Source organism: Oceanobacillus sp. FSL K6-0251 (assembly GCF_038004725.1).
Lineage (GTDB): Bacteria > Bacillota > Bacilli > Bacillales > Amphibacillaceae > Oceanobacillus > Oceanobacillus oncorhynchi.
In genome coordinates this window covers 2,674,671-3,136,043 of the sequence record NZ_JBBORS010000001.1, presented here as the reverse complement: position 1 = coordinate 3,136,043, position 461,373 = coordinate 2,674,671, and the positions used below count along the sequence as shown (strand labels likewise).

Genomic DNA, 461,373 nt, shown 5'->3' with positions numbered 1-461,373 from the left:
CTGGCCATTCCCATAATCCAGCCGAAGCTGCCGGCACCGGGGATATTAAAAAGCGGCCGCATGATCGGTTCAAATAAAATGCCTAGAAATTTCACAACGCCAAAAGCTAATAATAATTCAGCGGTTATGAAAAAAGGAAGCAAAGATGGAAATACGACCTCCCACCACATATTTAATCCACGGATGGCTGCTTCTAATGCTTGATCTGGAAAACGTATTAAACTAAAAAACAAAAAAATGGATATGCCGCCATAGCCTAGTGTTTTCAGCTTTTGCTTCAATCTGATGTCCCCCTATTAGTGCGTGTTTAAAAAATGGATGTATTATTTTAATTCGTTTTTTGAACATCCTTTATTCGTTAGAAGAAAGCATCCTCATGCTGTTTTTATCTTCCTGTTATGAAGTCTCATTCTGTACAATTATGGTAGGAAGTAGTAGAATAATGCTAGCTTGTCCGATGTATCGTTTTAATAAAAAAGTTGCTATATATGATATATACGCGAATACCATCTGAAAATATGCCATAGATATATTTTTAGTAAGGGTGTCAGGAAGGGGAATAAGCAGTGTTGCGATTATCAAAACGGAGGATTGTAGGATTATTAGCGGTTGTACTGATTGTTTATTTTTTGGGAGTGTATCAATTGCCGTATTATATACAAAAACCAGGCGGAGCCGATGCATTAGATCCCATTGTCGAAGTGGACGACGGCTATCCAAGTGAAGGGGATATGCATTTAGTGACCGTCAGCGGAATGCAGGCAACTCCCATTTTATATGCTGCAGCCTTTGTCCTTCCACATCAGGATATTCTTCCTTTAGATCAGGTTTTCCCGGAAGGAATGTCTCAGGAAGATTATATGGCAGCACAGCTTCAGGTAATGGAAAGCTCTCAGGAAGCTGCAACTGTGGTGGCCTATGAAACAGCAGAAAAAGATATAGATATCCATTTTAATGGCGTCTATGTGGTTGCTGCGGTGGATGGCTTGCCGGCAGATGGTAAATTAGAGAGTGGAGACCGTATCATCGGAATTGATGATGCAGAAGTGCAAGAATCTCAAGATTTAATTGATTATATTGATGGAAAAAAAGCCGGAGATACAGTGACAGTTTTGTTTGAAAGAAATGATGAAGAACACACTGCCGAGATGGAATTAGAACCGTTGGATGACGAAGGAACTCGTGTGGGCGTTGGAATAAATCTTGTCACAGATCGTGAAGTAACTGTAAATCCAGAAGTTCATTTTTCCAGTGGTAATATTGGCGGGCCGAGTGCAGGGCTCATGTTTTCATTGGAAATCTATGATCAGTTAACAGAGGGCGATCTAACCGGCGGCAAGCAAATCGGCGGAACTGGTGAAATTGACTATGAAGGAAATGTCCATCGAATTGGCGGGATAGATAAAAAAGTTGTCGCTTCCGATAGAGAAGACGTTGATATTTTCTTCGCTCCGAATGAAGGCGGCCGCGAAGACTCCAATTACCAAGTGGCAGCAGAAACAGCAGAAAGTATCGGGACAGATATGGAGGTTGTTCCGGTGGATACGTTTGAAGATGCTGTAGAATATTTAGAAAGTGTTAATGAATAAATGAATTAAATAAAAGAGGATTTCCGTATTATAATGAAGACGGAAGTCCTCTTTTTTGTAACGTCAGAAAGAATTGCTTCAACAAAATGAAGTTTCACTTTATAATAATCGGTGATTTAATCTCCTGTAAAAAGAAGTCTCTTTGCTTCTTGCCGGGTAAAATACTGTAATACGCCTTCGCAGCCCGTTCCTCGATTTCCAGGAAGGGGTGTTTGATTTGATTTATTTTTGTAATAAACGGGAGGTCCGCTTTCTTTTTCTGCTGATTAAGATAAGCCTGGCCGGTTTTATTCATGGCCAGTACCCGTATATAACCTGTCTGGGTACCAAGTATATTATCTTCTTTTCTTGTATTGGTTAAAATATGGACAAAAATACGTTGAAGCCTTGTCCATGTATAACGTTTTGTTTTTAAAGCAGTCATCCATCCTTGAAAAGAGGAAGCCTCCATAGCTGTGCGTACAATACGATGCTCCAGCCCCTCAACAATCCCTTCGATCTGCTGCAATTCTGCTAACGTCATTGTTTGTACTCGATATTTCAAAAAAGAGAAATATAACTCCCAATCATGCCAGTACCCTGAGGCATGTTTATAGCTCTGTAAAATATCTGATGTGGTCTCCGGCATAGCTTCAGCAGCTGCTTTGCTGGCAGTCGGGTTATTCAGCACTTCTTTACGGATACTTGTTGCACTTGCTATATTTCCAGTAATAGCAGTGTCGTGATAATTATTTTCGATTCGTTTTATAGTGATTGGTTTTATTGGATAATGGGCGTCTTTAATTGCCCGGACATAGCTTAATCCTAAAATATTATTTGGTCTGGACACATCCAGTATATCAGATATACCAAAAATATGCTGATATGCTTTTGTTGCTGCGTCTGGATAGGCATGTCCCTTATTTAAATATTTTTTAACAAAGGATTCGTATTGATTCTGATGCTCTTTCTGGAGCTGATAAGCATCGGAAAAAGAATCGATTATGCCTGCTTCACTTCCAAAGCATACAGCACTGACGCCGGAATGATAAAGCATATCGATTGCTCCTTTGGCGAAATAATCGCTGTGCTGTACAGCATAGACATACGGCAGCTCAACAACTAAATCAGCGCCACCGAGAATGGCCGCTTTAGCCCGATTATATTTATCCATAATGGCCGGCTCGCCACGTTGCAAAAAATTCCCGCTCATAACCGCAACAATACAGTCTGCATCAGTTTCTTCCCTGGCTTTTTTTAAATGATATTGATGTCCGTAATGGAAAGGATTATATTCAACTATTAAACCGCAAGCTTCCATACACTCACCTCTATTTTTTCAAGTAGCTTTATTTTAACATATTCCGGAATTTGTAGGACGAAAAGAGAAATAGAATGACAAAAAGACAAACTGCCGTTAGAATAGTTTTAACTGTTGTTTTTTATACACTGTAACAGGGAATACTACGTATGTATGGAAGATTTAGCAATTGGCAAGCCGACAAGGGCTGTCTGAGCTATAGTCGAACTTATACCTGTGGTGTAAAGAAAATATATTGACAAACGAAGCATTTTCTTTTATCATTTATCTTGTTGCCTAGAGGTGATTTTAATGAAATTGACTGTTAATCAGATTAGAAAAGGTTCCGTAAATGAGCCATATTTCTTTGATAGCCAAGCCGATGTGTCAGAACTGGAAACGATGAATAATGATATACGAAAAATACCTCCAGTACATGTGACCGGACAAGTAACTGTGCATGGTGAAGAATTCTATGTGAATTTTCATGTGACCGGAGAAATGACACTCCCGTGCGCACGTACATTGGTGGATGTTCCTTATCCATTTGAAATAGATGCAAATGAGGTTTTCTCTGCATCTGCTTATTATGGAAGAGAGGAAGAAGAACAAGAAATTCATCCTATTCAGGGAGAAGTTCTTGACTTAACACCATATATCAAGGAAAATATATTATTGGAAATTCCATTCCGCGTTTTTGCCGAAAACGCTGATTCGGATGAAGCAGCTCCTTCCAGCGGGAAGGACTGGGAATTTGTATCTGAGACAAAGGAAGAGAAGCCCATCGATCCAAGATTGAAAAAATTGGAGTCTCTCCTTAATAATAACCAGAAAGAAAAATAAGAATCTGATTCAAGTTTTACTTTCATTTTTGAAGGAGGTGTAAGTCATGGCAGTACCTAAAAGAAGAACTTCCAAAAAAGTAAAGAACCAACGTCGTACGCATAAAAAACTACATGTACCTGGTATGGTAGAATGCTCCAACTGTGGCGAATTAACGAAACCTCACCATGTTTGCAAAGCATGTGGAAATTATGATGGAAAAGAAGTTATCAGCAACTAATTTTAATTAACGAAAACAGATCACACTGCGTGGTCTGTTTTTTTCGTTTTCCTCCACGTATATATTTTTTTAAGAGCTTTCTGGATATTTTTAATATAAAACGATTCTAGCATACCTATTTTTTGCATACATTGATAGCAAACCCTAATAGGAGGTATGTTATGAACGATACAAGACAGGACGCGTGGACAGAAGAAGAGGACAGATTGTTAGCAGATACCGTACTTCAATGTATTCAGGAAGGGAGAACCCAATTAGAAGCTTTTAAGGAAGTTGCTGAAAAGTTATCCAGAACATCTGCAGCATGCGGATTCCGTTGGAATGCGAAAATAAGAAAGCAATGCCAGGACCAGGTGCAGGCTGCAAAGGACAAAAGAAAAGCAGGGTTAAAGCAGCGAATTGCCTATCCAGCTATCGAAACCTCATCGATTCAATCTATTGATGCTGCTATTCAGCTGCTAGAAAAAATGAGGAAAGATATTCCGCAGCAGGATGATTTTGTGAAGCGGGAAGAAGTAGATAAAATCTTAAAGGAAAACAAAGAGTTAAAAAAGCAGATGGAGAAATATGAAATGGTGTGGGGAAAAATAAATCAACTTATTCATACGGTCTCCAATCCATAAGAACCCCAGATAAAGGGGATGCCTTCATTTAATCTTATATGATGCAAAAAAGCACGAAGCTTATTGCTTCGTGTCTTTTTCTTCAACGCCCTCAGGCAGCCAGAGCAGTGGATTTTCTCCTAAATCGCGTTCCATCTCATAATGTGGTTTGATGAAATCCATCTTTTCCCAAAATCCATGTGAATTAATACGTGGACTTGTTTTAATAGGAAGGTTAAAGCTTTTTGCAAAATCTACAAGCGCTTTTCCATAGCCTTTTCCTTGATAATCGGGAAGCACTTCTAATTTCCAAAGTGTCAAATAATCCTGAGAAGGCTTAAAGTAAAAATCATACTTCCTGCTCACTTCATAAAGACTCATTCTGGCTACTAAATTATCCCCGATATAAATTCCATAAAAAGGAGACTTACTATTATTCTCGATAATCTTATTCTCTAAATCTTCCATCATGGTCAATTCCTGGTTTCCATATTCACGAAAACGCTTAAATTTTTCTAGTGTTTTAAAATTAATCAGTAAATTTTCTATCTTTATATTTCCCATGTTAACCCCTCCTGAATAATTATCCTGTTATCAAAGATGAATGTAGATTTCCTTCTCTGTCTAAATTATAATACATAGGAGACAAATTTAAAATTATTTCTGTTATATTTATATTAGAAAACTTTTGCATTCATTAAAAGGAAGACTTGAAAGCGGGTTTAGTTTTCTAAAAATCGCTTCTGTTCAGAAGTGCATTTATAGGCGGATAGACGCCGGGGTTATGCAGTGGATGCTGGTGCAGGTGCATTATGTCAAAATAAACTTGCATACATCAAAGCGGTCATCTTAACTTGATAGAAATAAATTGTTTAAAAGCAGGGAGGAAAAGGATGAGAGATTATATATATTATACAATAGCTCTTTTTATTGCATTCCCATTCATCATTACTTTTTTAGCTTATGGGATAACGAAGCTCCGGAAACAACATACATGGAAAGCTGTACATAATGCTGTCCAGTGGTCAGCGATCTTTTTTATCTTAGGTGTAGGTGTCTTGCTGCAGCTTTTGTTTGATCGAAGCTTTTTTGGCTGGATAATCCTGCTGTTTCTGATAAGTTTGACGGGAATATTGATTCATCAATATCAGAAACAAAGTGATATAGAGATTTCAAAAGCAATTAAAATTGTTTGGAGAAGTGCATTTTTATTATTCTCTTCTGCTTATCTTGTTTTAAGTCTTGTTTATATTATCAAAGAAGTATTATCTTAAAATGCGCAGTAAGAATATAGGTAACCAGTTAAGGGCACAGGGCCTGGAAGAAAAGCTGTCTCTACAAGCTTTTTTTGCTTTCCGGAGAATGCTGCGCCAGCCCCGCCACGATACGGGGAGTGAAAAGCTCTCGTTGAATAGAGATTCTCTTTCTCATTTGAGATAAAATAAACTTCTTCTGAAAAAAGTTTATTCGTTTCCCCGGAAGCAGATTAGTTTGATTCTTGCTGTTTTTTCTGTACAATACGGAATGTATTCAAATCGATATAAGGGGAAAATGATATGCAGATAAATTCGTTAACTTTGCCTGCTGCCAACAGGTTAGTAGCTGATTATAAAAAAGAAGCAGAAAATATAACACAGTTGTTTGATTACCATCCATATAATGATTTTCATAAACGATTACAAGATGTAGCTGAAAAAGATTTTGACCGGCATGGGCTGACGAATGTATTACATACATTAAACAAAGAATGGGGAGCGCCGGAAGAAACACTTAAACAAATTGAACGTTTAAACGATAAACAGAGCACGGTTGTTATCGGCGGACAGCAAGCGGGCCTTTTGACAGGACCTATTTATACAATCAATAAAATTATTTCTATTCTTGAACTGGCGAAACAGCAAGAAAAACTATTGGAAGCACCAGTTGTCCCGGTTTTTTGGATTGCTGGTGAAGATCATGATTTTGAGGAAATCAATCATATTTATTGTCCGAAAGACAATGGAGATTTTCATAAGCTAAAGCTGCGGACTAAAAATATAGATGCGGGGAAAAAGGCTGTTTCGGAATTAGAAATGGATAAGAAAGAACTCTCCAAATGGGTGGAAGCTGTATTTGAAGCTTTGCCTGAGACAGCACATACAAGAGACATCTACACAGTGATTCAGGAAATACAACAAAAAGCTTCTAATTACATTGATTTTTTTGCTCGTCTTATTTTTGCACTATTTCCAAATCAAGGGATTATATTAGTGGATTCTGGCAACGCAGCATTTCGTAAACTGGAATCAGAGTGTTTTGTGGAATTAATTCAGAATCAATCTCAAATCAGCGGTTCCGTAGTCAAGACGCTGGAAACGTTAGAAAAGCATCAGTATCCGCTTGCTATTGAAGCAGATACATCAGATGGGAATATATTTTACCATGATGATATACAAGGAAGAATTTTGTTGAACGTAGACGAGAGTGGAAACTGGGTCGGTAAGCAGCAGGAGATTTCCTTCACTGTGGAGGAACTCAAGGATATTGCCAGAAATACACCGTGGAAACTAAGCAATAACGTGGTAACAAGACCAATTATGCAAGAGTATATGTTTCCTACGCTGGCTTTTATAGCCGGTCCCGGGGAGATAGCTTATTGGGCTGGATTAAAGGCGGGTTTTCATGTAATGAACCTGCAAATGCCGCCAGTTGTGCCAAGGCTTTCCCTGACTTTTTTAGACGCAGCTACGAAAAAATTAGTCACAAAATATCAGCTGACGGTGAAAGATGTTATCTTAAATGGCGTTCAAGCGACGGTGAAAGATTACATGGAGAGAAATGGTCAGCAGGAAATTGATCAAATAACAGAAGACGTGGCGGAGAAAATTAAAGAAGCGCACCAGCCAATCCGGGAGATGGCTTCTGAAATGGGTGACGATATTCAGTCGCTGAGCAAAAAGAATTTAGCTTACTTATTAGAGGATATTCAATTTATGAACAAGCGGTTCCATAAGGAATTTGAAAAGAAGCATGCTAAAGTTTTACGTGAATTTAATCAGCTGGAGCAAGTGCTTCATCCGAATGGAGGCTTGCAGGAGCGCGTTTGGAATCCGTTATTCTTATGGAACCACTATGGTACAGAGTTTATTTCACAGCTGACTGCCTTTTCATTTGATATGGAACAAGGACATTGGGTGGTTGAATAAAATCCCCCCACAACTCTCCACCACAACTATATAGTTGGAAGAAAAACTGTCTATCTATTGATATGGCAGTTTTTTTCATGTCTTAAAAAGAGATATAAAACACAATAGAAAAGAGAAATAAAATATTTTTGAAGAAATAGTGGAGCATAGTGGGGGGATGTGGTATTATGAATTTACGAAAGTAGGGGGCGTCTATATGTTCATGGGAGAATTCCTGCATAGCATTGATACAAAAGGACGAATCATTGTCCCTTCCAAGTTCAGAGAAGAATTAGGGACAAGTTTTGTATTAACGCGTGGACTCGATAAGTGTTTATTCGCATACCCTAAGCAAGAATGGGAAATTTTAGAAGGAAAGTTAAAGCAACTCCCACTGACTAAAAAGGATGCCCGGGCTTTTACACGTTTCTTTTTCTCTGGTGCTGTGGAATGCGAAGTGGATAAACAGGGAAGAATAAATATTCCTGCGAATCTTCGGACCTACGCTAACTTGGAGAAGGATTGCAATGTGATTGGTGTTTCCAATCGTGTGGAGCTTTGGGCGAGCGATCATTGGAATACGTATGTGGAAGAATCTGAAGAATCGTTTGCCGAGATTGCTGAGAACCTAATGGATTTTGATATTTAATTTCAACACGTATTATAAGGATAAAAAAGTTGGTGGCTAAAATGTTTGAGCATTACAGTGTTTTAAAAGAAGAAACAATAAAAGGATTAAAAATAAAGCCGGATGGTACTTATGTAGACTGTACGGTTGGAGGCGGCGGTCATTCCTTAGAAATTGCCTCAAGATTGAATGAAAACGGCAGGCTTTTTGCTTTTGACCAAGATATTCAGGCATTAGAAGCTGCCCGGGAACGCTTACGTATACATCAAGAAAAAATTACATTTATACACTCTAATTTTCAAGGGCTGGTAAAAAGTCTGTCAGAGCTCGGGGTGGTACAAGCTGATGGAATTCTTTTTGATTTAGGGGTTTCTTCCCCGCAATTAGATCAGGCAGACAGAGGTTTCAGCTATCATCAGGATGCAAAATTAGATATGCGTATGAACCAATCTCAGGTTCTCACTGCATATAAAGTGGTAAATGAATGGACCTATGAACAATTGGTATCTATCTTTTTTCGATACGGTGAGGAGAAATTTTCCAAAGGGATTGCCCGTAAAATTGAAAAAGCAAGAGAGGAAAAACCGATTGAAACGACCGGAGAGCTGGTAGATATTATTAAAGACGCGATACCTGCACCCGCCAGAAGAAAAGGCGGTCATCCGGCAAAACGTATTTTCCAGGCGATAAGAATCGCTGTGAATAATGAGCTGGAAGTGTTTAACCAGGCACTTCATCAAGCTGCAGAATTGACAGGCGTAAATGGAAGAATTGCAGTCATCACATTCCACTCATTAGAGGATCGTCTTTGTAAGCAGGCTTTTAAAACATGGAGTACAGATAAACCTGTACCCAGGAACCTTCCTATTGTCCCGGAAACACACCAGGCTCCATTTAAATTAATAACCAGAAAACCAATAATAGCTCATACGGATGAGCTGGATGAAAATAGACGATCCCGTTCGGCCAAGCTGCGGATTGTCGAAAAAATAAATGAATGGAATAATGATTTCCGTTATGAAGAAGGGTGGAAAAAGTAATGAGTGAAAATCAGGCTAGAAAGTGGCAAGTAAATCCCCAATATAATCCCCAAGAAGAAACGAAAACGATAGTCAAAAAGGTAAAGAAAACACCTTGGATCAGTAAAGGCGAAAAAGTGATTTATTCGGTTACCAGTGCTGCGATTTTAGTATTTGGAATCGGAATGGTTTCCTATGCTTCTGGGACAGATAGCTTAAATCGGGAAGTACAGCAATTAGAAAACTCCATAAATCAGCAAAAAATCGTAAATGAAAACTTAAATTTTGAGAGAGAGGAACTGTCGCGTCCAGAAAGAATCACAGAGATTGCAGAGAAAAACGGTTTGAAAATCCAAAATTCGGAAGTGAAACAAGCAGAAACAGTTAACAACTAGCAAGGGGTTTCTTGAACATGAAAAAAAATAAGACGGCAAATGTCATGGCTAGCATTTATATGCTAGTTTTCGTTGCTTTATTCCTTGTGCTTGCAGGCAGGTTTATGTATATACAGGCAACGGGCGAAGTTAGCGGCGTTGCATTGGATGAATGGGCAGAAAACCAGCGGACAACCTCCTATAAGATGAATGCAGAGCGTGGACAAATCATGGATAAGAATGGCATGGTATTAGCTTATGACCGTCCGGCGTATCGGATGTACGCCATCTTAGATGAAGGATACTCAGAAAATTCACCGGAAGCCCTGCACGTTTCAGACACGGAGGAAACAGCGGAAGAATTGGCATCTATTTTAGATGAGGATGAAAGTGAAATAAAAGGGATACTGGATGAAGCGGTAGAATCGGAGAGATTTCAGGTTGAATTTGGTCAGCTGGGACGTCAGCTGTCTCAACAAGAAAAAGAAGCCATTGAAGAAGCAGAAATTCCAGGTATCTACTTTGACGAAGAGCCGATGCGGTATTATCCAAATGGTATGTTTGCTTCACATATTATTGGTTTTGCCCGCGAAGTGGAAGAAGAAACCGAGGATGGCATTGAACACAGCATCACCGGTGTAACTGGAATGGAAAATGTCATGAATGAGGTCCTTGGAGGAAAGGATGGATTTATTTCCTATCAGCGTGACCGTTTTAACAGCAAACTATTGGATCCTGATGAAATTATTCAAGAGCCGGAGGATGGGGATCAGGTTTATTTAACCATTGATCAAAAAATCCAAACCTTGCTGGAGGATTTAATGACACAGGTAGATGAACAATATAATCCTGTGAAAATGAATGCAATTATTATGGATCCAAAAACGGGTGAGATTATGGCGATGAGTACACGGCCAAGTTTTAACCCAAATAGCCCTGAAAATGTAGAGAACTGGTATAATGATCCGATTTCTTCTCCATTTGAGCCGGGATCAACATTTAAAATATTTACTTGGGCAGCAGCGATTGAAGAAGGTGTCTATAATGGAGAAGATACATTTGAATCGGGAACGTATCAGCCCAATGAAAGAATTGAGGAAATCAGAGATCATAATCAAGGAGAAGGATGGGGGACGATTTCCTACGATGAAGGCTTTATGCGTTCTTCCAACGTAGCAGCTTCTAAATTGCTTTGGGAAGATATTGGCGCAGATGAATTCTATGAATATATCCAGGCGTTCGGTTTTGAAGAAACTACCGGAATTGACCTTCCTGATGAATCTGTCGGCCGGATACAATATAATTGGCCATCAGAGAAGTTAAGAACGGCTTTTGGTCAAGGGACAACTGTTACCCCGATACAGCAGATGAGAGCTGCTTCAGCCATCGCAAATGACGGACAAATGGTAAAGCCGTATGTAGTGGATAAAATTGTTGATTCTACGACAAACAATGTACTGGAAGAAACCGAAGCAGAATACACCGGTCAGCCAATTTCACCGGAAACTGCGGAAGAAATGAAAGAATTGCTTGCTTCTGTAGTGAATGATGAGGATGGAACCGGCGCCCCATATAAATTAGATGATTATGTGGTTGGAGGCAAAACTGGAACCGCACAAATGCCGGACCCTGAAGGCGGCGGCTATTTAACTGGAAAAGAAAATCATGTGTTTTCCTTTTTAGGGATGGCTCCAATGGATGATCCTCAGTTAATGGTTTATGTATCTATTCAGCAGCCGGAATTGGAGGATACAGAATCAGGTTCCGCCCCGCTTGCGTTTATCTTTAATAATGTAGTTGAAAATAGTCTTCATTATTTAGATGTAGAGCCCGAAGAAGATGAATCTAACAAGATTCAAGAGGTGGAATTCCCTGAAGTAGCAGAGCAATCTGCAGAAAGTGTTCAGTCTGAATTAGAGGAACAAGGAGTCCAGCCAATTCTGATTGGCGAGGGAGAAACCATTGTTGCCAGTAATGTGGAAGCAGGAGAGAGAATACTGCCAAATGAAAAAGTTCTGTTGCTTACAGATGAACCAACAATGCCTGATATAACAGGATGGTCGTTAAGAGAAGTGATGAGCTTTGCTGATCTGCTGAATCTGCAGACAGAAAGATTCGGTAATGGTTATGTCACTTCACAGGGTATCGAAGTTGGAAAACCGATTCAGGAAGGTGACTATTTAGGTTTTGAATTAGAAGTTCCTTCCGGAGAATCATCTGATGAAAATGATGATGATAATGCAGGTGAAGAGGAAACAGAAGAAGGAAATAACAACGACGAAGCAGGGAACGAAGAAACTGAAGAGGAATAGAGAGAAGGCTTGCTGAAAAAAGGATTACTTTTTCAGCAAGCCTTTTTTTACGACAGTCATACTATAAGCCTAAGTTTAGGAGAATCTGTTCTCAATAGAAATACATGAGGGACAAGTAGAAAAGATAGCTTGTTCTATTCCATTTTTTACATTCATATAGTGGATACAAAGCAGGTTGAAAGGAGTTCTTTCATGAAACGCGCATCCACCATTATCATAAAAAAACGAATGATTACTGTTTTTTTATTTGCGATTTTAATTTTTCTGGTTATTATTGCAAGATTAGCCTATGTTCAACTGGTATTAAGTGATGATTTATCTGACAGTGCCAATGATTTATGGACAAGAGATATCACTTTTGCTGCAGAAAGAGGGTATATCCTTGATTCGGAGGGAGAAATCCTTGCAGAGAATGTAACTGCTCCTACGGTATTACTGATGCCGCGGCAAATTAAAGAACCAGAAAATACAGCGAAGCTTCTGGGGGAGGTCCTTGACGTGCCAGAGGACAGAATGCTGGAATTAGTTACACAGAATTCATCCAGTGTGATGGTGCGCCCTGAAGGTATTAAAATAAATAATGAGCAGGAACAGGCGATTCGAGAACTGGATTTGGATGGTGTTTATTTAGCGAAGGATTCCAAGCGTCACTATCCAAATAACAGTGCTTTATCACATGTGCTCGGATTTACAGGGATTGATAATCAGGGGTTAATGGGACTTGAATTGTACTATGATGATAAATTAAAAGGAGAAAATGGGAGGCTGTCATTTTATTCCGATGCCAAAGGTGGAAGATTAGAGCAGCTGGCAGACGAATATACATCTCCAAAAGATGGTTTGAATTTAAAAACAACGATTAATAACAAAGTAACCACCATTATGGAAAGAGAGTTAGACCAGATTGTAGCGGAATATAATCCGGATGGGGCGATGGCCATTGCAGTTGACCCTAAAACAGGCGGTGTGCTGGGGATGTCCAGCCGTCCCAATTTTGATCCGGAAAATTATCAGGACGTGGATGCATCTATATTTGGCAGGAATTTGCCTATTTGGAGCACCTATGAGCCAGGGTCAACCTTTAAAATCATTACGTTAGCTGCTGCTTTAGAAGAGGGAGTCGTTGATTTAGAAAAAGATCGTTTTTACGATGATGGCGATATTAAAGTCGGCGGAGCAACGATTCATTGCTGGAAACGCGGTGGGCATGGAGATCAGTCGTATCTTGAGGTTGTTCAGAATTCCTGTAACCCGGGATTTGTTAATTTAGGACAAATGCTTGGTACGGAAAAGCTTTTTTCTTATATTGATGCTTTTGGTTTTGGGAGGAAGACAGGGATTGATTTGCAGGGAGAAGGAAACGGAATCCTATTTAAACCAGAAAATGTCGGTCCTGTGGAGCTGGCAACCACATCCTTTGGACAGGGTGTTTCGGTAACGCCGATTCAGCAGGTGATGGCTGTTGCAGCAACGGTAAACGGCGGTTATTTATACGAACCGATGATTGCGAAAGAATGGGTGGACCCTGTGACCGGAGAAGCGGTTGAAACCTATGAGCCGCAGTTAAAGGAACAGGTTATCTCCCAGGAGACCTCCGAAACGATTCGGGAAACCTTAGAGACAGTAGTTGCTCAGGGAACAGGAAGACCTGCTTATGTCGATGGATATCGTGTCGGCGGGAAAACGGGGACCGCTCAAAAGGTAGGACCGAACGGCGGATATTTAGAAAATAACTATATTGTATCCTTTATTGGCTTTGCACCGGCGGACGATCCGGAAATTGTTGTTTATCTTGCTGTCGATAATCCAAAGGATACGATTCAATTCGGCGGTGTTGTTGCTGCGCCAGTTGTCGGAACGATTATTGGTGACAGCCTGCGGGCGATGAATGTAGAACCGCGGACAGATGGATTAGAAAAAGAATATGCCTGGCCGGACCAGCCTAAAATTGAAGTACCGGATTTTATAGGTGAAAGTACAGATAAACTGGCGGAATATCCGTTAGATCTTTCCATTGAAGTAAACGGTGAAGGGGATGAAATCATTGATCAATCCCCAAGTGCGGGAACAATGCTGGAATCTGGAAGTACGATTCGATTAATATTAGGTCATAAAAATAATCGTTAAATCGTTAAAAATTTGCTATAATAGATTCTGTTGTAAGAGGATGTTTAACAAGTCCAGCAAAAATGTGAACAGAACATTCATGACAACCCTCTTAAACGATAGTTTTTTCGAGAATACATTAAAAGGAAAAGAACAGAAATAGGGTGTAAAAAATGAGACTAAAAGAATTATTGGATGGAATCGAATTCTATCAAACATCAGAATCTATTAAAGATATAAATATTGTCAATGTAGAAATGGACTCCAGAAAAGTAGAGCCGGGGAGCTTATTTGTCTGTATTGAAGGCTATACTGTGGACGGTCATAATTTTCTGCAGCAAGCGATAGACAAAGGTGCTGCGGCTGCAGTTATTTCCAGGGACGTAAACGTCAGCGGTGATATTCCACTTATCCGGGTCAGAGACACGGGACGTGCCTTGGCGATGCTGTCAGCCGCATACTATGATTATCCAACAACGAAATTTCCGCTGATTGGGGTTACCGGCACAAATGGTAAAACAACCACGACCTATTTATTAGATACTATTTTTGAAAAACAGGGTAAGAAATCGGGTGTCATTGGCAGCATCCAAGTGAAAATTGGCGATGAAACATTTCCAGTAAATAATACGACACCTGATGCATTAGAGTTAAATCGCATCTTTCATCAAATGCAAAAAAAAGAAACAGACCAGGTTATTATGGAGGTTTCTTCGCATGCTTTAGACATGGGAAGAGTTTTTGGCTGTGATTATGACATTGGTATTTTTACAAATCTGTCGCAGGATCATCTCGATTATCATAAAGATATGGATGATTATTTGCGGGCGAAGAGTCTTCTCTTTGCCGGTTTAGGGAATGACTATCATCAAGGGAAGAAAAAATATGCAATTATCAACGAGGATGATGCTTCAAGCGACTTATTAAAACGAAGTACAGCGCAGCAGGTATTAACTTACAGCTGCAAGCAGGATGCGGATATAATGGCAAAAAATATTATGCTTTCTCCTGCCGGTGTGGCATTTAACCTTGTGACTCCAATAGGCACAGTCCATATTAAAACTGGTTTAATCGGCATGTTCAATGTGTATAATATGCTTGCGGCGAGCGGCGCTGCTATCGCATCGAAGGTGGATTTAGATGTGATTAAAGAAGCCCTGGAGAATACAAAAGGGGTAGATGGCCGGTTTGAACCAATTAATGAAGGTCAAGATTTTTCTGTCATTGTTGATTTTGCGCATACACCGGATTCATTAGAAAATGTGCTTCAAACGAGCAAGGAATTTGCAGAGCGTAAAGTGTATGTAGTTGTGGGCTGCGGTGGGGACCGCGACCGTACTAAACGGCCGTTAATGGCGGATGTTGCTGTTAAGTATGCAGACCATGCGCTGTTCACATCCGATAATCCGCGTACAGAAGACCCGGTGCAAATCCTTGATGATATGACAAGTCATTTAACGGAAGAGGAAGCAACCTTTGAAGTAATTGTGGACCGGACAGAAGCCATTAAGCATGCGGTGAAGCTTGCTCAAAAGGATGATATTATTTTGATTGCGGGCAAGGGACATGAAACCTATCAAATCATCGGCAAGAAAAAATTTGATTTCGACGATCGTCAAATTGCCCGGGAAGCAATTAAAGAGAAAGGGGAGTAAAAGATGTTATTTACTGCATCACAATTAATGAAATTATTCCCCCGGCATCAAGGGAACGTCTCCGCTGATTTAGAAATTCATGAAGTAGTCCATGATAGCCGGGTGAATACAAACCACGGGCTCTATGTACCAATTGCTGGTGAACGGTTTGATGGACATCAATTTATTGGCGGAGCAGTGGAGAACGGGGCAGCAGCAGCCTTTTGGCAGAAAGAAAAGCCGCTTCCGTCAAATCTTCCTGACTCTCTGCTGATATTATTTGTAGAGGACACTGTAAAAGCATTACAGGAGCTGGCTGTTGCGTATCGGAAGGACGTCAACCCGACTGTTATTGGGATTACCGGATCAAATGGGAAAACAACGACGAAGGACCTGACTAATGCTGTCATGCAGACAACGTTTAAAACCCATGCTACAAAGGGGAATTTCAATAATCATATCGGGCTCCCATTGACGATTTTATCGATGGACCGGAAAACAGAAGTGCTGATTCTTGAAATGGGGATGAACCATTTTGGAGAAATCGAGATGTTGAGTAAGATCGGGGAGCCGAATCAGGCGATTATTACCAATATTGATGGGCAGCATATTGAAAATTTAGGCTCTAAAGAAGGAATAGCCAAAGCCAAATTAGAAATTGTGTCGGGTATCAAGCCAGAGGGTACATTGGTTATTGATGGGGACGAACCGCTGTTAACAGATGCAGCTGTGCCTGTAGCTAAAACACGGGTCGGCTTCAGTGAAGACAATGATGTAGTGGTTCGCAATATCACCGTAGAGGAAGAAACGACAACCTTTGATGCAGGAGAGAAAACTTACCAGATCCCGCTCTTAGGAAAGCATCACGCAAAAAATGCCGCTTATGTTATTCAACTGGCATCCGGGATGGGAATAGCTCCTGAAACAATCCAGAAAGCGTTCGGACAATTAGAAATGACGAAAATGCGCTTTGAAAAGCATACAGGCAAAAATGGTATTACGATTATTAATGATGCTTATAATGCTTCTCCTGCATCTATGAAAGCATCGATTCAAGTAGTCGAAGAAATGAAAGGCTATCAGCATAAAATACTTGTATTAGGTGATATTTTAGAGCTTGGTGATTATGCAGAAGAATTTCATCGCGGAATTGCAGATGTTATTCATTCTGATATTACAGCAGTGTATACGTATGGTAATCATTCGCATTACATACATGACGAATTAAAAAAGAAAGGTACGGAGCTGATTGCTGTCCACTTGCAGGATAAGCAGGAGCTGGTGAATCAGATTGAACAATATCTGAAACCGGAAAACCTTATTTTGCTGAAAGCATCAAGAGGAATGAAATTTGAAACATTTTTAGAACAATTACGTTAAGGCATCTTATAGGTATTGTTTACATCATCAGGAAACAGAATCAGTGCGGTGGATTTGAGGATTAGAGAAGTTTCAGCAAATGCTCATAAGAATTGCACTGATTCTGGCATGCTTTGTTAACAATTCTATAAATGGTTACAAATGAGGTGGAGAGAAAATGAATATTACAGGTTTATTAATTACAATCGCAGTAGCGTTTCTTATAACAGTTCTTCTATCTCCAATTTTTATCCCTTTTTTAAGACGATTAAAGTTTGGACAGAGTATTAGAGAAGAAGGCCCTGAGTCTCATCAGAAGAAATCAGGAACACCGACAATGGGCGGAGTTATGATTGTATTCAGTATTGTGATTACATCCCTGATTATGGGAATGAGAATGGACACAGGGATCGGCTATGAGCTGTGGCTGTTACTTTTTGTGTTATTTGGCTATGGCTTACTAGGGTTTTTAGATGATTATATTAAAGTAGTAATGAAACGAAATCTAGGCTTAACTTCAAAGCAGAAGCTATTTGGACAAATTATTATTGCACTTGTATTTTATTTTGTTTTGCGCGGGCAGGAAGACTTCTCGTCAGCAATTGCCATTCCGGGAACAACGGTTGAATTTGATATTGGCTGGTTCTATGCAATTCTTATTATTGTAATGCTTGTAGGAGCCTCCAATGCTGTTAATTTAACGGATGGCTTAGATGGTTTATTAGCTGGTACTGCAGCGATTGCTTTCGGTGCTTTTGCCATTATTGCCTGGTATGGCGTGCCAAATGATATGGTAACCGTCTTTGCTTTAGCAGTTGTCGGCGCTCTGTTAGGATTTTTAGTGTTTAACGCGCACCCTGCCAAGGTGTTCATGGGAGATACAGGATCATTGGCGTTAGGGGGAGCAATTGCTGCCATTGCGATACTTCTGAAGCTGGAGATTTTATTAGTAATTATCGGCGGTGTGTTTGTTATTGAAACCTTATCTGTTATTATTCAGGTTATTTCCTTTAAAACGACAGGAAAACGTATTTTCAAAATGAGCCCGCTGCATCACCACTATGAGCTGGTAGGATGGTCAGAATGGAGAGTCGTTACCACATTCTGGTCTGTCGGCCTGCTATTTGCGATTCTTGCTATTTATATTGAGGTGGGTATCTAATGAACACATGGAAACAATTTCCCGAAAAAGTGCTTGTCTTAGGATTGGCCCGAAGCGGTACAGCTGCTGCGAATGTTTTGTTGGAGAGCGGCAAGGATGTAACGGTGAATGATGCGGCAGCATCCTATGAAGATGTACCTGTTTTGGCGCTTCAGGAAAAAGGAGCCCGTCTTGTGCTCGGCTCTCATCCGCTAAGTGTTTTAGAAGGGATAGAGATGGTTGTTAAAAACCCGGGTATCCGTTATGATCATCCGGTTGTTGCAGAAGCACAGAAACGCAGTATTCCGGTAATTACAGAGGTGGAATTGGTAGCTTATATAACCGAACAGCCGATTATCGGAATTACTGGTTCCAATGGAAAAACAACCACAACAACGTTAGTTACGGAAATGCTGGAAAAAAGTGATTGTAAGGTAAAGCTTGCCGGGAACATTGGAATTGCTGCAACGGAAGTGGCCCAAACGATGCAAGCAGATGAAAAGGTGGTAATGGAACTATCCTCCTTTCAGCTGCAGGGAATAAATACATTTCGTCCATCGACAGCAGTCCTTTTAAACATTTATGAAGCGCATTTGGATTATCACGGCGATTTAGAAAGCTATGTCAGAGCTAAATGTAATATATTTAAAAACCAGCATGCCGATGATTATCTGGTATATAATGCTGATGATCCGACACTTGAAGAAAAAGTGAAGGGTACAAAAGCAAAAAATATAGCCTTTTCGGCAACAAAAAATCTGTATCATACAGGCGCTTGGGCAGATGATACGCATGTATACTTTTTCGATGAAGCAATTATTCCTTTAGAGGATATTGTCTTGGTCGGGAAGCATAACTTAGAGAATATCCTGGCAGCTGTTGCAGCAGCAAAATTAAATGGAGCAACTAATGAAGGCATACAGCATGTCTTAAAAACTTTTTCCGGTGTCAAGCATCGTTTAGAGTTTGTCGGGCTGCTGCATGGCCGCTATGTTTACAATGATTCGAAAGCAACAAATATCCTAGCTACGCAAAAAGCATTAGATTCCTTTAAAAAGGATATTGTCCTTCTTGCAGGCGGCTTAGATCGCGGGAATGAATTTGATGAGCTGATTCCACATTTGCATCATGTTAAAGCAATGGTTGTATTTGGAGAGACGGCACCGAAACTAGAGCGAGTTGGAAAAGAAGCCGGTATCCAGGTGATTGAGCACGCAGCCGGCGTAGATGATGCAGCTAAAACCGGTTTTTCATTAGCAGATGAAGGTGATATCCTATTGCTTTCTCCCGCATGTGCGAGCTGGGATCAGTACAAAACATTTGAAGAAAGAGGAGACATATTTGTTCAAGCAGTTCATACAATGAAGTAAGGGGCTTGAACAAATACTAATCCTAAACAGCAAACCATATTCGGACAAGCCGAGAATGATACAGCATATTTAAAATGCCCCTATTTCCAAAGTTTATCTCATGGAAAGAAGGGGTATTTTTGTCTAAGTTCATTCAAAATCAAAATAAAGTAGACAGAGTATTATTTGGAATAATCATTCTCCTTTTATGTATCGGTATGCTGATGGTTTACAGCTCATCCTATATTTGGTCGGAGTATAAGTTCAATGATGCATTTTATTACTTAAAAAGACAGCTTTTATTTGCCGGCATCGGGTTTATCGGAATGGTTGTTATCTCTTACTTTCCTTATTATATATGGAAAAAGTATGCAAAGATTTTATTATTTTCTTGCTTTGTTCTGCTTCTCCTTGTGCTTATTCCGGGAATCGGCATGGTGCGCGGAGGAGCACAGAGCTGGATTGGCATCGGTGCATTCAGTATTCAGCCCTCTGAATTTATGAAGCTGGGTTTAATTATTTTTCTGGCATCTATATTATCTGATCATCAAAAATATATTACCTCGTTTAAAAAAGGGTTTTTCCCGTGCCTTCTATTGATTTTTACGGCATTTGGTCTGATTATGCTTCAGCCAGATTTAGGAACTGGAATGGTGCTGGTCTTAACATGCATGATTCTGCTTTTTGTGGCAGGTGCAAAGCTTTCTCATTTTTTTGGACTGGCCGGCATTGGAATTATTGGGTTTATCGGATTGATTGCTTCTGCACCTTACCGGATTAATCGGATTCTGGCTTTCTTAAACCCATGGGAGGATCCGCTAGGACATGGATTTCAAATTATTCAATCTCTTTATGCTATCGGTCCCGGGGGACTGATGGGACTGGGGCTGGGCAACAGCCTGCAAAAATATTTTTATCTGCCGGAGCCGCAGACAGATTTTATTTTTTCAATCATTGGTGAGGAATTAGGTTTAATTGGAGGTTGTACAACTATTTTATTGTTTTTTCTGCTATTATGGAGAGGGATTAAAATTGCTATTGAAGCTCCGGATTTATTTAGCAGGCTGTTAGCGCTGGGAATCGCAAGTATGTTAGCATTACAGGCGATGATTAATATTAGTGTAGTCATCGGATTGATTCCGGTAACGGGAATTACCCTGCCTTTTCTCAGCTACGGCGGTTCATCACTGACGTTAACACTTTGTGCGGCCGGGATTCTTCTAAGTATCAGCAGGCACGCCAAAAGTATGGAAAAAAGTACGAAGCCGATTATTTAAAATAGCAGCGAAGAACATTTATATAAAACGTAAATCCCGTCCATGGAAGAAGTAAGAAAACTTCTGCGGACGGGTTATCCGTGATAAAAAAGAAAAAACTTCAGAAACAATAGAAGTCAATGACGTGTAGCACCATAATTTATGATATAATTTTTGTAAATACTAGGGAGTAAACTGATACAGTTATATTCCCTGAAAATAATGGATAAAGGAAGAAATGGAGATGAGTGATAAAAATATCGTTTCGATTGAGGATCGAATTCCAAAATTGAAGCAAGCTAGGAAGAAAAAAGCAAACAGACGATTAATATTTTATCTATCTATATTTTTCTTTCTCATTGCTATCATTGTTTACTTGCAATCTCCATGGAGTGAAATACGCACGATTGAAGTAAACGGCAATGTATTCTTAACGGATGAGTATATAATAGATGAGTCAGGGGTAACAGAAGGAACAAATATCTGGTCCATGAATGGATCATCTGTTGCAGCCGGGATGGAAGAAAATCCCGTCATTGAACATGCATCTATTAATCGGAGTTTTCCCAGCACCGTTGTGATTGAGGTAGAAGAACAGCCTGTCCTTGGCTATGTTCAGGACGAAAGGGAATTTTACCCGGTTCTTGCAGACGGTCAAGTCATCCAGCAAAATGCACAAAACTCTATCAGCAATGCTCCATTAATAACAGGCTTTAATGAAGCGCAATTAACAGAATTGGCAACAGCCATGGATAATGTTCGCCCAAGTATTTTTAATATGATTTCTGAGATTGAACGAAAAGATTCAGATGAAGAAGAGGATACGCTGCAGGTTAGATTGTATATGAGTGATGGGTTTCTGGTAGAAGGCATTGCAGATCAAATGTTGGACAGATTGGATTACTATCCTTCTATTGTGTCACAGCTTGACGAAGAGGATAGTGGTATCATTCATATAGGTGTCGGCATTTATTTCGAATCTTTTCAAAAAGATGAAATGGAAGAAGTAGATATCGAAGACGAAATTGAAGAACTCAATGAGGAAATTAATGAAGAAAATGAAGAAACAGGAAATGAATAATTTGCAGAATGAAGTCATATATCATCCTTTTTTAACGAATGGTATAATGTCGATTTTTATAGAAATAGATTACTTGAAAAAAATAAGCATAAAATATGTTTATTTTTTATTCATTTTCTTTTAGAATTAAAGACTATACAAAGGATAACGTGGCAGTAAAAATATCGTCAGCATATTTTTACGGGGAGGTGCTCTTTTTTGAACAACAGTGAGATATTAGTTAGTCTTGACATTGGGACAAACACGATAAAAGTAATTATTGGAGAAGTACAACAAGACTCTTTAAATATTATTGGAGTAGGTACTGCAGCGTCAAACGGAATGAAGAAGGGTGCTATAATTGATATTGATCAGACTGTTCATTCTATCAGGAATGCAGTAGAACAAGCAGAACGAATGGTAGGGATGGAAATTCACCGCGTAGTAGTGGGGATAAACGGATCCCATATCCAGCTTCAGCCTTGTCATGGCGTTGTCGCTGTACAAAGTGAGAATCGGGAAATAAATGATGAAGATGTAACGAGAGTAATTGACGGAGCTCAAGTGATTTCTATTCCGCCGGAGCGGGAAATCATCGATGTGATTCCGAAGCAATTTATTGTGGATGGATTAGATGAAATTACGGATCCGAGAGGGATGATTGGTGTCCGTCTGGAGATGGAAGGAACGATTATCACCTGCTCAAAAACGATTTTGCATAATATCTTAAAATGTGTGGAACGGGCTAATTTGGAAGTATCTGATATTTGTCTTCAGCCGCTTGCTGCCGGAACAGTTGCTTTATCAAAGGATGAGATGAATATGGGCTCTGCCCTGATTGATATCGGAGGAGGCTGTACAACGGTATCTGTATTTGAAAATGATCATTTGGCTGCGACAAGTGTTATTAATTTAGGCGGAGACAATATAACGAAAGATTTATCCGTCGGCCTGCGTATTTCTACAGAAGAAGCAGAGCAGATCAAACTAAATTATGGCTATGCATTTTACAACGATGCTTCTGAAGATGAGACATTTGAAGTCACAACAATCGGAAGCAATCAAAAACAGGTATTTAATCAACTTCAATTAGCTGATATGATAGAAGCTAGATTAGAAGAAATATACACTTATATTGATAGGGAAATTCGGAAAATGGGCTTTCAGGAGCTGCCTGGCGGTTTCGTATTGACAGGAGGCACCACGGCTATGCCGGGGAGCTTGGAATTAGCGCAAGACTTGTTTTATTCTCATGTACGTGTAGCTGTCCCGGATTATATTGGTGTCAGGGAAGCACAGTTTACTTCAGGTGTCGGTATTTTACAATTTGCTTATCGTAATGCGAAAATACAAGGGAAAGAATTATATCCTGCTGTAGCAATAGATGGGGAAGCGGAGCAGCAGCCAGTGAAGCAATCCAGACCTGCAGGCGAGAAGAAAAAGAAACAAGGCAAGAAAAAAGAATCAGGATTTGCTAACCTATTCAAATATTTCTTTGATTAATTTCTTTTAACAGAAGTTGAAACGAGGAATTGTTCGTAATTAGTAGACTAGGAGGAAACCATAATATGTTAGATTTTGATACAAACATGGAAGAATTAGCAACGATAAAAGTTATTGGAGTTGGCGGCGGCGGTAACAATGCTGTTAACCGTATGATTGAGCATGGCGTAGAAGGTGTCGAATTTATCGCAGTAAACACAGATTCTCAAGCTTTAAATCTTTCGATGGCTGAATCCAAGATACAAATCGGCGGGAAATTAACCCGTGGTCTTGGAGCCGGCGCTAACCCGGAAGTAGGGAAAAAAGCAGCAGAAGAAAGTAAAGAGCAGTTAGAAGAAGTGTTAAAAGGTGCTGATATGGTTTTTGTTACTGCTGGAATGGGCGGCGGTACAGGAACTGGAGCAGCTCCGGTCATTGCACAGGTAGCTAAAGATTTAGGAGCGCTGACAGTTGGTGTTGTTACTCGTCCGTTTTCTTTTGAAGGCAGAAGAAGATCAACACAGGCGATTTCCGGTATCGATACGCTGAAAGGAAGCGTGGATACACTAATTGTTATTCCAAACGATCGACTGCTTGAAATTGTAGATAAAAATACACCGATGCTGGAAGCCTTCCGTGAAGCGGATAATGTGCTTCGTCAAGGTGTACAAGGCATATCCGATTTAATTGCGAAGCCAGGTCTTATTAACGTTGACTTCGCTGACGTGAAAACGATTATGTATGATAAAGGTTCTGCTTTAATGGGTATTGGTATCGCAACTGGCGAAACAAGAGCAACAGAAGCTGCTAAAAAAGCAATTTCTTCCCCGCTGCTGGAGACTTCTATCGATGGAGCGCATGGTATTTTAATGAATATCACAGGCGGTACAAACCTGAGCTTGTATGAAGTGCAGGAAGCAGCTGACTTAGTTACTTCTGCAGCGGATCAAGAAGTGAATGTTATCTTTGGGTCTGTAATTAATGAGAACCTTAATGATGAAATTGTTGTAACTGTCATTGCTACCGGTTTTGATGAAAATGCTCAGCCAAAAGCAGATACGCGTCAAAAACAACAGCGTCCAAATATAGGACAAACCCAGCAGGCTGCTACACAGCAAACAAATGAATCAACTCCTGTCAGGGAAAGAGAAACATCCAATCCATCACCTTCTAAGCCTCGTCCCGAGGAAGATGAGTTAGATATCCCGACTTTCTTGAGAAACCGTAATCGTAATCGATAAAGCGAAAAAATACTGTGCTAAGAGAACTCTTTTAGCACAGTATTTTTTTATTTAAAGAGTAAGAAAGTATATAAAAAATGCTGAATATAGCCGCTCTAACGGCTTTCATGGGGTAAGTAATCTTAGGCCCCAGAAATACACTCCGCTTTCCGTGGGCCCCGAGCTCATCTCCTTTAAAGACCAAGCGGTGTTCTTTGTTTATCTAACAGGAAAGAAAGTAAAGTTTCCTTGCCCCTCTTTTTTATTCCAAAAATCGTTAGACATTATTTCTAAGAATAAGTGCTAAATAGCTTAATTTTGCACACAAGAATTGACAGACTTTTCTCTTTCGATTGTCTATACTTTTCATCATATATTACTTCCATTCTATGAATATCATGATCAGCAAAGTACGCAGGAGATAACAGCTTCTTCTGATTAGCAGCAATTTAGGGGGTGCAACAGAGAGTGTCTATTTACTTAGACGTTATTTGGGCATTAAATTTTATGGTAGATTTAATGCTGCTGATGCTCGTACAAATACTTGCCCGGAAACCAGTAAAAAGAAGGCGCTTATTTCTAGGGGCATTTATTGCGTCATGCATTGTTCCGCTGACGATTTTGTATCCAAATTCGTTTTTTAATCATGTGGCCGGGAAACTGTTCTACTCTTGTATTATCATTTTCAGCACATTTGGATTTAAGAGTCTGTATCGCTTTATTAAGCTGATTTGCCTCTTTTATTTTGTATCCTTTTCCATTGGAGGCGGGTTAATGGCAATACATTTTTTCCTGCAGCGTCCGGTAACTGTTTCTTTGGAAGGGATAATCACCTTCAACCAAGGCTATGGTGATCCTGTCAGCTGGATATTTGTTATTACCTGCTTCCCGATTATTTGGTATTTTACAAAGAGACGAATGGACGAGCACGTAGGAGAACAAGTGAAATATGACGAAATGTACAAGGTAATCTTAACAATGAATCATCAGTCTTTTGAATCCATTGGTTATATCGACAGCGGAAATCAGCTTGTCGATCCATTAAGCAAGCAGCCTGTCGTCATTTGTGATCAGCCGTTTTTAAAGCAATGGTTCGATGATGAAGAGTGGGAAGAGCTGAAAAATATGAAAGAGCATTTAGACTTCAGCCGGCTGCCAAAGAAATGGGAGGATAAGCTGCATTTAATTCCTTACCAGGGAGTAGATGGAACACATTCTTTCATGCTTGCTATTCGGGCTGAGGAACTGACAATTTTTTATAATAACGAAATTCTTCAGGCAGTAAATGTATTCATTGGAATTCAATTTGGAGTATTGGAAAGGGACGGGCAATATCATTGCTTGCTGCATCCCCTCATCATTAAGCAATCTATCATACAATCTGCATAAAGGAGCGTGCGTTAAGTGGCTAATTGGAAATTCAAATTTAAATTACGCTGGTATCAATTTCTTAAAAAAATTGGAATAAAACCAAAGGAAATCTATTATATAGGCGGAAGTGAGGCATTACCCCCGCCGCTGACAAAGCAAGAAGAGCAGGAATTGCTTAAAAAATTGCCCGAAGGAGATAAAGCGGCAAGGTCGATGCTGATTGAAAGAAATTTGAGATTAGTTGTTTATATTGCCAGAAAATTTGAAAACACGGGTATTAACATCGAAGACCTGATTAGTATTGGCACAATTGGGCTGATTAAGGCGGTAAATACGTTTAATCCGGAAAAAAAGATTAAACTGGCAACCTATGCCTCCCGCTGTATTGAAAATGAAATCTTAATGTATCTGCGCAGAACGAATAAATTAAAGACAGAGGTTTCCTTCGATGAACCATTAAATATTGATTGGGACGGCAATGAGCTTTTATTGTCGGATGTGTTAGGAACTGAAGAAGATATTATTACCAAAAGTATTGAATCGAATGTGGATAAATCATTGTTAAAATCAGCATTAGGCAAATTAAATGCACGTGAAAAACAGATCATGGAATTGCGCTTTGGATTGATTGGTGATGATGAAAAAACGCAGAAAGATGTAGCAGATATGCTTGGAATTTCCCAGTCTTATATTTCCCGTTTAGAGAAGAAAATTATACGTCGGTTGAAAAAAGAATTTAATAAAATGGTTTGACTTGATATATCAATTGTTTGCCGCATAGGTTGACTTTATTTACATGATTTTCCTGCATAAAAACTTTTCCCGGGGAGATACTGTCCTTGAACAGCATCTAAGATTGGGGAGGTTTTCGGGAATGGCAAGACATAAAGTTGAAATATGCGGGGTTGATACATCCAAACTTCCAGTACTTAAAAACGAAGAAATGAAAAAACTATTTATCCGGCTGCAAGAAGAAAATGACATTACAGCCCGGGAAGAATTGGTAAACGGCAATTTACGCCTTGTTCTTAGTGTTATTCAGCGTTTTAACAACCGGGGAGAATATGTCGATGATTTATTTCAGGTCGGCTGTATTGGTTTAATGAAATCAATCGATAATTTTGATTTGTCCCATAATGTACGTTTTTCTACCTATGCTGTTCCGATGATTATCGGTGAAATCAGAAGGTACTTGCGGGATAATAATCCAATTCGTGTATCCAGATCTTTACGTGATATTGCTTACCGGGCTCTGCAGGTCAGGGAACAATTAATCAGTAAAACATCCAAGGACCCATCTCCAGCAGAAATCGCCAAGGAAATGGGAGTAGAGCAGGCTGATATTGTCTTTGCGCTGGATGCCATCCAAGACCCTGTTTCGCTTTTTGAACCAATTTATAATGATGGCGGCGATCCGATTTTTGTCATGGATCAGCTGAGCGATGAAAAAGATAAAGATTCCTCCTGGGTTGATAAGCTATCGCTAAAAGAAGGAATGCATAGATTGAATGCTAGGGAAAAGATGATATTAAATAAGCGCTTTTTTCAAGGGAAAACACAAATGGAAGTGGCGGATGAGATTGGCATATCCCAAGCACAAGTGTCCAGACTTGAAAAAGGAGCTATCCATCAAATGAATAAGCAAATGTTTGAATAAGGAACTAAAAGCCTTGTCCCCGCGGCAAGGCTTTTTGCATGCAAAAATAACTGTTTCCTTTTTATTTTCCATGAAAAAAAGCATGTTCCAATGCATAGGATAAGAAGAGGAGGGAGCTGGCATGGTGAAACTATCTGAACTGCAAATAAAAGAATTGATTGTCATGGATGATGGAACAAGGTTAGGGCATATCATTGACTTAGAGATAGATGGAAGAACCGGAAGAATCATTGCAATTATTGCGGAAGCCAAAGGGAAAAAATCAGGCATGTTTGCGAAAGCAGGCGAGCTTTTTATCGCCTGGGAAAAAATTGTACGGATTGGGGAAGATGTTATTTTAGTGGAGAAAGTAAAAGGACCGGATCTTTATACCGAAGATTAAGGAGAAATTATCGATATAATGTGTTAAAATAAGACACAAATTTGAATTTAAGATAATGTTCAATAGGAGACATTATGGGGAAAAGAGGGGAAAAACATGGAGCCATTTCAGCTTAAAAGTGAGACAAGACTTCATTTATCTTCATTGGAGGAAGAAATTCCAGGTCTGGTAGCAGGCTTTACAACAAAAAATGGCGGTGTAAGTGAGGGGGCTTATAAGCAATTAAATATGGGGCTCCATGTGTTGGACGACGAGAATAAGGTGCTGGAAAATCGGCGGATTCTGAGCAAGGAATTAAATATTCCCCTGAACCGCTGGGTTTGCGGTGAACAAGTACATGGAACAAGCATCCATTTTGCAGGGAAAGAAGATGCGGGAAAGGGCAGTATTTCCTTTGATTCCGGTATTTCCGGTGTCGATGGATTAATTATCAATGAGGCGGATTCTCTCCTCGGCACGGCTTTTTTCGCAGACTGTGTTCCATTATTTTTTGCAGATTCGACCACAAGAATTGCGGGTATTGCTCATGCCGGCTGGAAAGGAACAGTCGGACAGATTGCCCGGGAAATGGTACAGAAATTGAAAGAAGCCGGTGCCTCTATAGAGAATTTGAAAGTTGTGATAGGCCCGAGTATTTCCAAAGAAAACTACGTTGTTGACGATGTTGTTTTATCACATCTAACTGATGAACAGAAACAAAAATTTACGAAAGAAATATCGCCAAATCAATATTTCATCGATTTAAAAGAGCTTAATGTCGATATCCTTGTACAATCTGGCGTCTTTCGTCATAATATAGAGGTAACAAAATATTGTACATTACAAGATGAGAAGCTATTCTTTTCTCATCGGCGCGATAATGGAAAAACAGGGAGAATGCTCGCGTTTATTGGATTTGAGAAACAGAAGAAGTAATGGAGGATAAGAATGGTTGCAGTAAAAGAAAATCTAATGGAAATTCAAGCAGATATCAAGCAGGCTGCAAGGAGAGCAGGCAGAAATAAGGAAGATATTAATATTATCGCAGTGACGAAATATGTTACAATAGAACGAGCTAAAGAAGCATTATCTGCCGGGGTAATTCATCTGGGTGAAAATAGAAATGAAGGATTTTTAGCGAAATTTGAAGAGATCAGGGACAGTGCCACTTGGCATTTCATTGGTTCCCTGCAATCCAGAAAAGTAAAAGATATCATACATCATATTGATTATATTCATTCACTAGACAGAAAATCTTTGGCGAAAGAGATTAATAAACGGGCAGAAAAAACGGTGCCCTGCTTTGTTCAAGTCAATGTGAGCGGAGAAGAATCGAAACACGGATTAGATGAAGGAGAAGTGGAATCGTTTATTAAAGATTTAGCGGCATTTGAGCATATACAGGTGGCAGGTTTAATGACGATGGCTCCGCATGTCGATAATCCGGAAGAAACCCGGCCGCTGTTTAGAAAATTGCGTTTGCTGAGAGACCGTATAAAGGGGCTTGGTTTAGACTATGCACCATGTGAATACCTGTCTATGGGAATGAGCAATGATTATGAAATTGCTGTAGAAGAAGGTGCAACACATATTCGGATAGGTACCAAGCTGGTCGGCAGCGAATTATAAAGTGAGGTGTAGTAAATGAGCTTTAAAAAGAAGCTTAAAAATTATTTCACGATGGACGATGAATATGAGTATGAATATGCCGAGGAAGAACAAAAAGAAGAAATACCCCAGGTTCAGGAAAAAACAGCAGGAAGCAAAAATGTTGTGAACCTTTCCAGTATACAAAATACGAATTCAAAGGTTGTATTAGCTGAGCCGAGAAATTATAATGAAGCTCAGGACATCGCAGATAATATTGTTAACAGACGAGCTGTAATCATTAATCTGCAGCGTGTGGATCGTCAGCAGGCAAAGCGGATCGTTGATTTTCTGAGCGGAACGGTTTATGCCGTAAAAGGGGATATTCAAAAATTAGGATCAGAAACATTCCTGTGTACGCCGGATAATGTAGAAGTATCCGGCAGTATTTCTGAAATGTTATATGAGCAGGAAGATTATGATAAAGGATGGTAGCAGGAGATGTTGGCACAAATCGTTTCACTAATAAGCTTTGGTTTAAACATTTATAGCTTTGCACTAATTGTGTATATTTTTATGTCCTGGTTCCCTGGAGCCAGAGAATCTCAATTTGGAGAATTACTCGGAAAAATTTGTGAGCCTTACTTAGAAATTTTCCGTAAGTTTATTCCGCCGCTTGGTATGATTGATTTTTCTCCAATTGTTGCGATATTATTATTGCATTTTGCAAGAATGGGATTTATCCAGTTTGCAATGATGCTTTAGGCTTGAAGGAAAGGAATGACCATGGAAGTTTATCAGCATTTTCGAAAAGAAGAACAGCCATTTATTGATCAGGTTCTTTCATGGAAAGACCAGGTGGAGCGATCGTATATTCCAAAATTGACTGATTTTTTGGATCCGCGCGAACAAGAAATCGTGCAGATGCTGTTAGGCACTAATCACGACGAGCTTCAGGCAGCTGCTTTTGGCGGATCCGAGTACAGTGAACGAAAAAGAATGGTGATTGCTCCTATTTATGAAAGCATTACAGAAGATATGTTTCAAGTAGAGCTGCTGGAGGCATCTTACCCGGAGAAATTTGTAAGTCTGGAGCATCGGGATGTAATGGGTGCTTTTTTATCACAGGGTGTGAAGCGAAAAAAATTAGGAGATATTACAGCAGCAGATGGGAAAATTCATTTACTTGCAGCGGGAGAGGTCGTCCCTTTTATCAAGATGAATTTAACATCTATTAAGAAATCTCGTATATCTTTCAAAGAACAGCCGCTCACTTCGCTGGTTACAGAAAAAAAAGCCTGGAAAGAATATGATAAAACTATTTCTTCCCTGCGTTTAGATACAGTTGTTAAAGAAATATATGGTGTCTCCCGAAAAGACGCTGCTGCTTTGATTCAAAAACTGCTCGTAAAGGTAAATTACCGGGTAGTAGATGATGTGAAATTCCAATTACAAGAAGGGGACATGCTCTCTGTACGCGGAAAAGGCAGAAGTAAAATTACAGCGATACGCGGGAGAACCAAGAAAGATAAAATCAAAATGACGGCGGCAATTTTGCAATAAATGCTGGAAATTTAGCTGGAATTATTGAATAATAAAGAGAGAAATCGGAAGCTCAAGCAAGCACCGATTAGGGAGGTGGAGATGGTGGCACTATCACCATTAGATATTCATAATAAAGAGTTTGCAAGAGGATGGAAAGGCTATGACGTGGATGAAGTAAATAAATTTCTTGATCAAGTGATGAAGGATTATGAAATTGTTATACGTGAAAGAGATGAACTGGATCAAAAAGCGAAAGAGCTTCAGGAACGATTAGGACACTTTACGAACATTGAAGAAACATTAAATAAATCTATTCTGGTTGCTCAGGAAACAGCAGAAGATATTAAAGGCAGTGCGCAAAAAGAAGCAAAATTAATTGTGAAAGAAGCAGAAAAAAATGCTGACCGTATTGTCAACGAAGCATTAAGTAAAGCGCGTAAAATATCCCTTGATGTGGAAGAGTTGAAAAAGCAGGCAAAAGTATTCCGATCAAGAATGCGCATGCTTGTGCAGGCTCAATTAGAAATGCTCGGTACAGATGATTGGGAAGAATTATTTGATACTGAAGTGGATGAAGATTTAGAATTGATGGAGCATGAATCTTAAAGGCTTGACTTAGGCTTGTATATTACATATAATTCATACAAGTATCATGTTTTTTGACATTTAATTTATGCTAAAAATTTCATAATCACTATCGTTATACAATGAAAGAGAAAGTATAGAAGATGACTCTGTGTAAGCGAGTCAGGGGCGGTGGAAGCCTGATACAGAAGTCTTTTAGAAAATCACTCTGGAGTAGCTATTATGAAAATAATGTAGTAATAGCCGGCTGTCCACGTTACGGATTTCGAGTGAATTTAATGCCGTGCATTAAATTTATAAGGGTGGTACCGCGAGTCTTCTCGTCCCTTTAGGGATTAGAGGACTCTTTTTGTATATAAAAATTTAATCTACGATGTGTCATGAAAATAACAGGAGGGAATATCTTGGAATATAAACAAACATTATTAATGCCGAAAACAGCTTTTCCAATGCGTGGAAATCTTCCAAATAAAGAGCCGGAGCGCCAACAGAAATGGGAAGAAAGTGAACAATATCAAAAAAACTTAGAACGTACAAAGGACAGAGCCTTATTTATTTTACATGATGGACCGCCTTATGCGAATGGAGATATCCATATCGGTCATGCACTGAATAAAATCTTAAAGGATTTTATTGTCCGTTATAAGTCCATGACAGGCTATTATGCACCATATGTTCCAGGCTGGGATACACACGGGTTGCCGATTGAAACAGCATTAGCGAAAAAGAAAGTAAAAAGGAAAGAAATGTCTGTTGCAGAATTCCGCAAGCTTTGTGAAGAATATGCACTTGGACAAATTGACAGCCAGCGTACACAATTTAAAAAATTAGGTGTACGTGGTGATTGGGATAATCCATATATCACCTTAACGAAGGATTATGAAGCTTCTCAAATTAAGGTGTTTGGAGAAATGGCACGAAAAGGCTATATTTATAAAGGACTTAAGCCGGTATATTGGTCTCCGTCTTCTGAATCTGCCCTTGCAGAAGCAGAAATCGAATATCAAGATAAACGCTCTCCATCTATCTATGTTTCCTTCGAAGTAACGGATGGAAAAGATGTGCTTGACGGCGGCGAGAAGATTATTATCTGGACGACAACTCCTTGGACGCTTCCAGCGAACTTAGGAATCAGCTTACATCCTGATTTAAGCTATGTAGTAGCACAAGTAAATGATGAAAAATATGTCATTGCAGAAGCTTTATTAGAAGATGTGAAAGAAGTATTAGGCTGGGAAGATGTAACGGTTGTGAAGAAATTCAAAGGGCAGGAAGCGGATCGTGTAGAAGCACAGCATCCATTTTACAATCGTAAATCCCTTGTTATGCTTGGAGAACATGTTACAACTGATGCGGGGACTGGATGTGTTCATACAGCTCCTGGTCACGGGGAAGATGACTTCTATGTTTGCCGCAGATATGGAATCGATGCATTTTGCCCAGTGGATGAAAAGGGTGTCTTTACGAGTGAAGCGCCAGGATTTGAAGGTTTATTTTACGATGCAGCAAATAAAGTTATCACAGAACAATTGGATGAGAATGGCGCCTTATTAAAATTAGAATTTATCACACACTCTTATCCGCATGACTGGAGAACAAAGAAACCAACTATCTTCCGTGCAACTTCCCAGTGGTTTGCATCTATTAAAGATTTCCGTCAGGATATTCTTGATGAAATTAAAAAAGTGCATTGGTATCCGCATTGGGGAGAAACAAGACTTTATAATATGGTGAGAGACCGTGAGGATTGGTGTATTTCCAGACAGCGTGCCTGGGGAGTTCCGATTCCAGTATTTTATGGGGAAGACGGAACAGCAATCATTACAGATGAAACGATTTCGCATGTATCCGAACTCTTCCGTGAGCATGGTTCCAATGTCTGGTTTGAAAGAGAAGCGAAGGATTTATTGCCGGATGGATTTACATCAGAGCATAGTCCAAATGGCAAGTTTACTAAAGAAGTCGATATTATGGATGTTTGGTTCGATTCAGGCTCCTCACATGAAGGTGTACTGATGAACCGGGAAGAACTTGATCGTCCGGCTGATGTATATTTAGAAGGAAGTGATCAGTATCGCGGCTGGTTTAACTCTTCATTATCTACTTCCGTCGCAGTAACGGGTAAAGCGCCATTTAAAAATATTATCAGTCATGGGTTCGCCCTGGATGGAAATGGCCGCAAGATGAGTAAGTCATTAGGAAATACGGTTGATCCGTCCAAAGTACAAAAACAATTAGGTGCTGATATTTTGCGTCTGTGGGTTTCCAGCGTGGATTATCAGGCAGATGTGCGTATCTCGGATGCTATTTTAAAACAGACTTCAGAAAGCTATCGTAAAATCCGGAATACCTTCCGTTTCTTACTGGCGAACCTTGCTGATTTTGATCCTAGCAAAGATCGCGTGAAGGATGAAGAATTGCAGGAAGTAGACCGTTATATGCTTTATCGTCTGCAGCAGATCTTAAATAATGCACGTGATAATTATGAGCACTTTGAATTTGCACCAGTAATCAGCCAAGTCCATAATTTCTGTGCTGTTGATTTAAGCTCCTTCTATTTAGATTTTGCGAAGGATATCCTGTATATTGAAGCTGCAGACCACCCGCGCCGCCGCAGTCTTCAAACAGGCTACTATGAAATTTTAACAACACTTGTGAAATTGCTTGCTCCAATTATTCCGCATACAACGGAAGAAGTTTGGGAATACATTCCTGGAGTGGAGGAAGAAACGGTTCACTTAACAGATATTCCTGAGCCGCGGGAGGTTGCAGGTGCAAAAGACATTGTCGGAAAATGGGATCACTTTATGGAAGTAAGAGATGATGTTCTGAAAGCACTCGAAGAAGCAAGAAGCGAAAAGGTTATCGGGAAATCATTGGAAGCTAAAATTACAATCGTGCCGCTTGATGAAGAAACGAAGCAGGTGCTTGAAAACATTTCGCATCTGCATCAATACTTTATTGTTTCAGAAGCAGTTATCGCAGATGAAAAAGGAACAGGCAAAGCATATGATTATGTTGAGGTTGCTGTTGAAAAACATCCTGGAGAAACGTGTGAACGCTGCTGGGTTGTTTCAGAAACAGTAGGCGAAGACAAAGATCATCCAACACTATGTGCTAGATGTGCCAGTGTTGTCAAAGAAAATTATGAGAATTAAAAAACAGGAGCCAGCTTTCTCAAAAGCTGGCTCCTGTTTTTACATATCTGCAAATTGTAAATGCTAATTATTGTATTTTTCTTTACAATTATAAAAATTACCAGTAGACTTAATTTGTAAACTGAATAAGTATTATGCACTGGGGGAGCTGTTAAGCTGAGAAAGACATTCTGTATTGACCCTTGGCACCCGAACTAGATAATCCTAGCGTGGGGAATGTGCAGTCGATAAGGAATTAGATAATTTATCCATTTATCAATAAATCTATCAAAGGCTGCATTCTATGGAATGGGCTCTTTTTTTATTGAATATATTCCCCATTTCGCTTATATCTTTTAAGCTTAATGATCAGGAAGGGCCGCTAAGAAGCTTGGCATAACAGGGAGCAGCTCCTGCAACAAGTAATTTGTTCATTGGAGGTGACGAAATTGAAGAAACAGTGGGCGTTTATCGATACAGGATTCCGTGGTGCTGCATGGAACATGGCTTTTGATGAGTGCTTGATCAATTGGCATCAAGAAGGTAAAATTCCGCCGACATTACGTTTCTATGGCTGGGAAAAGCCCAGTTTATCGATTGGCTACTTTCAAAAAGTCGATAAGAAAATTGATCTGGAAGCAGTGGAGCGCCATCAGTGTCAGTTCGTCCGTCGTTTGACCGGCGGCAGTGCTGTGCTTCATGACGATGAATTAACGTATAGTCTGGTTATTACAGAGAGTGATCCAGATATTCCTGTATCTGTACAAGAGGCCTACCATGTACTGGCAGAAGGAATATTTGAAGGATATCGCAATTTAGGGATTCCTGCAGAATATGCAACACTGGACAGAGAAAGTGCCAGAGGAAGGACAGCAATATGCTTCGAAAAACCTGCGTTCTATGAAATGGTTGTTGACGGTAAAAAGCTTTCTGGAAACGCACAGACAAGGAAAAAAGGTGTATTGATGCAGCATGGGTCTATTCCTATGAGCATGAATACAAACATGCTTTTTGATTTATTTGTATTCTCTTCCGAAAAAATAAGAGAACGAAGCCGGGCAGCATTTTCTAAAAAAGCGGTGACGATTAATCAATTAACGAATCGAGAGCATCGGTATGATATGCTGACGGATGCATTCAAAGAAGGGTTCAAGGAAGGTTTAGGTTTAGAATTTCATCCTCTGCAATTAACCAAGGCTGAGTGGGATGAAGTAGAGCAATTAGCACAATCAAAGTATGAAACGGAAGCGTGGAATATCAACTCAAACAAGGAGCGTGCTGGCATTGGCTAAACAATCAGAATATATTCGTAAACCAGAATGGCTGAAAACAAAAATCAACACCAATGAATCATACAAAAAATTAAAGAACTTAATGCGGGATAAACGGCTGAACACAGTTTGTGAGGAAGCAAAGTGTCCGAATATTTATGAATGCTGGAGCGAGCGAAAAACGGCAACTTTCATGATTTTAGGAGATACCTGTACACGCGGCTGCCGATTCTGTGCCGTAAAAACTGGTCTTCCAAGCGGAGTTGACCTGGGAGAACCAAAGCGGGTCGCTGACTCTGTTGAAATTATGGGATTAAAGCATGTCGTTATAACAGCAGTTGCGCGTGATGACCTGGAGGACGGGGGAGCTGCTGTTTTTGCCAACACAGTCCGTGCAGTTCGTCATCAGAATCCAGGCTGTACAATAGAAGTTCTCCCTTCGGATATGAAAGGGGACTATGAAAGCTTACATACACTGATGGACAGCGAACCGGATATTTTCAATCATAATATTGAAACGGTGAGACGTTTAACGAAACGTGTTCGGGCAATTGCAAGATATAACCGGTCCTTGCAGCTGTTACAGCGTGTTAAAGAAATTGCTCCGGACACTCCTGTGAAATCAAGTATTATGGTAGGCTTGGGAGAAACAAAAGAAGAACTTATCGAGGCAATGGATGACCTGCGGGCGCATGATGTGGATATAGTTACTATCGGGCAATATTTACAGCCGACCAAAAAGCATTTAAATGTGGAACGGTACTATCATCCCGATGAGTTTGAAGAATTGAAAAATATCGCCCTTGAAAAAGGCTTCTCGCATTGTGAAGCTGGACCGTTAGTACGCTCCTCCTACCACGCGGATGAACAAGTAAGCCAGTCAGCCGCCCAAAGGCGAATTAAATATATGAAAGGCTATGAGTCACAGGAAGATACAAAGGTTGATTTTCAATTTTAAATGATATATTTTCTGATAATATTCCTCTCTGCCCGTTTATAAAACGGCCGGAGGGGATTTTTTATATGCTCATATGCTTACGAACCGATGAATGCAGCTGTCAGAAAGAAGGAAAGCCGTATTGTTTCTTGAAAATTACCAGCAGAAAGGATAAGATAAAGAAAGCTTGGTAAACGAACCCTGAAAAGGCGCAGATTTGCTTTAGATTGGAGAAATGAACATGTGGAGATATTATCTGATTACACTTGTCCTGATTGGGATAGATCAATGGACAAAATGGCTTGTTGCTGCACGAATGGAAATAGGTGAATCAATCCCGATTGTGGAGGACTTCTTTTATATTACCTCACATCGGAATTCAGGAGCAGCATGGGGTATTTTAGAAGGACAAATGACGTTATTTTACATTATTACGGTTATTGTGATTGCCGGGTTAATATACTTTTTACATACACATGGAAAACAGGACCGCCTGATTGCTGTCGGGGTCAGTGTATTGATTGGAGGGGCGGTCGGGAATTTCATCGACCGTATTTTATATCAAGAAGTAGTAGACTTTGCAAACTTCTATATTTTTAATTATAATTTTCCGATATTCAACGTCGCAGATGCATCTCTTACAATTGGTGTGGTGATTGTGATGATTGCAATTATTTTGGATGAGAGAAAGCGGGGGAAAGAGAAAAAATGACAGTAAACCAGCATACAGTGACAGAAACAGAGCATAAAAAAAGAGTGGATAAAATACTGGCGGATGTGCTGCATGAATATTCGCGTTCTCAAATTCAGGGCTGGATTGAAGAAGGCAATGTCAAGCTGAATGGAGAAGCAGTGAAAGCAAATCAAAAATGCCAAACCGGAGAAAGCCTTACATGGGAAATACCTGAAACCAAACCGCTTGTTTTAGAACCGGAAAATATTCCTTTAGATATCGTTTATGAAGATGAGGACCTGCTGGTGGTGAATAAAGCAAAAGGGATGGTTGTCCATCCTTCTGCAGGTCATCATACCGGGACATTGGTCCATGCGTTATTATATCATTGCACTGATTTATCAGGAATTAACGGTGTGGAGCGCCCCGGGATTGTCCACCGTCTCGATATGGATACGAGCGGACTTTTAGTTGTTGCGAAGAATGACTACGCCCATCAGTATCTATCAGAGCAGCTGCAGGAAAAGACATTAAAAAGAACGTATGAAGCAATTGTTCATGGAGAAATTGGCCATGAGACCGGGTTAATCGATGCACCGATCGGCAGAGATCCGAAAGACCGTCAAAAAATGGGGATCGTTGAAAACGGCAAACAGGCGGTTACTCATTTTCGCGTGCTCGAACGTTTCCCTGACTATACGCATGTGGAATGCCAATTAGAGACTGGCAGAACACATCAAATTCGTGTGCATATGCAATATATTGGTTTTCCGATTGTAGGCGACCCCAAATACGGTCAGCGGAAATCGTTAGATGTCCAAGGGCAGGCTCTGCACGCGAAGCAAATTGCTTTTATCCATCCGAGGACAGAGCAGCAGATGGAATTTGAAGCAGCACCGCCTGCTGTCTTCATGGAAGCACTCGACCAAATCCGCAAAATGTATTGACAGGCTCGTCATATTCTGACATAATAAGTAACAACAAATAAAGACCTTTAACAATAGTCCTGTGAGGCTAGGAAGGCTGCGATTAGCAAGTTTGCTTACGGTACACGTATGCCCTTTTCCATCAGCAGGAAAAGGGCATTTTTATGCAATTTGGAAGGGGCGGGCTAATTTGAAGAAAAAAACAGAGATTCTTGATGCTGCAGCGATAAATAGAGCATTGACCAGGATGTCCCATGAAATCCTGGAAAAGAACAAAGGCGGAGAGAACCTTGTTTTAATTGGAATCAAAACAAGAGGCGTTCCACTGGCGAAAAACATTCAAGAAAAAATCAAGCAAATTGAAGACATCGAAGTTCCGTTTGGCGAATTAGATATTACCATGTACCGGGATGATTTGGAAAAAAAGGATCATCACGAAGAACCGCGAATCAACTCGGTTTCTATTGATATGGACATAACGAACAAACAGGTCATTCTGATTGACGATGTTCTTTATACAGGCAGAACTGTCCGTGCGGCAATGGATGCTGTAATGGATGTCGGCAGACCGGCGGCGATTCAGCTTGGGGCTTTGGTAGACCGCGGGCACCGCGAGCTGCCTATTCGGGCTGACTATGTTGGCAAGAATATACCTACTTCTGAGCAAGAAATTGTTGTTGTTCAGCTAAGTGAAAAAGATCAAGTAGATCTTGTTTCTATTTATGAAAAGAATACATGATAACTTTTAATCAGATCCAGAGAGATTTGAAAGGTTGTTCAGAATAGCGAATGCTTATAGGGTATTCGTCTAGCTCTCTGCAGCCTTTGCAGGGAGCTTTTTTTTTAAGGAAGTTCAAAAAGTCACTAAATGATAAATGAAGAGCTCTTTAGTTGACTTGCTTTATCCGATGGGCTGCGGTTACCGATGTTGTCAGGTTAATGAATTTTATTAATTTTGATATAGATAGTAATAAAACCTATCTAGCGGAGGAAAAACACGGAGACTCCTATGGGAAAGCGCAGTGGGAAGACCCCGCAGAAAAAAGTGGTCTTCTTTTTTCGAGGAGGCTGAGCGCAAGCCCATGGAAAGCGTAGTGTTTTTCCGCAGCGGTCGCGCTAACCTGACAACATTGCTGCGATTACTCGTCCCATCAAAACCCGTTAGCAACTTTTTGAACATATATATTTGTATAATGAAAATCAATTTTAAAGAATGACACCAAAGAGGGAGAGATGAATCGTGAAACATTTTATTTCGATGCAGCAGCTGTCGAAGGAAACGATGAATCAAATTCTGAAAGAAGCCGAATTGATAAGAAAATCACCAAGAACCTTGAATAAACAGTTATTTGCAGCCAACCTGTTCTTTGAACCAAGTACAAGAACGAAAATGAGCTTTGAAGTTGCGCAAAAAAAACTTGGATTAGAGATGCTGGATTTTCATACGGAAGCTTCCAGCCTTGTCAAGGGAGAGTCCTTATATGACACAGCCAAAACTTTTGAAGCTACAGGTGCAGATGTGTTAGTCGTGCGCCATCCATCTGATAATTGGATAGCTGAAATTGAAAAAGAAGGTTACTTGAGCATACCGGTTATCAACGCCGGCTCCGGAAAAGAGGAGCATCCTACTCAGTGCATGCTGGATTTACTGACAATGTACCAGGAATTTGGCCATGTTGAAGGCAGGAAGGTTGTTATCGCTGGCGATATCAAGCATAGCAGGGTAGCAAGGTCGAATGCGCTTGCTCTGGAGAAATTAGGAGCTGAAGTTTACTTGAGTGCAGCACCAGGGTTTGAAGATACCAGCTTACATTATCCATATATCCGAATGAATGAGGCAGTAGAAATAGCGGATGTCGTGATGCTGCTGCGAATTCAGCATGAGCGTCATATTCATAAAGCAGAAACGTCAGATTATCTCACCCTCTATGGTTTGACAATGGAAAGAGCTGCAAAAATGCAGAAGCATGCAATAATTATGCATCCCGCCCCAATCAACAGAGGGGTGGAAATTGACAGCAGGCTTGTAGAAAGTAAACAGTCACGTATTTTTAAACAGATGGAAAATGGTGTCTATGTCCGAATGGCAATTTTAATTCACGTATTAAAAGAATGGGGGATTATCAATGAAAACGAAATTAACGAACGCAAAACGCTTAACATCATCTAATGAATTGGTAAACTGTGAGGTGCTTATCGAAGGCGGAAAAATCAAAAAGGTGGCCCGGGAAGTAACAGAGCAAGCGGATAACACAATTGATGCAAAGAATAACCTTGTTGCTCCAGGGTTTATCGATGTGCATGTGCATCTGCGTGAACCGGGCGGAGAGTATAAAGAAACGATTCGTACAGGAACAGAAGCAGCTGCCAAAGGAGGATATACTACTATTTGCGCAATGCCAAATACGAATCCGGTTCCGGATAGCCCGGAAACATTGGAGCAGCTGCTTCAAAAAATTAAAGAGGATGCTGTTATCCGTGTTCTTCCTTACGCTTCGATTACCAAAGGTTTAAAAGGTGAAGAACGTACAGATGTTAAGGCGCTGTTTGAGCAGGGAGCTTTTGCCTTTACAGATGATGGGGTAGGAATTCAGACTGCCAATCAAATGCTTCAGGCCATGAAAGAAGCAGCTGCATGCGGTGCGGCAATTGTTGCTCATTGTGAAGATAATTCCCTGGTCTATGGCGGAGTAACCCATGATGGAGAAGTAAGCAAGCGTCTAAACCTTCCGGGGATTCCGTCTTTAAGTGAATCGGTACAAATTGCCAGAGATGTTCTGTTAGCTGAAGCTGCCGGCTGTCACTATCATGTTTGCCATGTCAGCACGAAGGAATCGGTTCGCGTCATTCGTGATGCGAAAAAAGCTGGTATTCATGTTACAGCGGAGGCATCCCCGCATCACTTAATATTAAACGAATCTGATATTACTGAAAATGATGCAAATTTCAAAATGAATCCGCCGTTAAGAGGAAAGGATGATCAGGAAGCACTGATTGAAGGGCTTTTAGATGGTACACTGGATGCTATTGCAACAGACCATGCGCCGCATGGAGAAGAAGAAAAAGCAAATGGCTTCTTAGAAGCGCCATTCGGAATTGTGGGATTAGAAACAGCTTTTCCATTGTTATACACTCATCTGGTACAAAAAAACGTACTAAATTTACATGAATTGATTGATAGAATGACGAAAAAGCCGGCGGATGTGTTCGGACTTCCTTATGGAACGTTGGAAGAAGGAGCGCCAGCAGATTTAACCATTATTGATTTAGGAAAAACAGCAAAAATCGATCGCTATCAATTTGCTTCTAAAGGGAAAAATACACCTTTCCACGGCTGGGAGGTAACAGGATTCCCTGTCCTGACAATGGTAGATGGCAAGGTCGTATTTGAGGAGGGCAACCATGCGTAAACGTAATTTAATTTTGGAAGATGGAACAGTTTTTGAAGGATACGGTTTTGGAAGCGAAGAAGTTTCCAAGGGAGAGATTGTTTTTAATACAGGAATGACTGGATATCAGGAAGTTATCACCGATCCAAGTTATTGCGGACAATTTGTAACGATGACGTACCCTCTCATTGGAAACTATGGAATCAATCGAGACGATTATGAAACAGTGACACCATTTATTCATGGTTTGATTGTGAAAGAATATAGTGAGCAGCCTTCCAATTTTCGGAATGAAGAGACCATCGACAGCTTCTTAAAGGCGAATAATATTCCCGGGATCGCCGGAATCGATACGAGAAAATTAACACGGATTATTCGCAAGTATGGAACGATGAAAGCAGCTATCCTTTCTGCGGAAGAAGATGTAGAAAAAGCAGTAGAAGAATTGAGAAATGCGGAATTTCCTAGAGACCAGGTAAAACAGACATCGACAAGCAAGCCTTACGTTGTTCCGGGCAGAGGAAGCCGTGTGGTACTGGTTGATTTTGGTGCAAAGCATGGTATTCTGCGGGAATTAACGAAACGGGATTGCCAAATTACGGTGGTTCCTTATAACTATCGTGCAGAGGACATTCTGCGTCTCCGTCCAGACGGCATCATGCTGACAAATGGACCAGGAGATCCAAAAGATGTACCGGAAGCGATTGAAATGATCAAAGAGATTCTTGGGCAGGTGCCGATATTTGGAATTTGTCTTGGACATCAGCTTCTGTCTTTAGCCTGCGGGGCAAATACAGAAAAGATGAAATTTGGACATCGCGGTGCGAATCATCCAGTGAAAGATTTAGAGAATGATAAAACGTACCTTACTTCTCAGAATCATAGTTATGCAGTAAATCCAGATTCCCTTGAAAATACGGGACTTGAACTGACACAAATCGCCATCAATGATGAAACCGTAGAGGGAGTTAGACATACGAAGTATCCGGCATTCTCGGTACAGTACCACCCGGAAGCATCTCCAGGACCAGAGGATACCAATTATCTTTTTGATGAATTTTTAAAAATCATGAAACAGCAAGCGAAGAAGCAGGAGGTTCATATTCATGCCTAAACGTACAGATATTCAAAAAATTCTCGTGATTGGATCTGGCCCGATTGTCATTGGACAAGCGGCCGAATTCGACTATTCTGGAACTCAGGCTTGTCAAGCATTGAGAGAAGAAGGTTATGAGGTTATTTTAGCCAACTCCAATCCGGCAACGATTATGACAGATAACACAGTTGCAGATAAAGTATATATGGAACCTTTAACAGAAGAATTCTTAACAAAAATTATTCGTAAAGAGCATCCCGATGCTATTTTGCCGACATTAGGCGGACAAACAGGCTTAAACCTTGCTATGGAGCTTGTCCGTAAAGGGGTATTGGAAGATCATAAAGTACAGCTTCTGGGAACCGCACCGGAATCGATTCAGCAGGCCGAGGATAGAGAGCTGTTCCGTACCCTGATGAATGAGTTGAATGAGCCAGTGCCGGAAAGTGAAATTGTACATACCGTGGAGGAGGCTGTTAATTTCGCCAATACCATCGGCTATCCACTCATTGTGCGCCCGGCATATACGCTTGGCGGTACCGGCGGAGGAATGTGCTACAGCGAGGAAGAGCTGAAGGAAATCACACATAACGGACTGGTGCTTTCTCCAGTAAACCAGTGCCTGATTGAACGAAATATTGCAGGGTTTAAAGAAATAGAGTATGAAGTGATGCGTGACCATAAGGACCAGGCAATTGTGGTTTGTAACATGGAAAATATCGACCCGGTGGGAATCCATACAGGGGATTCGATTGTTGTGGCTCCGTCACAAACCTTAAGTGACCGGGAATATCATATGCTGCGTAATGCTTCCTTGAAAATTATTCGTGCCTTAGAAATTGAAGGCGGCTGTAATGTCCAGCTGGCGCTTGATCCATACAGCTTCCAATACTACATTATTGAAGTGAATCCGCGTGTCAGCCGTTCATCCGCACTGGCTTCCAAGGCAACTGGTTATCCGATTGCAAAAATTGCGGCGAAAATCGCGGTTGGCTACACATTGGATGAAATTATTAACCCAATTACTGGTAAAACGTATTCAATGTTTGAACCGGCATTAGACTATGTGGTTACCAAATTCCCGCGTTTTCCATTTGATAAATTTACATCAGGAGACCGTCGTTTAGGAACGCAGATGAAGGCGACTGGTGAAGTGATGGCAATTGGCCGTAATTTGGAAGAATCCTTACTTAAAGGCGTACGTTCCCTGGAAATGGGAACAGAAGAGCTTTACCTTGCAAAAGCAGAGAGCTTAGATGAAGAAACATTAGATAAACGCTTGAAGCGTGCAGATGATGAACGTATTTTTCTCTTGGCAGAAGCATTGCGCCGTGGTTATTCGGTCGATAAAATCTTTGACATGACCAAGATTGACCGTTTTTTCTTAAACAGTTTAAATAAAATTATTGAAACAGAGAAAGCCTTGATTGAAAATAAAAACGATATGGCAGTGTTAAAAGCAGCAAAAGAGCTGGGCATTGCAGATGAGCAGGTTTCCAGACTCTGGGATGTTCCGCTGGATGACGTATATGCGTTAAGAAAAGAAAATAATCTCTTCCCGGTTTATAAAATGGTAGATACCTGCGCAGCAGAATTTGAGTCGGAAACACCTTATTTCTATAGCTCGTATGAAACAGAAAATGAATCGGAAGTAACAGAACGTAAGAAAATCCTCGTGCTTGGTTCCGGACCAATCCGCATCGGACAAGGGATTGAGTTTGATTATGCAACGGTGCATTCGGTATTTGCGATTAAAGAGCTGGGCTATGAAGCAATTATTATGAACAATAATCCGGAAACCGTATCTACTGATTTTACGATTTCCGATAAACTTTACTTTGAGCCGCTTACGCTGGAAGATGTTATGCATGTGATTGAACTGGAAAAACCAGAAGGCGTGATTGTGCAGTTTGGCGGTCAAACTGCGATTAATCTGGCAGATGGACTGGAACGCCGCGGAGTGAAAATTCTAGGTACCGGCCTGGAAGCAATTGATCGTGCAGAGGATCGCGATAAATTTGAAGTATTATTAGATGAGCTTGACTTACTTCGTCCGCAAGGAAAGGCAGTACCAAGGTTAGATAAGGCAATTGAAACAGCAAATGAAATTGGCTATCCGGTACTTGTACGCCCTTCTTATGTTATTGGCGGCAGCCGTATGGAAATTGTATACAGTGAAAAAGAGCTGGAAAATTATTTAGCGAAATCAGATGGTGTGGATTCTGCACATCCGATTTTAATCGATAAATATTTAACAGGAATGGAAGCAGAAGTAGATGCCATCAGTGATGGAGAAACAACGATTGTTCCTGGAATCATGGAGCATATCGAACGCGCTGGAGTCCACTCTGGTGACTCGATGGCTGTATATCCTCCGCAGCGTTTAAGTGAAGCTGTAAAAGAAAAATGTCTGGATGCAGCAGTGAAGATTTCAAGCGCATTGAACGTAAAAGGACTAATCAATATCCAGTTTATTATCCGTGATGAAGATGTTTATGTGCTTGAAGTAAATCCAAGAGCCAGCAGAACAATTCCATTTCTAAGCAAGATTACTGGCGTAACGATGGCAAATATTGCTACGAAATGTATCTTAGGTGAGAAATTAGCCGATATGGGCTATGAAACTGGTATTTTACCTGAACAGAACCTTGTTTCTGTCAAAATTCCAGTATTCTCTTTTGAAAAATTACGCAGTGTGGATACCATTCTTGGACCAGAAATGAAATCTACCGGTGAGGCAATCGGTTATGATAAAACATTAGAAAAAGCATTGTATAAAGGACTTATTGCTTCCGGATTAAAAGTGCCGCAAGAAGGCGGCGTATTATTGACCGTTGCCGATAAGGACAAGGCAGAAATGCTGGAAGTAGCAGAACGGTTCCACCAGCTTGGGTTTGTCCTCTATGCAACACAAGGGACAGCATCCTTTATTCAGGAAGAAGGCGATATTCCTGTTGTTCAAGTAGGTAAAGTAGGGGTAGATGAGCCGAATGTATTATCCATCATTGAAGAAGGAAAAGTCCAATTTGTTATCAATACACTTAATTCTGGGCAAAAACCAAGGTCGGATGGTTTCTTAATCCGCCGTGAAGCAGTAGAGCATGGCATTGCAAGTCTGACAAGCTTAGACACGGTGAATGCGATTATCAATGTCATTGACTCCACAACATTTACAGCACAATCCATCAGCCAGCAAAAGGTGAAGCAATGATGAAGAAAAGACATGAAATGGAAGTAATCGCTGTTGATACAATCGCCAAAGAAACAATTGAAATGACATTGTATCAGCCGGAAATCAGTCAGCAAACTGTGCCGGGACAATTCCTGCATTTGCTTGTCCCCGGTTTTACATTAAGAAGGCCTATCTCAATTGCCAAGGTCAATTTAGAGGAAGGCACCGTCACCATTTTGTTTAAAGTCGTCGGCGGCGGCACAAAAGCGTTAGCAGCTTATCAGCCGGGAATGACAGTCGATGCACTTGGTCCAAATGGAAATGGTTTTCAGGTAGACGATGTACAAGAAGGAGAACGTATTCTGTTAGTAGGTGGAGGAATTGGGGTTCCTCCCATCTACCATCTCGCCAAGCGCTTAAGTGAAAAGAATGTGGAGCTTGTTGCTGTATTAGGATTTCAATCCAAGGATTATGTCTTTTACGAAGAAGCATTCCAGAAAATAGCGGAAACGTATGTAGTTACTAATGATGGCTCCTATGGACATCAAGGGTTTGTCACACATGTATTTTCTGAAGTGGGCGCATTTGATCAATATTTCGGCTGCGGACCGCTGCCGATGCTCCGCGCTGTGACCACAGAATTAAAAGATGCGGCAGGAAAAGTATCTCTGGAAGAGCGGATGGGCTGCGGCGTCGGAGCATGTATGGCCTGTGTACTGCCAACGGTGGATAACAGCTATAAGAAGATTTGCAGTGACGGCCCCGTATTTTCTGCGCAGGAGGTTATTTTATGAACCTAGAGGTGAAATTGCCTGGACTAACATTAAAAAATCCGATTATGCCGGCATCAGGCTGCTTTGGATTTGGAAAAGAGTACAGTGAATTCTACGATTTAAGCCGGTTAGGCGCTGTTATTATGAAGGCGGCAACGCAATTTGAACGCTTTGGAAATCCGACGCCGCGTGTTGCAGAAACTTCTTCAGGCATGTTAAATGCCATTGGTCTGCAAAATCCGGGAGTAGAGCGGATTATTGCCAATGAAGTTCCCAGACTTGCTGCATATGATACATCTATTATCGCAAACGTTGCTGGAAGCTCATTAGAGGAATATGTTTTTGTAGCCAGTGCATTTAATCAGACTAAGGATGTGCATGCATTAGAATTAAATATCTCCTGTCCCAATGTAAAAGAGGGCGGTATTCAATTTGGCACAGACCCGGAAATGGCTAAACGCGTTACATCCGCAGTGAAAGAGGCGAGTAATCTTCCTGTGTATGTGAAGCTGTCCCCGAATGTGACCAATATTGTCGAAATGGCAAAAGCCGTAGAAGAAGCCGGTGCGGATGGACTTTCCATGATAAATACATTAACGGGCATGAAGCTGCATTTGCCGACTGGGAAACCGCTGATTGCCAATCAGACTGGCGGATTATCCGGTCCGGCTATTAAGCCGATTGCAATCCGGATGATTTACGAAGTGCGGCAGCAGGTGTCTATTCCGATTATCGGCATGGGAGGCATTTCTACTGCAGAGGATGTGCTGGAATTCCTGCAGGCTGGTGCAGATGCAGTAGCAGTTGGTACAGCAAATTTCCAAAATCCATTTGCGTGTGTAGATATCATCGATGCACTTCCAGAAACACTAATGAACTATCAATATACTTCTGTGCAGGATGTAATTGATAGAAGGGGCGTGCAGGTATGAGCGTCTTTGTCGCATTAGATTTTCCAACATGGACCGAAACGGAACGGTTTTTAAAGGATAATGATCTTGCAGGTGTCCCTGTAAAAGTCGGAATGGAGCTTTTTTATCGAGAAGGACCGGCAATCATTGAAAAATTGAAAGCAGATAACCACCCTATTTTCTTAGATTTAAAGCTTCACGATATTCCAAATACGGTTCATCAGGCAATGAAAAATATTGCTTCTTTGAACGTAGATATGGTAACAACGCATGCGATTGGCGGAAAAGAGATGATTTATCAGGCGAAGCAGGGGCTGGCAGGTTCATCTACCAAGCTGATGGCAGTGACGATTCTTACTTCGATGGATGATAATGTTTTAGAGCGGGAGCTTGGTTTATCAGGCGATGTAGAAGAGAATGTTATCCGTTTTGCAGCACTCGCAAAAGAAGCAGGAGCAGATGGAGTGGTCAGCTCCGTTCATGAGGTGCCAGTAATCAAAAAGCATTGCGGTGACGACTTCTTGTCCATTACTCCGGGCATCCGTTTAGCAGATTCTTCCCAGGATGATCAGAAACGAATAGCGACGCCTGAGAAAGCGAAAGAGCTGGGCAGTGATTTCCTGGTTGTCGGCAGAAGCATTACCAAAGCAGAAAATCCAAGAAAAGCATATGAACAAGTGATGAAGGAGTGGCAGCATGGAGAATAATATAACCAAAGATTTATTAGCAATTGAAGCCGTACAATTAAATGCAGATAACTATTTCACATGGACATCTGGACTTAAATCACCTATCTATTGTGATAACCGTTTAACGATGAGCTATCCTGCCGTCCGCAAAAAAATTGTTCAAGCATTTGCAGATATGGTGAAAAATAGTGATACCAAACCGGAAGTTATTGCCGGCTGTGCAACAGCAGGTATCCCGCATGCAGCCTGGCTGGCAGAAGAGCTTGATTTACCAATGGTATATGTACGTTCGAAGCCAAAAGGACATGGAAAAGGCAACCAGATTGAAGGGGCATCGGTAGAAGGGAAAAAGGTACTTGTGATTGAAGACCTGATCTCCACTGGCGGGTCATCCATTCAATCTGCCGAGGCGTTAAAACAAGATGGCGCTGAAATTACAGCAGTATATTCCATTTTCACATATGGACTTCCAAGAGCGCAAAAAGCGTTTGAAGAAGCAGGCTTCTCTTATGAATCGATAACCGGTTTTGATCAGCTGTTAGAATTACTTATTGAAGAAAATAAGCTTACAGAGAAAGAAAAAGAGACAGTACTTGCTTGGAGAAGCGAGTTATAAGAATAAGAAAGAAGGATGTGACTCGTAAAAGAGGGCACATCCTTTCTTATTTTTATTTTTCCCACATACTTATCCATTCATCAATGGAAAAGGAGAGAATGGTATTTTCATCTTTTTGTAAACGTATCGCTTCTTGCAGCTTTTCATCGGCTGTTTCGATAAAACGAGTAACCTGCTGGCGTACTTCCTCCGAATCTACAGTACGGTCAAGCCAGTCTTGGAAAGGAAGCTCTTTTATCCGTATATCCTCCTGCAGTAACGTAAATGGATGTTTAGAAAATAGTTTTTTCCATTCGGAGATTTTTTTGGCATGTTCATGACTGGGATCACGCATGGCTTCCAGCTGATTTAAAAATTGATCAGCTGCATCCTCCTCTGGAGCTACATTATCAACAAATAAACATTTTCCGCCAGGCTTCAACACACGATATACTTCTTGAATAAACTTCTCAGGTCGTGGAAAATGATGGGCCGCGATACGGCAGGTGATGATATCCATAGAGTCATCCAGAAAGGGAAGTTCCTCTGCATCAGCAATAATCAGCAGGATGTTATCGTTTTCATTTATGCTATTTCTCACACCTGTCAGCATGGATGGAGTTAAATCAGTTGCGATAACTTGTTTGGCGAAGGGAGCTAACGTTTTTGCGACCTGACCTCCTCCTGTTGCTATATCTAAAATGATTTGGTCAGTGGATGGCTTTAACCATTCCGTGATTTTTTGTAAAGCGGCGGGGTTGCTATGTGTACGGCTGTTGACATAAGCATCCTTCCTTTTTGTGAATAATTCTTTGTTCTGCAATTTTTTATCCATTTAACACCGTTCCTTTCTTAATTTTCAGTAGAAAGTAAATTTCATGAGCAATTCATGCTGGAAAGTCTTCTTAAACTGATGTTATATGATATACTTGGATAAGTAAAATACTATATTATAATCAAAAATGATAACCTGTACTTATCGGAGGTTTTTGCTATGCGGATGGATGATTATGAAATCCTTTTAAAACTCTATGAAATTGGCACGATAAGGGGAACAGCAAAAGCGATTCTCATTTCCCAGCCAGCGGTTACCCAGCGTTTGAAATACATGGAGAACTATTTTGGAGAAGAGATATTTATACGAACATCAAAACGTTTATTACCCACACCTGCTGGAGAACAAATTATTCAGCATGCCAAAGAAACGGTGGAAAAGGAACGGCAATTTAAAAATCGTTTAGCAGAGACGGGCGAAGCGATACAAGGTACGCTGTCGATTGCCTGTTCTTCGTTGATCAGCCAGCGTTACTTGCCGGACATTTTAGGGGAATACACTGCTGCTTACCCCAAGGTAACGATTGATTTAGTAACAGGCATCAGTGAAAATATCAAACAAAATCATAAGCAATATCATGTATGCATTATTCGCGGGGAAAAATTAAAAGAAACGTCCTCGGTCCATTTGTTTGATGATCCGCTCTATATTTTTGATACAGAACCATTTCCGGAGCAAGCTTTAAAAGAAAGACCTATTATTTCCTTTAAGAGTGATGACAGCATGCATGAGCTTGTCGACAGCTGGTTGTTTGAACAGCAGAATTACATTAAACCGCAAAAAAAGATGACTGTGGATCAAATCGAAACGTGTAAACAGTTTATGAAGCAGGGAATTGGCATGGCTGTATTGCCCGGCAGTGTCTCAAATCATCTGAAGGAGCACTATCCGTATATTCCTTTATTTTTAGAGAAAAAGGCAGTAACCCGAGATACATGGGTCTGCTTCCAGGAAGGGATCCGCCAGCTCCCGCAGGTCGATCATTTTCTTCGGCTGCTGGAAAATTATGATTTTGTCGCAGTGTAACTGGCTGGGCCTGCGATTACTCGTCCCATCGAAAGGCTTTTGTAAGACTCCCGCTTCAAAAATAGGGAGAAATCGAACATTCTAAGTAGGAGATCTAACAGCCAACGGCCCGATTGGTTCAACTAACATTCAGTGGGGTAGAAAAGGCCTCCCACTGAATGAAGTTTCACTTTATCGCAGATTAAAATAAAGTATCTTTAGAAAAAAGGTTTAAAGAAAATGAATAAAGGAAATAGTACCATTAGATTAAATGATAAAGGAGCAGTGATTTCAATGAGTAATATTATTTTCAGTTCAAAAGCAACCGCACAAAACGGCAGAGACGGACATGTAAAATCAGATGATGGGATTATCGATGTTAACTTAGTTAATCCAGCCGGAAATAAATCAGATGAAAAAGGCTCCAACCCGGAACAGCTCTTTGCTGCTGGTTACGCAGCTTGCTATGATGGGGCACTTAATTTAATGGCATCCAATCAGGGAAAAAATATTACGTCAGAAACAACAGCAGAAGTTCATTTTATGAAAGACCCTGCTGACGACGGCTTTAAAATCGGCGCAACTCTGCATATCAAAATAGAAGGCGTTGATCAGAAAGAAGCGGAAGAACTGGCAGAAGCTGCGCATCAATTTTGCCCTTATTCGAAAGCAACGAGAGGTAATATTGATGTTGAACTGAAACCGACCGCAGTTTAAAAATCTATGTATAAAAAAATTCCAGCCGATAAAGGCTGGATTTTTTTATACATAGATTACTGATTTTTCATCCCCTGCTGCAAGGAAACCATTTCCTCTCCAAGCGCTTGAAGTCTTTCCAAAACACGTTCATCAATAATTTCATCACTGTCCATATTAAAAGCACTATTATGGACAAACACATTCCCGGTTGGAACTAAGCCTTTAAAATAAGACAGAATCGATCTTAGATGATATTCCATGACAAGAAAATGCCGGTCTGACCATCCAGTAGCAACCATTCCCGTTACTTTATGTTTAAAAGTGTATTCCGGTAAGTGGTCAAACAGATTTTTTAACGCTCCAGAAATCGATGCTTGATAAATTGGAGTCCCAAACACAAGGAAATCAGCGGAAGCAATTTTTTGAACTACATCCCAGGTATCTTCATTATAGTCTGCCAAGGGAGCACCGTTAAAAAAGTCGATTTCATAATCTCTTAAGTCCACTAATTCCGTTTTTATGGATGAATCGAAACGACGAGCGTGGACTAGAATCTGATTAACAACAATTGATGTTTTATCTCCTGCAAGTGCACCTGATATTCCAACAAGTTTCATATATTTTAACCTCTTTTCCAGATGATTTTAATTAATAATTATAGTATGAGTTTATCATTTAGAAGGGGAAGGCTCTAATTTAATGATTGGTTTAGGTGATAAATCCGGATGATATTTTATTCATAAAAATTTGGTGTATCACGTCAGAGAAATGATACACCAGATTTTTATTTTACTTTCAGTTGATCTACCATCTCTTTTTTCGGTGTCACAAACAGTGTTTTTTGATTATCATACGTCACATAACCAGGTTTCGAGCCATTCGGCTTTTTTACGTGGCGAATCAACGTGTAGTCTACCGGTACAGAAGAAGATTGCTGGGATTTACTGTAATAAGCAGCTAAAACAGCAGCCTCCTCTAATGTCTTTTCACTTGGCTCTCTGTCCCGGATGATTACGTGTGAACCGGGAATGTCCTTCGTATGGAGCCAGATATCATCACGGTGTGCCAGCCGCATCGTGGCGTATTCATTCTGTTTGTTATTTTTCCCGACTAATATCGTTGTGCCGTCAGAAGACTGGTAGGTTTCAGGTTTTGGCTTCTGCGGTTTTTTCGTCTTTTTCGAAGCACGCTGTTTTCGCAAATATCCTTCTTCCCGGAGTTCCTCGCGAATTTCTTCAATATCATCGGTACTTGCTACATCCAACTGCTGCAATAACTGATCGAAATAAACGATTTCTTCGTTCGTACGTTTGATTTCTGTTTCCATCATCTTACGGGAATTCTTCAGCTTCTGATAGGTTTTGAAATAATTCTGTGCATTGCCGCTTGGTGATTTATTCGGGTTTAGCGGAATAGTGATTTCTTTTTGATCCGGATCATAATAATCTACAACGGAGATTTCTTTTTGATTCGGCTTGACTAAATGCATATGCGCCGTTAAAAGCTCACCCATTTTTTGGTAGTGATCTGCCCGTTCAGATTTTTCTACCGTCTGCCGATGTTTTTTCAGCTTGCGGACGTTTTTATCCTGTTCATTTTTAATAAAGCGATAGAGGTCTTTTGCCTGCTGCTTGACCCGGTCCCGCTCGGCTTTGCCGGAGTAAAAGGCATCGAGCATTGTATTGACCTCTTCAAATACTGTATCTGCTTTTTCTTCTGGAAAAGACAGTACATGAAAATCTTCTTTTGGCTCCTGATAGATAGCAGGCTGATAATCATTTACCTGTAATTGCTTCTGAACAAGGGAAAGCATATTCTCAAAATCCTGATTCGTGCCAAGGTGGACACGCTCGATCATTTTTTTCGTCACAAATGGGGAAAAGCCTTCTAATAACCCAAGCAGCTGTTTATCCATTTTGCCAGCATTGAAATCTAATTTTTTCACAATGGAATCACTGTCGGTATCTAAAATGGAAAGCTTATGCTGGTCAGGCGGCAGCTGATACTGCTGCCCCGGCAAAATCATCCGGTGCCGGTTTTGGGACAGAGAAACATGCTTCAGGCTGTCAATAATATGCCCCTTTTCCTGGTCGACTAAAATAAAGTTACTATGCTTGCCCATGAGTTCGATAATTAATTGTTTATAACTGATATCTCCTATTTCATTACGAGTCCGGATAGTAAATGTAACGATCCGCTCCATTCCTTTTTGTTCGATCTGTTCAATTACACTTCCGGTCAGATGCTTCCGCAGCACCATACAAAACATAGGAGGTTCTTTCGGATTGGTATAGGAATCGTTCGTAATATGAAAACGGGCATAGGTGGGATGGACAGAAAAAAGCAGGCTGTGGTTTACAGACTGGCTGCGGACTGTCATCACAATCTCTGTTTCCGATGGCTGATAGATTTTATTGATTTTTCCTCTTTCTAATTTCGTTCTTAATTCTTCTGTAACCGCTCTTGTTACAATACCGTCGAATGGCATAAGTAATCACCTCATCGGCAATTATAGCATCTTTTTAGATGTTGAGGCATAGAAATGGATTAAGTGCTTGTACAATTTATGTCTGCCGGAGGAATGTATAATGAAATGGTATCAGCTTACAACCGAAAAATTAGAAGAGACATTACAAGTAAAATCGAATGTCGGGTTAGGAGAGAAGCAGGTTGCGAAAAGACGTCAGCAATATGGCGAGAATGTTCTAGCAGCGAAGAAAAAAATACCTGGATGGATTTTGTTTTTAAAGCAATTTCAGGATTTTATGGTATTAGTTTTATTAGCTGCCACGTTGATAGCCGGATTATTAGGGGAGTATATTGATGCGATTGCGATCATGGTGATTGTATTAATTAATGGAATCATTGGTTATTTTCAAGAGCAGAAAGCAGAAAATTCACTAGAAAAACTGAAAGAATTATCTGCGCCGATAGCCAGTGTCAGACGAGATGGACAGTGGGTCAAGATTCCATCCAAAGACATTGTGGTAGGAGATATTGTCCGGTTTACAAGCGGGGACAGGGTTCCAGCAGATGTAAGAGTGATTAAAACAACCAGCCTGGAAACCGAGGAGTCTGCTTTGACAGGAGAATCCCTTCCTGTTGCGAAACATACCAAAGAAATTAGAATGGACGGATTAGAAGCCCAGGATCAAGTGAATATGGCTTTTATGGGGACATTAGTTACACGGGGATCAGGTGAAGGAATTGTTGTCGGTACAGGAATGAAAACAGTCATGGGACAGATTGCCACGTTGTTGGATAATACCAAGAAGACCATTACACCGCTTGAAATGAAATTGGCCGAGCTGGGGAAAATCCTGATTGTTGTCGCCTTATTCTTAACGATACTCGTGGTCGGGGCAGGGATATTCCAAGGGCACCCAATGTATGAAATGTTTTTAGCAGGAGTTTCCTTAGCGGTAGCTGCTATTCCTGAAGGACTGCCGGCGATTGTTACGGTTGCTTTATCACTTGGTGTCCAGCGGATGATTAAAAAGAAAGCCATTGTAAGAAAGCTTTCAGCGGTAGAGACACTAGGATGTGCCTCTGTTATTTGTTCGGATAAGACAGGCACCATGACAGAAAATCAAATGACAGTGAAGGAAGTATATATAAATGGAAAAACATTATATGTTACCGGGGACGGATACCAGACACAGGGAGATTTTTTATCTAATCAGAAGAAGGTAGAGGATTCTCATTCTAATTTAAAATCGATGCTGCTATATGGCATGCTGTGTAATCATGCCTCCATTTCTACAAAAAAAGGAAAGAATGTAGTGGATGGCGATCCGACAGATGGTGCGTTACTTGTTGCAGCATATAAATTTGGTTTTCATGAAAATGATAAACAGCCTTTTCGGATTATCAAAGAAATACCATTCGATTCCGATCGAAAGCGGATGAGTGTCGTAATAGAAGATGATAATGGCATGCGTTTATTGATTACAAAAGGTGCACCGGACATGCTGCTGCCGAGGTCATCCCATATTCAAACAAAGAATGGAAAGACTGTTTTAACAAAGGAACAGAGTAAACAGACAGAACAAGCAATGGTAGGGATGGCGGAAAAAGCACTCCGAACGATTGCGATAGGTTTTCGGGTATTATCCCCTTCCGATTCATTAGATACAGCATTGCTGGAAGAGGATTTGACCTTGATTGGCCTGTATGGGCTGATGGATCCTCCTAGAAAAGAAGTAAAAGCAGCCGTTCGCGAATGTAAAGAAGCCGGAATCAAAACGGTGATGATAACAGGGGACCATGCGCATACGGCAAGAGCAATTGCAAACCATTTAGAAATTCTTCCAGAGAGCGGGAAAGTATTGGAAGGAAAAGAATTAACACAGATGTCAGACGCTGAATTAGTGGACACGATTGAAGATACGTATGTTTTTGCACGTGTCACGCCAGAGCATAAACTTCGAATCGTCAACGCCTTTCAAGAAAAAGGACATATTGTTGCAATGACAGGAGATGGTGTCAACGATGCACCAGCGATGAAAGCAAGTGATATAGGCATTGCAATGGGAATAAGTGGAACAGATGTCACAAAAGAAGCATCATCGCTCGTGTTAATGGATGATAACTTTGCAACCATTAAATCGGCTATTCAGGAAGGCAGAAATATTTATGAAAATATTCGTAAGTTTATCCGCTATCTGCTGGCTTCCAATGTAGGAGAAATTTTAGTGATGCTCTTTGCTATGCTGCTTGGACTGCCGCTGCCGCTTGTGCCTGTGCAAATACTATGGGTGAACTTAGTGACAGATGGACTGCCGGCCATGGCATTAGGTGTGGATCAGGCGGAAGGAGACGTCATGAAGCGGGGACCCCGGAATCCACGTGAAGGCATTTTCTCCCGAGGGCTCGGTTACAAGATTATCAGCAGGGGAATTTTGATTGGGGTTGTCACCTTAATTGCATTTATTGTTGCTTACCAGAATGACCCAAGCAATTTAGTCTATGCGCAGACTATTGCTTTCTCAACTCTGGTGGTAGCACAATTAATTCATGTATTTGACTGCCGCAGCGAAAAATCTATTTTTGCAAGAAATTTGTTTGAAAACAGATACCTGATTTTAGCTGTACTGTCGTCCATGCTGCTGCTCTTAGTTGTTATTTACTTCCCGCCGATTCAGCCGATTTTCCATACCGTCAGCTTGTCTGTGGTTGACTGGTGCCTGATTGTCGGACTGGGAGCATTACCGACCGTATTATTTGGATTTACTAAAAGATAAGACAGGAAACAGCTATCCCATTTATTATGATAAGGCGGATAGCTGTTTTCATTATTTAAAATGTGTATTACAATATTTGCAGGCACTTATATAAAACGGATAAACCAAGCAATTCAAAGCCTGTAAATCTCACTCTATTTTCCTATTTCTTGGTTTTGCTCTTGTAACAAAAAAGTTTATAGTATAAAATTCAATAAAGATACAGTATAATGGTACTATTATAGATAGAAAAGAAATGGCAGGGGGAAAAATTTTGAATCTAAGTTTAATAAATATTGGCTTTGGTAATGTTGTTTCCGCAAACCGCATTATTTCTATCGTGTCTCCGGAATCAGCACCAGTAAAACGAATTATTACGGTCGCCAGAGATAATAATAAGTTAGTGGACGCTACCTATGGCAGACGTACCAGAGCTGTTATCATTACGGATAGCGATCATGTTGTATTATCTGCAGTGCAGCCTGAAACAGTAGGACAACGGCTTGTGACAAACGATGAAATTGCAGACGAATAACGAAGCTGGAAATTAGGAGGAAATGGTTTGATTAAAGAGAAAGGCATTTTATTTATTTTATCTGGTCCATCAGGAGTAGGAAAAGGTACAGTTCGTAAAAAATTATTTGAGGAAGAGTTAGATCTTCAATATTCTATTTCCATGACAACCAGAGACAGAAGAACCGGGGAAGTCGATGGTGTCGATTATTTTTATAAATCCCGTGAAGAATTTGAAAAGCTGGTGAAAGAAGGCGAGCTTTTAGAATATGCCCAGTATGTAAATAATTATTATGGGACTCCGAGAAAATATGTAGAGGAAACAATTGAAAAAGGACTTGATGTTTTTCTTGAGATAGAAGTGCAGGGAGCAATGCAAGTGAAGAAAAATTTCCCTCAAGGTGTATTTATCTTCCTATTCCCTCCTAGTTTAGAAGAGTTGAAAAATCGTATCGTTAATCGTGGTACAGAATCACAGGAACTTGTTTTAAACCGTTTGAAGGAAGCTCGCAATGAAATAGAAATGATGGATGCCTATGATTATGTTGTCGTCAATGATCAGGTAGAAACAGCAGTTGATAAAGTAAAAGCAATTATCAAAAGTGAGCATTTAAAGCGGGAAAGAATCGCAAAACAATATAAGCAAATTTTGGAGGATGAGTTATCATGATGTTAGAACCTTCTATTGATTCACTGCAAACGAGAATTAAATCAAAATACAGTTTAGTCACTTTATCGGCCAGAAGAGCGAGAGAACTGAGCGAAACAAATGAAGTTTTAGTAGACCGTCCCAAATCGCATAAATTTGTCGGGAAAGCATTAGAAGAAATTGAGGCTGGAAAGCTTTATATTAAAAAATAAATGTAAATTACAGAACAATAAAGACCTTTGCACAGCGAATAATTCTTCATACAAGAATTGTTCGGGGTGCAGAGGTTTTTCTATTTGCAGCGGAGTTGTTTTAAATTTTGCCCGGCCTCTTTTCCAAGCCTTCATTCGGCAGAGAAAGCCTATTATATGTTATAACTATGTATAGAGAAGATAAAAAAATGTTGAAATATGTTTTTAAATGTAAATGCTTGTTTAGCATACGAATACGTGAAGAAAAATCATAGAGAGGATGTTTTCCATGCTCCATCAGAAAAAAATACTTTTAGGTGTTTCAGGCGGTATTGCTGTCTATAAGGTAAGTGCGCTTGCAAGTAAGCTGACACAGCTTGGTGCGGAAGTGAAGGTTATCATGACAGAAAGTGCGACGGAATTTGTTACACCGTTAACCTTCCAGGCATTAACAAGAAATCCAGTGTATACAGATACCTTTGATGAAAAAAATCCAAAGAAAATAGCGCATATTGATTTGGCGGACTGGGCGGATATCGCCATTATTGCTCCGGCAACAGCGAATATTATTGCAAAGATGGCCCATGGGCAGGCAGATGATATGCTCTCCACCACCATGCTGGCAACGCAGGCCGAGGTATATATTGCTCCGGCAATGAATGTGCATATGTATGATCATCCGGCTGTTATCCAAAACATGAAACAGCTTGAAAAGTGGGGGTACCATTTTATCGAGCCGGGTGATGGTTATTTAGCCTGCGGTTATGTCGGAAAAGGCCGTCTGGAAGAACCCCAGGAAATTATTTCTGTGTTGGAACGTCATCAGCAGAGAACACTCGATATGCAGGGGAAAAAGGTGCTTGTCTCTGCCGGACCGACAAAGGAAATGATTGATCCGGTACGTTTCTTCACCAACCGTTCCTCCGGAAAAATGGGTTTTGCTTTAGCTGAAGCAGCTGCAGACCGGGGCGCAGATGTTACGTTAGTTGCGGGACCTGTGTCGATAGAGGCGCAGCATCCATCGATAAAACGAATCGATGTTGTTTCTGCCAAGGAAATGTATGATGCGATGAACGAGCAGTTTGCTGATAAAGATATTGTCATCAAATCAGCTGCGGTAGCCGATTACCGTCCCAAAGAGGTACAAACATCTAAGATGAAGAAAAAAGAAGGCGATGATGTAATAACTCTGGAACGGACAGAGGATATACTAAAAAAACTTGGAGAAAGAAAAGAAAATCAATTTTTAGTCGGATTTGCTGCAGAAACAGACACCCCTATTGAATATGGACTGGGAAAACGGAAGAAGAAAAATTTAGATGCTATTGTTGTCAATGATGTCAGCCGTGAGGGAGCAGGATTTGAAGGAGATACAAATATTGTTTCCTACATTAATAAGGCGGAATCGGTCATTGAATTGAAGCAGGCCACCAAAAAACAGATAGCAGTCCAGCTCTTAGATTGTATTTTACAAGATATGAAGGATGATTCCATTTGAAAATTGCCAGTGTCATCGTTGATGTGCCGACAAGTGCAACGAATCAAACATACGACTATTTAGTTCCAGAAAAATATCATGAAATCATTACTCCCGGTATGCGCGTCACTGTGCCATTTGGACCGCGGAAGATTATGGGGTTTGTTGTCCAATTAAAGAAGGAAACACATTTATCAAAAGTAAAAGAACTGCATGAGGTGTTAGATATAACACCTGTTTTAACAGAGGAACTGCTCCAGCTGGGGAAATCAGTCGCCAAAAAAACACTTAGCTTATATATTACCGTATTTCAAACGATGCTGCCCCAGGTATTAAAATCCCAGTACACGAAGGATTTGGTACGGGAGACAGACGAATTTCTCAGCCCGGAATTAGAGGATTTGTTTGCAGGCAGAGAATCCATTTCATTTGAAGAATTCACAGCTTCTTCTATCAGCTATTATCAATTACAAAAACAAATAGAAGCTGGAAATATTACGATTTACTATCATGTGAAGTCAAGAATTACGAAAAAACAGCTGACCATGGTGCAATTGGATGTATCAGAAATGCGTGCCATGGAGGCGTTAGAGGATTTATCCAAGCAGGCAAAAAAACAAAAAGAGCTGATTCAATTCTTTATTGAGTATCCGGAGCCGATCGAACAGGCGAAATTAATTCAAACTTTAGGCACCTCTGCTCAGACTGTGAAAACGTTGGTATCCAAAGGGATTGTAAAGACATTTCAGCAGGAAGTATTCCGTGATCCTTATAAGAATCAGCCAATTGAACAGACAGAAGCATTCGAACTTACGGAAGAACAGGCGGAGGCCATCAAACCGGTGATGGCCTCTATTGAGAATCAAGAGGATAATATATTTCTATTACATGGTGTTACCGGAAGCGGTAAAACAGAAATTTATCTGCAATCAATCCAGCATGTGATTTCAAAAGGACAGGAGGCGATTGTTCTTGTTCCGGAAATTTCGTTAACGCCGCAGATGGTCCGCCGCTTTAAAGGCCGATTCGGATCCAGTGTAGCAGTTATGCATAGCGGTCTTTCTGCCGGAGAAAAGTATGACGAGTGGAGAAAAATTCAGCAAAAGCAGGTGCAAGTGGTTGTCGGTGCCCGCTCTGCGATATTTGCTCCTTTTTCAAATATTGGTATTATTATTATTGATGAAGAGCATGAAACAACCTACAAACAGGAAGACCAGCCAAGGTATCACGCCCGGGACGTTGCGATAGAAAGAGCGGTCAGTCATCGCTGTCCGGTTGTGCTTGGCAGTGCAACGCCTTCGTTAGAAAGCTATGCCAGAGCTAAAAAAGGTGTCTACAAACTGTTAACACTTGCCAGCCGTACGAATCAGCAGCAAATGCCAAGTGTTGAGATTGTCGATATGCGCAAAGAACTGCATGCCGGCAACCGGACCATGTTTTCTACGTCGCTGATGGAAAATATGAAGGCTTGTATGGAGCGTGGAGAACAGATTGTACTGCTCTTAAATCGCAGAGGATATTCGACGTTTGTGATGTGCCGTGATTGCGGCCATGTATCCGAATGTCCACATTGTGATATTGCATTAACTTATCATAAGAACTCACATCGGCTTAAATGTCATTATTGTTCCTACGAACAGGCGGTTCCAGCACATTGTCCATCCTGTGAAAGTGATTCTATCCGCTACTTTGGAACAGGTACCCAGCGGGTGGAAGAGTCCCTGGCGAAGCTTCTGCCGGAAGCTCGCGTGATTCGGATGGACGTGGACACAACGAGACGCAAGGGTTCTCATGAAAAATTATTAAAACAGTTTTCAGAGAAGAAAGCAGATATTTTACTAGGGACACAGATGATTGCCAAAGGCTTGGATTTTAAAGATGTGACATTGGTCGGAGTGTTATCAGCAGACTCGATGCTGCATCTTCCTGATTTCCGTGCCTCCGAGCGTACTTTTCAATTATTGACGCAAGTAAGCGGTAGAGCAGGCAGACATGAGCTCACGGGTAATGTAATTGTGCAGACCTATACGCCGGAGCATTATAGTGTGACATATGCTGCCGGCCACAATTTTTTAGATTTTTATCAGCATGAAATGGCTGTCCGAAAAGCATTTCAATATCCGCCGTTTGTTTTCCTTGTATTAGTCACCGTATCGCATGAAAATCATGCCCGGGCCGTACAGGTTACGGGGGAGATTGTAAAGCAGCTGAGTGAGATTGTGTCACCTGGAACAACTATTTTAGGCCCGACACCTTCCACTATTGCACGGATAAAAGATAGATATCGGTATCAGTGCATGATAAAATACAAGCATGAACCTGACTTAATAAACTATTTAGAACAAATTCAATCGGCATATGCTGATGAGATACGGAAGCAGACGCTGCAGTTGTTCATCGATATGCAGCCGTATTATATGATGTGAGGAGGTTCAAAAAGTCCAATAAAAATGACATGGAAAAAAAGGAACTTCTACTAAGAACGTCCACGTCCTGTGGACAACGCAGAAGTCACCATATCCTGTGAAAGCTCGTTAGCTTGCATTTCCGTTGGGGCTGCGATTACTCGCCCCATTAAAAGAGTTGCTCACGTATTTATAAGCATACGTTCCGCTACTCAATGCTGCGCTGCCTCGATCTTCTCGGTCCTTTTTATCGAACTTTTTGAACATAATTTAATCTATATAAATTGAAGTAAGAAATTACACTTTATTTTTTTTATAAAAATGACGAAATAATGATTGAAAACAGTAACTAGCGGAAGAAAAACACGTAGACTCCTGTGGGAAAGCGCGGAGGGAAGACCCCGCAGAAAAAAAGCGAACTTCTTTTTTTCGAGGAGGCTGAGCTCAAGCCCACGGAAAGCGTAGTGTTTTTCTGTAGCGGTAGCTATTAATTTCAATTTATATAACTGGAAGGAAATGAGGGAATAAATTTGAAACGAATCGTTTTTATGGGGACACCAGACTTTGCTGTCCCTGTTTTACAAAAAATTATCGAAAATAACTATGAAGTTGTGCTTGTTGTAACCCAGCCGGACCGGCCGAAAGGAAGAAAAAAAGTTATTACCCCGACTCCGGTCAAAGAAGAAGCCTTAAAACATGGCATAGAGGTATTTCAGCCTGAAAAGCTAAAGAATGACTTTCAAGCGCTGGCAGATGCAAAGCCGGACCTGATTATAACGGCAGCCTACGGGCAAATCCTGCCTAAGGAGGTGCTGGATATAGCACCATTTGGAGCAATAAACGTACATGCTTCCCTGCTTCCGGAACTGCGCGGCGGTGCGCCGATTCATTATTCCATTATACAAGGGAAGCAGAAGACAGGAGTAACCATCATGTATATGGCGGAAAAACTGGACGCGGGAGATATCCTGACGCAGGTAGAAGTAGAGATAGAAAACACCGATCATGTCGGAACATTGCATGATAAGCTGGCAGAAGCTGGCTCAGACTTGCTTATTCAAACCCTGCCTGATTTATTTGCTTCTAAAATAACACCTCAGAAGCAGGACGAAGCATTAGCAACCTTCGCATCAAACATTAAACGGGAACAAGAAAAGATTGACTGGAATAAACCCGCCGCAGAGATTTATAATCAAATAAGAGGGCTCCACCCTTGGCCTGTTGCATTTACTACCTATCAAGGCAAGGTAATGAAAATCTGGTGGGGAGAAGAAGCAGCAGAAAGCTCATCGTCCAAACCGGCGGGGGAAATTATCTCGAAGGACAGTTCTTCTTTTACAGTGCAGTGCGGACAGCAAACAAGTATAAAGATAACGGAGATTCAACCTGCCGGAAAGAAGCGCATGAACGTAAAAGATTATTTGCAGGCTTCTCAGGACAGGATTCAAATCGGCGTCATACTAGGAGAATAAAATAATTATGAAATATCAACTGAGACAAACCATGCTTGATGTTCTTATTCGGATTGAAAAAGATAAAGGATACAGCAATCTGCTGTTAAATCAGGAATTAAAGCAAAAAGGTTTAATTGAAAAAGATAAAAGATTACTTACAGAAGTAGTCTATGGCACTATACAAAATCAAATAACCATTGACTATTATCTAGCACCATTTATCAAAAATAAGAAAAAAATAGATGTATGGGTGAAACAGCTGTTAAGAATGTCTGTATACCAGATGGTGTATTTAGAAAAAATTCCGGATCATGCTGTGCTTCACGAATCCGTTGAAATTGCTAAGATACGCGGTCATAAGGGTATTGCTTCTTTCGTGAACGGAATATTGCGCAGTATGCAGCGGGACGGTCTGCCGGACCTATCCTTGATAAAGGATCCTGTGGAACGAATCTCAGTGGAGACAAGCCATCCGCTCTGGCTTGTTGAAAGATGGATAGAAATGTATGGCAAAGAACGAACCGAAGCAATGTGCCATGAAAATTTAAAGCATTTCCCTATGTCTATCCGGATTCAGCCTATGAAAACAAATCGTGAAACGGTTATAGAGCAGCTTGAAAGAGAAGGATTCATGGTATCAGCATCCCAATTTTCACCACAGGGTATTTTGATTGAAAAAGGAAATATCTTTAAAACAAATCTTTTGCAGGAGGGGTTCGTAACTATACAGGACCAAAGCTCCATGCTTGCGGCGGAGTCATTAAAATTAGAGCCAGGTATGAAAGTGTTGGATACATGCAGTGCGCCGGGGGGAAAGGTAACGCATATTGCAGAGAAAATGACAGATCAAGGAGATATTCACGCCTATGATCTGCATCAGAAAAAAGTGAAATTAATCGAAGAAAAAGCAGCTGTATTGAATTTACATTCGATATCTGCCCATCAAGGGGATGCCAGAAAACTGAATGAAAAGTATGAAGAAGCAAGCTTTGACCGGATTCTTATCGACGCTCCCTGTTCCGGCTTAGGCGTTATTAACGGCAAGCCTGAAATAAAATATGAAAAACAGGTGCAAGATATTGAACGTCTTGCAGCCATTCAGCTGGATATTGTCCAGGCTGCAGCAAAACTTTTAAAACCAGATGGGCTGCTTATTTACAGCACATGTACAGTTGACAAAGAAGAAAATAACCAAGTAATCCAGAAATTTTTAGAAAAAAATGATGGATTTAGTGTGGACCTCTCCTTTAGAGAGGACCTTTCCGAACAATTAAAACAAGCGCCAGGCTGGTCATCAGAAGGATTACAACTATTCCCCCAAGATTTTCAGACAGATGGATTTTTCCTGACAAGAATCAAACGGAATAGGTAAAGGATGTTTACTAGAGGAAAAAGTTTCATTTAACTTATAGAATGCATAGTTTTAATCTACGGAAGAATGTGCCATAATTATAAAGAAGTCTATACGGATATTTAAATAATGAAAAACGCATAATCCGGTTTTATCAAGGTGTTATTGACTGGGACTACGATTACTCGTCCCACTGAAGGACTTTTGTAAGATTCCCGATTCGAGAAGAGAGGATCGAAAATTCTAAGCGGGACTTCAGCAGTAAGTAACAGTCTGATTAGTTTAATTATCATTTCGTGGAGGAGAAAAGCCCCGCGAAATGAAGTTTCACTTTATCTTATTTGTGGACATTCATTTACGAAAAGTAATCAGTATTATTTGAGAAGGATATATATTTGGATTTGTAAAGGGGGAGTAGCTCTTGAAAGGACTTTTCTTAACGCATTGCGGACAAGTTCGCAATCATAATGAAGATGCAGGCGGTGTTTTTGAAAATAAAAGCAAGCAGCCAATTGCCATTATTGCTGATGGCATGGGAGGTCATCAAGCAGGTGATGTAGCAAGTATGCTGGCTGTTGATAATATTAAAAACAGATGGGAAGAAACCGAACAAGTTGAAAACACAGATGAGATTGAACAGTGGTTTCAACAAACAATTAAAGAAACAAATGAACAAATTTTTCAGAAATCGCAAGAAAACAAGCAGCTGGAAGGGATGGGGACAACCCTTGTGGCCGTAGTGATAATAGGAGATTCCCTTACGATTGCCCACATTGGGGACAGCCGCTTGTATATTGCCAGAGGCAGTCAGGTTGAACAGCTGACAGAGGATCATTCCTTTGTAAATGAGCTTGTAAAAAGAGGCGAGATTACAGAGGGGGATGCTGAGGTCCATCCTTATAAAAATTACATTATTCGTGCGCTGGGGACAGACGCCAAAGTTGATACAGATGTAAAGACGCTGACATGGCAGGCGGGAGACCGGCTGCTGCTATGTTCAGATGGTCTGTCAGATAAACTCAGTCAAACGGAATTAGCACAACATATTACGGCAGATAACGAGATGGATGAGATAGGTTGCCAACTTGTTGATTTAGCGAATCAGCGCGGTGGAGAAGATAATATATCGCTTATCTTGATAACACATGACGGTTCAGGCTCGGAGGCAGGTGAACCTGCATGAACACGGGACACTTACTAAATGACCGTTATCGAATCGAGAGAAAAATAGGCGGCGGCGGAATGGCTAATGTCTTTCTCGCCAGAGATACCATTCTTGAGCGTGATGTAGCTGTTAAAGCATTGCGTACCGACTATGTACACGACCAGGAGTTTATTGCCCGTTTTGACCGTGAAGCGCAATCTGCAAGCTCTCTCTCTCATCCGAATATTGTCAATATCTTCGACGTCGGTGAAGACGATCAGGTATTGTATATGATTATGGAATATGTAGAGGGGATGACTTTAAAGGAGTATATTCAGCAGTTTGGGCCAATAGAGGTTCCCCTAGCGCTGGATATCATGAAACAGATCGCTTCTGCTATTGCGCTGGCACATGAAAATGATATTATTCATCGTGATATCAAGCCTCAAAATATATTAATTGACCGTTTTGGCCAGGCGAAAGTGACAGATTTCGGGATTGCGATGGCTCTCAGCGCAACCGCATTGACGCAAACCAATTCTATCCTGGGTTCTGTTCATTACCTGTCACCAGAGCAGGCGCGCGGCGGAATGGCAACAAAAAAATCAGATATTTATTCATTAGGTATTGTATTGTTTGAATTATTGACTGGGAAATTGCCTTTTTCTGGGCAATCCCCAGTATCTATTGCATTAAAGCATTTGCAAAGCGATACACCGTCTGTGAAAGAAATCAACCCGGATATCCCGCAGAGTGTAGAGAATATTGTTTTGCAGGCAACAGCTAAAAATTCATTTTATCGTTATGAAGATGTCTATCAGTTTGAGGCAGCTCTTGAAACTGCATTGTCACCGGAAAAATTACATGAGGATCCTTTTACGATTCCGGATGAAGAAGGCGACGAGACAAAAGCGATTCCAATTATTACAGACGATGATTTGTCCGAGGATGATACAGAAGCAGGACGGACGATAGTTCATCAAGCGGATACAGAGCCGACAAAAAGCTACCCGGATGATGACAATAAAAAGAAAAAAGAAAAGAAGAAAAAGAAACCTGCCAGTAAAAAGAAAAAAATTATCTGGATATCGGTTCTATTATTATTACTTATCGGTATCGGAACTGCTGCGGTTGTGTATGCGATGCAGCCTCAAGATGTCACGATAGCCGATTATGTAAATGAACCGGCAGATGAAGCAAGAGAGGCACTGGAAAGTCAAAATCTTCTAGTTGAAATAGAAGAGGTTAATTCGGAGGAAATTGAGGCCGGATATGTGGAGAGAACCAATCCTGTTGCTGGAAGAACAATTAAAGAAGGGGCAGCAATCACTCTGTTTGTCAGCCAAGGGCCAGAACAAGTGGAATTTGGTGATTTTGTCGGAGAAGATTTTGAAGAGGTGGAAGCACAATTGAACCAAGAAGGTTTTGAAGATATTACACCTTTTGAAAGAAACTCTGACCAGCCTGTCGGCGAGATAATTTCGCAGGTGCAGCCGGATCCGGAATCATCTGTCGTTCCAGCAGATACGAAGGTTATTTTTGAAGTCAGTGCTGGACCAGAGATGGTGAGCCTTAATAACCTGACAGGAATGAGTGAAGAAGAAGCACAAGCTTATGTTGATCGTAATGAATTGGTTATGAATAAGCATGAAGAGCATTCAGATGATGTCGAAGAAGGGCTTGTTGTCAGACAATCTCCAGAATCAGGAACAGATATTGAAAAAGGTTCTACCGTTGATGTTTATTTCTCTTTAGGGCCGGAAGAGGAACCGCCGCGGTCTCATTCTGTTTCGTATATGGTTCCATATACGCTTAATAATGAAGAGGAATCAGCTGAAGAAGGCGGAGAAGAGAACGAAGGAAATCAAGAGGAAGACAACGAAGAAGAATCATCTGGTGACGGGAATAATGACGAAGAGCAAAACAGCGAATCAGATGAAGAGAATGCAGAGAACGAGGACACAAATAATGAAGATTCGAATAACGAAGATTCCAATAATGAAGAAGCAAATGCAGAGAATGAAGAAGAAACAGAACCGGCAGAACCAGAGGAGCAAACGGTGCGAATCTATATAGGTGACAGTAATAACGATATTTCAGATGTATATCGGGAAGAGACAATAACAGAAGATACCGAAGTGACGTTCACATTAACGATTGCGCCGGGAACGGATGCCGAGTATCGAATCACCAGAGATGACGAGGAAATTACGGAAAGGACTGTATCCTATGATGGAGAGGAAGAGTAGATGGCAGTAGGAAGAATTATTAAAGCATTAAGCGGCTTCTACTATGTACAGTCAAATGAAGGAGTTTATGCTTGCAGGGGCAGAGGGGTATTCCGGAATAAAAAAATAACCCCTCTAGTTGGCGATTTTGTGGAATTTGAAGTTCGTAATGAAGTGGAAGGCTACATTATGAAAGTAAGAGACAGGTCGAATGAGCTTATTCGGCCTCCTATTGCGAATATTGATCAAGTAGGAATTGTCAGTGCCGCAACTTCTCCGGACTTCAATCCGCTATTGCTGGACCGTTTTCTTGTCCTTGTAGAATCAAAGCATATTCAGCCTTTGATTCTTATTACAAAAATGGATTTAATAGCGCAAGCAGAAATCGATAGAATTAAGGAATATCAAACAGCCTATCAGGAGATCGGCTATGAAGTGAAGCTGTTATCATCCAAAGAGCCGGAATGGATTTCCGAAGTAATGCCCTATTTTAAAGATAAGGTGACCGTTTTTGCGGGGCAGTCCGGCGTCGGCAAATCATCGTTATTAAACACACTGGATCCAAATCTGTATTTGGAAACAGCTGAGATTTCAAAAAGTCTTGGAAGGGGAAAGCATACCACAAGGCATGTAGAGCTCCTGGCAATTGGAGAAGGGCTTGTGGCGGACACGCCTGGATTTAGTGCGTTAGAGTTTTCCGATTTAGAGCCGGAAGATTTGGGACCGTGTTTTCCTGAAATCAGACTTCATATGCCGGATTGTAAATTTCGGGGCTGTTTGCATGATAAAGAACCCAAATGTGCAGTGAAAGCAGCTGTTTCGGATGGAGCTATAGCTGACTTCAGATACGATCATTATTTACGTTTCCTAGAAGAAATTAAAACGAGAAAGCCGAGGTATTAATTATGACAAAAATAGCACCTTCTATTTTATCAGCTGATTTTGCCAAGCTTGGAGAAGAAATCAAAGAAGTGGAACAAGCCGGGGCAGATTATATTCATGTTGATGTCATGGATGGACATTTTGTTCCTAACATTACCATTGGTCCTTTAATCGCAGATGCGATTAAACCAATTACAAATTTGCCGTTAGATGTTCATTTAATGATAGAAAATCCAGATGCATATATACCGCAATTTGCTAAAAGTGCATCTATCATTACCGTCCATCAAGAAGCCTGTGTGCATCTGCACCGTACATTACAATTGATTCGCTCCCATGGTGTAAAGCCTGGCGTCGTTATTAACCCGGGCACTTCAGCCGAAGCCATTAAGCCGGTTTTAACGGAAGTGGATCTTGTTTTATTGATGACTGTGAATCCAGGCTTTGGGGGGCAGTCTTTCATTAAAGAAGTTGTCCCTAAGGTTGCCCAGATAGCCTCCTGGCGTGAAGAAATGGGCTTAAGCTTTGAAATAGAAATCGATGGCGGAGTAAATGAGGAAACTGCGCCTGTATGTACGGAAAATGGTGCAGATGTATTAGTCGCAGGAAGTGCTATTTTTAATCAGCGTGACCGAAAAGCAGCCATTGACGTGATTCGCAAGAGTGCAGAGAAACAATGACGCGTGTCGGCATTGTAGGTAATGGTCCGAAAGAACAGTTACCCAATCTGTTAACCTATCAAGAGGAAGTGGATTTTTGGATTGGCGCTGATCGCGGGGCACTTTATTTAGCAGAGCAGGGAATAACGATAGACATTGCACTTGGAGATTTTGATTCTGTCACTGAAAGCGAATATGCTATTATTGAAAAACATGCGGAGCTTTTTGATAAGCACCCGGTGATGAAGAATCAGACGGATTTAGAGATTGCTATCGAGACGGGAAAAAAGAAGGAAGCAAGTGAATTTTACTTGTTTGGAGCAACTGGGGGCAGGCTGGATCATGCATTAATGAATCTGCAGCTGCTTTACCCATTATTACAGCAAGGAAAGCGTGCGGTTATACTTGATAAGGGGAACCGTATTGAAATGCTGAAGCCGGGCAGCTATTCAGTGGAGGAGGAAGGATATTCTTATATTTCTTTTTTAGCATTTACACCTGTGGCTGCCGGATTAACATTGACCGGATTTGTATACCCATTAGAAAATAAAACGATACATTGGGGATCATCTTTATGCATATCTAATGAGCTTAGTCAAAAAAAAGGTACTTTTTCTTTCTCTAAAGGCATACTAATACTAGTAAAGAGTTATGATGCAGTTTAACTAATGATAAGTGTTCAACATTACGATAAAGGGGATTAAGAAGTTCGATACGTCATTTTTAGCGGACTTTTTGAACATCCTTTAGGAGCAAATAGGATAGTTAAACAGGGAGGGCCTTTATAAATGAAATTTTATACGATTAAGCTTCCTAAGTTTGTAGGCGGATTTGTAAAAGTGATTATTGGTGTATTTAAAAAAGAAAAGTAATAGTAAACGAGCTTTTGTCATTAACGGCAAAAGCTTATTTTTTAGAGGAATTTAGAGAAATTCGTTTAGTTGAAAGAGATAATTTAAGAAAAAAAAGTAAAGCTGAAAATAATTTCTTTGTGGAGAAAAACCTGAAACTGATAACCATGATATGTATTTATTACTTCTCCAATGATAGTAAAATTTTTTTAGACACAAAAAAACACCATGTAAAAAATGGTGTTTTTAAGGCATATGCACATATTTTCGTATATTATACACGTTCTACTTTGCCTGATTTTAATGCACGAGCAGATACATATACTTTCTTCGGTTTTCCATCTACCATAATACGTACTTTTTGTACATTTGCTTTCCAATTACGCTTGTTGGAATTCATAGCGTGAGAACGTTGGTTACCACTACGTGTTTGGCGTCCAGTTACAACACATTTTCTAGCCATGTCATTCCCTCCTTACATTCCAAAATCAGTATACCACTAACTTAATTTATCATAACTTCCCCGATATTGCAATTGAATCTTTTTTATTCGTTAAAGTCTGTGTGCTTTTTGAACATCCTGTGAAAGAAAAATTGCTTGACAGATGAATGAAAATCATCCATTGTAATAATGGAGTTTTTCTTCTGCATAGAATAGAAGGCAATGGTTGAGTGGACAGGTTTTCGAATTCTCGCAGGCTCTCTTTTAAAATGGCAGAGCGTATAGTATAATTTTAACCATATATGGTGGAAAAACGAATGATTAAATGGAAGTGGGCAACGATAACTCGTCCCCTTCAGTTTGTTTGGACAGCGATTAAACATATTTTGTAATAAAAGGAGCTGTAGTTATGTCAATAGAGTTGCATACAAACGATGGACTCGTTACGATAACAACAGATGTTATTGCAACAATAGCTGGTGGAACAGCTGTTGAATGCTATGGAATTGTAGGAATGGCATCGAAAAGCCAAATTAAAGATAATATTTCAGAAATACTGCGCAAAGAGAATTATTCAAAAGGAATTGTCGTGCGTCAAGAAGACGGGAAGCTACATATTGACTTGTATATTATTGTAAGTTATGGTACAAAAATTTCTGAAGTGGCACATAATGTGCAATCACAGGTAAAATATACACTTAGTCAATCCTTAGGTTTAGAAATTGATTCGGTAAATATATTTATTCAAGGTGTCCGAGTAGAAAAGGAATAGAGCAGAAGGAGGAGAAGATGTGGCAGTTGAGAAAATAGATGCAGCGTTATTATCACAGATGGTGCTGACCGGAGCTTACCATCTTTCAAATAATGCACAAAAAATTGACGCATTAAACGTTTTCCCTGTTCCTGACGGGGATACTGGAACAAATATGAACTTAACAATCACTTCTGGAGCAAATGAAGTGAAGAAACTGGAAACAGACAAGGTTTATGAAGTTACAAGTGCCTTTTCGAAGGGATTATTAATGGGAGCCAGAGGGAATTCTGGTGTGATTTTATCCCAGATCTTCCGCGGCTTTGCGAAAGCATGTGAAGGAAAAAAAGAGCTTTATGTAAAAGATTTTGCTGAAGCCTTTGAAGGGGCTGTCCATGCAGCGTATAAGGCGGTTATGAAGCCTGTAGAGGGAACTATTCTTACCGTAGCAAAAGATACCGGAAATAAAGCAATGGAAATTTCCGATAATAATTTGGACATCATTGCATTCATGGAAGAAATTTTAAAAGAAGCAAAAGCATCGTTAAAACGTACTCCTGATCTATTGCCTGTTTTAAAGGAAGTAGGGGTCGTGGACTCGGGCGGTCAAGGTCTGGTGACAATTTATGAAGGCTTTCTTGCTGCGCTAAAGGGTGAAGAACTGCCGGAAGAATCTGATGCTGCTGGTAAAATGGACGAAATGATCAATGCCGAACATCATAAAGTAACTCAGGATTTCATGAATACTGAGGATATTGTATATGGATATTGTACAGAGTTTATGGTGAAATTAGAAGATGAAAAATTAAAAGATCATCCTTTTGATGAAACGACTTTCCGCAATGAATTAAGTGAATGGGGAGATTCCCTCCTTGTTGTTGCGGATGATGAAATTGTAAAAGTGCACGTACATGCTGAAGCTCCAGGCACGTGCTTAAATCTGGCCCAGCAGTATGGCAGCTTGATTAATCTGAAAATCGAAAACATGCGGGAACAGCACACAGCAATTGTCGGAGATAAAAAAGAAGCGCCAAAAGAAAAATCCGCTTATGGCATTGTGACTGTAGCAATGGGAAATGGATTAAAGGAACTGTTTGAAAACTTAGGGGCTGCCGTAGTCATTGAAGGCGGACAGACAATGAACCCGAGCACGAAGGATATTACCGATGCAATTGAAAAAGCAAATGCAAAGAAAATCATTATCCTTCCTAATAATAAAAATATCCAAATGGCAGCGGAGCAGGCGGCAGAATTAGCCGGCGACCATGTTAGAGTGGTTCCGACTAAAACGATACCACAAGGCATCAGTGCTATGCTGTCATTCCATCCCGAATCATCTTTGGATGAAAATAAATCTGTGATGGAAGAGGCAGGAAAGCAAGTACGGAGCGGGCAAATCACTTATGCAGTAAGGGATACCCAAATTGATGGCATCGATATTGCTAAAGGGCATTTTATGGGGATTGATGAAGGAAAGATTGTAACAACACATAAGGAAAAACAAGAAACGGCTCAAGATCTGATTGATAAAATGATTTCGGAGGACAGTGAAATCTTAACGATTCTTTCAGGAGAAGATGTATCTGAAGAAGAAGTCGAAGCATTAGAAGCTTATGTGGAAGAAAAGTATGATGAAATCGAAGTTGAAGTTCATCGCGGAGAACAGCCTATCTATTCTTATATTTTCTCGGTTGAGTAAAAAAAATAAAGAAGCGTCCACTCTGATATTGTAATCAGGCTGGACGCTTCTTTTATTTATATACCAACGATCTTTAAAACAAACTCGATAAAAAACAAAGTGGATATGAGCAGCAGCGGCTTAGATATTTCATTTCTCTTTCCGAGAGCCAGTTGCACTATAGGATAGGCAATAAAACCAAATGCCATTCCATCACCAATACTATAGGTGAATGGAATCATCACTATAATGAGCAGTGCCGGGATACATTCGGAAAATTGATTCCATGGCAAATATTTCATGTTTTGAACCATTAAGAATCCAACAATAATTAGAATCGGGCTCATTGCTGTTGCAGGAATAATGGAAATCCATGGAATAAATACCACCGTAGCCAAAAATAAGAAACCAGCAGTTATCGCTGCTCTGCCAGTCTTTCCTCCTGATGCTATCACAGCTGCATTTTCAGCGCTTGAGATTGTAGGCGATGTCCCAAATATACCAGAAAGAAACGAAGATGTTGCGGTAATCCGATAAGATTTCTGAAAAGATTCAGGTGATTTCAGCATATCTAATTGGCTGGATAGTGTACCCATGTTTTCAAAATTCAAAATTAAAGTCAATGTAAATACAGATAGCCAAAAAGAGATGTCGCCAATTGCTGTAAATGAAGGAATAAATAGTAATTCATCCAAGTTAAAGCTTACAGATGAAACGCCATTTGTCGGAACATTGAATGCCATAGCAATGAAAGTACCAACAATCATGGTGATTAAAAAATTAGCTGGAACCCCTTTTACAAACAGGTAGATAGCAACAAATAATGTAATCAGTCCTGCAATCACAGTTGGCGAAGTAAAATCACCGATTGTAATGACAGTTTGTTCTCCGCTTGTAACAATTCCGCTATTTTCAACACCGATCAGAATTAAGAAAAACCCTAATCCGATTGTTATCCCGTGCTGCAGGGAGTCCGGTATAGCCTCTTTTAAGATGGTGCTGAGCTTTGTAAAGGCGGTAACCATAAATAATAGTCCTGCTAAACAGACAACAGCTAAACCTTCATGGAAACTAAAGCCATTATTTCCAATAATTGAAAATGCAAATAACGCATTAATCCCCATACCAGGAATTAAGATGAGAGGAAGTTTTCCGAAAAACCCCATCATGACAGTGCCGGCAAAACTCGCTAAAATGGTTGCTATCATCCCGTTTTCTAATGAAAGCCCTGCTTCACTTAGGATGCTCCCATTTACAACGACGATATATACCGTTGTCAGATAACCGATAACACCAGCAACAATGTCTTTTCTTAACGTATTTTTTTGTTGCATAGGAAACCTCAATATATTATTATCCCTCTCCCGCCCAATAAAGAATGAAATCTTTATCCACAATTGAATATTATAAGAAGATGTTCAGAAAGTCAATATTCCCAGGATTTAGCCTAGATCACTGTAAGAGATTCGAACGCATGGTTGCTTTTTTATGAATAAATTGTGAATGAAACTCGTATTTTTGTTATAATAGTAGTGGAAAGCTAAAACAATTACAGGGCGGTGTTATTTTTATGAAATATAATTCCGTATTCGATATTATCGGTCCGGTTATGGTAGGACCCTCCAGTTCACATACGGCAGGAGCAGCACGTATTGGAAAAGCGGCCCGGAACCTATTTGGAAGACAGCCCGCCTGGGCAAAAATACATCTTTATGAATCATTCGCTAAAACCTATCGGGGACACGGAACAGATTTTGCGCTTGTCGGCGGCCTTTTAGGTATGGAAACCAATGACCCGCAAATTAGTAAATCTTTGCAGCTGGCGAAAGAACAAGGATTAGAGATTGAGTTTATTGAGGATAGTGCAGCAGTAGACCATCCGAATACAGTCCGTATGATTATCGGCGATGACAAAGAACAGCAAGAGCTGATGGGAATATCTATTGGCGGAGGGAAAGTGGAGATTACAGAATTGAACGGCTTTGAGCTCCGTTTATCCGGGAATCATCCCGCTATTCTAATTATGCATAATGACCGTTTTGGCGCGATTGCATCGGTAACGAGAATTCTGGCAAAATATGAATTGAATATTGGACATATGGAAGTAAATCGAAAAGACGTTGGCAAAGAGGCGCTGATGGTTATTGAGGTGGATCAGAATATAGAAGATTCTATATTACAGGAGCTGCAGGCTGCTGACCACATTATCTCTATTGCAAAGATTGTAAGTTAAAAAGGGGGAATTGCGATGTTTCGAACGGTTGCAGAGTTAGTGGAAATGGCAAAAACAGAAAACATCCCCATATCAGAAGTAATGATACGACAAGAAATGGATGTAAAAGAAAAAACGAGAGATGAAGTTTTTGCAGAGATGGAAAAAAATCTTGTCGTTATGGAAAATGCGATCGAGGATGCACTGAAAGGGGTCCAATCCGTAACAGGACTTACTGGCGGAGATGCTGTGAAAGTGCAAAAATATATGAAAGAAAAAACCCCGCTGTCCGGTAATTTAATGATGGACGCGGTCAGTAAAGCAATGGGAACAAATGAAGTAAATGCAGCCATGGGAATCATTTGTGCCACCCCGACTGCCGGGAGCGCTGGTTGTGTGCCCGGCACATTATTTGCGGTGAAAGAACAATTGAATCCGAGGAGAGAAGAAATGGTGCGGTATTTATTCACTTCCGGAGCATTCGGCTTCGTGGTGGCAAACAATGCGTTTATTTCTGGTGCAGCAGGCGGGTGTCAAGCGGAAGTCGGGTCGGCAGGAGCAATGGCCTCTGCCGCTATCGTTGAAATGGCGGGAGGTACACCAGAGCAGTCCGCTCATGCTTTTGCAATGACATTAAAAAACATGCTTGGCTTGGTATGTGATCCGGTAGCTGGTTTAGTAGAAGTTCCATGTGTGAAGAGAAATGCCGGAGGATCCTCTCTTGCTATTGTATCTGCAGACTTAGCTTTAGCGGGTGTAGAAAGCCGTATTCCATGTGATGAAGTCATTGGAGCAATGTATCGAATCGGAAAACAAATGCCTTCTTCTTTACGTGAAACAGGGGAAGGCGGCTTGGCTGATACACCAACGGGGCGATTCCTAAAAGAAAAAATCTTTGGGGTATCTGTCTAACAGAAGAAAAGATAAGAAATAGCAATAGCTCCTGCATTTTTTAGTATAGTATAATTTTTAGTATGGATTTAATAGTATTCAGGAATAGCCGCGGCCAGCTCCGAGCGTCAAAAACTAGGAGATTTCACGTCACGCCCTACGATAAAGAAGACATAGCGACTGGCAAGCCGTCAGGCGCAGACAGAGCCATAGTCGAACTTATGCCCTGCGGGTGAAAGTCAACATCGGTTCGTTACCTCACTGTGTTTCCTTTATCTCTTTAAATAAAGGAAGTTCGACCAAGGTCGAACCACCCCCAAAGACCGGGGGCGCAATCTCTACGTTTTTCGACGCACACGACGTGCTAGTGCAGGCGTTGCGACATGGACGTCGCGTTCTTAGCCTGCAAGGGCGCTCTGCGCTTTTGGTTTAGAAAAGGATGTTGGAAATGAATGAATCAATCTTAGAAGTGAAAGGTATTGGCGAAAAAGTAGCAGAACAGCTTGCCTTCATGCATATTTACGAGACGAATGATATATTACAATATTTCCCGTATCGATATGATATCTATGAAGAAAAACCTCTGCAAGAACTGGTTCATGATGAGAAGGTTACGATTAAAGGGAAGGTCCTTTACAATCCTTCTCTTACTTTTTTTGGAAAGAAAAAGTCACGGTTAAGCTTCACTGTAGAAGTGGAAGGGATTGCTGTAAAAGCGATTATGTTTAACCGGGCATTCGCAAAGAAACAGATTCAGCAGGGACAAGATATTACCTTAACAGGAAAATGGGACGCGCACCGCCTGCAAATTACAGTCAGTAAATATAAAACAGGAAAAATGGAAGAAAATGATTCCATTACCCCTGTATATTCATTGAAAGGCGATTTAACTTCTTATAAATTCCAAAAGCTTATCAAGCAGGTGCTTGACTCACATGTGGACGATATCACAGAGATTCTTCCTGCTTCTTATTTGGAAAATTATAAGCTTCCGGAAAGGAAAGCTGCAGTAAGGACGATGCATTTTCCGGAGAGCAGGGTTGCTTTAAAGCATGCACGGAGGCGGTTTATCTATGAAGAATTTCTGCTGTTTCAGCTGAAGATGCAATTGATTCGAAAAATAAATCGTGAATCCACCAAGGGGAATGAACAGGATTATCAGGTGAATAAAGTTGAAAGTTTTATTACATCATTGCCGTTTACATTAACCGATGCGCAGCAAAAAGCATTAACTGAAATTTTAAAGGATATGAAAAGTGCTTATCGAATGAACCGGCTGCTTCAAGGCGACGTTGGCTCCGGGAAAACCGCTGTTGCGGCAATTTGTCTATACGCTGCTGTTACAGCTGGTAAGCAGGGAGCTTTAATGGTTCCTACTGAAATTTTAGCGGAACAGCATTTCCAATCCTTTCAAACGATGCTGGAAGGCAGAGCGGACGTTGCTTTGTTAACAGGATCTGTGAAGGGGAAAAAACGAAAAGAGCTGACCCGGCAAATTGAAAATCAAGAAATTGATATTGTGATTGGAACGCATGCACTTATTCAGGAGGATGTCTTATTTAAGGCTTTAGGCTTAGCAATTGTGGATGAGCAGCATCGCTTCGGAGTTGCGCAGCGCAGGACATTGCGAGATAAAGGACTGGATCCGGATGTTTTATTTATGACAGCAACCCCGATTCCCAGAACGCTTGCGATTACAACATTTGGCGATATGGATGTATCCATTATCAATCAGCTTCCTTCCGGGAGAAAAGAGATTGAAACATTATGGGTGAAGGAAAATATGTTTGAACGGATTCTTGATTTTATTCAAGAGCGGGTTAAGCAGGGCGAGCAGGCATATATTATCAGTCCGCTTATTGAGGAATCGGATAAATTAGATATTCAAAACGCTGTTGACCTGTACCATCAGCTGACAGCTTACTACGATAATGAAATGGAAATTGGCTTAATGCATGGCCGCCTATCTTCCGCGGAGAAGGATGAAGTAATGCGCGATTTTGCAGATAACAGGGTAAAGGTGTTAGTTTCAACAACCGTTGTCGAAGTCGGAGTGAACGTTCCGAATGCTACCGTAATGGTAATTTACGATGCAGAACGTTTTGGCTTGTCGCAGCTGCATCAGCTCCGGGGGCGAGTCGGCAGAGGAAGTAAGCAGAGTTACTGTATTCTGATTGCAGAACCCAAAGGGGAAGTAGGCAAAGAGCGGATGCGCATCATGTCAGAAACAAGTGATGGATTTGAACTGTCCGAACAGGACTTGCAATTGCGCGGACCGGGCGATTTTTTTGGCAGAAAACAAAGCGGTATGCCCGAATTTAAAGTAGCTGACATGGTACACGATTACCGCGCGCTGGAAACCGCGCGCCAGGATGCCCAGCATATTGTTGAAAATAATTTATTACAATCCGAAGACTACAAGTATTTAAAGGAAATATTATCAGAAGAAGAGGGGCTGCTTGAAAAATTGGATTAGCAGAGACAGCAGTTAAATCAATAGATTACTTGCATAAAAAAGCATGCTATTATATATTACTATTAGTACCAAGTCTTAAAACGAAACTTCACCATCGGCAGTATTCAATAAGCGCTCTTTTTCCCGGATCGGGACAAGAGCCGGGACGGCGATTACATGCCCTTCCGAAGCTATTGTAATATGGCATAAAAAGAATCGGCACCTCTGAAAATATTAGATGAAAGTTTGATGATAGAAATGAGACGATCAAAAGCAGAACGGCAATCGTTATTAAGAGAAAAAATCGAAGGCTCTCCATTTGTAACGGATGAACAGCTTGCGAAGGATTTTCAAGTGAGTATTCAAACGATTCGGCTGGACCGTATGGAGCTGTCTATTCCTGAACTTCGTGAACGGATAAAACATGTTGCTACAAAGCAATGGAATGAAACGGTCAAAGCTTTGCCAGTGGAAGAAGTAATCGGGGATATTATTGATTTGGAGTTGGATGAGCGTGCTATCTCTATGCTCGATATTACATCAGAGTTTGTTTTTTCCAGAAATAAAATTGCCAGAGGGCATCATCTGTTTGCCCAGGCAAATTCATTAGCTGTGGCCGTCATTAATGATGAACTTGCATTAACTGCAAAGTCCACTCTGCGTTTTAAAAGACAGGTTAAGGAAGGCGAAAGAGTGATTGCCAAAGCAGCTGTTAAAGGAAGGGACAAGCGGGGGTATACCATCGTGGAAGTAAACAGCTTTGTTAATAATGAGCCTGTGCTTACAGGTGAATTTTTCATGTTTCATTCCAGTGAAAGCAAAGGAGAATAAATCAATGCGATTAGCGATAGATGCAATGGGAGGCGACCATGCACCAAAGGAAATTGTGTTAGGTGCGATGGAAGCTGTAAAAGAAAATAAAGATTTACAAATTACCCTTTATGGGGATGAAAATCAAATTAAACCAATTTTAACGGACAGCAAGCAAATTAATATCATACATACAGATGAAAAAATAACATCAGAGGATGAACCTGTAAAAGCGGTACGGCGCAAAAAGAATGCTTCGCTTGTTTTAATGGCTAAAGCTGTCAAAGACGGAGAGGCAGATGCCTGTATTTCTGCAGGGAATACGGGTGCATTAATGAGTGCCGGCTTGTTTGTCGTTGGACGTATTCCAGGAATCGACCGTCCTGCATTAAGTCCTACTTTTCCGACAGTGGACGGGCAAGGATTCTTAATGCTGGATGTCGGGGCAAATGTAGATGCAAAACCAGAGCATTTGCTTCAATACGCTATTATGGGTTCTATTTATGTGGAGAGAGTAAGAAATATCAAAAAACCTCGTGTCGGCTTATTAAATGTAGGCACAGAAGATGGTAAAGGGAATGACTTGACGAAAAAAGCTTTTCAGCTTTTAGAAAATGCTCCTATCCACTTTGTGGGAAATGTAGAAGCAAGAGATATATTAAATGGTGTGGCAGATGTTGTAGTGACAGATGGCTTTAGCGGGAATGTAGCACTGAAAACCATGGAAGGTGTTGCAGAAACAATCTTTTCTCTTTTAAAAGGTGCTTTTATGTCTTCCACAAAAACCAAAATTGCTGCGGCGCTTGTTAAAAATGACTTGAAAGGTATAAAAGACCGGTTAGATTACTCAGAGTATGGCGGTGCGGGGTTATTTGGACTTTCTGCACCAGTAATTAAAGCGCACGGATCTTCCAAAAGCCGGGCAATCACCAATGCTGTGAAGCAGGCAGTTTATATGGTTGAGAACAATGTGACCGCAACGATTCAGAATACCATTGAAACGATCAATGAAGAGGAGGAGAAATAAATGAAACGTATTGCATTTATGTTCCCGGGACAAGGGTCGCAGGCTGTTGGCATGGGGAAAGATTTATATGACTCTTATCCGCAGGTGCAGGCTCTGTATCAAGAAGCAAACGAAGTGCTGGATATGGATATCCAGACACTTATGTTTGAAGGACCGAAAGAAACTTTGACGGAAACAGAGAATACACAGCCGGCACTATTATTATCCAGTGTTGCCGTATCCAAGCTCTTAGAAGAAAACGGCATTCAGCCTTCGATGGTTGTTGGACATAGCTTGGGGGAGTACAGTGCATTAGTTGCTGCTGGTGCAATCAAATGGCAGGACGCAATTCAGCTTGTTAAAGTAAGAGGACGTTTAATGGAACAGGCATTTCCAAAAGGGCAGGGAACCATGGCTGCTGTGTTAGGTCTTGGTCAGGACAAGGTTCAGGAAGCACTTGAGCAAGTGAAAGACGAAATTGTAGATATTGCCAATTTAAATTGTCCGGGGCAGATTGTTATTTCCGGTTCTGTTGCAGGCGTGGAACAAGCAGCTGCATTATTAAAAGAAGCAGGAGCAAAACGGGTATTGCCGCTAAATGTAAGCGGACCGTTCCATTCCGGGTTGATGAAGCAGGCTAACGAGGATTTTGCAGCACATTTAAATGAAACAGCTCTAGGAGATGCAAAAACACCTGTTTATGCAAATGTTTCAGCTGATGCAGTAACGGAAAAAGAAACCATGAAAGAATTATTAGTACAGCAGCTCTACTCGCCGGTACGTTTTGAAGAATCGATTCAAAAGATGCTGGAAGAAGATGTGGATGCATTTGTTGAAGTAGGTACAGGTAAAGTACTTTGTGGATTATTGAAAAAAATCGATCGGAAAACAAAAACATTTGCTGTACATGATCAGGAATCACTCGACGCGTTTATTCGCTGGTACAAGGAGGAAGAATAATGTTACAAGGTCAAACAGCAGTAGTAACGGGAGCTTCCAGAGGGATTGGCAGAGCAATTGCTTTGGAACTGTCAAAAAATGGAGCAAATGTCATTGTAAACTATTCAGGTAGTGAAGCAAAAGCAGAAGAGGTTGTTGGAGAAATTCAGGAGCTCGGAGTAAAAGCAGTTAAAGTACAGGCAAATATTTCTGAGGAAGAATCTGTTAAACAACTCATGAAGCAGGCTGTGGAAGAATTTGGATCGATCGATATATTGGTGAACAATGCCGGTATTACGAAGGATAATTTATTGATGCGAATGAAAGAAGATGAATTCGATCAGGTGATTCAAACCAACCTGAAAGGCACGTTCTTATGTACGAAAGCAGTCACCCGTCAAATGATGAAGCAAAAATCAGGACGTATTATTAATGTAGCTTCCATCGTCGGAGTAAGCGGAAATCCCGGACAGGCTAATTATGTTGCAGCCAAAGCGGGAGTAATTGGTTTAACCAAAACAACCGCAAAAGAGCTTGCTTCACGAAATATCTTAGTGAATGCTGTTGCACCAGGGTTTATTTCTACAGATATGACGGATTTATTAAGTGAAGAACAACAGGAATCTTTATTGCAATTAGTGCCGTTAGCGCGCTTAGGCAAACCGGAAGACGTCGCACGGGTTGTCCGCTTTTTAGCAAGTGAAGATGCAAATTATATTACAGGGCAGACCATTCATATTGACGGTGGAATGGTGATGTAATACAATTGCAGAACAATAAAGAAAAATTGGTATTTACGAAGCCTTTAGGCAAACACCTCAGTTACACTTTCATTGACTAAAAATGGCCGCATCATGTGACCAGCGTCAATAATAGGACATCATGTCCGTTCTGCTTTTTAATTTTTAAAGTGAAACAAAAAATAATGATATATTTTGAAAGGAGGTGAACGGGTAATGGCAGATGTGTTTGAACAAGTAAAGTCTATTATTTCTGATCGTCTGGATGTAGACGAAGAAAAAGTAGTTTTAGAAGCTTCATTTAAAGATGACCTTGAAGCAGATTCACTAGATGTTGTTGAGCTTGTTATGGAATTAGAAGACGAGTTTGATATTGAAATTGCTGATGAAGATGCTGAAAAGATTAATACAGTAGGTGATGCTGTAGATTACATAAACAGCAAAGCTTAATGAATAAAAACAACCTATGGGAAAGCTTCTTTTTAGAGGCTTTCCCATAGCTATTTAACGTAGTGGTTACCTGTCTTATTGAAAGATGGTGCTGGTGGCCGTGCTTAATCATGAAATAAATAATTTATTAAAGTATGTGGTAAAATAAAGGTTATATAAGTCAGTATCTGTATGTATTAAAGAATTCCGGCAACGTTTATTTGTTTCTTTAGAAAGTGTGAAATCATTTATTTTATGGGGGTGAAGGAGATTAATTTGGAATTAAGCCAGCTGGAGAATGAATTAGGAATAACTTTTCAACAAAAAGATTTATTAAAGGAAGCATTTACACATTCTTCTTATGTCAATGAATATAAAAAAAGCAAGCTGAATGATAACGAGCGGCTGGAATTTTTAGGAGATGCCGTACTGGAATTAGCTGTTTCACAATATTTATATAGGAATAATCAGGAAATGCCTGAGGGAGAGATGACCAAATTACGTGCAGCTATTGTCTGTGAGGCGTCTTTAACGGTATTTGCAAAACAATTTGACTTTGGGAAATACATCCTTTTAGGTAAAGGAGAAGATAAGACTGGCGGACGTCAAAGACCTGCCATTCTAGCGGATGCATTTGAGGCCTTTTTAGGAGCACTTTATTTAGATCAAGGCTTTGATGCGGTGCTTCGTTTTCTAAATATGCATATTTTCCCTGCATTAACAGTAGATACGTCAACAAGTGTGATGGATTATAAAAGTCATCTTCAGGAAATCGTTCAGCAGCAAAAAGATAGAAAAATTGAGTATGAGATTATTGAAGAGCGCGGACCTTCTCATTATAAAGAGTTTATCGCTCAGGTTGTAATTCAGGGAGAACCCGCTGGAAAAGGAAACGGAAGAACAAAAAAAGAAGCTGAGCAAAAGGCAGCCAGAGCAGCGCTTGAGAAAAAACTTCCAGAATAAAAAAACGTTACGCAAGGATAATTTAGCTGCTTGTTCTTGCGTAACGTTTTTCTTATATTGCATGGCTGAAAAGGTACTGTGGCAACTTTTTCACTGGGATGAGTAATCGAAGCCCTAGTTCCTAAGCGTTGCAGCCTTAGGCTTTCTGTGTCATTTGCGAATGGCTGCTAATTCATTTATAAAGGCCTGTGTTTCTGACGCGCTTAAACGGCCTTTACTGATAACCATATCATACATCCATTTTAAGTCCTCATATTTTTCAAGGTTATAATCCTCTGCGTCCATAATTGAACGATTTACTACCTGTAGCTTTTCAGCTAACTCTTGAAGCATATACTCCATATTTTCCTTGCTTGGCTGCTCTAACTGCATCGTATCCTCCTCTTATTTATCCTCTTCAGGAATTTTATCCGTACATAGAAAAAGTACAAAATAGGAATGAATGGTATTTCAAATGGGCTATGTACGAATAAATAAAATTAATCTTATAACAAGTGTTAATTATAGCATAATTTTTATCCTTCGTTAAAGCATTCCTTTCTGAATTAATAGCATGTCGCGCATAGGCTAAAGTGTCATAATGTGATAAAATATATTAGCTAAACAATTCAAGCAGCGGAAGAAAGAAATAAGTTTCATTTTATTGAAATGTTCACTTTGCCACAGCTTTGGAAATCATAAAGCTGCGTATGAAATGATGAGAGAGGCTGCTGTCAGCCACTTTTTAAAGAATAAGAAAGTATAAAAAAATGCTGAATATAGCCGCTCCAACGGGTTTCATGGGGTGAGTAATCTTAGGCCCAGAAATACACTCCGCTTTCCGTGGACCCCAGGCTCATCTCCTTTAAAGAAGACTTAGCGATTGGCAAGCCGACAGGCGCAGACAGAGCTAAAGTCGCACTTATGCCCCGAGGGTGAAAAGAAGACTTAGCGATTGGCAAGCCGACAGGCGCAGACAGAGCTAAAGTCGCACTTATGCCCTGTGGGTAGAAAAAAAGAAGGTCACTTTTTTTCTGCGGGGTCTTCACACTGGGACTGGGACTGCGATTACTCGTCCCATCAAAAAGCGTCGCTAGAATTAGCTTCATTTCTTTGTAAGAAAGCAAATAAAACATATTTCTTCAAAGATGGGAGCGGATGTTGTCTACTCCTGCGGGAAAAGCAACAGATAGACCTGAGCAGGAAGCGGTTTTCTTACCGTGTGGCTGAACGTTGCCCGCGGAAAGCGACTTCCCGGAGCGGACATCTCTTTGGCAAGAACATCGATATTTTAAAGACCAAGTGGTATTCTTGGTTTTTCTTACGATAACGATAAATAGATACGATAAAATAGAAAGATTAGATTTTTAGGAGAATGATTATGCATTTAAAGCGATTAGAAAGTGTTGGATTTAAATCCTTTGCAGAGCGAATTAACGTAGATTTTGTACCTGGAGTAACAGCGGTGGTAGGTCCGAATGGAAGCGGGAAAAGTAATATTACTGACGCAATCCGCTGGGTGCTGGGTGAACAATCTATGAAATCACTGCGCGGATCCAAAATGGAAGATATTATATTCCAGGGGAGTGACTCGAGATCTCCTTTAAATATCGCTGAAGTTACCCTTGTATTAGACAATAAAGATCAGCGCGTACCGCTGGATTACGAAGAAGTCAGTGTGACAAGAAGGGTTTATCGATCTGGGGAAAGCGAATTTTATATCAATAAACAGGTTTGCCGACTGAAGGATATTGTTGATCTGTTTATTGATTCCGGTCTGGGCAGAGAAGCTTTTTCTATTATCAGTCAGGGAAGAGTGGAGGAGATTCTCAGCTCGAAAGCAGAGGAACGCCGTGTGATTTTTGAGGAAGCGGCAGGCGTTTTAAAATATAAGCAGCGTAAGAAAAAAGCGGAATATAAGCTTGCTGAAACGCAGGAGAACCTGAATCGTGTCGAGGATATTGTTTATGAAATTGAACAGCAGCTGGATCCGTTAGAGGAGCAATCAAAAAAAGCAAAAGAATATCAGACCTTGCAGGCTGAACTTCAAGAAACAGAGATTTCTGTGCTGATTACGGAAATGGAACAAATTCATCAGGAATGGCAGCAGGTATTAGAAAACTTAGCTGTAAACGAAAAAAAACAGAAAGAACAATCCGAAGCCATTCGTCTGATCGAAACGGACGTAGCAAAAGAAAAAAAACATATACAGCAATATGAAACAGAAATAGAGCAGCTGCAGACGGATTTATTAGATATAACAGAACGACTGGAGAAATTTGAAGGAAAGAAGCAACTGTTTGATGAACGCTCCAAGCACGCAGATGAGAATAAAGAAAAGCTTGTACAGCAGTTAGATCGGGTTACTTCAAATGTTCGTGTGCTGGAAAAACAAAAAATAAATGAACAGGAGAAGCTGGCGCAGTTAGAGGCTGAGAAGACTGATACTTTGGCCAGGAAAAAAGAATTAGAAAAGAAATTAGCAATGCGGCCGGAAGATGTAGCTAACCGAATTGAGGATTTAAAAGCGGAGTATATCGAGTTGTTGAACCAGCAGGCTGCTTATCGAAATGAAAAACAATCTGTTGATCGGCAGCAAGAGCAAATTGAAGCAAAAAATAATTCTCAATCCATGAAATTTAAAGATATGCTCACGGAGAGAAATGAGCTGCAAGATAAACAGACAGCTGCGGAAGAGGTCTTGCAGACTTACCAGAACCAGCTGGAAAAGAAGGCGCAGCAATTAAAAACGTTAAAGGCTGAATTGCAATCAGAACGCACACAATATGAGGAAGCGCAATCCAAGCTTTATCAAGGCTATCAATACATTGAAAAAGTAAAGTCAAAAAAAGAAATGCTCGAAGAAATGAAGGAAGACTTTCAGGGCTTCTTTCAGGGCGTCCGTCAGGTGTTACGGGCAAGAGAAGAAGGCAAGCTGAAGGATATAGAAGGGGCGGTTATCGAGTTAATGGATGTCCCTAAAGACTATATTACGGCAGTGGAGACCGTATTAGGCGGACAAGCACAGAATATTGTTGTGGAAACAGACCAGGCGGCAAGAGAAGCGATTAATTGGTTGAAAAAGACCAATAGCGGGCGGGCAACTTTTCTCCCGCTTAAATCGATTCAGCCCCGTTTTTTATCCAGTGAAGGAAAACAGGAAGTAAGGGAGCACCCGGGATTTGTAGGTGTTGCTTCTGATTTAGTGCAGCCGAAAGCTAAAAAATATGAGAAAGCAGTGCAGCATTTAATGGGTAATGTGGTTATTGCTAAAACCTTGCGGGATGCAAATGACATTGCAATAAAACTGCATCGCAGATACCGGATTGTCACGCTGGACGGAGACATGGTCCACCCTGGAGGCTCTATGTCAGGAGGAGCGCAGAAAAAACAAAATCAATCGCTGTTTACCCGCGAAAAAGATCTGCAGGAGCTGCATGCGCGCTTGGCAGAATACAAACAGAAAACAGAGCAATTTGAGCAAGGTGTACAGAAGAAAAAAGATTATTTGCGAGAGCTGGATGAAAAAATCAGCGATACCGAGCAAGAAGTGCAGAAAATGCAAAAAGAGGTGCAGGAAAGTCAAGCTGATTTTCAAACCTTTCAGGCGAAGCTGACATCCATCAATGACAATTTGTCCATCTATGATATGGATAAAAAACAGAATGAACAGAGCCGCACAGAATTAGCGGATCGAAATAAAGTCCTGACAAAAGAATTAGAAGAAATCAATATTAAGCTTCAAACAGTGCAAAAAGAAGTGGATGATTTAACAGAGGAAGAAGCGAAATTAAAAGAGACGCAAGGAAAATTACAGGATGCGTTTTACGAGATCAAAGTAACACTGGCTGAGCAGGAAGAACGCTTTAAAAATCAAAAAGCGAATACAAAAGCTTTGGAGACGCAGCTTGAACGGGCAATTGAGGAAAAAAAACAGGTGGACGAAGAGCTGGAGACAATAACGGCAATAAAAAATCAGGAAGAAACAGAAGAAGAAATGGAAGAGAAAATTGTCAATGCCAGAACTTCCAAACAGAGATTAACGGAAAGCATAGAGAAGCTGCGCACTAAAAGAAAAGAAAGCTTAGACAAACAGCAGTCCCTGGAAGCGAAATTGAAAGAAGCGCAGGAACAATACAGCGTGACGAATGAGCACTATCAAAAACAGGAGGTCAAATCAAACCGCCTGGATGTGGAGCTTGATAACCACCTGCAGCAGCTTGAAAAAGAATACTTGATGACATATGAATTGGCAAAACGTGATTATGCAAAGGTTGAAAATATGGATGAGGCAAAAGCAGTCGTCAGCCGTTTAAAGGATAAAATCAACCAGCTGGGTACGATTAATTTAGGTGCTATTGATGAATATGAGCGTATTTCTGAAAGGTACCAGTTCTTAAAAGAACAAAGAGATGACCTTGTGGAAGGAAAGCGAACGCTATATACTGTTATTGAAGAGATGGACACAGAAATGAAGGAGCGGTTTTCAGCCACTTTTTCAAAAATAAAAGAAGAATTCTCTCAGGTGTTTATGCACTTGTTTGGCGGCGGACATGCTGAATTAAAATTAACAAACCCGGATAATTTATTAGAAACAGGCGTAGATATTATTGCGCAGCCGCCGGGGAAAAAATTGCAGCATTTAAGCCTTTTATCAGGAGGAGAACGAGCATTAACAGCAATCGCCCTTCTCTTTTCCATTTTGCGTGTCCGTCCAGTTCCGTTTTGTATACTGGATGAGGTCGAAGCGGCTTTAGATGAAGCGAATGTAGTCCGCTTTGCCAGGTATGTGAAGCAATTCAGCAAGGATACACAGTTTATCGTCATTACACATCGAAAAGGAACCATGGAGGAAGCAGATGTTCTTTATGGTGTGACGATGCAGGAATCAGGGGTGTCGAGACTGGTTTCTGTCCGATTAGAGGATACAAAAGAATTGATTCAATCGTAGGGGGATATCAATATGGGATTTATGGATAAATTGAAAGCGCGTTTTAAGCAAAACGAGGAAACCAAGGAGGTTTCCGAAAAATATCAGGAAGGTATGAAAAAGACAAGAGATACCTTTTCAGGGAAATTAAATGATTTGATTGCACGTTATCGTAAAGTAGATGAGGATTTCTTTGAAGAATTAGAAGAGGTATTAATTACAGCAGATGTCGGTGTTTCCACTGTGATGGATCTTGTCGAAGAACTTAAAATGGAAGTAAAGCGTCAAAAAATCAAGGATTCCTCTGAAATAAAGGATGTTATTTCAGAAAAGCTTGTAGATATTTATTATGGCGATGAAGATTCGTCCATCCAGCATTTGCAGCTGGATGAAGACGGATTACAGGTTATTCTTGTTGTTGGTGTAAATGGCGTGGGGAAAACAACAAGTATTGGCAAGCTTGCACATCAATTAAAAGCAGATGGAAAAAATGTCATCTTAGCAGCAGGGGATACTTTCCGTGCTGGAGCAATCGACCAACTAGAAATCTGGGGAGAGCGTGCCGACGTTCCTGTAATAAAGCACAGCGAAGGCAGTGACCCTGCTGCGGTTATTTATGATGGAATCAGAGCTGCAAAGTCTCGTGAAGCAGATGTTCTCATTTGTGATACTGCAGGAAGACTTCAGAATAAGGTGAATCTGATGAACGAGCTTGCTAAAGTGAAACGCGTCATTGAACGTGAAATTCCAGGTGCTCCCCATGAAGTTTTGCTGGTTTTGGACGCTACTACCGGTCAAAATGCATTGACACAGGCACGTACCTTTTCAGAGGCAACAGATGTGTCTGGAATTGTCTTGACTAAACTGGATGGTACAGCAAAAGGCGGGATTGTGCTGGCTATTCGTAACGAATTGCAAATTCCGGTGAAGTATGTCGGATTAGGTGAAGGGATCAATGACCTGCAGCAATTTGACGCAGATGCCTTTGTATTTGGATTATTTTCTGATTTAGGAATGAGTGAGGAGAGCGAGAAAACGGAATAGGCGAAACCCGCTTGACTACTTGACAATTTCCGATTGAGTTGGATATGATAAATGTAAAGGAAAATCACTTAACAAGAGGTGTGCCCGTTGCTGGAAAAGACAAATCGGATAAATTATTTATATGATTTTTATCAAGCACTGCTGACTCCAAAACAGCGCAGTTATATGGAAATGTATTATCTGGAAGACTACTCATTAGGTGAGATATCGGAGCTCTTTGAAGTTTCCAGACAAGCTGTATATGATAATATAAAAAGAACAGAAAAAATGTTAGAGTCTTATGAGGATAAGCTTCATCTTTTTTCTAGATTTGAAAAACGTAAGCAAATCATTGTGAAGCTTTCGGAAACGGTAAAAGATCCGGAGGCAAAAAAGTATGTTCAACAATTACTAGATTTAGATTAGGGGGATACCTTCTATGGCATTTGAAGGATTAGCGGACCGTCTCCAAGGTACGATAAAGAAAATTACCGGTAAGGGTAAGGTCTCTGAGCAAGATGTAAAAGAGATGACAAGAGAAGTTCGCCTGGCGCTTTTAGAAGCCGATGTAAACTTCAAAGTTGTAAAACAATTAATTGCCCGGATAAAAGAAAGAGCGGTCGGGCAGGAAGTAATGGAAAGCTTAACACCAGGGCAACAGGTTATTAAAGTTGTAAAAGATGAATTAACGAATTTAATGGGTGGAGAGCAAAGTAAAATTGCTGTCGCCGACCGTTCGCCGACCGTTATTATGATGGTTGGTTTACAAGGTGCAGGTAAAACGACCACCACGGGAAAGCTTGCGAACCATTTACGTAAAAAGCATAACCGTAATCCGTTATTAGTTGCATGTGACGTCTATCGTCCGGCAGCCATTCAACAATTGGAAACGCTCGGTACACAGCTGGATATGCCTGTTTTTTCATTAGGAACAGAAGCAAATCCGGTTGATATTGCCAATCAGGCGATTGCTCAGGCAAAAGAGAATCACAATGATTATGTCATTATTGATACGGCCGGCCGTTTGCATGTAGATGAAAACCTGATGAAAGAATTACAGAAAATCAAAACAGATGTAAAACCAGATGAAATCTTTTTAGTGGTTGATTCCATGACTGGGCAGGATGCTGTTAATGTAGCAGAAAGCTTTAATGAACAGCTTGATATTACAGGAGTTGTTCTGACAAAGTTAGACGGGGATACCCGCGGCGGTGCGGCGCTTTCTATCAAAGCGGTAACGGACAAGCCGATTAAATTTGCCGGGATGGGAGAAAAACTGGATCAGCTGGAAGCCTTCCACCCAGAACGTATGGCATCCAGGATTCTCGGTATGGGGGATGTGCTTTCTTTAATTGAAAAAGCTCAGACCAACGTGGATGAAAAACAGGCAAAAGAATTAGAAGAAAAAATGCGTACGATGTCCTTTACATTTGACGATTTCCTGGAACAAATGGGTCAGGTCCGTGAAATGGGGCCGTTAGATGACTTAATGGCTATGATTCCAGGCTCAAACAAGATGAAAGGCTTGAAGAATGCCCAATTAGATGAAAGCCAATTGACCGAAGTTGAGGCAATTATCCAATCCATGACGAAAAAAGAGCGTCAGGAGCCGAGTATTATCAATGGAAGCAGGAGAAAACGGATTGCAAAAGGTTCGGGAACTTCTGTTGCAGCGGTCAACCGCTTAATAAAGCAATTTTCGGAAATGAAAAAAATGATGAAGCAAATGACCAATATGCAAAAAGGGAAAAAAGGAAAAGGCGGCGGATTTAAATTTCCTTTCATGTAGAGTTGATTTTCATGCTTTTTTGTAATAAAATAAGCTTGTAATGGAAAAATACTTTACAGACTAAAAACTATCTGTTAAAATCAATTCTTGTGATAAGATAATTATTGGAGGTGCAAAGCATGGCAGTAAAAATTCGTTTAAAACGTATGGGTTCTAAAAGAAATCCATTCTATCGTATTGTTGTAGCAGACTCTCGTTCTCCACGTGATGGTCGCTTTATCGAACAAATTGGTACGTACAATCCTGTAGTAAATCCAGTTGAGGTTAAAATAGATGAAGAAAAAGCACTTGATTGGATGACAAAAGGTGCAAAACCAAGCGATACAGTACGTAATCTATTCTCTAACGAAGGCATCATGAAGAATTTTCACGAACAAAAAAATTCTAAATAAGTAGTGTGATATCATGAAAGCCCTGATTAAATCGATTGTTACCTCATTAGTAGATTATCCGGATGATATTGTGATAAAAGAAACGGAAGAAGATTCTAAAGTTACGTATCATTTAACTGTTCATCCGGACGATGTCGGAAAAGTCATTGGCAAAAACGGCCGGATTGCAAAAGCAATACGAACTGTTGTATACGCAGCAAACACTGGTGGTAATAAACGTATTTTTTTGGATATTATGTAAGGTTCGTATTCAGAAAGAATACATTCTTTCTGAATAACTTGGTAAAGGGAAAGCTGACCCTGCTTTTAGGGCTCAACTTTCCCTTTTTACACATTTAAACCCGAATCTATCAGGCAGGAGCTGAATTGAAATGAAATTAATTAAAAAAGTTCCCATTAAGGTAGTCGTGACAGAGGACAGCAAAGAAAAAATCCGCCAAAATTTCACAAATCATAAATTACGTCTTGAACAAGAGTGTCAACAACTCCAATTTGAAATGAGAAAATTAAAGAACAAAAATGCAAATGTTCGTTCAGATATGGAAACTCGGTTTAACCAGGAAATTAAAAATCGCCAGGAAAAAATGAAGCTGTTAGATTTTAAGATAGAACAGTTAGATGAATTAAAAATGGGTAGCGAAATCGTTGAAAAAGAGGTTGAAGCTCTTGTTGAGGTCGAAGTAGGCTCCGATTGGCACCATCTTATGAAGGAGCAGGCTATCGTAATTAAAGATGATAAGGTTATCCGAATCGACGAATGAAATAGGTGAAAAAAGATGCATACAGAGAAATTAAAAATTGGTAAAATCGTGAATACACATGGAATTAAAGGCGAGGTAAAGGTTTTGCGCATTACCGATTTCGAAGAACGTTTTACGCCTGGAAATGAAGTGATTATTTCATCAGACCAGCGTGATATCACATTGGAAATTGGATCACATCGCATTCATAAAGGGTTTGATTTGATTACATTTAAAGGATATGCCAATCTGAATGATGTAGAACAATGGAAAGGCATGAATTTGTATATCGATAAAAATCAAACAGCAGAATTGGAAGAGAACGCGTTTTACTATCATGAAATTATCGGCTGTCAAGTTCAGACAGCGGAGGGAGATACATTAGGGAAAGTGAAAGAAATCCTCTCTCCCGGCGCTAATGATGTCTGGGTAGTACAAAGGCCTGGCAAGAAGGATTTGTTAATACCCTATATTGAAGATGTAGTCAAAAAGGTAGACATTCAGACTGGAGTTATTTCAGTGGAGTTAATGGAAGGGATGTTAGATTAGATGCATATTGATATTCTGACACTTTTCCCGGAAATGTTTTATGGTGTGATGGAAAGTTCTATCCTGAAAAAAGCGGCTGATAAAGATCAGTTTTCTTATCAGCTTGTTGATTTTCGTCATTATTCCACGCAAAAACATAAAAAAGTAGATGATTATCCTTATGGGGGCGGAGCAGGTATGGTACTGACGCCACAGCCTGTATTTGATGCTGTTGAAGCGGTGAAAAAAGAGAGAACTTCCCGTCCGCGTGTTGTTTTGATGTGCCCTCAGGGAGAGCCTTACACACAGAAAAAAGCAGAGGAGCTGGCTCAGGAGGAGCATCTGATTTTTATTTGCGGTCATTACGAAGGATATGATGAGCGAATTCGTGAGCATCTTGTAACGGATGAAATTTCTATAGGAGACTATGTCTTAACTGGTGGAGAATTAGGGGCAATGGTTGTTGTTGACAGTGTTGTTCGTTTATTGCCAGAGGCTCTTGGAAACGAAGCCTCCGCAAAGCAGGATTCTTTTTCGATTGGATTATTGGAACACCCCCATTACACTCGCCCTGCGGATTTTCGCGGGATGAAGGCTCCAGAAGTCCTTTTATCCGGAAACCATGCGAATATTGAAGCCTGGAGAAGGAAAGAATCCTTGAGGCGAACTGCTGAAAGACGCCCTGATTTATTAGAAAATCAACCGTTAGATACAACAGATAAAGAAATACTTCAAGAATTAAAAAATGACGAAAAATAGTTGTGCTTTACGCCATAATATGCTATATTATTAATTGTGCTTATGTGCGTGTAAGCATGTAAAACGATGTTCCGCTGTTCAGATAAAAGGGCATGAGCATTAGTTTGGAAGGAGTGAAAATCATGCAACAAATTATTGCAGACGTAACCAAAGATCAATTACGTACAGACCATCCTGATTTTCGACCTGGTGACACTTTAAAGGTGCACGTGAAGGTTGTAGAGGGAAGTCGTGAGCGTATTCAGGTATTTGAAGGTGTTGTAATTAAACGTCAAAACGGCGGAATCAGCGAAACATTCACAGTAAGAAAAATTTCTTACGGTGTTGGTGTGGAGCGTACTTTCCCATTACATTCACCAAGAGTTGATAAAATTGAAGTTTCTCGTCGCGGTATTGTACGTCGTGCGAAGCTTTACTACCTGCGTAACCTGCGCGGAAAAGCTGCTCGTATTAAAGAACGTCGCTAATCAGCCGGCAGAGGATATGAAACGAATACAAAAGGGCTACGTCAATCATGGCAGTAGCTCTTTTTCATTCTTAAAGAGAACGTTCAAAAAGTCCAATAAAAAGGAATAAAAATAACACGGTGATTAGACGAACTTTTACTAAAATCGCAGTCTCAGGACGTCGCGTTCTTAGCTGACTGGTCCTATTTAACGAACTTTTGAACAGGCACTTTAATAAAAATAATACTACTTAGAATTTGTTTATCTAACACTTACTAGCTACAATATAAGGTAGACTGAAGTTATCGGAGGAAATCAGATGACAGAGAAAGAGCAAAAAAAGAAAAAGAATGAGTGGTTGGAGTGGATAAAAGCTATCCTTCTTGCTGTAGGTTTTGTGTTCTTAGTGCGGATGTTCTTATTTGCGCCTATCGTTGTAGAAGGACCATCGATGCTGCCAACCTTGCATGACCGTGATCAAATGATTGTTAATAAAATTAATTATACGCTTGGAGAACCAGATCGTTTTGACATTGTTGTGTTCCATGCTCCTGAGCAAAATGATTTTATTAAGCGTGTTATTGGACTGCCTGGAGAGCATGTAGCAGTGAGAGATAATGTACTGTATATCGATGGGGAACCGGTAGATGAACCGTTCTTAAATGATCAGGTCTTTACAAATGATTTCGAACTGGAAGAATTGGAAGAAGGCTATGAAGTGGTTCCTGAGGATTCCGTATTCGTACTAGGCGATAATCGGAGCAACTCAACAGACAGCCGAATTATCGGAGTAGTACCGATGGATGAGGTAGTCGGAGAGGCAAGTCTGGTCTACTGGCCATTGAATCGTATACACTTTAGTGAATAAGGAGGGTGAAAAAATATGCCTATACAGTGGTTTCCCGGTCATATGGCGAAGGCGCGCAGAGAAGTACAGGAGCAATTAAAGCTTGTTGACTTTGTCATTGAACTGGTTGATGCAAGAGCACCGTACTCCTCGCAAAACCCGATGCTGCAAGAGGTTTTAGGGCAAAAACCTAAGCTTGTCTTACTGATGAAAAAAGATTTAGCTGACCCTGCGAAAACAGCTGAATGGATAGCAGGTTATCAGGAGCAGGGGATACAGGCTGCAGCGGTCGATGTGAATCAAAAAGGAGATATACAGCAGGTTGTTCAGCTGGCCAAAGCAATGGGACAAGAAAAGATGGACAAGCTGAAGGCGAAAGGAATTAAGCCGAGACCAGCCAGAGCAATGATCGTTGGTATCCCGAATGTGGGGAAATCTACTTTGATTAACCGGCTTGCCAATAAAAAAATTGCGAAGACGGGAGATCGTCCCGGAATTACTAAACAGCAATTATGGATTAAAATAAAGAAAGACTTCGAATTACTGGATACACCAGGTATTTTATGGCCGAAATTTGAAGAAGAGGCTGTAGGATACCGGCTGGCGGCAATCGGAACAATAAAAGACCAGCTGCTTCCTCTTCAGGATATTACAGCCTTTGTTATTCGCTTCTTATTTGAAGAATATCCGAATTACCTGAAGGAACGCTATGCTGTAGAAGATAGTACGGACATGGTAGAACTATTTGAGGATATCGGCAGAAAAAGAGGCGCATTAGAAAGCGGCGGTCATGTGAATTTTGATAAAGTATCCGATATCGTTCTTCAAGATTTAAGAACAGGAAAATTAGGCAAGTTCACTTTGGAACAGCCATAAAATATATTTAACAGCCTGCAAGGGATTTTCTTTGTAGGCTATTTTCATATTTATAGAAGATGTTTAAAAAGATAGCTTAACAAGTTTGATAAAATGACGATAATAAAAGAAAGCAGGATAGGTATGAAAAAGCAATCAATCGCAGAAATTAAAGGGTTACTTAAAGAAGGTACCCTGACAGCAGAAGAATGGGAAGTAATTCTTCAAGACGAAAGGAAAGGCGTTCAGACACTGGTACAATCCTATCAGCGTAAACAAGAGCGTGAAAAACGTTTAATTAAACAGTTTGCTGATATGCAGCGCTATGAGAACAATGCATATATGAATGGAATAGAAAATATAGCAGGTGTGGATGAAGTCGGCAGAGGTCCGCTTGCAGGTCCTGTTGTAGCAGCTGCTGTGATTCTTCCAAAAGATTTTCAATTAATCGGGTTAAATGACTCCAAGAAACTAAAAGAAAACGTAAGGGAAGAATACAGCACCTATATCAAAGAGCATGCTGTCAGCTATCATATTTCATTTATAGATAATCAGACTATAGATACGATTAATATTTATGAAGCAACCAAAAAAGCAATGTATGATGCGTTATCAGGGCTGACTCCATCTCCTGAGCATGTACTGGTTGATGCAGTTCATTTGCCCGGCTTAACCTGTTCTCAGGAAGCGATTATCAAGGGAGATGCGTCAAGCGTCAGTATTGCGGCTGCCAGTGTTTTGGCAAAGGTAGCCCGTGATCAGTATATGAAGGAATTACATAAGAAATATCCCGGCTATGATTTTGATAAAAATATGGGATACGGGACCAAAGCACATTTAGAAGGGCTGAATCAATTTGGGGTGACGCCTTACCATAGAACATCATTTGCACCAATAAAAACAATGGGAAAATGATAAAGAAAAAGAGGAGAGCCTATGCGGATTCAAGACAATGTAAAGGCGGCTAAATTACTGCATCCTTCCAAGGCGAATCTGCTTCATAATCTGAAGACAGGGGATATTTTACAAGGAACAGTAAAGCAGCTTTTTCCAAATCAACGAGCAGCCATTCAAATTCAGGGCAGCCAGCTAATTGCCCAGCTGGAGGCTTCTCTTTCTGTGGGCGGAAAATATTTTTTTCAAGTAACATCCCATGAAGGGAAGATGCCTGAATTAAAAGTAATGACTGGTGAGCAGCATAATGGGCAGCAGATGACTCGTCATCTTCTCCAGCAGCTTGGCATCAAAGAAAATAAATTATCGTTCCAGCTGGCCAGTGCGCTTGTCGGAGAACAAGTGCCCATGCAGAGAAGTGATTTGATGCAGGCAATACAGTATATTCAGGATAACAAAATCTCACAGAAGCAAGCACAGCCTATTCTTATGGAGTTAATGAAAATGCGTATCCCGGTAACGCCAGCTTCATTCCAAGCAGTGCAGGCGTTTCAAAACGGCAATTTTAGTGAGAGCTTAGCGTCGCTGGAACGTTCCCTTCTTCCCGGCCAGCAGCCGATGTTGCGGGCTAGCCTGGAACACATACTTAAAGGTTTTCCTTCTGAACAAAGCGCTGTGCGTGCCATTTTGAGTGCCGATGCTCAAGCTGCAAAGCCTGTTTTATTTCCGCTGCTTCAAAGCCTCGGCTTCGTTTCTAAAGGACTGGACAGACAGGCATGGACAAATATTTTGCAGCAATGGAATTCACCTGTTACACAAACGCCGCCCAATCAAGCGGCGGCTTCAGCTCCATTTACAGCTGGTTTGGAAGAAATAAAGGGGAAGATTCAATCTATTTTAGCTACTCAGCAGCAGCTGACAGCAGAAGCGAAGCCTGTACTACAACAAGGCAATAACACGGCAGCACTGATGAAGCAGAGTATAGAAGCGCAGTTTCCGCAATCTTTTTCAGATAAAGGATTAGGAAATGAAGGAAATGTCCGTCAAATTATCGAGGCTTTATCTGATTCTAAAAATTTTCCAATGTTAGAACGGTTCTCGAATATTTTGGGAACTTCGAATGAAAGAGCGATGAGAATTGTACTGACAGCCGATGCACAAGCTGAGAAACCAGTACTGTTTCCTCTTTTGCAAAACTTAGGAATGGTTTCCAAAGCCCTGGATAAACAAAGCTGGATAAATGCATTAAAGCAATGGAACCCGCCTGTATCACAAAATCAAGGGCCAGTAACCGCGCCATTTACAAGCAGTTTCGAAGGAGTAAAGGAGCAGATTCAGTCTATTTTAGGCAATCAAAAGCAATTAATGACTGAAGCTAAAGCGTTACAAGGAGCACTGATGCAAGGAAACAATGCTGCAGTACAGCCCAAGTCAACTCTGGCTGCTGAGTTTCCGCAGTATTTCGCCAATCAATCACCGGTTACCCAGGAGAGCGGCACCGTGCGTTCATTACTGGAAGCTTTGGCCGAACCGAAAACCTATCAGGCACTGCAGCGGTTCATAAATATATGGATAGCTTCAAATGAAAATACCATCCATGATCCTAAAGAACAGTTCCTGCAGCAAATGCAGTGGGTTCTCCGCGATGCCGGACTGAATGCTGAAAATTCGTTGAAAACAGATGATGCAAACACGATGCAGTTCAAACACTTATTACTAGAAATGCTTCAGAGCAGCAGTGGTGGAATCAGCAGGGATAACGCACAGCAGGTGGTTCATTTTTTAAATGGCATACAATTAAATAACATGAATGACAGCAGTTATTTTATTCAGGCTAATATACAGATACCTGGACAAAAATTGGGGGTATCCAAGGATATCGATTTGCATTTTGAGGGCAAGAAGACTGCTGACGGGAGGATTGATCCGGAGCATTGCCGTATTATTTTTGACCTGAATCTGCACGGAATGAAAGAAACCATTGTTGATCTGCATGTTCAAAAAAAATCACTGTCTATCACCATCTATAACGATCAGGCTACAACCCCGGTGCTGGTGGAAAAGCTTCGTCCTAATCTGCAGGAAGCATTAGAAAGCATGGATTATCACGTGGCATCAGTTACCTGCAAGCCCTATACGGAAGCAGAAAAACAACAGCGTCAGGCAATAAAAACTGCTGAGGAAAGGCCTGGTTCTGGAAAGGTGGATTTTCGAGTATGAATGAAAAACGAAAAAAAGCAGTTGCCTTAAGCTATGAGCAGAGTATGGACGATGCACCAAGAGTAATGGCTTCAGGAAAAGGCTTTGTTGCAGAAGAAATTATTGAGCGGGCAGAGGCGCATGATATACCAATTTTAGAAGACCCTTCCTTAGTCGAGGTACTGGCTGAATTAAATATCAATGAACAGATTCCAGAGGAGTTATTTCAGGTAGTGTCAGAAGTGTTTGCTTTTATCTATCGGGCAGATAAACAAACTGGAATAGAGAATAGGTGAACAAGAGTTTAGTCAGGAACCATTCATTTTCTATTTTACAACGGTGTCCATACTTTTGGCGGGTTAAGAAATAATATTGATTTTTATGTTCCCTATTTCTTGTTTATTTCCTATATTTTTAATACAATAGTAGTGCATTGATTTTGATAGGAGGATGGAAGATGAACATTCATGAGTACCAAGGTAAACAAGTTTTACGAGAATTTGGTGTAAACGTTCCGAACGGTCATGTTGCTTATTCTGTAGACGAAGCTGTAGAAGCTGCGGAAAAGCTTGGCTCGTCTGTAACCGTTGTCAAGGCGCAAATCCATGCAGGTGGACGCGGTAAAGCCGGCGGGGTAAAGGTAGCAAAGAGTCTGGAGGAAGTTCGTACATATGCGGATGAAATTTTAGGGAAAACGCTTGTAACACATCAGAACGGACCTGACGGCACAGAAGTAAAACGTTTACTTATTGAAGAAGGCTGTGATATTCAGAAAGAATATTACGTAGGGGTAGTTCTTGACCGTGCCACATCAAGAGTTGTTATGATGGCGTCTGAAGAAGGCGGTACAGAAATTGAAGAGGTGGCAGAAGCAACACCTGAAAAAATCTTTAAAGAAGTGATTGACCCTGTTGTTGGTTTATCACCTTATCAAGCTAGAAGACTAGCATTCAATATTAATATTCCGGATGAATTACTGGGTAAAGCAGTTAAATTTATGACTGCACTATATGATGCTTTTGTTGCAAAAGATTGCTCTATCGCAGAAATTAACCCGCTTGTAACTACAGGTGATAACGAAGTTCTTGCGTTGGATGCAAAATTAAACTTTGATGATAACGCACTCTATCGTCAACCAGAAATTGCAGAACTGCGTGACTTAGGCGAGGAAGACGAGAAAGAAATCCAAGCTTCTAAATATGACTTAAGCTATGTTTCATTAGACGGAAACATCGGGTGTATGGTAAACGGCGCCGGCTTAGCAATGTCTACAATGGATATTATTAAGCATTATGGCGGCGATCCGGCTAACTTCCTTGATGTAGGGGGCGGTGCTACAGCCGAAAAAGTAACCGAAGCATTTAAAATCATTCTTTCAGATAAAAATGTAAAAGGAATTTTTGTAAACATTTTTGGCGGAATTATGAAATGTGATGTTATTGCTGAAGGTGTTGTAGAAGCAACGAAGCAAATTGGCTTGACTATACCATTAGTTGTCCGCTTAGAAGGTACAAACGTAGAGCGGGGCAAAGAAATTTTAGATGAATCAGGTCTAAATATTACTTCTGCAACCTCTATGGCAGACGGCGCAGAGAAAATTGTTGCTGCAGTGAAGTAAAGCAGTTACCGTGTATTGACTTACAAATAGAGGACGTAAAAATAGGAAAGGGCGGACTTATAATGAGTGTTTATATTAATAAAGATACAAAAGTAATAGTCCAAGGAATTACAGGTGGAACTGCACGTTTCCATACAAAACAAATGCTGGAATATGGTACAAAAATTGTTGGCGGGGTAACACCGAAAAAAGCAGGTACAGAAGTAGAAGGAGTTCCTGTTTTTAACACAGTTGATGATGCTGTAAAAGCTACTGGAGCAACCGCATCTGTTATCTATGTACCGGCACCTTTTGCTGCAGATGCTATCATTGAAGCAACAGATGCAGAGCTTGATTTAGTTATCTGTATTACAGAACATATTCCGGTAATGGATATGGTGAAAGTGAAACGCTATATGGAAGGCAAGAAAACACGCCTTGTTGGGCCAAACTGCCCTGGTGTGATTACAGCAGATGAAACAAAAATTGGGATTATGCCAGGATATATCCATAAAAAAGGGCATATCGGCGTGGTATCCCGCTCTGGTACATTGACGTATGAAGCTGTTCATCAATTGTCCGAAGCTGGTTATGGACAGACAACTGCTGTCGGTATTGGCGGCGACCCGGTTAACGGGACAAACTTTATTGATGTACTAGAAGAATTTAACAAAGACTCTGAAACAGAGGCTGTTATTATGATCGGTGAAATCGGCGGTACCGCGGAAGAAGAAGCTGCTGAGTGGGTGAAAGCGAATATGACAAAGCCCGTAGTCGGATTTATCGGCGGAGCAACAGCACCTCCAGGAAAACGTATGGGACATGCCGGTGCTATTATCTCCGGAGGAAAAGGAACAGCTGATGAAAAAATCCGTGTAATGGAATCCTGCGGAATTAAAGTAGCTGCAACTCCTTCTGTTATGGGAGAAACAATGATTGAAGCATTGAAAGAAAATGGTTTAGAGGAAAAATGTAAAACGCATTAAGCATGTTGAAGTACTTTAAGGTACCTGGGCAGAGGATTCTACTTCCTTCTATAATATAGAAGGAAGTAGAATTTTGTCCGGGTTTTTCAGCCTCAATTAAGTAGGAAGGGAAGGATATGGATTGAATTATCTTTTTGATCGGCTGGATTTTATTCATCTCAGCCGGTGCCGTTATGCTACACGTACTTTTATACGCAAGTGGGTACGAACAGATCCTGAACTAAAAAAGATTTATCAGCTGTCCCCGTACGAATTGTCACAAATTATTCGAATTCCTCATCAAAAAGCACAAATCCTCTTGAAAGACCTTCATAATCCGCAATTAAAAAAGAAGATATTGGAAGAATCTAGAGATTTTCATATCATCACAATAGTTGACGAATATTATCCCTCTATGTTAAATACAATTAAAGATGCACCCCTCGTTTTATATGGTTCAGGAAATCTGGATCTTTTAGCAAAGCAGCCGATGCTCAGCGTTATCGGTACAAGAAATCCGTCAAATGAGGCCTTTGGAAAGCTATTTATGGCGATTGCGCCTCTTATTGATGCGAAATGGGTGATTGTCAGTGGAATGGCAAGAGGTGTTGACAGTATGGCACATCGGCTGACACTGAAACGGCAGGGAAATACGATTGCTGTTTTAGGCGGCGGCTTTCGATCCATTTACCCAAGAGAGCATTTGCCGCTTTATCAAAAGATTGTAAAGCAAGGACTGGCTTTATCTGAATACCCGCCAGACGCACCGCCTCAAAAATATCATTTCCCGGAAAGAAATCGAATTATAAGTGGCTTGACAATGGGAACCTTAGTGATAGAAGCAATGAAGAAGAGCGGTACGATGATTACGGTGAATCAAGCCCTTGACCAAGGAAGAGATGTGTTCGCTGTACCGGGCAATCCGCTTTTGGAACAATGTGCCGGGTGTAATCGAATTATTCAGGATGGTGCAAAATTAATTCAATCTGCTGAAGATATTTACACAGAATGGAATTATAGTTTTCGATTATTCAATAAATAGTGTTTGACAAAAACGTATTCTATCTATAGTATTAGGAAAGATTTCTATTCGTAAATTGTCAACCTCATTATGGGAGGAACGTACATGTCAGATTATCTCGTTATCGTTGAGTCGCCAGCGAAAGCAAAGACGATTGAACGGTATTTAGGAAAAAAATATACAGTAAAAGCTTCCATGGGGCATCTTCGCGATTTGCCAAAAAGTCAAATGGGAGTAGACGTTGAGGAAAATTATAAATTAAAGTATATTACTATTCGCGGAAAAGGGGATATACTTAAAGATTTAAGAAAATCAGCAAAAAAAGCCAAAAAAATCTATCTCGCAGCCGATCCGGATCGCGAGGGAGAAGCAATTGCATGGCATTTAGCTCATGTTTTAAATGTGGATGAAAATTCAAAATGCCGGGTTGTTTTTAACGAAATTACTAAGGATGCCATTAAAGAATCCTTTAAGAATCCCCGGGCGATAGATTTAGACTTGGTTGATGCGCAACAGGCCCGCCGCGTTCTCGATCGTTTAGTAGGCTATAATATCAGTCCTATACTATGGAAGAAAGTGAAAAAAGGATTGAGTGCCGGACGAGTACAGTCTGTTGCTTTAAAAATGATTATTGATAGAGAAAAAGAAATTGAGAATTTCCAGCCGGAAGAATACTGGTCTATCGACGGATTATTTGCAAAAGGAAACGAAACATTTGAAGGCGCCTTTTATGGTGTCGATGGTAAAAAAACAAAGCTTAAAACAAAAGATGATGTGGAAGAGGTTAAAAAGAAGCTGGACGGAAAAGAGTTCACCATTCAAAGTGTGAAAAAAAGAGAAAGAAAACGAAATCCAGCACATCCATTTACTACTTCATCCCTTCAACAGGAAGCAGCAAGAAAACTTAACTTCCGTGCAAAGAAAACGATGATGATTGCCCAGCAATTATATGAAGGTATTGATTTAGGGCGTTCTTCAGGCGGGATTACTGGATTAATTACGTATATGCGTACAGATTCCACACGAATCTCAGATGGGGCGAAGGAAGAAGTAAAAGGCTACATCAAAGAGAACTATGGCGAAACGTATCTTGGCAAGCAAAGCCCTGTTAAAAATAAAAGCGGCGCGCAAGATGCCCATGAAGCCATTCGCCCGACTTCCACTTTACGGGACCCTAAGGCATTAAAAAATATTTTATCAAGAGATCAGCTGCGTTTGTACAAACTGATCTGGGAACGCTTTGTTGCCAGTCAAATGGCGCCTGCTGTAATGGATACGATGACTGTCCACCTGTTAAACAATGGGGTGGAGTTTCGTGCAACCGGTTCAAAGATAAAATTCAAAGGGTTTATGAAAGTTTATGTGGAAGGCAACGATGACAATAAAAAACAGGAAGATAAAATATTGCCGGAGCTGGAAGAGGGAATGAAAGTTGAATCGAAAGAAGTGAAGCCGAATCAACATTTCACCCAGCCGCCTCCACGGTATACTGATGCAAGACTGGTTAAAACAATGGAAGAAATGGGCATTGGCCGGCCGTCTACTTATGCACCAACGCTGGATACGATTCAGCGCAGAGGCTACGTATCCATGGATAATAAGCGGTTTGTGCCAACGGAGCTTGGAACCATCGTCTGCGAGCTTGTAGAAGAGTTTTTCCCTGAAGTCATTGATGCAGAATTCACTGCCAAAATGGAAACAGACTTAGACTCTGTTGAGGAAGGGAAAACAGCCTGGATACAAATTATTGACGATTTCTACCAGGACTTCAGCAAACGGCTTGAAAAAGCAGATGCTGAGATGGAAAAGGTAGAAATACGTGATGAGCCTGCCGGAATTACCTGTGAAGAATGCGGACACGAAATGGTATATAAAATGGGCCGCTATGGGAAGTTTCTAGCTTGCTCCAATTTCCCTGAATGCAGAAATACAAAACCGATTTTAAAGAAAATTGGTGTCACTTGTCCGAAATGTCAAGAGGGGGATGTTGTAGAAAGGAAATCAAAGAAAAAAAGAACTTTCTATGGCTGTGACCAATTTCCGGAATGTGATTTTGTATCATGGGATAAACCGATTGCCAGAACGTGTCCAAAATGTGACTCCATGCTGGTTGAAAAGAAAAGTAAAAAAGAAACGCAAGTTCAATGCTCTAATTGTGAATATAAGGAAGTTGCGCAGAAGTAGCTGATATCATCAGCTGCTTCTGTTCTGCTGTGTGTGAAGAAATGTAAAATAAATAATAAAAAGAGATGCATCGTGTTAGTTAGAAACGTTGAATTAGACGTATAATAATCGTTAAAGTTGACTAAAATTATAATTGTTATTAAAATCTATTTGGTAAGGCATTTCCCTTTACAGAAGCTGTTCAACTATTTAGCAGGAAGACCCCAAGCTATTGGAGCAGTTATTTATCGTTTTGTGGATACACTTATAGAATGGAAATAAACAGGATCTTCAGATACTCCTAACCACCCTTTCGTTGTTTTTTCACTTCATCGAATATTCATAACTCTAAGCACCTTTCTGAATTTTATTACAATTTAGTTAAATTCATTGCAATCTCAGAAGGAGTGTGCTATGCTTTATCCGTTATACGATGATGAGGTGACTTCTTTGTGAATTTAAAAACATACATGGACCAGTTTATAGAGTATTTACAAATTGAAAAAAATGCCTCACCGTATACCATTCAATTTTATCGGACTGATTTAGAAACATTCGAAGCTTTTATGCAAAGAGAAGAAGTATATGATTTAAAAGATGTAACCTACCGGGAAGTCCGGATATTTCTTACAGAGTTATATAACAATGCGTTAAGCAAAAGGTCTGTCTCCAGAAAAATATCTTCACTGAGAAGCTTTTACCGTTTTTTGGAACGGGAGAAGCTGATTGTGGGGAATCCGTTTACGAAGCTTTCACTCCCTAAGTCAGAAAAACCTGTCCCAGGCTTTTTGTATGAAGAGGAGTTGGAGAAGCTTTTTTGTGTGAGTGATTTGACGACAAATTTAGGGCAGCGCAATCAAGCGCTGCTGGAGGTTCTGTATGGAACCGGAATCCGCGTCAGCGAGTGTCAGCAATTGCGCTTGCAGGATATTGATTTTTCGATTGGAACTATTTTTGTAAAAGGGAAAGGGCGGAAAGAACGTTATGTCCCCTTTGGCAGTTTCGCGGAAGCGGCTTTAGAAAAGTATCTGTTCCACGGAAGGAAAAAATTACTGAATAAATCAAATAACAAAACAGAGAATGTATTTCTAAATGCAAGAGGAAATCCGATAACCACAAGAGGCATTCGTACTGTGTTAAATAAAATAGTAGAAAAAGCTTCTATAAATATTCAAGTGCATCCTCATAAGCTCAGGCATACTTTTGCAACGCATATGTTGAATGAGGGAGCTGATTTAAGGTCTGTGCAGGAACTATTAGGACATGAAAGTTTATCCTCTACCCAAATATATACGCACGTTTCAAAAGAGCATTTGAAGAAGGCTTATATGAAAAGCCATCCGCGCGCAAATGATAAAAAATAAGTGAGGTGGATATATGGACTCCCAAATGCATGCTACAACCATATTTGCGGTGCAGCATAATGGAAAATGTGCCATGAGCGGTGACGGCCAGGTGACACTTGGCAATGCCGTCATTATGAAGCAAACCGCAAAAAAAGTGAGAACTTTGTATAATGGAGAAGTTCTGGCTGGGTTTGCCGGATCTGTGGCAGATGCCTTCACATTATTTGAGAAATTTGAAGGTAAGCTACAAGCATTTAATGGCAATTTGACAAGAGCTGCTGTCGAATTAGCAAAAGAATGGCGTTCTGATAAAGTTCTTAGAAAGCTCGAAGCTATGCTGATAGTCATGAATAAAGAAAATATGTACCTTGTATCCGGCACAGGAGAAGTTATTGAGCCGGACGATGGGATACTTGCTATTGGTTCTGGAGGCAACTATGCGTTAAGCGCCGGCAGAGCATTGCTTCAAAAAGCACCGCAGTTATCTGCTGCTGAGATTGCGCAAACTGCGTTAGAAATTGCAGGAGATATTTGTGTGTTTACGAATGATCAGATTACGTTAGAAGTACTGGAATAATCGTTTCTTTCTTTTTGAATGAACGCTTTTAATGAAGTCTTGACAAAGGAGGATGCTTTTGATGACGGTGGATTTAACGCCAAAGCAAATAGTGAATCAATTAGACAGATATATTATAGGGCAAAAGCAAGCGAAAAAATCGGTGGCAGTAGCTCTGAGAAATCGCTATAGGCGAATGAAGCTTGATGAAGAATTTCAAGATGAGGTCGTGCCCAAAAATATTTTAATGATTGGTCCGACTGGTGTAGGTAAAACAGAAATTGCCAGACGGCTTGCAAAGCTGGTCGGTGCACCGTTTGTTAAAGTAGAAGCTACAAAATTCACAGAAGTTGGTTATGTCGGCAGAGACGTGGAATCAATGGTTCGTGATTTAGTGGAAAAAGCTGTACGAATGGTGAAAGAAGAAAAGATGGAAGATGTCATGGAGCGGGCGGAGCAGGAAGCAAATCAAAAACTTGTTAAACTGCTTGTACCACAGACAAAAACTAAAAACTCCGTGAAAAACCCTTTTGAAATGTTGTTTCAAGGCTCTGATTCAGATGAAGATCAAGAAGATGATGCTTCGAATGAAGAATCAGAGATAAGGACCAAAAGAAAACGAACAGCTCATCAGCTGGCATTAGGTGAGTTAGAAGACCATTATGTTTCTATTGAAGTAGAAGAAATTCCGCCTTCAATGTTTGACATGCTGCAAGGTTCGGGAATGGAACAAATGGGGATGAACATGCAGGATGCTTTTGGTCAGTTCATGCCCAAAAAGAAGAAGAAAAGGAAACTAACCGTTTCTGAGGCAAGAAAAGTGTTGACCCAGCAAGAGGCGCAAAAGCTTGTCGATATGGATGAGGTCACTCAAGAAGCGATTAACCGCTCTGAACGAACAGGTATCATTTTCATTGACGAAATTGATAAAGTAACAGGCAAACAAGAAGGCTCTGCAAATGTTTCCAGAGAAGGTGTACAAAGGGATATTCTGCCGATTGTGGAAGGATCAACGATTGTCACCAAGCATGGAACCTTGAAGACGGATCATATCCTATTTATCGCTGCAGGAGCTTTTCATATGTCGAAACCTTCTGATTTGATTCCTGAGCTGCAAGGCAGGTTTCCAATTCGCGTAGAGTTGGAGAAGCTTACAATCAATGAATTTAAGCAAATTTTAACAGAGCCTTCCAATGCCTTATTAAAACAATATAAGCAAATGCTAGAAACAGAAGGTATAAAACTTAAATTTACGGACGAAGCTATAGAGAGACTTGCGCAAATTGCTTATGATGTGAACCAGGAGACCGACAACATTGGGGCTCGCAGATTACACACAATCTTGGAAAAATTATTAGAGGACCTATCCTATGAAGCTCCTGATATTTCAATGACAGAAGTTGAAATTACAAAAGGGTATGTTAATGATAAGCTTTCGACAATTGCTCAAAACAAGGATCTCAGTCAATTTATATTATAATTTAAAATACCAAAATGGAGGAATATCAAATGGATTTATTAACGAGAGCAAGAAAAATTAATGCAATGTTACAAACAGCAACAGGAAAGTCAGTGAATTTCAATGAAATGTCAGCATCATTGCGTGATGTGATTCGCGGGAATGTATATATTGTCAGCAGACGCGGAAAATTATTAGGTGTCGCAGTGAACCAAGAGGTTGAAAATGACCGTATGAAATCTATGCTTGAAGAAAAACAATTTCCTGTAGAATATACAGAAGGATTACAAGAAATCCGTGAAACAACTGCAAACTTGGATATTGAAAACAAACACACAGTATTCCCTGTAGAAAATAAAGAGTTATTCAAAGACGGCTATACGACTATTGTTCCAATTATCGGCGGAGGAGAACGCTTAGGAACGTTAATCATCGGCCGTGTGAACGAAACATTTAATGATGATGATTTATTATTGGCTGAATACGGTGCAACGGTAGTAGGCATGGAGATTCTTCATGAAAAAACGGAAGAAATTGAAATGGAAGCTCGAAGCAAAGCTGTTGTACAAATGGCAATCAGCTCTCTGTCTTACAGTGAACTGGAAGCAATCGATCATATTTTTGAAGAGTTAAATGGAAAAGAAGGCTTATTAGTAGCAAGTAAAATTGCTGACCGTGTAGGAATTACCCGTTCTGTTATTGTTAACGCACTTCGCAAGCTGGAAAGTGCAGGAGTTATCGAATCTCGTTCTCTAGGTATGAAAGGAACGTATATTAAAGTATTAAATGATAAATTCTTAGTAGAATTAGAAAAAATCCGTACACGCTAAAAAGTAAATAAACTTAAAAATGCTGTGAGGGAAATATTTCTTCACAGTTTTTTTTATGTGCAAATAAGGAAGGATATTGCGTTTTATAACATATTTTCTGTCGATGACTAACTAAAGTCCCGATTTTTTATGTTCAGTAATAATAACAACGGAAAGTCTGCGGTTCTAGCAGGCTAATTTTATTTTGGCGACTTTTTGAACAAGAACGATTAGTAAATTATATTTAATAAATATTTTTAATGAGTATATTGAATTCCTTTATTTTAAAAGGTAGAATGGAAATAAGGTCTAATGACCTGTTTTTCTATGTATATTTGGTTATGGAGAATGTATTATAGAATTTGCAGCTGATACAAAGCTTGCGAGGGCATTTGTGGAAAACAACAAATAAAAATCATTTATAGGGTCTTTTAGTCTAGTAAAAATGAATGATTTTTTAATTTGTCAATAATAATGTAGAAATTGCATAGACTTTGTCTATCACTTAATTTAAAATTAATTCGTATAAACAATGTAATTTATGGGTGTTTATGAAAAAAAAGAGGTGTAAAGAATAAAATGGATTTATTTAGCGGCACGATTGGTAACTTAGAAAATTCGATACAGTACGCTTCTGCAAAAAATAATGTTATTTCTAATAATATTTCAAATGCTGATACACCAAATTATAAAGCTGATAAAGTAAGTTTTAAATCCGCTTTAGAAAATGAGATGTCTGGACTTCAAGCTAGAACAACCAATGAACGTCATTTGAACTTTGGTGAAGAAGAGAACCGTCCGTACCGTATTGTGAAGGACGCGTCAACTACATATAATCACAATGGGAATAATGTCGATATTGATAGAGAAATGTCAGAACTGGCTAAAAATCAAATTTATTACAATAGCCTTATCGATCGTATGAATGGAAAATTCAGCAGCTTACAATCTGTCATTCGAGGAGGTAATTAAAATTGTCTATCTTTCAATCAATGGATGCCAGCGCAAGCGGTTTGACCTCACAGAGATTACGTATGGATCTGGTGTCCTCTAACTTGGCAAATGCACAGACAACCAGAGCAACCCAAAATGCTGATGGAGAGTTTGAACCGTATCGCCGGAAAATGGCAACATTTGGCACAGGGCAGCCTTCCTTTAAGCAGATGTTAAAGCATGCAGAAGGAAATAATGCCTCTGGCGGCGGTGTGCGTGCAACTGGAATAGTAGAGGATCAGACACCGTTTGAACTTGTATATAATCCGGAGCACCCCGATGCAAATGAAGACGGCTATGTAGAAATGCCCAATGTAGACCCGTTAAAAGAAATGGTTGATTTAATGAGTGCTTCCCGCTCCTATGAAGCAAATGTAACTGCTTTTAATGCGAGTAAGGGAATGCTTATGAAAACATTAGAAATTGGACAATAAAAAGGTAAAGGTGGTAGAACAAAATGAATACGATTGGAACTTATCTCCCTCCAGTAAACCCGGTTGAAGAAGGGCAATCTTCGCGGTTAACTCCAAGTCAAGCACAAAGTAATTTCTCTTCCATGTTAAAAAATGCTATAGAGGATTTAAATCATATTCAATTAGAATCTGATAATAAAACGAATGGATTAGCAAATGGCAGTGTGGAGAATCTGCATGATGTGATGATAACTGCTCAAAAAGCAAGCGTCACACTGGAAACAGGTGTCCAAGTACAGAGTAAAGTAATCGATGCCTACAATGAGATTATGCGGATGCAGGTATAATGATAATAATTAAGCTGAAAATGTTTGTTCAAAAAAGTACAAACAAAGAATCAGCTTACGGCTTGGATAGGGTGATGCATTATATCCGAAAAATATTCCAATGCAGGAATTACATGATGCAGCTGCTCTTAACATAGAAAGTTTTTATGATAAGTTATTTTAATTGGACTTTTTGAACAATCTTAAGTGTACAGAGAATAGTTTTGAATTTAGTGAGGGTAGTGTATATGAAAGAGAAATTACAAAAATGGAGAGAATCCACTTTTACTTTTTGGAAATCCAGATCGAAGGGGCAAAAAGGGACGATGATCGGCGGAGCAGTATTAATCGTTTTGTTAATTGCTGCGGTAACTTTTTTTAGTTCCAATTCAAACTATGTTCCTTTGTATAATAATTTGTCCATGCAGGAAGCCGGCCAAATTACAACGGAGTTAGATACCAGAACAGTGCCATATGAGCTTGAAAATGGCGGAACTACCATTCTGGTGCCTGAGGAGCAGGTTGATTCGTTATTATTAGAATTTGCTTCTATGGGGCTTCCAAACAGCGGGAGTATAGATTATTCTTTTTTTAGTGAAAATGCCTCATGGGGTATTACGGAGAATGAATTCAGTGTCATGAAACTAGATGCGATGCAAACAGAGCTCGGGAATTTAATTTCAGGAATTGAAGGTATACAAGATGCAAATGTCATGATAAACATGCCTGAACAGCCTGTGTTTGCCGATGAAGCAACAGGAGAAGCCAGTGTTGCTATTATGTTACATACACAGCCGGGATATCAATTTGAGGGAAATCAAGTAGACGGTCTATATCATCTGGTGTCAAAGGCAATCCCTAATTTAGATGCAGAAGATATTATTATTATGAATCAGTACTTTGAATATTATGACCAGGAAACGCAATTAGCCGGCGGTCAGGATACATACTCAAATCAGCAAACCATTAAAAAAGATGTAGAACGTGATATTCAGCGCAGGCTGCAGCAAATGCTCGGAACAATGGTAGGAAATGAAAATATTGTTGTTTCCGTTACGGCAGATATTGATTTTTCACAAGAAAACCGTACAGAAGAATTAGTGGAGCCTGTTGATCTTGAAGCAATGGAAGGAATACCGGTCAGTCTGGAGACGATTCAAGAATCTTACACTGGTCAAGGAGCCCCGGATGGCGTTGCAGGAGCCGGGGAAGAAGATGTTGCGAACTTTCCTGCTGAAGAAGGGGACAATGACGGGGACTATGAATTAGATAGAGAAACAATCAATTATGAATTTAACCGTATCCGCCGTGAGATAGTGGAAAGCCCTTATCAAATCAGAGACCTTGGCATACAGGTGGCAGTTAACAGCACAAGACAAGGAGAAGATGGAGAAATAGAATTTTTAAACCAGCAGGAACAGACAGATGTGGAAGAAGGTGTGGAATCCATTTTGAATTCCATCATAGAAACATCGGTTGACGGAGATTTACAGGATATGGAGGAAGAAGCTGAACCGAATACCTCGATTGTGTTTCAGGAATTCAGCACTTCAGTCGGGGAGCAGGAAGAACCGTCAGGAGCAGGAATCCCTATATGGCTTTATATTGTTGGCGGAATTTTACTAATTGTCATCATTATTTTACTCTTTATGCTCAGAAGGAACCGTACAGAGGAAGAATGGCTGGAAGAGGAAATTGAGGAAGAGCAGCCGTTAGCTTCTGTAGCAGATAATGAAGAACCAATTATTCCTGAACTTCCTAGAGAAGATACAGAAGAAGTTATCAGGAGAAAACAATTGGAGAAAATTGCAAACGAAAAACCAGAAGAATTTGCGAAATTATTACGCAGCTGGATGAATGAGGATTAGGAGGTTTTATTTATGGCAAGAAAAAATACACTGACAGGCAGACAAAAAGCAGCCATTCTTTTAATCTCATTAGGTCCGGATGTATCAGCACAAGTGTATAAGTATCTATCAGAGGAAGAAATTGAAAAGCTGAGCTTAGATATTTCCTCTGTTAAAAAGGTAGATTCTAATTTAAAAGAAGATATATTAAATCAGTTCCATCAAATTGCTGTGGCACAAGACTATATCTCTCAGGGAGGGATTGGATATGCTAAAACGGTGTTGGAAAAAGCATTCGGGAAGCAGGAGGCATCCAGTATTATTAATCGCCTGACTTCTTCCTTGCAGGTGAGACCGTTTGATTTTGCGAGAAAAGCAGACCCGCAGCAGGTTTTGAATTATATTCAGGGAGAGCATCCGCAAACTATTGCACTGATCCTCTCTTATCTGGATGCGGAACAGAGCGGTCAAATCCTTTCTGCACTGCCCAAAAATGTACAGGCGGAGGTGGCCAGCAGAATTGCTACGATGGACTCCACCTCTCCAGAGATTATCAGTCAAATAGAGCAGGTGCTGGAGAAAAATATATCTTCATCCATGACAGAAGATTATACACAGACGGGCGGTATCCAAACGGTGGTAGAAGTACTGAATGGAGTCGATCGTTCTACAGAAAGAACGATATTAGAAGCTCTGGAGTCACAGGACCCGGATTTGGCGGAAGAGATCAAGAAAAGAATGTTTGTATTTGAAGATATTGTTACATTGGATAACCGGGCGATTCAGCGTGTTATCAGAGAAGTTGACAATGATGACCTGCGATTATCTCTCAAAGTAGCAAGCAATGAAGTGAAGGACATTGTGTTCCAAAATATGTCTGAACGGATGGTGACCACCTTTAAAGAGGAAATGGAATTTATGGGGCCGGTGCGTCTAAAAGATGTGGAAGAGGCACAAACAAGAATTGTCAATGTGATACGCGGGCTGGAAGAAAAAGGAGAAATTGTTGTGGCACGAGGCGGAGGAGACGATATTATTGTCTGATGTAAAAAAACAAATATCGATTAAACCAATTGAGTCTATTGTTACACGAGCCAATGCTCCTCAAGATGACGCAAAAGAAGTACACCAGCAATTAACGGAGGCGATTTCCTGCCAAAAACAGGAATTAGCTTCCATTGAAGAAAAGCAGAAAAAGCGGGTAGAAGAAGCGGATAACCAGATAGAGGAAGCACGGAAAAAATGGGAAACAGAAAAGCAAGAGCTAATAGAGCTTGCCCGGAAACAAGGATTCCACAAGGGTTATGAGGATGGAAAACAAGAAGCTTATACACAGTTTGAATACAAACTGCAGGAGGCAAATCATATCGTTGATATAGCGAAAGAGGACTATCATCAAACATTGGAAAAGCAATCAGAAAGTATTGTAGAAATAGCCATGGCGACAGCGAATAAAGTTTTACATAATGAGCTGAAGGAGCAGCCGGATTATATTAGAACATTAATAAAGGATGCACTTGATGAAGTGAAATCTCAGCCAATTATTAGCATTGTTATCCACCCGGATTATTATGAGGAGGTTCATTCCTATCAGGAAGAACTGCAGCGCATAATCGGGGATGAAACGAAACTTTCTATCCACGCTGATATGAACATTCAGCCGACAGACTGTATTATCCAATACCCGCACGGTCAGATAGAAACAAGTGTGAATACACAGCTTGAAAAAATCCGGGAAGCATTAATGGATTATGTCATGGAGGATGCCGAATGAATAAAGAGGCCTTGATTTCAGTCATAGAGAAGACCATTCCATATAAACGGTATGGGAAAGTGATTCGTGTTGTAGGTTTGATGATTGAATCGGAAGGACCTGCAGCAAACATCGGCGAGGTTTGTTACATTCATACGAGCTCTGATAAGGGAGAGCCTATTTTAGCAGAAGTGGTAGGGTTTCAAAATGAAAAAATCATTTTAATGCCTTATCTGGAAGTAAACGAAGTGGGTTCAGGCTGTTTAGTAGAAGCCACTGGAAATCCATTAAACGTAAAAGTTGGCCGGAGCTTGATAGGACATGTGCTGGATCCGTTGGGAAAACCACTTTTAGACGGCGAAGCACTGCCTAAAGGCTTAACAGGATATCAGACGGAGAGAAAGCCGCCGAATCCTCTTTCCAGGCCGACAATCAGGCAGCCGCTACAGGTTGGCGTCCGGGCAATTGATGGTTTTTTATCAATGGGAATAGGACAGCGTGTCGGTTTGTTTGCCGGGAGCGGAGTAGGAAAAAGTACATTGCTGGGAATGATTGCAAGGAATAGCAATGCGGATGTGAACATTATTGCTCTTATCGGTGAACGAGGAAGAGAGGTCCGGGAATTTATTGAGCATGATTTAGGAGAAGAAGGACTGAAAAAATCCATTATTGTTGCAGCAACCTCTGATCAGCCTGCACTTATGCGGATTCGCGGGGCATATACAGCAACGGCAATCAGTGAATACTTCAGAGAACAGGGATTTAATGTGAATTTAATGATGGATTCTGTCACCCGTGTTGCAATGGCACAAAGGGAAATTGGTTTGGCTGTTGGAGAGCCGCCAACGACAAAGGGGTATACTCCGAGTGTGTTCTCAATCTTACCCAAGCTTTTAGAGCGGGCTGGGACAGATGAAAATGGTTCGATTACGGGTTTTTATACCGTGCTCGTTGACGGCGATGATATGAACGAGCCAATTGCTGATGCAGTAAGAGGAATATTGGATGGCCATATTGTTCTGGATCGGAAAATCGCAGAAAGAGGCCAGTATCCTGCAATCAATGTGATGAAGTCAATCAGTAGGGTCATGAATGTGATTACAACAGATGAGCATCAGCAAATTGCTACAAAATTAAGGACGCTTCTCGCTGTCTACGAAGAAAATAACGAATTAATCTCTATTGGCGCATATAAAAAAGGAACAAACCCTGAAGTGGACTTAGCTGTGGCATCATATCCAAATATTGTTTCTTTTTTAAAACAAGGGGTCTATGAACAAGTTAGTTTTGAAGAAACCGTACAGATGATGAAAAACCTGGTTCAATAAAGGAGTTGTTTTAAATGGCTAAGATATCCAGTTTAGCTAAAATACGGGATTTGCATGATAATGAGAAGCAAGTAGCTCAGCGGGCTTATGCGGAATCCCAAGAAACATTTGAGAAAATTGCCAGAGAATTATACAGCTTATTGAAGAAAAAAGAAATGGCAGAAAGTACCTTTGAAAATGCGATTCAAGCATCTACATCTATTGAAAAAATAAAAGAACAGTCTGCTTATATAGAAAAATTGACCAATCAAATTCAAACGGTGCAGCTGCTAGTACAGAGAGCAAGAAATGACATGAATTCTAAGCAAACGAAATTATCGGAAGCTTATATTGAGTATAAAAAATACGATAAGATGATTGATTTAAAAAAAGAGGAAGCTAAAGCCGTATTAAAAAAGCAGGAAGCTGCGTTTATGGATGAAATGTCCATGCAACAATATCTGAGACAAAATCAAAGGTGAAAATAATGAAAAATAAAAATAAAAAACAAAGTGAAACGGAACCGGAAGTTAAGAAGTCTCCAGGTATCTTTATGAAGCTGTTTTTAATAGCTATGCCACTTTTTATCCTGGCTGTTATTGTCGTCTTTGTTTTACATATTGCCGGATTTAATACATTAGATTGGCTGAAGGAACGAGGTCAATCCATTCCGGTTGTCGGAGAAATGTTCACAGACGAATCAAATGAAGAAATAAGTGAATTGAATGATTTACAGGCATTGCAAAATCAATTGGAAAGCAGAAATGAAATCATCAATAATAAAGATGAACAAATCCAAGAGCTTGAAGAAACAATTGCTGATTTAGAAAGCGAGATTAGCAGTTTGGAAGAAGAACAGGAAGAAAACGAAAATAACGAGGATACAGAACAAAGCGATGAGCAGCAAGGCGGGGAGCAGGCGCAAGCTGAGGCTGGTGCCGTTTCAGAAAAAAGTTCGATGACAAGAACATTGGAAGGTATGAAGAGTAAGGAAGCAGCTGCTATTCTAGAAAACCTGGAAGCTGATTTAGCCGTAACTATTTTAGAAGAAATGTCTACTGGGGACCGCGGTGATATATTACAGCAAATGAATGTGGAAGCGGCGACGACCTATACGCAAATGTTAATGGAGTAACAATATAAGAAACTTGAAAGGAGGTGAAAAAGTGAATGCGATGAGGCTGAATATAGCTGATCTTATGTTTTCCAATCAGGCGAGTATCAAGTCAAGAACACAGCAAGGCTCCCGTTTTGGTGATTTATTATTACAGCAATCAGGGTCACTACCTGCCAGGGGGGATATAAAAACCCCGCTTCAGCAAAATCAGAAGCAGCAGTTAGCAGATGTGTTTGAACAGGTAGGAGAATCACTTCCTGATGAAGTACTTGCTATTTTGAAAGATAATGATGTTTTGCAGGAAGAAATCGTTGCTTTGTTAATGGAAAATGCAGTAACTCAGCAAGAGAGTTCTTTAGAAAAAAATGGTGATCAGCAAAGATTACAGATAGAGAATCTGCTTAGCCAATATCTATCTTCAGCGCTTGCGGAGCACCCAGAAATATCCTCAATGGCAGATTTACAGCCTGCGATAGACATTTATAACGAAATAACCAAGCAGCTGCAAGGAATAGAACAAACTGCAGATATACATGATACATCCAGCTTATTAGCGCAATTGCTGCAGGATTGGGAGCAGTTTTTTAAAGAAAATCCTGATATAGATAAACAGGAAGTGCTGGACGGTATTTACCAGCAAATGCAACATGCTGATTCCTCCATTTTTGAACAGACTGTACATCAAATGGCGTATCAAATGCTTGAAGCTGGCTTGCGGGAAGAAGAAATAAATGATGCTGACGACTTTGAAAATGTGGAAGTAATCAAGGCTTTGCAAGATTTTAATGAATTTATGCTGAGAGCCGATGGGGCAACAGCGGAGCAAATAGAAAAAAAGATAGATGATTTATTGATTGAAGCCGGTTTAATGACTGAAGAGCAGATGAAAGGCAGTTGGGTTGAGGCTGAACAAGCAGAGCAGCAAGCCAGAATACAACAATTCATCCAAGGTATAAGCCAGCAGCTCCAAATAGCAGATTCCTCCGTTTCTAGTCAGATAGTAAATCAAATTGCACATCAATTGCTGGCCGCCAACTTGCCAGAAGAACAAATGCTAAACAACCGTAAAGCAAATTCTGCGGTGGTCGAACAGACCGATAAAACCGGACTAGATGCAGAAGGATTACAGCGTGTGGAGGCTAGAATTGCAGGGTGGCTGCAATCCATTTTTAAAGAAGTATCTCCTGGAGTTATCAAGCAGAATAACGATGTCCAATTAGTCAGGCAGACAGCTAATGAAACAGGTTACCACCAGCCAGTAAAAGCGGAAGCTGAAGTTGTTCCTCGGATCGAGCCGAAAATGGCAGCCTGGCTGCAAACGTCATTCCAAGATGCATCGCCGGCTGTTTTTAAGCAGGATAGTCTTCCTATCTCCAAGATAGAACAATTTATTGTTCAGATGGGGCAGACAGATTCATCAAAAGGCCTATCAGGTAAAGAGCTGATCGAGAAAATTGAAACAATTGTACAAAGTCAGCGCCTGCAAAATTTTGTGCGGGGACAAAATCCCATCTCCATCCAATTGAGACCGGAGAACCTAGGTGATATGACGATACGTTTTATACAGACAAATGGAGAGTTGACAGTACAGATGCTTGTTTCTTCTAAAGCGGTGAAGGAAGTATTGGAATCGAATCTGCACCAGCTGAGAAATGTGTTTTCACCGCATCAGGTATCGGTTGAGAGGCAGGATAATGTGAATGCTTCGCAGACAGATGCATCGAAAAATGCGAAAGAAAATCAAAGTGAGCAGCATTCAGAGCACCAGGAAACAGCTTCTGACTCCAATGAACAGGATTCGTCTTCTGAAACAGAATCCTTTGAATCATTTATGGAGAAACTGCTATCGCAAAATATAGAGGAGCAAGTTTAATAATAACCACAGCTGCACAAAAACGTAGCCGGAATTTGAAAGGCGGTGACAACGATCACTTCTATAGATCCATCTTTATACTTAAGTAATCAGCCAAAAACAAGAGAGCCTTCTTCTGAACTGGGAAAAGACGAATTCTTAAAATTATTGATTGCCCAAATGCAAAACCAGAATCCGATGAATACGATGGATGAATCAGAATTTATAGCGCAAATGGCATCATTTTCTTCCCTGGAGCAAATGACGAATATGTCTAATTCGATGGAACTCTTAGTAAATAATCAGCTCGTATCTCCGGCTATTCAATATAGCCATATGATTGGAGAAACGGTAAATTATAGAACCTTTGATAAAGAGACCGGAAGAGAAACAGGTGTGGAATCAGGCAAAATTATTTCTGTATCTCAACAGGATGGATGGGCTGTTTTTCATTTAGAAAATGGCCAAAAAATCTATGCTGATACCGTTATTGAAGTAGGAGCATCCGGAGAAGAAACTGATAATGAATCAGAAAATGAGGTGACAGACCCTTCGGAAAATGAGGAGGGAGAAGAATAATGGTTCGCCCCATCCAACCAATCGTACCACCTATATCACAGGAACAGCATATACAAAAAGCGGCACCGAAAAAAGGAGCAATTTCCTTTAGAGATATTCTTCAAAACCAGCAAGAGCTGACAATCAGTAAGCATGCCGCAGAACGGATGCAAGAGCGGAATATCCAGCTTAGCAATCAAGAATGGCAGTCTATTCAAGAGAAAGTAAAAGAAGCAAAACAAAAAGGTGTAAAAGATGCATTGGTCGTAATTGATGGCAATGCAATGGTAGTCAGTGTCAAAAATAATACAGTGATTACAGCGCTAAACCAATCAGAAGCAGATAAAAAAGTATTTACCAATATTGATGGAACAATTTTATTGTAAAAAAGGCCGGACCCTTTATGGGAAGCCTATTGCCGCGGAATGACAGAAGCGGTCAAATGAAAATAAAAAGGGGAAATAATCATGTTACGTTCAATGTACGCAGGTATTTCAGGAATGAAAAATTCACAAACAAAATTAGATGTTATCGGTAATAATATTGCAAACGTGAATACATCAGGCTATAAGAAATCGAATATTAATTTTCAGGATATGCTGAGTCAGACAACCTCAGCAGCACAAGGACCGGGAAATGGACGTGGCGGGATTAATGCATCTCAAGTTGGTCTTGGTTCACAGGAAGGTGCCATTTCAAATACTCATACTCCAGGTTCCAGACAAACAACGAATAATCCATTAGATTTTGCGATCCAAGGAGATGGGATGTTTGTCGTACAGGAGGGTGATACAAATTACTATACCCGCGCAGGCAACTTTTACTTAGACGCTGGCGGGAATATCGTTAATGCAAACGGATATTATTTACAGGCTGAAGGAGGAGGAAATCTTACCATTCCGGAAAATGCCGAGAGTTTCAGTGTGCAGCCGGATGGAACGGTCACCTATACGGATGCTAATGAGAATACAGAAGAAGTAGGACGAATCGCATTAGCGAAGTTTTCCAACCCAGCTGGATTGGAAAAAGTTGGTGGCAGCTTGTACGCCGCTACAAATAATGCTGGACTAGTTGGTACAGGTCTAGAAGGTCCGGGAGCAAATGGAACTGGTGAAATAATCAGCGGTGCATTGGAAATGTCCAACGTTGACTTATCCGAAGAGTTCACAGAAATGATTACAGCACAGCGTTCATTCCAGGCAAACACGAGAATAATTACAACGTCTGATGAAATTTTACAAGAGCTTGTTAATCTAAAACGATAAGCAAAGGGGGAAGGGGACTGACCTGAATGGACATCAGGTTAGTCCCGATAACGTATGATTCGATTAACCCGATTAAATAATGAACCTTTTGTTCTGAATGCTATCATGATTGAGCAGGTACAGGCATATGCCGATACAAGCATTTCTCTATTAAACGGAAAAAAGGTGTTTGTCAAAGAAAGCGAAGAAGAAATTATTGAAAAGGTAACAGCCTTTTATCACCAGATTGGGTTTCCCGCACTCCCGTTAAAGGCAGGTGAAAAGAATGAGTAAAATAGTAAAAATAGCTATGACATCTATTATTACATTACTTGTTGGCGTTGTAGCAACGCTTATTATCGTTATCTATGTTAATGAGCCGGAAGAAACTTCTGGAGAGCAATCGATTGATGAGATGGTAAGCCATTCTTATGAAACGCCAGAGGTGACTACAGATATTAAGGACGACCGATATGTCCAGGTTCAATTTCAAGTTATTACAGATGATAATAAAGCAGTGGAAGAATTAGAAAAACGGGGCTTTCAAATTACGAATTTATTAATTAAAGAATTGGCCGTTATGGAAGTGGATGATTTTCAAACAGGTCTGGACGAGCTCGAGGATACATTGAAAACAGATTTAAATGAAATGATGACAGAAGGAACGGTTACCGAAGTATATACCATTAAGAAAATACTTCAATAGATTCTATCATGTCAGGAGGTGACCAAAGTTTATGGATGAGGTATTATCGCAAAATGAAATTGATGCCTTGCTTTCAGCGATAACATCAGGAGAAATGGATGCGGAAGAATTGAAAAAAGAAGAAGATGAAAAACGCATTCGTGTTTATGATTTTAAGAGAGCGTTACGTTTTTCAAAAGACCAGATACGCAGCATTTCAAGACTGCATGAGAATTATGCAAGGTTGCTGACAACTTTTTTTGCTACACAGCTCAGGACATACGTGAATATTAATGTTACCTCTGTCGATCAAGTGCCTTATGAGGAATTTATACGCTCTGTACCGAAGCCGACCGTACTTAATATTTATAGTTTGGAGCCATTAGATGGCAATTTAATCATGGAAATCAATCCCAATGTAGCATTTGCATTATTGGAACGATTACTTGGAGGAAAAGGTTCTACTGGTTCGAAAACAAGCAGTTTGACAGAAATTGAAAAGATTTTGCTCACACAATTATTTGAGAAAGCAGAAGTCAGCTTAAAGGAAGCTTGGTCATCTGTTGCAGATATCGAACCCATTTTAGAAGAATTCGAGGAGAATCCCCAATTTATGCAAATCGTTGCACCCACAGAAACGGTGGTAGTTGTTTCGTTAACCGCTATGATTGGAGAGGTATCCGGGATGATTAATATATGTATTCCGCATATTATCTTGGAGCCGATTATACCAAAGCTTTCTGCAAGCTATTGGATGCAGACGAATAAAAACAAAGATGAAAAAAGTCTGCAAAGAATGTCGAAGTATCTTCAAAATACCGATGTAGAAGTAAAAACTGTTCTGGGGGAAGCATCCATCAATATTGATGAATTTTTGAAGTTCTCTGTCGGCGATGTGATTGCGTTGGATCAAGCAATTGATGCACCATTAAAAATGGCTGTAAATGATGAATTTAAGTTTCTTGTACAGCCGGGAAAGTATCGGCATAAAATGTCTGTCCAAGTATTAGAGGAACTGAATGGGGTGATGGAAAATGATGAATGACGGCAAGCTGTCACAAGAAGAAATAGATGCCCTGCTTAAGGTGCCTGCAGATGAACAGGAGGATGACCAGCAGGAGCAGACGGCAGACGAAGCATTTTTAACAAGTATCGAAAAGGATGCCTTGGGGGAAATCGGTAATATTTCCTTTGGAAGCTCTGCTACTACACTGTCTACACTGTTAAACCAGAAGGTAGAAATTACTACACCGGCTGTCACGGTGATTGGCAAGGATCAATTAGAAGAAGAAGTTACATTTAAACCTGTGAGTGTTCAAGTTAATTACATAGAAGGCTTTACTGGCAATAATGTGTTTTTCATTAAATCAGAGGATGCGGCAGTAATCGCAGATATCATGCTTGGCGGAGACGGGACAAACCCGGATAAAGAACTGAACGAAATGCACCTAAGTGCCGTTCAAGAAGCCATGAATCAGATGATGGGAGCAGCTGCTACCAGCATGTCTACTGTATTTAATAAGAAAATAGATATTTCACCGCCTGAGATTATTCATGGACTGGAAAATCAAAAAAAAGAAGGTTTATTTAAAGACGAAGTGTACGTTAAAGTATTTTTCAAGTTAATGGTTGGAGATTTAATAGATTCCAATATGGTACAGCTGGTTCCGTTGGATTTTGCTAAAGAATTAGTACACCAATTAATGAATCCGGCTCCTGAAGCTAAAGAAGAGCCTTCTGTCAAAGAGGAACCAGAAACAGCAGTAAGTCAGACTGCAGCAAGTGTAAATACGCATTCAGCAGTTGCTGCTGCGCCGGTAACTGAAGAGAAACAGGCTGAACAAGAACAACCTGTCAGGCCTGCTGGAAATACAGGAACTACGAATCAAAAAAATGATGAGATTTTAGGAAGACCAAGCTCCCAGGAAGCGGATGTCCAGGAAGCAGCATTTTCTGAATTCGAGCAGGCTTCGCTCAATTATCAAGGGCAGCGGAATTTAGATATGTTAATGGATATTCCATTAAGAGTCACTGTGGAATTGGGCAGGACAAAGCAGTCTATCAAGGAAATATTAGAACTGGGAGCCGGCTCTATTATTGAATTAGATAAACTGGCGGGAGAACCTGTAGATATTCTGGTAAATGAAAAATTAGTTGCTGAAGGAGAAGTCGTAGTTATTGACGAAAACTTTGGGGTTCGTGTAACAGATATCGTCAGTCAGCATGATAGAATCCAGCATTTAAGAAAATAGATATGCATAATTAGGTATATTGAAGGAGAGAGAAAAAATGGGCCAAAAGATTTTAATAGTAGATGATGCAGCTTTTATGAGAATGATGATCAAGGATATTTTAACAAAGAATGATTTTGAAGTGGTTGGAGAAGCACAGGACGGCAACGAAGCTGTTGAAAAATATAAGGAACTTCAGCCTGATTTAGTAACAATGGATATTACGATGCCGGAAAAAGATGGATTAGCAGCATTAAAAGAAATTCTTCAGGTTAATTCAAATGCAAAAGTCATTATGTGTTCAGCTATGGGACAGCAGGCAATGGTTATTGATGCTATCCAGGCCGGAGCAAAAGACTTTATTGTTAAACCATTCCAAGCAGATCGTGTCATTGAAGCAATTCAAAAAGCACTCGGCTAAATAGACTTCAATTTAAAAAGTGAGTTGACGAGATTGAAGAAGCAATTATGGCGTATATATGCGTTGGGGGCAGGGATTCTATTATTTCTGCTGCTCCCAATCAGCGTAGGCGCAGAAGCAAATGTGTTAGACTGCCTCGAAAATGAAGAGGAGTGTAATGAAGAAGAAGTAAATTTAAATAATGAACAGCCGGATGTAAACGATGAAGATACAATCATAGACAATAACAATGAATTTTTAGTGGAGGACGAAGCTTCTAATTCATCCATGGGCTGGCAGATTGTGCGTCTGGTTATTGGTCTGGCACTCGTATTAGGTTTAGTTTATGTCGTATTAAAGTTTTTAGGAAAGAGAAACGGGTTTAATCAGCAGCCGGGTCTCTTAAGAAATGTAGGCGGAGTATCTGTCGGAGCAAATAAATCTGTTCAAATTATCCGTGCAGGAAACAAATATTATCTTATTGGCGTTGGAGATAATGTGGAGCTTTTAGAGGAAATCGATGATCCAGAAACAATAGAACAGTTACTTGATCAGTCAGCAGAGAAGGGTTCAGATCCATTATCATTCTTTTCAAGAGAAAAAAATGACAATGGGAAGAAAGCGTCTGGCAAGTCTTTTGATCAATTACTTACCAGAGAGCTGAAATCGATTCGTAAAAATCGCCAGAATCTAATTAATAAGCATAAGGACGATTCAAATGAATGATTTTATAGATATCTTTTCTAGCTCTGACCCGACGAATATAGCCACCTCTGTGAGGCTCCTGTTATTATTAACGATTTTTTCCTTAGCTCCGGGAATTTTAATTTTAATGACGAGCTTTACACGGATTATTATTGTTTTATCCTTTGTACGTACATCATTAGCTACGCAGCAGATGCCCCCAAATCAGGTACTCATCGGTATTGCTTTGTTTATGACGTTCTTTATCATGGCTCCTACCTTTTCGGAAGTCTATGAACAAGGATTATATCCGCTTTTTGAAGAGGAGATAACGTTGGATGAAGCATATGAAAATGCAAGTGTTCCGTTAAAAGAATTTATGGCGCAGCATACAAGGCAGAAGGATTTGCAATTATTCTTGAGTTATACAGAGGCAGAACCGCCGGAAACGGTACAGGATATTCCGTTAACCACTTTAGTCCCTGCATTTGCAATCAGTGAATTAAAGACGGCATTTCAGATGGGCTTTATGATTTTTATTCCATTTTTAATTATTGATATGGCTGTCGCAAGTATCTTAATGTCCATGGGGATGATGATGCTGCCGCCGGTAATGATTTCATTGCCATTTAAAATATTATTATTTGTGTTGGTTGATGGGTGGTATTTGATTACGCAGTCACTGCTCGGTGGTTTCTAGTAGAACCGTATTGAAAGTGGTATTGGAAGTGGAAGGAGTATAATTAATGAGTAGTGAATTAGTATTAACCCTGGCTGAACGGGGAATCTTTACAATTTTATTAATAACGGTTCCTGTATTGCTGCTGGCTTTGGCCGTAGGTTTACTTGTAAGTATTTTTCAGGCAACAACACAAATTCAAGAACAGACACTTGCATTTATTCCAAAAATTTTGGCGGTACTACTTGGTCTCGTATTTTTTGGACCTTGGATGTTAACAACCATTGTTGAATTTACTTCCAGTCTATATATGAATATTAACCAATACATAGGGTAGATCTGATGATTGAAATGATAAATTGGAACCTTGTTCCTGCGTTCATGTTAATATTTGTCCGGATTATGGCTTTCTTTGTCATTATGCCTCTATTCTCTTATCGGTCTGTTCCTGTTCAATTTAAAATAGGAATCAGTTTTTTTCTGACACTCATTTTAATTCCTACGGTAGATATCAGTAATGTTGCGCTGAATGATTTATATTTATTCCTGCTATTTAAGGAAGCTCTCATTGGAATTTGTATCGGATTGATTGCTTTTATTCTTGTTTCAGCTATTCAGGTTGCCGGGGGATTTGTTGATTTTCAAATGGGATTTGCGATTGCCAATGTGATAGATCCGCAAACTGGGGCGCAAAGTCCGTTGACAGGCCAGTATTTCTATATTATTGCTCTGCTATTTCTATTATCCGTAGATGGCCATCATATGATTTTGAATGGGATGATGAACAGTTTCACATATATCCCTTTAGATCAATTTATTCCATTTGGAGAGGAAAGCATTGTTGAACTTGTGCTGACAACGTTTAACACAATGTTTCTGATTGCTTTCCAAATCGCAGTACCCATTGTAGGCTGTTTGTTTTTAGTGGATGTTGCCTTAGGGATTGTGGCTCGGACAGTACCGCAGATGAATGTGTTTGTCGTTGGGCTGCCATTAAAAATCCTTGTCAGCTTTGTAGCAATTCTTGTATTTCTAGCACTTTACATCGGCTTGCTGCAATCTGTTTTTGAAGCAATGTTCCGTGTAATGGAGCAGTTAATGGCTTTATTTGGAGGTGTTTAATGTGAAATTGACATTAGACTTACAATTTTTTGCAGGGGAAAAAACAGAAAAAGCAACTCCAAAGAAAAGGCAGGACGAACGTAAAAAAGGACGTGTTGCCAAAAGTCAGGATATCAATACAGCTGTCCTGCTGCTCGGCTGCTTTATCGGATTGTTTGTTTTTGGCGGTTATATTTTGGAATATATGACGAGCTTTTACAGAAAATCATTTACAGAATACATTCATTGGGATGTGACGAATCACTCGGTTCAAATGATGTTTAATGATTCGTTCCTTCAAGCGGTTTTAATGGTTGCCCCAATTATGGTGATAGCCGTTATTTCCGGTGTAGCTGCAAATCTGCTTCAGGTCAAATTTCTGTTTTCAACAGAGCCGTTAAAGTTCGATTTGAAAAAAATTGACCCGATTAAGGGAGCTAAGAGGATTTTTTCTATTCGGGCATTAGTGGAATTTTTGAAATCATTATTGAAGATCGCCTTGGTTGGGACGGTCACATTTACCGTCATTTGGATGAATAAAGATCAGATGCTGATGACTGCATTTTTAGATGCTGAAGGAGCGTTGGGCTTTTTTGCACGGGTTACTACCATCATGGCATTCTCGGCTATTGCTTTATTGATTTTTTTAGGAGTGCTAGATTATTTATACCAAAAATACGATTTTGAAAAAAACATTCGGATGTCCAAGCAAGACATTAAAGACGAGTATAAAAATGTCGAAGGGGATCCGTTAATTAAATCAAAAATGAAAGAAAAACAAAGACAGATAGCAACCCGAAGAATGATGAGCGAGGTTCCGGGAGCGGATGTCATTATTACCAACCCGACCCACTATGCCATTGCCATTAAATATGATGAAGCAAAGGCAGAAGCACCATTTGTTATTGCGAAAGGGACGGACAGCATTGCACAGCGCATCAAGGAAATTGCGAATGAACATCATGTACAAATGGTAGAGAATCGTTCATTGGCAAGAGCGCTGTATGCTGCAACTGAAATCGGCGAAGTTATTCCGGAAGAATACTTTCAGCCTGTAGCAGAGGTTCTTGCATATGTATATCAAATGGAGAAAAAAGCGTAAGAAGTTAGGAGAGAATGGAAATGAAATTCCGGGATATTGCGGTTCTCATAGGCGTTATACTGGTTATTGTTATGCTGGTTATCCCGTTGCCTGGAGAATTTTTAAGTCTTCTCATATTAATTAATATAATACTTGCATTGGTTGTTATTTTAGTAGCCATGAATACCACGGAACCATTGCAATTTTCCGTATTTCCAACACTGATTTTGTTGTTGACATTATTTCGGTTAGCTTTAAATGTGTCCACAACCCGTGCCATTCTCTCGGAAGGTAATGCAGGAGGAGTTGTAGAAACATTCGGCTCCTTTGTAATTGGAAATAACCCTTTAGTCGGGTTTGTTGTATTTATTATTTTAGTTATTATCAATTTTATTGTTATTACCAAAGGGGCAGAACGTGTATCGGAAGTTGCTGCCAGGTTCTCCCTCGATGGGATGCCCGGGAAGCAGATGAGTGTCGATGCGGATTTAAATGCCGGTTTAATTACAGAGAGCCAGGCGAAAGAACGGCGGGAAAAAATTGAAAATGAAGCCGACTTTCATGGATCCATGGACGGGGCAAGTAAATTCGTTAAAGGAGATGCTATCGCCGGGATTGTCATCGTTCTGATCAATGTACTTTTCGGAATGATTATCGGGGTGGCTCAAATGGGCTTGTCTTTGTCAGAGTCCGTTGAATTATTTACACGTCTTACTGTTGGGGACGGACTGGTCAGTCAAATACCTGCTTTGCTTATTTCAACGGCAACAGGGATTGTCGTTACAAGGTCTGCCCGGGGAAGTAATTTAAGTTCGGATGTAACAGGTCAGCTGCTGCAATTTCCGAAGCTTTTATATATCGCAGCAGGAACAATCTTTCTGCTTGGTCTGACTCCAATCAACTTTTTCTTAACGACGCTTCTGGCCGCTTTTTTAGCCTTCAGCGGGTACTGGATGGAGAAGAAAAGTGTGGAGCCGGAACAAGTTACTGAGGAAGAGGAAGAAGAAACCGAATCGACCGCTCTCAAACAGCAGGAAAATGTGGTCAGCCTCTTGAATATGGATCCGATTGAATTTGAATTTGGCTATGGATTAATTCCTTTAGCGGATACATCCCAGGGAGGAGACTTGCTGGACAGGGTCATTATGATACGGAGACAGCTGGCGATTGAGCTTGGACTCGTAATACCTGTAGTAAGAATCAGGGATAATATCCAGCTGCAGCCGAATGAATATCAATTAAAGATAAAAGGAGACAAGGTTGCCAGCGGTGAATTAATGCTGGATCATTATTTGGCGATGGCTCCCGACTTTTTAGAGGATGATATAGAAGGAATTGATACAAAAGAGCCTGCATTTGGGCTGCCTGCAAAATGGATAAGTGAAAATGTAAAAGACGAAGCGGAATTATCCGGTTATACGGTCGTTGATCCTCCTTCTGTTGTATCGACTCACCTGACAGAAGTGATTAAAAAACATGCATTTGAGCTCTTGGGAAGAGAGGAAACAAAACAGCTGATTGATCACTTAAAAGAAACAAATCCGATTTTAGTCGAGGAAGTAACCCCGGAACCATTGTCCGTCGGCGATGTTCAAAAAGTACTGTCGAAGCTTTTAAGAGAAGGTGTATCTATCCGGAATCTGCCGGTAATCTTTGAAACATTAGCTGATTTTGCCAGATTGACTAATGATACAGATGTGCTGGGAGAATACGTCAGACAAGGGTTAGCATCACAAATCACAAAAAGCTTTGTAAAAGATGATAATGCGTTGAAGGTGATTACGATATCCGGAAAGATTGAAAAAGCAATTGCTGACCATGTTCAACAGACAGAGCACGGCAATTACTTAGCGTTAGACCCGGATCAGCAGCAGGAAATTGTGCAGGCGATTCATAAGGAAGCGGAAAAAGTATCCCTTCAGGAAGAAACAACGATTATTATATGCTCGCCGGCAGTGCGGATGTATTTAAAACAATTGTTAGACAGGTTCTTACCTCAAGTTGTTGTATTATCATACAATGAACTAGAACCGACTGTGGAGGTACAAAGTGTTGGGGTGGTGAATATCGCATGAAGATAAAGAAATATAAAGCGCCGTCTATGCCGGAAGTAATGAAGCAGGTAAGGAAAGATTTTGGCACAGACGCAGTTATTTTACAATCCAGGCAAATTAAATCAGGCGGCATGTTGGGGCTTTTTAAAAAGAATTATATAGAGGTAGTTGCCGGCTATGATCCGGAACCGGTTCAGCCTGTTAAAAAAGCAACTGTCAAAAAAGAAGCTCCTGCACTGCAAAAGGAGAAGACTCCGGAAGCGGCAGCAGATGTTTCTTATTCTAAAGAACTGGAACAGGTTTATAAACTCCTGGAAGCGCAGAACAGACAGCTCCAGCTCAGGTTAACGCCGGATGAACAGCTGATATATGACCGCCTGACAGCGCAGGAGGTTCTTCCTGATATTGCTTTGGAGCTCATCAAGGAAGGGGGGAATCAGACTGCTGCCCTCCAGCAAAGAATCCATGAAGAAATAGAAAAGCGCTTGGAAGGGCTGCAATTAGGCTTTACATATCACCATAAAGTGATTCAATTTGTCGGCCCGACTGGTGTAGGAAAAACAACTACGATTGCAAAAATCGCCGCCCGCATGCAGCTGACAGAAAATAAAAGAATTGCGTTTATCACACTGGATACGTACCGGATAGCAGCAGTTGAGCAGCTGAAAACATATGCAAAGATTCTTCATATACCTGTACATGTAGCGTATAACAAGCAGGAATACCATCAGTATATCGCGGAGCTGCAGGATTATGATGTGATTTTAGTAGATACAGCCGGAAGAAATTATCGGGATGAAACTTACTTGAAAGATATGGCGGACTGGATAAGCCCTGGAGAAGTAACAAATTATCTTGTATTATCAATGACGGCAAAACCGAAAGATTTTCTGGATATTTACGGAAAGTTTACAGCAATCGGTGTTCATGGGCTTATCTTGACAAAATTAGATGAGACAGAGCAATACGGAAATATTTTGAATGCTGCATTTCATTATCCTGACATCCGGATTGGCTATATGACAAATGGGCAGGATGTTCCCGAGGACATGCTGAGTCCAACCTTAAATCAGCTTAGCCGTTATATAATAGGTGATGAACAATGAGCTATGACCAGGCTGAACAGCTCCGAAACCGGCTATCCCCTGAAAGGACAGCAAAAACGATTGCTGTTTGCAGCGGAAAAGGCGGTGTAGGAAAATCAAATTTCACACTTAATTTTTCGATGAAACTTGCACAGGAGAATCATAAAATCCTGGTATTTGATTTAGATGTAGGAATGGGAAATATCGATTTACTCCTTGGTATGCAGACAGACTATTCTATTGCCGATGTTTTAAATAATAAAATTTCCATTCAGGACGCCATTGTAAAAAGTCCTTATGGCATAGATTATATTCCCGGAGGCTCTGGCCTGCACGATTTCTTAGAAATTAATGAGCATAAGAAAGCTATTTTTTATCAAGGGCTGGAAAAGGTATGGCGAGAATATGATTATGTGTTATTTGATATGGGTGCTGGTGTGACAGAGACTTCATTATTTTTTATTTTGGCAGCAGATGAATGTTTTATTGTCACTACGCCTGAACCGACGTCCATTACGGATGCATATGGAATGGTGAAGCATATATTATCTAATCAGCCGGATATGCCAATCTATACTATTTTAAATCGTTCAAGGAATAAAACAGAGGGCAGCAATATTCTCGATAATTTCCACACGGTTATTCGCCGCTTTCTGGACGCAGAGGCTCGAAGATTAGGTTGTATTCCAGAAGACGGAAATATAATGAAAGCTGTCATGCATCAAAAACCGTATACCAAGTTATATCCGAAAACGAAGGCTTCCAAAGCAATGGAGTCGATCCTGCAAATGTACGTAAATGACACAAACAAAACGGTACGTAAATCTGGCAGTTTCATAGAACGGATAAAACATTTCATGAAGGGGTGAAGAAATGACTCTAATTAATGTTCTTGTCGTAGATGATTCTGCATTTATGAGAAAAATGATTTCTGAGATTTTAACAGAGGATGGCAGATTTCATGTAGTTGGAACTGCCGTACATGGCGAAGATGGGGTAAATAAAGTAAAAAAGCTGCATCCGGATGTCGTAACCATGGATGTCCAAATGCCGAAGCTGGATGGTTTAGGAGCTTTAAAACAGATTATGGAGGAATGTCCTGTTCCTGTGGTCATGCTGTCCAGTGAAACAAGAAAAGGCGCTGATTATACCATCCAGGCTATTTCGACAGGTGCGGTTGACTTTATTACAAAGCCGTCCGGAGCGATTTCATTAGATATAAAAAAGGTAGAAAAAGAAATATGCGACAAGGTCTATACAGCAGCAACCGTAAAAGTACATAAAAAAATAAATGGAGCAGCGCAGCATGTGCCGATAGAACGTATACAGCAGCCATTGACAATGCCTGCGAAGCCCTCTCTTTCCTCCAAAAAAATGGTTGCCATCGGAACGTCTACTGGAGGCCCGAGAGCGCTGCAGAAAGTCATTACCGCTTTACCGAAAGATCTTGGTGTTCCTGTTGCTGTTGTACAGCATATGCCTCCTGGATTTACTGCGTCTCTGGCAGAACGGTTAAATCAAATTAGCCGGTTGACTGTTAAAGAAGCGGAACATGGAGAATTAATGAAAAAGGGAACGGTCTACATCGCGCCGGGCGGATACCATATGGAAGTGAAAAGCAGCGGCATGGCATTAATGATTTCATTAAATCAACAACCGCTGGATAATGGTCATCGTCCGTCCGTCAATACATTATTCCGCTCTCTGTGTTCTCTTAAGAATTATCAGATTGTAACCTGCGTCTTAACAGGGATGGGGAATGACGGTACGCTTGGCTTAAAAGCATTGAAAAAAGCAAATTCTCATGTCGTTTCACTTGCAGAGACAGAAGAGACAGCTATTGTATATGGAATGCCGAAGTCTATTATCAATGAGGGGCTAGCTGATTATCAAGTGCCATTAAATCAAATGGCTAGCCAGCTGAGCAATCTTGTTAAATAACAAATAACCGGAAGGGAAAGATTGGCATGACACAAGAACAGTTAACTCCAGAAAGATTAGAAAAAACAATCATTTTTGATTTGAATGGCAGTGAGTATGGGTTGCCGGTGAACTTTGTAGAGTCTATTGAAACATCCTTGCCTATTACACGCGTCCCGCACGAAAAAAATTATATTAAAGGTGTGATTAATCTTAGAGGGAAGATTATTCCTGTCATTGATTTGCGCATTCGGCTGGAAGAAGAGCCGGAGCATAACAAGGAAGAAGATCAGATAATCATCACCAAGATTGATGAGACACAAGTTGGGTTGATTATAGACAATGCAAATGATGTGCTAGACATCCCGGTTGATCTTTTGGAAAATCCTCCGGAAACCATTGGCACTGTAAAAAAAGAATACATCCATTCTATTGCTCATCTGGATAATCGGCTGATTGTATTATTAGATATTTATAAATTATTAAATTTAGAAGAAATAAAAACAAAAGAATTGGATGATCAATGATGGATGTTTTCCAATTAACGAGCTTTCAGAAGGATATTTTGAAAGAAATAGGGAATATAGGTGCTGGAAACGCTGCAACCTCCTTATCACAGCTGTTGGGTCATAAAATAGATATGCTGGTTCCTAATGTGGAGATTGCTGATTTTAACGAAGTCATTGAATTGGTTGGCGGACCGGAACAGCCTATTGTCGGATTGATGTTTCAGGTGGAAGGGGAAATAACGGGTGTAATGGCTATTGTCGTTGATATTGAAGAAGCAGAGTATCTGGTACAAAAGCTGACGCATAATCCGGAATTTCGATTATCAGAAGAGACGGATGGAATAGAATTAGAGATTGCTATGTCTGCATTAAGTGAAATAGGAAATATTTTGACCGGGTCGTATCTTACCGCGCTTTCTGACTTTACTGGTATGAATCTGCAGCCTTCTGTTCCACATCTGGGAATCGATATGGCTGGTGCTATTATGACAATGGGCTTATTAGAAATTTCTCAGGTAACAGATTATGCAATTATTATTGATACGGAAATAAGGCAAGAGGAACGAGGCCATGAACAGATTAGAGGGAATTTCCTTTTTATTCCTGATCCAGAATCTTTTCAAAAGCTCTTTGCCAAATTAGGATGGTCTTAAGATGAGTATAACGAAAACAATTGTAAATGTCGGTATTGCAGATACGAAAATTGTTCGATCCCCTAATACGATTCGAACGCTGGGGCTTGGCTCTTGTATTGGAACGGTATTATACGATGAAAGGCGTGGAATAGCTGGATTGTCTCATATTTTATTGCCTGACTCCAGCCAAGCAAAAGCCGGCAGTATAAGTGAGATGAAATATGCAGATACAGCCATCCCGCAGCTGTTAGAAATGCTTCAGGAACAGGGAGCCAGAAATATGAAAGCAAAAATGGCCGGGGGAGCGCAAATGTTTCAGGTTGGTAAAGGAACAAGCTTTATGCGGATTGGTGATAAGAATATAGAAGCAGTCCAGGACGCGCTTCGAAAATTAAATATTAAAGTTGTTTCCTCAGATGTAGGCGGTAATTTGGGGAGAACGATTGAGTTTGATCCAGTAACGTCCAAGCTTTCCATCAGAAAACGTAATCAGAATGTCTTTACAATTTAACCGATTTGAAAGGAGTGTGTCATCGTGAGTTCATTAGAGCCTTCACAAGAACAAATTTTATGGAAGCATTGGATGACCAGTCAAGATAATGAAGCAGCAAATCTACTCATTGAGAACTACATGTATCTTGTTTCCTTTCATACGGAAAGAATTGTAAGTCAATTGCCTAATCGTGTGGATCGTGAAGAAATCCGCAGCTATGGCTTGCTGGGTCTGTATGATGCATTGCACAAATTTGAGCTGAAACGTGATTTGAAATTTGATACATATGCCTCATTTCGAATTAAAGGTTCGATCATGGATGGATTAAGAAAAGAAGATTGGCTGCCACGTTCGATTCGTGAGAAAACAAAAAAGGTGGAGCAGGCAAGTGAGATTTTTGAGCAAAAAAATCAACGGGAAGCACAGCCGGAGGATATTGCCGAAATGACAGGAATGCCTATTCAGGACGTCGAAATAACATTACGGGATATGGTACTGAGCAACATGCTTTCTATTGAAGATAAACCAAAGGGGCAGGAGAATGACCTGAAAGAAGGTATTGGCTACAATGTATCAGATAAACCGGAGCTCAGGCCGGAAGAAAGGCTTATCCAAGAAGAGTGGAAGGACGAATTAATAGAAGGAATCAAGTCATTAAATGAAAAAGAACAGCTTGTTATCAGTCTTTTTTATCAAGAGGAATTAACCTTTACAGAGATTGGACAAGTATTGGAATTAACGACTTCCCGTATTTCACAAATCCATAAGCGAAGCATTGTAAAATTACGCTCCACGCTGCAAAAAATCACCCAGGTTTAATATGAGCATGTATGGAAGGGAAAAAATATGTCAACATTACTATGGATGATCAGCTTTTTACTACATGGCATTTCAATATTAGCTATTTATTTATTATTAAAGAACAGGCAGAATGCTAATGGTAATAAACAAGCAGAAAATGTACTGAAAGAGACTTTGGAAGAAATAAGGAAAGAGAATAGAATGCTGCAAAGACTTCTGGAAGAGGATAAACAGCCTGACAAAAGTCCTGTAAAGCATGACAGCATAAAAAAGTATCCTCCTTTCCCCCCTGCAGAGAAGAAGAAAGAGGGAGCTGCGATGACAGAGAAAGAAACGCAGCCTATAGAGGATTTTCAACCTGCTGCTTATCAAGATGAAGTAGAAACATCCTTGGAAGCCAAAATACTGCAGCTTCACACAAACGGAGAAACAATAGACGATATAGCTAAAAAGTTAAACTGTGGAAAAACAGAAGCTGAAATAATTATCAAAATGCATCAAAAAAAGTCGTAGAAATCACTTGCCTCCTTGGAGAGGTTGTGGTATAGTAACCTTTGGTGTAAATAGTCTATCTATGATTAGTTAGCTAAAAATCACACGCATTTGGATTTATAAGGTTGGTGCTGATATACAGTGTTCTTATAAAGAAGATAAATGCGGAGGAATAAAACCAATTAGGAGGAATTTATTATGGCAGCAATTTCAATGAAACAATTGCTAGAAGCTGGTGTACACTTTGGTCACCAAACACGTCGTTGGAACCCGAAAATGAAAAAATACATTTTTACGGAGCGTAACGGCATCTACATCATCGACTTACAAAAAACAGTTAAAAAAGTGGATGAAGCATATAACTACGTGAAGGAAATCGCAGCAAACGGCGGTACAGTACTTTTCGTAGGTACAAAAAAACAAGCTCAAGATTCTGTACGTGACGAAGCAGTGCGTTCAGGCATGTACTATGTTAACCAACGCTGGTTAGGTGGAACATTAACAAACTTCCAAACAATCCGCAAACGTATTAACCGTTTGAAAGATATTGAGAAAATGGAAGAAGACGGTACTTTCGAAGTACTTCCTAAAAAAGAAGTAGTAAACTTATTAAAAGAAAAAGATCGTCTTGTTAAATTCTTAGGCGGAATCAAAGAAATGAAAAAACTTCCAGATGCATTATTTGTAATCGATCCTCGTAAAGAGCGTATCGCAATTGCAGAAGCACACAAACTAAACATTCCGATTATCGGAATCGTTGATACAAACTGTGATCCGGATGAAATCGATTATGTAATCCCTGCAAACGATGATGCAATCCGTGCAGTAAAACTTCTTACTTCAAAAATGGCAGATGCTATTCTAGAAGTAAAACAAGGTGAAGAAACAGAAGAACCTGTTTCTGAACAAGACCAATTAGAAGCAGAAGTTGCTGAAGAAGCTGCTTCCCAAGAGTAATCTTTTAAAAGGTGAGGGTGATAAGAGGATAGAAGCCTTTTATCACCCTTTTTTCAAAGAGTAACAAAGCATAAAATACTGAGGATAGCCGCTCCAGAAATACACTACGCTTTCCGTGGGCTTGAGCTCAGCCTCCTCGAAAAAAAGAAGAACACTTTTTTCCTGCGGGGTCTTCCCACTGCGCATTCCCACAGGAGACTTCGTGTATTTCTTCCGCTAGAATCAGTTTCTTTTCTTTGAAAGAAAGCAAATGAAACATATTTCTTCTTAGATGGGAGCGGAGGGAAGTCGACTCCTGCGGGAAAAGCAACAGGTGAAGACCCCGCAGAAAGTGCTCTTCTTTCGAGGAGGCTGAGGCGTTGCCCGCGGAAAGCGACTTCCCGTAGCGGACATCTTCTTGGCAAGAACACCAGTATTTTAAAGACTAAGTGATTTTCTTGGTTTTTCTTAAAAAGAAATTCAACTTGTACAATCGAATATTTTAAGGAGGAATTAACATGGCAGTAACTGCTAAAATGGTTAAAGAATTACGTGAAAAAACAGGTGCTGGAATGATGGATTGTAAAAAAGCACTGACAGAAACAAATGGAGATATGGAGCAGGCAATTGATTTTCTACGTGAAAAAGGAATGGCGAAAGCTGCTAAAAAAGCGGATCGTGTTGCTGCAGAAGGATTAACGCATATTGAATTAGACGGAAACAGAGCTGCAATTATTGAAGTAAACTGTGAAACAGACTTCGTTACAAAGAACGATCAGTTCAAGCAATTGCTTTCTGACCTTGGAAAACACATTGTGAAAAATAATCCTGAAACTGTTGAAGAAGCTTTACAACAGCCATTTTTAGATGGTTCTGAAACAGTTGACGCAGCAATCACTACAGTGGTTTCTAAAATTGGAGAAAAAATCTCACTTCGCCGCTTCACTGTATTAGAAAAAACAGATAATGATGCTTTTGGTGCATACCTTCATATGGGCGGACGTATCGGCGTGCTTTCATTGTTAGAAGGTACAACAGACGAAGAAGTAGCGAAAGATGTTGCAATGCATGTAGCAGCTATCAACCCTCGTTATGTATCCCGTGATGAAGTTGCTGAAGAAGAAGTGAACAGCGAGCGTGAAGTGCTTAAAACACAAGCATTAAACGAAGGAAAACCAGAAAACATCGTTGAAAAAATGGTAGAAGGCCGTCTAGGTAAATTCTTCGAAGAAATCGTTCTTTTAGAACAAAGCTTTGTAAAAGATCCAGACCAAAAAGTGAAAAAATATGTTGGAGATAAAGGTGCTTCTGTAAAAGCATTTATTCGCTATGAAGTAGGCGAAGGAATGGAAAAACGTGAAGATAACTTCGCGGAAGAAGTAATGAGCCAAATCAAAAAATAAGTTGTGCAAATTAGGGGACATTAATTTGTTCCCTTCTTTGTAGGGGTTTTTCAAAAGGCCGAGTGAAAACTGAAAAGTTTAATTCGTCCTTTTGAGTATCCTCTTATAGCTATATATTGTAAATATATTTTTTCTCTGGAGGTTATTATGACGACAGCACATTATAATAGAGTTGTGTTAAAATTAAGTGGAGAGGCATTAAGTGGAGAAGAAGGATACGGAATCTCACCTAAAATCATTCATTCCATTTCAGAACAGGTTAAAGAAATTGTAGAGCTTGGTGTAGAGGTTGCTGTAGTAGTCGGCGGCGGTAACATCTGGCGTGGTAAAGTAGGATCAGAAATGGGCATGGATAGAGCTTCAGCTGATTATATGGGGATGCTTGCAACAATTATGAATTCTCTTGCTTTACAGGACGGTCTGGAAACGATTGGTGTACAGACCAGAGTACAGACATCCATTGAAATGAGACAGGTTGCTGAACCATACATACGGCGGAAAGCGATTCGCCATCTGGAGAAAAAGCGTGTTGTTATTTTTGCTGCTGGTACTGGAAATCCTTATTTTTCTACAGATACAACAGCTGCATTACGGGCTGCAGAAATTGAAGCAGAAGTGATTTTAATGGCTAAAAACAACGTGGACGGCGTTTATACAGATGACCCTAAAATCAACAAAGAAGCAAAGAAATATGATTCACTCACTTATTTAGAAATGTTAAATGAAGGATTAGGTGTAATGGATTCTACCGCTTCTTCATTATGTATGGATAATGACCTGCCGCTGATTGTCTTCTCTATTATGGAAGAAGGTAATATTAAACGAGTTGTGCAAGGTGAAAATATCGGAACAACGATAAGGGGGAACTAAACATGTCAGAATCAGTGATAAAAGATACGAAGGAAAAAATGGAACAGGCTGTTCAAGCTTTCTCAAGAAATCTAGCCTCTGTTCGTGCTGGACGTGCCAATCCAAGTCTATTAGATACGGTTTATGTTGATTATTATGGTGCTTCTACACCGCTGAACCAACTAGCTCAGGTAGGTGCTCCAGAAGCAAGACTGCTGACCGTTACTCCATACGATAAGTCAGCAATTGGTGATATTGATAAAGCAATTCAAAAAGCGGACTTGGGACTTTCTCCATCAAATGATGGAAACATCATCCGCATCAATATTCCTGCTCTTACCCAAGAAAGAAGAAAAGACTTGGTTAAAGTAGTAGGGAAATATGCAGAAGAAGCTCGTGTACAAATTAGAAATCTTCGCCGCCAGGCAAATGACCAGCTTAAAAAAGCTGAAAAAAATGGTGATATGACAGAAGACGATTTAAGAGCATTTCAAGACGATGTTCAAGAAACAACAGACGCGTATATTAAGCAAATTGAAGATTTAGCAAAAACCAAAGAAAATGAAATTATGGAAGTGTGATAGGGGATACATGCCTTCTATCTATCTTAACAGCACAAACCCTGGCAAAATATATTTTGTTTAAAGGTGACAGTTTTCTGCTAACGTAGTAAGATGCCATTAAGCCCTCTTATTAAAGGGGGTTTTTGTATTAATGTTACTGGCTATCATGCACTTATATATGAGTGGATAAAAAAGACTTCCGCATCCGCTGTATGTCGCGGTTAACGGAAAATCCTTTTCTAAATGTGTCATGTTATCATATTTAAAAAAACAGTCGATTTCATACATGTTAAACGAAATACAGTCATATTATTTATTGGCATGGTCATGCCTTTCATCCCTTGTTCTTCGAAAAAAGATGAAGAGGGTTATGAACAAACAACCATTCGGGGGACGGAAAATGTCTATTAAAATTCCTTTTTTATCAAAACAACCAAAAGAATCGGATTCACTTTCTGAAGAGAATGCTCCCAATCATGTTGCTATTATCATGGATGGGAATGGCAGATGGGCACAAAAACGGGGATTACCCAGGTTTGCTGGTCATAAAGAGGGTGTATCTACGGTGAATAAAATCGTTAAAACCGCTGTGAAAGCAAATGTGAAGGTTTTAACGCTTTATACTTTTTCAACAGAAAACTGGAAACGGCCAAAACAAGAAGTGGAATATATTTTAAAACTTCCAAAAGAGTTTTTGCATGTATATTTACCAAGCTTAATGGAAAATAATGTTCGTATCCAAACGATAGGCGATTTTCAGGCATTGCCGAGCCACACACAGGAAGCAGTAAACTATGCAAAAGAAAAAACAAAGCATAATGATGGTCTTATTTTAAACTTTGCCCTTAATTACGGCGGCCGATACGAGATTTTAAAAGCAGTCAAGCAAATCGTAACGGAAGTAAAAGAAGATGATATCGATATGAGCAGCTTAGATGAAGAAACCTTTTCAAAATATTTATATACAACAGGTGTCTCTGACCCGGACCTGTTAATACGTACTGGCGGCGAATGCCGTTTAAGTAATTTTATGCTTTGGCAAATGGCGTATACAGAGTTTTGGTTTACAGATAAACTATGGCCGGAGTTTACAGAAGAAACATTCTATGAAGCATTACTTGCATATCAGCATCGGAAAAGACGATATGGAGGTATATAAGGTGATGATGATTTAATGAAGCAACGAACGATAACAGCAATTATAGCTCTGCTTGTATTTGTGCCGATTATTATTATTGGCGGTTTGCCATTTACTATTTTTGTCTATTTGCTAGCGACGATTGGGATAGTTGAATTAATGCGGATGCGCCATCCTGATAAGAATTTTTTTCCGTATGTTTTATCAGCTTTACTGACGTGGGTTATTTTACTGCCTAATGAATTACTGGCTGATATTGAATGGCTGACGAAGTATGAATTGATTTCTATCTTTATTTTTGTTTTATTGGCGTATACCGTGCTTGTAAAAAATGAGTTTACTTTTGATCAGGTGGGCTTTGTTGTTCTTGCGGCGTTTTATGTTGGTTTAGGATTCTTTTATTTGCTGCAGACTAGAGATGGAGAAAATGCGCTGAGAAATATTTTATTTGCATTTTGCATTATTTGGGCAACGGATACAGGAGCCTATTTATTTGGACGCAAACTGGGAAAACATAAATTATGGCCGACTATCAGCCCGAAAAAGACCGTTGAAGGCGCGCTGGGAGGTATTTTTGTAGCTGTAGTTGTAGCTGTGATTTTTCACCTGATAGCACCATTTGAGCAATCCTGGTTGACATTGATTATTGTTACGATGATAGCTTCTGCCTTTGGACAAATCGGTGATTTGGTTGAATCTGCCTTTAAACGTGTGTATCATGTAAAGGATTCCGGGAATATTCTTCCTGGACACGGCGGCATTTTAGATCGCTTTGACAGCATGCTTTTTGTTTTTCCATTACTGCATTTTATTCACTTTTTTTAACAAATAGAAGCGAATATTGTAGAATTGGTAAAGTAAGCTGACTTATTGAATATACTAGGTGAAGAGCTTTCTTTTGGCTAATACATAACAAAATTACATTATCGGACAAGTTAGCATATACGTTATTCTTGTCCCGGCACATACATGTATAGTTCCTGCTGAAGGATACTATATGAATGAGAAATAAATGATTGTTATGTGAACTTGTTGCGGAGAATCAAATGGTTAAATACTCCCTAACAACCTCTTTCTACCTTTATAAAAAAGGAAGGTGCTGTCATGACAACGGTTATTGCGTTTATATTGATGTTTGGTTTGCTCGTTTCCATCCATGAGTGGGGCCACCTGATTTTTGCAAAAAGAGCGGGCATGCTTGTCCGTGAATTTGCAATTGGCTTCGGGCCCAAAATATTGTCATTCACAAAAAATGAGACACTTTATACAATCCGGTTAATTCCGGCGGGCGGATATGTCCGTGTTGCTGGAGATGACCCGGAAATTGTGGAGTTAAAACCAGGGCATCATATTGCGCTTGATTTTAACAGAGATGGAAAAGTATCTAAAATTATTGTAAATAACAAATCAAAGCATCCAAATGCCCGCACGATTGAAGTAGAGAAGGTCGACCTTGATCATAAGCTGTATATCGAAGGCTATGAATTGGATGACGAAGAGATAAAGCTACATTTCGATGTCGATCCGAAAGCGATGTTTATCGTGGATGAGCAGGAAACACAGATTGCTCCTTTCGATAGACAATTTGCATCTAAAACGGTCGGACAGCGTGCCATGCAGCTTTTTGCCGGTCCAATGATGAACTTTGTCCTTGCTATCTTTATCTTCCTGCTTATGGGGATGATTCAAGGCGTTCCGGTAGAGGAAGCACAAATGGGTGAGGTTCAACCGGAAAGCCCGGCAGAAGAAGCGGGGCTGCAGGAAAATGATGTTATTACACAAATAGGAGACCAATCTGTCTCAACATGGGATCAGTTTACGGATATTGTCCGTGAAAACCCGGATGAGGAATTAGATTTGGTTATATCCAGAGGTGACACAGAGGAAGAATTGACGGTTGTCCCAGCTGAAGTGGAGACCGTGGACGATAAAGGGGACCCAATTCATATCGGACAAATCGGTGTAACTCCGGCTTATGAAAAAAATATCCTTGGAACATTAGCATTTGGATTTGAGACAACTTATGAAACGTCGAAGCTTATACTTAACAATTTGGTCATGTTAGTTACGGGCCAGCTTTCCATTGATGTGCTATCAGGACCCGTAGGAATTTATGATGCGACAGATCAGGTTGTTCAATCTGGCTTTACAAACTTTTTAATGTGGACAGCGATGTTGAGTATTAATTTAGGAATTATTAATTTAGTTCCTCTGCCAGCATTAGATGGCGGCCGTTTAATGTTTGTCGGACTGGAAGCCGTCAGAGGAAAACCGATAGCTCCAGAAAAAGAAGGAGTCTTCCATTTTGTCGGGTTTGCCCTCTTGATGCTCTTAATGATTGTTGTCACATGGAATGACATTCAGCGATTATTCTTGTAAAATAAAATAGTAAATCCAATAGGTTACCCTTGTCGGTTTATAGACAAGGGTTTCGTGTTTTTAATTAATAGAGGAGGTTCGAAAAGTCCAATAAAAATGACACTGCGATTAAAGGAACTTCTGCTAAAACCGCCCACGTCCTGTGAGCAACGTAGAAGTCACCACATCCTGTGAAAGTCCGTACGTAAAAAGCTCGTCGCCTTGAACTTTCAACGCACAAATGTTTTCGATGGAACGAGTAACCGCAGTCCCAGGACGTGGCGTTCTTAGCCGGCTAGTCCTGTTTACCGGACTTTTTGAACACACACTAAATAGGAGAAAATTTCTTCCTGTGTAGTCAAATATCTATCTACAATTGGAGGGGTAGAGATGAGTATTTCCAAGCAAGAAAAAATGAGATTACTGCTTGAGCAAATTCAGCTGTCTGACACATCAATTCAAACGTATTTTGCTTCAAGTTATTTAGAAAAAGTAGAGGTTTATAAGCAAGAGAAAAAATGGCATTTTTATATTCATTTAGAGGATGTTCTTCCATTCGATGAATATTTATATTTCCAACAGTCTTTGCAAAAAAGCTTCTCATCCATTGCCGAGAAGGTCGAGCTGACATTACATACAGATAATAAGCAATGTAATGAAAAAGATATTGGTGTATATTGGAAACACTTTTTAGCAACAACTTCCATTTCACCTGCATATCAGGAAATGGTAATGCAGCAAACGCCTCAAATTGTGGAAAATAAGATAATCTTAACTTCAAGAAATGAAGCAGAATCAAATATTTTGAAGAAAAGACTTGAACCAGCATTCAGTCAATTCTGTTATCAAATTGGTTCCAGACCTTACTCCATTGATTTAGAAGTAAATGCTGATCAAAGTGAAATGCAAGCATTCCAAGACAATAAGGCGAAGGAAGATCAGGCGCTTGTCCAAAAAACCGTACAGGAGAAAGAAAAGCGGGATAAAGAAAAGGATACGCCTGTCAGCCAGCCGCTGGCGATCGGTTATAAGATTCAGGACGAGCCGGCAGAGATGAATCAAATCCTGGAAGAAGAAAGACGGATTACTGTACAAGGCTATGTATTTGATTCAGAAATCAGAGAGCTGCGGTCTGGAAGAAGCCTTTTGATTATTAAAGCAACGGACTATACCGATTCCCTGCAAATAAAAATGTTCTCCAAAGGGGATGAGGATGTCAATAAGTTTCAATCTGTTAAAAAAGGGATGTGGGTAAAAGCTCGCGGCAGCATCCAAACGGATATGTATACTAATGAATTGGCAATGATGGCAAAGGATATTCATGAGGTACAAGTAAGAGAAAAACAAGATGAGGCGCCTGAGGGTGAAAAAAGAGCAGAGCTGCACGCACATACGACAATGAGCCAAATGGATGCGGTCGTTTCTCCGGATGCATTGGTTGAACAGGCTGCCAAATGGGGACATCCAGCTGTAGCAATTACAGATCATGCTGGTGTACAAGGATTCCCAGACGCTTACTATGCAGGTAAGAAACATGGCATTAAAGTGCTTTATGGGGTAGAAGCAAATCTAGTCGATGACGGTGTTCCGATTGCCTACAATGAGAGTGACCGTTTATTAAAAGATGCAAACTATATTGTATTTGACGTGGAAACAACAGGGCTTTCTGCTGTGTACGATACGATCATCGAATTAGCCGCGGTAAAGGTACATGATGGTGAAATCATTGACCGATTTGAATCGTTTGCTAATCCGCATCATCCGCTGTCTGAGACAACGACGAATTTAACAGGGATTACGGATGATATGGTTAAGGATGCTCCTGAAGTCGGCGATGTCTTAAAAGATTTTCATGCCTGGATGGGAGAAGACATTTTAGTAGCGCATAATGCAAGCTTTGATATGGGCTTCTTAAATCAAGGATTTAAACGGATTGGCTATGAAAAAGCAGCCAACCCAGTCATTGATACACTAGAATTAGCAAGGTTTTTAATTACAGAGCTTAAAAATCATCGTTTAAATACATTATGTAAGCATTTAGGGATTGAATTGACACAGCACCACCGTGCCATTTATGATGCGGAAGCTACAGGCTATTTATTGTGGAACCTGGTCCAGAAATTAATGGAAAGAGAAATCATCAATCATCAGGACTTAAATAATCATATGGGAGAAAACAATGCTTATCAGCGCTCCAGACCTTTTCACTGTACGATTATAGCGCAGACGCAGGAAGGCTTAAAAAATCTATATAAAATTGTATCCCATGCGCATATTGATTATTTCTACCGTGAACCGAGACTGCCACGGTCTATTTTGAAAAAATACCGTAAAGGTCTCTTGATCGGGACAGCTTGTGACAGAGGAGAAGTCTTTGAAACGATGATGCAAAAATCCGAGGAAGAGGCGGAGCAGGTTGCTGAGTTTTATGATTATATTGAAGTGCAGCCACCTAAAAACTATGTCCATTTGGTAGATAAAGATTTAGTGCAGAACGAAGCACAGATAGTAGATATATTACGAAAGCTTGTCAATCTTGGGGAACGCATGGGGAAATTAGTAACTGCGACCGGGAATGTGCATTATTTGCAAGATATTGATAAGCAGTACCGGCAAATCCTGATTGCATCGCAGGCTGGTAATCCATTAAACAGGCAGACACTGCCGGATACACCATTCCGGACGACAGGTGAAATGCTTGGGGCTTTTTCCTTTTTAGGAAAAGAAAAAGCAAAAGAAATTGTGGTTCAAAATACGCAGCAGTTAGCTGACAGTATAGAGGATATCTCTCCTATTCAGGATGGCTTGTTTACGCCGAATATCGAAGGCGCGGAACAGGAAATGCGTGATTTATGCTATGATATGGCGAAAAAAGTATATGGCGAGCCGATACCGGAAATTGTTACCAAACGGTTGGAGACAGAATTAGAAAGTATTATCGGAAACGGATTCGCGGTAATTTATTTGATTTCCCATAAACTGGTTAAAAAATCCTTGGATGATGGCTACCTTGTAGGTTCACGGGGCTCTGTCGGATCCTCCTTTGTTGCTACGATGACCGAAATTACAGAGGTTAACCCGCTTCCGCCGCATTATGTCTGTCCAAGCTGTAAGCACTCTGAGTTCTTTACAGACGGATCTGTAGCGAGCGGTTTTGACCTGGAAGATAAAAATTGTCCAGAGTGCGGTGCTGCACTTGTAAAGGATGGACAGGATATTCCTTTTGAAACGTTCTTAGGCTTTAAAGGAGATAAGGTTCCGGATATTGACTTGAACTTCTCCGGAGATTATCAGCCGCGTGCCCATAACTATACGAAAGAACTGTTTGGTATAGATAGTGTGTACCGGGCTGGAACAATTGGAACTGTAGCTGAAAAAACTGCCTATGGTTATGTAAAAGGCTATGCTTCCGATCATCAGCTTGTTTATAAAAATGCAGAGATTGACCGTCTTGTACAAGGCTGTACCGGGGTGAAAAGAACAACCGGACAGCACCCCGGGGGAATTATTGTTGTTCCCGATGATAAGGAAATTTATGATTTTACACCGATACAGTTCCCGGCGGATGACCGGAACAGTGAATGGCGGACAACACATTTTGATTTCCACTCGATTCATGATAATCTGCTGAAGCTGGATATACTTGGACACGATGATCCGACTGTTATCCGCATGCTGCAGGATTTAAGCGGAATTGATCCTAAAACCATTCCGACCGATGATGAAGAAGTGATGAAAATCTTTGGCGGAACAGAGTCTTTAGGAGTTACTCCAGAGCAAATCCAGTGTAAAACTGGCACGTTGGGAGTACCTGAATTTGGTACAAAATTTGTGCGGCAGATGCTTGAGGATACGAAGCCAAATACCTTTGCAGAACTGTTAATTATATCAGGTCTGTCCCACGGTACCGACGTGTGGCTTGGCAATGCACAGGAGCTGATTAATAACGGCACGTGTAAGCTTCCGGATGTTATCGGCTGCCGTGATGATATTATGGTCTATTTAATGCATAAAGGCTTAGAGCCTTCCTTGGCATTTAATATCATGGAGTTTGTCCGTAAAGGTAAAGGGTTGAAGGATGAATGGATTGAGGAAATGAAGAAAAACAATGTACCTGACTGGTATATTGAATCTTGTAAGAAAATCAAATACATGTTCCCGAAAGCCCATGCGGCAGCTTATGTTTTAATGGCTGTACGAATCGCTTATTTCAAAGTGCATCACCCGATTCTTTTCTATGCGGCATATTTCACCGTTCGTGCGGATGATTTTGAGTTAGATACGATGATTAAAGGTTCGGATGCTATCCGTAAACGTATGGAAGAGATTAATTATAAGGGCAATGATGCATCGCCAAAAGAGAAGAACTTATTGACTGTGCTTGAGCTTTCATTAGAAATGTGTGAACGCGGCTTATCTTTAAAAAAGGTAGATTTATATAAATCAAGCGCAACCGAATTTATCGTTGACGGTGATTCGCTGCTTCCTCCTTTCAATGCTGTGGACGGCTTAGGCACCAATGCGGCATTAAATATTGTGAAGGCCCGTGAAGAAGGAGAATTTCTTTCTAAAGAAGATTTAAGAGAAAGAAGTAAAATTTCCAAAACCGTGCTGGAATATTTAGATACACACGGATGCTTAGAAGGTATGGAAGAAAAAAACCAGCTTTCCTTATTCTAAATGTGAAAGACATACGCATAAATCCGTTTGTTTTTGGAGAAACTAAAAGAAATTAGTTGAGGGTAAAAAGCGCTGTAGTATTGATTTGGAGGTTTGCAAAGGGGTATAGAATATGCTATACTATTTTTGTTTAGAATGTTCGATACGTACGAATGTAAAGAGTGGGTGCACACCCACTCTTTATTCATACCTCGCCTAAACAAGACTCTCTGCTTCCCCCGCCGTATTTTAGGCAGGGGTTTTATATTGATTGAAGGCGTGAGGACATGGTTAAAGGAGGTTTACACTTGAGTTCCAAGATAATTGAGATAACAACCGAATTAGTTCATCCGATTTTAGAAGAGAAAAATTTAGAATTAGTTGATATCGAGTATGTGAAAGAAGGGAAAAACTGGTTTCTACGTGTTTATATTGATAAAGAAGGTGGTATTGACATTGTAGAATGCGGTGAGGTCTCTGAACAGTTAAGTGAAAAACTGGATAAAGCTGACCCGATAAAAGAAGCTTATTTTCTAGAAGTATCTTCCCCGGGAGTTGAAAAACCGTTAAAAACACTGGATGACTTTAAAAAGAATATTGGAAACAATGTTTTTGTGAAGTTATATGAAAAAATTGATGGTGAAAAAACGTATGAAGGCATTTTACAAAATGTAGAGAACGATACCCTTTCTATTGAATACAAAATAAAAACGAGAAAGAAAATCGTAGAAATACCTTATGATAAGGTAGCAAAAGCAAGACTGGCAGTCTTGTTTTAATGAAGAGTACGAGAACAACATCCAAAAGGGGGAAAAGAAAAAGTGAGCACGCAGTTGTTTGATGCGATTGATCATTTAGCAAAAGAAAAAGGGATAGACAAGGATATATTGATGGAGGCTTTGGAAGCAGCGCTTATTTCTGCTTATAAAAAGAATTTTAAGTCCGCATCGAATGTTCGGGTAGAGTTGAATGAAACTACTGGAAAGATGGCTGTTTACGCAAGAAAAACAATTGTCGAAAATGTAGAAGACTCGCAGCTGGAAATATCTCTTGATGAAGCAAAAAGTATTAATCCGAATTATGATGTAGATGATGTGATTGAAGTGGAAGTAACACCGAAAGATTTTGGACGTATTGCTGCCCAGGCTGCTAAACAAGTAGTTACCCAGCGAGTGCGTGAAGCAGAACGAGGCGTTATCTTCTCGGAGTATATTGATAGAGAAGAAGATGTCATGACTGGAATTATTCAGCGTAAAGATTCACGTTTCGTCTATGTGAACCTTGGCAAAATTGAAGCCAAGCTGGCAGAGGCAGAACAGATGCCTACAGAAGAATACCATATTCATGACCGGCTGAAGGTTTACGTGACAAAGGTTGAGAATACAAGCAAGGGGCCGCAAATCTATATTTCCCGGTCACACCCTGGTTTGTTAAAGCGGTTATTTGAAATGGAAGTTCCTGAAATTTATGATGGAATTGTTGAAATTAAATCTGTTTCCCGTGAAGCTGGCGACCGCTCTAAAATTTCTGTACATGCACCAGACCCGGAAATTGATCCGGTGGGATCTTGTGTGGGACAAAAAGGGCAGCGTGTGCAAGCCATCGTAACAGAATTAAAAGGTGAAAAAATCGATATTGTAGAGTGGTCTGAGGATCCTGTCGTTTATGTATCGAACGCATTAAGTCCTTCTAAAGTATTGAAAGTATTTGTTGATGAGGAAGAAAAAGCAACGACGGTTGTTGTCCCAGATTATCAACTGTCTCTGGCAATCGGTAAAAGAGGACAAAATGCACGTTTAGCCGCTAAACTTACAGGCTGGAAAATTGATATCAAAAGTGAAACGGATGCAAGAGCAGAAGGTTTGCTGGATGATGCAGAAATAGAAGAAGCTTATTCTGACAACGATGAAGATTTGTTTGAATAAGGAGGTATTTTAACTTGGCTAAGAAGAAAAAGATACCAGAGAGAAAATGTGTTATGACAAATGAAATGAAGCCTAAAAAAGAATTGATCCGCATTGTCCGGAATAAAGAAGGGGAAGTGTTCGTTGACGAAACTGGCAAGAAAAACGGACGAGGAGCTTACCTTTCCAAGAATAAGTCTGTGATAGAACAGGCTCGGAAAACCAATGCGCTTAACAAAATCTTGAACGCAGAAGTAAGTCCAACAATCTACGATGAGTTAGAAGCTTTAGTAGAGGGAGAATGACATGAATCCTAATTATTTGAACATCATTGGTCTCGCTGTCCGGGCAGGGAAATGCTCAACAGGAGAAGACACTATTTTAAAGGATATTCGTAAAGGTCGTGCAAAGCTTGTTTTATTGGCAGAAGATATTGGACCGCAAACCAAAAAGAAACTTTCGGATAAATGTACCTCGTACAATGTTCCGTATCGACTTGTTGATAACCGGGATATCTTATCGCAGGCAATCGGGAAAGAACAGCGAGTAGCTATAGCAATACTAGATTCAGGCTTTGCAAAAAAACTCCTTACTCTAGTTGGATAAATAAATCCGGGGGTGAACGCATGAGCAAAATACGTGTATATGAATATGCAAAGAAAAATAAGGTAGCGAGTAAAGAAGTCATTCAATTTTTAAAAGAAAAGAATGTGGAGGTTTCCAACCATATGTCTACGATTTCTGACAATGAAATCAAACAATTGGATGAAAAATTTAACCCGCAGCCAAAACAAGATAAAAAGAAAAACGATCAAGTAAATACGAATAAACAGCAAAAGAATAAAAATACTGGAAATAAACCAAATACAAATCGGAATCCTAAAAAAGATAATCCGAAAAATAAAAAACAAAAAACCTCTAACAAAGGTAAACAACATCAACCACAAAAGGAGCAGTCGTTAGTGAAAGAGACTCCAAGTAAAATTACGTACCACGGTATATTGACCGTACAAGATTTAGCAGAAAAACTTCATAAAGAACCTGCAGAAATCATCAAGAAATTAATGTTTATGGGTATCATGGCTACAAAAAACCAAGACCTTGAAGATGACGCTGTAGAGCTGATTTGTGATGAATATAATGTAGAGGTCGAAAAAGAAATTATTTTAGAAGATACAGACCTTGATAAATATATTGAAGAAGATGACAGTGAAAAATTGCAGGAGCGTCCTGCTGTTGTTACCATTATGGGACATGTTGACCATGGGAAAACAACGTTATTAGATGCTATACGCCATACGAAGGTTACTGCTGGTGAAGCTGGTGGAATCACACAGCATATTGGCGCTTACCAAGTTGAAAATGAGGGCAAGAAAGTTACATTTTTAGATACACCGGGTCACGCAGCGTTTACAAGTATGCGTTCGCGCGGTGCACAAGTAACAGATATTGCTATTTTAGTTGTCGCAGCAGATGATGGCGTGATGCCGCAGACAGTGGAAGCAATCAACCATGCGAAAGCTGCTGGAGTACCAATTATTGTTGCTGTTAATAAAATGGATAAAGAAGGCGCTAATCCGGACCGCGTGATGCAGGAATTAACAGAGCATGAACTGATTCCTGAAGATTGGGGAGGAAGCACCATCTTTGTTAACCTTGCTGCACTTAAAGGGGAAGGTATTGACGATCTGCTGGAAATGATTTTATTAGTTGCAGAGGTAGAAGAATTAAAAGCAAATCCAGATGCGAAAGCTTTCGGTACAGTAATCGATGCGCAGTTAGATAAAGGCAGAGGTTCTGTGGCAACACTGCTTGTGCAAAACGGTACTCTGCATGTAGGAGATCCGCTTGTTGTCGGCAGTACGTATGGTAAAGTTCGTGCTATGGTAAATGATTTGGGACAACGCGTAAATCAAGTAGGACCGTCAGCTCCAGTTGAAATTACGGGGTTACAGGATGTTCCGCAGGCAGGAGACCAGTTCCTTGCATTTTCTGATGAGAAAAAAGCGCGTCAAATTGGGATTGCCCGTCAACAGAAGCGGATCGATGAAAACCGCGGCGGCCAATCAACTGTCAGCCTGGATGATTTATTTGAACAAATCAAGCAGGGTGAAATGAAAGAATTAAATATCATTGTGAAAGCGGACGTACAAGGTTCTGTGGAAGCATTAGCCGCTTCTTTACGCAAGATAGAAGTAGAAGGCGTCAATGTTAAAATCATTCATACAGGCGTAGGAGCGATTACAGAATCCGATATTATCTTAGCTTCGGCATCCAATGCAATCGTTATTGGTTTCAATGTCCGCCCTGATGTCAATGCAAAAAGAGCTGCAGAATCCGAAAAAATCGATTTACGTCTGCACCGTGTTATTTACAGTGCGATTGAAGAAATTGAAGCAGCAATGAAAGGTCTGCTGGATCCAGAATATGAAGAAAAAGTTATTGGTCAGGCGGAAGTACGTGAAACATTCAAGGTATCACGTATTGGTACCATTGCAGGAAGCTATGTAACAGACGGAAAAATTACCAGAGATTCGAGCGTTCGTCTTATTCGTGACGGTGTGGTTCTTTATGAAGGTGAATTACAAGCATTGAAACGGTTTAAAGATGACGTAAAAGAGGTACAACAGAATTATGAATGTGGAATTACATTGGCTAACTTTAATGATATTAAAGAAGGCGATATTATCGAAGCCTATGTAATGGAAGAAATGGAACGAAAATGATTCTCTATGCAGAAGTAGAATGTATGTTGTATGAAGGGAATTCCTTAAAAGCAAAGCGCTCCGTGTTGAAGCGGGTTATGAATAAACTGCGCCAATCGTTTAATGTTTCTGTAACTGAGCTTGAATTTCACGATTTATGGCAACGAACCAAACTTGGGATAGTTATTATTTCGACGGATTATGTGCATGCTGAAAAAGTAATACAACAAGCTTTACACACAATAGATTCTTTTTCTGAATTAGAAAGAACTATAACGAATATCGAACGATTATAACGAAAATGCATAGAGCTATGTGAGGTGAGATAAATGGCTGAATTAAGAGCTCATCGAGTTGCAGAACAGATGAAAAAAGAACTGGGTGATATTTTATCCAGAAAAATCAAAGACCCCCGCGTTGGTTTTGTGACGGTTACCGATGTAGAAGTAACCGGTGATCTGCAGCAGGCGAAGATTTTTATTTCTGTATTAGGTGATGAGAAGAAAAAGCAGGAAACATTATTGGGGCTTGCAAAAGCAAAAGGGTTTATCCGTTCAGAAATTGGCAAGCGAATTCGTTTGCGCAAAACCCCTGAACTTACCTTTGAATTTGACGAAGCAATCGAGCAAGGTAACCGAATAGACTCTATCTTAAGAGATCTTAATAAGTAATGCTAAAAAACTGATCCCTCTGCTCCTTGGCAAGGATCAGTTTTTTTACAAGAATAAGAAAGTATATAAAAAATGCTGAATATAGCCGCTCCAACGGGTTTCATGGGGTGAGTAATCGCAACCCCAGAAATACACTCCGCTTTCCGTGGACTTGAGCTCAGCCTCCTCGAAAAAAAGAAGTTCGCTTTTTTCCTGCGGGGTCTTCACCCTGGGACTGCGATTACTCGCCCCACCGAAGACCATTGCGCATTCCCACAGGAGTCTCCGTGTATTTCTTCTGGGACTGGGACTGCGATTACTCGTCCCACCGAAAACCATTGCGATTACTCGCCCCATCAAAACCGTCGCTAGAATTTGCGTTATTTCCTTGAAAAAAAAGCAAATAAAACATAATTCCACTTAGATGGGAGCGGATGTTGTCGACTCCTGCGGGAAAAGCAACAGGTAGACCTGAGCAGGAAGCGGTTTTCTTACCGTGCGGCTGAACGTTGGCCGCGGAAAGCGACTTCCCGGAGCGGACATCTCTTTGGCAAGAACACCGATGTTTTAAAGACCAAGCGGTATTCTTGGTTTTTCTTAAAATTTATTTCAAAAGGAAAAAGAGGTGTAATGACGATGAATGGTATCCTGCCGCTGTGGAAGCCAAAAGGAATGACTTCTTTTGATTGTGTGGCTAAATGCCGCCGCTACTTCCATACGAAAAAGGTTGGTCATACAGGGACATTGGATCCGGAAGTGGAAGGCGTGCTGCCTATTTGTATTGGCAATGCGACCAAAATTGTTCCCTTTCTCACAGATACAAAAAAAGTTTATGTTGGGACAGTTGCATTAGGATCCACTACAGAAACAGAGGACGCCACAGGGAATATTGTAGAAGAAAAAGAAGTTACGCACATGCCGGGAAGAACAGAGGTTGAAGCGGTGTTAGAAAAGTTTCAAGGAACGATTACACAAATACCGCCCATGTATTCTGCTGTAAAGGTCAATGGAAAAAAGCTGTATGAATATGCCAGAGCAAATGAAAAAGTAGAAAGACCAAGCAGGGAAGTCTTTATTCATGATATACAGCTTGGGTCTATAGATGAGGAAAAAAACGCTTTTGACATCTATGTAGAATGCTCCAAGGGGACCTATATCAGAACATTATGTGTGGATATCGGGAAGGAATTAGGATATCCGGCACATATGCTGCAGTTAGAAAGAATCCAAACCGGTAGTTTTTCCAAGAAAAATACGGTCACTTTTGCTATGATAGAAGAGGCGGCTGCCAGAGGTGAACAAGAGCAGTTATTAAGCCCGATTTCAGAGGGGGTAAGTCATCTAGTACATCAGGAAGTAGATGATGCATTAATGTTTCGCATTAAAAATGGTCAAAAATTAGCTGTTACCGATGCTCCTCTGACAAATAATCCGTTTGTGTTTACAAACAACGAAGAAGTATTAGCCATTTACGAAAAGCATCCGGAAAAACCGGATCAAATTAAACCATTAAGGGTATTTTAACGAGAGAAAGTGCAGGTGTAGCAGGATGAAAACAATGGAATTATCCTATCCGCATATGTTACATAAGGAGGATTTACCAGAAACAGTAAGTGCTATCGGTTTCTTTGACGGTATTCATAAAGGACATCAAAAGGTCATTCAGCAGGCAGTTGATAAAGCAAAAGAAAATAATATGGAGAGTGCAGTTATTACTTTTTTTCCGCATCCATCGGTTGTGCTGAGAAAAGATGTCCATCAGGTGAAGTACATAACCGTATCTTCTGAAAAACAGGCCATACTGGAAAAGCTTCAAGTAGACCGTCTGTATATCATCCGGTTTGATCAAGAATTATCGAAGCTCAGTCCGCAGGCTTTTATTGACCACTTTATTATTGGCTTACATATCAAGCACCTTGTAGCAGGCTTTGATTACTCATTCGGCCATAAAGGGCAGGGCAAGATGGCAGATATGCAGGACTATGCTAGAGATTTATTTACATGGGAAACCATCGGTAAAATCACATTAGATGAAGAGAAGGTCAGCTCCACCCGAATAAGAGCGGAATTAGCATCAGGAAATATGGAGCAGGCAGCACAATTGTTAGGAAGAGCCTTTGAAACAACTGGATTGGTCGTAAAAGGAGCACAGCGCGGGCGTGAGCTTGGTTATCCAACTGCTAATCTGTCTATATCCAAAGATGCCTTGCTGCCCAAGCAGGGGGTATATGCAACGCTCGTCCGTCATCAGGATAAAATATATGGCGGAATGGCGAATATCGGAACGAATCCGACATTTACAGAAACGATGGAGAATATGTCTGTCGAAGTATACCTGTTTGACTTTGACGGTGATTTATACGGGGAAGAATTAACGATAGAATGGTTATCTTATACAAGAGAAGAAATAAAATTTGACTCAAAGGAAGCTTTGATTGAAAGAATGCAGCAGGATGAGGAAGAAATTAGGGCTTATTTAGCAAATAGAAAAACTAATACTTGATTTTTCTCTTCAAAAACGCTATTCTTATATTTGTACAACCATCGCTTGGCATCACGTAACTCCGACGTATGCTAGGGGATTGGGGATAACAAATTTTATTTTGGAGGTGCCATCATGGCAATTACACAAGAACGCAAGAACGAAATTATTAATGAGTACAAGGTTCACGATACAGATACTGGATCTCCAGAGGTTCAAATCGCTGTTTTAACTGCAGAAATCACTGCATTAAACGAACATTTACGTACACACAAAAAAGACCATCATTCACGCCGCGGTCTTTTGAAAATGGTAGGTAAACGCCGTAACTTGCTAACTTACCTACGTAATAAAGACGTTACTCGTTACCGTGAATTAATCAAAAAACTTGGTTTACGTCGTTAATAAACGCAAAAAGCAGGAGAAATCCTGCTTTTTCTTTTATGTAAATAATCCTATAAGAGGATGTTCAAAAAGTCCAATAAAAATGACACATCGAATTTCTGCGTTGACGAGCTTTTTCCGATACTCACATATTTAAAGACATAGAGGAACTTCTGTTAAGAGCGCCCACGTCCTGTGGGCAACGCAGAAGTCACCACTTCCTGTGAAAGTCCGTTCGTAAAAAGCTCGTCGCCTTGAACTTCTTGGTCCTATTTATCGGACTTTTTGAACACACACTATAAAACGATAGGATTGTTCAATCAGGATGTATTTTGAACGCCATATAAAAGGTAGTGATTGATTCCTGACAGGCTATCGTTTATTCTATAAAAAGGGATTCTTTTGTGAATAATAGAAAATAGAAGAAAAATGTAATATATGAAGAGCTACATATATACTTAAATTACTGTAGCCTTGAAAGGAGCAACAAAACCAATGGCAGATGAAAAAAAGCTATTCTCTACGGAGATTTCAGGAAAGAAATTTACGGTTGAAGTAGGGGAGCTGGCTAAACAAGCAAACGGTGCCTGCATGATTCATTATGGAGACACGTCGGTATTATCTGTAGCAACAGCTTCCAAAGAACCAAAAGATTTACCATTCTTTCCGTTAACCGTGAATTATGAAGAAAGATTATATGCGGTAGGCAAGATACCAGGAGGATTTATTAAACGCGAAGGACGTCCGAGCGAAAAAGCAATCCTGTCTTCCAGACTGATTGACCGTCCAATCCGCCCGTTATTCCCTGACGGATTTCGTAATGAGGTGCAAGTAATCAGCACGGTAATGAGTGTCGATCAGGACTGTTCTTCCGAAATTGCTGCAATGATCGGGTCATCTATTGCGTTAAGCATTTCAGATATTCCTTTTGAACAGCCGATTGCAGGTGTCCATGTCGGACGTGTCGATGGAGAACTGATTATTAACCCTACGATAGAACAAGAAGCAAAAAGTGATATCGAATTGACTGTTGCCGGAACAAAGGATGCCATTAATATGGTTGAAGCTGGTGCCGACGAAGTGCCGGAAGATGTTATGCTGGAAGCAATCATGTTTGGTCATGAAGAAATCAAACGCCTCGTTGCATTCCAGGAGGAAATTGTACAAGCATTCGGCAAAGAAAAATTCGAAGTCGAAATCGCAGAAACTGACGAAGAACTTGTACAAAAAGTGGAAGCAGAAGCAAAAGTAAAACTGCTTGAAGCAATTCAAGTTGTTGAAAAACATGCCCGCGAAGATGCAATTGATGCAGTGAAGCAGGAAATTGTTGAAAAGTATGAAGCAGAAGAAGCGGAAGAAGAAACGATTAAGCAAGTAAAATCTGTATTAAACAGTCTTGTGAAAGAAGAAGTACGCCGCTTAATCACCAAAGAAAAAGTACGCCCAGACGGCCGAAAAGTAGATGAAATCCGTTCATTATCTTCCCGTATCCATGTCCTTCCGCGTACACATGGTTCTGGTTTATTTACACGTGGACAGACACAGGCCTTAAGCATATGTACATTGGGAGCATTAGGTGATGTGCAGATTTTAGATGGACTGGATTTAGAAGAAACAAAACGTTTTATGCATCATTATAATTTCCCGCAATACAGTGTAGGAGAAACTGGACCTATCCGCGGACCGGGCCGCCGTGAAATTGGCCATGGTGCACTGGGAGAACGCGCACTGGAAAAAGTAGTGCCAAATGAAAAAGATTTCCCTTATACAATCCGCTTAGTATCTGAAGTACTTGAGTCTAATGGTTCTACTTCTCAGGCAAGTATCTGTGCAAGTACATTAGCAATGATGGATGCAGGTGTTCCGATTAAAGCGCCAGTAGCTGGTATTGCTATGGGACTGGTGAAATCAGGAGAGGACTATACGATTCTTTCTGATATCCAGGGGATGGAAGATGCGCTTGGAGATATGGATTTTAAAGTAGCCGGTACAGAAAAAGGTGTTACTGCGCTGCAAATGGATATTAAAATCGACGGTTTATCCAGAGCGATTTTAGAGGAAGCATTGACACAGGCGAAGAAAGGCCGTATGCATATCCTGGATTCCATGCTTCAAACCATTCAGGAGCCAAAAGATGAGCTATCTGAATATGCACCAAAAATCTTGACCATGTCGATTAACCCAGATAAAATTCGTGACGTCATTGGGCCGAGCGGAAAACAAATCAACCAAATCATTGATGAAACCGGCGTGAAAATCGATATTGAACAAGATGGTAATGTCTTTATCTCATCTACAGACAGCGAGATGAATCAAAAAGCGAAGAAAATTATTGAAGATCTTGTCCGCGAAGTCGAAGTCGGTCAGCTGTACCTTGGTACCGTGAAACGTATTGAAAAATTTGGTGCTTTTGTTGAGCTCTTCAAAGGAAAAGATGGGCTTGTCCATATTTCCGAGCTGGCGGAAGAACGTACAAATAAAGTGGAAGATGCTGTTTCTATCGGCGATCAAATCATGGTAAAAGTAAAAGAAATTGACCGTCAAGGAAGAGTTAACCTTTCCAGAAAAGCAGTACTGCAAGATGAAAAGAAAGAAAATGCTAAATCATAGTAAGAAAAATAATTAATTAAAGAAGAAAATATATTTCTGTGATAAAAAAGAAGCTGGTGTTAAATTCAGTTTCTTTTTTTATGGAGACAGAATAAAAAATGCATCGCTTAAAATACATTCATACTTGTCCCTCTAAAAGCATAAAAATACGAAGAGGGAGGGATTAAAGATGAAGCGGTATTTTAAGTATGTCCATGTTCTTGTTTTCCTGATTCTAATTTTCACGGTATTTGATATACGATATAATCCTTTTCAAACAGAGACGGTCATGATAGAACCATCAGAAATAGAAGTGAGTGCAACAAATGATGCCCTTTATATGGAGATTGAAGAAAAGAAAGGGGCTTACCAGGAAGAACCAGAAAATGCTTATATTGATGAGGTTTGGAAGAAGACACCAGGAAGAAATGGATTAGAAGTGAATGTGGAAGAATCGTATCAGAAAATGAAAGAAGCAGATAAATGGAATGAAAGCTTACTTGTTTTTAATGAAACCTCTCCTGATATCTTACTGGAGAACCTGGAACCAGCTCCAATTTATCGAGGGCATCCCAAAAAAGAAATGGTCTCTTTCTTAATCAATGTTTCCTGGGGGGAAGCATATATCCCGGAAATGCTGCAAATTTTAAAAGACCATCAAGTGAAAGTCACTTTTTTTATTGAAGGGAAATGGGCGCAAAATAATTCTGACCTTGTTAAAATGATTGAAGAGGAAGGACATTTAATTGGTAATCATGCCTATAATCATCCGGATATGGCTGCACTTGATAAAAGCAATGCCTATACGCAGATAGAGGAAACAAATCAAATTTTAAAAACCATCACAGGAGAACAGCCTAAATGGTTCGCGCCCCCAAGCGGAAGCTTTAAAGATGAAACAGTAGAAACTGCTGCAGAGCTGGAGATGGAAACAATTTTATGGACAGTTGATACAATTGATTGGAAGAATCCATCGGTATCTGTTATGGTTAATCGGATAGAAAAAAATGTTCACCCTGGAGCGATGATTCTCATGCATCCAACGCAGGCAACAACGAATGCGTTAGAGCAAATGATTACCATTATCAAGAAAAAAGATTATAAAATAGGAACCGTAGAATCGTTGTTAAGTGAATCACGTTAAGCTGAGATATTTAGGAGGATATGTATTGGTAGAAAAATATACAAGCAGTAATGGAGTACGGATTGTGTTAGAATCAATGCCGGCGGTACGTTCCGTCACGATTGGTATTTGGGTTAAAATTGGATCTAGAAATGAAAATCTCCATAATAATGGCATTTCTCATTTTTTAGAGCATATGTTTTTTAAAGGAACGAAAACAAGAAGCGCACAGGATATTGCAGAAGCATTCGACTCTATCGGCGGGCAAATCAATGCTTTTACATCGAAGGAATATACATGTTTTTATTCAAAGGTTTTAGATACACATAAAGAATTTGCTTTGGAAGTATTAGCGGATATGTTTTTTGAATCTACATTTGATGAAGATGAAATGGAAAGAGAAAAAAAGGTTGTCTACGAAGAAATAAAAATGTGCGAGGATACACCGGATGATATCGTTCATGATTTGCTGGCCGAAGCTGCCTATGGTGAACACCCATTGGGATATCCAATTCTCGGAACAGAAAAACAGCTGGCATCTTTTGATCAAAAGCAATTACAGGAGTATGTAGAAGCTAATTATACACCTGATAATGTAGTTGTTTCGGTTGCCGGCAATGTATCCCATTCATTTATCAATGAGATCGATGCTTATTTTGGCTCTTTTACAAGAAAGGCATCTGAAGAAACAATCATCAAGCCCGCCTTCTTGCAGGAAGCAATTTACCGGAGCAAGGATACAGAGCAGGCACATCTTTGCCTTGGCTATAATGGATATGAAGCGGGAGACAAGCATCTATATCCATTATCTATCATGAATAACGTGCTTGGGGGCAGCATGAGCTCACGTTTATTCCAAGAAATACGTGAGAAAAAAGGACTGGCCTATTCTGTTTTTTCTTATCATGCAGCATTTATAGATGATGGCTTGCTGACCATTTATGCCGGCACAAGAAAAGATCAGCTGGGTCAATTAGAAGAAGTGATGAATTCTACACTTCATCATTTTATAGAGCATGGGTTAACAGAAAAAGAATTACGAAACAGCAAAGAACAGATTAAAGGAAATCTGATGCTGGGATTAGAGAGCACCAACAGCCGAATGTCACGGAATGGACGGAATGAATTATTATTGCAAAGACATCGTACCTTAGATGATTTGATTTTAGAGATTGATGGGATTACCAATGAACAAGTTACAGATGTTATTAAAAATGTGTTTAAGCAAAAGCCGTCACGGGCATTGATAGCACCGGAAGATACGCGCAAGTAAAAGCATGTTTTTCTTATTTTGGACATATAGTATATAAACGAAACTTCATTATTCTAAGGCTGTGACTGACTGCCTTCAGAACAGAGAAAAGGAGTTTTTCTATGGTACGCTTTCGAGATATGGGAGATAAGGAAATCATCAACGTGAACGAAGGGAAAAGGCTTGGGATGCTTGGGCAGACCGATTTAGAAATCAATCCGAAAACCGGGCAAATCGAAGCGTTTATTGTGCCAAGCTATAAATGGTTCGGCCTTGTAAAAGAGGGAGAAGAAACAAAAATCCATTGGAAGTCTATCAAAAAAATAGGGACAGATATGATCATGATTGATACAGAACTCCCTGAAGAAGGCTAAACAATGTAAAGCTTGTTTATTTTGCAGGAAAAGGTAATCAGACACACCTTTTCCTGCCGGATAAACAGGCTTTTTTTCTATGTTTTTTTCCCATCGGGACTGCGATTACTCGCCCCATCGAAAACCGTCGCAGCGGACATCTACTCGGCAAGAACCCGATGTTTTAAAGAACAAGCGGTATTCTTGGTTTTTCTTATTTTTCGAAAATAGGTTTTCACCCTTCTTGCCAGGAAGTCGGTATTTTAATGGCTAAATTGTTCACCACTGAATTAAAAATTCATAAACTATATCGAATCATGAATACGTGAAAAGTTGTCTGGAGGTTATACGTAAAATGAGTCGACGGATTGCAGTAATTGGTGGAGATGCAAGGTATTTAGAGTTAATAAAAATATTGAAAAGCAATCATGCTAATGAAGTAATTCTTTGTGGTTTTGATAAATTAGAGCAGGGATTTACAGGATTAAACGAATCAGCACTGGATGAATTGGACCAGAGCAAGCTGGATGTCGTTGTTTTACCGATAACAGGTACTGATTCAAAAGGGAACGTAGAAACTGTTTTTACAGATAAAAAAATTCATTTAGATGAAGCCTGGTTTCAAAAATTACATTCGGAATGTATGATTTTTACCGGGATGACGAATGCGTACTTAACAAGTATGGCGGAAAAAGCGGGCGTTACCTTAGTGCCGCTGCTTGATCGTGATGATGTTGCCATCTATAACTCCATTCCAACAGCGGAAGGAGCCATTATGATGGCTTTTGAGCATACCGATCAGACCGTCCACTCTTCCCGGGTGATGGTTGTAGGATTTGGAAGGGTAGGGAATACGGTAGCGAATAAATTTTCTGCGCTGGGAGCCAAGGTTTCTGTTTGTGCCAGGAGTATAAGGGATTTAGCGCGTATTACGGAAATGGGTTTACAGGCTGTGCCTTTACACGAATTAAGCAATCATACAGAGAACTGTGATATTTTAATCAATACTATTCCGAGCTTAGTAGTAACCAAAGAAGCGATTCAAAATCTGCCGACAAATGCAGTTATTATTGATCTGGCATCCAAACCCGGCGGAACAGATTTTGATTTTGCGAAAAAGCGTGGTATTCAAGCTATACTTGCGCGCAGTCTGCCGGGAATCGTAGCACCAAGAACAGCGGGGAAAATCCTTGCTAATGTGATGGAACAAATTCTGGAGGAGGAGCGTGCGTCAGAATGACATTCAAGAATAAGCGAATCGGCTTTGGCTTAACAGGATCGCATCATACCCTTCCTCATATTTTTCCAATTATCGAGGAATTGATTGAACAGGGAGCAGAAGTCATTCCATTTATAACAGAAATGGTTCAATACACCGATACGAAGCATGGAAAGGCTGCGGATAACGTGAAGAGGCTTGAAAAAGCAGCCAATCATCCTATTATTACCACTATTCCTGATGCAGAGCCCTATGGACCGGATAAACCACTTGATGTGATGGTGATTGCCCCGCTGACAGGGAATTCGATGAGCAAGCTGGCGAATGCCCATACAGATAATCCGGTTTTAATGGCTGCAAAATCAACGCTCCGAAATGAACATCCTTTATTATTAGCTTTAACAACCAATGATGCGCTTGGGTTAAATGCCAAGAATCTAGCTGTATTGCTTAATGCAAAGCACATCTATTTTGTGCCGTTCGGGCAGGATAATCCGCATCAGAAGCCCTCCTCGCTCTCAGCAAATCTGGATCAATTAATCCCTGCTGCAGAGGCAGCGTTAAAAGGAAAACAAATTCAGCCGATTATTGTACCTTATTCCACGAAAAATGTGTTAAAATGAAGTTTAGTTGACATTTAATAAGTGGAGGGAGTTATTGGAATGGCAGAGCAACAAACATATAATGTAGCCATTGTAGGTGCTACAGGGGCAGTAGGTCAGAAAATCAAACAAATACTCGAAGATAAAAAGTTTCCGGTAAACCAGCTTAAATTACTATCTTCTGCCCGTTCGGCAGGAAAAGAAGAAACTTTTAACGGGGAAACGATTATTGTTGAAGAAGCTGCGCCAGAATCATTTGAAGGAGTAGATATTGCACTATTTTCTGCGGGCGGTTCCATTTCTAAACAACTGGCACCTGAAGCTGTTAAAAGAGGGGCAGTTGTGGTAGATAATACAAGTGCTTTTCGTATGAATGAAGATGTACCGCTTGTTGTACCAGAAGTAAATCCGGAAGATATTGCAAAACATCAAGGGATTATCGCCAATCCAAACTGTTCTACCATTCAAATGGTTGCAGCTTTAAAACCGATAAAGGATGCATTTGGTATAGGGAAAATCATCGTTTCTACTTACCAGGCAGTATCTGGTGCCGGAAATGCAGCGGTAGAAGAGTTATATGAGCAGTCAAAAGAATATTTAGACGGTAACGAAGTAAAAGCAGAGATTTTGCCGCTTAAAGGAGATAAGAAGCATTTCCCGATTGCGTTTAACGCATTGCCGCAAATTGATGTTTTTGAAGATAATGGTTTTACATTTGAAGAGATGAAAATGATTAATGAAACGAAGAAAATCATGCATGATGAGGCATTAAATGTTGCGGCAACCTGTGTGCGCCTTCCATTTGCTACCTCCCATGCCGAGAGTGTTTATATTGAAGTAGATCAGGAAGGCCTGAATGTAAAAGATATTTGGAAGACACTGAAATCTGCAGATGGAATCGTCCTTCAGGATAATCCGCAGGAGCAGGAATATCCGACACCGCAATCTGCTGAAGGCAAAGAGGAAGTTTTCGTAGGGCGCGTAAGGAAAGATTTAGATAATCCAAAAGGATTCCATTTATGGGTAGTATCTGATAATTTATTAAAAGGCGCAGCATGGAATACCGTGCAAATCGCACAAACGTTAGTAAAAAGTGACGGCTTTAAAAAGTAATTAGATATCTTAGTATGTGTTTAAGAAGGCTGATAAAAGAAAAGATGCTTTTCTGGAATAATATTTTCATCTCCCTTCTTGAACCTTCTTGTAAATAATGATGTAATCAATCTATTAGACATCCAGAGTGTAACTTCTTGGATAGTGTTGAGGTGTTAATATTGCAAGTATTAGTACAAAAATTCGGAGGAACTTCCGTACAATCAGAAACGAACCGGGAACATGTTATCCGTCATATTAAAGATGCACTTGTTCAAGAATATAAGTTAGTCGTTGTTGTTTCTGCATTGGGAAGAAAACCGGATCCTTATGCAACAGACAGTTTATTAGGCTTAATTGATTTTCCGGCGAATAAAAACTCAAATCGGGAGCTTGATTTGCTGATGTCATGCGGTGAAATTATTTCATCCGTTGTGCTTTCTAATGAGCTGCAAAAAAACCATGTTTCTGCAACAGCTTTGACTGGTGCACAGGCTGGTTTTGTAACGAGTGAAGATTTTAATCGTGCAAAGATAAAAGAAGTCAATCCGGACCGTATTTTACAGGAATTAGAAACGCATGATGTCGTTGTGGTTGCTGGTTTTCAGGGCCAGAGCGAGTCCGGAGAAATAACAACGATTGGCCGGGGCGGCAGTGATACTTCTGCAGCTGCCTTAGGTGTTGCGTTGGACGCAGAGCGTATTGAGATTTTTACAGATGTGGAAGGAATCATGACCGCAGATCCGCGTGTCGTAAAAAGTGCGCGTCCGCTTGATGTAGTAACCTATACAGAGATTTGTAATCTTGCTTATCAAGGGGCAAAGGTCATTCACCCTCGTGCTGTAGAAATAGCCATGCAGGGGAAAATTCCGATGCGTATCCGCTCCACCTACTCGGAACGGCTGGGAACACTTGTCACATCTTCCCGGATTGAAGAAGCTGGCGCAGATATTTCCGAACGAATGATAACGGGTATTGCGCATATTGCAAATGTGACACAGATTAAGGTGCAGACGAAAGAATCAGCGTACCGGGTACAGTCGGAAGTATTTAAGGCAATGGCTGAAGCAGGTATCTCTGTGGATTTCATTAATATTTCGCCGACAGGTGTTGCTTATACTGTGCCGGCTGAGCTTACGGCAAAAGCAATTGAAATTTTAGAGGTGCTGGGTTTCCAGCCGGAAATTACCGAGAGCTGTGCAAAAGTATCAGCTGTAGGAGCCGGCATGACAGGAGTACCCGGCGTTGCATCTAAAATCGTGCAGGCATTAACCGATTCTGGAGTGCAGATATTGCAGTCAGCAGACAGTCATACAACTATCTGGGTCTTGGTACATGACCACGAGCTAGTTACAGCAGTTAATGCATTACATGATGTGTTTGGTTTAAGCACAGAGGAAGTATCGCTTTAGAATCATGTAAAAAAACATGAAGCAGGATTTTGGCTGCTTCATGTTTTTTTATGGACTCTAAAATATAAGTTTGGACCGGAAATTTCACTTTATTTCTGCATCTCTTCTTCCGTATGATTTTTAACCGATTGTTTATACTAATCGTATATAAATAGCTGGAAGGAGTTTTTGTATGCGAATGGATACGGATGATAACAACGAAAATCAAGGAGAAGAGGAAAATCAGCCGAATGCATCCTCTCTTGTCGAAAAAATTCAGCAGCTGGGACAGGCGAATGTTCCGCAGGCGCCCGATTCAAATATCCATGTTTTATCCATTATCGGACAGGTAGAGGGACATCTTCAGCTGCCGCCGCAAAATAAAACAACAAAATATGAACACTTGCTGCCGCAGCTGATCGCCGTAGAGCAAAATCCTAAAATCGAAGGATTAATTATTCTTTTAAATACAGTCGGCGGGGATGTAGAGGCTGGACTGGCTCTGGCAGAAATGATTGCGTCGATGTCGAAGCCGACTACTTCGATTGTATTAGGAGGCGGTCACTCCATTGGTGCGCCAATTGCCGTTGCTACCGATTATTCCTTTATTGTGCCGACAGCAACCATGACAATCCATCCGGTCCGGTTAACAGGAATGGTTATCGGTGTTCCGCAAACCTTTGAATATCTGGACAAGATGCAGGAGCGGGTCATTCAGTTTATTGTGGAGCATTCCAATATCGACTCGGAAAAGCTGAAAGAGCTGATGTTTGCAAAAGGCAACCTGACTCGTGATATCGGTACAAATGTAGTTGGCAAGGAAGCAGTGGATTATGGATTAATTGATGAAGTCGGCGGGGTTAAGGAAGCAATACAAAAGTTAAACCATATGATTCAAGGGGTACATCCCGAAAAAGAAGAAGGAGATGCTTCATGATCCTCTATACACCATTATCTTATCAGGATATTTTTCCGGAATCGCAAGGAACTGGAAATGAAATACAAGCAGTAGAGTGGCAGGGAAGAACGGTTTTTGTATCAAAAAATAACGATGGCCATTACCAAATTAATCAGCTAATTTCGAGTAATCCGAATGATTATCTGAATCCGGATTTTTTACCAGGAAGAATTATCAGCTGATGGTAATCTATGCTATAATATAGAAATGGTAAAGAGATAAAATGAAGAAACAATACTGGGTGATATTATAACTGGAACAGCAGCCTCTTTAAAGAGCAGACCTGGAAAAGAAGCATGAATACTTTATTTTCCTGATAAAGTCTCTCTGTCAGCATAAAGAGAACTGATTCCAGTTTCCTTGTTTGTTACCCGGGAGAAGAATATTTTTCTTATTTTAAATCTAGCATTATAGTAATCTTTATTTGTTTTACATACGGGGGTGAGAAAATGGCTGCCAAAAAGAGAAAGAAAAGAAAAAAACGGACAACGAAACAGACGAAAGGCCTGCAAATGGAATTGACCGGGTTATTATTGATTTTTATTGCTATATTCGGAAGCGGGGCAGCTATGTTAAGCGGCGGTGCCATCCCTGATTGGCTAGGAAATATCTTTCAGTTTTTTATGGGGATATGGCATTTCCTTATTCCTGTTGCATTATTTTTGATTGGTTTTTATCTTATCTTCAAAAGAAAGGCGCCAGATTTTTTAACAAGAAGGCTGATAGGTTTTTATATTTTGCTGGCCGGTGTTTTATTGCTGACCCATGTACAAGTCATGGAAAGGCTGCTCGCTAATACAGCAGATGTATCTATACTTCGGCTGACCTGGCAGCTTTACTTTCAATATTTAGATGGGACAGGCACCTTGATGCAGACTGGCGGGGGGATGATTGGCGCGCTGTTATTTACCGTCTCCTTCTTTTTATTTTCAATTGCAGGGTCCCGGATAGTTGTATTTTTCTGCTTATTGATCGGGATTATTTTTATGACAAATCTATCTATCGGCGATTTTGTTAAAAAGGTAGCAGCAGGGTTTAAAGCCACTTTTGCTTATTTTGGGGAACGTATCCAAAGATCCAGAGCAAATCGGGCGGAGCGGAGAGAAGAAGAACAGAAGCAGAAAGAGATTGCCGACACGGTCGTGCCAAATCAGGAAGAGGCTGGCAATGCGGTTCCGGAAGAACAAGAGTACAGTGCTGAAGAGCTTCTGATTAATAATTTTACCGACGTTGCCTATCAAGACCAGCCGGAACCTGAGAAGAACAAAGGGAAAACAACCCCTTCCAAGGAAAAAACAGCCAATATCGATACAGAAGAAGAAACGCATGAAACCATGCCAATGACAGCAACAGAAAATCATGATTATCAATTGCCTTCTATGGAATTATTAGCTAGCCCGGCTCATAATTCACAGCAGCAGGAGAAATCGCATATTCAGGCAACCGTCCGCAAGCTGGATCGTACGTTTCAAAGCTTCGGCGTCAAAGCGAAAATAGCCAAAGTGCATGTCGGTCCGGCGGTAACGAAATATGAAGTATATCCAGAGTCTGGTGTGAAGGTGAGTAAAATCGTCGGTCTTCATGATGATATTGCGCTGGCTCTTGCTGCGAAGGATATTCGAATCGAAGCACCAATACCTGGCAAATCAGCAGTCGGAATTGAAGTGCCTAACAAGGAAATATCGATGGTTTCGCTCCGGGAGGTTTTAGATAAACAATCGTCTAAAGCAAATAAATTGGCATTTGCTTTAGGCCGGGATATTTCTGGAGAAGCGATAGCCGGCGAATTGAATAAAATGCCCCACCTGCTGATTGCCGGGGCGACAGGAAGCGGGAAAAGTGTCTGTGTAAATGGCATCATTACGAGTATTTTAATGCGTGCCAAACCGCATGAAGTGAAAATGATGATGATTGACCCGAAAAAAGTAGAGTTGAATGTGTATAACGGCATTCCGCATTTATTAACACCTGTTGTGACAGATCCGAAAAAAGCATCCAGAGCGCTGAAAAAAATTGTTGCGGAGATGGAGCGGAGGTACGATCTGTTCTCCGATAGCGGTACACGAAATATGGAAGGCTATAATGCATATATCCGCAAACAAAATGCAAATGCAGGCGAGGAGGAACAGCAGCCTTACCTGCCGTATATTGTGGTTCTTGTGGACGAGCTGGCCGATTTAATGATGGTGGCTTCGAGTGATGTAGAAGATGCAATTACCCGGCTTGCACAGATGGCGCGTGCTGCAGGAATCCATTTGATCATTGCAACTCAGCGTCCATCCGTAGATGTAATAACGGGTGTAATCAAAGCCAATATTCCATCCAGAATTGCTTTTAGTGTTTCATCTACAACGGATTCACGTACTATCCTTGATTCGGGCGGAGCTGAGAAGTTACTGGGCCGGGGCGATATGCTTTATGTTCCTGCCGGAAGCTCCAAGCCTACCCGTGTACAGGGAGCATTTCTGTCAGACGAAGAGGTCGAGCGTATTGTAGACCACTGTATTGAACAGCAGCAGGCAAGCTATCAGGAAGAAATGATACCGGAAGAAACGAATGAAGTAACAGAAGAAGTGGACGATGAGCTTTATGAAGATGCTGTCCAGATGATACTTGAAATGCAAAGTGCAAGTGTCTCCATGCTTCAGCGCCGTTTCCGGATTGGATATACCAGGGCAGCCCGGCTGATTGACGCCATGGAAGCACGTGGCATTGTCGGGCCATATGAAGGAAGCAAGCCTCGTTCGGTTCTGGTATCGAATCAGGAAGAAGAGCATTCCACGACATCATAGAGAAACGCGGTTTATCTGCTAAGGATAAGCCGCGTTTTTAAAATACGGAATTATTAAAGTTCAAAATTTACAGAAGAAGTGGTAGGATAAAGTTAGACTGCCAACAGTGTGCGGAATGTACATCCGCCGCTCAGTGTAAAAGACGAACACATCATTTTTACTGAAAGAGGTGAAGAAATGACTTTACGTGAAGATGCCAGACATTTATATTTGCAGGTAATGGATAAAATAAAAGCAGGTATTGAAGCTGGAACGTATAAAGAGGAAGAAAAATTGCCGTCAGAGTATGAGCTTTCCAAACATTTAGGGATTTCCCGGGCAACGTTGAGAGAGGCGTTAAGAATGCTGGAAGAGGATAATATTGTTACGCGCAGACATGGCGTCGGCACGTTTGTAAATTCAAAGCCGCTGTTTCAAGCAGGCATTGAGGAGCTTAACAGTGTGACACAAATGATCAAACAATCGGGAAAGAAGCCGGGAACACAATATATCAGTACAGAGGTATTAGATGCTGCTGAACAAGAGCAGCGTGATTTCAATTTACCTGATCTAGAATTTGTAACGACCATTGAAAGAATCCGCACTGCTGATGACGCTCCGGTTGTCTTTTGTATAGATACGGCACCGTCGTCCTATCTGTCTTTAGAAAAACTATGGGAGAAGGCATCTATATTCAGTACGATTGAAGAAGCTTCCAATAAGCAAATCGCTTATGCAGTAGCGGATATTGAGCCAATTACATATCATGAACGCATCTATAGTATTTTGCAGTGTACACCGGATGAATCACTTCTTTTATTAAAACAGATGCATTATACAAATGAAGATGAAGCTGTTTTATATTCGATGAATTATTTTCGGGCAGATATGTTTCGTTTTCAGGTTGTCCGGAGAAGGGTATGATATATAAAGCAAATATTTCAGGCTTTCTTTCGATATAATGGTTTATAAAGGAGAGAAAAGCGTAAAATAGAAATAGATCGTAAAGAATGGAGGATAACTATGAGCGTGAAGGAAATCAAACAGGTGGAAAATGATATAAACTTTCATATGCTTCCCAATAAAAAGCATAAAACAATTACTTTTGCAGTTAAGTTCCGTGCCCCATTGGAAAGGAAAACTATCACGAAACGGGCACTGCTTCCCTATATCTTGAAACAAGGTACGGCCTCTTTTCCAACGCGTAAAGAATTGCAGGAAGAGCTAGCTGAATTGTACGGCGCAGTATTATCTATTGGCGGTGCTAAAAAAGGAGAAAACCATATTATAACGTTCTATTTGGAAGTGCCGAATGAAAAATTCCTTCCAGACAGCAGTTCTCTGATTGAACGGGCGATTCAATTGTTGCATGAAATTGTTTATAAACCGAATCAGGAAGGACAGGGATTCTCTCCGCAGGTATTTGACAGGGAAAAAGGGATTCTTCGTCAAAATATACATTCCATCAAAGACGATAAGGCAAGTTATGCGAACATTCGCTTAGTAGATGAAATGTGTGACGGAGAGCCGTATAGTATTCATGCGCAAGGTTATGAAAAGGATCTTTCTTCCCTTTCTAATCAAGAACTGTTTACGTATTATGAAACTATCCGCGACGAAGAAGTGATGGATATTTATGTGAGCGGTGACTTTGAAGCGGATCAAATGCTGCAGCTCTTAACCGGTCAATTTAAACGAACGCTCAAGAAAAAGGAAAGCACGCCTTTTAACCAGGAAGCTTCAAAGCGGTCAACTGATGAGAAAGAGCTGATTGAAGAAGATCAGATTCAGCAGGCAAAATTAAATATCGGTTATCGGACGAATATTCTTTACCGGGATGAAAAATATCCGGCGTTGCAGGTTTTTAACGGTATGTTTGGCGGTTTTCCAAGCTCTAAATTATTTATCAATGTAAGAGAGAAAAACAGCCTGGCTTATTATGCTGTCTCTCGCGTAGAGAGTCATAAAGGGTTATTATTTGTGATGAGCGGGATAGCGCCGGAGGACTATGAGAAAGCACTTGCGATTATCCGTGAACAGAAGGAAGCAATGCAGAATGGTGATTTTACAGAAGAAGAATTAGAAGAAACGAAATTGCTTATTATTAATCAATTAAAAGAAACCTTAGACCATGCGCAGGGCATGGTTGAATTTATGTATCAGCAAGAGGTGGGACATAAAGAAATGCCGGTGGATGAGCTTTTTGAGGGCATCCGGCAGGTAACCAAAGAGCAGGTTATTGAAGTAGCGAATCAAGTGCAGGAAGCTATGGTTTACTTATTAACAAGCGAAGGAGGGGCGGGTCATGAATAAGCGGTATTTTGAAACAGTTGACGAAACCCTATATGAAAAAAAACTGGATAACGGACTGCAGGTTTGTCTGTTGCCAAAGCCGGAGCTGACAAAGACATATGGTGTTTTTATGACAAATTACGGCTCGATCGACCAAAGCTTTGTTCCTATAGGTCAGACGGAAGCAATCACTGTACCGGATGGAATCGCTCATTTCTTAGAGCATAAATTGTTTGAAAAAGAAGATCGCGACGTTTTTACAGACTTTACCAAGCAGGCGGCTTCTCCAAATGCATTTACCTCTTTTACCGAGACAGCTTATTTATTTTCTGCAACGAGCAATATTGAGAAAAATGTTTTAACATTGATTGATTTTGTACAGGATCCGTATTTCTCAGAGCAATCGGTAGAAAAGGAAAAGGGGATTATCGCCCAGGAAATCAATATGTACGATGACCAGCCTGATTGGCGCCTGTTTATGGGAACGAATAAAGCATTATTCCATAACCATCCTGTCAATATTGATATTGCCGGGACGGTAGATTCTATTTACACGATTACAAAGGATGATTTGTATACCTGTTATCATACATTTTATCATCCGGAAAATATGATTTTATTTGTCACGGGGAATTTTGATCCAGAGCAGATGATGCAATTGATTTTAGAGAACCAGGAGAAAAAATCATTTGACAAGTTAGAGGAGATTCAGCGGGAATTTCCGGAAGAGCCTGATTACGTGAAAGAAAAGAATTTACAAATTAATATGCCGGTGTCTATCCCGAAATGCGCTGTCGGTATCAAAGAGCCTAACCAGCAGCTGCAGGGAGAGGATTATTTAAAACGTGATTTATTAACAGATATGGTGCTCGATTATTTCTTTTCAACCGGCGGGGAATTTTATCAAAAACTATATGAGGAAGATATCATTGATAACAGCTTCTTTTTTGAAAGTAATCTGCAAACCTCCTTTGGTTATGTTTCCATTGGATCCAATACGAACCAGCCTGACGTATTCTCTGCACGGGTCCAAGAAATGCTATTATCAACCAGAGAGATGGAAATTAGTGAAGCTGCCTTTGAACGTATGAAAAAGAAAAAAATGGGGCAGCTGCTCCGTGCGATGAATTCGTTGGAGTTTATTGCTAATCAATTTGCTACATTATCGTTTAAAGACGTGAATTTACTTGATATCGTGCCATTCATCCAAAAACTGACTGTCCAGGATATCAATGACTTTTTAAATACATGGATTGAAGAAGACCGTCTGGCAACCTGTACGATTCAAAAGCAGACGGTGGAAAAATGAAGGGGAATATCCTCTTAATCGGAGCAAGCGGAGATATCGGTTCTGCTGCTGCCAAAAAACTGATGAGTGATGGATATCACCTTATCCTGCATTATCATTCCAATCAGGCCTCAGTAGAAGCATTGATGGAAGTCGATAAACAACATGCTGTTTTAGCTGCTTATCAGGCAAATTTAGCAAATGAAGCAGAGGTGAATGCGTTTATCGAAGAAATATCCTTTGCGGTGGATGGGATTGTTTTCGCCGGCGGTCATGCTCATTATGGGCTGTTTCAGGATATGAAGCCGAAAGAAATGGATGATTTACTACAGGTTCATGTGAAATCACCGTGGCTGATTACCCACCATTTTTTACCGGATATGATTCGCCAGAAACGGGGCGCTATTTTATTTGTGACAAGTATGTGGGGAGACCATGGGGCAAGCAACGAAGTGGTTTACTCCAGCGTAAAAGGCGCTCAAAATATATTTGTAAAAGCTTTGGCGAAAGAAGTGGCGTTATCAAATGTTCGTGTAAACGCAGTAAGTCCCGGTTTTATTGATACGAAAATGAACCATAACCTATCTGCGGAAGAGACACATGCTTTTATTGACGAGATCCCTGCTAATCGTGCCGGACGACCGGAAGAGGTTGCTAATGCAATCAGTTATTTACTCAGTGAGGAATCCAGTTATATCCAGGGAGAAATTATCCGCATTAATGGCGGATTATAAGAACAAATGGACATGTATAAATTCCTCATTTCCTCAAATACTAAAGATGCTTAAGGCGAGTTACAGAGCATGCTGTTTAAAAGCCCGTATCAGGCGGGGTTATAGTAATGCTTTAGGCTGAAAGGCTTTATCTTTGGCAGCAGAGTAACCAGCAGGCAGATGGAGGAATCCTTCATTTGCACAAGAATACGTTTGAGGAGGCATGGCCAAATGTCAGTATTAGATAACTTTGATTCATGGAAAGGCTTTTTAAAAGGACGTTTGCAGCAAGCTGAGGAAAATGGTATCAACCATGATACGTTAACAAATTTAGCAGCTGAAGTCGGTGATTACCTCGCAGAAAGTGTAGATGCAAAAACACCGGAAGAAGAGGTATTGAAGGAGCTGTGGAGCACAGCTTCTGAAGAAGAGCAGCAAGCTCTTGCCAGCGCGATGATTAAACTTGTCCAAAAGCATGATTAAAATGATGAATAATAAGAAGAGGAGCTGTATAGGATTATCTATATAGCTTCTTTTTGTGTATCCTTTGAGAAATGGATTTCATTTGTGCCAAAAAGTATTTCGATGCAGTAAAAAAACATCATTCATTTTTTTATTTTGAAAAAACGTTAAAGAAAACGGAGTAAGCCAAACCTGTAAAGGCGTAGGATTGTCTACGTCAGGGATGGGACTACGATTACCAATGTTGTCAGGTTAGTGAATTTTATTAATTTTGATACAGATAGTTATAAAACGATGATGCTTATACTTTTTTCCTTGAATTCATTATATTTTCTCAAAGTGCAAAAAATGAATGGAGAAAAAGGGATTAGTAGTTTAGGAAATATAGAAAAAATGGTATATTATAATAGAAGATTCATCTATTTTTCGATATGATAGTACATAGTATGACATAATAAGTTGCCTGACCAGAAAAAACTACTTCTAAAAGGAGCTTACAATGGATAGAACACAGTGGTATCTAGAATATGAAAATTTAAAAAATCGTCCGGGATTATTAGGTGAAATCTCCTCTCTGCTTGGAATGCTTTCGATAAATATTATTATGATCAATGGGGTTGAAAATTCCCGGAGAGCCATGCTTATCCTATCTAAATATGATGAAAATATAACAAGACTTAAATATATTTTAGAAACAATGGATGCAATAAAAGTACATAAGCTTCGTAAGCCTAAACTGCGGGATAAAATTACCGTCCGGCACGGAAAATTTATTCATCACGATAATGAAGACCGTAAAACAATCCGTTTTGTGCGAAATGAGCTTGGACTTTTAGTTGATTTTATGGCTGAATTATTTAAAGTGGAAGGGCATAAGCTTATTGGGATAAGAGGGATGCCCAGAGTAGGAAAAACGGAGTCCGTCGTTGCAGCAAGCGTCAGTGCAAACAAAAGGTGGTTGTTTGTATCCAGCACCATGATTAAACAAACAGTACGCAAAAATTTAATTGAAGGAGAATACGATTCGGACAATATCTACATTATTGACGGCATTGTCTCTAAAAGAAAAATGAACGAAGAAGAGCATTGGCAGCTTATCAGAGAGATTATGCAGCTGCCGACGGTTAAAGTAATTGAGCATCCAGATATATTCGTTCAATCTACAGAATACAGCATGCAAGATTTTGATTACATTATTGAGCTGAGAACACATGAAGATCAAGAAATCACTTATGAGACAGTAGAAAATGAGGATTTGCGACAAGACGGATTCTCGATGTTTTAAAAAGAAAAGCGTAGAGCGCCCGTTTAAAAACGTAGAGATTGGAGCGGCACAACTGAGATAAAGGAATCACGGTGAGGTGACGAACCGATGATGACTTTCACCCGCGGGGCATAAGTGCGACTATCGCTCTGTCTGCGCCTGCCGGCTTGCCAATCACTAAGTCTTCTTTGTCGTAGGGCGTGACGTGAAATCTCTAAAGTTTGGCGCTCGGAGCTAGACAGTTATATCTCTAGCTTGAGATTAAATTTACGGAATAAGTTATACTCTCTTAGTTTAATTAAAAAGGTGGAAGGTGTTTTAAATGGATGTTGGTGAAAAGCTGAAAGAGGCACGGCTGGCGAAGGATATTTCTTTGGACAGCCTGCAGGAAAAAACAAAAATTCAAAAAAGATACTTGGTTGCCATTGAAGAAGGCAACTTTGATATTCTTCCGGGAAAGTTCTACACACGTGCATTTATTAAAGAATATGCGACAGCAGTAGGAATTAATCCGGATGAAATCATGACCGATCATAAAGAGGAGCTTCCTGCTACAGAAGAAGAGAATGTACAATACAGCAGGATACAGCGAACGAGAAAAGAAAGCAGATCAGATAAAGAATCACGTTCCTCGTCTATTATTCCAACGGTAACTGTGGTTTTATTGATTATCGCTATTATCGCGGTAGCTATCTTTTTCATCCGTCAGAGCTCTTCTCCGAGTGACGGGGAACCAGTTGAGGAAGAAAACAGCAACGATGGCGGCATGATTATTGATGATTCCGGTGAGGGAGACGGTAATGGCGCTGCGGATGATAATGCAGATGACAGTGAAGGTGGAACGGAAGATGAATCGGCAGAAGAGGAGGAGACAGAAGAAAATGAAGAAGTCTCCGTAGAGGTCGTTGAAGAAGGAACAGGTAATTCTCCAACTTCTGAACTTGAAGTCACTGGTGCTGGTGAAGAAGCTACATTAATTTTGGAATCTGCAGATGATGAACAGAACAGCTGGCTGGAAATAACCGGAACAGATGATGAATCTTTATTTAGCGGGAATTTTGATGCAGAAGCATCTCCTGTAGAAATTGATTTAGCTGATGAAGAATCGATTTCGTTGAACATAGGTAATTCATCAGCAGTGACGATTTCTATCGATGGAACAGATATCGAGTATCCGACTTCTGCTATCCATCAGCGCATCAATTTACAGATGAACAATGAATGATTGGAGTAAAAGTAAACCCTCCTTTTATATAGGAGGGTTTACTTCTTGCCCATTGGGAAATTATAAAATAAATGCATCCTTCGATAGGGCTAATAATTCTGGTATTGGTCTTTAAGAAGGATGTCAACGCAGCTAACATGTTAAACAACAAAGTATAGGAAAGCTGCGCAGCAAGTTTTTGATGGAGGGTGTAAAATGAATTTACCAAATAAGTTAACTTTTTCTCGTATTTTAATGATACCTCTTTTTATTATATTGATGAGTGTTCCGTTTCCATGGGGAAGCTGGGATATTGGAAATGCAGAATTGCCTGTTGCCCACTTTGCGGCGGCCTTGATTTTTATCATTGCAGCCTGCACAGATTGGGTGGATGGCTACTATGCAAGGAAGTATAACTTAGTTACTAATTTAGGGAAGTTTATGGATCCTTTAGCGGATAAACTTCTTGTTTCGGCGGCTCTCATTTTGTTAATAGAAATTGAACTGGCTCCGGCTTGGGTAGTTATTATTATTATCAGCAGAGAGTTTGCTGTTACGGGATTAAGACTCGTTGCAGCAGGCGAGGGAACCGTAATGGCTGCCGGCAGCATGGGCAAATTAAAAACAGCAACACAAATGATTGCAATTGCTGCTTTGTTATTGCATAACTTTCCATTTTCTTATATGAATTTTCCATTTGGTACAATTATGTTATATCTATCCTTAGTATTCACCATCATTTCAGGGGTGGACTACTTTGTTAAAAACTGGAGTATAATGAGGGATTCGAAATGACAAAAAATTATCAAGCAGAAATCGTTGCAGTAGGGACAGAGTTATTGCTTGGACAAATAGCGAATACAAATGCACAGTGGCTGTCGGAGCAGCTGGCTACGTATGGAATAAATGTTTATAACCATACTGTGGTGGGAGATAATTTAGATCGTGTTGAACAGGCATTTCGTCTGGCGCAGTCACGTTCAGATATTGTAATTGTTACTGGCGGGCTGGGACCGACGGAAGATGACCTGACACGGGAAGGCTTTGAACAATTAACAGGCCTTGAAATTATAGAAGATAAAACAACAATGGAAAAGATAGAAAGCTATTATAAAGAGCGAAACCGCACGATGACACCGAATAATCGGAAGCAGGCCCGTGTTTTCAAAGGTGCCACTGTATTAAAAAATAATGCAGGGATGGCTCCGGGAATGTATATCGACTATCAGGATACGCATTGGTTCTTTCTGCCGGGCGTTCCTCGGGAAATGAAGCAAATTTCTTCAGAAGAGCTATTTCCATTTCTGGAAAACTTAACGGGTAAACAGCAGGTTATTCAATCTACTGTGTTGAAATTTATCGGCATCGGCGAATCCAATCTGGAGCATGAATTAACAGATATGATTCATGAACAGACAAATCCGACGATTGCTCCGCTGGCACAAGACCAAGGAGTGGTTATCCGGGTTACTGCGAGTGCTGCATCGAAGGCTGAGGCACAAAAACTGGTTGCAGATAAAAAACAAGAAATTTTAGCGCGTATTGGAGCATACTGCTTTGGTGAGGATGAGCAGACGATTGAGAATAAAGTAATGGAGCTGTTGGCAGAAAAAGGAAAAACATTAGCTGCCGCAGAAAGTTTAACAGGCGGATTATTCTCTAGCAATCTTGTATCGGCGGCTGGAGCATCGAATGTCTTTGCCGGCAGTCTGGTAACGTATCAGACAGCAGCAAAAGAAGCTTTATTGGGCTTGACGCCGGAATGGATTTCGGAATATGGGGTCGTAAGCAAGGAATGTGCCGAAGCAATGGCAGAGCAGGCTGCCACGAAATTAAATACACCTACCGCTATTTCCTTCACCGGAGTCGCTGGTCCGGAAACGCAGGAAGAAAAGCCGGTCGGACAAGTTTATATTGCCATTTACGATGAGGGGAAAATAGTGGAATCAAGTTCTATTCTTTTATCAGGCAACCGTAATAATATTCGTGAAAGAGCTGCTTTAAAAGGGTTTGAATTATTATATCAATATTTGAAATAAAAGTTTAAAAAAGGAAGTTTTAATAATTAACCCTTACCTGACTTAGAGATTTCCTTTTTTAATACGTTTTTACAAGTGATTTTAAATTTTAAGGCAAATTCTGTCTTGAAAATATAAGAACATTTATTCGTCTTTTTGCTTGTTAAATTGATGAAATCATTGTATGATGGATACAGATAGATAAAGGAGGAATTTTCGGTGAGTGATAAACAACAAGCTTTAGATATGGCTTTAAGACAAATAGAGAAGCAATTTGGTAAAGGTTCCATTATGAAAATGGGAGAGAATGAAATACCGAAGATTGCTACGATTCCAAGCGGATCGCTGGCTTTGGATGTATCTCTTGGAATTGGTGGATATCCAAAAGGAAGAGTAGTAGAAATATATGGTCCGGAATCTTCCGGTAAAACAACAGTAGCGCTCCATGCTATTGCAGAGGCGCAAAAACAGGGCGGGCAGGCTGCTTTTATTGATGCAGAGCATGCACTTGATCCTGTTTATGCAAGAGCGCTTGGTGTGAATATTGATGAGCTTTTATTATCACAGCCAGATACAGGGGAACAGGCTTTAGAAATTGCTGAAGCACTTGTACGAAGCGGCGCAGTAGATATTGTTGTCGTCGATTCTGTAGCAGCACTTGTACCGAAGGCAGAGATTGAAGGGGAAATGGGAGATTCTCATGTCGGCTTGCAGGCCCGGTTAATGTCACAGGCACTCCGTAAGCTTTCAGGAGCAATCAATAAATCGAAAACAACAGCTATCTTCATCAATCAGATTCGTGAAAAAGTAGGCGTGATGTTCGGGAATCCGGAAACAACTCCCGGCGGCCGTGCGTTAAAATTCTATTCCTCTGTGAGACTGGAAGTGCGCCGTGCTGAAACCCTTAAAATCGGCAATGACGCTGTAGGGAATAAAGCCCGTATTAAGGTTGTAAAAAACAAAGTAGCGCCTCCATTTAAGCAGGCAGAAGTAGATATTATGTATGGCAAGGGCATTTCAAAAGAAGGGGAAGTTCTGGATATTGGTTCAGACCTTGATATAGTACAAAAAAGCGGTGCCTGGTATTCTTATAATGGAGAACGGTTAGGTCAGGGCAGAGAAAATGCAAAACAATACCTGAAAGAAAATGAAGAAGTATTTGAAGAAATCAGCAAGACCATCCGTGATCACTATGAACTGGACAAAGAGCCGGAACAAAGTGAAGAAAAATCAAAAGAAGAGCAAGAAAGTCTGGACCTTTAATATAAACTAAAAAACCATAGTCAGTGCTATGGTTTTTTAGTATCTTCTAAAATACATATTCAGTATGTACGCAGATGATTTATCAAGATTTCCAATATATTATAATTTATATCGGGAGTTCCTTGACATTCAAGCTTGTGAGAATTAATATTAATAGTGTATAATTTTATAATTTGTATTATGAAATTACCTTTATTTTATGCATTTGAAAATGTGATATGCCGACAAATACGCAATTTACAATTTTATAGGCAATAGGAGGTGAAGTTATGAACACTGTGATTATTATCATCTCCATTTTGCTTGCTCTAGTCGTCGTATTTGTTGTTGGTTATCTGGTACGTAAATCTATTGCAGAAGCTAAAATTTCTAGTGCGGAAACCTTAGCGAAACAAATTATGGAAGAAGCACGCAGAAATGCAGATACTGCTAAGAAAGAGGCGCTTCTAGAAGCAAAAGATGAGAATCATCAGCTTCGGAGCCAAGCCGAAGATGAGATTCGTGAGCGTCGTATGGAAGCTCAGAAGCAAGAAAATCGTCTGATGCAAAAAGAAGAAAATCTGGACAGAAAAGGTGAAACATTAGACAAACGTGAGGTTCTGCTCGAACAGAAAGAACAAACTCTTGTGGAACAACAACAACAAATGGAAGAAATGAAAAGCAAAGTGGAAGCTATGAAAGACGAGCAGCAAGCTGAGCTTGAGCGCATTTCAGGATATACAACCGAGCAGGCGAGACAAGTTATTTTAGAGCGCATCGAAAAAGAAGTACAGCATGAATCAGCAGTCATGATTAAAGAAGCTGAAAATCGTGCGAATGAGGAAGCTGATAAGAAAGCAAAAAATATCTTATCGCTTGCACTGCAAAGATGCGCAGCTGACCACGTTGCTGAAACTACGGTTTCTGTTGTGAATTTGCCGAATGATGAGATGAAAGGCCGTATTATTGGACGGGAAGGCCGAAATATCCGTACCTTAGAAACATTGACAGGAATTGATTTAATTATTGATGATACACCTGAAGCGGTTATTCTATCCGGTTTTGACCCAATACGGCGTGAAATCGCACGAATGGCGTTAGAAAGACTTGTACAAGATGGCAGAATCCACCCTGCGCGTATTGAGGAAATGGTTGAAAAATCGAGACGTGATGTTGACGAATATATACGTGAAGTGGGCGAGGAGACAACATTTGAAGTTGGTATCCACGGATTACATCCGGATCTTGTGAAGATTCTAGGTCGTTTAAAATATCGTACAAGCTACGGTCAAAATGTCTTGAAGCACTCAATGGAAGTTGCTTACTTGTCAGGACTGCTGGCAGCGGAATTAGGAGAAGATATAAATCTTGCTAAAAGAGCTGGTCTGCTGCATGATATCGGAAAAGCGATTGATCATGAAGTAGAAGGCAGTCATGTTGAAATTGGTAAAGAATTAGCAATGAAATACAAAGAACCAGAAGTGGTTATTAATTCAATTGCTTCCCACCATGGAGATGAGGAGGCAACCTCTGTTATAGCTGTATTAGTTGCAGCTGCAGATGCACTTTCTGCCGCCAGACCGGGAGCTCGAAGCGAAACCCTTGAGAATTATATCAAGCGTTTAGAAAAATTAGAAGAGATATCTGAGTCGTTTGAAGGCGTAGAGAAGTCATTTGCCATCCAAGCCGGTCGTGAAATTCGTATCATGGTTCGTCCTGATGATATTGATGACATGGAATCAGCGAGAATTGCACGTGATATCAGAAAACGTATTGAAGGGGAGCTCGACTACCCTGGACATATTAAGATTACGGTTATTCGGGAAACAAGAGCAGTTGAATACGCAAAATAAAGCAAGGGCGGCAGATGTCGCCTTTGTTTTTTTATTGACTTAGAATAGCAAAAAAAGCGTTATGTCACAAAACAAATCAGGGAAAGATACAAACGAGTACAGTGAATGCTTGGCCTGTTGTCTTTCATAGCGGCTGAGATAACATAATGATATCGTTTATATGGAAAGAAGAGAGGTAGAAAAAATGAAAATTTTATTTATTGGTGATGTGGTAGGTTCTCCAGGAAGAGATATGGTCGCAGAGTATTTGCCTAAATTAAAAGAAAAATATAAGCCAAGTGTAACTATTATTAATGGAGAAAATGCTGCTGCAGGAAAGGGTATTACGGAAAAGATTTACAAGCAATTTTTACAAGCTGGAGCACAAGTAATTACAATGGGAAATCATACGTGGGATAAAAAAGAAATTTTTGAGTTTATCGATCAGGCTCCTGCGCTGATTCGTCCAGCGAATTTTCCAGAGAATAATCCGGGGAAAGGAATTGCCTATACAAACATTAACGGAAAAGAAGTTGCTGTGATTAATTTACAGGGAAGAACCTTCCTTCCGCCAATTGATGATCCCTTTGATAAAGCAGATCAATTAGTAGAGGAAGCGAAGAAAAGAACCAATACGATTTTTGTAGACTTTCATGGTGAAGCAACAAGTGAGAAACAAGCAATCGGCTGGTATCTGGACGGAAGAGTAACGGCCGTTGTCGGGACGCATACGCATACGCAAACTGCAGACGAAAGAATATTGCCCAGAGGTACTGCATATATATCTGATGTGGGGATGACAGGACCGTATGATGCGATATTAGGTGTGGAGAAAGAATCTGTTATTAAAAGATTCCAAACTTCCCTTCCAGTACGTTTTGAAATTGAAAAAAAGGGAAGAACACAACTAAATGGAGTATTCATTAGTACGGACGATTCGACGGGGAAAGCAGCAAAGATTGAACGGATCCTTATTAATGATGATCATCCTTTCTTTGCATAGTATTTGCCCGTGATGCAGTCGAACAAGGTATACATCTCCAGAAGAAATAGTAGCAATAAAAGTATAAATAGCACATGAGGAGGTACTAGTGATGGAAGTTTTAAAAGTTTCAGCAAAATCAAATCCAAACTCAGTGGCAGGGGCTTTGGCAAATGTACTTAGGGAACGAGGTACGGCTGAAATTCAGGCAATCGGTGCGGGAGCGCTGAACCAATCCGTCAAAGCAGTTGCTATAGCTCGCGGTTTTGTAGCACCAAGCGGAGTCGATTTAATCTGTATACCGGCATTTACAGATATACTAATTGATAATGAGGAACGGACAGCGATTAAGTTAATTATTGAGCCGAGGTAATGAATATTTCAAAGGGTTGTCGTTCCAAAAGAAAAACAGGCAGCCCGGATTGGATAGGGGCATGCCCTTCTCAAATTAACGGGTGATTTAGGACTTATTCCTTTATGAAGCAGAAAAATCTCTTTTTTCCTACGTGAAAAAAGAGATTTTTTATATGTTTCAGGCGTTGAGTATTGTACAATTATTATGTAGGCTTTATACTGTAAGTTAGTGCATCAATACATATGAATCGATGAAAGAAAGGGGATCAACCTGATGAACGAAGAACAGCGAAAACAACAGGCCCAGATTCGTAACGAAGAAGCTAATATAGAACGAATTAAAAATACATCCAGCGAAGAGTTCATTGCTAAATATTTTCAAATGGAGTATGAGCCGCAATCTCCAGATATAAAGAAAGCAAGAAAGCGTCGCAAGGAGGATATTCAATTTCATTATGATTTCTCCATCCCGGAGGATATGCAGCGAATTGGCGAGGGCAAAAAATTTCTGATCCGCACCTATGGCTGCCAAATGAATGAGCATGATACAGAGGTGATGGCCGGTATTTTGTCTGAAATGGGCTATGAATCCACCAATGTAACAGAAGAGGCCGATATTATATTGCTTAACACGTGTGCCATTCGTGAAAATGCGGAAAATAAAGTATTCGGTGAAATTGGCCATTTAAAACCATTAAAATTAGAAAACCCGGATCTTATTATCGGTGTCTGCGGCTGTATGTCACAAGAAGAATCCGTAGTTAACCGGATTTTGAAAAAACACCAGCATATCGATCTAATATTTGGGACCCATAATATCCACCGTCTGCCGCACCTTGTTAAAGAAGCGTTATTCGGAAAAGAAATGATTGTTGAAGTGTGGTCTAAAGAAGGCGATATAATTGAGAATCTGCCGAAAGTACGTAAAGGAAAGACCAAAGCATGGGTAAATATCATGTATGGCTGTGACAAGTTCTGTACGTACTGTATTGTCCCTATGACCCGCGGGAAAGAGCGCAGCCGCCGTCCAAAGGATATTATTCAGGAAGTCCGCCACCTCGTCGCACAGGGCTATAAGGAAGTCACTCTTCTTGGACAAAATGTGAATGCATATGGAAAGGACTTTGAAGATATCGAATACGGTTTGGGCGATTTAATGGATGATATTCATAAGATTGATATTCCGCGTGTCCGCTTTACAACTTCCCATCCGCGTGACTTTGATGACCGTCTGATTGAAGTGCTGGCTCAGGGCGGGAATCTTCTGGATCATATTCATTTGCCGGTTCAATCCGGAAGCAGTGAAATACTGAAGAAAATGAATCGGAAATATACACGGGAAGATTATTTAGAGTTAGTTAGAAAAATCCGTGAAGCCATGCCACATGCCACATTGACTACAGACATCATTGTAGGCTTCCCGAACGAAACAGAAGAGCAGTTTGAAGAAACAATGACATTAGTGGAAGAAGTAGGCTTTGAAGCAGCTTATACATTTATTTATTCACCTCGTGAAGGGACACCGGCTGCAAGGAAAAAGGATGATGTACCTGAAGAAGTAAAAAAACAGCGCTTATATCGTTTAAATGAACTTGTTAATAAACAATCAGCAGCTTCCATGAAATCTTATCAGGGTGAAGTTGTCAAGGTGCTTGTCGAAGGGGAAAGCAAGAAAGATCCAGATGTTCTTGCCGGCTATACAGAAAGAAATAAATTAGTAAACTTTAAAGGACCAAAATCCGCGATTGGCCAAATTGTAGAAGTAGAAATTACAGAAACGAAAACCTGGTCATTGAATGGTATTATGGTAGAAAATAGAGTTGAGGTGGAATAAGATGGCGATGTATGAACGTAAAGAAGTACTTGATGAAGCCAGAAAGTTAGCGGCAATGCTATCGAACACAGAAGAAATCGAGCGTTTTAAGCAAGTAGAAGCTAAATTAAATGAAAATAAAAAAGTCCAAAGCTTGATTAAGAAAATTAAGACGCTGCAAAAACAGGCAGTTAATTTTCAAGCATATGATAAGAAGGAAGCTTTACAGCGTATCGAGCAGGAAATTGACAGATTGCAAAATGAAATTGATGAAATTCCGGTAGTTCAGGAATTTAAAGAGACACAAATCGTGGTCAATGATGTTTTACAGCTGGTTTCCAAAACAATCTCCCGTACGGTTACAAATGATATTATTGAATCAACAGGCGGCGATGTGCTTAAAGGCGAAACCGGCTCCCAAACACAGAATAGTTCCAGCTGTGCGCACTAAACTGAGGATTGTTTAATAAAATAAATAAACAGACGAAGCCGGGCAGTGAGCTGTCCGGCTTTTTGTTACCTCGCAGCATGTTTCAAATCGTCCAATAAGCAATTTTGGGGCATCCGATGATAGCCCATTTTTTCAAAATAAAAACCTTTCAAGCTCTCCTTCGCGCCTGCTTTTCTTTTTTCTTGGCAATAGTTATGCACTTTAGGTATTTGCCGTGCATAAAATGACTATGAAAAAAGAGGAGGTAAAATATATCATGACTTTTCTTGATAAAGAATATAGAGAAATCATTACGAAAGCAGTATGTGGTAAAGGCAGAAAATTCACAAAAGATACCCATACAATAACTCCAAGCCATCGTCCGACAAGTATTCTTGGGTGCTGGGTGATCAATCATTTATATCACGCGAAGAAGAAGTCTGAGGATACTGTCATTATCAGTGGCAGTTATGATATTAATGTATGGTATTCTTACAATGATAATACGAAAACAGAGGTTATCACAGAAAGGGTGGAATACACAGATGTAGTTCCGTTATCTGTTAAGGACGATAATTGTATCAATGATGAATACGATATTATCGCAAAGGTACTTCAGCAGCCTAATTGTTTAGAGTGCATGATTTCAGATAAGGGCGGCAGTATTACCGTCGATATTGAACGTGAATTTGTCGTTCAAATTATTGGCGAAACCAAAATCTGTGTAAAAGTAAAACCTAACTGGAAGAGCGATGACGAAGAAGATGATTTTATGTGGGACTATGAAATGACTGATGATGAGGCAGAGGATATCAGACCGGACTTTATCCATCACAAACACAAAGATTAACATGAAACGAGGGTAGCCATACTCTCGTTTTCTTTTACACCCTAAGGAAATGATAAAAACGAAGCATTCCTTTCTTTTTTAGTGAATGTTTCGTTTTTCTAAGAACAGGATAGGACAAGAATCGGGGAGATTATGCTATAATGGAGTTCGATTCCATTTAAAGATACGTGAAAAAATAGATAATTTAGCAAGCTGGAGGAACTATTTCATGACAAAATTAACACCAATGATGCAGCAATACATAGACATTAAGTCGCAATATAAGGATGCTTTTTTATTTTATCGGCTCGGAGATTTTTATGAGTTATTTTATGAGGATGCCACAAAGGCTGCGCAGGAATTAGAAATTACCTTAACGAAGCGAGCCGGGGGCAATGATCCGATTCCGATGTGCGGTGTTCCTTATCATTCTGCAGAAAATTATATCAAGGTATTAATCGATAAAGGGTACAAGGTAGCCATCTGTGAGCAAGTTGAGGATCCGAAGACAGCGAAGGGCGTGGTCAAACGGGAGGTTGTCCAAATGATCACCCCGGGTACGGTGATGGAAAGTAATATGCTTGTGGAAGGTGAAAACAATTATATCGGCAGCCTGTCTCATTTTGGAGATGGTTCCTTTGTCATTGCGTATAATGATTTATCAACTGGAGAGAGCCGCCTGGCTTTAATGCAGGATGGCTGGGACAGTGTGATTCATGAATTTTATCATCAGCCGGTAAAGGAAATCGTGATTTCCTCTTCTTTGCCTGAAGAATTGCAAGCGCAGCTCAAGGAGCGGCTGCAGGTTACATTATCCTATCAGGATGAAGTGAATTTTAATGCGGAATTTCGTGAGCTGAGCGAGAATTTAAATGATGAACGTCTGATGGAGGCCTTCAGCAGATTATTGAATTATATCCAGAACACACAGAAGCGTTCCTTAGATCATCTGCAGCCGGCAGAAGTGATTGAGCTCAAGCAATATATGAGCCTGGATATGTATTCCAAACGCAATTTAGAGCTGACAGAGTCGATTATGAAAAAATCAAAGCACGGCAGCTTATTATGGGTTTTGGACAAAACGGTAACCGCGATGGGCGCAAGAATGCTGAAAAAATGGCTGGAGCGGCCGCTGTTAAATCAAGTTAAAATAAATCAGCGGTTAGAAGTCGTCGAGACCTTTCTGAATGCTTTTATGGAACGGGAAAACCTGCGGGAAAGCTTAAAGTCGGTTTATGACTTAGAACGCTTATCCGGAAGAATTGCATTTGGGAACGTCAACGCAAGAGACTTAATCCAGTTAAAACAGTCCCTCCAGAATATACCGGCGATAAAGGAGGCGCTCAATGCGCTTCATGTCTCTGAAGTGAGCGAGCTGGCAGACGCTTTGATTTACCCTGATCATATTGTTGAATTGCTGGAAAACAGCTTAGTCGAAGAACCGCCGCTTTCTATTAAAGAAGGGGCTTTGATAAAAGAAGGCTATCATGAAGAATTAGATAAATACCGCGATGCGTCTAAAAACGGAAAACAATGGATTGCATCCCTGGAGAAAAAAGAGCGGGAAGTAACTGGAATCAAGTCGCTGAAAATAGGATATAACCGTGTGTTTGGCTATTATATTGAAGTGACGAGACCTAACCTGCCTTTATTACAAGATGACCGCTATGAACGGAAGCAGACGCTTACCAATGCAGAACGCTTTATCACACCGGAGCTGAAAGAAAAAGAAACACTTATCTTAGAAGCAGATGAAAAAAGCGTAGAGCTGGAGTATGATTTATTTATTAAAATCAGAGAGCAGATAAAGCAGGATATTCCATTAATTCAGCAGCTCGCGCAAATTATCAGTGAAATAGATGTATTGCAGGGCTTTGCGACAATCAGTGAAGAAAATAACTATAAACGTCCGGCTTTCCAGGAAGGTGTCTTCTCTGTAGAGGGAGGACGGCACCCCGTTGTCGAGCAGGTGATGAAGACCGGAACCTTTGTACCAAATGATGTACAGCTGGATGCTGACAACCAGATGCTGCTTATTACCGGCCCGAATATGTCTGGTAAAAGTACCTATATGCGTCAAGTAGCATTAATCGCTATCATGGGACAGACTGGCTGCTTTATACCAGCTGAATCAGGAATCTTGCCTGTTTTTGATCAAATTTTTACACGGATCGGTGCAGCGGATGATCTAGTTTCTGGACAGAGTACCTTTATGGTAGAGATGCTGGAAGCCAGGCATGCGATTCAAAATGCTACCGCCAACAGTCTGATTTTATTAGATGAAATAGGACGAGGAACAAGTACGTACGATGGCATGGCCTTGGCTCAGGCGATTGTAGAGTATATCCATAACCATATTCACGCCAAAACCCTTTTTTCCACGCATTATCATGAGCTGACAGCACTGGAGGATTCCTTAGAGCATTTAAAAAATATTCATGTCCGTGCGGAAGAGCATGAAGGAAATGTTGTTTTTCTTCATCAAATCAAAGAAGGAGCAGCAGACCAGAGCTATGGAATTCATGTTGCTAAATTGGCCGATTTGCCGGACGAATTAATCAATCGTGCTTCTGTTATTCTGGAAAGCTTTGAAAATAATGATTCCAAAGAAGCGCAGAAAGAAGAAGCTCCTTCTCTTGAACCAGAAGAGGCCCAGTCAGCCCAATTATCCTTCTTTGCAGAGGAGAACAGCAAAGAAAATAAACCCGCGAAGTTAACTAATAAAGACAATGCAGCTTTAGAGGAGCTCAAAAGCTTAAATATATTAGAGATGAACCCGTTAGAAGCTATGAATGAATTATATCGCCTGCAGAAGAAATTAAAGTAACACGTAGTAGAGGAAGTTCAAAAGTCACTAAATGATAAGCTGCGAATCTCATCGTTGACGTGATTTTCCCAATGGGACTGGGACTGCGATTACTCGCCCCATCAAAACCGTTGCTAGAATTAGCTTTATTTTTTGTAAGAAAGCTAATGAAACATATTTCTTCTTAGATGGGAGCGGATGTTGTCGACTCCTGCGGGAAAAGCAACAGGTGAAGGCCCCGCAGGAAGCGGTTTTCTTCCGAGGAGACTGAGCCGTTGCCCGCGGAAAGCGACTTTCCGTAGCGGACATCTCTTTGGCAAGAACACCGAGATTTTAAAGACCAAGTGGTGTTCTTGGTCTTTCTTACACGCATTTAGAGGAAGGTGATAACATGCCAATTCAACAAATGCCGGATAGTCTGGCAAATAAAATCGCAGCAGGAGAGGTGGTAGAACGTCCTGCTTCGGTAGTTAAGGAAATCATTGAAAATAGTATCGATGCAGGTGCCACCTGGATACGCATCGATGTACACGAAGCCGGATTATCGGAAATACGTATTGTCGATAATGGGTCTGGTATTGCTGCAGAGGATGTGGAGAAGGCCTTTTTGCCGCATGCGACCAGTAAAATAAGCACAGAGACCGATTTATTCCACGTGACGACACTGGGGTTTCGCGGAGAGGCGCTGGCGAGTATAGCTTCTGTCAGCAGACTTTCTATCCAGACCTCTCAAGGAGACGCTGCCGGAGTATCGCTTGAATTAGAAGGCGGAGAAGTTGTCAAAAGAGGCAAGAGCGATGCCCGCCAAGGTACGGAGATTGTTGTCAGTGATTTATTCTATAATACACCGGCACGGTTGAAATATATGAAAAGCCTTCATACCGAGCTGGGACATATATCAGATGTTTTGAACCGGATGGCATTAGCGCATCCGGAAATTCGGTTTGAAGCAACGCATAATGGCAAAGGGCTCCTAAAAACTTCAGGCAATGATGACATGCTGCAGGTCATTTCGCAAGTGTATGGAATGAGTGTGGCCAAGCAAATGTCCCCAGTTGAACATAAGACGCTGGATTTTACGATTACCGGCTACATTGCGAAGCCGGAGGTGACAAGAGCATCCAGAAACTATATGTCAACGATTATTAATGGCCGATTTGTCCGCAACATTGCCCTGAATAAAGCAATTATTGAAGGATATCATACGCTGCTGCCGATCAGCCGTTCTCCAATTGTTGTTCTTTCTATTGAAATGGATTCGATTCTGGTCGATGTGAATGTCCACCCTGCTAAGCTGGAGGTCCGGTTCAGTAAAGAAAAAGAGCTGTATGCAGCAGTCAAAGATATGATCCAGGCTCATTTTCGGAAAATGACACTTATTCCGGAAGTAACGAAAAAGCCGGAGCCGAAGCAAAAATCAGAACAGCACGCGTTTCAATTTGAAACAGAGTCTGCTCCTCCATTTCAGGAGAAAGAGAAAAAAATAGAAGCGGAAAAACCATCTGATGCTGTTATCAGAGAAGACAATCGGTATCAGGAGGAAGAACCCGCCTTTCTTCGTGAAGAGAACACCCATATTGAAGTTCAAAGGCGCGAACAGGAATCAGCACCTGCCCCAGAAGGAAAAGTCTCTGAGGAGCTTATAATAGACACTCCCGTTCCTCCGATAGAAAAAGCATCCGAGCAGGTTCAGCCTCGGGTCCCAATGATGTATCCAATCGGGCAGCTGCAGGGAACCTATATTATGGCACAAAATGAAAATGGCCTGTATATGGTGGATCAGCATGCAGCACAGGAGCGGGTGAAATATGAATTCTTTAAGCAAAAGCTCGGTAAACCAATTAATGAGTCACAGGAGCTTTTAATACCGTTAACCTTTGATTTTTCTAAAAAAGAGGCTATCTTTATTGAAGAAGCAAAGGATACGTTAGAAAAAGCCGGATTATTTTTTGAACCGTTTGGTCACCAAACCTATGTTATACGTTCTCATCCAACCTGGTTTCCAGCCGGACTGGAAGAAGAAATTATCCGGGAAATGGTGGATCAGTTTATTCAGGAAGCAACGGTGAATGTAGAAAAAATACGGGAAGAAGCAGCGATATTAATGTCTTGTAAACGGTCGATCAAAGCAAATCATTATTTAACCAGCGAAGAAATGTTCCAGCTGCTCGAAGACTTACGAAGTACCACCGATCCTTTTACCTGTCCACATGGAAGACCGATTATTGTTCATTTCTCTACCTATGAATTAGAAAAGATGTTTAAGCGTATTATGTAGAATGGAAGCAAAAAAATAATGAAGTTGAGGAATAAATAAATGAAGAAAAAAGTAGTTTCTATCGTAGGACCAACAGCAGTCGGAAAGACAGCATTAGGAATTGCTGCTGCAAAAAAGTTCCGGGGGGAAATTATCAGCGGAGATTCCACACAGGTATATAAGGGGATGGATATCGGTACAGCTAAGGTAACACCGGAAGAAACGGAAGGCATCCCTCATCATATGATTGATATTATTAAGCCGGATCAGCCATTTTCTGTCGCCGATTTTCAGGAGCACGTGAAATATCATATTGAAGCAATCCACGAACGGGGCAACCTTCCAATCATTGTTGGCGGGAGCGGCTTGTATATCCAATCTGTGCTGTTTGATTATCATTTTTCCGATCAGCGCCGTGATGAGGAGCTAACGAAAAAGTTATTTCAGCAGATTGAAGAAGAAGGCCCGGATAACCTGTATGAGCGCCTGAAGCAGGTGGACCCGGAGCAGGCCAAAAAAGTTCATCCGAATAATCACAGGCGTCTTGTCCGCGCCTTAGAGGTCTATGAGCTGACCGGACTGACAATGTCGGAGTATCAGAAAGAGCAGAAGCCAGAATCCCCTTATAAACCATATATTATCGGATTAGATATGGAACGGACCGTATTATATGAACGGATTAACCGCCGGGTGGATAACATGATAGAAGCTGGATTAGCCGAGGAAGTCGAGTCTCTTATAGCGAAAGGGTATAAGGACTGTCAGTCAATGCATGCGATTGGCTATAAGGAGATAGCAGCTTATTTAGATAACCGCTTCTCACAAGCAGACGCTGTCAACGCGATTAAACAAAACTCACGCAAATATGCGAAAAGGCAGCTCACATGGTTTCGGAATAAGCTGGATGTAAATTGGTATCAGCTCACGGAGAAGGAAGCTGCACAACAAATGAAATTAATTTTAAATGATTTAGCAGGATTTTTAGAATCATAAATCGAATAAAGATGTATAGATAGAAAAGAGGAGGAACTTATTTTATGGCTCAATCCGTTAATATTCAAGATCAATATTTAAATCAATTGCGAAAAAATCATGTTTTTGTCACTGTTTTTTTAACCAACGGCTTTCAATTAAGAGGGACGGTCAAAGCGTTTGATAACTTTACGGTGCTGTTGGAAACAGACGGCAAGCAACAGCTTATTTTTAAACACGCTATTTCTACATTCTCTCCATCGAAGAATGTGGAAATTGAAAAAGAATAGAGGATGTGAGGAGAGGAGCTTGGTTGAGCTTCTCTCTTTTTGATATGGGGAACAGGTTAGGATTATACGTGATACACGAATAAGCCTCTCTTGGAAGTTAATCAAAAAGAGAGGCTTAAGGCTTCACTTCATTTTGTTTACTTACCAGCCAACATATTTCATTAAATATAAATTGGATTCTTTTTAATCACACAATCATAAGGAAGGATGCTCATTCCGGTAATACTCATGAAATATCTTCATCAACGCTCTTTTTTCAATCCGGGAAACATAGCTTCTGGAGATGTTTAACTTCTTTGCAATTTCGCGTTGAGTCATTTCATCCTGATCATTTAATCCGTAACGATACACAATTACTTCCCGCTCGCGACTGTCTAAGATAGAAAAATACTGTTCAATCTTTGAAATTTCCATATTTAATTGGATATACTCAATTACATTTTCATTTTCAGCTTCTAATATATCAATTAAGCTGATTTCATTTCCTTCTTTATCTTGCCCGATTGGATCATGCAGGGAGACGTCTTTTTTGACTTTCTTAAGTGCTCTTAAATGCATCAGTATTTCATTTTCCACACAGCGGGCGGCATAGGTGGCCAGTTTGGTACCTTTTCCTGTAGAAAAGCTTTCGACTCCTTTGATTAAGCCGATGGTTCCGATAGAAATTAAATCTTCCATATCCTCTCCGGTATTTTCAAATTTCTTGACCAGATGGGCTACGAGACGGAGATTATGTTCAATCAGTTTGTTTCTGGCTTCTTCATCTCCTTCCTGCATCAATTGGATGTATTTTGCTTCTTCCTTAGGGGATAGTGGCTGGGGGAAAGACTGGTTCTTGACATACGAGACGAAAAATAAAGCTTCCTTAATAAACAGTCCAAGTGCAGATAATATCATGGACAAATCCCATCACCTCCAAGAGTAAGCATCTTTCAACCTTCTAGGTAATTGCCTATAGCCTATTCTTATGTGCGGAAGAAGAAAAACGTGTCTGTCCATACAGAATGGAAAAGCTAAAAAGGAGAAAATAATTATATTTCCCTCGCCAATTCGAGATTTTTATAAGGGAGCGATCTATATAAAAAGCTCCGATTTCTCTTGATAACAGGAGAAATCGGAGCTTTTATTTCATTTAATTTGATTGGTTTTGATCTGTATCGTACATTTCTTTTAAATCATCGGTTATTGTATTTTTATCGAGTTTTATTCCATTCCGGTAAGCTGATCTTGTAACCATCAGGCTGGCTACCGGAGCTGTCAGGAATAAGAACAGAATAGCTAATAATATTTTTGCGTTCATCTCGCCCTGGGTTAAAAAGTGGATAAATACAGCCAGCATGATAAAAATAACACCTAACGTTGCGCTTTTACCGGAAGCGTGTGCACGGCTATAGACATCCTTTAACCGGAGTATACCGATGGCGCTTACTACGGCAAAAAATACCCCAATGACAACAAAGATGGCTACAATTCCTTCAATCATCGCGGTCAATGACAACACCTCTTTCCAGGAATTTTGAAAGGGTCAAGGTCCCGACAAATCCCAAAATAGTCAGTACGAGAACAATGTCAGAGAACACGGATGTGTCTTGTAAAATCATCAGTATCCCGATAAATCCGACAAGCAAAACACCAATAGCATCCAACGCCAGAATTCTATCCTGTGTAGACGGACCGATCATAACACGGATAAACAATAAAACGAGGGCGACGGAAAGTGCACTCAATGCAACAATCAAAATTGTATCAAACATTATTTCGTCACCTCCATAATTGCTTTTTCAAAAGAGTCCTGGATATCCTTAATCATAATTTCTTTATCCGGCACATCAATCGAATGGACATAAATGGTTTTGCTGTCATCTGAGAAATCCATGGAAATCGTTCCAGGAGTCAAGGTGATTAATGCTGCCAGCATAGAGATTTCAAAATCTGATTCTAAACATGTTCTGACAGCAACAATTCCAGGCTGATGATCTTGCTTTGGATTAAGCACTACTTTCACAACATCAATATTTGCCTTGATTAATTCAATCATAAACAAATAAATTAATTTCATAATCGCCCAGACCTTTTTTAAATAAAAATCAAACTTTAGGAAACGGCGTATGATAAATAAAATTAAAATCCCAATGAAATAACCGGAAAGAAAACTTACGAATGTATACTCATTTTGTAAAAACATCCAGAGTATCGCGAGCAAAACGTTTATTAATATTTGAAAAGGCATAGCAACTACTCCTTCAGCACAGATTCAATATAATTTGTAGGATTCATAATATCTTCTGCAACTTCCATCGAATAGGTGAAAATTGGTTCCGCTGCAAATCCTAAAATAATGGTAAGTGCAACAAGCGGTAAGATCGGCAGTAACAGTTTTCCTACGGGAATCTTTGCTTGTGCCTCTGTATGCTTCTGCTTGCCCCAAAAAGCGTAACTGAAAATTTTCATCATAGAAAATAAGGTCAGAAGCCCAACCAGGAGCGCTACCGCAGAAATGACATACTGTTGTTCCTCAAAGCCCGCTAATATTATCGGGAACTTACTGAAGAACCCGCTTAACGGCGGAATACCTGCTAAGGAAATGGCAGTGATAAAGAACAGCCAGGCAAGCCAAGGATGGGTTCCAATCAATCCACCCATTTTCTTTAAATCGGTTGTTCCCGTAATTTTCTGTGTTGCTCCAGCAAATAAGAAAAGTGCTGTTTTTACAATCATGTGATGCGCAATATAGTAAATGGCGCCGGCAACAGCCAAAGGAGTAAAGATACCAAGCCCCATCACCATATAGCCGACCTGGCTGATAATATGATAGGAGAGAATCCGCTTGAAATCAAATTGCGATACAGCTCCAAGAACTCCGAATAACATGGTAAAACCGGCAACCGTAACAATTAATCCTTTGTGCGTAAAGCCTGTATCATGATTAAAAATAACAGTAAATGTACGGATAATCGCATAAATACCTACTTTGGTCAACAGGCCCCCGAATAAGGCTGCTATAGCAGCAGGAGGACCGTAATAGGATTTCGGAAGCCAAAAATAAAGTGGGAATAAGGCTCCTTTAGAAGCAAAAACAATAAACAGCATAATAGCTACTATATTGAGTGCGCCAGTCTGATCTAATTCCGAAACACGCTGGGCGATATGCGCCATATTCATTGTTCCGGTAATAGAATAAATCCACGCTATCCCTACAATAAAGAGGGCGGATGCAAAAATGTTGATGATTACATACTTAAAGGACTCTCTTAACTGATAGCCTGTCCCTCCATGAACAATCAATCCATAAGAGGCAATCAACATTACTTCAAAGAATACAAATAGATTAAATAGATCGCCTGTTAAAAAAGAACCGTTGACCCCAATCATTAAGAAAAGATAAAGTGGGTAGAAAAACTGCTTTTCACGGTCTCTTGCGATTGTCTGGAAAGCAAAGAACAAACAGACGGTACCTACTAAAGTAGATAGAAGCAGCATCAGTGTTGAAAGTAAATCTGCAACAATAACAATTCCAAAAGGTGCCTCCCAGTCGCCGACTTCCAATACGAGCGTTCCATGCTGGTACACATAAATGGCTAAGTAAACGGAAAGTGCCAGTAAAGCAAGCATTGTAATTCCGCTTATCACACGCTGTATCGTGTGTCGTTTGTATAAAAGTATAAGTATAGCGCCGATTATAAAAGGTATAATAACCGGCAGAATAATTACATTACTCATCAGCAGAACCCCTTAATTCTTCTAAATCGTCTGTTTTATGCACTTTATAGGTTCGATAAGACATAACTAACAATAAAGCAGTAACAGCAAAAGCAATAACGATGGCTGTCAGTACCAGCGCCTGAGGCAGCGGATCTGTATATGCTTCTGCTTCAAAACTTAAAACAGGAGCAGCACCGCGCTGCAGCCCGGACATCGTTAATAATAAAAGATGCACGGCGTGAGAAAGTAATAATGTAGCTGCAACAACGCGGAGCAGGTCTTTAGACATAAACAGATAAATTGTTACGCTAAAAACAATTCCTATGACAATTGACATTAATAGTTCCATTATTTATCATCCTCCGCAATCGTCAGAATAATTGCAAGTGCACTGGCCAGTACAACAAAGTAAACACCTAAATCAAAAGGCAGTGCGGTGGTCAATTCAACTTCTCCCAGGATTGGCAGTCTAAAATAGTCAAAGAATTGTTTTAGATAAGGAAAACCAAAAACCATAGAGACCACACCTGTTACACTGGCAAAAAGTAACCCGATGCCGATTATTTTTATATAATCAAATCGAATGACCTTCTTAATGGAATTTAAGCCAAATGAGAGGTACAAAATAAGAATGGCACTTGCAGTCATTAGACCTCCAATAAATCCTCCGCCAGGGCTGTTATGACCTGCGAGCAGTAAATAGATAGAGAAGGAGAGGACAATCAAAATAATGAGCCTGGTCAATGTCTGCAGCATCATATTATTTGGTTTTTTCATCATACGTCCTCACTTCCTTTAAAACGTAATCGTATTAAACTGACAACAGTTAATACCGCTAAAGCGACAACAAGCACTTCCAGCATGGTATCAAGACCACGGAAATCCACCAGGATAACATTTACGATGTTATATCCTCCAGCTTCTTCCTTGGCATTTTCAGTATAGTACTCGGAAATCGAAGAATAATTTGCCTCTTGTCCCAATGAAAATGCAGATAGGGAACCAAGTGTAATCATCAGCCCAAATCCAATGGAAATGATTAATTTAACAGCCTTCAATTTTGGAGGTGTTTTTACCTTCTTCAATTTCGGCAAGTGATAAAAGACAAGCATAAACAAAATAACGGATACGGTTTCGATAAGCAGCTGCGTCAACGCTAAATCCGGAGCTCGGAACAGAACAAATAATAGAGCTACGATAAAGCCGCTGACACTTGTTGCGATAATTAATGCTACCCGATTATTAATAAACGGAATAACAATAACAGACCCGATAAATACTGCAATGACAAACCATACGTAAATTGGCACCGGTGATAAATCAAGCGATTGGATCGCCGGTAAATTATAACGGTACATCGTATAGGCCATTATCAATATGATAAATGTACACATATAGATGAAGTAATCTCTTAACCTGCCTGTCATCTGGATACGTGTTAGCCATTGAGACCCTTTTACTAAGCCGTCATATCCATAATCATAGGCGTAGTTGAACAAATCACGTTCCCCGCGGTAGAATGCGGTATTTTCCCATTTTTTAAAGGTCATAAATAAGATGACACCCAATACCACCACACCGATTGTCATCCATAACTCTGGTGCTAAAAAGCCATGCCAGTGAGTGATGTGTACATCAAAAAACTCTCCTGGAGAAAGAATGCCGGGTGCGATAGCTGCCATAGCAGGCTCGATAATGGAGTACGCTAACAGATTAGGGAAAAGCCCGAATACAACAACAAGAACAGCGAGTATGATAGGGCTGATCAGCATACCGATCGGAGCCTCATGCACATGTTGTACTTTTAGCTTACTGCTATCGAATTTACCCATGAATGTCTTCGAAAACATCAGGATACAATATAAGAAGGTAAATACGCTGGCAATCCAAGCAATAATCGGAATGATAAATCCAAATGTTTCTAAATGGAAAATACCGTATTCCGTCACATTCAGCATCCCTGTCAAAAACATCTCTTTACTTAAAAAACCATTAAATGGAGGCAATCCTGCCATCGAAGCCAGTCCAATAAGAGAAATGGTTGCTGTAATAGGCATAATAGTCATTAAACCGCCCAGTTTACGGATATCTCTTGTACCTGTCTCATGGTCAACGATTCCGGCTGCCATAAACAGACTTCCTTTAAAGGTTGCATGGTTAACCAGATGAAATACCGCTGCTAAGATGGCGGTCATGTATAACGCATTGTCCCCATCCTGAAAATAGAACGCAGCTGAGCCTGTCCCAAGTAAACTCATGATTAAACCGAGCTGACTTATGGTGGAAAAGGCCAGAATTCCTTTTAGATCCTTTTGCCGTACTGCTGAAATAGAACCCCATGTTAAGGTAACTAATCCGGCAATGGTAATAATCCAGAACCATTCTGGTGCACCTCCGAATACCCCGGTTAATCTGGCAACAAGATAAATTCCTGCTTTTACCATAGTTGCAGAGTGAAGATAAGCACTGACGGGTGTCGGCGCTTCCATTGCATCTGGAAGCCAGATGTGGAATGGAAATTGAGCCGACTTGGTAAATGCGCCTAGTAAAACCAGAATCATTGCCGGGATAAATAATCCGCTCGCCATAACAATGTCCGCATTTGCTATCAGCTCCCTGATACTGAATGTTCCGGCAATAACGTAAAGTAAAGAAAAACCAGCGAGCATGGATAATCCGCCGAAAACGGTGATATACATTGATTTTTGAGCACCATAAATAGATTTTTCTCTCGTATACCAGTAACTGATTAATAATGAAGAAGCGATACTTGTTACTTCCCAGAAAACATAAATAACAATTAAGTTATCGGAAAGAACGACTCCTAACATAGCACCCATAAACATTAAAAGATAGACATAGAAATTGTTTAACTTTTCTTTTCGTTTCGACAAATAGTAAATAGAGTAGAGAACAACGAGTGCTCCGATTCCTGTAATCAATAATGCGAAGAGCAGACTTAGACCGTCAACATATACGTTGAAGTTTATTCCGAGGGAAGGAACCCAGTCCAAATTATTTAAAATTGCTTCGCCAGATGATGTTCTAGGTATAAAAGATAGAAAATAAATGAATAGTACCAGAGGCAGAATCAAAACAAACCAGCCAGTATGTATTCTATTTAAATACTTATACAAGAATGGAATAAGTATGGCTGCGATAAACGGTGATAAAACAGCCCAGTGTAGTAACGTCAAAAGTAATTCCTCCTTTTACAAAAATAGCGAATTCCTTTTAACTGTAGAGCAAAATAAAATACTTTAAATATTCCTTCAGTTAAAAGTGTTCAAGTTCATTTCTAATGTTGAAAACAAAAAGCCTGCCTATTATGAATAAGAAATAGGGGTGGAAGCTTTCTTTTTACAGAGCACATAAAGGTTATTCGGTGTGATAATGAAGGGGGAATACCATGCTTTCTATTTGTTCTCCATCTCTTTACGGTTTTTTTGCACAAAGTTAGAGTGCTACATTTGATTATAACCTATTCAGAAGATGGATGCATACAAAAAGAATGTGATGATCAGGATGGAAAGCTTGTATTTTAAATAGGAAGAAACAAGGGAAAAAAGCGAAAAAAAAACTTCAATTTTTAAATTGAAGTTTGGGAAACAAGACAAAATTATACAGATTCTTTAATTTTATGAGATAGAGATCTTTTATGGATTTCTTCCTCAAACAAAGAAAGAAAATCAGGACTTAAGTTTAATGATATTGCTGTATAATATGATTCAAGTAATAGTTCGTCCGATAATGTTTCCACAATACAACCTCCTCAAGTGTCAGCATTTCTATTAAGTTAATAATAATTTAACACGTGTATCTTGTGTTAACAAGCTATAACTTATCTACATATAGTTGTATATAAGTTGTGTATAAGAAGGTGGGTAACCCTGCTTACTGTTGTTATTAAAACATTTTTATGTTGATAAAGTTATCCACAAAATCGAAAAATATCAGAATTTGTCGAACGATTTTCTAGAGATAGATGTATTTTTAGGGATCAGGCTGCATAGTTTCCGATCAACAAAAGAAAAAATTGGAAATCGCTGTCGATTAGGCGAACATTCCTAATGGAGGCAATAATTCTTTGAAACGCTAGTCAGTTGTAGTAGGATTAGGTATAATGTGATGTAGCATGAATACTCCCGCCACTTAATTTCATCTGAAATTTGAAGTGGGGGTTTCTGGGGTATCGACTTTACAAATGACGATTAAGCCCCAGTGGAGTTGACACATTGATGTGCTGAAAACATCCAACCCCGCTATCCCATTGGTCCTGCCTTTGGGATTACATTTCAGCCTGCTTGAGGTTCACAAGTTTGCCGCAGTGTAACTGGCTGGGACTGCGATTCGTCCCATCGAAGGGCTTTTGTAAGATTCCTACTTCAAGAATGGTGAGAACTCAAAATTCTAAGTAGGAGATCCAACAGCCAGTAACGACCCGATTCGTTCAACTAATATTCAGGGGGGGAAAGAACCCCTTGAATAAAGTTTCACTTTATGTGCCTTGGCTGATATGTTTGGCTTGAACATTTTATGTGACAAAGCAACGATTCTCGCCACAACCTTTTATTGGTTTAGTTTTCAAAGAACATCTTTCAAAAATATTATACCATGCAAACTTATGTTCGTAAATGTGGAAAAAGACGATTCAGTTCCTACCTACTTGGCTTCACTTTGTACATTCCGACGTACAAATGTTTTCGATGGGGTGAGTAATCGCAACCCCAGGACGTTGCGGCGTTAGCCTGCCTTGAGGTTGGGATTCCTTTCGCCTAATTATGATGGAGTTTCTTTATCTTGTATATGCGGCGGATTAAGTTAAATAACAATGTTTGTATAAGTAAAGTACTATAGTATGCAAGGAACAAATGTGTTAATTTATTGAAAATCTTGAGGTGTGTATATGTTTTCTAAATTTTTGCCTGATGAGCAAATTGATCAAATTTTTGACTTGAAACCAGAGAAATTAAGAGAAAAGGGAATCAAGGGGATTATCACGGATTTGGATAATACGCTTGTTGCATGGGATGTGAAAGATGCAACCCCTGATGTGATTACATGGTTTAAAACAATGGAAGAAAATGATATAAAAGTAACCATCATATCAAATAATAATCAAGAACGTGTCACCGTTTTTTCGGAGCCGCTTGGAACTCCCTTTGTATTTAGTGCCAGAAAGCCTTTGAGCAGAGCTTTTAAGACTGTTGCAAAGCAAATGGATTTGAAAAAAGAAGAAATTTTAGTCGTCGGTGACCAGGTGATGACGGATGTCCTCGGAGGCAATATGGCCGGATTCTATACTGTACTGGTCATACCTGTAGTGCAGACAGACGGAAAAATAACAAAGATTAACCGTTTTATGGAAAGAATAATTTTAAAAAGAATTAAGAACAAGGATAAGCATTATAAGGAGGAATAAGGTTTGGAGCAACATATTTGTCAAGGGTGCGGAAGTATTATTCAGACAGAGCATCCGAATGAAGCAGGATATGCGCCAGTCAGTGCATTAGAGAAGGACGTTATTTTATGTAAAAGATGTTTTCGTTTGAAGCATTATAATGAAATTCAGGATGTGTCGATAACGGATGCAGACTTTTTGAAAATGGTCAGTTCCATACGTGATAGAAATGGATTGATAGTGCATATCATCGATGTATTTGATGTGGATGGTACGCTATTAAGTAATTTGCCAAGAATCACGGGGGACAACCCGATTATTTTAGTTGGCAATAAGCTGGATTTATTGCCAAAATCAACAAATGAAAATAAGTTAAAACAGTGGCTGCGTCATGAAGCGAGCCAGCTGGGAATCAAAATAAAGGATGTTATATTGATTTCTTCTGTAAAAGGAAAAGGAATAGATGAGCTGAAGGAAAAAATAGAAGCGCATCGGTCTGGCAAGGATGTATTTATTGTTGGTGTTACGAATGTCGGGAAATCAACATTTATCAACCGTTTGATTAAGGAGTCAACAGGAGAAGAGGAGGCCATTACGACGTCTTACTTCCCGGGAACAACATTAGGATTTATCGAAATACCATTAGATGAAGATTCGTTTTTAGTAGATACACCGGGAATAGTTAATAAACAGCAGATGGCACATTATGTTTCTGAAAAAGAATTAAAAATGATAACACCCAAAAAAGAAATTAAGGCCAGGGTTTATCAATTGCAGGAACAGCAGACCCTATACATTGGCGGCTTAGTAAGGATGGATTTTATTAAAGGAGAGAAACAATCGTTTGTATGTTACTTCTCGAATGACTTAACGATTCACCGTACAAAACTGGAGAATGCGGATGAATTATACGAGAAGCATGCCGGGGAGCTGTTGTCTCCACCGTATAAAGAACAGTTGGAGAACTTCCCGCCGCTTACGGCACACAGCTTTAAAATGGAAAAAGGAAAAGTAGATATTGTTTTTCCGGGATTAGGCTGGATCAGTGTGCAGGGCGAGGGGGCTACGGTAGCAGCCCACAGTCCCAAAGGGGTTTCCGTAACCACTAGAAAATCCCTTTTATCCGGCCAGCAGTAAGCAGGTAAACTTCTGAGAGAACACAAAAATAATATCGGATCCAACTATTTATCATAGAGAGAAGAGAGACAGGAGGCGTACCGTTGAGTTTAAAATTGAAATTAATCGGTTATCCCATCAAGCATTCCTTATCACCTTGGATTCAGACTTCCTTTTTAGAGCGTTCCGGTCTGGAAGGTTCTTATAGATTGCATGAAATAGCAAGTAAGGAAATTTTTGGTGAGGAAATGAAGAAGTTGAGAGAAGAAGAAGTGAATGGATTTAATATTACGGTTCCTTATAAGCAAACAATTATTCCTTATCTGGATAGAATTGATATTACTGCGGAACGCGTGGGGGCAGTCAATACCGTTTCTTTGGAAGGAAATGAATGGGTCGGGTATAATACGGACGGAATTGGCTATGTGCAGGCATTGCGCGATAAGTTTCCTGATATGGACAGGAATATAGATGTTCCTATTTTAATACTCGGTGCCGGCGGAGCTGCACGAGGTATTTTCCATGGACTGATTCAGGCAGGCTATACGAATTTGACGCTTGCCAACCGGACGAAGTCAAAATGTGAAGATATTATGAAAGGAACCAGTGCTTCTGTTATCACGCTGGCAGAGGCTGAGAAAAACATTGCAGCATATGATGTTATTATTCAAACCAGCTCTGTTGGGATGGAGGAAGCAAAGCAAATCGTAGACCTGTCTAATTTAAAAGCAGGCACGATTGTCAGTGATATTGTATATCAGCCGCTTGTGACACAGTTTTTAAAGCAGGCAGCGGAAAAAGGCGGCCGGATTCATTATGGACATACGATGCTGCTTTATCAAGCACAGAAGGCATTTGAAATCTGGACCAACAAAAATGTCGACGTCACTGGAATGGATGAAGAGATGATAACCAAGATAAAAGGGGATAAAGCAGATGTTAACCAATAAACAAAAGCAATTTTTACGAAGTGAATCGCACCATATTAAGCCTATTTTCCAGGTTGGGAAAGATGGGGTAAATGAAAATATGGTCACACAAATCAGCGAAGCATTAGAGAAGAGAGAATTGATAAAGGTCAGTATTCTTCAAAATTGTGTAGAGGATAAACATGTTGTTGCTGAACAGATTTCTGCCGGCACGGAAGCAGAAGTGGTACAAATCATCGGCAATACGATTATTTTGTATAAAGAGTCAACGGACCATAAAGAAATTAAATTACCATAAACAGAGGCTGTTCATAAAACCGCCAGCGGTCATAATGGGACGAGTAATCCAAATGACGCTTCATGTTTGAAAGCATATTAATAATTTCAGAAGGTGAGTCTTTGAAAAAGATTGGAATTTTAGGCGGAACATTTAATCCGCCGCATATAGGACATTTATGGATTGCTGAAGAAGTAAGAATCCGAAAGCAATTGGATGAGATATGGTTCATTCCGACGCGGACACCACCTCATAAAGATACCGTCGTTTTGGATGCATCCCATCGCTTGCGGATGCTTCATTTGGCAATCAAGGATAATCCTTATTTTCAAGTAAACGCGCTAGAGCTTGAAAGAGAAGGGAAATCATACACTTATGACACGATAAAGGAACTGACGGCGGACTTTCCTAAGGCTGATTTCAGCTTTATTATCGGCGGGGATATGGTAGACTATCTGCCAAAATGGAATCGGGTAGAGGAACTAGTTCATATGGTTCGTTTTATAGGTGTATCGAGACCGGGATATACATTAGATACGCCTTATCCTGTGGAACGCTTGGAGATACATCCTTTGGATATTTCCTCTACCTTTATCAGAAATCGATTAGAAAAAGGGGAGAGAGTTCGTTATTTGCTTCCTGATGGTGTGATGAATTATATTAAGGAGAATCAGATTTATGAATATAGATAACCTGAAGGCAGATTTGAAGGAAAGACTGACGAAAGGAAGATATGAGCATACGTTGAGAGTAACTGATACAGCAGCAGAGCTTGCTGTAAACTTTCATGAATCCGTAGAAAATGCTACTATCGCTGCCTTATTTCATGATTACTGTAAATGTGATTCCTTAGAGGAAATGAAGCAAACCATTAAAACGAGCAGCGAACTTCCGGATTTGCTTCTTTCATTTCATCATGAATTATGGCATGGACCAGTTGCATCGGTCCGGATAGAAGAAAATTATGCGATTACGGATCAAGAGATAAAAGATGCTATTTACTTCCATACAACGGGAAGAGCGGATATGACAAAGCTGGATAAAATTATCTTTATCGCTGACTATATTGAGCCGTTCAGAAATTTCCCCGGGGTAGAGGAAGTGAGAGAGACAGCTAAGACAGATTTAACAAAAGCATGTTACCAGGCAGCAAAGAATACGGTTCGTTTCTTGATGGAAAGGGACAACACTGTATATCCTGACAGCTTTCATGCTTATAACGACTTAAATCAACACATTTTTGGAGGAATAAAAAAATGAATAATAAAGAATTAATACAAGTAGTTGCAGAAGCCTGCGATGATAAAAGAGCAGAAAATATTGTTGCCTTAGATATGAACGAAGTATCTTTAGTCGCTGATTATTTCGTGATTTGCCACGGAAGCAATGAACGGCAGGTACAAGCAATTGCCCGGGCAATCAAAGAAACTGCAGAAGAAAATGGAAAAGACATTAAAAGAATGGAAGGCTTTGAAGAAGCGCGATGGGTTCTTGTTGATGTCGGTGATATCGTTTGTCATGTTTTCCATAAGGATGAAAGATATTATTATAATTTAGAAAAATTATGGGGCGATGCGGACCGTATTGCGCTGAATATTACGCAGGAAGGGTAAGGAAAATGGTGTATCGAAAAATGGCTGCGGTCTATAATCGGCTGATGGATAATGTCCCATATGATGATTGGGTGGTTATGATTCAGCAAATGATAGCTCAGACAGAAAGACCAGTGCAGTCAATTATTGATTTAGGCTGTGGTACCGGAGTCATTACCCGGAAATTAGCTGCCGGAGGATATACAATGACGGGGGTAGACCAGTCCGGGGACATGCTGCATGAAGCGCAAAAGGATCTAGAACCTGCAGATGGTATCAGCTGGTTAGAAGCAGATATGACAAAGCTGGATGGTGTGGAGCAGCGTTATGACATGGCAATCAGCTGCTGTGATGTAATAAATTATGTAACAGACCTTCAAGCTGTAGAGCAAGCTTTTAAGAATGTTTATCAGTTGTTAGAACCAGACGGGATATTTTTCTTTGATGTCCATTCCATGCACACTGTAGAGGATATCTATATCGGCCAGACATTTTCCGATGTAATGGAGGAGGCGGCTTATATCTGGGAGTGTATCCCGGGAGAGGAAAAAGGAGAAATGTACCACCATGTTACCTTTTTCCATCAAGAAGAAGACCGCTTTATTCGTTTTCAAGAAGAACATCATCAACGGACATTTCCGATAGAAGTATATAAAAATATTTTAAAAAATATCGGTTTTAAGAAAATCCATATCTATGCTGATTTTTCATTAGAAGCAGATAATTGGGATGAACAATCAGAAAGGATTTTCTTTTTGGCTGAAAAATAAGCTGCAAAAGTGTATTTTAATCTATTTTCTGAGGAAAAGGAGATTATCTTTCTTTGTCGAAATACTAAGTAAGAGGGTACTATTTTGACAAAGAAGGAGGTAATACCTTTTGTATTGGTTAAAGAAAAATAGTTATATTTTTATTGTGATTGCTGCTGTTATTATTTTTTTTATATTTATCAGCAAAGAAGAACCGTCCAGCCCGTTATCCGCCTCATTAATATCTTCAGATTTGGAAGAACCAACAGAAGCCCCGCTTACTGAGGAAACTCCGGCAGAACAACAAGCACGAACAGCAGTGGTCGATGTAAAAGGAGAAGTGATGCAGCCGGGAGTATATGAAATGGAACAAGGTGACCGGATCAGGGATATTATTGACCGAGCTGACGGGTTTACCGAAAATGCAGATATTCTACAAGTGAATTTAGCACAGGTTGTTCAGGATGAGATGGTTGTCTTGATACCTGCTGTCGGCCAAGAAGAACCTGCAGTGAATGCTCCTGCGGGGGAGCAGACAAATAACAATAAGATAAAAATAAATACGGCTTCCAGTGAGGAGCTGACCCAGCTTCCTGGTATCGGACCTGCTAAAGCGGAAGCGATTATTGCCCATCGTGATAATCATGGATTGTTTCAAACACCAGAGGATTTATTAGAGATTTCTGGTATTGGAGAAAAAACACTGGAGACGCTGATCGAGCATATCCAAGTGCCGTAGAAAATAAGGGAAAGAGGGGATCATCATGGAGAGAATTGCTTGGGATCAATATTTTATGGCGCAGAGTCATCTACTAGCTTTAAGAAGTACGTGTACCCGCTTAATGGTAGGCGCTACGATTGTCCGGGATAAACGTATTATTGCCGGAGGTTATAATGGAAGCGTTTCTGGGGATGTACATTGTATCGATGAGGGCTGCTACGTCATTGATGGACATTGTGTACGGACGGTTCACGCGGAAGCAAACGCACTGCTGCAATGTGCGAAATTCGGAGTGCCGACAGACGGCGCTGATGTATATGTTACCCATTTTCCCTGTCTGCAATGCACAAAACAGCTGATTCAAAGCGGTATTAAAAATTTATTTTATGCAGAAGATTACAAGAATCACCCTTATGCAGTCCAGTTATTTGAAGAGGCTGGCGTGCAGACACAAAAAGTACCGTTGGTTGATGCTGTAGTGGATACAAAGTTTGAAGAAAAGACTGCTTTTATACATGCGCTGATGGAAAAATTGGATGCATCCAATTTGACGCCGGATGAAACAGAGACAATAAAAGCCGATGCAGAGCGGCTGTTTTTTAATGAAGAGAGAAAGCAGTGAGGGGATATTGGCATTTTCCTGCAATTGCCGCCGTGTCAGCCATTTTATATCATTTATTGGATATGAAATGGCTGCTCCTTCTTTTTATACTCTGGCTCATTTGGCTCAAGCTTCTGAAAAAAATGAATGTCACCGTTTGGCTGGTTACAGTGTTCAGCTTTATCACCTTTCTATCTATTATTCCCCAGACCGTCTATGAAGAAAGCTCGATAGATGCAGAAATTACCGGGAAAATCGAAGGAGAAGTAAAGCTTAGCTCCAAACAAATTCAATTCACCCTCCAACCTCTACAAAACTCCTCTAAACTTTTAGTTACGTATTTTCCTGAAAAGGATGAAGATTTTCGTGAAATTCCTCTTGAGCATGCTTTATTTCACGGCTCCACCTGCACCATTCAGCAAACAGTTGAAATTCCCCCTTCCAGTACAAATCCCGCACAATTTGATTTCCGTCAATTTTTACTGCAAAAACAAATTACCCATCAGGCTGTTTTAGAGGATTTTAATCAAATTAACTGTGCCGCTGAAAAAGGCATCCTTCCATTACTTTATAAGGTGAGGACAGAGCTGCTGAATGAAATGGAGGGTACTTGGAGTGATTATACTGCCCCGTGGATTAATGCTATCGTTTTTGGAGACACCTCAGCAATGGGAGAGCCTGTTACAGAGTTATTTCAGCGGTTTGGTCTCTCGCATATTATTGCTATCTCAGGCACCCATGTCACCTTGGTCATTGCTATTTTATATTTGATTTTAGTGAAAGGAAACCTGCTGACGAAAGAGAAAACACAGCTGTTTTTAATCCTGTTTCTTCCGCTTTACGCCATATTGGCTGGAGCGAATCCCCCTGTTCTCCGTGCTGCTTCAATGATGATTGGACTCCTTCTATTTCAAAAGTTTCGATGGAAACTGCCGTATTCCGATTTGCTGTGTATTATCTTTATGGTGTTTATTCTTTGGGATCCTTATATCATTTACCATATCGGATTTCAGTTTTCCTTCGCAGTAACCTTTTCCATACTTCTGTCTCAGGAATGGATCAGCAAGTCAAAATCACCTGTTTGGAAGATCTTTCAAGTGAGTTTTATTGCTCAAATGGCAATTCTTCCGCTCCAGATTTATTATTTCAATATCTTTCATCCGTTGTCTATTCTGATGAATCTGACAGTTATTCCTTATTTTACCTTCTTCGTCATCCCGCTTATGTACGTTTTTGCAGTTGTTCATTTTTTACCAGATAGTATGCTCGTCATATTGGATAAGCCTTTTACATTTATTCATGAAAGGGTTCTGGGAGCTATTGAATGGGTCGATAATACATTCGTTCCGTCTATGTATCTAGATCAGTTATCCATCTTCAGCGTCATGTTTTATTTTGCTTGTTTTTTCTTGTTTATGAAGTTTTTAGAGCGAAGACAGGAAAAAGCAGCTTGGATTGCAGGGGTTCTTTTAATCCTTCCAGTTTTAATGACGGCAGCCAAGCCGTATTTTCAGGAGGAAGGTATTGTGACCATGTTTGATATGGGGCAGGGGGATGCTATTTTAGTGGAAGCAGCAAGAAGAGAAGCAGTTGTTATGATCGATGCTGGCTCTGCTTTTCATTTTGAAGATATGGAACCGACCAGAGGAGTGTATAAAAATATTATTCGTGCTTATTTTCATCAGCGGGGGATTAAAGAACTGGATGCGATTATTGTTACACATGACGATGTCGATCACTTTGGGAGTGTCCGTTTTATTTTAGAAGAGGTAAGCGTAAAGGAATTAATGGTAAGCGCCTATTTTGATCCAGTGCTATTAGAAGAGTTCCAAGCAATTCAGCCATCATTAAATATAACGCAGATTGGATCAGGGGATGTACTGAACTTTCATGATGCTATTTCCTTTCAGGTATTGGCGCCGGATATAGATACGGGAAATTCAAATAACAATTCGATTGTTCTATATACAAATTTTGGCTTGAAATGGCTGTTTACTGGAGACATCAGCAAGAAGATTGAAGAAAAAATAATACATGATTATCCTGCACTGCAAATCGATATTTTAAAGGTGGCACACCATGGCAGTAAAACATCTACAGGAGAAGCATTTATAGAAGCGGTTCAGCCGCGTTTCGCTTTAATTTCAGCCGGGAGAAATAACCGTTATAATCATCCAAATGAAGAAGTATTGGACATATTAGAAAATAATGGAATTCAAGCGTACCGCACGGATGAGGATGGGGCGATTCAATTTTATTACACGGCGGAAGGAGGAACCTTTTCAACCTTTTTACCATAAAATAAAAATAAAAGAATAAACCTTACCGGACAACAAAAAAAGAAGAGATAGCATCCCTTCTTTTTGACCCTCTATCTCTTTTATTATTGACCAATTACGCTGATGGTAACGCCCACCGCAAAAATGATAAAGAAAAAGAGAAATGAAAAGGTAAATCCTTTAATGGAGTCTACAACATCGCTGCCTTTGTACTGCGGATCTTTTTCGAATTCGTTCAAGATATACCCCTCCTCTGCTCACTATTATAGTATAAATCATCCACATAAAAAAATCTACATTCTTTACATGATTCCTTCTTCTATATGGTAACAGCCAATTTTAGCAACAGTTGACATCTATAGTTTTTGCACAGAAGCGCAAATTATATATAAGCAAATATCGTTCTTAAAATTTGTTTCTAGAGCTTATTTTAAGGCGTTTAATATAGATGCTTCATAAAGGAAGGATGCAAAAGTCTTGCGGTTCTTCCTTTATTTTTTTGTTGCGTTTATGTCTGCTTCCTTATAGGATAAAAAGAGACGAGTTTATGCATGGAACATTCACATGCTCAGTATCGAAATAATGTCTAGATGGGAAGCGTAATATGCATGATGGACCAACTAAAAAAAATAAAAACTAATCAGATTCATCCGGTTTACTTTGCTTTTGGAACAGAATCCTTTTTTCTGGAACAATTAAAAGACCGGTTAGTAAAAACAGTTTTAGACGGAGATAAGACTAATTTATCCCTTTATGATTTAGAAGAAACCTCCATACAGGAAGTATTAGCAGATGCAGAAACATTTCCATTTTTCGGTGAACGCAAATTAATATTTGCCGCCAATGCTTCTTTTGTGAAAACAAAACCCGATAAAACACCGTTTGAACATGATTTAACGTATTTACAGGAGTATCTGCAAAATCCGCCTGAGTATTCGGTGTTATTGGTTATAGCGCCTTATGAAAAATTAGATGAGCGTAAAAAAGTAACAAAACAATTAAAGAAACTGGCGTCCCCCGTGGATTGTCAACAAGTAAAAGAAAAAGATGCAAGAAATTGGATTCAAAGTCTGATGAAGTCATATGAGATAGAAATTGAACAAGAGGCGATGGAAATATTGGAAGCAGAGGTCTCTAATAATATCCAGCTCCTGCAAAGCGAGATGGAAAAGCTGGCTCTTTATGTTGGAGAAAATGGGGTTGTTACAAAAGATATTGCACAGCAGTTAGTGTCACATACCCCGACCACTACGTCTATCGCACTTGTCGATGCAGTTATGAAAGGAAGTATTCAGGAAGCAATTCAAATTTATCAGGATTTAGAGAAAATGAACGAGGATCCAATTGCGATGATTGGACTGCTTGCTTACCAATTTCGTATGATTTTAAGAGTGAAGCAGCTGAAAAAGAAGGGGTATTCTCAATTTCAAATTCAGAAGCATATTGGCGCACATCCATATGTTATTAAAGTAGCAATGGCCAGAGAAGCTAAACTGCCCGAAGAGCGTCTGTCTTACATCCTTTGCCAGCTTGCAGAAACGGATGCCAAAATGAAGCAGGGACTGATGGAAAAAGGGCTGGCATTTGAATTACTGTTGATGGATTTAGTATAGTGAGCTGCGTTTCAAAAACATAATAAAAGGTGAAGTATTTACGGCAATTGTCCGTACTTACTTCACCTTTTATTTATTATGATGCGTTAACTTTTTTTGCTAAACGAGATTTTTGACGGCTAGCAGCGTTTTTGTGGATAATTCCTTTTTGAGCCGCTTTATCAATTTGCTTGTTCGCAGATTGGAATGCTGCTTTTGCATTTTCCACATCGTTTGCTTCTACAAATTTTTCTACACGTTTAATCTCCGTACGCATTGCAGAAAGCTGGGAAACGTTATTAGCGCGTTTCTTTTGGTTAACTTCTACACGTTTGATTGCAGATTTAATATTTGCCATGTTTATTCACCTCCTAAAAAGTATACGATTTTAAAAAACATGTTTTAGAGGTTGTTCAAGCTGAATTGCTTCTGAACATGCCCTTTTGTATGCTTTCATCAATTGTCTATATTCACAGTACGACAAGAGTATTTTACCAAAGCTACCTAATCTTTTCAATAGAATTGTTGCTTAATCAATAAATTGGTATGAATTTATTCCAGGCGTGCATGCTAAGAATGTTTGAAAACAGGAGTTTATCCGGTGAAATTTCCATCTAAAAATAAAGTGTAGAAGGAAAGCTTTATTTTTAGATAATGGAATTTTATTTTATCAGAATAAAGCATATTGAACAAAGGGGTGCGGTGTAATGAAAAATAGAGAGGATCATTTTCAAGTAAGAACAGACTTAGCTGTAGAAGCAAAGGATATGTATACGGAAAAGCAAGACAATAAACAGAAGGAAGTTGCGGGTGTCACATTTAAAGAAAGCACGATAAAGGATATAAATATTTCCTATGTGACGATTGATGAGGCAGGCGCTGAACAAATTGGGAAGAAGCCGGGGAACTATGTCACCATTCATACTGACGGTGTCAAAAAGCAAGATACAGAGAAACAGCATCAAGCAGCGAAGATTTTAGCAAAAGAGCTGGAGGAATTAATGAGAAAGCAAGACTTGCCTGATCAGGCCTCTTGTCTGATTGTGGGGTTAGGTAATTGGAATGTAACACCGGATGCTTTGGGTCCGATGACGGTAGAGAAAGTGCTGGTAACCAGTCATTTATTTCGTCTTCAGCCGGAATCTGTGGCAGAAGGATATAGCGAAGTAGCTGCGATTACACCGGGTGTGATGGGAGTGACAGGTATAGAAACCAGCGATGTGATTTTTGGGATTATCGAAAAATACCAGCCTGATTTCGTTATTGCCATTGACGCGCTAGCATCGAGATCTATCAGCAGAGTGAATGAAACCATTCAATTATCGGATACAGGTATACATCCAGGTTCAGGGGTTGGCAATAAACGAAAAGAAATAAGCCGTCAGACACTCGGTATACCTGTGATTGCTATTGGCGTGCCAACGGTGGTGGATGCAGTTACTATTACAAGCGATACCATTGATTACTTATTGAAACACTTCGGTAGAGAATGGAATGAAAGAGATGATCCATCTAAATCCTTAACTCCTGCTGGTATGAATTTCGGCTCGAAGCAGTTAACAGATGAGGACTTGCCTGATAGAGCACAGCGGGAAAAGCTGTTCGGCATTGTTGGCGGCCTGTCGGAAGAAGAAAAAAGACAGCTGATAATGGAAGTATTAACGCCGATTGGTCATAATTTAATGGTTACGCCTAAAGAGGTAGACGGCTTTATGATTGATATGGCTGAAGTGATAGCAAATGGGCTGAACGCTGCATTACATGAGACAGTAACGATTGATAATTTTTCAAGCTATTCCAGGTAGCCGTATGAAGCTTTAACATCCTCTATCAAGTCTATTTTTTCTTTTTACACGGTTCTACTTTCTCTAGTTTACTCATAGGTTGGACTATAGAGTTATTAGAGAAAGGTGGCATCGTGTATTTTTATGAAAAAAAATAACTGGAGCAAAATGGTACAAACCTTTTCTCGACGAAGCGGGCTTTATATCATATTTTTTGTCAGTATATTTCTTTTAATAAGTATATTAACGGCAGTCCAGCCTGCCTATCGATTTTCATCAGATACGTTATCGAATTGGACGAAGGAAATGGACAGTGCGATTTTTTATCATTTGATTACAATGGAAAATCGTGCTTATAAGCAGAGTTTTCCGGAAGGGGAAGCAGAAATACCTCAATTATCTGGTGTGTTTCTTGAGCTTACGTCTAATGTGAAACCAACAGATCCCAGGAGCTTTTTTGGTAATGAAATTCCAGGTTTTTCGATATTTGACAATCAATTATTAATGGCAAGTGAAAATGATTTTACTCATTTTCCGATTGAGTCCAATCCGCCTTTAGAGGAAGTATTAAGGGAAAGGGAAGCGGTGCTGACAGGTGAAGATGAGGAGGAGACAGGAGATGCAGAAGAAACGGAGGAAGAAACAGAGGAAACGGAAAGCGAGCAAACAACTGGAGACAGAGATGTTGTGTTTATTTATAATACCCACAACAGAGAGTCGTTTTTACCGCATTTGCCAGATGAAACAGACCCCAATAGCGCCATGCATGGGGAGATTAATATCACAAATGTCAGTGATCGTTTAGCAGAAGGTCTTAAAAGGAAAGGAATTGGCACACAAGTAGATAATACAGATTTCGGGGAGCTCCTGAATGAAAGAGGCATGGGATATCATCAATCCTACGAAGTCTCTCGGGATATTGTTGCGGAAGCAGTGGCCGGCAATCAGGAGATTCAATACATGTTTGACCTTCATAGAGACGCCCTTCGCAGAGACAAGACGACACAAACGATTGAAGGCGAAGATTATGCAAAGATTTTATTTGTTATCGGCACCGGGCATCCGGATTATGAAAGGAATCTGAAAGTAGCAACAGAGCTGCATGGATTGATGGAAGAAGAATATCCGGGTTTAAGCCGGGGAGTGTTCCAAAAGGACGGATCAAGCGGGAATGGCGTTTACAATCAGGATATGGCAGAAAATGCATTGTTGATTGAATTTGGCGGTGTAGATAACACGATGGATGAGCTGTATCGTTCTGCTGATGCCTTAGCGGAAGTATTCAGCGACTATTATTGGGATGCCGAAGCCGTTCAGTCTGATGAATAAGTATGTGAATATTCTTATGTAAGGAGCGATTTGATGCGAAATATTATTATATTATTATTGCTCGTCATCTTTTTTCTGAGCGGACTCGTATTTGGAATGCAGAAGAATGAGCCGGCTGAACAAACGGTATCCTCCGACACTCCTGCAGTTGAAGTAATAGAGGATGAAGCGCAAGATAGAGAGGAACAGGAAGAGATTATTGTTGCAGAAACAGATGTACTTGAAGGTGGAAATTATTCGTTGACCAACCGTACAGCAGCTACTATGGGAGGCATCGTCAAACAATTATTTGAAGTAATTGTATCCATCATGTATGGAATAGGAGAGTTGTTTTTTTAATCAACACCTAAGTTAATCATTGAATCTCAAGGCGTCAATTGCTATAATCAATGCTAGTAATTGACGCCTTTTGTTATGGGAAGAAAAATAGGGGCTACAGGAAAAACTTAGGAGTGTGCGTGAAATGACGAATAAAAAAAGAAAGGTCAGAAACTTTTCGATTATTGCCCATATCGATCATGGGAAGTCTACATTAGCTGATCGTATTCTTGAAAATACAGAAACCGTGACAAAACGTGAAATGAAAGACCAGCTGCTGGACGGAATGGATTTAGAGCGTGAACGCGGAATAACCATTAAACTGAATGCAGTACAATTAAAATATACAAACCAGGCTGGCGAAGAATTTATTTTTCATTTAATCGATACGCCAGGCCATGTTGATTTTACTTATGAGGTATCCAGAAGCTTGGCAGCCTGTGAAGGAGCGATTCTTGTCGTAGACGCAGCACAGGGGATTGAAGCGCAGACCTTGGCAAACGTTTATTTAGCGATGGAAAATGATTTAGAAATCATTCCGGTAATTAATAAAATTGATTTGCCGAGTGCTGATACGGAAAAAGTGAAAAAAGAGCTGGAAGATGTGTTAGGGATCGACGGCGATGAAGCAATTCTAGCTTCTGCCAAAGCAAATATAGGGATTGAGGAAATTCTGGAGCGTATAGCAGAGGTTGTTCCAGAGCCCCCTGGAGAGGCTGAGGACCCGTTAAAAGCGTTAATCTTTGACTCGCTTTATGATACTTACCGCGGGGTTATCGCTTATGTTTGTGTGAAGGAAGGCTCTGTGAAAGTCGGAGACAAAATTAAGATGATGGCTACCGGAAAAGAATTTGAAGTGAATGAAGTCGGGGTATTTACACCGAAGCAGCTTGCCAAAAAAGAGTTGACGGTCGGGGATGTTGGTTATTTAACTGCATCGATTAAAAATGTCGGTGATTCAAGGGTCGGAGATACGATTACGTTGGCTGATCGACCAGCGGATACAGCGCTGCCTGGTTACCGCCGTCTGAATCCAATGGTATTCTGCGGACTATATCCGGTAGATTCTAATGATTACAATGATTTAAGAGAAGCGTTAGAACGTTTAGAACTGAATGATTCTTCCCTGCAATACGAAGCAGAGACTTCCCAGGCGCTTGGTTTCGGCTACCGCTGCGGATTCCTGGGACTGCTCCACATGGAAATTGTCCAAGAGCGTATTGAAAGAGAATTTGGTATCAGTTTAATTACGACTGCTCCAAGTGTTATTTTTGAAGTTGAGCTGACGAATGGTGATGTATTTTCGGTTGATAACCCTTCTGAAATGCCAGATCCACAAGTAATTGAGGAAGTACGTGAGCCATACGTAGAAGCTACAATTATGGTTCCGAACGATTACGTCGGAGCAGTGATGGAAATTGCCCAAAAGAAACGCGGGAATTTTGTAGATATGCAATATTTAGATGATATTCGTGTAAATGTAGTCTATCATATTCCGCTTTCGGAGATTGTATATGACTTCTTTGACCAGTTAAAATCACAGACAAAGGGATATGCTTCATTTGATTATGAGCTGATCGGCTACCAGCCTTCCCGCCTTGTGAAAATGGATATATTGCTTAATGGCGATTCAATTGATGCGTTATCGCTTGTTGTCCACCGTGACTTTGCGTATGAACGCGGAAAGCAGATTGTTGAAAAGCTGAAGACACTAATTCCAAGACAGCAATTTGAAGTGCCGATTCAAGCAGCAATCGGTAACAAAATTGTAGCCCGTTCTAATATCAAAGCGGTACGTAAGGATGTAACAGCAAAGCTTTACGGCGGAGATATTTCCCGAAAAAGAAAGCTTCTTGAAAAGCAAAAAGAAGGTAAAAAGCGTATGAAGATGGTAGGTTCTGTAGAAGTTCCTCAGGAAGCGTTTATGGCAGTCCTGAAGATGGATGAGGATTAACTGCTGAAATAATCTATTGTCGCTATTAATTAATCCCGTTACCGTGTTTTCTGCCGGTTGCGGGATTTTTTAAAGAATAAGAATGCTTATAAAAATAGCTGTAAATAGCCGCTGCGGAAAAATACTACGCTTTCCATGGGCCCCGATCCGAGCTCATCTCCTTTAAAGAAGACTTGCTGATTGGCAAGAATATCGTGTTTTAATGACTAAGCGATGTTCTTGCCTTTGAATTAGGAGGTCACAGGCCGATTTTTCGTTTACATTGCGAGAGGACATAAAGTATTATAAAATAACTTCAGAAATAACAACTGGTGTTTCTGAAGAGGAAAACAAGAAAGAGTTATCTTATCTGTTTTTTTAACAAAGGAAGGAAGTTCAATCGATGCAAGTTCAGTCAGTATATATTCATATTCCTTTTTGCAAGCAGATCTGCCATTACTGTAATTTTGTAAAATACTTTTACATGGAGACGAAGGCAGATGCCTTTATAGATGCTTTAATAAAAGAAATAGACACAGCTATCCCAGGAAGGAAAAATGTCTTTCGGACGATTTATATGGGCGGAGGAACACCAACTGCTTTGTCGATGGAGCAATTGCAGAAGCTTTTTCAGTTTTTAAATGAAAAGTTTGACCTCTCCTCCTGCGAAGAATTTACAATCGAAATCAATCCGGGGGATATTGATACGGATAAAGCAAAATTACTTCACGGTTATGGTGTAAATCGAATTTCTTTTGGAGTTCAGGTAATGGATGATGAGATGCTTGAAAAAATCGGGCGCATGCATCGAGTGAAGGATGTTTATACAACAGTTGATATTCTTACACAGTCAAATTTCTCTAATATTAGCCTGGATTTAATTTATGCTCTCCCGGATCAAACCGTTGCCCACTTTGAAAAAACTTTAAAGGAAGCACTGCAATTCGGTCTGCCGCATTATTCAACCTATGCGCTGCAAATTGAACCGAAGACCGTGTTTTATCATAAACGGAGAAAAGGAGCCCTGCACCAGCCTCCAGAGGATGATGAAGTAGAAATGTATCAGCTGCTTCAGGAAAATATGAAAAAGCAGGGCGTCTATCAATATGAAATAAGTAATTTTGCCAAGCCGGGGTTTGAGAGTAAGCATAATTTAACCTATTGGAATAATGATTATTATTTTGGTTTCGGAGCAGGGGCTCATGGTTATTTACCGGGAAAGCGGACGGCAAATTATAAACCGCTGGGGACTTATATGAAGGAAATTAGCCGCAGCGGATCAGCAGTCGAACATTTTGAGGAAATAACCCTGCAGGATCAGATTGAAGAAGAATTATTTCTGCAGCTCCGAAAAGCAGAAGGGATTAATACAGAAGCATTCAGGGAAAGATATGGACTATCGCTGGATAAATTATATCAGGAAGAGTTACTTCAGTTAACAAACGATAAATTAGTAACTTACCATGATGGAAGCTATGTATTGACAAATAGAGGAATGCTTCTCGGGGACAGGGTTTTTCAGCAATTTTTATTATTGGAGAACTTTGAACAAAAAATAAAGGAAGTAAAAAGCCAAACGGTTTGACAAAAGAAATTGAATTTGATAATTTTATTATAGATTTAGCACTCAAAAGATGAGAGTGCTAACAGAGGTGATCATCATGTTAACAGATAGGCAACTTATGATATTGCAGGTGATTATTGATGATTTTATAGAATCTGCTAAACCGGTCGGCTCCAGGGCATTATCTAAAAAAGATACCCTGCCGTACAGTGCCGCAACCATTCGAAACGAGATGGCGGATTTAGAAGAATCGGGGTTTTTAGAAAAGACGCATACATCTTCTGGACGCGTGCCTTCAGAAAAAGGATATCGTTATTATGTTGATCATTTAATTGGTCCTGAAATCCATCAGCATGGACTGGGTATCATTGAAAGATTAACAAATAACGGGATATATGAGTTTGAACAGATTGTGCAGACGGCAGCAGAAGCCCTTTCTAAACTGACCAATTATACGTCTATCATTCTTGGACCGGAAATGTTTGAAGCAACCGTAAAGCAGATTCAGGTATTAGCACTATCCGATCAATCAGCAGTAGCGATTTTGGTAACAAACACAGGGCATGTAGAGCACCGTTCCTTTACATTGCCAAAAGGAGTTTCATCATCTGATATCGAAAAGCTCGTCAATATTTTAAATGACCGTCTTCAGGGCGTTCCGCTTTATCGAATTCCCGAGGTGATTCAAAATGAAGTAGCTTCCTTGATGATGAAATATATGAATGGAGTTGATTCTTCTATCAATTGGATTCGCACGCTCTTCACGCAAGAGCAGGCAGTTAAGCTTTATTTTGGCGGGAAAGCCAATATTTTAATGCAGCCGGAATTTAATGATGTGGATCGAATTCGTTCGTTTTACTCCCTGATGGAGCGTGAGGATGAAATTGTAAATCTCTTGAAAAACTCCAATCAAGGTATTAAAGTTTCTATTGGCCATGAAAATGAAGTGGAAGAGATTAAAGACTTGAGTTTAATTACTGCTTCTTATCACATTGGCGGCGGCCAGATGGGTACCATTGCACTGCTTGGTCCTACGAGAATGGAATATAAAAAAGTATTATCCTTAATGGAAAGCATTTCAAAGGAAATGACTGGTGCAATGGGGAAATGGTATAGTGATAAATCATAAGGAAAACAAGGATTTTAGTTTTCTAACTATATCTTCTATGGTATAGTTTTTAATTGGAAATTAGAAAAGAGGTGCCTGAGTAGATGTCAGAGAATGAAAAAAAAGAAGAAGCAATGCAAGAAGAACAGGAAATTGTAGAAGAGACAGCTGAAGAAGCAGGTACAGATGCAGAAACTGCAGAAGAAAATGATGCGTCAGAAGCTCAAATAGAAGCACTGAAAAATGAAAAAGAAGAACTGGAAGGCCGCATGCTTCGTTTGCAGGCAGAGTTTGATAATTATAAACGACGTACATTAAAAGAGCGCGAAGCAGATCGTAAATACAAAGCACAGGATATGGTTCAGGAATTGCTTCCTGTGATGGATAATTTCGAACGCGCGCTGCAAGTAGAAGTATCTGAAGAAAATAAGAGCATCCTGGAAGGAATTGATATGGTGTATCGTCAATTAAAGGATGTATTTACGTCACAGGGTGTTTCAGTTATTGAAACAGAAGGTGCTGACTTTGACCCGAATGTGCATCATGCAGTAATGCAGATTGAAGATGATTCTGTAGAAGCAAATAAAGTAGTGGAAGAGCTGCAAAAAGGCTATCTCTTAAAAGATCGGGTTATCCGCCCTGCAATGGTAAAAGTAAATAAATAATTAAAAAAAGTGTCGCAGAAGTATTGAAGGAGGAAATAAAGAATGAGTAAAATTATCGGAATCGACTTAGGAACAACAAACTCATGCGTATCAGTGATGGAGGGTGGCGAAGCAGTCGTTATCCCTAACCCGGAAGGAAACCGTACAACACCATCTGTTGTATCCTTTAAAAATGGAGAAAGACAAGTTGGGGAGGTTGCAAAACGTCAAGCAATTACCAACCCGGATACAGTTCAATCTATCAAACGTCATATCGGTACTGACTATAAAGTAACGATTGGCGATAAAGACTATACACCGCAAGAAATTTCAGCGATTATTCTGCAGCATATTAAATCCTATGCAGAAGATTATATTGGCGAAAGTGTAGATAAAGCAGTAATTACGGTTCCTGCTTACTTTAATGACGCAGAACGTCAAGCAACAAAAGATGCTGGTAAAATTGCTGGTCTTGAAGTAGAACGTATTATCAACGAACCAACAGCTGCAGCGCTTGCCTATGGTATTGATAAAGATGATCAAGATCAAACGATTCTTGTATATGACCTTGGCGGCGGTACCTTTGATGTATCTATCCTTGACATTGGCGATGGCACATTCGAAGTTGTTGCAACAGCCGGAGACAATCGTCTTGGCGGAGATGACTTTGATGAAGTCATTATCAAGCATATGGTAGAAGAATTCAGAAAAGAAAATGGCATTGATCTTTCTAAAGATAAAATGGCTGTACAGCGCTTGAAAGATGCTGCAGAGAAAGCGAAGAAGGATTTATCTGGTGTTGCACAGACACAAATTTCTCTGCCATTTATTACAGCAGGTGAAGCTGGTCCATTACACTTAGAAATGACATTATCACGTGCGAAATTCGATGAGTTATCATCTGATTTAGTAGAACGTACAATGAAACCGACTCGCCGTGCGCTTTCTGATGCAGGCTTGTCGAACAAGGATATTCATAAAGTTATCTTAGTCGGCGGTTCTACACGTATTCCAGCTGTACAGGAAGCAATCAAGAAAGAATTAGGTCAAGATCCTTCTAAAGGCGTAAACCCGGATGAAGTTGTAGCACTTGGTGCAGCAATCCAAGGCGGTGTCCTTCAAGGAGACGTGAAAGACGTATTATTACTTGACGTAACACCACTTTCTTTAGGTATTGAAACAATGGGCGCTGTGTTTACAAAACTGATTGAACGTAATACAACTATTCCGACAAGTGCATCTCAAACATTCTCTACAGCAGCAGATAACCAAACTGCAGTAGATATCCATGTACTTCAAGGTGAGCGTGAAATGGCGGCAGATAACAAAACGCTTGGCCGTTTCCAATTAACAGATATCCCGCCTGCACCGCGCGGAATGCCTCAAATCGAAGTATCCTTTGATATTGATGCGAATGGTATTGTTAATGTTAGAGCGAAAGATTTAGGTACAAATAAAGAACAATCAATTACGATCAAGTCTTCTTCCGGTTTATCTGATGATGAAGTAGATCGCATGGTCAAAGAAGCAGAAGAAAACGCGGATGCGGATAAAGCACGCCGTGAAGAAGTAGAGCTTCGCAACCAGGCAGATCAGCTTGTATTCACAACAGATAAAACATTAAAAGATTTAGGCGATAAGGTTTCTGATGAAGATAAACAACAGGCAGAAGCTGCAAGAGATGAATTGAAAGAAGCTTTAGAGTCTAATGACCAAGAACAAATTAAAGCGAAAAAAGAAGCTTTGGAAGAAAAAGTACAGCAGCTTTCTGCTAAGCTTTATGAGCAGGTACAACAAGAAGCTCAAGAAGCACAAGGAGCAGAAAATGCAGAAGGTCAGCAAGGTGACGATGTTGTTGATGCAGATTATACAGAAGTCGATGATGACGATAAAGAAAATAAATAATGAATAACTGCTGAATAAAAGTCAAAGTCAGGATTCTCTTGGCTTTGGCTTTTTTACAGACAGGATAGAAGCAAGATAGTGCTTACAGGTAAATTAGTTTGAAGCTGATATTCATTGTTGCCATAGACAAATGAATGATGATATGATTAAACTTATGCAATCAGAGTATCGGGAGTGAATAATTTGGCAAAACGAGATTATTATGATGTCTTAGGTGTGGATAAGGGCGCCTCAAAAGATGAGATAAAGAAGAGCTACCGGAAACTGGCTCGTAAATATCATCCGGATGTAAATAAAGAAGAGGGCGCAGCAGAAAAATTTAAAGAAGCAAAAGAAGCTTACGAAGTATTAAGTGACGATCAGAAAAAAGCACAATATGATCAATTTGGGCATGCAGGCGCACAGGGTCAAGGCTTCGGAGGCTTTGGCGGCGGTGGCGGAGCTCAAGACTTCGGTGGTTTCAGTGATATTTTTGATATGTTTTTCGGTGGCGGCGGACGTTCACGTGATCCGAATGCGCCACAGCAGGGCGACGATTTACAATATACGCTGATTCTTGATTTTGAAGAAGCGATTTTTGGAAAAGAAACCGATATTGAAGTTCCAAAAGAAGAAGAATGTGATACGTGTCATGGTTCAGGAGCCAAACCGGGAACAAAAGTAGACACATGCTCCCATTGTCACGGCTCGGGTCAATTAAATCAAGAACAAAATACGCCATTTGGCCGTGTTGTCAATCGCCGCGTGTGTCATTACTGTAATGGTACAGGGAAAATCATTCCTGAAAAATGTGAGACCTGTGGCGGTGCTGGAACAGTTAATAGAAAGAAAAAAATCCATATTGACATTCCAGCCGGTATCGATGAAGGGCAGCAAATCCGTGTAGCCGGCAAAGGAGACCCTGGGAAAAATGGGGGTCCAGCAGGGGATTTATTTGTTGTTATTCGTGTTCGTAAACATGATTTCTTTGTCCGCGAAGGTGACCATATTTTCTGTGAACTGCCACTTACCTTTGCACAAGCGGCTTTAGGCGATGAAATTGAAGTGCCTACGGTCCATGGGAAGGTTAAATTACGAATTCCTGCCGGCACTCAAGCAGGGAAAACCTTCCGCTTAAAAGGAAAAGGGGCGCCAAATGTTCATGGCAGAGGCCAGGGCGACCAGCACATTAAAGTAAAAGTAATGACGCCGACTAATCTGTCAGATAAACAAAAAGATTTACTGCGTCAATTTAATGAATTAGGCGGAAATGAATCCACCGATGAACAAGAGGATAATATTTTCCAGCGTTTTCGTAAAGCGTTCAAAGGAGACTAATCAGAGTGGTCCTCCAGCTTGTAGTTTTGATGATATTTTTTCAGATAAGCAGGCTGGAGGCATCTCTGTTTACATAGATATTTCAAAAGAACGGCGGTGTACAACATGAAATGGTCAGAGATTACGATTCTTACGACAAATGAAGCAGTGGAGCCTATTTCAAATATTTTGCATGAAACAGGTGCGAGCGGGTTAGTTATTGAAGATCCGTTAGATTTAAAGCATTTTGAAGGGGAAGGCTTTGGAGAAATTGTGGAGCTTAATCCGGAAGATTATCCGGATGAGGGTGTCCGTATCAAGGCGTATCTGCCGATGAACAGCTTTTTAGGTGAAACAGTGGAAGAAATTAAACAGGCAATCAACCAATTACTGCTTTACGATATTGATTTAGGGAAAAACGAAGTAAGCTTGAGTGAGGTTCATGAAGAAGAGTGGGCGAGTGCCTGGAAGAAATACTATAAACCGGTTAAAATATCCAATCGGATTACAATCACTCCAACTTGGGAGGACTATCAGCCGGTCTCTACGGATGAATTAATTATTGAACTGGATCCGGGGATGGCTTTTGGAACAGGGACCCATCCTACAACCATATTAAGTATTCAAGGTTTAGAAGCGTATGTGCAGCCTGATGATAAGATTATTGATGTGGGCTGTGGTTCAGGCGTCTTAAGCATTGCTTCGATTAAATTAGGCGCTGAATCTGTACAGGCTTTTGATTTGGACGATATAGCTGTTAAAAGCACCAATTTGAATGTGAAACTAAATCATCTTCAAAATCAAGTGACGGCGAAACAAAATAATTTACTTGATGGGGTAGACGGTCAGGCTGATGTCATTGTCTCCAACATCCTTGCTGAAATTATCGTCCGATTTGTAGAAGATGCTTATAAAAACCTTCGACCTGGTGGTCATTTTATCACTTCAGGAATTATTCAGAAGAAGAAACAATTGGTCCGTGATCGTCTGACAGAAGCTGGTTTTGAGATTATCTCTGTCAGTGAATTGGAAGATTGGGTTTCCATTGTTGCCAAGAAACCAGAATAAAAGTAGGTGATGGCTGATGCAGCGCTATTTTATTTCGAAAGAACAAGTAGAAGATCAGACAATCAAAATTACTGGAGAAGACGTGCACCATATCGCCAGGGTGATGAGAAATAAGCCCGGCGATGAGATTATTTGCAATACGGATGACGGAAAATCAGCGCTTTGTAAGATTGAAGAAATACATGAAACAGAAGTGCAGGCAGTCATCGAAAGCTGGTTGGATGAATCTGTTGAATTGCCAGTGGAAGTAAGTATTGCACAAGGAATTCCTAAGGGTGATAAATTTGAATGGATACTCCAAAAAGGAACAGAGCTCGGTGCAGCGAAATTTATTCCCTTTGCAGCGGATCGTTCTGTTGCTAAATGGGATGAACAAAAGTTTCATAAAAAAGCAAAACGTTTCGGTAAAATCATAAAGGAAGCCAGCGAGCAGAGTCATCGCAACCAGATTCCTGAGCTGTTACAGGTGATGCAGTTAAAAACATTGATAAAAGAAAGTGAAACCTATCATGTAAAGCTGTTTGCATATGAAGAAGAGGCGAAGGGAGCGGCAGGAAATACTTCTGCTTTTGCATCTGTATTGGATAACCTGTCTGATCATGACCGCATTCTGCTGGTAATAGGTCCAGAGGGTGGTATCTCTGCAGAAGAAGCTGCTAGTTTGAAAGGTGCCGGCTTCCAGCCAATCCGGCTTGGAAAGCGGATATTACGTACCGAAACGGCGGCGTTATATGCGCTTGCCAGTATTTCTTATCATATGGAAGAATTAAGGAATAAGAATTAAAAGGTAAACCAGCCTCTTTTCGGTTGTTTTACCTTTTTTCTTATATATCCATAATTTTAAGCCCGGCGATATGTCAATTCAGATAAGTTTCTATTATTTGCAGGACGCCGGATTCATCATTGGAAGGAGCTCTATGTTTAGCGGTCTTTTGCACTTCCGGGCTGCAGGTTTCCATTGCATAACTGTGTTCTGTTAAAGCCAGCATCTCTAAGTCATTATTGGCATCTCCAAAGGCGAGCAATTCATGCGGGGAGATATTCCATCTGTCTAATAATATGTTTAATCCGTTTCCTTTGTTTACTCCGGGAATAATCATATCGATACTGCCATGGCCGCTGGAAACCGCCTGCATCTCTCCTTGAAAGGCTTGATTTAATTGATAAACGATGTGACTGGTTTGATTGACTTCTACATTTAAAGCAAATTTAACAAACGTATCATTCGGCAAAGAATCAAAATGTTCCACTTCTTTTAATTGGTGATAATAATGCTTGGCAAATTTTTTAAAATCGTTGTCAGCGCTTTTTAAAATATATGCACTGTGTAATCCACATAAAATAAACGCTGCTTTATCTATGCTGTGTATTAAATAGTCAACCGCTTTTTGAACAAATTCATTAGGAAAGCTGTCGATTGTTTCCAGTTTAGGAGAGTCATAGATAATCGCTCCATTTTCCGCTACAAAATAAATGTTATCTTCTTTTCCTTTGAAAAAAGATGTTAATTGGGCGTATTGATTTCCGCTTGCAACAATAAATTTTATCTCATTTTCTTGAAGCTGCTGAAAAATACCGTCAAATCTTTTCCGGTCATAATTACTGCTGGAGTCTAAAAAAGTTCCGTCCATATCCACTGCAATTGCCTTTATCATTGGTAAACCCCCATTGTTTTTGATAGACTTGCATATACTGTTAGTTTATCATCTAATCATGACATACTCACTTGATATACTTTGCAACCATGCGTTCATTTAATAAATCAACTATTGTGTTTGAAAGATTTGACAGGCGCACCAGGAAAATATAAAATTTTACTGTTTAAAGTCATTTGCCATGACGCTGTTAGGAGTGAGAATGATTGAATTTTGAAAGAGAAAAATCGATAGAGCATAATCCTACGGGAGCAGCCCGATTAGGATTAGCATTGCTTCTTGGTCTGCTTGCTTTTTTAGGGCCGCTTAATATCGATATGTATTTACCTAGTTTTCCTGAGATTGCGCGAGATTTAGACACAAGCGCTACACTCGTACAGGCGAGTTTAACAGCGTGTCTGCTAGGTCTGGCGATTGGGCAATTATTTGCCGGCCCCATCAGTGACGCTCAGGGCAGAAGGAAGCCATTGTTGATTGCTACGAGCCTGTTTGCGGTAGCCTCTATACTATGTGCTTTTGCTCCAAATATCATCTTATTGATTGCCATGCGTTTTTTACAAGGCCTGACTGCCTCTGCAGGAGTCGTTCTCTCCCGCGCAGTTGTACGTGATGTGTTCAGCGGACAGGCACTTACGAAGTTTTTTTCGTTATTGATGGTTATTAATGCGATTGCTCCCATGATCGCTCCGATGATAGGCGGTTTTATTCTGTCATTTGATTCGACCAGCTGGAAGAGTATCTTTTTCTTTTTAAGCGCGGTCGGACTGCTCACCGTTACCATTGTGGCAATAAAGCTTAAAGAGACGCTGCCGCCGCATAAGCGTATTCCAAGCTCAGCAGGAGCTTCGTTAAAAACAATGGGCAGTCTGCTGAAAGACCGTTCTTTTATCGGCTATGCCCTGGTCGTTGGTTTTATCCACGGGGGAAGCTTTGCTTATGTATCTGGAACGCCATTTGTTTATCAGGATATCTATGGGGTCTCCCCGCAGGTGTTTAGTGTATTATTCGGTATCAATGGACTGGCAATTATCACAGGCAGCTTTCTCATTGGACGCTTCAGCGGGATTATAGCAGAAAAAACGATGCTTCAAGCAGCGGTTATCACTGCACTTACAGTCACAACCTTATTGCTTATCATGACCATTATCGAAGGACCTTTAGCATTGATTGTTTTATTCATATTTATTTATATGATTACAATGGGAATGATATTGACAAGCACCTTTACATTGGGGATGTCCAAGCAGGATCATCGCGCAGGAAGCGCCAGCGCCGTTTTAGGGATGCTTCCATTACTACTTGGTTCTATTTTTTCACCGCTTGCAGGTATTAATGAGGCATCAGCTGTTCCGATGGGGGCAATCATATTTACCACCACGCTCATGGGCTCTATTGTTTTCTTTACCCTTGTTAAAAAAGATGAGGTAAAGGCATGATGGAAGAGCTGGATCTGGATAACATTTAAGTGAAGATGGAATAAGCTGTATCAGGAGAAGATTAAAACAGAGATAAGGCTGGTTTAAACGAGCAGATTTATCTCTGTTTTTATATGGTTAAATTGTATAAATTCTACTCAGTAAAGGAATGGAAGCAGAGCTTGCAGTATATAGTTATTTCGCAAATATGGAAGAGAAGCCCTCTAGATATTTCTATGAGTAAATCAGATTAGGGTAAATAAAAAATATTGCTGATGAATATTTTTTATTTAGTTGTCTCTTCTTACTTGTATAAGCAGGTATACTAATATAACATACAAAATAAATAGTTAGAATAAAAAATAATCTTTTTTTAGGCTGTCTTGGCATATGTCAGATGGCGAAAAATGAGAAAGTTAGAAAAATAGAAAAGCAGGTGTAATAAATGAGAAAAGTATGGAAGGTTGGCAAAGGATTTGGAAAAAAGCGTCTTGAAGATGCCATTATGAATTCTTCTAAAGGAGATACGATTCTTATTGAACCAGGCACTTATGATTTTCCGAACGGCTACAATATCTTTGAATTAGAGATCAAAGGAACGGGAAATCGGCCCAATGATGTTGTCTGTAATGGATTTTTTTCATTACAGAATAATTCAAAGCTTAATCTATCAAATCTTATGTTATTAGCGCCTCCAAAGATGAATGCGTTCCATATGACGGGAAATTCAAGTTTATTTTTGAAAGACGTTATCGCGCATGGTGAAGAAACTGGGCAATATCCAACCATTTGGTGCGTGAATTCCTATGTAAAGATTGCTTCATCAGAAATTTATTATAATCAAGATTCTCCGTATGGTATGTATATTCAGGAAGGTTCGAAGCTGGAAATGACTGCTGCAGTGGCAGATTCCATGTATGTCAGTCAATCACAGGTATATTTGAATAATGCAGTAATCCGGGTAATCCTGTATTTAGAAAACGAATCATTTGCGGAGGCTGCAGGGATGTTGGAATTACCGCGTATGAATCCAAATAAATATGCGCTTACGGTTTATTCTGGTTCTCGGGCTGACTTTGCGCTGGTTCAGAGCCCGGAAAATCATATGGAAGCAAATGTAGATGAAGGCTTATTGATTATTGATAAAATAGAATTAGGCGAGAATAATATATTTGATATTTATCATAATGACCAGTCTACAGTAGAAGTAAATGGAGAGCGTGTCTTGATACATAATAGGGATGAAGATGTGAATCAGCAGGAAATAAATGCAAAAGGACAGCAGACGGAAGAAACCAATTCGAGTGATGAAGAAAGATATAAGCCAGAAGCAGACAGAGAGGAACAGAGTCTTGAGAGTGTGTCTGTCCAGCAGGAGGAGAAATCTGCGTTAGAGCAGCTTAATGACATGTATGGTTTAAAGGAATTGAAAAAGCAGATTAAGCAATTTATCAATACAATGAAGTTTAACCAATCCCGAAAAATGAAAGGGCTGAAGGCAGCCTCGCTTAATCTGCATTCGATATTTCTCGGCAACCCCGGGACAGGTAAAACAACAGTTGCTCGATTATTGGGAAATGTATTATATCAGGAAGGGGTTATTCCAAATGACAATTTTGTAGAGGCTACGCGAAAAGATCTTGTCGGGGTCCATATTGGGGAGACAGCTCCCAAAACACAAGCAGTATTAGACCGTGCTCGTGGAGGGATTTTATTTATTGATGAAGCATATACCCTGCATAGCTCTTCCGATAATGATTTTGGAGCAGAAGCTGTAGAGACCATTTTAAAATTTATGGAAGATAATCGTGGTGAAATAATGATTATTTTTGCTGGATATTTTGATGATATGCAAAATTTCCTCTCGATGAACAGCGGATTAGCTTCCCGTATTCCGAATGAGTTTGTGTTTGATGACTATTCCAGTTTGGAAATAGCTGAAATTGGTTATTTAGATATACTTGATCAGGATTATATCGTTGACGAAAAAAAGTATAAAGAAATAGTCATGAATCAATATACTCGGACAGTTGATGAAAGTAATGCAAGATGGGTTCGTAATTTCAATCAAAAATTAATGATTACAATGGCAAATCGGGTTATTGAAACAGAATCTGAAGATACACAGACCATTTTAAATGAAGACATAGATGCTTTAGTGGGAAATAGCAGCGAGGATAAAGAAGAAAAGGTGGAGGAATTATTAACCCAGCTGGACCATTTAATTGGGTTAGAAGAAATAAAAGAATACGTACATCGTTTAGTTAAACAAGTAAAAATTGATAAAATGCTCGCTGATGAAGGTGAATCATCTTTTAATCCAACCTATCATATGATTTTTGAAGGAAACCCTGGTACGGGAAAAACAACTGTAGCAAATATACTTGCTTCTTTATTCTATTGTTTGGATATTTTGCCGAGTAAAAATGTAAAAGTGGTGGATCGTGCCGATTTAGTAGGCTCCTATATCGGCCATACAGAAAAAAATACAAAGCGCATTATTAATCAGGCGATGGGCGGTGTTCTATTCATTGATGAAGCCTATCAGCTAACGAATAGTAGTGAGAATGATTTTGGAAAGCAGGCTGTGGAAACCTTACTCACTTATTTAGAAAATTACAGGGATAAATTTGTGGTGATTTTAGCTGGCTATACGAAGGAGATGGAAAAATTCTTAGATAGTAATCCAGGACTCCGCTCACGTATTCCAGAAAAAATTATTTTCCCTGATTATCATCCGGATGATATTGCTGCAATCGTTGAAAAAAATATTTCGAAGCAATGGCAGGTCGATTCCAATCACCTGCATAGCGTGGTCAGTGAAGTGTACCGTAACCTTCCAGAAGCAGAGAAGGCCAATGCAAGATGGGCCCGTAATTTCAGTGAAAAACTGATTCAAAATCATAAAATCTGGATTAGCGATCATCAGCTTTCTGGACAGGAGATAAAAAAGATCAGCCCGGAATTATTAGATCAGATGCTTGCAGCTTATTCTAAGTAATATAAAATAAAAAGGTTTAGGAGAAAAGGTTACCGGGGTAGAAATGAAGCTGGTTAAAATTGTGCAGCAGCATTATAATGAGAAAAGATAAAAGCCCTTTTACCATACTTATATGGATGAAAGGGTCTTTTATATCGTATTTTTAAATATTTGTGATATCATTAAATACGGATAAACTAAAATTAACTGTGAATGAAATGAAAGGATGATATATAAATGGCTGAAAAATTGCCAAAAACAGTGAGCTTCCATACGCTTGGCTGTAAAGTAAATCACTACGAGACCGAGGGCATCTGGAGAATGTTTAAAGAGCAGGGCTATGAGCGAGTAGACTTTGATCATGATGCAGATGTGTATGTTATTAATACATGCACAGTTACCAATACAGGGGATAAAAAAAGCAGGCAGACCATCCGTCGTGCCATCCGAAAGAACCCTGACGCAGTCGTTTGCGTAACAGGCTGCTATGCACAGACTTCTCCTGGTGAAATCATGGAGATTCCCGGAGTAGACGTGGTTGTCGGCACACAGGAGCGTAAAAACATCTTCGCATATATTGAAGAGCATGAAAAAACAAAGGGACCTGTTAACGGCGTGTCGAACATTATGAAAAACCGTGTGTTTGAGGAAATGGATGTTCCAGTATTCACAGACCGTACACGGGCATCACTCAAAATCCAAGAAGGATGTAATAATTTCTGTACGTTTTGTATTATTCCATGGTCAAGAGGGCTGCTTCGTTCCCGAGATCCTGAAAATGTTATTGCGCAGGCAAATAAATTAGTAGAAGCAGGATATAAAGAGCTTGTACTTACCGGAATACATACAGCAGGATACGGAGAAGATTTAAAAGACTATAATTTTGCGATGCTGCTGGAAGAACTGGAGCAGGTAGAAGGATTAGAACGTATCCGTATCAGTTCGATTGAAGCGAGTCAAATTACAGACGAGGTTATACGTGTGCTGGACAGAAGTAAAAAAATCGTCCGTCACCTGCATATTCCGCTGCAATCTGGTTCTGACCCGGTATTGGCCAGAATGCGCCGTAAGTATTCCACGGACTTTTACCGTCAGAAAGTGAAAAAGATACAAAAAGCATTGCCTGGACTTGCTATTACATCGGATGTTATTGTCGGATTCCCTGGAGAAACAGAGGAAGAATTCCAAGAGACCTGTGATTTCATTAAAGAAATCGGTTATTCGGAGCTTCATGTATTCCCATTCTCCAGAAGAACCGGCACGCCGGCAGCAAGAATGGACAACCAGGTGGAAGATGAAGTAAAAGAAAGACGTGTGCATGAATTGATTACATTATCGGATCAGCTTGCAAAAGAATATGCTTCCAAATATCAAGACGAAGTGCTGGAAGTCATTCCGGAAGAGCATGCAAGTGAACAGGAAGATAATCAGCTTATCGGTTATACAGATAACTATATGAAAGTGCAATTTGAAGGCTCAGCTGATTTGATTGGTAAAATTGTTAAAGTGAAGATAATAGAGTCTGGATATCCTGTGAATAAAGGTGTTTTCGTACGTGTGATGGATCACGCGACACATGTTGCAGAAAAAAACGCATAAAAGGAGATAACAATCATGAATTTAGCATCTTATATTGACCACACATTATTAAAACCTGACTCGACAAAAAGTCAAATTGCAAAAATTGTCGAAGAGGCAAAAGAAAATAGGTTTGCATCTGTTTGTGTTAATCCGCATTGGGTTGTTTATTGCGTGAGTGAACTAAAGGATTCCCCAGTGAAGGTATGTACAGTCATTGGCTTTCCTTTAGGAGCTACGACGACAAAGACAAAGGTTTATGAAACGAGAGAGGCCATCGAAAATGGAGCAACAGAAGTAGATATGGTTATTAATGTCGGAGAACTGAAGGCTGGCAACGAAGCATTGGTGAAAGCAGATATAAAAGCAGTTGTAGATACCGCAAAAAACAAAGCTTTAACGAAGGTCATTATAGAGACAGCTCTATTAACAGACGAGGAAAAAGTATTAGCCTGTCAATTAGCAAAAGAAGCTGGAGCAGATTTTGTAAAGACCTCGACAGGATTCTCTGGCGGCGGCGCAACCGTGGAAGATATCAGATTAATGCGCGAAACTGTCGGACCGGAGATGGGAGTAAAAGCATCTGGGGGAATCCGAGATCTGGAAACAACGGAAGCGATGATTGAAGCTGGAGCAACACGCATCGGTGCAAGCGCCGGAGTAGAGATTGTCTCTGGTAAAGAAGGAACTTCAGATTATTAATAAATAACCATTGACCGCTTAGCGGGATTATATTATAATTTAAAAAGGCATGAAAGTATGTTCATGCTCGCATTAAAAATGGTTTTGTGCTTCGGAGGGAGGGAAATTAGCATGTCAAATACAACTCGCGTTCGTAAAAACGAGTCTCTTGAGGATGCTCTTCGTCGCTTTAAGCGTAGTGTATCAAAAAGTGGTACATTACAAGAATATCGTAAACGTGAACACTATGAAAAACCTAGTGTACGCCGTAAGAAGAAATCAGAGGCTGCTAGAAAACGTAAATTCTAAAGAAGGTGTGACGTATGACGCTACTTGATCGATTAAATCAAGATATGAAGCAGGCGATGAAGAACAAAGATAAAGAAACCCTGAGCGTTATTCGCATGGTAAAAGCTTCTATTCAGAATGAATCGATTAAGCTTGGAAAAGATACTCTATCTGAGGACGAAGAATTAACTATTCTTTCGAGAGAAGTTAAACAGAGAAAAGATTCCCTCCAAGAATTTAAAAATGCTGGAAGAGAAGATTTGGTTGAAAAGACCGAAAAAGAATTGGAAATACTGGAGCAGTATTTACCAAAACAGCTTTCAGATGAAGAATTAACATCGATCATTCAGGAAACAATAAAAGAAGTTGATGCTGGCTCCATGAAAGATATGGGGAAAGTAATGGGCTCCGTGATGCCTAAGGTTAAAGGACAGGCAGACGGTACCAAAATTAAACAAATAGTAGAGCAGCAATTGCGATAAAGAAAACCAACCCTAAATCGGGGTTGGTTTTTTAATTTGTCCAGAAAATCAATGGCCGCAGTGAAACGAAGGAAAAATGAAAGAATCATTCAACTTGTCAAACTTAGATGAAGCTTTCTCTAACCTGAGGAGATATGGTACTATCAAAGTATACCCATCCACGAAAAATGAAACCTTTTAGGGATTACTTTCGTAAATATAGATAAGGTGCAGGAGGAGGGGGTGACTCAAGTTGAAAAGACATCGTAAGCGGTTAGCTGTATACATATTGTTTGTAACAGTTTTAACCATCGTATCCATATTTACTGGAACGCAGACAGAGGCTGAGCAGGGTGAAGGTGAAACAGTTTATATTGTTCCAATTGAACGGGAAGTGGAAAGAGGCCTGGAAGCATTTATTGACCGGGCTACCACAGAGGCGATGGAAAGCGGGGCAGATCATATTATTTTTGAAATCGATACGCCTGGCGGCCGTGTTGACTCTGCCGGACAAATTGGTTCGCATATCCAAAGTATAACTGTCCCGACAACGGCTTATATTGTCAATGAAGCATTATCTGCCGGATCTTATATTGCGTTGTTCTCTGATAATATTTATTTTAATCCGCATGCAACCATGGGAGCGAGCGGGATTATTAATCAAGACGGAACAGCAGCAGATGAGAAAGCACAATCTGCCTGGCTTGCGCAAATGAGAAGTGCTGCAGAATCAAATGACAGAGATCCTATTTATGCTGCGGCAATGGCTGATAACAGTATTGATTTACCGGAGTATGGAGCTCCTGAAGGACAGTTCCTGACACTCGGCCCGAGAGAAGCAGTTGAAGTTGGATATGCAGAAGGAATTGTTTCTAACCGTGCTGAACTTCTGGAAGAGCTTAATCTGTCTGAAGCAACGGTTGTAGAAACAGAAACTTCGATGGCAGAAGAACTGGCGAGGTTTTTAACGCATCCGGTTGTTATTCCTATTTTATTATCTGTTGCCAGTATCGGTTTGATTGTAGAGCTGTACTCTCCAGGTTTTGGCGTACCGGGAATATTAGGACTGGTATCCTTAGTATTATTCTTTTACGGGCATGTTGTTGCCGGATTAGCAGGCATGGAGGCGCTGCTGCTGCTTATTATCGGTATCGGTCTGATTGTAGCAGAATTCTTTGTAACCGGCGGGATACTGGGAGTGCTGGGAATAGCCGCGGTGATCGGTTCCTTATTCATGTCAGGGTATGATATGGTACACATGTCAATGAGCATAGGGATTGCCTTTTTAATTGCTGTGATTCTTGCTGTCATCTTATTTAGAAGAATAGGTATGGATAAAGGGGTTTTTCGCCATATTGTATTAAGGGACAGTACAGCAACAGAAGATGGTTATGTATCCTCCGTAAACCGTTTAGAACTTGTCGGACTTGAAGGGAACTCATTAACAGCGCTGCGCCCCTCTGGACTGGTAGAATTAAATGATGAAACAATCGATGTCGTGTCAGACGGCACTTTTGTTGACAAGGGTAAGAAAGTGAAAGTAATTCGTGTAGAAGGTGTTCGTGTCGTTGTTAGGGAAGTGAAATAATTATTATTGAAATCAGGAGGAATCAGCATGGACGAAAATATTTTAATGCCGCTTATTATTATTGCGGTCATCGTTATTGCTTTAGCTATTTTATTTACTTTTGTACCAGTTGCACTATGGATCAGTGCCTTGGCAGCCGGAGTAAAAATCAGTATCTTTACGCTCATCGGTATGCGCTTGCGCCGGGTAGTGCCAAACCGTGTTATCAACCCGCTTATCAAAGCGCATAAAGCCGGGATGAATGTGAAAACCAACCAGCTGGAAAGCCACTATTTGGCAGGCGGTAATGTAGACAGAGTAGTAAACGCACTTATTGCAGCACAGCGGGCAAATATTGATTTATTATTTGAACGGGCAGCTGCGATTGACTTAGCAGGCCGTGATGTATTAGAAGCGGTACAAATGAGTGTAAACCCGAAAGTAATTGAAACACCATTTATTGCCGGTATTGCAATGGATGGTATCGAAGTAAAGGCATTAGCCAGAATTACCGTGCGTGCCAATATTGACCGCTTAGTCGGTGGTGCAGGTGAAGAAACAATCATCGCCCGTGTCGGCGAAGGGGTTGTAAGTACCATTGGTAGTTCTAATGCACATACAGAAGTTTTAGAAAATCCAGATATGATTTCTCAAACCGTATTAAGTAAAGGTCTTGATTCTGGGACAGCTTTTGAAATTTTATCCATTGATATTGCTGATGTGGACATCGGTAAGAACATTGGTGCAATCCTGCAAACTGATCAGGCCGAAGCAGATAAGAATATTGCTCAAGCGAAGGCGGAAGAACGCCGTGCAATGGCGGTAGCACAAGAACAAGAAATGCTTGCCCGCGTACAGGAAATGCGCGCGAAAGTAGTAGAAGCCGAAGCAGACGTTCCGCTTGCATTAGCAGAAGCATTGCGTTCAGGCAAAATGGGTGTCATGGATTATATGAACTATCAAAACATTGATGCTGATACAGATATGCGTGATTCCATTGGTAAGCTTTCTACAGATAATAAGGATGACGACCAAAATAAGTAATTAAAATGAAAATAAAGGAGGGGGCATATGGACTGGATATTTGAAAATCTGTTTCTTATTATTATCATTATTTCTGGAATAGTTGCATTTCTGGGGGATTCTAAAAAGAAACAGGAAGAACAGAAAAAAGAGCAGTCTAGACCTCCAAATAAACAGGCGCCGTCAAGACAAAGACAGCAGCGTTCCCCGCAAGAAATGAGAACGAGACAGCAGACACAAAGACAGACACAAAGAAAAAGAGAGCAGCCTCGTGCCGAGCGTCAAGTCTACAGAGAGGGAGCACGTCCGGATATTTCTGCTGGAGGTATTGAAGAACAGCAGAGAAAACAGATGGAGCGGATGACAAATCGCTATCAAACCTCCTCTCAAGAAGATGTGGAAGACGCAAAGCAAAATTTCAAAGACTTGATTGTGGATCGCAAGGATGAAGCAGATAGCCCAGGAAAGAACGAAATGAAGAAGCGTGTTTCTGGAAATCTTGATGGAAAAGGATTAGTCAACGGTATTATTATGGCAGAGGTCTTAGGACCGCCGCGTGCGAAACAGCCGTATAGAAGTATCGTGCAAAGAAGAAAATAAAAGGAAATATCAAACACCTTAATCGGCATTGTTATGCTGGTTAAGGTGTTTCTTTGTTTTTCCTCGTATCTAGTTCTGTTCAAAGCATTATTTACATATGTATCAATGAGGGGGGATCATCATTGAAAAAATGGCAACAAAGAATCCGTTCGCTTTTAATGGAGCAATTCTCTCTTCCATCCGATGTTGTTATGGAAATGCCGCGCATAACTATCATTGGACATTTGCATTTTTATATTGAAAATCATCAAGGCTTAGCACTGTATACAAATGAAGAGCTTAAACTAAAGGTAACAAATGGGTTTGTAAGCATTAAAGGACATTCCTTTGTGCTTAAAATGATGCTTCCAAAAGAAATTATGCTGGAGGGAACGATTTCTGAGGTAATTTTTTTAAATCATGAAGGTGAAAAAGAAGATTGATGCTTCCATATTTACAAAACTGATGGAAACTTCCTTTTTAGAAAACGTCTTTTGATAAGCGCAGCATGATTTTATGTAAAGTTCAGGATAGCAGATAAGCAATGGGAGGTTGAAATGAAAAAACAAAATCCGCCGTCGATACGTGCTTACGTTACTGTTCGTGTGAAAGGTGTCAAACCGGAATTATTTCTGCAAAAATGTGCCAGCAAGGGCATCCCTATTTGGGATGTAAAAAAAATAGATGCTGCGTGCTGTGAGGCTACAATTATGTTTAAAGATTTGGGAGCCTTAAGAAAGTTAAGGAGAAACTCTTTGTATAAAGTTTCCTTTGCCGGTCAAAAAGGCTTTCCTTTTTTTCTTTCGAGGCTCAGCCGAAAAAAATTCTTACTTGCTGGTATTTTTACTGGTTTTTTATTTTTTTTCATTTTGTCTAATTTATTATGGTCTGTTCATATCACTGGCGTGCCAAAAGAAATTGAAGAAAAAATAGAAACAGAGCTGGAGGCGTTTGGAGTGTATCCCGGTGTCTGGTTATTCTCTCTTGCTACTCCAAAAGATATCCAACGGCAGCTCTTAAATGAAGTTCCGGAGCTGCTCTGGACAGGCGTTCAGCTTCAAGGGACCTCATTGCAACTGGAGGCTGTTGAAAAAACGATTGTGGAGGAAATCCCTCCTGGAGAACCAAGAGATTTAGTGGCAACGAAAAAAGGTGTTATCACTAATATGTATGTTTCTAGAGGACGAGCTGAAGTTAGTGTGAATGATTACGTGGTTCCGGGGAAAATATTAGTGTCTGGTAATTTAAATACGGAGGAAGGAGAAGATAATACAGAAACGGAAGAAGACCCGGACAAACCAATTGCTGCAGAAGCAGAGGTGTTGGCAAATACGTGGTATGAAGTTCATGTCACTGTGCCGCTTCAATACCAGACAGAAGAGATAACAGGAAATCAGAAAACGAAGCATTATTTGCGTTTTGGTGATGTACAGCTTCCATTTTGGGGATTTAAAAACCCCGATTATTCCCATTCACAAGAGGAGCGGAAAGAACAGCCCATTCATTTTTTAAAATGGGAGCTTCCTTTCTCTTATGTTTCCAGTGAAATTAGTGAGACAGAAAAAACAGATGAAGAGCGATCCAATGAGGAAGCAATTAAGGCAGGGGTGGAGCAGGCTAAAATACAATTATTAAATGAGCTGGGGCCAGAAGCGACGGTATTATCGGAAAAAATTTTACATGAACATATAGAGCATGGTAAAGTTGAATTAGTCTTATATCTTTCGGTAGAAGAAAATATTGTAAAAGAAGAACTTATTATTCAAGGAGACTGATTATGCCCGAAAACTTAGTGGATATTGATTTACAATTAGAAGGTGCCAATGAAGCACTTGCTTTATTTGGTACAAATGATAAACATTTAAAACAGCTGGAAGCTTTACTTGATGTAGACATTATATCCAGAGGCGAATCCATCCGCGTTTCTGGAGAGAATCAAGCAGTGCAGTTAGTACAAGAGATTCTGCTGACTATTTTAAGCGTTATCCGGAAAGGACAGACAGTTTCGGAACGGGATGTTGTCTATGCTGTAGACTTGGCGAAAAAAGGTAAGATAAAACAGTTTGAAACGTTATTTGAAGATGAAATTACAAAGAACTATAAAGGAAAGTCCATTCGTGTAAAAACACTTGGACAGAAACAATATGTCCAGGCAATCAAGTCAAAGGATCTTGTCTTTGGCATAGGCCCGGCCGGAACAGGAAAAACGTACCTGGCTGTGGTGATGGCCGTTCATGCGATGAAGAACGGACTGGTGAAAAAAATTATTTTAACCAGACCTGCCGTGGAAGCAGGCGAAAGCCTAGGATTTTTGCCAGGTGATTTAAAGGAAAAGGTAGATCCTTATTTGAGGCCATTGTACGATGCTTTGCATGATGTATTAGGCACAGAGCATACAGCTCGTTTAATTGAAAGGGAAACGATTGAAATTGCGCCGTTGGCCTATATGCGGGGCAGAACCTTAGACGATGCTTTTGTTATTTTGGATGAAGCCCAGAATACAACACCGGCTCAAATGAAAATGTTTCTGACGCGCTTAGGGTTTGGCTCGAAAATGATTATAACGGGAGATATGACACAAGTAGACCTCCCGAAAGGTATTGTATCCGGATTAAGGGTTGCTGAGCGGATGCTTAGCCCAATCGAAGGCTTAGCCTTTGTTCATTTGCAGGCTGCTGACGTAGTGCGCCACCCACTCGTTCAAAAAATAATAAATGCTTACGAAACAGAAAGTGAGAACGAAGGGTGAGACAAAAGAATGTCTCATCCTTGTTGTTCATCATAAAATTAATCTCTGATTAACGTTTAGATATCCATGCTGCATATGGACAAAGTTTTTCAAAGGCTTTTTAGAGCTAATGATGGAAAATTAAGTAAAAATATCAGGTGAACAGTATGTGACTTTGTTGTTTTGCTATGATCAAGGAATTCACTTAATTTTAGATAATTTCATCCCAATCCGTTGGATGGAAGTGGTAAAATAAAAAGAGGAGGTGAAGGTGTTGAAAAAAAGATGGAAGAAAATACTTCCTTTTTTTAAAAATAATCGAAAATACTTTATTGCGATTGTCCCGGCTCTTATTATAGGAGTACTTGTTTTTCTGACGTTATTAGATAATGTACGTACAGATACATATGATATTCAGCGTTTTGCTGTTTCTGAAGAGACAATACGTTCCCCGATAACGATTGAAAATAAGCAAGAAACGGATCAGCGAATCAGGGAAGCAGTCAATGCCGTTCCTGATCGGTACAGCATTTCCGAAGAGGTGACAGAGGAGCGATTAAATTATGTAAACGAAATTTTTGACGCTGTATTAACCATCATTGCGGAACATGATGAAGGAGCTTTAGAAGAGGTATATGAAGAAGAAGCAGTTGAATTAAGAGCGTTACTATCGGAAGAAATTCGTTCAGAAATTTCGGAAGATGTGCTGATTTCCTTGCTGCAGCAGCCGGAAGAGGACTTGGAAGAAGCGGGGGCAGTATTTTCCGAGAGTTTGGAAAGCGTATTAGAGCAAGGTATCAGAGCAGAGAATATTCAATCTGGAATTACCAATATAGAGCGTGATTTAGCTTATTCGGAAATGAATGAAGGTTTACAGGAAGATTTAATGGAGTTAGCAGAATTTGCGGTCGTAGAAAATGCTTTCTTTGACTATGAGGCAACGGCTCAAGAGAAGAAGGACGCCGCAACACTTGTGGATCCTGTTGTTATTCGTGCCGGTGAAACCATTGTTCGCGAAGGCCAGACCATTACAAATGAAATCTACGAGCAGCTGGAGCTGGTAGGCGTATTATCACAGGAGGGCAATATTTACCCAATTCTGGCGTTGGGATTTCTGGCAGCGATAATTGCATACTTTTTCGGGATGGAATGTCTGCAAATTGCAAAAGATAAGAAATGGAACCTTCTGCCGATTGTAGCTGTTTCCCTGTTAAGTGCACTGGCTATTTTTGTTATGAAAATCCAAAGTTATTTCTTTGACCAGTCAAATGCACTCTATTTGGTAACACCTATTGCAGCTATTGCTATTTTATTAAAAGTATTAATCGGCGATCGTTCAGCAGTACGTCTCAGTATCTTATATGCAATTTTAGCAGCATTTATGTTTAACAGTTATATTGCCGGAATGCTGCACGTCGAAGCGGCTATCTATTTCCTTTTTTCTCAGCTCGCCGCAATTGTGTTAATGAAGAAATTAAGTGAACGCCTTGTTATTTTAAAAACAGCGATTGGACTGATTTTAATTCATTCTGCTGTCATTATCTTATTTCTATTCCTGTCCTTTGAAAAATATACGTGGTTCGATGTCTTTTTATACCTTGGTTTAGGGATAGTTGCAGCTTGCCTTTCAGCTATTTTGGCAATTGGATTATTGCCGTTGTTCGAAAGCTTTTTAGGTATATTGACAGATATGAAACTCCTGCAATTATCTAATCCTAATCAGCCGCTGTTAAAACGGCTGCTGGTGGAAGCGCCGGGAACGTATCATCATTCGGTAATGGTAGCCAACATTAGTGAGACTGCCTGTGAAGCGGTGGGAGCAAATGGTTTGCTGGCACGGGTGGGCGCTTACTATCATGATATTGGCAAAACTGTGCGGCCGGCCTTTTTCATTGAAAATCAGATGCCAAATAAAAATCCACATGATAAATTGCCGCCTAAGGAAAGCGCAGATATTATTATCCGCCATACAACTGATGGAGCAAATTTGTTAAAGGCGCATAAAATGCCTAAGGAAATCATTGATATTGCGAAGCAGCATCATTCGAATTCTTTAGTGCAATTCTTCTATATGAAAGCAAAGGAGCTGAATTCGGAAACAGAGGAAGCAGATTTCAGATATCCCGGGCCGAAGCCGGAAACAAAGGAAACGGCGATTGTCTGTATTTGTGATTCTGTCGAGCCGGCAGTCCGTTCCTTGCAGGAACCGACACCGGAGACGATTGATTCCATTGTGTCATCGATTATCAATGGCAAAATTTCAGATGGACAATTAGATAACAGTCCTTTAACATTAAAAGAGTTAAAAATCATTCAACATACGGTTTGTGATTCTTTGAAAGGAATTTTCCATTCTAGAATTCAGTATCCGAAGAAGGAAGGGGATAAATAATGCTTATTGATTTTCAGGATGAAACCAATGCTGTGTCTGATGAACATAGAGCGCTTGTCGAAAAGCTGCTGACCTTTGCCGGAAAAGAAGAAAATACAGCTGCTGAAGCGGAAATTTCAATCAGCTTTGTGGATAATGAACAAATTCAAGTAATCAACAGAGATTATCGTGATAAAGATAAACCGACAGATGTTATTTCATTTGCGATGCAAGAAATGGAAGACGAAGAACTTGAAATTGTTGGCGAAGGGCTGCCGGTTGTACTGGGAGATATTATTATTTCGATAGATAAAGCAAAAGAGCAAGCGGAAGAATACAATCACAGCTTTGAGAGAGAGCTGGCCTTTTTAGCGTTACATGGATTCTTACACCTGCTTGGGTATGATCATATGAATACAGAAGATGAGAAGAAAATGTTTCAGAGACAAGACGAAATTTTAGGTGCATTTGGCATTGAAAGATAAGAAAAGAGTTGTTGGATTCCGTTATGCTTGGGCAGGGCTGAAAACGGTGGTGAAAAAGGAGTCGAATTTCCAGCTGCATCTTGTCGCTATGACGATTGTAGTTGCAGCAGGCTTCTTTTTCCATCTTTCTCTCATCGAATGGGCGGTTATTTTATTAACCATTGGTTTAGTGCTTATCACTGAAATGATAAACAGTGTCATTGAGCGGGTCATGGATTTTATTCAGCCGGGTTATGATGAAAGAATAAAGGAAATAAAGGATATTGCAGCTGGTGTTGTCCTCGTGACTGCGCTGATATCTGTTGTAGTCGGAATACTTATTTTTGGTCCTAAAATAATGCAATTCATATAATAGTATGATAAAAATAATGTTTATTGAACGATTATCCAGCTTCATAACGTTATTAGCAGATGTGGTTGTCATCAGGCCTTTTGCCGGCAACCGTGTTGCGTTAATGCAGTTAAGAAAGTCTGAAATTAACTGTCAAAAGGGAGGAGCTTGACCAAGCTCCTCCCTTTTTGTAATTCATTGTATGATTGTTAAAGGTTTTGTCGATATAGTGAAACTAATTAAAAAATGTAGTATGATAGGAAGCAAGCAAACAATGAATACTCCCGCCACTTCATTTCTAAAGAAATTGGAAGTGTGGGTTTCTGGGGTGTCGACTTTCAAGATGACGATTAACCGCCAGTGGAGTTGACACATCGGTGTGCTAAAAACACCCAACCCCGCTATCCCATTGGTCCTGCCTTTGGGACTACTTTTCAGCTTACCTGAGGTTCACACATTTGTGTGCCTTGGCTGACATATTTGGCTTGAACATTTTACGTGGCAAAGCAACGATTCTCGCCACAACCTGCAATGTTCAGTTTTCAAAGAGCGTCTTTCAAGAACATTATAACATACGAACTTAGGTTCGTGAATGCAAAAAGGCGATTCATCTCTCACTTACTCATTGGATTTTACCCTGCACATTCCTTGAGGTTGGGAGTCCTCTCGCCTAATCAAGAATAGAAATTCGGAGGAAAACAGCATGACAAATAATTTCAAATCAGGCTTTATTGCTATTATAGGCAGACCAAATGTTGGAAAATCAACATTCATGAACCGGGTGATTGGTCAAAAGATCGCTATTATGAGTGATAAGGCACAAACAACACGAAATAAAATACAAGGTGTTTTGACAACAAAGGAATATCAAATGATTTTCATTGATACACCGGGAATTCATAAACCGAAGCACCGATTAGGCGATTTTATGGTACAGGTGGCAGAGAATACCTTGAATGAAGTAGATCATATTTTATTTATGATTAATGCGGATGAAGGTTACGGCCGCGGGGACCAATATATTATTGATTTGCTTCAAAAAATAAAACAGCCGGTATATCTGATCATTAATAAAATCGATAAGATTCAACCGGAAAAGCTTATGCAGCTGATTAATCAATATAAGGATTTTTATGAATTTGAGGAAATTATTCCTATTTCTGCATTGGAAGGGAATAATGTAGATCATTTACTAGAGGTGCTCGCTAAGCAATTGCCGGAAGGTCCGCAATATTATCCGGAAGATCAAATAACAGATCATCCGGAAAGGTTTGTTATTTCTGAGCTTATCCGCGAAAAAGTATTGCATCATACGAAGGAAGAGATTCCGCATTCGATTGCCGTTGTCATTGAAAATATAGAGAAGAACGAAAATGATAAATTATTGGTACAAGCAACGATTGTTACGGAAAGAAGCTCTCAAAAAGGTATTTTGATTGGCAAGCAGGGCGGTATGCTGAAAAAAATCGGCCAGCAATCACGCCGCGATATCGAAGCATTGCTTGGGTCTAAGGTATATTTAGAACTTTGGGTGAAAGTGAAGAAGGATTGGAGAAATAAACAGAATCAATTACATGAATATGGCTTCCGGCTTGATGAATATTAAAAGATATGGCAGACCGGATACGCTGTTTTGATTCGTTTTTTGAATATCCTCTTAAAGATGGTAATATTTTATACTAATGAAAACGTCAAATCGAACCAACCTATAAAAGAAGCGGGGCATTCATGTCAGGCTGTCCTCTTTCGTCAGAAAAACGTCTTATTCGTTAAAGGAAGTCTTAAAACCGGATTTCGTATTCTTAGAATCCCTTCTGCAGTAAAGTCAAAGCTTTAGAAAATGCTTGGTTGCACTTGAGAAGTAAATAGAAAAGTTTTTTCTTTCCTATTTGTGATGAGTCAGTTACAGCAAAAAAATAATTAGAAAGGTGGGGTTTCTTGTGTTAGATGCAACATGGAATTTGTTTTATCAAACAGGAAACATTGAAACCTATTTATTATTAAAAGAACTAGAGCAGCAAGGACAATTAAGTCAGGAAAAAAGACAAAATGAAAATACCCAATCTTCTATGGGTGACGGTATAGATTTGCCATCTTTGTAACCATGTCGCTTGAAGCATGATAATTCCTGCGATAAAGTGAAGCTTTATTCAGCCGGGGATTTTTCATCTCCCTGAAGGAATTTAGTGAAACTGTGATAACAAATGAGGGCGGGTGATTTTACGTGCTGGAACAGATAGATGGTATGGTATTAAAAACAAAAGATTATGGTGAAACACATAAATTAGTGACTATCTACAGCGGAAAGTTTGGTAAATTCCAAGCTCTGGCAAAAGGTGCAAAAAAACCAAAAAGTCGAATGGCTGCAGTTACTCAGCCATTCGTTTTTGCCCGTTTTTTTGTTTATCTTGGAAGCGGATTGAGTACGATTCAACAGGGAGAATTATTAAACTCCCATCGTAAGATACGCGAGGATTTCGTGAAGACGGCTTATTGCTCCTATATTGCAGAACTGACGGATAAGCTGCTGGAGAATAAAAATATAGATCCGTACTTATTCGGTCAATTTCAACAAACTATCGTGTGGATTGAAGAAAATGATCAGGCTGAAATCCCGATAATGATGTATGAATTAAAACTTTATAAAAAAGCTGGGTTTGCCCCTGTACTAAATCAATGTATCAATTGCGGGTCGACGCAGCAGCCTTTTGTGTTTTCTGTGGTAGAGGGCGGCTTTCTATGTCCGAAATGCCGTCATATGGATCCGGAAGCAATCGAACTTGCGCCGAAATTGGCAAAGCTTCTCTATCTCTTTTCTGAAGCAGGATTAGAGCGTATCGGAACAATTCAAATGAAACCGGAAAATGTGAAAATGTTTCAGGCTATTTTAAAAGATTATTACGAACGTTATGGCGGATATTATATTAAATCCCGCAAGTTTCTGGATCAGCTCGATTTGTTTAAGAATTAATTGACAAGTTGAGGGGTAATGGAGTATGATTTGTACATAAATTAACGCAATTTAACCTTATACAAGATAATAACTACATGATAACTGCAATGATGAAGAAAAGTACGGAAGCATGTTCTGTAAAAAGCGAGTCCGGGATTGGTGCGAGCCGGGTGTATAGAGGCTTTTGGAAGGAACTTCGGAGCAGTATGAAAAAGAGGCTCTTGTTATGGAGAGCAAGTAGGGTGGAACCGCGGTTTAAGCCGTCCCTATGTCTGTCGTTCAAGCAGACATAGGGACGGCTTTTTTAGGTTTTCAGCTGATGGCGTGGCTATAATGAGGTTTTTTATCATCATCAAAGGAAATACTTACAGTAAATTTCGATCCATTAAAGGAGTGGAGTAAATGAATATTCAAGAAATGATTTTAACATTGCAAAATCATTGGTCAGATCAAAATTGTATTTTAATGCAGGCATATGACACTGAAAAAGGTGCAGGAACGATGTCTCCTATGACATTGCTGCGAAGCTTGGGACCAGAGCCGTGGAATGTTGCCTATGTAGAGCCTTCCAGACGACCGGCGGATGGCAGATATGGGAAAAATCCGAATCGTCTGTATCAGCATCATCAATTTCAGGTAATCATGAAGCCATCTCCTGAGAATATTCAGGAACTGTATTTAGAGTCCTTGGAAAAATTAGGGATTGATCCGCTTAAGCATGATATCCGCTTCGTAGAGGATAACTGGGAAAACCCGACGCTTGGCGCAGCCGGTCTGGGCTGGGAAGTATGGCTGGACGGGATGGAAATCACACAGTTTACCTATTTCCAGCAAATCGGCGGTTTGGAAGCAAATCCGGTAACGGTCGAATTAACATACGGGATTGAGCGGTTGGCTTCATATATCCAAGATAAAGAAAATGTATTTGATTTAGAGTGGAATAATGGAGTGACTCTTCGTGATATTTTCTATCAGCCGGAATATGAGCATTCTGTCTATACATTTGAAGCATCCAATACGGATATGTTATTTGATTTATTTACGAAATATGAACAAGAGGCCAAAGCAGCCATGGAGAAAGGGCTTGTCTTCCCGGCATATGATTATGTTTTAAAATGTTCACATACCTTCAACCTGCTGGATGCAAAAGGGGTTATTTCTGTAACAGAAAGAACAGGCTATATCAGCCGAATTCGTAATCTTGCCCGCAGTATTTCAAAAATTTATGTACAAGAACGTGAAAAATTAGGTTTTCCGATGTTGAAAAAGGAGGCAAACTAGAGTGGCACAGGATGTATTGATTGAAATTGGATTAGAGGAGCTGCCGGCTCGATTTATAGATGATGCAGAAGCGCAAGTATTGGATAAAACAATCAAATGGCTGGATGAACAGCGTATTTCCTATTCGTCTGCAGTCTCCTTCTCAACGCCGCGAAGATTGGCTGTCCTTATAGAAGAAGTGGCAGAAAATCAGGTATCTATAGAAGAGGAAGCAAAAGGACCTGCTTTAAAGATTGCCAAAGATGATGAGGGAAATTGGACAAAGGCCGCGGAAGGCTTTACCAGAGGTCAGGGAAAAACAACCGATGATATTTATATCAAAGAGGTCAAGGGAACTTCCTATATCTATGTAAAAAAATTCATCGAAGGAAAAACAGTGCAATCATTACTCCCGGAATTTAAGGATATTATTGAGTCCATCACATTTGGGAAAAATATGCGCTGGGCAAATGAAACATTGCGCTACGCCAGACCGATTCGCTGGCTGGTAGCACTTTATGGAAATAAAGTGATTCCTTTTGAGATTGCGCATGTGAAAACAAGTAATTTCACCTACGGACATCGTTTTCTCAGCGATAAGCTGACCATAGGGGAACCCAAGCAATACGAACAGCTGTTAAATGAGAATTATGTCATTGCAAATGCTGAAAAACGTAAAGAGAAAATTGTAGAGCAGCTGGATACACTGCAAACCAAAAATGGATTTCAGATTCCGGTGGATACAGAGCTTTTAAATGAAGTGAAAAACCTTGTAGAATATCCGACTGCTTTCGTAGGCAGTTTCGCAGATTCTTTCTTAGCTCTGCCCAAAGAAGTACTTATTACGTCTATGGCCGAGCACCAGCGTTATTTCCCGGTAGAACGAGACGGAGAGCTGCTGCCTAAATTTGTAGGAGTAAGAAACGGTGATGATTACGAATTGGAAACCGTCATCCGGGGAAATGAGAAGGTACTTCGCGCGCGTCTTGCGGACGCAGAGTTTTTCTTTGAAGAGGACAAAAAACTTTCAATTGATTTCTTCCAGGAGAAGCTGACCAGAGTTGTATTTCAGGAAAAGCTGGGTACGTATACAGACAAAGTAAACCGGGTTAAAAAAATTGCGAGTCATTTAGCTGAAGAACTTGCTTTAAAAGAAGGAAAAGAGATTGCCCGCGCTGCAGAAATCAGCAAATTCGATTTAATGACCAATATGGTAAATGAATTTACGGAATTACAGGGCGTAATGGGCGAGAAATATGCTGCATATTTTGGAGAATCAAAAGAAGTTTCTCAAGCTATACGCGAACATTATCTGCCCAAGCAGTCTCATGGGGAACTCCCTGCAACAACAGTCGGCGCCGTACTGAGTATTGCAGATAAAATGGATACCATTGCAGGCTGTATCAGTGTCGGACTTATCCCGAGCGGTTCGCAGGATCCATATGGCTTACGAAGACAGGCAACGGGAATTTTACGCATTTTGCAGGCTCAGCATTGGGATGTGACAGTAGAATCACTCATTAACTATACTTTATCTGTATTAGCGGATGCCGGTTTAACTGTAAATGCCTCTGCGAATGATGATTTGCGCACATTTTTTGGTTCCCGTGCTGCGTATTTGCTCCGTGAAGAGAATGTAGAATCAGATATTATTCATGCAATTACAGACAATCAGCTTGGCGTATTTCATTTTGCAGTAGATAAAGCACATGTTTTATCTGTGAAAAAAGCAGATGAAGCTTTTAAAAACTCGCAGGAGGCGCTGGTGCGTGTGCTGAATCTGGAAAATAAGGTAGAGGATAAAAACCATGAAGCAGACGCTGCGCTTATCCAAACAGAATCAGAACAAGCATTATACGATGCTGTGAAATCTGTGAAATCAAATTATGCTGCACATTTAGAGGCACAAAACAGTGAAGAGGCATTACAGCTTCTTGCGGATCTTGCTGATAATATCCACGCATTCTTTGATCATAATATGATTATGGACGATAATGAAGAAGTAAGAAAAAATCGTCTATCTATGATTCATGAGCTTTCTATGCTTATTTTGCAATATGCGGATTTACGAAAAATAGCGTGGAAGCAGCATGCCTAGAAATATAGTAAGACTTCTGCGATGACGACAATTAATCTAAACAATTTTACACTTTCTTCACTTTAGAGGATGTTTAAAAAGGTTTTCTCTCTTAAAAAAAGGTTTTTTAGTGAATGGAGTCGAATAATAATGAATGTACCATGTTTTAAATATGAAAAACATGGTACATTATCTTTCATAATGCCAAATTTGATGCAATTGATATATAGCAAACATCCTATTTATTTGCGTATAATGCGGCAGTTTAGGTGGTGAAAAAGTGGACTTATCGAAAAGACAGCAGCGGATTATAGAAATAGTAAAAGCAGACGGTCCCATCACGGGGGAGCAAATAGCAGACCAGCTGGCGCTGACCCGGGCCACATTGAGACCGGACCTGGCTATTCTGACGATGGCTGGTTTTTTAGACGCACGTCCTCGTGTTGGCTACTTTTATACAGGTAAAACAGGTTCAGAATTGCTGACAGAAAAGATAAAGCGGTATAAGGTTCATGAATTTCAGCAGGTCCCAGTAGCTGTAAATGAGAAGGTATCAGTATACGATGCAATATCAACGATGTTCTTAGAAGATGTAGGCACACTTTTTGTTGTCGATGAAAATTCATGCTTGGTGGGAGTTCTTTCCCGAAAGGATTTGCTGCGTTCAAGTATGGGCAGGCAGGACCTGAGCTCTATCCCTGTACCGATTATTATGACAAGAATGCCTAATATAACTGTTTGCCGAAAAAATGACCTGCTGGTCGATGTAGCTCATCAGCTTATATCCAAGCAGATCGATGGTGTCCCTGTAGTAAAAGATACCGAAAATGGTCTTGAGGTTATCGGCCGTATTACAAAAACAACGATGACGAAACTGTTGGTTGAATTAACAATGGAAGATACAATATAATTTTTTAGGTGCTAAGGGGAGGATGTCGAGATGAAGGAGCAGCAAGTTATTTATGTGTTATCTGATTCTGTTGGAGAAACGGCCGAGCTGGTAATTAAAGCAGGCTTAAGCCAATTCAAAAGCGGGGATTATAAAATTCAGCGTATTCCTTATGTAGAAGATAAAGGAACGATTGATGAATTCTTACAACAGGCAAAATTGAATTCAAGTCTTATCGGTTTTACACTGGTTAATCCAGAATTGCGAGCGCATTTAAACAAGCGTGCAGCTGAACTGGATATTGAAGCAATTGATATCATGGGTCCGACTATGGACGCCATGGAGCGTGTTTTTAGTGATCAGCCCCGTTTAGAGGCAGGACTTGTTCATAAACTGGACGAAGATTATTTCAAAAAGATTGAAGCGATTGAGTTTGCTGTTAAATACGATGACGGGAGAGATACGCGGGGCATCACCCGTGCCGATATCGTATTGATAGGTGTTTCCAGAACCTCCAAAACGCCACTGTCTCAATTCTTGGCACACAAACGCTTTAAAGTAGCAAATGTTCCGATTGTTCCAGAGGTAGACCCGCCGGAAGAGCTGATGATGGTCGACCCTAAAAAATGTATTGGTTTACGTATCTCTTCAGAAAAATTGAATGGCATTCGGAAAGAACGTTTAAAAGCGCTGGGACTGGGAGATCAGGCAACGTATGCAAATGTAAGCAGAATTGAACAGGAGCTCGAATTTTTTAATGATGTCGTTGAAAAAATTGGCTGTCCTGTTATTGACGTGTCTCATAAAGCAGTGGAAGAAACAGCAAATCAGATTATTAGAATGTGGCAAAGCAGACAATAATAATCATTTTAAAGCTTTACAAGAGATATAATAACAGTATATTTTCAGGATAAAAATGGTTGGAAAAGCATTCTGTACGCAACTCTCACGGAATGTTTTTCTTTGTTCCATAGATTTATATACAAATTAATAGAAATCTATTAAAAAATATATTATAATGGTAAATCGTATGAGCAGATTTAAATAAAATGCAATTTTAATCATAATTTGCTCTGAAAAAGAAGGAATCTATGTATCCTTTGTAGAATCTATGTTAAGGCTATTTTTTTTGAGAATAAGAAAAAAATATGTCGAATCATGAAAAATGGAGCAACTAAGTTTAAAAAGGAGGATTTTGCATAATCTCTCTAAAATGTGTTTTAGCATCCTATAAAATCAAATAGAATAGTTGGTGGTAAACATGGCTAATCAAATACCTGAACCAATTATTGAGGAAGTGAAAAAAACCAATGATATTGTCGATGTCATTGGAGAGTACATTCAATTAAAAAAACAAGGTAAAAACTATTTTGGTCTATGTCCCTTTCATGGCGAAAATACACCCTCATTTTCAGTTACCCAGGATAAACAGATCTTTCATTGCTTTGGCTGCGGAAAAGGCGGAAATGTATTCTCGTTTCTAATGGAAATGGAAAATTTCACATTTTATGAGGCGCTGAAATATTTAGCTGACCGAAGCGGTGTAGAGCTGCCGACAGCATCCATTCCCAAAGAAACTTCTTTATCAGAGGAAACAGAGCAGATGCTCTCTGCGTATGAATGGTTGACAAAATTATATCATCATCTCATAAAGTATCAAAAAGATGGGAAGGATGGATTAGAGTATCTAAAAAGCCGCGGGCTTACGAAGGAGACGTTAGAAGAATTCCAAATCGGATATGCTCCGGATAAGCGCGATTTCACAGCGAAGTTTCTTACACAAAAAGGATATTCTAAACCATTGCTTTTGAAAAGCGGTATTTTAGCAGGAAACGATAATAATGAAGTCATCGACCGTTTTCGCGGCAGAATTATTTTCCCTATACGGAATGCATTGGGGCGCACTGTCGGTTTTGGCGGAAGAGCAATGCATGATGACAGCGGTCCGAAATATTTAAATAGCTCGGAAGGCGAACTTTTTCAAAAAAGTAAGCTTTTATATAATTTTGACTTGGCAAAGCGCCATATCCGAAAAGAAAATGAAGCTGTTTTAATGGAAGGCTATATGGATGTTATTTCTGTTTATCAGGCTGGCGTGAAAAATGTAGTGGCTACGATGGGGACCGCTTTGACAGAAACGCAGGCAAAGCTTTTAAACCGCTATGTCGATACGGTTATTATTTGTTTTGATGGGGATAGTGCAGGGATAGAAGCCCGTTATAAGTCGGCACTTCTATTGCGGTCTGTCGGCTGTGATGTCCGTATTGCCAATTTGGATGCAGAGGAAGACCCGGACAGCTACGTCCGGGAGCATGGAGGCGAAGCTTTTAAAGAAAGGGTTCTGCGCACAAGTGACAGTTATATGAGTTTCTTCATGCGATATCAGCGCAGACACTTCAATCTGCAGCTGGAAAGTGAGCGTATTGAGTATATCGAGCGCGTTTTAAAAGAACTTTCTATGATTGAGAGTGCGCTGGAACGGGAATATTATATTCAGGAATTGCATAAGGAATTTGATTTGTCTGTAGATACCTTGATGAGCCAGCTGGCTCAGTATCAGAAAAGCCAGCCTTCCGCGAAGGATAATCAGCGTGATAAGAGTTATACTAAGCCATATGTACCTGCAAATAAGAAAAAGTTATTTCCGGCATATGTTAATGCTGAAAAAAGAATTTTATCCTATATGCTTCAGGATGCCTATATAGCTGAAAAAGTACAATATGAGCTTGGAGCGGGATTTAATGTAAATGACCATAAAATTGTTGCAACACATTTATATGCTTTTTATGAAGAAGGTAATTCACCAGATATTAGTTTATTTATGGAGAGACTGTCTGATGAACATTTAAAGAATCAAGTCATTGAATTGGCGATGTCCAGCGATGTCCAGCATAGTACAGAGGAAGAAATCGATGACTATCTGCGAATGATTCATCGGGAGGCGGATCAAAGTCCGGCGAAAAAAAGCTTAAAAGAGCAGCAAAGGAAAGCGGAGCAGGAAAATGATCCATTGGAGGCTGCCCGCTTGGCAATGGAGTTAATCCGGCTGCAGAAGCAAAATAACGAAAAATAATTCAACAATTTGGAAGGAGGGGGACTCATGGCCGAACAAAAACCTTCGCATATGAAAGAACCCGAACTGACATTAGAGCAAGCAAAAGAAAAATTGGTTGACATGGGTAAGAAACGCGGTACACTTGCGTATGAAGAAGTGGCTGACGGTTTATCTAATTTTGACATGGAACCCGAACAAATGGATGAGTTTTATGAGTATCTGGAAGAACAGGGTGTCGATGTGTTAGGTGAGTCTGAGGATGACCCCGAGATGCAGAAAATCGCAAAAGAAGAAGAAATCAACCTGAATGATCTCAGTGTTCCTTTAGGGATAAAGATCAATGACCCGGTCCGTATGTATTTAAAAGAAATCGGCAGAGTAGACCTGCTTTCTGCAGCAGAAGAAATTGAACTCGCTTCCCGAATTGAAGAGGGAGATATCGAAGCAAAGAGAAGGTTAGCGGAAGCCAATCTTCGTCTCGTTGTCAGCATCGCAAAACGCTATGTTGGACGGGGGATGCTTTTCCTCGATTTGATTCAAGAAGGAAACATGGGTCTGATCAAAGCTGTTGAGAAATTTGACTACCGCAAAGGGTTTAAATTCAGTACCTACGCAACCTGGTGGATTAGACAGGCTATTACCCGTGCAATCGCGGACCAGGCCCGTACCATTCGTATCCCGGTTCATATGGTGGAAACCATTAATAAATTAATCCGTGTACAGCGCTCTCTGCTGCAGGATCTGGGACGTGAACCGACACCGGAGGAAATCGGCGAAGAAATGGAATTAAGCCCGGATAAGGTGCGCGACATTCTAAAAATCGCTCAAGAACCTGTATCTTTAGAAACACCAATCGGAGAAGAAGACGATTCCCATCTAGGTGATTTCATTGAGGATCAGGAAGCAATCTCTCCATCCGATCATGCAGCTTACGAATTACTGAAAGAACAGCTGGAAGATGTATTAGACACATTGACAGACAGAGAAGAAAATGTGCTTCGTCTGCGCTTTGGATTAGATGATGGAAGAACGAGAACACTTGAAGAAGTAGGGAAAGTATTTGGGGTAACCAGAGAACGTATCCGCCAAATCGAAGCGAAAGCATTGCGTAAATTAAGACACCCAAGCCGAAGCAAGCGATTGAAAGACTTCCTTGATTAAGGTGTTATACTGAAATAAGTTCATTCTGAATACTGGAATATGCAAGTTCCCGTTTAACGGCTTGCGTATTCCAATTATTGTTTTATATGAATTCATAGAGAATATTCAAAAGTCCATAAAATAAGATTTTGCTTTTTTTAACATTTAAATGGTGACGCTTCCGGGGTGGATTTATGAATAATCATGAAAAAAACCAATTGATTATCCAGGAAATTTTAAAGTGGAAAGAGAATCGTTTATTGCCGGAAGAACAATGTGATTTTTTATTAGCATTATATACTAAAGGCGGAGAAATAGAAATAACCAATAAAAATAAAAATTGGCTATCTACATGGAAAAAGCTTCATTTTACCATGATGTTGATGATATTGGTAAGCGTTATCTTTTTAGATTATTATTATCAATTAGCCGGCTCTGTCGGGGCAGGTATTTTATGTTTTGTTTTCTTTATAAATATTCTAATCTGGTCAAGAAATGGAAAGAATGCATCACGGCGATATCGTTATTTATTTATATCTATTCAATTGTTATATGTGTTGCAGCTTTCTATTTGTATAATGGATACTTTTGGATTAGGAGCTTATAATAATTTTATGATTACTGCCAATGGCATTGGATGGATTGTTTTTGGATATTTGAAAAAGCTGCCTGTTATTCGTTATCTGGGAGCAGCTTTGACTATAGGAATCATCACTTTTGTCGTTTTTTTTAAATATCTTGGATAATCCTTTAAAAATTTTTAGATTTCGAGTAAACTAATAGTAGTATTAATTTATAATATTTGGATTACATAAGGAGGAAGCGTAATGAAAAAGAATCCGGTTATACCATATGCAATTATTGCCGGGCTGGGGCTGATAGCTGTCATTATTATTTCTGTAATTGGTATTGATCAAAGACAGGCTATTCAAGATGCTGAAGAAAATGGTGAAGAACAGACAGAAGAGGCAGAAGGAGGAGAAGAAGGCGGCGAGTCTACCAGTGCTGATGCTGGAGAAGAAGTTTTCCAATCCAATTGTGCCAGCTGTCATGGTCAAGATTTAGCAAGTGGTTCTGCTCCTGATTTAACGCAAGTTGGAAGCACTTATTCTCAAGAAGAAATTGCTGATATCATTGAAAATGGAACTGACGGAGGCATGCCGGCTTTCCCTCAGCTTGCAGGTGAAGAATTAGATGCACTCAGCGAGTGGTTAAGCGAGCATGAATAATATATAATAAAAGAAATGAAAGCTTTCTGATTCGTACAGAAAGCTTTTCTTATTGGAGAAATACAGAAAAGAACTGTCTTTAAAAGGAGAACAAATAATGAACCAGAATGTCACCCTATCAAATCGTTTGAAAATAGTTGCTGAATATCTGCCTCAGGGAGCGCATTTCGCAGATATTGGTTCGGATCATGCGTATCTGCCTGCCTATGTCTGCCAAAGAGATAAAACAGCAAGCGCTATTGCCGGAGAAGTGAATCAAGGGCCTTTAGACAGCGCCAAAAAAACAATTCGATTTCATCAATTAGAGGAACGAATCGATGCCCGTTTAGGAGATGGTTTATCTGTCATAAATGAAGGCGAGGTCAAACAAATTGTTATTGCAGGGATGGGTGGAGGATTGATTACTTCCATCTTAGAAAACCATGCTGCTATTGCTAAATCTGCTGAACGAATTATTGCGCAGCCTAATGTAGACGCAAGAGCAGTCAGACGATGGTTTGATCAAAATGATTTTATACTGAGAGCAGAAGAAATTGTGGATGAGCAGGGACATATCTATGAAGTGCTTGTTGCGGATCGTTATGCAGAAGCATCTTCACCATACAGTGATAATGAACAGAAGAAGGGCAGGCAGCTTTTATTAGGTCCCTATTTAATGAAAGAGAAGAATGCTGCTTTTATTAAAAAATGGTCACAGGAGATAATGAATATCGAACGAATCATTTTGCAAATGCAGCAGGCAAAGCAAATAAATCATGAGAAAATAGCTGATTTCCAAACAGAATTATACTGGATGAAGGAGGAACTTGATCATGAAGGAACAAACGACGAAACACACTGATTTTTTTCGGATTATGGACAGCTGGGCACCGAAAAGTTTTGCCTATCATTGGGATAATATCGGGTTACAGACTGGACGGTTTCATGATACGACATCTCAAATTCTGATTACACTGGATGTGACGGAGGAAGTAGTTGATGAAGCAATTGAAAAAGGGGCGAATTTGATTATTGCCCATCACCCCTTGCTGTTTCAGCCTTTAAAACAGATTAATGTCGATCATCCGAAGGGGAGAGTGGTACAAAAGCTTTTAAAAAACGATATAACGGTCTTTGCTGCACATACCAATCTGGATATCGCCGAGGGTGGTGTAAATGATTTATTAAGTGACGCCCTTGAATTGAAAAATAAAGAACCCTTAGAAGTGTTAGAACAAGAGTCGCTGCTTAAAATTGTTGTTTTTGTTCCAGAGTCGCATGTACAGGAATTACGGGATGCTCTGCATCAGGGCGGAGCTGGCCAAATTGGCGATTACAGTCATTGCACCTTTCAAAGCGCCGGACAAGGGACTTTTCTTCCGTCAGAGCAGGCTGTCCCGTATATTGGCGAGCAGAATGAAATGACTTTTGTCGATGAAAAGAAGCTGGAAGCCGTTGTTCCTAAGAAAAATCTAGCCAGGGTGATAGATGCTGTTATTTCAGCCCATCCTTATGAAGAACCGGCTTATGATATGTATCCATTGGAAAATAAAGGACAGTCGATTGGAATCGGACGCTTTGGTGTCCTGGAATCCCCGGTTTCAATGAAGGCATTCATTGAAACGGTGAAAAAGAATTTAGACATGCCTCGCGTGCGTGTTTCTGGTAATATAGAAAAGAATGTAAAAAAAGTTGCTGTCCTGGGAGGAAGCGGGGAGAAATATGTCAGTCATGCGCTCCGAAAAAAAGCGGATGTATATATTACAGGAGATATGACATTTCACGCTGCTCAAGATGCAGAGCAGATGGGACTGACAGTCATTGATGCCGGTCATTATATCGAGAAGATAATGAAAACAGCAACCAAGGAAAAACTTATACAGGAAATACCTGCATTCAGGTCAAAGGTTTATGTATCTGAAGTAAATACAGACCCGTTCGTATTTATGTGAAATAGATAGTTAAATGATTTATTTGAGTGATAAGCATTTTAACCAGCATAGTGTTTTTGAGGTCTCCCTCTATAACACGTGGTAGAAAATGTCATAGGCTGGATATTTATCACGGAGAACTGTCCGTAAAACTCCCGCCTTAAAATAAAACGTAAAAATAAATGTATTTGTATTTAGGCGGGAGATAACGGATGCTAGCTCCTTGAATCACTCAACTAACTCTCAGTGGGTGAAGAATATAAACCAATGTTGTCAGGTTAATGAATTTTATGTTTGTTATAAATAGGTAGTAAAAATCTAACTAGCGTAGTTTTTTTTTCGTAGCGGCTGGCTATTAACCTGAAAGCGTTGGAAGAACAAAAACTTCCGCTGAGTGAAGTTTCGTTTTATTTCAACTTATTATAGAAAAGATTTCAAAGGAGGGAAACAGATGGAAAAAACATTTGCAGAACTATCCCTGGATATGGATATCCAGGATATTATTCAAGAATTGGATTTTAGAAATCCGACTGCAATCCAAGAAAAAGTGATACCTGCTATCTTGGATGGAAAAAGTGTTATTGGTCAATCCCGGACCGGTTCCGGCAAATCGCATGCATTTTTATTGCCGATGTTTCAACAGCTGGATGAGAATCAAAAGAAAGTGCAGTTTGTAATTACTGCGCCAACAAGGGAACTGGCAACACAGCTTTACAATGAAGTAAGGAAAATCATTACGATTGCGGATAAGACAGAAAAATGGACAGCCAAGCTGCTTGTCGGAGGTACCGATAAACAAAAGGCAATTGAGAAATTAAAAACACCGCCAATGATTGTGGTGGGGACACCAGGGAGAATTTTAGATTTAGTAAAGGATGGGGCATTATCCATCTATAGTGCGGAATCGTTTGTGATTGACGAGGCGGACTTGATGCTTGATTTAGGATTTATTGAAGAAGTGGATCAATTATTAGTACGCGCGAAGCAGGATATTCAGCTGCTGGTCTTCTCGGCAACCATTCCACAACGTTTACAGCATTTCTTTAAAAAATATTTAAGAAATCCGGAATATATTAAAATGGAAGAGCATTTTTCTCCGGAAACGATGGAGCATCGGCTTATCCTGAAAAAGCATCGGGATGAAGCGAAGATTATTTGGGATATTTCCAAGACAATCCATCCCTATTTAGCGCTGGTATTTACAAATGGGAAACAACAGGCTAATGAGCTGGCAGAAGCGCTTGGAGGCTATGGCTTGGATGTTGGTGTCATTCATGGCGGTCTGACGCCCCGGGAGAGAAAGCGTGTATTGAAAGAGATACAGCAGCTGCGCTATCAATACGTAGTCGCAACAGATTTAGCTTCAAGGGGAATTGATATCAAGGGTGTCAGCCATGTGATTAATGCCCAGCTTCCAAAAGAAGAGCATTTTTATATTCACCGTGTCGGCAGAACAGCACGAGCCGGACTAGAAGGCACGGCAATCAGTATTTACAGCGAAGAGGACGCCCGTTTAATCGAAAGATTGGAACAAAAGGGACTCACGTTCTCGTTCGTAGAGGTTAAGCAGGGTGAATGGACCGAGGATAAATCCTGGAATGAAAGAACACGCCGGAAAACCGAAGAAACAAGTAATGACCGGGAAGCGTGGAAGCGCGTAAGAAAAGCAAAGAAAGTAAAGCCGGGCTATAAGAAAAAACAAAAGCAGCAGCAACAGCAAATTAAAAGACAGCTGACAAAAGAGCAAAACAGGAAGAAGCGTTAGGAGGAATAAATATGGTGAAAATCGGTTCTCATGTTTCAATGAATGGTAAGAAAATGTTATTAGGATCCAGCGAAGAAGCTGCTTCCTACGGGGCAAATACCTTTATGATTTATACAGGCGCACCGCAGAACACAAGAAGAAAGCCGATTGAAGAATTAAATATTGAAGCTGGATTAGAACATATGGCATCTCATGGAATAGCTGACATTGTTGTGCATGCGCCGTATATTATTAATATCGGCAACACGGTAAAACCGGAGACATTTGAATTGGGCGTTAATTTTCTGCGGAGTGAAATCGAACGTACTGAGGCTCTGGGGGCAAAACAAATCGTACTTCATCCGGGAGCGCATGTGGGGGAAGGCCCGGACAAGGGTATTCCGAAAATTATCGAAGGATTAAATGAAGTGCTTGAACAAAAAAATGATGTTCAAATTGCATTAGAAACAATGGCTGGAAAAGGCTCCGAAATGGGCCGTACATTTGAAGAACTGGCTGAAATTATTTCTGGTGTTACGCACAATGAACATCTCTCTGTTTGTTTGGATACATGTCATATTCATGATGCAGGCTATGACGTCGTCAATGATTTTGATGGGGTATTGAATTCATTTGATAAAATCGTCGGATTAGACCGTCTGAAAGTAGTCCATGTCAATGACAGTAAAAATGACCGCGGAGCTCATAAAGACCGTCATGAAAACATCGGTTTTGGCTACATTGGCTTTGATGCCCTCCACAAGGTTGTTCATCATCCGCAGCTTAGCGAGCTTCCTAAAATCCTTGAAACACCTTATGTAGGCACAGATAAGAAAAATAAAAAAGCACCGTACAAGTATGAAATAGCAATGCTGCGCGAAGGTGATTTTCAAGAGAATTTAAAGGAAATCATTATGGAAGGCTAGCCCCGTATAAAATCAAACTTTATTCAGCGGGGGGTATGGTCAATTAACCATGATAAATTAAAAAAGATGAGCACCCTGTATATGGGGATGCTCATCTTTTTTAATTTCAGCCGGTTTTAGTTTTCAAATAAATGCTCCATCCCATATGATTTAATGACCTCATCCATTAACTGCTGTGCTGCTGCTGCTGTTTTCTGATCCGTGATTTTTGCAAGCTCCATCATAAAGCGGTCACGATCTGCCTGGTCAAATGGATTAGGTGCAGAAGTTCTTAAATAATGTACAATCTGGTCCGCTTGTGTACGTGTGATAGCAAAGCCGTATTCGGCGCTATAATGTAAAATTTCATCTGGGGTTAATTTACGCAGTTTATTTTTAATCATTTCTTTGATAAAGAAAGACATATCATCCCTCCTTTTGAATATCCTCTTATTTTCTTCCATCATGTAAATATATGCAGACAACAAAAAGATTATACCATTCTTTGCTAAAAATTCCGCATGATACCTGTATGAAAACCTGTGGATTCCGTATGCTAATCATATAATTCTAAAGTATAAGGAGTTTATCTCATGAATGATAATGATAAAGACAAACGTATACAGGATATGCCGAACCATGGACAAAGACCACAGCATGAACATACAAATGAACAGTTAGACAGCAAAAGAATGGAAGAATTTTCAACAGAACTAACCGATGCCAACCTGCTGGAATTTGAAGATGAGAAAAGCTTTAACCCGGGGACGATATATGGATGGGGAAGTATTATCTTAGCAATTATTTCATTTTTTACCTGGCCGGTTATTTTAGGAGCCGCCAGCATTGTATTCGGATTTGTAGCACGAAGCAGAGGGACAAATATTCTTGGTATTATCGGAATTATAGCAGGAGCTCTTTCTTTGATTTCCGCTTTTTTCATTATCCCTTTCTTTTCCTAGGCGGCATTTCTGAGCATTATAATTATTTAGCAGAAAGCTGCATTTCATAATAAAAAGCAAGCATTCACTTTGAAAATAAAGCGGATGTTTGCTTTTTCTAATGCTCCTCTTGAAATTGAGGGAAATAGTAAACTTCATGTACATGGATGTCATTGGAGGAGGTATTCGGGTTCAATGATTCAAAAGCCTTTAAAATAATCTCAACAGAGACAGTGTTGACCGTTATGGTTTGGATTTCTTCTGTAATACTGAGGACCGTATCTCCAGGATTTACTTTTACCGGAACAGCTTCAAAAGGAGGCAGTTCCAGATTTTCATTATTTGAAACGGAGGTTGTCCCGTCTGAATGAGCTAAGTCTTGAAAAATACTGACTGCAACTAATATAATAAACGTAATCAGGGAAATTCTACGCAAAAATTCCATAAAAAATCTCCTTTAATGAAACTATTTTCTTTCCTCATACGTACATATAATATAGAAGAGGATGTCAAAAAAGTCCTTCTTATCGTTTTTTTATACATGCATGATAAGCAGGGCAACGAGAGGGTGTGAATGGTATGGACGTGGTTGAATTACAATGGATTGGATTTCTTGCCTTATTTTTTGGAACTTTATTTATATTAGGTGAAATGTTTGTAAATATGCGCGGTATATTTGGTGTATTAGGGCTGGGATTTATAACTGTTTATTTTACGGTATACACAGAAACCGATTCGGTCTTACTCATGTTTATTATATACTTCCTGGGAATATTACTGATTATTATTGATGGCAAAGTGTTGAACGATGGAACCTTGGCTACAATTGGCCTGGTTTTGATGATCGTTGCCGTTGCATTGCCGCAGCCGGATTTTGCAAACGGTCTTTATGCGGTAATCAGTATCGTCATTGGAGCATTTTCATCTCTGGCGTTTTTAAAAGTATTTAAACGGAGGCAGATGTGGACGAAAATCGCTTTAATGGACCAGCTTACAAATGAACAGGGCTACAGCTCGCTCAGTAAAGAGTATGAAGCTTTGCTGGGAGAAGAAGGCGTTGCGCTGACCGATTTTAGACCTTCCGGTACGATTGAAGTGAATAAAAAACATTACAGTGCTGTATCTGGCGGACGCTGGATTAAAAAAGGAACGCCGATTAAAGTAGTGGCAGTGGATGGAACCAGTGTCCGGATAGAGGAGCTTAAAGAAGATTAATTAATAGTTCGTAATTAAATAGAATAACCCTGAAACAGGATTCATTTCATAAAGCTGGAGATGAATCCTGTATTTGTATGCAATCAGATCTAATATTATACATATTTTTATGAAAAAAGCAGATACTAAGCATCCCTTTCTGTTCGAATGAACACAAATATTAAATCTATGTAAATTTTTCATCAAACATGTTTACATTCTCTTTAGAATCATCAATAATGAATGAGGCGCAAAATTCTACAAAAGTTTACATAAGAGGTAGAAGGGATGAAGTTTTCGTGGATATCGATGTTCAAAGTTTAATTATTGAATTTCTCGGAGGAATCGGGATATTCCTAATGGGGATAAAAATGATGGGGGATGGACTCCAAAAATCAGCAGGAGATCACTTGAGGGATATTCTGGACCGCTTTACAACCAATCCTTTCCTTGGTGTGCTTGCTGGTATTATTGTCACTGTGCTTATTCAGAGCAGTTCAGGAACTACTGTTTTAACGGTAGGGCTTGTTAACGCCGGTTTTATGACATTAAGACAGGCAATTGGTGTTATCATGGGCGCGAATATTGGTACAACCATAACAGCTTTTATTATTGGAATCGATGTTGGGGAATATTCGTTGTTATTTTTAGCCTTAGGCGCGTTTACAATCTTTTTCTTTAAAAAGCAAAAAATCGTAGCTGTAGGACAGGCAATATTCGGATTTGGAGCTCTATTCTATGGGCTGGAGTTAATGAGCAGCGGAATGACACCTCTCCGTTCTTTACAGGCGTTTCAAGATTTGACGGTTTCGATGAGTGAAACACCGATTCTTGGAGTGGTTATTGGTACTGTATTTACTGTAATTGTACAAAGTTCATCTGCAACCATCGGTATTCTGCAAGGGTTATTCGCACAGGGTGCAGTTGACTTAAAGGCAGCTATTCCTGTATTATTTGGCGATAATATCGGTACTACCATTACAGCTGTTCTTGCAAGTATAGGTACATCTGTCGCTGCCAAACGAGCTGCCTATACACATGTAACGTTTAATTTACTAGGTGCGATTATTTTTATTATCTTGCTTTATCCGTTTACTCAATTTATTTACTATTTACAATCCAGCTTAAGTTTAAACCCGGAGATGACAATTGCCTTTGCGCATGGAAGCTATAATATCGCAAATACGGTTATTCAATTTCCATTTATCGGTGCTTTGGCATGGCTCATTACGAAGCTGGTGCCTGGAGATGATGTCATTATTGAGTATAAACCAAAGCATCTGGATTCTATTTTCCTTCAGCAGTCTTCATCGCTGGCACTGGGCCAGGCTAAGATGGAAGTCGTCCGTATGGGGAAATATGCGTATCAAGGTTTAGAGGAAACCCACAGTTATGTCACTACGCAGAATCCGAAAAATTCCGAGATGGCTCTGCAAATTGAAGGAGCGCTGAATAATCTGGATCGTAAAATAACGGAGTATTTAGTGGATATCGCTTCTACCAACTTAACAGAACCGGAAAGTATAGAACATACCAGCTTAATGAGTACAATTCGTGATATTGAACGAATTGGCGACCATTTTGAGAATGTGGTTGAACTGGTGGACTATAAAATGTCCAACAAAGTTTCGTTGACAGATCAGGCAATTGAAGATCTCAACAAAATGTTTGATTTAACGTATATGACAGTTAAACAGGCTGTTGAGGCTTTAGAGGCAAACGATCGGGAAGCGGCTTTAGAAGTTATTCAAAAAGAAGACCAAATCGATAAAATGGAGCGGAAATTCCGTAAAAACCATATTATCCGTATGAATGAAGGCACTTGTAATGGATCAGCAGGAATCGTTTTTGTCGATATCATAAGTAATTTAGAACGAATTGGCGATCATGCTGTAAACATTGCTCAGAACGTCTTAGGAGACCATTAAGGATAATCTGATATAAAAGGGCTCTATCTGTTGTAATGAAGCGGATAGAGCCCTTATTTCATCTATTTCGGGATAAAAGGGGAAGAGAACGCTTTTAACGTGATAACTGCCGGTCATTGTTATGCAGCGCGGAGGTGTATAAATTATCAACAGCATTTATGGAACATCTGATTATTTTGAAGCATGCATATTAAAAAGTGGGGATAACAGATGCGATAGAAATACAGCTTTTTCTATATATTACCGGAAATGAAAAAAGTTTTTATAAGTTTTTGTTGAAATATGTTATATTACATGCTATTATAATTCTTGCAGTCAACTTCTGATAAAAACTTTTGCAACACCGCAAAAAAAGTTGTTGACATAATCAACAGAACATGATAAATTATATTTTGTTGCTAATTAAAACAAACATTATTCCACAGTAGCTCAGTGGTAGAGCAATCGGCTGTTAACCGATCGGTCGTAGGTTCGAATCCTACCTGTGGAGCCATGGCGGTGTAGCTCAGCTGGCGAGAGCGTACGGTTCATACCCGTGAGGTCGGGGGTTCGATCCCCTCCGCCGCTACCAAAAAATATATACATACATTTGCTATTTCATGGCGGCCGTGGCGAAGTGGTTAACGCACCGGATTGTGGCTCCGGCATGCGTGGGTTCGATCCCCACCGGTCGCCCCATTCAATAATAGTAAAAGGACCCTTAGCTCAGTTGGTTAGAGCTATCGGCTCATAACCGATCGGTCGCAGGTTCGAGTCCTGCAGGGTCCACCATTTATTCTGCCTGGAGGTATACCCAAGTCTGGCTGAAGGGGTCGGTCTTGAAAACCGAGAGGCGGGTCAAACCGCGCGGGGGTTCGAATCCCTCTACCTCCTCCATACATATTTCACAACAGAATGATGGAGAGCTTTTATATCAAAGCTCCATGTACGGCTTGGTAGCTCAGTCGGTAGAGCAGAGGACTGAAAATCCTTGTGTCGGCGGTTCGATTCCGTCCCAAGCCATCTAAAAAACAAGCGCAAAGCTTGTTTTTTTGTGTGCTTTTTTCAGATTTTGCAAGCGGAATCTGATTCTTTTTTATAAATATTTTGTTGTTTCTTTAAGGCAAAAAAGTTTCACTAAATCAAAAAGGGATAGTCAATAATATGTAAACGGTTATTTAATAAGGAATGTTTGATACATATCAGTGCAAAATATTTGCAAGAAATTCTTACCTTTGATAACGTATAAATTGTAGAAATAAAATCATCATTTATTTTAAGGAGGAGTTACACATGGCAAAATTTGAATTACCGGAATTACCTTATGCATACGATGCATTGGAACCATCTATCGATAAAGAAACAATGAACATTCACCATACGAAGCATCACAACACCTACGTTACCAAATTAAATGATGCATTAGAAGGACATGAAGATCTGCAAAACAAATCAGTTGATGAGCTTGTGAGGGACTTAAATGAGGTTCCTGAAAGCATCCGTACCGCTGTACGCAACAATGGCGGCGGACATGCTAACCACAGCTTCTTCTGGAAGACTTTGTCACCAAACGGCGGCGGAGAACCAACTGGCGAGCTGGCTGATAAAATCAACAGCAAATTCGGTTCTTTTGACAAATTTAAAGAGGATTTTGCAGCTGCGGCAGCAGGACGTTTCGGTTCTGGCTGGGCATGGTTAGTATTAAACAATGGCGAGCTTGAAATCACAAGCACTCCAAACCAGGATTCTCCATTAACAGATGGTAAGACGCCACTATTAGGATTAGATGTATGGGAGCATGCATATTATCTTAAATATCAAAACAGACGCCCGGACTATATTTCTGCATTCTGGAATGTTGTTAACTGGGATCAAGTAACAAACAATTACGAAGCAGCAAAATAAAGAATAATTATAAAAGCTTGCAGATAACTTTATGTTTCTGCAAGCTTTTTGTATAGATACGGATCCTTCGCTAAAAATAAAAGAAGAAGGAGTCGTTTTCTATGCAATTACAACAGCAGTACAGAAGATATAAACAACAAAAAGATGAATATCGGGATCTTTGGATACTCTTGCTTATCGGCGCTTTATATGCAGCAGGAATCTTTTTATCAAATACATTTGTTAATGTGTACCTATGGAAGCAATCCGGAGATTTTTTTGTGATTGCTAATTATCACTTGGCAAGCTATGTATTCCAGGCATTATCTTTTATTTATGCTGGAAAATTATCCAAAAAAATCGATCGCATCATTATATTGCGAATCGGAATTCTTTTTTTATGTTTCTTTTTTCTGTTCGTTCTTTGGATCGGCGAGCTGGCTGCATATTATAATTTTATACTCGGTTGTTTATTAGGAATAGGGTACGGTTTTTTTTGGTTAGCTTATTATGTACTGACCTTTGAGATTACCGAACCGGATACAAGAGATTGGTTTAACGGCATTTCCGGCACACTGACCTCCTTTGCAGGTATGGTTGGACCGTTGCTTGCAGGATGGATGATTTCAAAAATGGCCGGGGATTTTGGTTATACCGCTATTTTTATCATTTCCTTAAGCCTGTTTATCGCTGCCATTATTGTAAGCTTTTTTATTATACGAAAGGGAAGCAGAGGAAGCTTTGCTTTACCTGCTGTCATCAATGAAAGAAAGAAAAATAAAAATTGGAAGCGTATTTTACATGCTCACTTTTTTCAAGGGCTGAGAGAAGGTATTTATGGTTTCTATATTACCATCTGGATTTTTCTTGTTACGAACAGTGAGCTTATTTTAGGGGTTTTTAATTTATTTCTTTCAGGATTATCCATTATTTTTTATTTTGTTGCTTTAAAATGGATTCAACCTGCATTAAGAAAAAAAGCCATTTTATTTGGCGGAATCTTACTGTTTGCTTCTATCTTTATTATTATTTTTGAAATGAGTCTGTTCTGGTTGATTGTATACGCGGTGATTATCGGAATTGCCTTCCCAATTCTGACCGTTCCGTATCAATCCCTGACCTATGATGTAATTGGCAGAGCACGGATGGTCAGCGAGAGAAGAGTGGAATACATTGTAGTCCGGGAAATTTATTTGAATCTGGGAAGAATTGCTTCGATTGCCGTGTTTATATTTGGCATGTTCCTATTTCCGCATGACGTGATTATCCCTGCTTTACTGATTATATTCGGCGCTGGACATGCCATCATCTATTTTTGCATCCGGAACATTTTTATTGGACCGTCAAAAAAACAAAAAATCGCATTAAAAGAAGATTTTACGGACGAAAAAAGTCGCTAAATGTGGTAAAATCAAACAGTGGTCTTTATTATAACTTGAACGATTATAAGCGGAAGGTAATTGTGCCCCGAGGGGCGGAGTTTCTTTTTATAATTTAAAGGTTTAAAAAGATGCACATAAATGATTCATTGTATATACTTTTAAACGAGCTATACAGTTTAATGCGATGCAAGTTCAAAATAGATGTGAAGGAGGAGAAAAGTGGTAGACAAGAAGAAAAAGAAAAAACGGGCTCAGCTTCCCGTTCGCATGAATATTCTTTTCTTTGCTATCTTCTTATTATTTTCTGCACTCATACTTCAGTTAGGTGTTGTTCAAATTCTAAACGGGGAAGCTTATCAGGACGAAATTGAGAGAACCAATTTAGATACGACAAGTATACCTGTGCCCCGGGGGAAGATTTATGATACAAACGGGAAATTAATTGTAGATAATGAAGCGATGTATTCCATTACGTATACGCCTCCCAAGGGTGTGCAGGCGGATGACCGTCTGAAAGTAGCGGAAACATTGGCACAATATATTGATATGAGTGACGACCAATATATTGATCGAATAACAGACAGAGACAAAAGAGAATATTATTTATTGTTACATCAAGAAGACATAGAAGAGCGATTAGAGGAAATTGATACAGAAGAAATGGACAATTCTGAGGTTTATAATGCGACGCTGGATTTGATTACGGATGAAGAAATTGCAAATTTTTCCAGTGGTGAATTGGAAATTATCGCAATTAAAAAAGAACTCGATAAAGCATATGCGCTAACCCCTCAAATTGTAAAGAATGAAGAGGTTTCCGCAGAGGAATATGCTTCTGTAGCGGAAAATCTGGATAAATTGCCTGGTATTAATGCTACAACGGATTGGAATCGTGTCTATCCAAACGGTGATACATTAACAAGTATTTTAGGCAGTATCTCCAGCCAGGAGCAGGGAATTCCGGCAGAGGATATGAGTGCTTACCTGACGAAGGGATACAGCCGGAACGATCGTGTCGGCAGGAGCGGGCTGGAAGAGCAGTATGAGGATTTTCTGCGCGGGCGTAAAGAACAGATTCAATATACGACACGCCAAAACGGGTCGATTGTCGGTTCGGAAACCATAGTAGAGGGAGAACGAGGCAAAGATCTGGTGTTAACAACAGATTTAGATTTTCAGCAGGAAGTGGATGAGATTTTATTAGATGAGTTTCAGTCCATGAAAGCAAAAAGCCCTTATGAAAATCGATTTGCAACCAATGCGTATGCTGTGGTTATGAATCCGAAAACAGGAGAGCTGCTTGCTATTTCCGGTCTGAACTATGATTCGGAGAAGAATGAGTACAGTGATGCAGCATTTATGGCTTTAGCCAATGCGCATGAGCCTGGTTCCAGTATTAAAGGAGCAACAATTCTTACTGGTTATGATTCGGAGGTAATTTCACCGGGCGATGCTTTCAATGATGCGCCGATGAAGTTAGCTGGAGCGCCAGTGAAAAAATCTGTTTCAGCAATGGGAACCGTTAACGATTTAAGTGCTTTAGAAAGGTCATCCAATGTTTACATGTTCTATGTTGCTTTACGGTTAGGGGGAGACTATCGTTACCCAATGCCGCATAATGCCAGCTTGAGCATAAATATAGGAGAAACCTTACAAACGCTGCAAAACTATTTTAATCAGTTTGGCTTAGGAGCATCTACGGGGATTGATTATCCATATGAAAGTACCGGCGTTAGAGGGGAAGCCCCGGATAACCCTGGTAATATTCTTGACTTTGCTATTGGCCAGTATGATACGTACACAACCCTGCAGCTTGCACAATATGTATCAACAATTGCCAACGACGGCTACCGTGTCCAGCCGCATTTCTTAAAGGAAGCGCGTGATCCAATCGCTTCTTTAGATGAGCTGGGGCCTTTGTATTATTCCAAAAACACATCGGTAATGAACCGGATTGAAATGACAAATGACCAAATCAGCCGTGTGCAGGAAGGATTCCGTCTTTCCTATCAAGGATCACAGGGAACGGGAAGCGGTTTTTTTGCGAATAAATCCTATAATCCGGCAGGAAAAACAGGAACAGCGCAGTCATTTCAGTATGTAGACGGCCAGGAGTTTGCCCTTAATAATTTAACATTAGTCGGCTATGCGCCTTATGATGATCCGGAGGTTGCTTTTGCCGTGGTTGTACCGTATGTTGGAATTGGTGAAGGAGACCAGGTCAACCTGAAAATTGGTGAACGTATTTTAGATACGTATTTCGAAATAAAAGAAGAGCATGATGAAGATGCGGAAGGTGATTCTTCCGAAGACAGTGAAACTGAAAACGAAGAATAAAAAAACTTCTGCCCGTAACGGGTGGAAGTTTTTTTGTGAATCATATAAAAAATGAGCAGCTCCCGGATGGAACAGCTCATTTTAAATTTGATGATTTTATTCGGAATACGTGGTGATGACATCGCCAATTTCGCTGAACGACATCTCGCTATCGATTTCATAGGTTCCAGGTATGACACTGCCGCTTAAATCATTATCATCCAGATAATCATTAAAGTCCCACGCGTCATCAATAATACCGGCATCTTCTAAAGCATTACTGATAGTGGAAGGCGGTGCGCCGTCCTCCAGTGTGATTTCTACTTCAATCACATCAGAATCCTCGGATGCTTCGTCATCTTCATTGCTTTCTGAGTCGTTATCATTACTATCTTCGTTCTCATTGCTTTCTTCATCATTACTATTTTCTTCTTCATCTGTGCTATCATTTTCATCCGAATCGTTGTTTGAATCGGAATCTGCTTCTTCGTTTCCGTTTCCTTCATCTGCATCGGAATTTTCTTCTTCCCCATCTTCTCTGCCAACGCTATAGGCAATGTATTCATCCTGAGTCAATACGGCATAACCTTGATCTTCCAAAACCGAAATCAAATCTTCCGGCTCGGTATCCTTCAGATTGCCTGAGGATTGACCGCCAAAAAGATAAATAGCGAGAAGCAGGGCACCGCTGGTTAATAGACCGACAGCAAACGCTCTTACATGTTGTTTCATGATAATACTCCTCTAATTATTATTTTTAGGTTGAGACGATACAGCGTCGTCAGATATATTTTGAGGCAATAATTCTTCTTCTAAAACAGATACTTTCTTTTTCAGCTGATATGTATCTTGCATTGTTGTAATAGACAATTGTTCAAGCTGACTCTCTACTTCTTCCAGACGATCGTTAATAAAGAATGACAGGATAAATAGAACAATTCCAATGACGACAACTGCCAAAATGGCAACTAACATTTTTAATTCCCTCCCTTTATGAGGATGTTCAAAAGCCTTCAAATGTACGCAGCGTAATAGGTCCGCGTTTACCCGTCGCAGCGGCTGCATTAAGCTGACCACATTGCTGTGATTACTCGTCCCGCCGAATACCATTGGAAACTTTTTGAACACGCACTTTATGTATCATTTATAGTTATACCATAAATTAAAAGAAGTGACTATGCTAAAAGCTGGAGAAATCTTGATAAACGTCTGCTTTAACTTTAATAAATCAATGTATGAAAAGTTTTCGGATTCTTTGAAGAAACATTCTTGATAAATTGAAGAAACTTTGATAATATAATTAAAGTCTGTACAGTTATGTAAAAAGGCAAGTTGAAAAGTTTGGAGGGATAGATATGCGCGTAAATATAACGTTAGCTTGCACGGAAACAGGAGATCGTAACTATATTTCTACAAAAAACAAACGTAATAATCCGGAACGTATTGAGCTTATGAAATACTCACCACGTCTTAAAAAACATACCCTACACCGTGAAACTAAATAAGCATTCATAAAAAACTCTTATCTGATATTATTGGATAAGAGTTTTTTTATCTATGGAGGTGGATTTCTCATGTCAGAAAAAAAGATGCTGCGGCAGCATATGCTGACGTATATAAGCGGATTGTCGGAATTTGAACGGAAAAATATAGAAGAAAAACTGCAGAATCAATTAGTGGCAAGTCCTGTGTTTCAGCAGGCTGCGACAATAGGCATCACAATCTCCACGGCTCAGGAGTGGGCTACATCTTCCATCATGGAAAAGGCATGGGAGGAAGGAAAGATAATCGCTTCCCCTAAATGTATTGTGAAAACGAAAGAAATGCAATATTATGTTTGGAATCAGCTCGATCAAATCGAAGCTGGCTATGCCGGGATAAAAGAACCTATTCCAGAAAAAACGACACCTATAGCGCCTGCTGATATCGATTTGCTGCTGGTGCCTGGTGTTATTTTTGACAAGGACGGCTATCGCATCGGTTATGGCGGCGGGTATTATGATCGTATGCTGGCTGATTATAAGGGTGTAACGATTTCACTGTGTACGGAAAAGCAGCTAGTTGATCGTATTCCAAGAGAAAGTCATGATTTGCCTGTAGAGCTGATTATAACAGAAAAACGAACTATAAAAACTTCCAAATAGCATATCTAATGTATAAGATGGCTTTCTTCGTTGACAATAAAAGATGTAAAAGAGGTTGTTCAAAAAGGGTACTATCTCGAAGGAGGTCAGGAAAATGATGCGCTTTATCTTTGTATTTGCGATGCTGCTATCCATTGCATTCCTTTTTATGAAATGGAGGTACCGCATTTTAAACAGCATGTTAAATTGGAAACAGGGGAGAAAGTACCTGGTACCGCTGCTTGGTAATATGATTTTGTGGAAAAAGAAAAAGGAAATGGTTTAATTTCTAAATCACCATTTTTATTTTCTTCACCATTCATCTGCATGCTCCCTCTTTGTCGGCGAATCGAAACGAGAGCTTACTCAGGATGGTAAGACAGGTGTGCTTTACGAATCTGTTTAAAAATTATCTTTGCACCCTGGTTTACTGCAAACGGAAAATTGTACCTGATTATAAATATTTGGTATGCTTCAAAGAGGGGAGGATGATTTATGGACATACCTATGCAATATCGGGCGTATGAGCTGGTGAATAAATTAACAACACAAGGTTTTCGAATTATTGCTGGTGACTATAAAACGGATGAAATCTGGCTGGAGCGCAAAGCTGACAGAAAATCCGCTATTATTCGAGTGAAACCGCAAACGTTTGATTGGTCGAATCACCTGCGTCAGGATTCGCAGATTGCCTACCAGCAGATGCAGCGGATCAGGCAGGCTATTGCGAGCTCAAATGCTGTCTTCTATTCAATTTATATCGCAGAAGAACTGCCGGTGGATGATTGGGAAGACGTAAAGCACCCGCGGGGAGAAGGAACAAAGAAAGCTCCAAAGATGCATACATATTATCTTGCTGAAGCAAATGAAGAGGAAGAAATCAGTCAATTAAACCATGATCTACATATTTCATTATCTTCGGATAGAGAAAAGTATGTAACAGAAACTGATAAAGAAACTGCCGCAAAGCGCATGAAAGATGTTTTATTTCAAGAAATACAGGAAGAAATGGAGAATCGTAAGAAAATATTTTCATTTTCGAAACCGTTGTTTACATACATATTGATTGCTTTCAACGTACTCATTTTTATTTTTCAAATAACCAGCGGAGAAATGGAGAATACACAGCATTTAATTGATATGGGGGCAAATTTTAATCTGCTTGTCATGGAAGGAGAATGGTGGAGATTCTTCACATCGATGTTTTTACATTTAAATTTTCTTCATTTGATGATGAATATGCTTGCTTTATTCTACCTTGGCGCAGCCATTGAACAGATATTCGGGAGGATCCGGTTTCTTTTTATTTATTTCCTGGGCGGTTTAACAGGTTCTATTGCAAGCTTTGCTTTTTCTATCAATGTGTCAGCAGGGGCATCGGGCGCTATATTCGCTCTGTTTGGCGCACTTCTCTTATTTGGGTTGATTTATAAGAAAATCTTCCTTCAGACAATGGGCTTTAATATCATGCTTATTTTAGGGATAAACCTTGTGATTGGATTTACTATTCCTGAAATCGATATGGGAGCGCACCTTGGCGGACTGGCCGGCGGGTTTTTGATTGCTGCAGCAGCCTATGTCCCAAACAAAAAAAATAAAAAGAATCAGCTGCTTGCTTTGGTTGGTTTTGTTGTGCTAAGTCTTGGATTGTTTATTTATGGCTGGTCTTTCAATTCTTCATCTCTAGAGTTGAAATTAATTGAAGTAGAGATGCAATTAGAAGAGAATCATTTTAACGAAGCCATTTCCATTGCAACAGAAGCTTTGGATGATACGAATGATGAGACGCTGATACCTTATTTCCTTTTCCATCGTTCGTTTGCGTATATTCAAGAAGGAGAGTATACAGATGCTGCAGAGGATTTGGAAGAGGCTGTTCAATACGACCATAGACTGCCGCAAATGTACAATAACCTGGCCGTTTTATATTCAAGGCAAGGCGCAAATACCGCAGAAATCGAAGCTATTATTGATGAAGGCTTATCTCATTTTCCAGATGATGAAGAATTATCCAAGCTGAAGGATGATTTGCAACCTTACTGATTAAAAAACCAGACTGCTGAACGTGAATGGCAATCTGGTTTTTTAGTGTGTTTTAAATGATGTAGCATGTATAGATTTCATCTGGTGATATAAACTATCTACATCCTATGATATAAGGTGATAAAATTGACCAATCAGATGAAAAAAGTAGCTTCAAGTTTAGAAACCAATGTTTCTTATCTAAAGTCTTATCTGGGAGTGGATAAAAGCTTCGACATAATTAATTTAGACTTAAACTATGCCGGGAAGGATATGGCTATGTTTATGGTCGACGGGTTTGCAAAAGACGATATCATGCTTTATATTATGCAATCGCTGCAAAGGCTTCAGCCGAATGAGCTGGATACCGATACATTACGAAAATTAATGAAGAGAGATATTCCCTATATTGAGCTGGAAGAAATGAAAGAAATGGATAAAATAGTCGATTTTATCCTTTCTGGAGCCACTGTTTTATTTGTGGATGAAATGGATAAGGCAATTATCATTGATGCAAGAGAATATCCGGCAAGGTCTCCAGAAGAGCCTGATTTGGAAAGGGTTGTCAGGGGCCCCCGTGATGGATTTGTGGAAACCCTCGTATTTAATACGGCATTAACCAGGCGCCGGGTCAGAGATCGCTCCTTAAGAATGGAGTTTACACAGGTAGGCAGACGCTCTAAAACAGATGTGGTTATCAGTTACATAGAAGATATAGCTGATTCCAGACAGGTGGAGAGGCTGAAAGAGTTACTTGACGGCATAGATACAGACGGGCTGCCAATGGCAGAAAAGTCGATTGAAGAATTTTTTAGCCGCCGATATTGGAATCCCTATCCGGCGGTCCGTTATACCGAGCGGCCTGATACAGCCGCTTCTCATCTGTTAGAGGGTCATATCGTGCTTATTATTGATGGCACTCCCAGTGTGATGATTACGCAGACAACATTCTGGCAGCATTTGCAGCATGCAGAAGAATATCGTCAAAAACCGAGTGTCGGAGCGTATTTACGAATTGTTCGGTTTATTGCCATTTTTTTTTCTCTTCTCCTACTGCCGTTATATTATTTATTTTCAGTACAGCCGGAGCTGCTGCCGGCAGCATTTGATTTTATCGGACCGGAAGATTCAGGTGTTATTCCATTGCTGGTTCAATTTTTAATCGCCGAGCTGGGCCTAGATATTTTAAGGATGGCATCGATTCATACGCCATCAGCACTGGGAACGGCTCTTGGCCTGGTTGCTGCAATCATGATTGGCGAGGTTTCGGTAGAAGTCGGCTGGTTTTCCCATGAGGTGGTTTTATATATTGCGACGGCAGCCATTGGCTCGTATGCCACGCCGAGCTATGAATTAGGGATGGCCAACCGCCTTGTCCGCTTATTTTTATTATTTACAACGGCTTTGTTCGGTGTCGGCGGATATGTTGTCGGTGTAACCATTTGGCTGTTATTTTTAATAAAAATGAGAACGTTGGATACGCCTTATTTCTGGCCGCTGGTTCCATTCTCCGCAAAGAATATGCGTGATACCTTTATTCGTTTTCCATTACCAGAGAGACATCTGCGTCCATCCATATTACGGCCGAAAGATCCAGATCGTTGATTCGATTTGGGTCTTTTTCGCATTTCCCATTTTCATGCCCTTTTGGTATAATGTTTTTGGTGATAGCATGGAGAATATACACGATGTACGAAAACTGCTGTTGAAGTTTGGTACTTTTATTTATACAGCAGATCGTTTAGGTGATTTAGAATTAATGATAATGGAAATAAATGAACTATATGAATGGAAATTGATCAGTGTAGAGCAATTTCAACAAGCGTTATTGCTTCTGAAAAAAGAGATAAGAGAATATAAAAAGGGGACGGAAAACAATGAGTGAACTATTAGCAGGCGTAGATATCGGCGGTACGACCGTTAAAATTGGATTTATTACAAAAAATGGAGACATCATTGAAAAATGGGAAATCCCTACGGATTTAACAAATGAAGGGGTCCATATCATTCCAGATATTTGGGCAAGCATTGAATCAAAATTACAGACGCCGTCATTCAAGGATGCTTCTATTAAAGGAATTGGCGTCGGAGCACCGGGCTTTGTAGATGCGCATGCCGGTATTATTGCAGAAGCTGTAAATATTGGCTGGAAAGATATTCATTTAGCGGAAGAGCTTGAAAAACTGGCGAACGTTCCCGTTTATGCTGAGAATGATGCCAATATTGCCGTATTAGGAGAGAACTGGGTCGGTGCAGGGAATCAATCCAGAAATTTAATTGCCATCACACTTGGTACAGGGGTTGGAGGCGGAATTATCGCAAATGGGTCCATCTTAAATGGTGCCAATGGAATGGCTGGTGAAATTGGCCATATTGAAGTATTAGAGAATGGTTATTTATGCAACTGCGGTAAAAGAGGATGCTTAGAAACTATTACATCAGCAACAGGCATCGTCAGACAGGGAATGGAAAAGGTGCAGACAAATCCGGACTCCAAATTGGCGAAATTATTTCAATCAGAGGGAAGTATTACCACGCAGCATATTTTTGAGCTGGCAAAACAGGGAGACCAGGCTTCCAAGGAGATTATTGACTATACCGCAGATGTTTTAGGTAAAGCGATGGCAAATATGTCAATGATTATTAATCCTTCCAATATTTTGATAGGCGGCGGTGTTTCCAATGCAGGGGATTATTTAATCGATGCTGTTACAAAAGCATTCAGAAAACACGCACTGCCAAGGATAAGCGAGGTATGTACGATTAAAGTTTGTCAGCTCGGCAATGATGCAGGCATTATCGGCGGAGCGTATCTGGTATATGAAAATAATAGTTAATTGATTTTCAGACTTGATTTTTTTAGATTATCTACTAAAATAGTAATTTATGAACGGGTATTAAAATAAAATGATTTAATGTGAAACCTTTTGCTTGCCAAATCGTATGAAAAAGATGTAGAATTCATTAATTGTAGGTTTACATTAGTTTATAAAATGGGAAGAAGTATGTTAAAGGATAAACTCGAATTCCTGTTTTTATTATTTAGGAGAGGATATAATGAAACGATTTAAAAAGCCAAAGATACCGCTCTATGTCATAGCGGCGTTACTTCTTGGCCTGAAAACGTATATTGTCTATCGATTTGTATTTAATATTGAACTTGATAACTCCATGCAGGAATTAATTCTGTTTATTAATCCATTTGTGTCAGCATTCTTAATACTGGCATTAGGGGTCTGGTTTAAAAAGTCTTCCAGACAAATGAAATATATTCGGTATGCGATGCTGGCGATGTCACTGATTGTCTGGGCAAATCTGGTATTCTATCGCCAATTCACAGACTTTATCACCATCCCGCAATTATTTATGGGAAGCAATATGACAGATTTAGGATCCAGTATCTTAACTTTGATTAAGCCATGGGACCTTTTCATTTTTGCTGATGTGGCGATTGTCTGGTATATAAGTAAGAAATTTGCAGGAAGTTTATCTGTCTTGTACCCTAGAAGTGGAAAAGTCGGTGTTCTGGCGTTTTCATTAGTTTTACTTGCAGGTAACTTTTTCTTAGCAGAAATGGAAAGACCGCAGTTATTCACCCGTGGTTTTGATCGCGAATATTTAGTGAAAAATATCGGGCTGCTTAACTATCATGTATACGATGTAGTTGTTCATTCTAAAAATGAATCACAGCGTGTTTTTGCTGACGGAAATGAAATTCCTGAAATTCAGGAATTTATAGAAGAAAATGTAGATCATGAGCGCAGTGAAGAGATGAATGGTGTTGCGAAGGATAAAAATATTATTTTCCTTAATGCAGAATCATTGCAGCATTTTGTGATGAACAGTGAAGTTAATGGGGAAGAGGTTACGCCGTTCCTGAATGATTTAGCTCAAGATGAGGATACGTATTACTTTGATAATTTCTATGAACAAACTGGTCAGGGAAATACATCTGATTCCGAGTTCTTAGTAGAAAATTCATTGTACCCGCTGTCCCGCGGTGCTGTATTCTTTACCCACGGAGGAAATGATTATCATTCCTTCCCGGAAATGATTAAAGAAGCCGGTTATACTTCTTCCGTATTGCATGCGAACAACAAAAGCTTTTGGAATAGAGATGCTATGTATGACAGCTTAGAAATCGATGAATTCCTTGGTGAGGAATCATACGATGTCACACCAGAAGATTCTGTAGGATGGGGTTTGAAAGACAAACCGTTCTTTGAACAATCTATCCCGCTTCTGGAGGATTTGGAAGAGCCGTTCTATTCCAAAATGATTTTACTGACAAATCACTTCCCGTTTGAATTAGATGAGGAAGATGCAACAATTGATAAATTTGATTCCAATTCCAATACACTGAACAGTTATATCCCAACTGTCCGTTATATGGATGAGGCAATTGAAGAATTCTTTGATGAATTGAAAGAATCCGGTATGTATGAGGATTCCATTATCGTCATTATGGGTGACCATATTGGAATCAGCGCAAACCATAATAAAGCGATGGCCCAATATTTAGATCAGGATGAAATTACTCCGTATGATCAGGTGCAATTGCAGCGTGTACCATTATTTATCCACATCCCTGGAGACGGTAATGGCCAAGTAATGGATGAGATTGCCGGTCAAATCGACTTGAAGCCAACCATGTTGAACATGCTTGATGTCGACCCTGGCGAGGATATCTATTTCGGTAATGACTTATTCAGTGATGACAGAAAAGACTATATCGCATTACGTAATGGCGATTTTGTCAGTGATGATTATGTAAGTACAGCTGGAATCTGTTATGACCGCGAAACCGGAGAGCCAATGGATCAGGCCATTGAAGAAGAGACTGATTCTGAGGAAGAAGCAAGTGAAGAATTAGAACAAGTAGAAAGTGCTTGTGACTCCATTCAAGAACAAGTGGATACAGAGCTTTCTTATTCCGACTCCATCATATACGGAGACTTATTCCGATTTGTTGATTTTGGAGATGAGGAAGAAGAATAATAAAAACGATGCAGGTGATGAGCGCCTGCATCGTTTTTTCTGTATTAATTAAGGCTCTATACTGAATGTGGTGGTGTCCTCCGTTCCATCGCCAGATGGAACGGAGGCAAAAAAATACACTCCTTTTCCTCTCTCTGATAACCTTGAGTTGTCGAGACAAAAGGAATGGGAGAGGAAAAGAGTGCATCATCATTTTATCACAGAGTTATTAGGAATAAAAGATTCTCATGTAAATGTCTGGGATCTCAGAGAAGAAGAAAGTCATTTCGTTGCGGAGTTATTCACGAAACCGCGCATGCAGAAATGTCCGTTTTGTGGAGAAAGAACCAAACGGATTCATGGTTACCGTTGGCAAAGCATTCAAGGGCCTGCTTTTACGACAAAAGAAGTTCATATTTCATTACGGAAAAGGCGTTACATTTGTGTGTCCTGTCATCGCACCTTTTATGAACGGCTTCAGATGATACACCGTTATCAACGGTGTATAGCAAGTGTTCAGACCACAGCGATGAAGCATGCAGCGGTGAGTTCCTTTCGTACGGCAGCACTGGTAACTGGTGTAACAGTGAATCGTGTTTTACGGTGGTTTGATCGGAAGGAGCTAACCTCCAGTAAAGTGTTACCTCGAGTCATTGCGATTGATGAATTTAAAGGCGATGCGGATGGAGAGAGGTTTCAATTGAATGTGGTCGATGTGGAGAATAGAAGAATCATCGATATCTTACCTGATCGAAAAGTAGAAACGATTGAGAAGTATCTAAAGTCATGTGATACAGGTAAAGTAGAAATGGTTGTGATGGATTTATCTCAAGCGTTTAAACAAGCCATTCGAAAAGCATTGGGCAATCCCCTGATTATCGCTGACCGTTTCCACTTCATGCGTCAGGTCTATTGGGCTTTGGATGAGGTGCGCCGTGAAGTTCAAAAGGAGCTTCCTAAAAAAGATCGGCTTCGAATGAAACGCTCCAAGAAACTTCTTTGGAAATCATGGGCAGCCTGTTCGGATGATCAGAAGAAAAAAGTACAGCAATTAGTAGAAATAGATGCCCGTTTAAAAGAAGCCTATGATTTAAAACAAGCGTTAGATACGTGGTTTAAAGAAAGTGATGCATACAATGTAACTTCCGGTTTAGAAGTATGTCTGGAAAAGTTAGAGGCATCCACATTAGAAGGATTTCATCGTGTCGCACGTACATTTAAAAGATGGCACCAGGAAATTCTGCATTCTTTTATGTATCCTTATAATAATGGCTACATAGAAGGAGTCAATAATACGATTAAAGTATTGAAACGATTATCTTATGGAATTAAAAATTTTGAACGAATGAGAAAGAAAATTCTATGGCAACAAGAGGTCAAGCTTGTGCTGAAGCAAGCTTATAAATAAAGAGGTGGAGGAATGTTTTTCCACCACCACATTTGACATAGAACCTTAATTAATCAGCTGTTTCTATTGTTGTATTTTTGCTTTACAAATAATCTAATAAAATAAACAAAAACGATTGCTATAAATGCAATATTAAAGAATCTCGGCTCTTTCATAAAAGAATAAATAAAAACACAAAGAGTGATGAACATAATGATGCTGCCCAGCAGGTCTGCTTTAGAAAGTCGCATTTAATCACTCCTGGCTTCGTATTTATAATTACTTGCAAATGAGTATGTATAAAAGTGAAGATGCCTTAATCAGGCTTATTTTGCTTCCTGTGGTATTTTTTATTTTTACTATTTGGAGAACAGGCTTTTTTAAGATAAGAAAAATCAGGAGCACTATTAGACTTTTAAAACACAGTGTTGTTGTTAACGAGATATACGCTGCGGGAAGTGGAGTGTAGTTCTGAATCCTGATATTACTCACTTCATGAAACCCGTTGAAGCGGCCGCCACCAACTTTTTAGATACTCCTAAAAGTGCAATAAAAAACAGACTCCTTTCATGTTATGCAACATAAAAAGAATCTGTCCGTTTCGTTTTAGCCCGTAATTTCTGAAATAATAGTCGCGATGGAGAAGAATCCAAAGACAACTGCAGTCAGAGCAGAAAATAACAGCGCCAGTATATTTTTATATTTCAACTGACGAATCACGGATACGACCGCTAATAGTGCAACTGCTAAAAATATAACTCCTAATATAATATGGCTCATCCGAAATTTTCCTCCTTTTCAACGTAATTATTCTTGTGTAAAAAGTCAGTATTTAATACTATGTAATTATCGTTAAACTATTTATATTTTATAGTATTTCCAAGTGTTTGTCGAGTTATTATAAAAGAATGGAGAGATAGGTATGGAAATTATTGCGATGCCGGTAGGTTTAGTCCAGGCAAATTGCTATATCGTTTACAAAAAAGAAGAAAAAGATGCTTTAGTTATCGACCCCGGCGGTGAACCGGAGAAGATTATTGCTGCCATTGAAAAACATCAGCTGAACGTGAGGGCAATATTACTGACCCATGCTCATTTTGATCATATCGGTGGTTTGGAAGGGCTTCGGGAATTTACAAATGCACCGGTTTATCTTCATAAAGCTGAATGGGATTGGTTAGGGGAGCCTAAATTAAATGGATCAGCTAAATTAATGGGTCAGCCTGTAACTGCGCAAGCGGCAGATAAAGAATTAGAAGAAGGACCATTGGAAGCTGGCGGATTTTTCATGGAGGCATTACACACCCCTGGTCATTCGCCGGGAAGCATCAGCTTTGTTTTCCCTGAAGATAATTTTGCTGTTTGCGGAGATGTCCTGTTTCAACAGGGGATTGGAAGAACAGATTTAGTCGATGGAGATATAGATATTCTTGAGCATTCGGTAAGGGAGAAATTATATCGTTTGCCGGAGGATCTGACGGTTCTTCCCGGCCACGGGCCAGCAACGACAATCGGCTATGAGAAGAAAAATAATCCTTTTTTTCCGGCATAGAAAGGTAGTATCTTTATTGCGGGGACCAAAATTAAATAGAAAAAAGACCATCTATAATCCAATACAGATGGTCTTTTTTCGATGTTTTTAATGTCCAAATCCAGGTACCAGGATAAACTCAGAATACCAAGTATATCCAACAATAAATACCGTACAATATGCACCAAATAGATACATGTACATACGTTCAGACAGCTTTAAGTAACTCAGTGTAAGGAAAAACGCCGTTTGAACCAGGAATAATAGTGCAGTATTCAGCATGTCACCTACATAAAACATAACTGTAAAAATACCTGTCCAAAAGGCAAGAACACGAAACATGCGGTCCATGTCTTCCCCCTCCTTTATAGGTAACGTTCTCATAGTTATTATATACGAGCAAGAAAGGATTGTAAACGATTCTTAAAGATATCATGCCCAATTAGCATAGATTTAATTTCAAAACAATGAAAAATCATTCACATTAATGCTGAATCTGTCCTTTTATACGTAAGGGCGGGATAATCGATAAGTATGATTGCTATCTGTCGGTTTGATTAAAAAAACGATATAAATTGTATTGTTTCTTTCTTTGTGAAGTGTTATGGTAACATCTCCTTGAGGAAAAACATAATCAGTCTGATAGGGAAAAGAAATCTCATCATCACCTGTTTCGTTCCGTAATTGCTGATATGCCATTTGAAAAAGTGTTTCTATTTCTATATGATACAGCTGGTTTTGAGCGACAGCTTTTGACGTATGGTAATGATAAAGCAAAAAATGGATTGAAAGAAATACAATAAGAATTACCCAGACGACATGAAATAATAAAAACCCTTGCTGATTATGGATAATTGTAAATCGTTTTTTCATAAACGTCACCTGATTCTTTGGTAATGGTTAAATAAATGGCGTTTGCATGTTCTTCAAACGTAATATCAGCAACCTGACGAAGATAAATTTCATGGCCTAATCCATTTACCTGCCTGCGTACCGTATTATTGTAGAGGCTGACGCGGGCTATACTTTCTGTATGGTCGTTTCGATCGGCAGCACGGATATATAATTGATTATTCGCTACATGCGCAGAAGAGGAAGACATGACATCATAGTGTAATTGAGTGAAAAATTGTTGTACAGATAAGGCTTCCGTATTTGTTTGTTTCAGCTGCAATGCAGACAGAGCGTAAGATACAAAAGGCAGTGTTAATACCAGGACGGTCATAGCAACGAGCATTGAAATGAATGTAAAACCTTTTGTATTACTCCATAATCGCGTAGAGGCATTTACTCTCTTTTTTTTGTTTTGCATTAGTCCATTCAGCACATCCTTTCAGGTACTCACCTTCCAGCGAAAAAGAGAAGGCTGCAGGCGTCTGATATGGAGTTACGGTGTAGTAGTCCTGAAAAGGTGCCGCTCCCGCCAGCACGCCCTGCATGTCATCATGTAATTTACTTGTGATTTGTACTTTTTCAATGGAATTGTACTGTTCTTTGGCAATGATGGAGAGAAGCGGCAAAAGTATCGTGAGCATGGAGAATAGAAGCAGGGATGCGATTAAAGTTTCAAATAAGGTAAACCCTTTATCTTTTTTCCACATAGTATCTGCCTTTCCCTAACGGAAATACAATCTGATAAGGCTCTCCTGCCAAGCTTACTCGAATCGTCTGGGGGTTTTTTATAACCCCGCTGATGTAGAATTCAACATTTTTGGGAAATGAGGTTACTAACGAAAATTGAGCCGGATATTCCCGCTTGATTTCTCTGAATCGATCAAGCACAATGCTGTAGCTGTCCGGGTTAAACTTTAGTACATATGGGATATCGTTTTCCTGCGTGCCTGCTGTGCTTTGCAAGTAGAGCACATCCATTTCTAATGTATCAAAAAAATGCTGCAGCTCTAATTTTTCTATTTGCTCCACCTGCTGCCTTGGAATGAGTAAAAGAATAATCGACAGGATGGATAATGCGAATAATGCCTCAATCAGTGTAAACCCTCGTTCAGTTTGAAGCATTTACAACACCATTAGAAATGGAGAGCTCATTTCCGTTTGAGCATGTCCGCTGGTCTTCGGTGATATAATCAGCGCTTACCAGCTGATTCATACTGGAAGGTAAATTGCCTGTATCAATATGATAAGCATCTGCCTGAGCTTGTACGACAGAAATTAATGCATCACAGCCCTTCGAGTGAACATCCCCTGTTTTCTTTCCCAGATTCGGTATAATTAAAATCATTATTACCGAGATAACCATTAAAACTATCAACATTTCAATCAGTGTAAATGCTTTTGAACTTTTTAACATAAAACCGCTCCTTTACATTGTATTCATCAATTCAAACATAGGCGACATCAGACTAACGTAAATCAATATGATAAATGCGCCGATAATTGAGAAAAAAACCGGTTGGATATAAACAATGCTTTTTTGAAGCCGCTGATACATGGTATCAATCGAAATATCTGCATAGATAGCTAAATCCTTCGCCAGGCTTTTCGCATCCATATTAGAGGATAAAATATCCGTCAGATGACTCTCTAAAAATTCCATTGTTGTTAACAGTCCGTGAATGGTTCTTCCTTTAAAGTATTCCAGCTGCATCTGCTTCGCGTAATAAGAAATAATCGGGAGCTTAGTCTGCCGGGACATATAATTTAATAATTCCTTCATCGGCATTCCGGTTTGCAGGAGAGAGCTGTATAATGCGGCAAAGTGGAAGGATGTTTGTCTTTTTACGTAAGAGCGGTAGAGAGGCACTCGTTTATATATAGACAGTTTTGTTTCTAAAGAGATATTATTTCTTGAAAATAGCCAAACAAGTACAACAAGGGTGGAAAAAACAAGAAGAATTAGGAGAGAATATCCGAGCCATGCAGAAAGAAAAATAACAGTCTGCAGCAGCATGGGAAGCTCACCAAACATCAGCTGCTGGAAGGAAGGGATGACGCGTGAATAAATAAAAAATAACAGCCCGCTGAAAATTATCATTAATATAAGGGGATAACGCACTGTTTGCTGAAATTTACGAATGTAGTGAACGCGTTGCTGAAATAATTGATAGCAATGCTCGATTCGTTCATAAATATCTGCTTTTTCCCTTACTACAAAAAGGTAAGAGACAATGGAATGGTGGAAACCAGCCTGATCCATTGCTTCATCCAGCTGCTTTCCCGCTTCCAGATTACTTAAAACCTGTTTGGAAATGTGTTCTAACTCACCGTAATATTTCATTGCATCTAAGGAATGGACGAGGGTAAGGCCTCTGGAAAGCATGCGCTGCAAAACATGTAAAAATTGCAGCTGGGTGGTAATCGTTAACCTTTGATTATTGGGGAGAAATCGTTTCAGTAAAGCCATAAGCAAATGCCTTTCTTTGTAAATTTTTAAATTGCTGCTTTTCCGGGAGAGCTTGCAGGCTGCCTTCAATGGCTTTTGTCAGGTGGACGCCTTCAATCAATTCTCCGATAGCACTCCGCTGCTGTTTATTCTTTCTTCTGATTGGAATAAGGCGCAGAGCACCTACTCCAATCAGAATCTGATGAAGATTGGCTGTTTTGATACCCATCTCTTTCAAACGGAAAATCGTACCGACAGCATTCTTTGCATGCAGCGTACTAAGGACGAGGTGACCGGTCAGAGCAGCCTCTACGGCAAAGTGCGCAGTTTCTTTATCCCGTATTTCCCCGACCATCAGAATATCAGGGTCATGACGCAACGCAGCTTTTAATCCCGCTTGATAGGAAATACCTGCACGCTCATTTATTTGAACTTGCAGAATTTGCTTTATTTTTCTTTCGATGGGGTCCTCTAAAGAAATGATTTGACAAGGTCTTTCTTTCATTTCCGTTTCTAACAGGGAATATAATGTAGATGATTTCCCGCTTCCTGTTGCCCCGGTTATCAGGATAAGGCCCGATTCATGGCTCATCCATCTTCGCATTTGCTTTATTTGTTTTGGAAAAAGAAATAAATAATCCAGCGGTAAAGTGTCATTTTGAGGAAGAATCCGGATGGCAATCGTTTCTTGCTGATAATGAGGAAGGGTTGAGATACGAAGTGCATAATCTCTTGATTCGAAACTCCAGATCATCGTACCTGCCTGAGGCTTTCTGCTTTCACCGATATCCATATTCGCACTAAATTTAAAAAATGTTCTTAAAAGCTGATATTGCTTTGTTAAAATGGTCCGGATGAAGGTACGTTTTCCGTGGATGCGGAAGTAAATTTCTGTTTCCTGCTCATAGGGATAGAAGTGGATATCGGATGCATGCTGCTTCGTGGCCGACTGAAAGAGATCGTCAGATAATTTTGTGACGTGATTCATTAGCTCACCTCCTTTACAACTATTTCTGACATAACTTATAATTCGACATTCTTTTTAAATGTCCTTCTTTTTATCAAAAAAGAATAGAATTTTTTTAATTGTTTAAACTAAAAATAGAACGGTCTTCAAAAAGGAGCGATGATAGAGTATGAAAAGCAATGACTATATCCGTTTTCTGACAGAAGAAGCGGTGAAATACATGAACTTATCTTCAGAAGAAAAAGCAGAGCGCAAACAAAAAAAGAAGAAATCATCTTATCCGATCTATGGTAACAAATGGCTGGGGGTTATTCCTTTTTCCATTCAGTCCTGGTACCATGAAAGAAAAAATAGCCGGGATTAATCCGGCTATTTCTCATTCATTGTGGATGCAGTTAAGTAAAAAATCCCTCCGTTAATCACTTGAAATGTAATCATTGGTTTAAACCGCTTCTCCAATGCTTCTAATTCTTCTACATGCCTTGGATGATCAAGTTCATCCGCATAAAAATGCTTTAAGGTAGCTTTTTCCGATTCCAGCTGTTTGATAGATGCAGCAGCCCATGCGTTATCCTGGTTTTGAACATGTTGTAATAAAACGTTTTGAATACGGAGAAATCCGCTTTTGGGATTAATCATCGGCGTCAGTGTATAACAATAATCGGATATGGCTCTATCAAGCGGGATACGTTCTAAATAATCCATCATATTTAAAGCCATATGTCCATGAAGCAGCTGCAGGCCTACTGAAAATATTTCATCCCTATGCTGGACACCACGATAGCTGATTTTTATATTGACTACAAGCCAAGGATACAGGGGAGTGTTTTCCGATGTGCGGACCTCCTCAAATAATCTGGTATAACGTTCTTTCTCCGTTAATTTATTAATAATTTGATGCAGTCTCGGACTCCCAAAATGAATCCATTCCCCTGGTTCACTCGCTTTCTCTTTGTCCGTAATCAGACGCAGCGCCTGGGGCTCTCCTTCCCGGCCGATTTTTTTAATGTAATGCCAGTAGAAAGGGCGGTTCATTAATTCTTTATCCATTTCCTCGGTAAGCTGGATATGGATTTGTCCCTCATCCTTAGAAAGAATGGTACAATGTTTGGTTTCAAAATAGCTGGTTAGAAAATCGGATAAATCAATTTGCTGTTCCATCTCTATATTGCTCCTCGTTTTGTATTTCCTGGTTTGCCTGCTCCATCACGTATTTCAAGTTATCAAGCTTAATACGAACTTCTCCGGCTGAAGTGGATTCCTGATAGATAGATTCTATTTCTTTCTCCATACTATCTACTTTTAACTCTGCTAAAATGGCATCTAAATTACCAATTACATTCTCAAACAAGTTTATTTTTTCGTAAAGCATGGACAATATATGCTCTTCAATCGTCTGTTTAGTGACAATGTTGTAGATATGCACATCTGATTCTTGACCAAAACGATGAATACGGCCAATTCGCTGCTCTAAGCGCATCGGGTTCCAAGGTAAATCATAGTTGATCAGATGATGACAAAATTGCAGATTAATTCCTTCGCCGCCGGCTTCGGTAGCAATCAGAACCTGTGCATGATCCCTAAATAATTGCTTCATCCAATCTTTTTTCCCTCGTTTAAAGCCGCCGCGAAAAGGTACCGAAGAAATACCATGTTGCTGCAGATACCATTGCAGATAGTACTGTGTAGCGCGATATTCGGTAAAAACAATCACTTTTTCACCATTCAGCGATTTAATCAGATTGGTTAATTCCTCCGCTTTGGGATGCTGCTCCAGCTGTTCAATGTTTCCGATAACTTCCTGAATAGCTTCATGATTTCCATCTTGGTCTAATTTCAGTAAAGAGGTAAAGCAAGCTTCTCTGGAAGAACAGAATTCACGTAAATAAGTGATTTTAGCAAAGGATGCCATTCCAAAAGACAGCTCCATTAATTGATGGTAAACCTTGTGATAGCTTTCTGGAAGAGAAGTCCAAATGGTTTGGATTTTTCTTTTAGAATTGTTTAAGCTGGTATCTTTCCTTGTATTACGGACCATTACCTGCTGGACAAGCTTCTTCAGATAAGGATCCTGCTCCATTTTTTTGCGGTCCTTTCCATATTTCTCTGTAAAACTTTTATAATTCCCTAAATGTCCAGGCTTTAAAAGGCTGACAAGATTAAATAATTCTAACAGCTTATTTTGTACCGGCGTAGCGGTTAATAAGAGACAATACTTTTTCTTTAATTCCTGGACAAACTGGTAGTTTTTTGTCTGCTCATTTTTTAGTTTATGAGCTTCATCCACCAGGATAAAATCATAATCTATATCTAAAATAGCCTCCCGATGCGGAGAACGCTTGGCGGAATCGATGGAAGATATAATAATTGGATTATCGTCCCAGCTGTAATTTTTACGATAGGCAATGGCAGGAATGAGAAATTTTTCGTTTAATTCTTTTTCCCATTGATTTACGAGAGAAGCCGGAACAAGAATTAATGCTTTTTTCACCAGCCCTCTTACCATATATTCTTTTAGAACCAGCCCTGCTTCAATTGTTTTTCCAAGTCCTACTTCATCCGCTAAAATGGCCCGGCCATGCATCGTTTCAATTACTTGTTCAGCAGCTTGTAATTGATGATCTAAAATATCCAGATGCGGCAAATATTCCAGCGCCTGCAAGCCATTGAAAGAAGGGCGCTTTGTTAGATTTGCAGCCTGATATGCCATACGAAAAAGCTCCCAATTTGTTAAATTATTTTCATCACGAAAGGCTGACTCTAAGCCGGTAATGAATTGATTGTCTTGTTGAATTTGAATAGAATCCATTTATTCGATGCACATCCTTTCGGGTAAAATATGGTTTTTCAATTACTTTTTTAAAGAGTTATGATATACTTTTGTCAAATAGATTTTCCTGCTAACATAATATATGATGAAGGATTATATATCCTTTAGTATAACCAACATGAATATATTCAATCAGCGGATGAATACAAGGGGAGAGCTTACAGTTTATGTAACGCCGAAGGAGCAAGTTAAGAGCGAATCTCTCAGGCAAAAAGACTCTTGTAGGACGCTACTCTGGAGAGCGTTTATAGGCATCAGCTGTCTATAGACCACCCACGAAGCAAATATTCACATGATGAAGACCGTTTTCTTTGTGAATATGCAACTTTCTGGTTTGCGGACAGAGACTTCTTTTAGGAGGAGTCTCTATTTTTGTGCTTAAAATCAATTTTTAAAAAAATCACCAGCAAATGTTATAAGGATGTTCATGTATTTCAATCAACCTTAGTGAGGAGAGAAGCAGATGAGTGAATTAAAGCGTACACCGATTTTTCCAGCTTATGAAAGGGTTGCCAAGACCATTGATTTCGGCGGATGGGATTTGCCGGTACAGTTTTCAGGTATTAAAGAAGAGCATGAAGCGGTCCGGACAAAAGCCGGTCTGTTCGATGTGTCCCATATGGGCGAGGTTTTGGTGAGCGGTCCGGAAAGCGTCCATTTTTTACAGACGATATTAACAAATGATGTAACAAAGCTAGTGCCAAACAAAGCACAATATACGTTTATGTGCTATAAAAATGGAGGAACAGTCGATGATTTAATTGTATATATGCTGGCTCAAAATGAATACTTGCTTGTTGTAAATGCTGCTAATACGGAGAAAGACGTTGCCTGGCTGCAGGAACAAAATAATTTCAATCCGAATGTTACCATAAAAAATGTTTCGGAAAATTATGCGCAATTAGCTTTGCAAGGACCAAAAGCGGAGCAGATTTTACAAAAGATTGTAAAAGAACCGCTTCAAGATATCTCTTTCTTCCGTTTTAAAAAGGATATCGAAGTGGAAGGAATAGAAGGAAAGGCCCTCATCTCCAGAACTGGTTATACAGGCGAAGATGGTTTTGAAATTTATCTTGATTCTGAAAATGGCAAATATTTGTGGAATATACTGCTTGAAAAGGGAAGGGAAGAAGGCATCCAGCCAATCGGTTTGGGAGCAAGAGATACACTGCGTTTTGAAGCGAATCTTGCTTTATACGGGCAAGAGCTGTCAGTTGATATTTCGCCATTGGAAGCTGGTTTAGGTTTTGCTGTGAAGCTGAATAAGGGAGTAGACTTCATCGGAAAAGAAGCACTTGAACAGCAAGCTGCTAATGGGACGGAAAGAAAGCTTGCAGGAATCGAAATGATTGATAAGGGCATTCCAAGACACGGCTATCCAGTGTACCAGGGAGAGAGCGAGATTGGTTTTGTTACTTCCGGTACACAGTCACCTACACTAAACAAAAATATTGGGCTCGTACTGATTCAATCTGATTCCGCAAAGATTGGAGCAGAGGTGGAGGTTCAGGTCCGAAAGCGCCGCTTAAAAGCGAAGGTGGTCGAGACACCGTTCTACCGTAGATAATCATCGTACATTTTCACAGGAAAAAGAGTTCGGGGAAAAAAGTTTCACTTTATTAGTGCAGTAAAATAAGGGGGAGAAAAGATGGAGTTTCGTTATTTACCGATGACCAGGGAAGATAAACAAGAAATGATGGAGACCATAGGGATAGAGAATACGGAGGAGCTGTTTGCAGATATCCCAGGCAGCGTTCGTCTCCAGAAGGAATTGGAGTTAAAAGAACCAAAGAATGAATATGCATTGATGAAGGAATTAACAGCGATGGCAAATAGAAACACATCCACGAAAGACGTTGTATCCTTTCTTGGGGCAGGTGTATATGATCATTACACACCTTCCATTGTTGATCATGTCATTTCGAAATCTGAATTTTATACAGCATATACACCTTATCAGCCGGAAATTTCCCAGGGAGAATTGCAGGCAATTTTTGAATTTCAGACAATGATCTCTGAACTGACAGCTTTACCAATCGCAAATTCTTCTATGTATGACGGAGGTACGTCTTTAGCAGAAGCAGTAAATCTGAGTGCCGCCCAGACCAAACGTAAGAAAGTGCTGGTATCAGACGCCGTCCACCCTGAATATCAACAGGTTATTCATACGTACGCGAAAGGACAGGAAGTTGAAATAATTCCGATTCCATTACAAAATGGAAAAACAGATCTCGTCCATTTGGAGGAACTTCTGAATGAGGATATTGCGGGTGTTGTCGTCCAATATCCGAATTTTTTCGGGCAGATAGAGCCAATGGAAGCAATCCAAAAGCTGTTAGAAAATCAAAAGAAGACCATGCTGATCGTGTCCAGCAATCCGCTCGCCCTCGGCTATCTGACTCCGCCGGGAGAATTTGGTGCGGACATTGTAACCGGCGACACGCAGGTATTCGGGATTCCAGCCCAATTTGGCGGGCCGCATTGCGGATATTTTGCAACAAGTAAAAAATTAATGCGCAAGGTTCCGGGACGTCTGGTCGGTCAGACAAAGGATGAAAATGGAGTCAGAGGCTATGTGCTGACGCTGCAGGCACGGGAACAGCATATTCGACGTGACAAGGCAACTTCCAATATATGCTCCAATCAGGCGCTGAATGCATTAGCAAGCTCTGTTGCGATGAGCTCTATCGGCAAGCATGGGATACGGAAAATGTCCGAAATGAATATGCAAAAAGCCCGTTATGCAAAGAAGAAATTGAAAGAAGAAGGTATTTCGATAGTTTATGATGGCCCATTCTTCAATGAATTTGTCATTCAGTTAAATCAGGACATTACTAAAGTAAATGCTGCATTGCTTGAAAAAGGAATTCTTGGCGGTTTTGATTTGGGAAAAATCGACCCTTCCTATCATGGTCAGATGCTTGTGGCTGTGACAGAAATTCGTACAAAACAAGAGATAGACCAACTTGCAAAAGAATTGAGGGATATGCATGGCTGATAAAAATTTTCCATTATTATTTGAACGCAGTAAAGAAGGGAGAACGAGCTACAGCTTGCCGGAATTGGAAATAGATGCCTTTGATTTAGAGGAAGAATTAGAGGACGTCTATATTCGCAAAGAACCTCCTAAGCTGCCAGAAGTAAGTGAACTGGATATTATTCGTCATTACACTGGGCTGGCATCCCGCAATTATGGGGTAGATTCCGGGTTCTATCCCCTTGGTTCCTGCACGATGAAGTATAATCCGAAAATTAATGAAGACATTGCGCGTCTGGAAGGCTTCAGTCATATTCATCCCTATCAAGATCCAAACACGGTGCAGGGTGCTCTGGAGATGCTCTATGATTTGCAGGAGTCATTAAAAGAAATTACTGGCATGCATGAGGTTTCATTACAGTCAGCTGCCGGTGCGCAGGGAGAGTGGACTGCATTAATGATGATTCGTGCTTTTCATGAGGCCAATGGGGATTATAACCGTACAAAAGTCATTGTACCGGATTCTGCCCATGGAACCAATCCGGCGTCTGCAGCAGTAGCCGGGTTTGAAGCAGTTACCGTGAAATCAAATGAAGAAGGATTAGTGGATCTGGATGATTTGCGGCGGGTTGTAGGGGTAGATACAGCAGCCTTGATGCTTACCAACCCGAACACGTTAGGATTATTTGAAAAAGATATTTTAGAAATGGCTGAAATAATACATGATGCCGGCGGTAAGCTTTACTATGACGGCGCTAATTTAAATGCGATTATGGGTTATGTCAGACCGGGAGATATGGGATTTGATGCAGTACATTTAAATCTTCATAAAACGTTCACAGGTCCGCATGGCGGCGGCGGTCCAGGCTCAGGACCGGTGGGAGTCAGCGAAGAGCTGGCAGCATATTTGCCAAAACCATTAATTATGAAGGAAAAGGACTCGTTTCGCTTTGATTATGACAGACCGCAGTCTATCGGCCGGATAAAACCGTTCTATGGAAATTTTGGTATTAACCTGCGTGCGTATACGTATATTCGTACGATGGGAGCAGAGGGCCTGAAAAAGGTCAGCGAATATGCCGTACTCAATGCGAATTATATGATGCGTCAGTTAGAAAAAGTATTTCAACTGCCTTATCCGCAGCATTGTAAGCATGAATTTGTACTGTCGGGGAGCATTCAGAAAAAACTTGGCGTCCGCACATTAGATATGGCGAAAAGGCTGCTGGATTTTGATATTCATCCACCTACCATTTATTTTCCGTTGAATGTGGAAGAAGGGATGATGATTGAGCCTACTGAAACAGAATCGAAAGAAACGCTCGATTCCTTTATTGATATCATGACCCGTATAGCAAAAGAAGCAGAAGAAGACCCGGAAACTGTACAGGAGGCACCACATCATACAATTGTGAAGCGGATGGATGAAGCAACCGCTGCACGTAAACCAATCCTGCGGTACGAAGAATCGTAAACCATCATAAAAGCTGATTCAGAGGTTATGCTCTGAATCAGCTTTTATTTTTAGCCCAATTAACAGCTTTCACAAAATGGAAAACAAAGGCTTTATTTTTTCATTTTAATCTTTCCAGTCCATTTTTTAAATCCGCCTTTAAGCTGATAAATTTCTTCAAATCCTTTTTTATGCAGGAGCTGCGCAGCTCTTGCGGAACGGCTGCTGTTTTGACAATACAGGTAGACCGGCTTGTCCTTTCTCAATTCCACAAGTCTTTGCTTCATTTGCGTTACCGGGATATTACGCGCTCCGAGAATATGACCTTTATCAAATTCCTGCGGCTCACGTACATCGATCAATTGTGCTTTGCGGTAGCCTTCTACAAATTGATCTTCTGTCAGTACATTTAAATAAGTGCGTTGTCTATAGTAGCGAAAAATAGTAATCGCAAGCAGAACAACTAAAGCAATGAGTAAAAATGTCATTTTGTTTCCCCCGTCTATCTTTATATTCTACACTCTTATTATATGGGCAGCGTTTTTATTTTTCAAAGTTTTTATTTTGCAGACGGAAAATCATCTGAAAGTAAGGGTTAACACCAGAATCTATGGTTGGAAAATATAGTTAAATGAGATAAAAGCAACTCGCTGGCGTAGTGTATTTCCGTAGCAGTCGCTGGCCGCAAATTTATATCTACTATGTTACTCATAGATTTTGATGAAGAGCTAAAAATAATAATCAACTTTCAGGCTGCAGATATTATGTTTAGAAAAAAGGGGTGTTTCTAGTCCGCTTTAAGGGAATAAAAAAAGTAATCAGCGCTTGTATGAAAGGTACTTGCTTTTCTGATAATTAACTATATATTGTGTCAGAATAATGAATTGGATACTATATATTGTTTTGTGAAGAAGAGTTATGATAAACTAATAAGTAATCAATTGCAAGACAAGGAGCGATAACATTGACTATCCATTTAGAGTCATTAAGGCAGGTTAATATCGGGGCGCTTAATGAAGATATAAAAAAATTTGAAGCAGTGCATCCAATTACCAAAGAAATGCATATCACCCATCAAGGCGTGTCGAGATTGGTCATGCTGGATCGGTATGCATATAAAGATACAGAGAAAAAAACATTAAAAAAAGGTGATTTTGTTGTCTTGACCGTAAAAGCAGACCCTAAATTTCCCGCTCGGGGTCTAGGATTTATTATAGATATTAATTGGGAAGAAAACAAGGCGGAAGTAGCTGTCGAATCCGATTATGTCGGGGTTTTGGATAAGGAAGAAGAACGGGAAAGCGGGATGATCACGCGTTCACTCGATGTTATCGAAAAACCGTTGGAAATTTATTATGAACAAATTGCCAAAAGAAATGCGACCGGTCTTTCAGAAGTAGAAGAAACCGAAGAAAGAAAGGCCAAATCATTTGATGCCTTTTATAACCAATTGGCTTCTATGAATTTTATCCCGGCGGGCCGTGTGCTATATGGAGCAGGCGCTGAAACCGATGTAACTTATTTTAACTGTTATGTGATGCCTTTTGTAAAAGATTCGCGCGAAGGTATTTCCGATCATCGTAAACAGGTAATGGAGATTATGTCACGCGGCGGCGGTGTCGGCACGAACGGTTCCACATTAAGACCGCGAAATACACTGGCCAGAGGGGTCAACGGAAAATCTTCAGGAAGTGTCTCCTGGCTGGACGATATCGCCAAATTGACGAATCTGGTTGAACAGGGCGGTTCCAGACGCGGTGCACAGATGATTATGCTCGTTGATTCTCATCCGGATATTGTGGAATTTATTATCTCAAAAATGCAGAATCCGCGTATTTTACGCTATTTAGTAGAAAATACAGAAGATGAGCAGATGAAGCAGCTGGCAAATGAGAAGTTAAAATTCACCCCGCTGACAGAAACAGAATTTGATTTGTACCAGGGAATTGTCAATTATAAAGCCATCCCCGGCCAAGGCGGGTTCACAGATGCTGCCATGAAGCAGGCAACGGATTTATTGCGTGATGGCGGAACGTATTCCGTCCATAATCCGGATTTCCTGGCAGGTGCAAATATTTCTGTCTGTATTACAAAGGAATTTATGGAAGCCGTGGAAAAAGACGATTACTATGAGCTGCGCTTTCCAGATGTAGAAAATTATACACTGGAAGAAATGAAAGCCTATAATGAACAATGGTATGAGGTAGGCGATGTCCGTAAATGGGAAGAAATGGGCTATGGCGTTCGGGTTTACCGGAAAGTGAAAGCAAAAGAACTGTGGAACTTGATTAATATTTGTGCAACATACTCTGCAGAACCGGGCATTTTCTTTATAGATAATGCCAATGAAATGACAAATGCAAAAGCGTATGGTCAGCAGGTTGTTGCGACAAACCCTTGCGGTGAGCAGCCGCTTGCTCCGTTTTCTGTTTGTAATTTGGCTGCCGTCAACCTTGCTGAAATGGCAGATAAAGATACCAAAAAGGTAAATGTAGAAAAATTAAAAGATACTGTAGAAACTGGTGTGCGGATGCAGGATAATGTAATTAACGCAACGCCATATTTCTTAGAAGAAAATAGAAAACAGGCTTTAGGAGAAAGACGTGTCGGCTTAGGCGTGATGGGACTGCATGATTTATTGATTTATTGTGAAACAGCTTATGGCTCAGAAGAAGGAAATAAGCTGATTGACCAAGTGTTTGAAATCATGGCAGCTACTGCTTACCGCACTTCAATCGAGTTGGCGAAAGAAAAAGGAAGCTTTCCTTTCCTGGTGGGTGAAACAGAGGAAGAAACAAAAACGCTCCGTGAACGTTTCATCCAAACGGGATATATGCAAAAAATGCCTGCAGACATTCGGGAAGGCGTATTAGAGCATGGTATCCGCAACTCGCATCTGCTGACTGTCGCTCCAACTGGAAGTACAGGCACGATGGTCGGAGTAAGCACAGGACTGGAACCATACTTCTCCTTTTCTTACTACAGAAGCGGACGATTAGGTAAATTTATCGAAGTAAAAGCGGATATTGTGGAAGAATATTTAAATGAACATCCAGAAGCAGCGGATAAAGAGCTGCCGGAGTGGTTTGTAACCGCAATGGACTTAAGTCCGGAAGCGCATGCGGATACACAATGTGTGATTCAGCGCTGGGTGGACAGCTCGATTTCCAAAACAGTAAATGCACCAAAAGGATATACCGTTGATCAGGTAGAAAGTGTTTACCGCCGTCTGTATAAGGGCGGTGCCAAAGGCGGTACGGTCTATGTGGATGGAAGCAGAGATTCGCAGGTCTTAACCTTAAAAGCAGAGGATAACCAAGTAGGGGAGCAGACAGAATTATTCCCGGATGAGAAAGAAGATAAAAAAATTGTTCTTATGGACACCATTCAGGAATTAGATAAAACAAATGTAACAATCGGATCTGAGGTGGGAGATACCTGTCCAGTCTGCCGAGAAGGCAGTGTAGAAGATATCGGCGGATGTAATACGTGTACCAGCTGTGGTGCTCAATTGAAATGTGGATTGTAAGACATAAAGAGTGGTTCTGTTTATAAACAGAACCCTCTTTTTTGGTATATAATACAGTTTGATATATAAAATCTATGTACAGGGAGAGGTTTATTTGAAAATCCGTCTGTCTGAATACAACGAAAAATGGATTGAAATGTTTGAAAATGAGGTGCGACTTTTAAGTGGAGTGTTTGGAAGTGAAATAATAAAATTTGAACATTTCGGAAGCACAGCAGTCAAAGGAATGAAGGCAAAGCCTGTTATTGATATGATATGTATTGTTAAAGATATCAATAAAATGGATGCTTTCAATGATCAGATGCGTCTGCTGGGATACGATGTTGCTGGAGAGTGGGGAATAAAAAATAGACGATTATTCCGAAAGGGCGGGGAAAACAGAACACATCATATTCATGTTTACCAATATAATAATCCCGAAGTTGAGAGACACCTAGTATTCCGAGATTATTTAAGGAACCACCCTATTGAAGCAGAGAGAGAGAGTAATTTGAAAGAAGAACTGGCCTTAAAATACGATGATACTACTTTTTACAGTAAAGCAAAAAGAACATTTGTAGAGGGGGTAGAACAGTGGGCATTAAATTGGTTTAGGAATAAGTAAATGCGCATAAATTAATCAAGGAGTTGTAGGGTCATTGATTGCCCATTGCTTCTGTCTGTTCTATCAGCTTTATTGCATATTTAATCGGAATAAAGGTGAAAAAGGAAATAAAGTCTATTTCGCCTGCAGCTGATTATTCTTCCATAACCATCTCTTTCATGGTTAATACGCTTAAAATAAGCTGAAAATAAATCGGAATATTTAAAAAATCATTATGAAAGTTAGTAATCATCCTGCTGATTATAAAATCAGACAGGATGATTCATCAAGATTTAAACCTATATCAATACTGCCCCAACAATCCCTTTTTCATCGCCATGCGTTCACAGTATTTAAAAAAGAGCAGACCAGCGATAAAATAGACGAGAGCATTTATAAATAAAATTAACAGCGGCAGCCAGCCGATATCCATTAAAGTCTGTCCGTCGATCATGATATCTCTGACTAAATCAACGCCAATAACAAAAGGCAGAAAATACATAAGAGGGGATGCAGCAAGCGGAATAAAGGTCAGCCCAGCCAATAAAAATTGCAATATCTGCAGGAAGGCTTGAATTTGTTTATAAACAATGGCCAGCCCGCCGACCATTAATCCGACGCCATACATTCCGAAAACAGTTAATACAAAGACAGGGAAAATAGATACAATATCAATATTAAGCCATTGTCCTGCTGTCAGCATGGTAATAACCAGTAAAATAGAAATAATGATTCCGTAAATAATTGTACTGGCAATCAGCCTTGTGCTTAAAATACGCCAGATCCCCATCGGTGACATCGACAATTGTTCAAGCGTTCCGCGAATGGCTTCATTTACAATTTCGAAACCAAACATTTGAATGACGCTAAGTGCCAAAAACCAGAAGATATAGTTAACAATCACAAATTGAATATTCGCATCCTGTGTTGATGGATCCCCAAAAAAGTGTATTACTCCAAATAAACCTAAAAAGATAAAATAAAAGGTTAAAACAAGGGCAAGAGTATTTGGTAAATAACGCTTCAGTTCCAAGTATTCCTTTCGCAGGTTTGCTCGAAATAGATTAATCCACAGCATGTTGAAAGTCTCCTTCAATAATTTTTAAAAATACTTCATCAAACCGAATCGATTTTCGGTCAATCGAATCAATTGGTGTACGGTTCAATTGTAATACTTGAAAAATCTGATAAATATCCTCGCTTTTCTCAAGCTGTACAGTAAGATAGCTGAATAGTTCGTCCTCTACATAATCATTTGCCGGAAAACGGGCGGAAATGGCTTTTTGCTGATCTGGTGACAAAGCTTCATTTAAAGTCAGTCTGTAGGAGCGTACTTCAAACAGTTTTATCAGTTCATCGACGCGCTGATCAATAACGACAGTTCCTTGATTAATAATAACGGTGCGATCACAAATATCCTGAATCACTTCCATGTCATGAGAGCTGATGATAATGGTACGCTGATAATTTTGAACAATGGATTTCAAGATTTCTCTAACCTCCAATCCGGTTTGCACATCTAAACCAAGCGTGGGTTCATCTAAGAGCATGACTTCCGTATTAGCAAGCATCGCTACAGCTATTGCTAATTTTTGCTGCATCCCTCGGGAAAGCCGGTTTACCAGTTCATTCTCTTTTTCCTTCAAACGGAACATTTGCAGCAGTTCATCGATCTCTTCTTTGACTTCCTTTCTTGACCTTCCTCTGTTTCCGGCAAAATACTCCAAGTTCTCTCTCACCGTAAGCCGCCAATATAAATTACGATTGCCCTCCAGCACGGCGCTGATATGATGTAACGATTCTAAGCGTTTCGCGGTATTAGGTACTCCTTTTATCTTTATTTCGCCGCTGTCCGGGTATAACAAACCGCATATTAATTTGATCGTAGTCGTTTTTCCGGCTCCGTTAGGACCAAGCAGACCAAGAATCTCTCCTTTATAAACATTAAAATCAACGTCTTTGACCGCTTGAACAATTTCTTTTGATTTTCTTTTCCGATAGCTTTTATTTAACTGGCTGATCTCAATTATCTTTTCCACGTTATCCCTCCTCTTTCTGAAATAATTGTAGCAATTAGCAAAAATCCGAACAACAATCCATCGAAGGAAATAACCTCCGTCTTCAGACGTATCTGAAGGAATATATGCTAATTTGTTCAAGAATAAGAATGTTTATAAAAAAGCTGAAAATAGCCGTTCAAACGGGTTTCATGGGGTAAGTAATCTTAGGCCACAGAAATACACTTCGCCTTCCGTTGGCCCTGAGCTCATTTTCTTTAAAGAAGACTTAGCGATAAGCGCAGACAGAGCTATAGTTGGGACTGGAATTGCGATTACTTGCCCATCCAAAAGCGTCGCTAGAATTTGGATTATTTCTTTGTAAAAAAGCAAATAAAACATAATTCTTCTTTGATGGGAGCGGAGGGAAGTCGACTCCTGCGGGAAAAGCAACAGGTGAAGACCCCGCAGAAAGCGGTCTTCTTTCGAGGAGGCTGAACGTTGCCCGCGGAAAGCGACTTCCCGGAGCGGACATCTCCTTGGCAAGAAAACGGATGTTTTAAAGAACAAGTGAAGTCCTGGGTTTTTCTTATTGCCTGCTGCAAAGGATGAAAGCGGAAGTGAATATACAAATAAAGGATAATAACTTGAGTTTTATAAGGAAATCAGCTATTATTAAATTAGAAAAAAAGTTTCCTTTGATAAAAAAAATTAACGTTCTTATTGAAGGTGTTCACGTTTCTCTGTGACAAAACATAGAAAGGAGCTTTTTTATGCCTACACCGAGCATGGAAGACTATATTGAAATTATTTATAATTTAATTGAAGCAAAGGGTTATGCCAGGGTTTCATCGATTGCAGAAGCATTAGAAGTGCACCCGTCCTCTGTGACAAAGATGGTCCAGAAATTGGACAAGGATAATTATTTAGATTATGAAAAATACCGTGGTTTTGTACTGACATCGAAGGGGAAGAAAATCGGTGAACGGCTTGTCTTCAGACATGATCTGTTAGAAAATTTTCTGGAGTTAATCGGAGTGGACGAAGAACATATATATAATGATGTAGAAGGTATAGAGCATCATCTCAGCTGGAATTCGATAGACAGGATAGCAGATGTGGTTGCTTATTTTAAAGAAGATGAACAGCGGAGAAAAGATCTGCAAAAAATAAATGAAGTTAATAAAACGTAACCGGTTATTCTCAGGAATGACTGGTTTTTTTGATGCGGTTTAACTGGTCATTTCTTCATCTTCAGGTGCGAAAAAGCATAATAAACAAGCTGATAGACGTATAAATCAATAAGCACCTATAAGGGATGGAGCGATGTCATGAAAATTGATGCTGTATTTTCTGGCGGGGGAGTGAAGGGGTTTGCATATGTCGGCGTGTTGGAAGCTTGGGAGGAGAAAAATTTGCAGGTGGAGCGTGCAGCTGGAACTTCTGCAGGAGCTATTATAGCCGGGTTTTTGGCAGCAGGTTATCATTATAAGGATATTAAAGAATTAATGAAAACATTGGATGTTCAGAGTTTAGCTGATCCGCCGCTGTTATCCAAATTATTGCCGGCTACAAAGTGGTTATTTCTGTATTTTCAATTAGGATTATATAAAGGGGAGAAGCTGGAAGCATGGTTGGGAGATGCATTATCCAAGCGGAATATATATCGGTTTGGCGATTTAAAACCAGGTGTGTTAAAGGTAGTTGTCAGTGATTTATCGCTTGGTAAACTGATAGTAATCCCAGATGATTTAGAAAGAGTATATGGCATTCGTCCAGATACGTTTTCGGTAGCCGCCGCTATTCGGATGAGCGCCGGGTTTCCTTATTTTTTTATGCCGAAATCCATACAGGGTAAAAATAAGCAAAAAAGCATTATCGTAGATGGGGGATTGCTTAGCAATTTTCCATTGTGGATTTTTTCAGAAGCAGAAGAGAAGCAGGTACGTCCTGTCATCGGTGTAAAATTAACAGATCCTTCCACATCTGTAGAGCCGCATCAGATTCGAAATGCGCTCAATATGTTTCCTTCCCTTTTCACAACGATGAAGCAGGCGCATGATAACCGATATATTTCCAAGCATCAAGCAGATCATATTATTTTTGTCCCCACCCCTGAACAGAATTCCATGAATTTTAATATTACAGAGGAGAACAGAGAGAAGCTGCGTCGGATTGGAAAAGAATCCAGTGAAAAATTTTTGCGTACATGGAGTGGTTAATTATTATTTTTCAGAGGTACGTAATGGATAAAGCGCGTTCGAATGGGATAATATTCGAACGCGCTTTATTTGAAGAATAAGAAAGTATATAAAAAATGCTGAATATAGCCGCTCCAGAAATACACTACGCTTTCCGTGGGCTTGAGCTCAGCCTCCTCGAAAAAAAGAAGAACACTTTTTTCCTGCGGGGTCTTCCCACTGGGACTGCGATTACTCGCCCCACCGAAAACCATTGCGATTACTCGTCCCATCAAAACCGTCGCTAGAATTTGCATTATTTCCTTGTAAAAAAGCAAATAAAACATAATTCCAATTAGATGGGAGCGGATGTTGTAGACTCCTGCGGGAAAAGCAACAGGTAGACCTGAGCAGGAAGCGGTTTTCTTACCGTGCGGCTGAACGTTACCCGCGGAAAGCGACTTCCCGGAGCGGACATCTCCTTGGCAAGAACTCCGATGTTTTAAAGAATAAGTGCTGTTCTTGGTTTTTCTTAAAATGGGAAATGAGAGAATATAAAAAGGAGCTTAAAATTTAAGCTCCTGCAAGGGTCTGCCCTGTACTAATTTATTTCTAAGAAGAAACACGGTTCTTTTTCTTCGCTTTATTTCCTTCGATAACACGCAAATGACTTGCTCTTTTAGGATTTCTTTTCTTTTGTTTTGCTTTCTGATAGCTGGAACCAGCCGATTTCACAGCCTGTTTATGACCGTACTTGGATTTAGATTGTTTTACAGCCTGCTTATATTTTTTCATGCTGTCACGCTGTCGTCCGGAAGGCTGCCTATTGCGTATGAGAAAGAAATAAACCAATCCAAAAATAGCTGCCCCTATCCCGATAGAAATCAATAGTCTTGAAAGAAATGCAACGGTATTTCCAAATAGCTGTGTAAATAAACCGAAAGCTGCAAAAGCAATAATCAAATAAACAAAAATAGATACTGCTTTATTTCTCAATTGAAATCCTCCTTTCTCACACATTATTTATACTTCTATTTTACCATATCATGCTACAGGATGCCTGTGAAGGAGCTTCTGCCAATCCGCCAATATATATCGGTCGGATGATTATCCGAGATACTTGAAGGCTGGACAGAAATCACGGTATCCTGTGGAAACTGTTTGCTTGTTAATTAATTATTCCCTCTTTCATAAAAAATATTCCCGCAGATTAACAGAAAGATTATTTCTTCATACGAGTTTCATGATTTGGTCATACTAGAGGGTGGAGGTGTTTATTAATGAGGCGCTTATCAAAAAAACAACAAATAAATGATAATGAGGAATCTGTATTAAAAAAATCGATGTACACAGGATTTGTAGGCGGGGTTGTATTCAGTTTACTTGCAAGTGTAATGTATTACTTTAATTTTTTGGAGGTCGCACCAAAGTTTTATCTGCTGACTTCCTGGGTATCAGAAGGATGGACAGATACGTGGCTCGGTATCTTCTTTACAACGATTCTGGCTGGGGTAGTTTCTCTGCTCACCGCGTTTGTATATTATATGATTTTCAGAAAAATAAAGTATATGTGGGTGGGAATTATATACGGCTTTATCTTATGGGCTCTTATATTCCTTTTATTCCGTCCCATATTTAACGATATTCCTGCTGTGACGGAATGGAATTTGAACACCTGGATAACAACCATCTGCTTATTTATTTTATATGGCACATTTATCGGCTATTCCATCTCCTATGATTATATGGATTCGCAGCAAACCGAAGACATCATAAAGAAAAGCTAGGATTTTCCTGTGATTATTCAAACGCATCTATATATGATAAAATACTTATGATACTTGAGATTTTGGAGAGGATGAAACCTTTTGACGAAATTGGACCGCTTACGTGAAAAACTGGAAGAAAACAAAGCAGACGCCATAATTATTGACAGTCCGTATAACAGACGTTACATGACTAATTTTACTGGCACAGCTGGAACAGCATTGATTACTGCAGATAAGGCTCTATTTATTACAGATTTTCGTTATACAGAGCAGGCTGCTGAACAAGCGGCAGCATTTGAAATTATAGAGCATAAACAAGGAATGATTCAGGAAATTGCGAACCAAATCGACAAGCTTGGTGTAAAGAGGCTGGCTTTTGAGAAAAATTATACGACTTACAGTCAATTTGAAACATATCAAAATCAATTTTCTCAAGAGTTGATTCCTGTAGAAGGAATCGTTGAAGCATTACGGATGATTAAAACCCCTGATGAGCTGGAAATTATGAAAAAAGCTGCGAAAATTGCAGATGACGCATTTGCGCATATTCAATCATTTATCGAGCCTGGGGTGAAGGAAATTGATATCTCGAATGAATTAGAATTCTTTATGCGCAGACAGGGAGCGACTTCTTCCAGCTTTGATACCATTGTAGCGTCCGGCTTACGTTCTGCTCTGCCGCATGGGGTGGCATCTGATAAACAAATGGCAGAGGGCGAACTGGTGACCCTGGATTTTGGTGCATTATATGAAGGGTATTGCTCTGATATCACAAGAACGGTAGCTGTTGGAGAAATTTCTGCGGCGCTGCGTGAAATTTATGATATAGTATTAGAGGCGAATCTTCGCGGAGTTAAAGGAACAAAAGCTGGCATGAGCGGGAAAGAGGCAGATGCTTTGACCAGAGATTACATTAAGGAAAAAGGATATGGCGATCGTTTCGGTCATTCGACAGGTCATGCAGTGGGAATGGAAGTTCATGAGAGCCCAGGATTGTCGACTCGTTCTGAAGCAATATTAGAACCGGGCATGGTCGTAACGGTAGAGCCGGGGATTTATGTTCCAGGGGTAGGCGGCTGTCGTATTGAGGACGATATCGTTATTACAAAAGACGGCAATGAGCGATTGACCTTTGCTCCCAAAGAATTAATCCAATTATAAAAGGGTACAGGAGGAAAAAATATGATTTCAGTAAATGATTTTAAAACAGGTTTAACTATTGAAGTAGACAATGATATTTGGCAGGTTATTGAATTCCAGCACGTAAAACCAGGAAAGGGAGCGGCGTTTGTACGTTCAAAACTCCGTAATTTACGTAATGGAAATATTCAAGAAAAAACGTTCCGCGGCGGCGAAAAGGTAGAAAAGGCGCATATTGAAAATAACAAAATGCAGTATTTATATGCTTCTGGCGATGCGCATGCATTTATGGATACATCGTCGTATGAGCAAATTGAAATTCCAGAAAGTCAAATTAAAGATCAATTGAAATTTATTAAAGAAAACATGGAAGTTTCTGTGGTCACCTATCAGGGTGAAATTATCGGAGTAGATCTTCCAAATAACGTAGAGCTTACGGTAACAGAAACAGAGCCTGGAATTAAAGGGGACACAGCGAGCGGAGGTTCCAAACCGGCTACGTTAGAAACCGGACATATTGTACAAGTTCCTTTCTTTGTTAACGAAGGAGATGTGCTCGTTATTAATACTGCGGATGGGAAATATGTTTCCAGAGCATAATTTAATAAACACAAGCAGTTTGCTGAATCTTCGGCAGACTGCTTGTTTTTTTATGTAAAAAAATAAATGACGGGCTTCAGCTTTTTTTGAAATCCCTTTGTTATCACTCCTCTCTCTTCCAAACCTTTCAATAAAGAAAAAGCTCCCAGGGCATAATTTCATTTTAAAATCATATATCTCTAAGTAAAACAAGCTGATTTTGTATTTTCAAAAAGCGGGGTTTTAGGATGAATGAGATTTTACGGCTTTTTCCGCCATCTTTTCAGGACCGGATAGACGGTCTTATAGGTCATCGCTGGTCACAGCTTCAAGAAATTCGAGTACGTATTCATCAAAAAATAGAATTTATTTTCGACTCAGCTGTTTGCTGGCTGGACGAGCCGTTGCCACGTAAGAAAGAAGCTGTTTTTATTCTGAATCAGCTGAGTGAATATTCGCTGTATCGGCTGGAAGAAGAGCTGCGTAATGGGTTTATAACCATTGAGGGCGGCCATCGTGTCGGCATTGCAGGAGGTATTATAACAGCGGATCAAAAAGTAAAAGCGATTCAGCCTGTTTCATTTTTTAATATTCGTATTGCCAAGCAAAAAAAAGGCTGTGCAGATATGCTGATGCCTTATATCTATGATGGGATATACCATCACACTATGATTCTTGGAGCACCGCAATCTGGAAAAACAACGGTAATACGCGATATCTGCAGGCAAATAGCCAGTCAATCTGCTACAGGCCGCTCTAAAAAAGTAACCATCGTGGACGAGCGTTCCGAAATAGCAGCATCCATCCGCGGTGTTCCGCAGCATGATATAGGGATGAGAACGGATGTGTTAGATGCCTGTCCGAAAGCAGAAGGGATGATGATGGCGATTCGTACGTTATCTCCTGATATTCTGATTGTCGATGAGATTGGCACAGAAAAGGATGCGGAGGCGATTACCGAAGCATCCCAGGCAGGTGTGAAGGTTATTTGTACAGTGCATGCAGGAGATATGGCTGATTTATACCGCCGCCCTCTTATGCAAAAAATAGTTCAGGAATTAATTTTTGAGCGTTACCTGCTGTTAGGGCAGGGAAAAAGAATCGGAAAGCTAGCTTGTGCCTTTGACAAAGACGGGAATCCGATCAGTTTTAAGCAAAGAGGTGGTGAAGGTGAAGTGGATTGGCGTGCTGCTTTTAATTAGTATGTCTACAGTACTTGGCTGGGAATGGGGAAGATCATTAAAACAGCGGCCCAAGCATATTCAATTATTATTGCAGTCGCTTCAGATTTTAGAGGCGGAAATGGTATACAGCCAGGTCCCATTACAAGAAGCATTTCAACTAATCAGTAAAAAATTGCAGGGTCCGACTGCTTTATTTTATCAGGAACTGGCTGAGGAGCTGGAAAATAAAGAAAAAGATTTTGATGAGATATGGGAAGAATGTGCGCAAAGATTAATTGGACAATCTGCGCTGCAAAAAAGCGAGCTGGAGATATTGCTTCAGTTTGGCAGAACACTGGGACAGCATGATATTGAGCAGCAGAAAAAACATATAAAATTAACCAATCTCTATTTAGAAGAGCAGTGGAAAAATGCCACAGAACGTTTTCAAACGTATGGAAAGCTGTCAAACGTGCTGGGACTTCTGTGCGGTATCTTTCTGGCACTATTGTTTATGTAATGAAATGAGTGGCATCAGGGAAGGAGCAAGTACATGTTTGTGGATGCATTGATACTATTTCAGATTGCTGGTATAGGCATTATTGTAGCGCTTATCCATACGATTTTAAAACAGATGGGCAAGGAAGAAATTGCCCAATTTGCTACGTTGATCGGCTTTATACTTGTTCTGCTCATCGTGGTGAACGGACTCTCAGATTTATTTCAGCAAATCAGATCTGTATTTCTATTTTAAGGAGATTGGATATGGATATTCTCCAGATTACGATTTTAGGTGTACTCGCAAGCATATTATATATCCTGGTAAAAGAGGTACAGCCTTCGCTTGCTTTTTTAATTATTCTTATTACGGGTATTGTTATCTTTTTCTCCATCATTCAGCAAGTCCAATTAATATTTGAAACCATTCAGAAGCTGGGCGACCAGGCGAATGTGCAAGGACTTTATTTAACAACGATTTTAAAAATTATCGGTATTTCTTATATTGCTGAAATCGGAGCTCATCTGACGAAGGACGCCGGTCTGAATTCTGTATCCAAATACATTGAATTAGCAGGAAAAATATTTATTTTACTGCTTGCTGTTCCAATTATTACTGCGGTAATCGAAGCGATTATCGGTTTTATCCCTAATGTTTGATTGGCGAAAGAAAATGAAGCCGGGAAAGGGAGTATCCAGATTGTCTAAAAGACCTGTCAACTTACTCCGAATACTATGTATGCTATTTATCGCTCTTGTTATTAGCCAAGGAAATTCAAAAGTTGTCCAAGCTGAGGATGCTCCGATGACCGAAGAGGAGGAGGAAACCCTTCAAAACTCTTTATTAGATGAGATTTCACTGGATGAAATTCAATCCTATTGGGACCAGCTGATCATGGAGTACGGAGATAACTTACCTGATTTACAAAAAATCAGTATCTATGAATGGATTAAAAATGGAAACAGCTTCTCCATTCAAGATATTCTGATGCATTTTTTGCGCTACCTCCTCCATGAGCTGATTATCAACGGAAAACTTTTAGGGACTCTTTTAATGCTGACCTTATTTGCTGTTGTGCTCCAGTCGATTCAATCTGCATTTGAGCAGACAACCGTCAGCAAGGTTGCTTATTTTGTAGTTTTTTTAGTTCTGTTGTTTATCGTACTGAATAGTTTTTATCTGGCAACTTCATATACAAAAGATGCGATTGATACGATGCAAAGCTTTATGATTGCACTGCTGCCTCTGGTATTGGGAATGATGGCGAGCTTTGGCAATGTGATTTCTGTTTCTTTCTTTCACCCGATTATTATATTCTTTATTCATTTTAGCGGTGTATTTATTTCAGCCTTTGTTTTACCTTTATTATTTCTTTCCGCCATGCTGATTATTATCAGCAGTTTAAATAGTCATTTTAAAGTAACGCATTTGGCCAATCTCTTTAGAAACGTTGCTGTAGGCAGTCTGGGTATTTTTTTAACTATTTTCCTGGGGGTTATTTCTGTTCAGGGGACTGCGACAGCAATCCAAGACGGAGTAGCAATGAAAACAGCTAAATTTGTAACAGGAAATTTTATACCGGTATTAGGACGGACATTTACCGATGCTGCGGATACCATTCTTAGTGCCTCCCTCATTTTAAAAAATGCTGTCGGCATGATTGGCCTGTTTATTATTTTGTTTATTGTCGCTTTCCCGGCTTTGAAAGTGGGAGTCATTGCAATAATTTATAAGCTGGCGGCAGCAATATTACAGCCGATTGGCGGGGGCCCGATTGTGCAATGCTTAAATACAGTAAGCACGTATATTTTATTTATCTTAGCCTGTTTGCTGGCAGTCTCCCTGATGTTCTTTCTTGGGATTGTCATCATTGTCGCAGCAAGTAATTTAACCGTCTTACTAAGATAGGGGTTGATGAGAATCGAAATATTTACAGACTGGGTGACACAGATTATTTTATTTATCATACTGGCCTCCGTAATCGATTTGCTTGTGCCGGCAAATCATCTGCAAAAATATGTGCGGCTGGCGATTAGTTTAATCTTGATTTTGATTCTGCTTCAGCCTGTTTTTTATTTGTTTAATACGGATATAAATACTGCTATATCAAGCTCAATGAACAAAATAGAGAGTCAGTTTCAAGGACAGCCTTCGATAGAAAATCAAATAGATTTAGAAAAAAAAGAAATAGAAAGTGGACAAGATGCATATATTTTAGAACAAATGGCTATTGAATTGGAAAAAATAGCGGCAGAACCATTAAAAGAGGAATTTAACGCAGAGATTGCCTCTATTGATTTCCAATTTTCTGTAATGGACTCCGTATCCTACGAGGAGCTGACAGAGGTCATTGTTTATATAACAGAATCAGAACCAGGGGAAGGAGCGATGAACACGGTTGAAGATGTGGTTATTGAATGGGGCAATGAGGAGGAAACGCATTCGGAAGAGCCATTACAAGAGATGGAGGCCAGTTTAAAAGAAATTTGGGAAATTGAGGATAAAGAAATAACGGTCTATTGGGAAGGAGAGGGATTTTGAAAAATAAACTGACTCACTTTTTAAAACAGACCACGGATAGGGAACAAGCTTCGGGGAAAGAAAAAAAGCAGCCGTCTAAAAAAATAGGATTTATTGTTATTTTAGGACTGGTGGGAATTTTATTTATGATTATCAGTAATGTATTAAAACCGGAAGAGGAGGTTCAGCCCGTACCTTATGACGATTCACAGCTGGAAATTTCGGAAGAAGCGGCTTCAGAATCGGCAGGTGGTGAAGTAGAAGACCTGGAGAATGAGTTAGGCGAACAATTATCCAGCATGCTGAATCAGATGGATGGTGTTTCGGAAACAGAAGTAATGATCAATTTAGAAGCAACAAGTGAGCAGGTCTATGAAAAAAATAGAACAACAGGGAAGCAGACGACAGACGAAACGGATCGAAACGGAGGTTCAAGAGTGGTTGAGGATCAGACGGATGATCATCAGGTCGTGCTTTATCGTCAGGGAGATCAGGAAACACCTTTATTGGTACAAACCAAACAGCCGGAAGTACGGGGCGTATTTATTGTAGCACAAGGCATGGAAAGTCAATCGATGAAAAGTCAAGTCATTGAAGCAGTATCCAGAGTATTAGATGTCCCTTCACATAAAATCTCAGTGATGCCTAAAAATTAAGGAGGTAGAATGTATGTTAAAAAAACAAACAGTATGGTTACTCACAATGTTAAGCTTGATGGTTGTTTTAAGTGTCTATTATATCTTTTCAGCAAATGGGAATGATTTAGCTTTTGTGGACGATGGGCAGGACGCAGCTTCAGAGGATGTGGTTCCTGCAACCCAATCTGAGGAAGGAATTGAAGTGGATAATATAGAAAATGTAGACAGCGATGAATTGTTCACAACCATCCGTATGGAAATCCAGGATGAACGCAGCCGGAAGAAAAGCCAGTTAACGGATGTAGTGGCTTCCGCAAATGCATCAGCAACTGAAAAGGATGAAGCATTACAGGAAATTGACGGGTTAGAGGAATTAGAGAGTAAGGAATTGATTCTTCAGGAGCAGCTGCTGGCTGCAACAGAATATGAAGATGTGCTCGTCCGTTCCAACGATGGGAAAGTCCATATCCATGTAAAAACGGAGGAATTACCTGTAACAGAAGCTGCGAATATCATGCAAATGGCCCGTGATGAATTTGGAGAGGATGTCAAAGCGGAAGTTAATTTCCAGCCAACTGCTGAAACGACAGACATGGAAGATACAACGGAAACAGAAGAAGCAGCCGAAACAGAAGAGACAGAAGAAACGGGAGAAGCCCAAGAAGGAGAAGAATCAGAAGACACAACCGAAACGGAAGAGTAAAACAACAAGCCAGCAGCCCGCCTTGGGCTGCTGGCTTTACAAATGTAAAAAACAAGTTTATCCCAACATTAACAGGCATTAACTGTTATAATAATAAAAACAGCTTTTCATCCAGTTAATACAGATTTGATTACGGTAGACTTGATGTTTTTGTTCATTCTATCGTAATATATTAGAAGGTAATGAAACAGCCAGTATGAAATTATAAAAAGAATTTAATTGAAATGAGGAGTGCCAACATGTTACAAGTAGATGAAATTAGAGAAATTATTCAAATGGTCGATAAATCATCATTAACCGAATTTTCTTATGAGGCGAACGGTGCAGTCATAGCTATGAAAAAAAATACAGGGTCTGTTACTACTACCGTTCAATCACAGCCTCAAGCCGCAGCAGAACCTCAAGCTCCGGCAGTTCAAGAACCAGAGCCTGAAGTAAACACACAGCCAAATATAAAAGCAGAGGAAACGCCGCAGGCTTCAGCGGATTATGATTATGAGATTGTTTCCCCGATGGTCGGAACATTTTATACTTCTTCTTCTCCAGACAGCGATCCTTTTGTGGCAAAAGGAAGCACAGTAGATACAAGTACAGTCGTATGTATTGTGGAAGCGATGAAATTATTTAATGAGATTGAAGCGGAAACCAATGGAGAGATTGTGGAAGTTTTAGCTGAAAATGGCGAGCTTGTAGAATATGGTCAGCCATTATTTAGAGTAAAGAAGAAGTAAGGGGATGGAATAATTGATTAAAAAGCTATTAGTTGCCAATCGTGGAGAAATAGCTGTCCGAATTATCCGTGCCTGCAAGGAGATGGGTATAGAGACAGTTGCAATATATTCTGAAGCGGATGAAGAGTCATTACATGTGGAGCTGGCGGATGAAGCATATTGCGTTGGACCAAAACTGAGTAAAGACAGTTATTTAAACATAACAAATATTATGAGTGTTGCATTGTCGACAGAGGCTGATGCGATACACCCGGGGTATGGATTTTTAGCAGAGAATGCTGACTTTGCAGAGATTTGCAGAGCATGCAATGTAATCTTCGTCGGTCCGACACCAGAAGCCATTCAAAAAATGGGAATTAAGGATGTCGCCAAGGAAACAATGAAATCTGCTGATGTACCGGTTGTACCTGGTTCAGAAGGAATTGTTGAAGGGGTAGATCATGCAAAAGAAATTGCTTTGGAAATAGGCTATCCTGTTATCATTAAAGCAACTGCCGGGGGCGGCGGAAAAGGAATCCGCGTGGCCCGCTCCGAAGAAGAGCTAATAAAAGGAATGGAATTAACACAAAAAGAAGCGGAAACCGCCTTTGGAAATCCAGGTGTCTATATTGAAAAATATATCGAAGACTTTAGACATGTAGAAATTCAAATACTGGCTGATACGCATGGAAATGTTGTTCATCTTGGAGAAAGAGATTGCTCCATCCAGCGCCGTCTGCAGAAATTAGTGGAGGAATCACCTTCTCCTGCAATCAATGAAACACTGAGAGAACGGATGGGAGATGCTTCTGTAAAAGCTGCTCAAGCCGTGGATTATGTCGGTGCAGGAACGATTGAATACATTTTTGACAGACAATCGGAAGCATTTTACTTTATGGAGATGAATACCCGTATTCAAGTAGAACATCCTGTAACAGAAATGGTTACCGGAGTGGATCTGATTAAAGAACAAATTCGAATTGCAGACGGTCAGGAGCTTGCGTTTACCCAAGAAGATATTACATTTGAGGGACATGCAATCGAATGCCGTATTAATGCGGAAAATCCATATAAGAATTTTATGCCTTCCGCAGGGGAGATTGAAATGTATCTGCCGCCTGGTGGACTTGGAGTTCGTGTGGACTCCGGCGCCTACAGCGGATATAGAATTCCACCATATTACGATTCCATGATCGCGAAGCTTATCGTTTATGCTTCCACCAGAAATGAAGCCGTAGAACGTATGAAGCGTGCTTTGGAAGAGTTTGTTGTTGAAGGAGTGCATACAACCATTCCATTCCAATATCAAATCATGAGCCATCCTGTGTTTAAAGAGGGAGACTTCAATACGAATTTCTTAACTGAATATCCAATCATCGAAGAAAAGGAAGATGAGGATAGCAAATAAGGAGTGAAGGCAATGAGTGATCAACTATTATTAGAGATACTTGAAGATGATAGCTTAGGCAGTGTACAGATTGTACCGGAAGTCCTTGAAGTTATCGCAGGACTTGCTGCAACGGAAGTAGATGGGGTAAAATCAATGCACGGCAGCTTTGCAACGGGTGTTGCGGAGAAATTTGGCAAAAAATCCCACGGTAAAGGGGTCCGCGTAGAATTAACGGATAATGGTGCTATTATTGATATTTATGTAATCCTTAAATTTGGAAAATCGATTCCAAAGGTTGCTGCCAAGCTGCAGACGAATATTAAGCATAATATTCAAACCATGACTTCTATCCAGGTGGAAGAAGTTAATGTTCATGTAGCAGGTATTCAAATGGATAATCAGGAAATTGTATAAATACAATTACAATAAATGTTCAAATGAGAAGCGGAAAGATTTAGTTATTTTTTGAACATACCTTATGACTCATGCCTCAAAAAATAAAAATAAAGACAGATGTATGAATATACGTTTTAAAACAAAGAGAAGCACAGGCAAATGACCTGTGTTTTTCTTTTTGATAAATTGGCAAAAAAGGCTTCAGCTTTGTAAATTCTTTTTTATTTTTCTCAGAAAAGCGGGCATACGGTATCCTAGCCAAAAATAAGGGAAACGTGTTATGATTTTAACAGTAAATGAAAGAATGTAGAAGGAGACGTGTGATGAATCGACATAAAGCTAGAGAAAAAGCGTTTCAGACGCTTTTTCAGTTAGATATGAATGAAGATGAGGTAAGTTTAGCAATGGAATCATTGAAGGAAGAAGAGCGGAAAGACGTATTTCTGTCCATGTTGATTGAAGGCGTAATTACGTATAAAGAAGCAATTGATTTAAAAATATCGGAGAACCTGGAAAAATGGTCGCTCGAGCGAGTTGCATCCGTAGAACGTACTATTTTAAGACTTGCTGTTTATGAATTATTATACATGGAGGATATTCCCCAAAATGTAACTATCAATGAAGCGGTAGAGCTGGCACATACATTTGGAGATGAACAATCCGGTAAATTCATTAATGGTGTCTTATCAAAGGTTATTTCTTAAGGAGGGAATTGATCATGACTGCAGAGTTATTAAACGGAAGAGAGCTGTCAGATGAGTTAAAAGAAGAAATGAAACATGAAGTAGAGACTTTAAAGCAACAGAATATCCACCCGCATTTAACGGTTATTCTGGTAGGAGATAATCCTGCGTCTAAATCTTATGTGAAAGGGAAAGAAAAAGCATGTGATTTCACGGGGATCTCGTCCAACTTAATTGAGCTGCCGGAATCGGTTTCCGAGCAGGAGCTGTTACAAGTGATTGAAGGGCAGAATAATGATAAGGATGTACATGGTATTCTTGTTCAATTGCCATTGCCTGATCATATTGACGAACAAAAGGTCATCCATGCTATTTCTCCTTTAAAAGACGTAGATGGTTTTCACCCGGTCAACATTGGAAAGCTTGTAAATGGAGAAGAAACCTTTTTGCCTTGTACTCCTTATGGGATTCTGACGATGCTTGAATCTAAAAATATTGAAATAGAAGGGAAGCGCGCTGTGATTATCGGACGCAGCAATATTGTCGGAAAACCGATGGGATTATTGCTGTTAGAGAGAAATGCGACAGTTACATATTGTCATTCCCGTACGCAAAACCTTCGTGAACTTGCGTTGGAAGCAGATATTTTAGTAGTTGCCATGGGCAGAGAGCATGCTGTTGACGGAAGCTATGTGAAAGAAGGAGCAGTAGTTATCGATGTTGGTATTAACCGCATGGACAATGGCAAGCTGACTGGTGACGTGGAATTTGAAAGTGCAAAGGAAAAAGCATCTTATATTACACCAGTTCCCCGCGGTGTCGGTCCGATGACGATTACAATGCTTTTAAAAAATACCATCAAGGCTGCTAAAGGACTGTCTGAAAAGTGAAAGACAATTATCTGACGGTTACTGCACTAACCAGGTATGTGAAGCGTAAGATAGATACAGACCCCCATCTGCGACAGGTTTGGCTGCGAGGGGAAATATCTAACTTTAAACACCATAGCCGCGGACACATGTATATGACCATTAAGGATGATAATGCCCGTATTCAGGCAGTGATGTTCTCTTCGAATAACAGCAGGCTTGTTTTTCGTCCGGAAAATGGCATGAGTGTGCTTATTCGGGGAGAGGTAAGTGTTTATGAGGCAAGCGGGCAATATCAGCTTTATATCCGTGACATGGAGCCAGACGGCATCGGGGCGTTGTATCAGGCTTTTGAGCAATTGAAAGAAAAATTGCAAACAGAAGGCTTATTTCTTGATGACCAGAAAAAAAAGATTCCTGCTTACCCGAATCATGTCGGCGTCATTACATCTCCGACCGGGGCAGCTGTCCGTGATATTGTGACAACGATTGAAAGAAGAGCACCTTCTGTGAAGATTACAGTGCTGCCGGTATCTGTGCAGGGTCCGCAGGCGACCAGTTCCATTGTGAAAAAGATTCAATATGCGAATGCTTTTCCAGAGGAGTATGACGTTTTGATTGTCGGCCGCGGCGGCGGGTCGATTGAGGAGTTGTGGAGCTTTAACGAAGAAGCAGTGGCACGAGCGATTTATGCATCGGAGATTCCTGTTATTTCTGCTGTGGGGCATGAAACAGACACAACAATTGCTGATTTTGTATCTGATTTACGTGCGCCGACGCCGACAGGAGCAGCTGAGTTAGCTGTCCCTTCGCAAAAGGAACAGCTTGATAAAGTATCGTATTTAGCGCAGCGTCTGTCACAGGTGATGCGTACAGATATACAAATGCATCGTAAACGGTTGGAATCATTAAGCCAAACCTATGCATTTAAATACCCGAAACAGCTGATTGCCCAAAAAGAACAAGAACTGGATTCGATGCTGGATTCATTAAACAAGTCGTTAAAAGCAAGAATGGAACAGAAGCAGCTTCGTTACACGCATCTTAAACAGAGGCTGGATACACAGCATCCGGAGCAGGAAATAAAAACAGCGGCAGATAAAAATAATAAATTGCTGGCGGAGTTAAACCGATCCATGAAACAGCTGTTTGCAAAATCAGAAAGCGACTTACAGACTTCTATCAACAAATTAACACTGGTTAACCCGCTTGCTGTTATGGCACGGGGTTACGGGATCAGCTACAGCCAAGATGGTGATGTGATTAAATCTATCAAGGATGTGAACGAAGGAGATCCAATCGATGTACGGCTGCAGGACGGATATCTGCATGCAAACGTCCAAAAGATAAAGGAGGTAGATCAGAGTGGCGGAAGAAAAGAAATATGATGAATTAACCTTTGAGCAAGCGATGGAAAAGCTCGAAGTTATTGTCAATAAACTGGAGGAAGGCGATGTTCCTCTTGAAAAAGCGATTGAGTATTATCATGATGGGATGAAGCTCTCTAAGCTATGCAATGAAAAATTAACCAATGTACAGGAAAAAATGGTTCATATTTTAAATGAGCAGGGTGAACTGGAGCCGTTTGAAGTAGAGGAGGACAAATAAGATGGCGCATAAACGATTACAGGCATATTTAACGTATTATCAGGAGGAGCTCGAAAAAGCGTATACAAGCTGTTTTAACAAGCTGGAAATACCGGGTAATTTAAAACAGTCCATGCTTTATTCCTTAGATGCCGGAGGAAAGAGATTGCGTCCTATTTTATTATTTGCCAGCTATGAAGCATACGGCCAGGATGTTCAAAAAGCGATGTCATCGGCGATTGCTCTTGAGATGATACATACCTATTCACTCATTCATGATGATTTGCCGGCCATGGATGATGATGATTACCGGCGCGGTATGTTAACGAATCATAAAAAATTTGATGAAGCTACAGCCATTCTTGCGGGCGATGCCTTGTTGACCTACAGCTTTGAATTAATTCTAAATGATCCATTGCTTACTGCAGATGAAAAGGTGACGCTCACCAGAGAATTAACTGCCTGCAGCGGTCCGAAAGGGATGGTCGGCGGACAGATTCTTGATATGGAAGCAGAGAAACAATCTGTTTCGTTAGAAGCCATGGAAGAAATTCATGCCTTGAAAACAGGAGAACTGATTCGTTTCGCTATTTTTGCAGGAGCGTATTTAGCAAATGCAACAGAAGAGCAGGTACGTTATTTAGAGAAATATGCTTATTATTTAGGGCTTATTTTTCAGGTGCAGGATGATATCCTGGATGTTTCCGGCGAGGAAGAAAAGCTGGGAAAACGGGTAGGCAGCGATGAATTAAACGAAAAAAGCACGTACCCTAAATTATTAGGCCTGGAAGGTGCAATTGCGCAAAAAGAAAAATACGTTCAACAAGCATATGAGAACTTGAAATTAGCCGGCGCAGAAGATTCTCTTTTAAAAGCGTTGACGGATTACTTTAGTGAAAGAGACCACTAAAAGCGTGTGTTGACACATTATATTATGTAAAGGAAACGGGTTATGAAAAAAAAGAAAAAAATTGCTGAGCTATTAGTAGAAAGAGAATTGGCGGAAGATATGGAAAAAGCGAAACGTGCGGTGATGGCGGGACTGGTTTATTCAGGAGAAGAGCGTGTGGATAAGCCGGGAAGCCTTGTTCCTGTCAATAAGCCGCTCCGAATCAAAGATAAACGTTTAAAATATGTAGGCCGCGGCGGCTATAAGCTTGAAAAAGCTCTTCAATTATTTTCAGTGTCTATTTCAGATAAAATTTTTATGGACATCGGCTCGTCGACAGGTGGTTTTACAGATTGTGCTTTAAAAAATGGCGCTAAAAAATGCTATGCCATTGATGTCGGCTATAATCAATTAGATTGGAAGCTCCGGAACGACCCTCGTGTGATTGAGATGGAACGGACAAACTTCAGACATGTTACACCAGAGACGCTCGAGTATGGTTTGCCTGAAGTTGCTTCTATTGATGTTTCTTTTATTTCGCTGAAGCATATATTCCCTGTTCTGGCGACATTACTGCATGAAAAGAATGATGTTATTGCGTTAATAAAGCCGCAATTTGAGGCTTTAAGAGACCAGGTTGGTGAAAAAGGGATTGTCAGAGATCCGGCAATTCATCTGGAGGTTCTCGAAAAAGTGGTAAATTATGCAGCGATGGCTTCATTTACTTTAGTAGATATAACATACTCTCCTATTAAAGGAACAGAAGGCAATATTGAATTTCTGGCACATTTCAAATGGAGAAATGAAGAAACGCCAAAAGAAATCGGATTAGAAGAAGTTGTCAGGGAAGCACAGCAGGCATTGACTCAATAATTCTGGAACACATGACATATCACATTATAAGAAGATGTATGCACTATAAGGAGGGTTTATACGTGAGTAAAATACAACGCCATATTAAAATTCGTGAACTGATCACAGAAAACATTATTGAAACACAAGATGAGCTTGTCGATTCATTAAAAAATCTTGGCTATAACGTCACACAGGCTACCGTATCACGGGATATTAAAGAACTGCAATTGGTAAAGGTACCGACGAATACAGGTCAATATAAGTATAGCCTGCCTGCAGATCAGCGTTTTAATCCGCTGCAAAAACTGCAGCGGTTGATTGTGGATACGTTTGTCAAAATAGAGAATGCAAGTCATTTTATTATTTTAAAAACACTCCCTGGAAATGCCCACGCAGTCGGCGTCTTGATCGACAATTTGGATTGGGAAGAAATCATGGGAACCATCTGCGGGGACGATACTTGTTTAATTATATGCAGGACACCTGAACATGCGGAGGATATCAAAAATCGATTAATTGGAATGCTTTAAAATTATTTAGTCGGGGTGAGGCAGCATGTTAACTGAATTATCTATAAAAAACTTTGCGATTATTGAAGAATTATCCTTAAACTTTCAAGAAGGCCTTACTGTTTTGACGGGGGAGACTGGTGCAGGAAAATCGATTATCATTGATGCTATCCAATTATTAGCCGGAGCAAGAGGTTCTGTAGACTTTGTTCGACATGAATCGAATAAAGCGGAGATTGAAGGATTATTTTTCATCGATCACGAAAAGCACCCTATTTACCAAGTAGGAAAAGCATATGGGATTGAAATCAGTGATGAACAAATTGTACTTCAGCGGACCATAACCTCCTCTGGAAAAAGCATCTGCCGTGTAAATAGTAAATTAGTGACACTGGCTATTCTCCGGGAATTTGGAAAAACATTGATTGATATCCATAGTCAGCACGAGACGCAATCGCTGATGGATAATGAGCAGCATATTGATTTTTTAGATCTCTATCTTGGAGATGACATGAAGGAAGCAAAAAAGGATTATCAGGATATTTATAACCGTCTGGAAAATCTGAAGAAAAAGTACCGCAGCCTGAATGACAATGAGCAGGAGATGGCACAGCGCCTGGATCTGCTCCAATTCCAACAGCAGGAATTAACAGAAGCACAGCTTATCCCGAATGAGGATACGGCGCTTGAAGAAGAGCGCAATCAGCTTGCAAATTATGAAAGGATACATCAATCTCTTTCGGATGCTTATTTTTCTTTATATGGCGAGCAGCATGGATTAGAATTAGTCAGCCACGCACAATCAGCTTTACAGGACGGAGCAGATTTAGATCCTTTTATTGCTGAAAAATTGGACAGTATATCTAATCATTATTATATGCTGGAAGAACTCACGTATGATATTCGCAATTATCTTGACCAGCTGCAATTTAATCCGGAGCGCCTGAATGAGATTGAACAGCGGATGGATGAATTGAACAGATTAAAGCGTAAATACGGTCCAACGGTGGAAGAAATGTTAGACTACTTAGGACGCGTTGAAGAAGAAATCGAACAGATTACAAATCGGGAAACGCATTTAAATACACTTGTAACAGAAATTGATGAGGTTGAAAAGGATGCTTTATTAGAAGCAGATCAGCTTCATCACTTACGAAAACAAGCCGCGGAAACATTAACGAACGATATCCACCGGGAATTAAAAGACCTCTATTTAGAAAAGACGACCTTTTCCATTGATTTTGAGGATTCAACGCAGCGGAAGCTGAAATCAAACGGCTATGATAAAATACTTTTCCGCATTTCCACCAATGTCGGCGAGCCTTTAAAAGACCTCACAAAAATAGCTTCAGGAGGAGAATTATCAAGAATCATGCTTGCTTTGAAGAAGATTTTCTCAAAGCATCAGGGCATTACGAGTGTTATTTTTGATGAAGTGGACACCGGAGTCAGCGGAAGAGTCGCACAGGCAATTGCTGAAAAAATCCATGAAATATCGCTGGAATCACAGGTTCTGTGTATTACACATCTTCCGCAGGTCGCTGCTATGGCAGATACGCATAAATTTATTCAGAAAAAGGAAAAGGAAAATCGCACTTTTACTTCTGTTATTGAATTAAATAATACGGAACTGATTGAGGAATTAAGCCGGATGATTACTGGAACAAAATTAACAGATACAGCAAAAGAACATGCGAAAGAAATGTTAACATTGGCAGATCGTTTTAAAAAATCAAATTAAAGGGATAAAAACGTTAAAAAAATCGGACAATAACTGTACCGGTTTTTTCTTTTTCCTGTACTTACAAATTTCGTTAATCACATGTCCTTTTGCATCTTAAGAATAACAACACTATACGTCCGTTTATCTATATTTTTAGAGGAAAAGATACACATATCACATAGGTTGTTCCAGTTTAAACTGCCCTCCAACTGCAAAAAGTATATGTACAGAAAGATAATATTTTTTGTATGAGGAGGAGACGATTTATGAGCAAAACAAACAAAATCAGATGGACATATAAAATCAGCTCGCTATTATCGCTTGCTTTTATATTGTTTTTTATTTCCCCTTCCTTTATCCACGCAGATACTTCCATGCAAGGGTATAAAGAGGTTTTTCAAGACTATCCTATCCTTCCTTTTTTCAATAATGAAGAGCATACGAATAAAGAGGATAATCAGGGGCAGCATCAACGTCTGGAGGATGTAAGAGTAGTACCGGGAGGACAATCCATTGGAGTGCAGTTAGAAACGAAAGGTGTACTGGTTGTCGGTCATCATCAAGTGAAAATGTCTGAAGGAGTAAAGTCTCCGGGAGAAGCCGCTAAAATAAATATTGGTGATACAATTGTTGAAATAAATGGTCAAAAGATCAATCATATGACAGACATTAAACCGATTGTTGATCACAGCGGTAAGGAAAATAAAAAAATGCAAATCAAGCTGAAACGCGGAGATAAGTATATTGAAACAAACCTGCAGCCGATTTTCGACAAAAAAGAAAATGCTTACAAAATTGGTTTATATATCAGAGATACAGCAGCAGGTATTGGAACAATGACATTTTACGAGCCGGAAACAGGGAAATATGGCGCGTTAGGACATGTTATTTCGGATATGGATACGAAGAAACCGATTGACATCAAGCAGGGATCCATTATCCATTCTTCTGTAACTGCAATTGAAAAGGGTGATAATGGTTTACCGGGAGAAAAACAAGCTTCCTTTCAAACGCAAGAAAAAAGAATTGGTAATATCACGAAAAATACGGATTATGGAATATTTGGGGTATTAGAAAAGGAGGTAAATCATGAAAAATATGATGAAACCTTTCCTGTCGCACTATCCCATGAAGTCAAAGAAGGGCCTGCAAAAATTCTTACTGTAGTGGATGGAGAGAAGATTGAAGAATTTGACATTGAAATTATCAGCAGTGTTCCTCAAAAATCAGCATCTACAAAGGGAATGGTTATTCAAATTACCGATCCGCGATTATTAGAATTAACTGGCGGAATTGTTCAGGGAATGAGCGGAAGCCCTATTATTCAAAATGACAAGGTTATCGGTGCAGTAACACATGTGTTTGTAAATGATCCTACCTCGGGATACGGTGTTCATATCGAATGGATGCTTGAAGATGCAGATATTATTCAATCTGATTTGAATGAAGCTGCAGCGTAGCAGCTGCTGTCATTCCGGTTAAGCTTTCTTTTCCCTAACAGAATAAAATAATAAATCAATAATTAAAAATGTCTGTAGTAGCGTTTGCTATTATAGACATTTTTTAGTTTTTAAATAATCATTAAAATATAGTATGTTTATTGGAAATATGCATTTTATTTCCAACTACTATCTGATATAATGAAAACGGATACAATAATACGTTGAAAATTGTGTCGAAAGTTGGTGAAAAAAAGAGAAAAACGAAGAATACTTGAGAAAATCGAAATAAATCAAAAGTTTTTTGATTTTAAAGAGGATATTTATGTTTTTTGTAGAATATGATATAGGTGCATAAAAAGCAAAAGGAGGATTTTTTAGTGAGTAAAATATCTGTGTGTTTTGTTGATGATAATCGTGAGTTAATACAATTAATGGAGGACTTTTTTGGGGAACAGGAAGAAATTGAAATTGTCGGAACAGCATTAAACGGAAGGGACTGCCTCCCGTTGATTGAAGAGAAAACACCGGATGTGCTGGTATTAGATATTATTATGCCGCATATGGATGGAATAGCTGTTTTAAATGAAATTAAAAAAATGGAATTAACTAAAAAACCACATATTATTATGTTGACTGCATTTGGTCAGGAAGAAGTGATGAAGAAGGCAGTTGATTTAGGAGCTTCTTATTTTATCCTGAAGCCGTTTGACATACAGAATCTGGCTGATCAAATTCTGCAGGTTCAGGGAAGTGCGGTTTCCAGAGTATCAAATGTGACGAAAACAAATATTGAAAGTAAGAAAAAGCAGGACCTGGAAGCGAATATAACCAATATTATTCATGAAATAGGCGTGCCTGCGCATATTAAAGGATATATGTACTTAAGAGAAGCAATTACTATGGTTTATAATGATATTGACCTTTTGGGGTCCATCACAAAAGTGCTTTATCCGGATATCGCCAAAAAATTCAATACAACTGCTTCCCGTGTAGAAAGAGCAATTCGCCATGCAATAGAGGTAGCTTGGAGCAGAGGGAATATTGATTCCATTTCAGCATTATTTGGTTACACCATCAATATTTCTAAAGCAAAACCGACGAATTCTGAATTTATTGCGATGGTAGCTGACCGATTACGATTGGAGCATAAGGTATCGTAATATGGCCTGCAAGTATTGACAAAAAGCTTTAAATAACTAGCAACCCGTATTGTCACAGAAGGAAATTATATAAAACCTGCCGATGCATCCAATAAACAGGAAGCAGTACAGCCATTTATGAAGAAAAGAGTTGTACAATTTTATTTGTTATAAGTAAATTGCAAAATTTGTGTTTTTAATAAATATTCTAAAAAGTTGGGACATTACTTATTTTTTGATTAGAACGGTTTTCTTTTTATAAAATGAAAGGCTGTGTATATGCTTTATTCACTTATCCAAGAATAAAAACAGCAACCTGGTACCAAAGTGCAAGAGCAATAATCACAAGAGCAGAAATGATTTTTATCAAATTCTTTTTGGAAAAATAGTTCTTGTCCGGGTAAACTTCTAAAAAAGTGACAATGATGAGAAGAGCTGATAAAAATGGCAGTGTTAAATAATCTGCAACCTTTGTTAAATAGATAATTCCCAGAATAAAGCTGATAATGGTGATTGGAAGATAAAGCCAGCGTTTCTTTTTTAACGTTTCAGTCAATTTTATACACTCCTTATACTTGTACTTTATATTAAGCATATTATGAATGGATTAATTTTATACTAGAAAAAAGGTTAACAGGCACATCTGACAAATGTGCCCGTTAACCTTTTTTGACTGGCCGATAAAATCACCTATAGAGGATGTTCTAACGTTTCTGCTATGTGCAGCTTATACTGCCCGCATGCTCCTGCTCTAAAGCACATTCCTTTTAGTGGATATGACGGTATAAGCCGATTACCTTGCCGAGAATAGATACGTTTTCGTAATAGAGAGGTTCCATCGTTGCATTTTCGGGCTGGAGGCGGAAACGGGTCTTTTCTTTAAAAAAACGTTTGACAGTCGCTTCATTTTCATCCGTCATTGCTACAACGATATCTCCATTATCCGCAGAGCTTTGCTGTTTTACGATAACCATATCTTTGTCGAGGATGCCTGCTTCAATCATACTGTCTCCATCAATGACAAGTACAAACAGATTATCCTCCGGTCCGGCAGAAGAGCTGGGAACGGGAATAAACTCTTCCACATTTTCAATCGCAGTAATCGGGATTCCGGCTGTTACCTTCCCTATTACAGGTACATAAATGGCCTTATCCTTAGGCGCATCATTCTCATTATTATATATGATCTCGATGGCACGAGGTTTGGTCGGGTCTCTCCGAATATATCCTTTGTTTTCTAATCTTTCTAAATGACCGTGAACAGTAGAGCTTGAAGCTAACCCGACAGCTACTGCAATTTCACGTACGGAAGGCGGATAGCCCTTCTGCTCTACTTGATCTTTAATAAAGTCAAAAATCATCTGCTGTCTTTTTGATAGTTTTGTCATGACTTACTCCCCTCTAGCATAGGTATTTGTTATTCATAGTATAGCATTGAATGAATCAATTTACAAACAAATGTTCTAAAAAAGTATTGACAGGAACAGTTGTTCTGAATATACTATAGTAAGAACAACTGTTCCGGAACCAGATAAAATATCGAAGGGGAGTTTTAATATGTTTGAAAAACTGATGAAGTCTGATGCTTTTTATATTGTAGCTTTTATTATTGCGTTAATATTTTTATATACGATGATGGTTACAATTTAAGTGATTGACCAGACGACTGATTTCCTTGCTTATTTTGTAGAGAGCAAATATGCTGGTAAGACAGATTCTGTAAAGAATTGTCACCGAAAAGTTGAAAAAGAGCGGTTTATTATTGGAGGATAAAACATTGAGAACGATTATTTATTGTCGGGTAAGTACAGAAAAAGAAACACAAGAAACATCACTTCAAAGACAATATGAAGAGTTATCTGCGCTGGCCGATAAATTAAATTTTACGGTTGTGGATTGTATTCAGGAGAAGGCCAGCGGCTATGACATTGATAGAGATGGCATATTTAAGCTTCTTGATTATTTTTCTCATCAAGAAGCTGATTGTCTTTGTATTCAAGATGAAACAAGGCTTGGAAGAGGAAATACAAAAATTGCTTTATTTCATCAGCTCCGGAAAATTAATATCCCCATTTACACGGTTACCCATGAAGGAGAACTTGAGCTGAATGAAGCGGATTCGATGGTGTTGAACATCGTCGGTATAGTGGAAGAATATCAGCGTAAACTACATAATATGAAAATAAAAAGGGGAATGCGACGTGCTGTATCAAATGGGTATAACCCTCAAGAAAATTTACATCATATCAATCAATCCCCGGGAAGAGAACGCGCTGAAATTCCGATGGAAGAGATTGTGCGGCTGCGGCAGAATAAATTAACGTTTCAAGAAATCACAACAGTTTTAAAAGGACTTGGATTTCATGCATCAAAGGCAACCATCCATCGCCGCTACCAGGAATATATCAATTCCTTGAATGAAAGTGAATCGTGACGTAAGATAAAGAAACAGGAAGGTTATTTTAACTCCTGTTTTTTTAATCGAAGGAGGGACAAGCTATGTTGTCTAAAGATAAATTAAATAGAATAAATATGTTAGCTAATAAAGCGAAAAATGAAGGCTTAACAGAAGAAGAAAAAACAGAACAGCAAAATCTTCGAAAAGAATACCTGGCAAATGTACGGGGTTCTTTTAAAAATCATCTAAAAGGGATGACAGTCATTGACCCGGCCGGGAATGATGTGACCCCGCAAAAGCTTCGTGATTACCAGGAACGTAATAAGAAACACTGATACATCATATTAACTTAGCTTGTATCGTATCGGATTTCATTATAAAATAGAGGAAGAAACAGAATATGTTTTGAAGTGGAAGGAGAAAAACAATGACACAACAAGTTGAGGAACTATCCATCAATACCATTCGCACGCTCTCCATCGATGCAATTGAAAAAGCAAACTCCGGGCATCCGGGATTACCGATGGGTGCGGCACCGATGGCGTATACACTCTGGACAGATTTTATGAATCACAATCCAAAGCATTCCAAATGGTTCAATCGTGACCGTTTTGTATTGTCTGCAGGTCATGGTTCCATGCTGCTGTACAGTCTGTTACACTTATCAGGCTATAATGTATCTATCGATGATTTAAAAGGATTCCGCCAATGGGATTCGAAAACACCGGGACATCCGGAAGTGCATCATACGGATGGTGTAGAAGCAACAACGGGTCCATTGGGACAAGGCATTGCGATGTCAGTAGGAATGGCAATGGCGGAAGCACACTTAGGTGCTGTGTATAATAAAGAAAAGTATAATGTGGTCGATCATTATACATACGCGATTGTCAGTGACGGAGACTTAATGGAAGGAATCTCGCATGAAGCTGCATCGTTAGCCGGCCATATGGGCTTAGGTAAACTGATTGCTTTGTATGATTCCAATGATATTTCATTAGACGGCGATTTAGACCGTTCTTTCTCTGAGAATACGGAACAACGCTTTAAAGCATATGGCTGGCAGGTATTGCGGGTGGAAGACGGCAATGATGTCAACGCCATTCGCCAGGCAATCAAAGAAGCACAGCAAAACCAGGACCAGCCGACATTGATTGAAGTAAAAACAGTTATCGGTTATGGTTCTCCAAATAAATCTGCTTCCAGTGCTTCCCATGGCGCACCGCTTGGGGCAGATGAAGTGAAACTGACTAAAGAAGCCTATAAATGGACGCATGAAGATTTCTATGTGCCGGAGGAAGTATATGCTGACTTTAAAGAAAAAATCGTGAATGACGGTTCCGAAAAAGAAGCAGCATGGGACGAGCTGGTTGCTGCTTATCAAGAAGCCTATCCGGAATTAGGAAAACAGTTCGAGCTTGCTTTAAAAGGAGAGCTTCCTGAAAACTGGCATGAAAATCTTCCTGTATTTGAAGAAGGATCTAAATTTGCTACACGTGCGTCCTCCGGGGAAGTATTAAACGCTGTAGCTAAATCCGTTCCGAATTTCTTTGGCGGAAGTGCCGACCTTGCCGGTTCGAACAAAACAACAATCAATGACGAAGCGGACTTTACCAAGGCAGATTATGCCGGACGTAATATCTGGTTTGGTGTACGTGAACATGCAATGGGTGCTGCTTTAAATGGAATGGCGCTTCACGGAGGACTTCATGTCTTCGGTGGAACCTTCTTTGTCTTCAGTGACTATTTACGTCCATCCATTCGTCTGGCGTCGATTATGAATATGCCGGTAACGTATGTGTTTACGCATGATTCGATTGCAGTCGGGGAAGACGGTCCGACCCATGAGCCTGTGGAGCAATTAGCTGCTTTACGTGCGATGCCTCATCTTTCATTAATCCGTCCAGCGGATGCGAATGAGGTACAGGCAGCATGGCGCTTAGCTTTGGAATCGACAGATCAGCCGACAGCGCTTGTATTGACACGTCAAAACCTGCCTACCTTAGCAAATACCGCAGAATTAGCCTATGAAGGGGTTAAAAAAGGTGCGTACATTGTAAGTAAATCCGAAAAAGAAACACCGGATGCGCTTCTTTTAGCTACCGGTTCCGAGGTTCAACTGGCAGTTGCAGCACAGGAAGCATTGAAGGAAAAAGGTGTCGATGCACAGGTAGTAAGTATGCCTTCATGGGATCGCTTTGAAGCGCAGGATGAAGCATATAAAAACGAAGTACTTCCAAAAGAAGTCACAGCCAGAGTCGGGATTGAAATGGCTGCGTCATTCGGATGGGACCGTTATGTAGGCTTTGAAGGAAAAACACTCACAATTGACCGTTTTGGTGCTTCTGCGAATGGCGATTTATTGATTGAGAAATTTGGTTTTACAGTAGATAACGTTGTTCAATTAGTAGAAGAAGTGACGAAATAAGGAATATTTAAATATTTTATGTCATGAGGAAGAGAGATGCTAGCATCTCTCTTCTTTCGTATCTATTATAATTGTTGCTCGATAAAATGGATGATTTCTTTCCGTTCTTGTTCGGTGCAGGAAAACTGTTGCTCTATAGTTTCCAAATATTTTCCAGCCTTTTTCAGCTCTGCAACGCTTTTTTTCATATAGGATTTATAATGGTTATTTATTTTGTTAATTTCACCAGCATATTTCTCATCTGTTCCAGGCGTGACGGTTTCTTCGTATAAATCAATAACTACTTCCCCTTCTCTAGTTGGGAAAAATTCATGGGGATCAGTACTGTCAAATATACAAAAATCCAAATCTGGAACTAATACCATATCAATACTATTTGGATCAAAACTACAATGATAAATTTCAGTATCATAACCATATTCAATACAAGCACTCGCTACTTTTTTCATAAATGTTGACTTGCCTGTTCCAGCTCTCCCTTTTACATAAAAAACGCAGGATAGTTTTTCTGTAATATGAGGGACGACATTGACCGGACCATCTACAGTTGTGGTACCAAAAAGGCGGTGATACTCGTGGCCATCTTGATCCTTCTTCGATTGTCCTTCTAAGACTTCTTGAATAAACGTATCGGCAATTTCATTCGCCCGCTTAAAATTCATTTCTTTAATATAGATCTCTTCCAGATCATCATGTATGCGTAACCCTGTTTCCAAATGTTTATATGCTTTTTCTGTGTAGTGAATGAAGTTTTCTTCTAGTTTCTCTTTTCTTACCGAAATGTCTTGTGTAAATCGATTTAAATCCAGTTCGATTCCTTCACGCATATCATCTGGTATAATGGAATCATTTAAAAAAGCGAGTCCCTTTTCAGGTATAACCACACCATCCAAATAATGTTCACCCAACGCACTTTTTAACACTTCTACTTCATAGGTAGCTTCATATTTTGTGATTATATCTTTTAAAATTTTTGCTTTCACCGTTTGAGAAGAGTGTTTTAAACGAAAGATTTGCTGTATACGTTCTAAATTGGAAGGCAGTAAATTCACAAATCCCACCGCTGTATTTGCCGTAACATAATAATAATTTCTCAAGAAGACACTTCCTTTTTGATTTGAAATTTTGGGCTTTTGTTTAATTAATTTATGCTGCTTCCCATTTTTGGTGAATGTAATTGGTTGTTTGATAGTGGATCAATACCAAAATCAATGGTTGACAGACAGTAGTTAAATTGATAGTGGTAACCGCTGCGGAAAAATACTGCGCTAATTAGTCTCTTTACTCATATCTATTCATTAATATCAACCATTGATTTTGGTGAAGAGCCTTGATAGTATAATTGTATCAATGATGATATGGAAAAAATGTTTCAAAAGAAATTCAAGTAGGGGAAAGCAGAAATCAAAAATCAGCAGATTGACAGACTTCTCTTAAATTCCTGAAAGAGAAAAGTAGACGCCAAGTTTTCTTTATTGTTTCGACAAAAGAAGTTGTTCTTTGCACACTATTATGACAACTTTCGGAAATAGATTCCTCTATAATGATAGTCAAAGGGGGAATACGTGATGAATGAATACGCAATTTATTGGATAGAAGAAAATGTAGCAAAAAATTATTATCATAAAAGTGATTTATTACATCGTTTCTTTTTAGAATGTGCTGAAAAAGAGGACGAAGTAATAATTAGAAAGCAATTTCGATTTATCACTCGAAAAATCCATTTTTACAAGTTTGCTATGCATTTAAAGACGTTTTCTTCGCCGGATATTTATGTGAAACGAATTGGAAATAGAGTGCTTGTAAAAAAAGGAGAAGAATCACTCTGCTTATATATTGAAAATGGGGAATTGATTTTAAGGTGTCGCCATTTAGCCGTTGCGGTATCACTGCTTTTTCCTATATTAGAAGATATTCATCCTTATTTCTTTGTCCAAGGAAAAGATACACCACAATATGGATGGATTTCTCCTAAATCTATAAAAGAGCTCAATGATGAAAGTCAAGTGTTGTATAATTTCCTCTAATCTAATATACTGTATTAGAGACAACACGAAGGAGGAAATTTTGTAACATGAGTACGATATGGGTAGTATTAATTGCAATTGCAGCTTTAATTGCTGGTGTTGCTCTTGGATTTTTCATTGCTAGAAAATATATGATGAACTACTTGAAAAAGAATCCGCCAATAAATGAGCAAATGCTTCGTACATTGATGATGCAAATGGGCCAGAAGCCGTCACAGAAGAAAATTAATCAAATGATGCGGGCGATGAATAATCAGAATCAGTCTGGGAAATAATTGATAATTATTTTATGGACAAGCACTAAAACCACTTTTTAGAAGGTGGTTTTTCTTATTGGTCAAAATTTTTTTCAGCATAGTAAAAATTTAAATTGTGCAGGATCAAAGTGCTCGGGTTTAGAAGCGCTTTGTCAGTATACATAGGATGTGCGGACACGTTGGAATCAGTATATGGTCATCCAGGTAAAGCTTAACGAAGGGGAGTTTTTCAAAAAAAATAGTCATTCGCCTTCCCAATTTGAATGAAGCTGCATAAGTTAAAGTAGTTCGAATAGAGGAGGTTATATACACATGGGTAGAGAAGAATGTTGTGATAATCGTCAAAGCTTTGGCTCAGCGGGCTTTGCGTTATTAGTTGTGTTATTTATTTTGTTGATTATTATTGGAACAGCATACTCCGGCGGCAACCAGTGCTACACGGGTGGCTACTACTGTTAATGATTAAAAAACCTGGTATTCGTGAAAGGGATTTCGATAAGCGGGCTTCTGCTTTCAAAAATCTCTTATGCACTGGCGCCCAAGCCTTTGCTCGAATGCCCTATTTGCTGAAAAACAAGAAGACGTCCTGGCGGATGAATTGCCAGGGCGTCTTTTTTCAATTAGTTTCCCAGGTTTTGCAATGTTTTTAACGATACTTTTTTACGTAAATAAATGTGTGCTATATCGGTAACAATGAACGTGGAAAGCAGTAAAATAAGCATAATCAGATAAACATTCGTTATATTCATATTCCAAAGAATAATCGTTATCATCCCGAAAAGAGCAATTTGTCCAAGCGAAATAAAGAAAGGGATGAATCTCCCTTTAAATAATTCCTGTTCGTCTGTCCAGTGAAGCTTTGGATGATAGACATCAATAAAGAAGTTAATCACGACGGCTAACCAATTATACAACAAGGTAATTCCTATCCAGCCAATGAATATATGAATTGGAATGTTTACATAAATGCCGACACCAATAAGCAATAAAAACGGCAGCATAGACATAAGATAGGCAACATATAATTTTGCGTTTATCAAATGCTGAAATGGTATTGGCAAAAATAAATTTAATTTTATGCTTGCTCCTTCTCTGGAAATAGCAGTGGAGGCTGTAACATTGGTACTTAATAAAAAAATCGATATCATAAATAAGGTCAGAAAAAGATTTTTTTCTGGTGCAGCAGAGACAAGTGCTGCCAGATCATTTCCCATATCCAAAAATAGAATCACCGTTATAAATACCGGGAAAAATAATGCCTGAATGACACACTGCATTAGAAAAGCAGGGGTGCGAAAAATCATTTTAAATTCCTTCAGCAGATATGTTTTTAAAATTGAACGCTGCTGTGTTAATTTTTGAGATGCTTTAGCTGATAAATTTCCTTTGCTTCCCGAACTCATTCCCCGGACACCCTTCAAATAAAATCGCTGTCCAGCCCAAATAAATAAGAGAACACAAAGGATAAACACAGCCAGAAGTGCAAGCAGGAAAAGAAGACCGGACCAATCAGCCGCAAAATGGAGACTGCCTGCTCCGAAATAAGCCGGTGGAAAGATTATGGTTATCATTCGCAGTAATCCTTCTTGCTCCTGCATATAGGTCGTAAACGTATCAAGCATTGCCGCATCGTCCATGTTGAGACGAACAAGTACGTTAACGAGAATAACAAATAGTAAGGAACCGATACCCATAAAGATTTTGGAGCGATCCTTGTTTTTGGCGATATTGACATAACGCATGATAAACATCAGGATAACCGCTACAAGACTAAATGGAATAATTGGAAAAATGATAAACAAAATGAAGCCATAGACATAAAATAGAATAGGCGCACTGCTGATACTTCCATACATAAATAAAAATGGCAGAAATAAAAGTGCTGCAATGCCATAATTATAAATTAGCGGATTTGCTGCTTTGCCAACCAATAATTGATAAGGATGTACCGGCAGTGGAATATAAGCTGTAATATCATCAGAAAAATAAAAAGCAGATAAAATCATAATAAATGAAAGAAAAAACAGGATAGCTGCAATAAAAAGCAATGCCAAACCGAGTAGCATACTTTCCTGGTTTACTTCAGCCAGCATGTGATAAGCATGTGTAACCATAGAATGTATTCCTTGCATAAGCATAATAAAAAATGGAATAAGAATCAGGGAAACAATAATATAAATCCATGTATTACTTTGTTTGCCTGCTGAAGAATACTGCATTCTTAACATTATTTTTGTAATTGTCCATGTATTACGCATCATTGGTTAGCTCCAAAAATACATTTTCCAGAGATTGGTCGGTTTGATATTCTGCCTGCAGTTCATCAATTGTTCCATAAAATAAAAGCTCTCCGTGATTAATAATTGCCACTTCATCACAGAGCTGTTCTACGACCTCCAGGCCATGGCTGGAGAAGAAAACCGTATTTCCTTTATCAGCGTGCTCCCGCATCATTTGTTTTAAAGCATAGGACGATTTTGGATCCAGACCAGTTAATGGTTCGTCTAAAATCCAAATATCCGGATCGTGCAGCAGTACAGAAGTAACCATTATTTTTTGCCGCATTCCATGAGAGTAACTCTGAATATAATTTCCCAAGGCATGGTCGATTGAAAATTGTTTTGTATAATAGGCTATCTTTTCCTGCCGCACGTCCTCAGGAACCTGATAAATATCAGCAATAAAATTAAGGTATTCCAAGCCTTTTAGCCTCAGAAAAATATCAGAACGGTCTGGAACAAATCCAAAAATCTCTTTTGCCTTTAAGGGCTCTTTATCAATATCAATGCCATTTAAAGTAATTGTTCCTTTATCGATGGGTAAGATACCGGTCATCATATTGATTGTGGTAGATTTCCCAGCGCCATTTGGTCCAAGAAAGCCGACGATTTTTCCATCTGGGATGGTCAATGATAAATCTTGGATAATATGATGATGTCCATCAAAGCTTTTATTGATTCGAGAAATTTCTATCATCCAAAAACCTCCATTTCTACACTTATATTAGAAATTGTATTGTCAGGTAAATATAAACTTATCGTAACATGCGGCTGCATTTTCACAAAATTAATTTCCCATCTTTAAGAAATAAAAGGCATTTTCTTTTCGAAGGTGATTGGATTTATCACCTTGCAAATAATAGCCAGCAGTATGGTTTCTTTTTAAAAAATGAGCAATGCTCATACAAGCAAAGGTAAGATACTGTTCGTTTCAGAAAGGTTGTGTTAGAATTTACAATGGACTCTGGGTATGAAACCTCATTTAATATTTAATGGATTTCTTATAAAGTATCGTGTATATAGAAGACAGAAAGGAAGAAGAATGAATGATAACAAGAAAAAGTAAGCGGGAAGTTCAGCAAATGCAGGAAGCAGCTGATTTGCTGGTAGCCACACATAAAGAAATCGCAAAACGGATTAAACCGGGCGTAACAACACTCGAATTGGACGCATTTGTAGAAAGATTTTTAGAAGAGCATGGAGCAACGCCGGAGCAAAAAGGCTATAATGGCTATCCTTATGCGATTTGCGCTTCTTTAAATGATGAAATTTGTCATGGCTTTCCAACAGATAGACCCTTAGAAGACGGAGATATTGTAACTATTGATATGGTTGTTAATTTAAATGGAGGCTTGGCTGATTCTGCGTGGACATATGCTGTCGGCAATGTAGACGAAAAAGGACAGAAGCTGATTGAAGTAACGAAGGAAGCATTGTACAAAGGTCTTGCTCAGGCAAAGCACGGCAATCGTTTGGGTGACATAGGCCACGCGATTCAATCGTATGCGGAGGCGGAAGGTTTTTCTGTTGTGCGAGATTTTACCGGCCATGGAATCGGACCGACGATTCATGAAGATCCGCATGTACCACATTACGGACTGCCAAATAAAGGCATTCGTTTAAAAGAGGGAATGGTTATTACGATTGAGCCAATGATCAATGAAGGCGACTGGCGCAGCAAGATGGATGATAATGGCTGGACTGCAAGAACGGTTGATAAAGGACGCTCCGCCCAGTTTGAGCATCAAATCGTTGTTACAAAGGAAGAGCCGATTATTTTAACAGAGCAGGATAAATAATAAAAATACTCCCTAATGTGTGAGCATGAAATTTCGCATTAGGGAGTATTTTTTCGATTATTTTTTCGCTGTTCGGGCTCCAAATAAAATAGTAATCACGGGACTTAACAGGCAGAAAAATGCAAACGGCAGGTAGGTCAGTACAGGAATGCCTAAGACATCTGCGATAAACACTCCGCATACGCTCCAGGGAACAAGCGGATTAATTACTGTTCCTGCATCTTCCAACGTACGGGATAATGCTTTTTTCGTTAGCCCGGCTCTTTCATAAATTTGCTGAAATGTTTCGCCGGTTAACAGAATTGATAAATACTGCTCCCCGATAAAAACATTCACCCCAATTGCCGTCCCTGCAGTGGAAGCGATGATGGACCTTGTTCTTTTAAGTCGTTTTTGCAGTGCTTCTAAAATGGCCGGCAAAATACCAGTAACAAACAATAATCCGCCAAAGCTTAAAGCGAGAAGTACAAGGGCGATCGTGAAGAACATGCTTTCCAGACCGCCTCTTGTAATTAATTCATTAACAGGATCAAAATCAGAATTTCCAGTATAGCCGCCAAACCAGATAGCAGGAATAGCGCTTAAAGGAAATTTATTAACAGCAATCGCAATGATACTGGCAACGACACTGCTTATAGATAAAGATAAGAAAGCAGACAATTTAAAAATTGTACAGCCAATCAATACTATCAATGGGATCCAGGAACTCCAATGTATCAATCCTGTTCCTTGTAATGCCTCCTGATACTGTGCAATATTATTGCTGGCATGGGAGCCACTTGGTGATAGTATTGCAAAAGCAATAAACGAAATAATAAATGCAGGAATCGTTGTTAAACTAATATGTTTAATATGTTCAAATAAATCGACACCGACGATCGTTGAAGCAAGGTTGGTTGTATCAGATAATGGAGACATTTTATCACCAAAGAAAGCTCCGGAAACAATTGCTCCTGCTGTAATCGCCAAAGAAGCGTCCATCGCCCCGGCCATTCCTATCAGAGCAACGCCGACAGTTGCAGTAGTAGTCAGGGAGCTTCCTAAAGAGATACCAATAATACCGGTAATAGCAAAAACAACCGCATAAAACCATGTAGTTGAGATAAGAGATAAACCAGTTGTCATCAAGACAGGAATGGTTCCGCTTATCATCCAGCTGCTGATTAGAATACCAATTACAAAGAATAAGAATACCGCTCCCATTGCAGAACCGGCTCCTAAGCCCATCGCCTTTTGCAGAGATTGGTAAGTGATTTTATTCCATAATCCATAACCAACCAAAATAAATATAGCGATAAGGATAGGTATATGCGGCGCGGCTTCCAGTCCAATCATAAAAAAGCTGATAATCCCCACAAGCAGGATGAGGAAAACGACGGAAACAAGTAATGAAGGGTGATGTTTTGCTTTAATTGAATTCATTTTTAATTACCTCCTTGGCTTTGCATATGTATAAGATATGCCTATTTTTCTATAAGAAATGTAAAAAGCTGCAGCATGATCGTTTTAAACCAATAAAAAAACTCCGCCCCTATAGAAAGGGACGAAGTAAATCTCCGCGTTACCACCCTAGTTGATGCACATTAAGTACATCCGCTTGATTTCAGTGACAGGTTTTAAAATAAAGCCTGTAATTCAACTATTATATACCAAGGTTTGCACCAGCCACCTTGTCTCTAAATAACTGTCATATAATAATCTACTGCGGACTTTTACTGTCAAAACGATTGAATTGTTAATAATGACTATACAATTAATTTACTTGAATTGTCAATAAGAGATTCAAATAATTGCTATTTACGTATCTATTTTTTGAGAACAATAAGTGTACATAATGCCTTTTTCAAAAGTTGACTTAGCTTTCTCTTTTCGCAGACAAATTCACAAGAATTCCGGCACAAACCATCATTATAATAATGGAAGAGCCTCCATAGCTGACGAATGGTAATGTTACTCCCGTTATCGGTAACATACCAGAAATCGCTCCTAAATTAATCACTGCCTGAATCATAATCAGAAAAGTGATTCCTATTGCCAGTAATTGATAAAAGGAATTGGACAGCTGTTTGGCGATGAAGATACCTCTAAACAGGATAATCATATAGCAGGCAAGAACTATCAGTAAGCCTGCTGCTCCGAGCTCTTCTATCGTAATTGCCATAATAAAATCGGTATGTGCTTCTGGGAGATAGCCGAGCTTTTGTGTACTGTTACCTATTCCGTTTCCCATTAATCCGCCGCTATTGATTGCAAGCAAAGAATTTGCAAGCTGGTAGCCATTCTCTGAAAACTCCTCAAACGGCTGCCTGAAGGAAGTCAAACGATTCAAACGATAGGCTGAGCTTAGGGCGAAGTAAACCGTACCTACAGCAGCAACACTTCCCAATAAAAAAATATGCCGTTTTTTTACACCACTGCATGTAACAATAATTCCGCAAGCGGCCAAAATAATTCCGGCTGCTCCTAAATCAGGCTGTGATAAAATGAATAAAAAAACAAGCAGCAAGATGATGACCGGAGGCAGGACGCCATGTACGAAATGGTTGATATACGACTGTTTTTTTGCATAAATCGAGGCAAAGTAAATGACCATGGATATCTTCACCACTTCTGACGGCTGAAATAAAAATCCGCCAATCGCAATCCAGCGCTGGGAGAAGTTGCGTTCTACTCCTATATTTGGTATTAAAACAGCTATTAGCAGAATTAACGAGAGCATTACAAGCGCGGGACTCCATCTGGCATATAGTGCAGGGTTTATTAACGCAGCCAAGGTAAAGAAGGCTATGCCGATTAAGAGCCATTGCAGCTGTTTTACAAAAAAGTAATTTCCGCTATCATAGTACATTTGTCCAATTGGAAAGCTTGCACTGTATACCATCAACAGTCCAAAAATTGATAAAATACCTACCGCAGCAATTAACAAAAAGTCCATTTTCTTCACTTTTGCCCAAAGCATATTCTCATCCTAACTATATAAAAATCATGCATGAATGCTCTTTTTTGAGAACAGTTCATGTTTGCCTCCCATAATTGAATATTGCCGGCCAGGCTGATTATTATTGAAATACTTAAAAATCATGGTTTTCGGTAATTCCTATTAAATATACTAGGGATGTTGACAATTCGTCAAATTACGCAGCGTTTTTCTCCTGGATTGTAATAAATAGAGTACGTGAAAGGAGGTTGAAAATACTTGTTCGTGATATGAGGACTTTACTTGAACTAGAAGGAGGATTCATAATTAGTTAGTATTCACTGTCAGGGGTAGAAGGGGGAAGAAGAGGTAAAAAACGAATGATAACTTTGACGACAGGAACAACAGAGAAATTTTCCTGTTATCGACATTGGACGAAATTATTTTGACAGAGGAGCAAATGTAGCTTCATTTTATAAAAAAGGAAAATACAAATATTAAAATGAACCATTCTCTAAGGATATAGAAAATGGTTCATCTTGTTTCTGAAGTTTACTTTTTATTTTCTTCATAAGGTTCAATATGAATCAATGCGTGATTTATTCCGTATTCTTTGTAAAGATACTCCTCAATATGCTCTGTGATAGCATGGCTGTCAACAACATTTAAGGTGGGATCCACTAAAATAGTTATATCTAAAAGCTCTTGATTGCCGTGAATACGGCCTTTAATATCAACAACCTCCCGTACATTTTTAAAGGTGCGGATAGCTTCCTTCATTTCATCTAATTTCTTATAATCAAATCCATCTGTCAGCGTAACCGTAGAATCTTTAAAAATATCCCATGCTGTTTTGCAGATGATTAATCCGACCAATATCGCTACAATCGGATCTAACCAAAATAGTCCGAATTGGGCTCCGATAATGCCGATAAATACGCCAATACTTACAAAAGCGTCTGAACGGTTATCCATTGCTGCCGCATAAAGTGCACTGCTTCCGATTTTTTTGGACAGTTTTAAATTATAACGGAAGACACCCAGCATAACCAATGCAGCGAATATAGCTACCCAGGCTGTCAGCATATCAGGCTGTTCATAATCGGATGCATAAAGTGTCCGGCCTGCAGTAAATATGACTTGAAGGCCGATAAACATCATAATAAAAGCGGCAAATAGAGAAGCGATACTTTCTGCACGGTAATGGCCGTAGCGGTGGACGGAATCTGCAGGTTTGACCGCTATTTTTAATCCGACTAATACAGCAACGGAAGCAATAATATCGGTAAAGTTATTTAAACCGTCAGCGCGCAGCCCTTCTGAATTTCCGATGGAGGCAATATAAAGCTTTAAAATGGCTAAAAAGATATAAGCGATGATGCTGAGCCAAGCTCCTTTTTCCCCGGTTTTTAAGTTTTCATTATGATTATTCATCTTTAATCCCACCATATTCTAAAATTAACTAGATATCTCCATACCATATTCAAGTTAGCTTATATAGTCTATCAAATCACTTACTGGTGGGTCTAGAGAAAAATAACAGACCACAGGAAGAGTTATTGAGAATTGTAAGCATATTTTCCTTTGGGAAACAATCATTGCTATGGCAGTATTTATTGTTTCTTTTTATATATAAAATGATTCAGAAAATAAGGTGCTTGCATAGATGAAAATAAATAAGAAAAAAATGGATAATATTTATAAGTTGAAATTTATTGAAAGTTTGTGCATAATGGGTAAAAGGCTTTAAGGGGGAAACTTCCATGAAACAAGAAAAAGTCGTATACCGTTTTTTTCAGTATGTAGGAGAACCGTTAACAGCACGAAAAGAAATGGCATTTGAAGAGAAGCTTGCTGCTCAATTATTATTGGACGAACTTGTATTTAAATGGAACAAATCTCATTTAGAAGAAGAAATAAATCAAGCCATTGAAACAAATAATTATGTAGATTTTAAAAAATATAGTGAAGCTTATAAACAATATGTGTGGGAAGATTAACTATAAAGGTATAGGTGCCTGAGACCAAGTGCGCCTATACCTTTTTTTAGGAATAAGAAACCTTATAAAAGTTGAAGGTAGTCGATTCAATGGGTTTCATGGGGTGAGTAATCTTAGGCCCCGAGAGTAAAAAAAGAAGTTTGCTTTTTTCTGCGAGGTCTTCCCGCTGGGACTGGGACTGCGATTACTCGTCCCACCGAAAACCATTGCGATTGCTCGCCCCATCAAAATCGTCGCTAGAATTAGCTTTATTTCTTTATAAGAAAGCTAATGAAACATATTTATTCTTAGATGGGAGCGGAGGGAAGTTGACTACTGCGGGAAAAGCAACAGGTGAAGACCCCGGAGGAAGCGGTTTTGTTCCGAGGAGGCTGAGCCGTTGCCCACGGAAAGCGACTTCCCGTAGCGGACATCTCTTCGACAAGGACACCGATGTTTTAAAGACCAAGCGGTATTCTTGTTTTTTTATTTGGAGTATGGCAGTTATCTTTTGCACGCTCCAAGTAAATAGCAGTTGTGAGAACATTCATGTCAGCATATACTGCATGCAGAAAAGACGGAATATAGGTTTTTTTAAGAAATAATATTAAATTAAAAAAATAGATAGGATTAACCAAATAAATCCATTATAATGCAAGTAAAGGAGGGGGATAAAGTGGACGCAAAATCGAGAAAGAAAATACAGCGCAGCTGGATGATGTACGATTTCGGGAATTCAGCTTTTGCAACAACGATGATGGCTGCAGTACTACCCGTTTATTATTCAACAGTTGCTGCATCTGGTCTGGATGATCATTTAGCAACAAGCTATTGGGGATATTCACAATCTATCTCTGTGCTGATTGTAGCTATTCTTGCACCGATACTTGGTGCCATCAGTGATTTTTCAGCAGCAAAGAAAAAATTTCTTCGTTTTTTCGCATTTATGGGGATTATTGCAAGTATTTTAATGATCTTCATCAGTGAGGGAGATTATTTACTGGCCTCTTTATTATTCATTATTGGTTCGATTGGATTTTCGGGCGGTAATATTTTTTATGATGGATTTTTACCGGAGATTGCTGAAAAAGAAGAGATGGACAAAGTATCATCAGGCGGTTTTGCCTATGGATATATTGGAGGCGGTATTTTATTAGCTGTTAATGTGATGATGATATTAAACCCATCCTGGTTCGGGATTTCTGATACAGAATGGGCAACCAGAATTTCGCTTGCTTCTGTAGGTATCTGGTGGCTGATTTTTACGATTCCGCTCCTGAAAAATATAAAAGAAGAGAAAAAAGAGAAAGTAAAGCGGGAAAAATCATATATAGCCATTGGTTTTTCCAGAGTCGGAAACACCTTCCGGGAGATAAAGCAATTTAAACAGCTGGCTATTTTTCTGATTGCATTTTGGCTTTATAATGATGGAATTTCTACCATCATCCGAATGGCAACTGTTTATGGAAGTGAGATTGGGATTGGTCAGAATGATTTGATTATTGCCTTATTGATTACCCAATTTGTCGGCATACCATTTACCTTCTTTTTCGGTTGGCTGGCAACAAAGATTACAGCAAAGAAAGCATTATTTATCACATTGTACATCTATTTAGGAATAGTCATTATTGGTTATTTTATGAGCACTGCTCTTCATTTTTATATGCTGGCAATTATTGTAGGAATGGTTCAAGGAGGAGCACAATCATTGAGCCGCTCCATTTTTGGACGTATGATACCAACTGGAAAGCATGCGGAGTTTTTTGGATTTTATGGTATTTCATCCAAGTTCGCGGCAGTAGTCGGCCCATTTATATTTGCGCTTATTGGACAATTGACGGGAAACAGCCGCTTAGGCATTTTATCGCTTATTTTCTTCTTTATTATCGGAATCATTCTCTTGAAATTCGTGGATATTGATAAAGGAATAGAAGAGGCAAGGAGAGCTTCGAATAAAAAAGAGGAAGTCAACGTACGCCCGCAATAAAGATAAGCACATGCTGAGAGGAGTCTTGAACCAAAGAGCATGTGCTTCTTTTTCTTATATAATTGGTACACTAAAGCGGTTTATATCATGATTCGCTACAGGTGTGCCGGTATCATATGAAATATTGCCGATACGGCGGATAAGCTGCGCTTTTACTGATTCTCCGCCTTCATTCCAATAATCCGTAACCAAAGGAAGCAGGCTGACAGCATCATTTAATGCATCCGTATATAACTCTGCAAAGCTTTCCTCCCGTTTTTCTCCAGTAGCTGCATGCACCCACAGCTTATTTTCTTCATTAAGATAATCGATATTTTCATGGATGGGCTGATGAGAATAAGAACTGATAAAAGCTTTTAAGATTTTATTTTTCCAGCCGCCCGGGTCTGCAAAAAGTTTTTGAGCAGTAATCATATCCTGGTAAGCAATCTGAATATCCTTCGTCTGAAAAGATAATTCGGGGTGAAACCTGCGGATAGCATCATCTAATATGTATAAAATGGATACAGGCAATGTGTCACCAACATTGATTTCTGCATATGCCGCATGCTTCCACAGTTCCATTTTACGTGTGTCTAAAGCCATTTTCGTATCAATAAGGGTTTCCAGCTTTTGGTGTTTACTGCCCTGATACCCGGCCCGGTAATGGATATAAGGGTGTGTATGACGGTCCAGCAGATGGTGGGTGATAAAACCTGCCACATAGGCTTTTACTTCATCAGACCCTTCCTGAGCCTGTTCAATCAGGTATATTAGAAAAGGGCCGCATTCTTTTGTGTGCAATGTGTTGCCGATTTCCTGTCCGGTCTTTTGACTGGAAAGCCATGGCCAGAATCGGTAATAAAAGAAAGGGTCAGGTCCTTGAGCGCCTAGAAAGAGAGCATGTCTGGAAGGGGAATGGTGGATATCCCAGGATAATGCATTGCAAGCATCTTCTGCGAAAAAAATATGTGTCCAGATATTCGGCATGATTTATTCTTCCTTTCTTCAATTCAATTGGTATACGTAAAAATAGCTGATATTCTCTGGAAATATGCTTATTCTTATCATATCATGAAAAAGAAATCGAAAAAAATCAAAAAATTTGATACACTAGATATGATTCGAGGAAAAGTTCAAGGAGGAATTAGGATGGATTATCGTGTTGAAAAAGATACTATCGGGGAAATTAAGGTGCCGGCCGACAAATATTGGGGAGCGCAGACACAACGCAGTAAACAGAATTTCCCGATCGGTCAGGAAACTATGCCTGTCGAAATCATTAAAGCGTTTGCAATTTTAAAAAGAAGTACAGCTGTTGCCAACTTTGAACTGGGGTTAATGGAGGAAGAAAAAGCGGAAGCAATAAAATATGCTGCAGACCAAGTATTAGCAGATAAATTAAATGACCATTTTCCATTAGTAGTATGGCAAACAGGAAGCGGAACACAGTCAAATATGAATGTAAATGAAGTATTGGCGTATGTTGGTAATCAATGGCTTCAAGAGCAGGGGAGCGAGTTAAAACTTCATCCGAATGATGATGTAAATAAATCACAAAGTTCAAATGATACATACCCTACAGCGATGCATGTAGCAGCTGTATTGAAATTGGAAGATACCGTACTTCCTGCCGTGAAGCAACTCAAGGACACACTGGAAGAAAAACAAAATAAATTTACGGACATTGTAAAAATAGGGCGGACCCACTTGCAGGATGCAACACCATTGACGTTAGGCCAGGAAATCAGCGGCTGGCACCGGATGTTAGAAAAATCATACACCATGATTAAAGAGAGTAATGAACATCTGCGGGAGCTGGCTATCGGTGGAACAGCTGTCGGAACGGGTTTAAATGCACATCCGGATTTTTCAGAAAAGGTTTGTAAAGCTATTTCAGCATATACTGATAAAACATTTATTTCTGCTAAAAACAAATTCCATGCATTAACGAGCCATGATGAGACGGTTTATGCGCATGGGGCGTTAAAAGGTCTTGCTGCAGATATGATGAAAATTGCCAATGATGTACGCTGGTTAGCGAGCGGACCGCGTTGTGGTATTGGAGAAATTACGATACCGGCAAATGAGCCTGGAAGCTCGATCATGCCAGGAAAAGTAAATCCGACACAAAGTGAAGCCGTAACGATGGTAGCGACACAGGTGATGGGAAATGATGCGGCAATCGGATTTGCTGCCAGTCAAGGGAATTTTGAACTAAACGTCTTTAAACCGGTGATTGCCTATAACTTCCTGCAATCCAGCCAATTGCTGGCAGATAGCATTCTTTCCTTTGATGAGCGCTGTGCAATCGGAATTGAAGCGGACCTGGAGCAAATTGAGAAAAATCTGCATGGATCATTAATGCTGGTAACTGCTTTAAACCCGCATATCGGTTATGAAAATGCTGCAAAAATCGCCAAAACAGCATTTGCAGATAATGCAACATTAAAAGAGACAGCAGTTAGGCTTGGTTTATTGACTGCTGAACAATTTGATGAGTATGTAAGACCAGAGGAAATGACACATCCCAAATAAGCTTAGAAAGCAGTACTTTTGAATACGAACATGAAGCAATCAAAAAGCTGAATCCATGCATAGGGTTCAGCTTTTTTAATTTCCAAAAATTAGCTATCATAAGTTGGGCGAAACTGCAGAAGATACTTGTACAGGAGGTGATAATCATGGCAAACAACAATTCAAACCAATTAGTAGTGCCTGGAGTACAACAAGCTCTTGATCAAATGAAATATGAAATCGCTCAAGAATTTGGTGTAAACCTTGGTGCAGATTCAACTTCTCGTGCAAACGGTTCTGTAGGTGGAGAAATCACAAAACGCCTAGTGCAGACTGCTCAACAACAAATGCATGGTAAATAATTTTATTAAATAAAATATTACTGGCTAAAAAGGGGAACTTATAATGAGTTCCCCTTTACCAATATCTTCTGTCTTAACGTATCCGCTGTTCACTCTCATTATCAAAGAAGTGGACCTTATTCATATCAAAGGAAAGCTCTAATTCATCCCCGCCTTGAATATCTGCACGAGAATCGACGCGCGCAACAAATTCTTGATTATCGATACTGGAATAAAGAATAGATTCTGCTCCCATCAATTCCGCAACCTCAATTTTGGCTGTCAATTTAGACTCAGGAGAGGATTCTAAGAAGACTAATTCATCATGAATATCTTCCGGACGAACACCGATAGTCAGCTCTTTTCCTTCATAGCCCTGTTCTTTCAGCGGTGCAAGCTTTGGCTGCGGAATTAGGAAGGAATGGTCACCGATTTGGAACTTGTCTCCCTGCAATGTGCCAGTAAAGAAATTCATAGATGGAGATCCGATAAACCCGCCTACAAAAATGTTTTCCGGTAAGTCATACACATCCTTAGGAGCACCAACCTGCTGAATAACACCATCTTTCATTACAACGAGTCTTGTTGCCATTGTCATTGCTTCGGTCTGGTCGTGAGTCACATAGATAGTTGTGGTTTGCAGTCGCTGGTGCAGCTTTTGGATCTCTGCACGCATTTGCACACGCAATTTTGCATCCAGGTTAGATAAAGGTTCGTCCATCAGGAATACCTTGGCATCCCGGACAATCGCACGTCCTAAAGCAACACGCTGTCTTTGTCCGCCGGATAATGCTTTTGGTTTTCTGTCTAAGTATGCTTCTAATCCTAAAATTTTAGCCGCTTGATCAACACGTTTTTTGATTTCTTCTTTTTTAAATTTGCGAAGCTTAAGTCCGAATGCCATATTATCATATACATTCATATGAGGGTATAAGGCATAGTTTTGGAATACCATTGCGATATCGCGATCTTTTGGTGAAACATCATTCATTAATTTCTCATCAATATACAGTTCCCCGTCAGATATTTCTTCCAAGCCGGCAATCATGCGCAATGTAGTTGATTTCCCGCACCCGGATGGCCCGACAAATACAATAAATTCCTTATCTTGAATATGTAAGTTGAAATCTTTTACCGCTAATACATCCTTATCGTATTTCTTTTGAATATGATTTAATTTTAATTCTGCCATGATGACATCTCCTTAAAATGATTTAGTGTTAAAATAAAATGAAAGCGTTTTTCTTATGTTTTTAATTTTACTGAAAAAGCTGTAAAAACAATATGGAGATGTTGCACAAAATTATGACTGGATATTGTGCATATTTGCTAAAATGGCTAAATAAACGGTAAATGCATTATCAAACTGCTTGATATCAATGCCTGTACTTTCATAAAATTTATCGAGTCGATACTGCAGGCTGTTCCTGTGGATATATAAATTCTTTGCTGTTTCAGATACATTTAAATTACATTGAATAAACATTCGAATCGTTTCTAAAGCCTCCGGGTCTGTTAAAAACTCTTTCAAAACCCATTCACTTAATTGCTGCCGTTGCTTATGGGAAAGAATTTCAATAAGGAACGAAGGGTATACCTCGGTATAATCAATCACAGCTGTGTCCATTTTTCGAAAGCTTCTCTCTGCCATGGTGGTAATTTGCTCTATGCAGTCTGCCAAGTCTTTATCATTTTCTAAGTAGGGGCCGATGAAAAACATGATTTTCACATATAATTCACCTGTTAATGTATCGGCGATCTGGTGATAAGTGATGCCCTCCTCTAAAAAACTGGCCGGTTCCTCGATAATAAACCCTTCATTTGTATGATTCCATAATATAGATAAATCTCCTGAAAAAAATTCCTGTAACGTTTTTCTGAATACATTTGTATCAATCTGTCCTTGTTCGATTCGAAAAAAAATAAAACGGTAGCGCCCGGCTTTACCAAGGTTTGCGTCTTTTTGCCGGTGAATCCGTGCTTCCCACTGTTTTTCTTTAGGTGTTTGAATGGGCAACTGAACATGGTAAGAAGTAAGAAAAGTGCCCAGAAGGATTTTATCTCTGTCTGTTAATTCTTTATTATCAATACCGATAACGGTATTTTCCAGTTGGTACCACTTAAAATCAGGGTTTACTTCTTTCTGGTTTTTGGGAAGCTCTGTCAAACTGGGGTAAAGCTTCTTCAATCGTTGTAAATGCAATCGTATTCCTCCTTTTAAACTGAGATAGCAGTTCTATTGCATGCTGCTTTTATTATACTATGAAAATGCAGGATTTATTTTTTAATCCATTAAATAGATATGGCTATACATACGTTAACAGCTTTGTTATAGTAGCAAGAGACGATGAAGGAGGAGTTATATTAATGTCAAATTTACAAGAACAAGCAAATCAATTAGAACAAGCACTTCGTGAAAGCAAAGAATTTCAGGATTTAAAACAAGCTTATGAAGCAGTAATGTCTGACGAAATTGCAAAGCAAATGTTTGAAAACTTCCGTGAAACACAATTAAACCTGCAGGAAAAGCATATGCAAGGTCAAGATATTTCTGAAGAAGAAATTGAAAAAGCAAGACAAATCGTTGAGACGGTTCAACAGCATGATGCCATCTCAAAATTAATGGAAGAAGAGCAGAAACTAAACAATGTGATTAATGAAATCTCTCAAACCATTACAAAACCATTAGAAGAACTTTATGGTGCAGCTGAATAAAAAATGAACGGATACATCCCTGCCGCTGCTTTACCTTTTGCAGCAGCAGGGATTTTAACTTTTTAACGATGAAAGAGCACCAGCTTAGCATTTGGGCTGACACATCGATGTGTATGTTCAGCGTACCCCTCTTTATCCAGCTTTTCCTTTCCAATTTCCTTTGCTTCTGCATGCGTGGAAGCATCAAATTGTGTATCAAGCAGTTTTTCTCCTGATTGTGAAAATACCGTTAAATAATATGTCCCCATCGAATGACCTCCTCCAAAATGTAATCGCTTTACTCTAAATTATAAAACAGATGAAATACTTCTTGCAATAGTTATGAATTGGTATTCATTTTTTCTTGAAGAATAAGAAGTATATAAAAAATGCTGAATATAGCCGCTCCAACGGGTTTCATGGGGTGAGTAATCTTAGGCCCCAGAAATAAACTCCACTTTCCATGGGCCCGAGCTCATCTCCTCTAAAGAAGACTTAGCAATTGGCAAGCCGACAGGCGCAGACAGAGCTAAAGTCGCACTTATGCCCCGAGGGTGAAAAGAAGACTTAGCAATTGGCAAGCCGACAGGCGCAGACAGAGCTAAAGTCGCACTTATGCTCTGAGGGTAGAAAAAAAGAAATTCACTTTTTTCCTGCGGGGTCTTCACCCTGCGCATTCCCACAGGAGTCTCCGTGTATTTCTTCTGGGACTGCGATTACTCGTCCCATCAAAAAGCGTCGCTAGAATTAGCTTCATTTCTTTGAAAGAAAGCAAATAAAACATAATTCTTCTTAGATGGGAGCGGAGGGAAGCCGACTCCTGCGGGAAAAGCAACAGGTGAAGACCCCGCAGGAAGTGATTTTCTTCCGAGGAGGCTGATCCGTTGCCCGCGGAAAGCGACTTCCCGCAGCGGACATCGCTTCGGCGAGGACACTGGTGATTTAAAGACCAAGTGGTGCTCTTGGTTTTCTAATCATAATGATTTAGATAGAAGCGCCGGGGAGGTAATGATAGTAAACAGGATAGATATAATAAAAAAATGAAACGAATGGATATGTTTGTACGTATAACAAGTGGATGAATAAAAATTTGAAAAGTTATATGAACCTTTTGATTCGTTCAATTGTATAGTCAACAGAAGGGAGAGAAGTATGTGCTAAAGCTATCAAATGTCACAAAACGGTTTGGAAATCATACTGCAGTAAACAATTTATCTCTGGAAATTCCTGAAAGAGAAATGTTTGGGTTTTTAGGCGGAAACGGGGCAGGCAAAACAACAACATTTCGTATGATTCTCGGCCTGCTGGATAAAACATCCGGCGATATTACCTGGGACGGCGGCCCGATTTCTTATAATGAGAGTCATTTAATTGGGTATTTGCCGGAAGAAAGAGGGCTGTATCCGAAATTAACAGTGAAAGAGCAAATTATTTATTTAGGACGGCTGCGGGGAATGAAAAAACAAGAGGTTCTTAAAAAGCTGGATGAATGGCTGGAACGGTTTAAAGTACCGGAGTACTTAGATAAAAAAGTGCAGGAGCTGTCTAAAGGGAATCAACAGAAAATACAGTTTATTTCTGCCGTGATTCATGAGCCTAAACTGTTAATATTAGATGAGCCATTTTCTGGATTAGATCCAGTCAATGTAGAAATGCTGAAAAATGCTGTCAAAGATTTAAAAAATCAGGGGACGTCGATTGTTTTCTCTTCTCACCAGATGGAGCATGTCGAGGAAATGTGCCAGCATATCTGTATTCTGCAAAAAGGAACGCCAGTTGTTCATGGCTCCTTACGCGAAATCAAACACAGCTTTGGAAAGAAAAATCTTGATATCCGCGGTGATTTTTCAACAGAATTTTTAAAGAATTATCAAGGTGTGGCTTCTTATAAAGAACTGCCGGATGGATGTGCATTGCAGATTGAGGATGAACAAATTGCACAAGATATATTTTCAGAGCTGCAAGGGAAAGGCTTTGTCCGGAAATTTGAAATTGAAGAGCCTTCTTTAAATGATATCTTTATTGAAAAGGTAGGTGCTTCCTATGAATAAATTCTGGACGATTGTTGGTCATACGTATCTTTCGCGGGTAAAATCGAAATCATTTATTATTACCACGGCAATTACATTAGCTATCATTATTGGTTTTGCAAATATATCCTCTATTATTGATATGTTTTCAGGTGATGAAGAATCGGATCAAGTGCTTGTCATCGATGAATCCGGAATATACGGTGATTATTTGCAGGGGGAAGGGATAAGTGAAGGCGCCGGAATTGCCTTTGAGAATTTTGAAGGAACAGAGGAAGAAGCGAAGGATGCAGTCTCTGCTGAAGAATATGATGGCTTGCTTGTCATTGCTGCCGATGAAAATAATCTGCCCGAAGGAGACTATTATGCGAACCGTATTTCGGAAACGGGCGAACAGGTAGAAATTGAGCAGATTTTGCAGCAGCTGAAGGTGGTTGTTGGAACGCAGGAGGCGGGAATTGACCAGCAAACGTTAGATATGATTTATGCCCCGGTGAGCCTGCAGACAGAGCAGCTGGATGACAGTGCCAGAACAGCAGAAGAAATGAATCAATCTCGAGGTCTGGTATATGTCATGCTGTTTGTTCTGTATATGACCGTTCTTCTATACGGTCAGATGATTGCTACAGATGTTGCAACAGAAAAATCATCCCGCGTCATGGAGCTTCTTATCTCCAGTGCTCCGCCTATGATGCATATGTTTGGAAAGATTGTCGGGATTGCTTTGTTAGGATTGACACAAATGATTATCCTGCTGGGCGGAGGTTACTTTGCCATTCAAGCAAATCAAGATTCTGCAGCAGGGGAATTTTTTGAAGTAATGGGAATTATGGATAATGATCCGGTTATTTACATTTATGCAATTGTCTTTTTCCTATTAGGCTATTTCCTCTATGCAACTCTGGCGGCCATGCTCGGATCGTTAGTCAGCCGGATTGAGGATGTTAATCAATTGATTATGCCGATGACGATGCTGATTGTCATTGCCTTTGTCATTGCAATGACAGGTCTGGGTATGCCTGAATCAACATTGATTACGGTGACATCCTATATCCCATTCTTTACGCCGATGATAATGTTTTTACGTATCGGTATGCTCAATATCCCATTTTGGGAAATTGGTTTGTCTATCGGGATTATGATTGTAACGATTGCTTTGTTTGCTGCATTGGCAGCCCGCGTATACAAAGGCGGGGTACTGATGTATGGCAAATCAGGATCGTTAAAAGATTTTAAACGTGCCATCAATTTATCAAAAAAAGAATAGCTGTATGATTGATTTTAAAATAACCGCTTTGCCTGTGTGGCATATGAAGCGGTTATTTTAAAGGAGTAACGGGAAAGATAATGATGGTTGAACCGGAAGAAATTATCAGCAGGATGATTTATACAAACCTATAGAAACAGACTCTAAAAATAACTCCTGTTCAGGATACGTTTTATTTTGATTAATGATATAATGGACTTTTAAGCAGAAGTCTTCTGCATTGACATATATACGGTAGGGTGGTATATTAAAAGAGAAGATTAAAGGAGGGATACGATGGATTCCTTACATGAGCATACATTGAAACCAAGAACAGATGCCGAGAAAAAAGCAGTGACAAATCGTTTAAAACGAATTGAAGGTCAGGTCCGCGGTATTCAAAAGATGATTGATGAAGATAGATACTGTGTAGATATTCTTGTTCAAATCAGTGCGATTAATTCCGCGTTAAAGCGTGTTGGATTTGAAGTTGCTGAACGTCACATCAAGCATTGTGTCAGCGATGCTGTGAAATCTGGAGAAGGCGATGAAGCAATTGACGAACTGATGGATGTGCTGAATCAGTTTACAAAATAATAAATAAATCATGATAAAAGTCTACACGTACGGTAGGCTTTTTTTATTGTGCTGGAGAATAATCAGCGGATAGAACGTGCATTCTGTTATTGCCTCTGTTAAAATAAGGATATCATAAAACTGGGAGTGGAGACAGTGAATGCAGCAGTTACTTTTATTCATGCAGCTGATTTACATTTAGACAGCTTATTTAAAGGCCTGAGGCATGTGCCTGCCAATCTATTTAAAGAAATTCAAGAAAGCACATTTACTGCTTTGAATCACCTGGTTGATGAAGCGATAAACAATAAGGTAGATTTTGTTTTACTAACAGGTGATCTGTACGATCAAGAATCACAAAGCTTAAAAGCGCAAATAAGACTGCGACGCGCATTTGAAAGGCTGGCCGATGAAAATATTGCAGTATTTTTATCTTATGGAAACCATGATTTCAGAAAAGGGGATGCCTTTGTCGTGGAATACCCCGATAATGTATATATCTTTCCTGATGAATCCGTAACATCTATTCCTTTTTATAAGAATGGAGAAGCGGCTGCGGCTATATACGGATTCAGCTATGAAAATAGAGCTGTATATGAAAATAAATCTTCAGAATATGAACGGACAGAGGATGAATTTCCACTTCATATCGCTATGCTGCATGGCAGCGTGGCAACAAATACAGAGCACGACTCTTATGCGCCATTCCAGCTGAAAGACCTGTTAAACAAACGCATGGATTATTGGGCATTGGGCCATATACATAAACGGCAGCAGCTCCATACAGATCCTCCGGTTATTTATCCGGGCAATATACAAGGGAGGCACCGAAAGGAGACGGGAGAAAAAGGCTGTTATCTGGTTAACTTAAGCAGACATCAGGTAAAGCAAACCTTCCTGCCGCTTCAGGCAATCCGTTATGAAGAAGCACAGGTGGACATTCGGGATTGTCTCACTCCTTCTCAAGCAGAAAAAGCCATTATGAGGCAATTGCCGGAACACAGTGTTCCAAGCTTATTGTATTTGAACATAACAGCAAGAGAAAATGATGCATTTTCCCCGGATGATATCCTTGTTCAAGAGTTAGTTGAAGTGATAAATGAATCTTTGACAGAAGCTTTTCCATGGCAGTATATTTACCGTTATCAGCTTGTTTTGGAGGAAGAACCAGCTCAGCTGAAAGACGCTTTTTTAGAAGATATATTAGAAGAAGCTGATATGGCATTTATTCAGGAAGGATTAAATGAAATTTATCATCACAAGGATGCGCGAAAGTTTTTATCCCCTCTGTCGGAGGAAGAGGAACAGACGATTAAATCGGATGCTTATAAGCTGCTGAATACGCTATTGCGGAAGGAGAGAGCAAAGTGAGGATAAAGGAAATTACGATTTACGGCTTTGGCAGATGGGTCGACCAGTCTTTCTCCTTCTCTGGTTCTAATTTGATAACGCTCTTAGGCGATAATGAAGCCGGGAAGACAACCCTGCATCAATTTATTTTATATATGCTTTTTGGAATGTCCAAAAAGCAATGTGATTTTTATCGTCCCAAAACCAGCAGTAAATTAGGAGGAAGGATGATATTAGAGCATCCTGCGGAAGGAAATATAATGATTGAACGGTTGGATGCGTCTGAGGTCAGATGCTTTGATAACGTTGGAGCGGAAAGAGACATGACCTGGTTCGGAGCTTTTTTGGGAAATATGAATCTGGAAACCTTTCAATCGATTTATTCCTTTTCTAATCAAGATTTAACCGTGATGCAGGATATGAATGAATCGGATATCAGTGAGCTTCTATTAAGTGTCGGTTTAACAGGTTCAACAGCGATTTATAAAGTGGAAAAGAAGCTGCAGGCAGAGCTGCAGAAGCAATTTAAGCCTTCTGGCACCAAGCCGGTTATCAATGAAAAACTAAGTGCGTTACGAATCAAAGATAAACAGACTGGAGAAAGCAAGGTGCTGGAAAAATCATATAAAGAACAAATAGAAAAAATGCGTGCATTGGAAAATAAACATAGGTTGAAAAAAGAGCAGATTGCAGAGAAAAATGAACAGCTGGAAAGAGAAAAGCAGCTGGAAAAAATACTGCCTATACGAAAAGAAATGCTTCGTGTTTCCGAAGAATTGCAAAAACTGGCGGATGTCCGTGATTTTTCATTAGATTATCAGAAGCAAATAGAGACAATCCATGCAGATATGAATCAGGCAGACAGAGAAATCAGCTCCCATCAGGCTACCTTAGACACGTATATGGAGAAAAAACAAGATTTAGAAACGATTTCCCTGCAGGACGGAGAAAAAGAAAAATTAAATCATTTCCTGAATCAAAAAGCAGAAATAACCTTTATGATAGAACGAAAGAAAACGTTGGAAGAGGATTATCAGTATAAAGCCCGTGAAATTACAGAGATGATTCAGGAAAAGCAGATTCGTATAACCGCTGAAGATTTAGAACAGCTGGAATTACCGTTTTATCTTGAAAAGGAATGGGCGGCATTACGTGAAGAGCTGGGAAATGTACAAAAAAGCATCGCTGATAATCAACAGCAGAAAGACCATTTGGCCCAGGAAAAAGCACGAATGGAGGAGGAGCAGAAGCAAGCAGAAAAAGAACTGCTTGCTGACGTGCACGTAGATGAATTAAAACAGCGGATCCAAGCTTATCACCAGACCAATCAACGCAGCGAAACACAGCAACAGTATATGCATCAAATGCTTGGTCAAATGATAGAAGAGAAGCAGAAGCAAACAAAAAGATTTACAGCTGTTGGAATAGGGATTTCCTTGGCAGCAGCCTTTATTGGATATGCAGGAAGCATGCCGTGGCTTTTTTTATTAAGCCTGGCAGGCGGAATTGGTATATATTATTTCCGGCATGTACAACAGCAGGATATCCAAAAATTAAAACAGCAGCAGGAAAGCTGGCAGACCGCCCCCTCTGAACAGGAAATGGACGTGACAGAAGCAGAATATCTGGAAGCACAGGAAATTTTGGAAAAGCAGCAAATATTGCGCAGTAAGCTCTCTGCTTTAAATGAGACGTTACGAGAAACGATTCATCAGCTAAAAGTGAAGGGTACGGCTGAATCTAACCTAATCAAGCAGCAAAATAAATTAGAAGAGGGCAGACGGAAGCAGCAAAATCAGTTTCCATTTTTACAATCCATCGATGTCTTTTATTGGCAGGATATTTACCATTTATTACAAAAGCTGCTTCAGCTGACGAATGAAAAGCAGCATATCTATACAGGATTAGTCAGAGTAAAAGAACGGATAGAGCAGTTTTCAGACCAGGCCAAGAGTTGGCTGAAGCATAAAGGGCTGGCGGAGCAGACTCATATGGATGAAATAATGCATGCCCTTGAAGAAATAGAACAGCAAGAACAGCAGCGCCAGCATGAGCTTCAGCAGCTGAATCAATTTATAAAGGACACCAGCAATAAACAGGCAGCTTTCATCCAAAAAAGAAACCATGATAAGAAAGAAATAGATAAACTGTTAAATATGGCAGAAGTGGAGTCTGTAGAAGTTTATTTTGAAAAGAAGACAAGAAAAGAACAATATAATAAACTGTACGCCAGACAAGAAGAACTGAGAGAAAGAATCCACATCCTGCTTCCGGAGAAATGGCAGCAGGAATGGATAAATGTTTCCATAGAGGGTGCTGACCATTATAAAAAGAAAAAAGAATTAGAGCTGGCTTTAGCGGATGAGGAAGAAGCGTTAGAACAACTAAAGAGTCAGCAGGCAGAATTGAAATTACGTATTGAACAGCTGGAAAGAGCGGAGGATATATCTCTGCAAATGCACCAGCTGGCAATGGAGAAGGAAGAACTGGAGGACTTGGTCAGAACCTGGGCTGTACAAAAAACAGCTTTACGGATGCTGGCTGCTGCGAAAAGCCAATACAAGGATAAATACTTGTCGCTTGTAATTGAAACCGCCCAAATCTATTTTAAAGAGATTACTAGAAATCAATATGATACAATATATTCACCTGCAGCAGAGCAGCCTTTTCAAGTAGAAAACAGCAGGGAAAAACGGCGGTTTCGCGTGGAGGAGCTTTCTCAGGGAACAAGAGATCAGCTTTATATTTCCCTGCGCCTTGCGATTAATGAGGTGATGGCAAAAGCGAGCGGTCTGCCATTTCTGATGGACGATGTTTTAGTGCATTTTGACGGGAAACGTTCAGAACGTATGCAACAGGTACTGGAGCGGATGGCGGAAAATCAGCAGGTTATTGTATTTACATGCCATAGAGAGCTGGCTGAAGCTGCAAATGGAGAAATCATTCATCTTAATGCTAGGGATGCTTGATTTGGAGGGAGGAAAAAAATGAAAAAAGGAATCGCAAATTTAACAGTCGGTGATAAATTTGAAGGGTTTTTATTGATCAATGATGCTACGAAGGGTACGACCAGCAACGGAAAACCATTTTTAACGTTAATGCTTCGAGATGAATCTGGCGAGATAGAATCGAAGCTGTGGGATGCTACCAAAGAAGATGAAGAGAACCTGGTTGGCGAGCAGATTATCCATGTAACGGGAGATATTAATCAATTTCGGGGGAAAAATCAACTACGCATTCATTCCATCCGCTTATCTCAGGAAACAGATCAGGTTCAGGTCAGTGACTTTGTCGGTAAGGCTCCCGTAGGCAAAGAAGAGCTGGGAGAAAAGCTGACAGAAGCTATTTTTGAAATGAAGAACCCAACGTTGCAGCGTATTGTGCGGGGGTTTGTAAAAAAATATCAGCATGAATTACTCATTTATCCGGCTGCTGCGAAAAATCATCATGATGTCGCATCAGGGCTCGCCTATCATATTGTCAGCATGGTGGGGGTTGCCCGTCAGCTTCATGAACTGTATCCCTCCATCAATAAAGATTTATTATATGCAGGTATTATCCTGCATGATATCGGAAAAATAAAGGAATTATCTGGTGTCGTGTCAACAACATATACGCTGGAAGGAAAATTGCTTGGACATATTACCATTATGGTAGAAGAGATAGCAGAAATGGCGAAGGAGCTGCAAGTAGAGGATAAGGAAGAGGTGCTTATTTTACAGCACTTGATTTTAAGTCATCATGGAAAAGCAGAATGGGGCAGTCCGAAGCCTCCAATGGTCAAGGAAGCTGAACTGTTGCATTTAATTGATTTGATTGATGCAAAAATGAATATGCTGGATAAAGCACTGGATAAGGTGCAGCCGGGCGAATTTACAGAGCGGCTTTTTGCAATGGACAATCGCTCTTTCTACAAGCCTTCCTTTGAGTAGCTCTTAAAAAATATTGAATCCATCGGATTGCTGTGAAGATTATGTCATTTTCTATTTACTTGTTCATATATATTTATTAAGGAGTGGACAAGGGGGATTTAAGATGAGCTCGATTCCAATTTGGGTCTTTGCAGTGATTCTGTTAATTTTATTCAGCGGATATATGGCAGTGCGTGCGTTTTTAGCTGAAAGAAAGCTGGATCGGCAGTTTATTGAACGAGAAGGTAAGATATATATGGAACGTATTCAAAAGGAACGATTGAAAAAAAGAGAGCAGTAATAAAATGAAAAAATCGCTACCCATTTTCAAAATGGATAGCGATTTTTTTATTGTTCAGATTCCGTGTCTTCTGCAGGCTGCTCTTCTTCAGAAGGCTGTTCAAATAAATCTTCAAGTCCTTCAGCAGAGATATCTACATTCGCATCTTCAATTAAATTTTGAAGTTTTGCTTGAATATCTTCCTGATTTGCTTGTTGAAGAACGAGTTCGCTTCTTAATTCATCTTTTAATTCTTCAAAATCGCCAATGGATTCTTCTTTTTCACGTACATCATTTACTTTGATGATATGGAAACCAAATTGAGATTGCACAGGGTCGCTGATTTCACCTGGTTCCATAGAGAATGCAACTTCTTCAAACTCAGGAATCATATCGCCGGCAGAGAAGTAACCAAGATTACCGCCGTCTTCTGCACTGCCATCTGTTGAGTATTCTGAAGCAAGGTCTTCAAACTCTTCCCCATCATCTAATTTTTCTTTTACTTCATTTGCTGTTTCTTCATCCTGCACAAGAATATGCTGTGCATCTACTTCTGAATTCTTTCTGTCATAGTAATCCTTCAGCTCTTCATCCGTAATTTCCATATCTTCAGAAATAGCGGCTTCCTGAAGCATTCCTACATAGACTAAATCTCTAAGTTCTTCTTCATCACCGAATTGCTGAGCCACCATGGAATCAAATTCATCTTCGCCAAGTTCATTTTTCATGGTATCGATTTCTTCATCTACTTGCTCGTCAGTCACTTCGTATTGGTCTTCTAACACTTTTATGGTAACAAGCTCTTCAAGAACAGCTTCTCCATTACGTTCTTTTAATTCATCATAAAACTCTTCTTTTGTGACGTCGCCTGCGTCTGTAGTCGCGACCACTTCATCGTCGGAAGAATTACATGCAGCCAATGCAAGCACACTGGCAGATATTGTTGCTGCTAATGTCCATTTTTTCATGTCTGATACACACCTCTACTCTTTTCTCATCTTACTTTTATTGTTTACCATGATTAATATATCATACTTTTCCAGTTTAAATAATTATTTTCAACTTTTTACTAAAAAATCACATTAAACTGTCACATTTAAAACACGCAGATAAGAACAAACTAGCATAGCTACCAATATCATATTCGTAACCCGATCCATTCTTTCTGATTTTTGCTTGGAAAGCTCCATTTTTGTACTTAAAGCACTAATCATCACATTAAAAATAAGTAATATAAAAAAACCAAAAATGATATAAAAAATAGCCATGTTCTATGTACGCCCCTTTACAATAATGCTACTTCTCTAACTCTATCAAAAACAAATCGCATTGAACAGTCATAAAGCGCAACTTAATAGAGTAAATCACGTTTTTTCTCTTCCTGTAAAACCATATTTTTATGATTGCGATAGAGAGGCTGCGGACACGCATGCTGTAATAAAGTAAAAAAAAGCTTTTACCAGCGGAATTTTGCCAGCAAAAGCTTTCTTTCTATGAATTGGCATTTGTGTTTTTAAGTTTTTCTTCTAATTCACGGATACTTGATTCAATTTGTTCCAGTGACTGGTGAATATTATCCTGCTGAGGTTCTACAGCGTTTTTCCAGTCTTCAACGGATTTTCGCATTTCTTCCGTCAATTCTTTGACTAAAACAGCACCTTCTTTAGAAGTTCGAAGCAGCTGCTCTTTGATTCGAATGCTGTCTTCTTTTAAATTCATCAATAGTTCTTTTAATTCTAAGGATTGATTTTTGACTCTTACACGAACATCCTTGCCTGATTCAGGTGTGCTTAATAGTGCAATGCCAGCACTGACAGATGCTCCAACGATAAAACCCAGGGTTAATGATTTTTTCTTAGACATAATAGGAAATGCACTCCTTTCTTCTTTCACATATACCTTTTCCTTTTACGATATGTACTTAAACATCTTCCTGCAAAATAAATGCAATATACATATTATAGGAAAAAGAATCAATTTCTGCTAGTATGAATGTTTTTTTACTATCTTTATTTTAACACAAAATAGATAAGATATGATAAATATACTTTTTTAGAATGGAAAAAGCATTCGCTCCAATTTAAAATGGAACGAATGCTTCGGAAGACAAAGAAGAGCTGAAAGTATTTTTAACTCTCTGATCTCCTTTACGAAACCGCAGCTACTTTACTTCGCTTCATAATTCCCTCTACAATTGGATAAACAACCAGCATGATAACGGTATTCATTACTGCTGCTGGAAGAACAACAGCTGCAAATAAAGCAAGAAAACCGCCTTCTAAGAATCCTAAGAAGAAAAGCGCAACAGATAAAAAGATACTGCCGCTGATCAGTGTCCCGGCAAATGTTAATACAGAAGCTGTTACTTTTGTATTCATCTGCTTTCTTACCAGCAAAAATAACAGAAAGAAAGCAACTGCTGTCAACGGTTTATCAATCAGGTTGGCAATTTGCCCTCCCGGAGCCGCTGTGGTCAATGCGGAAATAGCACCTGTTGCAAATGCAAGCAGAATAACATAATTCCATTTAGGGAATAAAATAATACCTAAAAACATCATTGCCAGCATCATATCAGGCTTTACACCAAATAATAGCGGGGGCATTACAAAATGCAGTACGGTTCCGATACTTACCAAAAGGGCAAGAATGGTTAAAATTTTTGTCTTCATTACTTAACTCTCCTCTACTTTTCTATACTCTGCTTTCCGGTTGTGCGCTCATCGCCAGCCGCGAAAGGTTATAGTCAGTATATCAAATGCTGTTGAAAATAAAAAGAACGAAATGGATTGTTTCTAGTGTTTGATTTGCTCATTGATTGCTTTTGCAACCGCCTGTAAATCATCTGATGTGTAATCTTCTGTATGCGTTATCCAATTTGGTGTGTACCCATCTCCATCGCCGTAGCGCGGAATTAAATGAACGTGCAGATGGAAGACTGACTGCTCAGCAACCGGTTCGTTATTATTAAGCAGATTGATTCCTAATGGCTGATAGGCATCGCGAATAGCGTTAGCAATAACGGGTATTCTACTGAATAATTCTTTTGCTGTTTCTGGCGGTGTTTCATAAATATTCTTAGTGTGTTCTTTAGGAATAACAAGTGTATGCCCTTTGGTTACTTGACTGATATCGAGGAAAGCATAAACCTTATCATCCTCGTAAACTTTGGCAGAGGGAATGTCTCCATCGATAATTTTGCAAAAAATACAATCTTCATGTGCCATCTTTTGTTCCTCCCTATCTAATTTAAAATGTAATCTTTTATCTATTGTATAGAGTTGGACCGGGTAAAGTAAAGGGTTCTGTATTAAACTTGTTAAAGGATGTCTAAAAAACTTCCCGTAATTTGTAGAACGGTTCATTTTGGAATCTTCTTCGAATGATGATAAAATCAGATTAGTGAACAAAGGGGGTTAACAAGGTGAGTTCCTTATTACATATTGAAAACTTGTATGGAGGCTATACCCATAAAAATGTACTGCACGATATATCATTTGATTTAAATAAAGGAGAAATCGTCGGGCTGATTGGATTAAACGGTGCTGGAAAAAGTACAACCATTAAGCACATTATCGGTCTGATGCAGCCAAAAAAAGGGGAGGTACAGGTAGAGGGGAAAAGCTTTCAGGATGATCCTGAAGGGTATCGTAACCAGATGGCATACATTCCGGAGATGCCTATCCTGTACGATGAGCTGACTTTATATGAACATCTCAGGCTGACAGCCATGGCCTACGGAATTGAAGAAGAGGTGTTTGAGCAGAGGCTGCCTAAGCTTTTAAAAGAGTTTCGGTTAGAAAAGAAATTGAATTGGTTCCCGGTCCATTTCTCAAAAGGAATGCGGCAGAAGGTTATGATTATGTGTGCTTTTCTGATTGAACCGCCGCTTTATATTGTGGATGAGCCATTTGTTGGTCTGGATCCATTAGGTATCCAGTCTTATCTGCAGATGATGGACTCGATGAAAAAGCAGGGGGCAGGCGTCTTAATGTCCACGCATATTCTGGCAACAGCGGAGAGATACTGTGACCGTTTTCTTATTTTACATGATGGGAAATTACGTGCGGAAGGAACATTAGAGGAGCTTCGCATGCAATTCCAGATGCCAGGGGCGACTTTGGATGATTTATATGTACAGCTGACAAAGGAAGATGATCATGTTTGATTCGCACGCACTTTATAAAAAACGTTTATCTTCCCATGTCAAAAATTTAAGCAGATATTTAAAATATATGTTCAACGGACATATTGCATTTGCCATGTTTTTTTTCATTGCTGCAACTGCTTATTATTATCAGCAGTGGCTGGAACAATTACCGGAGAATTTTCCGACTGGAATCATCATGGGAATTGTTTTAGGATTGCTGATCAGCTATAATCCAATCCGCACATTATTGCAGGAGCCGGATTTGGTGTTTCTTATTGCTGCTGAGCAGCAGATGGGATCGTATTTCCGTAATAGCTTGATTTACAGCTTTGCGATCCAGACGTACCTCATTGTACTTGCAGCGGCTGCATTCAGTCCGCTTTATTTCGCCAGTTTCAGCGGACGGGCAGGAAGCATATACCTTGTTACGCTTCTGTTATTTCTGGTTTTTAAAGGCATGAATATGCTGGCAAACTGGAATATGCTGAAGGTAAGAGAGAAGAGTTTGCGAACCATTGATTTAACAGCACGTACACTGCTTAATATTGTAACAGCCTACTTTGTGATTGAAGGACAGGCATTATACGCTGTGATAACGATCGTATTGCTGCTTCTTGTAATTGTATATGATTTTATTGTGGCAGCAAAACAGCCGGGCATTATTTGGGAATTGTTAATAGAAAAGGACCAAATCCGCCTGCAATCCTTTTACCGGATTGCGAATTTATTTGCGGATGTTCCGCATTTGAAGAATAAAGTAAAAAGAAGAGAATGGCTGACAAAGACCTTTATCAGCAGAATCCCATTCGAGCGTTCAGCTGCCTATGATTACTTGTATCAGATTTCTTTTCTCCGCAGCGGAGATTATTTAGGGATGTATCTCCGGCTTGTGGTAATCGGCGGTATTTTCATCTGGGTCATTCCTAATGTCTGGATAAAGCTATTATTTGCTATTCTGTTTATTTATTTGAGTGTTTTTCAGATGATGGCTCTATATCACCATCATCGTACGCAAATGTGGCTGGATCTGTATCCGCTGAAGCCCGGATTAAAACTGGATGCAGTGATTAAAATTATTCGCAAGCTCGGCTATATGCAGGCATTTGCTTTTACCTTCTTATTTATTTTTCAGCTTGAGTGGCTGGGGAGTATTATTGTATTAATTGGCGGTCTTGCTTTTGTCTGGGCATACGTAACATTCTACGTGCAACCTAAACTGGATAAGGTATAAAAAACAAGCTGACGAGAGAATAGCCTCGTCAGCTTGTTTTATTTGGCTTGTTCCTGATAGGTCAAATAAATATTTGCAAAAGCTTTTGCAGCTATAAGCATTGCTTTTTCATCAATATCAAACCTCGGATGATGATGCGGATAATCATTTCCCTCCAGATTCGCACCTGTCAGGAAGAAAGCACCTGGTTTTTCTAATAAATAATAAGCGAAATCTTCTCCGACCATTAACGGATCTGTAATCGCGGCAATGTCTACACCGTCAATTTCCTTTGTTGTCTGAAGGACAAGATCTGTCTGCTCTGGATGATTGATAACCGGCGGATATCCTTTAACATAGTCAAACGTATAGGAAGCGCCGAAAGAATCGCAAACCCCTTTTAGAATCTGCTCCATTTCTTGAATGATTTTTTCTTGCACTGCTGTATCGAAATGTCTGACGGTTCCGACCAATTTAGACTGGTCGGCAATGATGTTAAAGGCATTCCCTGCTTCAAAAATACCAATTGAGATAACGGCAGATGATAATGGGCTTAATCGTCTGCTCACAATTTGCTGGAGTTGGGAAACTGCCTCAGCACCAATCACGATGGCATCCTTTGTATCTTGCGGAATAGCGCCGTGACCGCCCTTTCCCTGAATCGTAATTTCAAACCGGTCCGTACCTGCCATGATTGCCTGATGTGTAGAATAAATACTTCCAAGCGGCAGGGTTGCCCATAAGTGTGTGCCAAATACAGCATCTACATCTTTCAGAGCACCAGCTTCAACAATCGGTTTCGCCCCGCCGGGAGCATATTCTTCTGCATGCTGATGAATAAAGACAATACTTCCTTCCAAGTCATTTTGAAACTGCTGCATTACTTTTGCAAAGGTAAGCAGGGTAGCAGTATGCCCGTCATGACCGCAAGCATGCATAACACCCGGAATCTGGGATTTATAGGGAACATCCTTCTCATCCTGTATCGGCAGTGCATCAAAGTCAGCCCGGAAAGCAACGGTTTTGCCCGGCTTTGCCCCTTTTAATGTTGCTACAATACCGTTACCGCCAACATTTTTTTCATATGGAATACCTAATTTTTCATAATAGTTTGCGATGTATTTAGCAGTTTCTGTTTCTTGAAATGACAGCTCAGGATGCTGATGCAAATATCTGCGGATGTCTACCATTTCTTCATATGTGTTATCAAGGAGTGAATGAATTGCTGATAACATGTTAATCACCTCTTTCAATTGATAGCCTTGTGACTCAACTTTCGCACCTAAGAATAAGCATATATATCATGCTATTCCAGAATGAACATGTTTTCGATTACCATGCTTGCTTTTTGGTTAAATATCCGGCCTTTTTGGAGATTAACTCCTGTTTCTATGGAAATAAAGTTACTTTTTAATGTGCGAAAGTTGAGCTTACGAAAAATAGAGAAAAGCCTTCTAATTTCAATCTCTTTCATTATATCACTAATCCATGCAGCTGTAGAACAAATATTTCGAGGATAAAAATACTTGCTTATGTCTGCAATATAAAAACCATGAAGCAGTAATCGCTTCATGGTCAGGAAGAAGTTCATATCAATTGTTCTTAATGGATACGCGGGTCTTCTAATAGTCTCTCTATTTCTTCTTTATGATGTGTTTCATCAGAGATCAAGTCCTCTAATTTCACAACCAGCTCTGTCAGCCCCAGTTCCTCAGCCTGTGCTTTTCTTTTTTCATAGCGCTTGATCGTATCTGTCTCAGATTGAAGGGAAGCCTTCAATAAATCTACAACTTGGGAAGGCTGCGGTACAGAAGCTGCTTCTGTAGTCGGAGTGCCGCCAAGTGATTTGATTTTTTCGGATAAATAAAGTGCATGTCCTAATTCGTCTGTTATTTCTGATTCAAAAAATGGTTTCAGCGCGGACCTGTATAAACCTGAGACAACGGATGCGCTGTACGTATACTGGATAGCTGCAGCGTATTCATTCGATAAATCTTCATTTAATCCGTCAATTAATTCTTGTAATTTTGCATCCATACTTTATCACCCTTCTTTATGATTTTTACTTCTTTATATATATTTCCCATTGTTATTTTTGTCAAACCTGTTTAGCATAAAAAAAGAGAACAGAAAAGGAGAGATTATATGAAAAATAAAACAGCAGCAGTTTTGTTCAGCGTATGGATGGCTGCTTGTTTACTTAGTATTGTCTGGATAATACAAATAAAACGTGATATTTTGCCATATACCGATCAATGGACCAGAGGAATCGTTCCTCATGTGCATGGAACAGGTTTATTTGATTTTTTTAGAGTGATTACGGAGTTAGGCTCTTCGCATGTGCTTATCCCGATAGCCATTGCTGCAGCGGCAGGACTTATGCTGTTGTATAAGCATTGGTATCCGGCGCTGCTGCTTTTAGGAGGAACGTTATTTGCGCATTTACTTAATACATGGATAAAGCAGCTTGTAGCCAGAGAAAGGCCGAGTGTCTCTGTTACTTTAAATGCTGAAGGATTTAGTTTTCCATCGGGACACAGTATGATTTCCATGGTTTTTTACGGGCTGCTGGCTTATTTACTATGTAAAAAAATACATTCAGAGAAAGGAAAGCTGACGGTGCAGATTCTATCAGGTATGCTCGTTTGTTTAATCGGAATCAGCCGCTATTTTATTAATGTACATTATATAACAGATATTATCGCCGGATTTACAATTGGTTTTGCGCTGCTTTATATTTATATTCGTATAGATAAAAACGTCTCAGACTTAAGACGGAGAAGAGAACCTGCTTAAGCTGGTTCTCTTTTAATCCTATTCTGAAGTAAAATAGAGTCATAGAGAAAGGGGTTGATGAAACACATGAGGAGAGTTTTTTCTTATTTTATAGCAATTTGCTTCATTTGGATTGGAATCATGTTAATTGTAAACAGTTTAAATATAGATGGTTTTGAATTAAATTTTGGCTGGACATATATTTATCCATTATTCTTTGTGGTTGCCGGAGCTGTGCTGCTGGGAAGTGCTGTAATCAGAAAAGGCGGCAGGTGGATGATAGGCACGTTCTTGCTCATTTTTGGAGGACTCTTGTTAGCAGATCGGTTTGGGCTGGTTGATTTTACATTTTGGAATGTGTTTAAGCTCTGGCCGCTGATTCTGATTTTTATAGGAATCAGTCTATTTCGCGGACTTCATTTTTTGACTGTGTACAGCGGCAGTTCGAAAAAACAAAAAAAAGATCGCTGGTATGCCTTCTCTGAACCTAAAAAGAATGATGCAACATTCACGATAGGTGATATGGAGAAGAAGGGAAACTGGAATTTGGAGCCGATGAATATTAGCACCATGGTAGGCAATTTTTATTTAGACCTGACTGATGCGTATATCCCGGATGAAGAAACAGAAATAAATATTCGTTCGCTGGCGGGCGATGTCACTATCCTGATTCCCGGAGAAGTGGAATTTCAAGCCAAAGCAGCAGCTAAGGCTGGAGATATCAATATTTTGGATGAGGAATCGACAGGAATCAATACATCCTTGTTTTATAAAACGGATCAGTTTGAAACTGCTACCAAAAAATTATTTATCGACATTCGCTTAAAGGCAGGCTCTATTCGGGTAGATCGAGTATAAGATGGGAGGGGGGAGAAAATGAAACGTTGGGGAAAAAGTATCCGATTCAGCTTTATAAAATCTCATCTTTATGTTTTATTTTTAACAACATGCATCCTGCTGGCTATTATTCTATCCTTATTTGTTATTTTGGAGCCGGACTGGCTAACGGCACAAAGTATCTTTTTATTTATCGGCTTATATATTATCATTGGATTTATTTTGTCCCTGCAGGCCGGATTTACACAAATCGGTAATTTATTAAAAATTCGTTTAGATGCTATCTCCATCCAAATTAAGCAATTTGCCAACGGAAATTATACTTCTAAAATCACGAATGTTCATGAGGATGTGGATGAAACAGATCGAATTATTGCTGAGCTGAATGATTTAGGAGATAAATTGCAACGGCAAGTGGAGTCCTTACAGCGGATGGCCGATGAGAAATCAGATTATGCGAAATCAGCACATAAAGCAGCAGTTATTGAAGAACGGCAGCGGATTGCCCGGGACCTTCATGATGCTGTCAGCCAGGAGCTTTTTGGGCTGGCAATGCTATCAGAGACAGCATTAAAGCTATTTGATAAAAATCCTGCTACAGCGAAAGAACAAATGGAGGAAGTCGTACATTCTGCGCATCAGGCACAGGCGGAAATGCGTGCATTATTGCTTCATTTACGGCCGGTTTATCTTACCGGCGGAGAAACGTTAGAAGAAGGCATTCAGAAATTAATCGATGCTTTAGAACAAAAAAGCAATCTGACATTCCAAATCGATATGGATGAAGGCTTAGATTTAAAAGAAGTAGTCGAGGAGCACATTTTTCGAATTATTCAGGAATCCTTATCGAACATCCTGCGGCATGCGAATGCAAATATGGTTCAGGTAGAAATAAAACAGAGGCAAGAAGAGCTTTATGTCCGTATTGAAGATGATGGCATCGGCTTTGAATCAGATGATCAGCAGAATAATAAAGCTTCTTATGGTCTGAAAACAATGAAGGAACGCAGCGAAGAATTAGGTGGAACATTTACCATTCGTTCCAAAGAAGGGCAGGGTACATATATTTATATTCGAATTCCCAATCAGGGGAATTAAAAAGGGGAGAATGTATTATGATTCGTGTAGTTGTCATTGATGATCATGATGTAGTGCGTAAAGGAATTATTTCTTTTTTACAGACGGAGGATGATATTGAAATTGCAGGGCAGGCGGACAGCGGATTTAAAGGAGCTGAGCTTGTTATCCAGGAGAAGCCCGAAGTCGTGCTGATGGATTTAATTATGGAAAATGGAAATGGTATCGAAGCAACCAGACAGATCATGACTTCTTATCCAGAATGCAAGGTGATTATTTTGACATCCTATTATGATAATGAACAGGTAATCCCTGCCTTGGAAGCAGGAGCATTCAGCTATTTGCTGAAAACCTCTAATGCACAGGAAATTGCAGAAGCTGTACGAAAAGCAGCCAAAGATGAAAATGTGATTGAACCAAAGGTTGCTAACACAATGATGAACCGTTTTCGCACCCCTGCGAAAAAACCCCATGAAGATTTGACCGAACGGGAATTAGAAGTGCTGCTGTGTATTGGGGATGGAATGACCAATCAAGAAATCAGTGAAAAACTCTATATCGGAATTAAAACGGTGAAAACACATGTAAGCAATATTTTAAGTAAGCTGGAAGTGAATGACAGAACCCAGGCTGCTGTTTACGTACACAGGAATCAATTATTTAAAACAGCAGGAGATTGATTCGCTTCACATGAAGATACGCCACCAACAAAAAAGGTTGTCCGCAGGGGAACAACTTTTTTTAGAATAAGAAAGTATAAAATGTTAAGGATAGCCGCTCCAGAAATACATTACACTTTCCGTGGGCTTGAGCTCAGCCTCCTCTAAAGAAGACTTAGCAATTGGCAAGCCGACAGGCGCAGACAGAGCTAAAGTCGCACTTATGCCCTGAGGGTAGAAAAAAAGGAGTTCACTTTTTTCCTGCTTAGGTCTTCACCCTGCGCATTCCCACAGGAGTCTCCGTGTATTTCTTCTGGGACTGGGACTGCGATTACTCGTCCCATCAAAAAGCGTCGCTAGAATCAGCTTCTTTTCTTTGAAAGAAAGCAAATGAAACATATTTCTTCAAAGATGGGAGCGGAGGGAAACCGACTCCTGCGGGAAAAGCAACAGGTGGAGACCTAAGCAGGAAGCGGTTTTCTTACCGTGCGGCTGAAGGTTGCCCGCGGAAAACGACTTCCCGTAGCGGACATCTCTTTGGCGAGAACACCGATGTTTTAAAAACAAAGCGGTATTCTTGGTTTTTCTTGATGAAACGATTATTAAAGGGAATTGTCCGAAAACAACCTGCTGCATAGATGTTCGTTTTCTGTATTTATTCTTCCTTCTCATGCATATGCCCTGAAATAACAAACGGACGCTCCATAAAGTAACTCGGCTGTTTTGCCTGCTGCGAATCATGAGCTTTTTTAAATTGATCGGAGTTTTTCCAGTTCTCAAAATCAGCAAACGATTTCCACTGTGTTAAAACCACATATTTACTTGATTTTTCCTGACGTAAAAAACGCCATGCTTGAAAGCCTTCCATTTTTTCAATGCCGCTGTCACTATGCTTCATACGATATTCAAAGGCGGGGCTGCTGTCTTCTGAGATAGGGAGATGATTCATAACCACATACCCTTCCTTAGATAATTCGCCAACCGATTTTAATACATCAAAGGCTTGACCGGCTGAAAAAATATTTTTAGAGCTGTTTTCATAATAGGCGATACCGCCATCATTACTGGCGATAAAGTAAAAGTCAATATGCTTATTTTTTTTCTCCAATGTTTCTAAAAAATGAATCGTTCCTCTGGACATAAATGCTTTCATAAAATTCCTCCTTCAATTGTCGACCTTCTTTGAATATCTACTTATAATTAAATTGTACACAAATACAAATAATATTGAAAATAATACCCTTTTGTCGAATGTACTTGTAATTTAAGGATGTCCATTCTTTATCAAAAGATGAGAATAACGTATAATGAATGCGTATATGCTACTTGAGGTGAACTTATGAGAAGCGAGCGAAGAAATGAAAAAAGAAACGAACGCAAAAAACAGCAGAAGAATGTTTTTCGACAAAAAATCAAATGGCTGGGAATAGCCGTCGCTGCTGTTTTTCTTTTATTATTAAGCGGCTATGGTCTGCTCATTTTAGGCGGGAAAATGATTGCCAATGAGGAAGATTTACAGCTTGATTTGACGACCACTATCCGCACAGAGGATGGAGAAGTTATCCGGACATTATACAACGAGAACAGAGAGTATGTTTCAACAGACCATATACCAGACCATGTTCTGGAAGCATTTGTTGCAGTGGAAGATCGCCGGTTTTATGAGCATCAGGGAATTGATCTGCAGTCGATCAGCAGAGCTGTTTACCGTGATATTTTAGCGAGAAGCAAAGTAGAGGGCGGAAGCACCATCACACAGCAATTATCTAAAAATCTTTTTTTGTCAAATGATAAATCCTGGACAAGAAAAATAAAAGAAATGATGGCGTCACTTTATCTGGAGCGCAGACTCAGCAAGGACGAGATATTAGAGTTATATGTGAACCAGGTTTACTTTGGAGAGGGAGTATATGGCCTGCAGAAGGCTTCAGAATATTTCTTTTCAAAAGATGTTGATGAGTTAACGATATCTGAGGGAGCACTGCTTGCCGGGTTAATGAAGGCACCCAATGGATATTCGCCTTTAAATCATCCTGATAAAGCAGCAGAGCGCAGAAATGTTGTTTTAATGACCATGGAATCAGCCGGCTTTATAGATGAAGAAACAATGGCTGCAGAGCAGGAAAAAGGATTAGGAATCAATCTGAAAGAAGAAGAAAGAGGAACGAATCCCTGGGTCGACAGCTATGTTGATATTGCTATAAAAGAGGCTGCGGAAGCGCATGACTTAAGCTTTGCCGAATTGCAAAGCGGAGGCTATGATATTACTGTCTATATGAATGAAGATTTTCAGCAGGTTGCTTATCAGAACTTTCAAGAGGATGCTTTCTTCCCTGGGAATACAGAGGGGACAGAGGGAGCCTTTGTTATGCTGGATAAGAATAACGGACATATTGTCTCGGCTATCGGCGGACGGGATTATAGCTTTGGTGATTTAAACCGGACAAATGTACAGCGGCAGCCGGGGTCAACCTTTAAACCAGTTGCTGTGTATGGACCTGCGTTGATGCAGGAAGACGAGTATAATCCTTATACAATTATCCCTGATCAATATATGGATATAGACGGGTATGAAGCAACCAATGTTAGTGGAGAATATAAGAATAACATAACGATTTATCAAGCGATTGTTGAATCAACAAATACCTCTGCAGTCTGGCTGCTTAACGAAATTGGAATAGACAATTCGAAATCCTATCTGGAGAAAATGGGGATGCCAATCGAGGATAAAGGATTGTCGATTGCACTGGGAGGTTTAAATAAAGGGGTCACGCCGCTGCAAATGGCTCAAAGCTTCCAGACCTTTGCAAATAATGGAGAAATGTCGAAAGCGACAGCAATAGCGGAGATAAAAGACCGTAACGGGGAAATTATTTATCAGTCGGAATCAAGCAGCGAAGAAGTATTTACCCCGCAGGTTGCCTGGGATATGACAGAAATGCTTAAAGAAACCGTCCGGACAGGGACAGCAAGCTCCGGCTACTATGGTAAGGAGCTTGCTGGGAAAACAGGAACAACACAGCATCCAGCTGTTGACGGAGCGTCAAAGGATGCCTGGTTTGTAGGCTATACACCCGATTATGTTACGGCTATGTGGATGGGCTATGATCGGTCTGATGCAGAGCATTATTTGACAGGAGGAAGTTCTTACCCGACGTCCTTGACCAAAAAAATATTGACCGATATCGATAACCAGACGGGTTCTGGATTAACAGCGTCCTTTGAGATGCCAGAAGGTGTAGAAGCTTTGCCGGAGCCGATTGATTTACCAGTCATCGAGCATGTAGATGCAAGCTATACCTTTGGCGGATTTGCTTTATTGAAAGGAAAGCTTAGCTGGGAAGGCTCCACAGATGATCGAGTCGTCTACCGTATTTATAAAGAAGAAGAAGGTACAGATGAGCTGGTCGGAGAAGTGGAAGGAGAAACAGAATTTATCGTTGATGATGTTTGGTTCCGCAACGAAACGTATTATGTCGTTCCGGTTGATCCCATTACCAATATGGAAGGTTCTCATTCCACATCCGTATCCTTTTTCTAATATCTTGTCGGTTCGTTTTATCACGGAGAATCGTCCGTAAAATCTCGCCTCAAAATAAAGCGTAAAGATAAATTTATTTATGCGGGAGATAACGGACGCTAACTCCCTGAATCACTTAGGCTAACCCAGTGGGAGAAGAACAAAACTCCCACTGAGTGAAGTTTCGTTTTATAAGAAATATCTTTTTAGAATGATTATAAAATGAGACAATTTGATGACAAACAAATCGTAACCCTATACAGAAATGCGATAAATAGATATAGTTAGAGATGGAAAAAGAATATAAAGGATGAACGTTGCATGGCAAAAGTAAAAAATACAACTATTTTAGACGCATATCGCGGAAAGAAAACAGACTACACGCCAGCTTGGTTTATGCGCCAGGCTGGAAGGTCCCAACCAGAATACCGGGCATTAAAAGAAAAATATTCCCTGTTTGAAATTACTCATCAGCCGGAGCTTTGTGCTTATGTTACAAGACTTCCGGTAGAAAATTACGGAGTGGATGCGGCGATTCTTTATAAGGATATTATGACGCCTCTGCCGGCTATCGGGGTAGATGTAGAAATCAAAAGCGGAATTGGACCAGTGATCGACCAGCCAATCCGGAGTATGCAGGATATAGAAAAGCTTGGTGAGATCAATCCGGAAAGTGATGTTCCTTATGTGCTGGATACCATACGCCTGCTGACAGAGGAACAGCTTGATGTACCATTGATCGGCTTTTCCGGAGCGCCGTTTACATTAGCGAGCTATATGATTGAAGGCGGACCTTCAAAAAACTATACGAAAACAAAAGCGTTAATGTATCGTGAACCACAGACTTGGTTTGCATTAATGGATAAATTGTCAAAAATGATTATTCGTTATGCAGAAGCGCAAATTAAAGCTGGTGCAAGTGCGATTCAAATCTTTGATTCTTGGGTTGGCGCATTAAACGTGGAAGATTACCGTTATTTTATGAAACCAGTCATGATGGATATTTTTTCAGCGTTAAAAAAATATGATGTACCGCTGATTACCTTTGGTGTAGGAGCAAGACATCTTCTGCTCGAGTGGAATGACCTGCCTGTCGATGTCATTGGCCTGGATTGGCGCACTTCCGTGGAAGAAGCGAGAAGCTTAGGTGTAACGAAAGCACTACAAGGAAATCTGGACCCTGCAATTTTACTTAGTGATTGGGAGACAATTGAAAAAAGAACGAAAGCGATTCTTGATCAAGGAATGAACACAGAAGGCTATGTCTTTAACCTTGGTCATGGTGTTACTCCTGATATTAAGCCGGAAACCTTAAAACGGCTGACAGATTTTATTCACAGCTATTCCAACCAAAATTGAGGAACAAACCCGGGCTAATGAAGCCCGGGTCAAGCAGTTAAATCCTATCTGTCAAACAGATGTATAAAATGGTATAGTTTCTAACTACGGAATAACAAAATGTAACGAGGTGTATTGGAAATGGAAAAAAAGAAATTAGGATTATTAGTAATGGCATACGGTACGCCATATAAAGAAGAAGATATTGAACCTTACTACACACATATTCGTCACGGCAGAAAACCTGATCCAGAAGCCTTACAGGATTTAAAGGATCGTTATGAAGCAATTGGCGGCATTTCCCCTTTAGCAAAAATAACAAAGGAACAAACAAATGCTTTAGAAAACAAGCTGAATGAAGTACAGGATGAATTTGAATTTAAAGCATATATCGGTTTAAAGCATATTGCTCCATTTATTGAGGATGCCGTAGAGGAAATGGCAAAAGACGGTATTGAAGAAGCAGTTTCCATTGTTTTAGCGCCACATTATTCTACATTTAGCGTGAAATCATATAACGAACGGGCGAATAGTACTGCTGAAAAACATGGTATAAACATTGAATCTGTACAGGATTGGTATACGGAACCAGGGTTTATTGACTTCTGGGCAAAAGGTGTGCAAAATACCTTTGCAGAAATGCCTGCCGAAGAAAAAAAGAATGCGGTATTAATCGTATCTGCCCATAGTTTGCCGGAGAAAATTCTTCAAAATGGCGATCCGTACAAACAGCAGTTAGAGGAAACAGCACAATTAATAGCAGAGGCTGCTAATGTGAAAAATTATGAAGTAGGCTGGCAAAGTGAAGGGAACACACCAGATCCTTGGCTTGGTCCAGATGTACAGGATTTAACTCGTGAATTGTATAACAAAGAAGGGTACAAAGCATTTATATATACACCTGTCGGATTTGTAGCAGATCATCTTGAGGTGCTATACGATAATGATTATGAATGTAAAATAGTCTGTGATGAGATTGGAGCAAGCTACTACCGTCCGGAGATGCCAAACGCTCACCCAGCATTTATTGAAACATTAGCAAATGTTGTATTAAAGAAAGTAAAGTGTGCTTCCTGATGGATAGAAAAAAAGTAGTAATTGTCGGCGGCGGGATGACAGGTTTATCAGCCGCCTATCACTTGCAAAAACAAGTGAAATCAGCAAACCTTCCAATTGATATTACATTAGTGGAAGGTTCTAACCGGCTGGGAGGACGCATTCATACGATAAAAAGAGACGGGTTTACGATTGAGAAAGGACCAGACTCACTTTTAGCACGTAAACCGGCTGCAATGAATTTGGCAGAGGAATTGGGTATACTTAATCAAACAAGACGTAATTCTACCGGGCAGTCCTTTATGCTGATTAAAAATCGGCTGCATAAAATGCCAAAGGGTGCATTTATGGGTGTGCCAAAAGAAGTTGGACCGCTTCTGCGTTCAAATTCCTTTACGTTGACAGGTAAAATCCGTGGATTAATGGATCTGATTATACCAAGAAAAAAACGGTCCGGGGACGAATCATTAGGACATTTTATGCGTCGCCGTTTTGGGGACCAAGTGGTAGATAATCAAATTGATCCGCTGCTTTCCGGAATTCATTCTGGTGATATTGATCAAATGAGTCTGGAGGCAATATACCCTGTTTTTGGAAAAATGGAGCAGGAATATGGCAGTGTTATGAAAGGTCTCCGTAAGACCATGTCGAAACCGGCAAAAAACAGTAAGCCTGCCCAAGGACAGTTTTTCTCTTTTACAAACGGTTTACAGAAGCTTGTTGATGCGCTTGAAGCAAAGCTGGATACGGTGAAAATTCTCCGTGAAAATAAAGTGAATCATATAGAGAAGAAGGAAACAGGGTATCATCTTCTATTAGATTCAGGAGAGGTGTTAGCAGCAGATTTTGTTTTAGCAGCAGTTCCGCATACTCAGGTTCCCGGAATGCTGAGTAAGCATGCTCCGCTGCAGGAATTATATGCTATTCCGGCGACATCCACAGCAAATGTCGTACTTGCTTTTGATGAAAAACAAATTAAGCGTGATTTAGATGGAACCGGGTTTTTGGTTACTAGAAATAGTAATTACCGCTTCACTGCATGCACGTGGACCCATCGTAAATGGGAAGGAACTGCACCTGCAGGGAAAGCTTTATTGCGCTGTTATGTCGGAAAACCTGATGATCAGGAGATTGTAAAAGAATCAGACGAGACGCTTGTGGATATTGTCTTGAAGGATTTAAATAAAGTAATGAAAGTAAAGGGAAAGCCTTTATTTTATGAGATTACTAGATTTATTGAGGCAAGACCACAGTACCACACAGGGCATTTAGAGCTTGTCAGCAGGGTCCGCGATTATGTAGCCAGCCAGCTTCCAAACCTGGAGCTGATTGGCAGCTCCTATGACGGTACAGGACTTCCGGATTGTATTGAGCACGGACAAAAGGGTGCAGAATTGGCAATAGAAGCATTGACTCAAAATAAATAAGTTGGATATATGATTTAAAACAGCTATGGAATATTTGTTTCTGTAGCTGTTTTTCTTATGGACAGAAGTAAATAAGTGATAGAATGAAGAAAATAACTTGTTTTAAAAAAAGGCATTCGTTTATCATGAAAAAACGTGAAGCTTAAACGCGAATGAACGAGAAGGAGGAGGGGGAGCAGCTGCTATATAATCAAGTCAATCCAGAGATCATGATTTCGTTGCTGGAAGAAAACGATGCAGAAAACTTATTTGATTTAGTCAGCGCCAACAAAGATTTTTTAAGCAACTGGTTATCCTTTCCGTCTGTAACCAATCAGATGGAGGATTCCAAAAGTTTTATTAAAAGGTCCTTATTTCGTTTCGTAAATAAAGAGGGCTTTTGGGCCGGGATATGGTATAAGGAAAAATTAGCCGGGTCCATCGGTTTCTTATATTTTGATTGGAAAGTAAAGAAAACGGAAATTGGATACTGGCTTGGAGAAGCATATACAAATAAAGGAATCATGACACTTACCTGTGCTGCAATGGTGAATTATGCATTTCACGAATTGGAATTAAATAAAGTGGAGATTAAAACAGCCGTAAAGAATAAAAAAAGTGCGGCGGTCCCTGAAAGACTGGGTTTTAAACATGAAGGAACCATACGGGCGGATGAAGTGATAGGGGATACGATTCATGACCGGGAAGTATATGGGATATTGCGAGCCGAGTGGGACAGGTGAGGCGCAGCTTTTCCAAAAATACCAAAAAGCCAGACTGGCATAATACCTGTCTGGCTTTTTGGCGGAGCTGGGACTGCTATTACGATTGTTGTCAAGTTAGATAGAAAGCATTAAAATTTAAAACAAATTATTCCGAATAGCTTTCGATTAACTTATCGATTAATGAACCGACATAATCCACCGCAATCTCGATATTTTTTGGATTGGACATATCAATGCCTGCATCGTTAATTAACTCAAGCGGGCGCTTGGTACCGCCTGATTTTAAGACGTTTAACCAGTCATCCACAGCAGGCTGTCCTTCCTCACGAATCCGCTTAGCCATGGTTGTTGAGACGGTTAAACCGGCAGAGTAGGTATATGGATACAGACCCATATAGTAATGCTGCTGGCGCATCCATGTTAAGCCTGCACCATTATCAAAAGTGACGGTGTCTCCCCAGAAGGATTCTAATACTTGACGTTTCTCTCTGCATAAAACATCAGCTGTTAACGGAGTGCCTTTTTCAGCCAAATCATAAACCTTACGCTGGAATGCGCCTTCTAATAGATGTGTAATAAAGTTATGATAATAGGTCCCCAATAATTGGGTAATCACCCAGCGTTTCATCCGCGGATTATCTTTGTTTGCGTGCATTAAATGATCAGCAAGCAGCAGTTCATTTAATGTAGAAGGTGCTTCAATAAAATAAGTTGACGGTCGTGTATTAAAAAGCGTCTGATTTTTACCGGCTAAATAGAAGTGACCGGCATGCCCTAATTCATGTGCAAGAATAAAGGCGTTGCGCATTTTATCGGCCCAGGTCACCAGAATATATGGATGTGCTCCGTATGGGCTCGAACAGAATGCGCCGCTTGCCTTACCAACATTTTCAGCACGGTCTACCCAACGGTCTGATAATGCTTTTTTCATTCCTTCGATATATTCCGGCCCCATGATATCGAGTGCGTTTAAAATGGTCTCGGAAGCCTCTTCATAGGATGTACTCGGATTAAACGCAGGGTCCAGCGGAGCTTTTAAATCACAGAATCGCAATTCTTCCAGCCCGAGCTTTTCTTTTAGTAATTTCGCGTACTTCTGCATGTGCGGAGCTAATTTTTCCTGGATAACATCTAATTGATTATGATACATTTCCGTGGTTGCCTGCTGTGGTGCTAAAAGCATATCCGTGACAGAATCATATTTTCTTAACTTGGAAAGCTGTACCTGTTTTGTAATCTCTGTCTGATAGGCAGCAGCATACGTATTTTTATATTGTTCCAATGTTTCTATAAAGGACTCATAGGCGTTCCTTCTCAATACAGTATCCTCTGAATACTCATAACTTTCTTCGTATAACGGTTCACTCATTGGCTGTGTTTTTCCCTGACTGTCTGTTACACTTTTGAACTGTATATCGGACTGTTTGCTTCGTGAAAAGATATTGTGTGGAGCTTCTAAAACTTCACCCAGCGCAGATAAAGCCTCCTCTAATTCAGGTGAGAGAATATGCTCCTTCTGCTCTAAAATATCAAACAAATATTTCCGGTATGTTTCAAGTCCAGGCTCATCTTCTATAAACTGCTCGATTTCAGATGAAGTCAGGTTAAGAAGCTCTGTTTCAAAGAAAGAAATCTTGGAGCGGATTGCAGCAAGTGCAGCCCCGCTCTTTGCAGCAGCCCCCTGATTCACAGGATCGCTCCCGTCTGCACTTACTAATAAATTTGCATAAACGGCAACATGAATAACCTTCTGCTGGTAAGCTTCTACAGAGTTAATAGCTTGTAATAAAGTGTTTGCATTTTCAGAAAGCTTTCCTTTAAAAGTGGTAATTTGATCAGCTTCTTCGACAATGTCCTTCAATGCTTTCTCCCAGCTTTTTTTGTCAGGAAAAAGATCTGTTAAATCCCATGTCTGTTCAACAGGCACATCTTTTCGATATCTTCTGCTTTCTTCTATCATTGTCATTCCTCCCAAATGCTTGAAATATTACTGTCTATCAAAGAAAATATAGATACAGCAATATGTTAGCCATTAATTCGATTACCTAATTAATTATAGTACACAGAAGGGGAAATTTATAGCGTTTTATCACAGAAGCAATAAATGTGCAAAAAAAAGAGAATAGCCGAGTACAGGCTATTCAGGAGAAGGATATAACTTATGGGAATTCTTAATATTAGACAGAGCGAGAATAACAGTAATGCCTTACTAATGGTTTTACTGGTAACATCTATTAACGCCCTGGATAATCGCAATCGTCACAAATGTTGCCATAACAATCTGCCTTTTCATTTACCATTGCATTTCCACATTTTGCACATTTCTTCTTTGGCAGATTTTTAAAAAATTCGATAATTCCAGTCATTTCGATTCCTCCTAATGTTTTAAATGATTTAAAAGTATTGTACTATAACAGAATATTGATGTCAACACTGTATTGCTACAATTTTTAAAAATTTTAAGGAGCTGTTTTTAAGATGCAATTAACTATTATCGGCTTTTGGGGCGGCTATCCAAATAAAGATGGCGCTACTTCAAGCTATTTATTAGAAAAAGACGATTATAAATTGGTGCTGGATATGGGGAGCGGAGCCCTGTCCAAGCTGCAGAAATTCACATCTGTACCTGAACTGGATGCAGTGATTTTATCGCATTATCACCATGATCATGTAGCAGATATCGGTGTACTCCAATATGGAAAACTGATTGATTATTATGTGCATAATAATGAAAAAAAACTAAAAATATATGGACATACAGAAGATGAAGAAGGCTTCTCGTCCTTGTCCCACCAGTATACAGAGGGGGTTGCTTATAACCCGGAGGAAGAATTGAAAATAGGGCCTTTTTCCATTACATTTCTAAGAACAGCGCATCCAGTTCCATGCTTTGGCATGCGTATTACGGACGGGAAAAAGACGATTGTATATACTGCAGACAGCAGCTACACAGAAGCGTGGATTCCATTCGCAAAAGATGCGGATGTACTTATAACAGATTGCAATTATTTTAAAGAACAGGATGGAACAGCAGCCGGACACATGAATAGTGAGGAAGCTGCCGGCATTGCGCAGGCTGCAAATGTGGGAAAATTAGTGCTTAGCCACCTGCCTCAGTTTGGTGTACTAGAACAGTTGAAGGAGGAAGCTGAACAAATATATACAGGTCCGGTTATATTAGCAGAGGAAGGGTATGTTTGGAAGTAACTTATAAGAGGTGTTCAGTAAAGCTGTTATAGGTTTTCAAGGTGACGAGTTATCATCGGGCTTTTTAAACGCCTATTTGCAGGTAGAAGTTTTGATTTGCAATAATTTATACGTTAGAATAAAAATAGTGAAAATAAAGGGAGGAATAGTAAGTTGAAATTTATTGATAATAAAGGAATCACAGACCCTCAAATTAATCTGGCTATTGAAGAATATATTCTTGAAAATTTTGGTGAGAAAGATACATACCTCTTATTTTATGTAAACAGTCCTTCTATTATTATCGGACGAAATCAAAATACAATTGAAGAGATTAATACGGATTATGTGGATGAACAAGGAATTAAAGTTGTTCGACGTCTTTCCGGCGGCGGCGCAGTTTACCATGATGAACAAAATTTAAATTTCAGCTTTATTACGAAGGATGATGGCAACAGCTTTCAGAATTTCGCTAAATTTACACAGCCAGTTGTCGATGCTTTGAATAACATCGGTGTGCCGGTTGAATTGCAAGGAAGAAATGATTTAGCTGTAGAGGGAAGAAAAATATCTGGCAATGCGATGTTCTCTACCCGCGGCCGTATGTTCAGCCATGGAACGTTAATGCTGGATTCCCAATTAGAAGAGTTAACTAAAGCGTTAAAGGTGAAAAAGATTAAAATTGAATCAAAAGGAATTAAATCAATTCGCAGCCGCGTGGCAAATATTGCTGAATATCTGGACAGCCCAATATCTATGGATGAATTTAAGGAATTGATTTTACGCTATATTTTTGATGTGGAAGACGTTAACGATGTGCCGCAATATGTATTAACCGATGAAGACTGGGCAAAAATTCATGAGATTTCCGAAAAACGTTATCAGCAATGGGAATGGAACTATGGAAAATCTCCTTCATTTAACTATCAGGAGTCTAAAAAATTCCCAGGCGGGCTTGTTGATGTTCGTTTAGATGTGAAGAAAGGCATCATTGAAAATTGTACCATCTTTGGCGATTTCTTTGGCTTGGGCGATGTAAAAGTATTAGAAGATGCACTGACCGGTATCCGCCATAACCGCGATGCTGTCAAAGAAGCTGTAGATCAGGTTGATGTCTCCCATTATCTTGGCAGAATTTCTAAAGAAGAATTTCTAGAATTGCTTTACTAAAATTTCTAGCAGAATACGAATCATTTAATAAAACTTCATTCTGAAGCGTTAAGAGCTCTGCGCAGAATGAAGTTTTTTGTCGATATTAATTCTAGAATTTAACACCTGAATTTTCTTTGTTTTTTTTAAAATAATGCAAAATTTTTAAAATAATTATTTCTTTTTCCTCAGTTTGGTGCTATAATACTTTTAACTCATCCATATCACTAGGGAATAAGGAGGAAAAATAAAATGCAAATGAGAGAAATCACCCCTTATACGATGGCAATATTGTCGGATAAGGACGAAAATGGAAAGAATATCACCCGTATTTTAGAAGATGAAGTAGAGTATGTATTAAAAGGCAGGCCGACTAAAGTGATTGAATACGCATGCGCATATTTTGGATCTGATTTAAAAGGCCGGCAAAATGGCATCAAAAGTATATCCCACATTACACATAAAACTCCAATACCGATTGATCCAAGAAATAAAATGTATTTCTTTCCCACAAAATCTCCATCCCATGAGAGCTGTTCCTGGATATCACATACTCATATTGAAGATGTTAAAAGAATAGATAGTAAATCGACGGAAATTTTATTTAAAAATGGACGAAGCATCACATTGGATATTTCTCACGGCATCGTTATTAATCAAATACAGCGTACCGCTCATATACGCTATCTTATGGATGAGCGGGGCAGTGCATTTTAGTAACCCTGCAGTACAGGATTTCAAATGGGATTAAGAGATAATAAATGATTAGAAGAGTTGTTACTTTATCTTCGTTTTTCTGCTTTTTCCTCAGTCTCCTCTCAAAATCACCTCAGCCAACTTCAGTCATAATAATATAAAGCTACCTAGAATAAAAGCCGATATTTTGGCAGGCCTCTGCATAAAATAATGTTATTGCTTAAGAATATGATTATAAAACCTTCTCTGCTTCCATTCATGATGATAATAAATATAATTATAATAGGGTACCCTGGTGATAGATTGAGTTTCATTGGGCAGAGAAGTTTATACTTTTCAAAAAAACTGCAGTAGCATATAATCATCAATAAGATTGTTGGAATTTTGAGGGAGACTGACCGTATGTACGTAATGAATATTACATTTTCAAATTGGCAGACATTTCTAAAAGAAGAAGGCTGGGAGGAGTTTATCCGCCAGCTGTTGGAGCAATATGAAGGGCTCGGTCCGTTGCCTGGTATTGCGCTTCCTTTTTTTGAAGCTTTTTTACCATTTTTGCCGCTTATTGTATTTGTACTCGGAAATGCTGCTGCTTACGGTTTGTTTGAGGGTTTTCTCTATTCTTGGCTTGGTGCTAGTTTAGGTGCTGTTCTAGTGTTCCTTGTTATCCGGCGTTTAGGAAATACAAGACTCTTAAAACGGATACGCCATAACAAGCAGGTGTCCAGGATTACGAATTGGGTAGAACGGCATGGCTTTGGACCTTTGTTTTTATTATTATGTTTCCCATTTTCTCCATCATCTGTTATTAATGTGGTGGCCGGGTTGTCAAAAATCAGTTTCTACCCATTTTTATTAGCGGTGCTGTTAGGGAAGACCGTGATGATTTTTTCTATTTCTTATATTGGCTCCAGTATTATGGAATTTGCACAAAATCCGGTACGGACCATTTTAGTGGGAATAGGTATTATCATTTTTTGGGTATTCGGCAAGTATTTAGAGAAAAGACTTCAAAAAAAGGTGGACAAGCACCAAGTATAGTAACAGAAGTCAAATCAGCTAGTATAACAAAAAGAATAAAAAGACGTTCATATATTTTTTAAAATTAAACGAATACTGTCTGTCTGCGGATAAAAGGTTAAAGTTCTTTGCTTTGGGGTATGATATTAATAATTAAACTAAAGCGAAGGAAGAATAACAGTGAAAAAATATAACTATGTAAGAGTTTCTATTGTCGCTGTTTTGTTAATCGCTGTGTTTTTACTTATCCGGACATTTTTATTCGAAAACTATGTGGTTAACGGAAAATCCATGGAACCCACACTGTATGACGGAAATTTAATGATGGTTAATACGTTTACAAGTGATATTTCAGATATTTACCGTTTTGATGTGATTGTATTTCATGCCTCGGAAGAAAATGATTATGTAAAACGGGTTGTCGGGCTTCCGGGAGAAAAAGTAGAATACAAGGATGACCAATTATATGTAAATGGCGAGTATATCCCTGAGGATTTTCTGCAGGAAGAAAAAGAAAAGACGGAAGCGACACCTTTGACAGAAGACTTTACACTTTTGCAGGTGACTGGGGAACAAACGGTGCCGGAAGATGAACTGTTTGTATTAGGGGATAACCGCAGAGACAGCTTAGACAGCAGGTCAATCGGCTTCGTCCCTGTAGAGGAAGTAGTTGGCAAGGTGGATGTGACGTATTGGCCGATAACACAGTTATTTAAGCAGCCGCACTAAGACGGATGGAAAGCAGGTATATGTTCGTGTAAGATGTATGAACAATCCTAGCATTCACCATTTTAGTGCAGGCATGAAACAGATGAAAATAAAGTGAAACTTCCTTCAACGGGGGTGCTCCGTCCCCCCACTGAAGGACTAAAGGAACAAAGGTTAAGTTCGCGACGTCCTGGGTCTGCGATTACTCACCCCATCAAAAAGCGTTGTCGCAACCCCTTTGTGACCTACATCCTGTAGGCCGGAACGAATTGGACCGTTACTGGCTGTTGGATCTCCCGCTTAGCAATAACATGTATTCGTCATTTCTGGAAGCAGAAGTCTTACAAAAGCCCTTCGGTGGGGCTAGCAATCGTAGCAATGTTGTCAGTCAGGTTAATTAATTTTCTTAAATTTAAAACAGATAGCAATAAAACTATCTAGCGGAGGAAAAATACGTAGACTCCTATGGGAAAGCGCAATGGTTTTCGGTGGGGCGAGTAATCGCAGTCCCAGTGTGAAGACCCCGCAAAAAAAAGTGAACTTCTTTTTTTCGAGGAGGCTGAGCGCAAGCCCATGGAAAGCGTAGTATTTTTCCGCGGCGGTCGCGTTAACCTGTCAACATTGGTAATCGCCGTCCCAGTCTCAGCCAGTTACACTGCGATAAATTACTTTTATTAGGAACAAGCTTCTATCTTTGATAAAATAAGGATAGAAGCTTTTGTTTTGAGGCAAGTAAGGTATAATGTGAAACAAACAATAACGAAACTGCTTTCTGCGGGAAATTTGCAGAAGGTTATCCGTAATCCATACATATACCACTAAAAAGGAGTGTGTATCAGATTGACTGTGCGATTTATTTTAGGCAGGTCCGGTACAGATAAAAGCGAGTGGATGATGAAGGATATTGAACATCGTCTGCAAAAGGAGCCGATTGGTCCGGCTATTTTTTATATTGTACCGGATCAAATGACCTTTCAATTAGAAACAGCTTTATTCAGCCGGGAGCATTTAAATGGGAGTATCCGGGCGCAGGTTGCCAGTTTTTCACGGCTTGCATGGCGGATTTTACAGGAAACAGGGGGCGGATTAAAGCCTTTTATCAGTTCGGTTGGAACCCAAATGATGCTTCGGAAAATCATTGCTGAAAAAAGCGGAGATTGGATGGCTTTTCAAAAAGCAATCAAAAAACAAGGATTTTTGGACCAGTTAGAATCTGTTATTCAAGAATTTAAGCGATATGAAATTACACCTGATGCACTTCGGTTACAGCAGGAGCAATTCAATAAATTTGTGCATCAATCTCCCTCGGAAACAGGGTTAGTCCGAAAATTGGATGATTTCATTTACATTTATGAACAACTTCTTAACCAGCTGCAGCATATGTATATGGACAGTGAAGACAGACTGCAGATATTAATGGAAAAAATTCCGCAGGCAAGCACGCTGGAAGGAGCACATATTTATATTGACGGCTTCCACCGCTTTACGCCGCAGGAGCTGTCCGTAATCACGGAATTAATGAAGAAATGTGCGCAGGTTCATATTGGTTTGACATTAGATCCGACAGCCACAGAGAATCTGGAGGAACTGGATATCTTCTACCAGACGAATCAAACCTATCACCAATTAACAGCTGCAGCGGAAGAGAACGGTATTTCGCTGGAACAGTCTGTTTATTTAGATCCGGCAAAGGATCAGTTTAAAGAGCGTGCCTACTTTGCTCACTTAGAACAGAATTTTGACGTACGGCCTTTACCGGAATACAAAGGGGAGGCTCCGATTCAAATAGCTGAAGCAGTGCATCCGCGTGCAGAAGTAGAGGGTGTTGCGGGAGAAATTCTTTCCCTTGTCAGAGACGAAGAATACCGCTATCGGGATATTTCCATTTTAGTAAGACAGCCGGATGTATATGATGATTTAATAGAAACGATTTTTGGCGATTATGATATTCCTGTTTTTATTGACCAGAAGCGTTCGATGCTGCATCACCCATTGATTGAACTGATTCGTTCGATGCTGGAGGCAATTGAAAATGGCTGGCGTTCCGATGCCATTTTCCGGGTTTTAAAAACCGGCTTTATCCCTGCCAGTGATGAGGAGTTTCCTTTAACCAGTGACGCCATTGATCAATTAGAGAACTATACGATAGAATATGGTATTCGTTACCGGAAGCAGTGGTTAGATGATAAACCTTGGAAATATCAACGTTTCCGCGGATTTGAACAGGCTGCACAGACAAACACGGAAAGGGAGATGCAGGATAAAATCAATCGTTATCGCAACCAAATAACGCATGCACTCCGTCCTTTTGATGAAAGCTTTCGTGCAGCAGGAAGTGTAAAAGAGCGCTGTGAAGCTATTTTTATTTGGCTGGAATCGCTAGGCGCACCCGAAAAGCTGGAAGAAATGCGTGCATCCTTCGATGAACAGGGCATTCCTGAAAGAGGAAGGGAGCAGCAGCAGGTCTGGGATGCAGTGCTCCAATTAATGGATGAAATGGTAGAAATAGCTGGTGACGAAGAAATGGATATGACTACTTTCAATGCTTCCATCAATGCCGGCGCAGAAGCTTTGGAATTTTCACATGTGCCCCCGACCATGGATCATGTGTTAGTGGGAACGATTGACAGGTCAAGAATGTCTGATGTCCGTTGCATGTTTTTACTTGGTGTGAATGAAGGAATATGGCCAATGAAGCCGACAATTGATGGCATGATTGACGATGAAGAAAGAGATTTGCTGGAGCAAAATGGCTTGAAGCTTGCGGATAATGGAAAACGGCAGCTGCTGGATGATTGGTTTTATATCTATTTATCTTTAACTGTAGCAAAGGATAAGCTGATGATTAGTTATCCAATTAGTGATGAGGAAGGAAAAGCGAAGGTCCCTTCTCAGGTTGTTCATCGAATAGAAGGCCTGTTTCCGGCAACGCAGGAGCATGTATTATTTCAAGATGTGGAGGATACTGCGGATACAACGCGATTTATTACGACCAAAACGAAAACAAGAGCAGCTCTGACAACGCAATTTGCAAGATTGCAGCGCGGCTATGAAATAGATCATGCCTGGTTTGCTGTATATAATTGGTATGTAAAAAATCAGCCGAAATACCGTATGACCTATCGCATATTACAAGGCTTATTTTATAAAAACCAGCCGGAGCATTTAAAAAAGGAAACAGCGGAAGAACTTTATCCAAAACAAATCAAGGCAAGCGTCAGCCGTCTGGAATCTTATTACAGATGTTCGTACCAGCATTTTGCCCGTTACAGCTTGAATTTGAAAGAAAGAGAAACATATAAATTGGATGCTCCGGATATCGGACAATTATTCCACGAAGCATTACGCCTCATTACAGAGTGGGTTCAAAATGAAAAAACAGACTTTAAGCAGCTTACCAGGGAGACATCGGCAAATTATGCACACCGGGCAATCCAGAAATTATCTCCCGTACTGCAGCATCAAATCTTGCACAGCTCGAACCGTTACACATTTATTCAGCAAAAGCTGAAGGAGATTATTGCCAGGGCAGCATTTATATTAAGTGAGCAGGCAAGACAGACAGATTTCAGCCCAATTGGTCTTGAACTCAGCTTTGGAGAGAAGGATAGCCCGCTGCCTCCGCTTATTTTGCCGCTTGAAAATGGGTATGAACTGCTGCTGCGCGGAAGAATTGACCGGGTAGATAAAGCACAGCTTCATCAGGATTTATATTTACGGATTATCGACTATAAATCAAGCTCCCGTGCGCTGGATTTATTGGAAGTTTACTATGGACTTGCCCTGCAAATGCTGACGTATTTAGATGTTGTACTGACTCATTCCGAAAAATGGCTCGGTCAGCAGGCGAGCCCGGCAGGCGTTCTTTATTTCCATGTGCATAATCCAATGATCAATATGGATAAAGAGAAATTAGACAGCGATATCGAGGAGCAAATCTTTAAGTCTTATAAAATGAGAGGACTGCTCTTATCTGATGAGGACATCGCCAGAATGATGGATGAGTCATTAGAATCTGGGAACAGTCATATTATTCCTGCCGGACTGAAAAAAGATGGTACATTCAACAGCAATTCGAAAATTGCGGATGAAGATACATTTGAACAATTGAAAAATCATATCCATGGATTACTGAAGCAGGCAGGACTGGATATGACTTCAGGCGGAGTAGAAATTAATCCGTTTCTGAAAAAAGAGACCGAAGCATGTACTTATTGTCCTTTTCATGCAGTTTGTCAGTTCGATCCTGCGTTAGAAGGAAATAATTATAGAAAAATAGCAAATATGAAAGAAAAAGAAGTGATTGAACGGCTAAAGGGAGGGGAAATCCGTGGTTAAATGGACACAGGAACAGGAACGGGCAATTTATCAAAGCGGCACGGATATCCTTGTAGCCGCAGCAGCTGGTTCCGGAAAAACAGCTGTCCTTGTAGAACGTATTATTCAGAAGTTATTAAAGGAAGAAGATGCAATTAATATCGATGAATTACTCGTCGTTACGTTTACAAATGCTGCTGCCCAGGAAATGCGGGCGAGAGTTGGAGCAGCGTTAGAAAAGGCTCTGGCTGAAAAGCCTGGATCACTTCATTTAAAAAAGCAGCTGTCCTTATTACAGAGAGCTTCTATTTCGACATTACACTCTTTTTGTTTAGATATTGTACGAAAAAATGCCTATATGATCGAGCTGGATCCTTCTTTCCGGATTGCCGATGAGGTAGAGATGGATATGATCAAACGGGAGGTTCTGGATGAGCTGCTGGAGGGCTGGTATGATGATTCGAATACGGAGCAGGAAACGTTCTTTGAAGTGGTGAACCGCTTTTCTAATGACCGAAGTGACAGAGATGTGGAAGAGTTAATTTTACGGACGGCAAATTTTGCAGTCCAGCATCCATCACCCAAAGCATGGCTGCACCAGCTGACGGCTAATTATGAAATAGATGAGAATTGGACGGAAGAGACCATCCCCTGGATTCAGGAGGTGAAGGAAGAAATATCGGGTCAATTAGAAGCGATGAAGCAGGAGAATGCATTAGCTATTGCTGTGGCAAGAGAGCCGGATGGACCGTATCATTATCTGGATGCTTTGGAAAAGGATACGGCGATACTGGATACAGCGATGGAAAAAATAACGCATTGGGAGGCATTACACCAATTTGTCCAAGATGCAAAGTTTGCTGCTTTATCCAGAAAAAAAGCAGACGATAATCCAGAGAAACGGGAGCAAGTGAAGGATTTTCGGAAAAAAGTCAAGGACAGATGGGACAAGATGAAGGAAAAATGGTTTGTCCGCAGCTTGCCTGCTCATATTCAGGATATGCAGGAAATGGCACCTGTTTTGAAACAAATGACCTTGATGGTAGAAGACTATATGGATAAGTTTCAAAATCGAAAAAAAGAACAGGCTATCGTTGATTTTAATGATTTGGAGCATTATTGTCTGGACATTTTAACAGAGACAAATCCAGAGGATAACAGCAGACAGGCTTCTTCGATTGCTTTCCAGCTGCAAAAGCAGTTTAAAGAGGTACTCGTTGATGAATATCAGGATACGAACCTGGTGCAGGAAAGTATTCTGCAATTAGTCCGCAACCCGGAAGATAATGGGAATATGTTTATGGTTGGCGATGTGAAGCAAAGTATCTATGGGTTTCGTCATGCAGAGCCTTCCCTGTTTATCGAAAAATATAAACAATTTGCCGCAAACGATGATCCCGCAGAAAGAATTGATCTTAACCGGAATTTCCGGAGCCGGGGAGAAGTGTTGATTGGTGCAAACTATTTATTCCGTCAGCTGTTCGATGAATCGGTCGGGGATATTGCCTATGATGAGGATGCTGAATTGATTTATGGTAACCGCATGTACGATGAATTTCCATTCGACTCTAATCCGGAATTGCTGCTGATTGATTCTCCACAGGGACAGAAATCCGATGGAGGAGAAGAAACAGAGGAAGATTTAGAAAAGGCGCAAATTGAAGCGCGCGCCTATGCTAAAAAAATACAGGAATGGATTGGTACCGGAGAAAATGGAACACCGATGCAGGTGGTGGATAAAGGAAAAGGGCAGCACCGTAATTTGATGTACCGGGATATTGTTATTTTAATGCGTTCAATGACATGGGCCCCGGTAATTATGGACGAGCTGAAAAAACAAGGTATACCTGTCTATGCTGAACTGACCTCTGGCTATTTTGAAGCGATTGAAATCAGAGTCATGATCAGTTTATTAAAGACTGTTGATAATCCGCGTCAGGATATTCCGCTGGCTGCAGTACTGCGGTCGCCTATCGTCGGGCTGCAGGAAAATGATTTAGCGGCTATCCGCTTAGCTGATCGTCACGGTAATTTTTATGATGCTCTCTTAGCATACATGGCAAAAGAAGATAACAGCGTAACTGAGCAATTAAAGGAGTTTCAAGAGCTGCTGGATAATTTAAGGTTATCTGCCCAGCAGGGAGCGCTCTCGGAATTGATTTGGCAGATTTACCGGGAGACCGGCTACTATGATTTTGTCGGCGGTATCCCTGGAGGGAAGCAGCGTCAGGCAAATTTACGGGCGCTGTATGACCGGGCAAGAAGCTATGAAGAAACGTCCTTTCGCGGTTTATACCGCTTCTTGCGATTCATTGAAAGAATGGAAGAAGAGCAAAAGGACTTAGGTGCTGCCCGTGCACTCAGTGAGCAGGAAGATGTTGTCCGGATAATGACGATTCATAAAAGTAAAGGACTGGAATTCCCGGTCGTTATCCTCGGCGGCATTGGCAAATCGTTTAATATGATGGATTTAAATCAAAAGTATCTGCTTCATAAGGATTTGGGCTTTGCCAGTAAATTTATTGATCCCGAGAAACGAATTCAATATTCTACGTTGTTTTATCATGCGATGCGGGAAAAAATCAGGAGAGAACAATTATCTGAAGAAATTCGTCTATTGTATGTTGCCTTGACACGTGCGGAAGAGAAGCTGTTTATGGTAGGGACAGTGGATTCGGCGGAGAAGCGGAAAGCAGCATGGTCCTGGATTGCACACCATCCAGACTGGGTGCTGCCGGCTTATTTCCGGGTTGGAGCAAAGGCTTATCTGGATTGGATTGGCCCTGCGCTTATCCGTCATCCGCAGGGACAAGTCCTGCGGGAAGAGGAGATAGGTAATCAGGTTTTATCTGCGATTACGCAGGATGCGTCCAAGTGGGAGGCAAATATTTATCCACGTCAGGATATCGTTGCCTTTGAAAATCGGGTACAGGAGAAACAGGATGCCTTAAAAACGCATATCAGAAATTGGGATCCGATTGAACAGAAAGATAAAGCGTTAGATGCTTGGGTGGATCACCGTCTTTCTTATCAGTATCCTTATCAGGAAGCTGCTCATTCACGTGCGAAGCAATCTGTAACCGAGTTGAAACGTCAGCAGGAGCAGAAGGATACGTATAGTGATGAAAAAATGCTTCCTGCAGCGACGAAGGCTCCAATTACGAAAAGACCAAGATTTATGCAAGCGGAAAAGAAATTAACACCGGCCGAAAAAGGGACCGCACTTCATACCGTGATGCAGCATCTTCCTCTAAAAGGCATGCTTGCAAATGAAGAAGTAGAGGAATTTATTGAAAAACTGGTGCAGGAGGAGAAAATGACAGCTGCAGAAGCAGAAAGTGTATCCACTTCGGATATTATCGCATTTTTAGAATCCGCTATTGCACAAAAGATTTTTGATAAGAAAAAGTTGTATAAGGAAGTGCCATTCAGTTTAATGCTGCGGGCCGAAAAGGTATATGCTGACTGGCAGGGGGCCTCCTCAGAAAAAGTGTTGATCCAGGGAGTTATTGACTGTATTATCCCTTCAGAAAACGGCTGGATTATTCTTGATTATAAAACAGACCGGATTACAGAAGAAATGTCAGAGAAATTGGAAGAAAAATTGAAAAAACGATATAAGACCCAGCTTGAGCTTTATCGATACGCTATAGAAGAAATCTGGAAGCAGCCTGTGGAGGAAACCTATCTCTATTTCTTTTCAAAAGGACTGCTTATCAAAGGGGAGTAGCCGGTGCAACCTTATCAGGGAAACAAACGATTAGAATGGATAGATGCAGCAAGAGGCTTTGCGATTTTTGGAATATTTATGGTCAATATAGGAGCATTTTCTGCTCCTTATTTTCTCTATGGCGGAGCAGAGGATGCCTGGACGGCTAAAATAGATCAGTACAGCTTGTTTTTTATTGATATTTTCTTTCAAGCGAGCTTTTACACGCTGTTTTCGATTCTTTTTGGTTTTGGGATTCAAATTCAAAAGGACAGCTTAGATAAAAAGGATATTTCTCCATACGGCTTTTTTGGACGCAGGCTGGGAGTGTTGATTATTTTTGGAATCATTCACGCCTTTGCGATATGGAGCGGAGATATTCTTCTGACTTATGGAACAATGGGATTTTTGCTATTATTCTTCTTATACAGCGGGGAGAAGGTTTTAATGGGCTGGGCGATTGGTTTATTAGGTGCATCTACCCTTGCCTTGACAGGTCTGCAGTATGCGGCAAGGAATTTTATTGATATAAGTTATACAGCGGAAATAAACCAAGCTTTTCAAAGCTATCAATCCAATGATTTTTCCATTATTCTGGCGCAGAATTTTCAGGATTGGCAGTTATCAAACGGGATTTTCAGCTTTTTCCTGTTTCCTTTTATTTTCCTGCCGCTGTTTTTATTTGGGATGTACTTAGCAAGAAAGAGATGGTTTCATGAGCCGCTTGTCCATAAGGGAATATTGAAAAAGGTTTGGGTTATTTCTCTAGTTGTGTTCATCGTATTTAAGATAGGACCGTATACATTTGGCAACCCGCTCTGGTTTAGTCTAGTTCAGGATAATATTGGCGGGACGGCATCGGCCGTCTTCTACCTGACGTCGATTACATTATTATGGGAGAAGGATAGGGCGCAGAAGGTACTTGGTGTCCTGAAGCCGATCGGAAAAATGGCATTATCTAATTACTTGCTGCAATCGATTATCTCTTTTTGGCTTTTCTATGGCATCGGTTTTGGATTATACGGGGAAATCCGGCCCGTTCATCAAATCGGTCTCGTGATTGTGATTTTCTGCTTACAGATTATCGGAAGTATGATCTGGCTTCGATATTTTCGGTTTGGTCCCGTGGAATGGGCATGGCGATCCATTACGTATAAAAAATTACAGCCAATGAAACGCTAATCATGGCAATTTGTTGACAAAGATACGTTTAAATGTCATCTTAGGGAAGAAAATGGTATCATTATAAACGAATTATTAGTCATTTTTGTGAAATATGACAGATGATGATGACATGTATTTATAAAATTGAAGGAGGGAACATGAATGACGCATATGCATATTACATCGTGGGCGCTGGGTCTGATTCTATTTTTAGTAGCTTTAGCCCTTTACAAGAAAAACAGTAACAAGCCTGCAACCATTGTTCATATGATTTTACGACTTGTGTATTTGTTTATCATCGTTACCGGTGGATTATTAACTTGGGACTATATTCAAGGCTATGGCATGCCGCTTCTTGGGGAAGCTATTGTAAAAGCACTTGCCGGTCTTTGGATTGTTGTGGTAATGGAAGGAATTCTGGTTTCTACGAAAAAAGGAAAAGCAGTAACCGGCAAATGGATTCAATTCTTTATCGCACTGATTATTGTTATTGTTTTAGGCTTTTTCCGTCTCCCAATGGGTTTTTATTTCTAAAATAAGAGGATGACGAACACTCCTGTGAGGATAGTGTAATACATTCTCGACGAACAGGAGGAGACAAAGTGCCTTGGTCCATTGCCGAGGCACTTTATTTTAAAATAAGAATGTTTATAAAAATAGCTGAAAATAGCCGCTACGGAAAAAATACTCCGCTAGAATCAGCTTCATTTCTTTGAAAGAAAGCAAATAAAACATATCTTTTCAAAGATGGGAGCGGATGTTGTCGACTCCTTCGGGAAAAGCAACAGGTAGACCTGAACAGGAAGCGATTTTCTTACCGTGCGGCTGAGCCGTTGCCCGCGGAAAGCGACTTCCTGGGGCTGGGACTGGGACTGCGATTACTCGTCCCACCGAAAACCATTGCGATTACTCGCCCCATCGAAAACCGTCGTAGCGGACATCTCCTTGGCGAGAACACCAATGTTTTAAAGATAGTGGTGTTCTTGTTTTTTCTGTTTAATTGTGAACGCTTTTTTACATCATTCCAATCAAGGTATGATTTTTTTAGAAAATAAGTGATAATAAAACAAGGGTGGAATCGTAATTACAGTTTTATTATCATTGGGGGAAAATCTATGATTAAAAAAATAAGTATTGGATTTGCTGCTGTTATCAGTATGTTTATCATGCAAATACCGGTACATGCACAGGACGAAGATATACATAATGAAGTATTTTATCAGGTATTGATTGACCGCTTTAATAATGGGGATACGGAAATTGAAGGAGAATTAGATATTAACGATCCTTATCATTACCATGGAGGGGACTTTCAGGGAATTATAAATAAATTAGATGATTTGCAGGATATTGGAATTACCACGATTTCCCTGAGTCCGATTACGGAAAATAAAGAAAGAGGATATCATGGTTATTGGATCAATGATTTTTATGAGATCAATCCGCAATTTGGAACAATGGAAGATTTTGAGCGTCTTGTATCCGAAGTGCATAATCGTGATATGAAAATAATGATTGATTTTGTATTTAATTATGCTGCGGATACCAGTCCGTTAACAGATGATGCGGACAAGGAAGATTGGTGGCTTGGAGCACCTGAATCAAATGACGAATGGCTGTCAGAAACAGTTCAATTTGATTTAACAAATCCGGAGGCTGCGGAATATGTATTAGACGCTGCGAGATATTGGCAGGAAGAAACCGAAGTGGATGGATTTAAGCTTCATGATGCAGACATGGCGCCGCAGCCATTTGTCGAAGAGCTGACAGCAGCTTTGAAAGAAAACCGTCCTGATTTTTATCTGATTGGTGATACAAGTGCGGCAACGATTGATGAAGCAGCTTCGTTAATGGAAAATACATCCCTCGATCTCATCAATTATCCGGGTTTCAATCAAGTATTAAGCGAAACATTTGCAGATAGCGATCAGGATGTTTCAGCCATTTTTGATGCGTGGAAAGAACAAAGGCTGACCGATTTTTATAAGCAAATCGACGGCCTTCAACAAGAACGTTTTACAAATATCTTTTCAGAGAATCAACGTAATGCTGTCACTGCTTGGACGCTTGCCTTGACCTATATGTATACTACACCGGGGGCAACAATGGTAACGCAGGGGACAGAGCTTCCCATGTACGGAATGGATGCGGAAGAATCGCAGCGGCTTGTTCCTTTTAATAGCGGAGATGAAGATTTAAGGGAGTTTCATAAGCGTATTGCTGCGCTGCACAATGAATTTCCGGCATTAAGGTTGGGAGATTTTGAATATGTCGGCTCCGAAGCATCCATGCTGGTTTTCCGCCGCAGCTATGAAGACGAAGTGATGTATGTCGCTATTAATAACGGAAGTGAATCAGCATATATTGATGAAACTAATTTAGAATCTGGTATGCAGCTGACCGGTATTTTAGAGGATAATTTAGTCCGTGAAAATGAAGAGGGCAATTATCGGATTGGAATACCGAGAGAATCTGTAGAAGTCTATCTTTTAGAAGAAGATAAAGGCTTTAATTGGTTATTTATCGGCTTTATTATTTCTGTTCTTTTATTATTTGTGATTGCTGTTGTACTATTAAAAAGAAAGCAGAAGCAAAGAGAGCATGCAGACAATTAATACTGTTAATTACCTTGGTGAATTTGAAATATAACTGCATAAAAAACATGTGTCTGATTTATTACTGACGCATGTTTTTTATGATTGTACGTTTGGAACATCCTTTCTAAGGGACTTTACTCACCCCTATGTATAGAATAATTTTAGAATATATAAATATATATCGTTCCATTCTCCTGCTTATATTGTATAATAAAAGAAGAGAGTATTTGTTTAAAGGAGGTGCCCAGTATGGAGCGGAGCGCAATAAAGAAAGAATTCTATTTGCTTTGCAGAATTATTCTTTTTGTTGTTATCGGATTATTTATTGTTAAAAATTTCCTTTTAGCTCCTTCGGTCGTATGGGGTGAATCGATGCAGCCCACTTTTTTCGATCAGGATAAAATCATTGTTAATAAAGTAGCTTCAATAGACCGGTTTGATGTGATTGTATTCCAGGCCCCTGACTCTGACAATTATTACGTGAAACGGGTTATTGGTGTACCAGGCGATCATATCGAATATAAAAGTAATACGTTATATTTAAATGGAGAAGCAGTGGAGGAATCCTACTTAATAAATGATGACAGTCCGGCGAAAATGGGTTTTCAAACTGGTAATTTTACATTAGAAGAATTAACAGGCTATTCCATTGTTCCGGAGAATACCTATTTTGTTTTAGGCGATAATCGCGGAAACAGTAATGACAGCCGCTTCTTCGGCTTTCTGAATGAAGAGGCAATTATTGGGGAAGTAACATTCCGATTCTACCCATTTAATAATATCGGCAGGCCTGAATAAACCTGTATCTAAAAAGGAACTTCCTGATTTAGATGCGGTTTTTTTTATTTTATTCGTCTTTGCTATTTAAGAAAGGAAGAAAGCGGTTTTTTCAAAATTAATCCAGCTTATATATCTATCCTAATTCAATTGCGGCTGTATTTGACATTTTGTCAACATCCCTCGTATAGTAGAATAAGAGGAAAAGATAACTGAAAATAGAAGGGTTTGTATAACGAATGAGCCAAAATATAGGAGATTACTTAAAAGAGCAGCTAAAGGAAAAACATATTTCTATGCGTGAACTAAGTAAACAGACGAATATTAATGTTTCGACGATATCCCGAATTATCAACCATAAGCGTAAACCGACAAATCAGCATTTAGTGGAAATTTCAAAAGCACTGGATGTTCCTTTTGATGAATTACTTCAGAGAACCGGACTGCCGGTCAAATCTTCAGAGAATCATACTAATGATATACAGACATCTATTGTAATGATAGATCAATTTTTAGAGCAATCAGATGATCATTATGATTCTTTTTCAATGGAAAAATTAAAAAAACAACTGGATTGTTACGAAAAAGATGCAGAAACGGAAGAAGGGCGCCGTCTCATTCTGGATACATTTCATCAGAAAAAAGAAGATGCACGAGCCCGCGGGGCCTATATGAAAAAACTTTCCACTTTTTTTCATCGGATTTGTCATAAAAAAGGAACAAGGAAAGAATTAATTTTAATGGGTGCAGCACTAATTTATTTCATCAGTACAGCTGATGTTATTCCGGATTATCTTTTTCCTGTTGGTTATTTAGATGATGCTGTAGCAGTTCAAGTGGTAATGAATGCACTTGCTAATAAAACGTAATTAATGAGGGTTTGGATATGAATCGGAAGAAATACAATTTGGATTACAGTATAATCACTATTTTGTTCTTGTTATTATTAATTAGTTTAATTGCAATTTATAGCGGTTCGGGACAATATGCGCAATCACAGCCTTACTATTTTGTGATTCGCCAAGGTATTTGGTATTTTTTTGGTGCGTTGATAATGCTGGCAGTGATTTTCTTTGACTATGAGCTCTTAAAAAAACAGGCATTTAAGTTGTATGCGATTGGCGTGTTCCTTTTATTAGGCGTTCATTTTTTTGGGGTTTTTCGCAACGGTTCTCAACGTTGGCTGAATTTAGGAATCTTTGAGATACAGCCATCTGAATTTATAAAAATATTTCTTATCATCTACTTAGCTGTTTTATTAGAGAAGTATGGCAATCGAAAGCTGCCCTTAAAAAAGAGTATTCAATTAACGCTGAAAGTAGTGGCAGTAACATTAATTCCATTTGTTTTTATATTTTTACAGCCGGATTTAGGATCTGCTTTGATTGTATTAGCCATTGCTTTTTCCATGATTATTGTTTCCAGTATCTCTGTTAAAGTTATTTTACCGGTGCTATTCACCATAGCTGCTTCTATAGGCGGTTTAATTTTTTTGTATTCTTATAATGAAGATATTTTTTCCCGGTTATTTCAATCACATCAAATGGACCGTATTTATGGGTGGTTAAATCCGGCGGAGTATGCATCTGATTATGGGTATCAGCTTCAGCAGGCAATCATGGGAATCGGTTCAGGACAATTGAGCGGCGCCGGATTTAATCAGGGGATGCAGATTCAAAATGGGAATGTACCTGAAGCACATACAGACTTTGTTTTTACAGTAATTGGAGAAGAATATGGTTTTATCGGAGCAAGTATTCTGATTTTATTATATTTCCTGCTTCTTTATCGAATTACAAAGGTTGCCTTCGAAGCAGATAATCTATTCGGGGTCTATCTTTGCGTCGGCATCATCGGAATTCTTGCCTTTCAAGTATTTCAAAATATTGCGATGACCATTGGTTTAATGCCGATTACTGGGATTACCTTGCCTTTTATCAGTTATGGAGGAAGCTCGCTGATAACCAATCTGATTATGATGGGGCTGGTCATCAATGTGCAAATTCGTTCCTCCAATGATTATTTATTTCGAAAAAAAGCAATTAGTGAATAAAGGGGAAGCTAAAAAATCAGCCTGGGAAGATTTTTTAGCTTTCTTTAATTATTTTTTAATACATTCAGGATCCCGGATTAGGCAGAGAAGTTGAAAATTTATTATTTCTTAATAATCAGAATCACTGCTTCGGATGAATTATTGACATTAAAGTCCCCTTCCAAATGAACTCTATGATAAAATAGCGATACAGGTCAAACAAATAATGATATAAACACATAGGATATAGGAACAATCGTAATTATGTCATTAGAGTCAATGAGGAGAGGATTGGAATGAAGAAAAAAGTTGGTATTGTTTTTGGAGGGAAATCATCAGAGCATGAGGTTTCTCTGCAATCTGCCAAAAATATTGTGGACGCAATTAATTTAGATAAGTATGAAGTATATCTGCTGGGGATTGATAAGCAGGGGAATTGGCATGTCAATGACCGTTCTCACTATTTAATAAATGAAGAGGATCCAAGCCTGATTGCATTAAATAAAACAGGGAAGGGAATTGCCATTGTCCCTGGAGCGGAAGAGAATCAAATTATTGAGACCGGCTCAAGTGTAAGCATGGACCAATTAGATGTTATTTTTCCAATTGTCCATGGCACACTCGGTGAAGATGGAAGCCTGCAGGGTATGCTGAGAATGGCCAATATTCCATTTGTAGGTTCTTCTGTACTTGGTTCAGCTATCAGCATGGATAAGGATATTGCCAAGCGTCTGCTGAGCGATGCAGGCTTACATGTTGCCCGCGGATACAGCTTCCGTAAAGCCAAACAAAATCAAATCTCTTATCAGGATATTGCTGCGGAATTAGGAACACCATTATTTATTAAGCCGGCAAATCAAGGCTCTTCTGTTGGCGTACACAAGGTGGAGACGGAAGAAGCATTTAACCATGCTATTCAGGATGCATTTATGTATGATCACAAAGTTTTAGTTGAAGAGGCTGTCTCAGGAAGAGAGATAGAGTGTTCGGTTTTAGGTAATGAAAACCCGATTGCCTCTGTACCAGGCGAGATTCTTCCAACCGTCGAATTTTATTCTTATGAAGCGAAGTATATTGATGAATCTGGAGCAAGCTTAGAAATACCTGCTGTATTGGACAAAGACGTGGCAGATCGAATTAAACAGACTGCTGTTCAAGCTTTTGAGGCTTTAAATTGTGAAGGCTTAGCCAGAGTAGATGTATTTTTAAAAGAGGATAATACGATTATTATTAATGAAATTAATACATTGCCCGGATTTACGAAGATAAGTATGTATCCAAAGCTTTGGGAAGAGAGCGGCGTTTCCTATCGGGAACTGATAGAGAAATTAATTGAACTGGCAATCGAAAGACATCAAAGAGATCAGCAGCTGAAGAGCTCTATTCAAAATTAAAGACGTAAAAGGATGATTGAATGTCTAGCGACAACATAGAAAACGGCGGTATCAAAGCATATTTACAAAACAATTTGCCGGCGCTGATTTTTCACTTTTTCCTGACAGTGTTTGCCATGCTAATGGTACTTTTCACGAATCAACTGCAAATGGTATTTTTCGGAGTTTTAATCGCGTATGTATTATTTGGATTTGCATTGAAAAATCAAGGAACGCTTTTAAAAAATAGTTTGACGGTTTCCCTGGTTTTTATCATTAATCTGATAATGTACACCTTGGTCCCGCTGGCAGTATCTGAGGCACTTATGTTTTATTCCTTGCCGTATCTTTATTTAGCATTGATTAATGGACAATTGATTTTCCTAGCTATTATATTGCCATCCATTTGTATGCTGATCGGGTTATATGTGAAAATAAGCATTATAAAACTAACAAATAAGAACGAGGCATAAATTTACAAAGAGGAGCTGTCATAGGGAAAACAGTTCCTCTTTGTAAAATAGCCTGGATTTCCTGTTAACAGATGGATAAGAATGGGTATACTATCAATAGAAATTAAACGGGAAAGGAGGGAACCGCGATTCTTAATAAACGTATTCGTCATATACAACGTTATCGAGAAATACTTGTTGCATTTTCCCGTAATGGCTTTGGGTATATTGTAAAGGAATTGGGATTGCAAAAGGTTGTTTCTTTGCCGGAAAGAGTTCTTAAAGGGAAGAAGGAAATACATAGAAAAACAACAGGAGAGCGAATTCGGCTTTTCCTGGAAGAATTAGGTCCGACCTTTGTGAAGCTTGGACAAATCGCAAGCACAAGAAGTGATTTGATTCCCCGAGGTATTATTAAAGAGCTGGAGAAGCTGCAGGATCAGGTCGGGAAAGTCTCCTATACCGAAATTCAGGAAATTATCGAGAGGGAATTGGGAGAGCAGATTCATGATATATTTAAAGAGTTTAACAAAGAGCCTATCGCCGCCGCCTCGATCGGACAGGTTCATTATGCTATTTTGCAGAGCGGGGAAGAAGTAGCTGTGAAGGTACAGCGCCCGAATATTGAAAAGAAAATTCATACGGATTTAGAGATTTTAATGAATTTTGCCACCCTTGCAGAAACACGTTTAGAGTGGGCTTATCAATATAAAATCACCGAAATCATTGAAGAATTTAAAGCATCCATCCTGGCCGAATTAGATTACACTTTGGAAGGACGGAACGCGCATAAAATTGCGATGAATTTCAAAAATGATAAAGAAGGCGTGAAAGTCCCTGATGTGTATTGGAAATATACAACCGAACGTGTGCTGACAATGGAATTTGTCAAAGGGATAAAGTTAGATGAGAATGTGCAGCTTATCCGGGAAGGCTATCAGCCCAAGGTAATTGCAGAAAAATTAATTCATAATTTATTTGAACAAATATTATTAGATGGTTTTTTTCATGCAGACCCGCACCCGGGTAATGTGATGATACTCCCTGGTCATCAGCTGTTATTTATGGATTTTGGAATGGTCGGCCGGCTCACACCGTTAATGAAGGAGCATCTGACGGATATGATTATTGCGCTGGCCCGTCAAAATACGCATGCTATCGTGAAGGCTATCTATCGAATGGGTGTGGTTCCTGATGAGGTCAATGATGATATGATGCGTGCAGATATTGAAGAGCTGCGGGATAAATATTATGATGTTCCATTTAGCCAGGTTAGTCTGGGAGAAGCGGTGAATGATTTATTCAGCGTTGCTTCCAGGCATCAAATTCGTATTCCCGCAGATTTATCTTTAGTCGGGAAAACGCTGGTTACCCTGGAAGGGACCGTAGAAAGATTAGACCCGGATATCAGTATTGTTAAAATAGCGCAGCCTTTTGGAAAGAGGCTGATTAAAGAGAAATATCGACCTAAAAAAATGGCAGAGGAAGTTTACGAGCAGGTTGATGATTATAAGGATATTATTTTAGATTTACCGGAGCATGTTAATGCGGTCTATAAGCTGATTCGGAAGGGTAAGGTGCCCTTGGAAATATCCGTTTCCAGAGTGGATATGATTCTTAAGAAGCTGGACAGAATCAGTAACCGTTTATCGTTCAGTATCGTCCTGTTATCGTTCAGTATTATTATGGTTGGATTAATTGTCGGTTCAGCAATCGCGGGAGAGGTTTCTTATTTTTGGAGTCTGCCAGTTATCGAAATTGGCTTTGTTGTTGCTGTACTGATGTTTATATGGCTTATCTTTGCGATATTCAGGTCAGGAAGGTTTTAGCTTTAAACAGAGAAAAAGCTTATGTCAGAAGGGCTTGTCCCTTTCCTGACATAAGCTTTTTTAAATGCTATTTAGAATACCTTATCGCCGTTAAAGATAGAGTTTTTCACAACCACATAATCCACTGTGCGGATAGCATCTAACTGTCTGCCGCCGGCGTAAGAAATAGAGGATTGAAGATCCTGTTCCATTTCTGTCAATGTATCCTGAAGGGCACCTTTATGCTCTACGTACATTTTTTTGCCCTCTACGTTTTTCTTTTCTCCCTTTTGGAACTCTGATGCAGAACCGAAGTATTCCTTCAGCTTCTTGCCATCTTTTTCAATGGTATCTCCAGGAGATTCTTCGTGACCGGCAAATAAAGAACCGATCATGACCATGGATGCACCAAAACGTACAGATTTCGCAATATCGCCATGTGTACGGATTCCGCCGTCTGCAATAATTGGTTTACTTGCAGCTTTTGCACACCAGCGCAGTGCTGCCAGCTGCCACCCGCCCGTTCCAAAACCAGTTTTGATTTTAGTAATACATACTTTACCAGGCCCGATTCCTACTTTTGTAGCGTCCGCGCCGGCATGCTCCAGCTCACGTACAGCTTCAGGAGTACCAACATTACCAGCAATTAAAAAGCTGTCTGGTAAATGTTTTTTAATATGCTTGATCATACGGATAACAGGTTCTGAATGACCGTGTGCAATATCAATGGTAATATATTCTGGAACTAAGTTATTTTCAGCAAGTGATTCCACAAAAGCATACTCGTCATCCTTCACTCCGACACTGATTGAAGCGAATAAATCTTGTTCTCGCATTGTTTTTATAAAATCAATACGTTTCTCAGGCTCGAAACGGTGCATAATATAGAAATAATTATTTTTAGCTAAATAAGTTGCAATATTTTCATCAATAATCGTCTGCATATTTGCAGGAACGACCGGTAATTTAAAGCTTCTTCCGCCAAACTCAATGGAGGTGTCACATTCTGACCGGCTATTTACTACACATTTTGCGGGAACTAATTGGATATCTTCATAATCAAAAACATTTTCCATTTAAAACACTCCTAAACACGAATAAAATTTGTATTGGATATTAAAAACATTCGCCTTTAGTAATTTAACCCAATCCAGGTATTTTGTCAATGTTTTATGCCTGTTTATCGACATAATAATTTGAAAAATAAGGCACTTCATGACAATCTATAGTTGGATTAATAAATATAGGGGGAAAGGTAAGGGGGGGTATTGTATACGCGACAACAACGTTTAATTAGAAAAGAACAATCATGCTATAATTGGAGGATAATCATATCAAAGTAATGAATTGGAAGGGGAATACACCATGGCCATATTTTCAAAAGATGCATTAGAAGGAAGACATGTATTAATAACCGGCGCAACTGGCGGAATAGGAAGAGAAACAGCGAAGATTGTCGCACAGATGGGGGCTAAGGTCACCATAACCGGACGGAATGCCGATAAGCTTGCAGAACTTAGACAGGAGCTGGAAGGTCTTACTGATGCTTCGAAGCTATTTGTGCAGCAGGCAGATATAACAGAGGAAGCGGAAAGAACGCAATTGGTCAGCAACGCACGGGACGCATTGGGATTTATCTCTGATTTAGTCAATGCCGCTGGAATTGCGGGAAACAAGACGGTGAATCAGCTGGAAGAAGCGGATATACAAGCCATGCTTACTGTAAATTATTTATCTGCATTCAGTCTGACCAAAGAAATTTATCAGGAGATGCAAGAGAAGCAGCAGGGGAATATCGTCAACGTGGCGTCTTTATCCGGTTTGCGGGGGACATATGGAAATAGTGCTTATGCTTCTTCTAAATTTGCGATGATCGGCTGGTCACAGTCTATGGCTTTGGAAGCAATTGCATATAATATTCGTGTCAACGCAGTTTGTCCCGGTTTTGTTGATACAGAAATGGTACAAGGTTTATTTGAAGCAAAAGCGGAAAATACGAATCAATCCTATGAACAGGTAAGAAAAGCAGCAGAGGATTCGTTGCCTTCTCAAAAAATAACAGCTCCGGATGAGGTGGGCAATACGATTGCGTACCTGCTGACGGATGCTGCGCGAAATATTGTAGGGGAGTCGGTGAAAATTTCGGGCGGGGCTGTGATGCGTTAATGCACTAACCTTTTTCATTGGAAAAAGCTAATGGTTCAAATTGCACCATTAGCTTTTTTATACTTATTTTAAATTAAACTCTACTTCATGTCCTTTGGAAATATCTTCAGCATCCATATTTCTCATCGGGCCAATTTCAATTTCCATACTTTTATCTTTCCAAATTTTTTCATACATTTCTTTGTCTAACAGGAAAGTTTGCAGCAATTCTCCTTCTTCACCAGATGCGATACTACTACTATTGTCATAAGGATGAAACATTCCTTCACTTAAAAGATATTGAGATCCATCATTTACTGTGAGCCTTGAAGAAAGAGAGCTTAAGCCAATTTCTTCATCACCCTGGTTATCAATTTCAAATCTTATCGTAGCAACTACGATGTTATCAGGATCCTCATAACGAGCTGCTTCTTCGGCATTTGGAGTAAAATCAACAAATTGATAACCATCTAATGTAATTGTTACGTCTCCTAATTCGTCGCTCTCCCCAATGCCATCTTCTTGTTCAATCATTTCTTTATCGCCCATATTTTCAGCACTCAGTGCATCCTGATAAAAACCTTGGCTCTCTGTTTCCGCATTTTTTTCAGCACTGTCACCATCTAAAGGAAGGCTAAACTCGGTACCAGAACCAATACTGGAAGAATATTCATTATACTCTGTAGTTGGCGTAGGAACATTCAAAATAACATTTCCTTCTGCCAATATTGCTTCTAAATCTTCTGATCCAAAAGGATAAGCGTAATAGCCGGTCACTTCATCTCCAGATTCCACTAAGTATTCATTATCGGGGTTTAGCATACTTGATAATTGCTCATCTAAAGGGAGAAGCTCCCGATAATTTGTATAGAATTTTGTTGCTCCAACAAAATCTAAATCTAATGAAGGCATGTAATGTAAATCCTGATCAGAATCATTTTCTACCGTATATTGAGCTAAAATAACGCCGCCATCTGTTTCGTCATTAAAAGGAATACTGAAATTGGTATGAAAATCTTCTAATTCTACTAATTGGTATGCATCCAGTGTTACAGTTAAGCCTTCCATTTCATGAGATTGAGGCTCATCGTTCTCATAAAGAAGCGTAGCAGTACCTTCTGTTTCCTCTTCCATTGCAGTAATTAATGCATCAAAATCTGCATTAGAAGATTCTGCTTGAGCCTGTTCTTCCTCATCAGCATCTTCTTCAGCTTCTTGCTCTGCGTCTGCTTCATCGGAAGAAGCATCTTCATTTTCTACTTCTTCTTCCATTTGTTCTGGTTCCTCAGCTTTTTCCTCTGAGTCTTCTTCTGTTTCGTTTTCTTCTTGATTTGTTTCTTGTTCTTCCGCTTCTGCTGCGTCATCTTCATCACTAGAACCGCAAGCAGTTAAAGCGATTGCGAATACAGCTGCAAGAAGAACATAAAGCATTCTTTTTGACATCTAATACCTCCATATATTTAAAATATATATAATAGTAACATAATTTTAGGTGGAAAAATGTAAAAAGTCATAAAAAATTATCCTTTTTTGAAGAAAATTACCTGTTTTATTTGATTTTTTAAGAAATGGTAGTTGATAATTGATGGGGATATGATAAGGGCAGTTAAAAAGTTAGTATCAATTGAAGAAATATTTTATTAGAAATTTTTTAGATAAAAGAGAAAGTTCATGAAGAAAGTAAGCAAAAAAAGTTTATTACCTTATTGAATAAGAGGCATATTAATGACAAAAAAGTATTTCTAATTGTAAGGGGGGGTTAATTTGATAGAAAATAAAATAGAGTTTTATCATTCAAAAGGGAAGCTTTTTCTCGGAATCATTTTTTCATTATTACTTGTCGTTTTTGGGACCTTAATAATGTATATTGCCTATATAGAAGAAGCTATACTAATTATCGCTTTGGCATTGTTTATTATGGTTTTATTTAGTTTCTTTACCATTGCAAATATATTGAAAATATTCCGGGGTTATCCTTATATCACGATAACAGATGAATATCTGCAATTAGATTCATCTACGAAAAGTGAAGTAACCATTTATTTTACGGATATCGAATACATAAAGGTATCTAAAGTCTCATCTCAAAGCATCTTCGAGATTGTTTTATATAACGAAGGTGATTATTTTGCTCAATTATCCTTTCATAATAAAGTGAGATTATGTATGAATCGAGTAACTGGTTATTCTCCATTTACGATTAACCCAAAAGCTACACGAAAACAAGATCGCTCTCGATTACTAGAGACGTTAAATCTGATTATGCAACAATAAGTAAACAACGAAACTTCAATCTTTGAAACAGCACAAAAACAAAATGAAGAAACGGACTTTGTGTAAAAATATGATCTTACCCCGCCAATCACCCAAGCTTTCATTAGAAATTGGTGAAAAAAATCTAAACAAAAAATCAATAATTTGCATGTTAAAATCCGATTAAAAGAAATTGCGGAAAGAGAGTAAATCATGTAGAGGATGTAGAAATATGAAACACAATGCATTAAAAAAATTAAGAATTTAAAAAAAGATACCTGGCGTTTAATTGTACTATTTGTTTGGATCTTAATAATTGGTACTTTTGAAATTGAACTCACTTTTTGGACTACTTTCATTGTTGTTATGTCAACTATTATAATAGGTACCATGTTAAAACGTATTGTCGATAAGTGTGGAGATAATAATGAATTATCCTAACTTGTTCCTCGATAGGGAGCAAATGATGATAAAAAAAGTTTACGTAGGTGGCGCCCTCAAAAGTTAAAGAATTTATTATACTTTTGAATGGCTGGATTTAGTTCGATACTAGACTGGACTTCATTTGGTTAATTGAAAATACACCTGTATTCGGATTCTTTGAATTTGCCTATATCGGAATTCCTCTAACGATTATTGGTATTATTTACATGATGACGATTGGTTATAAGCTTATTCCGAATCGGGAAACGGCTTTGGAAGAAGCTGATACGAAAAATGAAGAAGAAGCTACAAGCGAAGAAGCCACATGGAAACAAATGGTTGCCATTGGAGTTTTGCTGGCAGCAGTCGTTTTTATGATCTTTGAAGAGCAATTTGGAATTCCTTTGCATATTGTTTCTGTTATGGGGGCAATGGTTATTGTTTTAACACGTACGATGTCGGAGAAAAAAGCATACCGTTCCTTAGATTTCTCCACAATCATTTTAGTAGCCGCCATGATGCCTATGGCGACTGCTTTAGCAGAAACAGGCGCTGCACAGATGATTGCGGATTATGTACTGGAGATGGCAGGAAGCAACGCCGGACCGTATGTTATTACCGCTTTAATTTTCGGAGTAACCACTGTACTGACCTCTGTCATGTCCAATACAGCAGCGGCAGCACTTATGGCTCCGATTGGATTAGTTATCGCAGCAAGTATGGGAGTTGATCCAAAAGCAATTTTAATGACGGTTTGTGTAGGTGCATCTGCAGCCTATGCCTCTCCTGTTGGCACACCGCCTAATACAATGATTTATGGTCCGGGAAATTATACATTCCTTGATTATATTAAATGCGGTTTTCCATTTTTGGTTATTCAGCTGATTGTATGCGTTGTCATTGTGCCGTTGATTTGGCCATTTTAAAGATTAATTATAATAAATAAGCAGTGAAAAATCATGCTGGATTTTTCACTGCTTATTTTAATTAATACATCGAATTTATTGTTTCTATCCTTTCCTATATACAATGTCTCCATCAACAATCGTCATTTCAATATTGGTATCTACTAATTCGTCTGCATTCTTCATTTGAAATGGGTCGGCAGAATAAACCGTCATATCTGCCAGCTTGCCGCGGGAAATGGTTCCTTTTAGCTTTTCTTCATTTGTTGTATAAGCTGCGTATTTTGTAAATAGATAAAAAGCTTCGTGCATGCTTAATTTTTGTTCTGGGTACCAGCCGCTGTGTGTTTCACCGGGAGCTTTTCTGGTAACTGCCGCATGAATCCCGAGTAAAGGATTCAACGGTTCAACAGGTGCATCTGAGCCACCGCCGCAGATAATGCCATTATCAAGTAATGTTTTCCAGGCATAGGCATAAGGCATGCGTGCTTCGCCAAGACGCTCTGTAACCCATGGATAGTCACTTGCAAGGAAGCGAGGCTGAATATCAACGATACGATCCGGCGTTGCAAGGCGCTTTACTAGGTCTGGATTAATGACCTGCGCATGTATCAGACGGTCTCTATAGGCGGATGCCGGAAATTGGTCCAGGGTATCAAGGACATTTTCCAATGCCTGGTCGCCAATTGTATGAACAGCAACAGGCATACCCATTTCCCTTGCGCGTTTTACGATAGTGTACAATGTATCCTGCGAGAGCATTGCTTCTCCAAATTGCCCGGGCTGATCGGAGTATGCTTCCTTCAATAGTGCCGTTCTTCTGCCGAAAGCACCGTCTGCAAATATTTTTACCGCTCCGATTTGCAGCATATTATTCCCATATCCGGTGTACATTCCCGCTGTATGCAGATCCTCTAAGAAAGGATAATCAATTAATAGATTTGCCCGCAGACCCATTTTTTCTTCATTTAATAATTCCTGATAGAGCTGGTAGGTTTGCTGTAAGCCGCCTAAATAAGCCGGATCATTGGAATGCACACTGGTTACACCATATCCAGAAACGGTGGAAATGGTTTTACGAAGTGCTTTTTTCCATGTTTGATAGGATTTATCAGGGATTTTTGCTTTAAATAATACCGCTGCTGATTCAAGAATTAAACCGGTGGGTTCTCCATTTGCATCCGTTACAATCTCGCCGCTCTCTGGAACAGCAAGCGTGCTGGAATAATTAATTTCCTCAAGCGCCTTCGAGTTAACAACGGCTGCATGCTCGCATATTCTTGTCAGAAAAAGCGGGTGGTGCGGGGCAGCCGCATCAAGCTCTTCTTTCGTAGGCAGACCGCCGTCAGTGAATAGATTTTCATCCCAGCCGGCGCCAAGCAGCCATTCTCCCTTGTCCAATGTATCGGCACGCTGTTTTATTTTATTTAAAAATACTTCTTTCTTTGTGACGCCGGTCACATCTAAATCAATAAACTTCATTGCCTGCATAGAAAGGTGGAGGTGTGTATCTGTTAACCCCGGCGTAGCAGCTTTTCCACCCAGATCAATTACCGCATCACTTTTTGCGCTCCAAAAAGAAAGCATTTGTTCATTGGATCCCATATCTATGAAATGTCCATCTTTAATAACAACAGCCTGTATAACTGGCTGCGAAGTTTGAAATGTATGTATGACCCCATTGGTATATATCTTTATCATGGAAACGCTCCTTATCTAAATTATCGTATGTTTTACATCGTTCAAAACGTATATTAAAAACGGACAGAATCATTTTACAGACGATTTGTAAACCCTAAATAGGAAAGTATTCTGTAAATGGCACTATGAATATATTTTATCAAAATTGTTTCATTTTGACAGCAGGCAGGATTGACATTTTCAGAAATTTTATTATATACTTGATTCAACAAAGTTGAACAGAAGGAAACTGGATTGAATTTTATTTGTAGTATATAAAGAGGGGTAATTTGCATGAGGTTATTGTAATACCTTGCAATATCTATGCTGGCTTATTTGGCGGGTCATGCACAATCGAGGTATATTTTCATAGCTTGAATTGAAAACGCATACAAAGGAGGGGTATGAATGTGTGGATTACCAAGCAATGTTTATTTAAAGGAAGTCGGACCAAGAGACGGTCTGCAGAACGAGCAGAAATGGATTTCTACAGAGGATAAGGTTGCATGGATTAATATGCTTTCCAAAACCGGCGTCTCGGAAATTGAGTATTCATCCTTTGTTCATCCAAAAATGATTCCTGCACTGAAGGATGCAAGGGAGGTAGGCAAACGGATCAACCGTGAAAAAGGGGTCGTCTATTCTGCTTTAGTACCGAATATGAAAGGGCTGGAGCACGCTTTAGAGGCTGGTATTGACGGTGCCTCCGTGTTTATGTCGGCGAGTGAGACGCATAACCTCAAAAATATTAATAAACGAATTCCAGAGACATATCCGATATTAACTGAGGTTATCAAAGAAGCTAAAAATGCCGGGAAAATAGTAACAGGCTATGTTTCTACGGTATTTGATTGTCCATACGAGGGACGGATTGCAGTAGAGGATGTGCTCAGTGTATGTGACCAATTAATTGAGAGCGGAGTGGACTATCTTTCCCTTGGTGATACCATTGGAACAGCTGTGCCGACGCAAGTGGAGAAATTGCTCAAAGGTCTTTTTCCTTATTTTCCAAAAGATAAACTGATACTACATTTTCATGATACGAGAGGAATGGCAATAGCTAATATCATGACGGCGCTTCACATGGGAATTACCCGTTTCGACAGTACCATCGGCGGCCTGGGCGGTTGTCCTTATGCACCGGGAGCTGCAGGTAATGTTGCTACCAATGATGTGCTGTATTTGTTAAACGGGCTGGGAATTGAGACAGGAATAAATGAGAAACGTATTCAGGAAGCAAGTATATATATTCAAAATAAGCTTGGAAAAACATTGCCGAGCAGATCGGTAGCTTATTTGAAAAATGCATGAAGATAAAACAAACAGCGGAAAAGTCTTGTCGAGCAAGTGATGGCAAGGCTTTTTGGTATGTTGCTAAGTATCGTTTCCCGTAAATGATATTCGAGAATAGATTGACTCTATTGGTTTGTCTGGATTATGATTAAATATACTATAAGAGGATGTTCAAGAAATATAATAGAACACGAATGACTATTTGGCAAAGGAAGGAATGAGCAGCATCGAATTACATAAAATTGGAGAGAAAATTAAGTATGCAAGACGCCGGGAAGATAAAACACAGCAAGAAATTGCGGACGCTTCCAATATCTCTAAAAGTCTGTTATCTAAAATTGAAAATGGACAGACTGCCTCCGCAATAGCGACGTTATCCCGAATTTGTGACGCTTTACATATACAGCTGTCATGGGTGCTGGATGATAAAGAAGAGCAGGATATTGTTATCCAAAAGAAGAGTAACCGCCCGCAAAAAGTAGGGGATGAAAGCATGGGGTATTCCTATGAAATTCTTGCTAACCGCTCCCAATATAGCGGGATTGAACCGACGATTGTCCATGTTACTCCAAAGTCTCTGAATTTGCGTGATGAAAAAACGTATACGCATTCACAGGACGAATTTATCTATATATTGGAAGGGGAAATTGAATTATTATATGATGGGAAAAAGCAGCTGCTCCAAACAGGCGACAGTGCTTATTTCGCAGGGTCCAAACCACATTTATTTCTCCCGGTAGATGAACAGGAGGCAAGGGTGTTGACCTGTTTTATTGACAGAGTCTGAATAAGGAAAGGAAACATAGGTCTAATTAATCAATATAACGTTTTTTATACTGGGAGGCAGAAGAATGAATTCACCTGAATGCCCTTTTTGTTATCCTTCTTTAATAAAAAATCAGCAAATCATATTGGAAAATGAAAAAGCAATGTTTTTACAATTAGAGGAAGCAAAGGAACCAGGGAGATCACTCGAAGGAGCTGGAGTGATTGTGACCAAAGCACATCGAGTCTATCCATTTGACTTAACAGATGGAGAATGGCTGGCAATAAAAGATCTTTTACAGCGAGCCAAAAATCTGATTGATGAAAAGCATGTGCCTTCCGGATATAACATTGGCTGGAACAGCGGGGAGGCAGCTGGTCAGTATATTATGCATGCGCATCTGCATGTATTGCCGCGCTATGAAGATGAACAGATGAGAGGAAAGGGCATACGTTATCTGTTTAAGCATGCATTAAATAGACGGCAGGGGAAGAAAGACATTAATCTGGCTGCCGCCAGAAAAAGGCTGCATAATAAAAAATAGAAAGTAAACAAAAATCTCTGCTCATTTTAAAATGAACAGAGATTTTTATCTTTTGCTGCATTTGATTTCTGGTTTTATAACAATAAAGCTGTTCCTAAATACCTCTGGTTATGATTGGACATATTATTGGGCTATGGAGCAAAGTCCATTTGGCCGGTAATTAATAAGATAAATACGATTATCCAAAATATAAAGAAAGAAGAGGAAAGCATAAAAGATATAATCGGAATGGTATTTTTTTCTGTTTTCTTTCCTAATCCAATAATTGATAATATGATACCTGCTGCTGTAAGAAAAAATGTGATATAATCACCAGCTAAGTTTCCTATGTTAGCTATCCTTGTAGGGGTTATGAAAACGATGAAAAAGCAGATAACACCTATGATAAAAGCAAAATAGCTAATAAGGCCATGTTTTTTCAGCCTATCAGGTTCATTTTTCAAATTAACACCTCTTTATTCAAAGTAAAGCATGATACATCCGGATAGTCAGAGAAACAACTTTATTGCCGTGCCGCAACTATTGCTGTCTTACATTAGTTATCATTATTTTCTTCGCTTGTTTTCGCTGCAGCTACTTCTGATGCCGCTGGTGCAGGAGTTTCTTTCGATTGCGGTTTAGCATTGCCTTTCGATGCACCTGCCAGTAATTCCTTAATATCGATTCCAGAGGTTTCTTTTAGATTTTCCTGCAATGTACTGATTAAGTTGGTTGCATAGCTGGAAACTTTGTTTGCTCCGCCATTAGCGCCATTGCTTCCTGTATCGACTACTGTAATCTTATCAATATTGGATAATGGGCTTGCAACTTGTTTTGCATAATCTGGAAGCATTTTGATAACCATATCAAGAATAGCTGCTTCTCCATATTGTTCAAAGGCTTGAGCGACTTTTTCTTTCGCTTCTGCTTCCGCAAGACCTTTCAAGCGGATAACCTCTGCTTCTGATTCCCCTTGTGCACGTTCTGCATCTGCTTTCGCAAGACCGTCAACACGGATTTTTTCAGCTTCTGCACGAGCTGCTGTTTCAATACGATATTGGTTCGCATCTGCGGTAGCCATTTCTCTTGCTTTTTCAGCAATTGCAGATTGCTCCACGGAATATCTGTCCGCATCTGCTTTTTTCTTAACTTCTGAATCATATTGCTTCTCACGACGCAAAATTTCTTTTTCTTCCAATTCAATTTGCTTTTGACGCTCGATGATTTTAATTTGCATTTCTTGTTCCGTAACTTCCTGTTTGGAACGGGCTGTTTCAAAATCATAAGCTTGGTCCGCGCGTGCTTTTGCAGTATCCTGTTCACGACGGTATTCAGATGTTTTTAATTGATTTTCTTTTTCTGATTCTGCAATCTCGGTTGCCCGTTGCAATTCTGCACGTTTTGCATCTTTTGCTGCTTCCGCACGCTTGATTCTCGTTTCTTTCTCTGCTTCAGCTGTAGCGATATCTGCATCACGTTTTACTTGTGCAATACGGGGCTTACCAAGTGATTCTAAGTATCCATTTGTATCTCTTACATCTTTAATCGTAAAGGATACGATAACTAATCCCATCTTAGCTAAGTCGTTAGAAGCAACCCGCTGTACTTCCTGAGAAAACTTGTCACGGTTTTTATAGATTTCTTCAACCGTCATCGAACCAAGGATGGAACGTAGATGACCTTCCAGTACTTCTTTCGCTTCCAGCTCCCGGTCCTGTTTAGATTTTCCAAGGAATTGTTCTGCTGCTGTAGCAATTTCACTGATTGATCCGCCTATTTTAAAAATTGCTGTACCATCTGCTAAAACAGGAACACCTTGTTCTGTGTAAACTTCTGGAGTAGTTACCTCCAATTTACTAGATAAAAGACTAAGTGGTTCTGCTTGTTGAAAGACAGGAACGACGAATGTTCCGCCGCCGCGAATAATTTTAATTTTATTTCCGGCTTCATCTACGTGAACATTCTTTCCACCTAAATAACTTCCTGTAACAATGAGCGCTTCATCGGGACCGGCTGTACGGTACTTGGTTACAAATAGACCAAGCAGTGCCAAAAGAAGCGCGGCTGCTACAATAATAACAATCCACAATTCTGACATGATTTTCCTCCTCTAAGTTTTATTTTTCCGGCTGCCGGCCCCTGCGGGTAAGAGGGGAGCAGCCGGAAATACTTCACTAACATTCTCTCTATTTAAAAAGGAATGAAGCTTCAGTATATGTGAAAAGCTAATCTTTAATTAGCTAATCCAACGATTGATAGGGGCTGACATAGAAAACACCATCTTTAATTTCGATAATTAAAACACGCTCATCCTGAGAGATTGCTTCATTATCATAGCTGACAGCCGGTTTTGAGATAACTCCGCTTTTCCATTGCACCATTACTTCTCCATAACCATCTATCGGAATAGATACAATCGCAGTCCCTACACTGCCAATGAGAGCATCTTCTGAATATCCCCATGATTGTTCAGCTGATCGGATTGGAACAAGAACAAATAAATGCAGGAGAGTTACAAAAATGATACTTGATATAGAAGCAATAATTAGAATGACTAGACTTGACCAGTCCATGAACCATTCGAGAATATATCCCATGGCAGATAAAAAAATGAAAAAGGAAAGAACGAGCACCGGATGCAGGAAAGGGATGGATTCAAAAATGCCATCCAATAAATCTCCAAATAATAAAACAACAACGGTTAAAATTGCTGCTATAATCAGTATCCATAAATATAAATCTTGTATAGCGTAACCAAATAAAGTCAATATGTACCCTCCCTTTTTCCTTGTCTTACTTATATGTACGTTTATTGTTACAGTTTGGTTTCAATTTTTTGGAGAAAACGATGCGTTTTATATTATTATAATAAAACAGAGGCTCTTTTATGAAAAGAGCCTCTTTCCCTATTTAATAGTGTATTGGTTTTGTTTGTACGTTTTTATGTTAAGTATCTAAAAGAACTAGCTGATTCATTAACTCATCTAATTCTTGGCTGCAGTTAACGGTTTCTTTGGCTCCCAAGCCATTCTTTTGTGCTTGTTGTAACATTTCACTTCTTTTTTGAACAATTGATAGTACAATGGCCTCCCTGTTGTACTCATCAATCTTTACTTCTTCTTTCATATCCTTTACGATGCACCTTTCTTAGTAATATTTGGCTGCGATGAATAATGTAATAAAAGCTTATTATTAAAGTACCAAAAGAATTATCGCAAAAAGAGAAAAAAAATGAAATGCTTTCGACAAAACTAGTGGTTTTTCTTTCTCATTTTTTTAAAAAATGGTCTGAGAGTCTTACTCATAAAATAGTAGTTTAGTGATTTTACTGAATAATCGGGCATCATTATTTTCCTTTTCCTTTAAAATATATCAATACAGGCCATTATCTAGCTGGTTGTAGAGGAAGGTTTCTGTTTAATTAGCAGTGCACGAGTGTATTCCTCGGAAATATGCATTAATATTTGATTTTTCGATATATTTAGTAAAAATATGATGTTGTTCTAAAGAAGAGTGCGGTGCACTCTTACAAAGATAGTCTCCTTATTTCACAGCGAGGAGGGGAACCGTTTTTTGCAAGCACGGTAGCTATAAGGCTAACATGCATTTTTCTAAAGCTTGACTTGTTGATTAAGTAATGTTTTGCTTTTTAACCAATTAAATAAAGAGAGAAAAAAACTCTCTTTTTATTTAACTGTCTTTGATTTCATCAAAAACGACATCTGTCTGCGGATATTTTCAGATCTGGAAACAGTTTTAAACGTTAATGAAAAAGAAGGTATATCAAATGTCGAGATGGTATTTTTTAATTTTTTGATATAAGGTAACACGAGATACACCAAGCTGTTTAGCTGCCTTTGATTTATTGCCGTTACATAATTCCAATGCTTGTTCAATTGATATTTTCTCCAAATTTTCCTTCTCCAGCGGCAGTGTTTCCGTATGTGGCAAGGGAGGATTTGAAAAGGAGACCGGGAGAAAGCTTAATACATCCTGTCTGGTTAAGGTTGTTCCCTCATGCAGGATAATGATTCTTTCCATCAGGTTTCTGATTTCTCTTATATTCCCAGGCCAATGATATTGCTGCAGGGCTTCCATTGTTTCGTCAGGTATCTCTGGAATAGAAGTCTGATACTTCGCAGCAAATTGCTTTAAAAATGTTTTTGCCAGAATGCTGATATCTTTTTTTCTATCACGCAGAGGAGGCATGGTCAATTGAATAACATTTAATCGGTAAAATAGATCCGATCTGAATTTATTCTCTTGCATCAGCTTTTCTAAATCCTGATTTGTTGCAGCTACAAAGCGGACATCAATTTGTTTTCCGCCTGAGTCGCCGATACGGTAAATACGGTTTTCCTGCAGAACACGCAAAAGCTTTACCTGCATATCTAAGGGAAGCTCACCTACTTCATCTAAAAAGACTGTGCCGCCATCAGCCATTTCGATTTTCCCTGCTTTCCCTCCTTTTTCTGCACCGGTAAAGGAGCCGCTCTCATAGCCAAATAACTCACTTTCAAACAACGCCTGCGGGATGGCGCCGCAATTGACAGGAATAAAAGGGGCATTCTTTCTTTTGCTGGCATCATGAATCGCCCGGGCACATACCTCTTTCCCTGTACCGCTTTCTCCAAGAATCAAGGTGGTTGCATCGGTTCCGGCAGTTTTACTGGCGAGCCGGATCATTTGGTGGAGTGCCTGACTGTCTCCTTTTAATTTAGCAAAGGGAGAGCTGGAAGAGGCGGGAGTCATTTTTTGCTTTAGCTCCTGCAGCTCTTGGGAGGTGCTTTCTAAATTATCGTTCAGCTTCACGATGTGGGTAATATCCCGTTCAATCGAAATCACACCGATTAAAGTATTTTCCTGATTAAAGACAGGGGAGGAATTGACCACAACATGCTTATCTTTCCTTGGTCTGTGATAAGCATTTTTAACAGGCTCTTTTGTGTTTAAAACCTTCATCACCATCAGGTCATCATGCGAAAAAAAGTTTGTGATAGGCTGATTGATAATTTGTTCTTTATCGATTTGATAGGTTTGTTCGGCAGCATGGTTCCAATAGATTACTTTTTGTTCCGTGTTTACAATGGTAATGGCGTCATCTTCAGATTGTAATAATTCCTCAAAGAAAAAAAGTTCATTCATAAACTCACCTCGTAAGTGTAAAGTAATCTGTAAACCGTCTATACAATATGTGTAATTTTCCTTTACACTATTGTAAAGGTGATTTGCAATAAAAGGCAATAGAAAATCATAAAATAATGAAATCGCTTCCATTATTCGCAAGCTTTTATCAGGTGTTTTTATTAATAATGATAATACTGGCATGTTTTTTGCATATAGATTGATAGGAAAACAGAATTAAATTATCTACTAGGAGGTATGTTACATGGTGCAGCCATTTACACATGAACCATTTACAAATTTTAAGAAAGAAGAGAATAGAAAAGAGCTGGAGGGAGCATTACGTTCTGTTCGCGCGGAGCTGGGTAAAGATTATCCGCTGGTTATCAACGGAGAAAAAGTTTACACAGAGGATAAACTGGTATCCATTAACTCAGCTAATAAGGAAGAAGTGGTTGGAAACGTATCAAAAGCAACAAAGGACCATGTTGAACAGGCTTTTCAGGCAGCAGTAGAAGCTTATGAAACCTGGAGAAAAGTACCTGTGGAAGACCGTGCGCATGTTTTATTCCGTGCGGCCGCTATTGTCCGCCGCCGTAAGCATAAATTTTCTGCTTGGCTGATTCAGGATGCCGGCAAGCCTTGGGATCAGGCGGATGGCGATATTGCAGAGGGCATTGACTTTTTAGAATATTATGGGCGCCAGATGCTGGAGCTTGATCAGGGAAAACATGTAGAAGACCGTATTACGGAAAATAATAAATATTTTTATAAAGCAATGGGTCCCGGCGTTGTTATCCCACCATGGAATTTTGCATTTGCTATTGTGTGCGGAACGGTTGCTGCTCCGATTGTTGCTGGAAATCCGGTCTTATTGAAGCCTTCTGAAAATACACCAGTGATTGCATATAAGCTTGTAGAAGTATTAGAAGAAGCTGGTCTGCCTAAGGGCGTATTAAATTTTGTGCCGGGTGATCCAAAGGAAATTGGCGATTATCTGGTAGACCACAAAGATACACATTTTATTAACTTTACCGGTTCACGAGCGACTGGTGTCCGTATTTTTGAACGTGCAGCTAAAATACAAGATGGACAGCAGCATCTGAAGCGGGTTGTTGCAGAAATGGGCGGGAAGGACACAATTATTGTTGATGAAACAGCTGATTTAGATTTGGCTGCTGAGTCAATTGTTCATTCTGCATTCGGATTCTCCGGGCAAAAATGCTCTGCATGCTCCCGTGCAATCATCCATGAGGATGTCTACGATGAAGTTATCAGGAAATCAGTTGAAATTGCCAAAACATTAACTGTCGGCAATCCATCCGAAGAAAATGTGTATATGGCTTCGGTCATTAACCAGACACAATTTGATAAAATCAAAAACTATATTGAAATTGGCAAGGAAGAAGGAGAGCTTGTTTTCGGTGGAGAAACAGATGACTCTAAAGGCTTCTTTATCTATCCAACTATTTTCAAGGATCTGAACCCTAAAGCACGTATCATGCAAGAGGAAATCTTTGGACCTGTCGTTGCGTTTGCAAAGGCAAAAGACTTTGATGAGCTGTTAGAGATTGCAAACAATACGGAATATGGGTTAACAGGAGCGGTTATTTCTACAAATCGCGCTCATTTAGAACGTGCCCGGGAGGATTTCCATGTCGGCAACCTGTATTTTAACCGCGGCTGTACAGCAGCAATTGTCGGTTACCAGCCGTTTGGCGGGTTTAAAATGTCAGGAACTGATTCAAAGGCAGGAGGTCCGGATTACCTGCAGCATTTCTTAGAGGCTAAAATTGTGTCAGAACAATTTTAATAGATAGCAGCTTGCCTGTGAACAGAAGCAGAAATCGTTTTTTCTGTTCACAGGAAGCATTTAAAATGAAGAGCTTGTTTTGAAGATGGGGGGATATTGGGTTATGGCTAATTTAGCTAGAAATTTTTTTATAGGACTTTCCAATAATGACTTTTTAAATAAAAGCGCGAGAAAATTTGGAACGCGGTTTGGAGCAGAACGTTTCGTAGCCGGAACCGTTTTCGATGCCATTGTTCCTGTGATAAGAGAGTTGAATCAAAAACAGATATCTTGTACAATGGACCACCTCGGAGAGTTTGTAACAGATAGAAATGAAGCGGTGCATGCAAAAGAGAAAATCATAGCGATGCTCCGCCAAATCAAGGAAGAGCATTTGGATTGCCATATTTCTATCAAACTGACGCAGCTGGGGCTGGATATTGAAGAATCTTTTTGTATTGAAAATGTGGAGCAGATTCTAGACGTGGCTCATGCATGTGACATTTTTGTGAACATAGATATGGAGAAGTATATCCACTATGAGAAAACCCTGGAGATTCTGAAAAGTCTTCGAAAAAGCTATACCAATGTCGGTACTGTTATACAGACATACTTGCTTGATGCAGAGAAGGATTTAAGCGGTCTTGAAGATGTGCGTCTGCGCATCGTAAAGGGCGCCTATAAGGAAGACAGTACAGTTGCGTATTCCTCTAAAGAGGACATTGATAAGAATTTCCTGATGATAGCAAAGAAAAGGTTGCTTGGAAAAGCTTTTACATCTATCGCAACGCATGATCATCGTATCATTCAGGAATTAAAGGAGTTTATCGAGGAACATCATATTTCAAAAGATCGTTTTGAATTTCAAATGCTTTATGGTTTTCGAGTCGATATGCAGCATCAACTAGTAAAAGAGGGATTTCGATTCTGCACATACATCCCCTTTGGAGAGGATTGGTTCGGATATTTTATGCGCCGTTTGGCAGAGAGACCGCAGAACCTGAATCTTCTTATGAAAGATGTTTTTTATACTGAGGAGGATAAGCTGAAAAAGCAGCCGATTATTATTGGAACTGCAGCGTTAACATTGTTGCTTTTTTTGGGGAGACGGAGGAAGAAGGAGCAGAATAACTGATAACTTAAAAAGGGTTGTTTCTAATACCGTCTTTTTCAACGCCTGTCGCTAGAGATAGGATGATGATCAAAATACAAATTACAAGTTTTACACTTGTTATTATAAATTTTATCACGGAGAAGCGTCCGTAAAACTCCCGCCTCCAAATAAAGAGTAAACACAAATTTATTTAGGCGAGAGATCAGGTGAGCTAACTCCCTGAATTACTTAGGCTAATTCAGTGGGAGAAGAACCAAAATTCCCACTGAATGAAGTTTCGTTTTATTACTTACAAAGGGAGAGGGAAGGATGTCAGAAACAACCTATCAAGTTATGGCGATTGTCTTGTACTTTTTAGTGATGATTGCTATTGGTTTATATTCTTATCGTAAGACATCAAATTTAGATGACTATATGCTGGGCGGAAGAAGTCTGGGGCCTGTTACATCTGCACTGAGTGCCGGTGCTTCCGATATGTCGCAATGGCTGTTAATGGGACTTCCCGGCGCAATTTATGTATTTGGTCTGGCCGAGGGATGGATGGCCATCGGTCTGGCAGCCGGGGCTTGGGTAAACTGGCTGATTATTGCTCCGAGACTGCGGACCTATACCGAGGTATCAAATAACTCCATTACGATTCCGAGTTACTTAGACAGCCGCTTTAAAAACAATACGAAGGTATTACGCATCGCATCCGGTATTGTTATATTGCTTTATTTTACGTTTTATGTCTCTTCAGGGATGGTTGCAGGAGGCGTATTTTTTCAGAGCGCTTTTGATGTAAACTATCATACTGGCTTAATGACTGTAGCAGCGGTAACAATAATTTACACGCTTGTCGGCGGTTTTCTTGCAGTCAGTTTTACCGATGTAGTGCAGGGAACGATGATGTTTCTGGCGCTGATTCTGGTACCGGCATTGACCATCGTTTCGCTTGGAGGAGTTGGCGAAACAGTAACCATCGTCCAAGACGTCAATCCCGATATATTAAGCTTTTTTGCGGCTGCATCAGCAACGGGGGTAATTTCATCCTTAGCATGGGGATTGGGTTATTTTGGACAGCCGCATATTATCGTTCGTTTTATGGCAATCAAGTCGGTAAAAGAAACCACCTCTGCCCGCCGTATCGGCATCAGCTGGATGGTCATTTCATTAGTCGGTGCTGCCGCAACAGCGATATCCGGATTTGCATTCTTTCAAGCCAATCCAGAATTGACACTTGCCGATCCGGAGGCTGTATTTATTGTTTTAGGGCAATTATTATTTCATCCATTCATAGCCGGCCTTCTGCTGGCGGCAGTACTTGCCGCAATTATGAGTACGGTGTCTTCCCAGCTGCTGGTAACTTCTTCTGCGCTGGTGGAGGATATTTTCAAGGCTGTGTTTCATGCAGATGCAAAGGATAAAACCTATGTGAATTTGGGTAGACTGGCTGTTTTAGCTGTTTCACTTATTGCTATGATATTTGCCTGGCAGCAAAACGACACCATCTTAGGGCTTGTTTCCTTTGCCTGGGCAGGCTTTGGCGCTTCTTTTGGACCGGTCGTGCTGCTGTCTCTATTTTGGAGGAAAACAACAGGATCTGGGGCGCTTTGGGGGATGATTGTCGGTGCAGTCGTTGTATTTGCATGGGGCTACTCTCCATTGTCCGGATATTTATACGAAATAGTACCCGGGTTTATCCTGAGTACAGCAGTCATTATTTTAGTCAGCCTTAAAACGTATAAGCCTAACAAAGAAATTGAAGCGGAATTTAATGAAACCATGAGCAGGCTTCAAGAGCATAAGAATAAATAAGAAATAGGGCCGGGGTGTGTAACTCCGTCTCTTTTCTTATTACTCAATTTTCGCACACTAAAAAGTAATTTCATTTCCACAGAAACAGGAGTTGATCGTTCCTTCGCTAACCCCCTTGACAAAGAATAGAAGATGAAGTGTAAAGCACGGCTGTGGCGGACCGTTTGGCTTTCCGACGTACAAATGTTTTCGATGGGGTGAGCAAGCGCAGGCTGGAGGATAACCGTTTTAGCAGCAAATTGAATTTTTAAAATGCTTATGTATGTAACCTTTTTGTCGAAAATGATACAATGAACAAATGAAAGAATAGTTTTTGAAGGAAGGATGCATTCAAATGAGCAAATACTTTGGTTACGCAGGAACCTACACAAGAAAGACAAGCCAGGGAGTATATCGATTCACCCTGGATGCAGAAAAAGGACAGCTGTCTGCTTCAGAGGTAGCAGCAGAGCTTGGAAATCCAACATATCTTAATTTTAATGAAAATCAGAATTATTTATATGCTGTTGCGCAGGAAGATGATATGGGAGGGGTAAATGCTTTCCGTGTTGATAAAACGAGCGGTGAACTAACTCCGTTAAATGGTCAATTGGTAGAAGGGAACCCTCCATGTCATGTAGAGGCAGCAGAAAACCTGGTTGTAACAGGAAATTACCATAAGGGCGATATTGGTCTTCATTTTACAACTGACGATGGAGAAGTAGAGCAAGGGCAATTTACCAAGCATGAAGGAAACGGACCGCATGAAAGACAGGAAAAACCGCATGTTCATTTCACTGGATTTACTCCAGATAAGAAATTTATCGTTGTTGCAGATTTAGGAACAGATCGTTTAGTGACGTACAAGGTGGAAGATTCCTCATTACAGGAAGTGAGTACTTTTCATGCAAAGCCGGGAAGCGGACCAAGACATATTACGTTCCATCCGAATAAACCAATTGCTTATTTAATTACAGAGCTTTCTACAGAGGTGATTGTTTTAGATTACAATCAGGAGACAGGCGAATTTACGGAGAAACAGACGATTCTTGCGAAACCTGCTGACTTTGAAGAAACAAATGATGCGAGTGCGATTCATATCACTTCAGATGGAAAATTCCTTTATACAGGAAACCGTGGGCATAACAGTATTGCTTCATTCAAAGTAGATGAAAATAGCGGGGAGCTGACATTTCTTGAATTCACACCATCCGGTGGTGAATGGCCAAGAGATTTTGTATTGGATCCGACTGAAAACTTCCTTCTTGCTTCTAACCAGCATAGCGGAAATGTAGTATTGTATAAAAGAGATGCAGAAACAGGGAAATTAACGCAGACAGATCAGGTAATCGATGTTCCAGAAGTGGTTTGTGTGAAGTTTCTTTCCTAATTAGCTATAAAAAAACTTCCTTTTGCGGAGGAGTACGAAAACGCTCCGCAGAAGGAAGTTTTATTTTCTTAGCGCTGTTGTAATCTAGCAATTCGTTCATCCAGCGGCGGGTGAGAAGATAAAGCATTAAGGATACTGGATTTATTGCTGATTTTCATGGTTTGAATTGCTGTATCATTTGTGTGATCGTCTGCTTCTGCACGATTGATATAAGCTTTTAACGATTGTAGCGCATGTGTCATCTTATCACGGCCTGCTAAATCTGCACCGCCCCGGTCTGCGTGATATTCCCGATGTCTGGAATAAGCACTGACGACAAAGCTTCCTAAAATAGAAAATAAGATTTGGAAAATAATGATTGCAGCAAATTGAACAATCCATTGCAGCTCGGAACGCACAAATCTGGAAACGATCATTGCAGCGATCCGGGATAAGAAGACGACGAATGTATTGACGATTCCCTGTAATAAAGTCATTGTCACCATATCGCCATTTGCAACGTGAGCCACCTCATGTGCAATGACTCCTTCTACGGCATCATCATCCATACTGTCCAGCAGCCCTTGAGAAACAGCAACTAAAGAGCGTTTTTTACTTGGACCTGTTGCAAAAGCATTTACTTCATGTGACGGGTAAATACCAACCTCTGGTGTGTGTGAAAGTCCGGCAGCACGGGACAACCGTTCTACTTTTTCATAAACGTCACGCTCTTGCTGTGTAGTAATATTATTCGGATCAACTATTTTCACCTTCATCATGGTCTTAGCCATCCAACGGGACATTGCTAAAGAAATAAATGAACCGGTAAAACCTACAACAATACTGAATATCATGAGAGAAACATAATCAATTCCGCCATCTGAACGATAGCTTGGTCCAATATCAAATATACTTGTAAGGATGGACCAGACAATGACGATTGTCGTCATAACCAAAATATTTGTTAAAAGAAACAGTGTAATTCTTTTCCCCATACATAACCTCCTGATGAATTTTCTATACTATAAATCATATCATATTTTGCGGCTAAGACTGAACTGTTATCTAGCTGGCTATGGAAAATTATTTGGAAAGAGAATAACTGCTAATAATGTAAACGTGTTCAATTGCTGATATAATAGAAAGGAAGGTTAATAGAAAGGCGGGGGTTTTCGTGGAGGCATTTCAATGGAACAGTGCGGATGAATTACGTCAGCTCTTAAATGAGCTTGTGAGCTGGAAGAGTATCAGTCTTTCAGAAGGAGAAAAGCAATTTCCCAGAAAGCTATATGCAAAGCTTCAGGATTTAACTTATTTTCATGACCATCCTGCTTACTTAAAACTGCATGAGGCAGACCAGCGCCGGAAGCTTTTAACTGCTTTATATAAACATCCGGAAGCTACGCAGACGATTTGTTTGATCAGCCATTTTGATACGGTAAATACCGAGGAATATGGTTCACTTGAGCCGCTCGCAACACAGCCGGAGGAGCTTACGAAAGTATATCTGGAACAAAAGGATACATTTTCGAGAGAGATTCGTGCAGATATAGAATCAGGTGATTTCTTATTCGGGCGCGGCACAATGGATATGAAGATGGGGCTTGTGATGCATATGAGTCTGATTGAACAGGCCAGTATAGAGGAATGGCCAATTAACCTGCTTTTATTAACTGTGCCCGACGAAGAAGTGAATTCAGCAGGCATGCGTTATGCTATCCCTGTTCTGACGGAATTACAAAAACAGCATGATTTAACCTATACGTTATTTTTAAATAGTGAGCCGACATTTCGGCATGACCCAAAGGACAATACACACTATATTTACAGCGGGACAATCGGGAAAGTTTTAGCTGGAGCTTTATTCTACGGGAAGGAAACCCATGCAGGAGAACCATTGAGCGGAATGACATCTCCATTTATCTCTTCATTTTTAACAAGGGAGATGGAATGGAATCCCATTTTTCAGGAAACGGTACTCGGTGAAACCGCTCCGCTGCCGGTTACACTGCAGCAAACAGATTTGCGGCTGCGGTATTCCACTCAGACTCCGTACCGTTCTTCCGCTTTATACAATATTTTTCTTTTAGAACGGACAGCAGAAGAGGCTTTTGCTTTATTTGAACAGGTTGCCAAGACTGCTGCCGCACAATGTAATGAACGGTATAAAAAGATATGCAAGGATAATCAAGTGCAGCCGATTGGTCATGTAAAAGTAATTACTTATAAAGAGTTATTAGAGTATGCAGGGAATAAACTGGGCAGGGAATTTGTTGAAGATGTGAAAAAGGATATTCATTTTCATGATGACTATGATGACCGGGAAAAATCGCTTCGTATTACGGACAGCTTAATGATTCATTGTCAGGAGCTTGCGCCAGCCATGGTGATTTTATTTGCACCTCCTTATTATCCTGCTGTAAATTCCAGCGGTAACGGTTTTGTAGAATATTGTGTTGATTTTGTTGAAAAAGAAGCGAAAAACGAATTTCAATTAGATATCAAACGGAGTCATTTTTTAAATGGAATTTGTGATTTGAGTTATGTACATTATCAAGGCAGTGATACAGGCCTGCAGGTTTACGAGGAAAATACGCCGGTATGGGGGGATTCGTATGAATTGCCGTTTTCATTGATGCGTAAATTGGATGCACCTGTATTAAATGTAGGTCCGTTCGGACATGATGCACATAAACGCACAGAAAGGCTGCATGTTACCAATGCATTTGAGCAATTTCCATATTTAATGCGTCAGCTCATTCTGCAAATTTCACAAAAAGAAGGCAAATCGTTATAATTTTATGGGTGTAACCATTAAAAAATAGATCGAAATGATTTATAATGAAATCAGAATGGAGGTGTTGTTCCATGAGTCCAGCAAACATAGGTATTCCGGGTTTGATATTGATAGTTATCATTGCCTTAATTATTTTCGGTCCCAAAAAGCTTCCGGAAATCGGGAAAGCAGCCGGACAGACCTTACGGGAATTCAAAAATTCAGCAAATAATATAATGTCTGAGGAAGACAAAAAGAAAGAAATAAAAGAAGATAATGATGAGCCTGAAAAGGACCCGTCAAAATAAGAGGAACAAGGCGCCGATGTAGTTTTCCATCATGCGCCTTGTTTTTATATTACATATAAAAAATGCTTGTAAAGAGGTTGATGCATTATCTTTACAAGCGTTCATAATCACGATCTATTTTCTTAGCCAGCCGTACGTAAAGCTAATTAATTATAGGGAAGAGGAGGAAAAGATTTGTTTATCATGGCATCACTAGAATCCCCAATAAGAAGTACCTACAATAATCAATAAGATGAACAGGACTACCAGTAGAGCAAAACCTCCGCCAAATTCATTGTAATTACTCATTTTTTACACCCCCTGTATGTTTACTATATGAAATGATTTTATGTTTGAGAGGGTATTTGACTAGAAAAAAGGATTTTAACCTATAGATATCGAATTAGAAAATTAAGAACGTAATACATCATCCGAGGTGGAATCGATGCAAAAACTAAATAACTTTTTATTAAACAAATGTCACAACAAAGGAAGTGTTTCAGGAATAAGTGTGCGCTCCGGGACAAGCGGTGCAAGCTTGTTTAATTATTATGCATCAACACGGCTGCAGCCTGCTTCCAACTTGAAAATACTTACAGCAGTAGCGGCATTAAGGAAATTAGGTCCTGAATATACATTTCAAACCGAGCTTCATTTGGGGGGGAAAGTAGTGGAGGAAACCTGTCATGGTAATGTTTATTTGGTTGGAAAGGGAGACCCGACTTTACAAGAAAAGGATTATAAACAGTTTGTGGCTTCTTTAAAAGAGCGTGGGATCAAAAATATATCCGGAGACTTTATTCTTGATGACAGCTGGTACGATGATATCCGCTGGTCTGATGATTTAATTTGGGCTGATCAGCAATACGGGTATGGTTCAGAAGTATCTGCTTTAACACTTGCTCCAGATACAGATTATGATACGAATGCTATTAAATTAATCATTACCCCGGAAAAATTGCATACAACCCCAAAGATAGAAATCCTGCCGCATACGGAAGGAATTACGGTGACCAACGATGCTGTAACGACAGAAGAAGCAGATGAAGAAGCATTGATTGTAAGGCGGAATAATTCAGCAAATCACTTTTTTATATCAGGAAAAATCGGCAGGAAAGAAGGAAAGCAGGAAGTATATATGGCTATTAAACATATTGAAAATTATATCGCAGACACAATCCGGCAAATATTAAAAAAGGAAGGTATTGCGTTAGAAGGCCGGATAAAAAAAGGAAAGCTTCAGGGAGATGCAGCGTGTATTTACCATAAACAGTCACCGCCATTAACTGGCATTATTATTCCCTTTATGAAGCTTAGCAATAATGGGATTGGTGAGATGCTCACAAAAGAATTAGGGCGTAAAACATATGATGACGGTTCATGGGAATCGGGTCTGGCAGCAGTGAAAGAAGCTCTGGCTACCTATTCAATCAATCTGGATACAATCCAGTTAAAGGATGGTTCCGGAATTTCAGCAGCTAACTTTATTCCAGCCGAAGAACTGACGCGTTTACTGTACGAAATCCAGCAGGAAAAGTGGTTCCCTGAATTTTTAGCCAGTCTGCCGGCAGCTGGAGAAGCCGATAAAATGATTGGAGGCACTTTACGTGAACGTATGAAGGGACTGGATGTTCAGGCAAAAACAGGAACCATTGAAGGTGTCAGCACTCTTTCCGGTTATGTAACCAATGGAAAGGGAGAACGGCTTATCTTTTCCATCTTATTTAATCATTTATTAGATACGGATACAGGAAAAGAATTAGAAGATGAACTGGTTGCGATAATGGCGGAGATAGAAGAATGGTGTTGACCTTTGTCATTTGTTTTTTGGGGGGGTTCATTATTTGATTTAAGCTGTTATTAAACAGAAGTTTAAGGGCGTATTGTGGAATCGTGAAGCCGGGGAAGCATATTTATAGAGCGAAGGAATAATAGCAGCAAGCTTTATTTCGATGAATTAAGCTTCATTTCATGTTTTTTTTATGACCTTACCATAGTTTTACCACATTTCCATGCTAAAGTGAAACTAAGATAGAAAAAATGGAATGAAGAAGCAGAAATGTTTTACTTTCATTTCATCATAATCACTTTGAATCTTGTAATGAATATGTCAAATAATAAGGAGAATGAATATGACAGTGCATATTTACGGAGTATCTTGCTCATCTACAAGAAAAGCGAGACAATGGTTTCGCAAAAATGGAATTGCTTATAAGGAACGAAATATTTTACATCAACCATTGACAATTGACGAACTAAAGAATATTTTACAAATGACTGTGGAAGGCACGGATGAGATACTTTCAACCCGTTCTAAAATTTTTAAAGAATTGAATTTGAATGTAGAGGATTTGTCTCTGCAAACTTTATTGAAATTAATTCACAAATACCCAAGACTGCTGAAAAGTCCAATTTTGGTGGATGAAAAAAGATTCCAAGTTGGGTACCATGAGGAAGATATTCGTCAATTCTTACCTCGTAAAACGAGACAGCTGCAATGGTTACAATGGAAAGTGGATTTAGGTTTAATAAAAGGGTAACGAACCTTAAATGAACCTTAAATTATGGAAGCATACGATGAAATGGCTGTATGCTTCCATATGTTGAATGTTGAGCAAATTAAATAATATGTAAGGAAGAATATAATTTCATCTTTACTCTAAAAAAGAGGCAGCTTTAAAATGAGCTGCCTCTTTTTTGGGGTATTGTTTTAAATTTTACTGACAACCTGCAGCGCCTGCTCAATATCTGCTATTAAATCCTCCGCATCTTCAATTCCTACAGAGAAACGAAGAAGGTCATCACCGATTCCTCTGTTATCTCTTTCTTCCTCCGGCATATCGGCATGTGTTTGTGTTGTAGGATAGGTAATAAAGCTTTCTACACCGCCCAGACTTTCGGCAAATACAATTAAGTTGAGGTTAGCTAAGAAAGAACGCACCTGGTCGGCATCTTCTAAACAAAATGAAAGCATGCCGCCTTTATTTGGATAATAAACCTGTCCAATTGACGAGTGGTCTCGCAGGTAAGCAGCAATTTTTTGTGCGTTTTCCTCGTGACGCTGCATACGCAATGCAAGTGTTTTTAACCCGCGGACAAGCAGCCAGCTGTCTGAAGCAGATAATGTTGCTCCTGACGCATTATGCATTTCAAATAATTTTTCGGAAAGGTCAGGACTTTTGGTTACGACCAGACCGGCTAAAACATCATTATGGCCGCCGATATATTTTGTCGCACTATGCACTACAATATCCGCACCAAGCGTAATTGGCTGCTGGAGATAAGGTGTTAAAAATGTATTATCAACAATAAGCAGCAGGTTATGCTTTTTAGCCAGCTCCGCATACTTTTCAATATCCACCTCCTGAAGTAACGGGTTCGTCGGTGTTTCTAAAAAGATAGCCTTTGTATTTTCGTTAATACATCGTTCTGTTTCCGTGATATTTTGACAGACATCATAGGTCACGGAAATATTATAAGCTTTTTCAAAATGATTAAAAATACGGTAAGTTCCTCCGTAGATATCTTTTGTCGCGATAAGGTGATCGCCCATACGAAACAGGGAGGAGAGAACTAATTGAATAGCTGCCATTCCTGAGCTGCAGGCGAAAGCAGCATCTCCTTCTTCCAGCTTTGCGAAACCTTCCTCTAAAACAGATCTGGTCGGATTCTTGGTACGCGTATAATCATAACCTGTGGAATGGCCAATTTCCTGGTGCTGATAAGCTGTTGACATGTAAATAGGCGGATTTATAGCCCCTGTCCGTTCGTCCGTTTTATTACCTAACTGTACTAATGCTGTTTCTATTTTTCTCATTTTCCTTCAGCCTCCTCAATCCAGAAACATGAATTCGCTTATCTTTCGCGAATATGCTGTTTTCTTATGATTTTCCCATGTGAAATCAATAAAAAACCCTTCTTATTCCAGAGATGAGATAAGAAGGGTATGATATCGTGATGATACATATCTTATCTTTAAAGGGGAGTTCCCTTCTGGAATTAGCACCTTGCTAGAAGCAGCTGGTTGCTGAGACATCGTCGGGCCAGTCCCTCCGTCTCTCTGGATAAGAATTGGAATTTTATTAAATTATAATTACGTTAACTTTACAAGAGCGAGGAAAAAAAATCAAGTCTTGATTTTTTTAAAAATGAAAAAGCCGGCAACACTGGCTTAGAGGCTGTGTATAGAAAGAAGAAGCTTGAAAAAAACGAAAAGTATTTGAAAAGGACTCCGATGACGATTACAATGGTAGTGTAGTGAACGTATTGTTGAATGGTTATAAAATGGACAATTACTCTGAATGAGTTGGATATGTCTGATAATAAAAAGGGTGAAATAATAAATATCCGAATGAAACTATTTAAAAAGGAAGAAGATATATGCGCAAAAAAAAGCTATTATGGGTAAACATTTCTATGTTAGCAGGTTGTATTATCATCATTGGCATGGGGATTTATAAGGATAACCGCTCTGTAGAATATTCAATGGAAGTGAGTACAGAAGACGGAACTGGACAAACTGGAGAAAGCGTAGAGATTTTTACAACCTCCTGGAATAATCGGTTATTAGGAGACAATGAACAAATTTATCAAACAGCTAATTTAGATTATCGCAACATACTTCAGCAGGAAGACAATGAAATAGAAGTGCAGGAAGAGCGTACTGTGACTCAAGGTACCGAAACAGAGGAAGAAACATACACAAATCCAGAAACAGAGGTGCAGGAAGAAGATTATATAGCTTCTGAGGAAGCATCATCTAATCAAATAACAAATGATGAGCCAGCTGACAGTGAACAAAGCAGTAACGCTTCAAATAAGGAAAACGCAGCTGGTGAAAATAATGAGAATACAGAAAGCCGAGAATCAGAATCGAATAATACGCAACGTTCCACAGCTTCTGTACATCAGAATCAATCTGAAAAAAATAGCCGCTTTTCTGATTCCAATAATTCTGGAGCTGAAACTGAGGCGCCCGGCACAAATGACAGGAATGAAGAGAATTCAGAGAAAGAAGATTCAAAAGATAAATCGGATCAACCGCCGAAACAGCCGGAAGAGGAAGAAAATGGCAACGATGATAATGCAAACAACAAGGAACCCGATTCTGAAGATGTAGAGAGTGAAGAGCCGGAATCAGAGGAAGGAAATCCTGAAGAAGAAGAAAATAATGGAGAGCATGAGACTGAAGAAGAGGGAGAAAACTCAGACTCAGAAACAGATAAAGGTTCTGAAGAGCACAAAGGTTCTGAGGTCGATACTGCATCCATCTATGCTGATTAAATTACGAAAGAAAGCAGCTGTTTCATAATTAAATTAATAAGGTAAAATAAAACTGCGAATTTGCTGTAGCCTGGCGAATTTGCAGTTTTTTAATATTAAAATCTCAACTTTCGCACCTATTAATAAGCATATATATCATGCGGGTTCTTTGATAAAACAAGTTTCGCTAAGTTTTCTAAAGAAATTATAATGAAAATTAGCCTAATCCCGCAAAATTTGATATTATAATAGATGCAGTGACTATTAAACGTGATAGTTCGAAATTACATTACATTTTATTTGTGGAAGATAGAAAGGATGGAAGATGAATTATGAGTAAACCAAAAGTAGTCGTTCTTGGTGCAGGCTATGCTGGATTAGTTGCAACAAGACGTTTAACTCAACAGCTGTCTCCTGAAGAAGCTGAGATTGTGTTAATCAACAAACATAATTACCATTATGAAAGTACATGGTTACATGAAGTAGCAGCGGGTACGATTACCCCGAATCAGGCACGTTTTATGCTAACAGATGTAGTTAACCCTAAGCGTGTACGTTTAATTTACGATACCGTTACGGAAGTGAAGCGTGAGGAAAAACGCGTTGTTCTTGAAAACAGCGAAGTGGCTTATGACTATCTTGTATTTGCACTTGGATTTGTATCCAACTCATTTGGCATTCCGGGTATGGAAGAGAATGCTTATGCAATCACAGATATTGATTCCAGCCGATTAATTGCAGAGCACATTGAATATCAGTTTGCTCAGTATTCTTCAAGCGAAGAAAAACGTGACGAGCAGCTTACCATCGTTGTCGGCGGCGGCGGATTCACAGGGATTGAATTTGTTGGTGAGCTTGCAGACAAAGTACCTGAGCTATGTAAAAAATACGATATCGATCGCAGCAAAGCAAAAATTATTAACGTAGAGGCAATGCCATCTATTTTACCTATGTTTGATGAAGATTTAGTTTCTTACGGAAAACAGTCCTTAGAAAATCGTGGCGTAGAATTCCGTATTGGTACTGCCATCAAAGAATGTACAGAAGACGGATTTGTTGTCGGCGAAGATAACGAATTAATCAAAGCTGGTACAGTTGTATGGACAGGCGGCGTAATGGGTAACCCGGTATTGGCTGAATCCGGATTTGAATTATTCAAAGGAAAAGTAAATGTTGGATTAGATTTACGTCCAGAAGGAGAAGAAAATATCTTTATCCTTGGAGACTGCTCATGGACAATGGATCCGGAAACTGGAAAACCATTCCCTCCAACTGGTCAGCTGGCTGTACAAGAAGGCGCGAAAGCAGCAGATAACATTGTTGCATTGATTCGTGATGAAGTGATTACTGACTTTGTTTTCTCTAACAAAGGAACAGTTGCATCTCTTGGCTTATCTGATGGTATCGGAAACGTGCTTGATGGTAAAAAACTAAGCGGTAAAGCAGCGGCAGCAATGAAAAAAGTTGTTGATGACCGTTCTCTATTCTTAGTCGGCGGTGCTAAAACATTACTTAAAAAAGGTAAATTCCGTCCATTCTAATAACCAAATAACATTCGAATTGAAGTTGTATTTGATAAATTACTCCACAGGAGGTAAGCGATATGAAGAATTTATTATGTTACGTTCTACTTGCTCTGACAGCCCTGGTAGGCTACCGTGTTGCAAGTGAATATTTAGAAGACAACAGGGACTTTAGATAAGCTTTTAAAAATTGCCGGGATAATCTCCCGGCAATTTTTTTGCTTTTTAACAAGGAATACTCTCCACCGCGTAACAGTAAATCCTAGCTTATTCACTGTATAGAAATAAAGCATCCCAAACATACTAAGTCTTAAGGGGTGTGTCATGATGCGAACGATTGTACTTTTATTGCTATTTTTATTTCTTATATTTCCTCATACAACGAATGCTGCTGTTATGGAACTTTATGATGAACAGGATGATTCTTGGCTTATCGATTTAAAGCCGTATATATTTGAAATGGATGAAGCGTTATTGGATTGGAATGAGATTCAAGGGTTAACAAAATATATGCAGGAGCAGGTCTATAAAAAACCGGAAAATGCTTATATAGATAAAAATGGAGAAATTATCAAAGAAAAACAAGGATTTACCCTGGACGTAAACCAATTTCATACTCTGATTAACGAAGCTTATTATGGCGGGGCAGGGAAAAACCGGCTACAAGTACCAAAACAAATGATTCCGGCACGCGTGAATGAAGACCTTTTAAAAGAATTAAAGGAGAAAGAGTTAAATCGTTTTACGACAAGGTTTAAAAAAGGGAATACTGAAAGAACACGCAATATTGAATTGGCTGCAGATGCAATCAATAATACAGTGATCTTTCCCGGTGAGCATTTTTCCTTTAATGAAATCGTGGGAGAGCGGACAAGAGAAAGAGGTTACCTGCCGGCTCCGGTAATCGTAAAAGGGGAGTTTAGTGAAGATATTGGCGGAGGGATTTGCCAGGTATCCTCAACATTATTTAATGCGGTGGATCTGCAAGGCATTGAAATAACCGAACGCTATGCACACAGCAGAGAGGTCCCTTATGTTCCGAAGGGCAGAGATGCTACAGTGAGCTGGTGGGGGCCGGATTTTGCGTTCCGTAATAAATATAACCGTCCGGTGCTGATTCAAGCAAGGGCTGAAGAAGGAGTGATGACGGTCGCTGTTTATACGAGTCGCGATGCTTCTCTTTTTCAGGCAAAAAACCCCTGATTTTACTGCTCAGCGTAAAATCAGGGGCTTGCTGTTTTATGATGGAAAGGCTAGTGATATTATTCAGCCTTTTGTAATTCTAATTCAAAGTTGATTTTTACTTCTTCTCCTACCAGAACTCCGCCAGTTTCGAGAGAAGCATTCCATGTTAAACCGAATTCTTTACGGTTGATGCTTGTTGAACCGCTGAAGCCTGCAACAATGCTTCCGCTCATTGGATCTTTACTTTGACCTTCAAAAACAACATCCAAAGTGACCGGTTTAGTTGTTCCTTTTAATGTTAAATCACCAGTTACTTCGTAGTTATTCCCAGATTTTTTGATATCTGTTGCAACGAAAGTGATTTTAGGGTAATTTTCTGCGTCAAAGAAATCAGCAGAACGAAGGTGGTCGTCACGGTCTTTGTTACGAGTGTTGATGCTTTCCACATCAATGTTTAATTCAATTTCTGCATCGGTTAAATCTTCTGCATCTGCAACGATTTTTGCATCAAAATTATCGAAGGTTCCTTTTGCTTTTGAAATCATCATATGCTTTACAGAAAATCCTACTTCACTATGCGCTGTGTCTAAATTCCAGTTTACTTTTGCCATTTACGATTCCTCCTAAATAATTAGTTACTTACTTTCTGTTACAAAGTGTAAAATAATAAATAAAGAAAGTCAAGTATCTTTAATTAAAAATATTTTAAATGCATATATGTATGATACCCAAGTAAATAGATAATGAAACTTCTAAAGGTTTCTGCCGTTCCTAAAACCTTGTTTTTGCAATAATAATATATAGGGTTGTATAAGGAGGGGGAGAAAGTGGACAAAGGTACTATGATTAGTATAATAGCCGTGATTATCGCAGCAACAAATCAAATTTTTGTGCTATTAGATAAGTCACCGATGCTTATCGATAGTACCCTGATAGAACAACTATTATCTGCTATATTCACCATTGCGGCGGTTTTAAATGCTTGGATAAGGCGGAAAAAAGCGGCTAAGGAGAAACAAAAAAAGAAGTCTTCTAAAAAGAAATAAGATAGCTGTTTAAAAATAGATGGGAAATAAATGCCTGTAATAGAATAAATTTTCTTTACAGGCTTTTTTTTAATGCTTTGTTTTAACAATTTCGTTATACTAAATATTAGATAATAGAATAAAAAAAGGGAGAGAAGCTGATGACTCAAAAATTACAACCAACATGGGATCTAGATGTTATTTTTCCAGGGCAAAGCGATTCTGAAGCGCTTCGTCAATTTGTAAATGAGCTAAGTGAAGAAATTGAGACTGTCACCGAAAGCGTAAATAATCTTGAAGCAAACGGATTTGGAGAAGATTGGGAGCATGTTTTAAAACAAATCGAGCTTATTACAAAAAAATTACGTGAGATGGGAGCGTTTATCAGCTGTTTAAGTGCACAGGATGTAACGGATAAACAGGCAGATATCTATGTTGCCAAAAGAGCGCAGATAGCGGCTGCGCACAGTGCGTTAACAAAAATAGTCGACCAGAAGCTGGGAGCAGTGACTGAAGCGAATTGGGACCTCTTGCTGGAAAGGGAAGCGATAAAGCCGCTTCAATTTATTTTAACAGAAAGAAGAGAGCGGGCACGTGAACAATTATCTAAAAATGAAGAAATTTTAATCGGGGATTTAGCAATAGATGGGTACCATGCATGGAACCAAATGTATGAAACAATAGTCGGCAATATGAAAATTGATATAGAAGAGGACGGAAAAGTTCAACAATACTCTGTTGGGCAGGCTGCTAATAAGCTGTCGACACCTGACCGTGAGCAGAGAGAATATGTTTACCGGCGAATAAGTGATGCCTGGAAAGCGAATGAGGACTTATTTGGGCAGACATTAAATCACCTGGCTGGATTTCGCCTGCAGACCTATAAACATTATGGATGGGACAAAGTCTTAAAAGAGCCGTTAGCAAAAAATCGAATGAAGGAAGAAACATTAAATACAATGTGGGGAGCAATTGAAAAGCATAAATCCCTATTTGCAGACTACTTACATCAAAAGGCTTCTCTGTTAAATTTGGATAAATTAAGCATTTTCGATGTGAATGCTCCGATTCAATCAAAAATGGAAAAGAAAAGTTATGATGAAGGAGCTGCTTTTATTGTAGAGCAATTCCGCGGCTTCAGTCCCCAAATGGCGGATTTCGCACAAATGGCGTTTGAAAAACGCTGGATTGAAGCGGAAGATCGTGCAGGAAAACGTCCGGGGGGCTTCTGTACAAGCTTTCCGCTCAGTGAACAAACTCGTATTTTTATGACGTACTCTGGAACACCTTCTAATATAGCTACCCTGGCTCATGAGTTGGGACATGGCTATCACCAGTATGTGATGAACGATATGAACGGTTTGAATCAAGGCTATGCAATGAATGTTGCGGAAACTGCTTCGACCTTTGCAGAAATGATTGTAGCGGATGCATCGGTGAAAATGGCGGCGACAGATGAAGAAAAATTAACGTTGTTAGAGGATAAAGTATCGCGCAGTGTGGCTTTCTTCATGAACATCCATGCACGCTTTTTATTCGAGAAACAATTCTATGAAGAACGGAAGCAAGGTATGGTCAGTACGGAACGGTTAAATGAACTTATGGTGGAAGCACAGAAGGAAGCTTACTGCGGAAGTCTGTCCGAATATGATCCGCATTTCTGGGCTTCCAAGCTGCATTTTCATATTACTGGTGTGCCATTTTATAACTTCCCGTATACATTTGGTTATTTATTCAGCCAGGGAATTTATGCTTATGCAAAGGATTATAAAGGAGATTTTGAAGCAAAATATACTGCTTTATTAAGGGATACCGGCAGAATGACCGTAGAAGAGCTTGCTGAAAAGCATTTGCAAGTAGATTTGTCCAAGCCTGAGTTTTGGGAAAATACCATCGAAATATGTAAACAGGATGTGCAGGAATTTTTGGAATTAGCGAAGAAAGTTGAAAAATAACAGGGGCTATTGCGGTTTTTTAGAAAGTGATTTATACTAAGCCTATACAAAAAAGTGAATATAAAAAGCCTGCAAGGGGAGCCTTTGGCTGAGAGTGGACATTTTCTATGTTCTGACCCTTTGAACCTGTCAGTTAGCGCTGGCGTAGGGATTGTGGACTTTTTGATGGATATAAAAGCAATGTGTGAGTGGAGTTTAAGGTATTCTCTTAAAATGTATTTTTAAAGAATACCGCCATCAAGAAGACTCCCTTGGCATTGCTTTTTTGTTGTCTAAAAAAAGATTGTTCGATGTAAATGGGGGAGAGACGATTGAAGAATAAAACATTATTTTTAGTAGAAGTAGCTATTTTTACGGCACTTGCATTACTGCTGGACATTTTACCGTTAGGATTTAAGCTTTGGCCGCAAGGAGGCTCCGTTTCTTTTGCAATGATTCCTGTCTTCATTGTAGCCTTTCGCTGGGGTCTGAAAGGAGGTTTGTTGTCCGGTTTCCTTTGGGGAATATTACAGGTGGCAACTGGTACAGCTTATATCCTGCATCCCGTACAGGGAATCATTGAGTATGGATTAGCTTTTACGGTAGTAGGGCTTGCCGGAGTGTTTTCGAAGCAGGTTATCGAAAGCATGAAAAACAAGCGGGTAAAGAAATCCTTTGTCTATATATCCGTAGGTGTATTTCTGGGATCAGCTGCTCGTTTTATTTGTCATTATATTGCCGGAATGGTTTTCTTTGGTTCAGCCGTCGAAGGACAGCCGGCGTGGCTTTATTCATTAATATATAATTCATCCTATATGGTTCCATCCTTTATTTTAAGTCTTGTTATTGTGTTCCTCCTGTTTTATAAACAGCCGAGAACATTAGTTGGAAAAGTATAACAAAAGAAAACTCCCTCACACAAAAACCTGTAGCACATCTTGCTTCAGGTTTTTCTTAAACCATTATTTTTATTTGGATAGTTTTGTTAAGTTTTATTAACATTTACTTATGGAATAGGCGTTGAACGTGAATAATGGTAGAATAAAGAAAATAAAATATATAAAGATACATTCTCACATCTTCATTTAACAAAAAAAGGGAGCTTTAAAAGAAGGAATTTTTGTCTAAGAGAACGTATATATGAATAAGGGGGATTTTCTAAGTGGGAAAACAGATTCTAATTGTGGATGACGAGCAATCGATTGTTACTTTATTAAAATATAATATGGAAAATGCCGGATTCACAACAGAGGTAGCATACGATGGAGAAGAAGCCTATCAAAAAGCTGCTGCAGATAACTATGAGTTAATTATCTTAGATGTAATGCTTCCAAAACTGGATGGAATAGAAGTATGCCGGAAGTTAAGAAAGAATGATATTGATACACCGATATTAATGCTCACCGCAAAAGATGAAGAAATAGACAAAATCCTCGGTCTGGAGCTTGGCGCAGATGACTATCTGACAAAGCCGTTCAGCCCGAAAGAAGTCATTGCCCGTGTGAAAGCAATTATCAGAAGAACACAGCGTCCGCTCGAGAATCATTATCAAGCGCTACGGATAAAGGATTTAACGATTTACCCGGAACGTTATGAAGCAGAAATGAAAGAAGAATTGATTACTTTCACACGAAAAGAGTTTGAACTGTTGTACTATTTGGCTAAACATAAGGGAAAGGTCATCTCCAGAGATCAATTACTCAGCAGTGTGTGGGATTATGATTTTGTTGGAGATACGAGAATTGTAGATGTTCATGTGAGTCATCTGCGGGACAAAATTGAACCTGATTCCAAAAAGCCTGTTTATATTAAAACAGTCCGCGGATTAGGTTATAAATTGGAGGAGCCGGTTTAAATGCAAATATTATTTTCGAAACCCTTGTTTCCTAATATACTAGGTATCACGATTGTCCTGGTTTTATCGGGCTGGTTAATGGTACAAGCTCAAGGAAACTGGATATTTATCGCAGCAATTATTTTAGTGGAATTTTTAGTGATTTCCATTATATTTATGCAATTCTACAATAAATACACAAGACCGCTTAATAAAGCTTCAAAAACAGTAAATGAAATGATTAAAGGAAATTATTCTGCCCGTTTTAATAACAGTAATAGTGAAGAAATGGAGCAGTTAAGCAAAAATATCAATAAATTAGCACGAAATATGAATGAAATTACGATTCAGGAACAAATGCATGCCGAGCAATTAACTTCTATTATTGATAATATGAAAAACGGGCTTGCGCTGATTGATGAAAAAGGATACGTTCATCTGGTGAATCGAGGGTTTACGGAAATGTTTCAAGGAAAAGAGAAACAATACCGCGGTCATCTATATTATGAAGTATTTGAAAACGAGGCAATGCACGACGTTGTCCAAAAAACATTTCTGTATGAAGAGCCTGTCAAAGAACAATTTAAAAATAAGCGCGGTCTGACTAAAAACTATATGGAAGTGATTGCAGCTCCTATTTTTAATGAGCATAATATGATTAAGGGTGCTGTCCTGGTTATATATGATATTACGGAATTAAAGCGTTTAGAAAAAATGCGCAAAGATTTTGTTGCCAATGTTTCTCACGAGCTGCGTACACCAATAACTTCTATCCGGGGATTTGCGGAAACGCTAAAGGAAAAACAGCATGATGAAAAAGCAGCAGAAGAATTTATTGATATTATTTTTAAGGAAAGCCATCGATTACAGTTGCTTATAGAGGATCTGCTCGAGCTTTCCCGTTTAGAAAGAGAAGATTTTCAACTTCAAAAAGCAGATTTTAATGTCAAACAGATGATTGATGCGGTTTTGCCGTCTTTAGAACAAAAAGCAGAGAAAAAAGAGTTGCATTTTACGACATCTATTCCAGCTGATATTCATATGTATGCAGATGCAGAAAAATTGAAACAGGTTATTATCAACCTTGCAGACAATGCAATTAATTATACGTCATCAGACGGAAGCGTTAGTCTAAACGTCTCTGAAAAGAATAATCGAGTGTTGTTTTCAATCGAAGATACAGGAATCGGGATTGAAAAAAAGGCTATCCCAAGAGTATTTGAACGATTTTACAGAATGGATAAGGACAGAAGCCGGAATACTGGAGGAACAGGACTTGGACTTGCAATTGTGAAGCATATTGTAGAGGTTCATCAAGGGGAGATTGTTGTAGAAAGCGAAGTGAATAAAGGAACTGCTATTCACGTTTATATTCCGAAAGATTAAGTCATCACTAGCGTTATAGTGATGGCTTTTTTTCTGCGGGGGGCTTCCCTCCGTGCTTTCCCACGATGGACAGGGCGTCCTAGGGTCGGCCGTTGGTCACAGGACGTGACCGTTCTTAGCCGGCCAGGAGTCTCCATGATTCTCCTTCGCTGATTAGTCTTATTGGTATCTACTTGTATTAAATATAATTTTTATAAAATTCATTAACCTGACCACATTGCTGCTCTTTATCTTCCCACCGAAGACCATTGCGCTTTTGGTTCTGAAAGATATCGATGTCATATAGAGACGAGTTTAACTGGTTATGCGATGTGTACAGATTGGAAAAACTATGTAATAAGAACGTGTGCATTATGAAGTTTTCCCCAAACATGATAAAATGAAGTTACTTAAACAGTTGATAGATAAAGGAGACGGAATTATGACCAAAAAGCTAATTCTAATGGATGGCAACAGTATTATTTATCGTGCTTTTTTTGCTCTGCCATTATTGAATAACGAAAAAGGCGTCTATACGAATGCCGTTTACGGATTTACTACGATGCTGCTCCGTATTTTAGAGGAAGAGAAGCCAACGCATATGCTCGTGGCCTTCGATGCAGGGAAAACAACATTTCGCCATCAAACCTATAAAGAGTATAAAGGAGGACGCCAAAAAACACCTTCAGAGCTTTCTGAACAATTTCCAGTCTTAAAAGAGCTGCTGGATGCTTTTGACATCAGGCATTACCAGTTAGATCAGTATGAAGCAGATGATATCATTGGCACATTATCAAAACAGGCAGATGATAAAGACTGGGAAGTAACCGTTATTTCTGGCGACAAGGATTTACTGCAGCTTGTTTCGGATCACGTGACGGTCAGTGTAACCAAAAAAGGAATCAGTGAAATTGAAAAATATACACCGTCTTATCTTCTTGAGAAAATGCAGGTAACGCCTGAACAGATTACTGATTTAAAAGGACTGATGGGAGACAGTTCAGACAATATCCCGGGAGTGCCGGGTGTCGGTGAAAAAACAGCAACGAAGCTGTTAACACAATTTCATACGTTAGAGAAGGTTTACGAGAATCTGGACGATGTAAGCGGGAAAAAGCTTAAAGAAAATTTAACAAACCACCAAGATGATGCGCTAATGAGTAAAGATTTAGCAACAATCAATCGGGACTCGCCCATCGAGGTTAGTCTGGATGATGTTATTTATGAAGGCTACTCTGCCGCTTCCGTCCGTCAAATGTTTATGGATTTAGGCTTCCAATCTCTGTTGACGCGTCTTGCCGGCTCCGACGAAACGGAAGAAGAGGCGATAGAGCATAAAGAGATTCAATATGACATAGTGGAAGAAATAACGGAAGATCTATTTTCAGAGGAAGATGTACTCGTAATAGAGATGTTGGGTGAAAATTATCATACAGCTCAAATAGAAGGTATTGGCATTGTCAACGCCGATAAAAAAAGCTTCATACCTACTTCGGTTGCGATGGACTCGCCTATTTTCAAAAAATGGGCAGAGGACCCTCAGAAAAAGAAAATTGTATTTGATGCTAAGCGGACAAAAGTTGCCTTATTACGGAACGATATACAAATAGAAGGCATAGTGTTTGATGCGCTGCTTGCTTCTTATTTAATCAATCCTGCTGAAAACAGTCATGATATACCTGCTATTGCAAGCAGAAAAGGAAAATATGACGTATCCTTTGATGAAGAGGTTTATGGAAAAGGCGCAAAACAAAAGGTTCCGGAAGAAGCAATTCTCAGTGAGCATGTGATCCGGAAAACCAATGTACTGCTTGAATTATATCCGGCGATGGAGAAGGAATTAGAGGATAATGAACAGGCGAAATTATTAAAGGAATTAGAAATGCCGCTTGCTTTGATTCTTGCTGAGATGGAGCATCAGGGTGTTTTAGTAGATGTGGACCGGCTGAAAGAAATGGGAGACGATTTAAAAGAAAGGCTCAGCAATTTAGAAAAAGAAGTATATGAATTAGCTGGCAAGGAATTTAATCTGAACTCACCGAAGCAGCTCGGGCCGGTGTTATTTGAAGATTTAGGGCTTCCTGTAATCAAGAAGACGAAGACTGGTTACTCTACGGCAGCAGATGTTTTGGAACAGCTGGCAGATCAGCACGAAATAATTCCTAAATTACTTTTGTACCGTCAGTTAGGGAAGCTGCAATCAACCTATATTGAAGGCTTGCAAAAGGTGGTCCGTAAAGATACGCATAAGATTCATACACGCTTTAATCAGGCTTTAACACAGACAGGCAGATTGAGCTCAGTTGATCCCAATTTGCAAAATATCCCTATCCGTCTGGAGGAAGGCAGAAAGATACGGCAGGCGTTCGTCCCATCTCGAGAAGGCTGGAAAATGTTTGCTGCTGATTATTCGCAAATCGAATTACGGGTACTTGCCCATATTGCAGGGGATGAGAAATTGATTGCTGCCTTTAAAAATGATTTAGATATTCATACACAGACAGCAATGGATGTATTTCATGTCGAGAGAGACGAAGTCACCTCGGGTATGCGCCGGCAGGCAAAGGCTGTCAACTTTGGGATTGTATATGGAATCAGTGATTATGGACTATCCCAGAACTTAGGGATTACTCGGAAAGAAGCGAAACAATTCATCGAACGGTATTTTAAGAGCTATCCAAGCGTTAAAGAATATATGGATGACATTGTTGTTGAAGCAAAGCAAAAAGGCTATGTATCCACACTGATGAACCGTCGCCGTTACTTGCCTGATATTACGAGCAGGAACTTTAATGTACGCAGTTTTGCGGAAAGAACAGCGATGAATACACCTATTCAGGGAAGTGCAGCGGATGTAATCAAAAAAGCAATGATTGATTTAGACCATCGAATGAAACAAGAAAAACTGCAGGCCAAGCTTTTATTACAGGTCCATGATGAATTGATATTAGAAGCACCGGAAGACGAGATTGAAATCTTAAAGGAAATCGTTCCAGAAATGATGGAAAAAACGGTTGACATTTCTGTTCCGCTCAAGGTCGATTATTCTTATGGAGAAAGCTGGTTTGACGCGAAGTAAGGGGAAGGGAAAATGCCGGAATTACCAGAAGTAGAAACCATTAAAGAGACGTTAAAATTGCTTGTTCAAGGAAAGACGATTGAAAAAGCAGATGTTCTTTGGGCAAATATAATAAAACAGCCGGATGATGCAGAGGTATTCAAGCATCTGCTGGAAGGACAAACCTTTCAACAAATTAAAAGAAAAGGAAAGTTTCTGCTTTTTTATCTAGATGAATATGTTCTTGTATCTCATTTAAGGATGGAAGGCAAATATAGTTTGCATCAGCCGGGAGAAGAGATAGAAAAGCATACGCATGTTGTCTTCCATTTAAAGAATGGAGAGACATTGCGTTATAACGATGTTCGTAAGTTTGGAACCATGCATTTATTGGCCAAAGGGAGTGAATTCACGCAGGCTCCTTTAGCTGCGCTTGGCCCCGAGCCGTTTGAAGAAGCATTTACGACGGATTATTTTTACGAAAAGCTGAAAAAATCCTCCCGGTTTATTAAAACGGCGCTTTTGGACCAAAATCTGGTCACGGGGCTTGGAAATATTTATGTTGACGAGACGTTATTCCGTTCCGGGATCCACCCGTTAACAAAATGCAATGAACTGACAAAAAAAGAAGCGTCTGCTATTCGTTCTGCAGCCATTGAAACTCTTCAAGAAGCTGTGAAAGCTGGTGGTACGACCATCCGAAGCTACGTAGACAGCCAAGGGAATATGGGAATGTTTCAACAGGTTTTATATGTTTACGGTCAAGATAAGAAGCCATGTAAAACCTGCGGAGAAGAAATTATAAAAATGAAGGTTGGCGGACGGGGAACGCATCTATGTCTTCATTGCCAGCCGCAAAAAAAGGTGAATGTTTTATGAGTTTAGTGATTGGATTGACCGGAGGCATTGCCAGCGGGAAAAGCACGGTAGCGAAAATGTTTACAGCATTAGATATCCCGGTAATCGATGCGGATGTGATAGCGAGAGAAGTCGTGGAGCCTGGAGAAGCATCTTATAAAAAGATTATCGAGGTATTTGGCAAAGACATAGTAGGCGCAGATGGGTCGATTGATCGCCCGAAGCTGGGATCTATTATTTTTTCAAATGAAGAAAAAAGAGAACAATTAAACCAAATTGTTCACCCGGCTGTCCGCCAACGGATGCTGGCGAAAAAAGAAACGTACACAGAGCAGGGAGAAAAATGCATTGTGCTGGATATCCCGCTGCTGTTTGAAGGCAAGCTGGCTTCTTTAGCGGATAAAACAGTCGTCGTGTTTGTAGATGAAGCAACACAGTTAGAGCGTTTAATGGAAAGAAATCAGCTTCGTGAACAGGAAGCAATGGACCGGATTAAATCACAGATGCCATTAGCAGAAAAGGCAAAGCTTGCTGATGAAGTAATTGATAATAATCATTCCGTGGAAGAAAGCAAGAAGCAATTATTTGATTTGCTGAAAAAATGGGAAGTAATGGAATAGGTGAGTGAAAAGACACTATCTGAACGGTAAATTACACCGTTCAGATAGTGTCTTTTTATATCAGAAAAAGAAATGCTGAAAATGGTTCTGGAAAAAAGAAGATAAAAAAATCTTTGTCATGGTCAAAATATGTATCCCCCTGTTTAAATGGTCATCCATCTGTTCCTTACAAAGGATATTCAAAAAATGTGTGAAACATTTTAATATTTAATGACACACTTTCTTTTATATGTGTTATACTAATTACAACAAAAGATAAAAAGTATAACATTTTCGGGAGGAAGATAGTGCTTATGGAAAAAACGCGTATTGCAATTACAGGTTTTGGTCGAATTGGTAGAATGGTTTTTCGTCAAGCAATGGAAGAGGAGCATTTAGAAGTTGTTGCCATTAATGCGAGCTATCCTTCAGAAACGCTTGCTCACTTAATTAAATATGATAGTGTCCATGGTCCTTTTAATGGAGAAGTGCAAGCGCTGCCGAATAAATTGATTGTTAACCGGAAGGAAGTTCTTTTGGTGAATTTCAGAGAACCGGAAAAATTACCATGGGAAGACCTTGAAATTGACGTTGTTATCGAAGCAACTGGCAAATTTAACACAAAAGAGGCAGCTGGGCGTCATCTGCAGGCTGGAGCAAAAAAAGTAGTCATCACCGCTCCTGGAAAAGAAGTGGATAAGACAATTGTTATTGGTGTAAATGAAAATGATTACAATCCAGAATTAGATGATGTTATCTCGAATGCATCTTGTACAACCAATTGTTTAGCTCCTGTGGTTAAAGTAATTGATGACCACTTTACGATAAAGAACGGATTAATGACGACTGTTCATGCATATACAAATGATCAAAAGAATATTGATAATCCGCATAAAGATTTACGCCGGGCAAGAAGCTGCACGCAGTCTATCATTCCGACAACGACCGGGGCTGCTAAAGCGCTTGCAGAAGTGCTGCCTCAGACGAAAGGTAAATTACATGGAATGGCATTGCGTGTACCAACACCTAATGTATCATTGGTAGATTTAGTAATTGATATTGAAGAAGATGTTACGATAGAAGAAGTGAATGCTTTATTCAAACAAGCATCAGAAGGAAGTATGCGTGGGATTATTCAATATTCGGATGAACCTCTGGTTTCTATTGATTATACTACAAGCACTTATTCTGCAACCATTGATGGGCTCTCCACGATGGTGATGGATAATAATAAATTAAAGATTATTGCTTGGTATGATAATGAATGGGGCTACTCTAAACGTGTTGTCGATTTAGTCAGCTATGTAGGTTATAGACTGGAACAGAAAGTGCGTTTAACATCATAGAACGATATAAAAGGGAAGCGGGTTTCTATATCAGCTTCCTTTTTCCCGAAAAGAGATTCTTATAACAGCAGAAAAACATCCGCTTGAGCGTTTATGCGGATGTTTTTCTGTCTTATACTTTAAATTTCTGTGTCTCCTCCTGCAATCCTTGAGCAGTTTCACTTAAGGAGGTGGCGACATGGGCAACTTCATTCATCGTTGCAGATTGTTCTTCCATTGAAGCGGCAATCGTGTCAATATTGCCAGACATGACCTGTGATCCGGTTGAAATTTCTGTAACGGAGGCAGAAACTTGTTCTGCGCTTGCTGAAAGCTCCTGTGAGGTTGCTGAAACCTCCTGGATTTCGTGTGTCATTCCTTGGACAGCAGTCACAATCGCTTCAAAAGATGTTCCGGCCTCAGTAATAACCTCTACTCCTTTTTGAACAGCAGGTAAAGCAGTTTGCATGGCTTTCTCCACATTTTCTGTATCATTTTTGATTTCTGTGGTTAACAGACTAATAGAGCTGGCTGATTTTTTGGATTGCTCAGCTAGCTTGCGTACTTCATCTGCTACAACTGAAAAACCTTTTCCTTGTTCACCTGCACGGGCTGCCTCAATCGCTGCATTTAATGCTAATAGATTGGTTTGATCTGTGATATCAGTAATGACCTTCGTAATATTTTCAATTTCTTCGGTTTGTTTTGCCAGTTTCAGCACAAGATCATTGACAGAAGAAGCAGATTCATTTATGTGATTCATTTGCTGCTGAGCGTCCCCGATAACCAATGTTCCATTTTGTGCGGCTTCACTTGTTTCGCTGGAAGAAGCATGAAGTGACTGCGCAGCTTCAGCAATTCGCTGAACACCCTGAGCGGTTTCTCCCATTGCAATGGAGCTTTCATTTGCGGCGTGTGCTGCAGTTTGAGAAGTTTCCGCAGTCTCCGCAGCCTGCTTCGTCACTTCTTCCGTTGTTGCAGATGCTTCTTCAGCGCTTGCTGAAAGCTCTTCGGATGATGCACCCAGCTGTTCCGCATTGTGTTGAATACGCATAATTAAGTCCCGGGTATTATTTTTAGAAGCATTGAAAATTGCAGCCAGCTGACCTAGTTCATCTTTAGATTTAACAGCTATATCCTCTGCAGATAGATCACCATCACCAAATTTCCTTGCAACATCCATGACACTTACTAATGGGGCTGTGATAGAACGGCGAACATAGAACATTAAACCAATACCAATGAGTATACTTGCACCCAGAACAACGAATGAAATAACCTGGGCAGTAACAATGGCAGAGCTTATTTCGCTATCGATATTATCCATTTGTCCAGTTTGATAGATTTCCATTTCTTCAGCTGCATCAAGCATAGCAGTATTGATATCCTGTACAGTTGTATTGACGATTTCTGTCGCCTCTTCGATATTCCCATTTTCCACATCAGCTATAATATCTGGCATTGCCTCATTGAAATCATTATTCGGGGCATTAGCCTGATCCCAATATGATCTCATTTCCTCAGATGCTAAATAGCCTTGTAATTCATCTAAATTGCCGTCAAGGTCTGCAGCGACAGCTATAAGATTCTCTCTATGGATATCTTCCTCCGGTTCTAAAATCATTGAACGGGTATGGAGCGCCTGCATCGCAACATCATAGCGGATATTTTCAATTAATATAAGCTGCTCCAGGCGTGAATCCATTGCCTCCCCTACATCATTTTCAATGTTTTTCAAATTCATGATGCTGCTTCCAACAGAAACAGCCAATAAAACAATTAATACAGTAAAAGATAAATTCAATTTCTTTCCTACACTCATTAAAACATACTCCTTCTTTTTTAAAATGACATCTTTATGGATAATGGCTTTCTTAATTACTTTATCGGTTGTTGTTGAACAATATGTAATAAGTCTTTATGACTATTTCATGAGAATAATACCAAGAAATTTAAACGGGTTTATGTTCTATAAATGTCTTTTTAATGTGCTTATATTAAATCCGCAGTTTACTCTATTTTGGTAAAGTAGTTTAAATGTACAAATCATGTTAAAATAATATATACATATATGTATGTATTTATATGTTTAAAAGAATTGGAAGATACGGTAGAATAAATACGCTGCAATGCTGTTTACAGAGAAAAGAGATGCTTGTAGAATAGTTTTTTATAGCGATAAATATAGGATGTGTATGTTTATGTCAATAGGGTATAAAATGAAACGTTTTTTTAGTAATCATGCAGAAACAAGTGATCATCATATAGATGCAAGCTTAAAAACCAGATATTATAAAGCGAGTAAGAATACTGTTATTCAGGAACTAGAGACGTATTTTAATGGAAGCTCTGACTTTTCGATTCATGCCAGCTCGGAGCAGCATGGGGAGATTAGTGCTGTCAGTAAACGAGGTAAAAAAGTTTTCATTATTGCTACAGTCATTATGGTCCGGCCGTATTATACAGCGCTTGACTTTTCAGTGACTACAGAAACACCTCTCCAGATAGATTTTGGTTACAGTAATAAAATCATAAAAAGAATGTATCAGCATGTGAATGAACAATTACCATTAATAGAAGGGTAAATGAAGAAGGAGTGAACGAAATGCGTTGTTCTAACTGCAATAATAAAAATACGAAAGTGTTAGATTCTCGTCCAATTGAAGAGGGAGCAGCTATACGCAGACGCCGGGAATGTGAGAAGTGCGGATTTCGTTTTACCACTTTTGAACGGATTGAAGAAGTACCACTCATTGTTGTGAAAAAAGATGGCATGCGTCAGGAGTTTTCAAGGGAAAAACTTACCAGAGGGATTATCAGAGCTTGTGAGAAACGCCCTGTGGCGATAGATACGATAGAAAATATTGCTTTAGATGTAGAAAAGAAATTACGGAATGAAGGGAACTCAGAGGTTTCCAGTCATAATGTAGGCGAAATGGTGATGGAAAGACTTGCTGAGGTGGATGAAGTATCTTATGTCAGGTTTGCTTCTGTCTATCGTCAATTTAAGGATATAACTGTTTTCTTGGATGAGTTGAAAGAAATTATCAAGACAGATAAACAAACACAGGAAGAATAAAATAAAGGATGGGTTGAAATGAATGTAATCGGAAAAATCCTTCCTATTGATGGGTACCATGTTGTTATGGATGAACAGCCTTTCATTGATTTTAATGCATCATTGACGCATTTTTATCAGCCGTTGATTGGGGTTCAGGCAATTTCGTTATACTATACATTATTTTATGAGGTAGATTATGCGCAAAAAGCGCAGACACATCATACATTAATGACATATTTGAATTTAACGCTGGATAATATTTACCGTGCACGTATAAAATTGGAAGCTATCGGGTTATTAAAGACCTATAAACGAAGAGAGGACAACAGAGATTATTATACTTATAGTGTGCAGCGTCCTTATTCCCCCAATCAATTTTTTGGAGAACCTATGCTGTCCCAGCTATTATTACATCATATAGGAGAACAGAAATATAATGAGCTTTATGCTCGTTATGTAAAGGACAGCATTGCTTATGGGGAAGAGGTAACAGCTGATTTTAATGAAGTGTTTGATACGATTACACCTTCTTCGTCTGCTGTTCTGAATATGGAAAATGAAAAAGAAAATAGAGAAACGGATTTAATGGATTTTTCATGGATAGAACAGTCGCTTCGTCAGCGGTTTATTCCGGCTGAAAAAGTTTTACATTCTGTAAATAAAAAACTCATTTATCAGATGAAGGTATTATATGATGCAGAAAGTATAGAAATAGAAAAAGCACTTTTATGGGCACTTGATGAAGATAACCAATTGAATCAGGAAGAATTTAAATCTGCTTGCCATGATATGTTTATCTCCCGTAATAATGGACAGGCTATCCGTTTAAACGAAAAAATGGCAGCTGTTGATACACAAGTTTCTATGAAGCAGCCTGCGACAAAAGAAGAGCAGCTGATTCACGAGCTGGAGAACATATCACCAAAGCAGTTATTGGAGGATTTATCTGACGGAAACCATGCTTCGGAGCAGGATATTAAAGTAGTCCGGGAAGTGATGACTAAACAGGGGCTGCCAGCTCCTGTCATGAATGTACTGATTCATTATGTTCTGCTGCAATCCAATATGAAGCTGTCTAAAGCGTATATGGAAACCATTGCGGGCCATTGGTCAAGAGTTGGATTGAAAACAGCAAAAGATGCCATGAACTTTGCTAAACAAGAACAGGAAAAATATAAATCATCCAAAAGTAAACCAAGGAAAAGTAATAATTATAATTATAATAACAACTATAAAAAAGAAGTTGTTCCGGACTGGTTTAATAACCGGAAAAAGACACCATCAAAAAATACAACAGACAGCAATATAAGCGAACAAGAGCAGCAGGAAATTGAAGCTAAGCTGCAAAAATATTTAAATGAAAGCTGAGATGAAAAGGAGGGATAATAGGTGAAACCGATACAATCCGAATTAAAAGCATGGATGGACAAAAATGAGAACTTCAAAACCAATTACACTAGAATAAAAAATGAAATTCTAAGTGATCCCTCTGTTAAAGCATTTTTGCGTGACCATCCGGAACTGACTGACCACGATATTGAAAAGAATTTAATGCGGCTCTATGAATATAAATCACAATCGAAACAATGTGACCGTTGTGCATCTTTCGGAGAGTGCCAGAATTTGATGCAGGGTTACTCTCCGGTATTAAGTATGGATAAAAATGAAATTAGACTGAGCTATGAAAAATGTCATTCACGTATTCAGGTTGAGGAACAGGAAGCACAACAGAAGCTTTTTCAGAGCCTTTATATGCCGAAGGAGATTTTAGAAGCAAAAATGTCAGAAGTGATCCAAGATAAGTCAAGAATTTCAGCTATTGGTGAGATTATCAGCTTTTTAGAAGAAGCAAAAAGCGGGCTGCCGAAAAAAGGATTGTATCTTCATGGATCATTTGGAATTGGAAAAACCTATTTGCTCGGCGCGATAGCAAATGAGCTGAAAAAGAGAAATTACTCTACTACCTTGATTTACATGCCAGAGTTTGTCCGGGAAATAAAAGGTTCCTTTAAAGATGATTCATTTAACGAAAAGATAGATTTCTTTAAGAAAGCGGATGTGTTAATGTTAGATGATATTGGAGCGGAATTGCAATCTGCCTGGTTTCGGGATGAAGTGTTGGGCTCCGTACTGCAATACCGGATGATGGAAGGATTGCCTGTCTTTTTCTCCTCCAATTTTGATTTGAATGAACTGGAGAAAGAATTGGCAAGCACCAGAAACGGTGTGGAAGAAGTGAAAGCCGGCCGGATTATTGAACGGATTAAGCAGGTTAGCAGTGTGGTAAAAATGTCCGGTAAAAATAGAAGAGACGAATAACGATTTGAACACACATGATTCACAATCTGCCTTCATAAAAAAGATTTCCGCTCAGATACGGAAATCTTTTTTTATGAACAGGAAACGTAGGTAAAAAGCTAGAGGGTTTCATGGGGGAGTAAACCTAACAATATTGTCAGGTTAATGAATTTTATTAAATTTGATATAGATAGTAATAAAACCTGTCTAGCGGAGGAAAAACACGTAGACTCCTATGGGAAAGCGTAGTGTTTTTCCGTAGCGGCCGCACTAACCTGACAACATTGGTAATCCTGAACCCCAGAAATATACACCGTTTTCCGCAGCCCCCAAGCTCATTTCCTTTAAAGAAAACTTGCTGACTGGCAGGGTTATCAAACATGGTTTGGTTTCAACTTTTCTTATACTACATGACTTTCATTTGCTAGTCTGACTAGTTTACGCATTTTTATATAACCTTGTCCATATAATTGTAACAGTTTGTAAGTGGATGAGGGTGATATGTATTGTTGGAACTGTATTTTGAATCGGATAAAGAAGTAACGGTTTTTCGTAATCAGTTGACTCCATATAAAAAGCAGATCAGAGTACATCAACAAACAAATGCCTGGAGCAGCAGATTAAGGCTGGAAGGTGATTTAGCAGAGAAGGAGTTCATCCATGTGATAAGCTCCGTGATGGCAGAGGTTTTTATAGAAGAGCATCTTTCTGACATCATTATTGGTAAGATTACCGATAATTATTATTTTTCAGATCCGGATGAAATCAACCGTATTTATGATTTTTCTATGTGGATTTTGTTTGAAACAGATTCAGACAATCAGTATTTGCGAGAACATGTGAATACTATAAAGCTTTTGCAGGATATTTTTTTTCGTCATTTAAAAGAACATAAAAGCATTCATTTTAGTGCAATATTGCATTTTCGGCTTGCTTCCTTTTTAGAATTTGTCCACGAATGTGTCGGGAAAGCAATTGAAGAATTTAAACGGGAAGAGGATCATCAGGCATTTATAGATATGCTCCGTCATTATATCGAGAAAAAAGATCCCTGTGTTGATTTGGTTTATATCGAACAGGGAGAGAATTTTATTTTTTATAATGATAAAGGAGAAGTAATTTCTAAAGATATGCTGCGTATGTGGATGTTTCAAGCACCGTTATATGCATTGGGCCTGCATGAAAATGAATTTAATTTAAGTCCGCTTATTGCCATGTCGCCAGCAAAAATAAAAGTGTATGGAAATGATCCGGACGATCCGAAAATCATGACAATAACAAATATCTTTCAAGAAAGGGTGGAATTTGAAACGGAAGGAACTTCTATCCTGTCTCGCGGAGAATAATCCATTGGACTTGCTTTTCAAACCTGAAAGGAATATAATACGAATAGAGTTTGAAAATAAGCTGCTGAGATGAGGACAACATTATTTCCTGATTACGTACTCAGAGAGGGAAGTCATTTGGCTGCAAGCTTCCTTTCGTGAAGAAATAATTACCGCCTCGGAGCATTGCTGCTGAAACGATTGAAAGTAGGCAGTAACGTCCTATCTGCGTTAAAGATCAATGAAGCTGAGGATAAGAGGATTCGTTTATCTTCAGGAATTTGGGTGGAACCACGGCATAAAACGCTCGTCCCTTTGCATAGCGCAAAGAGATAGAGCGTTTTTTTACATTTGATAAAGGAGTTCGATGAACATGGCTGATTTAACAATTATTTTTCCAGATGGAGCTGAAAAAGCCTTTCCGGAGGGAACAACAGGAGAAGATATTGCTGCTTCTATTTCTTCAGGTTTAAAAAAGCAGGCACTTGCAGTTAAATTGGATGGAGAGCCTGTAGATTTACGCCGTCCTCTTCCAAAGGGCGGAAAAATTGAAATTATTACGTATCGTGACCAAGAAGGCTTGGAAATAGCACGTCACTCTACAGCCCATTTATTAGCGCAAGCTGTAAAACGCTTGTACCCTAATGTGCAATTAGGTGTCGGTCCAGTGATTGAGGAAGGCTTCTACTATGATATTGATATGGAGCATACCTTAACTCCGGAAGACCTTCCGAAAATAGAAAAAGAAATGAAACGGATCGTGGACGAGAACTTAGAAATAACTCGTGTAGAAGTATCTCGTGATGAAGCAAAAGCCCGCTTTGCAGAAATTGGTGATGACTTAAAATTAGAATTGCTGGATGCAATCCCTGAAGATGAAACAGTAACCATATACGAACAAGGGGAGTTCTTTGATTTATGCAGAGGAGTGCATGTTCCTTCTACCAGTAAAATCAAAGCATTTAAATTATTAAGTATTTCTGGCGCTTATTGGCGTGGAGACAGTAATAATAAACAGCTGCAACGTATTTATGGAACCGAATTTGAGAAAAAATCACAATTAGAGGAATATCTGCAAATTTTGGAAGAGCGTAAAGAAAGAGATCATCGGAAGCTTGGGAAAGAGCTTGGTATTTTCACCGTGTCGCAAAAAGTAGGACAGGGTCTGCCATTATGGCTGCCAAAAGGAGCAACTATTCGTCGTAACGTGGAGCGTTATATCGTTGATTTAGAAGAACGCTTAGGTTATGACCATGTGTATACACCTGTTCTTGGTAATGTAGAGTTGTATAAAACAAGCGGACATTGGGACCATTATCAGGAGGATATGTTCCCGACTATGGAAATGGATAATGAAGAGCTTGTATTGCGTCCAATGAACTGTCCGCATCATATGATGGTTTTCAAAAATCAACTATGGAGCTACCGTAACCTGCCTGTCCGTATAGCAGAGTTAGGAACCATGCATCGTCATGAGATGAGCGGGGCGCTTGCCGGTCTGCAGCGTGTCCGTGCAATGACATTAAATGATGCGCATATTTTTGCTCGCCCGGATCAGTTAAAAGAAGAATTTATCCGCGTGGTAGAACTGGTTCAGCGTGTTTACAAAGACTTTGGAATCGATGACTATTATTTCCGTCTTTCCTATCGTGACCCAGAAGATAAGGAAAAATATGTAGATAATGATGCCATGTGGGATAAAGCGCAGGCAATGCTGAAGGAAACCATGGAAGATATGAACTTGGAATATGTAGAAGCAGAAGGAGAAGCTGCTTTCTATGGTCCGAAGCTGGATGTGCAGGTGAAAACAGCATTAGGAAAAGATGAAACATTATCTACAGTGCAATTGGACTTTCACTTGCCAGAACGTTTTGACTTAACGTATATCGGAGAAGACGGAAAAGAACATCGTCCCGTTGTTATTCACCGTGGTGTTGTTTCTACGATGGAACGCTTTGTTGCATTTCTTATTGAAGAGTACAAAGGGGCTTTTCCTACTTGGCTTGCTCCCGTACAAGCAAAAATCATTCCGGTATCTTTGCAGGCGCATCTTGATTTCGCTAAAGAGGTGGAGGATAAATTACGCCAGGAAGGTGTCCGTGTTGAATTAGACAGCCGTGATGAGAAGCTGGGCTATAAAATACGTGAAGCACAGACACAAAAAGTTCCATTTGCCCTTGTTCTGGGAGATAAGGAATTGGAAGCAAACAGTGTGAACTATCGCCGTTACGGTGAACAAGACACAGAAACACTTCCGTTTGATCAATTTGTTGATTTTATCAAGGAAGAAATTAATCAGAAGAAATAAGCAGTAATCATGATTTTTAAAAGGGAAAAGCTATTTTCATATTTAATATGAAAATAGCTTTTTTGTGGAATAAGAAAGTATAAGCGGAGATCGCTTCGGCGAGGACAACGATGTTTTAAAGACCAAGCGGTATTCTTGGTTTTTCTTGTGAGAGAGCATTTCCACGTTAACCGTCTTACTTCTATTTTGCTAAAAACATTGACACTTCAAAATAACCGTGCTATGATTCAATAGTTGTTTAAAACAAAAGGATACAGTCCTTGACAAAAAAACGATAAAATGCTATATTATAAAAGTTAATGATATGATCTAACGACAAGCAGAAGCACCCGCTTCTCACCTGTTTGACGTCCCTGGAGGATAGTTGACTGGTTCATCACGATTCATGTTTACGAATGAGGAGATGTGTGGGTGCAAGTATGTACCGACACTTTTTTTATGTATTGAAATGACTTGTCCAGATAGATCAGTAACAAAATTTCGGAGGTGGCTGGCTATTAGCAAGGATATGAATGTTAACGAAAAAATTCGTGCAAGAGAAGTTCGTCTCATTGATTCAAATGGGGATCAGCTTGGAGTAAAATCTCGTAACGAAGCATTAGATATTGCTCAGAAACGAAACCTTGATCTAGTATTAGTTGCTCCAAACGCAAAACCACCGGTATGTCGTATTATGGATTTCGGGAAGTATCGTTTTGAGCAGCAGAAGAAAGAGAAGGAAGCTCGCAAGAAGCAAAAGGTTATTAATGTGAAGGAAGTGCGTTTTACTCCTGGAATTGGTGACCATGACTTTGAAACGAAGCTTAAAAATGCACGTAAGTTCTTGGAAAAAGGGGATAAAGTTAAAGCTGCGGTTCGTTTCCGCGGTCGTGCGATTACCCATAAAGAACTAGGGAAAGAAGTACTGGACCGTTTCGCTGAAGAAGTGAAGGATCTCGGAACAGTAGAAACAAAACCGAAAATGGAAGGCCGTAATATGTTTATGATGGTCGCTCCATTGAATGAAAAAAAATAAGCTTTTTATTGCAATGACTGGAGGAAAAAATCATGCCTAAAATGAAAACTCATAAAGGTTCAGCAAAACGTTTCAAAAAAACTGGATCTGGAAAAGTAAAAAGATCTCATGCATACACTAGCCATATGTTTGCACACAAATCTCAGAAGCAAAAACGTAAATTACGTAAGAGTACTTTAGTTTCTTCTGGGGACTATCAACGCATTAAACAAATGCTGCCAAAATAATAAATTTAGATATGTAATTGAATACAGGAGGGATTTCTTATGCCACGTGTTAAAGGTGGAACAGTTACGCGTCGTCGTCGTAAACGCGTCTTAAAATTAGCAAAAGGTTATTACGGTTCGAAACGAACTCTATTTAAAACAGCAAAACAACAGGTTATCAAATCAGGTCAATATGCTTATCGTGACCGCAGACAGAAAAAACGTGATTTCCGTAAACTTTGGATTTCTCGTATTAACGCTGCTGCTCGTTTAAACGATATGAGCTACAGCAAATTAATGCACGGTTTGAAGCTTGCTGGTATCGATATTAATCGTAAAATGCTATCTGATTTAGCTATTAATGACGAACAAGCATTTTCTCAATTAGTATCTCAAGCAAAAGAAGCTTTAAAATAATAGGAAGAATGAGAGATCGCATCCAAATTGGATAGCGATCTTTTTTTATCTTTCGAACCAAGGCGCTCAGTGTTGCAGGAAACAGAGACTTTCTTTATGATGAAAAGGTATCATTCATGAAAACAGGAGGAAGAAATGGAAAACATATCATCATGGCTTCTATATATACTTATTGCGAATACGATTGGGTTTTATTTGATGTTTAAAGATAAACAAAAGGCAAAGCAGCGAGCATATCGAATTCCTGAACGGACCTTTTGGCTGCTGGCTATTTTAGGAGGAAGTGCCGGTGTATATATTGGCATGCAGACTTTCCGGCATAAAACAAAGCATAAGAGCTTTACTATTGGTATTCCGGTATTTATCGCGATTAATATAATCAGCTTTATTAGCCTGACTGTCTATTTCTAGGGGGGGAGTGCTTCATTTTAATGGAGCATTTTTTTAATAGAAAAACCAGCGTAATTCTTTTATCATACACAGCTCGTCTTGAAACATATATATAAATAGAAATTAAACCAGCTTCCTCAGAGGAGGGGTAGCCATGGAATACGTTGGGAATTATTTGCTGGTGATTGTTGAGATGGGAGGCGTGCTTTCTCCGCTGCTGTTTATTATTCTTCATCTCATTCGGCCCATGTTATTCTTACCAGTTGTGTTTATTTGTATTTCTGGCGGTATCTTATTTGGTCCAATTGCAGGAAGTGTTTATTCTATTATCGGGATAACAATGGCGAGTTTGCTTTTTTATATCATGGCAGGCTGGATGCCGAAATCTATTGATAAACTCATTATTTTGAAGCAGCGGTTACTTGGCAAGCATACAGAAATGACAACCGCTCAGATTACGCTGTTACGCCTTGTTCCATTTATTCATTTTCACTTATTATCTTTATGCTTGATTGAAACGAATCAAACCTTTAAAGGATATATAAAATCTTCCTTTATCTCAAACATACCTCTGGCAATTGTCTACACAAGCATCGGCGGTTGGATCTCTCAGCTTTCTCCGGTATATATCGCTGCATTTATCATCGCCTTACTCCCATCCCTGTACCTGTTAAGGAGAAAAGAGATTATTATTAAATGGCAGGAGTTTTTTGCTTCGCCAACGTCTGGTACGGAGCATCGGCATCATGGATTAACAAAACCTCTTACACCAAGTAAAACAACCAGCTCTTGAGCATAAGAGCTGGTTGTTTTAAAATAAAAGTAAGAAAAAGGGGTTAAAAGAGGTGATGTATGATATAGAACTCCCGTCGTGCTGGAATTGTGAGCATGAATTTAAACTTCGTGAGCTTGTCTGGAGCTGGAGAATGCGCTGTCCAAGCTGTAAAAAGAAGCAATTTTTAACAAAAGAAAGCCGGTTTAATACATTACTTTTCAGTCCGATTCTAATGATTGTTATTTTCATCATGAATGTATGGAACTTTTCTTGGGTGATTATTATTCCAGTAAGCTTTTGTTTATTCCTTATTTTTATGTTAATTATCCCTTATTTTTACCGTTTTACCGACAAAGAAGCTCCTTTTGTATAGAAAAATAACCAGTCCTGTCCGGGCTGGTTAGTCTTTTGTAATCTCCGTTATAATCAACTCATTAATCGGATGCTTCCACGTAATGGAAGCGTGCGGATAGTGAATTAATATTTCTTGCTCCAGAAAATACAAATCCTCTCTCGTCAATCCCCGAAGCTCTAATGGATTTTTAACGGTAACATGAATATCCACGACTTCAAAAGCATCTTCGGTGGTCCCTAAGTATTTTTCACCGATAAAAAGGCAGCCTTTATAAGTTAATTGGAAATTTTTCTTATTGTTATTTTGTTCATCTAATAAATAAAAACCCTGATTTTCCCGAGAAAGACGCAGCTTTCGCTCAGGATTTTTTAAGTATTGAATCCATGTATAAATTAATAGTGCAATTGCAATCACTAATAATATTCGAAAGAGAATGATGGCCATAATTATCTACTCCTTAGAACGTCCTGTTACCCCTTCATACGGATGAGATTCAAAAAAGTTTCAGAGAAATATTATTTTATTAAAAAAATGTTGAAATTTAATATTTCCTGCCTTTCCTGATTGTCATACTGGGATCTTCTCTGATTTTAAATCCTTATATTATTTTATTGACTTAAACTAATTCGATTAGTTATAATGTTAATAACATTAGTTGAGGTGATTAAATGATAATTAAACGATATCATAATTTATATCAAATTACTTTTCTGCCGTATCTTTTTCCAATTAACTGCTTTGTTGTAGAGCAGGAAGCAGATTTAATCTGTATCGATATGGGAGTGGGGAAGTTTGCTGATACGGTAAAAGAAATGGTTCATCAAACTGGAAAGCCATTGAATACATTAATTTTGACCCATGCACACGGAGATCATGTAAACGGGATACCCTATTTTAAAAAAGTCTTTCCTGAAGTACTGGTGGGAATTTCAAAAAGAGACAGTTATTTATTAAAAAAAGATTTTCGCTTGCAGGAAGACGAGCCGGATAAACCTGTAAAGGGAGGCTTTCCTAAAAACATTATCCCGATTGATTTTACTTTTAAAAGCGGAGAATTCATTGATTCTTTGGAGGTAATTTCGAGTCCGGGGCACACTCCGGGAGCTGTATCTTTTTTTGAACCGCAGCATCGAATGCTTATTGCCGGAGATGCATTCCAAACAAGGGGAGGCCTTGCTGTTTCCGGGGTCTTAAAGTGGCAGTTTCCTTTTCCTAAAATAGCAACTTGGGACAGGAAAATGGCTGTAGAGAGTGCAAAAAAATTACTGGATTTAAATCCCGAATTACTTGCAGTAGGACATGGTAATATGCTCGTCTATCCAAAGGAGCAGATGAAAAAAGCGATAAAAGTTGCAGAAAGAGGCATGGAAAAATGAGAAAAAAGATAACCCAGGAAAGAATCATTGATGCAACGCTAGAAATTGTGGAAGAGAAGGGAATAGCCGGTGTAACCATAAAAAATACAGCCATACAATTAGGCATCAAGCCGCCATCCCTATATAATCATGTGGAAAATTTAGAAGACCTATTAGATATAGCAGCTAATAGGAGTATGCGGAATTTGTATGAGAAACTACTCACAGCCAGTATTGGATTGGAAAAGAAAGAAGCGCTGTGGGCGATTGCGCAGGAGTATCGAAATTTTGCAAAAAACAATCCGGGACAATATGAATTAGCGCAAAAAGTGAATGTTTGGAATAGCGAGGAAACGAAACAAATATCTGAGCAGATTGTAGCTATCTTTCTAAAAATACTGCAAAAATATACGTTATCCGAAGAGGAAGCGATTCATTTTATTCGGGTATTACGAAGCTATCTGCATGGGTTTACGCTGTTAGAGATAAATGAAGGATTTGGGCTTCCGCAGGAGCTGGAAAAAAGCTTTACAATCGGATTGGAACTGGTTTTGACAAATTTGGAAAGCCGTTCAAATCAAGATGGTCAATGGGAATAAAAAGATTTTCTAAAAGGTCTGTGATAAAATGGAAGAGAACATGGAAGAGGAGGCGTTACGTTGGATTGGAATCAGCTATTTGATATGCAGAAGCAACTAGATACATATATTGAAAATAATCATGATTTGTCAAATGTAAATTTATTTCGTGAAAAGCATCTTGCCTTGCTGGTAGAGCTTGGAGAGCTTGCAAATGAGACAAGATGCTTTAAATTTTGGAGTACCAAACCAAGAAATAGCGGGCAGGTTATTTTAGAAGAATACGTAGATGTTCTGCATTTTTTAATGTCCATTGGTATAGAAAAGGATCTTATTTATCAACCAGCGGATAAAACACAATTGGAAGAGGACATTACCGAATCAGAATGTTTTTATCACGTATATGAGAAGGCGATTACCTACCGGGAAAACCCGGTAAATGAAAATTATCAGCAGCTGTTCAGCTGGAGTCTGCGATTAGGAAATCAGCTTGGGTTTACGGATGAGGATATCCAGCAGGCTTATTGGGAGAAAAATAAAATTAATTATGAGCGTCAGGATCAAGGTTATTAAATCTTTTCCATACGTTGGGGAAGAGTAAGCTTATAGCAAATGATTGAAAGCGGCGAGTCCTCGTGTTGTATTTGTTGTTGATGAATGCAAAACAAAGGAAATTTGAAGTTTTATTACACCAGGCAAGCCAATTTTCTTTAAAGGAGAGATTTTGAATATGGCAAAATTAGACAACACCTTAACAATGCTTAAAGATTTAACGGACGCAAAGGGAATACCAGGAAATGAAAAAGAAGTGCGTGACGTATTTGAAAGCTATATCAAGCCCTTTGCGGATGAGCTGACAACAGACAATTTAGGCAGTGCCATCGCAGTGAAAACCGGAGATGAAAATGGACCGAAAATTATGGTTGCAGGGCATTTGGACGAAATTGGCCTGATGGTTACACGCATTGATGAAAATGGCTTTTTATATTTCCAGACAGCTGGCGGCTGGTGGAATCAGGTTATGCTGGCACAGCGCGTAACGATTATGGGTTCGGATGGAGATGTGACAGGGGTTATCGGTTCCAAGCCTCCGCATGTACTTAGTCCGGAAGCCAGAAAGAAACCATATGAAATAAAAGATATGTTTATCGACATTGGTGCTACTAGTAAAGAAGAAGCAGAATCGTTCGGTGTAAAACCTGGAGATTCGATTGTTCCTTATTTTGAATTTACCCAATTAAAAAATGAAAAATTATTGATGGCAAAAGCTTGGGACAACCGTATCGGTTTAGCAATTGCCATTGATGTATTAAGGGCATTAAAAGATGAAGCACATCCTAATACCGTCTATGGAGTCGGTACGATTCAAGAAGAGGTCGGTCTGCGCGGGGCAAAAACATCCGCCCATCTGATCCAGCCGGATATTGGTTTCGGTGTCGACGTCGGCATTGCAGGAGACACACCGGGGATTGCGAAACAAGAAGCGGACAGCAAGCTTGGCGAAGGACCGCAAATTGTGCTGTATGATGCTTCCATGATTTCACATAAAGGACTTCGTGATTTGGTTGTGGATACAGCAGAGGAGAATAATATTCCTTACCAATTTACCTCGATGTCTGGCGGAGGTACAGATTCAGGCTCCATCCACTTAACGGGCAATGGTGTTCCATCTCTGTCTGTTACAGTAGCAACCCGCTATATCCATTCTCATGCAGGGATTCTTCATCGGGATGACTATGAAAATGCGGTGAAATTGCTGACAGCTGTCATAAAGAAATTAGACCGTGAAACCGTAGATGCTCTAATCAAAGCTTAATAATAATGAAAAAATCGTGTCTTTAATCTATTTACAAGGCACGATTTTTTTCATAAATGAGGATGTTCTCCAATGCCTGTTATTGACAGATAGAAAAAGCTGTGGTAAATTATATTTAATTAAAAAATATGTAATTAAATATAAAAGGAGTTTTTCCAATGAATCCAATCCGTGGAATGCACCACGTTACAGCAATTACAAGCAGCGCAGAAAAAAACTATGAGTTTTTCACTTATGTACTCGGTATGCGATTAGTAAAGAAAACAGTCAATCAAGACGATATCCAAACGTATCACTTATTCTTTGCGGACGATGAAGGCAGCGCCGGAACAGATATGACATTTTTTGACTTTCCAGGTATCCCGAAAGGTTCTCATGGAACAAATGAAATCTATAAAACATCTTTACGTGTTCCAAGTGATGCGGCGCTCGAATACTGGGTGAAACGTTTTGATCGCCTGGGAATTGCACATACAGGAATCAAACAGCAATTTGATGTAAAAACATTATCCTTCGCTGATTTTGATGATCAACAATATCAGCTCGTTTCAGATGAGAATAATAATGGAAGAGCATCCGGTACACCATGGAAAAATGGCCCAATACCAATAGAATTTGGAATTACTGGACTTGGCCCTGTTGTGGTACGTGTGGCAGATTTCAACTTTTTCAAGCAAGTGCTGGAAAAAGTATTTATGTACAAGGAGATTGCAGACGAGGGAGCATTCCATCTATTTGAAGTGGACGAAGGAGGAAACGGCGCCCGAATCATTGTAGAGCATAATGAAGAATTGCCTCCTGCAAGACAGGGCTATGGTACCGTGCATCACGCCGCATTATGTGTGGACGAACGGGAAGATTTAGATACATGGCAGCAAAGAATAGAACAATTTGGTTTTAACACCTCTGGATTTGTGGAACGCTTCTATTTTGGTTCCCTATATACGCCAGTTGCGCCGCAGGTATTATTTGAAATAGCCACAGCCGGTCCTGGTTTTATGGAGGATGAGCCGTATGAAACAGTGGGAGAGAAATTAGCCTTGCCGCCATTTCTTGAGCCGCAGCGTGAACAGATTGAAAGTCAGGTAAGAGAAATCGATACGGTCCGCAGTACAAAAACCATTGAAAAAGAATATGAATAAAATAAAAAGATTCGTTTATCTATCCATTGATAAACGAATCTTTTTTTGTACAATTTAAGAAATATATCTTAAATTAACGTTAAATCTATTTTTAAGAACGGTATGTACCCATTACTTTAGATACATAAGCTGTTGTTTCCTTAAACGGCGGAATACCCTGATGTTTATCTACGTTGCCCGGTCCGGCGTTATACGCAGCCAAAGCTAATTCTATATTTCCGTTATACCGGTTAAGCATCTGACTTAAGTATTTTGTGCCGCCTTCAATATTTTGGCGGGGATCATACGAATTCGTAACACCTAAACCTGAAGCTGTTCCCGGCATTAATTGCATTAAACCTTGCGCGCCGGCATGGCTTCTGGCGTTCGGATTAAAATTAGATTCCTGCTGAATAACAGCATTGATTAATCGTTCACTTACATTATATTTGTTTGCCATTTCCTGAACGATACCTTGATAATTTGATGCCTTCCCACTGACAGGCTGACTTGCAGCTGGCTGTGCAGAAGAAGCCATTTGTGCCATAGGAGAAGAAACAACTTCAGGATTTTGAATATTCGATCCAAAATCCTGTGCTGTTCGTTCTTCTGCCTCCCGGATTCGTTCTAAAAGCAGCTGCTGAAAAGACTTTCCGCCGAAGCCTGTATTTTCTTCCACATTTCCTGCTTCTGGAGCAGAACCTAGCATGCCTAAAGGGTTTGTAAGTTGATTCGTATTGATTTCCATTCGCATTCACCGTCCGTATTTTACTGAAAAATAGATTCTTTATCCTGCGTAATCACGATATAAAATGAATAATTATTACTAAAAATTTTTAGTTTCACGCACATTAACTAATTCTATTTTATCTGTTTTACAATTTTTAAGCAATATTATATAGAAATTATTTTCATGTTTGTTTCTCGCAATAAATTTTCGTAGAATGGATCATTTCCAATACACACGACAGCGTCACAGATACTTTGAATTTCATCCATATCATGAGAGGTATACATAATCATTTTATGGTCAACCGTCGCTCTTTGTTTCAGATAACCAGCTATTTCTTTTTTGGACCGTAAATCAATACCCACGGTCGGCTCATCCAGCAGCAGCAATTCCGGATTATGGATTAGACTGATAGCCATGTTTAATTTACGTTTCATTCCGCCGGATAATGTATGAACAGGTTCATTCCATTTAAATAGCTCCATATCCTCGCAAAGCTTTTTTAATTCTTCTTTTGAGCGATGGACCCATGAAAGTTTTTCGAAAAACATCATGTTTTCCTTCACAGTCATGTCTTCCCAC

The 461,373-nt window shown here is 39.7% G+C and carries 443 protein-coding genes, 6 tRNA genes, 4 riboswitches and 2 other annotated features (2 of these 455 running past the window's edge); of the genes, 370 read left to right on the top strand and 79 right to left on the bottom strand.

Features of this window, described 5'->3' with window-relative positions; genetic code table 11:
- Window positions 1-281: the 5' end (the start) of a sporulation integral membrane protein YlbJ gene (gene ylbJ / locus MKY45_RS15690; protein ID WP_193063306.1), read on the bottom strand. It extends 928 nt beyond the left edge of the window; 281 of the gene's 1,209 nt are visible here — the first part of the coding sequence; its start codon is at window positions 279-281; the stop codon falls past the left edge of the window.
- A 288-nt stretch (window positions 282-569) separates the two neighbouring features.
- Here ylbJ and MKY45_RS15685 point away from each other — a divergent pair, with 288 nt between their 5' ends.
- Window positions 570-1,589 carry a SepM family pheromone-processing serine protease gene (locus MKY45_RS15685; protein ID WP_341173487.1) on the top strand — a complete coding sequence of 340 codons (1,020 nt, stop codon included), beginning with the start codon at window positions 570-572 and terminating at the stop codon, window positions 1,587-1,589.
- Between the two features lie 94 nt (window positions 1,590-1,683).
- Here the strand turns inward: MKY45_RS15685 and MKY45_RS15680 are convergent, their stop codons facing one another.
- The gene (locus MKY45_RS15680) at window positions 1,684-2,889 is read right to left on the bottom strand and encodes a nucleotidyltransferase (protein ID WP_341173096.1); all 1,206 of its coding nucleotides are present in this window, start codon (window positions 2,887-2,889) and stop codon (window positions 1,684-1,686) included.
- 291 nt (window positions 2,890-3,180) lie between these two features.
- On the opposite strand from MKY45_RS15680, the gene MKY45_RS15675 reads away from it, so the two are divergent.
- From MKY45_RS15675 to MKY45_RS15665, 3 genes are all read left to right on the top strand, one after another.
- Window positions 3,181-3,711, top strand: coding sequence for a YceD family protein (locus MKY45_RS15675; RefSeq protein WP_341173095.1), 531 nt, complete (start codon window positions 3,181-3,183; stop codon window positions 3,709-3,711).
- A 46-nt stretch (window positions 3,712-3,757) separates the two neighbouring features.
- Window positions 3,758-3,931 (top strand): 50S ribosomal protein L32, encoded by a 174-nt coding sequence (rpmF, locus tag MKY45_RS15670; protein ID WP_042535209.1) that lies wholly within the window; start codon window positions 3,758-3,760, stop codon window positions 3,929-3,931.
- 161 nt (window positions 3,932-4,092) lie between these two features.
- Window positions 4,093-4,554, top strand: coding sequence for an RsfA family transcriptional regulator (locus tag MKY45_RS15665; protein WP_341173094.1), 462 nt, complete (start codon window positions 4,093-4,095; stop codon window positions 4,552-4,554).
- Between the two features lie 60 nt (window positions 4,555-4,614).
- Here MKY45_RS15665 and MKY45_RS15660 read toward each other — a convergent pair whose 3' ends face one another.
- Window positions 4,615-5,097: an N-acetyltransferase gene (locus MKY45_RS15660; protein ID WP_042535205.1), complete on the bottom strand. Its 483-nt coding sequence runs from the start codon at window positions 5,095-5,097 to the stop codon at window positions 4,615-4,617.
- Between the two features lie 329 nt (window positions 5,098-5,426).
- Between MKY45_RS15660 and MKY45_RS15655 the strand changes: the two genes are divergently transcribed.
- From MKY45_RS15655 to pyrE, 39 genes are all read left to right on the top strand, one after another.
- Window positions 5,427-5,807: a DUF3397 domain-containing protein gene (locus tag MKY45_RS15655; RefSeq protein WP_193063310.1), complete on the top strand. Its 381-nt coding sequence runs from the start codon at window positions 5,427-5,429 to the stop codon at window positions 5,805-5,807.
- Window positions 5,808-6,089: 282 nt separating this feature from the next.
- On the top strand, window positions 6,090-7,718 hold the full coding sequence (gene bshC / locus MKY45_RS15650; protein ID WP_341173093.1) for a bacillithiol biosynthesis cysteine-adding enzyme BshC: 1,629 nt from the start codon (window positions 6,090-6,092) through the stop codon (window positions 7,716-7,718).
- Window positions 7,719-7,914: 196 nt separating this feature from the next.
- Window positions 7,915-8,346 (top strand): division/cell wall cluster transcriptional repressor MraZ, encoded by a 432-nt coding sequence (gene mraZ, locus MKY45_RS15645; RefSeq protein WP_042535199.1) that lies wholly within the window; start codon window positions 7,915-7,917, stop codon window positions 8,344-8,346.
- A 41-nt stretch (window positions 8,347-8,387) separates the two neighbouring features.
- Window positions 8,388-9,365 (top strand): 16S rRNA (cytosine(1402)-N(4))-methyltransferase RsmH, encoded by a 978-nt coding sequence (rsmH, locus tag MKY45_RS15640; protein ID WP_341173486.1) that lies wholly within the window; start codon window positions 8,388-8,390, stop codon window positions 9,363-9,365.
- A complete protein-coding gene (gene ftsL / locus MKY45_RS15635) occupies window positions 9,365-9,739 on the top strand; it encodes a cell division protein FtsL (protein WP_042535197.1) in 375 nt (124 codons plus the stop codon). Before rsmH ends, ftsL begins: the two co-directional genes overlap by 1 nt.
- A 17-nt stretch (window positions 9,740-9,756) precedes the next feature.
- Window positions 9,757-12,030, top strand: a complete 2,274-nt coding sequence (locus MKY45_RS15630) for a penicillin-binding protein (RefSeq protein ID WP_341173092.1) — start codon at window positions 9,757-9,759, stop codon at window positions 12,028-12,030.
- Between the two features lie 192 nt (window positions 12,031-12,222).
- Entirely contained in the window at window positions 12,223-14,157 is a 1,935-nt protein-coding gene (locus tag MKY45_RS15625) for a stage V sporulation protein D (protein WP_042535193.1), read from the top strand.
- Window positions 14,158-14,309: 152 nt separating this feature from the next.
- A complete protein-coding gene (locus MKY45_RS15620) occupies window positions 14,310-15,791 on the top strand; it encodes a UDP-N-acetylmuramoyl-L-alanyl-D-glutamate--2,6-diaminopimelate ligase (protein ID WP_193063314.1) in 1,482 nt (493 codons plus the stop codon).
- A gap of 3 nt (window positions 15,792-15,794) precedes the next feature.
- Window positions 15,795-17,150 (top strand): UDP-N-acetylmuramoyl-tripeptide--D-alanyl-D-alanine ligase, encoded by a 1,356-nt coding sequence (locus MKY45_RS15615; RefSeq protein WP_042535190.1) that lies wholly within the window; start codon window positions 15,795-15,797, stop codon window positions 17,148-17,150.
- 157 nt (window positions 17,151-17,307) lie between these two features.
- On the top strand, window positions 17,308-18,291 hold the full coding sequence (gene mraY, locus MKY45_RS15610; RefSeq protein WP_042535188.1) for a phospho-N-acetylmuramoyl-pentapeptide-transferase: 984 nt from the start codon (window positions 17,308-17,310) through the stop codon (window positions 18,289-18,291).
- Window positions 18,291-19,640, top strand: a complete 1,350-nt coding sequence (gene murD, locus MKY45_RS15605; protein WP_042535187.1) for a UDP-N-acetylmuramoyl-L-alanine--D-glutamate ligase — start codon at window positions 18,291-18,293, stop codon at window positions 19,638-19,640. The genes mraY and murD overlap by 1 nt, the downstream gene beginning before the upstream one ends.
- A 131-nt stretch (window positions 19,641-19,771) precedes the next feature.
- Entirely contained in the window at window positions 19,772-20,896 is a 1,125-nt protein-coding gene (gene spoVE, locus MKY45_RS15600; protein ID WP_256706326.1) for a stage V sporulation protein E, read from the top strand.
- Between the two features lie 223 nt (window positions 20,897-21,119).
- Entirely contained in the window at window positions 21,120-21,956 is an 837-nt protein-coding gene (locus tag MKY45_RS15595; RefSeq protein WP_042535183.1) for a cell division protein FtsQ/DivIB, read from the top strand.
- A gap of 198 nt (window positions 21,957-22,154) precedes the next feature.
- Window positions 22,155-23,438, top strand: a complete 1,284-nt coding sequence (ftsA, locus tag MKY45_RS15590) for a cell division protein FtsA (RefSeq protein WP_042535180.1) — start codon at window positions 22,155-22,157, stop codon at window positions 23,436-23,438.
- A gap of 65 nt (window positions 23,439-23,503) precedes the next feature.
- Window positions 23,504-24,658: a cell division protein FtsZ gene (gene ftsZ / locus MKY45_RS15585; RefSeq protein ID WP_042535178.1), complete on the top strand. Its 1,155-nt coding sequence runs from the start codon at window positions 23,504-23,506 to the stop codon at window positions 24,656-24,658.
- Between the two features lie 447 nt (window positions 24,659-25,105).
- Window positions 25,106-26,026: a sigma-E processing peptidase SpoIIGA gene (gene spoIIGA / locus MKY45_RS15580; RefSeq protein ID WP_193063320.1), complete on the top strand. Its 921-nt coding sequence runs from the start codon at window positions 25,106-25,108 to the stop codon at window positions 26,024-26,026.
- Between the two features lie 15 nt (window positions 26,027-26,041).
- Window positions 26,042-26,761: an RNA polymerase sporulation sigma factor SigE gene (gene sigE / locus MKY45_RS15575; RefSeq protein WP_193063322.1), complete on the top strand. Its 720-nt coding sequence runs from the start codon at window positions 26,042-26,044 to the stop codon at window positions 26,759-26,761.
- 121 nt (window positions 26,762-26,882) lie between these two features.
- Complete coding sequence (gene sigG / locus MKY45_RS15570; RefSeq protein WP_193063324.1) at window positions 26,883-27,665, top strand: RNA polymerase sporulation sigma factor SigG; 783 nt, start codon at window positions 26,883-26,885, stop codon at window positions 27,663-27,665.
- A gap of 121 nt (window positions 27,666-27,786) precedes the next feature.
- On the top strand, window positions 27,787-28,047 hold the full coding sequence (locus tag MKY45_RS15565; protein WP_040979961.1) for a YlmC/YmxH family sporulation protein: 261 nt from the start codon (window positions 27,787-27,789) through the stop codon (window positions 28,045-28,047).
- A 96-nt stretch (window positions 28,048-28,143) separates the two neighbouring features.
- A complete protein-coding gene (gene pgeF / locus MKY45_RS15560) occupies window positions 28,144-28,962 on the top strand; it encodes a peptidoglycan editing factor PgeF (protein WP_193063326.1) in 819 nt (272 codons plus the stop codon).
- 12 nt (window positions 28,963-28,974) lie between these two features.
- Entirely contained in the window at window positions 28,975-29,655 is a 681-nt protein-coding gene (locus MKY45_RS15555; RefSeq protein ID WP_193063328.1) for a YggS family pyridoxal phosphate-dependent enzyme, read from the top strand.
- 15 nt (window positions 29,656-29,670) lie between these two features.
- Window positions 29,671-30,108: a cell division protein SepF gene (locus MKY45_RS15550; protein ID WP_042535167.1), complete on the top strand. Its 438-nt coding sequence runs from the start codon at window positions 29,671-29,673 to the stop codon at window positions 30,106-30,108.
- A 9-nt stretch (window positions 30,109-30,117) separates the two neighbouring features.
- On the top strand, window positions 30,118-30,378 hold the full coding sequence (locus MKY45_RS15545) for a YggT family protein (RefSeq protein ID WP_374705734.1): 261 nt from the start codon (window positions 30,118-30,120) through the stop codon (window positions 30,376-30,378).
- A 21-nt stretch (window positions 30,379-30,399) separates the two neighbouring features.
- A complete protein-coding gene (locus MKY45_RS15540) occupies window positions 30,400-31,176 on the top strand; it encodes a YlmH family RNA-binding protein (RefSeq protein ID WP_193063366.1) in 777 nt (258 codons plus the stop codon).
- A gap of 84 nt (window positions 31,177-31,260) precedes the next feature.
- Window positions 31,261-31,764: a DivIVA domain-containing protein gene (locus tag MKY45_RS15535; RefSeq protein ID WP_042536343.1), complete on the top strand. Its 504-nt coding sequence runs from the start codon at window positions 31,261-31,263 to the stop codon at window positions 31,762-31,764.
- Window positions 31,765-31,856: 92 nt separating this feature from the next.
- Window positions 31,857-32,074: a binding site (T-box leader), on the top strand.
- A 73-nt stretch (window positions 32,075-32,147) separates the two neighbouring features.
- Window positions 32,148-34,901, top strand: coding sequence for an isoleucine--tRNA ligase (ileS, locus tag MKY45_RS15530; RefSeq protein ID WP_193063330.1), 2,754 nt, complete (start codon window positions 32,148-32,150; stop codon window positions 34,899-34,901).
- A gap of 131 nt (window positions 34,902-35,032) precedes the next feature.
- A riboswitch (TPP riboswitch) is annotated at window positions 35,033-35,135 on the top strand.
- Between the two features lie 194 nt (window positions 35,136-35,329).
- The gene (locus MKY45_RS15525) at window positions 35,330-36,172 is read left to right on the top strand and encodes a lipoate--protein ligase family protein (protein ID WP_175297072.1); all 843 of its coding nucleotides are present in this window, start codon (window positions 35,330-35,332) and stop codon (window positions 36,170-36,172) included.
- Entirely contained in the window at window positions 36,165-37,109 is a 945-nt protein-coding gene (gene lipA / locus MKY45_RS15520; RefSeq protein ID WP_341173091.1) for a lipoyl synthase, read from the top strand. Before MKY45_RS15525 ends, lipA begins: the two co-directional genes overlap by 8 nt.
- Window positions 37,110-37,329: 220 nt before the next feature.
- Window positions 37,330-37,800, top strand: a complete 471-nt coding sequence (gene lspA / locus MKY45_RS15515; protein WP_042535158.1) for a signal peptidase II — start codon at window positions 37,330-37,332, stop codon at window positions 37,798-37,800.
- Window positions 37,797-38,708: an RluA family pseudouridine synthase gene (locus MKY45_RS15510; protein WP_193063332.1), complete on the top strand. Its 912-nt coding sequence runs from the start codon at window positions 37,797-37,799 to the stop codon at window positions 38,706-38,708. Before lspA ends, MKY45_RS15510 begins: the two co-directional genes overlap by 4 nt.
- A gap of 169 nt (window positions 38,709-38,877) precedes the next feature.
- Window positions 38,878-39,426: a bifunctional pyr operon transcriptional regulator/uracil phosphoribosyltransferase PyrR gene (pyrR, locus tag MKY45_RS15505; protein ID WP_042535154.1), complete on the top strand. Its 549-nt coding sequence runs from the start codon at window positions 38,878-38,880 to the stop codon at window positions 39,424-39,426.
- A 501-nt stretch (window positions 39,427-39,927) separates the two neighbouring features.
- On the top strand, window positions 39,928-40,857 hold the full coding sequence (locus tag MKY45_RS15500; RefSeq protein ID WP_341173090.1) for an aspartate carbamoyltransferase catalytic subunit: 930 nt from the start codon (window positions 39,928-39,930) through the stop codon (window positions 40,855-40,857).
- Entirely contained in the window at window positions 40,814-42,097 is a 1,284-nt protein-coding gene (locus MKY45_RS15495; RefSeq protein ID WP_256704862.1) for a dihydroorotase, read from the top strand. The genes MKY45_RS15500 and MKY45_RS15495 overlap by 44 nt, the downstream gene beginning before the upstream one ends.
- Window positions 42,090-43,190: a carbamoyl phosphate synthase small subunit gene (locus MKY45_RS15490; RefSeq protein ID WP_332093775.1), complete on the top strand. Its 1,101-nt coding sequence runs from the start codon at window positions 42,090-42,092 to the stop codon at window positions 43,188-43,190. Before MKY45_RS15495 ends, MKY45_RS15490 begins: the two co-directional genes overlap by 8 nt.
- Window positions 43,183-46,383, top strand: coding sequence for a carbamoyl-phosphate synthase large subunit (gene carB, locus MKY45_RS15485; protein ID WP_193063338.1), 3,201 nt, complete (start codon window positions 43,183-43,185; stop codon window positions 46,381-46,383). Before MKY45_RS15490 ends, carB begins: the two co-directional genes overlap by 8 nt.
- Window positions 46,383-47,138, top strand: coding sequence for a dihydroorotate dehydrogenase electron transfer subunit (locus MKY45_RS15480; RefSeq protein ID WP_445667640.1), 756 nt, complete (start codon window positions 46,383-46,385; stop codon window positions 47,136-47,138). Before carB ends, MKY45_RS15480 begins: the two co-directional genes overlap by 1 nt.
- Window positions 47,135-48,049, top strand: a complete 915-nt coding sequence (locus MKY45_RS15475) for a dihydroorotate dehydrogenase (RefSeq protein WP_042535144.1) — start codon at window positions 47,135-47,137, stop codon at window positions 48,047-48,049. Before MKY45_RS15480 ends, MKY45_RS15475 begins: the two co-directional genes overlap by 4 nt.
- Entirely contained in the window at window positions 48,046-48,735 is a 690-nt protein-coding gene (gene pyrF / locus MKY45_RS15470; RefSeq protein ID WP_042535143.1) for an orotidine-5'-phosphate decarboxylase, read from the top strand. The genes MKY45_RS15475 and pyrF overlap by 4 nt, the downstream gene beginning before the upstream one ends.
- Window positions 48,725-49,333 (top strand): orotate phosphoribosyltransferase, encoded by a 609-nt coding sequence (gene pyrE / locus MKY45_RS15465; protein WP_042535141.1) that lies wholly within the window; start codon window positions 48,725-48,727, stop codon window positions 49,331-49,333. The genes pyrF and pyrE overlap by 11 nt, the downstream gene beginning before the upstream one ends.
- Before the next feature lie 52 nt (window positions 49,334-49,385).
- Here pyrE and MKY45_RS15460 read toward each other — a convergent pair whose 3' ends face one another.
- On the bottom strand, window positions 49,386-50,147 hold the full coding sequence (locus MKY45_RS15460) for a class I SAM-dependent methyltransferase (RefSeq protein WP_341173088.1): 762 nt from the start codon (window positions 50,145-50,147) through the stop codon (window positions 49,386-49,388).
- Window positions 50,148-50,306: 159 nt separating this feature from the next.
- Between MKY45_RS15460 and MKY45_RS15455 the strand changes: the two genes are divergently transcribed.
- Window positions 50,307-51,173, top strand: coding sequence for a LysR family transcriptional regulator (locus tag MKY45_RS15455; protein ID WP_341173087.1), 867 nt, complete (start codon window positions 50,307-50,309; stop codon window positions 51,171-51,173).
- A 273-nt stretch (window positions 51,174-51,446) separates the two neighbouring features.
- Window positions 51,447-51,869 (top strand): organic hydroperoxide resistance protein, encoded by a 423-nt coding sequence (locus MKY45_RS15450; protein WP_042535135.1) that lies wholly within the window; start codon window positions 51,447-51,449, stop codon window positions 51,867-51,869.
- 56 nt (window positions 51,870-51,925) lie between these two features.
- On the opposite strand, the gene MKY45_RS15445 is transcribed toward MKY45_RS15450, so the two are convergent.
- Both MKY45_RS15445 and MKY45_RS15440 read right to left on the bottom strand, forming a co-directional pair.
- A complete protein-coding gene (locus MKY45_RS15445; RefSeq protein WP_193063344.1) occupies window positions 51,926-52,468 on the bottom strand; it encodes an NADPH-dependent FMN reductase in 543 nt (180 codons plus the stop codon).
- A 167-nt stretch (window positions 52,469-52,635) separates the two neighbouring features.
- Window positions 52,636-54,339, bottom strand: a complete 1,704-nt coding sequence (locus MKY45_RS15440) for an Rqc2 family fibronectin-binding protein (protein ID WP_341173086.1) — start codon at window positions 54,337-54,339, stop codon at window positions 52,636-52,638.
- A gap of 100 nt (window positions 54,340-54,439) precedes the next feature.
- Between MKY45_RS15440 and MKY45_RS15435 the strand changes: the two genes are divergently transcribed.
- From MKY45_RS15435 to spoVM, 14 genes are all read left to right on the top strand, one after another.
- On the top strand, window positions 54,440-57,094 hold the full coding sequence (locus MKY45_RS15435; protein WP_193063348.1) for a calcium-translocating P-type ATPase, SERCA-type: 2,655 nt from the start codon (window positions 54,440-54,442) through the stop codon (window positions 57,092-57,094).
- Window positions 57,095-57,347: 253 nt separating this feature from the next.
- Entirely contained in the window at window positions 57,348-57,608 is a 261-nt protein-coding gene (remA, locus tag MKY45_RS15430; RefSeq protein ID WP_042535126.1) for an extracellular matrix/biofilm regulator RemA, read from the top strand.
- A gap of 27 nt (window positions 57,609-57,635) precedes the next feature.
- Window positions 57,636-58,256, top strand: a complete 621-nt coding sequence (gene gmk, locus MKY45_RS15425; RefSeq protein WP_042535124.1) for a guanylate kinase — start codon at window positions 57,636-57,638, stop codon at window positions 58,254-58,256.
- On the top strand, window positions 58,253-58,447 hold the full coding sequence (rpoZ, locus tag MKY45_RS15420) for a DNA-directed RNA polymerase subunit omega (RefSeq protein WP_084613001.1): 195 nt from the start codon (window positions 58,253-58,255) through the stop codon (window positions 58,445-58,447). Before gmk ends, rpoZ begins: the two co-directional genes overlap by 4 nt.
- A 268-nt stretch (window positions 58,448-58,715) precedes the next feature.
- Window positions 58,716-59,924 (top strand): bifunctional phosphopantothenoylcysteine decarboxylase/phosphopantothenate--cysteine ligase CoaBC, encoded by a 1,209-nt coding sequence (gene coaBC, locus MKY45_RS15415; RefSeq protein ID WP_341173085.1) that lies wholly within the window; start codon window positions 58,716-58,718, stop codon window positions 59,922-59,924.
- On the top strand, window positions 59,921-62,329 hold the full coding sequence (gene priA, locus MKY45_RS15410; protein ID WP_193063351.1) for a primosomal protein N': 2,409 nt from the start codon (window positions 59,921-59,923) through the stop codon (window positions 62,327-62,329). Before coaBC ends, priA begins: the two co-directional genes overlap by 4 nt.
- Window positions 62,330-62,838: 509 nt before the next feature.
- Window positions 62,839-63,780 (top strand): methionyl-tRNA formyltransferase, encoded by a 942-nt coding sequence (gene fmt / locus MKY45_RS15405; protein WP_175297071.1) that lies wholly within the window; start codon window positions 62,839-62,841, stop codon window positions 63,778-63,780.
- 7 nt (window positions 63,781-63,787) lie between these two features.
- A complete protein-coding gene (gene rsmB, locus MKY45_RS15400; protein WP_042535118.1) occupies window positions 63,788-65,134 on the top strand; it encodes a 16S rRNA (cytosine(967)-C(5))-methyltransferase RsmB in 1,347 nt (448 codons plus the stop codon).
- Between the two features lie 400 nt (window positions 65,135-65,534).
- Window positions 65,535-66,296 (top strand): Stp1/IreP family PP2C-type Ser/Thr phosphatase, encoded by a 762-nt coding sequence (locus tag MKY45_RS15395; RefSeq protein ID WP_341173084.1) that lies wholly within the window; start codon window positions 65,535-65,537, stop codon window positions 66,294-66,296.
- Window positions 66,293-68,506 carry a Stk1 family PASTA domain-containing Ser/Thr kinase gene (pknB, locus tag MKY45_RS15390; RefSeq protein ID WP_341173083.1) on the top strand — a complete coding sequence of 738 codons (2,214 nt, stop codon included), beginning with the start codon at window positions 66,293-66,295 and terminating at the stop codon, window positions 68,504-68,506. Before MKY45_RS15395 ends, pknB begins: the two co-directional genes overlap by 4 nt.
- Window positions 68,507-69,388, top strand: a complete 882-nt coding sequence (gene rsgA / locus MKY45_RS15385) for a ribosome small subunit-dependent GTPase A (protein ID WP_042535112.1) — start codon at window positions 68,507-68,509, stop codon at window positions 69,386-69,388.
- Window positions 69,389-69,390: 2 nt separating this feature from the next.
- Window positions 69,391-70,047: a ribulose-phosphate 3-epimerase gene (gene rpe / locus MKY45_RS15380; RefSeq protein ID WP_193063355.1), complete on the top strand. Its 657-nt coding sequence runs from the start codon at window positions 69,391-69,393 to the stop codon at window positions 70,045-70,047.
- Complete coding sequence (locus MKY45_RS15375) at window positions 70,044-70,691, top strand: thiamine diphosphokinase (protein ID WP_042535108.1); 648 nt, start codon at window positions 70,044-70,046, stop codon at window positions 70,689-70,691. The genes rpe and MKY45_RS15375 overlap by 4 nt, the downstream gene beginning before the upstream one ends.
- Before the next feature lie 123 nt (window positions 70,692-70,814).
- A complete protein-coding gene (spoVM, locus tag MKY45_RS15370) occupies window positions 70,815-70,898 on the top strand; it encodes a stage V sporulation protein SpoVM (protein WP_042535106.1) in 84 nt (27 codons plus the stop codon).
- Window positions 70,899-71,151: 253 nt separating this feature from the next.
- On the opposite strand, the gene rpmB is transcribed toward spoVM, so the two are convergent.
- Entirely contained in the window at window positions 71,152-71,340 is a 189-nt protein-coding gene (rpmB, locus tag MKY45_RS15365; protein ID WP_010649390.1) for a 50S ribosomal protein L28, read from the bottom strand.
- Window positions 71,341-71,728: 388 nt separating this feature from the next.
- Here rpmB and MKY45_RS15360 point away from each other — a divergent pair, with 388 nt between their 5' ends.
- Together MKY45_RS15360 and MKY45_RS15355 are read left to right on the top strand one after the other, a co-directional pair.
- Window positions 71,729-72,091 carry an Asp23/Gls24 family envelope stress response protein gene (locus MKY45_RS15360; RefSeq protein ID WP_042535103.1) on the top strand — a complete coding sequence of 121 codons (363 nt, stop codon included), beginning with the start codon at window positions 71,729-71,731 and terminating at the stop codon, window positions 72,089-72,091.
- A 19-nt stretch (window positions 72,092-72,110) separates the two neighbouring features.
- The gene (locus tag MKY45_RS15355) at window positions 72,111-73,769 is read left to right on the top strand and encodes a DAK2 domain-containing protein (protein WP_042535101.1); all 1,659 of its coding nucleotides are present in this window, start codon (window positions 72,111-72,113) and stop codon (window positions 73,767-73,769) included.
- A gap of 56 nt (window positions 73,770-73,825) precedes the next feature.
- Here the strand turns inward: MKY45_RS15355 and MKY45_RS15350 are convergent, their stop codons facing one another.
- Entirely contained in the window at window positions 73,826-75,082 is a 1,257-nt protein-coding gene (locus MKY45_RS15350; RefSeq protein ID WP_341173082.1) for an NCS2 family permease, read from the bottom strand.
- Window positions 75,083-75,318: 236 nt separating this feature from the next.
- On the opposite strand from MKY45_RS15350, the gene sdaAB reads away from it, so the two are divergent.
- From sdaAB to rnc, 9 genes are all read left to right on the top strand, one after another.
- On the top strand, window positions 75,319-75,981 hold the full coding sequence (gene sdaAB / locus MKY45_RS15345) for an L-serine ammonia-lyase, iron-sulfur-dependent subunit beta (RefSeq protein WP_042535097.1): 663 nt from the start codon (window positions 75,319-75,321) through the stop codon (window positions 75,979-75,981).
- 15 nt (window positions 75,982-75,996) lie between these two features.
- Entirely contained in the window at window positions 75,997-76,872 is an 876-nt protein-coding gene (sdaAA, locus tag MKY45_RS15340; RefSeq protein WP_341173081.1) for an L-serine ammonia-lyase, iron-sulfur-dependent, subunit alpha, read from the top strand.
- Window positions 76,873-77,299: 427 nt separating this feature from the next.
- Entirely contained in the window at window positions 77,300-79,327 is a 2,028-nt protein-coding gene (gene recG, locus MKY45_RS15335) for an ATP-dependent DNA helicase RecG (protein ID WP_139089152.1), read from the top strand.
- Between the two features lie 237 nt (window positions 79,328-79,564).
- A complete protein-coding gene (fapR, locus tag MKY45_RS15330; RefSeq protein ID WP_193063358.1) occupies window positions 79,565-80,137 on the top strand; it encodes a transcription factor FapR in 573 nt (190 codons plus the stop codon).
- Between the two features lie 4 nt (window positions 80,138-80,141).
- On the top strand, window positions 80,142-81,143 hold the full coding sequence (gene plsX, locus MKY45_RS15325) for a phosphate acyltransferase PlsX (RefSeq protein WP_193063360.1): 1,002 nt from the start codon (window positions 80,142-80,144) through the stop codon (window positions 81,141-81,143).
- On the top strand, window positions 81,144-82,082 hold the full coding sequence (fabD, locus tag MKY45_RS15320) for an ACP S-malonyltransferase (protein ID WP_341173080.1): 939 nt from the start codon (window positions 81,144-81,146) through the stop codon (window positions 82,080-82,082).
- Window positions 82,082-82,822: a 3-oxoacyl-[acyl-carrier-protein] reductase gene (gene fabG / locus MKY45_RS15315; RefSeq protein ID WP_341173079.1), complete on the top strand. Its 741-nt coding sequence runs from the start codon at window positions 82,082-82,084 to the stop codon at window positions 82,820-82,822. Before fabD ends, fabG begins: the two co-directional genes overlap by 1 nt.
- Before the next feature lie 195 nt (window positions 82,823-83,017).
- Complete coding sequence (gene acpP / locus MKY45_RS15310; RefSeq protein WP_042535086.1) at window positions 83,018-83,251, top strand: acyl carrier protein; 234 nt, start codon at window positions 83,018-83,020, stop codon at window positions 83,249-83,251.
- Between the two features lie 234 nt (window positions 83,252-83,485).
- The gene (gene rnc / locus MKY45_RS15305; protein ID WP_374705731.1) at window positions 83,486-84,193 is read left to right on the top strand and encodes a ribonuclease III; all 708 of its coding nucleotides are present in this window, start codon (window positions 83,486-83,488) and stop codon (window positions 84,191-84,193) included.
- 150 nt (window positions 84,194-84,343) lie between these two features.
- Here rnc and MKY45_RS15300 read toward each other — a convergent pair whose 3' ends face one another.
- The gene (locus MKY45_RS15300; protein WP_042535084.1) at window positions 84,344-84,565 is read right to left on the bottom strand and encodes a DUF1128 domain-containing protein; all 222 of its coding nucleotides are present in this window, start codon (window positions 84,563-84,565) and stop codon (window positions 84,344-84,346) included.
- A 988-nt stretch (window positions 84,566-85,553) separates the two neighbouring features.
- Between MKY45_RS15300 and smc the strand changes: the two genes are divergently transcribed.
- The 104 genes from smc (at window position 85,554) to hfq (ending at window position 192,179) form a co-directional block, all read left to right on the top strand.
- A complete protein-coding gene (gene smc, locus MKY45_RS15295) occupies window positions 85,554-89,123 on the top strand; it encodes a chromosome segregation protein SMC (RefSeq protein ID WP_042535082.1) in 3,570 nt (1,189 codons plus the stop codon).
- Window positions 89,124-89,135: 12 nt separating this feature from the next.
- Window positions 89,136-90,146: a signal recognition particle-docking protein FtsY gene (gene ftsY, locus MKY45_RS15290; RefSeq protein WP_042535080.1), complete on the top strand. Its 1,011-nt coding sequence runs from the start codon at window positions 89,136-89,138 to the stop codon at window positions 90,144-90,146.
- Between the two features lie 87 nt (window positions 90,147-90,233).
- A complete protein-coding gene (locus MKY45_RS15285) occupies window positions 90,234-90,551 on the top strand; it encodes a putative DNA-binding protein (protein ID WP_042535078.1) in 318 nt (105 codons plus the stop codon).
- A gap of 13 nt (window positions 90,552-90,564) precedes the next feature.
- Entirely contained in the window at window positions 90,565-91,914 is a 1,350-nt protein-coding gene (gene ffh / locus MKY45_RS15280) for a signal recognition particle protein (RefSeq protein WP_341173078.1), read from the top strand.
- A gap of 119 nt (window positions 91,915-92,033) precedes the next feature.
- Window positions 92,034-92,306 (top strand): 30S ribosomal protein S16, encoded by a 273-nt coding sequence (rpsP, locus tag MKY45_RS15275; protein WP_042535073.1) that lies wholly within the window; start codon window positions 92,034-92,036, stop codon window positions 92,304-92,306.
- 13 nt (window positions 92,307-92,319) lie between these two features.
- A complete protein-coding gene (locus MKY45_RS15270) occupies window positions 92,320-92,547 on the top strand; it encodes a KH domain-containing protein (protein ID WP_042535071.1) in 228 nt (75 codons plus the stop codon).
- 130 nt (window positions 92,548-92,677) lie between these two features.
- Entirely contained in the window at window positions 92,678-93,067 is a 390-nt protein-coding gene (locus MKY45_RS15265; protein WP_042535069.1) for a YlqD family protein, read from the top strand.
- A gap of 15 nt (window positions 93,068-93,082) precedes the next feature.
- Window positions 93,083-93,595 (top strand): ribosome maturation factor RimM, encoded by a 513-nt coding sequence (gene rimM, locus MKY45_RS15260; RefSeq protein WP_042535068.1) that lies wholly within the window; start codon window positions 93,083-93,085, stop codon window positions 93,593-93,595.
- The gene (gene trmD / locus MKY45_RS15255; protein WP_341173077.1) at window positions 93,596-94,333 is read left to right on the top strand and encodes a tRNA (guanosine(37)-N1)-methyltransferase TrmD; all 738 of its coding nucleotides are present in this window, start codon (window positions 93,596-93,598) and stop codon (window positions 94,331-94,333) included.
- Between the two features lie 122 nt (window positions 94,334-94,455).
- Entirely contained in the window at window positions 94,456-94,800 is a 345-nt protein-coding gene (rplS, locus tag MKY45_RS15250) for a 50S ribosomal protein L19 (RefSeq protein WP_042535064.1), read from the top strand.
- 298 nt (window positions 94,801-95,098) lie between these two features.
- Window positions 95,099-95,647: a signal peptidase I gene (lepB, locus tag MKY45_RS15245; RefSeq protein WP_042535062.1), complete on the top strand. Its 549-nt coding sequence runs from the start codon at window positions 95,099-95,101 to the stop codon at window positions 95,645-95,647.
- Between the two features lie 15 nt (window positions 95,648-95,662).
- Window positions 95,663-96,502, top strand: a complete 840-nt coding sequence (ylqF, locus tag MKY45_RS15240) for a ribosome biogenesis GTPase YlqF (RefSeq protein ID WP_341173076.1) — start codon at window positions 95,663-95,665, stop codon at window positions 96,500-96,502.
- Between the two features lie 123 nt (window positions 96,503-96,625).
- Window positions 96,626-97,396, top strand: coding sequence for a ribonuclease HII (locus tag MKY45_RS15235; protein ID WP_042535059.1), 771 nt, complete (start codon window positions 96,626-96,628; stop codon window positions 97,394-97,396).
- Between the two features lie 21 nt (window positions 97,397-97,417).
- Complete coding sequence (locus MKY45_RS15230) at window positions 97,418-99,595, top strand: hypothetical protein (protein ID WP_341173075.1); 2,178 nt, start codon at window positions 97,418-97,420, stop codon at window positions 99,593-99,595.
- A complete protein-coding gene (locus MKY45_RS15225; RefSeq protein ID WP_042535056.1) occupies window positions 99,592-99,870 on the top strand; it encodes an EscU/YscU/HrcU family type III secretion system export apparatus switch protein in 279 nt (92 codons plus the stop codon). Before MKY45_RS15230 ends, MKY45_RS15225 begins: the two co-directional genes overlap by 4 nt.
- A 161-nt stretch (window positions 99,871-100,031) precedes the next feature.
- Window positions 100,032-101,192, top strand: coding sequence for an ADP-forming succinate--CoA ligase subunit beta (gene sucC, locus MKY45_RS15220; protein ID WP_042535054.1), 1,161 nt, complete (start codon window positions 100,032-100,034; stop codon window positions 101,190-101,192).
- A gap of 62 nt (window positions 101,193-101,254) precedes the next feature.
- Window positions 101,255-102,157 (top strand): succinate--CoA ligase subunit alpha, encoded by a 903-nt coding sequence (gene sucD / locus MKY45_RS15215; RefSeq protein WP_042535052.1) that lies wholly within the window; start codon window positions 101,255-101,257, stop codon window positions 102,155-102,157.
- Between the two features lie 121 nt (window positions 102,158-102,278).
- On the top strand, window positions 102,279-103,178 hold the full coding sequence (dprA, locus tag MKY45_RS15210) for a DNA-processing protein DprA (RefSeq protein WP_341173074.1): 900 nt from the start codon (window positions 102,279-102,281) through the stop codon (window positions 103,176-103,178).
- An 84-nt stretch (window positions 103,179-103,262) separates the two neighbouring features.
- Window positions 103,263-105,341 carry a type I DNA topoisomerase gene (gene topA, locus MKY45_RS15205; RefSeq protein WP_193064960.1) on the top strand — a complete coding sequence of 693 codons (2,079 nt, stop codon included), beginning with the start codon at window positions 103,263-103,265 and terminating at the stop codon, window positions 105,339-105,341.
- Between the two features lie 449 nt (window positions 105,342-105,790).
- Window positions 105,791-106,684 (top strand): tyrosine recombinase XerC, encoded by an 894-nt coding sequence (xerC, locus tag MKY45_RS15200; protein WP_341173485.1) that lies wholly within the window; start codon window positions 105,791-105,793, stop codon window positions 106,682-106,684.
- 13 nt (window positions 106,685-106,697) lie between these two features.
- Window positions 106,698-107,243 carry an ATP-dependent protease subunit HslV gene (gene hslV, locus MKY45_RS15195; protein WP_042535046.1) on the top strand — a complete coding sequence of 182 codons (546 nt, stop codon included), beginning with the start codon at window positions 106,698-106,700 and terminating at the stop codon, window positions 107,241-107,243.
- A 61-nt stretch (window positions 107,244-107,304) separates the two neighbouring features.
- The gene (gene hslU / locus MKY45_RS15190) at window positions 107,305-108,702 is read left to right on the top strand and encodes an HslU--HslV peptidase ATPase subunit (RefSeq protein WP_341173073.1); all 1,398 of its coding nucleotides are present in this window, start codon (window positions 107,305-107,307) and stop codon (window positions 108,700-108,702) included.
- 29 nt (window positions 108,703-108,731) lie between these two features.
- The gene (gene codY, locus MKY45_RS15185) at window positions 108,732-109,511 is read left to right on the top strand and encodes a GTP-sensing pleiotropic transcriptional regulator CodY (protein ID WP_042535043.1); all 780 of its coding nucleotides are present in this window, start codon (window positions 108,732-108,734) and stop codon (window positions 109,509-109,511) included.
- 558 nt (window positions 109,512-110,069) lie between these two features.
- Window positions 110,070-110,462 carry a flagellar basal body rod protein FlgB gene (gene flgB / locus MKY45_RS15180; protein WP_042535041.1) on the top strand — a complete coding sequence of 131 codons (393 nt, stop codon included), beginning with the start codon at window positions 110,070-110,072 and terminating at the stop codon, window positions 110,460-110,462.
- A 2-nt stretch (window positions 110,463-110,464) separates the two neighbouring features.
- Entirely contained in the window at window positions 110,465-110,917 is a 453-nt protein-coding gene (flgC, locus tag MKY45_RS15175) for a flagellar basal body rod protein FlgC (RefSeq protein ID WP_042535039.1), read from the top strand.
- Window positions 110,918-110,940: 23 nt separating this feature from the next.
- Entirely contained in the window at window positions 110,941-111,243 is a 303-nt protein-coding gene (fliE, locus tag MKY45_RS15170) for a flagellar hook-basal body complex protein FliE (protein ID WP_042535038.1), read from the top strand.
- Window positions 111,244-111,470: 227 nt separating this feature from the next.
- The gene (gene fliF / locus MKY45_RS15165; RefSeq protein ID WP_256704846.1) at window positions 111,471-113,090 is read left to right on the top strand and encodes a flagellar basal-body MS-ring/collar protein FliF; all 1,620 of its coding nucleotides are present in this window, start codon (window positions 111,471-111,473) and stop codon (window positions 113,088-113,090) included.
- Between the two features lie 12 nt (window positions 113,091-113,102).
- Window positions 113,103-114,113, top strand: a complete 1,011-nt coding sequence (fliG, locus tag MKY45_RS15160) for a flagellar motor switch protein FliG (RefSeq protein ID WP_042535034.1) — start codon at window positions 113,103-113,105, stop codon at window positions 114,111-114,113.
- On the top strand, window positions 114,106-114,843 hold the full coding sequence (gene fliH, locus MKY45_RS15155; RefSeq protein WP_042535032.1) for a flagellar assembly protein FliH: 738 nt from the start codon (window positions 114,106-114,108) through the stop codon (window positions 114,841-114,843). Before fliG ends, fliH begins: the two co-directional genes overlap by 8 nt.
- Entirely contained in the window at window positions 114,840-116,150 is a 1,311-nt protein-coding gene (fliI, locus tag MKY45_RS15150; RefSeq protein WP_341173072.1) for a flagellar protein export ATPase FliI, read from the top strand. Before fliH ends, fliI begins: the two co-directional genes overlap by 4 nt.
- A 14-nt stretch (window positions 116,151-116,164) precedes the next feature.
- A complete protein-coding gene (gene fliJ, locus MKY45_RS15145) occupies window positions 116,165-116,611 on the top strand; it encodes a flagellar export protein FliJ (protein ID WP_042535030.1) in 447 nt (148 codons plus the stop codon).
- A gap of 5 nt (window positions 116,612-116,616) precedes the next feature.
- Window positions 116,617-117,264: a magnesium transporter MgtE N-terminal domain-containing protein gene (locus tag MKY45_RS15140; RefSeq protein ID WP_042535028.1), complete on the top strand. Its 648-nt coding sequence runs from the start codon at window positions 116,617-116,619 to the stop codon at window positions 117,262-117,264.
- 40 nt (window positions 117,265-117,304) lie between these two features.
- Window positions 117,305-119,119, top strand: coding sequence for a flagellar hook-length control protein FliK (locus MKY45_RS15135; RefSeq protein ID WP_341173484.1), 1,815 nt, complete (start codon window positions 117,305-117,307; stop codon window positions 119,117-119,119).
- Window positions 119,120-119,164: 45 nt separating this feature from the next.
- Complete coding sequence (gene flgD / locus MKY45_RS15130) at window positions 119,165-119,677, top strand: flagellar hook assembly protein FlgD (RefSeq protein ID WP_319022576.1); 513 nt, start codon at window positions 119,165-119,167, stop codon at window positions 119,675-119,677.
- Window positions 119,677-120,042 carry a TIGR02530 family flagellar biosynthesis protein gene (locus tag MKY45_RS15125; RefSeq protein ID WP_042535026.1) on the top strand — a complete coding sequence of 122 codons (366 nt, stop codon included), beginning with the start codon at window positions 119,677-119,679 and terminating at the stop codon, window positions 120,040-120,042. The genes flgD and MKY45_RS15125 overlap by 1 nt, the downstream gene beginning before the upstream one ends.
- Before the next feature lie 81 nt (window positions 120,043-120,123).
- The gene (gene flgG / locus MKY45_RS15120; RefSeq protein WP_042535024.1) at window positions 120,124-120,921 is read left to right on the top strand and encodes a flagellar basal body rod protein FlgG; all 798 of its coding nucleotides are present in this window, start codon (window positions 120,124-120,126) and stop codon (window positions 120,919-120,921) included.
- Window positions 120,922-120,975: 54 nt separating this feature from the next.
- Window positions 120,976-121,194, top strand: a complete 219-nt coding sequence (locus tag MKY45_RS15115; RefSeq protein ID WP_040980122.1) for a flagellar FlbD family protein — start codon at window positions 120,976-120,978, stop codon at window positions 121,192-121,194.
- The gene (gene fliL / locus MKY45_RS15110) at window positions 121,187-121,606 is read left to right on the top strand and encodes a flagellar basal body-associated protein FliL (protein WP_193064966.1); all 420 of its coding nucleotides are present in this window, start codon (window positions 121,187-121,189) and stop codon (window positions 121,604-121,606) included. The genes MKY45_RS15115 and fliL overlap by 8 nt, the downstream gene beginning before the upstream one ends.
- Window positions 121,607-121,637: 31 nt before the next feature.
- On the top strand, window positions 121,638-122,630 hold the full coding sequence (gene fliM, locus MKY45_RS15105; RefSeq protein ID WP_042535021.1) for a flagellar motor switch protein FliM: 993 nt from the start codon (window positions 121,638-121,640) through the stop codon (window positions 122,628-122,630).
- Window positions 122,620-123,837, top strand: coding sequence for a flagellar motor switch phosphatase FliY (gene fliY, locus MKY45_RS15100; protein WP_341173071.1), 1,218 nt, complete (start codon window positions 122,620-122,622; stop codon window positions 123,835-123,837). The genes fliM and fliY overlap by 11 nt, the downstream gene beginning before the upstream one ends.
- 37 nt (window positions 123,838-123,874) lie before the next feature.
- A complete protein-coding gene (locus MKY45_RS15095; protein WP_042535016.1) occupies window positions 123,875-124,237 on the top strand; it encodes a response regulator in 363 nt (120 codons plus the stop codon).
- A 33-nt stretch (window positions 124,238-124,270) separates the two neighbouring features.
- On the top strand, window positions 124,271-124,942 hold the full coding sequence (fliO, locus tag MKY45_RS15090) for a flagellar biosynthetic protein FliO (protein ID WP_052485095.1): 672 nt from the start codon (window positions 124,271-124,273) through the stop codon (window positions 124,940-124,942).
- The gene (gene fliP / locus MKY45_RS15085) at window positions 124,935-125,600 is read left to right on the top strand and encodes a flagellar type III secretion system pore protein FliP (protein ID WP_341173070.1); all 666 of its coding nucleotides are present in this window, start codon (window positions 124,935-124,937) and stop codon (window positions 125,598-125,600) included. Before fliO ends, fliP begins: the two co-directional genes overlap by 8 nt.
- A 46-nt stretch (window positions 125,601-125,646) precedes the next feature.
- A complete protein-coding gene (gene fliQ, locus MKY45_RS15080; protein ID WP_042535012.1) occupies window positions 125,647-125,916 on the top strand; it encodes a flagellar biosynthesis protein FliQ in 270 nt (89 codons plus the stop codon).
- Window positions 125,917-125,921: 5 nt separating this feature from the next.
- Window positions 125,922-126,701 carry a flagellar biosynthetic protein FliR gene (gene fliR / locus MKY45_RS15075; RefSeq protein WP_212928510.1) on the top strand — a complete coding sequence of 260 codons (780 nt, stop codon included), beginning with the start codon at window positions 125,922-125,924 and terminating at the stop codon, window positions 126,699-126,701.
- A gap of 1 nt (window position 126,702) precedes the next feature.
- Window positions 126,703-127,782 carry a flagellar biosynthesis protein FlhB gene (gene flhB / locus MKY45_RS15070; RefSeq protein WP_289584567.1) on the top strand — a complete coding sequence of 360 codons (1,080 nt, stop codon included), beginning with the start codon at window positions 126,703-126,705 and terminating at the stop codon, window positions 127,780-127,782.
- Window positions 127,783-127,802: 20 nt separating this feature from the next.
- Complete coding sequence (gene flhA / locus MKY45_RS15065) at window positions 127,803-129,836, top strand: flagellar biosynthesis protein FlhA (protein WP_042535006.1); 2,034 nt, start codon at window positions 127,803-127,805, stop codon at window positions 129,834-129,836.
- Window positions 129,833-130,921, top strand: a complete 1,089-nt coding sequence (gene flhF, locus MKY45_RS15060) for a flagellar biosynthesis protein FlhF (protein ID WP_193064973.1) — start codon at window positions 129,833-129,835, stop codon at window positions 130,919-130,921. Before flhA ends, flhF begins: the two co-directional genes overlap by 4 nt.
- Window positions 130,918-131,769 carry a MinD/ParA family protein gene (locus MKY45_RS15055; protein ID WP_212928512.1) on the top strand — a complete coding sequence of 284 codons (852 nt, stop codon included), beginning with the start codon at window positions 130,918-130,920 and terminating at the stop codon, window positions 131,767-131,769. Before flhF ends, MKY45_RS15055 begins: the two co-directional genes overlap by 4 nt.
- Window positions 131,770-131,773: 4 nt before the next feature.
- Complete coding sequence (locus MKY45_RS15050; RefSeq protein WP_193064975.1) at window positions 131,774-132,841, top strand: protein-glutamate methylesterase/protein-glutamine glutaminase; 1,068 nt, start codon at window positions 131,774-131,776, stop codon at window positions 132,839-132,841.
- 26 nt (window positions 132,842-132,867) lie between these two features.
- Window positions 132,868-133,347 (top strand): chemotaxis protein CheW, encoded by a 480-nt coding sequence (locus MKY45_RS15045; RefSeq protein WP_042535000.1) that lies wholly within the window; start codon window positions 132,868-132,870, stop codon window positions 133,345-133,347.
- Window positions 133,344-133,982, top strand: a complete 639-nt coding sequence (locus tag MKY45_RS15040; protein WP_042534999.1) for a chemotaxis protein CheC — start codon at window positions 133,344-133,346, stop codon at window positions 133,980-133,982. The genes MKY45_RS15045 and MKY45_RS15040 overlap by 4 nt, the downstream gene beginning before the upstream one ends.
- 1 nt (window position 133,983) lies before the next feature.
- Window positions 133,984-134,475: a chemotaxis protein CheD gene (locus MKY45_RS15035; RefSeq protein WP_193064976.1), complete on the top strand. Its 492-nt coding sequence runs from the start codon at window positions 133,984-133,986 to the stop codon at window positions 134,473-134,475.
- Window positions 134,476-134,499: 24 nt separating this feature from the next.
- Complete coding sequence (locus MKY45_RS15030) at window positions 134,500-135,276, top strand: FliA/WhiG family RNA polymerase sigma factor (RefSeq protein WP_256704841.1); 777 nt, start codon at window positions 134,500-134,502, stop codon at window positions 135,274-135,276.
- Window positions 135,277-135,303: 27 nt separating this feature from the next.
- The gene (locus tag MKY45_RS15025; RefSeq protein ID WP_042534996.1) at window positions 135,304-135,771 is read left to right on the top strand and encodes a DUF6115 domain-containing protein; all 468 of its coding nucleotides are present in this window, start codon (window positions 135,304-135,306) and stop codon (window positions 135,769-135,771) included.
- A 177-nt stretch (window positions 135,772-135,948) separates the two neighbouring features.
- Window positions 135,949-136,707: a 30S ribosomal protein S2 gene (gene rpsB / locus MKY45_RS15020; RefSeq protein ID WP_042534995.1), complete on the top strand. Its 759-nt coding sequence runs from the start codon at window positions 135,949-135,951 to the stop codon at window positions 136,705-136,707.
- A gap of 497 nt (window positions 136,708-137,204) precedes the next feature.
- Window positions 137,205-138,089: a translation elongation factor Ts gene (gene tsf / locus MKY45_RS15015; RefSeq protein WP_042534994.1), complete on the top strand. Its 885-nt coding sequence runs from the start codon at window positions 137,205-137,207 to the stop codon at window positions 138,087-138,089.
- A 147-nt stretch (window positions 138,090-138,236) separates the two neighbouring features.
- Entirely contained in the window at window positions 138,237-138,959 is a 723-nt protein-coding gene (pyrH, locus tag MKY45_RS15010) for a UMP kinase (RefSeq protein ID WP_042534993.1), read from the top strand.
- A 2-nt stretch (window positions 138,960-138,961) separates the two neighbouring features.
- Window positions 138,962-139,519 carry a ribosome recycling factor gene (frr, locus tag MKY45_RS15005; protein WP_042534992.1) on the top strand — a complete coding sequence of 186 codons (558 nt, stop codon included), beginning with the start codon at window positions 138,962-138,964 and terminating at the stop codon, window positions 139,517-139,519.
- A 382-nt stretch (window positions 139,520-139,901) separates the two neighbouring features.
- The gene (locus MKY45_RS15000) at window positions 139,902-140,660 is read left to right on the top strand and encodes an isoprenyl transferase (protein ID WP_193064980.1); all 759 of its coding nucleotides are present in this window, start codon (window positions 139,902-139,904) and stop codon (window positions 140,658-140,660) included.
- Between the two features lie 15 nt (window positions 140,661-140,675).
- On the top strand, window positions 140,676-141,464 hold the full coding sequence (locus MKY45_RS14995) for a phosphatidate cytidylyltransferase (protein WP_042534988.1): 789 nt from the start codon (window positions 140,676-140,678) through the stop codon (window positions 141,462-141,464).
- Between the two features lie 279 nt (window positions 141,465-141,743).
- On the top strand, window positions 141,744-143,018 hold the full coding sequence (gene rseP, locus MKY45_RS14990; protein ID WP_341173069.1) for an RIP metalloprotease RseP: 1,275 nt from the start codon (window positions 141,744-141,746) through the stop codon (window positions 143,016-143,018).
- 369 nt (window positions 143,019-143,387) lie between these two features.
- Window positions 143,388-147,677, top strand: coding sequence for a PolC-type DNA polymerase III (locus tag MKY45_RS14985; protein WP_042534983.1), 4,290 nt, complete (start codon window positions 143,388-143,390; stop codon window positions 147,675-147,677).
- 287 nt (window positions 147,678-147,964) lie between these two features.
- A complete protein-coding gene (gene rimP, locus MKY45_RS14980; RefSeq protein ID WP_084612998.1) occupies window positions 147,965-148,435 on the top strand; it encodes a ribosome maturation factor RimP in 471 nt (156 codons plus the stop codon).
- A gap of 42 nt (window positions 148,436-148,477) precedes the next feature.
- Window positions 148,478-149,581, top strand: a complete 1,104-nt coding sequence (gene nusA, locus MKY45_RS14975) for a transcription termination factor NusA (protein ID WP_042534979.1) — start codon at window positions 148,478-148,480, stop codon at window positions 149,579-149,581.
- 14 nt (window positions 149,582-149,595) lie between these two features.
- A complete protein-coding gene (gene rnpM, locus MKY45_RS14970; protein WP_042534976.1) occupies window positions 149,596-149,865 on the top strand; it encodes an RNase P modulator RnpM in 270 nt (89 codons plus the stop codon).
- 1 nt (window position 149,866) lies between these two features.
- Window positions 149,867-150,166 carry a YlxQ family RNA-binding protein gene (locus MKY45_RS14965; protein WP_042534974.1) on the top strand — a complete coding sequence of 100 codons (300 nt, stop codon included), beginning with the start codon at window positions 149,867-149,869 and terminating at the stop codon, window positions 150,164-150,166.
- 20 nt (window positions 150,167-150,186) lie between these two features.
- Window positions 150,187-152,286 carry a translation initiation factor IF-2 gene (infB, locus tag MKY45_RS14960; RefSeq protein WP_042534972.1) on the top strand — a complete coding sequence of 700 codons (2,100 nt, stop codon included), beginning with the start codon at window positions 150,187-150,189 and terminating at the stop codon, window positions 152,284-152,286.
- Complete coding sequence (locus MKY45_RS14955) at window positions 152,283-152,561, top strand: DUF503 domain-containing protein (RefSeq protein WP_042534970.1); 279 nt, start codon at window positions 152,283-152,285, stop codon at window positions 152,559-152,561. The genes infB and MKY45_RS14955 overlap by 4 nt, the downstream gene beginning before the upstream one ends.
- A gap of 33 nt (window positions 152,562-152,594) precedes the next feature.
- A complete protein-coding gene (gene rbfA / locus MKY45_RS14950) occupies window positions 152,595-152,936 on the top strand; it encodes a 30S ribosome-binding factor RbfA (RefSeq protein ID WP_042534967.1) in 342 nt (113 codons plus the stop codon).
- Window positions 152,937-153,551: 615 nt separating this feature from the next.
- Window positions 153,552-154,439, top strand: coding sequence for a tRNA pseudouridine(55) synthase TruB (truB, locus tag MKY45_RS14945; RefSeq protein WP_042534964.1), 888 nt, complete (start codon window positions 153,552-153,554; stop codon window positions 154,437-154,439).
- Between the two features lie 25 nt (window positions 154,440-154,464).
- A complete protein-coding gene (locus MKY45_RS14940) occupies window positions 154,465-155,418 on the top strand; it encodes a bifunctional riboflavin kinase/FAD synthetase (RefSeq protein WP_042534962.1) in 954 nt (317 codons plus the stop codon).
- Between the two features lie 114 nt (window positions 155,419-155,532).
- Window positions 155,533-155,802: a 30S ribosomal protein S15 gene (gene rpsO, locus MKY45_RS14935; RefSeq protein ID WP_040980194.1), complete on the top strand. Its 270-nt coding sequence runs from the start codon at window positions 155,533-155,535 to the stop codon at window positions 155,800-155,802.
- 474 nt (window positions 155,803-156,276) lie between these two features.
- On the top strand, window positions 156,277-158,391 hold the full coding sequence (pnp, locus tag MKY45_RS14930) for a polyribonucleotide nucleotidyltransferase (RefSeq protein ID WP_042534960.1): 2,115 nt from the start codon (window positions 156,277-156,279) through the stop codon (window positions 158,389-158,391).
- Window positions 158,392-158,560: 169 nt separating this feature from the next.
- A complete protein-coding gene (locus MKY45_RS14925; protein WP_042534958.1) occupies window positions 158,561-159,514 on the top strand; it encodes a polysaccharide deacetylase family protein in 954 nt (317 codons plus the stop codon).
- A 25-nt stretch (window positions 159,515-159,539) separates the two neighbouring features.
- Complete coding sequence (locus MKY45_RS14920) at window positions 159,540-160,766, top strand: M16 family metallopeptidase (protein ID WP_042534955.1); 1,227 nt, start codon at window positions 159,540-159,542, stop codon at window positions 160,764-160,766.
- Between the two features lie 101 nt (window positions 160,767-160,867).
- Window positions 160,868-161,119 (top strand): YlmC/YmxH family sporulation protein, encoded by a 252-nt coding sequence (locus MKY45_RS14915; protein ID WP_042534953.1) that lies wholly within the window; start codon window positions 160,868-160,870, stop codon window positions 161,117-161,119.
- A gap of 334 nt (window positions 161,120-161,453) precedes the next feature.
- Window positions 161,454-162,338, top strand: coding sequence for a dipicolinic acid synthetase subunit A (gene dpaA, locus MKY45_RS14910; protein WP_042534952.1), 885 nt, complete (start codon window positions 161,454-161,456; stop codon window positions 162,336-162,338).
- Window positions 162,335-162,940: a dipicolinate synthase subunit B gene (gene dpaB, locus MKY45_RS14905; protein WP_042534950.1), complete on the top strand. Its 606-nt coding sequence runs from the start codon at window positions 162,335-162,337 to the stop codon at window positions 162,938-162,940. Before dpaA ends, dpaB begins: the two co-directional genes overlap by 4 nt.
- A 39-nt stretch (window positions 162,941-162,979) precedes the next feature.
- Window positions 162,980-164,032 (top strand): aspartate-semialdehyde dehydrogenase, encoded by a 1,053-nt coding sequence (asd, locus tag MKY45_RS14900; protein ID WP_341173068.1) that lies wholly within the window; start codon window positions 162,980-162,982, stop codon window positions 164,030-164,032.
- 161 nt (window positions 164,033-164,193) lie between these two features.
- Complete coding sequence (gene dapG, locus MKY45_RS14895) at window positions 164,194-165,423, top strand: aspartate kinase (RefSeq protein ID WP_341173067.1); 1,230 nt, start codon at window positions 164,194-164,196, stop codon at window positions 165,421-165,423.
- A 178-nt stretch (window positions 165,424-165,601) separates the two neighbouring features.
- A complete protein-coding gene (locus tag MKY45_RS14890; RefSeq protein WP_139089224.1) occupies window positions 165,602-166,339 on the top strand; it encodes a ClpP family protease in 738 nt (245 codons plus the stop codon).
- On the top strand, window positions 166,336-166,542 hold the full coding sequence (locus MKY45_RS14885; protein ID WP_042534942.1) for a YlzJ-like family protein: 207 nt from the start codon (window positions 166,336-166,338) through the stop codon (window positions 166,540-166,542). Before MKY45_RS14890 ends, MKY45_RS14885 begins: the two co-directional genes overlap by 4 nt.
- Before the next feature lie 267 nt (window positions 166,543-166,809).
- Window positions 166,810-169,152 carry an FtsK/SpoIIIE family DNA translocase gene (locus tag MKY45_RS14880; RefSeq protein ID WP_341173066.1) on the top strand — a complete coding sequence of 781 codons (2,343 nt, stop codon included), beginning with the start codon at window positions 166,810-166,812 and terminating at the stop codon, window positions 169,150-169,152.
- A gap of 177 nt (window positions 169,153-169,329) precedes the next feature.
- Window positions 169,330-170,055, top strand: a complete 726-nt coding sequence (locus MKY45_RS14875; RefSeq protein ID WP_042534938.1) for a GntR family transcriptional regulator — start codon at window positions 169,330-169,332, stop codon at window positions 170,053-170,055.
- Window positions 170,056-170,154: 99 nt separating this feature from the next.
- Window positions 170,155-171,444, top strand: a complete 1,290-nt coding sequence (gene yfmF, locus MKY45_RS14870) for an EF-P 5-aminopentanol modification-associated protein YfmF (protein ID WP_332093763.1) — start codon at window positions 170,155-170,157, stop codon at window positions 171,442-171,444.
- Window positions 171,437-172,732: an EF-P 5-aminopentanol modification-associated protein YfmH gene (yfmH, locus tag MKY45_RS14865; RefSeq protein WP_042534933.1), complete on the top strand. Its 1,296-nt coding sequence runs from the start codon at window positions 171,437-171,439 to the stop codon at window positions 172,730-172,732. Before yfmF ends, yfmH begins: the two co-directional genes overlap by 8 nt.
- Window positions 172,729-173,445, top strand: a complete 717-nt coding sequence (ymfI, locus tag MKY45_RS14860) for an elongation factor P 5-aminopentanone reductase (protein WP_042534931.1) — start codon at window positions 172,729-172,731, stop codon at window positions 173,443-173,445. Before yfmH ends, ymfI begins: the two co-directional genes overlap by 4 nt.
- A gap of 210 nt (window positions 173,446-173,655) precedes the next feature.
- Window positions 173,656-173,907, top strand: coding sequence for a DUF3243 domain-containing protein (locus tag MKY45_RS14855; protein WP_042534929.1), 252 nt, complete (start codon window positions 173,656-173,658; stop codon window positions 173,905-173,907).
- A 478-nt stretch (window positions 173,908-174,385) separates the two neighbouring features.
- Window positions 174,386-175,171, top strand: a complete 786-nt coding sequence (locus MKY45_RS14850; RefSeq protein WP_193064664.1) for a DUF3388 domain-containing protein — start codon at window positions 174,386-174,388, stop codon at window positions 175,169-175,171.
- 301 nt (window positions 175,172-175,472) lie between these two features.
- Complete coding sequence (locus MKY45_RS14845) at window positions 175,473-176,375, top strand: helix-turn-helix domain-containing protein (protein WP_042534925.1); 903 nt, start codon at window positions 175,473-175,475, stop codon at window positions 176,373-176,375.
- Between the two features lie 195 nt (window positions 176,376-176,570).
- Window positions 176,571-177,149: a CDP-diacylglycerol--glycerol-3-phosphate 3-phosphatidyltransferase gene (gene pgsA, locus MKY45_RS14840; RefSeq protein WP_042534923.1), complete on the top strand. Its 579-nt coding sequence runs from the start codon at window positions 176,571-176,573 to the stop codon at window positions 177,147-177,149.
- Window positions 177,146-178,393, top strand: a complete 1,248-nt coding sequence (locus MKY45_RS14835) for a competence/damage-inducible protein A (protein WP_042534921.1) — start codon at window positions 177,146-177,148, stop codon at window positions 178,391-178,393. Before pgsA ends, MKY45_RS14835 begins: the two co-directional genes overlap by 4 nt.
- 198 nt (window positions 178,394-178,591) lie before the next feature.
- Window positions 178,592-179,635, top strand: a complete 1,044-nt coding sequence (gene recA, locus MKY45_RS14830) for a recombinase RecA (RefSeq protein WP_042534919.1) — start codon at window positions 178,592-178,594, stop codon at window positions 179,633-179,635.
- A gap of 269 nt (window positions 179,636-179,904) precedes the next feature.
- On the top strand, window positions 179,905-181,467 hold the full coding sequence (rny, locus tag MKY45_RS14825) for a ribonuclease Y (protein ID WP_042534917.1): 1,563 nt from the start codon (window positions 179,905-179,907) through the stop codon (window positions 181,465-181,467).
- A gap of 184 nt (window positions 181,468-181,651) precedes the next feature.
- A complete protein-coding gene (locus MKY45_RS14820) occupies window positions 181,652-182,449 on the top strand; it encodes a TIGR00282 family metallophosphoesterase (RefSeq protein ID WP_042534914.1) in 798 nt (265 codons plus the stop codon).
- Between the two features lie 91 nt (window positions 182,450-182,540).
- Window positions 182,541-182,801: a stage V sporulation protein S gene (locus MKY45_RS14815; RefSeq protein WP_042534912.1), complete on the top strand. Its 261-nt coding sequence runs from the start codon at window positions 182,541-182,543 to the stop codon at window positions 182,799-182,801.
- A gap of 255 nt (window positions 182,802-183,056) precedes the next feature.
- Window positions 183,057-184,616, top strand: a complete 1,560-nt coding sequence (miaB, locus tag MKY45_RS14810; RefSeq protein WP_042534909.1) for a tRNA (N6-isopentenyl adenosine(37)-C2)-methylthiotransferase MiaB — start codon at window positions 183,057-183,059, stop codon at window positions 184,614-184,616.
- A gap of 1 nt (window position 184,617) precedes the next feature.
- On the top strand, window positions 184,618-185,046 hold the full coding sequence (locus MKY45_RS14805; protein WP_042534907.1) for a RicAFT regulatory complex protein RicA family protein: 429 nt from the start codon (window positions 184,618-184,620) through the stop codon (window positions 185,044-185,046).
- A 256-nt stretch (window positions 185,047-185,302) separates the two neighbouring features.
- Window positions 185,303-185,875 carry an outer spore coat protein CotE gene (locus MKY45_RS14800; protein WP_042534905.1) on the top strand — a complete coding sequence of 191 codons (573 nt, stop codon included), beginning with the start codon at window positions 185,303-185,305 and terminating at the stop codon, window positions 185,873-185,875.
- Window positions 185,876-186,083: 208 nt separating this feature from the next.
- Complete coding sequence (gene mutS, locus MKY45_RS14795; protein WP_341173065.1) at window positions 186,084-188,681, top strand: DNA mismatch repair protein MutS; 2,598 nt, start codon at window positions 186,084-186,086, stop codon at window positions 188,679-188,681.
- 370 nt (window positions 188,682-189,051) lie between these two features.
- Window positions 189,052-190,938 carry a DNA mismatch repair endonuclease MutL gene (gene mutL / locus MKY45_RS14790; protein WP_341173064.1) on the top strand — a complete coding sequence of 629 codons (1,887 nt, stop codon included), beginning with the start codon at window positions 189,052-189,054 and terminating at the stop codon, window positions 190,936-190,938.
- Window positions 190,939-190,977: 39 nt separating this feature from the next.
- Window positions 190,978-191,910, top strand: coding sequence for a tRNA (adenosine(37)-N6)-dimethylallyltransferase MiaA (miaA, locus tag MKY45_RS14785; protein WP_341173063.1), 933 nt, complete (start codon window positions 190,978-190,980; stop codon window positions 191,908-191,910).
- 44 nt (window positions 191,911-191,954) lie between these two features.
- The gene (gene hfq / locus MKY45_RS14780; protein ID WP_042534897.1) at window positions 191,955-192,179 is read left to right on the top strand and encodes an RNA chaperone Hfq; all 225 of its coding nucleotides are present in this window, start codon (window positions 191,955-191,957) and stop codon (window positions 192,177-192,179) included.
- Window positions 192,180-192,374: 195 nt separating this feature from the next.
- Here the strand turns inward: hfq and sigK are convergent, their stop codons facing one another.
- From sigK to MKY45_RS14735, 9 genes are all read right to left on the bottom strand, one after another.
- Complete coding sequence (gene sigK, locus MKY45_RS14775) at window positions 192,375-193,082, bottom strand: RNA polymerase sporulation sigma factor SigK (RefSeq protein ID WP_339178089.1); 708 nt, start codon at window positions 193,080-193,082, stop codon at window positions 192,375-192,377.
- Window positions 193,083-193,311: 229 nt separating this feature from the next.
- Entirely contained in the window at window positions 193,312-193,662 is a 351-nt protein-coding gene (mnhG, locus tag MKY45_RS14770) for a monovalent cation/H(+) antiporter subunit G (protein ID WP_339185259.1), read from the bottom strand.
- Window positions 193,655-193,933, bottom strand: a complete 279-nt coding sequence (locus MKY45_RS14765) for a Na(+)/H(+) antiporter subunit F1 (protein WP_042534890.1) — start codon at window positions 193,931-193,933, stop codon at window positions 193,655-193,657. Before MKY45_RS14765 ends, mnhG begins: the two co-directional genes overlap by 8 nt.
- On the bottom strand, window positions 193,933-194,409 hold the full coding sequence (locus MKY45_RS14760; RefSeq protein ID WP_339178087.1) for a Na+/H+ antiporter subunit E: 477 nt from the start codon (window positions 194,407-194,409) through the stop codon (window positions 193,933-193,935). The genes MKY45_RS14765 and MKY45_RS14760 overlap by 1 nt, the downstream gene beginning before the upstream one ends.
- Window positions 194,410-194,414: 5 nt before the next feature.
- On the bottom strand, window positions 194,415-195,899 hold the full coding sequence (locus MKY45_RS14755) for a Na+/H+ antiporter subunit D (RefSeq protein ID WP_341173062.1): 1,485 nt from the start codon (window positions 195,897-195,899) through the stop codon (window positions 194,415-194,417).
- A complete protein-coding gene (locus MKY45_RS14750; protein WP_212929077.1) occupies window positions 195,892-196,230 on the bottom strand; it encodes a Na(+)/H(+) antiporter subunit C in 339 nt (112 codons plus the stop codon). Before MKY45_RS14750 ends, MKY45_RS14755 begins: the two co-directional genes overlap by 8 nt.
- Window positions 196,230-196,661: a Na(+)/H(+) antiporter subunit B gene (locus MKY45_RS14745; RefSeq protein ID WP_379542619.1), complete on the bottom strand. Its 432-nt coding sequence runs from the start codon at window positions 196,659-196,661 to the stop codon at window positions 196,230-196,232. Before MKY45_RS14745 ends, MKY45_RS14750 begins: the two co-directional genes overlap by 1 nt.
- Window positions 196,658-199,078, bottom strand: coding sequence for a Na+/H+ antiporter subunit A (locus MKY45_RS14740; RefSeq protein WP_212929078.1), 2,421 nt, complete (start codon window positions 199,076-199,078; stop codon window positions 196,658-196,660). The genes MKY45_RS14745 and MKY45_RS14740 overlap by 4 nt, the downstream gene beginning before the upstream one ends.
- A gap of 422 nt (window positions 199,079-199,500) precedes the next feature.
- A complete protein-coding gene (locus MKY45_RS14735; protein WP_193064671.1) occupies window positions 199,501-199,641 on the bottom strand; it encodes a sporulation histidine kinase inhibitor Sda in 141 nt (46 codons plus the stop codon).
- A gap of 1,146 nt (window positions 199,642-200,787) precedes the next feature.
- Between MKY45_RS14735 and MKY45_RS14730 the strand changes: the two genes are divergently transcribed.
- From MKY45_RS14730 to MKY45_RS14680, 11 genes are all read left to right on the top strand, one after another.
- Window positions 200,788-201,303, top strand: a complete 516-nt coding sequence (locus tag MKY45_RS14730) for a YqeG family HAD IIIA-type phosphatase (protein WP_341173061.1) — start codon at window positions 200,788-200,790, stop codon at window positions 201,301-201,303.
- A gap of 3 nt (window positions 201,304-201,306) precedes the next feature.
- Window positions 201,307-202,419: a ribosome biogenesis GTPase YqeH gene (gene yqeH, locus MKY45_RS14725; RefSeq protein WP_341173060.1), complete on the top strand. Its 1,113-nt coding sequence runs from the start codon at window positions 201,307-201,309 to the stop codon at window positions 202,417-202,419.
- 83 nt (window positions 202,420-202,502) lie between these two features.
- Window positions 202,503-203,348: a shikimate dehydrogenase gene (gene aroE, locus MKY45_RS14720; RefSeq protein ID WP_193064673.1), complete on the top strand. Its 846-nt coding sequence runs from the start codon at window positions 202,503-202,505 to the stop codon at window positions 203,346-203,348.
- A complete protein-coding gene (gene yhbY / locus MKY45_RS14715) occupies window positions 203,335-203,625 on the top strand; it encodes a ribosome assembly RNA-binding protein YhbY (RefSeq protein ID WP_042534873.1) in 291 nt (96 codons plus the stop codon). The genes aroE and yhbY overlap by 14 nt, the downstream gene beginning before the upstream one ends.
- Before the next feature lie 101 nt (window positions 203,626-203,726).
- A complete protein-coding gene (locus tag MKY45_RS14710; RefSeq protein WP_341173059.1) occupies window positions 203,727-204,296 on the top strand; it encodes a nicotinate-nucleotide adenylyltransferase in 570 nt (189 codons plus the stop codon).
- Window positions 204,283-204,864, top strand: a complete 582-nt coding sequence (gene yqeK / locus MKY45_RS14705; RefSeq protein WP_193064674.1) for a bis(5'-nucleosyl)-tetraphosphatase (symmetrical) YqeK — start codon at window positions 204,283-204,285, stop codon at window positions 204,862-204,864. The genes MKY45_RS14710 and yqeK overlap by 14 nt, the downstream gene beginning before the upstream one ends.
- On the top strand, window positions 204,861-205,217 hold the full coding sequence (gene rsfS, locus MKY45_RS14700; RefSeq protein ID WP_042534866.1) for a ribosome silencing factor: 357 nt from the start codon (window positions 204,861-204,863) through the stop codon (window positions 205,215-205,217). Before yqeK ends, rsfS begins: the two co-directional genes overlap by 4 nt.
- Window positions 205,218-205,222: 5 nt before the next feature.
- Window positions 205,223-205,966, top strand: a complete 744-nt coding sequence (locus MKY45_RS14695) for a class I SAM-dependent DNA methyltransferase (RefSeq protein WP_341173058.1) — start codon at window positions 205,223-205,225, stop codon at window positions 205,964-205,966.
- 109 nt (window positions 205,967-206,075) lie between these two features.
- Complete coding sequence (locus MKY45_RS14690) at window positions 206,076-206,684, top strand: helix-hairpin-helix domain-containing protein (protein ID WP_042534862.1); 609 nt, start codon at window positions 206,076-206,078, stop codon at window positions 206,682-206,684.
- A gap of 25 nt (window positions 206,685-206,709) precedes the next feature.
- On the top strand, window positions 206,710-207,288 hold the full coding sequence (locus MKY45_RS14685) for a ComE operon protein 2 (RefSeq protein WP_042534861.1): 579 nt from the start codon (window positions 206,710-206,712) through the stop codon (window positions 207,286-207,288).
- Window positions 207,285-209,567 (top strand): DNA internalization-related competence protein ComEC/Rec2, encoded by a 2,283-nt coding sequence (locus MKY45_RS14680; protein WP_341173057.1) that lies wholly within the window; start codon window positions 207,285-207,287, stop codon window positions 209,565-209,567. The genes MKY45_RS14685 and MKY45_RS14680 overlap by 4 nt, the downstream gene beginning before the upstream one ends.
- Window positions 209,568-209,650: 83 nt before the next feature.
- Here the strand turns inward: MKY45_RS14680 and MKY45_RS14675 are convergent, their stop codons facing one another.
- Complete coding sequence (locus tag MKY45_RS14675; RefSeq protein ID WP_040980284.1) at window positions 209,651-209,785, bottom strand: YqzM family protein; 135 nt, start codon at window positions 209,783-209,785, stop codon at window positions 209,651-209,653.
- A gap of 369 nt (window positions 209,786-210,154) precedes the next feature.
- On the opposite strand from MKY45_RS14675, the gene holA reads away from it, so the two are divergent.
- Window positions 210,155-211,159: a DNA polymerase III subunit delta gene (gene holA, locus MKY45_RS14670; RefSeq protein WP_256704826.1), complete on the top strand. Its 1,005-nt coding sequence runs from the start codon at window positions 210,155-210,157 to the stop codon at window positions 211,157-211,159.
- Between the two features lie 76 nt (window positions 211,160-211,235).
- On the opposite strand, the gene rpsT is transcribed toward holA, so the two are convergent.
- Window positions 211,236-211,496, bottom strand: a complete 261-nt coding sequence (rpsT, locus tag MKY45_RS14665) for a 30S ribosomal protein S20 (RefSeq protein ID WP_042534858.1) — start codon at window positions 211,494-211,496, stop codon at window positions 211,236-211,238.
- A 349-nt stretch (window positions 211,497-211,845) separates the two neighbouring features.
- Between rpsT and gpr the strand changes: the two genes are divergently transcribed.
- The 11 genes from gpr (at window position 211,846) to MKY45_RS14610 (ending at window position 224,871) form a co-directional block, all read left to right on the top strand.
- The gene (gpr, locus tag MKY45_RS14660) at window positions 211,846-212,943 is read left to right on the top strand and encodes a GPR endopeptidase (RefSeq protein ID WP_341173056.1); all 1,098 of its coding nucleotides are present in this window, start codon (window positions 211,846-211,848) and stop codon (window positions 212,941-212,943) included.
- Window positions 212,944-213,066: 123 nt separating this feature from the next.
- A complete protein-coding gene (locus tag MKY45_RS14655; protein ID WP_193064679.1) occupies window positions 213,067-214,251 on the top strand; it encodes a stage II sporulation protein P in 1,185 nt (394 codons plus the stop codon).
- A gap of 33 nt (window positions 214,252-214,284) precedes the next feature.
- Window positions 214,285-214,590: a hypothetical protein gene (locus tag MKY45_RS14650; RefSeq protein ID WP_042534855.1), complete on the top strand. Its 306-nt coding sequence runs from the start codon at window positions 214,285-214,287 to the stop codon at window positions 214,588-214,590.
- A 124-nt stretch (window positions 214,591-214,714) separates the two neighbouring features.
- The gene (gene lepA / locus MKY45_RS14645) at window positions 214,715-216,523 is read left to right on the top strand and encodes a translation elongation factor 4 (protein ID WP_042534854.1); all 1,809 of its coding nucleotides are present in this window, start codon (window positions 214,715-214,717) and stop codon (window positions 216,521-216,523) included.
- A 382-nt stretch (window positions 216,524-216,905) separates the two neighbouring features.
- Complete coding sequence (gene hemW / locus MKY45_RS14640) at window positions 216,906-218,087, top strand: radical SAM family heme chaperone HemW (RefSeq protein WP_042534853.1); 1,182 nt, start codon at window positions 216,906-216,908, stop codon at window positions 218,085-218,087.
- A 76-nt stretch (window positions 218,088-218,163) separates the two neighbouring features.
- Window positions 218,164-219,195: a heat-inducible transcriptional repressor HrcA gene (gene hrcA, locus MKY45_RS14635; RefSeq protein WP_341173055.1), complete on the top strand. Its 1,032-nt coding sequence runs from the start codon at window positions 218,164-218,166 to the stop codon at window positions 219,193-219,195.
- Window positions 219,196-219,278: 83 nt separating this feature from the next.
- Complete coding sequence (gene grpE, locus MKY45_RS14630) at window positions 219,279-219,839, top strand: nucleotide exchange factor GrpE (RefSeq protein WP_042534850.1); 561 nt, start codon at window positions 219,279-219,281, stop codon at window positions 219,837-219,839.
- Between the two features lie 42 nt (window positions 219,840-219,881).
- Complete coding sequence (gene dnaK / locus MKY45_RS14625) at window positions 219,882-221,723, top strand: molecular chaperone DnaK (protein ID WP_212929081.1); 1,842 nt, start codon at window positions 219,882-219,884, stop codon at window positions 221,721-221,723.
- A 183-nt stretch (window positions 221,724-221,906) separates the two neighbouring features.
- Complete coding sequence (dnaJ, locus tag MKY45_RS14620; RefSeq protein ID WP_042534846.1) at window positions 221,907-223,040, top strand: molecular chaperone DnaJ; 1,134 nt, start codon at window positions 221,907-221,909, stop codon at window positions 223,038-223,040.
- 105 nt (window positions 223,041-223,145) lie between these two features.
- On the top strand, window positions 223,146-224,087 hold the full coding sequence (prmA, locus tag MKY45_RS14615; protein ID WP_256704822.1) for a 50S ribosomal protein L11 methyltransferase: 942 nt from the start codon (window positions 223,146-223,148) through the stop codon (window positions 224,085-224,087).
- A gap of 16 nt (window positions 224,088-224,103) precedes the next feature.
- On the top strand, window positions 224,104-224,871 hold the full coding sequence (locus tag MKY45_RS14610; RefSeq protein ID WP_256704821.1) for a 16S rRNA (uracil(1498)-N(3))-methyltransferase: 768 nt from the start codon (window positions 224,104-224,106) through the stop codon (window positions 224,869-224,871).
- Between the two features lie 73 nt (window positions 224,872-224,944).
- Here the strand turns inward: MKY45_RS14610 and MKY45_RS14605 are convergent, their stop codons facing one another.
- The gene (locus MKY45_RS14605) at window positions 224,945-225,742 is read right to left on the bottom strand and encodes a Cof-type HAD-IIB family hydrolase (RefSeq protein ID WP_256704820.1); all 798 of its coding nucleotides are present in this window, start codon (window positions 225,740-225,742) and stop codon (window positions 224,945-224,947) included.
- Window positions 225,743-225,972: 230 nt separating this feature from the next.
- Here MKY45_RS14605 and MKY45_RS14600 point away from each other — a divergent pair, with 230 nt between their 5' ends.
- The 30 genes from MKY45_RS14600 (at window position 225,973) to MKY45_RS14455 (ending at window position 259,412) form a co-directional block, all read left to right on the top strand.
- Window positions 225,973-227,178 carry a Bcr/CflA family efflux MFS transporter gene (locus MKY45_RS14600; protein ID WP_256706324.1) on the top strand — a complete coding sequence of 402 codons (1,206 nt, stop codon included), beginning with the start codon at window positions 225,973-225,975 and terminating at the stop codon, window positions 227,176-227,178.
- A 424-nt stretch (window positions 227,179-227,602) separates the two neighbouring features.
- On the top strand, window positions 227,603-230,158 hold the full coding sequence (locus MKY45_RS14595) for an AAA family ATPase (RefSeq protein ID WP_256704819.1): 2,556 nt from the start codon (window positions 227,603-227,605) through the stop codon (window positions 230,156-230,158).
- A gap of 216 nt (window positions 230,159-230,374) precedes the next feature.
- On the top strand, window positions 230,375-231,736 hold the full coding sequence (mtaB, locus tag MKY45_RS14590) for a tRNA (N(6)-L-threonylcarbamoyladenosine(37)-C(2))-methylthiotransferase MtaB (RefSeq protein WP_042534838.1): 1,362 nt from the start codon (window positions 230,375-230,377) through the stop codon (window positions 231,734-231,736).
- 15 nt (window positions 231,737-231,751) lie between these two features.
- A complete protein-coding gene (gene deoC, locus MKY45_RS14585; protein WP_042534836.1) occupies window positions 231,752-232,417 on the top strand; it encodes a deoxyribose-phosphate aldolase in 666 nt (221 codons plus the stop codon).
- 111 nt (window positions 232,418-232,528) lie between these two features.
- Window positions 232,529-232,705: a 30S ribosomal protein S21 gene (rpsU, locus tag MKY45_RS14580; RefSeq protein ID WP_019377991.1), complete on the top strand. Its 177-nt coding sequence runs from the start codon at window positions 232,529-232,531 to the stop codon at window positions 232,703-232,705.
- 14 nt (window positions 232,706-232,719) lie between these two features.
- Window positions 232,720-233,166: a GatB/YqeY domain-containing protein gene (locus MKY45_RS14575; protein WP_193063950.1), complete on the top strand. Its 447-nt coding sequence runs from the start codon at window positions 232,720-232,722 to the stop codon at window positions 233,164-233,166.
- A 232-nt stretch (window positions 233,167-233,398) separates the two neighbouring features.
- Window positions 233,399-234,733 carry an NfeD family protein gene (locus MKY45_RS14570; RefSeq protein ID WP_212929082.1) on the top strand — a complete coding sequence of 445 codons (1,335 nt, stop codon included), beginning with the start codon at window positions 233,399-233,401 and terminating at the stop codon, window positions 234,731-234,733.
- 27 nt (window positions 234,734-234,760) lie between these two features.
- Entirely contained in the window at window positions 234,761-235,756 is a 996-nt protein-coding gene (gene floA / locus MKY45_RS14565) for a flotillin-like protein FloA (RefSeq protein WP_040980627.1), read from the top strand.
- 27 nt (window positions 235,757-235,783) lie between these two features.
- Window positions 235,784-236,335, top strand: coding sequence for a hypothetical protein (locus tag MKY45_RS14560; protein ID WP_212929083.1), 552 nt, complete (start codon window positions 235,784-235,786; stop codon window positions 236,333-236,335).
- A gap of 122 nt (window positions 236,336-236,457) precedes the next feature.
- Window positions 236,458-236,757, top strand: coding sequence for a sporulation protein YqfC (yqfC, locus tag MKY45_RS14555; protein ID WP_084612996.1), 300 nt, complete (start codon window positions 236,458-236,460; stop codon window positions 236,755-236,757).
- Window positions 236,758-236,871: 114 nt separating this feature from the next.
- Window positions 236,872-238,089 carry a sporulation protein YqfD gene (gene yqfD, locus MKY45_RS14550; protein ID WP_042534830.1) on the top strand — a complete coding sequence of 406 codons (1,218 nt, stop codon included), beginning with the start codon at window positions 236,872-236,874 and terminating at the stop codon, window positions 238,087-238,089.
- A gap of 2 nt (window positions 238,090-238,091) precedes the next feature.
- Window positions 238,092-239,063, top strand: coding sequence for a PhoH family protein (locus tag MKY45_RS14545; RefSeq protein ID WP_042534828.1), 972 nt, complete (start codon window positions 238,092-238,094; stop codon window positions 239,061-239,063).
- 253 nt (window positions 239,064-239,316) lie between these two features.
- On the top strand, window positions 239,317-241,434 hold the full coding sequence (locus MKY45_RS14540; protein WP_052485091.1) for an HD family phosphohydrolase: 2,118 nt from the start codon (window positions 239,317-239,319) through the stop codon (window positions 241,432-241,434).
- Window positions 241,434-241,898 carry an rRNA maturation RNase YbeY gene (gene ybeY / locus MKY45_RS14535; protein ID WP_341173054.1) on the top strand — a complete coding sequence of 155 codons (465 nt, stop codon included), beginning with the start codon at window positions 241,434-241,436 and terminating at the stop codon, window positions 241,896-241,898. The genes MKY45_RS14540 and ybeY overlap by 1 nt, the downstream gene beginning before the upstream one ends.
- Entirely contained in the window at window positions 241,888-242,250 is a 363-nt protein-coding gene (locus MKY45_RS14530) for a diacylglycerol kinase family protein (protein ID WP_212929085.1), read from the top strand. The genes ybeY and MKY45_RS14530 overlap by 11 nt, the downstream gene beginning before the upstream one ends.
- A gap of 682 nt (window positions 242,251-242,932) precedes the next feature.
- Window positions 242,933-243,835: a GTPase Era gene (gene era, locus MKY45_RS14525; RefSeq protein ID WP_042534822.1), complete on the top strand. Its 903-nt coding sequence runs from the start codon at window positions 242,933-242,935 to the stop codon at window positions 243,833-243,835.
- A 334-nt stretch (window positions 243,836-244,169) separates the two neighbouring features.
- Entirely contained in the window at window positions 244,170-244,331 is a 162-nt protein-coding gene (locus tag MKY45_RS14520) for a YqzL family protein (protein ID WP_139089150.1), read from the top strand.
- 122 nt (window positions 244,332-244,453) lie between these two features.
- Window positions 244,454-245,200, top strand: a complete 747-nt coding sequence (recO, locus tag MKY45_RS14515; RefSeq protein WP_341173053.1) for a DNA repair protein RecO — start codon at window positions 244,454-244,456, stop codon at window positions 245,198-245,200.
- A 384-nt stretch (window positions 245,201-245,584) separates the two neighbouring features.
- On the top strand, window positions 245,585-246,463 hold the full coding sequence (glyQ, locus tag MKY45_RS14510) for a glycine--tRNA ligase subunit alpha (RefSeq protein WP_042534818.1): 879 nt from the start codon (window positions 245,585-245,587) through the stop codon (window positions 246,461-246,463).
- 1 nt (window position 246,464) lies between these two features.
- Entirely contained in the window at window positions 246,465-248,540 is a 2,076-nt protein-coding gene (gene glyS / locus MKY45_RS14505) for a glycine--tRNA ligase subunit beta (RefSeq protein WP_212929086.1), read from the top strand.
- Window positions 248,541-248,799: 259 nt separating this feature from the next.
- Complete coding sequence (locus MKY45_RS14500) at window positions 248,800-249,429, top strand: helix-turn-helix transcriptional regulator (protein WP_042534813.1); 630 nt, start codon at window positions 248,800-248,802, stop codon at window positions 249,427-249,429.
- Between the two features lie 30 nt (window positions 249,430-249,459).
- Window positions 249,460-250,269 (top strand): pyruvate, water dikinase regulatory protein, encoded by an 810-nt coding sequence (locus MKY45_RS14495; protein WP_042534812.1) that lies wholly within the window; start codon window positions 249,460-249,462, stop codon window positions 250,267-250,269.
- A gap of 400 nt (window positions 250,270-250,669) precedes the next feature.
- Window positions 250,670-252,481: a DNA primase gene (dnaG, locus tag MKY45_RS14490; protein ID WP_193063942.1), complete on the top strand. Its 1,812-nt coding sequence runs from the start codon at window positions 250,670-250,672 to the stop codon at window positions 252,479-252,481.
- A 27-nt stretch (window positions 252,482-252,508) separates the two neighbouring features.
- The gene (rpoD, locus tag MKY45_RS14485; RefSeq protein ID WP_042534808.1) at window positions 252,509-253,624 is read left to right on the top strand and encodes an RNA polymerase sigma factor RpoD; all 1,116 of its coding nucleotides are present in this window, start codon (window positions 252,509-252,511) and stop codon (window positions 253,622-253,624) included.
- Window positions 253,625-253,797: 173 nt separating this feature from the next.
- Complete coding sequence (locus tag MKY45_RS14480; RefSeq protein ID WP_212929088.1) at window positions 253,798-254,349, top strand: hypothetical protein; 552 nt, start codon at window positions 253,798-253,800, stop codon at window positions 254,347-254,349.
- Between the two features lie 81 nt (window positions 254,350-254,430).
- Complete coding sequence (locus MKY45_RS14475; protein WP_212929089.1) at window positions 254,431-254,832, top strand: c-type cytochrome; 402 nt, start codon at window positions 254,431-254,433, stop codon at window positions 254,830-254,832.
- 97 nt (window positions 254,833-254,929) lie between these two features.
- The gene (locus tag MKY45_RS14470) at window positions 254,930-255,673 is read left to right on the top strand and encodes a tRNA (adenine(22)-N(1))-methyltransferase (RefSeq protein ID WP_212929090.1); all 744 of its coding nucleotides are present in this window, start codon (window positions 254,930-254,932) and stop codon (window positions 255,671-255,673) included.
- Window positions 255,645-256,763: a Nif3-like dinuclear metal center hexameric protein gene (locus tag MKY45_RS14465; RefSeq protein ID WP_341173052.1), complete on the top strand. Its 1,119-nt coding sequence runs from the start codon at window positions 255,645-255,647 to the stop codon at window positions 256,761-256,763. Before MKY45_RS14470 ends, MKY45_RS14465 begins: the two co-directional genes overlap by 29 nt.
- Before the next feature lie 430 nt (window positions 256,764-257,193).
- A complete protein-coding gene (locus MKY45_RS14460) occupies window positions 257,194-258,507 on the top strand; it encodes a DEAD/DEAH box helicase (protein WP_341173051.1) in 1,314 nt (437 codons plus the stop codon).
- Between the two features lie 11 nt (window positions 258,508-258,518).
- Window positions 258,519-259,412 carry a deoxyribonuclease IV gene (locus MKY45_RS14455; RefSeq protein ID WP_339177971.1) on the top strand — a complete coding sequence of 298 codons (894 nt, stop codon included), beginning with the start codon at window positions 258,519-258,521 and terminating at the stop codon, window positions 259,410-259,412.
- Between the two features lie 116 nt (window positions 259,413-259,528).
- Here the strand turns inward: MKY45_RS14455 and MKY45_RS14450 are convergent, their stop codons facing one another.
- Complete coding sequence (locus tag MKY45_RS14450) at window positions 259,529-259,816, bottom strand: DUF2624 domain-containing protein (protein ID WP_193063938.1); 288 nt, start codon at window positions 259,814-259,816, stop codon at window positions 259,529-259,531.
- 168 nt (window positions 259,817-259,984) lie between these two features.
- On the opposite strand from MKY45_RS14450, the gene MKY45_RS14445 reads away from it, so the two are divergent.
- Window positions 259,985-260,353 carry a DUF4190 domain-containing protein gene (locus MKY45_RS14445; protein ID WP_052485089.1) on the top strand — a complete coding sequence of 123 codons (369 nt, stop codon included), beginning with the start codon at window positions 259,985-259,987 and terminating at the stop codon, window positions 260,351-260,353.
- Window positions 260,354-260,450: 97 nt separating this feature from the next.
- Here MKY45_RS14445 and MKY45_RS14440 read toward each other — a convergent pair whose 3' ends face one another.
- Window positions 260,451-260,777, bottom strand: coding sequence for a hypothetical protein (locus MKY45_RS14440; protein WP_341173050.1), 327 nt, complete (start codon window positions 260,775-260,777; stop codon window positions 260,451-260,453).
- A gap of 134 nt (window positions 260,778-260,911) precedes the next feature.
- Between MKY45_RS14440 and MKY45_RS14435 the strand changes: the two genes are divergently transcribed.
- The 11 genes from MKY45_RS14435 (at window position 260,912) to MKY45_RS14385 (ending at window position 269,036) form a co-directional block, all read left to right on the top strand.
- Window positions 260,912-261,547: an NfeD family protein gene (locus MKY45_RS14435; RefSeq protein ID WP_341173049.1), complete on the top strand. Its 636-nt coding sequence runs from the start codon at window positions 260,912-260,914 to the stop codon at window positions 261,545-261,547.
- Window positions 261,548-261,825: 278 nt separating this feature from the next.
- Window positions 261,826-263,454: a Na/Pi cotransporter family protein gene (locus tag MKY45_RS14430; RefSeq protein ID WP_341173048.1), complete on the top strand. Its 1,629-nt coding sequence runs from the start codon at window positions 261,826-261,828 to the stop codon at window positions 263,452-263,454.
- A 418-nt stretch (window positions 263,455-263,872) separates the two neighbouring features.
- Window positions 263,873-263,947 (top strand) — tRNA-Asn (locus MKY45_RS14425).
- A 1-nt stretch (window position 263,948) separates the two neighbouring features.
- Window positions 263,949-264,025: transfer RNA gene (locus MKY45_RS14420), tRNA-Met, on the top strand.
- 31 nt (window positions 264,026-264,056) lie between these two features.
- Window positions 264,057-264,132 (top strand) — tRNA-His (locus tag MKY45_RS14415).
- A gap of 16 nt (window positions 264,133-264,148) precedes the next feature.
- Window positions 264,149-264,225, top strand: a tRNA-Ile gene (locus MKY45_RS14410).
- A 12-nt stretch (window positions 264,226-264,237) separates the two neighbouring features.
- Window positions 264,238-264,330 (top strand) — tRNA-Ser (locus tag MKY45_RS14405).
- Between the two features lie 53 nt (window positions 264,331-264,383).
- Window positions 264,384-264,456, top strand: a tRNA-Phe gene (locus MKY45_RS14400).
- Window positions 264,457-264,726: 270 nt separating this feature from the next.
- A complete protein-coding gene (gene sodA, locus MKY45_RS14395) occupies window positions 264,727-265,338 on the top strand; it encodes a superoxide dismutase SodA (RefSeq protein WP_042534787.1) in 612 nt (203 codons plus the stop codon).
- 101 nt (window positions 265,339-265,439) lie between these two features.
- On the top strand, window positions 265,440-266,717 hold the full coding sequence (locus MKY45_RS14390) for an MFS transporter (RefSeq protein WP_341173047.1): 1,278 nt from the start codon (window positions 265,440-265,442) through the stop codon (window positions 266,715-266,717).
- Window positions 266,718-266,918: 201 nt separating this feature from the next.
- A complete protein-coding gene (locus tag MKY45_RS14385) occupies window positions 266,919-269,036 on the top strand; it encodes a peptidoglycan D,D-transpeptidase FtsI family protein (RefSeq protein WP_341173046.1) in 2,118 nt (705 codons plus the stop codon).
- 96 nt (window positions 269,037-269,132) lie between these two features.
- On the opposite strand, the gene MKY45_RS14380 is transcribed toward MKY45_RS14385, so the two are convergent.
- Window positions 269,133-269,747: a hypothetical protein gene (locus tag MKY45_RS14380; RefSeq protein WP_341173045.1), complete on the bottom strand. Its 615-nt coding sequence runs from the start codon at window positions 269,745-269,747 to the stop codon at window positions 269,133-269,135.
- A gap of 12 nt (window positions 269,748-269,759) precedes the next feature.
- The gene (locus MKY45_RS14375; protein ID WP_042534783.1) at window positions 269,760-269,990 is read right to left on the bottom strand and encodes a hypothetical protein; all 231 of its coding nucleotides are present in this window, start codon (window positions 269,988-269,990) and stop codon (window positions 269,760-269,762) included.
- A gap of 380 nt (window positions 269,991-270,370) precedes the next feature.
- On the opposite strand from MKY45_RS14375, the gene rpmG reads away from it, so the two are divergent.
- The 9 genes from rpmG to MKY45_RS14330 all read left to right on the top strand — a co-directional run bounded on the left by rpmG (window position 270,371) and on the right by MKY45_RS14330 (window position 279,545).
- On the top strand, window positions 270,371-270,520 hold the full coding sequence (rpmG, locus tag MKY45_RS14370) for a 50S ribosomal protein L33 (protein ID WP_040985278.1): 150 nt from the start codon (window positions 270,371-270,373) through the stop codon (window positions 270,518-270,520).
- Between the two features lie 69 nt (window positions 270,521-270,589).
- Window positions 270,590-271,159, top strand: a complete 570-nt coding sequence (locus MKY45_RS14365; protein WP_052485088.1) for a 5-formyltetrahydrofolate cyclo-ligase — start codon at window positions 270,590-270,592, stop codon at window positions 271,157-271,159.
- Between the two features lie 94 nt (window positions 271,160-271,253).
- The gene (locus MKY45_RS14360; RefSeq protein ID WP_175297070.1) at window positions 271,254-271,424 is read left to right on the top strand and encodes a hypothetical protein; all 171 of its coding nucleotides are present in this window, start codon (window positions 271,254-271,256) and stop codon (window positions 271,422-271,424) included.
- A 209-nt stretch (window positions 271,425-271,633) separates the two neighbouring features.
- Window positions 271,634-273,181, top strand: coding sequence for a rhomboid family intramembrane serine protease (locus MKY45_RS14355; RefSeq protein ID WP_341173044.1), 1,548 nt, complete (start codon window positions 271,634-271,636; stop codon window positions 273,179-273,181).
- Between the two features lie 138 nt (window positions 273,182-273,319).
- On the top strand, window positions 273,320-274,765 hold the full coding sequence (locus MKY45_RS14350) for a spore germination protein (RefSeq protein ID WP_042536315.1): 1,446 nt from the start codon (window positions 273,320-273,322) through the stop codon (window positions 274,763-274,765).
- Window positions 274,766-274,832: 67 nt separating this feature from the next.
- Window positions 274,833-275,045, top strand: a complete 213-nt coding sequence (locus MKY45_RS14345) for a YqgQ family protein (RefSeq protein WP_042534778.1) — start codon at window positions 274,833-274,835, stop codon at window positions 275,043-275,045.
- Window positions 275,038-275,997, top strand: coding sequence for an ROK family glucokinase (locus tag MKY45_RS14340; RefSeq protein WP_042534775.1), 960 nt, complete (start codon window positions 275,038-275,040; stop codon window positions 275,995-275,997). The genes MKY45_RS14345 and MKY45_RS14340 overlap by 8 nt, the downstream gene beginning before the upstream one ends.
- 220 nt (window positions 275,998-276,217) lie before the next feature.
- Window positions 276,218-278,158, top strand: coding sequence for an LTA synthase family protein (locus MKY45_RS14335; protein ID WP_193063933.1), 1,941 nt, complete (start codon window positions 276,218-276,220; stop codon window positions 278,156-278,158).
- 181 nt (window positions 278,159-278,339) lie between these two features.
- Entirely contained in the window at window positions 278,340-279,545 is a 1,206-nt protein-coding gene (locus MKY45_RS14330) for an ISL3 family transposase (RefSeq protein ID WP_341172375.1), read from the top strand.
- A gap of 585 nt (window positions 279,546-280,130) precedes the next feature.
- Here the strand turns inward: MKY45_RS14330 and MKY45_RS14325 are convergent.
- A complete protein-coding gene (locus MKY45_RS14325; RefSeq protein ID WP_084612994.1) occupies window positions 280,131-280,304 on the bottom strand; it encodes a DUF2759 family protein in 174 nt (57 codons plus the stop codon).
- Between the two features lie 142 nt (window positions 280,305-280,446).
- Between MKY45_RS14325 and MKY45_RS14320 the strand changes: the two genes are divergently transcribed.
- Entirely contained in the window at window positions 280,447-281,076 is a 630-nt protein-coding gene (locus MKY45_RS14320) for an MBL fold metallo-hydrolase (protein ID WP_341173043.1), read from the top strand.
- Between the two features lie 87 nt (window positions 281,077-281,163).
- Here MKY45_RS14320 and MKY45_RS14315 read toward each other — a convergent pair whose 3' ends face one another.
- The 8 genes from MKY45_RS14315 to comGA form a co-directional block, all read right to left on the bottom strand.
- On the bottom strand, window positions 281,164-281,406 hold the full coding sequence (locus MKY45_RS14315; protein ID WP_040985302.1) for a DUF2626 domain-containing protein: 243 nt from the start codon (window positions 281,404-281,406) through the stop codon (window positions 281,164-281,166).
- Between the two features lie 153 nt (window positions 281,407-281,559).
- Entirely contained in the window at window positions 281,560-281,928 is a 369-nt protein-coding gene (locus tag MKY45_RS14310) for a hypothetical protein (protein ID WP_212929467.1), read from the bottom strand.
- Window positions 281,900-282,367: a competence type IV pilus minor pilin ComGF gene (gene comGF / locus MKY45_RS14305; protein WP_084612993.1), complete on the bottom strand. Its 468-nt coding sequence runs from the start codon at window positions 282,365-282,367 to the stop codon at window positions 281,900-281,902. Before comGF ends, MKY45_RS14310 begins: the two co-directional genes overlap by 29 nt.
- Window positions 282,318-282,656 (bottom strand): hypothetical protein, encoded by a 339-nt coding sequence (locus tag MKY45_RS14300; protein WP_042534765.1) that lies wholly within the window; start codon window positions 282,654-282,656, stop codon window positions 282,318-282,320. The genes comGF and MKY45_RS14300 overlap by 50 nt, the downstream gene beginning before the upstream one ends.
- Window positions 282,640-283,071, bottom strand: coding sequence for a competence type IV pilus minor pilin ComGD (gene comGD, locus MKY45_RS14295; RefSeq protein ID WP_193063930.1), 432 nt, complete (start codon window positions 283,069-283,071; stop codon window positions 282,640-282,642). Before comGD ends, MKY45_RS14300 begins: the two co-directional genes overlap by 17 nt.
- Window positions 283,058-283,363, bottom strand: a complete 306-nt coding sequence (gene comGC, locus MKY45_RS14290; RefSeq protein WP_042534761.1) for a competence type IV pilus major pilin ComGC — start codon at window positions 283,361-283,363, stop codon at window positions 283,058-283,060. The genes comGD and comGC overlap by 14 nt, the downstream gene beginning before the upstream one ends.
- Window positions 283,364-283,375: 12 nt before the next feature.
- Window positions 283,376-284,416, bottom strand: a complete 1,041-nt coding sequence (locus MKY45_RS14285; protein WP_042534758.1) for a type II secretion system F family protein — start codon at window positions 284,414-284,416, stop codon at window positions 283,376-283,378.
- On the bottom strand, window positions 284,385-285,383 hold the full coding sequence (comGA, locus tag MKY45_RS14280) for a competence type IV pilus ATPase ComGA (protein WP_341173042.1): 999 nt from the start codon (window positions 285,381-285,383) through the stop codon (window positions 284,385-284,387). Before comGA ends, MKY45_RS14285 begins: the two co-directional genes overlap by 32 nt.
- 148 nt (window positions 285,384-285,531) lie before the next feature.
- Between comGA and MKY45_RS14275 the strand changes: the two genes are divergently transcribed.
- The gene (locus tag MKY45_RS14275; RefSeq protein WP_042534755.1) at window positions 285,532-285,726 is read left to right on the top strand and encodes a YqzE family protein; all 195 of its coding nucleotides are present in this window, start codon (window positions 285,532-285,534) and stop codon (window positions 285,724-285,726) included.
- A gap of 5 nt (window positions 285,727-285,731) precedes the next feature.
- On the opposite strand, the gene MKY45_RS14270 is transcribed toward MKY45_RS14275, so the two are convergent.
- Together MKY45_RS14270 and MKY45_RS14265 are read right to left on the bottom strand one after the other, a co-directional pair.
- Entirely contained in the window at window positions 285,732-286,523 is a 792-nt protein-coding gene (locus MKY45_RS14270; protein WP_042534751.1) for a YqhG family protein, read from the bottom strand.
- Entirely contained in the window at window positions 286,507-288,171 is a 1,665-nt protein-coding gene (locus MKY45_RS14265) for a DEAD/DEAH box helicase (protein WP_042534749.1), read from the bottom strand. Before MKY45_RS14265 ends, MKY45_RS14270 begins: the two co-directional genes overlap by 17 nt.
- Window positions 288,172-288,331: 160 nt before the next feature.
- Window positions 288,332-288,421: riboswitch (glycine riboswitch) on the top strand.
- Between the two features lie 234 nt (window positions 288,422-288,655).
- On the opposite strand from MKY45_RS14265, the gene gcvT reads away from it, so the two are divergent.
- The 3 genes from gcvT to gcvPB all read left to right on the top strand — a co-directional run bounded on the left by gcvT (window position 288,656) and on the right by gcvPB (window position 292,643).
- Window positions 288,656-289,759, top strand: a complete 1,104-nt coding sequence (gene gcvT / locus MKY45_RS14260) for a glycine cleavage system aminomethyltransferase GcvT (RefSeq protein WP_212929468.1) — start codon at window positions 288,656-288,658, stop codon at window positions 289,757-289,759.
- A gap of 81 nt (window positions 289,760-289,840) precedes the next feature.
- The gene (gene gcvPA, locus MKY45_RS14255; RefSeq protein ID WP_256704805.1) at window positions 289,841-291,190 is read left to right on the top strand and encodes an aminomethyl-transferring glycine dehydrogenase subunit GcvPA; all 1,350 of its coding nucleotides are present in this window, start codon (window positions 289,841-289,843) and stop codon (window positions 291,188-291,190) included.
- Window positions 291,183-292,643 (top strand): aminomethyl-transferring glycine dehydrogenase subunit GcvPB, encoded by a 1,461-nt coding sequence (gcvPB, locus tag MKY45_RS14250; protein WP_042534743.1) that lies wholly within the window; start codon window positions 291,183-291,185, stop codon window positions 292,641-292,643. The genes gcvPA and gcvPB overlap by 8 nt, the downstream gene beginning before the upstream one ends.
- Before the next feature lie 92 nt (window positions 292,644-292,735).
- On the opposite strand, the gene MKY45_RS14245 is transcribed toward gcvPB, so the two are convergent.
- Window positions 292,736-293,110 carry a rhodanese-like domain-containing protein gene (locus tag MKY45_RS14245; protein WP_042534741.1) on the bottom strand — a complete coding sequence of 125 codons (375 nt, stop codon included), beginning with the start codon at window positions 293,108-293,110 and terminating at the stop codon, window positions 292,736-292,738.
- Between the two features lie 476 nt (window positions 293,111-293,586).
- On the opposite strand from MKY45_RS14245, the gene MKY45_RS14240 reads away from it, so the two are divergent.
- Together MKY45_RS14240 and MKY45_RS14235 are read left to right on the top strand one after the other, a co-directional pair.
- Window positions 293,587-296,151, top strand: coding sequence for a vitamin B12-dependent ribonucleotide reductase (locus MKY45_RS14240; protein WP_332093745.1), 2,565 nt, complete (start codon window positions 293,587-293,589; stop codon window positions 296,149-296,151).
- A gap of 94 nt (window positions 296,152-296,245) precedes the next feature.
- A complete protein-coding gene (locus MKY45_RS14235; RefSeq protein WP_341173041.1) occupies window positions 296,246-296,755 on the top strand; it encodes a GrpB family protein in 510 nt (169 codons plus the stop codon).
- Window positions 296,756-297,038: 283 nt separating this feature from the next.
- On the opposite strand, the gene MKY45_RS14230 is transcribed toward MKY45_RS14235, so the two are convergent.
- Both MKY45_RS14230 and MKY45_RS14225 read right to left on the bottom strand, forming a co-directional pair.
- Complete coding sequence (locus MKY45_RS14230; protein ID WP_042534734.1) at window positions 297,039-297,812, bottom strand: ABC transporter permease; 774 nt, start codon at window positions 297,810-297,812, stop codon at window positions 297,039-297,041.
- Complete coding sequence (locus MKY45_RS14225) at window positions 297,799-298,773, bottom strand: ABC transporter ATP-binding protein (protein WP_341173040.1); 975 nt, start codon at window positions 298,771-298,773, stop codon at window positions 297,799-297,801. Before MKY45_RS14225 ends, MKY45_RS14230 begins: the two co-directional genes overlap by 14 nt.
- A gap of 731 nt (window positions 298,774-299,504) precedes the next feature.
- Between MKY45_RS14225 and mntR the strand changes: the two genes are divergently transcribed.
- Complete coding sequence (gene mntR / locus MKY45_RS14220; protein ID WP_042536314.1) at window positions 299,505-299,924, top strand: transcriptional regulator MntR; 420 nt, start codon at window positions 299,505-299,507, stop codon at window positions 299,922-299,924.
- A gap of 138 nt (window positions 299,925-300,062) precedes the next feature.
- On the top strand, window positions 300,063-300,953 hold the full coding sequence (locus tag MKY45_RS14215) for a patatin-like phospholipase family protein (RefSeq protein ID WP_341173039.1): 891 nt from the start codon (window positions 300,063-300,065) through the stop codon (window positions 300,951-300,953).
- A gap of 570 nt (window positions 300,954-301,523) precedes the next feature.
- Here MKY45_RS14215 and MKY45_RS14210 read toward each other — a convergent pair.
- A complete protein-coding gene (locus MKY45_RS14210) occupies window positions 301,524-301,907 on the bottom strand; it encodes an SA1362 family protein (protein WP_341173038.1) in 384 nt (127 codons plus the stop codon).
- A 284-nt stretch (window positions 301,908-302,191) separates the two neighbouring features.
- Here MKY45_RS14210 and MKY45_RS14205 point away from each other — a divergent pair, with 284 nt between their 5' ends.
- From MKY45_RS14205 to spo0A, 24 genes are all read left to right on the top strand, one after another.
- Window positions 302,192-302,698, top strand: coding sequence for a YqhR family membrane protein (locus MKY45_RS14205; protein WP_341173037.1), 507 nt, complete (start codon window positions 302,192-302,194; stop codon window positions 302,696-302,698).
- An 81-nt stretch (window positions 302,699-302,779) separates the two neighbouring features.
- The gene (locus MKY45_RS14200) at window positions 302,780-303,841 is read left to right on the top strand and encodes a M24 family metallopeptidase (protein WP_341173036.1); all 1,062 of its coding nucleotides are present in this window, start codon (window positions 302,780-302,782) and stop codon (window positions 303,839-303,841) included.
- Window positions 303,842-303,862: 21 nt separating this feature from the next.
- On the top strand, window positions 303,863-304,420 hold the full coding sequence (gene efp, locus MKY45_RS14195; RefSeq protein ID WP_339177892.1) for an elongation factor P: 558 nt from the start codon (window positions 303,863-303,865) through the stop codon (window positions 304,418-304,420).
- Between the two features lie 227 nt (window positions 304,421-304,647).
- Window positions 304,648-305,601, top strand: a complete 954-nt coding sequence (spoIIIAA, locus tag MKY45_RS14190) for a stage III sporulation protein AA (RefSeq protein ID WP_341173035.1) — start codon at window positions 304,648-304,650, stop codon at window positions 305,599-305,601.
- Complete coding sequence (gene spoIIIAB / locus MKY45_RS14185) at window positions 305,570-306,082, top strand: stage III sporulation protein SpoIIIAB (RefSeq protein ID WP_193064744.1); 513 nt, start codon at window positions 305,570-305,572, stop codon at window positions 306,080-306,082. Before spoIIIAA ends, spoIIIAB begins: the two co-directional genes overlap by 32 nt.
- A gap of 33 nt (window positions 306,083-306,115) precedes the next feature.
- On the top strand, window positions 306,116-306,316 hold the full coding sequence (spoIIIAC, locus tag MKY45_RS14180; protein ID WP_042534715.1) for a stage III sporulation protein AC: 201 nt from the start codon (window positions 306,116-306,118) through the stop codon (window positions 306,314-306,316).
- An 11-nt stretch (window positions 306,317-306,327) separates the two neighbouring features.
- Window positions 306,328-306,720 carry a stage III sporulation protein AD gene (gene spoIIIAD / locus MKY45_RS14175; RefSeq protein WP_341173034.1) on the top strand — a complete coding sequence of 131 codons (393 nt, stop codon included), beginning with the start codon at window positions 306,328-306,330 and terminating at the stop codon, window positions 306,718-306,720.
- Between the two features lie 79 nt (window positions 306,721-306,799).
- Window positions 306,800-307,969: a stage III sporulation protein AE gene (gene spoIIIAE / locus MKY45_RS14170; protein WP_445667639.1), complete on the top strand. Its 1,170-nt coding sequence runs from the start codon at window positions 306,800-306,802 to the stop codon at window positions 307,967-307,969.
- Window positions 307,970-307,975: 6 nt separating this feature from the next.
- On the top strand, window positions 307,976-308,602 hold the full coding sequence (gene spoIIIAF / locus MKY45_RS14165) for a stage III sporulation protein AF (RefSeq protein WP_226895092.1): 627 nt from the start codon (window positions 307,976-307,978) through the stop codon (window positions 308,600-308,602).
- The gene (spoIIIAG, locus tag MKY45_RS14160) at window positions 308,599-309,237 is read left to right on the top strand and encodes a stage III sporulation protein AG (RefSeq protein WP_341173032.1); all 639 of its coding nucleotides are present in this window, start codon (window positions 308,599-308,601) and stop codon (window positions 309,235-309,237) included. The genes spoIIIAF and spoIIIAG overlap by 4 nt, the downstream gene beginning before the upstream one ends.
- A 13-nt stretch (window positions 309,238-309,250) precedes the next feature.
- Window positions 309,251-309,922, top strand: a complete 672-nt coding sequence (locus tag MKY45_RS14155; protein ID WP_341173031.1) for a SpoIIIAH-like family protein — start codon at window positions 309,251-309,253, stop codon at window positions 309,920-309,922.
- Between the two features lie 239 nt (window positions 309,923-310,161).
- Entirely contained in the window at window positions 310,162-310,653 is a 492-nt protein-coding gene (gene accB, locus MKY45_RS14150; protein ID WP_341173030.1) for an acetyl-CoA carboxylase biotin carboxyl carrier protein, read from the top strand.
- Window positions 310,654-310,666: 13 nt separating this feature from the next.
- Window positions 310,667-312,040, top strand: coding sequence for an acetyl-CoA carboxylase biotin carboxylase subunit (accC, locus tag MKY45_RS14145; RefSeq protein WP_341173029.1), 1,374 nt, complete (start codon window positions 310,667-310,669; stop codon window positions 312,038-312,040).
- 12 nt (window positions 312,041-312,052) lie between these two features.
- Complete coding sequence (locus MKY45_RS14140; RefSeq protein WP_042534706.1) at window positions 312,053-312,436, top strand: Asp23/Gls24 family envelope stress response protein; 384 nt, start codon at window positions 312,053-312,055, stop codon at window positions 312,434-312,436.
- Window positions 312,437-312,741: 305 nt separating this feature from the next.
- Window positions 312,742-313,122 carry a transcription antitermination factor NusB gene (gene nusB, locus MKY45_RS14135; RefSeq protein WP_193064747.1) on the top strand — a complete coding sequence of 127 codons (381 nt, stop codon included), beginning with the start codon at window positions 312,742-312,744 and terminating at the stop codon, window positions 313,120-313,122.
- A 14-nt stretch (window positions 313,123-313,136) separates the two neighbouring features.
- The gene (folD, locus tag MKY45_RS14130; protein ID WP_341173028.1) at window positions 313,137-313,991 is read left to right on the top strand and encodes a bifunctional methylenetetrahydrofolate dehydrogenase/methenyltetrahydrofolate cyclohydrolase FolD; all 855 of its coding nucleotides are present in this window, start codon (window positions 313,137-313,139) and stop codon (window positions 313,989-313,991) included.
- The gene (gene xseA, locus MKY45_RS14125) at window positions 313,988-315,358 is read left to right on the top strand and encodes an exodeoxyribonuclease VII large subunit (RefSeq protein WP_341173027.1); all 1,371 of its coding nucleotides are present in this window, start codon (window positions 313,988-313,990) and stop codon (window positions 315,356-315,358) included. The genes folD and xseA overlap by 4 nt, the downstream gene beginning before the upstream one ends.
- Complete coding sequence (locus MKY45_RS14120) at window positions 315,336-315,578, top strand: exodeoxyribonuclease VII small subunit (protein WP_256704802.1); 243 nt, start codon at window positions 315,336-315,338, stop codon at window positions 315,576-315,578. Before xseA ends, MKY45_RS14120 begins: the two co-directional genes overlap by 23 nt.
- A gap of 1 nt (window position 315,579) precedes the next feature.
- On the top strand, window positions 315,580-316,467 hold the full coding sequence (locus tag MKY45_RS14115; RefSeq protein ID WP_042534696.1) for a polyprenyl synthetase family protein: 888 nt from the start codon (window positions 315,580-315,582) through the stop codon (window positions 316,465-316,467).
- Between the two features lie 42 nt (window positions 316,468-316,509).
- The gene (locus MKY45_RS14110; protein WP_042534693.1) at window positions 316,510-317,319 is read left to right on the top strand and encodes a TlyA family RNA methyltransferase; all 810 of its coding nucleotides are present in this window, start codon (window positions 316,510-316,512) and stop codon (window positions 317,317-317,319) included.
- Window positions 317,320-317,381: 62 nt separating this feature from the next.
- Window positions 317,382-317,831, top strand: a complete 450-nt coding sequence (gene ahrC, locus MKY45_RS14105; RefSeq protein ID WP_040985350.1) for a transcriptional regulator AhrC/ArgR — start codon at window positions 317,382-317,384, stop codon at window positions 317,829-317,831.
- A 25-nt stretch (window positions 317,832-317,856) separates the two neighbouring features.
- Window positions 317,857-319,551 carry a DNA repair protein RecN gene (recN, locus tag MKY45_RS14100; protein ID WP_042534691.1) on the top strand — a complete coding sequence of 565 codons (1,695 nt, stop codon included), beginning with the start codon at window positions 317,857-317,859 and terminating at the stop codon, window positions 319,549-319,551.
- A gap of 248 nt (window positions 319,552-319,799) precedes the next feature.
- Entirely contained in the window at window positions 319,800-320,993 is a 1,194-nt protein-coding gene (gene spoIVB / locus MKY45_RS14095; protein ID WP_139089148.1) for a SpoIVB peptidase, read from the top strand.
- A gap of 359 nt (window positions 320,994-321,352) precedes the next feature.
- Window positions 321,353-322,135, top strand: a complete 783-nt coding sequence (gene spo0A / locus MKY45_RS14090; protein ID WP_042534689.1) for a sporulation transcription factor Spo0A — start codon at window positions 321,353-321,355, stop codon at window positions 322,133-322,135.
- Between the two features lie 271 nt (window positions 322,136-322,406).
- Here the strand turns inward: spo0A and MKY45_RS14085 are convergent, their stop codons facing one another.
- Both MKY45_RS14085 and lexA read right to left on the bottom strand, forming a co-directional pair.
- Window positions 322,407-322,670, bottom strand: a complete 264-nt coding sequence (locus MKY45_RS14085) for a hypothetical protein (protein ID WP_042534688.1) — start codon at window positions 322,668-322,670, stop codon at window positions 322,407-322,409.
- Between the two features lie 211 nt (window positions 322,671-322,881).
- On the bottom strand, window positions 322,882-323,502 hold the full coding sequence (gene lexA, locus MKY45_RS14080; RefSeq protein ID WP_042534686.1) for a transcriptional repressor LexA: 621 nt from the start codon (window positions 323,500-323,502) through the stop codon (window positions 322,882-322,884).
- 389 nt (window positions 323,503-323,891) lie between these two features.
- Between lexA and MKY45_RS14075 the strand changes: the two genes are divergently transcribed.
- From MKY45_RS14075 to tkt, 3 genes are all read left to right on the top strand, one after another.
- Window positions 323,892-324,548 carry a YneB family resolvase-like protein gene (locus MKY45_RS14075; protein ID WP_042534685.1) on the top strand — a complete coding sequence of 219 codons (657 nt, stop codon included), beginning with the start codon at window positions 323,892-323,894 and terminating at the stop codon, window positions 324,546-324,548.
- A gap of 65 nt (window positions 324,549-324,613) precedes the next feature.
- A complete protein-coding gene (locus MKY45_RS14070) occupies window positions 324,614-324,847 on the top strand; it encodes a DUF896 domain-containing protein (RefSeq protein ID WP_193064753.1) in 234 nt (77 codons plus the stop codon).
- Window positions 324,848-324,939: 92 nt separating this feature from the next.
- Window positions 324,940-326,940 (top strand): transketolase, encoded by a 2,001-nt coding sequence (gene tkt, locus MKY45_RS14065; protein ID WP_042534683.1) that lies wholly within the window; start codon window positions 324,940-324,942, stop codon window positions 326,938-326,940.
- A 65-nt stretch (window positions 326,941-327,005) separates the two neighbouring features.
- Here tkt and MKY45_RS14060 read toward each other — a convergent pair whose 3' ends face one another.
- The gene (locus tag MKY45_RS14060) at window positions 327,006-328,037 is read right to left on the bottom strand and encodes a hypothetical protein (RefSeq protein ID WP_256704798.1); all 1,032 of its coding nucleotides are present in this window, start codon (window positions 328,035-328,037) and stop codon (window positions 327,006-327,008) included.
- Window positions 328,038-328,508: 471 nt separating this feature from the next.
- Between MKY45_RS14060 and sirA the strand changes: the two genes are divergently transcribed.
- From sirA to MKY45_RS14045, 3 genes are all read left to right on the top strand, one after another.
- Window positions 328,509-328,967, top strand: coding sequence for a sporulation inhibitor of replication protein SirA (gene sirA / locus MKY45_RS14055; RefSeq protein ID WP_042534681.1), 459 nt, complete (start codon window positions 328,509-328,511; stop codon window positions 328,965-328,967).
- A gap of 47 nt (window positions 328,968-329,014) precedes the next feature.
- On the top strand, window positions 329,015-329,242 hold the full coding sequence (locus MKY45_RS14050; RefSeq protein ID WP_042534680.1) for a YneF family protein: 228 nt from the start codon (window positions 329,015-329,017) through the stop codon (window positions 329,240-329,242).
- Window positions 329,243-329,536: 294 nt separating this feature from the next.
- The gene (locus MKY45_RS14045; RefSeq protein WP_084612989.1) at window positions 329,537-329,683 is read left to right on the top strand and encodes a YjcZ family sporulation protein; all 147 of its coding nucleotides are present in this window, start codon (window positions 329,537-329,539) and stop codon (window positions 329,681-329,683) included.
- Between the two features lie 161 nt (window positions 329,684-329,844).
- On the opposite strand, the gene MKY45_RS14040 is transcribed toward MKY45_RS14045, so the two are convergent.
- Together MKY45_RS14040 and MKY45_RS14035 are read right to left on the bottom strand one after the other, a co-directional pair.
- A complete protein-coding gene (locus tag MKY45_RS14040) occupies window positions 329,845-331,485 on the bottom strand; it encodes a putative ABC transporter permease subunit (RefSeq protein ID WP_341173026.1) in 1,641 nt (546 codons plus the stop codon).
- Window positions 331,475-332,200, bottom strand: coding sequence for an ABC transporter ATP-binding protein (locus tag MKY45_RS14035; RefSeq protein WP_042534678.1), 726 nt, complete (start codon window positions 332,198-332,200; stop codon window positions 331,475-331,477). The genes MKY45_RS14040 and MKY45_RS14035 overlap by 11 nt, the downstream gene beginning before the upstream one ends.
- Window positions 332,201-332,549: 349 nt before the next feature.
- Between MKY45_RS14035 and map the strand changes: the two genes are divergently transcribed.
- Window positions 332,550-333,302: a type I methionyl aminopeptidase gene (gene map / locus MKY45_RS14030; RefSeq protein WP_042534677.1), complete on the top strand. Its 753-nt coding sequence runs from the start codon at window positions 332,550-332,552 to the stop codon at window positions 333,300-333,302.
- A gap of 57 nt (window positions 333,303-333,359) precedes the next feature.
- On the opposite strand, the gene nhaC is transcribed toward map, so the two are convergent.
- From nhaC to MKY45_RS14015, 3 genes are all read right to left on the bottom strand, one after another.
- The gene (gene nhaC, locus MKY45_RS14025) at window positions 333,360-334,724 is read right to left on the bottom strand and encodes a Na+/H+ antiporter NhaC (RefSeq protein ID WP_193064755.1); all 1,365 of its coding nucleotides are present in this window, start codon (window positions 334,722-334,724) and stop codon (window positions 333,360-333,362) included.
- Window positions 334,725-335,157: 433 nt separating this feature from the next.
- Entirely contained in the window at window positions 335,158-336,261 is a 1,104-nt protein-coding gene (ftsW, locus tag MKY45_RS14020) for a putative lipid II flippase FtsW (RefSeq protein ID WP_193064756.1), read from the bottom strand.
- A 510-nt stretch (window positions 336,262-336,771) separates the two neighbouring features.
- Window positions 336,772-337,653 (bottom strand): cation diffusion facilitator family transporter, encoded by an 882-nt coding sequence (locus MKY45_RS14015; protein ID WP_042534673.1) that lies wholly within the window; start codon window positions 337,651-337,653, stop codon window positions 336,772-336,774.
- A 329-nt stretch (window positions 337,654-337,982) separates the two neighbouring features.
- On the opposite strand from MKY45_RS14015, the gene MKY45_RS14010 reads away from it, so the two are divergent.
- Entirely contained in the window at window positions 337,983-338,219 is a 237-nt protein-coding gene (locus MKY45_RS14010) for an IDEAL domain-containing protein (protein WP_042534671.1), read from the top strand.
- A 655-nt stretch (window positions 338,220-338,874) separates the two neighbouring features.
- Window positions 338,875-340,185: an MFS transporter gene (locus MKY45_RS14005; RefSeq protein ID WP_256704797.1), complete on the top strand. Its 1,311-nt coding sequence runs from the start codon at window positions 338,875-338,877 to the stop codon at window positions 340,183-340,185.
- Between the two features lie 54 nt (window positions 340,186-340,239).
- On the opposite strand, the gene MKY45_RS14000 is transcribed toward MKY45_RS14005, so the two are convergent.
- A complete protein-coding gene (locus tag MKY45_RS14000; RefSeq protein WP_212929496.1) occupies window positions 340,240-341,154 on the bottom strand; it encodes a zinc dependent phospholipase C family protein in 915 nt (304 codons plus the stop codon).
- Between the two features lie 162 nt (window positions 341,155-341,316).
- On the opposite strand from MKY45_RS14000, the gene fumC reads away from it, so the two are divergent.
- Together fumC and MKY45_RS13990 are read left to right on the top strand one after the other, a co-directional pair.
- Complete coding sequence (gene fumC, locus MKY45_RS13995) at window positions 341,317-342,702, top strand: class II fumarate hydratase (protein WP_256704796.1); 1,386 nt, start codon at window positions 341,317-341,319, stop codon at window positions 342,700-342,702.
- 146 nt (window positions 342,703-342,848) lie between these two features.
- Window positions 342,849-343,043: an alpha/beta-type small acid-soluble spore protein gene (locus MKY45_RS13990; RefSeq protein WP_040981996.1), complete on the top strand. Its 195-nt coding sequence runs from the start codon at window positions 342,849-342,851 to the stop codon at window positions 343,041-343,043.
- A gap of 73 nt (window positions 343,044-343,116) precedes the next feature.
- Here the strand turns inward: MKY45_RS13990 and MKY45_RS13985 are convergent, their stop codons facing one another.
- A complete protein-coding gene (locus tag MKY45_RS13985) occupies window positions 343,117-344,214 on the bottom strand; it encodes an ABC transporter ATP-binding protein (protein WP_042534664.1) in 1,098 nt (365 codons plus the stop codon).
- Window positions 344,215-344,325: 111 nt separating this feature from the next.
- Complete coding sequence (locus MKY45_RS13980) at window positions 344,326-345,225, bottom strand: PucR family transcriptional regulator (RefSeq protein ID WP_193064761.1); 900 nt, start codon at window positions 345,223-345,225, stop codon at window positions 344,326-344,328.
- A 164-nt stretch (window positions 345,226-345,389) separates the two neighbouring features.
- Here MKY45_RS13980 and MKY45_RS13975 point away from each other — a divergent pair, with 164 nt between their 5' ends.
- Window positions 345,390-345,737: a YlbF family regulator gene (locus MKY45_RS13975; protein ID WP_042534660.1), complete on the top strand. Its 348-nt coding sequence runs from the start codon at window positions 345,390-345,392 to the stop codon at window positions 345,735-345,737.
- A gap of 62 nt (window positions 345,738-345,799) precedes the next feature.
- Here the strand turns inward: MKY45_RS13975 and MKY45_RS13970 are convergent, their stop codons facing one another.
- Window positions 345,800-345,985: a YhzD family protein gene (locus MKY45_RS13970; protein ID WP_042534658.1), complete on the bottom strand. Its 186-nt coding sequence runs from the start codon at window positions 345,983-345,985 to the stop codon at window positions 345,800-345,802.
- A 165-nt stretch (window positions 345,986-346,150) separates the two neighbouring features.
- Complete coding sequence (locus tag MKY45_RS13965) at window positions 346,151-346,384, bottom strand: hypothetical protein (RefSeq protein WP_175297069.1); 234 nt, start codon at window positions 346,382-346,384, stop codon at window positions 346,151-346,153.
- A gap of 486 nt (window positions 346,385-346,870) precedes the next feature.
- On the opposite strand from MKY45_RS13965, the gene MKY45_RS13960 reads away from it, so the two are divergent.
- The 7 genes from MKY45_RS13960 to MKY45_RS13930 all read left to right on the top strand — a co-directional run bounded on the left by MKY45_RS13960 (window position 346,871) and on the right by MKY45_RS13930 (window position 355,130).
- Window positions 346,871-347,767, top strand: coding sequence for an ABC transporter ATP-binding protein (locus MKY45_RS13960; protein ID WP_042534654.1), 897 nt, complete (start codon window positions 346,871-346,873; stop codon window positions 347,765-347,767).
- Complete coding sequence (locus tag MKY45_RS13955; protein WP_042534653.1) at window positions 347,760-349,013, top strand: ABC transporter permease; 1,254 nt, start codon at window positions 347,760-347,762, stop codon at window positions 349,011-349,013. The genes MKY45_RS13960 and MKY45_RS13955 overlap by 8 nt, the downstream gene beginning before the upstream one ends.
- 276 nt (window positions 349,014-349,289) lie before the next feature.
- A complete protein-coding gene (locus tag MKY45_RS13950; protein WP_042534650.1) occupies window positions 349,290-349,589 on the top strand; it encodes a metal-sensing transcriptional repressor in 300 nt (99 codons plus the stop codon).
- Window positions 349,590-349,724: 135 nt separating this feature from the next.
- Entirely contained in the window at window positions 349,725-350,939 is a 1,215-nt protein-coding gene (locus MKY45_RS13945; protein ID WP_193064763.1) for a metallophosphoesterase family protein, read from the top strand.
- On the top strand, window positions 350,936-353,887 hold the full coding sequence (locus MKY45_RS13940) for an AAA family ATPase (protein ID WP_341173025.1): 2,952 nt from the start codon (window positions 350,936-350,938) through the stop codon (window positions 353,885-353,887). Before MKY45_RS13945 ends, MKY45_RS13940 begins: the two co-directional genes overlap by 4 nt.
- Before the next feature lie 18 nt (window positions 353,888-353,905).
- Window positions 353,906-354,850, top strand: a complete 945-nt coding sequence (gene yhaM / locus MKY45_RS13935) for a 3'-5' exoribonuclease YhaM (protein ID WP_042534644.1) — start codon at window positions 353,906-353,908, stop codon at window positions 354,848-354,850.
- A gap of 103 nt (window positions 354,851-354,953) precedes the next feature.
- Window positions 354,954-355,130: a sporulation YhaL family protein gene (locus tag MKY45_RS13930; protein WP_042534641.1), complete on the top strand. Its 177-nt coding sequence runs from the start codon at window positions 354,954-354,956 to the stop codon at window positions 355,128-355,130.
- Window positions 355,131-355,177: 47 nt separating this feature from the next.
- Here MKY45_RS13930 and MKY45_RS13925 read toward each other — a convergent pair whose 3' ends face one another.
- From MKY45_RS13925 to MKY45_RS13905, 5 genes are all read right to left on the bottom strand, one after another.
- Window positions 355,178-356,077, bottom strand: a complete 900-nt coding sequence (locus MKY45_RS13925) for a peptidylprolyl isomerase (protein WP_042534639.1) — start codon at window positions 356,075-356,077, stop codon at window positions 355,178-355,180.
- 114 nt (window positions 356,078-356,191) lie between these two features.
- Window positions 356,192-356,377 (bottom strand): hypothetical protein, encoded by a 186-nt coding sequence (locus MKY45_RS13920; protein ID WP_042534637.1) that lies wholly within the window; start codon window positions 356,375-356,377, stop codon window positions 356,192-356,194.
- A 223-nt stretch (window positions 356,378-356,600) separates the two neighbouring features.
- The gene (locus tag MKY45_RS13915) at window positions 356,601-356,972 is read right to left on the bottom strand and encodes a YtxH domain-containing protein (protein WP_042536304.1); all 372 of its coding nucleotides are present in this window, start codon (window positions 356,970-356,972) and stop codon (window positions 356,601-356,603) included.
- Between the two features lie 284 nt (window positions 356,973-357,256).
- Window positions 357,257-357,778: a tryptophan transporter gene (locus MKY45_RS13910; protein ID WP_042534635.1), complete on the bottom strand. Its 522-nt coding sequence runs from the start codon at window positions 357,776-357,778 to the stop codon at window positions 357,257-357,259.
- A gap of 123 nt (window positions 357,779-357,901) precedes the next feature.
- A complete protein-coding gene (locus MKY45_RS13905; RefSeq protein WP_139089146.1) occupies window positions 357,902-358,471 on the bottom strand; it encodes an HIT family protein in 570 nt (189 codons plus the stop codon).
- A 59-nt stretch (window positions 358,472-358,530) separates the two neighbouring features.
- Here MKY45_RS13905 and MKY45_RS13900 point away from each other — a divergent pair, with 59 nt between their 5' ends.
- Window positions 358,531-359,274 carry an ABC transporter ATP-binding protein gene (locus tag MKY45_RS13900; protein ID WP_042534631.1) on the top strand — a complete coding sequence of 248 codons (744 nt, stop codon included), beginning with the start codon at window positions 358,531-358,533 and terminating at the stop codon, window positions 359,272-359,274.
- The gene (locus tag MKY45_RS13895) at window positions 359,267-360,487 is read left to right on the top strand and encodes an ABC transporter permease (protein ID WP_042534629.1); all 1,221 of its coding nucleotides are present in this window, start codon (window positions 359,267-359,269) and stop codon (window positions 360,485-360,487) included. The genes MKY45_RS13900 and MKY45_RS13895 overlap by 8 nt, the downstream gene beginning before the upstream one ends.
- 38 nt (window positions 360,488-360,525) lie before the next feature.
- Here MKY45_RS13895 and MKY45_RS13890 read toward each other — a convergent pair whose 3' ends face one another.
- Window positions 360,526-361,701 (bottom strand): M20 family metallopeptidase, encoded by a 1,176-nt coding sequence (locus tag MKY45_RS13890; RefSeq protein ID WP_042534627.1) that lies wholly within the window; start codon window positions 361,699-361,701, stop codon window positions 360,526-360,528.
- Between the two features lie 367 nt (window positions 361,702-362,068).
- Window positions 362,069-362,503 carry a ferritin-like domain-containing protein gene (locus tag MKY45_RS13885; protein WP_042534623.1) on the bottom strand — a complete coding sequence of 145 codons (435 nt, stop codon included), beginning with the start codon at window positions 362,501-362,503 and terminating at the stop codon, window positions 362,069-362,071.
- Window positions 362,504-362,611: 108 nt separating this feature from the next.
- Here MKY45_RS13885 and MKY45_RS13880 point away from each other — a divergent pair, with 108 nt between their 5' ends.
- Genes MKY45_RS13880 through MKY45_RS13865 form a run of 4 tightly spaced genes read left to right on the top strand, consistent with a single transcriptional unit; the run spans window position 362,612 to window position 365,835 of the window.
- Complete coding sequence (locus MKY45_RS13880) at window positions 362,612-363,262, top strand: phosphatase PAP2 family protein (protein WP_042534622.1); 651 nt, start codon at window positions 362,612-362,614, stop codon at window positions 363,260-363,262.
- Between the two features lie 57 nt (window positions 363,263-363,319).
- Window positions 363,320-364,099, top strand: coding sequence for a cell wall-active antibiotics response protein LiaF (gene liaF, locus MKY45_RS13875; RefSeq protein WP_084612986.1), 780 nt, complete (start codon window positions 363,320-363,322; stop codon window positions 364,097-364,099).
- A gap of 18 nt (window positions 364,100-364,117) precedes the next feature.
- On the top strand, window positions 364,118-365,176 hold the full coding sequence (locus MKY45_RS13870; RefSeq protein ID WP_042534619.1) for a sensor histidine kinase: 1,059 nt from the start codon (window positions 364,118-364,120) through the stop codon (window positions 365,174-365,176).
- Window positions 365,177-365,193: 17 nt separating this feature from the next.
- The gene (locus tag MKY45_RS13865; protein ID WP_042534618.1) at window positions 365,194-365,835 is read left to right on the top strand and encodes a response regulator; all 642 of its coding nucleotides are present in this window, start codon (window positions 365,194-365,196) and stop codon (window positions 365,833-365,835) included.
- 634 nt (window positions 365,836-366,469) lie between these two features.
- Here the strand turns inward: MKY45_RS13865 and MKY45_RS13860 are convergent.
- Entirely contained in the window at window positions 366,470-366,967 is a 498-nt protein-coding gene (locus tag MKY45_RS13860) for an antibiotic biosynthesis monooxygenase family protein (RefSeq protein WP_042534615.1), read from the bottom strand.
- A gap of 186 nt (window positions 366,968-367,153) precedes the next feature.
- Between MKY45_RS13860 and MKY45_RS13855 the strand changes: the two genes are divergently transcribed.
- From MKY45_RS13855 to MKY45_RS13835, 5 genes are all read left to right on the top strand, one after another.
- Window positions 367,154-369,355 carry a transglycosylase domain-containing protein gene (locus MKY45_RS13855; RefSeq protein ID WP_256704791.1) on the top strand — a complete coding sequence of 734 codons (2,202 nt, stop codon included), beginning with the start codon at window positions 367,154-367,156 and terminating at the stop codon, window positions 369,353-369,355.
- A gap of 300 nt (window positions 369,356-369,655) precedes the next feature.
- Window positions 369,656-370,693 (top strand): uroporphyrinogen decarboxylase, encoded by a 1,038-nt coding sequence (gene hemE / locus MKY45_RS13850; protein ID WP_256704790.1) that lies wholly within the window; start codon window positions 369,656-369,658, stop codon window positions 370,691-370,693.
- A gap of 120 nt (window positions 370,694-370,813) precedes the next feature.
- Window positions 370,814-371,749: a ferrochelatase gene (hemH, locus tag MKY45_RS13845; protein ID WP_341173024.1), complete on the top strand. Its 936-nt coding sequence runs from the start codon at window positions 370,814-370,816 to the stop codon at window positions 371,747-371,749.
- A complete protein-coding gene (gene hemY, locus MKY45_RS13840) occupies window positions 371,749-373,155 on the top strand; it encodes a protoporphyrinogen oxidase (RefSeq protein ID WP_338112836.1) in 1,407 nt (468 codons plus the stop codon). Before hemH ends, hemY begins: the two co-directional genes overlap by 1 nt.
- Before the next feature lie 152 nt (window positions 373,156-373,307).
- The gene (locus MKY45_RS13835; protein ID WP_042534609.1) at window positions 373,308-373,877 is read left to right on the top strand and encodes a GNAT family N-acetyltransferase; all 570 of its coding nucleotides are present in this window, start codon (window positions 373,308-373,310) and stop codon (window positions 373,875-373,877) included.
- Between the two features lie 127 nt (window positions 373,878-374,004).
- Here MKY45_RS13835 and pepF read toward each other — a convergent pair whose 3' ends face one another.
- Window positions 374,005-375,825, bottom strand: coding sequence for an oligoendopeptidase F (pepF, locus tag MKY45_RS13830; RefSeq protein WP_042534608.1), 1,821 nt, complete (start codon window positions 375,823-375,825; stop codon window positions 374,005-374,007).
- Between the two features lie 268 nt (window positions 375,826-376,093).
- A complete protein-coding gene (yhfH, locus tag MKY45_RS13825) occupies window positions 376,094-376,225 on the bottom strand; it encodes a protein YhfH (protein WP_084612985.1) in 132 nt (43 codons plus the stop codon).
- A gap of 112 nt (window positions 376,226-376,337) precedes the next feature.
- On the opposite strand from yhfH, the gene MKY45_RS13820 reads away from it, so the two are divergent.
- The 16 genes from MKY45_RS13820 to MKY45_RS13745 all read left to right on the top strand — a co-directional run bounded on the left by MKY45_RS13820 (window position 376,338) and on the right by MKY45_RS13745 (window position 398,868).
- Window positions 376,338-377,066 carry an MBL fold metallo-hydrolase gene (locus MKY45_RS13820; RefSeq protein ID WP_193064769.1) on the top strand — a complete coding sequence of 243 codons (729 nt, stop codon included), beginning with the start codon at window positions 376,338-376,340 and terminating at the stop codon, window positions 377,064-377,066.
- 153 nt (window positions 377,067-377,219) lie between these two features.
- Window positions 377,220-378,215, top strand: a complete 996-nt coding sequence (locus MKY45_RS13815) for a lipoate--protein ligase (RefSeq protein ID WP_042534606.1) — start codon at window positions 377,220-377,222, stop codon at window positions 378,213-378,215.
- Between the two features lie 231 nt (window positions 378,216-378,446).
- A complete protein-coding gene (locus tag MKY45_RS13810) occupies window positions 378,447-378,911 on the top strand; it encodes a competence protein ComK (protein ID WP_042534605.1) in 465 nt (154 codons plus the stop codon).
- Between the two features lie 381 nt (window positions 378,912-379,292).
- Entirely contained in the window at window positions 379,293-379,931 is a 639-nt protein-coding gene (locus tag MKY45_RS13805) for a TVP38/TMEM64 family protein (RefSeq protein WP_042534604.1), read from the top strand.
- A 159-nt stretch (window positions 379,932-380,090) separates the two neighbouring features.
- Complete coding sequence (lepB, locus tag MKY45_RS13800) at window positions 380,091-380,639, top strand: signal peptidase I (RefSeq protein WP_042534603.1); 549 nt, start codon at window positions 380,091-380,093, stop codon at window positions 380,637-380,639.
- A gap of 819 nt (window positions 380,640-381,458) precedes the next feature.
- The gene (gene addB, locus MKY45_RS13795; RefSeq protein ID WP_341173023.1) at window positions 381,459-384,956 is read left to right on the top strand and encodes a helicase-exonuclease AddAB subunit AddB; all 3,498 of its coding nucleotides are present in this window, start codon (window positions 381,459-381,461) and stop codon (window positions 384,954-384,956) included.
- Window positions 384,949-388,665: a helicase-exonuclease AddAB subunit AddA gene (gene addA / locus MKY45_RS13790; RefSeq protein WP_341173022.1), complete on the top strand. Its 3,717-nt coding sequence runs from the start codon at window positions 384,949-384,951 to the stop codon at window positions 388,663-388,665. Before addB ends, addA begins: the two co-directional genes overlap by 8 nt.
- Before the next feature lie 3 nt (window positions 388,666-388,668).
- The gene (locus MKY45_RS13785; protein ID WP_042534598.1) at window positions 388,669-389,826 is read left to right on the top strand and encodes a DUF418 domain-containing protein; all 1,158 of its coding nucleotides are present in this window, start codon (window positions 388,669-388,671) and stop codon (window positions 389,824-389,826) included.
- Between the two features lie 144 nt (window positions 389,827-389,970).
- On the top strand, window positions 389,971-390,342 hold the full coding sequence (locus MKY45_RS13780) for a YisL family protein (RefSeq protein ID WP_042534597.1): 372 nt from the start codon (window positions 389,971-389,973) through the stop codon (window positions 390,340-390,342).
- A gap of 581 nt (window positions 390,343-390,923) precedes the next feature.
- On the top strand, window positions 390,924-392,423 hold the full coding sequence (locus MKY45_RS13775) for an alpha-amylase family glycosyl hydrolase (protein WP_256704784.1): 1,500 nt from the start codon (window positions 390,924-390,926) through the stop codon (window positions 392,421-392,423).
- A gap of 231 nt (window positions 392,424-392,654) precedes the next feature.
- Entirely contained in the window at window positions 392,655-393,203 is a 549-nt protein-coding gene (lepB, locus tag MKY45_RS13770) for a signal peptidase I (RefSeq protein ID WP_042534594.1), read from the top strand.
- Window positions 393,204-393,421: 218 nt separating this feature from the next.
- Window positions 393,422-394,051: a helix-turn-helix domain-containing protein gene (locus MKY45_RS13765; RefSeq protein ID WP_193064837.1), complete on the top strand. Its 630-nt coding sequence runs from the start codon at window positions 393,422-393,424 to the stop codon at window positions 394,049-394,051.
- Window positions 394,052-394,068: 17 nt separating this feature from the next.
- Window positions 394,069-395,235 carry a rod shape-determining protein RodA gene (gene rodA, locus MKY45_RS13760; RefSeq protein WP_042534590.1) on the top strand — a complete coding sequence of 389 codons (1,167 nt, stop codon included), beginning with the start codon at window positions 394,069-394,071 and terminating at the stop codon, window positions 395,233-395,235.
- A gap of 275 nt (window positions 395,236-395,510) precedes the next feature.
- A complete protein-coding gene (ddlA, locus tag MKY45_RS13755; protein WP_042534588.1) occupies window positions 395,511-396,608 on the top strand; it encodes a D-alanine--D-alanine ligase in 1,098 nt (365 codons plus the stop codon).
- A 20-nt stretch (window positions 396,609-396,628) separates the two neighbouring features.
- Entirely contained in the window at window positions 396,629-397,060 is a 432-nt protein-coding gene (locus MKY45_RS13750) for a hypothetical protein (protein ID WP_042534586.1), read from the top strand.
- 128 nt (window positions 397,061-397,188) lie between these two features.
- Window positions 397,189-398,868, top strand: a complete 1,680-nt coding sequence (locus tag MKY45_RS13745) for an ABC1 kinase family protein (protein ID WP_341173483.1) — start codon at window positions 397,189-397,191, stop codon at window positions 398,866-398,868.
- 71 nt (window positions 398,869-398,939) lie between these two features.
- On the opposite strand, the gene guaC is transcribed toward MKY45_RS13745, so the two are convergent.
- Window positions 398,940-399,923 (bottom strand): GMP reductase, encoded by a 984-nt coding sequence (gene guaC / locus MKY45_RS13740; protein ID WP_042534582.1) that lies wholly within the window; start codon window positions 399,921-399,923, stop codon window positions 398,940-398,942.
- A 289-nt stretch (window positions 399,924-400,212) separates the two neighbouring features.
- Between guaC and MKY45_RS13735 the strand changes: the two genes are divergently transcribed.
- Entirely contained in the window at window positions 400,213-401,013 is an 801-nt protein-coding gene (locus MKY45_RS13735) for an SDR family NAD(P)-dependent oxidoreductase (protein WP_256704783.1), read from the top strand.
- A 63-nt stretch (window positions 401,014-401,076) separates the two neighbouring features.
- On the opposite strand, the gene MKY45_RS13730 is transcribed toward MKY45_RS13735, so the two are convergent.
- Complete coding sequence (locus MKY45_RS13730) at window positions 401,077-402,435, bottom strand: DUF5068 domain-containing protein (protein ID WP_256704782.1); 1,359 nt, start codon at window positions 402,433-402,435, stop codon at window positions 401,077-401,079.
- 321 nt (window positions 402,436-402,756) lie between these two features.
- On the opposite strand from MKY45_RS13730, the gene MKY45_RS13725 reads away from it, so the two are divergent.
- The gene (locus MKY45_RS13725; protein ID WP_256704781.1) at window positions 402,757-403,266 is read left to right on the top strand and encodes an STM3941 family protein; all 510 of its coding nucleotides are present in this window, start codon (window positions 402,757-402,759) and stop codon (window positions 403,264-403,266) included.
- Between the two features lie 533 nt (window positions 403,267-403,799).
- On the top strand, window positions 403,800-404,594 hold the full coding sequence (locus tag MKY45_RS13720) for an SLC13 family permease (RefSeq protein ID WP_338112862.1): 795 nt from the start codon (window positions 403,800-403,802) through the stop codon (window positions 404,592-404,594).
- Window positions 404,595-404,678: 84 nt separating this feature from the next.
- Here the strand turns inward: MKY45_RS13720 and MKY45_RS13715 are convergent, their stop codons facing one another.
- A complete protein-coding gene (locus MKY45_RS13715) occupies window positions 404,679-406,274 on the bottom strand; it encodes an amidohydrolase (protein ID WP_193064834.1) in 1,596 nt (531 codons plus the stop codon).
- A gap of 387 nt (window positions 406,275-406,661) precedes the next feature.
- Here MKY45_RS13715 and MKY45_RS13710 point away from each other — a divergent pair, with 387 nt between their 5' ends.
- The 3 genes from MKY45_RS13710 to MKY45_RS13700 all read left to right on the top strand — a co-directional run bounded on the left by MKY45_RS13710 (window position 406,662) and on the right by MKY45_RS13700 (window position 408,856).
- Complete coding sequence (locus MKY45_RS13710; RefSeq protein ID WP_256704779.1) at window positions 406,662-407,564, top strand: hydroxymethylglutaryl-CoA lyase; 903 nt, start codon at window positions 406,662-406,664, stop codon at window positions 407,562-407,564.
- Between the two features lie 199 nt (window positions 407,565-407,763).
- A complete protein-coding gene (locus tag MKY45_RS13705; protein ID WP_042536301.1) occupies window positions 407,764-408,333 on the top strand; it encodes a helix-turn-helix domain-containing protein in 570 nt (189 codons plus the stop codon).
- A 64-nt stretch (window positions 408,334-408,397) separates the two neighbouring features.
- Window positions 408,398-408,856: an HIT family protein gene (locus MKY45_RS13700; RefSeq protein ID WP_341173021.1), complete on the top strand. Its 459-nt coding sequence runs from the start codon at window positions 408,398-408,400 to the stop codon at window positions 408,854-408,856.
- A 131-nt stretch (window positions 408,857-408,987) separates the two neighbouring features.
- Here the strand turns inward: MKY45_RS13700 and MKY45_RS13695 are convergent, their stop codons facing one another.
- The 5 genes from MKY45_RS13695 to MKY45_RS13675 all read right to left on the bottom strand — a co-directional run bounded on the left by MKY45_RS13695 (window position 408,988) and on the right by MKY45_RS13675 (window position 413,980).
- On the bottom strand, window positions 408,988-409,299 hold the full coding sequence (locus MKY45_RS13695; RefSeq protein ID WP_341173020.1) for a hypothetical protein: 312 nt from the start codon (window positions 409,297-409,299) through the stop codon (window positions 408,988-408,990).
- Window positions 409,300-409,391: 92 nt separating this feature from the next.
- Complete coding sequence (locus MKY45_RS13690) at window positions 409,392-410,933, bottom strand: flotillin family protein (protein WP_042534557.1); 1,542 nt, start codon at window positions 410,931-410,933, stop codon at window positions 409,392-409,394.
- A gap of 142 nt (window positions 410,934-411,075) precedes the next feature.
- Window positions 411,076-411,603: an NfeD family protein gene (locus MKY45_RS13685; protein ID WP_042534555.1), complete on the bottom strand. Its 528-nt coding sequence runs from the start codon at window positions 411,601-411,603 to the stop codon at window positions 411,076-411,078.
- A 178-nt stretch (window positions 411,604-411,781) separates the two neighbouring features.
- A complete protein-coding gene (locus tag MKY45_RS13680) occupies window positions 411,782-411,961 on the bottom strand; it encodes an aspartyl-phosphate phosphatase Spo0E family protein (protein WP_042534554.1) in 180 nt (59 codons plus the stop codon).
- Window positions 411,962-412,618: 657 nt separating this feature from the next.
- A complete protein-coding gene (locus tag MKY45_RS13675) occupies window positions 412,619-413,980 on the bottom strand; it encodes a sigma-54 interaction domain-containing protein (protein WP_193064830.1) in 1,362 nt (453 codons plus the stop codon).
- 244 nt (window positions 413,981-414,224) lie between these two features.
- Here MKY45_RS13675 and pruA point away from each other — a divergent pair, with 244 nt between their 5' ends.
- From pruA to MKY45_RS13655, 4 genes are all read left to right on the top strand, one after another.
- Window positions 414,225-415,772: an L-glutamate gamma-semialdehyde dehydrogenase gene (gene pruA, locus MKY45_RS13670; RefSeq protein WP_042534550.1), complete on the top strand. Its 1,548-nt coding sequence runs from the start codon at window positions 414,225-414,227 to the stop codon at window positions 415,770-415,772.
- A gap of 103 nt (window positions 415,773-415,875) precedes the next feature.
- Window positions 415,876-416,886 carry a proline dehydrogenase family protein gene (locus tag MKY45_RS13665; protein WP_042534548.1) on the top strand — a complete coding sequence of 337 codons (1,011 nt, stop codon included), beginning with the start codon at window positions 415,876-415,878 and terminating at the stop codon, window positions 416,884-416,886.
- A 288-nt stretch (window positions 416,887-417,174) separates the two neighbouring features.
- Complete coding sequence (gene putP / locus MKY45_RS13660) at window positions 417,175-418,662, top strand: sodium/proline symporter PutP (protein ID WP_341173019.1); 1,488 nt, start codon at window positions 417,175-417,177, stop codon at window positions 418,660-418,662.
- 334 nt (window positions 418,663-418,996) lie between these two features.
- Window positions 418,997-420,031 (top strand): lactonase family protein, encoded by a 1,035-nt coding sequence (locus MKY45_RS13655; RefSeq protein WP_042534545.1) that lies wholly within the window; start codon window positions 418,997-418,999, stop codon window positions 420,029-420,031.
- Between the two features lie 68 nt (window positions 420,032-420,099).
- On the opposite strand, the gene htpX is transcribed toward MKY45_RS13655, so the two are convergent.
- Complete coding sequence (htpX, locus tag MKY45_RS13650) at window positions 420,100-421,005, bottom strand: protease HtpX (RefSeq protein ID WP_042534543.1); 906 nt, start codon at window positions 421,003-421,005, stop codon at window positions 420,100-420,102.
- Between the two features lie 179 nt (window positions 421,006-421,184).
- Here htpX and MKY45_RS13645 point away from each other — a divergent pair, with 179 nt between their 5' ends.
- Window positions 421,185-422,807 carry a M20/M25/M40 family metallo-hydrolase gene (locus MKY45_RS13645; RefSeq protein WP_193064827.1) on the top strand — a complete coding sequence of 541 codons (1,623 nt, stop codon included), beginning with the start codon at window positions 421,185-421,187 and terminating at the stop codon, window positions 422,805-422,807.
- 71 nt (window positions 422,808-422,878) lie between these two features.
- Window positions 422,879-423,094, top strand: a complete 216-nt coding sequence (gene tatA / locus MKY45_RS13640) for a twin-arginine translocase TatA/TatE family subunit (protein ID WP_042534539.1) — start codon at window positions 422,879-422,881, stop codon at window positions 423,092-423,094.
- A gap of 192 nt (window positions 423,095-423,286) precedes the next feature.
- Here the strand turns inward: tatA and MKY45_RS13635 are convergent, their stop codons facing one another.
- Window positions 423,287-423,382 carry a YjcZ family sporulation protein gene (locus tag MKY45_RS13635; RefSeq protein ID WP_084612984.1) on the bottom strand — a complete coding sequence of 32 codons (96 nt, stop codon included), beginning with the start codon at window positions 423,380-423,382 and terminating at the stop codon, window positions 423,287-423,289.
- Between the two features lie 136 nt (window positions 423,383-423,518).
- On the opposite strand from MKY45_RS13635, the gene dacB reads away from it, so the two are divergent.
- Window positions 423,519-424,883 (top strand): D-alanyl-D-alanine carboxypeptidase/D-alanyl-D-alanine endopeptidase, encoded by a 1,365-nt coding sequence (gene dacB, locus MKY45_RS13630; RefSeq protein WP_289584826.1) that lies wholly within the window; start codon window positions 423,519-423,521, stop codon window positions 424,881-424,883.
- Between the two features lie 322 nt (window positions 424,884-425,205).
- A complete protein-coding gene (gene spx, locus MKY45_RS13625; RefSeq protein WP_042534537.1) occupies window positions 425,206-425,613 on the top strand; it encodes a transcriptional regulator Spx in 408 nt (135 codons plus the stop codon).
- 170 nt (window positions 425,614-425,783) lie between these two features.
- On the opposite strand, the gene MKY45_RS13620 is transcribed toward spx, so the two are convergent.
- Complete coding sequence (locus MKY45_RS13620; protein ID WP_341173018.1) at window positions 425,784-426,890, bottom strand: methionine biosynthesis PLP-dependent protein; 1,107 nt, start codon at window positions 426,888-426,890, stop codon at window positions 425,784-425,786.
- Between the two features lie 149 nt (window positions 426,891-427,039).
- Window positions 427,040-427,144: riboswitch (SAM riboswitch) on the bottom strand.
- A gap of 309 nt (window positions 427,145-427,453) precedes the next feature.
- On the opposite strand from MKY45_RS13620, the gene MKY45_RS13615 reads away from it, so the two are divergent.
- The 3 genes from MKY45_RS13615 (at window position 427,454) to MKY45_RS13605 (ending at window position 431,061) form a co-directional block, all read left to right on the top strand.
- Window positions 427,454-428,356 carry a hypothetical protein gene (locus MKY45_RS13615; protein WP_193064825.1) on the top strand — a complete coding sequence of 301 codons (903 nt, stop codon included), beginning with the start codon at window positions 427,454-427,456 and terminating at the stop codon, window positions 428,354-428,356.
- A gap of 311 nt (window positions 428,357-428,667) precedes the next feature.
- A complete protein-coding gene (locus tag MKY45_RS13610; protein ID WP_042534532.1) occupies window positions 428,668-429,876 on the top strand; it encodes an NAD(P)/FAD-dependent oxidoreductase in 1,209 nt (402 codons plus the stop codon).
- Between the two features lie 306 nt (window positions 429,877-430,182).
- Window positions 430,183-431,061 carry a VanW family protein gene (locus MKY45_RS13605; RefSeq protein WP_052485086.1) on the top strand — a complete coding sequence of 293 codons (879 nt, stop codon included), beginning with the start codon at window positions 430,183-430,185 and terminating at the stop codon, window positions 431,059-431,061.
- 59 nt (window positions 431,062-431,120) lie between these two features.
- Here MKY45_RS13605 and MKY45_RS13600 read toward each other — a convergent pair whose 3' ends face one another.
- A complete protein-coding gene (locus MKY45_RS13600; RefSeq protein WP_042534528.1) occupies window positions 431,121-431,654 on the bottom strand; it encodes a YceI family protein in 534 nt (177 codons plus the stop codon).
- Window positions 431,655-431,870: 216 nt separating this feature from the next.
- Here MKY45_RS13600 and MKY45_RS13595 point away from each other — a divergent pair, with 216 nt between their 5' ends.
- The 9 genes from MKY45_RS13595 to MKY45_RS13555 all read left to right on the top strand — a co-directional run bounded on the left by MKY45_RS13595 (window position 431,871) and on the right by MKY45_RS13555 (window position 443,062).
- Window positions 431,871-432,089 (top strand): phage holin, encoded by a 219-nt coding sequence (locus MKY45_RS13595; protein WP_042534526.1) that lies wholly within the window; start codon window positions 431,871-431,873, stop codon window positions 432,087-432,089.
- Between the two features lie 140 nt (window positions 432,090-432,229).
- Window positions 432,230-434,023, top strand: a complete 1,794-nt coding sequence (locus MKY45_RS13590; RefSeq protein ID WP_341173017.1) for a M3 family oligoendopeptidase — start codon at window positions 432,230-432,232, stop codon at window positions 434,021-434,023.
- Window positions 434,024-434,087: 64 nt separating this feature from the next.
- A riboswitch (TPP riboswitch) is annotated at window positions 434,088-434,192 on the top strand.
- Window positions 434,193-434,334: 142 nt separating this feature from the next.
- Entirely contained in the window at window positions 434,335-434,901 is a 567-nt protein-coding gene (thiT, locus tag MKY45_RS13585) for an energy-coupled thiamine transporter ThiT (RefSeq protein WP_374705718.1), read from the top strand.
- Window positions 434,902-435,164: 263 nt separating this feature from the next.
- On the top strand, window positions 435,165-435,857 hold the full coding sequence (locus MKY45_RS13580; RefSeq protein WP_042534520.1) for a response regulator transcription factor: 693 nt from the start codon (window positions 435,165-435,167) through the stop codon (window positions 435,855-435,857).
- Complete coding sequence (gene pnpS, locus MKY45_RS13575; protein ID WP_042534518.1) at window positions 435,858-437,222, top strand: two-component system histidine kinase PnpS; 1,365 nt, start codon at window positions 435,858-435,860, stop codon at window positions 437,220-437,222.
- A 421-nt stretch (window positions 437,223-437,643) separates the two neighbouring features.
- The gene (polA, locus tag MKY45_RS13570; RefSeq protein WP_042534516.1) at window positions 437,644-440,280 is read left to right on the top strand and encodes a DNA polymerase I; all 2,637 of its coding nucleotides are present in this window, start codon (window positions 437,644-437,646) and stop codon (window positions 440,278-440,280) included.
- 12 nt (window positions 440,281-440,292) lie between these two features.
- On the top strand, window positions 440,293-441,138 hold the full coding sequence (gene mutM, locus MKY45_RS13565; RefSeq protein ID WP_341173016.1) for a DNA-formamidopyrimidine glycosylase: 846 nt from the start codon (window positions 440,293-440,295) through the stop codon (window positions 441,136-441,138).
- Window positions 441,135-441,737, top strand: coding sequence for a dephospho-CoA kinase (gene coaE / locus MKY45_RS13560; protein WP_042534512.1), 603 nt, complete (start codon window positions 441,135-441,137; stop codon window positions 441,735-441,737). Before mutM ends, coaE begins: the two co-directional genes overlap by 4 nt.
- A gap of 293 nt (window positions 441,738-442,030) precedes the next feature.
- Window positions 442,031-443,062 (top strand): glyceraldehyde-3-phosphate dehydrogenase, encoded by a 1,032-nt coding sequence (locus MKY45_RS13555; protein ID WP_193064821.1) that lies wholly within the window; start codon window positions 442,031-442,033, stop codon window positions 443,060-443,062.
- A 112-nt stretch (window positions 443,063-443,174) separates the two neighbouring features.
- Here MKY45_RS13555 and MKY45_RS13550 read toward each other — a convergent pair whose 3' ends face one another.
- A complete protein-coding gene (locus tag MKY45_RS13550; RefSeq protein WP_256704773.1) occupies window positions 443,175-444,863 on the bottom strand; it encodes a methyl-accepting chemotaxis protein in 1,689 nt (562 codons plus the stop codon).
- Window positions 444,864-445,242: 379 nt separating this feature from the next.
- On the opposite strand from MKY45_RS13550, the gene MKY45_RS13545 reads away from it, so the two are divergent.
- The 12 genes from MKY45_RS13545 (at window position 445,243) to MKY45_RS13490 (ending at window position 455,209) form a co-directional block, all read left to right on the top strand.
- Complete coding sequence (locus MKY45_RS13545) at window positions 445,243-445,626, top strand: hypothetical protein (protein ID WP_042534508.1); 384 nt, start codon at window positions 445,243-445,245, stop codon at window positions 445,624-445,626.
- 20 nt (window positions 445,627-445,646) lie between these two features.
- A complete protein-coding gene (nrdR, locus tag MKY45_RS13540; RefSeq protein WP_042534507.1) occupies window positions 445,647-446,120 on the top strand; it encodes a transcriptional regulator NrdR in 474 nt (157 codons plus the stop codon).
- A gap of 18 nt (window positions 446,121-446,138) precedes the next feature.
- The gene (locus MKY45_RS13535) at window positions 446,139-447,470 is read left to right on the top strand and encodes a replication initiation and membrane attachment family protein (protein ID WP_042534505.1); all 1,332 of its coding nucleotides are present in this window, start codon (window positions 446,139-446,141) and stop codon (window positions 447,468-447,470) included.
- 21 nt (window positions 447,471-447,491) lie between these two features.
- Window positions 447,492-448,421 carry a primosomal protein DnaI gene (gene dnaI / locus MKY45_RS13530; RefSeq protein WP_042534503.1) on the top strand — a complete coding sequence of 310 codons (930 nt, stop codon included), beginning with the start codon at window positions 447,492-447,494 and terminating at the stop codon, window positions 448,419-448,421.
- A 485-nt stretch (window positions 448,422-448,906) separates the two neighbouring features.
- A complete protein-coding gene (gene ytxC / locus MKY45_RS13525) occupies window positions 448,907-449,746 on the top strand; it encodes a sporulation protein YtxC (RefSeq protein ID WP_042534502.1) in 840 nt (279 codons plus the stop codon).
- A gap of 352 nt (window positions 449,747-450,098) precedes the next feature.
- On the top strand, window positions 450,099-452,033 hold the full coding sequence (gene thrS, locus MKY45_RS13520; RefSeq protein ID WP_042534500.1) for a threonine--tRNA ligase: 1,935 nt from the start codon (window positions 450,099-450,101) through the stop codon (window positions 452,031-452,033).
- Window positions 452,034-452,344: 311 nt separating this feature from the next.
- Window positions 452,345-452,476: a sequence feature (ribosomal protein L20 leader region), on the top strand.
- Window positions 452,477-452,541: 65 nt separating this feature from the next.
- A complete protein-coding gene (gene infC / locus MKY45_RS13515; RefSeq protein WP_042534499.1) occupies window positions 452,542-453,048 on the top strand; it encodes a translation initiation factor IF-3 in 507 nt (168 codons plus the stop codon).
- A gap of 32 nt (window positions 453,049-453,080) precedes the next feature.
- Entirely contained in the window at window positions 453,081-453,275 is a 195-nt protein-coding gene (gene rpmI, locus MKY45_RS13510; protein ID WP_042534497.1) for a 50S ribosomal protein L35, read from the top strand.
- Window positions 453,276-453,314: 39 nt separating this feature from the next.
- The gene (gene rplT, locus MKY45_RS13505; RefSeq protein WP_042534495.1) at window positions 453,315-453,671 is read left to right on the top strand and encodes a 50S ribosomal protein L20; all 357 of its coding nucleotides are present in this window, start codon (window positions 453,315-453,317) and stop codon (window positions 453,669-453,671) included.
- 135 nt (window positions 453,672-453,806) lie between these two features.
- Window positions 453,807-454,082 (top strand): DUF1294 domain-containing protein, encoded by a 276-nt coding sequence (locus MKY45_RS13500; RefSeq protein WP_341173015.1) that lies wholly within the window; start codon window positions 453,807-453,809, stop codon window positions 454,080-454,082.
- A gap of 133 nt (window positions 454,083-454,215) precedes the next feature.
- Window positions 454,216-454,854: a TVP38/TMEM64 family protein gene (locus MKY45_RS13495; RefSeq protein WP_341173014.1), complete on the top strand. Its 639-nt coding sequence runs from the start codon at window positions 454,216-454,218 to the stop codon at window positions 454,852-454,854.
- Window positions 454,855-454,909: 55 nt separating this feature from the next.
- A complete protein-coding gene (locus MKY45_RS13490; protein ID WP_052485083.1) occupies window positions 454,910-455,209 on the top strand; it encodes a TIGR04104 family putative zinc finger protein in 300 nt (99 codons plus the stop codon).
- Window positions 455,210-455,236: 27 nt separating this feature from the next.
- Here the strand turns inward: MKY45_RS13490 and MKY45_RS13485 are convergent, their stop codons facing one another.
- Window positions 455,237-455,635 carry a sigma-w pathway protein ysdB gene (locus MKY45_RS13485; protein ID WP_193064816.1) on the bottom strand — a complete coding sequence of 133 codons (399 nt, stop codon included), beginning with the start codon at window positions 455,633-455,635 and terminating at the stop codon, window positions 455,237-455,239.
- 224 nt (window positions 455,636-455,859) lie between these two features.
- On the opposite strand from MKY45_RS13485, the gene MKY45_RS13480 reads away from it, so the two are divergent.
- The 5 genes from MKY45_RS13480 (at window position 455,860) to MKY45_RS13460 (ending at window position 460,082) form a co-directional block, all read left to right on the top strand.
- A complete protein-coding gene (locus tag MKY45_RS13480) occupies window positions 455,860-456,567 on the top strand; it encodes an MBL fold metallo-hydrolase (protein WP_341173013.1) in 708 nt (235 codons plus the stop codon).
- Window positions 456,564-457,145 (top strand): TetR/AcrR family transcriptional regulator, encoded by a 582-nt coding sequence (locus tag MKY45_RS13475; protein ID WP_042534485.1) that lies wholly within the window; start codon window positions 456,564-456,566, stop codon window positions 457,143-457,145. Before MKY45_RS13480 ends, MKY45_RS13475 begins: the two co-directional genes overlap by 4 nt.
- A 60-nt stretch (window positions 457,146-457,205) precedes the next feature.
- On the top strand, window positions 457,206-457,697 hold the full coding sequence (locus MKY45_RS13470; protein ID WP_042534483.1) for a dUTP diphosphatase: 492 nt from the start codon (window positions 457,206-457,208) through the stop codon (window positions 457,695-457,697).
- A 157-nt stretch (window positions 457,698-457,854) separates the two neighbouring features.
- Window positions 457,855-458,940 (top strand): M42 family metallopeptidase, encoded by a 1,086-nt coding sequence (locus MKY45_RS13465; RefSeq protein ID WP_193064813.1) that lies wholly within the window; start codon window positions 457,855-457,857, stop codon window positions 458,938-458,940.
- A 158-nt stretch (window positions 458,941-459,098) separates the two neighbouring features.
- Window positions 459,099-460,082 carry a ring-cleaving dioxygenase gene (locus MKY45_RS13460; RefSeq protein ID WP_042534480.1) on the top strand — a complete coding sequence of 328 codons (984 nt, stop codon included), beginning with the start codon at window positions 459,099-459,101 and terminating at the stop codon, window positions 460,080-460,082.
- 91 nt (window positions 460,083-460,173) lie between these two features.
- Here the strand turns inward: MKY45_RS13460 and MKY45_RS13455 are convergent, their stop codons facing one another.
- Window positions 460,174-460,809: a lytic transglycosylase domain-containing protein gene (locus tag MKY45_RS13455; RefSeq protein WP_226895115.1), complete on the bottom strand. Its 636-nt coding sequence runs from the start codon at window positions 460,807-460,809 to the stop codon at window positions 460,174-460,176.
- 146 nt (window positions 460,810-460,955) lie between these two features.
- On the bottom strand, window positions 460,956-461,373 hold the 3' portion of the coding sequence (locus tag MKY45_RS13450; RefSeq protein WP_193064810.1) for an ABC transporter ATP-binding protein. It continues 257 nt past the right edge of the window; the window shows 418 of its 675 coding nt (coding positions 258-675); its start codon lies off the right edge, out of view; its stop codon occupies window positions 460,956-460,958.

Coding starts and splice junctions, on each gene's coding strand:
- MKY45_RS14230 (WP_042534734.1), bottom strand. CDS start 297,812: ATGCTGTGGATTAATCTATTTCGAGCAAACCTGCGAAAGGAATACTTG.
- dacB (WP_289584826.1), top strand. CDS start 423,519: ATGCAAAAACTAAATAACTTTTTATTAAACAAATGTCACAACAAAGGA.
- MKY45_RS13910 (WP_042534635.1), bottom strand. CDS start 357,778: ATGAAGACAAAAATTTTAACCATTCTTGCCCTTTTGGTAAGTATCGGA.
- MKY45_RS13915 (WP_042536304.1), bottom strand. CDS start 356,972: ATGTCTAAGAAAAAATCATTAACCCTGGGTTTTATCGTTGGAGCATCT.
- MKY45_RS15480 (WP_445667640.1), top strand. CDS start 46,383: ATGAAGAAAAGACATGAAATGGAAGTAATCGCTGTTGATACAATCGCC.
- infC (WP_042534499.1), top strand. CDS start 452,542: ATGAATGTTAACGAAAAAATTCGTGCAAGAGAAGTTCGTCTCATTGAT.
- MKY45_RS14450 (WP_193063938.1), bottom strand. CDS start 259,816: ATGTCTTTCTTTATCAAAGAAATGATTAAAAATAAACTGCGTAAATTA.
- MKY45_RS15555 (WP_193063328.1), top strand. CDS start 28,975: ATGGTTGCAGTAAAAGAAAATCTAATGGAAATTCAAGCAGATATCAAG.
- MKY45_RS13990 (WP_040981996.1), top strand. CDS start 342,849: ATGGCAAACAACAATTCAAACCAATTAGTAGTGCCTGGAGTACAACAA.
- MKY45_RS13750 (WP_042534586.1), top strand. CDS start 396,629: ATGTCTAGCGACAACATAGAAAACGGCGGTATCAAAGCATATTTACAA.
- MKY45_RS13880 (WP_042534622.1), top strand. CDS start 362,612: ATGAAAAATAAAACAGCAGCAGTTTTGTTCAGCGTATGGATGGCTGCT.
- guaC (WP_042534582.1), bottom strand. CDS start 399,923: ATGGAAAATGTTTTTGATTATGAAGATATCCAATTAGTTCCCGCAAAA.
- htpX (WP_042534543.1), bottom strand. CDS start 421,005: ATGGGGAAAAGAATTACACTGTTTCTTTTAACAAATATTTTGGTTATG.
- comGF (WP_084612993.1), bottom strand. CDS start 282,367: ATGCAAAACAAAAAAAAGAGAGTAAATGCCTCTACGCGATTATGGAGT.
- MKY45_RS13680 (WP_042534554.1), bottom strand. CDS start 411,961: ATGAAAGAAGAAGTAAAGATTGATGAGTACAACAGGGAGGCCATTGTA.
- MKY45_RS15510 (WP_193063332.1), top strand. CDS start 37,797: ATGACAGTAAACCAGCATACAGTGACAGAAACAGAGCATAAAAAAAGA.
- lspA (WP_042535158.1), top strand. CDS start 37,330: ATGTGGAGATATTATCTGATTACACTTGTCCTGATTGGGATAGATCAA.
- pgsA (WP_042534923.1), top strand. CDS start 176,571: ATGAATTTACCAAATAAGTTAACTTTTTCTCGTATTTTAATGATACCT.
- MKY45_RS14310 (WP_212929467.1), bottom strand. CDS start 281,928: ATGAAAAAACGATTTACAATTATCCATAATCAGCAAGGGTTTTTATTA.
- sirA (WP_042534681.1), top strand. CDS start 328,509: ATGAATGAATACGCAATTTATTGGATAGAAGAAAATGTAGCAAAAAAT.
- MKY45_RS14365 (WP_052485088.1), top strand. CDS start 270,590: ATGTCAGAAAAAAAGATGCTGCGGCAGCATATGCTGACGTATATAAGC.
- MKY45_RS15025 (WP_042534996.1), top strand. CDS start 135,304: ATGTCAACATTACTATGGATGATCAGCTTTTTACTACATGGCATTTCA.
- sucD (WP_042535052.1), top strand. CDS start 101,255: ATGAGTGTTTATATTAATAAAGATACAAAAGTAATAGTCCAAGGAATT.
- MKY45_RS13780 (WP_042534597.1), top strand. CDS start 389,971: ATGACGCATATGCATATTACATCGTGGGCGCTGGGTCTGATTCTATTT.
- MKY45_RS13925 (WP_042534639.1), bottom strand. CDS start 356,077: ATGAAAAAATGGACATTAGCAGCAACAATATCTGCCAGTGTGCTTGCA.
- rpoZ (WP_084613001.1), top strand. CDS start 58,253: ATGATGTTAGAACCTTCTATTGATTCACTGCAAACGAGAATTAAATCA.
- MKY45_RS14440 (WP_341173050.1), bottom strand. CDS start 260,777: ATGGAATTTTTGCGTAGAATTTCCCTGATTACGTTTATTATATTAGTT.
- MKY45_RS14820 (WP_042534914.1), top strand. CDS start 181,652: ATGAAAATTTTATTTATTGGTGATGTGGTAGGTTCTCCAGGAAGAGAT.
- bshC (WP_341173093.1), top strand. CDS start 6,090: ATGCAGATAAATTCGTTAACTTTGCCTGCTGCCAACAGGTTAGTAGCT.
- mnhG (WP_339185259.1), bottom strand. CDS start 193,662: ATGATTGAAGGAATTGTAGCCATCTTTGTTGTCATTGGGGTATTTTTT.
- MKY45_RS14035 (WP_042534678.1), bottom strand. CDS start 332,200: ATGATAGAAATTTCTCGAATCAATAAAAGCTTTGATGGACATCATCAT.
- fabD (WP_341173080.1), top strand. CDS start 81,144: ATGAAACGTATTGCATTTATGTTCCCGGGACAAGGGTCGCAGGCTGTT.
- MKY45_RS14300 (WP_042534765.1), bottom strand. CDS start 282,656: ATGTGGAAAAAAGATAAAGGGTTTACCTTATTTGAAACTTTAATCGCA.
- ftsY (WP_042535080.1), top strand. CDS start 89,136: ATGGGATTTATGGATAAATTGAAAGCGCGTTTTAAGCAAAACGAGGAA.
- MKY45_RS14750 (WP_212929077.1), bottom strand. CDS start 196,230: ATGGAACTATTAATGTCAATTGTCATAGGAATTGTTTTTAGCGTAACA.
- ylqF (WP_341173076.1), top strand. CDS start 95,663: ATGCCTATACAGTGGTTTCCCGGTCATATGGCGAAGGCGCGCAGAGAA.
- sucC (WP_042535054.1), top strand. CDS start 100,032: ATGAACATTCATGAGTACCAAGGTAAACAAGTTTTACGAGAATTTGGT.
- asd (WP_341173068.1), top strand. CDS start 162,980: ATGGCAGAGCAACAAACATATAATGTAGCCATTGTAGGTGCTACAGGG.
- rsmH (WP_341173486.1), top strand. CDS start 8,388: ATGTTTGAGCATTACAGTGTTTTAAAAGAAGAAACAATAAAAGGATTA.
- MKY45_RS14215 (WP_341173039.1), top strand. CDS start 300,063: ATGAAAATTGATGCTGTATTTTCTGGCGGGGGAGTGAAGGGGTTTGCA.
- MKY45_RS15360 (WP_042535103.1), top strand. CDS start 71,729: ATGTCAATAGAGTTGCATACAAACGATGGACTCGTTACGATAACAACA.
- MKY45_RS14340 (WP_042534775.1), top strand. CDS start 275,038: ATGAGTGAACTATTAGCAGGCGTAGATATCGGCGGTACGACCGTTAAA.
- MKY45_RS14760 (WP_339178087.1), bottom strand. CDS start 194,409: ATGCCTTTTCAAATATTAATAAACGTTTTGCTCGCGATACTCTGGATG.
- mraY (WP_042535188.1), top strand. CDS start 17,308: ATGAATATTACAGGTTTATTAATTACAATCGCAGTAGCGTTTCTTATA.
- mutM (WP_341173016.1), top strand. CDS start 440,293: ATGCCGGAATTACCAGAAGTAGAAACCATTAAAGAGACGTTAAAATTG.
- hslV (WP_042535046.1), top strand. CDS start 106,698: ATGGACTCCCAAATGCATGCTACAACCATATTTGCGGTGCAGCATAAT.
- MKY45_RS15115 (WP_040980122.1), top strand. CDS start 120,976: ATGATTCGATTAACCCGATTAAATAATGAACCTTTTGTTCTGAATGCT.
- MKY45_RS13465 (WP_193064813.1), top strand. CDS start 457,855: ATGGCAAAATTAGACAACACCTTAACAATGCTTAAAGATTTAACGGAC.
- MKY45_RS15270 (WP_042535071.1), top strand. CDS start 92,320: ATGAAAGCCCTGATTAAATCGATTGTTACCTCATTAGTAGATTATCCG.
- MKY45_RS15000 (WP_193064980.1), top strand. CDS start 139,902: ATGTCTATTAAAATTCCTTTTTTATCAAAACAACCAAAAGAATCGGAT.
- rimM (WP_042535068.1), top strand. CDS start 93,083: ATGCATACAGAGAAATTAAAAATTGGTAAAATCGTGAATACACATGGA.
- ybeY (WP_341173054.1), top strand. CDS start 241,434: ATGCTTATTGATTTTCAGGATGAAACCAATGCTGTGTCTGATGAACAT.
- fapR (WP_193063358.1), top strand. CDS start 79,565: ATGAGACGATCAAAAGCAGAACGGCAATCGTTATTAAGAGAAAAAATC.
- MKY45_RS14985 (WP_042534983.1), top strand. CDS start 143,388: ATGAGTATTTCCAAGCAAGAAAAAATGAGATTACTGCTTGAGCAAATT.
- carB (WP_193063338.1), top strand. CDS start 43,183: ATGCCTAAACGTACAGATATTCAAAAAATTCTCGTGATTGGATCTGGC.
- rodA (WP_042534590.1), top strand. CDS start 394,069: ATGAATCGGAAGAAATACAATTTGGATTACAGTATAATCACTATTTTG.
- MKY45_RS14355 (WP_341173044.1), top strand. CDS start 271,634: ATGGACATACCTATGCAATATCGGGCGTATGAGCTGGTGAATAAATTA.
- tatA (WP_042534539.1), top strand. CDS start 422,879: ATGAGTCCAGCAAACATAGGTATTCCGGGTTTGATATTGATAGTTATC.
- MKY45_RS13890 (WP_042534627.1), bottom strand. CDS start 361,701: ATGTTATCAGCAATTCATTCACTCCTTGATAACACATATGAAGAAATG.
- MKY45_RS13545 (WP_042534508.1), top strand. CDS start 445,243: ATGTCAATAGGGTATAAAATGAAACGTTTTTTTAGTAATCATGCAGAA.
- dpaB (WP_042534950.1), top strand. CDS start 162,335: ATGACATTCAAGAATAAGCGAATCGGCTTTGGCTTAACAGGATCGCAT.
- MKY45_RS13930 (WP_042534641.1), top strand. CDS start 354,954: ATGAGCTCGATTCCAATTTGGGTCTTTGCAGTGATTCTGTTAATTTTA.
- MKY45_RS14695 (WP_341173058.1), top strand. CDS start 205,223: ATGGTGTATCGAAAAATGGCTGCGGTCTATAATCGGCTGATGGATAAT.
- MKY45_RS15095 (WP_042535016.1), top strand. CDS start 123,875: ATGGGCCAAAAGATTTTAATAGTAGATGATGCAGCTTTTATGAGAATG.
- nhaC (WP_193064755.1), bottom strand. CDS start 334,724: ATGAATTCAATTAAAGCAAAACATCACCCTTCATTACTTGTTTCCGTC.
- fliG (WP_042535034.1), top strand. CDS start 113,103: ATGGCAAGAAAAAATACACTGACAGGCAGACAAAAAGCAGCCATTCTT.
- MKY45_RS14335 (WP_193063933.1), top strand. CDS start 276,218: ATGAAACGATTTAAAAAGCCAAAGATACCGCTCTATGTCATAGCGGCG.
- mtaB (WP_042534838.1), top strand. CDS start 230,375: ATGGCTGAAAAATTGCCAAAAACAGTGAGCTTCCATACGCTTGGCTGT.
- yqeK (WP_193064674.1), top strand. CDS start 204,283: ATGAATATAGATAACCTGAAGGCAGATTTGAAGGAAAGACTGACGAAA.
- mutS (WP_341173065.1), top strand. CDS start 186,084: ATGACAAAATTAACACCAATGATGCAGCAATACATAGACATTAAGTCG.
- MKY45_RS15300 (WP_042535084.1), bottom strand. CDS start 84,565: ATGCAGTTAGAGCAGCCAAGCAAGGAAAATATGGAGTATATGCTTCAA.
- MKY45_RS14875 (WP_042534938.1), top strand. CDS start 169,330: ATGACTTTACGTGAAGATGCCAGACATTTATATTTGCAGGTAATGGAT.
- MKY45_RS14445 (WP_052485089.1), top strand. CDS start 259,985: ATGAATGATAATGATAAAGACAAACGTATACAGGATATGCCGAACCAT.
- truB (WP_042534964.1), top strand. CDS start 153,552: ATGAATGGTATCCTGCCGCTGTGGAAGCCAAAAGGAATGACTTCTTTT.
- MKY45_RS13675 (WP_193064830.1), bottom strand. CDS start 413,980: ATGAATGAACTTTTTTTCTTTGAGGAATTATTACAATCTGAAGATGAC.
- dpaA (WP_042534952.1), top strand. CDS start 161,454: ATGAGTCGACGGATTGCAGTAATTGGTGGAGATGCAAGGTATTTAGAG.
- infB (WP_042534972.1), top strand. CDS start 150,187: ATGAGCAAAATACGTGTATATGAATATGCAAAGAAAAATAAGGTAGCG.
- MKY45_RS15125 (WP_042535026.1), top strand. CDS start 119,677: ATGGTTCGCCCCATCCAACCAATCGTACCACCTATATCACAGGAACAG.
- MKY45_RS14915 (WP_042534953.1), top strand. CDS start 160,868: ATGGTACGCTTTCGAGATATGGGAGATAAGGAAATCATCAACGTGAAC.
- accB (WP_341173030.1), top strand. CDS start 310,162: ATGTTACAAGTAGATGAAATTAGAGAAATTATTCAAATGGTCGATAAA.
- pepF (WP_042534608.1), bottom strand. CDS start 375,825: ATGACAATGATAGAAGAAAGCAGAAGATATCGAAAAGATGTGCCTGTT.
- MKY45_RS13710 (WP_256704779.1), top strand. CDS start 406,662: ATGTGTGGATTACCAAGCAATGTTTATTTAAAGGAAGTCGGACCAAGA.
- MKY45_RS15140 (WP_042535028.1), top strand. CDS start 116,617: ATGAAAAATAAAAATAAAAAACAAAGTGAAACGGAACCGGAAGTTAAG.
- MKY45_RS15045 (WP_042535000.1), top strand. CDS start 132,868: ATGACACAAGAACAGTTAACTCCAGAAAGATTAGAAAAAACAATCATT.
- era (WP_042534822.1), top strand. CDS start 242,933: ATGACAAATAATTTCAAATCAGGCTTTATTGCTATTATAGGCAGACCA.
- MKY45_RS14050 (WP_042534680.1), top strand. CDS start 329,015: ATGAGTACGATATGGGTAGTATTAATTGCAATTGCAGCTTTAATTGCT.
- ftsL (WP_042535197.1), top strand. CDS start 9,365: ATGAGTGAAAATCAGGCTAGAAAGTGGCAAGTAAATCCCCAATATAAT.
- MKY45_RS14325 (WP_084612994.1), bottom strand. CDS start 280,304: ATGAGCCATATTATATTAGGAGTTATATTTTTAGCAGTTGCACTATTA.
- efp (WP_339177892.1), top strand. CDS start 303,863: ATGATTTCAGTAAATGATTTTAAAACAGGTTTAACTATTGAAGTAGAC.
- MKY45_RS13860 (WP_042534615.1), bottom strand. CDS start 366,967: ATGAAAGCATTTATGTCCAGAGGAACGATTCATTTTTTAGAAACATTG.
- MKY45_RS14850 (WP_193064664.1), top strand. CDS start 174,386: ATGGATAGAACACAGTGGTATCTAGAATATGAAAATTTAAAAAATCGT.
- rsfS (WP_042534866.1), top strand. CDS start 204,861: ATGAATAATAAAGAATTAATACAAGTAGTTGCAGAAGCCTGCGATGAT.
- spx (WP_042534537.1), top strand. CDS start 425,206: ATGACAGTGCATATTTACGGAGTATCTTGCTCATCTACAAGAAAAGCG.
- MKY45_RS14115 (WP_042534696.1), top strand. CDS start 315,580: ATGGCGCATAAACGATTACAGGCATATTTAACGTATTATCAGGAGGAG.
- MKY45_RS14955 (WP_042534970.1), top strand. CDS start 152,283: ATGATTCTCTATGCAGAAGTAGAATGTATGTTGTATGAAGGGAATTCC.
- MKY45_RS13700 (WP_341173021.1), top strand. CDS start 408,398: ATGAATTCACCTGAATGCCCTTTTTGTTATCCTTCTTTAATAAAAAAT.
- MKY45_RS15230 (WP_341173075.1), top strand. CDS start 97,418: ATGCGGATTCAAGACAATGTAAAGGCGGCTAAATTACTGCATCCTTCC.
- MKY45_RS14805 (WP_042534907.1), top strand. CDS start 184,618: ATGGCGATGTATGAACGTAAAGAAGTACTTGATGAAGCCAGAAAGTTA.
- MKY45_RS14845 (WP_042534925.1), top strand. CDS start 175,473: ATGGATGTTGGTGAAAAGCTGAAAGAGGCACGGCTGGCGAAGGATATT.
- floA (WP_040980627.1), top strand. CDS start 234,761: ATGGACGAAAATATTTTAATGCCGCTTATTATTATTGCGGTCATCGTT.
- MKY45_RS14140 (WP_042534706.1), top strand. CDS start 312,053: ATGAGTGATCAACTATTATTAGAGATACTTGAAGATGATAGCTTAGGC.
- MKY45_RS14495 (WP_042534812.1), top strand. CDS start 249,460: ATGAAGGAGCAGCAAGTTATTTATGTGTTATCTGATTCTGTTGGAGAA.
- comGC (WP_042534761.1), bottom strand. CDS start 283,363: ATGTTAAAAAGTTCAAAAGCATTTACACTGATTGAAATGTTGATAGTT.
- MKY45_RS14925 (WP_042534958.1), top strand. CDS start 158,561: ATGAAGCGGTATTTTAAGTATGTCCATGTTCTTGTTTTCCTGATTCTA.
- prmA (WP_256704822.1), top strand. CDS start 223,146: ATGAAATGGTCAGAGATTACGATTCTTACGACAAATGAAGCAGTGGAG.
- MKY45_RS14610 (WP_256704821.1), top strand. CDS start 224,104: ATGCAGCGCTATTTTATTTCGAAAGAACAAGTAGAAGATCAGACAATC.
- MKY45_RS13805 (WP_042534604.1), top strand. CDS start 379,293: ATGTACGTAATGAATATTACATTTTCAAATTGGCAGACATTTCTAAAA.
- MKY45_RS14345 (WP_042534778.1), top strand. CDS start 274,833: ATGGAGAATATACACGATGTACGAAAACTGCTGTTGAAGTTTGGTACT.
- fliP (WP_341173070.1), top strand. CDS start 124,935: ATGAATGATTTTATAGATATCTTTTCTAGCTCTGACCCGACGAATATA.
- MKY45_RS13730 (WP_256704782.1), bottom strand. CDS start 402,435: ATGTCAAAAAGAATGCTTTATGTTCTTCTTGCAGCTGTATTCGCAATC.
- MKY45_RS15460 (WP_341173088.1), bottom strand. CDS start 50,147: ATGGATAAAAAATTGCAGAACAAAGAATTATTCACAAAAAGGAAGGAT.
- MKY45_RS13490 (WP_052485083.1), top strand. CDS start 454,910: ATGTATGATATAGAACTCCCGTCGTGCTGGAATTGTGAGCATGAATTT.
- MKY45_RS15455 (WP_341173087.1), top strand. CDS start 50,307: ATGCGGATGGATGATTATGAAATCCTTTTAAAACTCTATGAAATTGGC.
- MKY45_RS13810 (WP_042534605.1), top strand. CDS start 378,447: ATGCAAATGAGAGAAATCACCCCTTATACGATGGCAATATTGTCGGAT.
- MKY45_RS14245 (WP_042534741.1), bottom strand. CDS start 293,110: ATGACATTTTTACTCATTGCTTTAGTTGTTCTGCTTGCGATTACTATT.
- hslU (WP_341173073.1), top strand. CDS start 107,305: ATGACGGTGGATTTAACGCCAAAGCAAATAGTGAATCAATTAGACAGA.
- rpmI (WP_042534497.1), top strand. CDS start 453,081: ATGCCTAAAATGAAAACTCATAAAGGTTCAGCAAAACGTTTCAAAAAA.
- pyrF (WP_042535143.1), top strand. CDS start 48,046: ATGAGCGTCTTTGTCGCATTAGATTTTCCAACATGGACCGAAACGGAA.
- MKY45_RS14730 (WP_341173061.1), top strand. CDS start 200,788: ATGTTTTCTAAATTTTTGCCTGATGAGCAAATTGATCAAATTTTTGAC.
- rsmB (WP_042535118.1), top strand. CDS start 63,788: ATGAAATATCAACTGAGACAAACCATGCTTGATGTTCTTATTCGGATT.
- rpsU (WP_019377991.1), top strand. CDS start 232,529: ATGTCAAATACAACTCGCGTTCGTAAAAACGAGTCTCTTGAGGATGCT.
- MKY45_RS13535 (WP_042534505.1), top strand. CDS start 446,139: ATGAATGTAATCGGAAAAATCCTTCCTATTGATGGGTACCATGTTGTT.
- glyQ (WP_042534818.1), top strand. CDS start 245,585: ATGAATATTCAAGAAATGATTTTAACATTGCAAAATCATTGGTCAGAT.
- MKY45_RS13600 (WP_042534528.1), bottom strand. CDS start 431,654: ATGGCAAAAGTAAACTGGAATTTAGACACAGCGCATAGTGAAGTAGGA.
- MKY45_RS15235 (WP_042535059.1), top strand. CDS start 96,626: ATGAAAAAGCAATCAATCGCAGAAATTAAAGGGTTACTTAAAGAAGGT.
- MKY45_RS15620 (WP_193063314.1), top strand. CDS start 14,310: ATGAGACTAAAAGAATTATTGGATGGAATCGAATTCTATCAAACATCA.
- MKY45_RS13475 (WP_042534485.1), top strand. CDS start 456,564: ATGAGAAAAAAGATAACCCAGGAAAGAATCATTGATGCAACGCTAGAA.
- hemW (WP_042534853.1), top strand. CDS start 216,906: ATGCAAGTTCAGTCAGTATATATTCATATTCCTTTTTGCAAGCAGATC.
- fliE (WP_042535038.1), top strand. CDS start 110,941: ATGAATACGATTGGAACTTATCTCCCTCCAGTAAACCCGGTTGAAGAA.
- MKY45_RS13615 (WP_193064825.1), top strand. CDS start 427,454: ATGCGCAAAAAAAAGCTATTATGGGTAAACATTTCTATGTTAGCAGGT.
- lepB (WP_042535062.1), top strand. CDS start 95,099: ATGACAGAGAAAGAGCAAAAAAAGAAAAAGAATGAGTGGTTGGAGTGG.
- MKY45_RS13985 (WP_042534664.1), bottom strand. CDS start 344,214: ATGGCAGAATTAAAATTAAATCATATTCAAAAGAAATACGATAAGGAT.
- MKY45_RS14470 (WP_212929090.1), top strand. CDS start 254,930: ATGAACCAGAATGTCACCCTATCAAATCGTTTGAAAATAGTTGCTGAA.
- dnaG (WP_193063942.1), top strand. CDS start 250,670: ATGGCTAATCAAATACCTGAACCAATTATTGAGGAAGTGAAAAAAACC.
- MKY45_RS14110 (WP_042534693.1), top strand. CDS start 316,510: ATGAAAAAAAAGAAAAAAATTGCTGAGCTATTAGTAGAAAGAGAATTG.
- yfmF (WP_332093763.1), top strand. CDS start 170,155: ATGAGCGTGAAGGAAATCAAACAGGTGGAAAATGATATAAACTTTCAT.
- dnaK (WP_212929081.1), top strand. CDS start 219,882: ATGAGTAAAATTATCGGAATCGACTTAGGAACAACAAACTCATGCGTA.
- MKY45_RS14360 (WP_175297070.1), top strand. CDS start 271,254: ATGATGCGCTTTATCTTTGTATTTGCGATGCTGCTATCCATTGCATTC.
- fumC (WP_256704796.1), top strand. CDS start 341,317: ATGGATTATCGTGTTGAAAAAGATACTATCGGGGAAATTAAGGTGCCG.
- MKY45_RS13905 (WP_139089146.1), bottom strand. CDS start 358,471: ATGAACCGTTCTACAAATTACGGGAAGTTTTTTAGACATCCTTTAACA.
- MKY45_RS15035 (WP_193064976.1), top strand. CDS start 133,984: ATGAGTATAACGAAAACAATTGTAAATGTCGGTATTGCAGATACGAAA.
- polA (WP_042534516.1), top strand. CDS start 437,644: ATGACCAAAAAGCTAATTCTAATGGATGGCAACAGTATTATTTATCGT.
- MKY45_RS13455 (WP_226895115.1), bottom strand. CDS start 460,809: ATGGAAATCAATACGAATCAACTTACAAACCCTTTAGGCATGCTAGGT.
- MKY45_RS15445 (WP_193063344.1), bottom strand. CDS start 52,468: ATGAAACTTGTTGGAATATCAGGTGCACTTGCAGGAGATAAAACATCA.
- map (WP_042534677.1), top strand. CDS start 332,550: ATGATAACAAGAAAAAGTAAGCGGGAAGTTCAGCAAATGCAGGAAGCA.
- MKY45_RS13550 (WP_256704773.1), bottom strand. CDS start 444,863: ATGAGTGTAGGAAAGAAATTGAATTTATCTTTTACTGTATTAATTGTT.
- rpoD (WP_042534808.1), top strand. CDS start 252,509: ATGGCCGAACAAAAACCTTCGCATATGAAAGAACCCGAACTGACATTA.
- comGD (WP_193063930.1), bottom strand. CDS start 283,071: ATGCTTCAAACTGAACGAGGGTTTACACTGATTGAGGCATTATTCGCA.
- MKY45_RS14940 (WP_042534962.1), top strand. CDS start 154,465: ATGAAAACAATGGAATTATCCTATCCGCATATGTTACATAAGGAGGAT.
- MKY45_RS14765 (WP_042534890.1), bottom strand. CDS start 193,933: ATGTTTGATACAATTTTGATTGTTGCATTGAGTGCACTTTCCGTCGCC.
- MKY45_RS15225 (WP_042535056.1), top strand. CDS start 99,592: ATGAATGAAAAACGAAAAAAAGCAGTTGCCTTAAGCTATGAGCAGAGT.
- MKY45_RS14800 (WP_042534905.1), top strand. CDS start 185,303: ATGACTTTTCTTGATAAAGAATATAGAGAAATCATTACGAAAGCAGTA.
- spoIIIAD (WP_341173034.1), top strand. CDS start 306,328: ATGGATATTCTCCAGATTACGATTTTAGGTGTACTCGCAAGCATATTA.
- flhF (WP_193064973.1), top strand. CDS start 129,833: ATGAAGATAAAGAAATATAAAGCGCCGTCTATGCCGGAAGTAATGAAG.
- fliL (WP_193064966.1), top strand. CDS start 121,187: ATGAGTAAAATAGTAAAAATAGCTATGACATCTATTATTACATTACTT.
- ftsZ (WP_042535178.1), top strand. CDS start 23,504: ATGTTAGATTTTGATACAAACATGGAAGAATTAGCAACGATAAAAGTT.
- spoIIIAC (WP_042534715.1), top strand. CDS start 306,116: ATGTTTGTGGATGCATTGATACTATTTCAGATTGCTGGTATAGGCATT.
- rpsB (WP_042534995.1), top strand. CDS start 135,949: ATGGCAGCAATTTCAATGAAACAATTGCTAGAAGCTGGTGTACACTTT.
- MKY45_RS14965 (WP_042534974.1), top strand. CDS start 149,867: ATGAATCCTAATTATTTGAACATCATTGGTCTCGCTGTCCGGGCAGGG.
- yhfH (WP_084612985.1), bottom strand. CDS start 376,225: ATGACTGGAATTATCGAATTTTTTAAAAATCTGCCAAAGAAGAAATGT.
- MKY45_RS14885 (WP_042534942.1), top strand. CDS start 166,336: ATGATCCTCTATACACCATTATCTTATCAGGATATTTTTCCGGAATCG.
- MKY45_RS15495 (WP_256704862.1), top strand. CDS start 40,814: ATGAAAACGAAATTAACGAACGCAAAACGCTTAACATCATCTAATGAA.
- MKY45_RS13970 (WP_042534658.1), bottom strand. CDS start 345,985: ATGGGGACATATTATTTAACGGTATTTTCACAATCAGGAGAAAAACTG.
- MKY45_RS13495 (WP_341173014.1), top strand. CDS start 454,216: ATGGAATACGTTGGGAATTATTTGCTGGTGATTGTTGAGATGGGAGGC.
- MKY45_RS15550 (WP_042535167.1), top strand. CDS start 29,671: ATGAGCTTTAAAAAGAAGCTTAAAAATTATTTCACGATGGACGATGAA.
- MKY45_RS15055 (WP_212928512.1), top strand. CDS start 130,918: ATGAGCTATGACCAGGCTGAACAGCTCCGAAACCGGCTATCCCCTGAA.
- rpsO (WP_040980194.1), top strand. CDS start 155,533: ATGGCAATTACACAAGAACGCAAGAACGAAATTATTAATGAGTACAAG.
- MKY45_RS14880 (WP_341173066.1), top strand. CDS start 166,810: ATGGCTGCCAAAAAGAGAAAGAAAAGAAAAAAACGGACAACGAAACAG.
- MKY45_RS14265 (WP_042534749.1), bottom strand. CDS start 288,171: ATGGATTCTATTCAAATTCAACAAGACAATCAATTCATTACCGGCTTA.
- MKY45_RS14465 (WP_341173052.1), top strand. CDS start 255,645: ATGAAGGAACAAACGACGAAACACACTGATTTTTTTCGGATTATGGAC.
- MKY45_RS15450 (WP_042535135.1), top strand. CDS start 51,447: ATGAGTAATATTATTTTCAGTTCAAAAGCAACCGCACAAAACGGCAGA.
- spoVM (WP_042535106.1), top strand. CDS start 70,815: ATGAAATTTTATACGATTAAGCTTCCTAAGTTTGTAGGCGGATTTGTA.
- recN (WP_042534691.1), top strand. CDS start 317,857: ATGTTAACTGAATTATCTATAAAAAACTTTGCGATTATTGAAGAATTA.
- ffh (WP_341173078.1), top strand. CDS start 90,565: ATGGCATTTGAAGGATTAGCGGACCGTCTCCAAGGTACGATAAAGAAA.
- pknB (WP_341173083.1), top strand. CDS start 66,293: ATGAACACGGGACACTTACTAAATGACCGTTATCGAATCGAGAGAAAA.
- MKY45_RS14455 (WP_339177971.1), top strand. CDS start 258,519: ATGGTGAAAATCGGTTCTCATGTTTCAATGAATGGTAAGAAAATGTTA.
- MKY45_RS13605 (WP_052485086.1), top strand. CDS start 430,183: ATGATGCGAACGATTGTACTTTTATTGCTATTTTTATTTCTTATATTT.
- MKY45_RS15440 (WP_341173086.1), bottom strand. CDS start 54,339: ATGCCATTCGACGGTATTGTAACAAGAGCGGTTACAGAAGAATTAAGA.
- MKY45_RS13955 (WP_042534653.1), top strand. CDS start 347,760: ATGAATAAATTCTGGACGATTGTTGGTCATACGTATCTTTCGCGGGTA.
- MKY45_RS13460 (WP_042534480.1), top strand. CDS start 459,099: ATGAATCCAATCCGTGGAATGCACCACGTTACAGCAATTACAAGCAGC.
- MKY45_RS14755 (WP_341173062.1), bottom strand. CDS start 195,899: ATGAGTAATGTAATTATTCTGCCGGTTATTATACCTTTTATAATCGGC.
- trmD (WP_341173077.1), top strand. CDS start 93,596: ATGCATATTGATATTCTGACACTTTTCCCGGAAATGTTTTATGGTGTG.
- MKY45_RS15490 (WP_332093775.1), top strand. CDS start 42,090: ATGCGTAAACGTAATTTAATTTTGGAAGATGGAACAGTTTTTGAAGGA.
- putP (WP_341173019.1), top strand. CDS start 417,175: ATGTCAGAAACAACCTATCAAGTTATGGCGATTGTCTTGTACTTTTTA.
- xerC (WP_341173485.1), top strand. CDS start 105,791: ATGGACCAGTTTATAGAGTATTTACAAATTGAAAAAAATGCCTCACCG.
- MKY45_RS14320 (WP_341173043.1), top strand. CDS start 280,447: ATGGAAATTATTGCGATGCCGGTAGGTTTAGTCCAGGCAAATTGCTAT.
- MKY45_RS13855 (WP_256704791.1), top strand. CDS start 367,154: ATGAGAAGCGAGCGAAGAAATGAAAAAAGAAACGAACGCAAAAAACAG.
- MKY45_RS13775 (WP_256704784.1), top strand. CDS start 390,924: ATGATTAAAAAAATAAGTATTGGATTTGCTGCTGTTATCAGTATGTTT.
- ymfI (WP_042534931.1), top strand. CDS start 172,729: ATGAAGGGGAATATCCTCTTAATCGGAGCAAGCGGAGATATCGGTTCT.
- MKY45_RS14460 (WP_341173051.1), top strand. CDS start 257,194: ATGGAAAAAACATTTGCAGAACTATCCCTGGATATGGATATCCAGGAT.
- MKY45_RS14270 (WP_042534751.1), bottom strand. CDS start 286,523: ATGGAACAGCAAATTGATTTATCCGATTTTCTAACCAGCTATTTTGAA.
- MKY45_RS14575 (WP_193063950.1), top strand. CDS start 232,720: ATGACGCTACTTGATCGATTAAATCAAGATATGAAGCAGGCGATGAAG.
- hemE (WP_256704790.1), top strand. CDS start 369,656: ATGGCAAAAGTAAAAAATACAACTATTTTAGACGCATATCGCGGAAAG.
- grpE (WP_042534850.1), top strand. CDS start 219,279: ATGTCAGAGAATGAAAAAAAAGAAGAAGCAATGCAAGAAGAACAGGAA.
- MKY45_RS14605 (WP_256704820.1), bottom strand. CDS start 225,742: ATGATAAAGGCAATTGCAGTGGATATGGACGGAACTTTTTTAGACTCC.
- gcvPB (WP_042534743.1), top strand. CDS start 291,183: ATGGCTGATAAAAATTTTCCATTATTATTTGAACGCAGTAAAGAAGGG.
- gcvPA (WP_256704805.1), top strand. CDS start 289,841: ATGGAGTTTCGTTATTTACCGATGACCAGGGAAGATAAACAAGAAATG.
- rbfA (WP_042534967.1), top strand. CDS start 152,595: ATGGCTGAATTAAGAGCTCATCGAGTTGCAGAACAGATGAAAAAAGAA.
- MKY45_RS15595 (WP_042535183.1), top strand. CDS start 21,120: ATGAGTGATAAAAATATCGTTTCGATTGAGGATCGAATTCCAAAATTG.
- spoIIIAA (WP_341173035.1), top strand. CDS start 304,648: ATGAATGAGATTTTACGGCTTTTTCCGCCATCTTTTCAGGACCGGATA.
- ddlA (WP_042534588.1), top strand. CDS start 395,511: ATGAAGAAAAAAGTTGGTATTGTTTTTGGAGGGAAATCATCAGAGCAT.
- murD (WP_042535187.1), top strand. CDS start 18,291: ATGAACACATGGAAACAATTTCCCGAAAAAGTGCTTGTCTTAGGATTG.
- rny (WP_042534917.1), top strand. CDS start 179,905: ATGAACACTGTGATTATTATCATCTCCATTTTGCTTGCTCTAGTCGTC.
- miaB (WP_042534909.1), top strand. CDS start 183,057: ATGAACGAAGAACAGCGAAAACAACAGGCCCAGATTCGTAACGAAGAA.
- yqfD (WP_042534830.1), top strand. CDS start 236,872: ATGAAAAAACAAAATCCGCCGTCGATACGTGCTTACGTTACTGTTCGT.
- sodA (WP_042534787.1), top strand. CDS start 264,727: ATGGCAAAATTTGAATTACCGGAATTACCTTATGCATACGATGCATTG.
- MKY45_RS15630 (WP_341173092.1), top strand. CDS start 9,757: ATGAAAAAAAATAAGACGGCAAATGTCATGGCTAGCATTTATATGCTA.
- rsgA (WP_042535112.1), top strand. CDS start 68,507: ATGGCAGTAGGAAGAATTATTAAAGCATTAAGCGGCTTCTACTATGTA.
- MKY45_RS13765 (WP_193064837.1), top strand. CDS start 393,422: ATGAGCCAAAATATAGGAGATTACTTAAAAGAGCAGCTAAAGGAAAAA.
- rpe (WP_193063355.1), top strand. CDS start 69,391: ATGACAAAAATAGCACCTTCTATTTTATCAGCTGATTTTGCCAAGCTT.
- MKY45_RS15435 (WP_193063348.1), top strand. CDS start 54,440: ATGAAATGGTATCAGCTTACAACCGAAAAATTAGAAGAGACATTACAA.
- MKY45_RS14560 (WP_212929083.1), top strand. CDS start 235,784: ATGGACTGGATATTTGAAAATCTGTTTCTTATTATTATCATTATTTCT.
- fliQ (WP_042535012.1), top strand. CDS start 125,647: ATGAGTAGTGAATTAGTATTAACCCTGGCTGAACGGGGAATCTTTACA.
- MKY45_RS13485 (WP_193064816.1), bottom strand. CDS start 455,635: ATGGCCATCATTCTCTTTCGAATATTATTAGTGATTGCAATTGCACTA.
- miaA (WP_341173063.1), top strand. CDS start 190,978: ATGAAGAAAAAAGTAGTTTCTATCGTAGGACCAACAGCAGTCGGAAAG.
- MKY45_RS14890 (WP_139089224.1), top strand. CDS start 165,602: ATGGATACGGATGATAACAACGAAAATCAAGGAGAAGAGGAAAATCAG.
- rpsP (WP_042535073.1), top strand. CDS start 92,034: ATGGCAGTAAAAATTCGTTTAAAACGTATGGGTTCTAAAAGAAATCCA.
- MKY45_RS15265 (WP_042535069.1), top strand. CDS start 92,678: ATGAAATTAATTAAAAAAGTTCCCATTAAGGTAGTCGTGACAGAGGAC.
- fliY (WP_341173071.1), top strand. CDS start 122,620: ATGATGAATGACGGCAAGCTGTCACAAGAAGAAATAGATGCCCTGCTT.
- MKY45_RS13620 (WP_341173018.1), bottom strand. CDS start 426,890: ATGAGAAAAATAGAAACAGCATTAGTACAGTTAGGTAATAAAACGGAC.
- MKY45_RS14380 (WP_341173045.1), bottom strand. CDS start 269,747: ATGAAACAACATGTAAGAGCGTTTGCTGTCGGTCTATTAACCAGCGGT.
- MKY45_RS14205 (WP_341173037.1), top strand. CDS start 302,192: ATGAGGCGCTTATCAAAAAAACAACAAATAAATGATAATGAGGAATCT.
- fabG (WP_341173079.1), top strand. CDS start 82,082: ATGTTACAAGGTCAAACAGCAGTAGTAACGGGAGCTTCCAGAGGGATT.
- spoIVB (WP_139089148.1), top strand. CDS start 319,800: ATGAGCAAAACAAACAAAATCAGATGGACATATAAAATCAGCTCGCTA.
- MKY45_RS14285 (WP_042534758.1), bottom strand. CDS start 284,416: ATGGCTTTACTGAAACGATTTCTCCCCAATAATCAAAGGTTAACGATT.
- MKY45_RS14545 (WP_042534828.1), top strand. CDS start 238,092: ATGCCCGAAAACTTAGTGGATATTGATTTACAATTAGAAGGTGCCAAT.
- MKY45_RS14685 (WP_042534861.1), top strand. CDS start 206,710: ATGGAGAGAATTGCTTGGGATCAATATTTTATGGCGCAGAGTCATCTA.
- MKY45_RS15615 (WP_042535190.1), top strand. CDS start 15,795: ATGTTATTTACTGCATCACAATTAATGAAATTATTCCCCCGGCATCAA.
- rplT (WP_042534495.1), top strand. CDS start 453,315: ATGCCACGTGTTAAAGGTGGAACAGTTACGCGTCGTCGTCGTAAACGC.
- MKY45_RS14375 (WP_042534783.1), bottom strand. CDS start 269,990: ATGTTAGTTGCCATTTTGGCAGTTGTCGTCATTGGAATTGTTCTATTT.
- MKY45_RS13835 (WP_042534609.1), top strand. CDS start 373,308: ATGAACGAGAAGGAGGAGGGGGAGCAGCTGCTATATAATCAAGTCAAT.
- MKY45_RS14855 (WP_042534929.1), top strand. CDS start 173,656: ATGTCAGTATTAGATAACTTTGATTCATGGAAAGGCTTTTTAAAAGGA.
- MKY45_RS14655 (WP_193064679.1), top strand. CDS start 213,067: ATGAAAAAAAATAACTGGAGCAAAATGGTACAAACCTTTTCTCGACGA.
- MKY45_RS14595 (WP_256704819.1), top strand. CDS start 227,603: ATGAGAAAAGTATGGAAGGTTGGCAAAGGATTTGGAAAAAAGCGTCTT.
- MKY45_RS15665 (WP_341173094.1), top strand. CDS start 4,093: ATGAACGATACAAGACAGGACGCGTGGACAGAAGAAGAGGACAGATTG.
- MKY45_RS15680 (WP_341173096.1), bottom strand. CDS start 2,889: ATGGAAGCTTGCGGTTTAATAGTTGAATATAATCCTTTCCATTACGGA.
- thrS (WP_042534500.1), top strand. CDS start 450,099: ATGGCTGATTTAACAATTATTTTTCCAGATGGAGCTGAAAAAGCCTTT.
- tkt (WP_042534683.1), top strand. CDS start 324,940: ATGACACAACAAGTTGAGGAACTATCCATCAATACCATTCGCACGCTC.
- spoIIIAE (WP_445667639.1), top strand. CDS start 306,800: ATGCTATTTATCGCTCTTGTTATTAGCCAAGGAAATTCAAAAGTTGTC.
- MKY45_RS14315 (WP_040985302.1), bottom strand. CDS start 281,406: ATGGACCGCATGTTTCGTGTTCTTGCCTTTTGGACAGGTATTTTTACA.
- nrdR (WP_042534507.1), top strand. CDS start 445,647: ATGCGTTGTTCTAACTGCAATAATAAAAATACGAAAGTGTTAGATTCT.
- MKY45_RS13705 (WP_042536301.1), top strand. CDS start 407,764: ATGAGCAGCATCGAATTACATAAAATTGGAGAGAAAATTAAGTATGCA.
- gcvT (WP_212929468.1), top strand. CDS start 288,656: ATGAGTGAATTAAAGCGTACACCGATTTTTCCAGCTTATGAAAGGGTT.
- MKY45_RS15350 (WP_341173082.1), bottom strand. CDS start 75,082: ATGCAACAAAAAAATACGTTAAGAAAAGACATTGTTGCTGGTGTTATC.
- MKY45_RS14000 (WP_212929496.1), bottom strand. CDS start 341,154: ATGCCGAATATCTGGACACATATTTTTTTCGCAGAAGATGCTTGCAAT.
- MKY45_RS14010 (WP_042534671.1), top strand. CDS start 337,983: ATGAAACAAGAAAAAGTCGTATACCGTTTTTTTCAGTATGTAGGAGAA.
- MKY45_RS13950 (WP_042534650.1), top strand. CDS start 349,290: ATGGATTCCTTACATGAGCATACATTGAAACCAAGAACAGATGCCGAG.
- rpmB (WP_010649390.1), bottom strand. CDS start 71,340: ATGGCTAGAAAATGTGTTGTAACTGGACGCCAAACACGTAGTGGTAAC.
- MKY45_RS13885 (WP_042534623.1), bottom strand. CDS start 362,503: ATGGATGCAAAATTACAAGAATTAATTGACGGATTAAATGAAGATTTA.
- nusB (WP_193064747.1), top strand. CDS start 312,742: ATGAATCGACATAAAGCTAGAGAAAAAGCGTTTCAGACGCTTTTTCAG.
- mntR (WP_042536314.1), top strand. CDS start 299,505: ATGCCTACACCGAGCATGGAAGACTATATTGAAATTATTTATAATTTA.
- MKY45_RS14435 (WP_341173049.1), top strand. CDS start 260,912: ATGGACGTGGTTGAATTACAATGGATTGGATTTCTTGCCTTATTTTTT.
- hemH (WP_341173024.1), top strand. CDS start 370,814: ATGGAAAAAAAGAAATTAGGATTATTAGTAATGGCATACGGTACGCCA.
- spoIIIAF (WP_226895092.1), top strand. CDS start 307,976: ATGAGAATCGAAATATTTACAGACTGGGTGACACAGATTATTTTATTT.
- MKY45_RS13865 (WP_042534618.1), top strand. CDS start 365,194: ATGATTCGTGTAGTTGTCATTGATGATCATGATGTAGTGCGTAAAGGA.
- lepA (WP_042534854.1), top strand. CDS start 214,715: ATGACGAATAAAAAAAGAAAGGTCAGAAACTTTTCGATTATTGCCCAT.
- yfmH (WP_042534933.1), top strand. CDS start 171,437: ATGAATAAGCGGTATTTTGAAACAGTTGACGAAACCCTATATGAAAAA.
- MKY45_RS15540 (WP_193063366.1), top strand. CDS start 30,400: ATGGAAGTTTATCAGCATTTTCGAAAAGAAGAACAGCCATTTATTGAT.
- MKY45_RS13820 (WP_193064769.1), top strand. CDS start 376,338: ATGCAATTAACTATTATCGGCTTTTGGGGCGGCTATCCAAATAAAGAT.
- rnc (WP_374705731.1), top strand. CDS start 83,486: ATGGGGGTGAAGGAGATTAATTTGGAATTAAGCCAGCTGGAGAATGAA.
- coaE (WP_042534512.1), top strand. CDS start 441,135: ATGAGTTTAGTGATTGGATTGACCGGAGGCATTGCCAGCGGGAAAAGC.
- pnpS (WP_042534518.1), top strand. CDS start 435,858: ATGCAAATATTATTTTCGAAACCCTTGTTTCCTAATATACTAGGTATC.
- MKY45_RS15565 (WP_040979961.1), top strand. CDS start 27,787: ATGGTGAAACTATCTGAACTGCAAATAAAAGAATTGATTGTCATGGAT.
- MKY45_RS13895 (WP_042534629.1), top strand. CDS start 359,267: ATGTTTGATTCGCACGCACTTTATAAAAAACGTTTATCTTCCCATGTC.
- MKY45_RS13610 (WP_042534532.1), top strand. CDS start 428,668: ATGAGTAAACCAAAAGTAGTCGTTCTTGGTGCAGGCTATGCTGGATTA.
- MKY45_RS13665 (WP_042534548.1), top strand. CDS start 415,876: ATGGCTAATTTAGCTAGAAATTTTTTTATAGGACTTTCCAATAATGAC.
- MKY45_RS15135 (WP_341173484.1), top strand. CDS start 117,305: ATGAGGCTGAATATAGCTGATCTTATGTTTTCCAATCAGGCGAGTATC.
- MKY45_RS14835 (WP_042534921.1), top strand. CDS start 177,146: ATGACAAAAAATTATCAAGCAGAAATCGTTGCAGTAGGGACAGAGTTA.
- MKY45_RS14155 (WP_341173031.1), top strand. CDS start 309,251: ATGTTAAAAAAACAAACAGTATGGTTACTCACAATGTTAAGCTTGATG.
- holA (WP_256704826.1), top strand. CDS start 210,155: ATGATGGACCAACTAAAAAAAATAAAAACTAATCAGATTCATCCGGTT.
- MKY45_RS13870 (WP_042534619.1), top strand. CDS start 364,118: ATGAAACGTTGGGGAAAAAGTATCCGATTCAGCTTTATAAAATCTCAT.
- pgeF (WP_193063326.1), top strand. CDS start 28,144: ATGGAGCCATTTCAGCTTAAAAGTGAGACAAGACTTCATTTATCTTCA.
- MKY45_RS14480 (WP_212929088.1), top strand. CDS start 253,798: ATGAATAATCATGAAAAAAACCAATTGATTATCCAGGAAATTTTAAAG.
- MKY45_RS14015 (WP_042534673.1), bottom strand. CDS start 337,653: ATGAATAATCATAATGAAAACTTAAAAACCGGGGAAAAAGGAGCTTGG.
- flgB (WP_042535041.1), top strand. CDS start 110,070: ATGGATTTATTTAGCGGCACGATTGGTAACTTAGAAAATTCGATACAG.
- MKY45_RS13735 (WP_256704783.1), top strand. CDS start 400,213: ATGGCCATATTTTCAAAAGATGCATTAGAAGGAAGACATGTATTAATA.
- topA (WP_193064960.1), top strand. CDS start 103,263: ATGTCAGATTATCTCGTTATCGTTGAGTCGCCAGCGAAAGCAAAGACG.
- smc (WP_042535082.1), top strand. CDS start 85,554: ATGCATTTAAAGCGATTAGAAAGTGTTGGATTTAAATCCTTTGCAGAG.
- MKY45_RS13635 (WP_084612984.1), bottom strand. CDS start 423,382: ATGAGTAATTACAATGAATTTGGCGGAGGTTTTGCTCTACTGGTAGTC.
- MKY45_RS15375 (WP_042535108.1), top strand. CDS start 70,044: ATGACGCGTGTCGGCATTGTAGGTAATGGTCCGAAAGAACAGTTACCC.
- MKY45_RS15040 (WP_042534999.1), top strand. CDS start 133,344: ATGATGGATGTTTTCCAATTAACGAGCTTTCAGAAGGATATTTTGAAA.
- MKY45_RS13555 (WP_193064821.1), top strand. CDS start 442,031: ATGGAAAAAACGCGTATTGCAATTACAGGTTTTGGTCGAATTGGTAGA.
- codY (WP_042535043.1), top strand. CDS start 108,732: ATGGATTTATTAACGAGAGCAAGAAAAATTAATGCAATGTTACAAACA.
- gpr (WP_341173056.1), top strand. CDS start 211,846: ATGAAAAATAGAGAGGATCATTTTCAAGTAAGAACAGACTTAGCTGTA.
- MKY45_RS14745 (WP_379542619.1), bottom strand. CDS start 196,661: ATGATGAAAAAACCAAATAATATGATGCTGCAGACATTGACCAGGCTC.
- rpsT (WP_042534858.1), bottom strand. CDS start 211,496: ATGGCAAATATTAAATCTGCAATCAAACGTGTAGAAGTTAACCAAAAG.
- pyrE (WP_042535141.1), top strand. CDS start 48,725: ATGGAGAATAATATAACCAAAGATTTATTAGCAATTGAAGCCGTACAA.
- MKY45_RS15475 (WP_042535144.1), top strand. CDS start 47,135: ATGAACCTAGAGGTGAAATTGCCTGGACTAACATTAAAAAATCCGATT.
- MKY45_RS15050 (WP_193064975.1), top strand. CDS start 131,774: ATGACTCTAATTAATGTTCTTGTCGTAGATGATTCTGCATTTATGAGA.
- comGA (WP_341173042.1), bottom strand. CDS start 285,383: ATGAATCACGTCACAAAATTATCTGACGATCTCTTTCAGTCGGCCACG.
- sigG (WP_193063324.1), top strand. CDS start 26,883: ATGGCAAGACATAAAGTTGAAATATGCGGGGTTGATACATCCAAACTT.
- pyrH (WP_042534993.1), top strand. CDS start 138,237: ATGACGACAGCACATTATAATAGAGTTGTGTTAAAATTAAGTGGAGAG.
- MKY45_RS13590 (WP_341173017.1), top strand. CDS start 432,230: ATGACTCAAAAATTACAACCAACATGGGATCTAGATGTTATTTTTCCA.
- yhaM (WP_042534644.1), top strand. CDS start 353,906: ATGAAAAAAGGAATCGCAAATTTAACAGTCGGTGATAAATTTGAAGGG.
- rpmG (WP_040985278.1), top strand. CDS start 270,371: ATGCGCGTAAATATAACGTTAGCTTGCACGGAAACAGGAGATCGTAAC.
- MKY45_RS13715 (WP_193064834.1), bottom strand. CDS start 406,274: ATGATAAAGATATATACCAATGGGGTCATACATACATTTCAAACTTCG.
- MKY45_RS14275 (WP_042534755.1), top strand. CDS start 285,532: ATGAAAAGCAATGACTATATCCGTTTTCTGACAGAAGAAGCGGTGAAA.
- deoC (WP_042534836.1), top strand. CDS start 231,752: ATGAATTTAGCATCTTATATTGACCACACATTATTAAAACCTGACTCG.
- fliF (WP_256704846.1), top strand. CDS start 111,471: ATGAAAGAGAAATTACAAAAATGGAGAGAATCCACTTTTACTTTTTGG.
- recG (WP_139089152.1), top strand. CDS start 77,300: ATGAATGAATCAATCTTAGAAGTGAAAGGTATTGGCGAAAAAGTAGCA.
- liaF (WP_084612986.1), top strand. CDS start 363,320: ATGAAACACATGAGGAGAGTTTTTTCTTATTTTATAGCAATTTGCTTC.
- ftsW (WP_193064756.1), bottom strand. CDS start 336,261: ATGCTTTGGGCAAAAGTGAAGAAAATGGACTTTTTGTTAATTGCTGCG.
- sdaAA (WP_341173081.1), top strand. CDS start 75,997: ATGTTTCGAACGGTTGCAGAGTTAGTGGAAATGGCAAAAACAGAAAAC.
- lexA (WP_042534686.1), bottom strand. CDS start 323,502: ATGACAAAACTATCAAAAAGACAGCAGATGATTTTTGACTTTATTAAA.
- frr (WP_042534992.1), top strand. CDS start 138,962: ATGTCAGAATCAGTGATAAAAGATACGAAGGAAAAAATGGAACAGGCT.
- MKY45_RS13480 (WP_341173013.1), top strand. CDS start 455,860: ATGATAATTAAACGATATCATAATTTATATCAAATTACTTTTCTGCCG.
- MKY45_RS15660 (WP_042535205.1), bottom strand. CDS start 5,097: ATGGGAAATATAAAGATAGAAAATTTACTGATTAATTTTAAAACACTA.
- flgG (WP_042535024.1), top strand. CDS start 120,124: ATGTTACGTTCAATGTACGCAGGTATTTCAGGAATGAAAAATTCACAA.
- tsf (WP_042534994.1), top strand. CDS start 137,205: ATGGCAGTAACTGCTAAAATGGTTAAAGAATTACGTGAAAAAACAGGT.
- MKY45_RS13975 (WP_042534660.1), top strand. CDS start 345,390: ATGTCAAATTTACAAGAACAAGCAAATCAATTAGAACAAGCACTTCGT.
- MKY45_RS15655 (WP_193063310.1), top strand. CDS start 5,427: ATGAGAGATTATATATATTATACAATAGCTCTTTTTATTGCATTCCCA.
- fliJ (WP_042535030.1), top strand. CDS start 116,165: ATGGCTAAGATATCCAGTTTAGCTAAAATACGGGATTTGCATGATAAT.
- MKY45_RS13920 (WP_042534637.1), bottom strand. CDS start 356,377: ATGGCTATTTTTTATATCATTTTTGGTTTTTTTATATTACTTATTTTT.
- fliI (WP_341173072.1), top strand. CDS start 114,840: ATGAATAAAGAGGCCTTGATTTCAGTCATAGAGAAGACCATTCCATAT.
- MKY45_RS14350 (WP_042536315.1), top strand. CDS start 273,320: ATGAAAAAAGTAGCTTCAAGTTTAGAAACCAATGTTTCTTATCTAAAG.
- pruA (WP_042534550.1), top strand. CDS start 414,225: ATGGTGCAGCCATTTACACATGAACCATTTACAAATTTTAAGAAAGAA.
- rplS (WP_042535064.1), top strand. CDS start 94,456: ATGCAACAAATTATTGCAGACGTAACCAAAGATCAATTACGTACAGAC.
- plsX (WP_193063360.1), top strand. CDS start 80,142: ATGCGATTAGCGATAGATGCAATGGGAGGCGACCATGCACCAAAGGAA.
- MKY45_RS15625 (WP_042535193.1), top strand. CDS start 12,223: ATGAAACGCGCATCCACCATTATCATAAAAAAACGAATGATTACTGTT.
- mraZ (WP_042535199.1), top strand. CDS start 7,915: ATGTTCATGGGAGAATTCCTGCATAGCATTGATACAAAAGGACGAATC.
- coaBC (WP_341173085.1), top strand. CDS start 58,716: ATGCTCCATCAGAAAAAAATACTTTTAGGTGTTTCAGGCGGTATTGCT.
- MKY45_RS14390 (WP_341173047.1), top strand. CDS start 265,440: ATGCAATTACAACAGCAGTACAGAAGATATAAACAACAAAAAGATGAA.
- MKY45_RS14070 (WP_193064753.1), top strand. CDS start 324,614: ATGTTGTCTAAAGATAAATTAAATAGAATAAATATGTTAGCTAATAAA.
- pnp (WP_042534960.1), top strand. CDS start 156,277: ATGGCAGATGAAAAAAAGCTATTCTCTACGGAGATTTCAGGAAAGAAA.
- folD (WP_341173028.1), top strand. CDS start 313,137: ATGACTGCAGAGTTATTAAACGGAAGAGAGCTGTCAGATGAGTTAAAA.
- MKY45_RS14045 (WP_084612989.1), top strand. CDS start 329,537: ATGGGTAGAGAAGAATGTTGTGATAATCGTCAAAGCTTTGGCTCAGCG.
- MKY45_RS14475 (WP_212929089.1), top strand. CDS start 254,431: ATGAAAAAGAATCCGGTTATACCATATGCAATTATTGCCGGGCTGGGG.
- MKY45_RS14040 (WP_341173026.1), bottom strand. CDS start 331,485: ATGATGCGTAATACATGGACAATTACAAAAATAATGTTAAGAATGCAG.
- MKY45_RS15675 (WP_341173095.1), top strand. CDS start 3,181: ATGAAATTGACTGTTAATCAGATTAGAAAAGGTTCCGTAAATGAGCCA.
- flhA (WP_042535006.1), top strand. CDS start 127,803: ATGAAATTCCGGGATATTGCGGTTCTCATAGGCGTTATACTGGTTATT.
- MKY45_RS14650 (WP_042534855.1), top strand. CDS start 214,285: ATGCGAAATATTATTATATTATTATTGCTCGTCATCTTTTTTCTGAGC.
- fliM (WP_042535021.1), top strand. CDS start 121,638: ATGGATGAGGTATTATCGCAAAATGAAATTGATGCCTTGCTTTCAGCG.
- mutL (WP_341173064.1), top strand. CDS start 189,052: ATGCCAATTCAACAAATGCCGGATAGTCTGGCAAATAAAATCGCAGCA.
- MKY45_RS13500 (WP_341173015.1), top strand. CDS start 453,807: ATGGAAAACATATCATCATGGCTTCTATATATACTTATTGCGAATACG.
- hrcA (WP_341173055.1), top strand. CDS start 218,164: ATGTTAACAGATAGGCAACTTATGATATTGCAGGTGATTATTGATGAT.
- MKY45_RS14995 (WP_042534988.1), top strand. CDS start 140,676: ATGAAGCAACGAACGATAACAGCAATTATAGCTCTGCTTGTATTTGTG.
- lepB (WP_042534594.1), top strand. CDS start 392,655: ATGGAGCGGAGCGCAATAAAGAAAGAATTCTATTTGCTTTGCAGAATT.
- MKY45_RS13690 (WP_042534557.1), bottom strand. CDS start 410,933: ATGTCAGAATTGTGGATTGTTATTATTGTAGCAGCCGCGCTTCTTTTG.
- hfq (WP_042534897.1), top strand. CDS start 191,955: ATGGCTCAATCCGTTAATATTCAAGATCAATATTTAAATCAATTGCGA.
- sdaAB (WP_042535097.1), top strand. CDS start 75,319: ATGAAATATAATTCCGTATTCGATATTATCGGTCCGGTTATGGTAGGA.
- MKY45_RS14815 (WP_042534912.1), top strand. CDS start 182,541: ATGGAAGTTTTAAAAGTTTCAGCAAAATCAAATCCAAACTCAGTGGCA.
- hemY (WP_338112836.1), top strand. CDS start 371,749: ATGGATAGAAAAAAAGTAGTAATTGTCGGCGGCGGGATGACAGGTTTA.
- acpP (WP_042535086.1), top strand. CDS start 83,018: ATGGCAGATGTGTTTGAACAAGTAAAGTCTATTATTTCTGATCGTCTG.
- MKY45_RS13655 (WP_042534545.1), top strand. CDS start 418,997: ATGAGCAAATACTTTGGTTACGCAGGAACCTACACAAGAAAGACAAGC.
- rpmF (WP_042535209.1), top strand. CDS start 3,758: ATGGCAGTACCTAAAAGAAGAACTTCCAAAAAAGTAAAGAACCAACGT.
- yhbY (WP_042534873.1), top strand. CDS start 203,335: ATGTTAACCAATAAACAAAAGCAATTTTTACGAAGTGAATCGCACCAT.
- rseP (WP_341173069.1), top strand. CDS start 141,744: ATGACAACGGTTATTGCGTTTATATTGATGTTTGGTTTGCTCGTTTCC.
- fliR (WP_212928510.1), top strand. CDS start 125,922: ATGATTGAAATGATAAATTGGAACCTTGTTCCTGCGTTCATGTTAATA.